The following is a 461,373-nucleotide window of genomic DNA, read 5'->3' on the forward strand; positions in this document are numbered from 1 at the left end:
ATTTGGTAATGCCGATTCCGCTGCTCAACCTAGGTCAACTCACGAGTCGAACGACGGCTCAAATGACAACCCCGACGAATTCAGCGAGTTTCGGAAGAAGCGTTCGAACCTCACCGAAGATTACGGCCAAGTTAGCCAGCAAGCTGATCCGGCGGAACAGCGCGGCCACGTTGAGCAAAATCAAAATCCCGAAGCCGTAGCGGCGGCTCAAGACAGCGACGAAAGCACGCGCCGCGCCGCCTATGCTGCCGATGATCCTCGGTATGGCAGTGGCACATCAAACACTTGGCAAGAAGATCAAGCCTAGCTTGCAGCTACTAGCCCTATAAACATAAGGCCGAACGGAACTCCGTTCGGCCTTATGTTTATAGGGCATTCGATTATAACTTGTACAGTGTCGCTCTACGTTATTCTGCATACCGTCTAGCTAGGCGGCTATACGTCTCCTAAGCGCTTGCCCTGCTGCCGCCCCAAGCGCAGGTGCTTGGCCTGCCCAATGACTTGGGCCGAGTAGATACCTCGATGCCCGGAAAACAGATAAGCAACTACGCACGCTAGCGCCAAATACACGCCCGCCTGCGCACCAAACAGTTCCAATCCCATCAGCGTGCAGGCCAGGGGTGTATTGGCCGCACCCGCGAATACGCCCACAAAGCCCATCCCTGCCAGCAGCGCCACCGGCAATGGCACCACCACCGACAGCGCACTACCCAACGCGGCCCCAATAAAAAAGAGCGGCGTCACTTCTCCTCCTTTAAAGCCGCACCCTAGGGTAAGAGCCGTCAGGAGAAGTTTCCAGGCGAAATCAGTGGGGGCAAGCGGTGTGTGGAACGCTTCCACAATAACCGGTACACCCAACCCAATGTAGCGCGTAGTACCTAGCACCCAAACGCACACAACCACCAGCACGCCGCCTACCACGGGGCGAAACGGCGCATAGCTGATGCGGGCAAACTTTTTACCGATCCAATGGGTGAGTGCTGCGAAACTACGCGCCACAAGGCCAAACAATATGCCGGCTACTAATGCCCACAAAAGCGTGGCGGGCGTGATAAGCAGAGAAGCCAACTGCGGATAGTGGGTGTGGTCAACGCCCCAGGCTCTGGTAACCAGATCAGCGCTAACGGCCGCTAGGAAGCTCGGTAGCAAGGCATCATAACGCATGGATCCGAGCAGAAACACTTCCAGCCCGAACACGGCCCCAGCTAGCGGCGTCCCGAAGACCGACGCAAAGCCCGCACTCATACCCGCAATCAACAGCAGGCGCCGGTCGCGCGGGCGCAACCTCAAAAGACGCGTAAGCTGATCAGCCAGTGCGCCTCCCATTTGTACAGCCGTGCCCTCACGACCCGCCGAGCCGCCAAATAGGTGCGTGAGCAACGTGCCGCCTAATACCAAGGGCACAAGGCGCAACGAAATCAAACGTTGTGGCGCGTGAATCTCGTCCAGGATCAAATTATTTCCTCGTACAACCCTGCTCCCGAACAGGTGATACGCTAGGCCTATAAAGAAGCCAGCTACCGGCAACAACCCAATAATCCAGAGGTGTGTTTCCCGCCAATGCGTTGCCCAGTCCAGCGCTACCAGAAAAACAGCGGACGCCGTACCAGCTAGCCCTCCTATGAGCGCGCTAATCACCATCCAGCGTAGCAGGAAGAGCGCGTAAGTAGTGGTTGTAATAGCCCGCAAACGAGCAGGCAACCAATAGAAAGAAAAAAACTGACGAGCCATAAAAGCGAACGGCAAGATGAACTACCCGGAACGGCCTGCCTGACCGTTCGTCCCGTAGGAATCATCAGCGCGAAGCATATGCTTCGGCGGTTCGCGGTGGCAATCCATCACCGTACGCTGGCAAAGATAGACGGAGCTGACCTTTTTGATTCGTTAGCTCCATATTTTGCGAGACCTAGACCTGTTCAGCAAGCCAACTGATGGCAGCGGCTTCATCAGAAAAAAGCTGGTAAGTAAGCGGATAGGTGTTTAACTCCCGAATCAAGGCAGCCATTTCCAACCGAACCATTACATTTTGAGGCGATACAATAGCCCCATAGCGTAACCCTGAGCGCACAGCGCGAGGAAACCAATCGAGCAAGATCCAAGCTTGGTTCTCCGTACTGAAGACAGGCAACGACCGTTGGTCACCTAGCAGCTTGTGCCAGCTTTTTTGCTCTAGTTGTACCAAGGCTTGCTCCAGCAACTGACGCCATATCGCGGCCGAGGAGGGTTGCGAAGTCCAGTTTAAGCGCACATAGGCTTCCTGGGGAACAAGAGAAACTGATCCGGCCGCGTTGCCGAATTGAAAGGATGGCTCAGATGCTACAAACGCTGGAACGGGCATAACAAATGGCGCTTTATAAGTGTAGGAGAACTGATTATGCTAACAAGTGGTAGCATATCTTTATTTACGTAGTAGAATAAGGTATGGATGAGCCACTCTTAAAAAAATGATAATAGTAGTCCTATGAAAGCCCAGGCTAGCTAGGTATTTCGCTGACTGACCATCCTGCGGTCGCAAGCATGGACAGCAAGTGTCGGCCATGACTGGCGCTTCCTCCTACTAGTCCTTGAGGTCCTTCTATTAAAATGCCACTGCCTGAGTTGTTGTGGCGTACCAGCACCCGACCGTTAGTGGTGTCTTGGTGATAGGTGTTAGGAGCACTATCAGGACGAAAGCCTAGCAACTGCAAGAAATTTTCAATTTGGGAAAGCGTCATCATTACATTGGCAAATAGGATACGAGAGCAAGTAGAGCAGTACGCAAAAATACGTAAGTATATATTACAAAATATTAATATTTTAAAAAAATAATATATTCTTAGACGTAGCTAAGTTCAACCTTTTACTTGCTCGTCCAAATCTGAGAAACATGACCTAAAATGACAATCAATCTTTTAGGCTTTTTACTACTCTTTTACCTGCTGTGCTTGTGAGAATGTGCTTATTCAATCAGATCGGCTACCCCCATTCACAAAAAATGGCCGCTTCCTTTTGTTGGAAGCGGCCATTTTTTGTGAGTAAGATCTAGCTTACTTCTGCGAGAGCTGAGCACCGCTCGTTTCGCGTAGGCGAATCAGATTTAGGGCCGAACCAGCTTTGAACCACTCAATCTGACCTTCGTTGTACGTATGGTTCAGATAGATGAGGTCAGTGTCGCCATCAACGTGGTGCAGGCGAGCTTGCAGTTGCTGCCCAGGCGCAAACGAATTTAGACCGATGATATCGATGGTATCGTCTTCCTCGATCAAGTCGTAGTCAGCCTTGTTGGCAAACGTGAGAGCCAGCATGCCTTGCTTCTTGAGGTTGGTCTCGTGAATACGGGCAAACGACTTCACAATCACGGCGCGAACACCTAGGTGGCGTGGCTCCATAGCAGCGTGCTCACGCGAAGAGCCTTCCCCGTAGTTTTCGTCACCTACCACTACCGAGCCTATGCCCAGTGACTTATAGGTGCGCGCTACTTGCGGTACAGTGTTGTAAGGCGTGCCTTGGGTCAGCTGGTCTTTCACAGCATTAGCTTCACCGTTGAAGGCATTGATCGCCCCGATGAGCATGTTGTTGGAAATATTATCCAAGTGCCCACGGTACTTCAACCACGGGCCAGCCATTGAAATGTGGTCAGTGGTGCACTTACCTTGTGCCTTGATGAGCAAACGCAGTCCTGAAAGGTCGCTGCCTTCCCAAGGCTTGAAGGGCTCGAGCAATTCCAAACGGTCGGACTCCGGATCAACGATTACCTGAACACCAAGACCGTTCTCGGCAGGAGCTTGGTAACCAGCATCTTCTACGTCGTAGCCACGCGGAGGCGCTTCTACGCCGTGCGGAGCATCCAGCTTCACCTGCTGACCATCTTTGGTGGGCAGCGTGTCGGTGAGCGGGTTGAAAGTCAAGTCGCCGGCAATAGCGAAAGCCGTTACAATTTCGGGCGAAGCCACGAATGCGTGCGTGTTCGGGTTGCCGTCGTTACGCTTCGCAAAGTTGCGGTTGAACGAGGTAATGATTGAGTTACGACGCTTGGGGTCATCGGTGTGACGAGCCCACTGGCCGATGCACGGACCGCAGGCGTTAGCCAGCACCACGCCGCCCATTTGGGCGAAGGTGTCAAGCAGGCCGTCGCGCTCTACCGTGTAGCGCACAAGCTCCGAACCAGGCGTTACTGTGAATTCAGCATTCACCGTCAGACCCTTCGATACAGCTTGCTCCGCTATCGAAGCAGCACGCGTGATGTCCTCGTAGCTCGAGTTAGTGCACGAGCCGATCAAGCCTACTTCTAGCTTTTCAGGCCAGCCGTGTTCTTTTACAGCAGAAGCAAACTGCGAAATTGGCCAAGCAGCGTCGGGCGTGAACGGACCGTTTACGTGCGGCTCTAGTTCCGACAGGTTGATTTCGATGAGTTGGTCGAAGAAGTTTTCGGGGTTAGCGTACACTTCGTCGTCAGCACGCAAGTGGCCCCATACGCCATGAGCTAGGTCTGCTACGTCACCGCGGTTGGTGCTACGCAGGTACTCAGATTGCTTGTCATCGAAGCCGAATACCGAGGTAGTAGCCCCGATTTCAGCACCCATGTTGCAGATGGTAGCCTTACCGGTTGCCGACATGCTCTCGGCACCTTCACCGAAGTATTCCACGATAGCGCCGGTGCCGCCTTTTACCGTCAGGATACCAGCTACTTTCAGAATTACGTCTTTAGGAGCCGTCCAGCCGTTTAGTTTGCCGGTCAGCTTCACGCCAATCACTTTGGGGAACTTCAACTCCCACGCCATGCCGGCCATTACATCAACGGCATCAGCACCACCTACCCCGATGGCAATCATGCCGAGGCCACCAGCGTTCGGCGTGTGCGAGTCCGTACCGATCATCATGCCGCCTGGGAAAGCATAGTTCTCGAGTACTACTTGGTGAATGATACCAGCACCGGGCTTCCAGAAGCCAATACCATACTTGTTAGAAACTGAAGCTAGGAAGTCATATACCTCCTTGTTTTCAGAGTTAGCCTCGGCCAGGTCTTGGTCGGCACCCAGGCGAGCCTGGATCAAGTGGTCGCAGTGTACGGTGCTGGGCACGGCGGTTTTGTCTTTGCCGGCTTGCATGAACTGCAACAGCGCCATCTGGGCCGTGGCATCTTGCATTGCTACGCGGTCGGGGGCAAAATCGACGTAGGAAACGCCCCGCTCGTACGCACTGTTGACTTGGCCGCCATACAAGTGAGCGTACAGAATCTTTTCGGTTAGCGTGAGCGGACGGCCAACGGCGGCACGGGCGGCTTCAATGCGCTGGCCCATACCGGCGTACACAGCCTGAATCATTTCTATGTCAAACGCCATAATAGAGAAATGGAAAGAGTGAAAAAGGATGCTGTTTTTTGAACAGTACGCAAATATAAGAGCCCCTTGTTGCGGCGCCCAAACTTTATATTTGCGCGTTTCTTATATAAACTAATTCCAAATTAGAGTAGTTTACTTAAACACGCTTTTCTCCTGAACGTATGTCCCCTTCCTCCGCCATTCGGCAGATCGTAGCCGGAGCTAGCCTTGCGCTGGTAGTGGCCAGTTGCCAGTCTAATTCCTCCGAGCAAAAAGTAGCTAGTGCCCCCGCCGCTGCAGCCGATGCAAACGCCAACTATCTGCAAGATGGCACTTGGCGCGGTGTGCTCTCGGCTCAAGGCCAGGAAATTCCTTTCTTGTTTGATGTCGAAACCGGCAACAACAACCAACCCGTGGCCGTGTACCTGCGCAACGGCGCCGAGAAGCTGAAGCTCGACGAAATAGCAGCCGCCGGCGATTCTACCACCATCAAGCTAGGTGCCTTCGATGCCGCCTTGGTGGTGCGCAAGGATGGCGAGGACAAGCTAAAAGGCGCCTGGGTGAAGTACGACGCCAAAACGCCCTACCGCGTGCCGTTCACGGCGACGCATGGAGAAAAAGAGCTATTCCCTGTTCAGGCCAAGCCTTCCAGCGACTCCAAGGAGACGATGAAAGAAAGCACGTTCCAAGTGGAATTTAAGGACGAAGAAGGCAAAACGTATCCTGCCGTGGGCATCTTCAAGGAAAGCCCTGAAACTGGAAATATGACGGGCACCTTCCTAACGACCACCGGCGATTACCGCTACTTGGCCGGCCGATCGGTTGGGAACCTGCTGCGCTTATCCACCTTCGACGGTAGCCACGGATTTTTGTTCACCGCGACGAAAGGCCCGAACGGTACCATGAAGGGAGACTTCTACAGTGGCAAAAGCGGCCACGAAACCTGGACGGCCAAGCTTAACCCCAACGCCAAACTTCCCGATGCTAACTCGCTCACCTTCATGAAGCCGGGTGAGAAGAAGCTAGCGTTCAAGTTCCCCAGCATCCACGAAGGTGGCTCGGTTTCCCTCTCCGACCCAAAGTACAAGGGCAAGGTGGTAGTGGTGCAGTTGCTCGGCTCGTGGTGCCCCAACTGTATGGATGAGACGAACTTCCTGGCGCCTTGGTACGAGAAGAATAAGAGCCGCGGCGTGGAGATTATCGGCCTAGGCTACGAGCGCAGCCCTGAGTATGCTAAAGCCGCCGAGCGCCTGCGTAAGATGAAAGACCGCTTTGGCGTTAACTATGACTTAGCCGTAGCTGGTGTGGCCGACAAGGATGCTGCCGGCAAAACGCTACCACAAATTGCGAAGGTTCTAGCCTTCCCCACCACCATTATCATCGACAAAAAAGGCGATGTGCGGAAGATCAATACTGGTTTCTCTGGTCCCGGCACCGGCAAGTATTACGATGAACTGGTAGCCGATTTCAACCAAACGATTGACCAGTTGGTGAAGGAATAGAGAACTAACTCCACCATCGATAGAACGTCATGCTGAGCTTGTCGAAGCATCTTTACTGCCAAAGTAATCTAGTCACTACTGCGGTAGAGATGCTTCGACAAGCTCAGCATGACGTTCTTTTGTGCTCTTGCGAAACCTAGCTCCGCGCCCGGAACCGCAGCTGAATTTCTTGACGTGGGCGAAGTGTGATAAGCGGTTGCAGCTGAACAGGTGGCTGCTCAATCCATCCGACTTCAAAACGGCGCAGCATTTCCAGCAGCACCAACTGCATTTCGGTTAGCGCGAATTGGTTGCCAATGCAAAGGCGCGGCCCCCCACCGAACGGCACGTAGGCATAAGGCGGCTGATTTTTCACGAGCTCCGGGGCAAAACGCTCCGGGCGAAACACTTCGGCATCTTCCCAAAGGCTAGGTGCATGATGAACACCAAGAAGGTACGCGGAAATCAGAGTGCCTTTGGGTAGGCTAATGCCGTTGTAAGAGTCATCCTCTTGTGCTACGCGGTCCAGAATCCAGGCGGGCGGGTACAAGCGCATGGTTTCCTGCACGATTTGCAGGGAGTAACCTAGGTTCGGCAGGTCGGCGAATGTAGCGGCCCGGCTGCCGAGCACCTGGGCCATTGAAGCGCGCATGGTGGCTACTACCTGCGGATGCTGGGCCAGCAAGTACCACATCCACGATAAGGCGTTGGCTGATGTTTCGTGGCCTGCCACGAGTAGGATGAGCGCTTCGTCTACTACTTGGTCTTCCGTCATGGGCTCGCCGGTATCTTCGTAGCGTACATCGAGCAGCATCTGGAGCAAGTCGTCGTGGGCGTCGCCGATTTGCTGGCGCTGACGGACGTAGCCGCGCACCATTCCGCGAAGCTCCGAAGCTAGCTTGTCGTGCGCCCGGAACTGGTTGCGCAACGACAGCCACGGCCGCAGATACGGCTGCCGAATGGTGCGCACATAGAAAGCCTGAATGGCCGTAAGCAGCGCCGACATACGCTCCAGCTCGGCATTATCGACGTTGGTGCTGAAGGTGGAGCGCGCAATGATGCGAAAGGCAGTGTTCGTCATGAGCCGGTGCACAGCCACTTCCACGGCGCCGCCCGCCTGCTCTAGCTGCCGTTCGAGCGGCTTCAAGCATTCGTTAATCTCAGCCTGCATCACGCCTACCAACCCCGCCACACGCTGGCGGTGAAAGCCGGGCTGAATCAGGCGACGCTGCTGAAGCCAGTAGCTGCCTTCACTCGTAAGCAAGCCGTGGCCTAGGTACCGCGCAATACCGTGTGAGAATTCCGACTTCGGGTAGTTACGGTGGTTTTTCTGCAAGATGTGCTGCACCAAGCCAGGGTCACGGGTAAGCAACGTCGGGCGCACCCCGCCGATGTACATGATCAGCGTATCGCCGTAGGTATCTAGGTAGCTGTTGAGAATCGGGATGGGGTTAGCGGCCAGTAACATCGAGCCAAGCAACGACCGCATACGCGGCACCACGGGAATTTTCTGGGTAGCTAGGGTGGTAGCAGACATACATAACAAACGTTAGGCAGCTTCAAGATAGCGCAGGACGCCATGCTTTTGGCGCCTATCGTTCTGAGCAACCAGAAAACGCAGCGAATCTTGCCTCCGATTCTGCTGGTTGCTGGGCATGGCAACGCTATTCTCTTGCCCAAAACACAACATAAAGCCTAGTTTCGTTCGTACACTTCTCACAGGCTAGCCACTGGTGGCCTGTCACCAGTTCTGCCTACTCTCCCAAAACCAACCTTCACCGCTTATGTGGACCCAGCAAAAAAACGATACCCTAGCCCCGCTCGAAGAACTACAAGGTCGTACCGTGGGCCTCAAGTTTGAGTGCAATCAGTGTCATACTGAAGTATTTACCGACCTACTCGGCGTACCGGCACCCGATTCTGATGCCTCGGCGCTCGATGAAACAGATCAGTTTGAAACCGAAGAAATAAAGTGCCCTGGCTGCGACATGATTCACAGCATCACCGTGAAGAGCACGTTTGACGGTGTGCAGTTCGACGTTTCGGATGTTGCCTCTGATAAAATAAGCTACCAAGTAGCTGAGCCAGAAGCCTAAACCAATACTCTTGACCGAGCAAAAAGGCCACTGCATCCGCAGTGGCCTTTTCTGTTTAGCGAAAAGCTAGGTTTACTTCTCTCGCTCGATGGTGTAGTTGATCAGTTGCTCGAGCGAGTCACGAGCCGGTGAGACGGGGAACGTATACAGCAGTTGCAACGCCTCATCACGATACCCCTGCATGCGGCGCACGGCGTAATCGAGGCCACCCGATTTTTTCACGAAGTCGATGACCGCTTGCACCCGGTCTTTACGGCCGTCGTTGTTCTGCACGTTGAAGATAACGCGGCGCTTGGTGAGCCAATCAGCTTGTTGCAGCGCGTAAATCAGCGGCAGCGTCATCTTTTTCTCTTTGATATCGATGCCCACCGGCTTGCCAATTTCAGCGGTACCGTAGTCGAACAAGTCGTCTTTGATCTGAAAGGCTATACCAACCTTCTCACCAAAAAGGCGGGCGCGCTCAATCATTTCCGCGTTGGCACCCGTCGAGGCCGCACCTACGGCGCAGCAGGAGGCAATTAGGGAGGCAGTTTTCTGACGAATGATGTCGAAATACACGTCCTCCGTGATATCGAGGCGGCGAGCTTTTTCAATTTGCAGCAGTTCCCCTTCGCTCAGCTCGCGTACCGCGTTCGACACGATTTTGAGTAGTTCAAAATCGTTGTTCTCCAGGCTTAGCAGCAGGCCTTTGCTCAGCAGGTAGTCGCCCACGAGCACCGCAATCTTGTTCTTCCAGAGTGCGTTGACAGAGAAAAAGCTGCGGCGATAATTCGATTCGTCTACTACGTCGTCGTGCACGAGGGTGGCGGTGTGCAGCAGTTCGATGAGCGCCGCGCCACGAAATGTGGCCTCGGGCAAGGTGTCGGCTCCGCTGATTTTGGCCGTAAAAAACACGAACATCGGCCGAATCTGCTTGCCCTTGCGCTTCACGATATAGTTCATGATTTTGTCGAGCAAGGAAATCCTGCTCTGCATGGACGCGCGGAATTTGTGTTCAAATTCCTCCATTTCGGCCGCAATCGGGGCCTTAATAACGTCCAGGCTAATTTTCATGCGTAAAGCTTGAGCAACTCAAGGCGCCGCAATGATACGGCGAGGCAGAGCGGTTTCCTAACAGTTAGCTCAGCAGGGTGGTTTTGTTATGCCTTCTTATACGCAGACGCTAAAGTTGGAGTAACCTTATTGGTGTATCCAAACAATTACTATCCGATGATAGTCCTACTACGACTTCAAAGCCGTAGTGCCGCTTATCATACTAGTTGCCTGCTATTTTTACGCACCCTTACCTAGCTTTTCGCATGTCCCTCGCTCCTACTGTTGTCGACTTCCTTCTGACCAACCCTTCCCACTCCCGTTCCTTCGCGGCTGATGCACGCTACCTCGCTAACGGCCAACCCAAGCCGGTGGTGGTGTTTGTGCATGGTTTTAAAGGCTTCAAAGATTGGGGGCATTTCAACTTGCTGGCAGACTACTTTGCACTACAGGGCTTTGTGTTTGTGAAGCTCAATCTCTCCCACAACGGCGTGGTACCGGGTGGCACCGGCGATTTGGAAGATATGGAAGCTTTCGGGCACAACAATTTCAGCATCGAGCTCGACGACCTAGGTTCCTTGCTCGATGCGCTGTACCAACCTGGTGCTACGCCGCTGCCCGCCACGGAGCTAGACCTAGGTCGCTTGTTCCTGATTGGGCACAGCCGTGGCGGCGGACTCGTGCTGCTGAAAGCTGCCGAAGACCCGCGCGTGACAGCCGTGGCCGGCTGGGCGCCCATGAGCGACTACGATCAACGCTGGCCCGCCGAAGTAATGCGTCAGTGGCAAGCCAATGGCGTGCAATACATTGAGAATGGCCGCACCGGCCAACGTATGCCGCTTTACTATCAATTAGTGGAGAACTTTCAGGCAAACCGCGAGCGGCTGGATATCCCGCTGAACGTGCGTACTAAGCTGCGGCAACCCTTGCTCATCCTCCACGGCGACCAAGACGAAACCCTGCCCCTGCAAATGGCCCACGACTTGAAAAGCTGGAAGCCCGACGCGGAGCTAGCTATTTTGCCCGGTGGCAATCATTCCTTTGGGGGTAGTCATCCGTGGCAGCAGAATACGCTGCCGGCCCAAGCTCAGGAAGTGGCCGACCGCACCATTGCCTTCTTTCAAGACCTAGGCTAACTCGCCGCCCAGACCGCTTATTGCGTTGGAAGCACTGACAGCTTATCTGCTGCTGGGCAGCAACTTAGGCGACCGAGCTGCGACGCTCCGGGACGCCATCACGCACCTGCAGGCGCTGGCAGGGCGCGTCACGGCCCAATCAGCCTATTACGAAACGGCTGCTTGGGGCCTAGAAGACCAGCCTGCCTTCCTGAACCAAGCCGTGCGCATGGAAACCACCCTCGCTCCGGAGGCGCTGCTAGATGCCTGTCAGCAAGTGGAGCAGTTCGCTGGCCGCGAACGACTTATCCGCTGGGGTGCCCGTACCCTCGATGTTGATATCATGCTCTATAACACCGCCGTGCTGGCTACCCCTAGGTTGCAAGTGCCGCATCCTCGCCTGCCCGAACGCCGCTTTGCCCTAGTCCCGTTGGCCGAAATAGCTGCGCAAGTAGTTCACCCAACGTTGGGGCGCACAGTAGCAGAGCTACTAGCGACGTGTGCAGATACGCTAGCCGTAACACGCATCAATAGCTAAGATATACAACGGCATTAGCCCCACCACTCAGCGGCAGTGGGCACTTCCTTGTGTTCCGGGCGGCCTTCTAGGGCCTGTCTGAATGCCGCTTCAGTCTGCTCCACTAGTCCTATCTAGGTACGCTGATGTCCTGCCAAGGAATAGGATAATTCTAGTGCCAGAGCAGTAACCCAGCAGAATAGTCGCTGCAGGATGCTAGCTGGGCTGAAACGTAATAAGATGAATAATATTTTATCCTGGATTTGTATACAATCGTTTCCGGGAACGATTCCGATCCTTTCATTTTCATCTGCCTACCAGAATAGGTAGCGCTGACCTTGGTGGCTGCTATCTTCCATAGTAAATGCTGCTCAAGGCCTTATGGAGCGCCCCAAGACCATCTGGAGTTTCTTTGCAGCCCACGCTTTTGTAATTGCATTTTCATCGGAAACGTTTGCGTGACTTCGTTAGAGGTTGTTTCCCGGTGCTGTTTGCCTGTATTCTTTTTCACCCCTCACAAAACCCTGCCTATGAAAATGTACGCTTGACCTACTACTCTTCCCACAACCAAAACAACCCATTATGAAAACAATGCTTTCCCTTCCCACAAGTAAATTATCAGCGCTGCTAGCCTGGCTTCTGAGTTTTAGTTGCTTAAACGTGTTAGCACAAGCGCCTCCCCTAGTGTACACGGTTGAGAATACGGGAGGAAGCTGCGCCGCGCCGCCGCTTCCTAGCTTCGACCAGCTACCTGCCATCCAGCCCTTAACCGACCCCTTTATGTGGTCAGATGGGCGGGGGCGCTCTACCCAGTTCAGCGACTGGGAGTGCCGGCGCAATGAGATCAAAGCCGAAATTGAGAACTACGAAATTGGGCGCCGGCCTACCCGCCCCGAAACCATTACAGCTAGCTACGCTCCCGGCACAGGCACTGCCAATGGCACCCTTACCGTGAACGTAACCGTGAATGGTAAAACGCTTACGCTGACTTCACAAGTGAGCCTACCAACAGGCCCTGGTCCATTTGCGGCTATCATTGGCATGAACAGCTTGTCGGGGAGCGTACCGGCGGCGGTTTTTACTAGCCGCAACATTGCCCGCATTCAGTACAACCACAACAACGTCACGACCTACGGAGCCCCGACCTTGAACGACCCTTACTTCCAGCTGTACCCAGATCAGAATTTGGAGAACTCAGGTCAATACGCGGCCTGGTCTTGGGGTGTGAGCCGTCTTATCGATGGTCTGGAACTAGTGCAGGCTAGCTTGCCGATCGACCTGAAGCACATTGGTGTAACGGGTTGCTCCTATGCTGGCAAGATGGCCTTGTTCTCCGGAGCTATGGATGAGCGCATTGCCTTAACCATTGCTCAAGAGTCGGGCGGGGGTGGCGCGCCGGCTTGGCGCGTCTCCGAGACCCTAGGTGCAGTGGAAAAGCTAGGTGCCACGGATTACAAATGGTTCAAGGATGACATGAAGCGATTCTCCGATGCAAACGTAGCCAAGCTGCCCGAGGATCACCACGAGCTGATGGCCATGATTGCACCCCGCGCCTTGCTAGTGACGGCCAACACAGATTTCGAGTGGCTGGCCAACCCCTCCGCGTATGTATCGGCTCGGGCCGCACACGAGGTATGGAAGACCTTTGGTATTGGCGACCGGTTTGGCTTCTACATTGATGGCGGCCACAACCACTGCGCCGTACCGGCTACCCAGCAGCCGGCCATGGAAGCTTTCGTCGACAAGTTCCTGCTAGGCAATACCAGCGTCAACACCAACATTACCGTGAACCCTTTCCCTGGGCTGTATTACCAGCGCTGGTTTAAGTGGTGGGGTACCAATAACCCTGTTTTACCCGCGGAGCCTCTCGGGAAAAGAACATGGCTGGAAGCCGAATGCGCCGCGACAGGTGCGAGCTGGGATATAGTGGCAGACCCTGAGGCTTCTAATGGAAGATATGTAAGGGTAAAAAGTGGCTTGAGCAGCCCCACAACCCCACCGACCGATCCATCTGCCTACTTGGTAATGCCATTCACAGCAGATAGTACCGCCGTTTATAATTTTGTTGCCAGGCAAAATGTGCCCGTTGGGGAAGATTATGGCTATTGGCTAAAGATTGATAATGGTGATTTCCAAAGTGTAACGAGTGAATTAGTGTCGAATGGTGGATTCGAAGCTGGAACTGGGAATACGTTAACGGGCTGGAGTGTTCTCAACGGAGGAGCTGCCGTTACCGCTACTACTGTGCCGGCCGAGGTTCATAGCGGGAGCCGCGCCATGAAAGCGGTGAACGCTACCGCACAAACTGACTATTGGAGAGTACAAGTGTCGAGTGCAGGAATCCCAACTACCATTGGGAAGCAATATGTGATTTCTTACTGGGTAAAAGCTCTTGCACCAAACGGATCTATCAGGATTTCTACCGGGACGAGCAATTCCCAGTTTCAGCCAGACCAAACCATTGGTACTGAGTGGCAACAGGTTTCCTGGACGATAACGGCCAACATTACTACTACTACTTTCTTGTTCGATATGGCCAAGGTAGCTAACACCTACTACATCGATGATGTCAGCATAAAAGAGGTAAATACCGGCAGTGGTTGGGGCTGGATCAAGTTAAAAGAGGCTCCACTTACCGCAGGAGCGCACACACTAACCGTTGCTTACAATGCAGGTGGCGGCACGAAACTAGACAAGATGGTAGTGGCTACCTCCCTAGCTTCCATTAGCGGCCTAGGAGCACCCACCACGTGCGGCACCGTTACGGGAAATTCGAATGCGTTGGCAAATACGGGCATCGAAGTTTACCCGAATCCTGCCAAAGACAAGATCAACATCAACCTAGGTCCTGACCAACTCCATGTGAGAAGCATCGATGTGGTAGATGTAGTAGGCAGAACCTTGTCGCAGGTGAGCGTAGGCAGACAAACCTCGCTGAGCATTCCGAGCGACAAACTGAAGCCAGGCGTTTATATCATTCGCTTTAAAGGTGATACAACTAAAACTCAGCGTGTAGTGATTCAGTAATAGACCAAGAAAGAAGCCTCGTCGTGGGGCTTCTTTCCAATGGATTTTTGGTACGTTACTTCAAGATAAAAGCCCCGGTTCACTGGAATGCAGTGAGCCGGGGCTTTTTGCTGTTCTTAAGAAAACCTATACCGCCGCCGAGCTGACGGCTACGGCCGGCGCAATCTTCTTCACTAACCCTTGCAGCACCTTGCCCGGTCCGCATTCCACGAACTCAGTAGCACCATCGGCGGCCATGTTCTGCACCAATTGGGTCCAGCGCACGGGCGCAGTGAGCTGACGCACCAGGTTCTGGCGAATTTCGTCGGGGTCACGGTGTGAGGCGGCGTCCACATTCTGATAGATGGGGCAAATGCCGGCGGCAAAAGGAGTTTGCTCGATAGCACGCGCTAGGGCAGCTTCGGCCGACTGCATTAACGGCGAGTGAAACGCACCACCTACGCTGAGCGGCAAGGCCCGCTTGGCCCCGGCGGCCTTGAGCTGCTCGCAGGCAATTTCGATTCCGCGCTGGCTACCGGAAATGACGAGCTGACCGGGGCAATTGAAGTTTGCCGCTACCACCACGTCGCCCGCCGTGCTAATTTCCTGGCAAATGCGCACTACCGTATCGTCGTCCAGACCTAGGATGGCGGCCATCGTGCCAGGCTGCTCCTCGCAGGCCGCTTGCATGGCTTGGGCGCGCTGAGCCACGAGTTGCAGGGCATCTTCGAACTTGAGCACCTTGGCGGCAACTAGCGCCGAAAATTCACCCAACGAGTGCCCCGCTACCATAGCTGGAGCTAGGTCGGGCAAGCTAGCAGCCAGGGCTACTGAATGCAGAAAGATAGCGGGTTGGGTAACGTTCGTTTGGCGCAAGTCTTCATCGGAGCCGGTGAACATCACGTCGGTTAGGCGGAAACCTAAGATTTCGTTGGCCTGATCCATGAGCTGACGAGCGGCGGGTTGTTGCTCGTACAAGTCGCGGCCCATGCCGCTGAACTGGCTGCCTTGGCCAGGAAAAATAACTGCTTTCATTGTCTAAATCAGAAGATTGGGCGGTTTGGTCGAATTAGCAGCCGAGGAAAGTACCCTTCCTCGGCTTTCGCAAAAGGTCCCGCAATCTGCACATTCTCGCTTCAAAAGTAAAAAAGGCGCACCTAGGTGCGCCTTTTTTACATCGTGTGCTTTGCTGACCTCAGCAGGCCACTGTACTTAGCTAGTGGTTGATTTGGACCCAGCCTTTAAAGATCTTCTTGGTGCCGTTCAGGTCAGCAAACTCCACCTCGGCCTGGTAGTAGTACAAGCCATCGGAGACCTTTCCGCCCTTGGCTCCCTCGGTGTTTGTGGCCTCCCCACTCCAGTCGATCAAGGGGTTGCTCCGGCTCTCGTATACCTTCACGCCCCAGCGGTTGAAGGCGGTAAAGTGCACCCGCCGTAGCGGGCTCGACACCTTCGGCCGGAACGTGTCGTTGATGCCGTCTCCGTTCGGCGTGAAGATGTTGGGCAACACAAACAGCTGGCAGTTGTCCACGCACACTTCCGCGCTCAGGGCGCTGCGCTGCCCGCGCACATCCACGGCTTGCACCTGATAGCAAGCTGCTTGCGAGAGCAGCCCGGTGTGGTTGTAATTTAGCTCGGGGCCACGGGTGGAGTCCAGCAGGGTGAGCTGCGGCTGGTCAGCAGGGCGGTAGAAGAGGCGGTAGTAGGCAATGTCAGTGGCACAGCCTGCGGGTGCATTCGTGTCTAGGGTCCAGTGCAGGTGGTTGGTGTAGGTTTCGCCTGGGCGCGGGAACACGCCGCTGCGCGTGCTAACCGCTGCGTTCAGGCTGTCGCAGTTGTTGACCAGCGTCAGCACCGGCGGGCACGGTATAGCCGCCAGAACCACACATTGCTGCTGGCTTAGGTTAATGAGAGTATTGAGATACGAGTTGCCGGGCAATCCATAACCACCCTCCGTCTGCACGTAGTAGCAGTAGCTCTGGCCTTTCTGCAAGGGCGCCGTGCTCGTGCCCGCGTCCACGTAGCTACCGCCAGTAGCTCCGCCCGTCACTGTGGCAATCTGCACAAACTGCGCGCCGGGTGTGGGGTCACGCCGGTACACCCGCGTGGGCCGCCCGGCGTTGCTCCAGGGCACATTGTAGATCCAACTTAGGTTCACCTGCGTGGCCGTCAGGTTGGCAGCCGCACTCAGGCGCACGCTCGAAGCAGGCTGTGTGGCCTCACTCTGCGCACTGGCTTGCCCAGGCGTGCCGCCCACGAAAAACTCCAGCTGGTAAGTATAAGCGTTGGCTTGCGTGTTCAGGCCCGTGTCCACGTAGCTCGTGTCAGCTAGGTTGCTCGTGTTGAATACCGACGTGAAGCTGGTGCTCTGCCCCACGGCCCGCGAGAGGCGGTAACTGCTAGGGGTCGGGAAATCCGCAGTTAAACCCGTCTTAGGTGCTGTCCAACGCACAGTGATGGCTCCAACTGTTGTACTAGTCTGGTCCACGGTCACATTTTTGAGTAGCGCGCTCTTGCCTAGCATATTCACGCAGGCTTCGATGGAAGCTAGGCTCGCCCCGCCGCCGGGAAGCGGGAAGGTGGCGTAGATGCGGTAGGAATAAGACTTTCCTCGCTCTAGGCCCTTGGTGTCGATGAACTGCTGCGTGTCTTTAGCTACAGAGCCCACCTGCACGTACCCTAGTGAGGCAGGTAGGCCCGTCTGGCAGGCATCGGGTGTGAAAGGAGTGCAACCCTCCTTGCGGAAGATCAGGAGTTGAATCCCATCACGGCCCGTGCAGTCGGCTAGGTAGCGATTCCAGCGTAGCGTTACGGAGGGCGGAATCGTTGCGTTCTGCTGCGCCACCAGCCCCGTTGGAGCAGGCCCCACCACTGTGATTCGCCAAACCTTCTCGTCAATAAACGGGTCAACTCCTGCGGGAGGCTGATCAGTAGCTTTGAATACAACTTGCGTTGGTTGATTTGAGATATTAGCGCAAGTAGGCGTCCAATTGAATACGCCACGTGCCCGATTAGCAGGGCTGTTCGACAATTGGCGGAAGGTAGCCGGAGGGATAATTCCGCTGTAAGCAGCTAGCGTAATCGGCTGGTTCTCGGGGTCTGTAGCCGTGACGTTGCCTTTAAACGGCGTACCCGCTACAACGCAGGTATCTGTTGGAATAATAACTGTAGGGCGCAGATTCGTGCTAGCTCGCACGATGATCTGCATGTCGCGCACGACTTGCCCAATCCGGCGGGCAGGCGCACCGGGCACCCGGCGCCATTCCTCTACAACAAATGCCACGTTGTAGCACCCCAGGGTGTTAGGGGCATTCCACACGATCTGGCCCGTGTACTTATTTTGCGTGAAGGTCACTGGGTTGCCGCCGGGGTTAGGACCCCCACCTGCTTTGCCTGGCTCAGCATCCGGACTACCCGAGGGATTACCCGCGAAAGCAACTGTAGTACCGCCAAACCTAGCAGCATCCGGGTACACATAGTCAGTGCAAATGGAAACAAGTGGTTGGTTGGTGCCTGGAGGGCTAATTGTACCTTTAACTTCGAGGGGCACTTGCTGGCTTTCCAACCGAACGTAAGCGAGTGAGTCACCATCGGCGTCGTAAGCCGCGGGGTTGTGAAGGAACACCTGCCCACGCGCAGCTAGGTCGACGGCGGGAGCAGTCAGTACAGGTGAGCGGTTTATGCCTAAAGCTGGATCTATGACGAAGGTGGTGCGAATGTAGAAGGTCTGGGTTTCAGGCCTCGTCATGTTGATAACGCAGTCATTTCGATACTCACCAATGTAGCTAACAGTGTAGGTACCAACGGCATTGTAGGTGTGCTCGAAGTAGAAAATGTTAACGTCCGTGTCATTTCCTATAGGGGTACCGTTGCCACCCGTTGGGTTGATGGAGCGTACTATCTGACCCAGCCCACTACTCGTGCCATCGCCAAAAAAGATGGTTTCTTTGTACGCATCAGCTGGACTCGAAGACTGTGTGTACAAGATCATCTTGAAAAAGAAGCGGCGTGGGTTGCGGCCCGCCGTCGTGTCGGACTTCACTTGTATATCACCGGCACGCAAGTGAGAAGCTTGTGCGATAGGCAAAAAAATTAGCCCTACCAGCAGCAAGGCTAGTAGGGCTAACAGGAACCGTTCAGAACGAATAGGTAGCTGAGGAAGCATATAGGAAACCTAGCAATAGCGTTGACTAGATTTCATGAAGGTAGGTAATAGGCTACACTATTACCATACCTAGCTAGCGGTTAATCTGCACCCAACCTTTGAAGGTTTTCTTGGTGCCGTTCAGGTCAGCAAACTCCACCTCGGCCTGGTAGTAGTACAAGCCATCGGAGACTTTGCCGCCGCTAGTTCCTTCGCCATTGGTGCCGTCGCCGGTCCAGTCGATGAGGGGATTATTTTGGCTCTCATACACCTTCACGCCCCAGCGGTTGAAGGCTGTGAAGTGAATGCGCCGCAACGGGCTCGATACCTTCGGCCGGAACGTGTCATTGAGCCCGTCACCATTGGGCGTGAAGATGTTGGGCAACACAAACAGCTGGCAATTGTCGGCGCATACCTCCGCGCTAAGGGCGCTGCGTTGCCCGCGTACGTCCACTGCTTGCACTTGGTAGCACACCGCTTGCGACAGCAGTCCTTTGTCGTCATAGCTAGTGATACCGGGGGCACGGGTAGAATCCCGTAAGCTCATCTGCGTCTCGTTAGCAGCCCGCGAGAAGATGCGGTAATAAGCAATATCGGTGACGCAGCCTGCGGGTGCATTCGTGTCTAGGTTCCAACGCAGGAGATTAGTGTACGTCTCTCCTGGGCGCGGGAACACCCCAGAACGACTGCTCACCACTGCATTGAGGCTGTCGCAATTGTTCACTAAGCGCAACACTGGCGGACACGGTATAGCCGCCAGTACCACACATTGTTGCTGGCTCAAGTTGATCAGCGTGTTCAGGTAAGAGTTGCCGGGCAACCCATAACCACCCTCGGTCTGCACATAGTAGCAATAGGTCTGTCCTTTCTGCAGGGGTGCCGCTGCCGTACCCTGATCCACGTAGCTACCGCCAGTAGCTCCGCCCGTTACGCTGGCAACCTGCACAAAGGTGGTGCTACCTGGGTTGCGACGGAAGACTAACGTAGGCCGCCCTGCATTGGTCCATGGCACCGCGTACGTCCAGGTCAAGTTCACCTGCGTAGCTGTTTGGTTGGCGGCGGCAGTTAAGCGCACGCTCGAGGCAGGCTGCGTAGCCTCACTCTGCGCGCCGGCTTGCCCAGGGATGCCACCCACAAAGAACTCTAGGCGGTAGGTATACGCGTTAGACTGCGTGTTCAGTCCCGTGTCCACGTAGCTCGTGTCGGCGAGGTTACTGGTGGTGAATACGGATGTGAAGTTGGTAGTGCTCTGCCCCACCGCCCGCGAGAGGCGGTAGCTGCTGGGAGTTGGAAAACCTACACCATCTAAGCCCGTCTTAGGTGCCGTCCAACGCACAGTAATAGCACCAGTTGTAGTATTGGTCTGGTCTACTGTCACGTTTTTGAGCAGCGCGCTCTTGCCTTTTAGTGTCACGCAAACCTCCTGTGAGGCTAAGCTAGCTCCTCCCCCAGGCAGCGGGAAGGTGGCGTAGATCCGATACGAGTACGTCTTACCTCGCTCTAAGCCTTGTGTATCGGTGAACTGCTGGGTGTCTTTAGCTACAGAGCCCACCTGCACATAGCCCAATGAAGCGGGCAAGCCTGTCTGGCATGCGTCAGGAGTAAAGTTCGTGCAGCCTTCTTTGCGGAAGATAAGGAGCTGGATACCATCGCGGCCTACGCAGTCGGCTAGGTACCGATTCCAGCGTAGCGTCACCGAGGGCGGAATCGTTGCGTTCTGCTGACCGGTTAGCCCCGTCGGAGCTGGCCCAATCACCGTAATTCGCCAACCCCGTTCGTCGATCAGCGGAGAGCCAGAAGTTGGAACATCCTGCGCCTTGAACACGATCTGCGTTGGCTCGCTTGCGATATTATTGCAATTGGGCGTCCAGGTAAATGTTCCGCGTGCCGTGGGTGGCCCCGATGTTGTTTGTCGGAAAGTAGCTGGAGGAATGATGCCACTATAAGCAAATAAGGTGACCGGGTTTCGGTCGGGATCGGTAGCCGTAATAGTGCGAGTGATGGTTGTTCCCGCCACCACACACGTGTCGTTTGGTATTTTGAGAAGTGGCCGCAGGTTCTCGCTGTTCTCCACGATAATCTGCATGTCGCGAATTACTTGCCCAATGCGGCGGGCGGGCGCTCCTGCTACACGACGCCATTCACTCACCACAAAAGCGGCGTTATAATACCCTAGCCGGAATGGCGAATTCCACACAATTTGCCCCGTTCGCACATCTTGCGAAAACCGTACAGTATTCCCGCCGGGGTCACTTGGCGGGCCGCTATAAGGGACGCTGGTGCCGCCAAAGCTAGGATCGTCAGGGTAAGTATAACCTGGGCAAACTTGGTTGTTTGGCCGGTTGTTGCCAGTAGGTGATGCGGTGCCTTCAATTCCTTCAGGCACGTATTGGCAGCGCACTAGCTGATAGCTCAAGGAGTCGCCATCAGCGTCGAAAGCAGCTGGGTTGTGCAAGTACACTTGATTGCGAGCAGCGCGGTCGATGGCCGGTGCTGTTAGAATTGGCGACCGGTTTAGTCCCAACGCAGGGTCAATCACGATAGTCGTGGAGATGTAAAATGACCGGTTAAAAGAATCCGGAATGTTCAGAATGTCCCGGTTACGGTTCTCCCCAATAAAGCTAATCGTGTACGTTCCAACAGCGTTGTAAGTGTGCTCGAAGTAATAGATGTTGAGGTCAGTACTATTCGATATGCGAATAGGGTCAGCCGTAGAGCGCTTAATAGCATCTACCCCGCTACTAGTACCATCACCGAAAAAGATAGTAGCAGTAGGTTGCCTGACGCTCGAGGGAGAATTATCCGTATATAAGATCATCTTAAAAAAGATGCGGCGTGGATTACGGCCCGCCGTTGTATCCACTTTGGCTTGAATGTCGCCGGCGCGTAAGTGGGAAGCTTGGGTGTTGCGCGCTAAGAGCAGCAAGCAGGATAAGCTTATCCACAATGCCAGCAGCAACCGCCTGTTAGGAGCAGGTAGCGAAAGAATCATAGAAGATCAGGTTGTGTGCAGAGGGATGAAAAAGAGCAAAAAAGCCGTCGAGAAATCTAACAAAAAAGTAAGGGGCTAGGTTAGAGTAAAACTAGTAAGCCTTAACGGCGGGGGTTTAAGATTGATTCATGTACTACCCAAACGAATAATTTGGATTGTTTCGTACATAGTCCGCGCTTACCTTTGACCACTATAACCAACGTTTCTTTACCTACTAGTAGCTCCTATGAGTTGGATTAGTAATACGTTTTCCAGCAGCATCGGCCGCAAAGTTGTGGTGGCCATTACGGGTTTATTCCTATGCTCGTTCTTAGTGGTCCACCTGATTGGCAACTTTCAGCTGTTCAAGAATGACGGCGGCGCCGCCTTCAACATTTATTCACACTTCATGGGCACCAACCCGGTCATCCGCACTGTTGAGTGGGTGCTGTTGTTGGGTTTCGTTTTCCACATTTACGAGTCGTATACGCTAGCAGTCCGAAATCGGGCAGCTCGTTCGGTCGGATATGTTGAAAGCCGTCCTAGCCAGAACAGTCCCTGGTATTCGCGCAGCATGGCGCTGCTCGGCACCATCATTCTGCTCTTCTTGCTGGTACACATGTACAACTTCTTCTATCGGGCTCGTTTCGGCGATTTGGATCCCGATATCAACAACAACGCGGACCTCTACACGCTTGTGTATAGTTCCTTTAAGCAATGGTGGTACGTGTTGCTCTACGTAGCGGCACAGGTGGCCTTGTGCTACCACCTCATCCACGGTTTCCGCAGCGGATTCCAAACGCTTGGCTTGAACCACCGCAAGTACACGCCTCTGATTCGGGTCATCGGTTACGCCTTCGCCATCTTGGTGTGCGCTGGTTTTGCCGCTATGCCGTTGTATTTCTTCTTCTTCAAACCAGAACTCGCTCATTAAGATGCTACCGGATTCCAAAATTCCCGAGGGCCCATTGGCCGAGAAATGGGAGAAGCATAAGTTCAACGTTAAGCTCGTAAACCCTGCTAACAAGCGGAAATACGACGTTATCATTGTCGGTACGGGCCTAGCTGGCGCGTCTGCGGCAGCCTCCTTAGCCGAACTAGGCTATAACGTAAAAGCTTTTACGTACCACGATTCACCACGCCGTGCTCACTCTATTGCGGCACAGGGGGGTATCAACGCAGCTAAAAACTACCAGAACGACGGTGACTCTGTGTTCCGCTTGTTCTACGATACGATTAAAGGTGGTGACTACCGCGCCCGTGAAGCTAACGTGTACCGTTTGGCTCAGGTATCGGTGAATATCATCGACCAGTGCGTGGCACAAGGGGTACCTTTCGCCCGTGAATACGGCGGGTTGCTCGCTAACCGTTCGTTCGGTGGTGCGCAGGTAAGCCGTACGTTCTACGCCCGTGGCCAAACTGGTCAGCAGTTGCTACTTGGTGCCTACTCGGCCCTGAGCCGGCAGGTTGCTTACGGCAAAGTGAAGCTCTATACCCGTTCCGAAATGTTGGATCTGGTGGTAGTAGATGGCAAAGCCCGCGGCATCGTGACGCGTAACCTTATTACAGGTGAGATTCAAACGCACTCAGCACACGCTGTAATCTTGGCAACGGGTGGCTATGGCAACGTATTCTACCTGAGCACAAACGCTAAGTACTGCAACGTAACTGCTCCTTGGCGTGCGCACAAGAAAGGTGCCTTCTTCGCTAACCCTTGCTTTACGCAGATTCACCCGACCTGCATCCCAGTATCAGGTGATTACCAGTCGAAGCTAACGCTGATGTCGGAGTCGCTGCGTAACGACGGCCGCGTATGGGTACCCAAAGCAAAAGGTGACAAGCGCGACCCACGTCAGATTCCTGAGGAGGAGCGCGATTACTTCTTGGAGCGTAAGTATCCAGCTTTCGGTAACCTTGTTCCTCGCGACGTGGCTTCCCGTAACGCCAAACAGGCTTGCGACGAAGGACGCGGCGTAGGAACAACTGGCCTAGCTGTATACCTCGACTTTGCCGACGTGATTAAGCGCGACGGTGCCGATAAGGTGAGCCAGAAGTACGGCAACCTGTTCGAGATGTACGAGAAGATCACCGGCGAAAACCCGTACGAATTGCCGATGCGCATCTACCCAGCGGTACACTATACCATGGGTGGCCTCTGGGTTGACTATAACCTGCAAACCTCGATTCCAGGTCTGTATGCTACCGGCGAGTGTAACTTCTCTGACCACGGTGCTAACCGCCTAGGTGCTTCGGCACTAATGCAGGGCTTGGCTGATGGTTACTTTGTAATCCCCTACACCATTGGTGATTACTTAGCTCAAACGGCACCAACGCCGGTTACGACTCAGCACCCCGCTTTCGCTCAAGCCGAAGCAGAAGTTCGCGAGCGGATCAACAAACTGATCAGCATCAAAGGCAACCGGACTCCAACCGAGTTTCACAAAGCTCTTGGTCACATTATGTGGGAGTACTGCGGTATGGCGCGTAATGCAGAAGGTTTGCAACACGCCAAAGCTGAGATTCAGAAGCTGCGCAGAGAGTTCTGGAGCGACCTGAAGCTAACGGGTACGAACGAAGAGCTCAACCAAGCGCTCGAAAACGCTGGCCGTGTAGCTGACTTTATCGAGCTAGGCGAACTGATGGTAGACGATGCCCTGCACCGGAAAGAAAGCTGCGGGGGTCACTTCCGTGAGGAGTATCAAACTCCTGAAAACGAAGCCCTACGCGACGATGAGAACTTTGCGTACGTAGCAGCTTGGGAATATGCTGGCGAAGGCAAGCCCGAAATCCTGAACAAGGAAGAGCTTCAGTTCGAGAACGTGAAGCTCACGCAGCGCAGCTATAAGTAATGTTGGATTTTGAATGTTGAATTTTGAATAGCTGCTAGGCAGTCGAATGCTAAGCAGCTATTCATTGTTCATTCCTTAACTCATTCAACATTTAAAACTCAAAATTCAAAATTCCATATAAAATGGCTGGAAGTAACCCGAATGCCAAACCCATGAACCTTACCCTGAAAGTGTGGCGGCAGAAAAACCGCAATGCTGAAGGGCAAATCGTGGAATATCAAGTAAAAGATATCTCGCCAGAAATGTCCTTTCTGGAGATGCTGGACGTACTAAACGAAGATCTGCTCCACAAAGGAGAAGATCCAGTAGCGTTCGACCACGACTGCCGCGAAGGTATTTGCGGATCGTGCAACTTATTTATCAATGGCCGTGCGCACGGCCCGGAGAAAGGTACTACTACCTGCCAGCTTCACATGCGTAAGTTCAACGATGGTGACACTATCACCATCGAACCCTGGCGTGCGAATGCTTTCCCTGTTAACCGTGACCTAAGCGTAGACCGGTCGGCCTTCGACCGTATCATTCAGGCGGGTGGCTATGTGAGTGTAAACACGGGTGGTGCTCCCGATGGCAACGAAATTCCGATTCCGAAGCCTGTTGCTGACCGTGCTTTCGAGGCAGCTACTTGCATTGCGTGCGGTGCCTGCGTAGCAGCTTGCAAAAACGCGTCGGCTATGCTTTTCGTGTCGGCAAAAGTGTCGCAACTAGCTTTGCTACCACAAGGTCAGGTAGAACGCAAAACTCGCGTAGAAAACATGATTGCTCAGATGGACAAAGAAGGATTCGGTGCTTGCACCAACATCGGCCAATGTGCTGCTGAGTGCCCCGTAGGCATTTCGCTGGAAAACATTGCTTTGTTGAACCGTGAGTTTATTTCGGCAAAAGCTACTTCTAACAACCTAGCTTAACGCTTGATTGTCACTCGATAAAAAAGCGAACCAGCTAACTGGTTCGCTTTTTTATTGCCCTGTACCCAACTTCACCAACTAAATGTTGAGACTTTTCGCATTAGCTACTGTCATTATATAGCCAAACTGCGCGCTTAACTGTTATGGGGTAACTTCTCTCTACTACACACGCTGAATGATTACTATCATCGCGGGCACCAACCGACCCAATTCACGCGCACTTCGCATCGCTCATTTATATGCTAACCTGCTCCATGAGCGTGGTGCTGCTTACCAACTGCTCGATCTAGCGGAACTCCCAGCTGACTTTATTACCAGCGCACTTTACGATAAGGTGGGCCAACACCCAGAGTTCAACCAACTCATCAAGCTAGCCAACGAAGCTGATAAGCTGGTATTCGTCGTGCCAGAGTATAACTGTTCATACCCGGGCGTTCTGAAAGCCTTCATTGATGGTCTCCCCTACCCTGGTGGCATTCGGGGAAAAAAGGCAGCACTAATTGGGCTAGGTACTGGTAGCCAAGGTGGTTTGCTGGCCTTAAGCCACATGACCGACATCTTGATGTACCTAGGTACTGCGGTGCTCCCTACTCGAGTGCGCTTACCTTTCCTCGACCAGCATCTTACCCCAGAAGGTGAGCTTACCAATCTGCTGTACAAACAGTTGTTGGCGGAACAAGCCGAGCAACTTCTTGCTTTTTAGTTTCGAGTTTTCGGCAACAAAATTTGCGCGGCAGCTTGCATCCTAGGTGCAGCACCTATCTTTGTTCCTTCAACCACCTGCTGTTACAGCATGACGCGTGCTTTCGCTTGGTTTCTTTCCACTCTCATTCTGCTCCAGACGTTCAGTCAGGAGTTGATGGTATTGGACTACCAAGTGCACAAGGAGCGAATCACGGAGCTTTTTTGCGTGAACAAAGCTAGGCCTCAGCTCCACTGCAATGGCAAGTGCCATTTGGCCAAACAGCTCCGCAAAGCCGCCGAAAGTGAAAGCAAAGCTCCCGCAGGTTTTACCAAAGTAAAGTACGAAGCCTTAGCGCCGCTGACTTCGTTTATCAATGAGCCGGTTTGGTGGCCATCATCGCCACGCCCGTATGCGCTGCCAACGGCAGAAGCTTACGGATTCACACCTACACACAGCATTTTTCATCCTCCTTCTTTTCGGGTCTGAACTCCGCTTTACCTCGCGGTTTGCGGCTACTCCTGAGTAGCCGCGCGCGTCTGCGTTTTCTACTTACCCGATAAGATTTCTCGAAAAATGCTTTTCTCTAAACTCCCCGCGTTTTGGATAGCGCTGGCTATTAGCGCTATTACCTTTACTGGCTGCGACAAAGACGACTCCTCGCCCACTACCACCACAGGCACGCTAGACGTCGAGATGGAGAACATGGTGGGCACTTCCCCCCTAGCTCTAAACACCGGTAACTACACGACGGAAGCTGGCGACCATTTCACGGTTACAACATTCAACTACTATATCTCCAACATCAAGCTCACCAAAGCCGATGGCAGCGCCTTTGTACAGCCCGAAAGCTATTATCTGGTGAAAGAGTCGGATGCCGCTTCGCATCACTTCACCATTCCGGATGTGCCCGTTGGTGATTACACAGGCATCACTTTCACCATTGGTGTTGACAGCTTGCACAATGTATTTGGTGCACAAACAGGGGCGCTAGATCCTTCCAACAACATGTTTTGGAGTTGGAATACCGGCTACATCTTCCTAAAGATGGAAGGTACCTCTCCCGAGTCGCCGAGCAAAGCACTGGTCTTTCACGTTGGTGGCTTCATGAAGCCGTACAATGCTATCCGCACCGTTTCGCCTTCTTTCAATGGCAAGACCGTAATGGTGCGCACTGATCATAGCCCGGAAATTCACTTTCACGCCGATGTGCTGAAGCTATTTACCGGAATGCGTTTCGCAGATACTGGTAGCACGAGCCACAGTGCGGGCGCTAATGCGGTACGGGTAGCCAATAACTACAGCGCAGGTATGTTTACCGTGGATCATATCCACGCCAATTAGCAGCGGTGTTACGCTTAGGATTCATCCTGCTAGCTACTGGGCTGGCAGGATGCCTGGCTGGTTGCCAGCCAGACGCGGATGTGCTGCAACCCGAAACGGTCCCGGGCGCACTACTTCCTACTAATTTTCCGGCCCCCGTTTACACGCTGGAAACTAATCCGCCCACGCAGGAGGCTTTCGAGCTAGGTCGTACGTTGTTCTATGATCCTCGGCTTTCGCGCGACAATCAAGTGTCGTGTGGCAGCTGTCACCAGCAGTATGCGGCATTTGCCCACGCCGATCATCGGGTAAGTCACGGCGTCGATGGCCTATTGGGGACGCGCAACGCGCCGGCTTTACAGAACCTTCGCTGGAAGAAGACTTTCTTCTGGGACGGGGGACCTCAAAACCTAGAGATGCTGCCGCTGGCGCCCATAACTAACCCAGTGGAAATGGATGAGACGCTGGAAAACGTGCTGCGCAAGCTCAACGCTGACCCCAAGTACCAGGAGCGTTTTGCTAAGGTATATGGTCAATCGCCTATTAATTCGCAACAGTTTTTGCGAGCTCTCGCGCAATTCCTGGCGTCACTCACGTCTGCTAATTCACGCTACGATCATTATGCGCGCCAAGAGGCAGGCGGGCAACTTAACGAGACAGAACTACGTGGCCGTACGTTGGTAGCGCAAAAATGCGCCGCTTGCCATGCCACTGATCTGTTCAGCGACGAATCATTTCGCAACAATGGCTTAAATAAATCTTTTGCGGCTGATTCCGGGCGGGCCCACATCACCAGTTTGCCCGCCGACCAGGGTCGGTTCAAAGTGCCTTCGCTGCGCAACGTAATGCTGACGGCGCCCTACATGCATGACGGTCGCTTTCAGACCCTAGCGCAAGTGCTCGACCACTACGACAAAGGGGTGGTTGACTCCCCCACGCTTGATCCGCTGCTGCGACAAACCAACGGCCGCCTAGGTATTGCGCTTTCGGCGCAGGAAAAAAGCGACTTGCTCGCCTTTCTGGCGACACTTACGGATGAGCAGTTCACTAAGGATAAGCGCTTGGCTGAGCGTCAGCCTTAGCGCTGACGCTGTGTTCTGCGCGACGCAACAGCTTGTTTATTCCACTCAACATTGATGCTTCTAGCTAGCTTCATGAAAAAATTCTTCCTCCTTCTGCCTTTTTTCCTTTCGCTTAGCCTTAAGAGTCAGGCTTGCGATATCTGCGGCTGTTTCATGGGCATCACGCCTTATGACAACCAGAGTGGCGTCTCGATCATGCACCGTTACCGTATCTTCAATGGTTACCGGCAGTTAGGTCAGACGCCGCAGTTCTTTCCGGATGGCGTGCGGCCTTTTTTCCCTGCTCACCTCAACAACGATACGGGCTACGAGCACTCACACAAAGGCGACCCGAACGACTACGAAGCCTTTCGCGTGATTGAAGTACGCGGCAAATACTTCCTCTCTCAACGAGTGGAGCTGAATGCCTTTGTACCCTACGTGATGAACACTTCCCAGATTAACGGCAAGCAGTTGAACGCTTCCGGCATCGGTGACGTGACGGTTTTCGCGGGCTACCACCTGATTCGCAATATCGAAACGGCAGGCGTGCAAAGCCGCTTAATTGTAGGCGGCGGCCTCAAGCTACCAACTGGCAACTTCCAGCGCGTGAACCAGGATGGCAAGCGCTACCCGTTACTGAACCAAGTAGGCACGGGCACCACCGATGGTTTCGTGTATGCCAATTACATCGGCAGCTGGCGTAGCTTAGGCTTAAGCGTAAACAGCAGCTACCGGGTAGCCTCGCGCAACCGTTTCGAAAATAGCATTGCCCCTAGCACTACTACGTTCGCCAGCCTGTTCTACCGCTTGCCCCTAGGTCAGAATTGGCAGGTGTACCCTTCCGCTCAGTTCTTTTATGAAAAAACGGATGGCGAAGAGCTAGAAGGGCGGCTCACCGGCGAACATGAGATGAACAATGCTCTCTTGGGGCCTGGCCTTGATGTGTACTACAAGAATTTCTCACTGAACACTAGCATGCAGTTCCCCGTGTACACAGCCATGACCGACCACCCTGCCAGTGCAGGCCGCTTCGTGCTAGCGGTAGGCTACAGCTTTAAGCAGACCAAGTACTTATTGAAAAGAAAACAAGAGTAAAGAGGCCGACAATCTTGCGCCGAGAAGCACGTTAGAACACAGCTTTGTGTGCGTGAAACCCAGCTGTAGCTGGCTGTGTTGTACGCGTGAAGTTGTATCTTGAAGTACACTCTTGCCTTGCTTATGTTGCCTAGCCTTACGCGTGTTTCTTCTTGGCTCTGGGCCTTGGCCTTCGTTTTCTTCTTGCTGGCAGCGTGCAGCAAGACGGATCCGGAGCAAGAGTCGGAGGATGATACGCCGGTCGTGACAACGCCGTACAGCTTGGTGCTGCCCAGTAAGTTTCCGCAGAGCGTAACGGTACCGGCTGATAATCCGCTGACGGAGGAGGGTGTGAAGCTAGGTCGCTTTCTATTTTATGAAACCAAACTGTCGCGCGACAACACCATGTCGTGCGGCAGCTGCCACCAGCAGAGCAAAGCCTTCACCGATGGGCGGGCTCGCGCGCTGGGCGTTGATGGACAGCAGCACCCACGCGGCGCGATGTCGCTAACGAATGTGTTGTGGGAAACCAGCTTAAACTGGGATGGCGCCGTCACGACGTTGGAGCAGCAAGCCCGCATCCCCATCGAAAATGCGGTGGAGCTTCACCAACCATTGGCCGACGGGGTGGCGAAGCTGCAACAAACGGACCTCTACCCTCCCCTGTTCCGGCAGGCATTTGGCTCCAAGACTATCACGGAAGAGAATGTACTGAAGGCCTTAGCGCAATTTGAGCGCACATTGGTTTCAGCGAACTCACGGTTCGACAAGTACAACAACGGCGACCGGACGGCTCTTACGCAAACCGAATTACAGGGCCTGACCTTGTTCAACACCCATCCGGTAGCTGTTACGCTGCCAGGCGCCAACTGCTTTCACTGCCACGGCGCTCCCCTGTTCACCGCCCGCGACTTCTTCAACAACGGCCTCGACGCCACGTTCACGGACCTAGGTCGAGGTAGCGTCACGAAGCAAAGCTTCGATAACGGCAAGTTCAAAGCCCCTTCCTTACGCAATATTGCCCTAACAGCACCTTACATGCACGACGGCCGCTTCCAAACCTTGGAGCAGGTACTCGACCATTATAGCGACCATGTGCAGCTCGCCAGTCCGAACATCGATCCGAATATGCTAGATGCCGCTAACTCCGCCTTTAGCAATCAGCTGACACTCACAGCAACTCAGAAAAAGCAGATCATTGCCTTCCTAGGTACCCTAACGGATTCGACGTTTATTCAGGACCCGCGCTTTTCAGACCCATTCAAACCATAGAGACCTAGGTCGGAATCTTATCTTGCGGATGTATCTGTCCGGCATGTCGCTTCTTTCCCCTCCACCTAGTCCTACGCCATCTACTACTCGCGCGAAAACGTACTTGCCTGCACTAACGGGTGTGCGGGCTTTGGCGGCTTACTTGGTTTTTTTACACCATTTTAACCCATTCCAATCCGAGGGTGCACCTCAGCTCCTACAGCGAATTGTGCTGGAGTTTCATATCGGTGTGTCCATTTTCTTCGTGCTTAGCGGGTTCTTAATCACGCTGCGCTATTATGGCTCAGAGCAATGGACTTGGTCGTGGTGGGGCCCTTACCTACGCAACCGTTTTGCCAGGATTTACCCAATGTATTTCCTGCTGACCTGCGCCTTTTTCCTACTGCGTTTTCAAACAGAAGGAGTTTTCGTCTTTCGGACTTGGTTGTTCAACGTTCTCTTTTTACGCGGTTTCTTCGATGAGATGAAGTTTTCGGGTATCGCGCAAGGTTGGACGCTCACCGTAGAAGAGTGCTTTTACTTATTCGCCCCGGTTGCTTTTATGCTGCTACGTAAGCGAATCAAGTTGTGGGTCCAGCCTTTCCTGTTGTTAGCGGTTGGCTGCTTGCTCGTTCTTACCGTTGGTCAGCTGCACCACCATGGCTTATTCGGGAACTTCAAATTTGTTCTACTCTACACCTTCTTCGGGCGGTGCTTTGAGTTCTACGCGGGTATGCAGCTTGCGTTTTGGTATCGCCAAGATCGTATTCGGCGATACTCTTTTCCGGGCTTGCTAACAAGCCTAGGTTTAGTAGTGATGGCCGCCGCCCTAGGAGGTATGGTTTGGACGAAAGGTGGCTACAGCTACGGACAGGAACACCCGTTCGGTGCTGCACTCAACAACGTGGTACTCCCCGGCGGCATCGTCACTTTTTTTGCCGGATTACTCACTGAGCCAACCTGGCTTCGACGGTTCTTTGCTTCGTCGCCGCTGCAGCTTCTGGGCAAAAGTTCCTACGTTTTTTACCTTATTCACATGGGTTTTATACAAAAGTGGCTAGCTACGAACTGGACAGAAAATTCGGGCAAGCTTTTTGTCATTCTAAATATTCTAGCTATTGTACTCTATTACGCAGTAGAACAACCGCTGAATCGTCTACTACGCCGCACTTAATCCTTATTCAACCACCCTTTCGCTTCGCTAATTTGCATGAACCTTACTCGCGTTTTTTGCCTTTCGCTACTCACGCTCCTAACGGCATGCTCGGTAGCCTCGCATCCTTTAACGACCTCTGCCGATCCGGAAAGAGCCGATCCGATCAAGATGAACCATGCACAACTCATGGATTCGACCAGCAACGGACAGCGCTAATGGTAAGCGTAAGAAAAAGCTAGGCCACCTGAAGATTCTCCAGATGGCCTAGCTTTTTTTGTTATTGCTTAAACCTAATCCACGTTGTCGTGCAGGAAACGGTTGTCACCTAGCAGCTCGTTGTCATCAGAAAGGTTGAAGCGCGAGATGTTCCGCTCGCTTGATGGCACTACGTTTTCCAGCTTCACATGGCGACGCAGGTAAGCCGGCGTATCCAACTGGTCTTTGATAGCGTCGTTAGAAAGACCATTGCTTAGTTCCTGCAAGCGGCGACGGCGCTCTTCCGCCCGAGCATCCAACGAAGGCCGTGGAGCAGGCATGGGAGCAGGTGCCGGGGCCGGTTGCTGCGGCGCAGACTGGTACACTACCGGCTCCGGAGCAGGCGACGAAGGCGCTGCTACAGGCGGTACAGGTGCCGAGTAAGGTGAGGTTTCTAAGTCAAACGTTACCTTGGGCGGCTCAGGCGCAGCAGCTACGGGAGCAGGCGCACTGAATGTAGGCACTGTGGGTGCTGGTGCATCCTGCCGATCCTTGTCAAACAGGTTAATCTGCGGATCGGGTCCCGACTCAGCTCTCGTACCTAGCCCCTGAATGCTGATGTTGTGCGTTTCGCGCGCAAAACCCGTCGCAATAACCGTTACGCGGATGCTCTGACCAAGGGTCGAGTCGATGCCGTGACCGAAGATCACCTCGGCGTCCTGACCGGCTTTGTCTTGGATGTACTCCGTGATTTCGGTGAGTTCATCCATTTCCAGTTCGGCTTGGTCGCCCGACATGATGCTGAGCAGAATCTTCTGCGCGCCGTGGATGTCGGTGTTGTTGAGCAGCGGCGAAGCCAGAGCTTCCTCGGCAGCACGATGAGCGCGGTTTTCGCCCTCCGTGATGCTGCTACCCATAACGGCAGCGCCACTGTCCTTCATGACCGTTTTCACGTCTTCAAAGTCCACGTTCACCTCGGCGGTTACCGTGATGATTTCCGCGATACTCTTGGCCGCCGTACTCAGCACATTATCCGCTTTAGCGAAAGCAGCACGAATAGGCAGGTTGCCGAAGATCTCGCGAAGCTTATCGTTGAGAATCACTAGAACTGTGTCACAGTTTTCACTCAACTCCTTGATGCCGTGCTCGGCCTGTTGACGTTTCTTCTTGCCTTCAAACATGAAGGGCGCCGTCACGATACCCACAGTGAGTACCCCTAGCTCCTTGGCCACTTTGGCAATAACTGGGGCAGCACCTGTACCCGTACCACCGCCCATACCGGCCGTGATAAAGACCATCTTAGTACCGTTGCTAAGCAACTCGCGGATTTGCTCACGGCTTTCAATAGCCGCTTGCTTACCGCGCTCCGGATTAGCGCCAGCACCTAGCCCTTCGGTTAGGTCAACGCCAATTTGAAGTTTATTAGGTACAGTGCTGCTTTGCAGTGCCTGCTTGTCGGTGTTGCAAATGACGAACTCAACGTCTTTGATACCTTGGCTGAACATGTGGTTGACGGCATTGGAGCCGCCCCCACCCACGCCAATCACCTTGATGATCGAGTTGGATTGCGCCGGGATGTCGAATTTATAATTCATTGTTGACAGGTCAGATGATAGATGACAGAATTGTTGAATAGCTAAATGATTAAATGGCTGACTTCTTAGGTTGAGCTAAAAACAACTATTCAATTAATTCAGACTTCAACAACTTGACAATTTAGCCTTTAAACTAGTATTGTTTATCGTCAAAATCGTCAATCAGCAACCCTTTTGTGCGGCTGATGATGTCCATGAAGAACTTGCCAGCACCCGAAGTCTTCTTCGGCGGGGCAGGTTGCTCGGGCTGTTGTTGCTGCTGCGTAGGCGCGGGCGGCGGTGTGGGGCGAACCTCAGGGGCCGGACGGTACGCAGGCAGCTGCGGCTCCTCTTCGTAGCTGCGAGTTACGCGCTCATCAATAGAGCGGTAACCCGACAGCACGAGTCCAACGGTAGTAGCGTACATCGGCGACTTCACCGCCTCAATTTTGCTCTTACCTAGGTGCTCGTTGGGGTAGCCGATACGAGTATCCATACCAGTGATATACTCCGTTAGCTGCACGAGGTTCTGCAGTTGCGAGCCACCGCCAGTCAGCACGATACCAGCCGCTAGCTTATCGCCATGGCCAGTGCGCTGAATTTCAGCGTATACCAACTCGATGATTTCCTCCATCCGCGCCTCAATAATGTGCGCTAGGTTCTTGAGAGAAATCTCCTTTGGAGCCCGGTCGCGCAGGCCTGGAATGCTCACGATTTCGTAGTCGCTGGCTTCCTCAGCAATAGCTTTACCAAACTTCACCTTTAGCTGCTCGGCCTGGTTCTGCATCACCAAGCAACCTTGCTTGATGTCAGAGGTCACGATGTTGCCGCCAAAGGGCAAAACAGCCGCATGGCGGATGATGCCGTCCTTGAAGATAGCTAGGTCGGTGGTGCCACCGCCGATGTCGATCAGGGCTACACCAGCTTCCTTCTCCTCTTCGCTCAGCACCGACATGCTCGATGATAGAGGTTCCAGAATCAGGTTGTCGATTTCCAACCCGGCCTTCGTTACGCACTTATTAATGTTGTTAATAGCCGTGCTCTGGGCCGTGATGATGTGGAAGTTGCCCTCCAAGCGCACGCCCGACATGCCCACAGGATCCAAGATACCTTCCTCGTAATCCACCTTGTAGTCTTGGGGCATTACGTGGATGATTTCCGAACCGGGTGGGGTCACCAAGCGGTACATGTCGTTGGTCAAGCGGTTCACGTCATCCACAGTGATTTCGTTATCTGAGGAAGCGCGCGTGATGCTGCCGTTGTGCTGCAAGCTTTTGATATGCTGCCCGGCAATACCTACGTTGACTACGCCAATGTTGATACCTGATTGTTCCTCGGCCTGACGGATAGCTTTTTTGATGGCATCAACGGTCTTATCGATGTTCGACACGATGCCACGCACGACGCCTTCCGACACCGCTTTGCCCATGCCGAGTATTTCAAGTTTGCCAAACTCGTTCTTTCGCCCAACTAGGGCGCAAATTTTAGTGGTGCCAATGTCGAGGCCGACTACAATCTTATCGTTTTGCATGGGTAGAGACGGGCGAGAGAGAGTGATAATTTAGTTGCAAGAGGTTGTTCTTCGAAAACGCATAGCTGCGCGTCGTAGCGGGAGTTCGGTTATTCGCAAATGATCTGGTCCTTGAATTCGACATTGACACGGTGGTACGTGTCCCAACCCAGGGCCGGCGGAATTTGCCGGTAAAATACCATTAGTTTCGCGAATTTTTCTGAAATATTATCAGGAGAGCCAAATTCGACACGTTGGTCTCCTACTTGTTGAGTAAAAGAAACCTTCCCATTCGGCGCGATAAATACCTCCGCCACCTGGGCACGCCAGAACGGATGTTCATCAATGTAGCGCAGAAATTCTAAATAACGCTGCCCAGTAGAGTCCCGAAAAAATCCAGGCTGCAACGGTGGGCCGCTCACCCGCGATACGGGTACTACCCGGGCGGTAAATAGCGGCGACAGCGGCAGTTGCTGGCCTTCCATATCGAGGTAGGTATCAAGGCGGGTATCGTTGTGCGTGAGACGGGCGATGGGGCGGTTTTGCCGTACATCGGCGTGCAGGTTACCGGCTAGGTCGCGGTACACTTGCGCATCCTTCACAAAGCTGTGAGCACGCAGGCGAGCCTCCAGCGCTTTTAGATCTAGCTCGCTGGGTTCAGCACCTATCAGGGGCTGCTGGCCGTTGTGGGTTAGTAGCGCCGTTACCTCCTTCTCGCTAATGAAGTAGTTGTTGAACTCATTGCTGATGTTCACGATAACATTGCTCACAGGTCGGCTAGCTTGCCGAACCCCGGCAAACACCGCTAACCCCGTGAGCAGCACTAGGCACACAGTAGCGAAAATCAGATTATTTGCTTTACGCTTCAGCTCCATTCCAGCGCTCCGTTAGGATAGTTCGTAAGTGTGGTACAAGTTGGTCAATATCACCCGCGCCGACAGTCGCCAGCACGTCAAAATCGGTATCAGTCTTGGCAGTTGCCAACACCTGTTCTTTGGTTTGTAAGGTCTTGCGCGGGGCTGTTACCTGCGAAAGAATCATATCCGACGTCACCCCCGCTATGGGCAGCTCCCGGGCTGGATAGATATCCAGCATCACCACCTCGTCGGCTAGGCTCAGGCTTTCGGCGAAGCCCAGCGCAAAGTCGCGGGTACGGGTGAATAAATGGGGCTGAAACACGACGCGAAGGCGCTGCTCAGGATAGAGCGCCCGCAGAGAACGTAAGAACGCCTCGATTTCGCGCGGGTGGTGAGCATAGTCATCTACATATACTTTCCGGCCCGCTGTTACGATAAATTCGAATCTACGTTTTACGCCTTTGTAAGCCGCTACAGCAGCTTTCAGCTTATCCGCCTGAACACCTTCTAATTGCGCCACGCAAGAAGCTGCTAACATATTTTCCACATTGTGGTACCCGGGCACCGCAAGTACCAAATCGGCCACTTCGCCCAGGGGGCCATGTAGATCGAATCGGAACTGATGACCTTGCGCCGTGATGTTAGTCGCGTACAGATCGGCGGCTTGCGCGGCCTCCAAGCCATAGCGTACCACGCGCACCCTAGTCGGCACGGCATCGGCTAGGCTAGGGTCGGCGGTATGATTTAGTAGTAACAACCCACCAGGCTTGATCTGCCCCACGAACTTGCGGAAAGAATCTACCAACGCCTCCTTATTACCATAGATATCGAGGTGGTCTGCATCGGTGCTGGTCACGATGGCTACGTCGGGGTACAGCGTTAGGAAGCTGCGGTCGTATTCGTCGGCTTCGACTACTACCGGCACATTGGCCGATTGTTCGCCTTCGGCCTTTGGAGGCAATAACAGGTTAGAACCTAGGTTCACGGCAATACCGCCCAGAAACGCTGCGCACGGCACGCCCGCATGATGGAGCAAGTGTGCCACCATCGACGAGGTAGTCGTCTTGCCATGGGTACCCGCAACGGCAATAGTACGCTGCCCAGCCGTCAGCAGACCTAGCACTTGGCTGCGCTTGCGGATATCGTAGCCATTCTCGCGCAGCCACGCCCACTCTTGGTGGTTGGCCGGAATAGCGGGCGTGAGTACGACGAGCGTTTGCTCCCTGTTATTTCGAACTTCGGCGGGGATGCTTTCTACCGCATCCTCATAGTGCACAGCAATGCCTTCCGCCGCCAATGCTTCGGTTAGTGGCGTGCTGGTCTTGTCATAGCCACTGACTTGGTGCCCATTTGCTTGGAACCACCGCGCCAGAGCCGACATACCAATGCCGCCAATGCCCAGAAAATAGACGTAAGGAAAGGCTGCTACCGGGTTCATGCGCGGTCCATCAGAGCTAATAGTTCGTCCACAATAGCCGTTGTGGCATCGGGATGTGCGAGGAGGCGCACGTTTTGACTGAGTTGTTGCTGGCGAGCTGGGTCCGCTAGTAATGCTAGGGCTTGATCGTAAAGCTTGGCGGGCGCTTCAGCATCGGTCACTAAAAGAGCCGCTTGACGCTCTACCAAAGCCAATGCGTTTTTGGTCTGGTGGTCTTCTGCCACGTTCGGCGAGGGTACCAGAATGCTCGGCTTACCCGTGAGACACAGTTCCGACACCGACAATGCACCGGCGCGGGATATCACCACATCAGCGGCGGCGTAAGCTAGGTCCATGCGTTTCACAAACTCTAGCACTTTCAGCCCAGCTTCCGCGTAGTCAGCGGCTTGTTGCTGGGCTTCGGGATAATACAATTTACCCGTCTGCCAGATGAGTTGCACTCCGGCTTCACGCAAGCGCGACAATGCAGCGGCGGTAGCTTGGTTGAGGGTGCGGGCACCTAGGCTCCCACCTACTACCAACAACGTTTTCTTCTCTGGCGAAAGCCCAAAAAATTGTAACGCTTCGATTCTGCTGCCGCCCGCAATTTCCGTCCGTACGGGGTTGCCGGTCAGCACGAGCTTGGTGGCGGGGAAGAACTTTTCCATGCCTTCGTAGGCCACACAAATGCGGTCGACGCGGCGGCTCAGCAGCTTGTTGACGAGGCCAGCGTAGGAGTTTTGCTCCTGAATAAGCGCCGGAATGCCCCGCGAAGTAGCCGCTATCAGTACTGGCGCCGAAGCATATCCTCCTACCCCGACGACAGCATCGGGTCGGAAGCTTTCGAGCAGTTTACCTGCTTTGCGCACTGAGCGGAATACCCGCACTGGGAACAATAAGTTTTGCGGCGTCAGGCGACGCTGCAAGCCACTAATATCAAGTCCTATTATCTCGTAACCGGCTTCGGGGACGCGGGTCATTTCCATGCGGCCATTGGCTCCGACAAACAGAATTTCTGCCTCGGGCTGCCGCCGACGCAGCTCGTTGGCAATAGCCACCGCCGGAAAAATATGCCCGCCCGTGCCTCCGCCGCTGATGATAACGCGGTAGGGCGTGGGAGACATTTTGGTCGGCTTAGGATTGAATCCTGACTCGGGCATGGGTGGGGTGGTGATGGTGGGTGCTGTGCTTTGCATGTTGAATGGGTGGTTTCAACTGTTTCAGACTAATGCTACCCTCTATTTAACTAAAGCGAAGGAAAAAAAGCTACCTGTTCTTTATTCATCTTTCAAAATACTAGGCTCGGATTTTTGCTAAGCATAGGCCGCTTTCTTAGGGATGCGTGGCGTGTCACTGGGCTGATCGTTCATGGGGCGCACTTCCATCTCACCACGGCTCACGCTTAGAATAATACCGATGCTGATACCGGTGAAGATCAGCGACGTACCTCCCATGCTAAGCAGCGGCAACGGCAGACCCGTAATCGGACCTAGGCCTACGGCTACGCCCATGTTTACCATGGCCTGCAAGACCAAACTGAAGCTCAGCCCGGCCGAGAGCAGCCCGCCAAAAGCACCCGCACTGTTCATCACCGTTTTCAGCCCTCGATAAAGAAAAGCTAGGTACAAGAACAGCACAAAAGCGCCGCCCGCCATACCGTATTCTTCAATGATGACTGCATAGATAAAGTCGGAGTACGGGTGCGGCAAAATGTTGCGCTCCGTGCTCTTGCCCGGCCCCTTGCCCGTCACGCCACCCGTTGCAATCGCAATATAGCTATGTTCCAACTGAAACGGAACTGGCTTCGATTTATCGGTGAAACTCGATATACGGCTCACCACCGTTTTGTAGCGCTGTCCCGAAGCTAGGCCTACTCCACCTACCACCAAACCAATAGCGACCATCACCGCCATTTGCTTGAGCGGCACGCGCCCAATAAACATCAGCAGCAGGCACGTCATGAACAGCAGTAGCGCCGTAGACGCGTTACTCATAATGATGATGCCGCAGATCAAGCCCACCCACAGCATCACGGGCAGTAGCGTCGTTTTGAAGTCCTGCACGTGCTGCTGGCGGCGACTCAACATACTAGCTAGGTGCGCAATAAGGGCGAGCTTGGCTAGGTCGGAAGGTTGAAACGTTTGGTTGATGATTGGGATGGTCAGCCAGCGCGAAGCATCGTTGAGCGTGGTGCCGCCAAAGAAGAACGTGAACAGCAGCAGCGGCACTGATATCAACAGCGCGTACAGCGACAAGCGTGAGTAGTAACGGTAGTCGATGCGGTGAGCGCCCCACATGAAGACCAAGCCTACTAGGATCAGGCCGGTGTGCTTGATGAGGAAGTACTCCGTGTTGCCGCCCATTTTCTTGTACGCCAGCGTGCCCGTGGCCGAGTACACCACCGCAATACTGATGAGGGAAAACAGGATAACAATGCCCCACAAAACGGGGTCACCTTTGAGGTTGCGTTGCAGCCAGAGCTTAATGGGTTCCATAGAAGAGTAACTGAGTGACTAATTGATTAAGAAGGAGTGATCAGCAGAAACCTAAGCGTGAGGGCTAGCTTCGCTACTTCGCTCCTTGACTATCGTTTCAACAGCGGCCGCAAACTGCCGGCCGCGGTCTTCGTAATTTTTGAACAGGTCGAAGCTGGCGCAGGCGGGTGAGAGCAATACCACATCGCCGGGTTGGGCTAGGTCGGTAGCGCGGCGCACGGCGGTTTCTATACTCTGGGTTTCCTCCAGATGCGGAACCACCTCGCCGAACGAGGCTTTGAGCTTTTCATTATCTACCCCAAGGCAAATCAGTGCTTTCACGCGTGCTTTGGCCAGCGGTATCAACGTGGTGTAGTCGTTGCCCTTATCGGTGCCCCCGGCAATCCAGATGATGGGCTGCCGGATGCCGTCGAGGGCGTACCATGCGGCTTCCACGTTGGTGGCTTTGGAGTCGTTGATGAAGCGGGTGTCGTTGATTTCACCGACGGGTTGCAGGCGGTGGTCGGCGTTGCGGAAGGTACCTAGGGCTACCTCGATCATTGCGGGCTCTACGCCAGCAGCGCGGGCCGCTAGCACGGCAGCCAAGGTGTTCTGGCGGTTGTGCTGGCCGATGAGCGGCGAAGCAGCCGTGCTCAGGTGCACGTCATCGTCGGTGCGCACGGGTGACATGGGTAAGCAAACCTCCTGCTCGGCACAATAGTAACCCGAGAGTTGAAAATCTGGGCGCTTGTGTAAGCTAAAGGGCAGCAAGGTCCCCTCACAGAAAACCGACTGAAATTGTTTCTGCGTTACGGCGTCGTCGGCGTTGTAAATGAAGAAGTCGCCTCCTTTCAGGTTCTTCGCGATGCGTAGCTTGGCCTGTGCATAGCTTTCGAGCGAGTAGCCGTAGCGGTCGAGGTGGTCGGGGGTGATGTTAAGCAACACCGCAATCCACGGGCGGAACTCGTGGGTGTCGTCGAGCTGAAAGCTGCTGAGCTCGACCACGTAGTACTCGTACTTATCTTCGATTATCTGTTCAGCCAGCGAGTAGCCCACGTTGCCAGCTAGGCCCACATTGTAGCCCGCTTCTTTGAGCAGGTGATAGGTGAGCAGCGTGGTAGTTGTCTTACCGTTGGTGCCGGTAATGCAAATGCACTTGGCCTTGGTGTAGCGGCCGGCCAGCTCGATTTCGGAGATAACTGGAATCTGCTTTTCGCGCAAGGCCTGAATAACGGGTGCCTTCTCGGGAATACCGGGGCTTTTGACCACTTCTTCGGCCGTCAAAATCTCATCAAGGGTGTGCGTATTTTCCTCGAAGCGAATACCCGCCTTCGTCAGCTTCTCCTTATATATAGGTTGAATCGGGCTGCGGTCGGACACGAACACGTCGAAGCCTTTGGCCTGAGCTAGGAGCGCGGCTCCTACTCCACTTTCAGCTGCACCGAGGATGACGATTTTTTGAGACATGGGAAGAAAAGCGTAGAACTGAGAAGTAAGGGAAAGACAAGAGCCTAGCTCTTACGTCGAGGTCCTGAGATGTTAGCGAAGCTTTAAGGTTACGAGAGTCAAAACGGCCAACATGATGCCCACAATCCAGAAGCGCGACACAATTTTGGATTCGTGGTAACCTAGCTTTTGGTAGTGATGGTGCAAGGGCGACATGCGCAGTAAACGACGACCTTCGCCATACTTGCGCTTGGTGTATTTAAACCACGTCACCTGTACCGTTACCGAAACCAATTCCACCAGAAACACACCGCAGAGCAGCGGAATCAACAGCTCTTTGCGCACAATTAGAGCCAGTACCGCGATGATGCCACCGATGGCCAATGAGCCAGTGTCGCCCATGAACACTTGCGCCGGGTAGCTATTATACCACAGAAAGCCCACGCACGCTCCCACAAAAGCGGTACAGAAGATTACCAACTCACCCGAATTAGGGATATACATGATATCCAGGTAATCGGCGAGTACTGAGTTGCCACTCACAAAAGCGAAGATGGCTAGCGTAATGCCGATGATAGCTGACGTGCCAGCCGCCAACCCGTCGAGGCCATCCGTGATGTTAGCACCATTGCTCACGGCGGTGATAATGAAAATGACAATGGGCACGTAGAGGAAGCTGTAGAGCCCATTGAAATACGGCCCTGCATACTGGAACAGGTTGCCGTAGTTCAGCTCGTTGTTCTTGGCAAAGGGAATGGTCGTAATCATCAGCTTCACATCCTGGTACACGGTACTAGCGTCAACGGCTGAGAGCTGGCCGTTAGGCAGCAGATACTGGCGCACGGTCACATCATTCGAGAAAAATAGCACCCACCCGACAGTGATACCTAGACCCACCTGACCAAGTATTTTGAAACGGCCGGCCAAGCCTTCTTTATCCTTCTTGACTACTTTGATATAGTCGTCAATAAAACCAATCAGCCCCAGCCAAACGGTGCTCAGGATCATCAGGACGACATAGATATTGTCGAGCTTGGCGAACAACAACGTTGGCACCAAGATGGCCAGCAGAATAATAAGGCCACCCATCGTGGGCGTACCTTTCTTCTCCATCTGACCCTGCAAACCTAGGTCGCGGATACTCTCGCCGACTTGCTTGCGCTGGAGAATGCGAATTAGGTTTTTGCCGAAAACCTGCGCGATGAGCAGCGAGGTGATCACCGCCATAGCGGCCCGAAACGAAATAAACTGAAACACACCCGCGCCCGGCAGGTGATAATGTTTGTAGAGGTACGTGAAGAGGTAATAAAGCATGGGCGCAGAGGTCAGCAGCTAGCAGTTGAGATTATTCCAAGCTGCAAAGATTTCGTTTTTTGGTTTGCGGTCAACTGTTGTCTTTTTGCGGGTTTTTGGCTAGGTCAGTGTCTTACTTCCCCAACAAGTCGAACATTTCTTGCAAAACCTGTTTATCGTCGAAGCTCGTCCGTATGCCTTTTATCTCCTGGTAGGTCTCGTGGCCCTTGCCTGCTACTAGCACAATGTCGCCGGGTTGAGCCAAAGCACACGCGGTTTTGATGGCTTCACGCCGATCCGGAATGGTCAGCACCTTGCCTTGCTCCTGAGCCGGCACGCCGGCTTGCATCTGAGCTAGGATGTCGTTGGGGTCTTCAAAGCGCGGGTTATCAGACGTGAGCACGACGCGGTTGGAGCCTTTCACGGCGAGGTCGGCCATGATGGGGCGCTTCGTGGCGTCGCGGTTGCCGCCGCAGCCGACCACCGTAATCACCTGCTGGCTCGGTTGCCGAATCTGGGCGATGGTGCTGAGCACGTTTTCCAGAGCGTCGGGCGTGTGCGCGTAATCGACAATGCCGGTCACGCGCGTCTTCTCCGACACCGTTGGCTCAAAGCGGCCGGGTGCAGAAGTCAAACCCGACAAAATTGTGAGTACTTCGGTAGCATCTTCGCCCAGCAGCACAGCGGCACCATACACAGCCAAGAGGTTATAGGCATTGAACACGCCAATAAGGCGGAATTGCACGTCGCGCCCGTCAATTTCTAGGTGCAGACCATGCACGGCGTTTTCCACTAACCGAGCGCGGAAGGTAGCTAGGTTCCGCAACGAGTACGTCTCGCGGCGGGCGGCGGTGTTTTGCAGCATCACCATGCCGCGTTTGTCGTCGGCGTTGGTAAGGGCAAAAGCTGTTTTGCGCAGGCTGTCGAAGAAGCCTTTTTTGGCCTTTAAATACTCGTCGAACGTGCCGTGATAGTCGAGGTGGTCGTGGGTGAGATTGGTGAAGATGCCGCCCGCGAATTGCAACCCCGTGACGCGATGCTGCACCACAGCGTGCGAGCTTACCTCCATAAAGGTGTGCGTGCAACCCGCCTGTACCATTTGCGCCAGCAGCGCATTCAGCCGAATAGCGTCGGGCGTGGTGTGGGTGGCGGGGATTACCTCCTCATCAATCTGATTTTGCACCGTGCTCAGCAAGCCGACATGGTAACCTAGCTCCCGAAACAACTTATGCAGCAAGGTGGCGCAGGTCGTTTTGCCATTCGTGCCGGTTACGCCCACCAACTTTAGCTTTTTGGAAGGATGGTCGTAGAACGCCGCTGCCATGTGCGCCATAGCCTCGGCGCTGTCGGGCACCTGCACGTAGGCGGTGGCAGGGTTCAGTTCTGCTGGTAACTCTTCGCACACCACCACTGCCGTACCCTGCTCTACCGCTTTGGCAATAAACTGGTGCCCATCGGTTTGGGCACCACGCAATGCGAAGAAAGCTAGCCCCGGCGCCGCTTGGCGCGAGTCGAGCGTGAGGCCACTGACGCGTACATCGGCAGGCCCATGCTGCGCCTGCACCGTGACAGCCGTCAACAAATCCGTAAGCGAGTGGGTGGTGGGTGGTATGGTTGACATTCTAAAGCAGTTTGTGTTCGCTGTAGCTTCTTGAGAGAGAACTGTTCCCTAAGTCAACGACCTAGGTAGCTAGCAGCAGTGTTCTAGGCTTTCGACTTCGACGCCGTTTTGGTCTCCGTCTTAGCCCCGACGTTTTCTGGGTGAAGTGCTGTTTTGGTATCCGCTAGAGGCCCGTTAGGAGCCGGGATGATAGGCGTAATGACGGTTGGGGCCGCGCCGATCGGGTTTAGCTCCAACGTAATGAGCGAACCGCGCCGCGCCGGGCTGCCAGCCGCAATCGATTGGCGCTGCACGCGGCCGCTGCCCAGCGTACGCACGCGTAAGCCACGGTTTTCGAGCAAGAACAACGCGTCGCGCAAGGTGAGGCCTTGCACATTGGGCACCCGGCCTGGCCGCACAGCCGCCGATTGCCAGGTCAGCGACTTGGTCCCCGAGTCCGTGGAAGTAGTAGCACGCACCCAGTCGTCGCCCTCGGCGCGGGAGTGAGTGCTTACCCCCAGCTGCTGACACACTTCCATCAGCTCATCTTGCATGCCGGCTTTCACCAGCGGCACATACGACTTGTTCACCGGGGCGCGGGCCAAGAGCGGCCGCTGGCTGGCAGCGTCGCGGGCCATAGCTTTGTCGGCCACTTCGCGGAAGATCGGAGCGGCTACCTGCGCCCCCGACCAGTTGCCCCGCTTGGGCGAATCGACTACCACGATGCAGCTGTATTTGGGCTTGTTGGCCGGGAAATAACCACAGAAGCTGGTCGAGTACATTTTGGTGTACTGTCCGTTCTTGAATTTCCAAGCCGTTCCCGTTTTACCCGCAATTGGATAATCGGGCGTGCGAATGGCGCGCGCCGTACCTTCTACCACTACGCCTTCCAGCATGGCGTGCAGCTTAGCCAGGGTCTCGTCGGAGCAGATCTTAGGAATCAGCACTTTGGGCTCATAGTGCTCCAGCACCTGGCCATTCTGCTTGATTTCTTTCACAATCATGGGCTGCACCTTCACGCCATTATTAGCGATGGAGTTGTAGAAGGCCAGCGTTTGCAACGGCGCTAGCTTAAGCTCATAGCCAATGCACATGGTGGTGAGTGACGTGCGGCTCCACGAGCGATCGGTGGGGTCCTTGATGTAGGGCCTAGCTTCACCAGACATTTGGAACCCTAAGGGCTTATTCAGTCCAAATTTCTTCAGGTGCTCAGCGTAGCGCTCAGGCTTCTTGTTGAACTCCCGGTCGATGAGCACCGCTACGCCGATGTTCGATGACACCTCTATCACATGCTTCACCGACACTTTGCCGTAGGCATGCGTGTCCGATTTTACGGCGCCGCCAATGCGCATAGAGCCCGACCGGCCCGTATTCACGGTGTCGTCGAGGGAGATGTTGGGATTCTCCTCAAACAGCGCCATCATGGAGGCTAGCTTGAAGGTAGAGCCCGGCTCGGTGCGGCCTTGGTCGGCGAAGGCGTAGTTGTAATCCTCGCGGTACACGCCGTCGGCCACTTTACCTAGGTTTGCCACTGCCTTGATTTCGCCGGTTTGCACCTCCATCAGAATCACGCAGCCGTACTGCGCGTCGTTCTGGATCAGGGATTTGTACAGCGCGTTTTCGGCAACATCTTGCAAGTTGATGTCGAGCGTGGTCTGAATGTCGTAGCCGGGCTGTGGTTTCACTTCAGTGCCGTCATAAATCGGCTTGTTGCCCCCTGGCAGACGCTCAAACAATGCTTCGCCGTCTTTGCCAGCTAGGTAGCGGTTGTAGGTGAACTCCAGGCCAGCGCCATTTTTGTCTTCGTTCAGGAAGCCAACCGTGCGCTGCGCTAGCCCACCAAACGGCCGGAAGCGCTTGTCTACTTTCTCGAAAATAACGCCGCCCTTGTTTTTGCCAGCTCGGAAGACCGGCCACGAGGAGAGCATTTTTTTCTCCTGATAATTGATCTGCCGCGAATTGAGGCGCACATAACGCACCGACGCATTCTTGGCGTTTTTCAGCCGACGCTTATACTCCTGCGGCGAACGGTCGCCGAAGAAGCGCGACAGCAGTAACGCCAACGAATCAACTCCACTCTTAAAAGTCTCCTTGTCGACCACGCTGGGGTCCCAGGCCACTCGATAAAAGGGCAGCGAGGTTGCCATCATGCTTTTACCATCGCTGGCCAGGATGTTACCACGCGTAGCAAATACCGGCTGGTACACCACCCGGCGCTCCTGCTCCAAAGCGCGCCACTTCTCCCCTTCCTTAAATTGGATGCGCGACACCTTCCAGATGATGGCTGCCGAAAACAGGCAAACACCTAGGAATGCTAGGCGTACGCGCGTGACTATCGCCTTCTTGACATTACCTTTCATTGCGGTGGGATTCGGAACGATTGGATGAGTGCGGAGTAACTTCGGGCTCTACTTCAGCTGGCAAATCGGTAACGGGTGCGGGCGGCCCTGCCTCGGTGATGTTGGCTTCAGCCGGGGGTGCCGTAGTAGCCAAGGAGTCGGCTCTAGCACGTGCGGCAATGGAATCGGCCGTTAGCAACGGGACCATGTCCAGCGAAGCCTCGTTCAAGTCGCCAGCGGGCACATTGATGCGGAAAGGCGGCGACGAGCTTTCGACCAAGCCATACGCGGCTACTTTACGCGCTACCTCACTCTGCTTGCTAGCTTCCATGTAGTCGGCAGAGAGCGTAGTATAGTCAGCGCGCAGGTCTTCGGTTTCCAGCTTCAACTTCTGGATGTTGCGGTTCATGCGGTAGCCGTAGTGCGTGTTACCGATGTAGACCAGCGTTAAGAACATAATGAACAGCACGTGCGGCAGGAAGCGCACGGGCAAGCCCTCCCGAAACAGGCCATCCATGCGAATGGCGCGGTCGAGTACCGTGAATACGCTCCACGAGCTCCGTGGCCCTGTCTCTACTTCCGATTCGCGCTCGGCTTTAGGTTTTGGTTTTGGCGCTGGCTCCGGCGTCGGTTGGCTCACCGGCTCCGGCACAACGGCTACTACCTCGCGCGGCATATTGGCGCGGGGCTTCGTAACAGGTGGTTTTATCGTATTCAGAGCCATATTTCAAGCGTCGATTAACTATTTGTCCGTTCTGCCACGCGCAACTTGGCGCTGCGGGCGCGGCTGTTTTCGGCTATTTCCGCGGCAGAGGCTTCCACTGGTTTGCGCGTAAGCACCTCGAAAGGCGTGTGCGTGTGGCCGTAGAAATCCTTATCTACTTCGCCGAAGAACTTCCCCTTCGCCATGAAGTTCTTCACGAGTCGGTCTTCCAGCGAGTGGTAGCTCATCACAACCAACCGCCCGCCGGGCCGCAATACCTGAGCCGTTTGCTGGAGCATTTCCTGCAACGCGGTCATTTCGTCATTTACCTCAATTCGCAGAGCTTGGAATACTTGCGCTAAGTATTTGTTTTCCTTACCCCGCGGCATGCAGCTCGCAATAGCCTGCTTCAGCTCTCCGATGGTAGTAAGCTGCCGCCCACGTCTACCGGTCACGACGGCTTTGGCTAGGGTGCGAGCGTTCGTCACTTCTCCATACATGCCGAAGATGCGGTGCAAAGCCGTCTCATCGTAGTCGTTGATGATGTCGGCGGCGGTGCGGGTACCTTCCGGATCCATGCGCATATCCAGCGGTCCGTCGAAGCGGGTGCTGAAGCCGCGCGCTGGGGTATCGAACTGGTGCGACGACACTCCTAGGTCGGCCAACAAGCCATCAACGGGCAGCACGCCTAAACGGTCGAGCTCTTGGTGCAAGTCACGGAAATTGGCGCGAATGAAGGTGAACTGCGGTCGGGCTAGCTTAGCTGCCTCGCGCTCAGCATCGGCATCTTGATCGAAGCTGTAGAGATGACCCGTGGTGAGGCGTTCCAGCAACCGAGCCGAGTGGCCGCCACCGCCGAAGGTCACGTCCACGTAGCGCCCTTCTGGCTGCAGAGCTAGCCCCTCAAGGCACTCAGTCAGCATCACAGGCCGGTGGTAGGCGGTATCGTTGAGGTAGTTGCTCATGCGGCAGCGGAGCCGCCGAGCGGCATGTCAGTGGACAAAAACTTTTGGGCCAGCTGCGAGAAGCTCTTTTGGTCTTTGATCAGGAAGGCGTCGTAGCGCTCCGGGTCCCAGATTTCACAACGGTTACCCATCCCCACAATGATGGCTTCCTTCTCGATGCCGGCATAACGCAGCATGGTGCGCGGGAGCATGAAGCGCCCGATATTGTCAAGCTCCACCTCAGTCATGCCGCGGAAGAAATTTCGCTGGAATTGCCGGTACTCCTCGTTGAACTCATCCAAGGCCATCACCTTGTCGTGAATTACGCGCCAAGACGAGCTAGGGTACAAAACCAGACAAGGTTCGAAGCCACGCACGAGCACGAGTTGGTTTCCTGTCTCCTGCGGCAGACTTCCCTTCACCTTGGCGGGTAGCACCAAGCGCCCTTTCGGGTCCAGCTTGCACTCGTATTCGCCAGAGAGAAGATTCATGCCGGGTGGGCTCAGGTGAGGGATAATAGCAAAAGTACTCATTGGCCCCGAAAAGCCCACCACGATTTACCATTTTCTACCACCAGTTGAAAAGGCCATTTAGAAGCTCCAAAACGCATTTTTGGTTGTCCTAGGATTTCAACTCTAGAAAAAAGTGGTAGAAAATAGAAAACCTAGTAACGAAGTATCACGCCGAGTCCTTATCTAGAAATAATAAAATTGGTGCCCTCAAGAATGCAACAACCTAGGTATGATGTACCTAAACGAAGCATTTTATAAACTATTATGTACTAAGATTAACTAGATGAAGAACGTCATCAGCATACTCTTGCTTTATTTTCTAAGCACTTATGTGGCTTTGGCCCAGCAGAAACAAAAGGTGTTCTTCTCGGACGTCGACAACTTCTGGGTGGCTTACGACAGCATCCGAAGTACCACGGATAGCCTAAGGCAGATGCAGTACATCCAAAAACTGTACATTGATAAAGGCACCCCGGGCTTGAAGGCTTTCATGGAAGTGCGGGCATTTACCCCTCAAGAGTGGGTAAGTTCGATCAGACGTTACCCTAGGTTTTGGGCTGCTATTCGCCCGAATACGGAGCGAGCCAAAACGGCCGCGCAGGAGATAGAACCTGCAATCAAGAAGCTTAAGAAGCTGTATCCTGATCTACGCCCCGCCAGCATCTACTTCACCATTGGGGCGCTCCGCTCTGGCGGCACCGTCAAGGATAGTCTGGTCTTGATTGGAACTGAGCTAGCCCTCGGTACGGCGGCGACGGATGTTTCTGAGTTCTCGAAAAGCAAGCAGACATTTCTGGCTAGGCATTACAAATCTGAGCCGTCCAAGAACATTGTTCCGCTTAATATTCACGAATATGTGCACACGCAGGAAAAGGCTTATGGAATCACGCTGCTGGGGCAAGCGCTGAATGAGGGCGTCTGCGACTTCGTGACGGAATGTGTCACTGGCAAAGTCATGCCGCTCCCTTACATGGCCTACGGGCCCAAGCATGAGCAAGAGTTGAAGGAGAAATTTAAAGTGCAGATGTTCTCGCCCTACTACGGCAACTGGTTCTACAACCAAGAGTCCGATGACCCCAACCATGTACCTGACCTAGGCTATTACATGGGCTATGCTATTTGTAAGACTTACTATCAGCAAGCCAAGGACAAAAAGCGCGCAATCAAAGAGCTTATTGAGCTAGACTTCGCGAACACCGATATGGTAGAAGCTTTTTTAGCCAAGACCCACTACTACGCGGAGCCTCTCAACAAGACAAAGATTCTGCAAGCCTATGAAGCCAACCGGCCCGTTGTCACCAGCATCACCCCCGCTATTTCTACCGACGGATTTATTGCTAGTGATGCGCAGGAAATTCGAGTAGAATTTTCGAAAGCAATGGGACCAACCGCCACGACAGAGCTAGGTCCCGAGGCTGGCGGGAAAACACCCGTCGTACGAGGAGGCGGTTTTTCAGCCGATAAAAAGTCGTTTATCTACAAAGTAAATCTTAAGCCAGGTCAGACCTATGATCTAATCATCACAGGCCTTATGGAAGACAATGGTTTCCGGTCGCTAGACGGCTTCCCGTTAAAGTCTTACGAGCTAAAATTCAAGACCAGGTAAAAGCAACTAGCTCCAAATCCCGTACCTGCTGGCCTATTATTCTGCACAAGTCATTGCTTGTAAGTACCTATCTTTGTGCTGTGAAACGTCCGCTTACCCATCGGCTGTTTAGTGGCTTTTTGGCCCTGCTAGTCCTCACCGCTTCGGTGGGGCTAACGGTGCTGCGCCATACCTGCACCCAGAGCGGACACACCAGCACGGCCGTCATTTTTAGTACGCCGCACCACGGCTGCCCCAGCGTCAAGCCGGCACCCGAACCTCATTCGGCCAGCGCCCACCTCAAAGGCACCTGCTGCGACTTTAAAGCCAACTTCCACAAGCTCGATGCCTCTTCGTCGGACGTGAGTTGGGTGAAAAGCTTGGTGCCGGAGTTTGTGGCCGCTTGGCTGCCTATGCACGGTTGGCCGACGGCTCCTACCGCGCCCCAGGTTGCGCAAGCCGTCACGTGGCACGCTTCCGACAGTTCGCCCCCACCTAGGGCTGGCCGTGCCCTGCTGACGTTCGTCTGCACCCTCGTTGTTTAGCAGCTGTTTTCCGAACCGCTCCTTGCAGAGCGACCGTTGTTTCGTGCGCGCACGGATCAACGCAGTTATTCGTTGAAAACGCTGCTAACTCTTTGATACCATGACTTCTTTCTATGGGCGCTTGGCGGTGCCGATGCTTGGCTTATGCCTAGGTAGCACGCACCTCGCCCTTGCCCAATCGGATGCCCTAGCCCCCGTGCGCGGACAGGTAACCGACGCTGCTTCGTCGGCTCCGCTACCCGGCGCCGTGGTGCGCTGGCTTGGCACCGCTGATGGCGCTACCACTACAGATGCTGCGGGCACCTTCAGCTTGGTACGGCCTGCGCGGGCTACCAATCAACTCATTATCAACTCTCTTAGTTACCAACCCGATACCATCACACTCAGCGGTGGTACTTACGTGCGCATCGCGCTGCGGCGCAGCACCGAGCTAGGTGAGGTGAAAGTGGAAGGTCGTACTCCTAGCTACTCGGCCCTTACTCCTACGAATACGCAGGTCATCACCAGCCGCGACCTGACCAAATCGGCGTGCTGCAACCTAGCCGAGAGTTTTGAAACCAATGCCTCCGTGGAAGTTTCCACTACCGATGCCGTGTCTGGCGCCAAGCAGATTCAGTTGCTAGGTTTGGACGGGGCTTACTCGTTGATGACGGTCGATAACTTGCCGGCGTTGCGGGGCTTGTCTACTCCTTACCGCCTCGGCTATCTATCGGGCACCTGGATTGATGGTATCGACATCATCAAGGGCATGGGCTCGGTGGTGAGTGGCTACGAGAGCATTTCGGGCCAAGTGAACGTGCGCCTGAAAGAGCCCGAAAAAACGGATCGGCTGCTGTTCAACGCCTATGTCAACGACCTCGGCAAATTTGACCTGAACCTGAACGTATCGGCGCAGGCTTCGCCGAAGGTGAGCACGGCCTTGCTGCTGCATACCGACCACCTCGGCAACCGCGTCGACCGTAACAAGGATGGCTTTCTGGATTTGCCCTTAGCCACGCAGTATAACCTCTTTAATAAGTGGAAATACAAGTCGGGGAAAGGCATTGTGAGCGAGCTAGGCCTAGGTGCCTTGCGCGAAACCCGGCAGGGCGGCCAGATGGACTTTCGAGAAAGCACACCTGGCGGCTACTACGGTACCACGCTCACCACCAACCGCTACACCGGCTACAGTAAAACCAGCTACACCTGGCCGGGCCGCCCCTACCAAAGTGTGGGGCTGATGCTGTCGGGTACGAGCCACGCCTTTGACTCGCAATACGGGCTGCGCACCTACGACGGCACCCAGCGCACCGGTCTAGCTACCCTGATGTTTCAGAGCATCCTTGGCACCACGGCCCACACCTACCGCCTAGGGGTAAGCTACTTGCACGACGATTACCGTGAGGTATTGCGCCAGGGCTTTACTTACGTGAACGAAACACCCGCGCAACAATATGCTCGTGAGCACCGCAACCGCTTCGAGCGGGTACCAGGAGCTTTTGCCGAGTACACGTACCAGAACGCCCGCAACCTCACGCTAGTAGGCGGCTTACGAGTAGACCGCCACAATCTATATGGCTGGGTACTCACGCCGCGCTTCAACGTGAAGTACGACGTGACACCTACCACCATCTTGCGCGGGGCGGCGGGCCGGGGCTTCCGGGTAGCTAATCCCATCGCGGAAAATGCCGGCATGCTGGTCAGCTCGCGGGCGTTCGTCATCGACCAAAACCTACGGCCTGAGCGTGCCTGGAACGTAGGCGGCAGTTTCACCCAGTACTTCACCCTAGCTGGGCGTCAAGCGACGTTCATCACCGACTATTACTACACGTGGTTCCAGAACCAAGTAGTGGCAGATTCCTACACCGAACCAAGCCAGCTCATCATCACCAACCTAGCTCCGGGCGGCCGTTCTTTCTCGCGCAGCTTCCAAGCCGAAGTGCAGGTAGAACCGGTGAAAGGCTTGCAGGCTAAAGCCGCCTATAAGTATCTGGACGTGCAGACCGATTATGACGGCCAGCTTCTGCCGCGGCCGCTTACGGTGCCGCACCGTGCTTTCGTGAACCTAGGATACGCCTCAGCCTTCGATAAGTGGCGCGGCGACTTCACGGTGCAATGGTACGGGCAGCGCCCCTTGGCGCCGCATCCTGGCGCCAGCGGCCACCAGCACGGCTCCGGGGAAAGCACGCTCCCGGTCGCGCCCCGCTTTGCCCTGCTCAACGCACAAGTCACCCGCGCCTTCAAACGAATCGAATTGTACGCGGGCGTCGAGAACCTGACCAACTATCGGCAGCCAAACCCAATTATGGGTGCCAACCAGCCCTTCGGTCCGCATTTCGACGCGGCGATGGTGTGGGGGCCAACCTATGGCCGACTAACCTACGCGGGCTTGCGCTTCAAAATAGAGTAGCGCTGGCTGACTTTTTTTACCGCATCTGTTGTTTAATCTTCGTTAGGCTTTTCTCACGCAGAAGATACCTAGCCCCTCTTTAACTCTCTTTTCTTTATGAAAATCCTTTCATCTTTCCTGCTGGCCGCAGCCATGCTTTTCACTGTGTCGGCGGCCAATGCCCAAGATATTGCTAAGGCAAAAGCGAAAGGCGCTGCCGAGCAAGTGCAGTTTAAGACGTCGGCTGTGTGCGACATGTGCAAAGCCCGTCTGGAGAAGTCGATGGCTTATGAAAAGGGCGTGCAGGCCGCTAATCTGGACGTAAAAAGCAAGCTGCTCACTGTAACGTACCGCCCCGATAAAACCACCCCGGAAGCGCTGCTCACCGCCGTGCAGCGCACCGGCTACGACGCCGACGGGCAAACAGCCGATGCCCGTGCTTACGACCGTTTGCCCGACTGCTGCAAGAAAACAAACAATACCCACACGGATAGCGCCCACTAGTGGGTAGCTAATGGTGCCACGCAAAAGCCCGAACCTAGCTAGGTTCGGGCTTTTGTGTTGTAAAGTAGGCTTCTAGCAGGTTCCTTTAAGCGCGCGTCTCAACGGCAAATTCCAGCACAGCCTGAATAGACAGCGGCTTGGTTAAGCGGCGACGATTGATACCGGATATCTCCAAGGTAAAAGAATCTGTTCGTAGATAATCCAGCAGGTTAGGCCAATGCGGCACGTCCATGGCAATGCGGGTAGGCTCTAGCTCGTGGTTCGTGAACGAGGCAATAGACACTTTCCGATTATTAGCTGAAAGAAAACAGTTACCGGTGGCGAGGTTAGCCAACGACGAAACGCCACGCCGTCCTTCTTTATTCTTGGAAAGCAAGCATTCGAGATAGCCGCTCCGCAGCGTAACGACGGTTACATCGTGCTGATCGAGTACCGTCAGGCATGGCAAAGACCCCGGCAATGTGGTTTCCGACAAATAAATCAGGTCCATATCGGGGTCAAGATGCTCGTTTATGGCGCGGGTACTCAAACCGAAGTTGGTGCGCAGGGAACGACGCAGGCCTTGGGTAGGATCAATCGTGAGTACGGCGGCAAGTGTGATGGGGGGTGGCACTACAGGCACCATGAGCAACGGTTTCATATGCTGGCAAATAGGTAGGTCAGCACCCGACCTAAAAGCTTTCAGAACTAGCCCGAAATCAATCAGCGGTACTGCATGCAGAACAGGTCACCACATTAACGAATCTTTGAGGCCTAAGTTACTTAAGTAGAACAACATGCGTTAAAAATATACCAAGACCAGTATAGAGCCTATTAAGGCAGTATTATTGGCCGAAATGCAGCGTGTATGGGCACTATTGCTTATCATAGCGCTTACCTCTGCTAAGTACGTCCTTTATGAAAATTACCTGCGCGCTACTCGATGATGATCCACTAACCTTGGATCTACTCAGTAGCTACATTGCCCTGACTGATGTGCTGGAGCTAAAAGCCACCTTCAGCGATTCGCTTGACGCACACGCATTTCTTGCGCAGGAGCAAGTACAGGTTCTTTTTCTTGATGTGGCGATGCCTAAGCTCAACGGCTTGGAGCTGATTCGCACCTTGCGCCACCCACCACTGGTTGTTCTCCTGACAGCTTATCCGCAATACGCTCTGGAGGCTTTCGATCTGGATGTCGTTGATTATCTGCTCAAACCTATCACCATGGAGCGCTTTCTGCGGGCCGTCACGAAGGTCAGCAACTTGGTTCGAGGACAGACAGTAACCGCTGACACCGCCTTCTTTATTCGGGCCGATGCCCAGTACATACGCCTGTGTTACCAGCAAGTCTTGTTTATCGAAGCGCTAAAAGACTTCACAAAGCTGCATACTACCGACGGCAAGACGCACCTAACGCTGGTTAACTTAAAGAATCTGGAGGAACAACTGCCATCGACTTTGTTCGTGCGCACGCATCGTTCTTACCTCATCAATACCCAGCACATCGAGTCAATTAATAACCTGGAAGTGCGCTTAGGCGGCTACACGCTACCCCTAGGGCAAACGTACCGGGAACAGGTCACAGACCGGCTCGTCAACCGTTCGCTTATCCGGCGGCAACCTTAGGACGGGCGGGCACAGCCTCGGTAAGTGCATCCGTTGCACGCGGGATGGTGAAGCAAAAGGTAGTACCTAGCTCTGGTTGGGTTTGAAAGCTGAGCTGTCCACCGTTACGCTCCACAAATTCTTTGCATAGGCGCAGACCTAGACCAGTTCCTCGCTCGTCGGCCGTGCCGCTGGTCGTATGCAACTTAGCCTCACCGAAAATACGGAGCCGGTCTGCGTCCGTAATCCCGACGCCCGTGTCTGTCACGGCCACTTCCCAAAAGGCTCCTTTCGGCGCGGCAGCAATTCTAACTACGCCAAACTCTGGTGTAAACTTGATAGCATTGCTCAGTAGATTGCGCAGAACCAGCCGCGTCATGTCTGGGTCAGCCAAGCACATATAAGATTGCTCCAGCTCATTCTGCAAACTGATTCGTTTGCGCTTCGCTTCTACGCTAACCAAGGCGAGCGTTTCTATCACTAGCTCGTTCAGCACGAGCTTTTTAGGGCGCGGGCGAACATCTTGCAAGTGAGCCGCCGACCAATTGAGTAGACTGTCAAGCAGCTGTAACGTGGTATCGAGGGTGTACGTCAGCTGCTCTTTGTGCGCCGCTAATCGTTCGATGGGGATGGTACCTAGGTCGAGCAGAGTGAGCAGCGAGTAGAGCGAGCCTAGCGGGCTGCGTACATCATGCGCCAAAGCACAAAAAAGCAAACTCTTCGTCTTGTTGAGCTGGGCTAGCTCTTCTTGCTGCTGGCGCAAGGCGGCTTGCTCTTGGCGGAGCGCACGGTTCTGTAGCCGTTGTCGGCGTAAGGCCCAAATCAACCCTAGCGCAACCAGCACCAGCAGCAAATCGCTCATCATCAATCCACTGCGCATTAAGGGCCACGGAGTCATAGAGAAGAGCGAAGCTAGCGGCATAGGCTATTTGGTTTGCCAAAGCCGCCACCAAGGTAGGTACGGCTGGTCGTGGTGCTCGTAATGATACCCAAAAAAGTAACAGCTCAAAAAAGCCCACAGGTGGTGCCGAAGTTGCGTGCGCGATTTGTGCGTGTTATCGGGGGCGTGTTCGCCGCGGTGGGGCAAGTAAGTGCCAAAGAAGAACAGCTGCACGGTAGCTAGCACTGCTGGTACCATCCAGAAGGCGATAACATTCGCCATTGGAAAGAACAGCTTCAGCACGTTGTAGGTAATGGCCATCAGCACGACTTGCCACCACGTTACGTAGTTCCAGGCGAAGCGCGCTAGCCACGGCAGAAAACCGGGGTGCTTGCCATCATGAAAATCAGGGTCCTCTTCCGTCGCGACGTGGCGGTGGTGCTGGTGATGCTTGGGCAGCATCCTAGGAAACCAATTATAGGCAAATAGCAACGCGGTGACAGTACCGATACCATTGTTCAGGCGCTTGTCGGTGCTTACCACACCATGCATGGCGTCGTGGGCGGTAATGAACAGGCCGGTGTAAAGGTGCGTTTGCACTAAGGCGAGCAGGTAAGGCCACGGCGTTGCCCAGTCAGGCTGGTAGAAACCGAGCAGAAACGTAAGCAGACCCGTCCATAACGCAATAATCGTCAGCGCAACCACTACACCTTTGCCGTGTAGAGGCTGGGGCTTCACGCGCTTTTGCGTTATGGCAGATTGGGTAGCTAGCATGTTCTGATCTATCGTTTCTGGTAGCACCTCTTGGGATTCATTGCAGTGTTTTACTGCGCGCGATGCTACTCCGTTACAGCTTGAGCAAAGCGTCGCGCACGTTTTCCATGAGCCACATGGGCGTGCTAGTGGCTCCGCAGATACCAACAGACTGTCCGGCCTGAAACCAGTCGGACTGAATTTCTTCTACTTTAGAAATAAAGTGCGTATTCGGATTGGTATCCTTGCACACCTGGTAAAGTACCTTGCCGTTACTACTTTTCGTACCAGACACAAATACAATCTGGTCGAACTGGGCCGCAAACCGACGCAAGTCTTTGTCCCGGTTGCTCACCTGCCGACAGATCGTATCGTTGGCTGACACCGAGTAGCCGCGCTGCTCAAGCTCCCCTTTGATCCGGTAAAAAGAATCGGTGCTCTTTGTGGTCTGGCTGTAGAGCGTCACGTTGCTGGGCAATTCATGGCGCAACAACTCCTCTAGGTTTTCAAACACGACGGCATTACCACTGGTCTGCCCTAACAAGCCCCGCACCTCGGCATGACCATGCTTGCCGTAGATGAAGATCTGCTCCTGCTTATCGTAGCTGGTTTTGATGCGGTTTTGCAGCTTGAGTACTACCGGACACGAAGCATCAATCAGTGTTAGGTTGTTCTCTAGAGCGGTCTGATACGTGCAAGGTGGTTCGCCATGCGCCCGAATCAGCACAGCTTCATCGCGCAGCTGCGAAAACGTATTGTAGTCAATAATACGCAGGCCCTGCTTTTCGAGGCGCTCCACTTCTTCATCGTTGTGCACGATGTCGCCCAGGCAATATAAATAGCCCTGTTCTTGCAGAATATCCTCGGCCATCTGAATGGCATAAATGACGCCGAAGCAGAAGCCGGAATTGGGGTCGATACGGACGCTCAGTTGGTGCGGCATAGCTTCCTAACCGCAAAACCCGGCAGAAGGTTGTGGGTCTTAGCCTAGAAGTGAGAAGTTTATATTTGAGCTCACTAAAGTTCAGCTTAGTTTGCCCTAAAAACGCCGAAAACAGTACCTTACGAGCACTTAATTATACTTTTCCACGGCCCAATTTAACACTGCGCTACGCGGCACTTCTACGCACAAAGCGTCCCCTGCGATGTTATGCTTCATTGTCCCTGTAGGCTATCCTCATGGCCTACTACAGGAGACTTCCAAAGTAAGCTTTATCGGTCTTTGATGTTATCTAATTTTTGCGCCTCTGCGGGACTCACCTTGCCGTGCGTGCGCAAGTACGTGCGGATAGTCCTGAAGCCTTCCGGATCGAGGCCGGAATGCGGATGGTTCAGCACGCTCGTGAGCAGTAGGTGGCGGTCCTCGTCGATATGTTTACTCAATCCTAAGAAGCTAGGTAAGTTCGTTTCTACACTAAAGCGCAGGTAGCGAATTTCGGCGTTCTTAGGGTTCAGCGCTACAGCTTGTTCAAAGGTATGAGTAGCCGCCTGCACGTACCGGAGCTTATCCAACAAGGAGGCGTCGCGGGCCTTGATGGCTTCGGCGGCGCCTTTGTAACCCAATACCACCGGGTCGTGCTGGTCGTAGCTAGCCATAAGCTGGTAGAACTTCTCACCGGCGGTTTCGTCGGTAGCGGCTTGCTGGTAATGCTGCCGGAGCGCAGCGAGGCGGTAAGGGGAAGAAGTAGACAAGGGGCTGAAATAGTAGACAGGCGAGCTGGATGGAGCTACTGATAGGCTAGGCCCTCGAAAAGAGCAGAGGAGCAGCGCAATAGGAACAAATAGCAGCTTCACGCAGTCATAGTTTCGTTGTCAGATAGCCCGTAGGCGATATCGAAAGTACGAACCCATGAGCAATAAAAGTTTCGTATTGTCAGGAACGCGCACCCGTTCCCCGAGAATTCGGGCGGCTGGTAGCTGCTTAATCTTATGAAAAAGCTTCAGATAATATACGTAAGCTAGGTACACACCTAGACGTGCGGCGCGCGGCAACTGCACAATGCCAGCATACGCCGCATCAAAATCAGCCCGAATATCCGCTTCAATCTCACGCTTCGTGGCATCATCGAACCGCTCATACACGACGCCTGGAAAATATACTCGGCCACGCTCCTCGTAGTCGGAGCGGATATCGCGCAGGAAGTTCACCTTCTGAAACGCCGACCCTAGCCGACGCGCCGGTTCGCGCAGGCGCTCAAACATGGCCTTGTCGCCCTCGCAGAAAATGCGCAGGCACATAAGCCCCACGACTTCCGCCGAGCCATAGATGTATTCCTCGTACAGCGACTGATTGTAGCGGTTGTCTTCCAAGTCCATCTCCATGCTCCGCAAAAAAGCATCGATGAACTCCCGATCGATGCCATAACGGTGTACCATGAGCTGAAACGCGTGCAGCACCGGGCTCAGGCTAAAGCGCATGGCTAAGGCCTCATCGGTCTGCCGTTTGAAGTCGGCGAACAAGGCGGCTTTGTCGTGGTCGTGAAACGTATCCACGATTTCGTCGGCCCAGCGCACAAAGCCATATACCGCGTACACGGGCAGGTGAAAGCGCCGGTCGAGCGTGCGAATGCCCAAGGTAAACGACGTGCTATAGCGGGCAGTAATCAGCTTGCTGCACGCTAGGCTGGTGTCATTGAAAAGGGCAACGTGGTCCACGGGGCGGGTTTTGGAGGGTTAAGGTTGGGTACTCGGATGCGGAGAAAACCTAGGTACTACCATACGAACAAGCGACTAGCCAAGGTTCGTGACTAGCGCACACTGTATTCCTTCTCAACTTCGCCGGCTACTACTTGGCCCGAGATGAGCGAGGGTGGCACGCCAGGACCGGGAACCGTAAGTTGGCCCGTAAAGTAAAGATTCTTTACCTTTTTACTTTTCAACGTTGGTTTCAGAATGGCGGTTTGTCGCAGCGTATTAGCTAAACCATACGCGTTGCCCTTGTAGCTGTGGTAGTCGGCAATGAAGTCGCGGTGAGCGTAGCTGCGCTTAAATACCACTGCATCGCGGATGCTCTGCCCGCAGTGCCGCTCCAAGCGTTCCATAATCAGGTGATAATAATGCTCCCGGGTTTCTTCCGTGTCGGGTAAGTCGGGAGCCACGGGCATGAGCAGGAAGAGATTTTCGCAGCCTGCGGGTGCTACGCTCGGATCAGTTTTGGAAGGCGTGGAAGCGTAAAATAGCGGCTTGCTCGGCCACTGTGGCTGCTCGTAGATCTCGCGAGCATGACCCTCAAAATCTTCGTCAAAAAACAAGTTGTGGTGCTCTAGCCGGTCGAGGCGCTTGTTGATACCTAGGTAGAACAGCAACGACGAGGGCGCCAGCGTGCGCGAATCCCAGTACGCTTCGTCGTAGTGCCGGTACTCGGGGCGCAGTAACTGCTGCTCGGCATGGTGATAATCGGCGCCGGCTACTACCACGTCGGCGGGCCGAAAACCACCAGCTGTCATTACGCCGGTTGCGCGGCCATTTTCCACCTTAATCTCTTGCACCTCCTGGTTGTACTCCAGCGTCACGCCTTGCTCCTGCGCTAGCTTCACCATGCCCTCCACAATTTTGTGCATGCCACCCATTGGGTACCAAGTGCCGAGGGCTAGGTCAGCGTAGTTCATCAGCGAGTAGAGTGCGGGCGTGTTTTGGGGCGTAGCACCTAAAAACAGTACCGGAAACTCCATCAGCTTGAGCAGTTTTTCGTGCTTGAAAAACTTCCGTACGTGTTTGCTCATGCTCTGTAGCACATCGAGGCGTACCGCATCCACCAACAAGCGCGGATCGGCAAACTCCAGCAACGAACGCCCTGGCATGTGCACGAATTTGTTGATCCCTACTTCGTACTTATAGGCAGCTTGGCGCAGAAACTCATCCAGCCGCGCTGCACTGCCCAGCTCAATGCTTTCAAACAATTGGCGCAATGCAGGCATTTGGGCCGGAATGTTCACCGTATCATTGCCCGCAAATACAACTTGGTAGGAAGGATCGAGGCGTACTAAGTCATAGTAATCGGCTACCCGGTGTCCAAATCGGCCGAAGTACTGTTCAAATACATCAGGCATCCAGTACCAGCTGGGGCCCATGTCATAGGTAAAACCTTCCGCTCGAAACACCCGCGCCCGGCCACCTGGTCCGGCATTTTTTTCCAGAATCGTAACACGATAGCCGCGCTGGGCTAAAGAAGTTGCGGCGGCTAGGCCAGCAAAGCCAGATCCAATAACAAGTACTTGTTTGGGTTGTGAGGAGCTCAAGCGCGGAGATATAGGTGAGGTGGTAGCAAGCTACAAAGCCGAGCCTTACTTTGTTTTAGCGGCACACATTTCGCACGGCCGACCTAGGTACTACTTTGCTAGGTAGCCGCTATAGCTACAGCACGAAAACAAAGCAGCTCGCACCAATTTGGCGCGGAGCCAAGATGATGCGAGCTGTGAAAAAACAACGGGCCGCAAGCGACGGGGCTTAAAGCCAATGTCACCTACGGCCCGCGATACGCCCAGGCGGCAGTTGTACTCTCTCCCTATTCCCTACACGCCCGGGGCGTATACCGTCAGCGCCTGTTTCAGTTCCTTGCGGGCAATGTGAATTCTATTCTTCACCGTACCAATCGGAATTTGCAGCTTTTCCGCAATTTCCAGGTACTTATACCCGATATAGTACATCATAAACGGCGTTCGATAGTCAGCACTCAAGTTGGCAATAGCCTCATTAATATCTGTTACTACGAAATCACTGGTAGCACCGTTGTGCGTAATGTAATTCTCGTCCGTATTGAAGTACTGAAAGTACTCCGTGCTATCAATATTACTATTGCGCTTAGTAATCTTGTTGTAGTTGTTGATGAAGGTGTTGCGCATGATGGTATACAACCACGCCTTCAAATTGGTGCCCGCTTTAAATTTATCTTTATTAAGCAAGGCCTTCAACAATGTTTCTTGTACTAGGTCTTTAGCGTCGTCAGCGTCGCGGGTCAAGTTCATGGCCACGGGCTTTAGAGAGTAAGAAATCTTTTGTACCTGATCTGTGAATTCCAAAGAGGTCATACTGTCTAGCTTTTTGTGGCAAAAGGTTAAACAAATATACGAGGTTGTTAAGAAGCGGTCTAAACTAGACTGAATTATTTTTCACTAACCACGATAATGTAAAGCACGTTGACAACGTACGAAGTGACTGATAATCAGTTGGGTTATTTGTATTATTTTTCCGTGTCTGCTCATAGCCAATCGTTAAAGCTAGCTTTTTGAACGTTCAACAGCCTTATGACACGATGAAAGAGATGTAGGTACCTAGATACGGTTGAGCTTGACCTTCAAGGCTACTAACAAAGCAATATAGCCTATGAATAAGCTATGCTGCTCTTCCCTATAAGTGTCGTGATAATACCGCTCATGGATGCACGTGCTCAGCAACAAATGCGATCCGACAACGAATCTCACTGCTAACGCCGAAGTGCGCTGCTTGCTACTATCCTTAGTGAGACGATGCGTGCTCAGGCTGTAGCTGATCAGCAGAAACTATTTTAGTTTTATCGGCCAAAGCCAAAAAGTCCGTCATCAAAGGTGGCTTGATAATATTCTCTGGCATATCTAGGCAAAGCTGCTGGGCGAGCGGGCCATATAGAACCAGCAACGTCTCGGGGCTAATTGCTGCTAGTTTCTGAATATAGTCTGGTACTCGGTCGCGCTCGGGCACAGCCGTCAGCACCGTGCAGAGAGCGTAAGGCGTATAGCTGGCGCACACACTTTCCAGCTCAGCTATAGGCAAATTTTGCCCTAGGTACAGCACATGATGGCCTCGTACCCGCAAGGCATAGTTCATGAAGAGCAACGCCAACTCATGCATCTCACCCTCCGGCAGAAATAACACCCAACGGCGTGCTTTTGCGGGGTGCACTGGAGCTAGCGCATCGGTAGCGGCCATAATCTTTTGCCGCAGTAAGTTGGTCACTAAGTGCTCTTGGGCCGGATTCACGGTGCCGGTTTGCCACAATACTCCCACGCGTTGTAGAAACGGGTAGGCTACATGCATGATGGCTTTCTCGAAACCTAGCTGCCGGATAGCGTTTCTCAGCAACTCGTCGAGGACGAGCTCATCCATTTCGAGCATTGCAGCCAGCAGAGCATTTACCTGCCGCTCGTAGTCGCGGGAAGCATCACAGCAAGCAAGCACAGCCTGGGCCAGTTCTTCATCGCTGAGTCGTGCAACCTGCGAAATGCGTTTTCCACGTCCGCATAAGGTTGCTACGTTTAGTAGGCGCCGCAAATCATCGTCGCAGTAGGTACGGATGTTGGTAGCCGTGCGTACGGGTCGTAAAATGCCGTACCGCTGTTCCCACATGCGGATGGTATGTGCCCGGATACCCGAGAGCTGCTCTAAGTCGCTGATTGAAAAACGTCCCACTGTACCTACTCCTCCTACTTCTTAATTGGCCGACTCTGTGAGTCGGCTACGCTCTCGGCCCGGTGCGGGCTTGCGGCGCGCCAAAGCAAAGTAGCGGGGTGATACCCACAACAAACCGAACTCCTCGGAGCCATCTCGCCCCGTGGTTTTGTGATGTATTTTGTGGGCCATATTCAAAGCGCGCAAGTAATTATTGCGTGATTTACGCCAAAACCGCAGCCGGCCGTGTATTAACACATCGTGCACAAAGAAGTACAACGTACCATAGGCGGCAATACCCGTTCCGATCCAGAACCGCCAATCTTTATCAGCAGAGCCATAGATGATAAATAACATCGACAGCGAGCCGTAGAACAGAAAAAAGAAGTCGTTGCGCTCGAAGCGGTGCGGGTGTCGCACGTGGTGCGAGCGGTGCAAGAACCAGAGTGGTCCGTGCAGCACAAACCGGTGCATGAACCACGCAACAAACTCCATTCCCAGAAAAGTGGCCGTGACCACGGCAGCTGCTGCTAGGGGTGTCATAAGGTGCTAACCAGCCCAGTATGAAGGATGTTTAAAGCGTTTGCGCGAAACGACAATTTTCGGCAGCCAGTCGACAAAATTCTCGCGATAGTTGCGCAGTAGGTTTAGGGTGCGCGCTGCTATGACTACCTAACGAATACCTAAATCTAATCCCAGGCAATTTTTTCTTTGTTCAGGAACGCCTGAACTCCCCGGCGGCAATCGTTGGACCCACGTGCTTCTGCGTTGAGCTGAGCGGCGTAGCGTAGGCTGTCCTCCAGCGCCATGTCGGGCAGCCGGGCGAGCATCTCCTTCGTAATCTCCATACTCTGGCCCGAATTCTCTACGCACAAACGACGGGCAAACCGGTAGACATTGTCTGCTAGTTCTTCTTTAGGCACTAAGAAGTTGACCAGCCCAAAATCAGCGGCTAGTTGTGCCGAAATGATGTCGCCGGTAAGCAGCAACTGCTTTGTACGGGCCTCCCCTATTTTGCGCACCAAGAAGACACTCACGATAGCGGGCAGCAAACCTAGCTTCACTTCCGTGTAGCCAAACTGCGCATCGGGCACGGTGAAGGCAAAATCGCAAATAGTAGCTAGGCCGCAGCCGCCTGCTAAGGCGTGGCCCTGCACCTGCCCAATCACGATTTTCTTGAGCGTATAGATCTGGTGGAACAGCTGCATGAGGTGAGCCGAATCCGACAGATGGTCGGGGTAGCCAACTCCTTGCAGCTCCTGTTCTTGGATATGAGCGAGGTCAGTGCCGGCGCAAAACACGTCGCCAACGGCGCGCAGCACAATTACTTTGCAGTGCTCATCGTCTTCAGCAACCTCGAAAGCCTGCTTTAACTCGGCTACTACATCGTAGCTCAACGCGTTGCGTTTGTCGGGGCGATTTAGCGTGATGTACCCGATGGCATCGCGCGATTCATAGCTGATGTAGCGCAGCTCTTCCAGCTCCTGAGTAGGCATATTTTCCATGGTCGTGCAAGACTAGGCGTTGAAAAATCGGCACCACTGCGAGCGTAAGCTAGGCCGCAGCCGGTGGTTTATTAGAGGGGCATGGTAACCAAACCTAACGAAAATGACGCTTTTATAAAACTATATACTGCCTTGCTGGGTCTCTCGGTTTCGCTTCAGCTTCCAACAGCTATTACCTATATACGAGGCTGAACTGTAAAAAAGCCACTCGCCGTTACATCATACGTCTGCATACCAAGCTGTTGCAGCTCTGGCGTCAGCCGCTGAACGTACCACGAGCGGCAAGAAGAGTCAAAAACAATCCTAACATCTTTCCCAAATACAGCAGCTAGCTCCTGTGCTTTCACCCGCGCATTGCGCCGGAGCACCACTACAGACACTGGTTTAGGCGCCCGGGCTGGGCTCAGGCGCTGCGATATGAAGGCCACTGTTATGCCACGCCACACTGCCAGCACCAGGCCACTATCCGGCGCGCACCGCGTAGCCGGGACAGCCGCTCCGTGCCAACCAGCATAATACTGTACCCGTTGTGCTTCTCGGGCAATGATACCCGGCACGATGCGGTACGTACGCTCCGTTTCAGAGAGCGGCAGCGAATCGACGGCAACAATATCAGCGGCGGCACCTTGCCAAAAACCGCACACCGAACGCCGTGGTATGCTGTAAATAATTAACCGTTCGTCGGTTTTTAGCTGATGCGCGGCCCACACGCGGTTGCCCGCAAACACGCCCATTAGTGAGCAAGCAAGGCCTAACCACGCCAGACGACGGGCAGCCAAGAAGGTAAGCAGGGTTAGGATAACACCAAAGATCAGCCACGCTTGTAGCGCCGTCACGTGGATGCCGCTGATAAGGGCGACCGGCATGGCGCGGCCAATCCAGAAGATGTACTCGTTGAACAGCCAAATCATTTTCTCGAATACCCACGCCACGCACCTAGGTCCCCAATCGAGCAGAGCGGCAACAGCTGGCGCAAAGGAGCCAATAGCCTCCACTACTCCTTTCAAGCTCAGCAGCACCACGCCCACATACACCGCACCCGATGAAATGGGCACCGCTACTAGGTTGGAAGCCAAAAAGCTGAGCGGAAACTGATGAAAGTAAAACAACCCCAGTGGGAACGTAGCTACTTGCGCCGCCAATGACAGCGCCGTGGCTTGCCAGATGTTATCCGTTAGCCAGCTTGTCCACCGCCAAAATTTCTGCACAGACTTAGGTTGCCACGGCCGCTGCCGATTCAGGAAGTAGCCTTTCACATCGAGCCACGCCACGATGCGCGGCTGCACATACACAATGCTGAGCACCGCCAAGAAAGACAGCTGAAAGCCCACATCAGCCAACAGATACGGATCGTAGCAGAGCAAGCAGAAAGCCGCCACGGCCAGTGTGTTGTACATGGTACTCTGGCGCCCAGTAGCCCGCGCGATAATGATGAAGGTAAACATCACTGCCGCTCGTAGCACTGACGCCGATAAGCCCGTCACAAACGCGTACGTCCAGATAACAACGAGACCTAGGATGGCCGTCAGAAGGCGAAACGTGAGGCTGCGCCGCCCTGGTATTCTGCTTACCAGCCACATCACTGCCCCGAACAGCAGCCCGACTTGCAAGCCCGAAACTGCCATGATGTGCGTGGTGCCCGTGTTGGCGTAGGCCTGCTTGGTATCCTGATCAACATCGTCTTTGATACCAAGCACTAAGGCCGAAGCTAAGGCATACTCGCGCTTCTCCTGCACGTACTGCCGAAACACGCCATCCAGCATACGCGCCGCCCGCATGCTCACGACCCGCAGGTAGCTTGGTGGCTGCGTGGCTATTTTACGGTACTGATCGGGGTGGATAAACTGCTGGTGATAAACCTGATGATAAGCTAGGTAGCGCCGATAATCGAACTCACCCGGATTTAGCGGCGGCTTGCTCGGCGCTGGTGCCCCGCGCACGAGCCACACGTCGCCGTACTGCGGCGATGTTACTTGGGCTTGCGCCTCCTGCCGTGGAATCGACACCCGAATACCACCCGTCGCCGGCTGCCAGCGCCCTTTCACGCGCACCGCCGACACGCGCACGGTTGTGGCATATGTGTTGGGTCGCACCACCGTGTAATCGTCTACCACGCCTCGGTAAAACTCAACGTGGCTGCCGAACCGGAAGAGGTGGTCGGCGCGGCGCGACTCGGTGGCTTGCTGCGTCAAGTTCAGCCCGACGACGTAAATAGCCAGGAGAGCCAACAGCCCGGCTGTGTTTATTGCAGTCAGACTTGCGCTTCGTACTGCCCAGATTTGTACACCCAAAAATAGCCCAGCTACCCCTAGCACCGCCCATTGCAAGCTAGGGAGCGAGTCGCCAAGGTAGAGGTAGGTCAGAATGCCCGCGGCAAGAGCCAATGTAAGGCGGACGAAGGCATAGGGCGCCCAACGAATCATACGCAACTAGATAAATCACCTAACAATAGATTACACCTAGGCAGGGCCAATATCCATACCAGCTCAACAAAAACGGTGCTTGCTCTAGGAGCAAGCACCGTTTTTGTTGTAGTAGCTGAGCAAATCGTTGAGTGTAATTACTCAACTACTTTTTTGCCAAGCCATTTTGAAGTGTTCGATGTCGCACTCGTTGAACTGCGGTCCTTCTTTTACGAAGCTGTGGCGCTCGTAGAAGCGGACAGCCGGCAGTTGGGCATGTAGATACACCTGCGCATCGGGATGAGCAGCCTGCACATCCTGCAGCACACTTTGTAGCAAAGCAGCGCCAGCGGCCTGATTACGATACTCTTCCAGCACGGCAAAGCGCTCTAGTTTCACGCCGTTCGGCGTTTTGCGCCAGCGGGCGGCACCGCAAGGCGTACCATCGGCGGTGCGAGCTAGATAATGATGCGCATCAGTACGGTCATGCTCATCGTACTCGGCGTTGGGAGGCACACCTTGTCCTTCAACAAATACTTTTCGGCGGATGGCAAGCGCGGCATCCAAGTCAGTCGGCTCAGTAATAGCTTGAGCAGTAATCATGAAGCGGACATAAAAGAAACGCGGGACTGACCTAAGTCAGCCCCGCGAATACTGGACAGTTAAAGTTGCTGTTCGTGGTTTAGGGGCAACGAAGTCGCGCCGTCATTTTCCGGTCGCGCGTCGGGGTGACGATCCGGGCGGTCATTCCTGTTATTCTGATAAGGACGGTACTCGCGCACCGGCCGGTTTGCCTGCTCCTTTTGCTGCGTAGCATCGAAACGGTCGTAAGCGTACACGATTTCCTTCACCAAACGGTGACGAACTACGTCTTCGGCGCTCATTTCTACGAAGCCGATACCGCGTACATCCTTTAGAATATCAAGCGCTTGCAACAAGCCCGACTTCTGTTTGGTAGGCAAGTCAATCTGGCTCCGGTCGCCGTTCACCATCACTTTCGCTGACGGTCCCATGCGGGTCAGGAACATCTTGAGCTGCGACGGCGTGGTGTTCTGGGCCTCATCGAGCAGCACAAACGCGTTATTGAGCGTACGACCGCGCATGTAAGCCAACGGCGCAATTTCGATGATCTTGTTGTCCTGGTAGAATTTCAGCTTTTCAGCCGGAATCATATCTTCCAAAGCGTCATAAATCGGGCGCAGGTACGGATCAACCTTCTCTTTCATGTCGCCGGGCAGGAAACCTAGGCTCTCACCGGCTTCTACCACGGGGCGCGAAATGATGATCTTCTTGACCTCCTTGTTCTTGAGCGCCCGCACGGCCAACGCCACCGAAATGTAGGTCTTACCTGTACCGGCCGGTCCTAGGGCAAACGTCAAGTCGTTCTTAAGAACGGATTCGACGAGGCGTTGCTGGTTAGGAGTCTTGGCCTTAATCACGCCGCCCTTTGCTCCGAATACAATCACATCAGCTGGTGAGGCGGTAGCGATAATGCGCTCCTGCTGCTCATCATCGGCGGCCGCCACGTACTCACTCACCACTTTATCAGTGATTTGGCCATACTGGTGGTAGTGCTCGATGAGGGAGGACAGAATTTCGTTGATACGCGCAATGACGGGCGTTTGGCCCTGAATCTTAATTTCGTTGCCGCGAGAAATGATTTTACTACCTGGGAAGGCGGCGGCTAGTTGGCGAATGTTTTGGTTGTCGGGTCCGAGGAACTCGACGAGGGAAACATTTTCGAGGGTGATGATTTTCTCGACCAATCTGTGGGTGCTTTTAAGCGAATGAATTAGGGAAATGAACCGGCAATAGTGGCGTAAGTTCAGCTTGGTTCGCTTAAAACGCCTACTTTTGCCGCCCCCGCATCGGGTTAAACAATAGTACGAAGAATCTTAATTTCCGGCATGGGGCTGATTACGTTTCTGTCCGACTTCGGCTACCGCGACCACTACGTAGCCGCCGTCAAAGCGCGACTGCTTCAGTTGGCGCCTACGCAACCGGTGCTGGACATCACCCATGCCATTGAACCCTTCAACATCGCTCACGCGCTATACGTTCTAAACGCGGTGTTTCGAGATTTCCCGCCGGGCACAGTACACCTGTTAGGGGTGAACGATTACGGTGGCCCTCAGCCACGCTGGCACGCTGCGTTGTACGAAGGGCACTACTTTGTGGGCGCCGACAATGGCTTGGTGGCCTTGCTTACCGATAGCTCGCCAGAAGAGTTGGTGCGCCTGCCGGCTTCTCCTACGCCCTCCCCTACGCGCGACGTGCTGGCGCCCGCAGCCGTGCACCTAGCCCAAGGCGGCTTACTTGCCGACCTAGGCCCGGCTACTACCGACCTCAACCACAAGGTCAATCGGCAGCTTCGGCTACAAGATAACCGCATTACTGGCCACGTAGTGCACGTCGACCACTATGGCAACCTGATTACCAACATCAGCCGCACAGCCGTGGAGGTTATTGGGCGGGGTCGCCCTTGTACCGTGCATTTCGCCCGCGAAACCGTCCGCGACATTGCTCCTCATTTCCAAGCCTCTGACCCTGGCGATGCCGTCTGCATCTTCAATAGCCAGGATACTTTGTGCATTGGTATCAACCAAGGGAATGCCGCTGAGCTGCTGGGCCTCTACTTCGACTCGCAGGTAGACATCCGCTTTCCGGTAGAGACAGAAGTCGAAGCCAAAACCTAACTAGCATCTTTTAAATACCGCTGTTTATCAACTACTTATGTTTGTTTTTATATTATGTTAAGTAGTACCAGACAATATGTCATTCCTCTGTATGCCTTGCTTACGGCCAAATTAGACTAGCTCGACCAATGATCCAAAGAGTTGTGCGCATGACCTTTCGCCCTGATGCTGTGGCAGAGTTTCTGCGCCTTTTTGAAGCATCGCAAGACAGAATCCGGCAAGCACACGGCTGCCGACACCTAGAACTCTGGCAAGACGCCGAACAGCCTACTATCTTTTGCACGTATAGCCATTGGGATTCAGTAGCTGTGCTAGACCAATACCGGTGCTCCACGTTATTCGGAGAGGTGTGGCCCGCCACTAAAGCGCTATTCATGGCGCCTCCCCTCGCTTTTTCCGTACAGCACGTTGTGCCTACGGATGCAGCCCTGCTTACCTCACAGGGTTAACTCTTTTTACCATGACGCCAAACTACTTCGAATTTTACGACTTACCCGAAACCTTCCAGCCTGACGCAGCCGCGCTGAAGCGACAGTATTATACCCTCAGCCGCGAATACCACCCCGACTTTCACGCTACTGAAAGCCCAGAGCGGCAGCAAGAAATTCTGCACCTAGCTACGCTCAACACGAATGCTTATCGCACCCTCTCCGATCCCGACCTGCGTATGGCCTACATTTTAGGCTTGCATGGCCTGCTAGAAGAAGGAAAACAGGAACTTCCGGCAGATTTTTTAATGGAAGTTATGGAGCTCAATGAGCAGCTAATGGAGCTAGAGTTCGAGCCTGATGCAGAAGCAGTACAACGCGTTGAAAATGAGGTAAACGCCTTATCCGAAACCTTCGACGCTGGTATCGAACCCGTGCTGGCTGGCTACCCAGGATTGCCCGTCGATGTGCGCCCACAAGCGCTCCAACAGATCCGCACTTATTATTTGAAACGACGTTACCTCTTGCGAATTCGAGAAAGTCTCTCTAAGTTTGCCACCCGTTCCGAGTCGTAGGAACGAGATAAGCCCAGATGGCGGAATCGGTAGACGCGTTGGTCTCAAACACCAATATCGCAAGATGTGCCGGTTCGACCCCGGCTCTGGGTACTTTTCAGCTGTTTAACAGCACCATTAGCCAAAACCCGGCCTTTCTAACACACTAGAAAGGCCGGGTTTTGGCTTTTTGCATTTTCAGCACTACATGATTTTGTTTGAATCCGCATTAGGGACGTAGTGCTCTCCAACGAGTACTTAGCGATAACAGCAGATCCGAATCCCTAACAAAACCTTGAGCAAGTCAAGCGTCGGCTTAGGTGGTACTAGAACGGATGAAACGACGAAGTTGCTTGGTGCCTAGAGCTTCTTGCTGGCCTAGTAGCTACCGTCTATCTTACAATTTTCTGGCTCCTGCGTTAGCGTGCATCTAGCTCTAGCGATACTAGGGAACCTAGGTATACCACTGGTGCTACAGGTGCCAAGCTCAATACCTCCTCTATAGCTTGTTCACGCTCACTCACGGTATGATAAGTAGCTCCGTGTGCGATGATTTCACCAGCATCATCGTGCAGTAGAAAGGCGTAGCTACACGGCGTATCACTCCGCGTCAAATATTGCGGCCGGCAATATGCCCGGATATTCATGATACCGATGTAGCAGCCAGGCTTGAAGAAATAGGGATGCCCCGTTAGCAGCACGTCGGCGTGCTGATTTCGTAAATGAAAATGGTAAAGAGTATCGGCTCCCCGAAAAATTTCAAAATGAGACTCAAGCATACAAGACTATAGGCAACAACAAAACAGGATAGGTAGAAAGCCAAGAGGTATGGTTACAATGATTACATATTTATATTGAAATTTTACTATGTTTTTTAACATTATTTAACCTTCACTTCTTTATTCCGGAGAGGTAAAAAAGAAGCTAGCAGTTAATGCTCCGCTTTGATTGCGGGCACATACGAAGTTGCTAGCTGGTTGGTTTTACTTCTTTTGAAAAATTATATTTCTTGTTTTTCATGAAGTGCAGGAGCAAATGCTAGTTGTAGGAAAGAATAGACATCAGTTCAATAGACTGGACATACTTACCCTAGGTTTATATCACACCGTTAAATCAACCAATAAGGCGGTAGAACCCCCTGCATCGTCGTCCGTAACCAGCAAAAGCTCGTACTGTCCTGGCCCAATTATGTGGCGCACTGCTACGCTCTCTACTTTGCCACGGTACGGCTTTCCATCGGGCAACACGAGTTGGGTAAGCGGCAAGGTAATAGGAGCTGTAGCGTTATGCGATACAGGGAAGGGCAATACTCCCACGAAGCTGCCCAGCACCGCCCCATCGGCTATGGCATCACTCGTATCTTCAACGGAGGCCGTTACAAACAGTGTGTCCTGAAATACGGTAGCTCCTGAAAAACCCGCAGGTTTTCCTTCGATGGTAGGCAAGACGTACAGCTGCGTCTGCACCCTAGGTACCTGCATCTGACGATGGCGCAGATAGTCGAGCGTGGGCATAAGCGGCAAGCGGAACACTAAGTTGCCGGCCGCAGACCCTACCGTTCGCTGAAACAGTAACAACTCCGTTTGGGTAGTAGCGGCAGCTTCTAGGTTGAGCGTGATGCCCGGCGGCAAAGCCGCCCTCAGTGCTGCGTACAAGCCCGCCAACGACACCGGATACACAGTAGCCGCTGCCTTTGCATCGGCTGTCAGGCCAACCCAGAATCCGTTTTCACGCGCCGCAGTTGCTCCAGAGCCTAGCAAAAGGAGGCTAGTTTCGCCATCAGGACCAGGCACTACGGTCATGCTTTCGAGGTCTAGCTTTAGATTTTTGGGAATGCGGCCGGTGCTGAAGTGGGCCGTTTCGAACAACGTGATGGGCGCACCAGCCGCAAACGAGTGTGCATCGAGGCAGTACAGAAAAGGCGAATCATCCCCGATGATGTACGCCCGGTCGCCTATTACCTCCACCCCAGATGCCGACGGCAGATTAGGCAATTCCAACTGACGCAGAATAGTAGCTTGCATGGGCACTATCAAATAGAAACTGGATGAACAAAAAAGACCGTCAAGCAGCTATATACTGCTTGACGGTCTTTTCAGAAAGATTCAGGCAGAACCTAGCTACTGCTTGGTAATCGTGAATTCTACGCGCCGATTGAGTCGGCGGGTTTCTTCTTTTTCGTTGCTGCCCCGGGGCTTTGTACCGCCATAGCCAATTACACTGATCCTATTCTCGGCAATGCCGCGGGTAATAAGGTAGCGGCGTACTTCTGCTACGCGGTCTTCCGAGAGCTTCTGGTTGAGCGCTGGATTGCCCTGGTTATCGGTGTGCCCTTCGAGGCGGATATTCACCGTGGGGTTGTCGGTGAGAGTACGGGCGAGGCGATTCAGCTCAGCGTACGAATCGGGTAGTAGTGCGTATTTGCCTTGGGCAAAAATGAGGGTAGGTAGTTCCAAGCTTGAGCCAACGCTCGCCGGCACAAGCAGCAAATCGCGGTTGAGCGAGCCCACCATCGTTACGGTGTCAGAGGCCGTAAGATAGCTAGTGCTGGTAGCCGCTAGGCGGTACTGCCCCGGAGGCAAGGAGAATTGAAATCCGCCACCCGACGCGTCGGTGCGGGCCGTTGCGTTAAAAGCTAGGTCGCTGCTGAGGCGGGTCACTTTCACTTCTGCCACAACGGGCTTTCGCGTTTTGGCGTCGAGCGCCCGACCTGTGAGCAACGTACGAGCCGCTACCTGCGGATCGACAGGAGCAGTGACCGCCGTATCGATGGGCGGTATGCCGGCAACAGCCCGAAAGAGGTCGGCAGGATTGTTAGCCGTACGCCCCGATGCAAAATAGGCCTGCTTGCCGTCGGGCGTGAGGCTAAGGTAAGCATCAAAGCCTGGCCCGTTGAGCGGCGCTCCTAGGTTACGGGGCTCCGTCCAGTTCGTCCAAGTGTCGTCGAGGCGGGTACTCACGAAAATATCGGCGCCGCCGTAGCCCGCGTGGCCATACGACGAGAAATACAAGGTCTTGCCATCGGGTGCCAGCCAAGGTGCAAACTCAAAGCCCGGCGAGTTGAGTACTCGACCTAGGTTCAATGGCTCCGACCAAGCTCCGCCCGACCCTGCCCGGCTCACATACAAGTCGTTGTTACCGTAGGAATCGGAGCGCTCCAGCGAAAGTAGTAAGATCTTCTCGTCGGGCGTTTCGAAGAAGTCCGTAGCGATATTGGTGGAATAGTAATTAGCAATTGACAGGCGTTGGGGCCGTGAGCCTTTCGCCAAGTTGCGCGCCACCTTCGACACGCCTTCGTCGCGGAAGCTACCTTCGCGTTCATACGTGCCGCGTACGAGCAGCGAATTGCCGTTGTTCGTAATGGCCATCACCCCATTGTGCTGGGGCGTGTTTAAAGCGTCTAAGCGCGTGGCGGTGGCCCATGCTCGTCCGTCGGCGGATGTGCTCAGCCAGCTGTCGCCTGACTCCGTATTGCCTTCCGTATTAGCGTCGTACTTCGTTCGCACGAAATACAAAGTGTGGCCATCAGGCGCTAGCACAGGTTTTAACTCATTGCCGGGCGTGTTCAAGGCAGTTAGCGGCTCGGGTGTGCCAAAGCTTGGCTGCTTAGGATCTAGGTTTAGATGCAGCTTAAATAAGCGCCACTGCTGCGTAGCACGGTTCTGAGCCTGCTGCGCTACTATGGGGGTGCCATTGGCTTTATCAGCCGCGGCCAGCGACGCGCAGCGCTCGGTGCCGCGGTTAAGCAGCTGAATACTCCCAACTGGCCCGCCGGCTGTCAGTGCCCATTGTTGGTAGAAGCTGCCCGACCAAGGCCGCTGTACAAGCGGCGAACTTTCCTCGTTCTTATCAACGGTCAAGCACGCGCCGCTATGCTTGGCTTCGATGCGAAAATACACGCTACCGGGCGACACCCGTACAAAGCGCCACTGCTGACTCGGAGACTGAGTAAATTCCCACTGCACCGTAGCAGCACCGGGCTCAGCGGAGGCATTGGCCACATCGAGCGAACGACCACTGCTGCGAGCTATGATGCCGTAGTACGAGTTTTCGTCGGGCAAAAAAGCAGGCTGTTGTGCCCATAGTGGCTCGGCGCGGAGCCCTAGCACTACTAATAGGAGAAAAAGAAATCGAAACGACAAAGCATTCATGCAAGCAAAACGACTAGACTGGGCCGCAAGTTAGCCGAAATCCGGCCGTAGCCTGTTCTACTGGTGCGGCACATAAAAATGCCGCGCTTCCTTCGAACGAAGAAAGCGCGGCTTTGCAGGTAAACAGGTGTACAGGCTAGGGCGATATTAGGAGCGGCTAGCGTTGTTAATGTATTTGAAGCGAACGAACCGTTCGTTCTCGTAGATAGCCGTAAAATGGCCACCTTCCGCCTGCTTGTTTTCGTTGTTTTTGCGATCTGCTGCTTTGGTAGGCGCAGGTGAGGTAGGTACCGAAGGATAAGCTCCGGGCATCACTCCGGGCATATGGCAGATGAAGGAGAGAATTTTCGACGCCATGGTAAAAAGTTTGTTTTTAATAAATAGGTGAGTGTAGTAGCTGGACCTTAGCAAGCCTAATTGCAACCGCAAAAATCGGCGCCTGTACTTGAATAATCCAATCTTTTATAAGACGAATCAAATGTAAGAATATAATTATTGTTTTGGATGATGACAAGGTGAATTTTTTATTAAAAAAGATAAAAATACGTATAAACGCGTACTGATTGTCCGTGTTGATACATAGATAATAAGCTGACTGCTTGAATGATAACGTATCATAAATTGTTACATCTAAGTACCAGAACTGAACTCTAGCATCGCCTCCCTTCCAGCTATTATTCACCTGCTACATCACTGACTTTCTGTTCAATTTCTCTCTTTCTCCTCATCTCTCCCCCTATGCGTAAAGGCACCAAAGTCAGTTGGAAATATGGTACTGGTACTGCCACCGGCAAGATTGAAGAAACCCACAAAGAATCGATAACGCGTAAGATGAAGGGCCATACTGTTACGCGCCACGGCACGGCCGACAATCCCGCTTTCGTTATCCTTCAGACTAACGGCGACCGGGTACTCAAACTAAAAAGCGAAGTACAAGTGGTACCTAGCTAAAAAAGAAAGCCTTACCCGATGCGGGTAAGGCTTTCTTTTTTAGCTAGGTAAAGAGGTTATCCCACTAATTAAGCATTATGCTTGTCGGGTTTGATGAAAGCTTCTTCGTCCATCTCGGTAGGCACTACCACGATGCCTCTTTGCAGCATTGAGTTGCGCTTGCCGTAAAGGAAGTAGACTACGAAGCCGAGCAGCATCCAGGCGAAAGCCACTTTTAAGGTAAACGAATCGAGGCCCACAATCAGCAGCGTACACACGATAGCCCCCATGATGGGCACCAGCGGAAAGGCGGGTGTGGAAAGCGGCGCGCGGAACGGGCGCGGCTGCGCGGGATCCGACTTGCGCATAATCCACACGCCGATGCTCACCAGCACGAAGGCCAGCAGGGTGCCAAACGAGGTGAGGTCGCCGGCCAGCGAGCCGGGCACGAAGGCCGCAAACAAACCCACGAACACCATCAGCATGAGGTTAGATTTGTAAGGCGTGTTGAACCTAGGGTGCAGTTCCGAGAAGGCTTTGGGCATGAGGCCGTCCTTGGCCATCGAGAAGAACACGCGGCTCTGGCCCATCAGCATGACGAGGATAACCGAGGTGAAACCGAGCAAAATACCAACCGTGACGGCCGTAGCCAGCCAGCCGTAGCCGGGCATGTGCGCCCGAATGGCGTAGGCCACCGATGCCTCGCCGCCCAGCGCAGGGTCAGCAAATTCGCGCCAATTGGCCACGCCCGTCAGCACGTGCCCAAACAAGATGTAGAGCACCGTGCAAATGGCCAACGAACCTAAGATACCGATGGGCATGTCGCGCTTAGGATTTTTGGCCTCTTGCGCGGCCGTGCTCACGGCATCAAACCCGATGAACGCGAAGAACACAATGCCCGCGCCCCCGATGATGCCGCCCCAGCCGTGCTTGAAAAAGCCTTCGTAGGTACGGACGGCTTCGCCAGCCGCGTTTTTCACCACGGCATCAGCCGGAATGAGGTAGGGCGTGTGGTTAGAAGGATTAATGAACTGCCAGCCTACGGCGATGAAAACCACTACGATGAGGGTTTTGAGCACCACGATAACGGCGTTGAACAGGGCTGACTCCTGAGTACCTTTCACTAGCAATAAGCTCAGCATCACGATGATGAGCAAGGCCGGCAGGTTGATGAGGCCGTGCTCGGTCACGCCGTTTATCACGGCCGACTCGAAGGGTGAGTGGCTGAGATTATATGGGATACTTGTCCCAAAAACCTCTAAGAGCTTGTTCAGGTATTCGCTCCAGGCGATGGACACGGTGGCCGCGCCCAGCGCGTATTCCATGATGAGCGCCCAGCCGATAACCCAGGCCACAAACTCGCCCATGGTGGTGTAGGCGTAGGTATAGGCCGAGCCGGCAATCGGAATCATGGCCGCAAACTCGGCGTAGCAAAGCCCAGCAAACACGCAGCCAAACGCGGCCAGGACAAACGCCAGCGTCACGCCCGGCCCCGAGGCCTGAGCCGCCGCCGCCGCCGTACGCACAAACAGGCCCGCCCCGATGATGGCGCCCACGCCCAGTGCCACGAGGTTGCCCGCACCCAGCGTGCGCTTGAGCGCGCCGTGCCCCGAAGAGTTGGCTTCACCCAGCAGTTGCGCTAAGGGTTTCTTGGCGAAAATATTTGCCATAGACAGAATAGAAAATGAGAAAGTGAAAGAAGGTGTAGATGCTGTGGTGCAACAAAAAGCCACATTTCGGCTGGCCCGAATATAGCTTTTTATCCGGTTATCGTGGTTGAAGCTAGCGGAAGCGTAAACTTTCTCCGGTGTTGGTTAAACCTAGCGCTCGTCCTACCATCCAACCGCCAATACATACCTAAACAGACACACCCCTCATGAAAAAGTTGCTCATCCTTCTCGCTGCTTTCGCCTTGTCTACGGGCGTAGCCTCTGCCCAAACCGATGATATGTCTAACGCTGGCGGCATGGCTCGTGGGGGCATGGGTCGCGGCATGCAACGCTCACCGGAACAAATGGCCGAAGCTCGCGCCAAGCAGCTCACCACCCAGCTAGGTCTGAACGCCGACCAAACGGAGAAAGTACGCCAGCTCGCGCTTACCCAAGCGCAGCAGATGCAGGAAAAGCGCGCCAGCGCGATGGCCAGCGGCGACCGGACTGCCATGCGCGGTGATATGCAAGCCGCTCGGGAACAATACGAAACCCAACTCAAAGGCATTCTGACGCCCGAGCAGTTCACCAAGTACACCACTATGCGCGACGAGCGGATGGAAGGCCGCCTAGAACAGCGCAAGGAAGGCAAAGCCAAAATGAAAGAAGACAAGGTTAAGCTGAAAAGCTAAGCTAGGTTCCTTATTTTCCCCTGTAGAAAGCCCCGACCAAGAGGTCGGGGCTTTTTTTGTTTGTTTGGTTCGTGGTAGGGCAACTTATTTCGTTCCTACCCTTAATCTCTTTTTGGATACTCAACCAGAAACCCTTTAGCCAGAAGCGTGTATCTTAAGGTCGTAGATACAGTTGTTCCTTTCAGCAGCTTAGTCTGCCAGCAGTTCTTCTATTTCGAACCTGCTCGTCCTACGTCACCTTACGTATATTTGGAGTGCTCACCTACTTCTTCGTAAGTAGTAGTGCCTCCCACCACAACCAACCACCATGAGTCCTCTACCTAGTAGTAGTACCTCCGTCCAGATTCAGCAATTTTATGATAAAGGCCTGGCTCAAGCGAGCTATGCCATCCGCTGCGGCCGCCAAGTGGCGCTCATCGACCCAGGCCGCGACCCACAACCTTACTACGACTTCTCCGACGAGCACGACGCACGTATTGTCGCGGTCATTGAAACCCATACCCACGCCGACTTCATCTCCAGCCATCTGGAAATAGCCGAGGAAGCTGGCGCCACTATTTATTGCAGCAAGTATTCGAAGGCTCTTTACCCCCACGATACCTTCGACGACGGCGACCGAATCAACCTAGGCTCCGTGGAGCTGCATGCGCTGAACACACCTGGCCACTCGCCCGATAGCATTTCGGTGCTGCTGATGGACGACGGTGCCCAGACGCGTGCCGTGTTTACCGGCGATACGCTTTTCGTGGGTGATGTAGGTCGCCCTGATTTGCGCGAAGACGCCGCGCTCGGCAACCATCAGCGTGAAGAACTCGCTGCGCAGCTGTACCGCAGCACCCGCCAGCGGCTAATGTCGTTGCCGCCCACTACGCGTGTATACCCCGCGCACGGCCCCGGTTCCTTATGTGGCAAAGTAACGAGCCCCGAACTGGACAGTACCATCGGTAAGGAGCTGAAGACTAACTATGCGTTGCAAGCCATGTCGGAGGCCGAGTTTGTGCGTGTTCTTTTAGAAGACCAACCGTTTGTGCCGAAGTATTTTCCGTACGGCGTCGCGCTCAACAAGTTAGGTGCCCAGCCGTTTGAAGACAGCGTGCGGGCGGTGCCTCGCCTACAGTCAGACGCCTTGCTGGCAAATGACGTCCTGGTTGTCGATACCCGACCTGCGCCTTCATTCCGAGCCGGCCACTTGGAAGGTGCTATCAACCTGATGGATGGGGGGAAGTTTGAAACCTGGCTCGGCTCGGTGGTAGGCCCGAAGGAATCGTTTTACTTGCTCGCTGATTCGCAGATTGCCCTCGACACGGTAATCCGCAAAACAGCCAAAATCGGCTACGAAACTAATATTCGTGGTGCCTTGCTTACCCCGGCGGTGCTGCCTATGACCAGCCCGGAGCTTGACCTAGAGCAAGTACGCCAGCATGCCGATGATTTTACCATCGTGGATATTCGCAACACGAACGAGAACAAGTCACCGATTTTCGCCAATGCCCTCTCAATTCCGCTTCCCGAGCTGCGCGAGCGGGCCCATGAGGTACCTACCGATAAGCCCATCCTAGTGCATTGCGCGGGCGGCTACCGCTCGGCGGCAGGTGCCAGCATTTTACAGGCCGCTCTGCCCGGTGCTGCCGTTTACGACCTCGGTGAGGCCATTACGGAGTTTCAGAAGCAGCCGGTTCATTAAGCGCTTAGCGCAAAGCTCAAGCTTCGCGTATTGTTGAAGGGTGTAGCGCGAAGCTCTCGCTTCGCGCGTCGTTGAACGAATAGCGCCTAGGTTGTCGTGCTAGCTTTATTGTTCAACGCTGCGCGAAGCTCCCGCTTCGCGCTACACCGTGCTAACGTCCTCGTTTAACGCAGCGCGAAGCCCTTACTTCGCGCTGCAGGGCCGTACTCTTTGCGAGAAATAACTTAATTTCGAAGTTGCTTTCTTTGCTTCTTCCCTCCTATGCTAATTCTTCACACGGCTGATTGGCACCTAGGTCAGCGCTTCATTGGCGGCCATGAGCGCACCGAAGAACACCGGTATTTTCTTACTTGGCTAGTTCAAATCGTACGCGAACAGGCCGTGGAAGTGCTCGTGGTGGCCGGTGACGTATTCGATACTGGCTCCCCTTCGAATGCTGCGCTGGAGCTGTATTACAACTTTCTGCTGCAAATGCAGGCCACTGCCTGCCGCGACATTGTGATTGTAGGCGGTAACCACGACTCCCCGGCTACGCTCAATGCCCCGGCTCGCCTGCTGCGGCATTTGCGCGTGCACGTGGTTGGTTGCGTACCCGAGTGCTTTGAGGATCAGGTCCTCGTGCTGGATGACGCGCAAGGCAAGCCGGGCTTGGTAGTATGCGCTATTCCTTTCCTGCGCGACCGGGATGTGCGCCTGTCGGTGCCCGGCGAATCGGCGGAGGAGCGCGAGGTGCGCATCCGCCAGGGCATTGCGGATCACTATGCCCGAGCCGCGGAAGTTGAAATGGTGTGGCAGTTGAAAGAAGCCGGCGTGCCCGTGCTGGCTACCGGCCACCTCTACGCCGCTGGCGGTGCCGCCTCCGACTCAGAGCGCACGATTCACGTGGGCAACCTAGGTCAGATATCGGCCGAGCACTTTCCGGAAGTATTTGATTATGTGGCCCTAGGTCACTTGCACCGACCGCAGCGCGTGGGTGGCCGCGAGCATATCCGCTACTCCGGCTCCCCCATTCCTCTCTCCTTCTCCGAAATCGACCACGGCAAGGAAGTGCTTTTGTTAGATTTTGTACCAGGAAGCGTACAGATTCAAACCCTGGCCGTGCCTGGCAGCCGACGCCTAGCTCGCTTCCACGGTTCGCTGGATGAAGTACTTAGCAAGCTCACCAGCTACGACAACGCGGGCTACCTACTCCCCGCTTGGATCGATTTGGAAGTGCGCTCGGAGCTAGGGCAAACCGAAGTAGCCGAGCAGCTTCTGAAAGTCATTGCTACGCTCGACCGCACCCAAATCGAAGTCCTGAATCGTCGTCACCTGCGCTTGGTGGCTTTGCGCCCCCTCGATGAGCCGGAACCCCTAACCCGCAGCCTCCACGATTTTACGGAGCGTGAAGTATTTGAGCGTCGCTTGGAAACGGAGCCGGAGGAAACACGTCAAGAGCTACTACGCGCCTTCGATGAGCTGCTGGAATTGATTCGAGAAGCATAGTACGGACTACAACCAAAGATCGGCATAACCTAAAGCGCACGCGCTTTGTAACATTCGGAGCCATTGTCTGTATGTCTTGCTGAGCTTCCTACCTGATTTAGGATGGAGCACAGCCTCAGTTCTTACCAACAGACTTTCAATGGCAACAGAGCCCACAACTACTTCCCCCCATAGCCTAGCTTCGGAGCCAACCACCATTGTGCTGGCAGGTTCCACCGGAGCCCTAGGGTTGTTAATTGCACATCATCTTCGGCGCCGGGGTGCGGCCGTGCGGGCGCTTGTGCGGCCGGGGAAGGGCAACACGGCCGAAGCCACTTCGCTACGCTTGCAAGGGTGTGAGCTTGTGGAAGTTGATTACAACAACGCCGAGGAGCTGAAAAAAGCCTGCGCTGGTACTGGTTGCGTGGTATCGGCTTTGTCGGGGCTGCGGGAGGTGATTGTTGAGGCGCAGACCCGCCTGCTCGATGCGGCTGTGGCGGCGGGCGTACCACGCTTTATCCCGTCTGACTACTCAGCCGATTTTACCCGCTTGCCCGAGGGCTCGAATCGCAACTTCGACCTGCGCCGAGAATTTCAGCGCCGGGTTGATCAGGCCCCTATCCAGGCGACTTCCATTCTCAACGGCATGTTCATGGACTTGCTGAAAGGGCAAGCGCCGGTTGTCCTGCAAGGTCCGCGCCGGGTGGTGTACTGGGGCGATGCCGACCAGCCGCTGGACTTCACCACGATGGTAGACACCGCTAACTTCACGGCGGCCGCTGCTCTCGACCCCAACACCCCCCGCTTCCTGCGCGTGGCCGGCGAGGTAGCCAGCATCCGCGACCTGCAAGCCGACGCCAGCAAAGCCACCGGCCAACGATACAAACTCTTGCGCATGGGCGGCCTAGGTGTGCTCGCCGGCATGATCAAGGTAACGCGCACCTTGTTTCCGGCGAAAAACGAAGTATTTCCACCTTGGCAAGGCATGCAGTACTTGCACAATATGTTCACCGGTCAAGCAAAGCTAGCTGAGCCATTAGACAATGCACGCTACTCCGATATCCAGTGGACGAAAGTGCAGGATTTGCTAGCGGTGAAATAGCAAGTACAAACCTTGGTTACTAAAGCAACGCCGCCACCCAGACTAGCTAGGTGGCGGCGTTGCTTTATTTTTTCCACTGGGTTTTGCGGAACCGCTTCCAATTGCGCTGTTGGTTCGCAAAGGTAGAGTTGGGAGTTTCAGGCCCGTGTGGGAAGCAGAATGAACATCCCTGGCAGTATGTTGTCCGTGCCACCTGCACATTTGAAAGTTTGACTGGCAGCGCCGCAAACGCTCCTTCTTCAAGGATGCCAAAGGCTTTGTTGAGTTATTTTACTCGTTTCATGAAGCTTTAGGTTGGTACCTAAAGCGAGCTTCCTTTCGCAAATGTGAGCATGAAGATCATGGCAACGAGAAGATTATAGAAGCACTTTTGCTTGCCTCCGCAGCACAAGTATAGGTATCTTCGTGGTCTTACAAGTTTGTAGTCACGATATTTCGTGGCAATACGGTTGACTGTCTTCGTGCCACTTAGCGCGGCAGGAGCCTAGCTTACTTCGGCGCCCTCCTAGCCGACTTTTACTCATGAAAATTCTCCGCGTCCGTTTCTTTAACCTTAACTCGCTGCGCGGGCAGCACGAAGTTGACTTCGCCAACTCGCCGCTCGTCGACGCGGGCTTGTTTGCCATTACCGGCGCCACCGGCGCGGGCAAAACCACCATCCTCGACGCCATTACCCTAGCCCTCTACGGCCAGGTGCCGCGCCACGACGGCAGCGGCCCCGAGCAGGTGATGAGCCACGGCACCGGCGAAAGCTGGGCAGAAGTGGAGTTTGCGGTGAATGGCAACTTGTACCGCGCCAAGTGGGGCCAGCACCGCGCCCGCAAGCGCCCCGATGGCCCACTGCAAGATTCGCGCATGGAGCTGAGCGAGCGACGCGTAGTAGAAGGAGAGGAAACCTGGCCCTTCTTAGAGACTTACAAGTCGAAGGTGCCGAGCAAAGTAGCAGAGTTGAGCGGCCTGGAGTACCGACAGTTTCTGCGTTCGGTGCTGCTGGCGCAGGGCGAGTTTACGCGGTTTTTGAAGTCAAGCCCCGGCGAGCGTGCCCAGCTGTTGGAGAAGATCACCGACACGCGCAAGTACTCGGATATTTCGGTTTTTGCCTTCCGCAAAGCCAAGGAAGAGGCCCAGCAAGTGGACGTACTACGCGCCGGGCTAGCGGGCGTGACGCTCCTTTCTGCCGAGGAAGTGACGGTGTTGGAAGCCGAAGTACAAGATCTGCAAAAGCAGGTCGCCAACACGACGGCTGAGCAACAACGCCTGAATGAAGCTAAAAACTGGCTCGATCGGCTGGTCGACCTAGCTAGCCAGCAGCATCGCGGCCAGCAGCAGCTTACCGAGCTTACCGCCAAAGCCGAAACGCTGGTGCCCACGCAGCAACGCCTTCAGAAGCACACCCAAGCGCTTCCCTTCCGCACGCCGTGGGCATTATTACAACGAGCCGAAGAGGATATTCAGAAGCTGCAACGCAGCGCCGAGGAACTGCGCCAACAGCTTCCGCAGCTCCAACAGCAGTTGGTTGCCGCCACACAGGTACGCACCGCCGCCGCCGAAGCAAGAGAGGCCGCGCTGGCTGCTCAGCAAGAGCAAGAGCCACGTTTGCGTGAAGCTGAACAACTCGATTTATTAGTGAAGCGCGACGAGGAACTGCTCCAACAAGCCCGACAGCTTTACGACCAGAAAAACGAGCAGTGCAAACGGCAGAAAACGGAGCTAGATCAGCTCACCGCGCAAGCTCGCACCTTCCGGCAACAGGTAACTGAGTTGGTAACTTGGCTCAACCAACACCGCCCTTTGGCCGAGTTAGCGGACACGCTACCGGAGCTGACGGCTCACTTGCAGGACTGGGACCATCTGCGCGGCGAGCTAGGCCAACTCGCGCAACGCCAACAGGAGCTTCAGCAACGGCAGCGCCAAGCCGCCGAAGCCGTATTGAAGCACCAGCAGCTAGCTACTATGGCGCAGCAACAACTCACCGACCTAGGTACGCAGCAACAAGCCGCCGCCACTCACCGCGACCAATGGCTGCGGCGTCTGCACCACCATGCGGCCCAACTAGACCGCGACTACAAAGCGCAGCAGCAGCACTGGGACGATTTGCGCCGCTCCATGCAGCTTCAGCAGCTTATTCTTTCGCACACCGAAACGCGCGAACTACTCACGCCGGGGCAGCCGTGCCCGGTGTGCGGCGCCCTCGAGCACCCATTTGCCGCCGGCCTGCTAGGTATCAGTGAGGAATCGTTGGAGCGCGATAAGAACCGGGAAGAGGAGCTCAGCCAACAGGTACGGGCTCTGAATACACGCCTAAACCGCACGTCTACCTACGTGAACATGCTGGAGCAGGCCGGCGGGCAACTCGCCACTGCTGTTCCTAGTATTCTGCCGCTGCTGCTAGAGGCCGATGAGCGCATGGCCGCTGATGAGGTGAAAGCCGTCGTGCAGCAACTCCGCACCCTGGAGCAGCAGCGCCCAGCGGCGGAAGTCGCTTTGGCACAAGCCCTAACGCAGCAGGAAAGTACCCAGCGTCAACAGCAGGAGTATCAACAGGATTTAGCCACAGTAGCGGCTGCCCTGCGCGACGCGGAAGAGCGCGTGCCATTGGTAAAGCAACAGATCAGCAGCTTGCTGAGCAGCTTCGGGTTGAGCTTCAACGAGGAGAATGGTCGTGAGCTGATTGCGCGGTGTCGCCAGCTCAGTGCTGAGTTTGAGCAGAAGAAAGAGGCGTTGGCTTTGTTGGAAAAGCAGAGCGAAACCAGCCAAGCTAGGTCAGAGGAACTCGCCAAAAATCACGCAGAAACGCATCAGTGGCTGCGCGAAAACAAGCAGGATCTAGTTGATAAGTACGCCGCCATTCAGCAGCAAAAAGCGCAACGCCAAGCCCTCTTTGCGGGCTCTAACATAGCTGCTGCCCGCCAGCAGCTCGCCGCTGAAGCGCAACGCCGCAGCACCGAGCTGGACCGCTTGACGCAAGCCCTGCATGAGCAGCAAACCCGCCTTACCCGCGCCGACGATCAGCTCCGGCAGCGCGAGCAGGATGCGCAGCAGCAGCACCAGGAGCGCGAGCAGCAACATGCCGCCCTCGTGGCCGACCTAGCTGCCGCCGGTCTCCCCCACGACCCCACGGCGCTGGCGGCCTTGTTGCTGCCTGATACGGAAGCACGCCGTCTCACCGATGAGCTACAAAGCCACGAGCGTGCCGTAGCTGCTACTCAGCAGCGACTAACCGAAGCTGCGCAACAGCTTCAGCTAGAGCAAGCACGCGCCCTGACCGACGAGCCTTCCGAAACGATTCACGAGAAGCACAAAGCCGTTAACGAAAAGCTAGCGTTCCTCAATCAGCAGCTAGGGCAGCGCCAGCAGCGCCTCACCGACCATCACCGCGGCCTGGAGCGACACGCGAAGCTGGCGGTTGAGCTGGAAAAGCAGCAGCAGGAAGCCCGGCGCTGGCGTAGTCTCGCCGACCTCATTGGCGCCGCCGATGGGAAGAAGTTCAGCGAGTTTGCCCAAGGCCTGACCCTAGCTCGCCTGACCGAGCTAGCCAACCGCCACCTGCACCGCCTCAACGACCGCTACCGCATCACGCGCAACCCCGACGAGCACCTAGACTTGCTCATCGTTGACCACTACCAAGCCGACAGTACCCGCTCGATGAACTCCCTTTCGGGTGGGGAAAGCTTCCTGGTAAGTCTGGCACTTGCCCTAGGTTTGTCAGAGCTAGCAGGCCGTAAGACGCAGATCGACACACTATTTATTGACGAAGGCTTCGGTACGCTCGACCCCGATGCGTTGGACGTGGCGCTTTCGGCCCTGGAAACCCTGCAGGGTTCTGGCAAAATGATTGGCGTGATTTCGCACGTGGATGCCCTAAAGGAGCGCGTTACCACGCAGATTCACGTGCGCAAGGGCGCTGGCGGGGTCAGCTCCTTGCGCGTTGTCGGATTTGGGGAAACAAGCTAGACCTGTCTTTAAAATCTCCAGAGCAGCCATGAACAGTCACAGTCATGCTGAGCTTGCCAAAGCATCTCGCGGGCAGTAGTAACTACAATTGTTAGGATTAGCATTGCCCACGAGATGCTTCGGCAAGCTCAGCATGACGTTCTGAAGTCTTCTTCAAAACCTAAATGGCCTCTACTCTGGCGCCCGCCTCACGGATTTCTGCCCAGCTCCAGTACCGCTTCGGCGTGATGGTAGCATAGTGCTGCCGGAAAAACGTGACTACTTCGCGCTCTATTACCTCCGGCGGCAGCGAAGACGCGTAGATCGGCCGCTGGTCGGGGTCGGCGTAGCGCTGGGCTTTGTTGAGGCCTTTACCTGCCAGGCGTAATAAGGGGCCTGTATCGGTTACAGGATCGAAAGTCCAACGGCGGGCACTGGTTTCCAAGGCGTTTAGGTGACTGGCCAAGCCGTCGAGCGGCAAGCGAGGTAGCGTGGGCCGCGACTCTAGGTCAATCCAAGTCGTGTATTTGTATTCAAACTCATAGCGTTGCCCGCTGTAGCAGCTCAGCACCATATCGAAGCCTGCCGTTGGGCCAAAAAGGGCATAGTACGGCAGCGGTTCTGGTGTGTGCACGATCATTAGCCCAATTTCCGGGTAGCTTGTGAGGTGCGTGGCCGGGCTTTGCATCACGGCTACCGCCTCCCGCACACGCCTGTATTCTGGCTCCCATGCTACACGACCAACCTCCGGGTTTTCTAGTATTTCTTCAAAGGCGGGTAGAAACCACGCAAACTTCTCGGCAGAGGCTTCGTCTTCGCGCCGACGTACGGCTGGCGCTCCAAAGGGTGGATAAAACAGCTCTTTCTCTTTGGCGTTCAGCCAACAAACCAGCTTCAGAGCGTTGTCAGCCAGCGGGTTGTTCCAGTCTAGTTCCCGAAAATCACCTAGGGTAGCCGTGAGCCGGAGCAACGCCTCGTAGCGCAGAGCAGCCCCAGGGTGCAGCAAGCTCCAGACTCCCATGAACCCATCCACATCGAAATGGTTGGCTGACACGGCGGCCGCTGCCAAGCCTGATGCCGTGGGTGCATGCAAGGCGCGCAATACAGAACCAGCGCTGGTATCATCGCGCAACGGCTCGGGCGTAGCCGCGCCGCGCCAATGCGCCAGCACCAGCGCAGCACCTAGGCCCGTACTATCCACCAGAATAGTAGGCTGCTGGCGCAACTGAGCAAAAGGAACAAAATAGTGTTGCATGAATCGCAATGATAAATAACTCGCTCGGCTAGCGTACTTAGGTCAAAAGCTGGAAAGCGCGAAGGTAGGCTAGTTGTCATTAGCAGGTAGGCGGCTAGTTTGACCAGTGGTTGCTCTACCTAGGAAAGCTATGTCAGGCTGGCTGCTGCTAGTTTCAGCGCCGGCGCCGATTGGAAATATGCTCCACCCGACTGCGCCGTATCCAATGCAGATATTTCTGTAATTCTTCCGCTTCGCGCAATGCTTCAATAGTACCATACTTGCGGGCTAGCTCCCGGTTGCTCAGCAATAGATGCACAGTGCTGTGGCACGGCTGGCACAGGTCCGCAACTGGCCCGTAGCGGCCGCCTTCCTCGCGCGGTACCAAGTGGTGCCGCGTCACGTGCCGAACGTGCCGCAAGCACAGCTGACACTGCGGCTCGGTGCTCGGCCGAGGTTCTCTTTCGGTACTTTGATTGGTATGAGCCGTGCGGCGACGTGGCATACGCAGTAATGATTCAGCAATTATTGAAAGTAAGTACAAGTGATTTTGCAATCAAAAACAGCTATTCGTACCAATTTGATAATTTTTTTAAGTACAGCTATTGTCCTATTTTCTTTGATTGGCTAGCATTTTGCTTTCCTATGTTTCGGATGGTTTCCAGCGCTCCGCGGGGCTTACTGCGGTCCTCACACTTATTTGTTTTCTCTCTGTTGTATGCCGAATTCTACTCCTGCTTTTCCCTCCTCACTTGCACATGCTTGCCGGGTTGCTGGTTTGCTGCTAGTGTTGTTCTTTCTTGCGCCGAAAGCATCTCACGCTCAAACGTGGTTGGTGTCGACTGATCCTTACGTGAAGCTAGGGGTAGTGGATAAGTTTGGGCAGCTTGGCACCTACACCGCCAAGTTTGTGGTCGTTAACCAGACTACGGGCAAAGAGTACATCCTCTCCAAGCAGGTTGACTCGCCCCAAAAAGGCATTGACGTTGTGTTTCCATCGGAGCCTTCGGAGGCCCAGTATTTTGCTACTTCTACTGGTGAAGCAGCCAAAGCTACACCAGGCAAATACGTGTGGGAGTGCCAGGTAGCTGGGAAGCGCGTGGTTAGCGGCCGCTTTACCCTTGCCCCTGCCGCCAATGACGTGACCGTAATCGAGCGGTAAGCCAACCAAGCTTTATGACCAGCCCGACGCCTACGCGCCGGGCTTTTCTCTTTTGCACTATTCCTTTCGCCGACAAGTTTCGTATTAAACTCTAGCAACTAGCCATTGGGGCTAGTGCTTCCCGATTTGTGTACTTAACTTAGCCTCATCATGCCTAAGAAATCTTTTGCCGAACTCATTAGCAGCCCCGGAATGCCGGTGCTGGTCGATTTTTACGCGGATTGGTGTGGCCCTTGCAAAACCATGGCACCTATTCTAGAGCAAGTGGCGGCACAGCACCAAGGAAAGGTCAAGGTGATTAAGATCGACGTGGATCGGAACCAGGCGGCGGCCCAGCAATTCCGCGTTCAGAGCATTCCCACCCTGATTCTGTTCCACAAAGGCCAGCCCGTATGGCGGCAAGCCGGCGTAGTATCGGCGCCTCAGCTTACCCAAACCCTGCAATCCTACGTGCAATAGCGTACTTGCGAGTAGTGCTACTAACGAAAACACGAAAAGTTATATCGTACTGAAAATACGATAAATAGCTAGGAGTCGACGTTAGGGAAGCGCATCTTTTTACCTTTGTGCTTTCCTGTTGTCGTAATGCGTTTTAGACTTTTACTATTCGTTTCCCTTCTCGGATTATTGCTAGTTAGCGCGCCTTTGCCTAGTTGGGCTCAGGCGCGCTTTACGTTGAGCGGTTACGTACGCACCGACTCGAAAGAGGCGTTGCCGGGCGCTACTGTTGCGGCGCCGGCGCTCGGCAAGGGCGTCACGGCCGACTCGACGGGCTTCTACTCGGTGTCGTTGCCTGCCGGCACGCAGGATCTGGTGATTTCCTTCATCGGCTATCAGACCCTGACGCGCACCATCACGCTCACGAAGAACCAACGAATTTCCTTTAGCCTAGCATCAGCCAACAATGAGCTAGGTGAAGTAGTAGTGCAAGGCTCGGGCACTCTAGAGCAGAAGTTGCGCGCCCCGCAAATGAGCGTAGAGCGTCTCACGGCCCGCGAAGCCAAGCTTCTGCCAGCTTTGTTCGGGGAGGTCGATATTCTGAAAACTTTGCAACTCAAGCCCGGCGTGCAAAACGGCGGCGAAGGCACCAGCGGCCTGTTTGTGCGCGGCGGCTCCGCCGACCAGAACTTGTTCTTGCTGGATGATGCGGTCGTGTACAACCCATCGCACTTGTTCGGTTTGTTTTCGGTGTTCAACTCCGACGCCGTGCAGAGCGTGGACTTGTATAAAGGCGGCTTCCCGGCCCAGTATGGCGGCCGCCTCTCGTCGGTGGTGGATGTGAAGCTGCGACAAGGCAACCCGGAGAAGTTTGGGGTCAGCGGCGGCATTGGTCTCATCTCGTCGCGCCTCACGGTAGAGGGGCCCATTAAGAAAGGAAAAGGATCGTTTCTTGTCTCGGGACGACGCACGTACTTCGACATTTTCACGCGCCAGATCAATAAGCTCAACGCAGGTGAGCCAGACTACAACCCCATTCCCGACTACTACTTCTACGACTTCAACCTGAAGGCCAACTACAAGCTAGGTGACAACGACCAGGTGTTCCTGACGGGCTACCTAGGCCGGGACATTTTTGGCTTCAACAGCACCAACGGCTTCAACATCAACTTCGACTGGGGCAACACGGTGGGCTCTTTGCGTTGGAACCACGTCTTCTCGTCTAAGCTGTATGTAAATACCACCGTCTCGGGTACCGACTACAAATACCGGATCGGCAACCAGCTCGACCAGTTTGGCTTCGGCATCTCGTCGAATATCCGCGACCAAGCTGTTCGCACCGATTTCGACTATGCCCTCAGCAAGCGGCACGCTCTGAAGTTTGGCGCGACGGTTACCAACCACCAGTTCGGAGTGGGCCGGCTGAATGCGAACAGCGGCGACGGCACGCTCAACATTAACTCCGATGTGCATTATACTGGTCAAGAAGCTGGGGTATACATCTCCGATAACTTCCGAGTCAACAAGAATCTGCAGCTAGACTACGGGCTGCGCCTCACCGGCTTTCAATCCGGTTCCGACCACTTTGGCGGTATCGAACCGCGCTTTGCCGGCCGATATTCCTTCTCACCCAAGGCTTCGCTGAAGCTGAGCTACGCGCAGATGTACCAGTACGTGCATCTAGTTTCAAACTCTGGCGCCACGCTCCCGACGGATATTTGGTATCCGTCGCGGCTGAATGTGAAGCCGCAACGCTCGCAGCAAGTCGCTACCGGCGTGAGCTTTCTGCTAGGCAACGGCAAGTTCTTGCTCACCGATGAGGTTTACTACAAGTGGGCACATCGCCAAGTAGACTTCCGCGACGGGGCACAGCTTTTCGCCAATTCTGACCTAGATGCCGAGTTCCTGTTTGGCAGAGGCTGGGCCTACGGCAACGAGCTGTACCTGGAGAAAAAGCAGGGCCGCACCACGGGTTGGATTGGCTACACCCTAGCGTGGACCAAGCGCAAGTTTCCGCCCCAGCGTGGCACTACTGGCATCAACAACGGTGAAACCTTCTATCCCTCCTACGACCGGCGCCACAATATGACGGCCGTGGTACTTCACCAACTTTCCACCCGTTTTAACCTGACAGGCTCCTTCGTGTTTTCGTCGGGCAACCCGACGACGCTGCCCCAGAGCCGCTTTATTTACCAGGATATATACGGCGCTAATTACAACGTGGTGCCGGTGTACCCGAAGCGCAATAGCTACCGTTTGGCCTCTTACCATCGGCTCGACCTAGGGGTGGTGTACAAGTTCCGACCGCGCCACGGCGAGCAGGACCTAACGCTGAGCATATACAACGCTTATAATCACCGTAATCCGTATTTCATCTACTTCGATCAGGTGAAAGACGAGCAAACGAATCTGGTGATTGGCTACCGTGCTCGGCAAGTGTCACTGTTCCCGGTTATCCCGGCGATTACCTACAATTTCAAGTTCTGATTTCAATCTGGCTTTCTCGTTTTCAGTTCTTTCTGCCGCTCTATGACCTTCCGCCCCACCTCGTTGCGTCTGCTTCACGTATTGCCTATCTGCTTGCTAACCAATTGCGGCTTGCAGAAGGATATTGATATTGAGCTGCCCGCTGGCCCGGCGCAGCTCGTGGCGGAATGCTACCTAGAAGATGGCGTCATACCGCGCCTGACGGTGACGGAAACGGTGCCTTACCTATCAACCACCGAAACCATCACGCTGCCTGAGGTAACGGTAGTACTCACCTTGCCTAATGGCACGCACGATACGCTTCAGTATGCGCCCGGCCTGGACCGCAACACGCGCAAAACGTATACGCACATTAGCAAGCGGCGCCTTCGGGCCCGGCCCGGCGACACCTTCCAGCTTGATATCACGGATAAACAAGGTCGCCACCTGACGGGTACGGCTACCATGCCTACCGCCATCCCGATTGAATCGGTGGAATGGAAATTCAATGACAAACCTGAAGGGGAGCGCCAGGCCTATCTAACTGCCCGTTTCCAAGATCCTGCTAGCACGACTGATTTCTACCGCTTCCAGATTCATAAAAATTACGTTCATAGGGATACAGAAAGCGACTACAACGTAGATGACCGACTGACCAATGGGCAACTTGTCACGCTCGGTACCAGCTACCGCTTCAATCCACAGGATACGCTAATCGTTAGCCTCTACCACATCGATCAGCCATACTACCAGTTTATGCAATCGACGGATGATGCGCGTAGCGCTAATGGTAACCCCTTCGCCCAACCATCCGCCATCCGCTCGACGGTGCAGGGCGGCGTGGGAGTCTTTACGGTGCTGAACTATCAGCGCAAGACAGTTATTTTGAAATAATTTTTCTGGCTAGCTCTTGCAACGTTCGGAGGCTGCTAGGTATCCTCAAGGTGTCATCCTTTATACCTAATCACTTCTGACTATATGGTTCGCACTGTTACTACGTACTTAAAAATTCTAAGCCTAGGTGCCGTCTTGGCGAGCTGTAATGCCGCAGGGGTAGAGCCCGGAAAATGCGGGTGCACACCTCCTCCTGCAGAGCCTGTGACCATGGCGCAGCTCGTGCACACCTGGCAGTTAGATCAGATAATGGCTGGTGGCCAATACACCGATGGTCCGAATATCAAGGACCGTTACCGCATCCAGTTTATGGCCGATGGTCGCTATGCTCAAACGCTGCTCGCCGATAGTACGCGCTATGTTGGAACGTGGAAGCTAGCTGGCGATAATCATACCCTGCAGCTCACCGACCATAAAGGAGCCGCCCAGGAATACACAATCAACGGCGCCACTGGCCAGAAACTACTTTATGGCCGCGGCAACAAAGAAAACAAGTACGAACTTTACACCTTCACACTAGTACCCTAAGCTAGGTGTGACCTCCGTACCCGGTGCTGACTTTAACATAGGCTAGCCGCTGGTTGCTTTATCTAACTCGCCTTTCTGCTACCGTTTGTGCCCGTCGTGGTAAAAACAGTAGTGGAAAGGCGAGTTTGTTTGTGTGGCCAATAGCTACTAAAAATATTTTTTAGGCTAACGCATACAAGCAATAGCTCTTACCGATATGTTTACGGTGTATTACATTAATAGTACACCATAACAGTAATAAGTATGATAAAGGTTGAGAATTTGAGCTTCGGCTATCCTAGCCGACCTCTATTACTGGAGAATTTAGACCTAGCCTTGGAGCGAGGTCACATCTATGGTCTATTAGGCAAGAACGGCGCGGGCAAAAGCACGCTGCTTAAGAACCTAGTGGGGCTAGCTTTTCCGCGGTCAGGCCAGTGCTTGCTGGATGGTCAGCGAACCGACAAGCGCCTACCATCCACACTGGAGAAGGTTTACTTCCTGCCCGAGGAAGTGTATGTACCGGCGCTCACCGGCGGGCAGTTCATCGCGCGTACCAGTAGCTTCTATCCGCAGTTTGATGCGAATAGCTTTCAGCGCTACTTGTATGAGCTAGAGGTGCCGCTACACGCTGTATTGAGCCAATTGTCTTTTGGGCAACAGAAGAAGTTCATGATTGCCTTTGGCCTAGCTACCAACACAAGCTTGCTGGTGCTAGACGAGCCCACCAACGGCCTCGACATTCCCTCGAAAGCGCAGTTCCGCCGTCTGATTGCCTCGGCTCTTACCCCGGAGCGCTGCGTCATTATATCCACGCACCAAGTGCGCGACTTAGATAGCCTAATTGATACAGTAGTGGTGCTGCATCAGCAGCGCATCGTCCTGAATGAAGACCTGGAGAAGCTAGCCGAGCGTATCACCTTCGCGACGGTGAGTGCGGCTCAAGCGCACGAGGCGCTTTACACCGAAGACTCCGCCCGGGGACGTCAGGCGATTCTGCCAAACCTGACCGGCCAGCCTACCAGAATCGACCTAGAGTTGCTATTCAACGCCATTACGGCTTCAGATCAAGCCCTTACCTCCTACCTAAATCAACCTAGCTATGCACAACCTGTTTAGCCTGCCGCGCTTTAGCCGACTATTTCAGAAACACACTGCCGAACACTGGAAAAGCTACCTAATGGGTACGGGTGTGCTGGCAGGTGCGCTGCTGCTGGTACTCGGCTTTTTGAGCTACATGAATGGCGGTGCACCCAACACCAGAGCGCAATCCGCGTTTTTCGGGATGTTCATGTTGGGCGCTGGCTTTCTGTTTACAAGCCACGTTTTTGCCGATTTCAGCGGCAAGGCCCGCGCTATTGCAGCCCTGAGCCTGCCAGCGTCACACCTCGAAAAGTACGTGGTGGCATGGCTGTACTCTTTCTTATTTTTCCTGCTGGTCTACATCGGGATTTTCTACGCCGTTGATAGCTTGGTCTTAACACTTGCTGCGCACGGCGAGCAGCCAAGGCCCATGCTGAACTTGTTCGCGCAGGAAGAAAAAGCCTACTACGCGTTTCTGCTGTTTGCCGCCGTGCACGGCATTGCCTTGTGGGGAGGCTTGTTTTTCGAAAAGCTAGCTTTCATCAAAACGGCAGTATCCTTTTTTGCGCTTCTGATGCTCGTTAGCATTCTGAACTACAGCTTGTTGCAATCACTACTAGGCGTTGATCTGCGCTTCAATCTTCCTTTCCTGAGCGCCGACTTCATCGAAAATGAGCACTCCTATTACCGCATAGCGCCCACCGGCTTGCAGCAGTACCTACCAGAGTTGGTGCTGTTAGTTCTTTCCGCTCTTTTTTGGCTGGCCGCTTATGCGCGGTTGCGCGAGAAGCAACTTTAAGCCGCGAGGATCTTACCCATGAAATTTAAAGATAATGAGCCTATTTACTTGCAAATAGCGGCCTACGTGAGCGACCAGATTCTGCTGGGCACGTGGCCCGTGGAACATCGGCTGCCCTCCGTGCGCGAGCTAGCCGGCGACTTGCAGGTAAACCCCAATACAGTGATGCGCACCTACGATTTCTTGCAGCAGCAGCAGATCATCTATAACAAGCGCGGCATTGGCTTTTTCGTAGCGCCTGCCAGCGATGACAAGATCAAGGAATACCGCCGTGAACGGTTTGTGCAGCAAGATTTACCGGAGTTCTTCCGCACCATCTTTCTGCTCGGTATCAGCCTCGATGAGGTGCAGCTGCGCTATGCCGCTTACACGGCGGCCCATTTTCCTACTTCTCCACTTCCTTCCGTCCCCCATGAAAACCAGCAATAAACTAGTCTTAGCGGCCTTGGTGGCAGTACTTGTGGCACTTGGCTTCTACAACAACGCGCTACGGGCTGAATACCGCTCCGGGGCTTTTCGCAATCCGCTCCGGGATTTTGTGACGCTGCCGCTCCGAGATTTTGATGCGCTGCATGTGCAGGCGGCTAGCCTGACCAGCGTACGTATTCAGCCTGGTCCTTATAGCGTGCGGGTGTATCAGCCTCTAGCTGACGTGCTGCAAGTACAGCGGCGCGGACGTGAGCTTACTCTAGGGGTCAACTTTCTCGGCGAATTTCGGCCTCGTTTTCTGGGGAGCCGCGAGCCTGCTATTATTATCACCTGCCCTAGCCTTGCCGCATTGCGCACTGATGCAACTTATGCCGTGAAGGGCGCCATTCAAACGGATCAGGCTCAACCGTGGGGTGAGAGTCGGGTGTTGGTGCAGGGCTTTAAGCAGGACAGCTTACTAGTTCAGGCTGACAATGGCAGCCTAGTCGAGTTGCGCGACAACACCCTTCAGCGGCTGCGGGTAGTGGCGGGGCATACCAATGGGGTACCTGTCGTGCGCTTGCATCTCGGCAACCACATTCAGCAAGCTAGCCTCGCGATGGGTGGCAAAAGCCAGCTGGTGCTCGAGGAGCTAGCTATTCCGGACCTGCACTATCAGTTTGCCGATAGTGCTACCACTACCCTGCCCGGCCGCAACCTAAGTGCTCTGTTGCCGCGCAATAACAGCCTTAAATAGAGCCGTTAGGCGCGGCTCTGCGTCGGCGGCGGCACGCAAGATGTCGGCTAGCGCTACGGGTTTGAGCTTGCCGGGGGCGCACAGATCCGTAATGACCGAAACAGCTAGCACCGGCAAGCCAGCATGGCGAGCGGCAATGACTTCGGGCACCGTGCTCATGCCCACGCCATCGGCGCCAATGGTGCGCAGGTAGCGGTACTCGGCGGGCGTTTCCAGCATCGGGCCAGGCAAACTAGCGTACACGCCGCGCCGCACTCTGTTGGCAAAACCTAGCTCACGAGCTGCTGCTTCGGCTTGCGCCAGCAAGCCTAGGTCGTAGGGCTCGTACATATCAGGGAAGCGCGGACCTAGCTCGTCTAGGTTCTTACCTACCAAGGGGTTGGTCGGTTGAAGGTTGATGTGGTCTTCGATCAGCATCAGGTCACTGTACTCCATTTCGGGGTCAAGGCCGCCACCAGCGTTGCTTACGAACAGCTTCTTGATACCCAGCAGCTTCATTGCACGCACCGGAAACACCACCTGCTCCATCGAGTAGCCTTCATAGTAATGGAAGCGCCCCTGCATGACCAGTACCCGCCGACCCGCCAAGGTGCCCGCCAGCAAGTTACCCGAATGGCTTTCGACCGTTGACACCGGAAAGTGCGGGATTTCGGCGTAGGGCAAGGTGTACTCAATAGTTACATCCTTCACCAACGCACCTAGGCCAGTGCCGAGGATAATGCCGAATTCCGGCTGAAAGTCGCCGATTTGTTGGCGTATGTAAGCAGTAGCTTCGTGGAGTTGTTGCATAGAAAAAAGAGCCAGGAGCTGCAAGTATACACATTGTAGCTTCTGGTAAAGGCTATTTGATGTTTTCTGCCTCTGGTAGGCTATTGTCGAACTACTGTTTGCTCAAATTGTGAACAGATATAACTCCCTCCATACTCTAGCACATTTTTTAATGTATATATGTAATTTTACACTTATAAGGCGACGATTTACTATAAATCATGAAGCTCCGCTTATTACTCTTAGCCTCTGCTACTCTACTAGCCTCTTGCGACGACGAGGAAATTCAACCTGATACAGAGTTTGTTACAGCTTTCGACTTACCTGACAACGGTGAATCACAAACGATCATAGCTATCCAGAACCAATCAAAGAACGGGCTACGCTACGTATGGAATTTTGGGGATGGCACTACTTCACAAGAGGAAAATCCGACCCACATCTTCGAATCACCGGGCATCTATGCGGTCAAGCTCAAAGCGTTGGGGTTCGGAAAAAGTGATTCTGTAACTAAGACGATCAAGATTGCGCCATTCAATCTTTTTACCCGCGTAGATTCACATTTCGCCGGAACTTACGATTGCAAAGTAGTTTACGAGTATAGCGCCTATCAATCGCCCACGACCCGGACGCGGCTGCCTGATCAGGAAGTCGTTATCACGGAAGCCGGCGCGAGTACCCTGAAATGGAATGATGCGCTTCTGAGCTACTACCCTAGCATCACTGGCTCGCCTCAACTGCCCTACAACTCGGCGTATAACTTCTACAGCCTAGCTACCTCAGCGGCGCCACGCACTACTGCCAGCGCCAAATTCTACGCTGCTGGCGATAGTGCCGTCTTTAGCATCTCGAAGAGAACTGGAGCGAGTAATGGTAGTGCCACTACCACTTATCACGGCATTCGCCGTCCTTAGCATAGTGCACGCACAAAGAAAAGCCTCGTTATTCACGAGGCTTTTTCTTTGACATTTAGTTGCTGTTATGCGCAGTATAGCTTCATAGAAAAGTGTTTCGTATCTCCGCCTATTAGTATAAGACAGAGTTATTCTATTTTCATATTTGAAACATCATTACACTGTCCGGTTTGTATATTCACAATACAGACAACATTCTAAGAATCTATATATCAGCCAACTATGAAATACAACCTATTGGTCCTAGCTTCAGTTGCATTGCTTGCTTCGTGCAAAGATGATACGGAACCTACCCCACCTCCTACAGCCGACTTTACAGCCCCCGAAAGCACTGAGCAGACAGTTGCCGTATCATTCCAAAACAAATCAAAAAATGCCCAACGGTACGTTTGGGACTTCGGAGATGGAAGTACGGGACAAGAAGACAACCCGACGCATACCTACACGACAGACGGCGTGTATTCAGTGAAATTAAAAGCCTTTGGTACGGAGAAGAATGACTCTATAACTAAGACTATCAAGATTGAGCCCTACAACATTTTTGCTCACACAAACTTACCTTTTGCAGGAACTTACGCTTGCAAAGTAGTGGATGTATATAGCGTATATCAATCACCTGCAATCCGAACTCGGCTGCCAGACCAAGATGTGGTAATTACGAAAGATGGGGTGAATACAATGCGGTGGAATAATTTAGTACTTAGTTACTTACCTAGCGACCGTAACTCCCCTCAAACTCCTTTTAACTCTAGGTATCAGTTTTACAACGCAAATACTTCAAGCTCGCCACGTGTTATAACTTATGCATCGTTCTACACATCAGGTGATAGTGCTTCTTTTAGCGTAGCAAAAACTGTTGGGGCAAGTAACAGTGGAACCACAACGTTCTACTATGGGAAACGACGTCCTTAATACCCCAGTCAAGAAAGCAAAGAGCCCCGTCTAAGACGGGGCTCTTTGCTTTCTTGACTGGGGTATTATCTATTGAATGCTCAGTTCAAACGGCAACCTAGCCTGTACACCCTGCATTTGTGTGAGCTTCTTATATTGCTCGTACATGGGATACATGGGGCCCATTTCCTGCTTGATCATCCGCAGGCGCGCTTCTTCGCCGAAGCTGTTGAATAGCGCCAAGAACGGGTTGGCGTCTTGCTTGGGCAAGTATTGCACCTTGTAGTCGTCGGTTTTCAGCTTAGCCCGGCGGGCCGCAATGCGCATGGCATCATCGAAGGAGCCTAGCACGTCGACGAGGCCGCGGGCCTTGGCTTCCTCGCCTGACCATACCCGGCCCGAAGCTAGCCGGCGCAGGCGCTCGACGGGCATGTGGCGTCCTTGTGCGGCTTTCGTAGTGAAGTCGGCGTAGATGCGGTCTACTTCTTTCTGAAGCTGTTGCTTTTCGAAAGCCGTGAGCGGCCTCGTGATGGTGGGCAGATCGGAGAACTTACCGGTCGTTACGCGGTCCGTCGTGACACCTAGCTTATCGCGCAGCAGGGGCTGAATGTTCGGCAACACGCCAAACACCCCAATGCTGCCCGTAATCGTGTTCGGGTGCGCCACAATGGTGTCGCAGGCCATGGCGATGAAGTAGCCGCCCGAAGCCGCCACATCCGACATCGAGCAGATGATGGGCTTCACCTTCTTCGTCAAGACCACCTCGCGGTAGATAATATCAGACGCCAACGACGAGCCGCCAGGCGAATTCACGCGTAGTACCACCGCCTTCACCTTATCATCTAACCTAGCTTTGCGAATGGCTTCCGCGAAGCGCGTACTCCCGATGTTGTCGTCGCCGCCTTTGCCCGTCACGATGTCGCCTTCGGCATACACGACGGCAATGCGGTTGCCGCTGGCGTCGCCATCTTCGTCTTCTGACTTAGTGTAGCGGTCGAGGCTGATCGTACTCAGCTTCTTATCCTTCGCAACGCCCACTTTGCCCTTCATGTAGTCGAGGGCTTGGTCGTAATAACCTAGGTCCGTTACCAAGCCAAGTTGCTTAGCATCATCAGCATTGTGCACCAGCATCGAGTCGCTGATTGCCTTGATGCGGTTTGGCGAAATACCCCGGGCTGTAGCCACGTGGCCAAGCATGAAGTTGTTGAGCGAATTCAGAAAGGACGTGGTTTGCAGCCGTGCTGAGTCTGACATGCTCTCGCGGAAGTACGGCTCCACGGCGCTCTTAAACGAACCCACGCGGAAGATGTAGGGCTCAATGCCGGCCTTCTCAAATAGGTTTTTGTAGTAATATGTTTCCGAGCTAAGGCCGTTGAACTCCAGCGTGCCTTGCGGATTTAGGTAGATTTTGTTGGCCACCGAAGCTAGGTAGTAACTCTTTTCGGAAGCCAAGTCATTGTAAGCCACCACGAACTTACCCGATTTCTTGAAGTCGATCAGTGCGTCGCGGACCTCTTCCAACGTCGCCATGCCAGCTTGCACCAGCTCCACGTTCAGGAAAATACCCTTGATATCGTCGTCGGTTTTGGCGCGGCGAATCGCCTCTTTGAGCTGATCGAGGCCCGTGCTTTGGGCATTGTCGCCGGTAACATAAGCGGCAAGGGAACCAGGATTTTCGCGCTCCGAAATGGGCTTGTCTAGCTTCAACTCCAGCACGGAGTTGGTGGCTACGGTCACGTCTTTTTCGGAGCGAGAGGCGCTGTAGGCTAGCCCAATCAGCACCACCACGCCGATTACGGCGAAAAGTACGAGGCCCACGATGGTGGCCAGCACGTACTTAAGAAATTGTCTCATTTAGTAAAGAAATAGGTAGATGGTAGCCTAACAAATGTAGAAGGCTTTGGGTGCTTTTCCGCGTGGTAAGTAGCGCGAAGCTCCTGCTTCGCGCTACATTAATAGCCGTACTTCTCGCCCCACCACTGCCGCAGCCGCTCGCGCAGCTTGGCCTCGCTGGCATTCTGGCCGGGCTCATAGAAGACGGTACCGCTCAGTGATTCGGGCAAAAACTCTTGGTAGGCGAAGTTGCCTTCGTAGTCGTGTGAGTACTGATATTCACTGCCGTAGCCCAGCTGCTTCATCAGCCGAGTCGGTGCGTTGCGCAGGGGTATGGGCACCTGCGCAACGCCTTGCTGCCGCACGAGCGAACGAGCCTGTTTGATAGCAAGGTACGACGCATTGCTCTTGACGCTGGTAGCTAGATATACCACCGTTTGCGACAGAATAATCTCGCTTTCGGGCATGCCAATAACGGTCACGGCTTGGAAGCAGCTTTGAGCTAGCATCAAAGCGTTAGGATTGGCGTTGCCCACATCTTCGGAGGCTAGGATGAGCAAGCGGCGTGCAATGAACTTGGGGTCTTCACCACCTTCCAGCATCACGGCCAGCCAATACACCGCTGCGTTGGGATCAGAGCCGCGAATACTCTTAATGAAGGCAGAAATAACGTCGTAGTGCATCTCGCCGCCTTTGTCGTAGCGAGCTAGGTGCTGCTGGGCTAGCTTTTGCACCACATCATCGGTAATGACGATTTCGCCCGTGGCGGGATCAGGGCGACTGGCTTCTACCACGATTTCGAGCAGGTTGAGCAGCTTGCGCGCGTCGCCACCCGAAATGGTGAGCAGGGCGCCATACTCGGCCATGCGCACCTTGCGCTGCTTCAGAATTTCATCTTCGGCCAACGCCTTGTCGACGATGCCGATGAGCACGTCTTTGTCGAGCGGCTCTAGCACGTATACCTGTGCCCGGCTTAGCAAGGCCGGAATGACTTCAAAAGAAGGATTCTCGGTGGTGGCTCCGATGAGCGTAACCACGCCCTGCTCCACCGCCCCGAGCAGCGCATCTTGCTGCGACTTACTAAAGCGGTGAATCTCATCAATGAACAAGATGGTATTGCGCTGCTTTTTGGCTCGGTCAATCACCTCGCGCACGTCCTTCACGCCCGCGTTGATGGCACTCAGGGCCGCGAAAGGCAACTTCAGTTCGTCGGCCAATAGGTGCGCCAAGGTGGTTTTGCCCACGCCGGGTGGTCCCCATAGAATGAGGCTAGGTAAGCGGCCCGCGTTCAGGTAACGCCGCAGCACGCCCTCGGGCCCTACTAGGTGCTGTTGGCCCGCGTAGTCAGCCAAGGTGTGGGGTCGTCGTCGCTCGGCTAGCGGGGCACCAGGACGCGCAGCCGTGGCGGCCGAATTGGTGGAAGAGACAGAAGAATCAGAATCGAACAGGGAACCAGTAGCCATATAACCTAGGTAAGGCGCAAAAGTAGGCGGTTGGGCGGTAGCCTGCGTACCTTTGCCGTTGATGAAAAACTCTTTACGCGTTCACGCAGCTTTATTCACAGCCGCTTTCATTTACGCAGCTAACTATAGCTTGTCGAAAGACGTGATGCCGCATTTTGCCCGGCCGTTCGGGCTAGTCACGTTGCGCGTAATAGGCGCCGCGCTGTTCTTTGGTATTCTGAGCCGCTTGGTCACGCAAGATCGTATTGTAGGCCGCGCCGATAACATTCGCTCCGTTCTGTGCGGCCTGATCGGCATTGCCTCCAATCAGTTGCTCTTTTTTTCGGGCCTGGAGCTTACTACGCCTATTAACGCATCGTTGGTTCAAACCGTATCGCCGATTGTGGTCGTACTTGCGTCGGCCATCTTGCTCGGCGAAAAGATCACCCGAGCGCGCGCGGTGGGTATTTTGCTGGCTGGCGTGGGCGCGGCTCTCATCATCCTAGGTCGTAAGACAGGCGCAACACCGGGCCAAGACACCCCCCTAGGCAACTTATATATCTTGCTCAACGCCACTGCTTTTGGGGTGTACCTAGTCATTGTGACGCCGCTTATGCGCAAGTACCATCCGTTCACGGTACTGGCCCGCATTTTTCTGATGGGTGCCTTGGCGGTAGTGCCTTTTGGTTGGCGCCAAGCTATGGCTATCGACTACGCGCACTTGCCCACGCTCATTTGGGCGGAGATTCTGTACATGGTTATCTGCCTGACTATCTTGGCGTATCTACTCAACAACTGGGCGCTCAAGTACGCCAGCCCCGCTCTGACGGGGGTATACATTTATTTGCAGCCGGTACTAGCCGTTATTATTGCCGTTGGGCTAGGCAAAGACTCGTTTACGCTGGAGAAAGCGCTGCAAGCCTCGCTGATTTTTCTTGGTGTATTCCTAGTGAGCCGCAAGCCCAAGCCGGCGCCTCCGGTAGCGTCGTTGGCATCGGCCCAGGACTGATGCCAAGGGCCATCCGCCGGTTCATGCCAACGGAGCGGTGGCCAGGACTAAACGTTAGCTCAACGAATGCGTTATATAGCAACGAGCATAACGCATGCGCTCCTTCTTTTTAGGGTAGCACACTGGGGTTTCCTGACGGTGCTCGTTGCTTTGTTGATTCTCAGCTGGCTGCTTATCGCCAGTTTTTTTGTCTTCTGCCTTTTATGCTTCGTTTGTACTGGTTCTTGTTTGCCCTACCTAGCTTGCTGCTGTTCACAGCATGCTCGTCGCCTCAAGAAAAACCCACTACTGCGGAATCAACAGCTCAGACTACTACGCTGCGGGTGGCTGCCGCCGCTGATTTGCGGTACGCTATGGATTCGCTCGTGGTGGTATTTGCTACCCAACAGCCCAACGTGCATCTGGATGTGACGTACGGCTCGTCGGGCAAGTTCTACGAGCAAATTCGCCACGGCGCGCCATTCGAGCTATTTTTCTCCGCTGATAGCGATTATCCGCGGCAGCTACAGGCGCAAGGACTCACAGCAGCAGCGCCCGTGCTCTACGCCCAAGGGCAACTGGTGCTATGGAGCAAAACACTAGACCCAGTATCCCAAGGTTTGCAAACGCTGTTGGACCCACGAGTGAAGAAAATTGCCATTGCCAACCCTGCCCACGCCCCGTACGGCAAAAAGGCCGTAGAAATTTTGCGGCACTATCAGCTTTACGAAAAAGTGCAGCCCCGCTTAGTGTTTGGCGAAAACATCGCTCAAACGGCCAACTACGCCGCCACGGGTGCCGCCGACGTGGGCGTACTTGCCCTAGCCCTAGCGCTGAGTCCGGCACTAAAAGCCCAAGGTCACTATTACTTGATTCCGCAGCAGGCTTACACGCCGTTGGAGCAGAGCTTTGTGGTGCTGAAAGGCGCAGCTGGGCATTTAGCCGCGACTCAGTTCTCCGATTTTTTAGCCAGCGCACCAGCCCGTACGGTGCTGCGTGCCTACGGTTTTACTCTTCCCCGTTAGCCTCTCCTCCCCTTGCAAGATTACTGGCAGACGCTGGCCTTGACGTTGCGCTTAGCGGCTCTTACGACCTTCCTGTTGCTGGGCATCGGCACGGCCCTAGCGTATTGGCTGGCCTATACTCGCAGTCGCATCAAGCCGCTAGCAGAAGTACTTGTGGGCTTGCCATTGGTGCTGCCGCCCACGGTGCTCGGTTTTTATCTGCTGCTAGCTTTCAGTCCAGATACCGGCTTAGGTCGTTTTTTGCAGCATACCCTAGGCTTGCAACTCAACTTCACCTTCACGGGTATTCTGGTCGGCTCGTTGTTTTATAGCTTGCCCTTTATGGTGCAGCCCCTGCAAGCGGGCTTCGAACGTCTGCCGCCCTCTTTGGCAGAGGCCGCCGCTACCCTAGGTAAGTCGCGCCTGACTACGCTGTGGCGGGTGCTGCTGCCGAACTGCAAGCCGGCGCTGCTCAGCGGCATTGTGCTCACCTTCGCTCATACGATCGGCGAATTTGGGGTAGTGCTGATGATTGGTGGCAATATTGCTGGCCAAACCCGCGTGGCCTCCATTGCCATTTACGACGCCGTCGAGAGTCAGCACTATGCCCAGGCGAATGCCTATTCGCTCGTGCTGGTAGGTTTGGCGTTATTGCTATTGCTGCTGCTCTCCTGGCTTACCAAGCGCCGACCCAATTACCCCGCCTGATGCTCGACTTTCACCTGATCAAAGCGCTACACTCGGCAGCGGGCCCTGCCACGCTGGACGTGCACCTAGCTATTCAACCAGGTGAGTTTGTGGCGGTATACGGACCCTCAGGGGCAGGCAAAACAACGCTGCTGCGGCTACTAGCCGGCCTGACGCGCCCCGATGACGGGTACTTGCGCACGGGTGCGCAGGTTTGGTACGATGAGAAGCGCCGCGTGTGGCTGCCGCCAAACCAGCGCTCTATTGGCTTTGTGTTTCAGGATTATGCATTATTCCCGAACATGACCGTGCAGCAAAACCTCACGTTTGCATTGCCTAACCGGCATGACCAAAAGATGGTGCCGGAGCTGCTAGAACTAACCGGGCTTGAAGCCTTAGCGCACCGCTACCCTCAACAGCTCTCGGGCGGGCAACAACAGCGGGTGGCGTTGGCGCGAGCCTTGGCGCGCCGCCCACAGCTGCTGTTGCTGGACGAGCCGCTGGCCGCCGTCGATTACCCTACGCGCCAGCATCTGCAACAGGCACTTAGCCACGCACACCATCAGTTTAATTTAACGACCATCCTGGTCAGTCACGATCCGGCAGAAGTGTACGCCCTAGCCGACCGAGTTGTCGAGCTAGACCTAGGTCAGGTCCGACAAGACGGTCCTCCGAAACTCTTAGCGCCTCCCGCGTCTACTCTAGTCCTCCACGCTACAATTATAGAACTATTACCCAATCAGCAAGCCCGGCTACGCTTAGGTACCGATGGCAGCACATTGATAGTAGCGTTGCCCAACGACGGTCATATATACCAACCCGGCCAGCCGCTTACACTTCGGCCTGCTAGCTGGGAGATTCGCCCTAATGCTTGAAGAGCAAGTCTTAAAACAGCAGCTTTATCTTTAGCCCCGTTCCTGCGTTAGCGACTTAGTCCTTTCGCATACTTATACACCATCATAATCATGGCAATAGCCTGGACAGCTAGTCCGGCCAATGCGAACAGGCCAGACCCGCTGATGTTCTGCCGCTTCAACAAGCCGCCAACTACGACTAGGGCAATACCAACCAGCAGGAACACAAACAAGCGTTGGTAAGAAGGAAATTTCTCCATACTTAATTGAAAAAGAAATCTGATGATGTCGGAAGCTACATGCTTACTGATATAGCTACTGCGAAGGTTACTACTGTTTGGAAGCCGGATAACTACTGAATGTCTACGGTAATCCTGATGCTACGAGCAAGTGATAACTTGGCTCGGATTTAGAACGCCACTGTAACTAGCTGTCGATCATATGTAAGTGCAATGGCTTTTTTTCGATATAGTACACTATTATTCTCATTTACCTACTGCTCAGCTTGTTTTGGGCAAGCTACGCCGGACGTTAGCAAATCCCACACAGTAGATGCTAGCTCGTCTGAAAGACTCGTCGAGGTAATGCCGGTTTTTCCGGGTGGGCCTAATCGGTTCCTTGATTTTCTGGCCGACAGTCTACACTATCCGCCGCTGGCCCTCCGCGACCGAGTGCAAGGGAAAGTGTACGTCTGTTTCACCGTCGACCCAACGGGCAGTGTTACTACTATCTTCGTCAAGCAAGGTCTTCGAGCAGATATAGATGCTGAGGCGTTACGCAATACGCAGCGGCTTATTCCCATCCATTGGCAACCAGGCACGCAGAACGGACGACCGGTGCCGGTGGTCTATACTGTGCCCCTCACCTTTTCCATCGCCAACCCACACATGCTCGCCGCGGATTCGCTGGACATAGCGCCGGGCCCAACGATTGTGCTACCTACCAGCGGCTGGCCGGCCAGCCGCGGCACCCTAGCTCCCGACAAAGGCCTGATCTATGGAAGTTGTGTACAGCGGCTAGGTTTCAGTAGCGGCGGCATGGGCCAGTATGTGCGTCTTCGTAATCTTGACACAGACAAGGTGTTTCGAATTTTGGTTAAGCCGCTGATGCGCAGTCGAGCAGAAAACGAATTTTGCGTAGCGCTGCCTCCCGGACGTTATGCCTTGCAGCAATACGAGTACAGCTACGGCATTGAGTCGCTACGAAAAGCGAGCAGGGGCGCAGTTACAGATACCCGCTACACGTTTGTCGTACTACCGGGAAAGCTCCACTACGTTGGTACTTGGAATTTTAGCGCCTTGCAGAAGCCCCGCTTCACAGATGATAAAGCTGCATTAGACGCTCAGCTTAGCAGCAACTACTCCAAGCTTCCTTTCACTGACGCAGTGAAGACGTTACCACAGTAACAGCTCATCACGTCCAGCTTGCACAAACAAAAGAGCCCCGAAACATACCGTTTCGGGGCTCTTTGCAGTAAAGCAAATGTTCTTTTACAAGTGAATCACTTCACCGTAAGCTGCAGCAGCTGCTTCCATAATGGCTTCCGACATCGTCGGGTGCGGGTGCACAGCCTTGATGATTTCATGGCCGGTAGTTTCGAGCTTACGCGCTACTACTACTTCGGCAATCATCTCGGTCACGTTGGAGCCGATCATGTGAGCACCTAGCCACTCGCCGTACTTCTTGTCGAAGATAACTTTCACGAAGCCATCTTTTACGCCGCCAGCGCTGGCTTTACCCGACGCGGAGAAGGGGAATTTACCCACCAGCACGTCGTAACCTTGCTTTTTGGCTTCGGCTTCGGTGAGGCCCACCGAGGCAATTTCCGGGGATGCGTAGGTGCAGCCGGGAATGTTCTGGTAGTTGAGCGGCTCGGGGTGGTGACCGGTGATGGCCTCCACGCAGATGATGCCCTCCGCCGAAGCAACGTGCGCCAGTGCCGGACCGGGAATGATGTCGCCGATGGCGTAGATGCCGGGCACGTTGGTGCGGTAGAAGTCGTCCACAATCACGCGGCCACGCTCGGTTTTGATACCTAGCTCTTCCAGACCGATGTTCTCAATGTTAGTCACCACACCGGCGGCTGACAGCACCACATCGCAGTCGATCTGTTGGTCGCCTTGAGCCGTTTTGATAGTCACTTTGCAGCCAGGGCCGCTAGTGTCTACTTTGGTTACCTCAGCGCTGGTCAGCACCTTGATACCCATCTTGGTGAAGGATTTCTCCATCTGCTTCGACACCTCTTCGTCCTCGATCGGCACGATGCGGGGCAGGAATTCTACCACCGTCACTTCCGACCCCATCGAGCGGTAGAAGTAGGCAAACTCAACGCCGATGGCGCCTGAACCTACTACTACCAAGCGCTTCGGCATTTGCTCCAGCGTCATGGCTTTGCGGTAGCCAATGATCTTTTTGTCGTCAATCGGCATGGCAGGTAGCTCGCGCGAGCGGGCACCAGTTGCCAGAATGATGTGCTTGGCCTCCACGGTTTCCTTGCTACCGTCGGCTTTCGTCACCTCCACTTTGCCGGGGGCGAGCAGCTTGCCCACGCCCGAAACGGTTTCAATTTTATTTTTCTTGAACAAGAAGTTGATGCCTTTGCTCATGCCATCGGCTACGCCGCGGCTGCGCTGAATCACAGCACCAAAGTCATAGCTAGCGCCTTCGACCTTCAGGCCGTAGTCGCTCGCATGGTTCATGTATTCAAACACTTGGGCACTCTTGAGCAGTGCCTTCGTCGGGATGCAGCCCCAGTTGAGACAGATACCGCCGAGCGACTCCCGCTCTACCACGCCTACTTTCAGCCCGAGCTGCGAAGCCCGAATAGCGGCTACGTAGCCGCCGGGGCCGCTGCCGATAACGACCAGGTCGTATTGCAATGCCATGTTAATTGTCTTGAAGAGAACAGATTAGTAAAGAGAACCGCGCCGGGCCGGGGCCGGGAGGCGCGACAAAGATAACCAGCGTTTGCTACCCACCATAACCTAGGGTCGATGGCTAATGTTAGAGCAGCTACAAAGTAGAAATGATCAATAGTTACCCCTTCAAACACTTCTGCTACGTAGAAAGTGCAAACCGGCCACCGGCGCCACCTTCTCACCATACCACGATGAAACACGCTTTACTTACCATACTTTCTGGGTTTTCTACGCTGCTGCTTACCACGCAGTGCGCCACCACCACCGAAGCCGAAAAACCAAGCCTAGAAGCGCGACGCGCCCTTCTCTCGGAGAAGCCTGAGCCCCGCGTGCGCGACTCCGTAGGTGTTGACACCACCGGCGCTTCCGCCACCGCACCCGACGCGAAGGTTTCGGCCACGCAGCGCCCCTAGCTTTTACTTTATCAAGAATTGTGGAACGTCATGCTGAGCTTGCCGAAGCATCTCGCGTGCTGACGTTGCGATAGTAATCTGATTACCATTGCACGCGAGATGCTTCGGCAAGCTCAGCGTGACGTTCACATTCTACTTTACATCTTACGTGAGCTATTCTCTATAGCTTCCCCCCAAATAGAAGCTTGAGGTAAAAGCTAGGTTGGCGCAGCCGTTCGCGCAGATCCAAATCGACGAACATGCTCGACAACGTCGCGGCTAATGTGGGGTTGTTCGTGGCGCGGTTGGCTATGAAGTTGAATAGCCATGGATAATTCAGCAGCCGCTGCATGGCGTGGCTCAGGCGTAGCTCCTGCCCGAGCCGACGGTACACAGCTGCATCGTACTGGCGCAGAAAGCTAGGGGTAACATCTTGAGCGGCCAGGGCCTTGGCTGCCCAGTCGGCTGCGTGGCGCCCACTGACCATGGCGTGGCTAATACCTTCGCCGGTAAACGGGTCGATGAGCGAACCGGCGTCGCCGAGCAGCATATATCCCTCGCCTGACAGCATCCTACGCTTTGAGCCGAGTGGCAGACCAAAGCCTCGGACCGGGCCTAGGCGCTCGGCATTCGCGAAGCGGTTTTTTAGTGCTGGGTGCGTCACGAGCATTTCGTTTAAACGTTCACGCAGGTTTACTTTTTTGCTCGAAACAGCCTCCGTCAGCATGCCTACGCCTACGTTGGCCTGCCCGTTTGGCAAAGGAAAGATCCAGAGGTACCCGGGCAAAAACTCTTCGAGAAAGTGTAGCTCAATGAAATTTTCCGCGTTCATGCCCGTCACGCCCTGGTAGTAGGTGCGCAAGCCGGCACAATGATGCGCCGGCTCTAGCGCATGCCCGGCTATTTGGCGGGCAAAAGCTGATTGCGCGCCATTGGCTACTAGTAGCAGCTTAGCCGAAATTTCGACAGCGCCATCGGCCGTACCTAGGTCCCAGCGGCCTTCCTTGGTGCACTCGTGACGTACGATGTCTACGCCTTCGAGCAGCTCAATTTCGGGACGGCGACGCACTTCCTCGATCAGAAAATTGTCGAAGTCGAGGCGCTTGGCGACATGGCCTACCACGTCGGTGGTGCCGCCAGTCGTAGGCTTGAAAGGGATGCTGAGCCGTCGGCCGTTTGGGGCAAAGAAGTCGATACCCCAGGCGGGCACTTGCATGGGCGAAGCGGCGAGCTTACCCGGCAGATCGGCACCAATGCGGCGCAACTCCATGATGACTTTGCCGCTGAGTGCGTCGCCGCAGATCTTATCCCGCGGAAAGGTGGCACGGTCTACCAGAAGGCAGCGGTGGCCGGCGTTAGCTAGGTGCAGGGCGGCGGTAGCGCCACCCGGTCCGGCCCCAAGAATGCAAATGTCGACTTCACGCATGAACAATAGCAGTTAGCTGATAGCCATTGGTGGCTAGCGTCTCAACCATAACAGCGCTGCAAGCTACGCACTTGATTGCTTTGCCCAGACTTTCTACAAAAGCTAGCGGCTAACAGCCGGATGCTAACAGCTCCATTTACTACCTTCGCCGCATGACAAAAATGCTCGACGGAAAAACCGCCCTCGTCACGGGCGCTTCCAAAGGAATCGGCCGCGCTATTGCGGCGCATTTCGCTCAGCTAGGTGCCAATGTGGCGTTCACCTACCTTTCCAGCGTGGAAAAAGGCCAGCAGCTCGAACAGGAACTGGCGGCGTACGGCACCAAAATCAAAGGTTTCCGCTCCGATGCTTCCGACTACGCCCAGGCTGAAAAGCTAGTCGACGATGTGGTAGCCGAGTTCGGCAAGCTAGATATTCTAGTAAACAACGCTGGCATCACGCAAGATGGCTTGCTCATGCGCATGAGTGAGCAGCAGTGGGATCAAGTGCTGAACGTGAACCTCAAGTCGGTTTTCAACCTCACCAAAGCGGCCACTAAGCCTATGATGCGCGCCAAAGCAGGCAGCATCATCAACATGACATCGGTCGTGGGCATCAAAGGCAACGCCGGCCAGGCCAACTACGCCGCTTCGAAAGCGGGCATCATTGGCTTCACCAAATCGGTGGCCTTGGAGCTAGGTTCGCGCAATATCCGCTGCAATGCCATTGCGCCCGGCTTCATCGAAACCGAGATGACCGGCGCCCTCGACCCCAAGCAAGTTGACGAGTGGCGCAAGGCTATTCCGCTCAAGCGTGGTGGCTCGCCGGAAGATGTTGCCAAAGCCACGGCTTTCCTAGCTTCGGATGATTCCGCGTACATCACCGGCCAAGTGTTGCAGGTCGACGGTGGCATGCTGACCTAGGTTTTTCTTTCCTTTTTCTGAACAAGATTAAAACGTGTCGGGTTGTTAGGCCTTGGTTAAAAGGGCTTGGCAACCCGACACTTCGTTGTGTGTAGCGCGAACTCAGTCGTTCGCGTATCGCCGCACCATCCATCTAGTCGTCGTTCTGCGATACGCGCGCTCCAGAGTTCGCGCTACAATCAATCTGTTTCTAATGAAATCAAAACTTGCACTTGTGCCCCTCACGCTAGGCGGGCTCGGCATCGGCATGACCGAGTTTGTCATGATGGGTATTCTGCCGGATATCGCTCACGCCATGCACATTTCCATTCCTACGGCGGGGCACTTCATCTCGGCGTATGCACTAGGCGTGGTGGTAGGGGCGCCGCTGCTGGTGGCCCTCACGGGCAAGCTGCCCCCAAAACAGATCCTGGCCTTGCTCATGGGCTTGTTTGCGCTAGGCAATGGGCTTTCGGTATTTGCACCTAGCTACGGCATCATGCTCCTAACGCGCTTTATTTCTGGCCTGCCGCACGGCGCCTTCTTTGGTGTGGGTGCTGTGGTAGCCGGACGCTTAGCAACACCGGGCAAAGAAGCGCAGGCGGTGTCCATCATGTTTGCCGGGTTGACCATCGCCAATATTATCGGCGTACCCATCGGCACCTACCTAGGGCATAACTTCAGCTGGCGTATTCCTTTCGTGCTGATCGTAGTGGTGGCGTTGGTAACCGTAGTAAGCGTGCGTCGCTTGCTCCCCGATCTGCCGGCCAAAAACACGCGCCTGCAAGATGAGTTTCACGCTTTCACCAAGCTAGAGCCCTGGATGATCATTGCCATTACGGTGCTCGGCAACGGTGGCTTTTTCGCGTGGTTCAGCTACATCGTGCCGCTGTTTACGGAGGTAGCAGGCTTCAGCAACAATGCCGTGACGTTTCTGATGGTGCTGGCTGGCGTGGGTATGGCTTTGGGCAATATCCTAGGTGGCTGGCTTACCGACCGCATGTCGCCGCTGCGCGCTACCACGTGGCTGCTCATGGCTATGACGACGGCCTTACTCGTCATCCCCATTGCAGCCCACCATCAAATCCCTACCATCCTGATGACCATCCTGACGGGTGGCCTAGCTTTTTCAACTGCAGCCCCTATTCAGATGCTAATGATTCGGGCGGCGAAAGGCTCCGAAATGCTGGCTTCTTCGCTGAGCCAATCGGGCTTTAACACGGGCAACGCACTCGGAGCCTACCTAGGTGGCTTGCCGATTGCGGCCGGCCTTGGCTACACCTCGCCGGAACTGGTAGGTGCTGTTATGGTCGCTGGCGGTATTCTGTTTTGTATCGGCTTGATTCTCAAAAGACGCAAGCAGGTGCAGCAGTTGGAGCTGGTAGCAGGGTAAGTTTTGATAACCTATGCGCAAACGTAATTTCTATTGGAGCCTAGCTGGTGTTGTATTGCTCTGCGCGTTTGTAGGTGGATTGAGTGCTGGTCCCAACGTTCCTTACTTCCATCGTTTCGAGAGGCGTGTACATCACTGGCTCCACCGCCAAAAGGCAGAGTATGCTTCCGAACAATTTGTTGCGGACCTAGGAAGTCAGTTGCACAATGGAGATTTGATTTTTCAAACTTCCACATCAGCTCAGAGCCAAGCCATTCAACTCGCTACCCACTCTGCTTATAGCCATTGTGGCGTCTTATTCAAAAAGGAGAATAAGTGGTATGTATTTGAAGCCGTGCAGCCAGTAAGCGAGACTCCGTTATCAGCCTGGATTGCCCGAGGCAAAGAGGGACACTTTGCAGTAAAGCGCCTGCATGATGCGGCTGCCGTGCTGACGCCTACTACCCTACGGCACCTCAGAGAAGCAGGCGAGCAATACCGTGGCAAGAACTACGATCTATACTTTGGCTGGTCCGACGATCGTATCTACTGCTCAGAACTGCTGTGGAAAATGTACTACCAAGCCACAAAGCGCAAAATAGGCCAGCTTCAAAACTTACGAGACTTTGACTTGAGCCATCCGGCCGTACAACAAAAGATGCGCGAGCGGTACGGCAGCCAGGTACCGCTCGATGAAAAAGTTATTTCGCCCGTGCAGATGTTTAATAGCTCGGAACTAGTGACAGTGGTACAACGCTGAATCACTAGTGCTGTGCTGCCTGTAACGTTACGCCGTCATCTACTCCGGCTTCACCTCTTTGAAGCCCATCTGCTTTACCTCGTCACTCGATAAGGTCTTCACATCCGAAATCACGGATACCTCCGATTTCTGAACCAGATTGATGGTTTTATTCTCCGGGGCTGCGGGCTGCGCTGAAGCGGTGGCCGTCATTGCTCTGCTTTGGTTTTCAACGGATTCCGTTTGTAGGCGCGACACCTTCTTCTGCGCAGTCAGCAGATCTTCTTTTAGGTTGTTTACCTGCGCTCGGTACTCATCGGCTACTACGCGCTGGTTTCGCAGAATATCTTGCATCTCGGCCACGCGATTTTTCAGTTCGTTGGCTTCAGCTCGGGCCGCGTTTAGCTCGCTTTCGCGCATCCGACGCTCCTGCTCAGCTCTATCTACTAGCACCTTTTCCTGTTGAACTTGTTGGCGCACAGCTAGCTCGCTGTTGCTGATCAAGTTGTCGCAGTTCTTGGTCATCAGTAGGTTGTTGAGACTTACTAGGTCAACGGAAACGACGTAATCCGTCTTGAACTGATCAGAGGAGTTGTACACCTTGCCGCCAGCACTGAACACTGTGCCGCTGATCCCAGCTTCCGACCCAACTTCTTGGTAAGCGCGGCTGTGCACGCTCGTTACTTTCGCCGAGCGGATATAATAGATCTTCTTCTTAATCTCCTTATCGACGCTTTTGGCGGCCCGGCAAATATCTAGGTACGGAATGGAGGTTTCCGGCACCAGCACGCCACTCACATCCGTCAGAATTATCTCCACAATAGACGCCGTAGAGGCCGCCACTGAAGCCACCATGTAGCTGCCGTTCATCGCCGACGCCGAGCTGATTTTAGAGTTATACAGCACATCCGACAGGGCCGCGCTGCGCAAAGGTGGCTCCCCCGATTTAACATATTGCCCGATGATGCTCGCTTTATCCTTGTCTTCCAGCAAGATAAGGCAGCCCACCAGATCCTCGATCTTGTTGCGGTACATGGCCAACCCTTTAATGAATGTTCGGTCGGTGTAGTCGCGGGGGAAGTGGGCGTTCAGGGTGGAACCACTGTCGCTGAGCTTCACCCGCACGATGCGTTGGGCGCTGGCTGGGGAAGCAAAAGTAGAACCTAGGGTTGCTAAGAGAATAAACAGTACTTTCTTCATGCGCTAACGTCGGAGCAGCCTTTTGCTTAGGGTTTTCTTATCAAGCTAGCTCCTGATTACAGACAAAATTACTCCATACAAAAGCAGTTCCATAAGCCATTCTTCACACGCCTTCATCACGGCAACAGAAGATTTAGCTCACTAATACAGCCTACTTCCCAAATAGCTTTTCTCTCAGTACTTCGAACCCGCTCCATGTACTCTGAGTATCCCAGTAGTCAATTTGAAGATCTTTTCGTTGAGCTTTTCTGAGTGAGTACCGGTTACCGGCATTACTCATGGTCATGCCATTGTCTTTGAGGTTCTCTGACAAAAGCGTTTGGATGTACTGCACGATAGCTGCTTCGTCTTCAACCTTAATTTGTCGTTGCTTTCTGAAGACTAGTTTCACTTTAGGTTGAGGGCATTGGGTACTATCTAAAAACCACGCAACTGTTAGTGGAAACGCCTCCCAATCAGGAGAGTTGCGCATTTGCGTTCGTTCCTGCCCTCGCATATACACCTTAATAACTTCGTGGTGACCACCAAATTCACCGCATTCCGAATAATCAGCAGCTAGCAGAAGCGTATCATTACGCAGATTACCAAGTGCGTGCCTTGAACTAACCACGGCGGTAGACTTCTGCTGAGAGACACCTACAGTTGGGCACAGCAAGCCTACGAAACACAACTGCATCCATAACCCTAAAGCTAGCTTCCGCATATAGCCACAAAGACGTTATCCTAATCTGATTTGTTAGTTTGAGAGGTATGCAGACCCAAGATATGGTTTCGGTTTCTACATTCGCTTCTCGCACAACTTCCTACCTTCGCCGGGGCTCCTTTTGCCTGCAAGCAACTATGCAGGACCAACCGGGGTTCTTATCGCTCTAGCTATCCCATTCGCCTTTGATTTCCTTTGCCTCTTCTCCCTGGCTGATTCTGCTGTGCCTGGCCATGGGCGCGGGTTACGCGGCTCTGCTCTACTCGGCCAAAGCGCCGTGGAGCAAGGCCCTGAACTACGGTCTCGCCCTGCTGCGTTTTCTGGTAGTCAGCTTCTTATGCTTTCTGCTCCTTTCCCCGTTCGTGAAGACGACCAGCACGACCACCGAAAAGCCAACCGTCGTGCTAGCGGTTGACAACTCGCAATCGGTAGGTCTGTTTACGCCACCAGCGGTACTCAGCCAGGCTACCGCTGGTATGCAGCAGCTGATCACGGCTCTGCAAGGTCGGGGCTTCAACGTGGAAACTCGTACCCTCGACCCTAACACGCGCGCTACGCGGCCTGATTCGTTGCGCTTCCAAGCGCCCGCTACCGACCTAAACGGACTGCTCTCGGGCGTGCAGGAGACCTACGATGGGCGTAACCTAGCTGGCGTAGTACTGGTGTCGGATGGCATTGTAAACCAGGGCCAGTCGCCGGTGTACTCCAAGTTTAACTTTCCGATTTATAGCGTTGCTGTAGGCGATACGGTGCCGAAGAAAGACCTCAGTCTGCCGGTACTGACCTATAACCGCGTGGCCTTCAGTGGCAACCGATTCCCGATAGAGGCTGAAATCGGCTACGATGGTTTTAGCGGTGGCGTAGCGACCGTGCAATTGCGCGAAAAAGGCCGAGTGCTGGAAACGAAGCGTGTGAACCTAGCCCCTGGTCAGCGGCGACAGAAAACGACTTTTCTAATAACAGCACCCGCACCTGGTAAGCGGCGCTACGAAGTGGTCATTGAAAAGCAAGCCGGCGAGTTCACCACCCTCAACAACAATAAGTTTGCCTACGTGGAAGTGGTGAAAGGCAAGCTGCGCGTGCTGCTGGCCGGTGCTGCTCCTCACCCCGACCTAAAGGCACTACGGGCTGCCATTCTGCAAAACGACAACTTCGACCTGGTTTCCTACCTGCCCGGCATTGCGCCGCTCAAGGCCCAGGATTATGATGTAGCCATTCTGCACCAGATACCCGCGCGCGGCGGCGTTGGTGCCGAAGTGTTAGCCCAAGTACGAGCTAAACGCACTCCTGCCTTTTACATTTTGGGCGCGCAATCGGACCTGAACGCCTACAACAACCTAGGCTCCGGCCTCACCATCACGCCCCGCGGCACCCAGACCGACGACGTGACACCAGTGCCAAACCCGGCTTTTTCGCGGTTTTCGTTTGAAGAAGACGCCTTACGACGTTTCGCCGCGTATCCGCCCGCACCCGTGCCGTTCGGTGACTTACGCCTAGGCGGCGGCGCTGAAGCGGCCTTGTTCCAGCAAGTTGGCAAGGTCAGCACCCAAAAGCCGCTGCTCGTATTTGGCGGTACGCCCGCGCAGAAGCAGGCTACGCTGCTCACCGACGGCAGCTGGCAGTGGCGCCTGCAAGAAGCCGCCGACCACGACGACCGCCCCGAAGCCTACGACCGCCTCGTTATCCGCACGCTTCAGCTCCTGACGCAGAATGCCAACAAGAAGCGCCTCGACGTGTACCCCGCCCAAGATGCCTTCACGACCACCGACGATGTAACCTTCGGCGCCGAAACCTATAACGCCATTTTTGAGCGCATCTACGGCCAGCAGATCAGCCTCACGCTCACCGACGAGAAGAACAAGACGCGCACCTTTAGCTACACCAACAGCGAAGACGGCGCGCCGCTGCACTTAGGTCCGCTGCCTGGTGGTCTCTACCGGTATCAAGCGCGCGCCACGCTCGGCGGTCAGCCCCAGCAAGATCGGGGTGAGCTGCTGGTTCAGGAGCAGCAGCTCGAAGCCATCAATGCCCGCGCCGACCACAACTTGCTCTATCAGCTCAGTCGTCGCAACGGTTCGCGACTATATTACCCTAACCAGTTTGCCCAACTCACCCAGGATATTCAGAAGGCTGACTACAAGCCCGTCATTTATACCCAGGAGGACCTGAAGGATCTTATCAACCTCAAATGGTTGTTCTTCCTCATTCTGGCACTGATAACCGCTGAATGGGCTGCCCGGAAGTATTCTGGCGGCATTTAAGCGCTTGTAGGAACGCGTCACGGCGCGTTCTTCGTTGAACGACTCGTTGGCTCTTATTTTTGTGTGGTATATGCCCGATGGCGCCGACGAAAACGCGCCGGGTCGCCCTCTGCACTCATTGCCTCGATCTTACCTTACTATTTCGCACACCATGAAATCTGCTCCGCTTTTCCTCCTGGCTGGGTCTGCGCTGCTGGCTGGCTGTAATTCGTCTGAGCGACAGGCCAAAGCTGCTGTTTCCGAATACGTTAGCAGTGGCCTCGGCGAACCAGGCTACTACCGACCCGAGAAATTCACCTTTCGGCCTTATACACGCAAAGATTCGCTGGCGTACGCAGCACAGTTAGCAGAGCTAACAACTGCCGACACGGTGACCTTCCGGGATGAAGCTGGTCACGTACTACCGCACGTTGCGGCCAGTGCAGCCAATAAGGCTTCCATCTCCGCTAAGCTAGCTGCTGATGTTACTCCAATTGCAACCTACGTGTATCATACGTACCGTGAGCAAAGCAAAACTGGCCGCATCATGCGCGACAGTGGCGAGTTCATTGCCTACCCCAATGGCACCGTGGTTGCCTTGGTACCGCGCCACGTGCGCGAAGCGCGCCTCAAACAATTGCAGGCGCAAAAACAGTAATTTTTCAGAACTTAGAAGGGAGATCTTAGAACGCAAAGCCGTTCCTGTTTTAGTTGAAAGCTAGGTTACCGCAACCAAAAATGCAGGCCGGTGACCCTGTCTTCCACTAATCTTACACCTCTTCTAAATTCTCACTTCTACGCTCTACATCTACATCATGCGCTACGTTCTCGTCAACAAACCCTTCGAAGTCCTTACCCAATTCACCGACGAGAACGGCCGGACTACGCTCAAGGAGTTTGTGCCCGTGCCCGGCATCTATCCAGTTGGCCGACTCGACTACGACAGCGAGGGCCTTGTGCTGCTCACCGACGATAAGCCCTTGCAGCACCGTCTTTCCGACCCGCGTTTCAAAGTCCCTAAGACGTACTTGGCGCAAGTAGAAGGCGAACCGACGGAAGAGGCCATGGAAAAACTGCGCCGCGGCGTGCAGATCAAGGATGGCTTTACTACGCCCGCGCAAGTGGAGCTCTTATCGGAGTCGCCTACGCTTTGGGAGAGAAGCAAGCCGATACGCTTCCGGGCCAACATCCCAACATCATGGCTTAAAATCACGATTTCGCAGGGTATGAATCGGCAGGTGCGCAAAATGACGGCGGCCGTTGGCTTTCCCACCTTGCGCCTAGTCCGGACCCAGATTGCGCACCTAGGTGTCGACAGCCTAGCGCCTGGGCAATGGCGTGAGCTGACGGCGGAAGAAATCAAGAAACTGAAAGCAGCTTTTTCGGCGACTAAATCACCAGATCAGCGTAAAATACTGACGAAAAAGGGCCCATCTGACGTTAGTACACCGGAGAAGCCCACGGCGCGCAAACCTAGTGGTAGTCGTCCGACCGGTTCTGCAATTCCGGGTGACCAGCCAGCTTCTGGTAGTCGGCCGCCGCGTGGCAACTCCTCCTCACGCCGTCCTAGATGAAACTACGTCTTCCGCTCACTGCTGGCGCCCTTTTTCTGTTTGCTTCGGCTAACGTGCTGGCTTTTTGTCACGCTTGGAATTTTACGCACTTCTCCACTCCGACTAAGCCGCGCACCGATGAGCCAGAGGAGCTTTCGCGCATTGACCGTCTAAAAGTGCTATTGACGGGCGTGGAGAACCCCAAACCAATAAACGAGCTACGCCCTAATTTTCCGTACAAAACGCTCGACCTAGCTAGCCCTAACGGCCGCTTGGAAGCGTGGTACAGTGATCTGCCGCAGGCGCAAGGCAGCGTGGCTCTTTTTCACGGCTACACTAGCAACAAGGCCAAGCTCCTCACCGAAGCCGAGAACTTTCGACGGTTAGGCTATTCTGTTCTGCTCATTGACTTTTCCGGTAATGGCGGCTCGGAGGGTAACCAATGCACTGTCGGTTACCGCGAAGCGTTCGATGTAGCAGCTGCCTTTCAGTTTTTGCAGCAGCAAAACCCAACAGCTCCCATCTGTCTCTACGGAATTTCGATGGGAGCAGTGGCCGTGCTGCGGGCCCAGAGCGAGCTAGGTATTAAGCCCACGGCCAGCATCATCGAATGCCCGTATGGCAGCCTACTGGAGACCACCCAGATTCGCTTCCATTCCATGGGTGTTCCTGATTTTCCACTGGCTAACCTGCTCGTATTCTGGGGTGGTGTGCAAAACGGCTTCTGGCCGTTTGATGTAAATTGCAGGGAGTACGCCCGGCGCATCACCGCTCCCACTCTCCTCCTCTACGGCCTCGACGATGCCCGCGTGACACGCCAGGAAACGGATGAGATTTTTGAGGCCCTAGGTGGCCCGAAACAGCGCCACTATTTTGCTGGCGTTGGTCATGAGCCGTACCACGTGCTTCATCCCGAAGCGTGGCGCAACACGATTGATGGCTTTCTGGGGCAGTACGCAACAGCTAGCCTGTAGCAAGCTCCGCGTAACGCGTGTATCGTTACACGACTCGTATCTGCCGGTCCGACGCCCTAGGCGTCCGACCGGTTTTTGTTTGCTACTACCTGCACGAGCTAACCGCAGGAAGCCGTGCATGAAGCTCAGGCGTGGCCCTAACGACTATAGGTAAGCCGTCTTGGCAGTTATCCGCTGGCCGTTTTTCGTCGTAAAAGTCAGTCCGACCGGAAAAAGATAGCGCAGCGTCACAGGATTGACAATCTGTCACGAAAAAAGCCTAAAAACGGCACTGGTACGCTGCTTGTCATTATCCCGGCGTGCGTGATTCGCACACTTTGAGACTGACATTTCCTCTTCATTATAAACTGTAACCATTCACATGGGAAAGATAATCGGTATTGACCTAGGCACCACCAACTCGTGCGTCGCCGTTATGGAAGGCAACGAGCCAGTGGTGATTCCGAATAGCGAAGGCCGTCGCACGACTCCCTCGATTGTGGCGTTCCTCGATAATGGCAAAGGCGAGCGTAAAGTCGGTGATCCGGCAAAGCGTCAGGCCATTACCAACCCTAAGAATACGATCCAGTCGATTAAGCGCTTTATGGGCCGTGGTTTCGGCGAAGTAGGCGAAGAAACCAAGCACGTTTCCTATGAACTGGTGCGCGGTTCTAACAACACTGTAGCGGTTCAAATCGGCGACCGTCAATATACTCCCCAGGAGATTTCGGCTATGGTGCTTCAGAAAATGAAGCAAACCGCTGAAGACTACCTAGGTACTACTGTAACCGAAGCCGTTATCACGGTTCCGGCTTACTTCAACGATGCCCAGCGCCAAGCAACGAAAGAAGCCGGTGCTATTGCGGGCCTCGACGTGAAGCGTATCATCAACGAGCCCACCGCCGCTGCCCTGGCGTACGGCTTGGATAAGCAGCATAAAGACCAGAAAATCGCGGTGTACGACCTAGGTGGTGGTACCTTCGACATCTCGATTCTGGAGCTTGGCGACGGTGTGTTTGAAGTACTGAGCACTAACGGTGATACCCACCTAGGTGGCGACGACTTCGACCAAGTGATCATCAACTTCCTGGCTGAAACGTTCTCTTCAGAAAACGAAGGCCTCGACCTGCGCAAAGATCCCATGGCTCTTCAGCGCTTGAAAGAAGCTGCTGAAAAAGCGAAAGTGGAGCTTTCTAGCTCGAACGAGACTGAAATCAACCTGCCTTACGTGACGGCTACCGCTTCGGGTCCGAAGCACTTGGTGGTAAAACTGAGCCGCGCTAAGTTCGAGCAACTGGCTGACAACTTGGTTCGTCGCTCGATGGAGCCTTGCAAAAAGGCCCTGCAAGACGCTGGCCTGAGCACTTCGGATATCGACGAAGTAATCTTGGTAGGTGGTTCGACCCGTATCCCCCGCATCCAGGAGGAAGTAGAGAAGTTCTTCGGCAAGAAGCCTTCGAAAGGTGTTAACCCTGACGAAGTGGTTGCCGTGGGTGCTGCCATCCAAGGTGGTGTACTGACTGGTGAAGTAAAAGACGTGCTGCTACTCGACGTGACCCCGCTTTCGCTGGGTATCGAAACGATGGGCGGTGTGATGACCAAACTCATCGAGAGCAACACGACCATCCCGACCAAGAAATCGGAGACGTTCTCGACGGCTTCCGACAACCAGCCTTCGGTAGAGATTCACGTGTTGCAAGGCGAGCGTCCATTGGCTAGCCAAAACCGCACGATCGGTCGCTTCCACTTGTCAGATATCCCACCAGCACCCCGTGGTGTTCCGCAAATCGAAGTAACCTTCGACATCGACGCCAACGGTATCCTGCACGTATCGGCTAAGGACAAAGGCACGGGTAAAGAGCAGAAGATCCGGATCGAAGCTTCGTCAGGCTTGTCTGACGCCGACATCGAGCGGATGCGCAACGAGGCCAAAGCCAACGAGCAAGCTGACAAAGAGGAGAAAGAGCGCATTGAGAAGGTAAACGCTGCCGACTCGATGATCTTCCAGACCGAGAAGCAGCTGAAAGAGTATGGTGACAAGCTAAGCGCTGGCAACAAAACCGCCATCGAAAATGCTCTTGCTGACTTGCGCAAAGCGCACGAAAGCAAAGACCTAGGTCAGATCAGCACCGCCATGGACGCCATCAACGCTGCTTGGCAGACGGCTTCGACCGAGATGTACAATGCTACTCAAGGTGGCGCTGAAGGTCAGCCCGGTGCTGACTTCGGTGGCCAGCCGGGTGGTGCCGGCAACGGCCAGCAAGGCCAGCCAGCCGGCCACGACAACGTGACCGACGTTGACTACGAAGAAGTAGGCAAGTAAATTGCTGCTTAGAACACAAAAAAGCCCAGGAGCTAGCTCCTGGGCTTTTTTGTGTTCACGTTATTGTGAGAACGTCATGCTGAGCTTGCCGAAGCATCTCGCGTGCAATGGTAAACCCTGACGATTGAGGTTACTACTGCACGCGAGATGCTTCGGCAAGCTCAGCATGACGTTCTTTTTTATTCTACTTCCACACCTCTTCCGGATTAAAATCATCCAGGTAGCGCTTCGGCGGCTTCAGACTGCGTCGTGTCTTCTTCGATTTATCCTGATCAATTCTTCCCTTCGAAACTTCCTGTATTCCAGTAAGTAGATTTGTACTCGTCGTTTCAATATCTCCGGTGGCACGATCAACGACTACCTCATCGGTGCCAATAAGCCGCATCCGATTGGAGCTAGGTTCGTAGCGAAAGCGAGTGGTTGAGTTCCAGGCCTCACGCGAGCCGCCCGTTTGGTAAACGATAACTACGCCTTTCTTCACGCTCACATCGGGGATGCCGCCTTCGGGGCCGCTTAGCGCGCCGAAACAGCTTTTGCAGTATACCACTTTGTTAGAAGCACCTACCCGCTTCCAAGTGCCATCTGGTTGCGCCAGAATAGTTACTAAAGCGCGCTCGTCGCCGGAGTTTTCCTGCCCGGCTATTTTCTTTTCGAGCAACTGCAAAACTCGGTCTGGACGTTGGTCAGCATTGAGGTCGACGGTGAGCTGTTTCTCTATCTGCCAGCCACTTGGCACAAAGCTCGATGGTTGTGGTCCAGCAGCCGGAACGCGTTTTAGATTGAGGGCACGCGGCGCATCGGGGTCTTGTGCTGCGTGTAATAGGATGACGGCAGCAAGGATGGGGAATGATAGCATAGCGAGAAGTTGTTGTTAAAATTACGACTTCCTTTTATCTCCCTTCTATGCACTTCCTCATCATCGGCGCGGGTATTAACGGTTTGACTACGGCGCGGGCGTTGCTCAACCTAGGTCATTCGGTACAGGTGTTTGAGGCGGCCCGCGAGCTGCGCGAGATTGGCGCGGGCGTGGTGCTAGGCGCCAATGCGATGCGGGCACTTGAGCAGCTAGGTTTGTACGAAGCTGTGCATGCCTACACGCAACCCGTCAAAGGATTACGGCTGCTCGACCAGCAAGGCCGCCCGCTACAGGTTGCCGATACTGGCCCGTTCACGCGCAAGCTAGGGTTCGACAACATAGGCATCCACCGCGCCAATTTGCAGAAGGCTCTACTCAGCGAGTTGCCACCGGATGTAGTTAACCTAGGAAAGCCGTTCGTGCGTTTTGAAGAGCACGACAGCCAAGTCACCGTGCACTTTGCCGACGGCTCCACGGCCACCGGTGACGCTTTGTTGGCTGCCGATGGTATTCGCTCGCAGGTGCGCTTGCAACTACTACCGAACAGCCAGCCGCGCTACGCAGGCTACACCTGCTGGCGCGCCGTGACGGATGCCGCCAGCCTAGGTTTGCCGCCCGGCAACTCCACCGAAATATGGGGAACCCAAGGCCGCCGCTTTGGCTACGTGCCCCTAGTCGATGGGCGCGTGTACTGGTTTGCCTGCGTGAATACCGCTACACCTAGCGACCCGGCGTTCAAAAACCTCAGCAAAGCCAACGTCCAGCAACTCTTCGCCGACCTCCCCCACCCTGCGCCCGCGCTGCTCGCCCATACGCCCGCTGAGGCGTATCTGTGGGGAGACATTATAGATATTAAGCCGATCCGTCACTTCGCCTATGGGCGCGTGCTGTTGCTCGGCGACGCAGCGCACGCTACCACGCCCAACCTAGGTCAGGGTGCCGGCCAAGCCGTGGAAGATGCTGCCGTGCTGGCTAGCTGCTTGCGCAAGCACCCTACTCTGACAGCTGCTTTCCGCGACTTCGAACAACGACGGCGTCCGCGCACTACACGCATCGTGCAGACTTCCTGGTTCTTAGGCTGGGCTTCGCAGATCAAAAACCCATTTATTTATAAGCTGCGCAACACCGTTATGCGCTTGTTGCCGGCTGCCGTAGCGCAGTGGCAGATGGCATTTTTGTACGAAGCTGACGACTGATTCTCGGAACTGTCATTCCGAGCATTCTGCGTATTAAGCAGAGACGAGGAACCTAGCTTTGCCGTGCCGATAGATTGGCCCGAATTCTTCGTTATCGTTCAGACTGACATCCTAGCTCATGCGTTGCTTTTGACAGAGGAAACTGGCGACTGCTTGGAGGCTTGTTGCTCCTCTCGTTCCTCCTCAGCTTCTTCCTCGAAGCCTTGCGCAATTTTCTCCTCCATTTCCTCCTGATCGTCCTGATCCGGCTTTTCAGCGTGAATCTCTTGTTCGGCTTTGGCCTGCGGTTCGTAGCTGAGGCGCAGGAAGATGGGGAAATGGTCGGAGCCAACGTTTGGGAGCCGCTGTATATCCTTCACTTTGAAGTGAGCTGAGTGAAAGACATGGTCAAGCGGCCAGCGCAACAGGCTGTAGTCGGCGTGGAAAGTGGGCAGCAGGCCGCGCCCAATGCGTGGGTCCAGCAAGCCGCTAATGCGACGAAATAGCTCGGAGGTGTGCGACCAGGCCACGTCATTCATGTCGCCAGCCACAATGGTTGGCTCGTCTGAATACTCAATTTCACGACCTACTAGCAGTAACTCCGCGTCGCGGCGCGTGCTGGTCTTGCTTTCGGCAGGTGCAGGTGGTTTGGGATGCAAGCAGTGCAAACGCACCAGTTCGCCCGAGGGTAGCACGACTCGGCTATGGAACGAAGGAATATCGTCGTCAATTAAAAACCGGATATGCGGATCGACTAGCTCCAACCGCGAAAACACGAGCAGACCATAGGTGTTAGGCAACGGTTTCAGAGCTGTATAGGGGTAGTTTTCCTTTAGCCCTTCCAGCTGATCTAGCCACCACTGGTCCGTTTCAACGGCCAAAATAATGTCGGGATTGTAGTCTTGAATAACGCGTAGACAGCGTCCGGCGTCGCGATTGGTCATCAGCACATTGGTTACTAGCAGGCTGATTTCCCGCTGCCGCGCCGCGCTACCACTGAGCGTGCTATCGGCCACCTGTTTGGGGCGAAGCGGCGTGTAAGGCAGAATGCGAAAGAGTTGATAGCCCGAGGCGAGAACCAGCAGCGCCAGCAGCACAACGCCTGCTGGCCAGTGGTGCGCACCTAGCAGCCAGGCAGCCAGAGCGCTACCCAGGGAGACGCCCACAATTTGCAGGCGAGGAAAATCGAACACACGGATCCACCACGCTTGCTGGCGGAGCAGCGGCAACAAAGTAGCCACCAATGCCAGCACACCGACGAGCAGCGTTAGGCACCGAGCTAGCAATAGCCAGGTAAAGTCAAGTTTGGACACAGATCAAGGAACGTGTAGGGTCAGGGAGAGAAGAGGAGAGTATAGCTTTGTACGTAGTAGCCCCTTCGGCAGTTAAGCTTCAAACATAGTATTTTCCAGTTCTGCCGACGGGCAATCCTTGTACCTTTGGGGCGTCGTCTGCTTGCGCTCCATGGAAATTCTGCTTGCCACCTTCACCACGTTGTTCTCGGTCGTTAATCCGTTCAGCGCCATGCCTGTCTTCCTGACGTTGACGGAATCGGACTCGCCCGCCGCCCGCCGCCAGACAGGTTTGCGGGCCTGCATTTACATGGTGGGCGTATTGGCCGTGTCATTTTTCGCGGGCCAATACGTGCTTAACTTCTTCGGTATCAACATTCACCATCTGCGCATTGCGGGTGGCATTCTGCTGATGCGCTCGGCCTTCGACCTGCTCACGCCCGGCGGCAACCGCGACCGGGTGTCGCCGGCGGCCCTCGAAGAAAGTATGCAGAAAGATGACATTTCCTTCACGCCGCTAGCTATGCCCATGCTCTCGGGGCCGGGCTCTATTGCGGTCTGCATTGGTTTGTTCACCAAGCACCTGACGTATCCCGATATGGGGTTAATTGTATTTGGCTTCGTGCTGGTGGCGCTGGCGAGCTACATCATTCTGATGTCGTCGCTACGGCTCACGCGCTACCTAGGTCGGCCGGGTATGTCGGCGCTGGCGCGGATTATGGGCTTTATCACCCTAGCTATTGGGGTAAATTTTATGGCGACGGCGATTAAGGCGTTGTTTCAGGAGTAGTTATTCTCCGTAGAGGTACAAGAAAGCTAGGCGAGAACACTGCGAACCTCTGCGTTTTTCCTCTGCGAATCTCTGCGGGAACTAACACCCGCACAAAACAAAGCCCGCTCCGCTGTAACTTGCGACCGATTTCACCACCCCTACTATGCTCAAAAACGACCTGCTGCTCCGTGCCGCCCGCGGCGAAGAAACCGAACGTACTCCTGTATGGCTCATGCGCCAGGCTGGTCGCATTCTGCCTGAATACCGTGAGTTGCGTGCCCGTCTGAGCGGTTTCAAAGAACTGGTCGAAACGCCCGAGCTAGCTGCGGAGGTCACCATTCAGCCCGTGGACGCGCTGGATGTGGATGCCGCTATCATCTTCTCCGACATCTTGGTGGTACCCGAAGCGATGGGCCTCACCTACGAAATGCTGGAAGCGCGCGGCCCGCTATTTCCCGAAACGATCAAATCGGCGCACGATGTAGAGAAACTGCGCGTGGCTGACCCCGAGGAGCACCTAGGTTACGTGCTCGAAGCCATTCGCGTGACGAAGCGTGCCCTCAATGGCCGCGTGCCGCTTATCGGTTTTGCCGGCGCCCCTTGGACGATTCTGGCTTACATGGTGGAAGGCCACGGCTCTAAAACTTTCTCCAAAGCCCGGCGCATGCTCTACGCCGAGCCGGAGCTAGCCCACCAGCTGCTGCGCAAGATTACGGCCACTACCATTGCGTACCTGCAAGCGCAAGTAGCCGCTGGCGCCAACATCGTACAGATATTCGACTCGTGGGCGGGCATCTTGCCGCCGCACCAGTACCAGGAATTCAGCACGCGCTACATCACCGAAATCTGCCAAGCCATTCCGGATGTGCCTGTTACGGTGTTTGCTAAAGGCGCTTTTTTCGCTGTGGAAGACTTCGCCCAGATTTCCTGCCGCACCATCGGCCTCGACTGGAACCAGGACCCTAGGTCCGTGCGGCCGCTTGTGGGCGACAAAACGCTACAAGGCAACCTCGACCCCTGCGCTCTCTATGGTACGCGCGAGCAGGTACGCCAAGCCACTATCGAGATGCTGCGTCAGTTCGGCCCACACCGCCATATTGCCAACCTGGGCCATGGCGTGTACCCTGATACAGATGCCGACAACGTGCGCGTATTTGTGGATACGGTGAAGGAGTTCAGCCCGCAGATGCGGTAGCAACGCAGCCCCTTACTAAATCAGTTGATTAGCTTTACTAGTGCGATGGACAAAAGCTGTTCATCGCACTTTTCTTTTCCTTCTAGTTACACGCCATGAAACGTCGCTCTGCGTCCCGCAAGCCCAACAGCTTTCCTGCTGAGAATGTCTTTGAACGCTGGACGAGTGAGCAGATGCGGCCTTACCAGGAAGTGGAGCAGTGTCGCTTTGTTAATTGTGACTTTTCCAGCGCCGACTTCTCCAACAAACGGTTTATCGACTGCTTGTTCGAGCGTTGCAACCTTTCCTTGATTGCCTTGTCTGGTGCGGGCATGCAGAACGTTGCTTTTCAGGACTGTAAGCTAGCGGGTGTGCAGTTTACGGTCTGCCGCGACATGCTATTCGAAGTGCACTTCGATGGTTGTCAGCTCTCGTACGCCTCGTTCTACGGCAAGCGGATGCCAAGCACCAGCTTCGTGCGCTGCGCCCTCACGGACACTGATTTTACCAATGCGGATCTTAGCAACGCTGTCTTTCAGGAGTGTACGCTGAACGGCGCTATCTTCTCAGCCACTCAACTCAACGGCGCTGACTTTAGGACGGCCACGGGCTTCCTTATCGACCCGGATACCAATCCGCTGAAGAAGGCAAAGTTTAGGCTTGAGGGCTTACCAGGCTTGGTGACCAAGTACGGCGTAATCGTCGAGTAGCTTGACCGCAGGCGTTAGTCGAGCACCCGCGCCGCAACGGCTTCTTTCAACAAACGCTGCTTTTCGATCGGGACCACGCCCACTTGTTCGCACACCAAGCCCCCACCTAGGTTGGCCAACGCCGCTGTTGATGGCGCCGGCAGCCCAAGCGCAATACACAAAGCGGCAATGCTGATAACCGTGTCGCCGGCGCCCGAAACATCGGAGATGCTGCGCAAGTGCGCCGGAATGTAGGTGCGGCCCGTCGCATCCGACTCGCTGAACACCCCACGCTCCGAAAGCGTTACGAGCACGATTTCGGGCGTAAGCAGCTCGCGCAATTGTGCCACGGCAGCCTCAAACTTAGGGCGGTCCGCATCCGTTTCGCTGAAGTCTAGCTTTAAGCCCTCGCGCAGCTCCTTCAAATTAGGCTTGAACAGAGTGCAGTGCTGATAGGAAAGAAAGTTCTTTTTCTTCGGGTCAACCACCGTTGGAATGCCGCGCTGGCGAGCTAGATCGATGAAGTGCTGGATACTCGCTGCGTTCAGCACGCCTTTGTCGTAATCCTCGAAGATGACCACGTCGGCGCGGGCCAATAGGGCTTCGTAGCGAATGGTGAGTCGGGCGCTTTCCTCTGCGTTCAAGTCCGTTTCGACCTCCGAATCGATGCGCAACAGGTGCTGGTCGGAGGCCAGAATGCGCTGCTTTACCGTGGTCGGGCGGAATGCACTTCGCACAATGCCTTCGGCGGAGAGGTTCTTTTCTTCCAGCAGGTGCAGCATTTGGTCGCCCCCAGCATCCTCCCCTATCACAGCGCAAAGTAGCGGCGTGGCACCTAGGGCTTGTACATTCAGCGCCACATTGGCCGCGCCACCTAGCCGCTGCTCAATGCGGCTCACATTCACCACTGGCACTGGAGCTTCGGGGGAGAGGCGGCTGGCCTTGCCCCACACGTAAGCATCCATCATGACGTCGCCCACGATCAGGGCGGTTAGATTATTGAAAGCGTCGAATAACTCGGGCAGCGTGGCGGGTGACGTAAGCGGAGGCATTGCAGATGTTGAAAAAGAAAGCGCAAAGGTAAGTTAGAACGGCAAGTAGCGCGAAACTCCGGTTTCGCGCACGAGCGAAGCGAGTTCCTGCGCGTTGGTTCAACTTGCGCGGCTTTCTGGAACTCGCTCTGCTCGTGCGCGAAACCGGAGCTTCGCGCTACACTTGTTCTGATGCTTACTTCAACTTTTCGAGGCTATTCTTAATACGCGTGAAAGCCTCTTTCAGCTTTTCATCAGCGGCAGCCGTGCTGAAACGGATGCAGCTCGGCGCGCCGAATGCCTCGCCATCGACCGACGACACGTGTGCGTCGTTGAGCAGATACATAGCTAGGTCGTTCGCGTTAGCGATAGTCGAGCCGTCAGGGGCCGTTTTGCCGAAATAGCCACTCACATCGGGGAAGACGTAGAATGCGCCGTTTGGCTTCGGCATGATGAAGCCCGGAATGTCTTTCGCCATTTCCAGCACCAAGTCGCGACGGCGCTTGTAAGCCTCAACCATTTCGTCGGCTGAGCTACGTCCGCCTTGCAGCGCAGCGAGGGCTGCGCGCTGAGCAATGGAGCAGGTACCCGAAGTGATTTGGCTTTGCAGCTTGTCGCAGGCAGTAGCAATGTCTTTGTGCGCGGCTAGGTAGCCTACGCGCCAGCCCGTCATGGCGTAGCCTTTCGAGAAACCATTCACGGTGATTACCCGATCTTTGATTTCGTCGAACTGCGCCAGGCTCACGTGCTCGCCGGTGAAGTTGATGTACTCGTAAATCTCGTCGGCCAGCACGTGTACGTGTGGGTGACGTGCTACCACTTCGGCAATGGCAGCGAACTCTTCGCGCGTGAATACGGAACCCGTTGGGTTGCAGGGCGACGAGTACATGATGAGTTTGGTGCGCGGCGTAATAGCGGCGTCTAGCTGCTCAGCCGTTACTTTATACTCATTTTCCAGCGTACCTACCAGCTCAACCGGGTTGCCCTCGGCTAGCTTCACCATCTCCGAGTAGCTTACCCAGTAAGGCGCAAAGATGATTACCTCGTCGCCAGGATTTACCATGCTGAGCAGCACGTTAGCCAACGACTGTTTGGCCCCAGTGCTCACCACGATGTTCTCGGGCTTGTAATCTAGCTGGTTGTCGCGCTTGAACTTCTCAACAATCGCTTGACGCAGATCGAGGTAGCCGGGCACGGGCGTATAGAACGTGAAGCCTTCGTCGAGGGCGCGCTTGGCCGCATCTTTAATGTATTGCGGCGTTTGGAAGTCCGGCTCGCCGAAACTCAGGTTAATAACGTCATGACCCTGAGCCGCTAGCTCGCGCGACTTTTTGGCCATGGCAATGGTTTGCGATTCCTGCATTGTCGTGACACGGTCCGACAGGAAAGAGGAAGCAACGGTAGCAACGGGGTTGGACATGAGACAGTAACGAAATGGAGAATGCGCAAAAGTAAGAATTTAACGCACGTACGTTGCTGCTAACTTTACTCCTGCCCAAGCCACCGAAACCGGCGGAATAAAATATTTAAATCAGTGGAAGGCACGTAGTTCCGGGCGTAGAGTAGCTCCAGGCGCCGTTTAGTAGAATCCGTAAGGGGGGCGCTATGCTCGGCGACGTCGGCCGGGGACAGAATAGCACGGGCGGTGCGCCGGGGCCCGGCCGAGTGCTGCAAGCCTACCCAAGTACGCGTACCAGCCAGTACCCGCAGACAATTGCGCAGAAAACCCGCTTTACGCTTTTCAAACCAAATGAACAATGGCGTGCCCAACAAGAAACCTAGGCTAGTCAGGATATCGAGCAGACGTTTGTTGCGCATCTGCTGGGGCTGGTAGAGGCTCAACCCAATGTTCAGGGCATAATAGTCGCCGGGCGAATCTTTGGAGGAGCTACCGATGATGTACTCACTATCCTCCGGCAGAATTTTGTAGTCAATGGAGACTTGCTGCGAGAGCCGCACCATCAAGGCGATGAACTGGCTAGCCGGCAGATCTTTTCCGCAGAAAATCAGCTCATCTAGCTCGTAAATACGGATGATTTCCTCCATCTGCCGTAGCTCACCAAGCGAATCGTCGTTGACGTCATCTGAGCTGCCGGCGGGGTTTACGTGTCCAATAATGCGGGCTTGCACCCCGGCTGCTTCTAAGAGTTGCCGCACCCGGCGGCTACCCGTGGCGGTGCCCACGACGGCAATGTTCTTGGGGCGCCGCTCATTCAGACTCAAGTAGCCGTATTGTAGAAAATGGATGGCCAGCCGCCTGCCAACAAGCGCTGCCACACTCCAAGTCCCGCCCAGGATAATGAGGGCCTTAGAAAAGCGGTACGCGTCTAGAAAGTTAGATATGGCCGAAATTAGAATAGTGCCCACGAACACGCCCCACACAATACGGGACGCCCGCGTGGCCTTATCGTAGGCCCCGCTGAAGTAAGCCGTCGTGAGCCACACGACGATGTAAGCGGGCACTGCTGCCACCATAAACGCGGGCGGGTACGGTTCAGGCGCATACTTATGATTGACTTCCCAATATTTTTTCAAGAAGTACATACCGCCATAAATGAGCCCGGCATCGAGTAGCACCGGCGCCACCCGCGCCAGCAGACGCTCCGCCATGGCTGCCCCCGCCCGCATCCAAATAGCTAGGTTGATGAGCAAGGAAAAGGCTCCGGCCCGGCCTGGCGCAAAGTGCTTGCGGGCAAAAATGACCATGGCCTGGTAGAAGATGAACACGTAGTTGATGCTCGTCCGCTTGGTACTCTCGCCTTTGTAGTGTATAATGCGGGCTTCAGGGAAGTAGTAATTCTTCCATCCGCCCTGCCCTAGGCGGTACGAGAGGTCAATGTCCTCGCCGTACATGAAGTAATCCTCATCTAGCAACCCGACCTTATCCAAAGCCTTACGCCGCAGCCACATAAATGCGCCGCTGAGCACTTCTATCTCGTGCGTTTGGTCTTTGTCGAGGTAGCCTAGGTGGTAACGCCCAAACAGGCGCGACTTGGGAAAAAGCTTCGCTAGACCGAACACTTTGTGGAAAGCCACCCAGGGAGTAGGGAGGCCACGCTTGCTCTCGGGCAGAAACTTGCCTTGTCCGTCCAGCATCTTCACTCCTAGCCCGCCACCATCTGGGTGCTGATCCATAAAGTCGGCGCAGGCTTGCAGCGTATCTTCCTCCACCACCGTGTCGGGGTTGAGCAGCAGGATGTACTCACCGCAAGCACGCCGGATGGCTTGGTTGTTCGCTTTGGAAAAACCTGGGTTGTCTTTGTTTTCGATCAGTACCACTTCCGGAAAGCGGGTCCGCACCATGGCCACGGAGCCGTCCACGGAGTTGTTGTCGACCACGAATATCTCGGTTGGTTCCCCCCACTTCTCTACCGCTCGCCGGACCGATAACAAGGTCTGCTCCAGGAAATAGCTAACGTTGTAGTTGACAATAACGATAGAGAGTTTCACGGGAAGTAAAACAGGAGACAGTGGGGAGTAACTACAATATACACATAGTTTGGCCTCTTACACCCCCCTGATAAAAGTGGTGGGCTCCGGCCGAAGCTGTACTACACAATGGTACAACTTCGGCCGGAGCCCACCGCATGTTAGCTTGTTTTTCTTTTAAAAAAACAGCGTTTTGTTCAACGCAATAATTGCCCCGCGAAAATCCTCCCGTCCTACCAAGAACTGGATGTTAACCTTACGCAGCGCGAAGCCAGCGCTCTTGATATTAATACCATCGTTTGCCAGTGCACCAGCTGCTTTAGCCAGCAAGCCAGGTTGGTCGATGTTGGAGCCAATGATGCAGACCATCGCCATTTGCTCTACGGTTACCTTCTCGTACTTGCTCTCCAAATCCTGGATAAGCCGCTTGTGGCAATCCTTCTCCCAGATAACCACTGAGATGCTATTGGCACTCGTTGCTTTGAAGCTATAGCTAATACCTAGGTCATAGAAGGTCTTCATGATGTCGAGGTCGTAACCGGCTGCGCCTACCATCAGCGGGTCATAGATATCAATCATTACGACTTTCTCCGTGCCGGTAATCACCTCCACGCGCTTCTGGGGCGAGATGTAGTCTTCGGTGATGAGCGTGCCGGGGTGTTCGGGCTCAAATGTGTTCTTGATGCGCAGGTTGATCTTGTTGATCTCCAGCGGCTTTGAGGCCTTCGGGTGAATTGCCTCCATCCCTACGTCGGCGAGTTGGTCGGCCACGTCGTAGTTGGTAAACCCAACGGGGAAGCAGTTCTCCACGCCCACCATGGTGGGGTCGGCGGTGCACAGGTGGTACTCCTTGTGAATGATGGCCTCCTGCGGCTTCACCGCCACGGCTATCTTACTGAAGGTCACTTCTGAGTAGCCGCGGTCAAACTCTCGCATAATGCCTTCGGTACCCTTGGCATAGCCAGTCGCGATGCAGATGGTGTCGGCAAAGTTGATCTTCTTGAATGCGTGCCGAATACGTTGGTCGATGGTGTACGACTTGTGGTCGTGAAAACCACTCAGGTCGACGAGCGTGGCATTGATGCCACGGCTCTGCAGAATATTAACAGCGTTGAAGGCGGAGTGCGTTTCGCCGATAGAGGCTAGGATTTCGCGGGCGGCTTGCAAGATGTTTTCGCTGCTCACATAACCCGAAGCCAGTATGTTGGTCAGGCTGTTCAGGTAAGTCTGCGCGTCTTGAATACGTTGTTCGATGAAAGCATCCGCAACAGCCAGGTCCAGACCTAGGGCTTCATATTTCCTGTTTAGAGCCTTCAGCTTCACCGATACCTCTTTGAGCGACTGATGAAACTTCTTATGTTCGGTAATGCGGTGATACACACCAGGCTCACCCGTTTTCTTGTTCTCTAACAGCCAGTTGGTCACGCCAGCGTACGCCGATACGACAAAAATTCGGTTGTACAACTCCGCGCCGGTTCGATTGTACAGAATGATGTTGTTCAGCACGTCGCCGAACGCACTCATGGAGGTGCCGCCGATTTTTTCTACTGTGAGCATTAGCTTATTGCGAAATGAATGGGGCCGCAAAAGTAAGATATCTGACGTTAGCTATTTCTGCTATTCTACGGTTTCCCTTGTTGTGCCGCTTTATCCGTTCCTAATTAAGGTAAAATAAGAAGCCGGTGACCAGCGCAACAACGCTGACCACCGGCCCCAAAAAGCAGTAAAACCTAGCTTAGCGCGCCTGCCGCTGCCGATCTACGATGCTGCGACCTAGCGTAATCTCATCAGCATACTCCAGTTCGCCGCCCATGGGGATGCCGCGGGCAATGGTGCTGATATGCACGCCCTCAAAGTCGCGCAGCTTGCGCGACAAATAGAAAGCCGTAGTATCGCCTTCCATCGTGGGACTGATAGCCAAAATCACTTCCTTAACTTCCGAATCCGGGATGCGAGCTAATAGAGAATCGATGTTCAAATCGGACGGGCCAATGCCTTCGATGGGCGAAATAACGCCGCCGAGCACGTGGTATACACCCTGGTACTGCGCCGTATTCTCGATGGCAATTACATCGCGAATGTCCGACACCACACAAACGGTGCTGTGGTCACGTAGCTTGTTAGCGCAAATAGAACACTCTTCGGCATCCGATATGCTATGGCACGTGTGGCAATACGTAATTTCGAAGCGCATCTTGGCCAGTGCTTCAGCCAAGGAGGCCGTGGTATCGGTCTCGGCTTTTAGCAAGTGCAACGCTAAGCGCAAGGCTGTTTTTTTTCCAATACCCGGCAGCTTCGATAGCTCCCCAACGGCATTTTCAATCAGCTTGGAAGGAAACTCCATTTAGTTAAGTCGTCAAATAGCTAGATGGTCAAATGGCTGCTTGTTCTGGAACCTAGGTCTGCGCGACCGACCATCTACTCATTCAGCCATTCAACCTCTTAAAGTATGTCTGCCGAAATACCCCGGTCGTGGATGGCAGTACACATGCCGGCTAGCTCATCGTAGGCGCCGTGCTTTACAGTGCATTGGCCTTTGTAATGAATCAGCAGGGTGCACTGCTCAGCCTGTTCGGGCTCGTGGCCGCACACGTCCATAAGCGTTTTGATAACGTGCTCAAAAGTGTTCACGTCGTCATTGTACACGATCAGGTCGCGCACGTCGATGGTTTCTTCGAGTAACAGTACGTCCTCGTCGTAATCGATTTGCGGGTTCGTTTTCATGACGCAAAAGTACGGTAAATCAGGCACAAAAGGTAGGTACAGCCAAGTATTACGGTCATATATAACCCCATTGGCGGCCAAATCGTTTCGTGAAAACGGAGCTAGTTTTTACCAGTTGCGTTAACGTATGCTTTAGCTTGCAAAACCTTTCGCTAGCTCATCTACTCCACTCTCCCTCCCTCGCTAGCTTTTTGCGTCTGCCATATGCCTGTTCCCTCCACTGATTTCAAAAAAGCTATTAAGCATCTCTCCGACAAGGAGAAAGAAACGCTGCTGCTGCGCGCCGTTCGTCGCGACGCCGAGTTATACGAGACTCTTGCCTTTGAGCTGCTACCCGATGTGACGGTGGAACAAGTGTTTGCCGAAACCTCCGACCGCATTCATGAGCTGTTCAATGTGGCCGTGACGGGTCGCTTGCTCAATCGTAGCCTTACCAAAGCTCTGAGCAAAGCCACCAAGGAAACGGCTCGCGCCCGCCGCATCACCAAGGACAAGCGCCTCGAAGTTGACCTCAACCTATACACGTTGCGGCTGATTTTTGACAACTACACCGGGCAGTTTGATTCACCTTACAACGGTTTCTACGTGGGTACGGCTCGCCTCACCACCCGCACTGTGCAACTAGTACTAACGAACCTACACGAGGATTTTTGGCTGGAATACAAGCCCGAGCTAGATGAGTTTTTAACGCAGCTGCACAACCGTAGCAAAAGCCGGAACCTTCGATTTGAGCTGCCGCGGGAGCTAGCTATTCCTTAATGCCCTTCACCAGTAAATCTATCTTATGTAATAATATAGCTAAGACATTACATTAAATAAATAATATAACTAATGTAATGTAAACACCCCGATAGTAGGTATGTACTTTGTGAGGACGCAGTTGGAGCTTATTCCAACCTTATCCTTTCCACATATTTGCTTTATGCCGAAAAATCTTGTGCGTTTTATGGCTGGTACAACGTTGCTGTTAGCAACAGGTTGTGCTGGTAGCTACCACACCATTCAGCCTGATCGTATCAGCACCTATCAATCAAACAGCCGCACCAACGAACCGTTGGAATTTAGCTACCAATACAGTGCACTTCAGCTGCACGGTGGCAACAAGAAGTACGGTAAAAAAGAGCGCAAGCGAGGATATCAAGTGGTAGCAGTACGCTTGAAGAACAACACAAGCACTGACCTAGATTTCTCCCGTGACTTGGAGCTATCCTTCGGTGACCGTCCGATTATGCCTGTTCCAGCTGTACAAGCCGCGCACGACTTAAAGCAAGGCGTAGCCATTTACTTGTTGTATATCCTGCTCAATTTCAACGTTGGGGGCACTACTACGACTAATCCGTATACCGGCCAAACGACTACGTCGGGCGCCACTTTCTTACCTACCGGACCATTCATTGCGGCCGGCAATATGATTGGAGCTGGTACAGCCAATGCAAATTTGCGCAAAGAGTTTGTGCGCTACGACATGGCCAACAAGACGATCCATCCAGGCGAAATTGTTTATGGTATCATCAGCCTGCGCGAAACGAACGTAGCGCCGCTGCACCTGACGCTACGACAGAACAGCGCTACCGTTCAGCCTAACCAATCGGCACCTAGCTCACCCCCGGCGCAGACTTTGCCAGGCGGCAGCGGCGGCTATTAGACCGTTGGCTTTCCTTCGTTAATCAACAAAAAAGCCCGCTACTGTAGCGGGCTTTTTTGTTGATTAACGAAGGAAAGCTTAACGAGCTTACTTCTTGGCAATTACGTTGAAGCTCAACGTAAAGTCATCGTAGATGGCTTTGTCGCCAATGCCTTCGAAGAACGACTTCGAGCCGTACTTAATGTCGTACTTCGTGCGGTTGATGGTAGCAACACCCGAAGCAGCTGCTACGCCGTTTTTCACACCAGCCTTAGCAGGAAAAGTCACAGTGTTCGTGATGCCTTTGATGGTCAGGTCACCGGTGATGTTTACGTTGTTAGCATCAGCAGCAGCACCTTTGATTGGGGTTACGCTCTTGATTTTGAACGTAGCCGTTGGGTTTTTAGCAGTGCTGAAGAAGTCATCCGAGTTGATGTGGCCCATGAACTTGGCGTTGTTTTCGGCATCAGTGATGTCGGTTGCCTTCAGGGTCTTCATGTCTACGGTCACAGTGCCACCAACAATCTGGTTGCCGCGCACCATGATTTCGCCGCTCGAGAACTCAGCCGTGCCATTGTGGCCGTGCGTTACAGCTTTGCCTTCCCAGCCAAGCTTGCTGAGTTGGGGCTGTACTTTATAAGCTGCGTCGGCGGGCTTAGCAGTGCTAGCAATAGCTTTTTTAGCAACAGGGTTGCCAGCGAAAGCGGGAGCGGTGAACAGGCTAGCTACAACCAGAGCGGACAGAGCAATTTTTTTCATGATTGAAAAAGGAAAGAGAATAACTGAGAGCCGTCAGTCACGGATTTTATCAAGTAATCTATTGAGTTCAGCAGCCTCTTCTGGGCTGAGATTCTGCATGCCAGTGCGTTCCATCGCGCCTTCTTGATCAATGCGCTGCAGCAAACCCAGGCCTGCTTCCGTGATGCAGATATCAACGGCCCGACGGTTATTCGGGCACACTGCGCGGGTCACAAGCTGCTTGGCTTCTAGCTTGTCGACGATGCGGGAAGCATTACTGGTCTTGTCAAGCATTCGCTCGATAAGCAGGTTCACTGTCGCTGGCTTCGGATGCTGGCCTCGCAGGATGCGCAGAATGTTGTACTGCGGGCTTGTGAGGCTATACTCCCGGAATGACGCTGCCTGCCTCAAGCCCAACCAGCCAGCAGTGTACATCAGGTTGATGTAGCTTTTCTGGTAGTCGTCTTTGAACACAGGCTGTTGGATTTCGTCTTCGATTTTCATGAGCGACTGGAAAACGTTGCAAATATATGTACATACATTATATGTTGCGACACTGTTCGAGAAAAAAGTTAAAAACAGTTATTGCTGTCTATCCTGCAACTATATCTAAGTTGATAAAAGGCAAATTAGCTTCGTCACCAAAAAATTCACTTGCTCTAGGTCCGTTCAGCACCTAGCTACTATGCTCTGCTAGAGCAACGGTGTAGCCGCCGCAGTTAATAGCCCATTGGTCTCTTGCACAAGGCCAAACGGCTCGTCACGAACAACTAGAAACCCGTCTAGGTCGCATACTTGCGCCAAGCTGCTGACCTGCAATGCCGACCAGATACCTAGCGTGGTTTCCACCATGCAGCCAATCATCGTCTGCAAGCCGTGTGCTTGGGTTTGGCGCAGTAGCTGGATGCCGTTCCGGTAACCTCCGGCCTTCATCAGCTTCATGTTCACGCCGTGAAATTGCTGCGCTATACTCGCGAAGTCAGCGGTATCAGTTACCGATTCGTCAGCGAATACCGGATAAGGGCTCAGCGGCCGCAGGTAGCGGTAGTGGTCGACGCACGCGGCAGGTAAGGGCTGCTCCAGCAGGCGTACCTTCAAGCCAGGCAGCGTACTAATCTGCTCCAAAAACTGCAACAAGCTATCTGCGTCCGACCAGGCTTCATTGCCATCAATAATGAGTAGCCGGTCAGGTAGCGCGCGCGTGATTTCGCGGAGTAAATCGTAGCCACTTTCCTGATTTACCTTGATCTTGAGCAGCTCGAAACGCGCCATCCGTTGCTCGTTCACAAAGTCAGCTACGGCGCCCGGCTCCATGATAGGAAGCGTGAAAGCCGTTGGCACAGCAGCACCTGGCGCAGGCAGCCCTAGCACATGTGCTACCGACTGGCCCGTTTGATTAGCCAGCAGGTGTACGTACGCCGATTCGAGCCCAAACCGTAGGGCGTGGGCAGGAGTGTGAGCATCGAGCAGCGTACCTAGCTCCTCCAGCGAACCAATAGTAACTAAGCCTTTTGTAAGCAGTTGCTCAAATTCTGCCTGCAAACCCGCGGGGGTTTCGCCATAGCGTAGATTGGGGGCCGCCTCACCCCATCCAACGGCACCGCCCGTAGCAGCTACGCGCACCAGCAGGTTAGTTTTGGAAGTGGATGCGCTACGGGAGATCTTCCAAGTGTAGCGCAGAGGCAATTCACGCGTTTCAAGCGTCCAGGTGAGCATGGCAGGCCGATGATGATGGGCAGAAAAGGGAAGCATTCGCTTCTCCTCGCAAATTGAGCAATTGTCGCAGATTCGACACGCTCAGCGTTATTCTTCTACCTGGCAAATAGTACAAAAGACCCCACTTGGTGACACAACCGATAAGCAAAAGCTAGCGCCTCATGCTCCTGCAAGCGGATGGTCATGACGCCAAGTGCTACAAGAGCTTAGCACATAGCTTGAGGGCGTTGCCTGTTTTGCGCAGCAAGCTAGCTGCAGCTGCTAGCTATTGTACTGCCTAGCTACTACCATGCTCAAACACGGCATACTTCAGGCGGATAATTTCTACTGTATCGAACGCCTATTAGTACTACATAAACCTTACAGCACGAGCCTTTTACCACTAGGCTTCGGCTTAACAGCAAACATATTTCATTGTTTAGCTTAACCGATCGTCAGCGAGACTAATGCGTAAATTATTAACATTCAAACACATAAATATTAAAATAATATATATCTATAGAAAATACCATAATATTTAGCTTAATCTTCATCTTTTATGGACTCACCATCGTATTATCCTTATATGATCATTCTCCCTCCCCGCCGTCATTTCACCCGAGTTCATGAAAGCTTTTTCCACCCGTTCCCTTCTATTCAAATTCGCGATTTTCATAAGTAGCTGCTCCTTGTCTGCTCTAAGCATCACTCCTACGCTAGCGCAGGAAAAAGCAGATGCGGTTGGTCTTAAGGCAGACTACTACAAAGGCTATTTCTACGATGAACTAGGTTTTTTCCAGACCCACACGCCTGCTATTACCGATCGAATTATTGACAAATTACAATTTGAGGAAGCTGAAAAAGACAACTTCGATATTGGCTCCGTGGCAACATATTACTCGCCCGGAATGCCGGATGAGTTCAGCGCCCGCTACCGCGGCAAACTATACATCACAACGCCCGGAACCTACACCTTCTACCTAGGTTCCGATGATGGAGCCTCCGTGTGGTTCGACAACGATTCGAAACCAGTGGCGAGCAACATAGGCGACAAATTCAGCTACCGGGAAGTATCGGCCACGAAAGTACTTAGCGCGGGGTTTCACGACATTACCGTGTACTATGGGGAGCATGGCGGCAGTCAAGGATTGGTGCTAGAATATGCCAACAAGGACAACGGCTTAGTGCGACAAGTAATACCAAACGGCGTGTTTTATCCGGTGCTAGGTTCTTTTAGCTCACCCGTACTAACTGACTTTAAAGTAACAGCCCGCTACCAAGCCGTTACGCTAGACTGGTACACGCAGACCGAGCGCAACAGCAGGTCGTTTGTGGTGGAGCGCTCGTTAGATGGAAAAAACTTCCAGGAGTTGGTCCAGCAGTCGGGGGCTGGCACCAGCCCTGATCCACATACGTACCAAGCCCAGGACCCAGAAGCCCCCATAGGTATAGTTTACTATCGGCTGCGTCAAGACCTCACGAACGAGAAACAGGTATACTCCCCCATCAAAGCGGTTACGATTGAACAGGTGCCCTCGCCTAGCTTCACGGTGTACCCAAACCCCAACGCCGGGAAATTTTATCTAGAGCTTCAGCAGTATGTGTCGAAGGTAGCTACCCTCGAACTGTTTGATATGAGCGGCCGCCGCCAGTTTCAACAGGAACTGCTAGCCAACAACGGAGAAGCCTACCACGTTGCTCCGCAAGTAGCAACCGGCATGTATATCTTGCAGGTGAAGACCAGCACCGGCACACTAACCCAGAAAGTTGTTGTTGCTAAATAACACTTACAGTGCTAGTTGTCGAAGCTAGCTACATGCTACCTAGCATCAGCAAAAAGGCCACTCCATGGCCTTTTTCTGTTAACTTACCTGCCTGACCAAGGAAAACCGGCTTACAAGCGCAAAAACTTATCTTTGCTAAGTTTCCGCCGATTCACCCCTGACTTTCTTGCATGAAGTTTTCGCGTCTTGTCCCGCTAGTTCTTATTCTTCTTTTGCTGGCTGCGGCCCTTACCGCTCTATCGGCCTACCAAGTAGTGGCGCTACCAGCGGCCCTTCCCGTTGCTGTTCGGTGGATATTCTTAGCCGCTCTCGCGTTCTATGCCGCGCAGCGCCGTTCCCTCACGTTCTGGATTGTCGTGAGCATGTTTGTGGGAGCTGAACTCGGGCACGACTCTCCAGAGACAGCAATGAAGCTAAAAGTACTGAGCGACGTTTTCCTGCGCTTAGTGAAGACTATCATTGCCCCACTCGTATTTGCTACGCTAGTGGTGGGCATTGCTGGCCACGCGAACCTAAAGCAGGTTGGCAAGATGGGCCTTAAAGCGCTGGTTTACTTTGAGATTATCACCACGTTCGCTCTCTTTATTGGGCTGGCAGCCATCAACCTGACCAAGGCCGGCGTAGGCGTTACGCAGAACGGCGTAGGGGCCGAAACCGAAAAACTTCAGACAGTCAATCAGACCACGGCCGATATTATCTTACACATCTTTCCCGAGAACATTGCTAAATCGATAGCAGAAGGGCAAGTGCTACAAGTAGTTATCTTTGCCATCATCTTCGCTATTGGCTTAGCAATGGTGCACGAACAGCACCGCCGACCGATGCTCCGTTTTGCCGAGAGCTTATCGGAGGTGATGTTTAAGTTTACGAATGTGGTCATGTTCTTTGCGCCGCTGGGCGTAGGTGGTGCTCTCGCCTACACAGTGGGCAAAATGGGTTTTGCTCCTTTGCTGAACGCATTCCAACTCCTACTCACACTCTATGGAGCCCTGATTGCCTTTTTGCTGCTGGTACTGTTACCCGTCGCGCTGCTGATGCGCATTCCGGTGAAGCGCTTTGTACAAGCTATTGCCGAGCCGGTCAGCATTGCCTTTGCCACCACCAGCTCTGAGGCCGCGCTTCCCCGCGCCATGGAAGCCATGGAAAGCATTGGGGTGCCGCGGCGTATTGTGGCCTTCGTTATGCCAACGGGTTACTCGTTCAACCTTGATGGTACTACGCTCTACTTATCACTGGCAGCAGTTTTCGTAGCACAGGCAGCAGGTATAGAACTGTCGTTTGGCCAACAATTGGTTATGGTATTCACCTTGATGCTCACCAGCAAAGGCGTTGCGGGAGTACCTCGCGCCTCGCTGGTTATTCTGCTCGCTACGGTGGCGTCGTTTAATCTTCCCTCCTGGCCGGTATTTATCATCTTGGGCATCGACGCCCTTATGGACATGGCCCGCACGGCCGTCAACGTGATTGGCAACTGCCTAGCTACTGCTGTCGTGGCCCGTTGGGAGGGAGAATTTGTCGATAACTACTACGCTCCCGACGTCACGGCCTTAGCAGAATCTGACAGCGAGCTAGCTCACCAGGTGCATTAGGATTTTAAAAGTATATAATTAGTCGTATCTGCCTTATAATAAGCTCAGCAAAAAACGACTAAATTCCTATAATTTATTGAAAATAAGCCTGTTTTAAGCAGGCTTATTTTGTTTATTCAAGTATTTATATAAATTATATAATGATTGTACTACACCATGAAGAAATAGTGCGGAAGTTGTTTATTTTTGTATTCTACTCGCGCCCCCTCAGACCTACTTGCTGCCTATTTACATGAACTCTCTGCTGCGTTACTCGCTGCTTTGCTTGTCCTGTTTCCCACTTTTGGTCAGCTGTGTATCGGTTGATCGGGTAATTTTCAAATCTCACTCAGCCGCTTTCGAGAACCGCTTGCCCAACTTAGAGCTAGCCGTTGATCATAGCACGTTGGATAATACGGATAGCTTAATGACTGATGCTCCGCAGCAGTTATTCCAGCATGAAGTAATCCAGAACATCGTTGATCCTACCGATAACATAAAATTTGGTTACCTGAAGCTTACAGTCACTTCCGTGGTGAATGAGCGCAAAGGCAAGGGGTTTCAGGTCTTGCAAATAGCTACCCTTATGGCACCTAGCCTACTAGGTGTCCCCCTAGAGTATTATCGGAGCACCGTACGCGCGCAAGTACAAGTCGTTGACTCACACGGCCAGGTGCTAGGCACCTACCGGGGTGTAGGCTACTCGACTGTACAAGTAGCCCTCTATCACGGTTATTCTCAGACCAACGCGAGCCGCTTGGCCGATATTGATGCTTTGCGTCATGCCCTTGGCCAAATTCGTCCGCAAATTGAAGGAGTATCGGATTTCTTGCGGGCTAGGCTGTTAGCGGGCGGCCCTATCGGGCCATTATCAGGCGCCACTGCCTTGGATCGGTAATTACAGCCGACAGTCTTCTGTAGTCAGCAGGCCTGTTTACGCCAACACCCAAAACCGCTCAAAAATTGAGCGGTTTTTTTGTACCCTCATTAAACGCTCTGCCTTGGCAGTAATCTATCGGAAGAAAATCGGGCTTAGCAACTTTATTCTTTCCTTATGAGAGTCACCTCCTTCAAAACCTTCCTCTTCTTCCTGTTCGTGCTTATCCTGACGACAGGCTACCTCGGTGCTTTTGCCCAAGGTCCGGCTCGGGGCGCCGACAAACCTGCTCGGAAAGAACTCCGGGTTTATTATGAGGAAAATATATTGCCCACGGTGCGCCAACAGCGCCAAAAGTTAGAGACTCAGCTCTCGGCTGAAGACAAAGCCTTGCTGGCGACCTACCGCACCCAGTTGCAAGCTAACCGTCAGCAAGGCAATGCTTTGCGCCAAAGCCTACGAACTGCTCCTGCTACTAGCCCCGGTCAGGCCAGGTCTTCTCGCCCAGAACTCACAGAAGCACAACGGCAACAATTTCAGCAGCAACGCACTGAGAATCACGCCATCATGCAGAAGGTAGCGCAACTAGCTCAGAAGTACAGCACCAATATCAAGCAGCTATCCACGGAAATCGAGCCGCAACGGGAGAAGTGGGTGGCTGACACGAAAGCTATTGTGGCGAAATACGCTACCCCTGAGCAACAAGAGCGACTAGCCCATTTCGCGGGCGGTCGGCACGGACGAGGTGGTGCTGGCCTAGGTCATTATTTCCGCCCAGGTGTGTTTCTGCTCATAGACCCTAGCGTCTCGGAAACATCCGCCACCACTGCTACCAGCTTAGGTAGCACGGTATTTCCGAACCCAAGCACCGCTACTACCCAGCTAGAGTACGCCGTTACGAAGGCGGGCCCCGTAACAGTGGAGTTGTTAGATAGCCGTGGCACTACGCTGCGCACGCTGATCAGCCAGCAAAGCAAGGAAAAAGGCTCTCACGTATTGGTAACCAATGTAGACGATCTGCCTAGTGGTACCTATTACTACAAAATCACTACCCGAGCCAGCACCGAAACCAAACGCTTTCAAAAGCAATAACTAGGACAAGAATTACGTACAGAAGCCAGCCCGCGCAGGGCTGGCTTTTTTGTTGAAGCTGCTGCGGGCGGTCCACGTATCTTTGCGCTCTATGCTACGCAATTTGTTTTCCTGGCTCCTGACTGGTGGAGTTGCTTTTGCCCTAGCCGCTTGCTGCGGCAGCGTTACCTGCGATAAACAGGACGACTACGCTGATGCTTTGCTTTTCAAGTTCAACCTAGACACAACTAGTACGCAGGGTTTTGGTCGAAAAGACATCGATACAGTATACCTGAAGCGCTACACTAAACCTACCAACTCGGCGGTCAAAGTAGCTGTCGAGACGATACAAATTCTTCGCACTCGCCGCCAAGACAGCACAGCCATCGTGCTCAACAATAATGCTCCCTTCACGACCGCAAACAACTTAAAACTGAATAGTTACAGGTATAATATATTTGTTGTGCACCGCATGAAAGGCTTCAAACCAGATACTGCACGCTACGTCATTGATAACATCCAGCTCAATGGCAACTACCAGGGCGATGGCTGCTGCACTTACTATGTAAACCAAAGTAAAAGTGCTCAGATCAGTCAGATGAAAACTTATGGTGTTCCAACGAACACCATTACCTATGACTTCACCAAACCAGCTGGGCAAACAAGGCAACGCGTTTACACGCTGAACCGGTACTAGGGCTAGCTACGTACACAAGTAGTAGGCAAAGCTAGGTAGGCTTTCGATTATAGTTCTCCCCCTCAACTTATTAGCGCCTTCACCTGTTTTGCCTCCACTATGCTGACCGAACTCACTGCCCGTCCGACCGTTTTGGGGTTTCCCTTCAAATCGACGCTAAGCTTAGAGCCGCTAATTGCTTACTGGAAGGCGCGCGAGCAAGATAGCAACCCTGGCATTTCGCTGCTTGCTCATGCAATTGGGGAACAGGTAGCAGCCCATGACTGGTGCCGTGGTCCGCTCAACGATATGAGCGTGCTGGAATGCAACTGCGACCTAGTTGAAACCTTAATGATTGCGCTCTTTCCGCCAGCAGCTCGCGAGACGGACATTAGTGGCGCTATTCCCCCGTTTCAATACTATAGCTTTTACCACACGCCGCTTTTTGAGCAAGTGCTGCTCAATAGCAACAAGACGATTAAGCAGCCGCTGAACATCGATGCGCGCACCATGAGTATTCACACCACGCGCATGGTGTACCAGCTTATTCTAGAGAATATTTACGGAGTTACGCTCCCTACCACAAGCTCCATCATCTTCACGGTGCCCGACTACAGCATCGGCTTGTATCGGCACTACAGCGTCACGTTCGACTCGTCGTTTTTGAACGTGCACGTGATAGGCGAGCGGCCGGAGCTGACGGAGGAGCAAATTGACCTGCTCACCCGCAACTTTCACCGCTCCGATTTGTGGCAGGAACGCTTGCCAGCCGAAAAGTTTGAGCTGGAAGGGTTTAACATCCTTCACCTCGTTGATGTCACCGATCAGGAAATCTTATCGGAACTGAAGTACGACCTTTTGGAGCGCGACGTACTACAAGCCTCCGACCGCCTCGAGCAGATCCAGGAAAAGCTACGTGTGCTGTTTGGCCGCCCTTTTCTACAGCTCGGCATTGCCGCCTACGACGAGAAGAAGCAGGCATTTGTTGATTTTGGCCGCAAGATCAACCATAGCTTTTTGACCAAGCAGCTCACCAATCAGGAGGCTGGTAGTGGCTTCCGCCAGATCTATAACCAGCTGTGGCAGGACCGCCAGCCCCTGGTGCTTGAAGATGTAGCCAAAGCCGACATCCCTGAAGACTTGCGCCAGCAGATCATGAGCCTCGGCATCAACTCGGCTATCTTGGCGCTGCTACCGTACGGAGACGACACGGTAGGCCTGCTCGAGCTAGGTTCACCCAACGTGGGCGACTTAAATGAGTTTTGCCTGGAAAAAGTCACGCAGTTTGTGCCGCTGTTTGCCGTAGCAGTGAAGCGGAATGCAGAAGAACTGCAAACGCGCGTGCAGTCTATTATTCGGGAGAAATTCACAGCCATCCATCCTACCATGGAGTGGCGCTTTACGGACGCAGCCCTGCACCTACTGGAGCAGTTTGAAGCGGGCAACAAGAACGCGGAGATGGAAGGCATTGTGTTCCACGATGTGTACCCATTGCACGGATCTTCCGATATCCGTAGCAGCAGCACAGCTCGCAACGAAGCTATTCAGGCTGACTTAATTGAGCACCTAACGCTAGCCAACAAAGTACTCAAGAAAGCTTCAGAGTACCAGGAGCTACCGATTCTGGATGAGCTCAAGTTCTACGTAAACAAAAACCTACGCCGTTTGCGGCAAGGCATTCTGACGGGCGATGAGGTCAGCATCTTCGAGTCGCTAAAGACCGAAGTAGAGCCGCTGTTTGACTACCTAGCGGAAAACGCGCCCGATGTGCGACCAGTTATTGCCGAATACTGGGCCAATATGGATGCCAACCTAGGTATCCTCTACAAACGCCGTAAAGCCTTTGAGCAGAGCGTGATGCTGCTCAACGACACCATCAGTGACTACCTCGACGAAGAGGAAGAGAAGGCCCAGCAGATGTACCCCCACTATTTCCAGCGGTTCAAAACTGATGGCGTGGAATACAACATCTACATGGGTGCTTCCTTGGTTGAGAACAAGCCTTTTGACTTGGTATTTCTCAAAAACCTGCGCCTGTGGCAGCTCTTGGTAACCATCGAGATTACGCGGCGCACGCAGGCACTGAAACCTAGCCTGCCTGTACCGCTCGATACCACCCAGCTGATTCTAGTACACAGCCAAGCGCTAAGTATCCGTTTCCGGCAAGACGAGCGCCAATTTGACGTGGATGGTGCTTACAATATCCGGTATGAAATCATCAAAAAGCGCATTGATAAAGCCACCGTGCTAGGTACCGGCGAACGACTCACGCAGCCCGGCACTATCGCGCTAGTTTATTCACAGTCACGCGAGGCCGACGAGTACCTTGAGTACATCGACTATCTCCAGGACCGCGAATTACTAGAGCCTGACGTGGAAGAGCTAGAACTAGAAGAGCTCCAAGGCGTGAAAGGTCTGTTGGCGCTTAGAGTCAGAGTAAAGCTCCCGTAATGGTATGTGCGGCCATAGGTCAGCAACCTCACTACCTACTCATTGCTTGATGGTAATTGATTCTTCTCTCGCCACCACAAGCGTAAAGCACCACGCAGTAGAACCAGCCACACAACGCCCGCCGCAAAGCCAGCAAGCACATCGGTAGCATAGTGCACGTGCAGGTACACGCGGCTCAGACCGACGACGATTGCCCAGATAAGCAGCAACCCCGACCAGATCGGATGGCGACCGTGGCGCCAGAGCAACCACGCAGCGCACCCGTAGAGCGCTACTCCAATCATTGCATGGCCACTAGGGAAACTCAAGCCTGGCTGCGGAAACAGTGCAGTTTCGGGACGGGAACGGTGGAAGTGGTTTTTTAGGAGTTGGTTCAGGATGGAAGAACCTAGCACGGCTAAGAAAAGCTCTAACGCCTCACGGCGGCGCTTCAGCCAAAACAGGATGCTCGGTAGTACAATGCCGGTCACCGTCAGGAAAGGAGCCGAGGCGAAGAAAGTAACACGCTTGACCCACGCTGTGAAGTTAGGCTCGGCGGCGCGTATTCCGTCCATTTCTTGGAAGGCGAAATTGTCGAGCGTGGCCGAGTGCTCTACAAATACAACACGCGTTAGGTAGAAGAACAGCACGAAAGCCCCTAGGAATACAACGCCCGCCAGGATTAGCTCGGCCGTGAGCAGCCCGAACAGGGCCAGAAAACGTTCTGTCAGTCTCTTCATGGGCAAGCATTGTACGCCAAACGTAGCGTAGTAGTAGCGCAACCTAGATTGATTAGAACGAAAAAAGCCGGCCCCTGAGGGGCCGGCTTTTTGTGCGCTCGGAGAGACTCGAACTCTCACACCTTGCGGAACTGCCGCCTGAAGACAGCGCGTCTACCAATTTCGCCACAAGCGCAGGTAGTACAAAAGAACGCTCTAAACTTTGTCAGAGGTGCCTTTTAACGATGCAAAGATACAGGCAGCGACCAATGTTTTGCCAAAAACCATAAAATATTTTCTTGAAAAAGTTGTTTTCTGCGCTATAAAGCCTGTTTTCCAGCTGATTGCAATGTCTTTTTAAACCGCTTTTTCGTCTCATTTTCGATGCGTTTGAGCAACGGAATTGCAATCAGGAGCCATACACCACCGGCCATAAAGCCGGCGAGTACATCGGAGGTGTAGTGCACGCGCAGGTACACACGCGTGAGACCAATGAGCAGAATAAGCAGTAGTAGCCCCACAATTGTCAACCGCCGCACCCACCGCAAAGATGGGCGCCGCATGTGGGTTTGGACCAAATAAATAAGCAAGCCATAGAAGGAAGCGGCAATCATGGCGTGGCCGCTGGGAAAGCTCAAGCCTTGTGCCGCTACCACGGGCATGGCTGGGCGAGGCCGCTGGTACGCGTTTTTCAATGTTAGATTTAGTACAATGCTGCCAATAGCCACCACTGGCACCAACAGCATGTACCAACGGTGACGCCTTCTTAGCAAAAAGCCCCCAATCAGTAACAAGGCGGCGATGACGATGAAATTGGCGGAAGCCAAAAACGTCACACCTCGGATCCAGCCGAGTTGATTGGGTCCTAGCAGTTCCCGCACCCAATTTGTTGCTTGCTCATCAAACGCAGTTACCTGCTGGTTAAGCACTTCACGTCCTAAGAATAGGAACATGATGACTCCAAGAATACCAATCAGCATGGTAACAGTGAACTCCGCCACAAACAGCGTGAGCCCAGCCAGCAAACGGCGCAGATGATTCGTCATAGTTCTTCAACACAGAAATTAGCCTAGGTGTCACCTAGCTTGTGGGTTTTGTAGCTCAACCAAGCAAAAGAGCGCTGTATTATAAGGCTCTATGTGCTGACACCAACGTGGCTCACTATCAAAACAACATTCCTGCCTCAAACGGCGTAGGGTGCAAGCCACTACCCAGGTCCCCTTATGAAAACTCCAGATTCGGGCTTCGACCGTATAGCAGGTTTCTACGACTTGCTGGCGAGTCTGGTATTTGGCCAAGCATTGCGACTGGCTCAGCAAGCTGCATTGGCAGATTTGCCGCCTGGCGCCCCCCGAATCCTTATTATGGGTGGCGGCACTGGCTGGGTCCTGGGCGAAGTGTTACGCCGGAGCCCACAGGCGCAGGTGCTTTACGTGGAGGCCTCTCCTGCTATGCTGCGCAAGTCACAGACGACACTACAACGCACCGCACCTAGGCACCAAGCGCAGGTTGAATTTCGGCTTGGCACCGAAGCTTCACTCGTTGCGCACGAAACCTTCGATGTGATTGTCACCTTTTTCTTCCTCGATCTATTCGAGCCGAAGCGGCTGCAAGCGGTATTGCACCAGCTCAATGCCGCGCGGCAACCCGGCGGCGTGTGGTTGCTGGCTGATTTTTGCAAGCCTCCACGGTGGTGGCAACGGGTATTACTGGCCGTGATGTATCAGTTCTTTCGGGTGACTACCAGTATTAGTGCCCGGCAGCTTCCGGCGCTACCCACTGAGCTGACCAAGCTAGGGTTGCGAATGCGCAACCGGCAGTCTTTTTACGCGGGTATGATTGAAGCCGCCATTTTTGAGGAGCAAACAGAAGCGTGAGGCCACGTTGTTTTCCCAACTTGGCGCTTAATTTTAGGCGCTTTCTACTCTTCACAACCACAACCCTATGCGGAATCTTGCCGCTACTCTCCTGCTCGCGCTGGCCTTACCTAGCGCGGCGCTGGCGCAAACAACGCCGGTGCAGTATACCGTTGCTTTCCCCAATGCCGCGCACCACGAAGCCAACGTTACCGTAGTGTTTACGGAGCTAAAGCCGGGCACTTTGCAAGTGCGCATGGCCCGTAGCTCACCGGGGCGCTACGCCTTGCACGAGTTTGCCAAGAACGTATACGCCGTGCAAGCCACTGATTCTAAAGGTAAAGCTTTAAAAATTAGCCAACCCGACCCGTACGGCTGGGACGTAAGCGGCCACGATGGCACGGTGCGCTTCACCTACACGCTCTACGGCGACCGAACCGACGGTACTTACGCTGGCATCGACCAAATCCATGCGCACCTGAACATGCCGGCTACTCTAGCTTTTGCCCACGGTCAGGAGCAGCGACCAGCCGAAGTGAAATTTGACTTACCGACTGGCTGGCAAGTAGCTACCCAGCTTAAGCCCGATGCGGCAAAGGGCACTTACTACGCGCCTCACTTGCAATACCTTATGGACAGCCCCACTTCCCTAGGTCCGCAGAAGGTGCGCACCTGGCAGGAACAGGGTAAGATCATCGAGCTAGCTGTGGTGCACACGGGAACGGATGCGGAGCTGGATGCCTACGCAGAGCTCACCAAAAAGATCGTCCGCGAGGCCGCGGCTATTTTCGGCGAGCTACCCAACTACGACTTTGACCGCTACACCTTCGTTGCCAACTACTTGCCCCAGACCAGCGGCGACGGGATGGAGCATCGCAACTCGACCAGCGTCACGAGCAACAGCCCCCTGCGTGGACAAGGTGTTTTACGTAACCTAGGTACGGTATCGCACGAATTTTTCCACTCTTGGAACGTCGAACGTATTCGCCCCAAATCGTTGGAACCTTTTGATTTTGAGCGGGCTAATATGAGTGAGGCGCTGTGGTTTGCCGAGGGCTTCACCCAGTATTACGGCAATCTAATTATGCGGCGCTCAGGTGCTTTCCCCGAAGATCGGTACTGGGATGATGTGACTGGCGTGGTGAATGCCATGCTAAACTCGCCGGGGGCGAGCCGCTACTCGCCCGTGGAGATGAGCCAGCAGGCGCCCTTTGTGGATGCAGCCGTAAGCATTGACCCGAATAACCGCAGCAACACCTATCTATCTTACTACGTCATCGGGGCGGGCAATGCGCTGGCGCTGGATATGCTGCTGCGTCAGAACTACAAAACAGACCTTGACACGTACATGCGCACTGTGTGGCAGCAATACGGCAAACCGCAGCGCAATTATGCTCCCGAGCACCCTTACACGCTGGCCGATTTGCAGCGTGTGCTAGGCCAAGTAAGCCGCGACACTGCTTTTGCCGGTCGCTTCTTCCGCGAACATATCACGGGGCATCAACTCTTCAACTACGAGCAGTTGCTTGCGCCCGCAGGGCTAGTGGTACGACGAACTAAATCTGGGCAAGCTAGCTTGGGCCTAGCACGCTTATCCTTTGCCGACAGCACAATTACCGTTGCAGGCAACACACTCGTTGGCAGCCCACTTTACCAAGCTGGCATCGACCGTGAAGACCAAATTACCAAGTTCGATGGCAAGTCGCCGCGCAACCAGGAAGAGCTTACCCAACTACTGGCCCAGCACAAGCCCGGCGACGCTATACCGGTGGTGTTCCGCTCGCGCGGGCAGGAGCGCACGGCCCAAGTAACGCTGGTCGAAAGCCCACTGCTGGAAGTTGTTCCCAATGAAAAAGCAGGTCGTCCCGTTACGAAGCAGATGCAGAAATACCGGGCTGCTTGGTTAGGCAGTAAGGCGAAATAAGAAGACATTAGTGCCTCCACGCTAGAAAAGCCGTCCGTTACTGGGGCGGCTTTTTTATTGATTAGCCGTACGTACGGGCATGTTCCAGGACCGCCGCCTTTATCTGATCTATGCTATTATTCTGCTCGACGTCATTGTCGGGTCTGCGGTGGGGCCAATCATGCCAGAGTTTGTGCGCGGGTTGCCGCAGCCGCAGGTGTGGCTCTCGGTCGGTACGGCGCTCTTTTTGGGGGTACAACTTTTTTCGGCGCCGCTGCTAGGTCGTCTTTCCGATGGTTACGGGCGGCGGCCTATCCTGATTCTTTCAGCAGTAGGCACATTGGCGGCGAACTGCTTGCTGTTGCCGGTTCGTACAAGCTTCTACTTTGCCAACCGCCTCAGCGATGGACTAACCAACGGCATGTACGCCACCGTACGCTCGGCCATCACCGACATCTCTCCGAAGGAACGGCTATTTCAGAACCTAGGTATTGAGGGCGCCATTGTGTCGTTAGGCTTTGTGCTGGGCCCCATGGCCGCCGGGCTGGCGCTGACCGTTTTTGCCGTGCCGTTGCCGGAGCAAGCGCAGGTTGTCGCCAGCCTAGCCGTTGGGTTATCGGGCCTGAACGTTCTGCTCAGCCTAGGTTTTCGCGAAACGCAGCTTCAGCGCTCCTTGGTACGCGGCGCGGAGCTGTGGACCGAAGTAGGCCGCGCGACAAACGTCTTAACGATTTGGGCCCGTCTTCGAGCACACGACCTAGCAGCGCCGGGTTTGCGACGCGTAGTACTCACTCAGGTAGCGCTTACCCTCAGCACGGGCTATTACTTCTACTTCGTTGCCTATGCCAGCCTGGGAGAGTTGCAACTCAGCGCGCGAGCCCTCTCGTATTATTTCATTTTCTTCGGCGGGCTCAGCATTGTCATCAACTATTTGTTTTACACTTACCTAGCTGGGCGCTTGCCACCGCGCCGCACCATCTTTTGGTTGGCGCTGATCGGCGCCCCTACCTTAGGTGGCTATGGTTTGATCGGCCACTCCATTGCTGCGCTAACCATGCTTACCATAGTCGATTGCCTCACGCTTTCTCTTATTCAAGGCTTGCTGGAAGGCCTACTCGCCCAGCGAACGACGGACACCAATCGGGGCGAAATCTTTGGCTTAAATCAAGCGATGCAAGGCTTAGCGAGCATTGCAACTACGCTGGTATTTGGCGCGTTGTCATTGCTCGACCTGCGGTTACCTTTTGCCTGGTTTGCGCTGTGCCTCGGCGGGGTTGTGTGGCTAGCGCGACCTGAGCGTCATTGATGCGTACCTATTTCTTTGTGCGGCACAATAAAGATGGCGGCTTGCTTCATCTATAAAACCTAGGTTTTACGTAACTTGAATTAGATTTCGGCTGGCCTCTATCCTTAGCACTGCCTACTATGCGTTTCTCCTTTTCTGTTTTGCTGCTTGGTGCTAGCCTGCTTATGGCGGGTACGGCTGCTGCACAAGCCCCCAAAACCACTGAGCCCGAATCGAAGCTTGGGCTGCTAAAATCTCGGGTGTCGTATAACCTAGACGCTGGCATGCAGTTCGCGGGCCGCTATGGTACCATGTCTTATATCAGCCCGACGGCTACCTATCAGGTTTCCAATCGGTTCCGCATTTTCGCAGGTACTACCCTGCTGCGTACCCAGTCGTACCTACGGAATAGTTACGCCAGCGCGGCTGACCAACCCATTACGCCCAGCTTCAGCGTTGCGAACAACATGCTTGTCCAAGCCGGTGGCACTTACTTGGTGAACCCTCGCTTGGCACTCACTGGCATGGCATGGAAAGATCTTTCTAATCAGCCCTTTGCTCCAAGAGTCAATCCGTACGCTGGCTTCGGCAGCATGGGCTCCGGTGTAAATATTCGCGCCGACTATCAGTTGACGGAAAATATTTCGGTATCGGGTGGGGTGCGCGTATCGCAGGGAGCTAGCCCCGGGTATGGATACGGCGGCATGTATGGCTCGCCCATGATGCCATTTGGCTACTAACTGATTAGATGTAGTTTTTCGCTTTTGCGCAATGAGCCCTGGGAAGTTTCCGGGGCTTTGTTGTTTGTAAAAGCCCGGCCAAGTTGCTTATCGTTGTGGCATTGTCAGACCAGCTGTGCTGTTCTTCACTAAGAACAGAACACGTGTATGTTTCTTCCTTAGCTTGGCACCCCAACCGAAACCTAGCCCCTAACCCCTCCTTCATGGCCGCCCGCATTAGCTACGCCAACAATCCGCAGTTGCCAACTATACGGCGTAATTATCCCGGCAACAAGCTGTTCGGGCAAGAGTTTGCCAATGGCGAAGAGCTGTACGAACCTAGCTTCAGCACGGTGTTTCGTTGGAAACTTCTGACGAAGAACCCACAGGAAGCCGAGAAGAAGGCCGACACCTGGGCACCCACAGTCGTGCCGTGCGCCGATGTTTTCAGCTCCCAAGAAGACATGCTGGTATGGCTAGGTCATGCGTGCTTCCTGCTGCGCGTCGGTGGGCGCACGCTCCTCTTCGACCCCGTCCTGTTCGATTCCAATTTTCTGCGGCACCGCCATCCGTTGCCTTGCCGCCCCGAGGACATTCGCAACATTGACTACCTGGTTCTTAGCCACGGTCACCGCGACCACCTTGATGAGCGCTCCATTAAGCTGCTAGCCCGCCAAAATCCGCAGATGCAGGCCCTCACGCCTTTGCGTATGGCTCCGCTCTTGCGCGGCATGGCGCGGCAGCTTCCGGTGCAGGAGGCCGGTTGGTGGCAGCAGTACGACCTAGGTCCGCATGCGCCGTTCGAGATTACGTACCTGCCTGCCTCGCACTGGCACCGCCGCGGCCTCAACGACCTGAACCGGGTGCTTTGGGGCAGCTTCATGATTCGGACAGCGGATAAGCTCATCTACTTCGCGGGCGACACTTCGTACACCCCTCATTTCGAGCAGATCGAAGAACAGTTTGGCCCTATTGATATTGCCATCATGCCGATTGGCGCATACAAACCGTCCTTCATGATGCATCTGAGCCACATGGATCCGCACGAAGCAGCCAAGGCCGCCAACGTACTGCGGGCCGGCCACGTGGTACCTATGCACTACGGCACCTTCGACCTTTCCGATGAGCCCGCCTCTGAGCCTCTTCGGACGCTGGAAGAGGTAGCGCATGGCGGCATGCTCCGTGGCGACCTGCACGCGCCGGCTGTGGGCGAGGTAATGCATTGGCCTAATTGGGAGTAAGAGCTAGCTTATAGAAATGAAAAGCCCAGTTAGCTTCCGCTAACTGGGCTTTTTGTACTGGCTCATTCAGTAACTTAGCTTACTGCACCACTAGCTTCTTCGACTGTGTACTTTGGCCGTCGGATAGCTCCACAATATAAAGGCCTGGCGCCACATTAAGCTTCACGTCTACAGCAGATTGCTTGGCAACTTGCACGGTGTATACCTGCTTACCGCTCAGGTCGAGCACGCGGATACGGCTGAGTTTGTCGGTACCTTGCAAAGTGAAGTGGCCGCCAGCAGCTGGGTTTGGGTAGGCGTTAACGGCAAATGACGCTGCGGCTTTGGTACCTAGCACGGTTTCTTTCACGTAGGCCCGTAGCCACGTCAAGGCGGGCCGCTCGGTTTCATCGGAGTTCACCAGGTATGCGCCCTGCGTGGTGCGCCAGTGCCCGATGCGGTAGCCCCAAAGCGTTATGCCTTTAATCCCAGGATTCGTCCAGAACAGAGGGAATACGCGCTGGTACTCTTGTAGCTGAATTTGGTCATCTAGTTGCCCTTGCGCATTGACACCGTCAATATCGAGCTCCGTGATGTAAACAGGAAGCCCTGTTTGCCCGAATGAGTTGATCGTAGTCGTGAGTGTCGAGGCCGGAGTGCCACGAGTAGAAAATGCGTGACCTTGCACGCCAATGCCGTCAATCAAGCCTCTGCTTTTGAGCAGATTGACAATGACTAGGTAGTTCTGCGCACTGGTGATTGTGTTTTCCACGCTGTAGTCATTGAGCCATAGCTTAGCTTGTGGGAAATACTGACGGGCGAGTTGGAACGAGGTAATCACCCAATCCCAACCGGTGGTGCCGCTGCCTCCTAGGGCATTAGCGTAGTTGCCACCATCCCCATTGGTACCCGGCGAGGTAGGCGGAGCATGCAGCGGCTCATTCACCACTTCAATGATATCAATGTTTGGGTACCGCTGAGCCACTAACATGTACCATTCCTTGATTTCGGCTAGCTGTTCGGCTGGAGGAAGGCTAGCAATCCAAGTTGGCTGCTGCGAACCCCAGATGAGCGTGTGCATTTTGAACGGCAAGCCATTATCCTTGGCTAGCTTGTAAGCCGCGTCGAGCTCCGTCCAGTTCATCACGTTCCGGGTCGATTCTACGGACCCCCACTTACCGGCATTTTCAGGCGTCACCTGGTTCCAGTAAGCGGTAAAGTTGGGCGCCTGCGGGCCGCTATATACACCACCTAGAAACTTCGACTTACCCGCAGCGATGGGCGGGCCTGTGGGGGTGGGGGGCGGTGTGGGTGGATTAACGGCACCCTGCTGCCCATTATCGAGGTTGTTGACGGTGAAGTATAACCCCGTCGTGCCAAATACCACCTTGTCGATATCCAGTCCGTTTTCGCGTCCGCCAATTTGGAAGGTCTGCGTCAGGCTGCCGGCGGGTACGACGAAGGTGACGGGTGCCTCACCACCATTAAATTTGGAAAGATTGAGCCACTTCCACACGCCGGTTTGGGCTGCCGTGCCGCCACCGTCAACGGCCACGGCGCCGCCAGTGTAGCCCACTCCGTACAAGTTGTTGCAGATGGTCCAATCATCGTTGCTGGTAGGGTCCTTTACGCCGAAGCCATTGCCGTAGTAGAAGCTGTCGTCGTTGGCGGCGCCCGAGCCTACCCGCACGCGCACATACAAGTCGTAGGAGCCCGGCCCCGGAAACGTGACGGTGTAGCTAGCTACCTTCGTGGCATTGCCGGGGTTTTGGGTGGCTGCAACATCGGTAGCGGAGGTGATGTACGTCACACCGGCAGCGGTGAGCGTGCTCCAGTCACTGCCAAGCGTACCCGATTCCATTTGCTGCGTTACCGGCGCATTCTGGGCGTAGAGGCTCACTGAGGCTACTAGTGACAGGGAAAGTAAACTGAGTTTACGTGTTATCATACTCTTTTATTAGGGTGTTTGGGTTAGGATGGATTCTTTGTATCAGGAGGCACTCAGGTGCTGAGAAGAGCTAGCCCTTCATAGGTAAGCCAAAACTCGATCGAATAATCGTGTGCCCGGCGGCATCAGCCCCGTTATCCTCCAGAGTAGCAGGACTTAATGGCTATGCCCCGGTCGGCTTATTCAGATCTGCTAGCTCAGCTGGCAGCGTTGGCAACGAGATACCTAGCTATCAGCGCATCTACTGATCCTAAGTGATCTGTAGCACTGGTGGGCGATGATGGAGCGACTGGTACTTGGGCGTGAACGCCTGTTGCTAGCAGAACAGCCAGTGCGAATGCCAGCAGCGTAAGGATGCGACCAATGAAAGAGTAAAGCTTTGTCTTCATAAGTAAGGGTAGGTTGAAATGGAGGTTAATCGATCAGGCAGGCTATAGTAGAAACAGGAGCAAAGTAGAGCAGAAGGCGATGTCGCGACCTGTTTAGATGAATAAGCCAGAAGTACCGCAAACGTTTCAGAAAGAATAATGCAATTGGCTTTATGTACTACTTTTCACTACGTATTATGCTCAAAAGGTGGCAAATAGCTCCTACGCATTTCTAATCGTTGAAGATAATGGCTCGGCAAGACCAACCTAGGAGTTACAAGAATCAGTAGAAAATGAAAGGATCACAATCGTTTCCGGAAACGATTGTGAGACAAGTAATAAGCGTCCTCAATTAGAGCGGAGTGGCCCTACATTTTACCTGAATTTACTTTTGCGGTCCACCCTTATAGCTAAATATTATTAGAATAGGCCAATTTTTAGCAAGCCCTGAGTCGCTTGTACAACCTAGCTTCGTAGCCATGATCTGATCCGGTTGTGGCAGCTTACTATATCTTTACGCTTATTTCCTTGTCTGCATGTCTCCTACTCTGGTCCTCAGCCTGATTGCCGGCTACTTCACCGTTCTGATTATCATTTCCTTGCTCACCTCTCGCAAGGCAACGAGTGAGAGCTTCTTTATTGCAAACCGCAACGCGCCGTGGTACATGGTAGCCTTTGCCATGATCGGCACGTCGCTCTCGGGTGTTACATTCATTTCGGTACCGGGCATGGTAATGGGGCAAGCGTGGAGCTACATGGCTGTGGTGTTTGGCTATATCGTTGGCTACTTGGTGATCGGAACGGTACTCATGCCGCTCTATTACCGGCTTCAACTCGTCTCGATTTACACCTACTTAGAGCAGCGGTTCGGTTTCTGGAGCTACAAGACGGGCGCCTTCTTCTTCCTGTTGTCGCGGGCTATTGGGGCGGCGTTCCGCTTGTTTCTGGTGGCTGGTGTGCTCCAATTCGCGGTATTCGACGCTATGGGCGTGCCTTTCGCCGTCACCGTCTCGGTTAGCATCCTGCTTATTTATCTCTACACCTTCCGCGGCGGCCTCAAGACCATTCTGTGGACGGATGCCTTCCAAACCTTCGCGATGCTCTTGTGCGTGGGCGTGAGCATCTACCTGATTTCCTCAGAGTTGAACCTAGGTTTCAAGCAGATGGTACAGGCTGTGCGCGACAGTGACATGTCACGCATTTACTTCTCCGACCTAAAAGACGACAAATACTTCTGGAAGCAGTTTGCCTCCGGCGCCTTCATCACGATTGTCATGACGGGTCTCGATCAGGACTTGATGCAGAAGAATCTGAGCTGCCGCAACTTGCAGGAGGCGCAGAAAAACATGTTCTGGTTCACCATTTCCATTGTGGTTGTCAACGTGTTTTTCTTGTCACTAGGCATATTGCTCTACAAGTTTGCCGCCGCAAAAGGCATTCAACTGCCTACCAACCCAGCAACTGGCAAAATTATCGGCGACAACGTGTTTCCGCTGCTAGCCACCGAGCACTTCACGCTGTTCGCGGGTATCGTGTTTATCCTAGGCATCATTGCCGTCACCTACGCTTCGGCTGATTCGGCCCTTACGGCCCTCACGACTTCTTTCTGCGTCGATTTTCTGGACATCAAGCGCTTTCCGGAACAGCAGCAGGCCCGCTACCGCAAGCTAGCCCACCTAGCTTTTTCCATTCTTCTCATCCTGATCATCCTGATCTTCAAAGCCATTAATGACCAAAGTGTTATTACGGCCGTGTTCAAAGCGGCGGGCTACACCTACGGCCCATTGCTTGGCTTGTACTCGTTTGGGCTGTTTTCGCGCCGGGCCCTTCAGGATAAACTCGTCCCTTACATTTGCCTGGCTTGCCCGATCCTGACGTTTATCATCAATGCCAATTCCAAAGCGTGGTTCGGCGGCTACGAGTTTGGCTTCGAGATATTGATAGTCAACGGCTTAATGACTTTTTTGGGCCTCTTAGCAATTTCACGACCAGCCCCACTTCCGGTGAACTCTGCTCGCTAGCAGTTGTTTAGGAAGAGTATCTGGTGCGCCTTCTATCGTCGGTAGCGCGGAAGCCTTTCGCGCTGCTTTTTTATTCTCCATGAAACATCTTTTCTTCATCTTGTTGCTCGTAGGTTTGGGGGTTTCGGCGCAGGCCCAAACCGCTACCTCACCCGCGAAGCAGCCGATTGTGTTGCAGGCTGACCACATGCAAGCCCAGCAAAATCCAGCCGCGAACCGGCCCGACGTAGCTCCGCAGTTTCCGGGCGGGCAGCCAGCGTTGAATAAATTTTTTCAGCAACAAGTGAAGTATCCGGAGGCTGCCCGCGTCAACCAAATTACCGGCAACGTCATGGTTACGGGTATAATCGAAACAGATGGAGACTTGACCACCTTGGCTGTAGCCAGAGGCCTTAGTCCGGAATGTGATGCTGAAGCCCTGCGCGTACTAAGGATGATGCCGCCGTGGAGAGCGGCTACCCGGAAAGGCGAGCAAATACCCGTGCAGATCCAGCTAGCGGTTCCGTTTGGCAACTCGGCAGTTCTGGAAGTGGAGCAGCCGCAAGGCAAAGTAAAGTTTGAATAATCTTTTGATAGAACGTAGAAGTAAGAGCCTAGAACCTAGATCGTCAGTCAGCATGTGCTTACTACTTTGTCAATGGCTTTTAGCTCAGCTCTATCTTCTAAGCTCTGATTTCTATACAAATGGCTAGAAGTGGATTAAACACCAGCGGCGAGCCCGGCTCGGACGCGCCAAAGGTGAAACTAACCAAGGAAACGTTTCAGCGCGGCCTGCGGATATTCCGCTACGTGCTGCCTTACCGCACCAAATTTATCATTGGCATGGTGCTGTTGGCCCTAAGCAGCGCCACCGTCATGGCTTTTCCCTGGATCATCGGCAAGCTTACCGACTCGGCTAACGGCAAGCCGTTTGTGCTGCCGAGTGGCCTTACCGTCGGCATCAATCAGATTGCCATTGGGCTGTTTGTCGTCATCTTAATGCAGGGCATCTTTTCGTTCGGCCGAATCTGGTTTTTCACCCAGGTTAGCGAGTTTACGGTGCGCGATATTCGGCAGGCCATGTACCAGAAGTTCGTGACCCTGCCCATCCCCTACTTCGAGAAGAACCGTGTGGGTGCTATCACCTCCCGCATCACGTCGGATGTGGGCATGATCCAGGATTCGTTTTCGCTGACCCTGGCTGAGCTGTTTCGCCAAATTATGACGCTTGTGGTGGGCATCATCTTTATCATGATGGTGTCGGTGAAGCTCTCGTTATTTATGCTGCTCACCTTCCCCCCGATTGTGGTGCTCGCCATTGTCTTTGGTCGGAAAATCCGGGTGCTCGCTAAAGCCACCCAGGATGAGCTAGCTAAGACGAACGTGATTGTGGAAGAGACCTTGCAGGGCATCAACACGGTGAAGGCTTTTACGAATGAGCTATTCGAGACGAGCCGCTATACCTCTTCGCTCTCGCGCACGGTACAGGCGGCGCTGAAGAGTAATTTGTACCGTGGTGGCTTCGTATCGTTCGTTATCATCGGATTGTTTGGCGGCATCATCCTGGTGTTGTGGCGGGCTGCATCGCTAGTTGCCGCCGGCCAAATGACTATTGGCGACCTGACCTCCTTTGCGCTGTACACGATTTTCATCGGCGCTTCCGTGGGAGGTTTGGGCGAGTTGTACGGGAAAGTACAGAGCACCCTAGGTGCTTCGGAGCGCATCCTAGAAATTCTGGAAGAAGAGAGCGAGCCAACTCACCAGAAGCGTTTGGCTGGTACAGCACCACTGCACGTGCGCGGCGACATCAACTACGAGCACGTGGCCTTCAGCTACCCCACGCGCCCCGACCTAGCCGTGCTTAAAGACATCAACTTCGACATTCAGGCCGGGGAGAAAATAGCGCTGGTAGGGCCAAGCGGTGCTGGCAAAAGCACTATTGTGCAGCTTCTCATGCAGTTCTACCCACTGAGTGGCGGCCGCATTGTAGTTGATGGGCACGATATTCAACAGTTTGACCTGACGGAGCTACGCAGCCACATCGGCATTGTACCCCAGGAAACGCTGCTTTTCGGCGGCACCATCCGCGAGAACATTGCCTATGGTAAGACGGACGCAACCGATGCTGAAATCCAACTGGCTGCCCGCAAAGCCAATGCTTGGCAGTTCATTCAGAGCTTCCCCGAGGGTCTTGATACAATAGTGGGCGAGCGGGGCATCAAGCTCTCTGGCGGTCAGCGCCAGCGCGTTGCCATTGCGCGCGCCATTCTGAAAGACCCAGCCATCCTCATCCTCGACGAGGCCACTTCATCGCTCGACTCTGAATCGGAGAAGCTGGTGCAGGGCGCGATGGATGAGCTGATGAAGGACCGAACGAGCATCATCATTGCTCACCGTCTCAGCACCATCCGAAAGGTGGATAAGATCTTGGTTATCGATGGTGGTCGTATTGTAGAGCAAGGCACTCACGAAGAGCTAGCCGATAATGAGAACGGATTATATGCGAATCTGCTGAAGCTGCAATTTGAGCTGACCTAGGTAGATTTTTCTGAGTAGAAGAACACAAGGCGGAGCAGTGCTTCGCCTTTCTTTTTATACATTAACGTAGTCCTATTCTTCAGCTGATCTTGCATGATGGCAACTACCTTATTCTACGCAAAGCGCCACCATCGTTCTCCTATAGCTTACCCCGATCTAGGTCCGTGGGCCGGTATATTACTACTTCTGTGTGCTGTGTTTATGGCGGCAGCTAAGTTTGAACATGCAGCGCCTTACGTTCGACTTCCGATGTTATCAGCCGGCTATATAAGCTGCATGCCAGAACACCATACTTTGATAATTCATGTGGATGCAAAAAATAGGTTTTATCTCAGTATTGATGACGAGCCACTGCAAACAGCTATTATACAGAAAGTAGCTCAACATCACCATATCCATTTTACAACTAAGCAACTACAAGCGCTACACAAGATGCCGTTCGTCAGCCAAGATATTCAGCACCTGCCAGCGTGGCTAGCTGCATCAAAAATGGAGCGGCAACACTTCCCCCAAGGCATTCCAACTATGTCCGCAAATGACCAGCTATCAGAATACCTTACTACTGCTGTTGCCGAATATAAAGTGTTGTATGGCAAGCCTATCTTCTTTGCACTTCGGGCTGATGAGCGTCTATCTATTGACCAAATAAAGAAGGTGACGATGCTTTTGCAAAAACACGGTGTTCACTATTTGAACCTGATTGTCAATCAACCGCACTAACATACCATTGCCAAGAAGCTAATTAGCTTCAGGCTAAAGTATCTTTGCGAGCAGCACTGAGCAAAACGAGCCCTAAACCTATTCCTATTGCCTAGCTCCCCGCTTCCCATCGAAGCTCGCCACGTCACGATGACCGCCGATGAATACGTGGCCGTCAATTACCAGCTCTGGGGGCAGCAGCCGCGCACCCGGCGCGTTACTTGGCTGCTGAATGTGTCCATTTTGCTGCTGACCATCAGCTTTGGCCTAGGTATCTGGCAGTGGGTGCGCAATCCTGGTTCCGACGTTTTCTGGGGTTTTCTGCCGGCATGGGGGCTAGCGTTGCTCTATGCTTGGTGGCGCTCATGGCAAGTAAAGCGGCAGTTGCGCCAAGGCTACGCCAAGAACACGGCACTTCAGCTACCGATCAACTATCTCTTTGCTACCGACGGTATTATTACCCAAAGTGAGGCGGGCGAGTTTGTAACACGCTGGCAGAAGCTACGCTACGCCGTGCACGTCGGCGACTGGCTCCTACTCTACCCGCAGCAGATGGCGTGCTACTACGTGGATCTGCGGCGGCTGGTCGCGCCGGCTACTCCGAATGACCTGGAAGAACTGCTGGATGAGCAAGAGGTGGCAGTGTACTAAGAAACTCATGAACGTCATTTCAACCACCAGGAGAAATCTCGCGTGCAGTGCTACCTTCAATCATCAGGTTAGCTCATGCTAACAGCAGCACGCAAGATTTCTCCTGGTGGTTGAAATGACCGCCTAATAGTACAAGCAGCTTCTCGGGAGCTGCGCAGAAGCTAGCTCATTGCTGTTTACTTCAAAACAGAGCTAGCTTCTGCTTCAAGAATGTACTTCTGCGCATCTTGCTCTAGCAGAAAACGCTGCTTAACAAGCTGTTTAGCAACTTTCGTCACGGCCTCTACATAGCCGGCGTGCGTGCGGTAGCGCTCTTGCACAGACCGGCGCAGGTCGTGGGTAGCTAGGCGGTCGGCGCTTGTTAGGGGGAAGGGGATGTATTGACCGGCGGCCTCGCAGCCGTCATTTTCCCCGAAGCCTGCCCGACGCAATGACCAGCCGGTGGTTGTGGCCACGGGTGCCGCAACGATTGGCAGGCGAATGCCGGCGACCTCATTACCATCCGCATCTACTTTCGACACAAAGTTGGGGTACACCGGCCAGCCCGCTATTGTAGGCGGATACTGCGTAATGATTCCTTTGCTCAGCGAAGGACCAAAATCCAACTGGTAGCGTGTCGTAATGAGGCCGTTGTAAGTCACGCCAGGGATGGATGGCCAACCTAGCGCTGCCTGCGGAACCGTGCCCGTAAAGGCCCCCGGCTGCGCCACCGCAAGCACGGCCGTGCCATCGGAGCGCCTAGGTATCCGACTCTTAGGCGGTGCCACGCCCTGCGTTACCCATTGGTCGAGGGCCATGAATAGGGCGCGCAAGGCGGGTTCGGCGTTGGTCGGGTTCTGGCACTGTTGGCACACGCCACGGTTGCGGGCATCGCCAGTGCCATGCTGCGCGCCAGAAATCAAGAAGAACCGCACGTTCGCGGGGTCGGGTAAGTCGTTACCCTGCAAATCGGTGTGCAAGAGCGACGCTGCTTTCACCCAGTACTCATTCGCGGAATTTATCTCGAACACCTTGGGGCAAGTGCCCGCTGCTGTGCACCGAGCCGAGCGACCCGCCGTTTGGCCCGTGAGCGGATCGGTGAGCACCGGGTAAGCAAAGGGAAACAGCGCTTCCGGGTACAGGTGGTTTTGCCGGTTGCGTTCGGTGCGGGAAGGCTGGGCAAATCGAAAATTAAGGCCGATACCACTGCCTCCGCCAAGCCAATTCTCGATGCCATCCAGCACGCGGCGGCCTTGCTCATCGGCGTTGAAACCTAGAGTCTGAAAGTCGTTCAAGTAGCGAGCTGGCTGCGAAAGGGCATAGGAAAACGTATAGCGCACGTCGTCGGCCAACGGGTTCGGGTGACCTAGGTCATCGGCTTTGGCATAGCGCAAGAACGAGACAAAGTCGCGGGTAGCCGCAAAGCCCAAGCCGGCCACCACGGGATTCTTGGCGGTGTAGGTTAGCTCATAAACAGCGCTCTGCTGAAAGGCCGTGCCGGCGGGCAGCAGCCGGATAGTACGCTCATTCACGAATTCCCAGCCAGTGGTGGGCACGGGTGTTGGCGCATCATTGAGCCGCTGCCGAACAGTGAGCGTGGCCCCCACTGGGTTCAGCGTAGCGGCTGGGTAAGCTAGGGTAAACGTCTGCGTTGTGGCGTTTTCGAAGCTGATGTACTCGTAAGCAGGTCCTGTGATGGGTGAGCCATCTGGGTTCGTAGCTACGGGCGCGCTCACAGTCAAATTATTATTACCGGGAGACGCGGCCATATCCCAACCATTCCAAGCTAGGGTATAGCCTTGGTTCATCAAGAAGGCTTCACCGGCTTGCGCGGCCGTAGTGGGGTCGTTGCCACCGCTGCTGTTGTTGAAGCCCCCAAATAGCTTCGAGCCTCGGTTATTTACTTCCAGAAAGAGCTTGTGATTACCTTGACTTAGCTTGAGCGGCTTGAGCAGATAAATATCCATAGAATACTCGACCATGCCCCTTGCGTTGCGCGGCGCCAGCGCAATATCAGTAATGAGAGCATTTTGCGGCAGGCTAGGGTCTACTTCGCCGTAGGCTTTGCCGCGCAGCTTTTCGTACGCACCCACCTTCCCGAAGACTTTACCTTCGAACGTGGGCGACTGCACACTAGTGATTTCGATGCGAACAATGCGCGCCTGCACCGTAGGTAGCGTGAGCATTGCGGCTAGTAGCACTGTTATCCGCTTCAGCCAAGCACACGATAGCACCCGCACCATCCTAGCTATTGCTGCTTCCAGGTGCTGTTGTCGAACTGAGCAGCAACGAGTTGCTGGCGCGTCTTGCAGAGTCATTTGGCTTGGTTTGTTCCTACTACAAGGATAGTCGAACGGCGTGTAAGTAGCGCGGATTTTATGGTCCGCGGGTCGAGATGGTGAAAGGCGGGCGGCTAAGTCTGCGCTACTTGTAGCTTGACCAAACATAAAAGCTCACGCCCGCTGCGGTTTTGTTATTTTTAGGCCGCTAATCAACTATTCACCCCTTTTCATGACCACTCTGTCTATTTCTCCCCGCGCCGGATTTGCCGCTCTTGCCCTCACGGGTATGCTCTTAGCTGGCAGCGCCGAAGCTCAAATTACCACCCCCCAGCCTAGCCCCAAAAGCACCGTTACCCAGCGCGTAGGTCTCACCGACATCACAATTACCTATTCGCGGCCTAGCCTGAAAGGGCGCACTGCGTTCGGAGCAGCATCTCCTCTCGCTCCGCTTGGCAAGCGCTGGCGCACGGGCGCTAACGCCACGACCACCATCAAGTTCTCCGACGAAGTAATCATGGAGGGCAAGAAAATCCCGGCTGGCGAGTACGGGCTTTACAGCATTCCAAATAAGGATGCGTGGGCGATGGTGCTGAACAAGAATACGAAGCTAGGTGCTAACGTAGACGGCTTCAAGGACGAGGAAAACGTTGCTACATTCTCGGCCAAAACGTACAAGCTGCTCAACAAAGTTGAGACGTTCACTATGAACTTCAGCGACCTGACGCCTGCTACCGCCAATGTGGACATGCAGTGGGAAAATACCGGTGCCAAGTTCCGCATCACCACCGAAGTTGACGCCAAAGTAATGGCCCAGATCAACGAGAAGGTAGTGAACGGTGGTGCCGCCGTAACGCCCGACAACTACGCTGCCGCCGCCGTATACTATTACGACAACAACAAAGACCTGAAACAAGCGCTTACCTGGATTCAGAAAGCCAACGAGAAGGATCCCAAGTTCTGGAACGTGCAGACGGAAGCGAAGATCCGCCTCAAAATGAAGGACTACAAAGGCGCCATCACCGCCGCCGAGCAGTCCAAAAAGCTAGCTACTGAAGCGAAGAACAACGACTACGTGAAGATGAACGACGACCTGATTGCAGAAGCCAAGAAAGGCACTTCTGCCAAGTAAGAAACTCTTTCTTCAGCATACAAAAGCCCCGACGTTGCAAAAGCGTCGGGGCTTTTGTATGACGCATACGCCCTGTAACTAAAGCTAGCAACTAGTTCTCCTCCTTAAAAAAGAGGGGAACTAGTTGCTAGCTCTACACTACTCCGCTACTTGAACTACAGCGTACGCGCTACAGCCGGGCTAGCTTTTGCCCTATGGCCGCCAGCAGCATCACTAGAAAACAACCAATGATATTGTACCAGAGGTAAGCAATATCCGTCTGCCAGAACAACAACAAAACAAGCACCTGCCCCAGAATTGCAGCCCAGAACACAGCTTTGCCTCTTATCAATGGCATAAAAAACGCCACCACGAAAATCCCTAGAATAGGCCCGTAGAACAATGAACCTAGGATGTTCACGGCCTGAATCAGGTTTTCGAGCCGTGCGGCAAACAGCGCAAACCCAATACCGAGCACGCCCCAGCCGATAGTGGCCCAACGCGAAACCGTGACGTAGTGTTGCTGATCGGCCGTGGGACGCGCTAGGCGGTACCAGTCGATAACGGTAGTAGAAGCTAAGGCATTGAGGCCGGCCGCAGAGCTGCTCATGGCCGCGCTAAGCACCACGGCAATCAGCAACCCGATGAATCCGTGCGGCATATAGTCGAGCACGAAGGACAAGAAGATATAGTCCGTGTCTTTTGCTTCGGCCGTAGGGGCGCCTTGCTTTAGCAGCGTTTGCAGATCCGAGCGCAAGCCTTTTGTGGCCGCATCAGTTACTTGCAGACGCACTTGGGCATTGGCTATCTGCGTGGCATTATTGGCGTGCAAAGCATTAACTAGATCAGCATTAGCGGCTTGCTTGGCAGCGGCAATGGTAGTATGGCGCTGCTCCAACGCGCGGAGGGCTGGCCCGTACTGGGTGCTCTTGGCTAGCTGTTCGCGTACCGGTCGATTGAAGGTGAGCGGCGGAGCATTGAACTGATAAAAGACAAACAGCAACACCCCAATCAGCAGAATACCGAACTGCATGGGCACCTTTACCAGGCCATTAAACAGCAGACCTATGCGACTCTCGCTGATACTCCGGCCAGCTAGGTAGCGCTGCACTTGGCTTTGGTCGGTGCCGAAGTACGATAAGGCCAAGAACAAGCCGCCCGTCATGCCCGACCAGAAATTGTAGCGGTCTTTGGGGTCGAAGTGGAAGTCAACCAGGTTGAGTTTGCCTTGATGCCCAGCCACACGCAACGCATCACCGAAGCCCACATTCGCAGGAAGGTAATGCACCAGCAAGTAGCCTGCTACCACCATACCGGTGAAAATAACGCCAACCTGCCATTGCTGCGTAACTGCCACGGCGCGCGTGCCGCCCACCACCGTGTAGCCGATCATGAGTCCGCCAATCAGCCACACGGTCAGGCTGGTATTCCAACCTAATATGGCAGATAGCACTAGCGCCGGCGCGTACAAGGAAAGGCCATTGCTGAGGCCGCGCTGAAGCAGAAACAAGCCCGCAGCCAGGGTGCGCGTTGGCCGGTCGAAGCGCGTTTCGAGGTATTCGTAGGCTGTGAATACGTGTAACCGGTGGTAAATCGGGACGGCCACGGCGGCAATGAGCACCATGGCCAGTGGCAGGCCGAAGTAAAACTGAATGAAGCGCATGCCATCATCGTAGGCCTGACCAGGCACACTCAGGAAGGTGATGGCGCTAGCTTGCGTAGCCACAATGCTCAGCCCGATGCCCCACCACTGCGCCTCCCGGTTGCCGAGCAGGTACGAGTTCAGGTCGCTGCTACCGCGGGTGCGCCAGGTGCCGTACCCCACAATGAAAAGCAGCGTCACGCCGAGAACCAGCCAATCGAGTAGACTCACGCGAAGTAGCGGGTTATGAGCGTGAAGCCAACGATTTCGGCGGCCAAAGCGGCCAGCACCAAGAGGTACCAGGCGCGCCAACTGTTGAAAAGGGGTGGGTTATCGGGGTGGTTCATGCGGTAAGCGCTTACCTGTCAGCTTCTTTCTTCCTGACAGTTGGGAGGTAAACTAAACGGTGTCGTTTTGCTATTATTCTACTGGCTTATACCGGCGCAAGCGAAATGGCGGGCGGGGCGTGATGAACGGCAGTCGGCTAAACAACCAAGTCAGCATACCAACTAAGCCGATAGAAGCTAGCACATCACCGAGGAAGTGTAGCTCCAGCACGAGCCTGCCCACGGTAATCAGCATGGGCAGCACCAGCAAGGGCCATCGATACTTGGGAAACTGCCAAGCCAATGGAAACAAGAGGCTGAAGTAAAGCGTCGTGTGACTGGAGGGAAAGGAATAGTCGCGGGTGGTAGCCTGTCCGAAACCCGCGCCCACCATCCCGTGCAGCAGAAAAGCATCGGGGCGTGGGCGTTGAAAGTAAATCTTTAGCAGGTTCGTAGCCACGCCGCTGTTGAGTAACACCAACCCGATGAGCAGGAACACGCCCGGTTTGGGCGCGCCTAGCACGAAGCGCCCCAGCAGAAACAGTACCAGCAACGCGACAAAGCCAATTGGCACGCCACCTAGGTCGGCGGAGTAGAACAGTGTCGTGTAGATCTTATCGGCAGCGTTGGTAAATGCCTCAAAGAACGGCCGCAGCCCTGGGGTATACACGTGCAGCCACAGCGCTAGCGGTTTGTCGAGCCCCCACAACGCCATTGGGCACAGCACGCAGCAGGCCAGAATAAAGTATTGCAGTTCGCGCTGGGGCTGCGCTGGGTTGTTCATGTGGTTACTTGCCGAGCGAAATCATATTGGTGAGCAGGCGGTAGGCGCCGGGCACGCCGGCTGGCAGTTCCCGGAAGAACGACAGACCGGTATAGATATAGTGCCCTTTGCCATAATCGGCTACGAGAATAGCGCTTTCCTTTGGTTTTTCATTAGGGTCGTGGCTGCTGATGATGGTCTGGTACTTCTCGTCCCACTGGCTCGGATAGTAGAGACCTTGCTCCTGCACCCAACCTTCAAAGTCTTTGGCGCTGATCTTATTAGGCGCGTTCAGCAGTGGGTGCTGGGGTTTGAGGAAGGTGACGGGCGCATTTTCCACCGTCACGCGGTCGGTGGATAGCGTGAAGGGGTACGGCCCAATTTGCGGCATCACGGTGCCGCGGTTCACCACGTATTCCACCACGAGGTTGCCGCCGTCTTTCACGTAGTCGAGCAGGATGGGCTGGAGCACCTTCAGGCGGTCGAGCACGTTGTAGGCGCGCACGCCAAGCAGCACGGCATCGAAGCGACGCAGGTTTTCGGGCGTGATGTCGGTTTCCTTCAGCAGCGTGACGGTGTAGCCTACCTGGCGCAGAGCGTCGGGCACTTCGTCGCCGGCGCCCATGAGGTAGCCGATCTGCTGGCCTTTGCGCTTCAGATCCACTTTCACCAGTGGCGCTACAGCTTCGGGGAAAAGCGTTTGGGTCGGGATGTGGTTGTAGGCGATGGTCTGGATGCCACGCGAATACTGCTGCCCATCAACCGTGGCCACGGCGCGAAGCTGACCAGCACTTTCCTGGCTCCCAGTGGGCTGCACCTGAAACTGAATGGTGCGTTCTTGGTCTTTCGTACCTAGGTCGAAGCTAGCCGACGCGGGTTCGGATTTCCAGCCGGCGGGCAGCGCCAAAGCTAGGGTACCACGCACCCCATCGCGCCCAGCTCGCACCGTCACCGGGACAGTCTTCGGCTGGTTTTCGGAGAAGACATACGCTTTGCCGCCGATATTCACGGCAACGGTTGGCACTACAGTCAGAGGCTGGTACAGCTCACCTTGTACCGGATCAGTGTGCTTGTACTGAACAGGCACCGTATAGTAGGTAGATATTCCTTGTGTTACTACCTCTAAGGTCACTCCGATAGAAGCCGGGCTTTCAGGTCGGCCAATAAGGTTCTGCCTGTTAATAGTTAACCATTGCTTTGAACTACCGCCCGTACGAGCGGTGGAATCCGCTTGATCTAACGCAAGCTTAGCGGGTACCGCATACATGCCCACGGTACCTGGTTCTACTAACCAATAGGGCTGCGAGACAGGCGAGTTAGTACTCAATGGCAATTGCAAGGTCAGACGTAGCGTTTGACCTTGCTTCAATTCTTTGGTTTCCGGTGCCGCCTGGCTGAAGCCTTCTGCCCATACCTGACGCACGGCAACAGAACTTGCTGACTGGTTTATTGCCTCTACCGTAATGGTAGCCGTTTGACCTGGGGCCACAGTAGCCGTTGTAGCCGTGGCTTCTAGGTATAAGCCTAGGCACGCTTGAATAAGTTGTTCCGTTTGCTGTTCTTTGGTAAGAAGCCAGAAGTACTCCGGGCGTTGCTGCGCATTTTTGTCTCCCTGCTTAGCAGCTCGCAACGCAGGCAAATTACTCAGAGCTGCCCGCACCTTTACCAGCCCCGCCACACTCGCCGACGGATTTGCCGGATCATACTTCTTAATAACGTCATCGATCAACTTCCCCACCGCCACGCCACCCGGCACGCGGTTCCAAGTCATATCCACGCCTTCAAACGGATCCTTCGCTGCCTTCTCCCCTTTCACCGGTTGAAAATACTCCAGCGCCTCGCCACGTGTAGCAGCCGAGCCGAAGCCTTGGCTTTTGTGGTTGGAACGGCTGGTAGCCGCAATTTCGCCGTAGCTCTGACCTAGGAAAGCATTGTAGCCGCCCGCATCGAGGCTCAAGTAGCCGGTCATTGATTCACCGGGCTTCACGAAGAAGCTGCCCGTATTCCAGAGCAGACGCTTGGGCTGCCAAGCTTGCACGTACTTCAGCTGCTCGGGGAAGCGCTTGGGGTCGCCGGCCGCATCGAAGGCTTCGGCGGCCAGGATGGCGGAAGCCGTGTGGTGGCCGTGGCCCGCACGAGCATCGGGCGGGAAGCGGGTGATGAGCACATCGGGGCGGCGCTGGCGGATCACCCACACCATATCGGCGAGCACCTGCTCCTTATCCCAGATGGTGAAGGTTTCTTCAGCCGTTTTGGAGAAGCCGAAGTCGTTGGCACGGGTGAAAAACTGCCGGCCGCCATCGGTGCGGCGGGCGGCCAGCAACTCCTGCGTCCGGATGACCCCTAGCTGTTCCCGGATTTCGGGTCCGATGAGGTTCTGGCCACCGTCGCCGCGGGTGCAAGCTAAGTAGCCGGTTTCGAGCAAGCGTCCGTTGGCCATGTAGGCAATCAGGCGCGTGTTTTCGTCGTCGGGGTGGGCGGCGATGTAGAGCACCGAGCCGAGCACATTCAACTTGCGCAGACCTAGGGCAATATCAGCGGAGGTGTAATGTTTAGGCGTTTGGGCGTGGGTAAGCAGCGGCAGCAGCAAGAGCAGCACCGCCGCGCGAAAGTTGTGGAGACGCATTCGAATAATGACAATGAAACGAGGTAAAGATACACGGAGAGCCTTGAGGTTGCGGCAGTTCTCAAACAAGTGATTCGCATGACTTACCTAGCTTCTCAATTAGAGCAGGAATATGCCGCAAAGCACCACGACAACCAAGGAGTTTGCTGGGACCCTCATTGGGCTGTAAATATCCTCTGTACAAGATTTGTTATCTTTACCGCTACGAGTCTTTACCAAGCTTTCTAGCAACTACTGTATTCATCCAAAAGCTAGGTTAATTACTCCACTCCTTAGTACCCTTTATCCATTGCACTCAATTTCAGGCTAATACCTTCGATTATCTCTCCAACACGTCCGTTTTATTTATCTTACCTCAGCACTTATACTTTATTGAATAGAAATTTATCCTACTAAACAATATAAAGTATCCAGCACTTGTTTACTTATATCCAGTTGTTGGAAACTTCGATCCAACAACTATCCTATGCCTGATTCTAGCCCTTCTCCTTCACCTGTACTCGAACAGTTCGCGCATCGCATTGCTACACGTGATGAAGTGCCACCTGTTCTGCTCACGCCTGAAGCAATTCAGGAACGGCTAGGAGATGCATTGGGCGCACGCCTAGGTACCAAAGATCCACGCCGCCGCCGGACCCTAGCCCGCATAGCCTACGCCCTGATGGCAGAGCGCTGGCAAACGAATGCCCAGCTAGGTGCCGCCGCCGGGCTTACTGCCCAAGCAGCTCAACGCGTGGCTGATAACCTCGTACGCGAAGGTCTTCTGGAAGTGTACCGCGAAAAAAACACCCGCGTACAGTGCCTAAGTCGAGCCGGCGAAGATTGGCTACTTCCGCACGCACAAGGCACTGCCACTTGATACGTCTTTCTTATCCGATCTAGTGTCTTTAGCATATTTCGTTACTTTCTTCTATCGACGTCGCACCCCTCGCCCATCTTTTATGTTGGGCAGCGTATAGTCGCTTTTCTGCTTGCATCTCACTAATGTCTTTTTCCTTGTCTTCTTCCCTCAAACCCTTGCTGCTGGCGCTGTTAGTGCCTGCTGCTACCCTCGCCCAGACGCCGGCTCCACCCGCTCCTCTTACCCCTGCCGAAGCTCAGGCGCAGCAATGGTTTCACCTTGATTTTCAAAAAGATGGTGCCGTTGGCGTGAGTACCAACCGGACGTACCAAGATCTGCTGAAAAACCGCACACCTAGCCCCACGCCCGTTATTGTGGCTGTCATCGACGGCGGCGTAGACACGGCCCATCAAGATTTGCGGCGCGTTCTGTGGAAAAACCCCAAAGAAATTGCGGGTAACGGGCAGGATGATGACCACAACGGCTACGTAGACGATGTGTACGGCTGGAACTTCCTAGGTGGAAAAGATGGCCGCAACGTCGACATCGACACGTATGAAGACACCCGTTTGATGGCCAAACTGCAACCCTTGTATGAGGGCAAAACCCGCACGGCGGTACCAGCAGCCAAGCGCGACGAGTTCGACTTGTATACGCAGGTGAAGAAAACCTACCAGGAGAAGCTCGCCGAGAGTACCCAACAGGCGCAGCAGATTGGGCAGCTTTACGACCAAACCAGCGAAGTAGTAACGCAGGTGAAGAAGGCCCTGAACGTGGCCCGCCTCGATACGGCTACCCTGCACCACCCGCCTACGACCAATCCGGCACTGCTTGATGTCACCACCCAGCTTTATCGGGGCATCACGACCATGGGCTTTGCCGACGCTGAAACAGTAGTAGCCGAAATGCAAAAGGCGGCCGAGCACGGCAAAACGGGCCTGGATTACTCGCTGAACCTCAAATACAATCCGCGCGACATCGTGGGTGACAACCCCGATAACACTAAAGATCACGCGTACGGCAACAAAGACGTAACGGGCCCTGACCCTGAGCACGGCACGCACGTTGCTGGCATCATTGCCGCCGACCGCGACAATAACCTAGGGGTGCAAGGCGTGGCAGCCAACGTGCGCATCATGGCGGTACGCGCCGTGCCTAACGGCGACGAGCACGATAAAGACATAGCCAATGCCATTCGCTATGCCGCCGATAACGGTGCCCAGATTATCAACATGAGCTTCGGCAAGTATTATTCGCCCCAGCGCCCTGCTGTAGAAGAAGCCATTCGCTACGCAGGTAGCAAAGGTGTATTGCTGGTGCACTCCGCAGGCAACGAGAACAAAGATCTGGACGTGGAGACGCAGTATCCATCGCCGCGCTTTCTGGATGGCAAGACCATTCCGAACATGATTACGGTAGGCGCCTCGGCCCGCCAAAACGACGAGAAGCTAGCAGCGGAGTTCTCTAACTACGGCAAGCGGACCGTGGATGTGTTTGCGCCCGGCGTGAACATTTACTCGACGCTGCCCGGCAACAAGTATGGTAACGAAAGCGGCACCAGTATGGCAGGCCCCGTGGTATCGGGTATTGCCGCGGTGTTAAAGTCGTACTTCCCCAAGTTGACGCCCGCTGATCTAAAGCGCATTATCCAGCAGTCGACGGTGCCTTACCACACGGAGGTATTGAAGCCCGGCACGCAGACCAAAGTACCTTTCGATCAGCTCTCTAACACGGGTGGTGTCGTGAACCTGTACCGCGCCGTGGAGTTGGCTCAACAGCAGCCATAAGCGCTAAAACGCAACCTCACAAACCAAAAGAGACGCACAAGGTTGTGCGTCTCTTTTGGTTTGTAGGGGTACTTATTTCTCCTACTTACGAAGCATGCACCAGCACCTAGCTTCGTACCTTTGCTCACATGTCCGCTTCTCTTACCCTCTCCGACCTCTACATCTATCCTATTAAATCACTTGGCGGTATTCGACTAAACGAAGCCGCTGTTGAACCGAGAGGTCTGCGCCACGACCGCCGTTGGTTGGTGGTAAATGAGCGCAACCAGTTCATGACGCAGCGGCAAAACACCGAGATGGCGCTGCTTGATGTGCATCCTGCCTATAACGGCTTCTTGCTCACGCACCGGCAGCGCCCGGAACTGCTGCCGCTCTACGTGCCTTTCGAAGCTAGCCCTGAGCGCACTTTATTTGTTACCATCTGGGACGATATGGTATTTGCTTGGCGCGCCGAAAAGGCCGCCGACGAGTGGCTCAGCTTAGCCTTGGGGCAGCCCTGCAAATTGGTGTATATGTCGGATATGGTGCGGCGCGATGTGGAACCGGAGCTAAACCCTAGAAATACGCTGGTGAGCTTCGCCGATGGCTACCCATACCTACTTATTGGGCAAGCGGCCCTGACCGAGCTAAACACTCGTCTCGATCAGCCCGTGCCGATGAATCGCTTCCGACCGAACCTCGTGTTCACGGGCGGCGAACCTTGCGCGGAAGACACGTGGTATGAGTTTCAGATCGGCGACCTAGCTTTCCGGGCGGTATGCGCCTGCAGCCGGTGCGTCGTCACGACCATAGATCAGCAAACAGCTGAGAAAAGCAGCCACAGCGAGCCGCTGCGCACCCTAGCCACCTACCGCACCATCAACAAGAAAGTAAGGTTTGGCCAGAACGTCACGGGCCCCAAACAAGGCACGTTGCGCGTGGGCGATACCCTGACCGTCCTCAACTACAAATAACCGATAGGAACGCGTCATGGCGCGTTCGTCGTTGAGCGGCTAGTACAGCACATCCTAGGCAGGCGGCCCAAGCGACAAACGCCGCGTATCACCTGCCTACATCTACTCCTATGGACCTCCCCTTTCTGCTCAGATTTCTTAACAACCTAGCTGCCAACAACAACAAAGCTTGGATGGATGCCAATCGTGCCGATTACCATCGGGCACGGGCTACGTTCACGGCATTGGTGCAGGAGCTACTGCACGGCTTGCAGCGCTTCGACCCCGATTTGCAAGGCATCACACCTTCCGATTCGATGTTCCGGATCAACAAAAACGACCGTTTTCAGCAGAGCGACGAGCCGTATAAAAACCGGATGGGAGCCGGTATGGGCCGCGGCGGGCGCCACTCACCGTGGGCGGGTTACTTTATTGCGGTAGAGGCCAACGGCCAAACGTGGGTGGGGGCTGGCAAATGGCGCCCCGAGTCAGCGGGCCTAGCTCGTATCCGCCAAGAGATTCATTACAACGGCGCCGAGTTTCACCAGCTGCGCCAAGCTCCGAAACTACAACAACACTTCCCCGATGGCTTCGAAGGCGAGCGGCTGCAACGCCCACCGAAAGGGTACGACAAGAACGACCCCGACATCGAGTGGCTTAAACTGAAAGACTTCTTTGTGTCGCAATCGTTCACCGACGCCGAACTCCTAGCCCCCGATTTTGTGCCGCGTGTGCTAGCGAGCTTTCAGGCAGCACAGCCGCTCGTGCAATTCCTGAACCGGGCCTTGGATGGAGAGTAAAGCTAATAGCTGAAAAGGGAGGAACGCGTCGTGGCGCGTTCCTCCCTTTTTAATTAAAACAGGCCAAATAAGGTGCTGTTGATGCGGTCGATGATCGTACCTAGGTCCTCGGGATTTTGCACGTAGTCGAGGTGGCTTACGTCAACAATGAGCATCTTACCGTGCTTGTAGCTGCTAATCCACTTCTCGTAATGCTCGTTGAGGTTACGCAGGTATTCAATCTTGATGTTGTTTTCGTAGTCGCGGTTGCGCTTTTCAATCTGCTGAATGAGCTTGGGCAGATCGGCGCGTAGATAGAGCAGCAAATCGGGCGGCTCCACCATGCTAATCATCGACTCAAACAGGTTCAGGTAGTTCTGGTAGTCGCGCTCGGTCATGAGGCTCGACTCATGCAGGTTAGCCGCGAAGATGTGGGCATCCTCATAGATGGTGCGGTCCTGAATGACGCCTTTGCCGGCGCTTTGGATGGTTTTGATTTTCTGCGTTTGGCGGAATCGACTGTTCAGAAAGTACACCTGCAAATGAAACGCCCACCGGGGCATATCGTCGTAGAAATCCTTGAGATAAGGATTATGATCTACGTCTTCTAGAAACACCTCCCAGTGGAAGTGGTGTGCCAATTTGTTAGCCAGCGTGGTTTTGCCGGCGCCAATGTTCCCGACGATTGCAATGTGCATGAGCTAGGTGCGGAACGAAAAAGTGAGCCGCAAAAATAAGGCATCAGGCCAGAACCGCTGGCAATTAGTTACAGCAATAGTAAAAGCTAACCATAGACCAATAATTTCTAATTTATGTTATATTAGTCACGTGCCTTATCCACCCATGCCTATAGCTATACCAGCCGATGTCTATCCCCCCCAATCATTTAGAAACTGTACATGATATTCATGGCCAACTTCTGCTGGAGTTCTGGCATTATCAGTCTGAACAGGTACTATACGCACGCTGGTTTGGTAATATAACGGCCGAAGCAGTTATCCAAGGGGCGCAGCAAGCAACAGCGCTACAGAGTTGGCTTCACTGCCCTTTTGTATTAAACGACAAGCACGAAGCTACCGGCGACTGGAGCGAAGCAATGACGTGGCTTGAATATGAGTGGCTCCCGCAAGCTGTAAAAGATGGCCTGCGAGCCGTGGCTTACGTCTTTGCCACTGATGTGAGCAATCAGATCGTCAGTATTGAATTTATGAAGCGCGTGCAGCCTCACATCGCCATCGAAATGTTCTATGATGCCTCTATGGCGTGGGACTGGCTAATGCGCCAGCCCCTACCTAGGGCTTCAGCCTGACAGAAGTTAACTTACAGGCCGTTGAAAATGTCTTTCATGTCCTTTGCCTTTTCCAAGGTTCGGAACTCGCCTTGCAACGAGCGTATGCGCACTTTCTCGTCGATATCTAGCTGGTCGCGCACTTGGTCGTAGCGCCCATTGAGCTTTGCCAGCACTACTCCCGCAGCGGTCCAATCAGCGGTGGTCCAAGTACGGCGCTGTGCCCGCGTCGACTCCAGGAAGCGGCCGTACAAATCCGGCAGCTCGGCCGCACGCGTCGTGTTAATGTTTACTTTTTCACCCAGCAATTTAGTCTGAAGGGCTGTGGCTTTTGCAGGGTCACCTTGTATGCTTGCTTCAGCGCTCTGCTGCTCAGCGGCCCACGTCTTGTAGCGTGCTTTCTGTGCGGCGTACTTTTGCTTCGACTGCACGGAGAGGCTATCCACGGCGCGGTCGAGGCGGGCACTTTGGCGGTCATAGTCGGCCATGAGCTTGGGCCATTTGCGGTGAGCACCGGCCGAAGCACTGTCGATTTTCTGATCGACCCAGGTGCTGAAGCTTCGTAAGTCTCGTTCTACCGCCGAGGGAGTAGCCGCCGTCGTTTTTTGTTGGGCCTGGGTGGCAAAGGGCGTCAGCGTCGTCGTAAGAAGGGCAAGCGGCAGCAAGAGTCGTTTCATCGTATGCAATAGTAGGAATGTTGAATACGAACGATTGTGTTGCATCGTTCGTATTTGGTACTGTGGGAAATTCGGGCCTAAAACGGCAGTATACGCTAAATGGGTTCGGTTCTTCGCCGAAAAATGACGTTTTTGCAGCCTATGTTACCACATTCTGCCGCTGTTACTGTTCAGCCTGCCACCCTGGCCGATATTCCCACCATTGTCAGTCTTGCTGAAGCTACTTGGGAGCCAACCTATCGTTTTATCATCTCCAAGGACCAGCTTGAGTACATGTACCGTGTCATCTACACGCCCGCATCTTTGCAGCGGCAGATGCACGACCAAGGACACCAGTTCTTGCTATTATACTGCGAAGGTCATCCGAGTGGCTTCGCGTCGTATTCGCCTAAAGACCAAGGCGTTTATCATCTCAATAAGATCTACTTGCTCCCTTCTCACCAGGGCCAAGGCCTAGGTCAGCAACTCATCCAGGCGGTAGAGGACATCGTACGGGCTGCGGGTGGCACCACCTTGGAGTTGAACGTCAACCGCTACAATCCGGCTATTGCGTTCTATGAGCGTCAGGGCTTTCAACGCTACCGCGAGGAGGATATTCCGATTGGCCCCTTCTGGATGAACGATTACGTGATGCGCAAGGAGCTGTAGCTCGCAGCTCTCTTCTTTCCGTGCCTGAAGCCTTAATCAATAGCTGATTAGGGCTTTTTTGTTGTCAATCTTTTTAACGTTCCACTCCTAGCTACCTGCGTTTCTCGCAACTGGCAGAGGCCGGCACTCGACAGACAGCAGCCAATATCCTTATGGTTGTAGCTTAAGAGCGCCCAGTGGAGCTAGCCCTGGTAGGTTATTGTTGATTTCACTTAACCCACGTCGACTAGGCACACCCTACCCTGACTGCGGTGACTTTGAATAGACTGTTATTTCCTATTACATCCTGCGAATTCAAAACTGACCAACTAGGCACCGAAATGTTGATTACAACTCTTTGCAATGGGTTTCCACATGACATAAGTACAATTTTAATTGAGTTTTAATTTTAGAATAATAATTATCGTTCACCCTACTTATGCTTATCCGCGAGTGGAGTCAAAGTTTACTTATAGCCTATAAAAGGCTGCTTTTATTAAAAATTCATCTAGTAATAGTGTGGTGCAGTTAAAATCATTGCTTTGTAACTTAACAATGAGTTTATTATGAATCGTAGTATTCGCACTCCTTTTTTCTTCTCATCACACACATCTCATTATGAGAAAATTTCTACTTGTATTTTTATCACTTGTGTTTGCTTTACAGCAACACGTAATTGCCCAGAGCCGAAGTATATCGGGTCAGGTAACAGACCAGGTAAGTGGTAATGGGCTTCCCGGTACGACCGTCCTAGTTAAAGGAACTTCACAAGGTGTATCAACTAACGCGGATGGCACCTTCACACTCAGTGTACCCAGCGACAATAGTGTCTTGATTATTAGCTCTATCGGTTACCTAACCAAGGAGCTTGCTGTTGGCAACGAGAGCAAATTCACTATCCGCCTAGCTGAAGACACCAAGCAGTTGAGCGAGGTAGTTGTGACGGCATTTGGGGTGCAGCAACAGCGCAAGTCGCTAGGCTACTCGGTTGCAGAAGTTAAGAACGAAGAGCTAACGCAAGCCCGCCAAACAAACGTTGTCAACTCACTATCCGGTAAGGTAGCTGGTGTACGCGTTCAGGGCTCCAGCGGCATGGTTGGCTCCTCGGCTAGCATTTTCATTCGCGGCCAAACCACGTTTACGGGTAGCAACCAACCACTATTTGTCGTAGATGGTATTCCAATTGATAACGGTGGCGGCGCCAATGCACTGCAATCCGGCGTTTCGAACTCCAACCGGGCTATCGATATCAACCAAGACGATATCGAGTCAGTGTCGGTGCTGAAAGGCCCGGCGGCTGCCGTACTGTATGGTTCGCGCGCAGCGGCTGGTGCTATCATTATCACCACGAAAAAAGGTGCTTCCCAGAACTCGAAGAAGCAGACGGTAACGCTCCTCTCGAATTACAACATCGTACAGGTATCGCGCATGCCTGACTACCAAAACACCTACGCTCAAGGCAACCGCGGTGTATTTAACCCTTTGAGCAACACGTCGTGGGGCCCAGTCGCAACTGGCCAAACCGTTACCAACTTCCGCGGCGAACAAGAGCAGCTCAGCATCAATCCGGACAACGTGAAGGACCTGTTCAAGACGGGCTCTAACTTCCAGAACAACGTTTCGCTTTCGGGTGCCACCGAACGCACACGCTATTATGCTTCTTATGGCAACCTCCACGAGGTAGGTATTCTGGACAACAACGACCTGAAGCGTAACACGGTAACGTTCAACGGTAGCGCCAACCTTACGCCAAAGCTACGCACCTCTGTTAGCACCATCTTCACCAATAACGTTTCGCAACGGACACAGCAGGGCAACCAACTCGCAAACCCCTTCTTCCGGTCTTGGTTCTTGCCGCGTAGCTACGACCTCAGCCGCTACCCTTACGAGTTGCCTACCGGTGGCCAGCAGGTTCCGAGCGATGTTACGTCGACGAACGGTCGCCTTGCCGCGAACAACACTTGGTATAGCACGGATGATAACCCCTTATGGACCATCAAGTACAACACCTACAACGATGAGTTGAACCGTATTGTGGGCAACATCAGCCTCGGTTACGACTTCACGGATTGGTTGTCGCTAGACTATAAGCTAGGTACGGATACCTACGCGCAAACCATCAAGCGCGTAAACGCGCGGGATGGCAAAGGTGCCGCAGCCGTAAGCGGTGTAGGCGCCATTGAGGATGAAACTTACACCCGTCGTGAGCTCAGCTCTTACTTGTTTTTGAACGCGCACCACGATATAAATGAAAAGTTCGGGGTTCGTTTATTGGTGGGTAACGAAATCAACCAACGTCGCACAACGGATATTGGCGTAGTAGGCAACAACATCCAGGTTCGGGGTTACGACAACATCACCAACACGCTCAACTTTACTCCTTACGGCTTGCAAACCGCTCGTCGTTTGATCGGGGTGTTTGGCGAAGTAGGTTTCGATTTCCGCAAAGCAGCATTCATTACCCTGCGCGGCCGTAATGACTGGTCATCTACTTTTGGTAAGGAGAACCGGTCTTACTTCTACCCTGGCGTTTCGACCAGCGTAGTGTTGACGGAGCTTATTCCTACCCTGAAAGATAACCGCATCTTGAGCTCTGCCTCTATTCGTGGTGCAGCGGCACAAGTAGGTCGTGAAGCAGAGGAATACCGCACGGAGACGTATTACGCTTCCACCAACAACCCTTCTGATGGTTTTGGTCCTGCCCTAGCCTTCCCTTTCCGGGGGCAATCAGGCCAGTCGTATGGCAACGCTGCGGGCAATGCGAACCTAGGTCCAGAGTTCACGACCAGCTACGAAGTAGGTACTGATCTGGGCTTCTTCAACAACCGCATCGGGTTAGAAGCTACGGTATATAACCAGCAGAGCAAAGACATCATCTTCGCTGTGCCGGTGGCTGGTGCTTCGGGCTTCACTAGCTCTTACCAGAATATCGGTCGCTCGGAGGCAAAAGGTATTGAGGTATTGCTTACTACCACGCCTGTTAAAACGACCAACTTCACCTATAGCAACTCCATCAACTGGACGCACATCAAAACGAAGGTGCTGGAGCTAGCCCCTGGTGTAGAGCAAATTACCTTGGGCGGATTTACCACACCTAGCACGCGCCTGATTGCAGGTCAGCCCTATGGCGTCATTTTCGGCAGTGTGTTCCAACACGCCCCTGATGGCCAGTTGTTGCTCAATGCCAATGGTCGGACGGCTACAGCCGCTGCTAACCAGATCGTAGGCAATCCAAATCCGCAGTGGACCGGCGGCATGACGAACACCTTCTCGTGGAAAGGATTGACGCTGAATACGCTGATCGACGTGCGCTATGGCGGCGATATTTATGGCCGTAACATCACCGACTTGCGTCGCTCGGGCTCTGTTAAAGAAACTCAAGACCGTAACCGCACCTACGTGCACAAAGGTGTCGTAGCGAATAGCGATGGTACGTATTCGCCCAACACGACGCAGATTACCGCCGAGGATTACTTCACAGACCTTTATGGCGCTAGCGTAGCCGAGTACATTATCTTCGATGCTTCCTGGATTCGCTTACGGGAAGTAGCCTTGACGTATGTGCTGCCTAAAGCGTTGACCAACCGGACTTTCCTAGGCTCTGTGGAGCTAGGCCTCAACGCCCGCAACGTATTCCTGTATGCTCCCAATGTGCCGCACATTGACCCCGAGGTGAATGCCCAGGGCGCGAGCAACTCCCAAGGGTTGGAATACAACGCGTTGCCTCAGACCCGCACGTATGGCGGCTCTATCCGGCTTACTTTCTAACGGCTTTACTCCTCTGCTAGCATGCAACTTTCTCGCTTTACTAAATACGTAGCGTTTACCGCAGCACTGGGTTTGCTCAGTGCTTGCGACGACTTCCTGGATATAAATAACAGCCCCAATGCCGTGTTGGTCGCTCCGCCTAACAACGTGTTGGTGGGTGCCGAATCGCACCTAGGGTTTCTGATGGGTTCTGATCTGCACCGCTACACGGCCCTGTTCGTGCAGCAGTTCGCGGGCCAGGGCGGCGCGGGCGTGCAGCCCGTCGATTACGACCGCTACAACATCACGCCCACGGATATGAACAACGTGTGGCGGACGGCAATTTATGGCAGTGCCCAAGCCGACTTGCAGAAGCTGATCGAACAGACGCAGACTTCCAGCCCCGTTTACGCTGGCATCAGCAAGCTCATGCAGGCCTTCTTATATGGCGTCACGGCTGATTCCTTTGGTGATATTCCTTTCACCGAAGCCTTGAAATTTGCAGACAACCCGCAGCCGGTTTACACCCCATCTCAGGACGTTTACTCGGGTCTTATCACGTTGATAGACGCCGCCGTAGCTGATTTAGACAAAGCCTCCGTACTCCGCCCGAGCGCCGATGATTTGATCTACGGTGGTGATGTTGTGAAGTGGAAGAAATTTGCCAATACGCTGAAGCTGCGGCTCTACTTACACTACTACCCAAAGCTTTCGTCAACGGCCAGCTCCAACTTGGCTACGCTGCTGAGCCAGCCGGCTACGGCCTTCATGACGAGCAATGCTGACAACTTCCAGCTAGCTTTTGAAGCAGTAGCCGGCAAAACGAACCCCATCAACCAGTTTGAGACGAGCCGGGCCAATCAGTTCTTTCCCAGCACCACGCTGGTGAACCTGATGAATGCGAAGAGTGATCCACGCCGTCCGTTCTATTTCACTGAGTCTCCCGCGGGGCAGTATACAGGTGCCGCCAATGGTACCGGTTACCTAGGGGTAAACACTGCTTTTTCCCGCATTGGCACCTTTCTGCGCGGTGCCAAAACGGGCACAGGTGCACAAGAATACGCTGGTGATGCGCCCATCCGGATGCTCACGTACTCGGAGTACAACTTCATTCTGGCCGAGTACTACTTGCGTAGTGGCAATGTTGCCCTAGCTCAAACCAAGCTCAACGACGCCATCACGGCTTCTATGCAAATGGCAGGCGTGGCCACCGCTGCGATTAACACCTACATCGCAAGCCGGCCTGTGCTGGCAACGGCTGCTACACCGCTCCAAAATATCATTGAGGAGAAGTTTGTGGCCAACTATGGCGTAGCCGTCGAGCCGTGGTCTGACTGGCGCCGTACGGGCTTCCCGGCGCTTACACCGGTGTCTATCAACCCAGTGTTGACCCAGATTCCGCGCATTCTACCTTATTCCGATGTAGAGCGCACGGCGAATCCCATCAACACCCCCGCCCGCACTGACCTCACCGCTCCGTCGGTGTTCTGGGACCCAGGCCGGTAAACGTAGTCGCCAACTTGAGCAAGCTGCTCGTGGCCTTCTCTCATTTTCACGACATATTTCCATGCGCATACATCTTTACACGCTTTTGCTTCTTTGCTTGGTAACACTTACACTGGCGAGCTGCAAAAAAGACGACGTTTTGGACGACATGATCATCCCCAAGACGTCAATCACCTTCAATGATAATATTGAAACAATTAGTGCCGATTACAACAGAGCCAGCACACTCACGCTGAAAATCAGCGGCGTAAGCGCCGCTAGCAATGTGCAGATCACCAGCACCTACTCGGTGAGTGGCACGGCAAAGGCGAAGGACCTAGGTACCTTGCCCGTTGCTGATGGCGTGGCTACGTTGAGCGTACCCGCAACGGCTCTCCGCAACACCGCCGATGGTGCCGTGGTAGGTGCCACGGCCACTGGCACGGGCACGGCGTCACGGGCAAACAACTCTTATGTGCTGCAAGTGAATGCGCTGTTGCCGGATGGCACCAGTGAGCGGCGCTTGTTCACAGCCGTGCTTACCCAGTAACGCGGCCTCTCGGCTCAGCCGAACAGCTAGCTTCTCAACGCCCCAATCAGATCGATTGGGGCGTTTTAGTTGTATCTTGCCCGACACATTCGCGGCACCCGTACGCTGCAACTCACGTACTCCACTTTATTTTACTTAACTCCTTCTTCATGGCAACCAAACTTACCGTTCTCAGCAATGGCTCCCTCCGCGTAGAGGGCGACTTCGAGATTGTAGACGCGCAAGGACAGCCGTATGGCCTAGGCGGGCGCGAGCGGGTGAGCATCTGCCGTTGTGGCCTCTCCAGCAACAAGCCGTTCTGCGACGGTTCGCACAAAGGACATTTTGAGCACAACGCTGTAGCCTTCGACCTCCCTGCGCCCAAAGTTTAGCGCGAAGCTTTTGCACACAAAAAAGCCTTCCCTGTACAGGGAAGGCTTTTTTGTTGGTAATAAACCAAAGACGATAGTGCTTGCTATGAACGTTAGGAAGCGGCAAAAAGCGAATTCACTAGCTCCACATACTCGCGGCGGGCTGCTTCTTTGCTCTTGCCCGTGAGGCTAGCCCAAGCGTCAAACTTGGCAATACCTTTGAAGTCGAAACCGCCTGGTCGGGAGCCGGTTACATCGCCTTCTGTAGCTTGTTTGTAGAGCGAATAAAGTTCTAGCAGAACCGTGTTGGAAGGTTTGGTGGGGAGCTGCTGCGCACGCTGGGCAGCGGCTTCAAATTCGTCGTGGGTAGCCATTAAGGAAGGAGATAGTTGAGAAAGGGGTCAAACAACAACGAACAAGGTAGGTATTTCAACCAGATACCGCTACATGCAGCGTAGTTCTATTGCCTAACTTGACGCTGTTTCCCCCTAACCATTCTTTCATGAACCTACGACCTCTACCCCTACTACTCAGCAGTTTGTTGCTAACTGTATTCTCTGCGCACGCCCAAAAAACCTATTTGCATTGTGGTCGCCTATTAGACGTTCGTTCTGGCCGAGCGCAAACTCAGATGACTCTTGTGGTGGAAAATGGACGCGTGGCTGCCGTACAATCGGGCTACGCCGCAGCAGGTGTCACCGACAAGGTGATTGACCTGAAGAACAAAACCGTGCTGCCTGGCCTCATCGACTGCCACGTACATATCGAGTCGCAGCCAGGCAAAAACAACTTCAGCGAGCAGTTCATCCTTAACCCCGCTGACCTAGCTTACCGCGCCCTCGATAACGCGCGCAAAACGCTAATGGCGGGCTTCACTACGGTGCGCGACCTAGGGGGCTCGGGCGTGAATGTATCGCTGCGCAACGCCGTGAACCGTGGCCAAGTGGTTGGGCCGCGCATCTTCACGGCTGGCAATGCTATTTCGGCCACCGGCGGCCACATGGACGATACCAACGGACTCTCGCGCGAGCTAATGGATAAGCTAGGGCAGCCGTCGAGCGTAGCCAACGGGCCCGACCAGTGCCGCCAAGCGGTGCGGGAACAATTCAAGCGCGGCGCCGACGTCATCAAGATTGCCTCTACTGGTGGCGTGCTCGACCTGTCCAAGGACGGCAGCGGCCCGCAATACAGTGAGGAAGAAATCAAGGCGGTGGTCGAAACAGCCCGCGACCTAGGTATGAAAGTGGCCTGCCACGCGCACGGCGCGGAAGGTATCAAGCGGGCCATTCGGGCCGGCGTGACCAGCATCGAACACGGCACCCTCATGGACGAGGACGGCATGAAGCTCGCCAAGAAGTACAACACCTACTACGTACCGACTATCATTGCCGGCAAGTCGGTGGCGGATTCGGCCAAAATCGTGGGCTACTTTCCGGCGGCGGTGCAGCCAAAGGCGCTCAGCATTGGCCCTTTGCTGCAAGGCACCTTCGGCAAAGCCTACAAAGCCGGCGTAAAAATCGCCTTTGGCACCGACGCCGGCGTGTACCGCCACGGCGTGAATGCCCTAGAGTTTCAGTACATGACGGAAGCCGGCATGCCCAACCTGGAAGCCTTGCGCGCCGCCACCCTCAACGCTGCCGACCTCCTAGGCGAAACCACCAACCTAGGTACCCTGGAAGCCGGCAAGCTAGCCGACGTGGTAGCCGTGGATGGTGACCCATTACAGGATATTAAAACGATGCAGCATGTCACGTTCGTGATGAAGCAGGGCGTGGTGTATAAGCAAGAGTAATCCCCTAATCATCAATAAAGTAAAAGAGCCTAGCTAGGTCCTTCTCACAGGACGTGGCTAAGCTCTTTTTTCAAGCTTAGTACACGACAATGCGCGTGGTCTGCGTAGTCTCTGCGCTCGTCAATCGCACCAGGTAAACGCCTGCGCGCAATGCTGGAGCTGGCAGCGCTCCTGTTGCCGCCGATACCGACCACTGCGCTACCCGCTGCCCCGTCACCGCGTACAGCTCTATTAAGGCTTCTTTTCCTAGCTGCTCTTCAACGGTGTAACGCAGTGACTGCCCTGTGCCAACAACTGTTGGGAACACCCGGAAACTAGCTTTCTGCCCCTCCAGCTGCTTTTCTCGCACAGGCAACACCCAACCCGATGACAAACGCGCCACAAAGCCAGTACTGTACTGCAATCCACCATTTGGAACAGATGCGCTACCAAAGGTTGGTTTTATGCTCTGATAATTACCTACCAGATACACTCTGTTCTGAGGGGCCAACAGTAAATCTGTACTTTGCTCATTAGCGCTGCCACCACCGGTAGCTAGGTTTTGCCAAGTGCCAGTAGTGCCATCGAGCCGGGCCACGAAAGCATCGGTACCGCCCTGACTGGTGGCCGTTAGCAACGGCGCTAGCGTAGGACTATCGAAGGTAGCCGTGCCGAGTAGATGGCCTGCCATATAAACATGCCCGGTAGCATCTACGCGAATAGCCGTAGCCCGATCTTCCCCGTTGCCCGCGCGCACAACCCAGCGCCAAGCGCCGGTAGCACCATTGAGCCGGGCGACGAACATCTTCGATGACCTCTCCGTAGCAGCACCGGTACTTAACGACAAAGAGCCGAAGGTAGCATTGCCCGTAAAGCTGCCTACCACGTAAGCGTCGCCGCTATTATCTAGCGCAATAGCGTTGATGTAGTCATCAGCCCCTACGTAGGGGCTATAGCTACCCCCGGATGCTGTCCATTGCCAAGTACCAGTGGCCGCGTCTAGGCGCGCCACGAAGGCATCTACGCCATTAACGTAGCCTGGCAGAGTTAGCTGGCCTCCCCCCGGATTGCTGAAAGTTGCGTTACCGATGTAAGCGCCGGCCACAAACAGATGCCCGGTAGCATCTGCCGCAATTCCGTCGCAAAACTCATTGCTCGATCCGCCTGCACGTACTGCCCACTGCCAGCTACCATCAGCCGGTGCAAGGCGCGCAACGAAGATGTCGGGCTCTATTCCGCTACCGGTGGCCGTGGTGAGGGAGATAGTCCCGCTAGTACCGGTGAAGGTAGCTGTGCCTGCAAACAGACCTAGCACGTAGGGGTTACCAGCGGCATCCACGGTAACCCGTTGGCCTATGCAAATACCCGCGGGCCCTGAAAGGCCCGTAAGATCGTTGCGCACAGCCCACTTCCAAGCACCAGTAGCGGCATCGAGTTGCGCTACGTAGGCCACGAGCGCGCTCGTTCTACCCGTCAACGTTATCGGCGTACCGGCTGTAGCACTGTAAAAACTAACCTTCTGCCCGCCAAAGCTACCTGTGGCATATACATGTCCTAAGACATCTGTGGTAATACCAATGGCAGTTGTACCTAGGTAGGCCGAAGCAATACGCACGGCCCACAGCCAGTTACCAGCGGGGTCTTGTTTCGCAATAAAGCCTGTTTGAGCCGTTCCTAGGCTAGTCATCGTTACGGTGCCAAGCGTGAGTTTTCCCTGGAAGGTGCCTGCCACATAGATATTGCCGGCAGCATCGGTAGCAGCACTACTGGTTTGCTTGGGCCCACCAGCGTCGGGGCTGGCTACCCACTGCCAGTTACCACTACTCGCTTCTACTTGCGCCACAAAGGCATTCTGACGGTCGCCACCAACTACTGCCGTAGCTGGCGAACTGCCGAATGTTCCATTATTATTATAGAAGCCAGTAGTATATAGATGCCCGTCTCGACCCAGGGCTATTGAGTGACTGCGGTTTCCGAGCCAGCTAAGCAAGCTGGTAGCTCCTACTGCCCACTGCCACTTGCCCGTCGAGGGTTCCAGGCGCGCGACAAACGTATTAGCATAAGACCCGTTTTCGCTTGTACTGAGTAATCTGATTGGACTTCCGGAGGTAGTAGGTGTAAAGTCAGCCCCTCCACTCGTAGAGCCTGTGACATAGGGTGTACCAGCGGCGTCTACCGCGATGCTGCCCCCAAAACTATTGCTACCAGATCCGCCTCTCACCACCCATTGCCAATCGCCGGTGGCAGCATCTAAGCGCGCCACGAAGACATCGGAGCCTTTGGAGCCTGCTGGTGAGAGTGACGCCCCCGATGGACTATCAAACGTAGCGGCTGGTATTGGAATGGGAGGATAAGAGCTCTTGTTACCACCTCCCCAAAATCCCCCTGTCACGTACACGTGCCCGGTGCCATCGGAAGCTACACTCGCGCCGCTGTCTTCGTGGGTACTTCCCCCGCGTACAATCCATTGCCAAGCGCCGTTGCTACCGTCCAACCGAGCCACAAAGATATCGGGGCTGTTTTCGGCACTCACAAGCGTTAGCGTGCCACTAGCAGCCTTGAATGTAGCAGGGCTAGCCGCAGTGCCCTGAAAGGAGCCGGTCACATAAATATTTCCAGTTGCATCGGCAGCAATGTTCCTAGCTTGGTCGTGGCCGGTGCCGCCACCCTGCACAGCCCACTGCCAGGTGCCGGTGCCAGCGTCTAGGCGCGCGACAAACACGTCTTCTGCCCCGCCATTGCTGGAAAGTGTAAGCGGAGCAGTTGCCGCATTATTGAACGTAGCATTGCCTTTAAAATTCCCGGTCACGAATGCATGTCCTGTAGCATCTAGCGCAATACCTATGCCTGAGCGTGGACTCACGTCTGCGCTGATATTATTGCTGATGGTTGCACTGGTAGCCCATTGCCAAGCACCATCAGTACCATTGAGTTGGGCTACCATGATATCCGTCCCTGTGTTTGTACCCGTTAAGGTAGTAGTACCGAATGTAAAGCTACCAGCTAGGTTAGCGGTCAGGTAAAGCTTATTGGCAGCATTTAACGTCAAGCTAACTTTACGAGGATAGATAAAGCCTACATCGCCGCCACGCACAGCCCACAGCCAGTTACCAGCAGCATCCAGCTTAGCTACAAAGACAGCGTCTGATCCTTCATAGGTCAAGCCCCTTGAGTTATGCTCCAAGGTCGTCGCGCCAAACGTAATGGCACCCTGAAAAGTACCGGCTACAAACACATTCCCAGCGGCATCCGCCACGATGCTTGCTCCTTGGGAAATGCCATTACCTAGCTTGGCATCAATAGCCGTTACCTGATCAAAAGTCTGCGCGCCAGCCACCTCCGATAGCAGCGCCAGGGCAAATAGCATAAGTACGCCTTGCCAACGCAGGCAGGACAATAAACATGTAAACATTGCTTAAAGTGGTAAAGGTGGAAGTATAAACGGGGTAATCTATTGGTAATCAACCTTAGCTACAGCAGCCTACTTCTCCCCACCAGCAAGTCACGTTGTACTCATCCCCTAGGTGCCGTTTAGTTGACTGAAGTAACCACTCAAAAGTTGCTTTATTCAACGTTTTATATACATTAATTTTAGATTAATATAGTTTGAGTATTGTGTTCCACTTTCTAAGCTAATTCGCGCTCCGTTGGTAATTATTCCGCGGCTACTCCCACGTACTTATCTACCTTCTCTCAAACCCTAGAGGAGCTTGTGCTGTACCCTTGTCTGTATGAACACCTTATGTAATCGAAAATGCTAAAATGCTAGATCTTAATAGTTCAGCTAAGCACTAGGGTTGGTAACCTACACAGTTGAGTTAGGCGAAAACAAGGCGGTAAAAAGCTACTCTTCGTTGCCAACCCAGACCCAATTGCCCAAGTATATGCAGCCCTAAGCTCTATGTACTTCAGCAATGGAAACACCCGAAATAGATAACCTCGTCAAGAAATTCCTGCAATTCAAACTCACCATTGCCTTTGCCGAAAGCTGTACGGCGGGTCTGCTAGCTTCTGAGTTTTCGAAAGGGGTTGGCAGCTCCGAAGTGTTGCTCGGTAGCGTGGTCACGTATCATCCGCTGGCCAAGCATAAGCTACTGGGAGTAAGCCAGGACTCTCTGAGTCTGTACACGGCCGAGTCGCAGCAGGTGACAAACGAAATGGTGATGGGCCTGCACAAGAAGCTGCCGGCTGATATGTGCGTTGCCATCACGGGCTTGTGCGGCGCCGGGACTTCCGAAGCCGACATTAAGCCGGTGGGCACCATGTTCTTCACTTTTCTGCATCAGAACCACGCCGAAGAAGTGCGGCAAGAGTTTGAAGGCGACTGTGTCTCCGTTCGGGAGCAAGCCGTCGATTTTATCTTCACGCACCTAGGCGAGTTGCTGGAACGCTATTCGGAGCGATACGCCGCAGAAGCGGTGGAAACTCGCACGAAAAAAGGCTAGGTTGCATAGCTACCTTCGAAAAGGTGAGCGGCGCATAGCTAGTTTGGTCTACTATGCTCCGCTCACCTTTTTTTCCCGAGAAGCATAATCTGCAAGTTCAGGCGCACCACGTCGCCCATAGAGCGGCAACGATTGAAAAGCTCTGTGCGGTGGTGGCGGTTTAACTCGGCTTTCAGCTCAATTACTTTTTCGGGCGTTGATACTTCGTCGGCGCGCATGCAGTCAATCAGGTCTTTCAATCGGTAGCGCGCCGCCCGCACCCGCCGGGCCATCAGGGAGCGTTCCTCCGTCTGGTATTGCCGCACGCTTTCGGCCGTGAGCAGTTCGCCGCACATCTGTACGATGGGCAAATTGTCCTTGAAGAATTGCGGCAAGTACATCGTTTTGCGTCCCTCGTAGCTCTGCTGGTCGAAGTCGATGGCCCGCACCCGGTATTGCTCGTCCTCAAAATCGGGCGTCACGTCGATGACGTAGTTGTAGGCGCGCATGTCTCCGAGCAGCCGAGCAAAGCACCGCTCATTGAACTTCACAAATTCTTTGGCGATACGCACCTGGTTGAGGTGAGGGCGGTTGAGATGATGGCGAATGAAATCGTCGCCGGGAATTCCGGCAATGTGCTCCTCAATTAGCGAGTCGCGGTATACCAGGTAGTTGATGCGGTTGGGCGATAAGATATGTTCTAGCTCCAAGCCATACACTCGCGACGCATCGGCCCGCTTTACGTAGAAATAGTCGTAGTTGTCGTTGAACTGGTTGACGATGCGCACCCGAAACGGATTGCTGTTGCCGAAGCGGCAGTAATCAATCCGATCCGCAATTAGGTGCTCCGAAAACGATAAGTCGCCGTCCGTCTTTAGCAGCGCATACACTTGCGAAAGTCCGGCGGACAGCTCCCGCAAGCTGCTAGGTTCATAAAAAACTGTTTGCCACAGCGTATCTCGTCCATTGCGGTCGAGGCGCGCAAATGAGCCGGTAAAGTGCTGCAAGTCGGCATAGGTGACGGGCAGCATAGTTTCGCGGTCGTAGTCGTGCAGGTACTTGCGCAACGACGGACTAATGGCGTAGTTTATTTTCTTCTTGGAAATGTTCATGGCGGGTGGTCTGAGCCAACTTGCGAAGCTAAGCAGCTAAGAATTAGAAGTTAATTCATAAGGCTAACATCCCGGCATTGTCCAAAACTTATAAGAAAATTCCGACCTTCGTGCTGCCGCATGCTCGGCGGTTTATTTTTCCCTTATCCGTTATGAAAAAGACATTACTTGTGCTGGCCTTGGTGCTCCTGCTGCCGGCCTTATCACCTGGCTGGGGCTTTTTTGCCCACCGCACCATCGGGCAAGTAGCCATTTACGCGTTGCCCAGCGCTATGCAAGGTTTTTACTTCCGGCACCTTCCCGAAATTGTGCGGCTTATCACGGCGCCCGACGAGCGCCGCGAGTCGGACCCTGCCGAAGCGCCCAAGCACTATATCGACATGGACCACTACGGCGACAACCCGTTTGGCGATATGCCCAAAGCCTGGGACAAAGCCAGCGCCAAGTACTCGGCCGATACGCTACGCAAGTATGGCACCGTGCCGTGGACGGTGATGGAAGTGAAAGACCAGCTCACGGAAGCCTTTAAGCAACGCGACACGACGGCCATTCTTCGCCTCTCCGCCGACCTAGGTCATTACGTGTCCGATGCCTTTGTGCCGCTGCACACCACCGAGAACTACGACGGTCAGCTCACCAACCAAGCCGGTTTGCACAGCTTATGGGAAAGCAAACTACCGGAGCGGCACATTGCCGAGTACAAGCTCGATAGTGACCCCGGCCGCTACTTAAAAGACCCGCAAGCCGCTATCTGGCAGGCGGTGCAGGAGTCGTACGGTTTTCTCGGAGCTACCTTCGATATGGAGGAAAAAGTAACGCGTGACTTCACGCCTGATACCAAATACGTCTACTCGCATAAGTTCGGTAAGACACGCCGCTCCTACTCCGACGCTTTCGCCGATGCCTACCACAAAGAAGTGGGTGGGCAGGTAGCCTACCGCCTCAAGGGCGCACCTACCCTAGTGGCTTCTATGTGGATGACGGCGTGGAAAGATGCTGGCAGCCCTGACTTAGATGCGTTGTTGCCGAAGAAGCAAACCAAGGAGGAAAAGGCTGAGCTAGCCGCTCAAATCAAGACTTGGAACAAAAATGAGCTGGTGCCCCAAGAAAAGCTGATTGCTTTGCAGAAAGAAAAAGCGGTAGAGCGCCCCGATGAAATCAAGTCGGCGGAAGAGGCCCCGGCTACGCCTGCTACGTATGAGGCCGCTACGCCTGCTGCGGCCCCAGCCGCTCCTACCACGGCTCCAGCTACACCAGAGAAGATAAAGGTGAAAACCAAGGGCGGTGACAGTCCGAAACAAAAGCAGAAAATAAAGCCACAGAAGAAGGTCGACGACGGCTGGAATTAAGCCCGTAGTGCTCCAGGTTTGCTGTTGAGCTCCAATATATTACACCAACCCCAGGCAGATAACCGCGTAGGATGAGCTTATGCCAAGGGAACTGATGCACTCAGTTTCCCTTGGCATAAGCTCATTTTTATTTCACCCTTACCTGCCTACGATGATCCTACGCTATGACCGGCTGGCCGTTGAACTGCCCAAGCCCAAGAATCCTTCACCCAATGATGCAGCCGCCATTCAGGAGTTGCTAGGTGGTAAGTACGGGGAAATGTCGACCCTAATGAACTACACGTTTCAGTCGTTCAACTTCCGGGGACGTAACCGTTTGCGACCATTCTATGACCTAACCTGCAGCATTGCCGCAGAAGAGTATAGCCACATCGAGGCCGTTTCCTACGCCATCAACCTGCTCCTGACCGGCCAAACGGTGCGGGGCAAAGACCCAAAGCCAGGTCCATTGAAGGAGGTAGTTGATGCGCGCAACACGTATCATTTCCTTTCGAGCGCTCAAGCAGCTGTGCCTTTCGACTCGATGGGCAACCCCTGGACGGGCCAATATGTGCACGCCAGCGGCAACTTGAAGCTCGATCTACTGCACAACTTCTTTCTGGAGTGCGGAGCTCGGGCCAACAAAATGCGCGTGTACGAGATGGTAACTGATCCGTGCGCCCGTACCATGATAGGCTACCTGCTCGTACGCGGTGGGCTACACGTGGTAGCTTATGCTAAAGCACTAGAGAAGCTAACCGGTGTAGAAGTAAGCAAGCTGGTACCTGTACCCGAACTCAGCAACGATGCCTTCCCCGAGGCCAAGAAGCTTCAGGATGAGCAGAAGCTGCACCTCAAGCTCTATACGTTCAGCCCTGACGATTACAAGCAAGCCGGTATCATCTGGAACGGCTCGCACCCCGAGGATGGTCAACCGCTGGAAGTGGTACAAGGTGGCTTCATGGGTGTGCCTTACCCCGATTTGGAAGAGGAGCCCCAGCTCAACTCGCCCGGCGCCGACGACTACGACCCGGAGATGTTCAAGGACATCGCCAAGAAGATGGGTATTAAGCTGTAGCCTAGCACCAGCCTTTTCCGCATATTCTAGTTACTTTGAGTTGCTGTCGTCTTCGGATGGCAGCAACTTTTTTTGTGCCTTACGCAGCCTAGCTTCGCGCTTTCTTAGCGGCTGACCTAAGTCGCAGGTCAGGTAAAAGCTCGTTTTATTCTGCTGGCGGCGTTCTAACGCGTTGCTGTTTTTCTTTTTCTACGCTCCTATGTTCTCTCTCCGTTCTACGCTTGTTGGCTGGTCAAAAGTAGTAGGGTTATGCGCTGCCCTAGCTTTTGCTACAGCGTGTGGCCAAGCCGACAAGCCCGCCGAAACAGCCGCGGCTAAAGCGACGCCTCCTCCCGTTCCTGGTCCCGATCTTACGACCCTCACCGACAGCAACGCCGCTCCTCTGCTCCTAGCTTACTTGAAGCAGTATCCAGGCTCTGAAGTCATCATTCACACGCGGCAGGGCAACATGCGCATCAAGCTCTACGACGATACGCCCATCCACAAGGCCAATTTCCTGCTGCTCTCCCGCAAGGGTGTGTTTGACGAAACGGTGTTCAACCGCGTCGTGAAAGACCTCGTGATACAAGGTGGCCGCTCCGACCATCGCACCATCCGCATCACGAAATACCACCTTCCCCCTGAAGTGCGCCTCGCTCACTTTCACAAGCACGGTGCCCTCGGCATGGCCCGCTACGACGACGAACAGAACCCAGGCCGCCTCTCCTCCAACAACGATTTCTATATCGTGCACGGCAAAAAAATGGCGCCTGCTATGGCGCAGGCTATGTCCGGCCGCAAGCTCACCCCCGCCCAACTCAAAGCATATCAAACGGACGGTGGGGTCCCAGCCCTAGACGGAAAATACACTGTGTTCGGCGAAGTTGTCGAAGGCCTAGATGTTATCGACAAAATTGCCAACGAGCCCGTAGATGCTTACAGCTGGCCGAAGAAAGATGTAGACATCAAAGTAGAAGTAGTGAAGTAGTCAGAAGGCTACAAAGCCAGCTCCCCTCCTTTTTTAAGGAGGGGTCAGGGGTGGTTGATTAGAGCTAGAAAACTAGACCTAGCTTGTCGTTCAACGACAAGGAACCACCCCTGACCCCTCCTTAAAAAAGGAGAGGAGCTAGCTTTGTAGCCTTCTGACTACTTCACTACTTCCATCTTATATTGATTTATAATCTTCAACAGTACACCGTTTGTCCAGCCGAAACCGTCTTGTAGCGGGTACTCGCCACCGCCGGCTTTGATATTTGTGTCTACCACGTTGTACTTCTCCAAAAGCTTACCCGTTTGCTTGAACACGTTGATGTTCAAGGTGGCCCAGCGCTCGGCAATGGTGCGGGCCAGGGCGTGCTGTTCGTAACGCTCTAGGCCGCTGATGGCCATCCACTCCAGAGGAGCCCAGGCATTGGGAGCGTCCCATTGCTGGCCGCTTTTGTTGAGCGTGGTCACGAGGCCACCTGGCTTTAAAAAGTCTTTCTGCAAACCGGCGGCTATTTGCTTGGCTTGGCTCTGGGTGGCTAGTCCAAACGTCAGCGGGAAAGCGGAGGCTAGGGTGCGCACCGTGGCGCGCCGCCCGGCTACCCAGTTGTAATCGACGAACCAACCAAGGTCTTTGTCCCAGAAATAAGCCAGAATAGCCTTTTTACGTTGCGCCGCTTTGGCAGTGAAGGCCGCGGCCTGACTCCGGTTTCCCTGTAGCTCGTAGGATCGTGCCAGGGTAGTTTCCAAGTGCCAGAGCAAGCAGTTCAGATCAACCGGCAACAGGTTAGTGGTTTGGATAGAACCTAGGTTACCGGCCGGCCCAAACCAACGGCTGCTAAAATCCCAGCCCGACGCGGCGGCCGCCCGAATGTTGCGGTAGAACTGGTTCAGCGGCTGTGTGGTGGTCTTGCCCGACGCCACATCCTGAGCGTACGATTCTTCCCGGGGTTGGTCGCTGGCGTCCCAGTAGCGGTTTAGTAGCGTGCCATTGGGGAGGCGCACGGCAGGTCCGTAAGCCCGACCAGCCTTAATGGTATCAGCTCCGGCCATCCAGTAGCCATACTCCTTAAGCATGGGCTCTTGGTAGCGCACGAGCACGGTATCGCCTTCAGTTTGTGCCAGTAGCTCTACCATGTTAGCGAAGAACGGCGGCTGCGAGCGAGTCAGGTAATAGGTACGGTTGCCGTTCGGGATAAATCCTACTTCACGAATCAGGTGCGAAAAGTTGTTGAGAATGTGCCGCATCACGGTATAGCGGTGGCTTTCCTGCAAGCCTAGCATCGTGAAGTATGAATCCCAGTAGTACACCTCCCGAAAGCGCCCGCCAGGCACGATATACGACTGCGGCAGCGGAATGAGCGACGTGCCCTGGGTGACGGCCGGATCGGCGCGGCGTTCCAGCACCGTCCAGAGCGTGTCGATGTGGTGGCGAATACCCGCGTTGATGTTGCTCTGATACTGCTTGGTCACCTCCCCCTGATACAGCTTGGTGACTTCGCCCGGCAACTCAAAATACGTGAGCGTGAAGCGTCGCAAGTCAAACCCCGGCTGACTCTTCTGCTCCTGATACGCCTGCCGAATGACCGCTGGCGCGACTTTCGGCACGGCATCCACAAACGTCTTTCCGTCGGAGAAGATAAGGCCGAGCTGGATGGCTTCGAACAATTCCGGGTACAGCTGCCGCGGCGATTCGCGTTGGGCCTGCGTACCTAGGCTGACAAATACCAGAACAAGAGCAAGCAGTTTTCGCATCGGTAGGGTGGTTTTAGGGCTGAGAATAGGTGGCAGGTGACAGGAGCGCAATGGGTTATTCTTCCCGGCGAATACCAACTAGCTTGGTTTTGAGCGCGTCGCCGGGTTCTTCTTTTAGCAGGCCGGGCAGTTCTTTGCGGGTGTACCCGAGGGTTTGGGTAGTGGCGAAAAAGTCGGTCCCGCTTACGTCGGCACCAGCCTGCGCTTCCTCTTTTCGGGCCGGGTGAAACAGCGCGCTGTCGTTGGTGACGCGGTAGAGCTTGTAGAAATAATAGCGCCTAGCCGTGTCATCTGTCGGGTGAAATTGCACCACGTACACGTCGCCTACTTTCGGGTCGCCGAGGTAGGCTTGCGGTTCGGTGGTGCGCTGTTGGCAAGAGGCCAGCAACCCCATTGTCAACAAGAATACAGAACTGCCAACTAGGTTTTTTGAAGAGAAAAATTTCATAGTCAAGACGTAAAGGAGCAACAACGTACGAAGAGACAGCCATCCTTATACGCATTCACCTGAAGAGTAATCCATTTCGAAGCCGTTATTAGCCGCCCGGCGGTCCGACGCCCTAGGTGTCCGACCGGTTGTTGTCAGAACGATCCTCGCGTACCTAACTTATGCAGACGACTACAGCCGATAACCGGTTGGATGCCTAGGGCGTCGGACCGGCGAGCGAGGCATTAAAAAAGGCAACCTGCTAACCGCAAGTCGCCTTTTCAGCTTTATTGAGAAGCCTAGGTGCCTACCAGATTTTGGCGCGCTTCTCGGTGGCGCGCACCATTTTCGCGTTGTCTTTGCAATGAAAGGCCTCGTAGAATTCCGGCATGTTCTGCAAGGGACCAATCACGCGGTATTCTTCTGGGGCGTGCGGATTAGTAAGCACCAAGCGACGCAACGCCTCGGGGCGCTGCTGGGAACGCCAGCTCTGGGCATACGCAATAAAGAAGCGCTGCTCCGGCGAGAAGCCGTCGTATTGTGGGCGCGGGTTGCTGCCGTAGGTTTTGGCCAGTTGCTTTTCCATGGCGGTGTAGGCGATGCTCAGACCACCTAAGTCAGCTAGGTTCTCGCCCATGGTCAGCTTGCCGTTGATGTGCACCGAATCCAGAGGCGTAAAAGCGTCAAACTGGCTGCCCACAATGGCAGCGCGAGCCGTGAACTTCTCCGCATCCTCTTTGGTCCACCAGTCTTTCAGGTTGCCATCAGCGTCAAACTGCCGGCCTTGATCATCGAAGCCGTGGGTCATTTCGTGGCCGATGGCGGCGCCGATGCTGCCGTAGTTTACCGCATCGTCGGCTTTCGGGTCGAAGTAGGGCGGCTGCAGAATACCGGCCGGAAAGACGATTTCGTTTTTCGAGGGGCTGTAGTAAGCATTCACAGTGGGTGGCGTCATGTTCCACTCGGCACGGTCGATGGGCTTCCCTAGCTTATCCGCATTCTGCTGAAACGACCATTCGCGGGTAGCTAGCACGTTTTTCAGATAGGATTCTCGCGAGATGGTCAGGGCCGAATAATCTTTCCACTTGTCGGGGTAGCCGATCTTAACGGTGAAGGCGTTGAGCTTCTTCAAGGCTTCCGCTTTGGTGGCCTCGCTCATCCAAGCATTCTGCTGAATGTGCTCGGCAAAGGCATCTTTCAGGTTATTCACCAGCTCCACCATCTTCTGCTTCGAAGCAGGCGGGAAGGCTTTGTCCACATAGAGCTGACCGAAGGCTTCACCCAGCGAGGCGTCGGTGGCACGCAGCATCCGCTTCCAACGGGGCTGCTGACGCTCGGCGCCGCTCAGCGTTTTCTCGAAGCGGAAGGCTTCGTCGCTATAGGCTTTCGGCAAAGCGGACGTCAGGCTCGATACTAAGTGCCAACGCAGGTAGGTTTTCATATCGGCCAGCGGCGTGGCCTTTACCAGCGTATTCACCTCATGTAAAAACTCAGGCTGCCCCATCATGATTTCTGGTGCTGCCCCTAGGTGCAGCTGTTGCAGCATCGTGGGCAGACCTAGGTTCGGATACTTAGCGCTGGCCGCGGCCACGCTCATTTTGTTGTAATTAGCGTATGGGTCACGCAGCGCCACACGCGTTTTGCTGGCCGTGGCAAGCTTGGTTTCCAAAGTGAGCACCGCTTGTGCCTGCTTTTGGGCCGCGGCTTCCGAGTCGCCCATCAACTTGAACATGTTGACCATGTGCCCTAGGTACGACTCCCGAATCGACTTCGAGCGGGCGTCGTCTTTCAGGTAATAGTCGCGGTCGGGTAACGACAGACCGCCTTGGCGCAGGCTCACAATGTACTGCGTGCTCACCTTCGCATCTTGCCCCACGGCCACCCCGAACAGAGCGCCCGTGCGCAGCATCTGCTGGTGCGCCAAGGCAGCTTGCAAGTCTTTTGTGGTCTTGATAGCGGCAATCTTGCTCAACTCAGGTTGCAGGTATTTAAGGCCCGCCTTTTCAATCGCCACCGTGTCCATGGCCGAACCATAGTAGTCACCGACTTTCTGCAGGTTCGAGCCTTTCGGCGCCGAGTTGTTGGCCGCAGCATCAGTCAGGATTTGCCGCATGATAGCCTGGTTCCGGTCGCTCACCTCATTATCGATCCCCCAAGACGTTTCGCTGGCCGGAATGGGTGTGGTCTTGAAGAAGTTACCGTTAGCGTACTGGAAGAAATTATCGCACGGATCGACCGCCGTATTCAGGTAGTCGATACCGAGGCCGGTACCTTTCGGGGCTGGTGCGGCAGTGCTCGTAGCTGTGGCTGTGGCAGGCGTAGTCGCTGCCGCGGTGGTAGTAGGCGTGCTAGTAGCGCAGCTCGCTAGCGCTAGCATGGCTGCCGTTGCCACTAGGGTTTGTGTTAGAGGTAGGTGTTTGGTCATCAAGGATGAAAAGTGCAGGTTGAAAAAGCTAGTAAGAAACGTCTTCGGCGGATGAGCTAGATAAAAACGCTCACCTCCGATGATGCGTTGCTATAAGACAAAAAAGGCGGGCTGCCGTTGCAGTCCGCCTTTTTTGTCGTTGAAAAGCTAGGTATGGGGTTACCAGATCTTTGCCCGCTGATCGGTAGCGCGTACCATCTTCGCGTCGTCTTTGCAACCGAATGCCTCAAAGAACTGGGGCATGTTCTGAAGCGGACCGTTGGTCCGGAACTGCTCAGGCGAGTGCGGGTCGGTTAGCACCTGCTGGCGCACGTACTCGGGACGGGCTTGGGCATGCCAAATCTGGGCCCATGCCAGGAAGAAGCGCTGCTCAGGCGTGTAGCCATCGAGCTTGGTCTTAGGCTTGCCAGCAATGGCTTTTTCCATGGCCGTGTAGGCGATGTTCAGACCACCTAGGTCGGCGAGGTTTTCGCCCATCGTCAGCTTGCCATTCACGTGCACCGAGTCGAGCGGCGTGAAGGCATCGAACTGCTTGCCTACCACCGCTGCGCGCTGGTTGAACTTGTCGGCATCGTCCTTGGTCCACCAGTCCTTGAGGTTGCCCTCAGCGTCGTATTGACGGCCTTGGTCATCGAAGCCGTGGGTCATTTCGTGGCCGATGACGGCCCCGATACCACCGTAGTTCACGGCATCATCGGCGTTGGGGTCGTAGAACGGTGGCTGCAAAATGCCGGCCGGGAACACAATCTCGTTCATGGGCGGATTGTAGTACGCATTTACCGTGGGCGGGGTCATGCCCCACTCGTTGCGGTCAATCGGCTTACCTAGCTTGCTAGCGTTATCATCAGAAGCCCAAATACGCGCGGCCAGTACGTTTTTCAGGTACGAATCACGCGAGATGGTCAGCGTAGAGTAATCCTTCCACTTATCCGGATAGCCAATTTTCACGGTGAAGGCGTTGAGCTTCTTCAGGGCTTCGGTCTTGGTGGCGGCGCTCATCCAGGTGTTCTGCTGAATGTGCTCGGCAAACGCTGCTTTCAAGTTATTCACCAAAGCCAAGGCTTTCTGCTTAGCCTCGGGCGGAAAAGCCTTGTCCACGTACACTTGGCCGAAAGCCTCGCCTAAGGCCGCATCCGTTGAGCGAATCATGCGCTTCCAGCGGGGCTGCTGCTGCTTGGCACCCGTGAGGGCCTGGCTGTAGCGGAAGGTTTCATCCACATAAGCTTTGGGCAACGCATTGGCCATCGAGCTTACCACGCGCCAGCGCAGGTAGGTTTTCCAATCGTTAAGCGGGTCCCACTTCAGTACGTTGTTTACATCTTGCAAGAATGCCGGTTGTCCAACGATGACTTCTTTGGCACCGCCTAGCTTTTCCTGCGCCAGCATGGTTTGCAAACCTAGGTTCGGGTACTGCTTCTGCAGTTCCGCCATGGTCATCTTGTTGTAGTTGGCGTACGGGTCGCGCAGGTCGACGCGGCTCTTGGACGCCTTCGCCATCCGCGTTTCAATGCGCATGATGGTCGAGGCATCTTTCGTTGCGGCGGCTGCACTCTCCCCCATCAGCTTGAAGATGTTGGTCATGTACGTCACGTAGGCCGTCCGAACAGCCTTGGAGCGCGCATCGTCCTTCAGGTAATAGTCGCGGTCGGGCATGCCGATGCCACCCTGATAAATCTGCACGGCGTACTGCGTGCTGATTTTTTCGTCTTGCCCCACGCCCGTGTTGAACAAGCTGCCCACGCCCATGCGGTGGTGGTAGCCAATCACTTGCTGCAAGCCTTTCAGGTCTTTAATGGCAGCAATGCGGTCCAATTCGGGTTTCAGATACGTCAGACCTGCCTGCTCGATAGCCGCCGAGTCCATGGCCGAGGCGTAGAAGTCGCCCACTTTTTGGGCATTGCTACCTTTAGTCGCGTTGCGGTTGGCGGCGGATTCTTCCAGAATTTGGCGCTGTACCAAGGCGTTTTTGTTGCCTAGCTCATTGAAGCTACCCCAGCGCGACTCAGAAGCCGGAATAGGGTTGTTCTTCAACCAGTTGCCAGAAGCATACTGAAAGAAGTTGTCACAGGGCGACACCGACTTGTCGATGTTTTCGATGGCCAGTCCTACGCCTTTTGCCTCGGCAGGGGCAGCCGCCGAAGCCGTAGCGTTGGTCGTGGGAGCAGGCGTAGTAGTAGCTGTAGCTGCGGCGGGGGCTTTAGAAGAGTTGCCGGCGCACCCCGCTAGCGCCAAACCCGTTGCAATGGCAGCTAGGGTCAGGTGATTTCGGTTTTTCACAGAGGAAGGAAAAGAAGAATTGAAAATGAGGGTAGGAAGATAAAACAAAAAGCGCGACTCAGGAACCTGAGTCGCGCTTTTAAAGCTAATAAGCTAGGTGTCTGCGATTACCAAATTTTGGCCCGCATGTCGCCGGAGCGCACCATCTTGTCGCCTTCCTTGCAGCCGAAAGCCTTGTGGAATTCGGGCATGTTTTGCAGCGGACCGATGGTACGGTATTGACCGGGTGAGTGCGGGTCGGTCTGCATCTGCTGACGCATAGCCTCCGGGCGCTGGTTCACGCGCCAGATTTGGGCGAAGTTCAGGAAGAAGCGCTGCTCCGGCGTGAAGCCATCGATTGACTTACCGGCTTTGGCCTGGGGCGTTTTCATGAACGCGGCGTAGGCTATGGTGAGGCCACCTAAGTCGGCTAGGTTTTCGCCCATCGTCAGCTTGCCGTTCACGTGCGCCGAGTCCAGGGGCGAGAAAGCATCGAATTGCTTGCCCACTACGTCGGCTTTGGTCATAAACTTCTCACCGTCTTCCTTCGTCCACCAGTCGCGCAGGTTGCCCTGGGCATCTACCTTGCGGCCCTGATCGTCGAAGCCGTGGGTCATTTCGTGACCGATGACGGCCCCGATGCCACCGTAGTTCACTGCATCGTCGGCTTTGGGATCATAGAACGGTGGCTGCAGAATGCCGGCTGGGAAAACGATTTCGTTCAAGGAAGGGCTGTAGTAAGCATTCACAGTAGGTGGCGTCATGCCCCATACGGAGCGGTCAACGGGCTTACCAAACTTGCTCAGATTGTCTTGGGTGCGCCACTCGGCGGCGGCAAACAAGTTATTGAGGTAGCTTTCGCGGGAAACTTTCAGAGCCGAGTAGTCCTTCCACTTATCGGGGTAGCCAATCTTGACCACAAAAGCGTTGAGCTTCTTTAGCGCTTCCGCTTTGGTAGCGGCACTCATCCACTCGGTGGCCTGAATGCGTTCAGCGTAGGCTAGGCGTAGATTTTCAACCAACTGCTTGGCACGGGCTTTGGCCGCCGGACTAAAGTCTTCGTCGACGTAGAGCTGGCCAAATGCCTCGCCTAGCGAACCATCTGTTGCTGCGAAGGCTTGGCGCCACCGGGGCAACGGCTGCTTGGCGCCGCTCAGCACCTTACTAAAATTGAAAGCCTCATCAACATACGCTTTGGGCAACGCCGATGAAACAGACTCCACCAAGTGCCAGCGTAGGTACTGCTTTTGGTCGGCAATGGGCTCCTCCTTCAGCATGGCACTCGCTTCTTTCAGGTAATCAGGCTGACCCACAATGATTTCCTTGGCACCGCTCAGCCCACTTTCCTTTAGGCGCAGAGGGATGTTCAGGTCGGGGTAGCTAGCCGTTACCTGCTCCACGGTCATCTTGTTGTAGTTGCTTTCTCGGTCGCGCAGGGCTACTCGGTCGCGGCTGGCTTTCGCCATACGGGTCTCGAGGCGCGTTACGGCAGCAGCATTTTTCTCAGCCGTGGCCTGGTCATCACCTAGCAGCTTAAACACATTGACCTGGTAGGTGCGGTAGGCGGCCCGGATCGTTTTGGAACGCGCGTCCTCCTTCAGGTAGTAGTCACGGTCAGGCAATGTGAGGCCTCCCTGGCTCATCTGCACCGCGTACACGCTACTGTTCTTGCTATCCTGGCCCACGCCCAGGCCGTACCAGCCCTTCCCAAGGTTTTTGGGGTCAGCGAGGTAGCGCTGCACACCGGCCACATCCTGAATGGCGTTTATTTGGGCCAGATGGGGCTGCAAATACTTCAGGCCGGCTTTCTCTACGGCTACGCTGTCCATGGCAGCAGCATAGAAGTCACCCACTTTTTGCAGGTTGGAGCCAGGCTTAGCACTGCGGTCAGCGGCGGCCTTTTCCAGAATGCGCCGGGCCACAACGCGGTTGCGGTTCCTCAGCTCATTAAAGGAGCCCCAACTCGTCTCGGACGCGGGGATAGGGTTATTTTTGATCCAGTTGCCGTTGGCAAACTGAAAGAAGTCGTCGCAGGGCGCTACCGACTTGTCGATATTCGCCAGGTTGATGCCAACACCTGTCTGGCCCGTCGAGTTTTTGCCGGCGGTGGCGGTTGTTTTGGCAGTCGACTTGGGTGCGGCCTTTTGCGCCATGGCCGTGCCAGCCGTCAGGCTTAGCACCGCTGCGGCCATTGCCGTAATCGTTAAATTACTCCGTTGGGTCATGTGTGGGACTGTGTTGAAAAAATGCTGTAGTAGGGGAAGTTGAGAAACGGGGAAACTCAAATTTAAGCAAATCTGCTTTGTGAGGAACATCCGGCCTAGGTTCGCTCTTATAGTGCCGAAAGACCCCGCCCGGCGGCTGTTGTTGCATGTTGCTGTAGCAATTTTCGCCGCCCCAATTGCGTACCTTGCACCTTATGCCACCGCTGTTTAATCGTCGTTCTGAAATTGGTTTGCCTGCTTCGCTGCCGCCCGTCGCGCTGCCACTGGCCGAACTCATGGCCCGGGTGCGACAAACCCTCACCGACCGTTTTGCCGAGTCGTACTGGGTGGTAGCCGAAATTGCCGACCTCACCCTCCCCCGCTTCGATGGCGCGCACTGCTACTTGGTGCTCACCGACCAGCACACCACCGGCCGCGGTGCCCAGCTCAAAGCGCAGGCGCGGGCTACGATCTGGAGCCAGCGCTATCAGCAGCTAGCCCCCGCGTTTCTGGAGCAGACCGGTCAGGAGCTTAGCATCGGCATCAAGGTGATGCTGCGCGTGCAAGTAAAGTTTCACGAGCAGTATGGCCTCAGCCTCGACGTTGTCGCCATCGACCCGACCTATACCGTAGGTGACCTAGCTCGGCAGCGGCTCGAAACCATCCGAAAGCTTGAAGCCAAAGATCTGCTCGAACGCCAAAAGCGGCTTTCGTTGGCTATTGGCCCGCAGCGGCTTGCAGTTATCTCGTCGCCCACGGCGGCTGGTTTCCAGGATTTCATGCAGCAGCTTAGCGAATCGGCTTACGATTTCAGCGTAGCACTCTTCCCCGCCTCGATGCAGGGCGCCGAAGCACCTTCCAGCATCCTATCTGCCCTGGATATGATTCGGCGGCAACGCCACACCTTCGATGTGGTCATCCTGATTCGTGGCGGCGGCGCTAAAACTGACTTGCTTGCCTTCGACGATTATGGCCTAGCAGCAGCAGTCGGCTCTTTTCCGCTGCCGGTGCTCACGGGCATTGGCCACGAGCGCGACGAGGCTGTGACGGATTTGGCGGCTCACCTTGCCCTCAAGACGCCCACTGCCGTAGCTGCTTTCCTCACGGAGCGCCTGGGCCGCCTCGATGCCGTATTTGAAGGATATGCGCTGCGTATTCGGGAGCTAGCCACCGAACAGCTACAAGATGCCGCTACTCAACTTCGCCGCCTGACGCTCCGCACCCGCGAAACGGCCCAGGACAAGCTAGCTTTTCACCGCTCTGCTTTGCATCAGCAGCTCCGCCAGGCGCGCGAAACACCACGCACGCATTTGCGCCGGCAACAACAGCAATTGGCTACGCAACGCCGGGCGCTGCACCGTGCTGCGCGCCAAGCCCTACGTCGGCAGCAAGGAGCGCTGCGTACGCTAGGCAAGCTGCTCGCGCGTCGGTTCCGGCACCTGCACCGGCGGCGGCGAGAGCAGTTGCTACGCTACCGCTACCAATTGCAGCTAGCCACAGCGCGTCAGCTACACCTAGCCGAGCTGCGCTTGGCCCGTGCCACGGCCCATCGCTTGCCCAATGCGGAAACTGCCCCGCCAAGTGCGGCTGCGGGCATTCGTTTGCTAGATAACAATAACCAACCGCTTACCCCTGATCGGCTCCGCGCTGGCACCCACGTGCGCCTTCAGTTGCCCGACGACGCCGTGCTGATAGCGCGCATCATTGCCCGTTTGTCGTCTACCGACGGCAGCAGTCCTTCCGTGCCCGATCTTTTTTCTCAGTCATGACCAACGATCAAACTTACCGCCAGACGATTGAAGAGCTGGAAACCATTCTGCGTGCCCTCGAAAATGATACCGTCGACGTGGATGACCTCACGGCCCGCGTGCAGCGCTCCGCCGAGCTAATTCGCCTTTGCAAACAGAAGCTCCGTCATGCGGAAGCGGCCATCGATCGGGTGTTTGATACCCTCGATGAAGAGGACGATGCAGAGGGAAATGACGCCGCCAACGATCCTACCGACCGCTAGCTTCACCCCCATCCTAGGTTGCTGTGCTTGTTTGGCATTGTCCTCCGATAGATAACCTCCTATATTTGGGCATCTTAGAGACGATATACTTTATTTTTCACCTAACCTGCTCAACGCCATGTCATTCACCGGTACCGAAGGAGAATCAATCGACCACAAGCTAGCCGGGCAGTGGACCCGTAACCATCGCGAGGCGAATCCCAGCGAGATTCAAGGCCACTTCTTTGGCCACAAGATCCTAGAGAACATTCTCCAGCAGAAAGGCTGCATTGGTATTCGCATGTATTATGCGCTGGACGAGGAGAATAACCGTCATTTGGTACTAGTCGGCGTCGATAAGGACCGAAATGACATGCTCAACGGCCCCACTGCGGCCGATGGCCAAGAGGACGTGCCTGCCGCTGATGAGCTGACCACCACTGAACGCATGCCCGCTTTCGCAGCTAGCTTCTTGGTAGGAAACGATGGCAAACCTAGCCCGCCCTACAGCAGCGACGACAACATCCTGAATAGTTAAGCTTCGCTGATTCATTCTTGATGCTGCAAATTCCTGCTTGGCTCCTGACGGCTTCTGAAGTGCTGGAATGGGTATCGCAGCTAAGCGTACTTGTACCGTTGGCAATTGCTTGGCGGCGGCGCACTCTTTTTGCACCGACTGTTCGGGTTCTGTTCTGGTACACCTACCTTTCTCTGTTTACCTCTCTGGCCTTGCAAATTGGGCGGCACCTGTTTCACCTTAACACTCCGGTGCAGCATCTGTACACGCTACTCAAAACCCTGCTGTTTGGCCGCATGTACTACCTAGCGTTGCGCCGCCCGTGGCACCGGCAGCTTGTGTACGGACTCACGCTAGGTTTTGCAGGCTTTGCAGCGCTCGATGCCTTTTACTTAGAAGGCTTAACCCATTTCAATTCATACGGACGGGCCGTTCAGAGCTTGCTGCTCATTGGCTTTGCCATGCTTTATTTCGAGCAGATGCTGCGCGAGTTGCGCGTATCCCGTTTAGAGCAGGATCCTTTGTTTCTGGCCAGCGTAGGGTTGGTAATTTATTCAGCGGGCACGGGTATGTTGTTCGTGCTTATTAATAATTTCCGCGAGTCATTGTCGGCACTTACGCTGGCATTTGACACCGTTTCCCTGCTGAATATTGCGTTCAATGTTTTGCTCACGTTTGCCTTCCTGCGAGCCCACCCAAGCGAAGTAGAACAATCGCACCAAGGCTAGTCCAAATAACTTAATTGCGCCACCTGCAACTAGTTAATTTTTGTTTAACGCTGCACTGCAGTACTATTTTTAAATCCTGTTTTTTTAATGTCTGATTCTACTCTTTTTGATCCGGAAGCCGGTCAATTCTTTTCTACTGTTACAGAACCTAAAGCATGGACAAAGCGCTACCGCGATGAACACCCGGAACTTGACGAAAACAACCAAGCCAAGAACCCGCTTTATGCTACTTACTTCAGCAAAGAATTTGTTGAAAGTATTTTAAATCAACCACGCCCAGCTAGCTCGCCGTGCGTGGGCCTACGCATCTACCGTGGTACGGATAGCAATCAGAAGCAGCACACGATCTTGGTCGGCGTCGATCCAGATGGCAACGACATCGTGTATGCCACGGCGAACGACGGCACCGCCAACCTGAACGAAGTGATGGTTGGAAATTATGGAAGAGGTTGCCCACCTGACTGTGACACCACAGGCACCGGGCTTATGGCTGATTAATCAGAGGGAGGCTGGCTAACATTATTTAGGCCGGCCTCCTTCTGATCACGCTACTGATAGGCTATTGCTTGTTCGATGTTCACTCGTTGTAGGCTTCTGAACGTAGTGCATGCTTGCTGGGACATAACCAGAAAACAAAGATTCAGAACCACCACTATAAGTAAAATAGCATATGAACTTAGAGAGGCTGCTTGAGCGTACAGCGGAGCTGTCCTTTATCATTCCGTTAGCAGTCGCTTCGGTACGCAAGGCCAATTTACCTCCGGCATTTCGCTCCGTCTACAACTTTCTAATTGTTGTATTCATTGGGGCTGTTATACGTCGTTCTGCTGCTATTGCCTTTCACAATAATCTATTTTCCTATCACTTCTTCACGGCAGCGGAAGTATATTTTTTAGGTCAGGCCTATTATAGGCTAACTCCTTCACGCACTATAAAAACCGGTATTCGTACTCTACAAATTTTATTTATTCCGTTAGCTCTCCTGGATGCTACAATGGCAGGCGGGTTATTAGCGCATATTAATACTATGGCCAATACGTATTCGGGCACCATGTTTGTCGCCCTAGCCATTTTAAATTTATTTAACTTAACAGAAAGCGACTCAGAAAATATATTTGAGAATCCTTACTTTATTTTCAATGTTGCTATTTTAATTAACTCTACCATCACCACAGCTATTCATACACTCAGTTATTTTCCTCAAGACCTACCTTACTTTAATCAAATTATGTTGGCCTTCCCCTACATAAATGCTCTTTATGTAGGTTTACTGGCGTATGTCTTCGCCCGTTTCAAGCTAGCCATAGATCCGCTTGACGCATTACCGCCCTGGCTACGCTTTGCAGCCAGACGCCGTTCCGTGCGGTCAGTAAGACTACCTATTGCTTCCATTCCACCTACCACCATTCAGGCCGAGGTATAACCACGCCACGCCTTACGCCAATCATTTTCGATAGCAACGGAGAGTTGCACTTTTGGTCTGCTATTCATGAATGAGGCGCTTGTTCCGCTGCTTCTGGTCACGCCTATTCTACTCTTGCTCGCCTTGGGCATTGTAGGCTTCGTGATTCGCTACCAGCGCCGCCTCATGCTCCAGCGCGAAGAGATGCAGTTCATGCAGCAAAAAGGGCAACGTGAAGCCCAGCAGCAGGCGCTTGAAGCTGCACTCCTCGCTCAAGAAGACGAGCGCCGCCGAATTGCCGCCGACCTCCACGACGGCGTCGGCACTACCCTAGCTATCGTTAAGCTACACCTAAACGCCCTTCAAAAGCCAGATCTTACCCAGGAAGCAACTTCACTGCTCGATCAGGCAATCAGCGAGGTGCGTCGCATTTCGCGCAATCTCTTGCCTGTAGCTTTGCAGAAGTTCGGGCTTCCTTTCGCCCTCGATGCACTAGCCCGCACGGTGCCAGCCGAGGGACCTACACAGCTGGTGCTGGAACAGCGCGGCGCTCCCCGCCGCCTCGACCCTAAGTATGAACTGATTGCATACCGCGTCGTGCAGGAGCTACTAGGCAATGGCTTGCGCCATGCCCGCGCCTCTACGATTACCATCATCGTAAACTTCCGCCCGTCGCAAGTAGAATTGCATTATACCGATGACGGAGTCGGCTTCGATTTGGCGGCGGTAGAAACCCAACCCTCCCCCATTACCCGGACTGGTCTAGGGCTTACCAACTTACGCAGCCGAGTCGCCCTGCTACAAGGCACTTTTCGTCAGGAATCTGCCATTGGAGCTGGTAGTCAGGTTTGGATTTCGCTGCCGCTTCCGTACCTTACCACCGATCAAGCATCTGCCTCTATTATTCCCTAATCAGTCTTTATGTCCAATCAACTTGTGCGCATAGCCGTAGTAGACGATCATATCTTATTTCGCAAAGGTCTTCGGGCGCTACTCAGCGGTTTCCCGGGAATAGAGGTGATCTTTGAGGCAGGTGATGGGCAAGAGTTATTGGAGCGGCTTGATCAAGGCAGTACGCCCGACGTTGTGTTAATGGATTTGCAAATGCCGGTGTTGGATGGTTTGCAGACCACCCGTCTGCTCCGCGTACAGTATCCGCACGTGCGCATCATCATTATTTCCATGCACGACGAGCCTGAGTTGATTGAAAACTTAATGCAGGAAGGCGCTCACGGCTACTTGCTTAAGAATGCTAACCCCGACGAAGTTCGTAACGCTATCCTGAAGGCTATTGGCCGCAGCCGCAAGTACCCGCTGCTGGCCGAGCTGAACTAAACCTTCTTATTCATTTATACAAAAAAGGCCGCTCAACATGTTGAGCGGCCTTTTTTGTGGTTTTGGGATGACTATTGTAGTATAATATTTATTCTATATAAAGGCTTATGTCATCTGGTATGCGTTTAAATTTTATTCCCTTTCTCTTCCTCCTTACTTCACCGCTGCTGCCCGCTTGGGCACAATCTCCCAGTAAATATATTCTCGACCTCAGAGCCGATAAGGCAAAACCTATTGCCTCTGACGCCCTCTACATAGCGCAGGTAGTTGATCTACGCCTCAACCAGAACAACATCGGTTGGGTGCAGGGTGGTATGTACGAAAATCGCATCCTAGCGAACTTCCGCCACGACTTCAAGCAAGAGCTCACCAGCTTTGCGCAAGCAGCTAGCCCGCGTAAAGCAAACGCGCAGCCTATCCTGATGTGCGTGCGGGAACTCCAAGTTGCGGAACATGCCAAACAGACCCAGCAAACCGCAAGCGCAGAGCTAGTTATTGACTATTTGTATCAGCAGAATAATGGCTATCATCTAATAGCGCACACAGCTGATGCCGTTACTACCAAGAGGCTATACGATATTACCGCTTACCACGAGTACAACCTTACGAAGGTTCTTAATCAAAGCCTTGCGAAGCTGGCGAGCATCAACCTAGAGCAAATGGTTGCCACCACACCCACCATGACTTGGGAAGAGGTGCTAGGTAGTGCTATTAGTTCTCAGGCCAGCTACCCGATTATGGTTGATAGCTTACTGCGACCGGGCGTTTACTTAACCTTTCAGGAGTTTCGCAACAACGCACCTAGCCTAGCCGGCACAATTGAGGTGGAGCAGGCGCCACTCCAAGGCAATGGCTGGGCAGCCTCTTACCAAGCCATCCCACACTTGCGCAACGCGGATGGCCGCCGAACTTCCGTTAGCAATAAAGTGTGGGGCTTCTGCGATGGCAAGCAGTTCTACATCCGGCACGATAGAGCCTATTTCCCGTTGCGGCGGCGAGCCGATGCCTTTACGTTTTTAGGCCTTGCACCACCTGACTGGCATAACAATCAGCAACAGGTCGTACCCGCGGGCTCCGGCGCTTTTATGTTCGTTCACGCTGCCCCAAACTTACCCATGGAGTACTCCCTGAACATGGCCACTGGCCAAGTCAGCGAGTTTGTTCCATCTACAGCGCCGATGGCAGCACCTGCCGATACAACTTCCATTGTCGTATACCGGCGGCCCGATGCGGCCCCCGATCAGGCCGTTACCATTCTAGTAGATGGCCAAGTAGTAGGCACTTTGCGCGGCAATGAGTACGTGGTGATCCCCTGGACTGACAAGAAGAAAGAGCTAGCGCTAGGTGCCCGCACGGCCCAGGAAACAACGTACCGATTTCATCCTAACTTCTTGGCGGGCAACTATCTCGACTGCCGCTTGGTTTCGGCAACCCAGACGGCACCTAGGCTCCGTCTTATGCTGGCCGAAGAAGGCGCAGCCCATGTTGCTGAGCTTACCCCTGCTAAGGAGTAGTCCCTATCCTAACTCCAGGCTCGGGTCCCAAAACAGACGCTTAAATTCCTGCACCTGGTCGTTCTCTACGCGTACACCTTCGGCCTCGAGCGCCTCCTGCATAGCCGTTGGGGTAGCAAAATGCTGACGCCCGGTGAGCAAGCCTATCCGGTTGATCACGCGGTGGGCAGGTACGGCGGTAGCACCTGTTAGGGGATGAGCCGCCATCATGGCCCACCCAACCATCCGGGCGCCATTTCGTGCCCCTAGGTAGTGTGCAATAGCGCCGTACGTAGTCACGCGACCGGCCGGGACGAGGCGTACCACATCGTGTACATCTTGGAAAAAATTGCGGTGAGCTTCGGAGAGTTCTTTGGGAGACTTCATAGACAGAATAACACAAGAAGTATCTGAACAGGTGGGCAAAAACAAGCTCAGCGCTAGCAGAAAAGCCTTTTATTTATGTAAACCTACTGCAACAGCAGGGCGTAAGAACGGACGTATTGCCTTATTGAGCACTACTTTTTCCACCTATTTCTACCCGACTGCTATGTCTGACAAACTGGAAACCCTAGAAGACCTGTTCCAAGAACAACTCAAAGATCTGTACAGCGCCGAAAACCAGCTGCTGAAAGCAATGCCAAGCATGGCTAGCGCAGCCAAAGATCAACGGCTACTGCAAAGCTTCGAACTACACCGCCAAGAAACCGAAAATCAAGTGACACGCCTGGAGCAGATTGCGCAAGAGCGTGGCTTTGACCTAGGTGGTCATACGTGCCAAGCCATGCAAGGCTTAATAGCGGAAGGGCAAGAAACTATTTCGGAAGATGCTTCGGACGAAGTAAAAGATGCTGCCCTTATTGCCGCTGCTCAACGCATTGAGCACTACGAAATAGCCGGCTACGGCACGGCGGCCCACTATGCTGAGCGCCTCGGCTATGATACAGCATCTTCTCTGCTGCGCCAAACGCTTCAGGAAGAGCAAAACACTGACACCAAACTCAATGATCTAGCGAAAAGCTATATCAACCAAAAAGCCATGTAAACGGCTGATTGATTCTGTTAAAAAAGCCTGCAACCCGCAGGCTTTTTTTGTGTCTTAGCAGGTAGAAAATCTATCAAATAATCGCCTTTCTTTAAAACTCACCACCCTCGAACTATTTCATGTGGTAACACGCTGAAAGCGGCTGCAGTCGCCCCTCGGATTCGTATGTTGTACTCTCCAGAGTATGATGCTGACCAGGAAGTTTTGGCAAAAAGACCTCCGCGTGAGCACCAGCTTCCTGCGCTACCGAACCCTAGGGTAAAAGCCCGCGTTGTACCATTTCGCCCTTCTGAAAAACTGACCCTTTATTAGTTCGGGATTAGCCTCCCTGTTTATGCAAGTCAAAGAACAAGAGCCCGTTGTAGCGGAACCGCGCCCAGGACGCCGGATACTATGGATTGTCATCTCCCTGGCACTTATTGCGGCCTTGGTGTTTGTCAAGATGCGCTATTTCCCTTCACCTGCCGAGGGTGGTAAGGGCGGCGGCAAAGGCGCTGGTGCCGGTGGCAAAGGGGGTGCCGGTGGCGCCAATGCTAAAATACCCGTAACGGCATACGTAGTGCAGCCCACCCGCTTGGCCGATGTGGTGGCCGCTACCGGTTCCGTTATTGCCGATGAATCGGTGGTAATTCAGAGCGAAATTGCGGGCAAGATTACCAGCCTCAACTTCAAGGAAGGTCAGCCGGTTCGGAAAGGGCAGCTCTTGTTCACGATTAATGCCGCTGATGTGCAGGCGCAACTGCGTAAACAGGAGTATAACATCAAGCTCTACCAAGACCAGGAGAAGCGCGAGCGGACGCTGTTGGAAAAGGAGTACATCAGCCGCCAGGAGTACGAGCAGAGTAACAACGCGCTGCTGACTGCCCAGGCCGATTTGCAAGCTTTGCGCGTTACCTTGGATAAGGCTAATGTGCGTGCTCCGTTCGATGGCGTGCTAGGGTTGCGCTCTGTCTCGGTGGGAGCGTACGTATCACCGGGCACTTCTATTGTGACTCTGTCGCGCATACAGCCCGTCAAAGTCGATTTCAGCGTACCGGGCCGCTACGCACAATCAGTGCGTGTCGGTGACCCCATCCGCATCACCGACGAAGCCACGACCAAAGAGTACCGCGCCAAAGTATATGCCGTCAACCCGCAGATTGATCCCGCTTCGCGGACGCTAGCCATCCGGGCCGTTTATCCGAACAAGACCCGCGAATTGCGCCCCGGTGCTTTCGTGCGGGTAAACTTGGAGCTAGGTCAGATTACCGATGCATTGCAGGTTCCGACGGAAGCTGTTATTCCGAACGCTAGTGGCTATACCGTGTTTAAAGTGAAGGGTGGCAAAGCAGAAGTACAGCCCGTAAAAATTGGTATTCGCTCCGAGCAAGTAATTCAAATCGTCGATGGGCTGGCTGTGGGTGACACCATCGTCCGGACCGGCATTTTGCAGGTGAAAGCCGGCAGTCCGGTGAAAGTGCTGCAACAGTAAACCTAGCTCGTGTGTGGCAATTTAAGTGGTTTGCAGTAGTCTTCTAATTGTAAGATTGTTGTCACGCTTGCAAGCTTATTTGTTGTCTAACAGCGCTTTATCATCTCTAGCTAACTAATCATGAGCTTATCCTCTACTAGCATCAACCGGCCGGTTTTGGCTATCGTGATGAGCATGCTCATTGTGATATTCGGCGTTATCGGCTTTCGGTACCTCGCTATTCGGGAGTACCCCAGCGTCGATCCGCCCATCATTACGGTACAAACCAGCTATACGGGCGCTTCCGCCGACGTTATTCAATCGCAGATTACGGAGCCGTTGGAAGAAGGCATCAACGGCATTGCCGGTATCCGCAACCTCTCGTCGACTAGCCGCGATGGTGCTTCGACCATTACGGTAGAGTTCGACCTAGGGGTAGACTTGGAAGCAGCTGCCAACGACGTGCGCGACAAAGTGTCGGGCGCCCAGGGCCGCTTGCCGCGCGACGTCGACCCGCCCATCGTAAGCAAGGCCAACGCCGACTCCTCCCCGATCATTCTGAGCTATCTGAGCAGTTCTTCGCGGACGCTGCTGGAGCTGACCGACTACGCTAACAACGTACTGAAGGAGCGCCTGCAAACCATTCCGGGTGTAAGCGAAATCCGGGTGTGGGGTGAGCGAAAATACTCCATGCGCCTGTGGCTCGATCCGGTGAAGATGGCTGCTCTTGGCATTTCGCCGGTTGATGTGCAAACATCCTTGGCCAAGCAAAACGTGGAGCTACCTAGCGGGGCAGTGCAGGGGCAAACGACCCAGCTTTCTCTGCGTACCATGGGCCGCCTCACCACCGTATCAGACTTCAACAACCTCATTTTACGCAACGACCCTAGCTCGCAAGTGCGCCTGAGCGACATTGGCTATGCCGAACTTTACCCGGAAAACGACCAGACCATTCTGCGCCGCAATGGGGTGCCGATGGTGGGCGTCATGGCTATTCCGCAGCCTGGCTCCAACCAGATTGCCATTACGGATGAATTCAACAAGCGCGTCAACCAGTACAAAACCGACTTACCGAAGGACCTGACGCTGATCAACGGCTTCGATAACTCTATCTTCATTCGGGCGTCTATCGCGGAGGTGGAGGACACCATCATTGAAGCCTTCGTGCTGGTAGTACTCGTTATCTTCCTGTTCCTGCGCGACTGGCGCTCGACGTTGATTCCGGTAGTTGCCATCCCGGTTTCTTTGATCGGTATCTTCTTCGTGATGTACGTGATGGACTTTACCATCAACGTACTCACCCTCCTTGCTATCGTACTCGCCATCAGCCTTGTGGTCGACGATGCTATTGTGGTACTGGAGAACATTTACAGCCGGATCGAGGAGGGCGAGTCGCCTTTGGAAGCGGCACTGAAAGGCTCCGAGGAAATCTTGATGGCCGTGGTTTCTACCACGGTTGTGCTAGCGGCGGTGTTCTTGCCGGTGGTATTTCTGTCCGGCATCACTGGGCGCTTGTTCCGCGAATTCGGGATTGTGTTGGCCGGTTCGGTACTGATTTCGGCCTTTGTGTCACTCACGCTCACCCCGATGATGTGCTCGAAGCTGCTGAAGAAGCAGGAAAAGCACAACTGGTTTTACCGCAAAACAGAACCCTTCTTCGAGGGGCTCACGAACGGCTATCGGAGTGCGCTGGAAGGCTTTCTGCGCAACCGGTTCCTAGCGTGGGTAATTGTGGCGATGACGGGCGTGGGCATCTGGTATTTCATGGGCGCGCTGCCTTCCGAGCTAGCTCCTATCGAAGACCGCAACCGCATTAGTATATCGGCTACGGCTCCCGAAGGGGCTTCCTTCGAGTACATGGACAGCTTCATTACGCAACTCTACAATGTGGTGCAGGATAGCGCTGGTGCATCCGCCAACAACATCCTGACGGTAACGGCGGCGGGCGGTGGTAGTGGTGGTGGCAGCGTGAACACCGGTATTGTTCGTGTGTACTTGAAGAACCCCGAACAGCGCAAACGCTCGCAACAGCAGATGGCCGACGCATTAACGGCTAGTGTGAAACCCCTGACGGGTGCTCGGGTGTCGGTGTCGCAGGAACAAAGTATTGGATCTGGCGGCGGCCGCGGAGGTGGGTTGCCCGTGCAGTTCGTTGTGCAAACCCAAGACTTTGAGAAGCTAACCGAGATTGTTCCAAAGTTTTTGGATGCCGCGCGCAGCGACAACACCTTTAGCTTCGTTGATGTCGACTTGAAATTCAACAAGCCGGAGCTTCGCGTGATCATTGACCGCGAAAAGGCGCAGAGCCTAGGAGTATCGGTGCAGGATATTTCGCAGACGCTACAGGCCGGCCTTAGCGGGCAGCGTTACGGATATTTTATCCGCAATGGCAAGCAGTATCAGATTATTGGGCAGGTAGCGCGCCAAGACCGCAACCAGCCCTTGGATGTACGCACCCTGAACGTAAAGAGCAGCTCTGGCAAACTCGTGCAGCTCGATAACGTCATTCGGCTAGAAGAAAAAAGCACGCCGCCTCAACTCTACCGCTTCAACCGCTATAACTCGGCGACGTTCTCGGCTTCGCTGGCTAAGGGACAGACCCTCGGTGACGGCATCGCCGCCATGCGCGCCATTGCGGACAAGAACCTAGACGACTCGTTCACCACTTCTCTGGCCGGCACCTCGCGCGACTTTGAGGAAAGCTCCTCGTCGCTGGTCTTTGCCTTTGGCCTAGCTTTGGTGCTGATTTACTTGATTCTAGCTGCGCAGTTTGAGAGCTTCCGCGACCCTGGCATCATCATGATTACGGTGCCGCTGGCACTATCGGGTGCGCTCCTGAGCTTGTGGTACTTCAACCAAACGCTCAACCTGTTCTCTCAGATCGGCATCATCATGCTCGTGGGCCTCGTAACGAAAAACGGTATCCTGATCGTGGAATTTGCGAACCAGAGCGTGGAGAAGGGCGCCGATTACATGACCGGCCTCATCGAAGGCGCCACCGCTCGTTTCCGCCCCATCCTGATGACTAGCCTTTGCGCCGTGCTTGGTATTCTGCCTATCGCGGTAGCCACGGGCGCAGGGGCCCTCGGTCGCCGTGCCATGGGTATTGGGGTAGTAGGCGGCTTGTTCTTCGCAACGGGCCTCACGCTGTTTGTGGTGCCGGTGATGTACTCCTACTTCGCCACTGCAAAAAAGCACAAGCCTGAACCAGAACCCGAGAAAAAACGAGAAGCCGTACCTGCCTAAGCTTCTGCCCTGATCTAGGGTGTGATCTACCCTAGGTCGGGAGCAGGTGTTGCGCTTCTCTTTTGATAAGTATCATCTTTATAGCGCCGGCTTTCCACAAGGGATAGAACAGCCGCAGCCAGGCATCCGCCACCCCCCTCCCTACTTACTTTGCTAATGGCCCTTTTTACGCTTCGTCTTAGTATTATTTCCTCTTGCTTGCTCTTACTGACGCCTTTGGCCCAGGCGCAGCAACAAAATCAGTTAGCTAAGCCCCAAACGGTAGCTGATGCACCACCGCTCTCCTTACAAGATGCTATCCGGCTTGGCTTAGAGCACAACTACAATATCCGGCTCTCACAAGCCGACCAGGAAATTGCCCGTAACAATGTGACGCGGGGTAATGCAGGACAACTGCCGATTGTGGATGCTAGCTTCACGCGCACCTACAACCTGAACTATTCGCGCCAGCAAACTGGCGAAAACGCACCTAGTGTGGTACGTGGCGGACACTCCAATGCGCTAATAGGCAATGCCGGCGTGACTTGGACGATCTTCGACGGCTTTGGGATGTTCATTGCTTACGACCGGCTGCGGGCGCTGGAGCAAAGCCAGCAGCACCTCACGCGCGCCACGGTGGAAGAAACCGTAGAAAACATCAGCAATGCCTATTACGATGTGGTTCGTCAGTCAGGCAAGATCAAATCGTTAGAAGAAGCCCTCGTGATTGGTCAGCAGCGTATCGACCTGACGCAGGCGCAAGTAGATGTAGGCGTGAGCGCCAAAGTGGAAGTGCTGACGGCCCGAGTCGACTTCAACGCCGACCGTTCCCTTTTGATCCAACAGCAGGAGCTACTGAGCACGGCAAAAATCAACCTTAATAACCTGCTTGGCCGCACAGCGACAAACGATTTCAGCCCCGCTGACTCTATTGTCGTTGAGCGAACCCTCAATCAGGAGACGATCTTACAAGACATTGCCGCGCGCAACCCGCGCTTGCAGCAAGCGCGGGTGGGCGTGCAAATTGCGAACTACGACCGCCGCCTAATTCGGGCGAACCGCTTTCCGCAGCTCGACCTCAACGGAAACTACGGCATCAACCGCAACATCAACAACAATGCTATTGTAATCACCCGGACCAACAACACGATTACCACGAGCGTTACGACGAACACAAACCGCGTATACGGTCCGAACTACGGTTTCACGATTGGTTTGCCGGTGTTCAATGGCTTCAACAATCGCCGATTAGAGCAAAATGCTCGCGTGCTGGAGGCTCAAAGTCAGTTGGTTCTGGAGCAAACCAACCTCAACCTAGGTACCGAAGCGGCACAGGCTTTTGCTCAATACCAGAACCGGTTGCAGCTGCTCCAACTCGAAGAAGATAACATTACCCTAGCTCGCCAGAACGTAGCCATTGCGCTAGAGCGCTACCGCCTTGGCCTGCTCACGCCCTTGGTGCTCCGCGAGGCGCAGCTCAGCCAGATTGCCGCCGCTACGCGCTTGCTCGATATTCGTTTTCAGGCCAAACAAGCCGAGCTAGCTTTGCGGCGCCTCAGCGGCAATTTGGTCCAGGAAAGCGTCACTCAGCGGCCGTAAGTACCTAGCTTTAAGTAGTTCTTGCGTGTGTAACGAACTGTGCTGCTATCAACCGCCGGCCGGTACGTGCAGCCTGCGTAAGGAATTGAGCGCTTTCTGGGTCTCACGGACGGTGTTAGCTTGCTTCTCGTCTTCCGCAGCTGGGGGCTTTGCATCTTCGAAGAAGCTCAGAATATTCTTGCGCAACTCAGGCTTTATGTTCTCAAAGTTGTGCTCAGCTAGCTTGCGCACTAGCTCACCATAGGTTTCGTCAGCCAATGGGTACTCCCCTACTTTGGTCGCGTGCCCGGTGTCGAAATCGTAGTTTGGCAGCTCCGGTGAATTGCCCTTGGCCGTAGCATTTTGTTCGCGCTGTAGGGCCTTGCAATAGTTTTCCATCACGTCGGCAAAGCTTTGCTTGAAAAACTTTTGCGCTTCAGGCGTGGGCAACCGAAAAGCAAAGGGCTTCAACGGGCCAATCTTCGGCAGAATCCCGATGAGTTTTGAGGCGGCACGTGCGCCAAAACCCGGCTTTTCGTAGGTCACACCGTATTCGCGACGAAACTGCCGCGGACTTTGATGGTACACGTAGTCGCGCCGACGGGCCCGTGGGTCTAGCTTACGAATTTGCTTGCGTTCAGCATGCCAAGCGGCGCGGGCGGCCGTCGGAATAAGTTGCTGCACCGCAAAGCGAAAACTTCCTACCGACAAGTCAACGTTGAAAACAACTTGACCTAGCTCCAAGCCATACGTCTTGTAAAAAGCTCTCTCGAGCACTGGCTTGCTTACCTGAAAGCCAATGAAATCATGGTAGTTATCGGAACGGTAGCGGCCAGCCGCGAGCTGTACCACGTCAAAAGCAAACTCCAGCTGCGTATGCTGCTTAGGCGCTTCCTCATACGTGATGAAATTTCCAAACTTGGCTGCCAGTTCAGGATACACCGACGCCATCGCCCGGTTGGTTCCTTCGGAGTGGCCCTTGATATCGGCTACGTAGTGCGCCAGTGCCCCGAGGGCAAAAGCGTACTCATTCCGGTCGTGCGCCTCATCGAGCAGGTTACGCACCAAGTCGCCACTGCGCACATAATGAGCTAGGTTCGTAAATAACTGGGAGCCAAAAGGGTAAAACCCCATGTCCTGGATAATAGAACCGCCATACGCGTACGATTTGGCTTCTTTCCACTGCTCTATAGTGGCGCCGGGGTAGCGTTGATTTAGTAAGGGTACCAAGCATCTACGCCAACACGAGTCAACGTTAGCTTGGTGCGTGAGCACAGAATAGGCGGATGCTGAGCTTGGCGCAAATACCAGCCAAGCAAAAATCCAGAGCAGTCGTTTTGACATGAAAGTTTGAGCAGAACGGGTGTGTGTAGCTTTTACGCCTTCAGTAAATGAACTCGTCAGGCGAAAGGATGTATCCCCCTTGTATAAGGAAATTGCTATGCTTACGTGAAAGCATGTGCAGAGTTGTAGCTCAACAGCTACTTCTGTCTGAGGTTCATCTATCGCCCAAAATTGAGCAGCAATAGCCACTTTGGATTGTCTTGCGTCGGCTTGCAAGCAGGGCTCTAAGAACGTTATGGTCCTCGCACAGACGATAAAGGAGCAGTACCCGAATAACAGCTACTGAACTCTATCTATGCTGTCAAATGCCTACGCTATTGTTTTTATACAATGCTGATAACTACACCAGTAAAAGCAATAGAGCAGGCGAAATAATACTTATAAATCACAATACTGGGCGAGCTTTTCTATTTTAACAATAATAAATAGCACCAACTTTTCTAAAGTTTGTGTATAGTTGTAAAATAGAGTCTTGCCGACTGCAAGAACTCCTTTCCGCTCTTTACTCCTTGTGCTTCGAACCTATATACTCACCTAGGTTCATAGAGCAACTCACTAGCCACACCTGTTCGCCTTACACTTGGTGGATAATTTAATATGTCTACCACCGAAGAAACTTTATTACTGTGGGAGTCATTCAAACAAGGCGACTGGAATGCGTATACCCAATTGTATAATTTGCATTTCAAGCTATTAACCAACTATGGCTATAAATTTACAAAAGATATTAGCTTCATTGAAGACGCTGTACAAGATCTATTCATAAAGCTGTGGACAAATAAAGAAAACCTAGGCAGCCCTTTATCAGTTAGAAATTATCTATACAAAGCGCTCCGCAGCATTCTTTTCAGAAAGATGCAGGCAAGATCTCGATTTACAGAAATCCAAGACAAAGACCCCTTACCTTTTGAAGTATCATTCGATCAAGTATTGATTAAAACCGAAGAAGAAAGAGAACTGAGCATAAAAATTAAGTCCGCAGTAAACGCTTTACCAGCCAGACAGCAAGAGATAGTTTTCTTACGGTTTTACGAGGGATTTAGCTATCTTGAAATTGCTGATATTATGGAAATCACAATAGCTTCTACTTACAAACTATTATATAAAGCATTAAACTCTATAGAATTTATTTTCGCTACTTCTACACCCAATAATAAACCAATATAAATACGTAATTACAATAAACTCACTAATACACTGGGCGTAAACTCACCAAAGTAATTGCAAGGGACGTCTAATTTTAGAAGCAGGTAGCTTCTTCCAAAGCGCAGCTTTCGGGCAGCACTCAAGGCATCGATGCTACCTCATCTTACGCTAGTGTTACGATTTGTTTAAAATTTTTCGCTGACGAAGGGATAATCGGAATACCCTGGGGTATATAAGTAGTGATTAGCACGCTTAGCGCCACATGGATTTCAGCAAATACGCTTCGTTTACAGCCAAAGACTTTCTGGAAGATGATGACTTCATCAATGGGGTGCTCAACCCTACTGATGAGTCTGTTCGCTTTTGGAAGCAGGTAGCCGAGCGCTATCCGAATCAACGAGAGGCTATTGCGCAAGCAACCAGCGTTATCCGAGGCTATCGGGCGCAGGACACCTTCACAAATGAGAGCCGTCAGGCGGAGCTTTGGAAGCGCATCGAGGCTGAGGTGGGGCCGATATCCGCGCAACCCAGGGTTATTCAATTGCCAACCCGCCGCATACCGGCTCTGCTACGAATTGCGGCCGCGGTGTTACCCCTCGGCCTAGGTTCCCTCTTTTTCTGGTACAACCAAGAGCAGCATGTTGAAACGGCCTTCGGGGAAATAAAAACCGTCGAGATGCCCGATGGTACCCAGGTGCTGTTGAATGGCAATTCGTCGCTGACGTACCAGCGAGGCTGGGGCAAAAACTCTCGGGAAGTATGGCTGAAGGGCGAAGGTTTTTTTCAGGTGACGCACCTAAACAAAGATTCAACTCATATTAAACCCGGTGAGCATTTTGTCGTGCATTGCAACGACCTCAATATTGAGGTATTAGGCACAACCTTTAACGTAAGTAACCGCCACGCGAAGGTTGACGTGGGATTAGTGACTGGCAAAATCAAATTAACTACTGCTGTAGCTACTAAATCAGCCGCCTCCGTGGTGCTAGCTCCGGGAGACTATGTAGAATACGCAGCTAAAACTATCTCTGCAAAGAAGAAGCTAGATCATCCCGAAGACCTAATGACTTGGTCTAAACACCAATTTATTTTCAAAGATGAAAAGTTAGATAACATTCTGAAAGTATTGGAAGATACTTATGGATACCATATTGAATATTCTAAAACTACTAGCCGAGAACTAAGAATTGAAGGCGAAATAAACGTCACAGGGGTTCAAGAACTCTTGCAGACTATTTCGGCCTCCTTACACGTGAGTATTTACCAGAATGGAAAGCAGATAATTGTCAACTAACCCTTTCAACCTGAATGCATGAGAAACTTTGACTCAAGAAGTTCCTTTAAGTGGTACGCACCGTTGCTAATATTTATGTTGAAAGGCGCGCCTGGCAACGCGCAATTTGCGCTAGCTACGAAGCCGAACTCAAGTAGAACGCTTTATAAAACGCAGGGTGAACAGCCGGCAACTGAAACCAGAAAACCGTTAAAGGAAGCCATCGATAATCTGAAATCGCATTACCAGATTCAGATTGCTTTTAAAAAGGGATTATTAGATAATAAATTCTTACCAACGGCGCTAGACACAAACAACCTAGCGGGCACTGTTGAAAATGATTTAACCAAGCTCGTAACGACGTTTAATTTAAACGTTAAAAGGATTACGGATAAACAATACGTCATCTACCAAGCTGACCCGAAAAGCGCGGCCGATGATGTTGTAAAGGGTAAAGTGGTGCTGGAAGATGGAGCCGGCGTGCCGGGTGCTACAGTGGTCGTGAAAGACACGAAGCTAGGCACTGGCACCGACGGCGACGGCAACTTTAGCTTGACGCTACCCGCCGACTACCAGGGTAAGCCTGTTACGCTCGTGGTTTCCTTTATTGGCTATGCGAAAGTGGAACTGAACGTGAGCGACCGTTCGGCGCCCGTCACGGTCAAGTTAGCTAAGAGCAGCCAAAACCTGGAGGAAGTCGTGGTGACGGCCTTGGGTATCAGCAAGCAGAAGCGCGACCTAGGGTACGCCGTGACCGAGGTGAAGGGCGAAGACTTGGTTCAGGCCCGCGAAAATAACGTAGCCAATGCCTTGACCGGCAAAGTGGCGGGCGTAAACGTAGCGGGTATGTCGACGGGACCGGGCGGCTCTAGCCGAGTAATTATCCGCGGCAACGGCTCCTTATCGGGCTCGGCCAACAACCAGCCGCTGTACGTGCTCAACGGCATGCCTATCGACAACTCCGTGCCGGGGCTAGCGCCTACGGCCAATGGCGGCGGTAGCAACGTTGACCGGGGCGACGGCATTGCTAGCATCAACCCCGATGATATTGAGTCGATTACGGTGCTAAAAGGCGGTACGGCTGCTGCCCTGTATGGCTCCCGCGGTGGCAATGGCGTTATCCTGATTACCACGAAAAAAGGCCGGGCGCAAAAGGGTATTGGCGTAGAATATAACTCCACTGCTACGCTCGAATCCATTTCTGTCTTTCCCGACTTCCAGTACGAATACGGACAAGGCGATGGGGGCGTAAAACCCACTACCCTCGCCGCGGCCCAAGCTACTGGTCGTCGGTCGTGGGGCGCTAAAATCGACGGCTCGACGGACTACGTGGGTGTTGATGGGCAGACGCACCCGTACGTTGCGCAGAAGAACAACCTCAAGAACTTCTACCAGCAAGGCAGCACCTTTACCAATACGGTGGCTTTGACAGGCGGCACGGAGGCCATTGCTTACCGCTTTTCGCTGGCCGATCTGCGCAGCAAAAGCATCTTGCCGGGTACCACGTATAACCGCAAAACCGGCAACCTCAACCTGAACGGTAAGCTCAGCCCTCGGCTCAGCTACGAGGCCTTGGCGCAGTACAACATCGAAACGGCGCACAACCGGGCCAGCGCCGGCGACGCCACAGCCAACCCTAACTGGTCGCCGTACATGATTGCCAACACGGCCGACGTGCGGTGGCTCAACCCCGGCTACAATGCCAGTGGCAACGAAACCGTGTGGAACGATGCCAGCGTGGCTACCAACGGCTACTTCGTTATCAACAAATTCAAGCAAGACGACCGCAAGAACCGGTTTATCGGCCAGGGCTCCATTAGCTATGAAGTAGTTAAGGACCTGGTGCTTAAAGGCACCGTCAGCCAAGACCACTACGATTATAACTACTCGAACGTCACCCCCACGGGCACGCTGTACGCTCTGACGGGACAGTACGTAGGCATCAAATCGGATGTGAGCGAAACCAACGGGCTAGCTACCCTCACTTACCGCAAGCAGATCAAGGAAGTGGGATTATCCTTCCTGGGCGGGGTAAACAAGCGGCACTCGGAGCTCAACGAACTCGATCAGGCGGGCACCGGATTTACCATCCCCTACTTCTACAGTTACAACAACCTAGCTTCGGGTACTACCCTCGCGCTGGCCCAGAAGCAGGAAGTTAATTCCGCCTTCGGCTCGATTGATTTCAGCTTCAAGAACTTACTTTTCCTGACGGTAACCAGCCGCAACGACTGGTACTCTACGCTGAGCACGAAGAACAACAGCCAGTTTTACCCGAGCGTCAGCGGCAGCTTCATCGTGTCGGATGCCCTGCCGCTGCCCAAGGCCATCAACTTGCTCAAATTGAAAGGTGCCTACGCCCAAGTCGGGCAGGGCGCGCCAGACCCGTATGCAGTAAACCTCACTTACAGCAACGTACCTAGCTCCGACCGTCCCTTGCAAAACGTGAGCAGCAACACGGCTGGCTCGGGCATTGCCGGTATCACGAATGCGAACCTAGGTCCGGTGCTGTCAACTACTTCAGAAGCGGGTATCGAAGGCCAGTTGCTGGATAACCGCTTCAATTTCGATCTTACCTTGTATAACCGCGTGACGGATAAGGACATCATTAACTCCACGATCAGCTCCACCTCCGGCTACAATAGTGTTTACCTGAACGCTGGCAAAGTGCGTAACCGCGGTATCGAGGCCTTAGTAGGCGGCACACTAATAAAAGCGTCCAACTTCTCCTGGAATGCCAGCTACAACCTCGCCTACAATGAGAATAAAGTATTGCGCCTAGTCGACGGTATCACCTCCATCAACCTAGCTTCGACAGTCGGTAACTGGGGCAACATCAACAACATTGTAGGGCAATCGGCTTTCGAAATTGTGGGCACCCGTATTCAAAAGGATGCGAACGGCAACACGGTTTTTGATCCGGCCAGCGGCTTTCCCGTGGCAACAGGGTTGCAACCCTTGGGTAAAAGCGTGGCCCCGCTCACCATGGGCTTCAGCAATGACTTTCGCTACAAGCGCTTGTCGTTGAATGTGCTGCTCGATGGCAAATTTGGCAATAAGGTATTCTCCATCAGCGAGGTGTACGAAACTCGGCTGGGGTTGCTAAAATCGACGCTGCCGGGTCGGGAGTCAGGTTTGCAGCTGCGCGGCGTCACGAAAACGGGTGACACCTACGAACGCGTGGTGCCGGTGAGTGGCCTGCGAGGCTACTATGACAACTACAAGAACTACTCGGAGCTGTTTCTGCACGACGGCAGCTTTATCAAGCTGCGCCAGGTGATTCTGGCTTACAACCTGCCGGCTTTCCACATCAGTGCGCTCAAACTGCAATCGGCGTCCATCGCCTTTGTGGCCCGTAACTTACTCATCCTCATGAAGCACACCGATTTCGACCCCGAGCAGAGCTTCAGCAACAGCAACTACCAGGGCTTGGAGTCTATCGGCTTGCCCCGCACCCGGTCATACGGCCTGAACCTGTCCGTTAAATTCTAACTCCGGAGACGACAACCATGAACAGACTTCTATCTAAATGTGCTCTCTTGGTCGGTGTTGGGCTGCTAGGATTTACGGCGTGTACCAAGGACTTCGAGGAAATCAACACCAACCCTAACGCTATTGGCACCATCACGCCAGAGTATGTCTTCACAAAGGCTCAGTACGACGGAGTGTCCAACATGCTGAACTCGCTGCTGGGCACCATGCAGTACACCACTAGCTTCAACGACGTGTCGGGCTTCGGCTCCAAGTACATTGCTAGCCAGGTGAATACCTCGTCGGCCTCATTCAGCTCTGCCTACCCGAATGCGTTGAATGAGATAACACTGGTAATCAATGCTGTAAAAGACGACCCCAACAAAGTAAATCTGCTGGCAGAAGCTAGGATCTGGCGAGTGTACTGCTACAGCCGCCTAACGGATCTGTACGGCGACATTCCTTATTTCCAGGCCAATCAAGGCTACACGGAGGCGAAGTACACGCCCGCTTACGACGCGCAGAAGGACATCTACGCCGATATGCTGAAGGAGCTGGACGAGGCAGCCACCAGCCTAGACCCCGCCAAATCCACCTTCGGCGTGGCCGATTTGATGTACAACGGCAACCCGGTGCAGTGGAAGAAGTTTGCGTACTCCATGATGCTGCGGCTCGGCATGCGCCTGACCAAGGTAGATGCTGCCGCTGCGCAAACCTGGGCCACGAAGGCGCTGGCCGGCGGGGTTATCACCGAAGACGCCGACATTGCCAAGGTAACCTACCTAGCCAGCGGCCAGATTATCAATCAGAATCCGCTGGCGTACTTTCTGTGGATCAACGACTACATCGCCGCCAACGGCAACACCAACCAGGAAGGCGGTAAGTACCAGGATGTCTTCATCAACCACCTCAAAACGACTAAAGACCCGCGCCTAGGTGTCGTCTCGGTGGTGTACACCGGCGGCTCGCCGAACCGCACTGACACGACCTTTGTCAAGCAGCAAGGTATGCCGGCGAACCTAGGTGCCAAGCCCGCCAACTTTGCCCAACTCAGCGAGCCGAACCCCAAAACCGTGCTGCTGCTCAACTCCCCACGGTTGGTCTTCACCGCCGCCGAGTCATACTTTTTACAGACAGAGGCAGCGCTACGAGGCTGGTCGGGTGGTTCGGCCAGCACCTTGTACAGCAACGGCGTGAGTGCGGCCCTGCGGCAGTGGTCCATCATCAGCCTAGGTTCCAGCGACGGCACGTTGTCGAGCCGGCAGATCACGACCTACGTGAACAACAACAAGCTAGTGGCCAACGGCTTCGACCAGCAGATGCGGCAAATCTACACCCAATTCTGGGCCAGCATCTTCCCCGATGCGCAGGAGGCCTTTGCCAGCTACCGCCGTACCGGCTACCCCGCCCTGACCCCTAACAACTACCCCGGCAACGCCACCGGCGGGCAGTTTCCGCGGCGCTTTCTGTATCCGCTTTCCGAGCAGAACCTGAACGCCAACGCGTACGCCGCAGCCATTGCCCGGCAAGGCCCCGACAACCTGCTGACCCGCGTGTACTGGGATAAATAAACCGTTCCCTTCGCGCTACATACCTAGCTTTTACTTCCGGTAGAACGTGCGCGTTCTACCGGAACACTTTACGCCCCGAGATGATCAGAAAAGTACTTGCTTGCTTATTCTTAGCACTCTGCTCCTACGCCGCGCTTGCCCAAAATGACGTGGTGAACGATGACGAGAAAAGCAGCTTCAACCTCAACAAGCCCGAGCGCGAGCAATGGCTGAAAAACACCGGTGCTGGTCTGTTTATTCACTTCAGCGTCGATGCACAGCTAGGTGTCGTCATCAGTCACTCGCTGGTGGGCGCCTCCGACGATTATGTGGAGCGCTACTTCAAAGAACTACCCAAAACCTTCAACCCGAGTAAGTTTGACCCTTATCAGATAGCGGTGCTGGCCAAGCTAGCCGGCATGAAGTACATCGTGTTCACCACCAAACACCACTCGGGCTTTTGCATGTGGGACACTAAAACCACCGACTTCAACATCACCAAAACGCCCTATAAGAAGGACCTACTGAAGGAGTTTGTGGACGCGACCCGCGCCGCAGGACTAGACGTTGGGTTCTACTTTTCGCCCGAAGACTTTTACTTCCTGCACACCAACAAGCTCCCCATCAGTCGCGACAATGTGAAGCTGGACGCGGCTCTGGCCAAGAAGTACGAAGACTACAACCGCCGCCAGTGCGAGGAGTTGATGACCAAGTACGGCAAGATTGACGTGTTCTTTATCGACGGCGAGCCTAAGGAAGTGGTAAAGGAAACCTGCTGGAAGCTTCAACCCAATCTGCTCATCACCCGCGGGGCTATTAAGACGCCGGAGCAAACCTTGCCGGGCACACCTATCACGCAGCCGTGGCTCTCGCCCATCACCATCGGGACGGCGTGGCAGTACCAACCCACCAACGAGCGGTATAAGTCGGGTGGTCAGCTGATTGACTTGCTGGTGGAAGCCCGCTCGAAAGGTGGTTCTCTGCTCTTGAACGTGGGTCCGAAACCCGACGGTGCATTGCCGGAAGAACAAGAGGGCCGCTTGCGCGAGCTAGCTGCTTGGTACTTCATCAACCAAGAGTGCATCGACAGCACCAAAACCTGGGTGGTAAACAAAGAAAACAACATCCTCTTCACCGCCAAGGGCAACGCCGTGTACGCCATCGTGACGGAAGTGCCCGACTGGAAGGAAGGGGAACGGAGAACCTTTACCTTGCACTCCGTGAAAGCCCAGAAGAATACTGCTGTGAGCTTGCTAGGTCAGAACAGCAAGATTATGGAGTACAAACCCAACCTCGACGTGAGCTGCACTTACAAACAGACAGCCAACGGTTTAGAAGTGTCGGCGGTGAAAGCCCAGCGCATCTACGACGACCACCGTTGGCCGAACGCCGTAGTGCTCAAGCTAGACAACGTGTCGCCTGCTATGACCGAGGCCGTGACCGTGGAAACTGGTACGGCCAAACCGGCCACGGCTGGCTATGCCCTGAGCGGCCGTTTGTACAACTTCAAAGGCAAAAATGTGACGCGGGCTAGGTTTGCCTACCGCGCCTACCGCGGCCGCGTGGAAACCTTGTACGCCGACCCGTGGAAATATTCCAACTGGGTAAATGTTGGCCCTGACGGCCGCTTCAGCACGAGTGTAAAAAACTTAAAAGGCGCCTTCGAATACAAAGCCGTGGCCGAGCAAAGCGGCGTAGCGGTAGAAGGCGACAACAAGTCCTTAAACTAACAGCAGCCATTTTGCAGCGAAAACCACTCCTAGGCGCGAGACGATGGGCTAGCTTGTTCCACCTAGCTTTCTGCTGTCTAGCGCTAGTTCGGGTGAGCGGGGCACAACAGGCTACTGCCAAACCGGTGCTGCCGCTCATTCCGCAGCCAGTGCAGGTTTCGACCAACCAGCAGACGTTCACCCTTACGAGTCAAACCGGGCTGTTTGTGGGCAAAGACATTGCCCCGAGTAAGGCGACTTCCTTTCAAGAATACGTGCGGAAGGTGAGCAGCATCAACCTCAAGCTAGCTAAGCAAGCGGTTGATAATACCATCTCCTTGCAGCTCGATAGCCTCACGGTGACGCAGAAGGAAGGATATAAGTTGGTCGTCGGCGCGAAGCGGATAACCCTGACGGGGCACGACGAAGCAGGCGTTTTTTACGGTTTGCAAACCCTTAGTCAGCTCGTCAAACCTAGCTCGGCGGCCAGTGTGCAGCTGCCCGGCTGCACCATTACCGACTACCCGCGCTTTGCTTACCGCGGCATGCACCTGGATGTGAGCCGGCATATGTTCCCGGTCAGCACGCTGAAGAAATGGCTAGATGTGTTGGCCTTTTACAAGATCAACACTTTTCATTGGCACCTCACCGACGACCAAGGTTGGCGCATTGAAATCAAGAAGTACCCGCGCCTGCAAAGCGTGGCGGCTTACCGCAACGAAACCCTGATCGGCCACAAAAGAGAGCTGCCGCACCGCTTCGATGGGAAGCGCTACGGCGGCTACTACACGCAGGAGGAGGTGAAAGACATTGTACGCTACGCCGCCGAGCGCCACATCACCGTTATCCCCGAAATCGAAATGCCCGGCCACGCCTCGGCGGCGCTGACGGCCTACCCCGAGCTAGGCTGCACGGGCGGGCCGTACCACACTGCCACCTTTTGGGGCGTGTTTGATGATGTGTATTGCGCCGGCAACGACGCTACCTTCACCTTCCTGACGGGTGTGCTGGACGAGGTAGTGGCGCTGTTTCCCAACTCTTACATCCATATCGGCGGCGACGAGTGCCCGAAGACACGCTGGCAAGCCTGCCCGAAGTGCCAGAAGCGCATCAAAGACGAGCACTTGCGCGACGAGCGGGAGCTACAGAGCTATTTCATCCGGCGCATCAGCCAGTACCTAGCTTCCAAGAACCGGCAGCTCATGGGCTGGGATGAAATCCTGGAAGGCGGCTTGGCGGCCGGTGCCACGGTGATGAGCTGGACCGGCGAGCAAGGCGGCATCGAAGCGGCCAAGCTAGGTCACCACGTCGTGATGACGCCCGAAAAGCAGGTGTACTTGGATTACTACCAGTCGCTGTACCCTGCCGATTCGCTAGCGGCAGGTGGCTACACGCCCCTCAGTAAGATCTACCGCTACGAGCCCGTGCCCGCCGTGCTGACGGCCGCGCAGGCCCGCTACGTGCTAGGCGTGCAAGCTAACGTCTGGACCGAGTACATGCCCAACGCGAGCAAAGCGGAGTACATGATGTTTCCCCGCCTACTCGCCCTGGCCGAAATAGCGTGGTCGCCGAAAGCAACGCGCGACTACAATTCGTTCTTAAGCCGCACCCGCGCCCACGATCAGCGGCTACAAGCCATGCACGTAGCGCCCGCCCGCAGCTACGATTGGATAACGGATTCCACCTGGGCCGGCCAGAACGGGCTTCCCATGCTTCGGCTTAACTCTACAGCCAAGGGAGAAATTCGTTTTACCACCGATGGCAGTGAACCCACTAGTCAAAGCCAACGGTACCAAGCGCCTTTGCTCATTGAGAAAAGCAGCTTGGTGAAGGCCGCGGTATTTGAGGGAAAGACCCGCGTGCAACCGGTCTATAGCAAGCAACTGACTATTAGCAAAGCCACTGGCAAACCCGTCATGTTGGCAAACCGACCGGCTAGCAACTACAACCCCGGTACTACTTGGGCTCTGGTGAACGGCGTGGCGGGCAGCAACCGCTACAACGACGGTCAATGGTTCGGCTTCAGCGGCACGGACCTGGTGGCGACCCTAGACCTAGGTTCTTCGCAGCAGATAAGTAACTTGGGCGCCAACGTACTGAACTATCACTGGCAAAAAATGTGGGCGCCGACTGAATTGGTGTTCTCGGTTTCGACGGACGGGGTGAGTTACCAAGACGTCTACCGGCAAACCCAATTTCCGGTGAACGGCATCAACCCGGTGCGCGCCACCATTGCGCCTGTGTCAGCTCGCTACGTCAAGATCAGAGCGGTCAACCAAGGTACGATTCCCGCCGGCGAGTACGGCGCGGGCGGCAAGGCCTGGCTGCTAGTCGATGAGCTGCTTGTAAACTAAGACTACATGACCCTAGCTATTGTGCTGCTCTGCATTGTCGCCCTTATCGTCCTGATATCGGCCTTCAAGATCAATGCGTTTACTGCCTTTCTGATTATCTCCCTGCTTGCCGGCGTGTTGCTGGGCATGCCGCTGGCCAACATTCCGAAGTCCATCGAGAAAGGCATCGGCGACACGCTCGGGTCTTTGGTCATGATTCTGTGCCTAGGAGCCATGCTGGGCAAGCTGCTCGCCGAAAGCGGGGCCGCCCAGAAAGTAGCAGCGGCGCTGATGCGGGCGTTTGGTCCCAAGTACATTCAGTGGGCCATGGTGGTCGCGGGCTTCGTGATTGGCATTCCGCTCTACTACGGCGTCGGTTTTGTGCTCATGGTGCCGCTGATCTTCTCCATCGTGTACCAGTACCGGTTGCCGGCCATCTACCTAGGTCTGCCCATGCTCTCGGCCTTATCCGTCACGCACGGGTTTCTGCCCCCGCACCCTTCGCCTTCGGCGCTGGTGGTGCAGTTTCACGCCAACATGGGCCTGACGCTGCTCTACGGCCTAGCCGTTGCCGTGCCCACAATCATCGTTGCCGGGCCACTATTTGCCCAAACCTTGAAAAAGATCGAGGCGCACCCGCTGGAAACCTTTGTCTCGATGCCTGCCGCTACGGCTCACGAACCAGGCACGGCCAACAGCTTCTTCACGGCCTTGCTTCCCGTGCTGCTGCTGATGGTGGCGGCGCTCTTTCCGTTGCTGTCCAACAACCCGCAGTTTCATAATGTAGTGACGCTCTTTGGGCAACCTTCCGTAGTGATGCTGCTGGCCGTGGTCTACGCCACGTACTCGCTCGGGCTCCGGTCGGGCCGCAGCATGACGCAGGTCATGACAATTTACGGCGATGCCATCAAAGACATCAGCATGATCTTGCTGATCATTGGAGCATCGGGGGCGCTCAAGCAGGTGCTCACTGACAGCGGCGCTAGCAACGAAATAGCCGGCTTGCTCCAACACGTAGCCTTGCCGCCGCTGGTGCTCGGCTGGCTCATGGCCGCCATCCTGCGAGCGTGCGTGGGCTCGGCCACCGTGGCAGGCCTCACCACAGCCGGCCTGATCGGGCCGTTGCTAGCCCAAACCCACACCAACCCCAACCTGATGGTGCTAGCCGTAGGCGCGGGCAGCCTGATGTTCTCGCACGTCAACGACTCCGGTTTCTGGATGTTCAAAGAGTATTTCAATATCAGCGTGAAAGACACCCTGCGCTCGTGGTCCGTCATGGAAGCCTTGGTCGGCACCGTCGGGCTCGTGGGCGTTTTAGTTCTGAATGAGCTTGTTACCTATTGAGTCAGTGAAGCCGAATAGAAATCAGACTTTCGACCAGATCAGATCGTCATGCTAAGCCTGTCGAAGCATCTCGCGTGCTTCGACAGGCTCAGCATGACGTCCCTTTTATTTTTGAATATAATACCCAACTCCTCATGGCTACTCCCGAAGAAAACTTCGCCCAAACGGGCCTCAACTTGCCTCCCGCTCCCGCGCCGCTCGGCGTGTACAAACCTTGCTTGATCGACGGCAACTACCTCTACGTTTCGGGTCATGGGACCGTGCAAGACGATAAAAGCCTGATTATCGGCCGCATCGGCGAAACCCTCGATATTGAGGAAGGCAAGCTGGCCGCCCGGCAAGTGGGCCTAGCTATCCTCTCAACCATCGTGGCCAACCTAGGTAGCCTTAACAAGGTCAAGCGCGTGATCAAAGTGCTCGGCATGGTAAACTGCACCCCCGATTTTGAGCGGCACCCCTACGTTATTAACGGCTGTAGCGAACTGTTTGCGCAGGTGTGGGGCCCCGAAAACGGTATTGGTGTGCGCAGCGCCGTAGGCTTTGGCTCCCTGCCCGACAACATTCCGGTGGAAATTGAGGCGCTTTTCGAGCTAGCCTAGGTACCCGATTAGTAATAAGCAACATGGAAGAGTGGTTCAGCGTCGCGGACGCCGATGCGCTAGATACGCCTGCGCTAGTCGTGTACCCCGATCGGGTGCAGCACAACTTGGCGCAACTGGTAGCTAGCATTGATGAGGTGGGCCGGCTGCGGCCCCACGTGAAAACGCACAAAAGCCAAGAGGCCGTGCGCCTGACGATGGAGGCTGGTATCAGCAAGTTTAAGTGCGCCACCATTGCCGAAGCTGAAATGCTAGGTCTCTGCGGAGCACCCGACGTGCTGCTGGCCTACCAGCCCATTGGCCCCAAAGCCGCGCGCTTTGTGCAGGTAATCAAGCACTACCCGCAAACCAAGTTTTCCTGCCTCATTGATACCTACGCTGCAGCGCAGCACCTGAACAACTTGGCCGCAGCGAGCGAACTGACCGTTTCCGTGTTCATCGACTTGAACGTGGGCATGAACCGCTCGGGCATTGCCCCAGCCGCGGCATTTGCCTTGTATCAGCAGTGTGTTAGCCTCGCAAATCTGCAAATCATGGGCTTGCACGCCTACGATGGGCACATTCGCGACGAAGACCTAGCCTTGCGCACGGAGCATTGCAACAGCGCCTTTGCCCTGGTGGAAGAGCTAGCCGATCAGCTACGCAGCACTGGTTTTGACCCTATCATTGTGGCCGGCGGCAGTCCCACGTTCCCCATCCACGCCGCCCGTCAAGGGGTGGAATGCAGCCCCGGCACCTTCATCTACTGGGACAGTGGCTACGGTAACGTGTGCAAAGAGCAACCATACTGGCCGGCTGCCTTAGTGCTGAGTCGGGTCATTTCCTTGCCCGATGCCACCAAGATTTGCGTGGACCTAGGTCATAAGTCCATTGCTGCGGAAAGTCCGCTGGATAAGCGCATCACCTTCCTAAATGCGCCGGCGCTTCGGCCCATCGGGCAGAGCGAAGAGCACTTGGTGCTGGAGGCCGGACCAAATCACGGGTATAAAGTGGGCGACCTACTTTACGGCTTGCCCTACCACATTTGCCCCACCGTCGCCTTGTACGAGCGGGCCATTACTATCCAAAACCAAGCGCCCGCGGGGGAATGGAAAACCATTGCCCGCGACCGAAAAATCAACTTATAGAACATGCTAATAGTAGATGCTCACCTCGACTTGAGCATGAACGCGCTAGAGTGGAACCGCGACTTGACCCAACCCATAGTGGCCATCAATGCCCGCGAAGCCGGCCTAACCGATAAACCCGACCGTGGCAAAGCGGTGGTGAGTCTGCTCGAACTGCGCAAGGGTAACATAGGCTTAGTGGTAGCCACGCAAATTGCCCGCTTCGTTGCGCCCGATAATCCCTTGCCGGGTTGGCATTCGCCTGCGCAGGCTTGGGCCCAAACGCAGGGCCAGCTAGCTTGGTACAAGGCCATGGAAGCGGCCGGCGAAATGGTGCAGGTAAACAACCTAGCCACGCTAGAGCAGCACCTAGCTTTGTGGGCCGATGGCACTCCCACCGAAGGCAAACCCGTCGGCTACATCCTCAGCTTAGAGGGCGCTGACTCTCTGATTACCGTGGGGCACTTGGAACAGGCTTACCAATCTGGCCTACGGGCAGTAGGTCCCGCGCACTACGGTCCCGGTCGCTACGCGCAGGGTACCGATGCCACCGGCTTCATGGGCCCAGCTGGCCACGAACTGCTGAAAGAAATGGAGCGTCTAAACATAATCCTCGACGCCACTCACTTGTGCGACGACAGCTTCTGGGAAGCCCTGGACCACTTCAACGGACCCGTATGGGCAAGCCACAACAACTGCCGGGCGCTGGTAAACCACAACCGTCAATACAGCGACGACCAAATCAAAGCCCTGATTGAGCGCGGCGCCGTGATTGGTGCTGCTTTAGACGCCTGGATGATGGTTCCCAATTGGGTGAAAGGTGAATCGACCCCGCGGGACATGACCTGCAATTTGGAAGTAATGATCGACCATATCGACCACATCTGCCAACTCGCCGGTAACACGTTGCACGTAGGCCTAGGTACTGACCTAGATGGAGCCTTCGGGCGGGAGCAATGCCCATACGATTTGGAAACTATTGCTGATCTGCAAAAGATACCGATTCTACTAGCCAAGCGTGGGTACACTGCGCAAGACATCGAGAACATGATGCATGGCAATTGGCTGCGGTTTATAAGAAAAGTGTGGCAGTAAGAGCCAATGCTAATTCTTGTGAAAAGAAAAAGCCCCATTTCCAGCTTGAGAACGGGGCTTTTTGCAGAGAAGGGATTCGAACCCTATAATTGATTCGACCTGCGAACGCACTAAGAATACCTTGTTTGCAGCTTACAGGGGGCATATTTTAAAAAACAGCAGTGAGGATAAGTGAGAAGCAAGGGGTACGAATGACCTGTTTTGTACCCCAGCTGCCCCCGGGACTTTATAAATTTGAGCGGCAACTTTTTCTCCGCTCGTAATGGCTACCATATCCTTCCACCTGAAAGATTCCAAATCAGGCCGTTATCCAGGGTGGAAGTCGAACCATTGCTCCCCACTCCTCCCCTGCCGTAGCTGCCACAGATGATGTAAAATTCATTGCCTTGATCCACGAGTGTACAGCAGTAGTTCTCCAATCCTACCTACGTGCGCTGGTTGTTGTTGGGGGCCCCTGCGGCATCATGTTCGTCATCAGGAACGTGGCCGAGTTGTCCTCAATGAATCCCGTGCGGTCAGCGGAAGGGCAATTATGTCCGCGGTCAAAACCCGAACCCGTGTAGCTGCTCATGGTCACGCGGTACCAACCAGATGGCAAGCTGTTGTCTGCTGAGAAGTTATCCTGGCGTTCCGCCGAGCCGAGCCAAGCGCTACTCAGGTGCTAGCTCACCCAGTTCGGAATACCCCGGTCGCGGTGATAGCTCAGCGTGTACTGTGGTTTTATTAACAGATAGTTCGTGTAGTTGCTCGCATCTGTGGTGGCGCCACTGGGATTACCTAGGGTTAAACTCTCGTCTCGTGCAGAGATGAGTGTCGCAGGCGTAGAGGTCGCTTTTTTATCAGAGCAACTGGCTGCGACTAGCCCAATAAACAGGAAAAGACGACAGGAAAGAGGTGAGCGCATGAGTAAAGATAAAGAGTCGATGGCAGCTAGTATCTAATTACAGTGCCAATGGCAGTGCGGCCGCGCTAAGCCACCTTCAAAGCTTCCACGTGACCACAGCGGTCAATTAGACAACGGAAGTAGCCAGTGCATACCCTTCCTACCCATATGCCCGCGTACTGGCTACGGTAGCCCGGAGATGGGTATCAGCCTGATCCCACTGCGCTATCTCCTGCGCAAGGCGGCTGAGCAGGTATCTCAGCGTACAGCGGCTTGACGGTGCACGCACTGGATGCGACAGCTCACACAGAAAGAACCTACTACCAAGTTAACTTACTACCTAGCGGCACCTACGTGCAACCGGAACTTTGTAACGCCACTACCTTTGGCTTAAAGACCTAGCTACGATATCAGACCTGTGCCTTTCCTGATGCCCTATTACTCGACTACAAACAGGTTCCAGGAATTTCATGCTGTTGGGCTGCTCGCTGTATGGCTTCTGGCGGGCTGTGCAGGCTACGCAGCCAGTATTCTTTACTCCGTTGAGGTGGGTGAAGTACTCGCCTTGGCTAGGCGCTCCTCGCCGAATGGGCACGCTTTGAGCACCACGCAGGTCGCCTTTGAACAGCTGCGCCTAGGACTCGGCACGACTGCTTGCGTGCTAGGAATGTATGGTGTGGTGGTGTTCTACGACCTGCACCGGCAGGGCCTAGTGGTTCAGCACTTCTGGCGAACCAGCGGGTTGCGCGCCAAACGAGGGCTATTCTACGCCTGGTACGCGCTACGACCACGGCAACAGCGTTGGACGTTGGCTGCCTTTGCCGCCCTTACCGTGCTACGCATTATCGTGAGCCGGCGACTGGTTACCTTCGATGACAGTGCCTCTTACGAGTTCTTTGTACGAGATAGCTTGCTCACTGTAAGCGCGTACTATCCAGCCCCTAACAACCATATCTTCAGCAACACTCTGAGTTGGTTGTTCTATCAGGTGTGTCAGGAGTATTGGTGGAGCATGCGGGTGCCGGTATTACTTGCAAGCACGGCCGCCACGGCGTATTGGTTTCTAGGCCTGTTGCGCTGTAGCAACTTTCGGGTGGCCGCGCTGACTGTAATGCTCTGTAGCTTGCTGGAACTAAACTTGTTTTTAGCTGCTGAAGGCCGCGGCTATGCTCTGCTTTTCGCCTTGAGCGCCTTAGGCTTTTTTAGTGCCTTGTCACTCACGGATGCTGAGGCACCGACGCCTAAGCGGGCTTGGGCCGGTATGGCAGTAGCTGGAATTATAGGCTTGTACACTGTACCCACATTTGCGTATTTTTTGGTGGCGGCCTATAGCTGGTTGGGCTTTTGTTGGCTTTGCAAAGGCGACCTGCACCGCCTCGTCGCCGGAGTACTCTTGGGTGCTACCACACTTGTGGGCGCTGCTTTGCTGTACGCTCCGCTGCTGCTAATTTCCGGGCCAGGGGCACTATTTCGGAATGCTTATGTCAAACCCCTAGCGGTTTCAACCTTCTTCCAGCGGTTGCCAGCCTATGTGTGGGAAGTAGAGGGAGGCCTTCTGGGCGAATCACGTAATGGCGTGCTGGCGTCTGTGCACCTAGGTTCCCTAGCGGCGGGAGCCGTTGTAATTGGTTTTTTAGCGTTGGCAAGGGCTGCTCAGCGTGGCCGTTTACCGGCACACCAGGTCGCGTACGTTCTGCGCCTAGGAGTACCAGCGCTTTGGTTTGTGGTGATGCCTTACCTGTTGCTGGTGATGCAACGCGTGGAGGCTCCCAGTCGCACACTGGCCTTCAAAGCTACTTTTATGTTCCTGCTCATTGGCCTAGAACTTGACTGGGTATTGCACCAGTTTGGGCCAAGAGTCCGCCATTTACGCACCACATTGCGGCTAGGAATAGGTCTGTGGGCAGGAGTGCAGCTCACCCAATTGTACCGTTCAAACGAACTGAGGCTTTCTTACCTGCGAACACCTCATCTGGCGGCTCAATGGCTGTTGAATCAACCAGCGGGCCCGATACTCGCGCCCAATGCGCCGTGTTATTTACCGGCTCTCCGCTTTTACATTCATTTTGAAAAGCCGACCTCAACATTGGAGATCGACGATGCCCCTAAGCCAGGTACGCGCTACCGTTACATCATCAACCCGCCTGCTCCTTTTTCAGGAGCCTTGCCTCACTTGCATGTCGGCCGTGATGTCAACTGCGAAGCGATGGACATTGTATCCTATTGGTAGCTAAGGCGGAGCTCGTAGAAGCGTCTACGGTAGTGACAGGCCGAGTTATGCACCAGCCATGGTAGTTTGATAAGCACTATAGTTACACTTATAACCTGCTACAAGTGCTCCTGCGCAACTGGTATAAGCAGCACGAACGCTTACAAGAGCGTACATCGGTGTACTTCGCTGCTCAATCTATACTGAGCGCAACAAAGCTTCCAGCCTGCGAGAGTACATTGACAGAGCACTTCGTGTAACTAGTGCACCTGGAAAAAAAATTTATTTTTCTTGGAGCAACAACGTTACTCTATCAAGAAGCCTCATGCTAAATAGCTGAGGCTTTTTTTGTTTGTAGCTATATTACCCCATCCTCTTATCAATCATACCCTCATGCCTTTAGTAGAACTTTCCACCGCCTTAGTAGCTGCTGGCAGTGGCATTGTGGTACCATTCGTCAATAAGGTATTAGAGAAGACAGCTAGCCGTGTAGGAGATAGCTTCGATGCGCAACTAGTTACACTCTTTACCAAGGCGCATGATTTCTTAACTGCTAGTGGGCATGAGGCCAACCCTGTCGAGCCTAAAATTATTGCTCCTATTGTGCAGGCGGCTAGACTTGAAACGGATCCTGATTTGATAGATAAATGGGCCGCTTTACTGGCTAATGCTGCCAGCGGTCAAGTTGATATACTAGTTCAGCCTAGCTTCGCGGAAGTGCTGCGGCAACTTACTCCTACGCAGGTACGCATTTTGGATAGGATCTATCAACAGGTCGATCCATCTATTGAAGCAGGAGAGGACTGGCAGCCAGGGATTGAAGTTAGTGCTATTCGAGAAGAGCTTCAACTCACTTTCTTTGACTTTCAGCTGTGTATGGGCAATCTGTTGCGCCTCAGCCTTTGTACTGAGTATGAAGCTAAAAATGCAGCTACCTTAGGCAAGGTGGCCCCGGGGACTAAGAAAGTTGACCCTACCATTTTTGGTTATGCATTCGTAAAGGCATGCACCCCACCACAACTGACAGTGTAGATGAGGCAAGTCCCAACAATGCTAAGGTGAGTGCACTTTCGAAAAGCAGAGTTCACCTAGCAAAAATGCCGTAGCACGCTGCAAACAAGATGTTTTTTCTTTCCCCCTTGACAGGAACCGACACCAATAAAAAAGGCTCGTACTGTTGAATAACGGAGCGGGCATTTTGCCTTCCTCTAAGCAAGCTGGCAACGATTTCCGGTTGGCTACCTCAAAGATAAACGGCCACTATTAGGAGATGTATGAAGGTAGATCAAGGGGGTTTGTACCCCTAACTGTACCCCAGAAAAGAAAAAGCCCCGTTTCCAGCTTGGAAACGGGGCTTTTTGCAGAGGAGGAGGGATTCGAACCCCCGGAGGTTTAACCCTCAACGGTTTTCAAGACCGCCGCAATCGACCACTCTGCCACTCCTCTATCTCTATAAAGAATAACTGGGTGGCTGAGCAAGTGAGTAAAACGGTTTGACCGTCTTACTCACTTGCTCCGTTATTCAGTTATTCGTCGCAGAGAGGGGGGGATTCGAACCCCCGATACCGTTGCCAGTATAACGGATTTCGAATCCGTCGCATTCGACCACTCTGCCACCTCTCTATGCCCCAATAAGCGTGTTTGGGGACCGCAAAAGTAAAAGGCAGCGGATAATTAACAAGAAGTAGAACGTATTTTTTACTTAAAAACTTCAGTCTTGCTCGCGAGCTGAGTGCTTAATGCGCTGCTACACGCTTATTATCAGCCATAACCGTCTTGAGTCGACCTGTTGCTGCATCAATGCTCACGTTCACTTCAAAGCCTAGGATTATGGTCATGCACACAAAATCGAGCCATACCATAAAGCCGACGAGCGTGCCAATAGAACCATAGAAGTGGTTATAGCTATCAAAAATCTTGACGTAAAGAATAAACAGGAAGGAAACGATGAAGATAAGAAACGTCGCTACCACTGCTCCTACTGACACAAACGGCCACTTGTTGTGCACAGGTGGCACATAGTAATAGACCAGGCAAGTCGTTAGCAGAAACAATCCCACCAGGGAGCCATATTTGATCAGCGTGATAAGCTGCGACGTAAACTGCTCCGGTACAATCTCGCTGAACACCAAGGCATCAATAATATAGGTACCAAAGAAAATCCCCGCCACGGCAACTAACAGCACCGACGATAGCACAACGGTCAGCAACGTGGCAATGACACGTTTGCGCAAGTAAGTACGACGCTTGAATGACGGGTACTTCTTCTCAAAGGCATCGAGCAAGGCCATGATGCCATTGGAGCTTAGCACCAACGCCGCCAGGAAACCAAATGATAACAGGCCACCGTGAGGAATGTTGACAATGTCATCAATGGTAGTGGCCGTAGCCGCGTACATCTCCCGCGGCATCAGGTCGCCAAGGAATTGTAGAATGTCCACGTTTAGGTTTGGAATGGGGATGTACGGGATGAGCGTGAATAGGAAGATAATCGTTGGGAACAGCGCTACCGTGAAGTTGAAGGCCATGTAGCTAGCCCTCTTGGTAACACTATCCAGCTTGATTTCCTGAATCATCCGATCTATCACGTCATACACGGACGTATTGCCAGGCCCAATACGCATGCGCTTGAGCCACACAATGAACTTGCGATACGAGCGACGGCGGCGCACATCGGGCAGGTGATAACGGCGCACAGGCAAACGCATGATTCTGTCAGTTATCAGTGATCAATTACCAGTTGACAATCAATAAGCAAATACTAGCTTACTCTTTGACAGTTGACACCAGCTTAGTGTCAATTGTTCATTGTTCATTGTTCATTGTCTTTCAGGAAGGCAGCCGGCGCGGGCGCATCAGCAGGGAGCTTCGTGAGCGTCGGCGCTATCGGGCCAGCTGTCTCGTCTTCAGTAAAAAACGGAGCTAGCTTGGCCTGGATATCCGCCGGGATGGGCACTGGACGGCCGTTCGCAGTACTCACGAACACCATGAGCGTGTGTCCTTCCGTGAGCAACTGATTGGCCTCGTTGTAGATTTCGTATTCAAACAGCACCCGAGTCCCCTCACCAGGCTGACGTAGCAGCAGACGGACCGTGAGTAAATCGTCGTAGCGGGCGGGCCGTCTAAAACGAGTGCGCAACTCCCCCACTGGCATCCCAACCCCGTCGGCTTCCAAGTCCTTGTAACGAATACCTAGCTGCCGAAACGCCTCTGTGCGTGCTACTTCAAAGTAGGCGGCATAATTACCGTGGTACACGTAGCCCATCTGGTCAGTTTCGGCATAGCGGACGCGAATGTGCGTGTCGTGGGAATACATCAGTTGGCTTTTGGTGACTGATTTTTGTTTCTGGTGCAGGTTGGTTTGCTCCGATAAAAGCTAGGCACGTAAACCAATTACCAAGGACAAACCATACTACTTCATAATACCCGACCGGTTCAGGGCAGCCTGGTAGCGCCGGGCATTAACGAGGTGTTCTGCCTCAGTAGTTGCGAAGGCATGATAGCCGCTAAAGTCTTCTTTCGCGCAGAAGTAGTAATAGTTATGCTGCTCTGGGTTAAGTACGGCGTCGATGCTGGTAATGCTTGGCAGATTGATGGGGCCGGGAGGCAAGCCATTGTGCATGTACGTGTTGTACGGCGAATCCTTAGCTAGGTGCACATTCAGTACACGCTTGATCGTGAAGTCGTTGTTTGCGTACACCACCGTGGGGTCGGCCTGAAGCTTCATGCCGCGCTTGAGACGGTTGAGGTATACGCCCGCCACGCGTGGGCGCTCATCGGGGTGCTGCTGCTGCTCGGCTTCCACGATGCTGGCCAGCGTACTCACCTGCGCACGGGTCAGACCTAGCTTCTCGCGCTTGGCGTCGCGAGCGGGCGTCCAGAACTTCTCATACTCCTTTTTCATGCGCTGCATGAGGTTGTCGGCGGACGTGTTCCAGTACAGCTCGTAGGTGTTCGGGATGAACATCGTCAGGATACTCGTGGTGTCGAAACCTAGGCTGCGGGTGTAGCTAGGGCTACTTAGCAGGCTATCGAACTCCTTGGGGCGAGCGTCAATCGTGGTGCTGAGCTTCTGGGCTAGGTCGGAGCGCAACCGAATATTCTGGAAGGTGAGCTTCAACGGTGACTGAATGCCCTTACGCAAGTCATTGATTAATTCGCGGTTGGTGTAGCCATCCTTCAATTCATAGCGGCCTGGCTTCACGAGCTTGTCGTATTTCATCAGGCGTGCTACGAAATGCAACGACAGCTTATCGACAATCACCCCGCTGGCGTCAATGGAGTCCAGCACCGCTCTGGCTGTTTCCCCCCGCCGCACTAGCACGAAGGTGGGCTGGCCTTTGGTTTCAACGTTGGGAGTGTAGAAGACTTGGTAGAAGTAGTAAGAAAACGTAACCAAGAACAAGCCTAAAATACCCGTGACGTACGCATATTGCCTGCGGCGGCGCAAGGCTTTGGCTTTGTAATCGATGCGAGGCGGTTGAGCCATTTCGGGAAGAAAGCGGTGGAATATAGAAGGTAATTGACCAGCAATACTTTTTTTGCAGGACCAAAAGTACGCTAATCTGCGTCGCTTTTGTGGCTCGGGCAGTTTACCTCTAGCTTCAGGCTAGCCAGGCTAGGCCTCTTTCTAGCCATAATTCGAGTCCGCTCGTAACCTAAAAAGCGCAACGTGCGAATGAATGATTCTTACACGCTTACCTAGTACCTCTTGCGCAACGAGCCTCTTGTGTACTAGATTCCCTCCCTCTTCACTCCATATTCCCTTTCCTATGGCTGCTACGCTGCTTCGCATTCATCCCGATAATCCGCCCCTAAACAAGTTATTGCAAGCCGTAGAAGTGCTGCGCAATGGTGGCGTTATTATTTACCCAACCGATACCATTTATGGATTGGGCTGCGATGTTTTCAATGCCAAAGCGGTGGAAAAGCTGTGCCGCATCAAAGGCATTCACCCCGATAAAGCTAACCTTTCCTTTATCTGCTCCGACCTAGCCAACATTACCGATTACGCCCACGGTATTACCACACCTGTATATAAGGTGTTGAAAAAAGCGCTACCGGGCCCTTTCACGTTCATTTTCGAAGCTAGCCCCAAAGCACCACGCTATGGTGGTGTGAAACGCAAAACCGTCGGTATCCGCGTGCCCGATCATAAGATTTGCCTAGGTCTGGTGCAGGAGCTAGGCAATCCTATCGTGACAACCTCCATTCACGATGACGACGAGCTGCTGGAATACACTACCGATCCTGACCTGATTTTTGAGAAGTACCGCTCCTTGGTAGACCTCGTGATTGATGGCGGCTTCGGCAATAACATAGCCAGCACCGTGGTGGATTGCACCAACGAAGACTTCGACATCGTCCGCCAAGGCGCAGGCGATATTGAACAGTACTTATAAGAGAGTGACTGAGCGGCTGAGTCACTGAGTGAATTGTTAAACGACTACACTCAGTCACTCAGTCACTCAGCCGCTCAGTCACTCTCTTGTGCTTCCAGCGTCGATGCGACCACAAGTATTCGGCGGGTGCTGCCTGGATGTCGCGCTCTAATTGACGGGCAAAAGCTTCTGTAATGAAGTGCTCTTTATCGCTAATTGGCGTAATGCCGTCATATATTTCTGTTAGGGTGATGTCGTAGTAGCCACGGCGTACGCGTCGAATACCAACGTATACTACCGGACACTGAAAGCGAGGTGCCAGCCGATCAGCACTAGTGTAGAAGCCAGTATCTTGATGCAAGAAGTCAGTCCAATAGGGTTGATCTTCGGGGCCTGCGGCTTGATCAGTGAGTAGAGCTAGGCAACGAGCTTGATTGCGGTAACGAACCATATCACGCAACGTGTCGCGCATAGGAACCAAGTATGCCCCCGACCGAGTCCGCAGCCGCTTCATAAAGTATTCAAAGAAACCGTTACTCAACGGCTTGTAAACGCCGTGTGCTCGATCTGGGTAATAAAGAGCCCCCGTTGACAGGATCCACTCCCAATTGCCAGCGTGCGAACCAAGTACAAGCACCGTATGACCTAGCTCCATTGCTTTCTCGGCCAATTCAAAATTGCGAATCTTGGCCCGCTCATACAGTTCCGCCTTCGAAATCGTCAGTAGCTTCAGTATTTCAACGATGACCTGGGCAAAGTGCCAGTAGAAATCCTTGCCTAAACGCGTCACTTCTGCTTCCGACTTCTCCGGGAAAGCATTACGCAAGTTTCCGCTGATCACCTTCCAGCGGTAGCGCACGCCGTAGGCTAGCAGCAAGTACAATCCGTAAGCTAGCGCGTAGAGCACCGTGAGCGGTAAGCTAGCTACGCCAGTCAGCAGCCAGAAAAGCGGTCGGTAATACCACGGAAGAGAGCTAGGCGTGTTTGTTTGACTCATTTGGGCGCAACGGCGCCGGCTGGCGCGTAGGTTTCAGTTTCTCGTCGGACACGGGCTGTTTGGGTCGCTACTACTTGCTTACGAGCGTCGAGCACATCCACTTTAAGCGTGTAAGTGCCACTAGGCAGCGGTCCAAGCGGCAGTTCACCCGCAATGCTGGTCGGCCGTCCGGTGGCAATGTTATCTAAGGGTGCTTCGGCGTCAGCAGCAGCACCCTCTTCTGATTGCAGATGATAGCGCAAGCTTAGCTGCTGCCCTCGCGGCGCCTGATACAACTCCGCATAGAAATACAGTTGATCAGCTCCGCGAGTATACATACCGCCGGGTGCGCGCACTAGCTGGTAGCCACCGCGCGTGAAGTTGTTCTGTCCCGGCGATTTGGCAGCCGGACGAGCTAGCACAACCAAATCGCTCAGAGCAGCCCCTTTGGTCGTTGACTGAAGCACTAGCGGCATCTCAGCGGTTCCTTCCGTCCCGGCATGGTACTGGTCACGTACCCGACCGCGTAGCGTGTAGTTGCCGTCAGGTAGCGCTAGTCGCTTCTGAAAGCTCAGCGGGTTCTTGATAGCGGCTGTCGTGTCACTGAGCACGGGCGGCTTCAGCGTCACTGTCTCCTGATAAGCAAGCTTCCCATCTGCTTTCAAAATCTCCAACGTGACTATCGCAGCGGCCTGAAAAGCTTTGGGCGCCCGGCGCATGTATGTCAGCGACTGACTCAGCACGGTAACGTAGATTTCCACTTCGGCGCCTTTCACCGTCAGATCTTGGTTGCGGAAGCGGGCGGCATCAAGTAGTAGTTGGGGAGTAGCAGCCTTTGTGACCAACGTAGCTAGCGTTAAGCATACCAAAAGGAATAACCGCATAGAAAATAGAACAAGCTAGGTTGTGACAGCAATAAGACAAAGTGTCGGTACTTAGTGCCACCATTCTGGTGGCACTAAGTTCACATAAGAAAAGCTAGGTTAGCCAGCAAAGCTCCTCATTTAGACCTAAACATTGCAATGCCCATTTTATTTGAAGCCCAGCACAATCCACCAGCGACGTTTTTCGCCGAACTTGTAGGGGCTGATTCGTTGTTATTGGAGAGTAAAGAGCATTATCGGAAGCAAACGTATCGCAACCGTTGCTTGATTCTGACAGCACAAGGTGTAAAGCCGCTTACAGTTCCCGTCGTGGATGGAAACCGGAGCGAAAAGGTTGGAATTAGAGAGCTAGAAATTGATTACCGACAAAACTGGGTACACCAACATTGGCGTACGTTGCAGACGGCGTACGGCGGCACACCTTATTTTGAATTTTACGCCGACTATCTCCACGATATTTACGTAAAGAAGATTCCGCTCTTATTTGACCTTAACCTAGCGCTTTTGTATTTTTATCTGCGTTGCCTTCGGATGCGGATTCCAGTGGAATTCACCACCGAGTACCACTCCCACTACGACCTCACAGCCATGCGCGACCGGCGCGATTGGCTGACACCGAAAGGTGTTTCCGACTCCGAACCTGACAGGACGTCCGGCTCTGACAGGGTTCGACCCTACTCACAGACCTTTGGCGCACGTTTTGTACCCCACCTAAGCATCCTGGACCTGCTTTTCATGCAAGGGCCAGCTGCCGGCGGATTTCTCGTGTAGCACACCGCCGCTCCGAACCTTCGCCCGACTTATCCTGTTTTCAGGTTGTATCGGCCCAACCCGCTCGAAAATCGCTCCGGCGCACTTGCGGGGTTCCCTTTTTCTTCACTACCTTATCTGCATGGAAGCTAAATTCTCAAATCGTGTCAAGGAGGTCATCTCCCTGAGTCGGGAGGAAGCCATCCGGCTTGGGCACGACTATATCGGTACCGAACATTTGCTATTGGGCATGATTCGCGAAGGCGAAGGCACTGCTATTGGATTACTCAAGAAACTGGGTGTATCGGTAGAGGAGCTGAAATACGCCTTAGAACAAGCCACTCGCAATACGGCTACGCAGGGCACGAGCATTACCGGCTCTATCCCGCTGACCAAGCAAACCGAGAAAGTCCTCAAGATTACCTATCTCGAAGCCAAAATCTTCAAGAGTGAGATCATCGGTACAGAGCATCTGTTGCTGTCGATCTTGCGCGACGAAGACAATATTTCGTCTCAAATCCTTAGCAAATTCAACGTGAACTACGAATCCGTGCGTGACTCGCTGGATTATCACGGCAATGCCGCTAATAATCCTACGTCGGGCCCTGAAGCCGATGACGACGACAACGACCGCCTGTTTGGTGGCAACGCCGGTCGCGGTGGTGCCGGTGGCAGCGGCGCAGCAGCCAAGAAGCCCGGCGAAAAATCGCGCACTCCAGTGCTCGACAACTTTGGCCGTGACCTTACGAAGCTAGCTGAGGAAGACAAACTCGACCCTATTGTTGGTCGTGAAAAAGAAATTGAGCGCGTGGCCCAGATTCTGAGCCGCCGCAAGAAGAACAACCCCATCCTGATTGGTGAGCCTGGCGTTGGTAAAACGGCTATTGCCGAAGGCCTAGCCCTGCGCATTATTCAGAAGAAAGTTTCGCGCGTGCTGTTCGGCAAACGTGTTGTGACACTCGACCTTGCTTCGCTAGTGGCTGGTACCAAGTACCGCGGTCAGTTTGAGGAGCGCATGAAGGCTGTTATGAACGAGTTGGAGAAGTCGCCTGACGTGATTCTGTTCATCGACGAGCTGCACACGATTGTGGGCGCTGGCGGTGCTTCGGGTTCGCTCGACGCTTCGAACATGTTCAAGCCTGCCTTGGCTCGCGGCGAAATTCAATGCATTGGTGCTACTACCCTCGACGAGTACCGTCAGTACATCGAGAAGGATGGTGCCCTAGCTCGTCGTTTCCAGATGGTAATGGTTGACCCAACCTCGCCTGAAGAGACGATTGAGATTCTGCACAATATCAAAGACAAGTACCAGGATCACCACCACGTACTGTACACCGACAAAGCCATTGAGGCGTGCGTGAAGCTGTCGGATCGGTATATGAGCGACCGGTTCTTGCCAGATAAAGCCATAGATATCTTAGACGAGGCTGGTGCCCGCGTGCACATCAACAACATTGTGGTTCCCGAAGATATCCTCAAGCTCGAAGAGCAGATTGAGAACATCAAGACGGAGAAGAACCGCGTGGTGAAGTCGCAGAAGTACGAAGAGGCTGCTCAACTCCGCGATAAGGAGAAGAAGCTTCTTGAGCAACTCGACACCGCCAAGAAGAATTGGGAAGACGAGACCAAGAAGAAGCGGTACACCGTGAAAGAGGAAAACGTGGCAGAAGTTATTGCCATGATGACCGGCATTCCTGTGAACCGTGTTGCTCAGAACGAAGGCGAGAAATTGCTGAACATGGGCAACGAGCTGAAGGGCAAAGTAATCGGCCAGGATAAGGCTATTGCTCAACTCGTGAAAGCTATCCAGCGTACTCGCGTTGGTCTGAAAGATCCAAAGAAGCCGATTGGTTCGTTCGTGTTCCTAGGCCCAACGGGTGTAGGTAAGACGGAGCTAGCGAAAGTGCTTGCTACGTATCTCTTCGACAAAGAGGATTCACTCGTGCGTATCGACATGAGTGAGTACATGGAGAAATTCAGCGTATCGCGCCTGGTTGGCGCGCCTCCCGGATACGTGGGTTACGAAGAAGGCGGTCAGCTGACGGAGAAAATCCGCCGCAAGCCGTACTCGGTAATCCTGCTCGACGAGATTGAGAAGGCCCACCCCGACGTGTACAACTTGCTCCTGCAAGTACTCGACGACGGTATCTTAACTGACGGCCTAGGTCGTAAGGTTGACTTCCGTAACACCATCATCATCATGACCTCCAACATTGGAGCCCGCGACTTGCAGGACTTCGGCGCTGGTATCGGTTTTGGCACCAAAGCCCGGAATGAGAACATGGATGAGATTACGAAAGGCACCATCACCAACGCCTTGCGCAAAACCTTCTCGCCGGAATTCCTCAACCGTTTGGACGACGTGATTGTCTTCAACTCACTCGAGAAGAAAGACATCCACCGCATCATCGACATCTCGTTGGCGAAGTTGCTTGGCCGCATCCAGACCCTAGGTTACCGTGTAGAACTGACTGACGCCGCTAAGGACTTTGTAGCTGAGAAAGGCTATGATCCGAAGTTCGGTGCCCGTCCGCTGAACCGCGCTATCCAGAAGTACATCGAGGATCCGATTGCGGAGGAAATCCTGAAAGCCCAAGTGGTTCACGGTGACGTTATCACTGCTGACTATGAAGAAGGCAAAGAGGAGCTAACCTTCGCCGTGACCAAGAGCGGTGAAAACCCGAACCTAGCCAGCGACGAGCGCCCCGAAGAGGCACCTGAGTCGCCAGAGGGAAAGAAGGGTGAATAAGTAAGTTGATTTGAATACAAAAAGGCCGGTTCCTGAAAAGGAGCCGGCCTTTTTTCTTTTATATGTAGTATTGTCAAGAGGCCTTAATACTCATACCAACTCGATAAAGCGTACGTGCGGTGTGATGTAGGCCAGCGAACAATAAACTATGATGCCACTGTTTTGGTCGGTAGGTGACTTTTTTGGTGTCATAAGATCCAAGCAAAAATATTTGATTGGCAACAGAACCTAGCTGGAATTTCTTAAGTGCCAATATGAGCAGTTCGTAACGTATATGTTGCAACGCTTGATTTACTATGTGCTGATATTCAAGAGGCACATGTGGCCTAATTAAGTCAAAAAACTGAGCACTTTGCTGGTGTCTTTGTTGGGCTGTTAGGCCGCTGAAGGAGCCGGCACGATGCATACGGTAGACTCCCATGTTATGCGGCAAGTATTGAGCAGTACCACCGTGCATCAACAATAAGCAGAATAAAGCCAAGTCAGGGTAAGGTAACGAATAGTACCAATCGGGTAGCGGCCCTAGGTCATTACGAAACAGTACTGAGAGCGTGTAAACTGGATTACCACACAGAAAGTCCTCTAGTGTCCATCCATTTGCTTGTTTGCTTTTAGATGGCTCGGCTGATTCGTTAAATTCTCCAGTTGCCGAGTGTAGGATGTTGACTTTATGGAAGCTAAACCGCACAGTTGGATTCTGTTCAAGTTGATCTACCTGCTTTTGTAACTTCAAGGGGTCAGTCCAATAATCATCGCCGTCGAGCATAGCCACATACTTGCCGCGGCACAAAGCATAGGTAGGCCGCAACACGGGCAGCATACCCATATTATATTCGGCCAAGAACAAGGTAATTTGGTCTGGATAACGGTTTTTGTAATCCTGTACAATGGCTCGCGTCCGATCAGAGGAGTAGTCTTCTCCAATAACTAACTCCACCGGGAAATCAGTTACTTGCATCAACACTCCTTCAATGGCCTCAGCAATGTAGGATTCGTGGTTGTACGTAATCAACCACACGCTCACTATCGGCCGGTTCATAAGTGCAGAAAGATAAAAGTGCGAAGTGAAGTTTTACTGTCGTACCAATAGGTAGGCGGAGCACCGAAAGCTAGGTTCGGCGAGGTTCTCGATAGAGGTAAGTCGTGTACTCGTACAGCCCGTAGTCGTGGCGAAAAGCAAAGTGTCGGGTGAGATCTTGCTTTAGAAAGGAAGCAAGTAAATCTAACGGTACATGAAATAGATCTTCTCGCTCCCAGTCTACTTGTTTTGTCATGACATTGAAGGCTAGACCTGTAGTCGTTTTCGGCCAAAGCGTACGCAACAAGCTTTGACAATACGTCCACATTTCCTCGAAGCTTAAGGAGCACTTTTGGGTAAAAATGCCATTCATGATAATGTAGTCGAAGTCTGGCAGCGCCGTTGGATTTTGCAGCACATCGAAGCAGTAGAAGGGGGTATCTGGAAACTTACTGCGCGCAACAGCTAGCTGCTTTTCTGACATATCGAGCCCAGTGTATTCGATTTGTGGCAGATGATGGTGCTGTAGAAATTCAAGAAAGTGTGCCGAACCGCAGCCAAAATCAAGCAGGCGCACGGGCTTGTCGGGTACACTAGCTGATAGCAATCCTTCCAGCATCACTTGATAGCGTGCCTGTGCATCGTCATAGCTCGGCCATCCAACGCCTTTGTGGTTATCACCATGTGCAGCTAAGTACGACTCGCATTGGTTTACAATTACGCGGTGCAGTGTGCCAGGGGAAGAGCGTTTCATTTGCATTGTCATTCGTGAGCAAGGGGCTGCAACTAGGCAGTAGCTGCTACTGAAGCGTAGCCTGCTGGAAAAATTGTTGCACTTGGTTTGGTCGATTGTGCATTAGCACATCAATAATGGATAAGCCTGGCACAAAAGGTTGGCCTCTTTGAGAATATGGGATTAGGGCAGGCTGTAAAAACCGAAGCCTGATACCTTGACGCTCAAAATCAGCGGCGGCGTACAGGGCTGCCCCACCTGGCAAGTTCACGTACTCGTGAGCACCGAGGCGTTGGCAGATTTCTATGATTCGGGCTTGGGCCACCAGTCCGTTGTCCTTGGTGATGGTTGAGCTACGGAGAACAGGCACCGATAAGTTTACATGAGCGTTGATGCGCCGCAGGCTCTCCAATACCAATGCTGTCAGATCTCCCTCACCGGAAAGCAGGATTTGTTCTACCAGCGGAAAAACGTCGTTGAACGCAATGGCCGTCTTGTATTCCTGTCTAATTGTGGCCAACAATTTTTGCCGAGGTCGAATATCAGGGTACAGGCGAATGTCCTTGATCAACTTATTCTGTGAGCTTCCTAGCAACGGAATACTGAATAGGTACTTCGCGCAGTTGACTAAGAGCACGTTGCGGTTGATCCAGCCTTTGTTGATGAACGCCACATCATCCAGCAGCACGAAGGTATCGGCACAATGCAGCAGTTGGAAATACCCTAGGTATGGGAACAAGTACGGCTGCATTATAGCTACACGCATAAGGAGGGCCCTAAAACGTGCGCATTGATAATAGTTGCAATACGCTCTACTTCGGACTCTTGTAGGTCATGGTAGAGCGGCAAGCACAGCACCCGACTAGCAACACTTTCTGCCACCGGACACGAGGCTCCTGCAGCTACATACGGCAGATTTGTTAGAGCTGGGTAGAAGTACCTGCGTGGGTAAATATCAGCCTGATTCAGTGCGTTGACTGCAATCAACAGATGATCTTCGGAGGGCAACAGCACTGGATAATAGGAGTAATTAATTTCCGCCCTAGGTGATGGCATGGGACGCTGGATAGCGCGCGGTATCAGTAGCGCATCATATAGCGCTGTTAGTGCGCGCCGATGCGCTATCAACTCTTCTACATGTGGTAGCACGCATAGCCCAAGAGCAGCGTGGATTTCAGAATTCTTAGCATTGATACCTAGCCCAACAACTTGATTCGCACTAACATGACCGCAGTTGCGCATATAAGCTATCTTCTTTGCCAATGCGTCATCTTGCGTCACAATAGCCCCTCCTTCACCCGTGTGAAACAGCTTAGTAGCGTGGAAGCTTAAAGTAGAAATATCACCGTAATTGAGTACTGACTGATCGTCATAATCAACTCCAAAAGCATGTGCAGCGTCGTATATTACACGCAGTCTATAGCGCCTTGCAATTTGCTCAATGGCTTCTACCGCACACGGCAAACCAAATACGTGTGTAGCTAGGATGGCTTGGGTAGTCGGGGTAATAGCCTTTTCAATCAAGCGTGGATCTAGACATAAGCTGTCCGGATCGATGTCAACGAATACGGGCCGGCAGTTCTCCCATACGATGCTACTAGTGGTGGCAACGTACGAGAAAGGAGTCGTAATAATGTCTCCTGTCAGGTTTAATGCTTTGATGGCAAGTTGCAGGGCCAGCGTTCCATTACTGACAAAGAACAAATGTTTAACACCTAGGTATTTTTTAAGAGCACTTTCCAGTTCTATCACTAAGGGCCCTTCGTTTGTAACCCAACCTCGCTCCCACACGCCAGATAATAAGGTATGGTATTCCTCAAGGGATGGAAGAAATGTTTTGGTTACAGTAATCATATTTAGCCTTCCCTGCGCTATACTACCCTAGGGTAAACTAAAGCTACTTATTCTATTGCAATTTTCTACATAAAGTTAAATTTAATCATAGTTAATTCCAGTATATTTAATGTATGGTATTAATTCCCAGTTGTATACAGTTTGCATTATTTTTTGAAGCTGTAGTGAGGAAAAATCCTACTGCCCTATTCTACTGACACACGCGCTTATATTTGAGTGCTGTTTCCCATCCATCCCATCTTATAGCATGTCCGATCCGCACGTTAACCCAGCCTTAAGCAAAATTGCAGTACTAGAGCAGAAAAACGCCGAAGCGCTGCTCGGTGGTGGTCAGGTCCGCATCGATGCCCAGCATAAGAAAGGCAAGCTCACTGCCCGCGAACGAATAGACCTACTGCTCGACGAAGGCTCCTTCGAGGAAATCGGCAAGTTTGTGATGCACCGCTCCAAAGATTTTGGCCTAGATAAAGAGTATTACCTAGGTGATGGCGTGGTGACAGGTTACGGCACCGTGAACGGCCGCTTGGTGTACGTTTTCTCCCAGGACTTCACCGTGTTTGGCGGTTCGCTGAGCGAAACGCACGCCGAGAAGATCGTCAAGATCATGGACCTAGCCATGAAGAACGGCGCACCGGTCATTGGGCTGAACGACTCGGGCGGGGCCCGGATTCAGGAGGGCGTGGTGAGCCTCGGCGGCTACGCGGATATCTTCTACAAGAACACCCTAGCTTCCGGCGTGGTCCCGCAACTATCGGCCGTGATGGGGCCGTGCGCGGGCGGCGCAGTGTACTCGCCAGCTATTACTGACTTCATCCTGATGGTGGAGGACACGAGCTACATGTTCGTGACCGGCCCGAACGTGGTGAAAACGGTGACCCACGAAAACGTGACTAGCGAGGAGCTAGGAGGTGCTAGCACGCACTCGGCCAAGAGCGGCGTGACGCACTTCTCCTGCGCCAACGAAGTCGTTTGCATCAACAACATTAAGCAACTGCTAAGCTACATGCCGCAGAACTGCGAGGAAACGGCCCCGGCTCTCCCCTACTCGCCCGAGGGCGACGAGCTACGGCCGGAGCTGAACAACATCATCCCCGAGAACCCCAACCAGCCCTACGACATCCGTGACGTGATTCAGGGCGTGATTGATGCGAATTCGTTTTTGGAAGTGCACCAGAACTTCGCCGAGAACATCGTTGTCGGGTTTGCTAGGTTGGCTGGGCGGAGCATTGGTATTATAGGCAACCAGCCAGCCGTGTTGGCAGGCGTGCTCGATATCAATGCTAGCACGAAGGCAGCTAGGTTTGTGCGCTTCTGCGACGCATTCAACATTCCGCTGCTGGTGCTGGAAGATGTACCCGGCTTCCTACCCGGCACTGATCAGGAATGGCGCGGCATTATTACAAACGGTGCCAAGCTGCTCTATGCGTTCTGCGAAGCTACCGTGCCGCGTATCACGGTGATTACCCGCAAGGCGTACGGTGGTGCCTATGATGTAATGAATTCAAAGCACATTGGGGCCGATATGAACTACGCCTGGCCCACGGCTGAAATTGCGGTAATGGGCGCGAAGGGTGCAGCTGAAATTATCTTCAAACGCGAAATCGCGCAGGCTGAAGACCCCGAGGCCAAGCTCCAAGAAAAAGTAGATGAATACCAGCAGAAGTTTGCGACGCCGTACCGGGCCGCCCACCGTGGCTTCGTGGACGAAGTGATTGTGCCGGCCCAAACGCGGCAGAAGCTTATCCGGGCTTTCAAGATGCTGGAAAACAAAGTAGATACAATGCCAAGGAAGAAACACGGGAATATCCCGCTTTAATTATCATCTCTTCCTCTTTAACAATTATCCTAGTATGTACCGTCATATCTCCGACTTCCTAGCCGATTGGCAAATGGAAACGGCCTCTACTAGCAAGGTGCTGGAGGCTCTCACTGACGCTTCACTTGCGCAACCCATTACGGCAGAAGGCCGAACCCTAGGTCAGCTCGCTTGGCACGTCGTGCAGACCTTAACGGAGATGCCACATAATGCTGGCTTGCTGGACAACCATGAGCTGGAAAGCCAACCCGTACCCACTTCAGCCAGCGTCTTTGCAGAGACATATACGCGCTTAGCGCAGCAAGTTGCTGCCATCGTAGAGGAGCGCTGGACGGATGATCAGCTAGGAGATGAAGTGCCAATGTACGGCGATGTGATGAGCAAGCGTTTTATCTTGTCGCTGCTCATTCGTCATGAGATTCACCATCGTGGGCAAATGACCGTATTGATGCGTCAGGCTGGTTTGCGGGTGCCGGGGGTATATGGTCCCGCTCGCGAAGATTGGGTAGAATGGGGTATGCCTGTTCCTGCCTAGGCTGTTACTGAATTCACAGGCTTTTTAACTTAGATTTTCTATATGCGTCCTGAATCTTTCGAGTTTCTTCAGAACTACCTGAATAACCCTTCGCCTACTGGCTTCGAGAAAGAAGGCCAGAAACTATGGCTCGATTACCTTAAGCCTTACATCGATACGTACTTCGTTGACACATACGGCACAGCGGTTGGAGTTATCAACCCCGACGCGAAGTACAAAGTCGTGATCGAAGCGCACGCCGACGAAATTGCGTATTTCGTGAACTACATCACGAAGGAAGGCTACATCTATTTGCGGCGCAACGGCGGCTCCGATGCACTCATTGCGCCTTCTAAGCGCGTAAACATCCACACGGCGAAAGGCATGGTGAAAGCGGTGTTTGGCTGGCCGGCCATTCACGTGCGTAAGCCCGAGCAAGAAAAAGCGCCGACGATTGAAACGATCTTCTTGGACTGCGGTGCTTCTTCCAAGCAGGAAGTAGAAGAAATGGGCGTGCACGTCGGCTCGGTTGTCACGTTTGAGGATGAGTTCACCGTGATGAACAACAAGTACTACGTGGGCCGGGCGCTCGACAACCGTGTTGGTGGCTTCATGATTGCGGAAGTAGCTCGCAGGTTAAAGGAAGAGGGCAAGCAGCTTCCTTTTGCCCTGTATGTGGTGAATGCTGTGCAAGAGGAAATCGGGTTACGTGGCGCTGAGATGGTTGCGCACCGCATCCAACCCGACGTGGCTATTATCACTGACGTGATCCACGACACACAGTCGCCGATGTACGAGAAGAAGACGGCTGGTGACCTAGCTTGCGGCAAAGGCCCTGTAATCACCTACGGCCCAGCCGTGCAGAACAACCTGCGCGACCTCATCATCCGGACGGCCGAGGAAACCGAAACGCCCTTCCAACGTGCCGCCGCTACCCGCGCCACCGGCACCGATACCGATGCCTTCGCCTATGCTGGCGCCGGCGTAGCTTCGGCGCTTATCTCGTTACCATTGAAGTACATGCACACCACCGTTGAGACGGTACATCAGGACGACGTGGAGAATGTCATCAAGCTCATCTATGAGACGCTACTGCGCATCGAAGACAACCATGACTTCCGATATTTCTCCTAAGTACTAGCCGGTAAGCTAGGCAGCTAGTATCATCCTGACGGAAGAAGGGCCTTGTCCCGTGTGAATAGATACCATGAGGTAACTTCACGCGGGACAAGGTCCTCGCTTTGTCAGGATGATACGTTTTTGATCATGAAACTTCCCGCCATACATAGCCTCCCGCTCACTCTTACCGACCAGCTAGGTCGGCGAGTGGTGGTACCGTATCCGCCACAGCGAATTGTATCCCTGGTGCCTTCGCAAACGGAGTTGCTGTTTGACCTAGGTATTGGTGCGCGGGTAGTGGGCGTGACAAAGTTTTGCATTCACCCTAGCGAGGCACGTCAGCAAGCGGCTGTCGTTGGCGGTACGAAGAACTTCGATTTCGAAAAGATTGCAGCGCTTCAGCCAGACCTTATCTTGGGCAATAAGGAAGAGAACTACCAAGAAGGTATCGAGCAGCTAGCCGAGCAGTATCCCGTCTGGCTAAGCGATATTAGCACGCTTGAGGAGGCACTACGCATGATTCGGCAAGTGGGCATACTCACGGCTACGCAGATCAAAGCCGAAGCGCTGGAACAAGGAATTGCTGAATCATTCGCTACCCTAGGTCCTGTCACTCTGCCTATTTCAGCAGCATATTTTATCTGGCGTAAGCCGTTTATGGTAGCGGCCAGTGGTACGTTCATTGACGATATGCTCCGCCGTACCGGCTTCATCAATGCTTTTGCGGAGCAGAGTCGTTATCCTGAAATAAGCCTTGCGCAGCTGGCGCAAGCCGCGCCACAGGTTATCTTTCTTTCTTCCGAACCTTATCCCTTCAAGGAGAAGCACATCGCGGAATTTACCGAAGTGTGCTCCAGCGCCACTATCCGGATCGTCGATGGCGAGCTGTTCAGCTGGTATGGTAGCCGGCTACGATACTCAGCGGCATATTTCCGAGAACTGCATCAAAATCTCCTGTCATCCTGACGCAGGAAGGACCTTGTCACTTGCGAATGAATCGTAACTAGCGATGCTTATCTACGAGTGACAAAATCCTTCCTGCGTCAGGATGACAGATGATAGTTAGTTCATCTGATTAGATTGATTAACCTGAAAACCTGCTTTCTCCAACTCACTCCAGAACTGCGGGTACGACTTGCGCACCACTTTGGGATCTTGAATTGTCAACGGACCACGCAGCGCTAGAGGCGCGAAGGCCATGGCCATGCGGTGGTCGTGGTAGGTAGCTACTTCTTGGCCGTCGACGTGGAAGTTCTCGCTTGTAACACGGAAATGCTCATTGGCTTCTTCGAGCAGGAAAGCGCCGAAGCTAGCTAGCTCGGTTTGCAAAGCTGCGATGCGGTCGGTTTCCTTGATGCGCAGGCTTTCTAGGCCTGTCATAACGAGGTTTGTTCCTTGCGCAGCAGCAACTACGGCCACGGTTTGAGCTAGGTCGGGGCAGTCGGTGAAGTCGTGGGTCAGCTCGGCGGCGGGCGATATTTGCGTGAGGCGCACACCATCGGCTACGAACTCGGTAGCCACACCTAGCTTTTCCATAATGCCAACAATAGCCTGGTCGCCCTGCCAGGAATACTGGCGCAGACCGGGCAGCGTAATCTCGGAACCGACTGGCCCGAGGGCCACCATCGCATACCAGTAGCTAGCCGCCGACCAATCCGACTCAATCGTGTAATCGGCTGATTGGTAAGCAGCAGGACGCACTTCTAACACGCTACCTAAATCGCGAAAATTGGCGCCGAAGTGCTGCATCAGCGCCTGCGTCATGCGGATGTAAGGCCGCGAGCCAACTTTGCCCACAAGGTTCACGCGCAGGCCGCTGGGCAACATGGGCCCGATCATGAGCAGGGCCGATATATATTGACTGCTAATGTCGCCGCGGACGCTTAGCTCGGCTAGCTCGTTGTCGGCCGTTGCTTCGGGCTGCCAGCCTTGGAGGCGCAAGGGCGGAAAGCCTTCCATTTCGGCATATTCAATTCGGGCCCCTAGCTCACGCAAGGCATCTACCAGCACCATAATGGGGCGTTCTTTCATGCGTGGTGTGCCGGTTAGCAACGCCTGGCGGTTCGTCACAGCTAGATAGGCCGTCAGAAAACGCATTACAGTACCGGCATCTTCTGCGTCGAGCGTTTCGGCCGTGGGGTCAGCCAAGAGGCGCTGCATGAGTTGCGTATCGTTGGCGTCCGATAGGTTGTCGAGTTGGCCGCTGCCAGCTAGGGCTTGAATGATGAGGGCACGGTTGCTTTCGCTTTTAGAAGCGGGCAATTGGGCCGTACCGTTGAGTGGCTTACCGGACCAACGGAGCGTTAGAGAAGTCGAATTCACAGGCGATGATAGTAACGGAGCGACTCGGCCAACTCGGCCAGCGTCACGGGTTGATCGTACACGGCGTGGCCAATGCCTTGCAGCAGCGTACAGTTGATGGTAGCACCGACGTTCTTTTTGTCTTGCAATGCTAGCTCGGCAATGGCGTCGGTTTCGAACGTAATAAACTGGATCTTCTCGTACACCGTGAAGATGAACGTTTCAATTTTATCGAGCTCTTCTGGACTCAATAGCCCTTTTTGCACGGATAGCCAGCTTTCGCACACCATGCCGGCGGCAATGGCTTCGCCGTGCAGAATCTCGCGCCCAGGCTGACTAAGTAGGAAGCTTTCTAGGGCATGGCCAACAGTATGGCCGAAGTTCAGAATTTTGCGCAAGCCGCTTTCCAAAGGATCGGCTTCCACAATGCGCTGCTTCGTGGCCACCGACTCGCGGATGATAGGCGTCCAGTCTTCCACAAACATGCCTTGCCGACGCTGCTCATCGAAAGTTGCTGCATCGGCAATAAGCCAGTGCTTCACGATTTCAGCGTAGCCCGACTTCATCTGCCGCGGGTCGAGCGTAGTCAAGAAAGCCGGATCGATAAATACGCCAGCAGGCTCCTGAAACACGCCGAGCTGATTTTTGAAATTCTGAAAATCGACGCCCGTTTTGCCGCCCACACTAGCGTCTACTTGGGCCAGAAGCGTGGTAGGCACTTGCATGCACCGTATACCCCGCTTATAGAGCGCCGCGCACAAACCACCTAGGTCCGTAACGACGCCACCCCCTAGGTTGACGAGTACGCCAAAACGGTCGGTGCGGTACTCGGTGAGGCAGTTCCACACGTTCTCACAAGTAGCTAGGGTCTTATATTCCTCACCGGCCGGAATTTCGATGAGCTTGTGGTCTGCTGGCAAATGCGGCAGTAGTAGCGGGTAACACAGCCGAGCCGTGTTAGAGTCGGCTAATACCAGCACCCGGCTCACAGCAGGCTGGCGAAGCAACGCAGCCAAAGCAGGCAGCGCATCAGAACCGAAAGAAAGCGGAGCGTTCAATGGAAAATGCTTTTGCGAAACAGAACGTCACCCAAATGCGGGTGCCTGGCAAAAGTAACGGGTTCCAATTAAAGCAGCCCCTTTTAACCTACTGATGATAGTATATCCTTATTCAGCCCTAGCCAGAGATGGTTTGACCCTAGCACAACCGCTGTAACGATGGACCGCGAAAGACCTGCAAACTCTTTTCTTAAACCTAGCGTTGTCCTTCTGCTACTGAGGGTTGCCTAGCTGGCAACCTTAAGAAAGGGTGCAACCTCGCACATTAATTTTCAGTCACCCCTTTAAGCAGCTGACGTATTATCCCGTGTTCAGCAAAAATATTCGTCTTTGTTTTGCTCGTTCTCTTATTATGAAACACTACGCCTCGTTCTTCTACGCCTTCCTTTTCTTCGTTGCAATTGCTGCTACAGGCTGTAAAAAGGATAATGATTCCACAGCACCAAAAACCGATGGGCTTGTAGGTCGATGGGATCTATATCAGACCAGCGGGGGTATTGCTGGCACAACTACGGATGTCGCAACTGGCACTTCCCAGTTGGAATTTAAGGCTGACAGTACCATAAACGTCTACAGTAAGAACCAGTTAGTAGACACACGGCAATACTCCATACGGCGCAGTACCGAGCCTGGCGACAGTCCTTCTGCGAAGCTCATTTTTTACATCGCACAAGGCGTCCGTTACACTCCACAGTACATTGAGCTGAATAATGATCAACTCACGCTGAAGGATAACATCGCCGATGGCTTCGTCTATCGCTATCGGCGTCAGTAATAGTTAGCGGGTGATACTCAATCAATAGCTCGCGGGAGCAGACGCTAAGAGGAATTTTACGTATACCTAAGGCGTTACGTAATGACATCGGCTAGCCTAAGAAGCTCGGCAGACTTACTATCCGAACCGCCATCGGCTGGTTATCTTTGCGTCGCTGTACCTCCTTTCAAGCTCTTATAGTATGCCCGCAACTCAGGCTCCCGTTATTTCCTTCGACAACACTGCAATTGCTTTCGCAGGCAAATCAGATGGCGAGCTACGCCGCATGTATGCGCTGTTTGCTGCCATGAACAGCAACTCGCTGGTCAAGACCGGAAGCGGCCTCATGAACTTTGCCTTGAAGTGGAATTTGCCCGTCAAGTTCGCTATCAAGCAAACCATCTTTCGGCAGTTTTGCGGGGGGGAAACTATTCGGGAGTGCTTGCCGGTGATTGAAGAGCTAGGTCGTTACCATATTGGCACCATCCTCGACTACTCAGTGGAAGGAGAAGGCAACGATAAGAGCTTCGATGCTACCTGCAATGAGATTCTGGCGACCATTGATATGGCGCACCGCTCTACGCATATTCCTTTCTCTGTATTCAAGGTAACAGGGGTTGCGGAAAGCAGCATTTTGGAGAAAGTGCAAGCGGGCACTCCGCTCTCCAAATCCGAACAAGCTAGCTTCGAACGCTCCAAGAATCGTGTAAACGCCATCTGCGCCCGAGCGCACCAGTACGGCGTGCGGGTGTTTGTAGATGCCGAGGAAAGCTGGTTTCAGAAAACCATCGATGACTTGACTTACGAGATGATGGCGCGCTACAACCGGGAGTCTGCCATTGTCTGGAATACCTATCAGTTGTACCGCCACGACCGGCTCGATGCCATCAAAGCTGCCGCTGACGTAGCAGAACGCGAAGGCTACTACCTAGGTGGTAAGCTGGTGCGCGGTGCTTATATGGAAAAAGAAGGCCGAGTAGCTGCTCAGCGTGGCTACAACAACCCCATTAACCCAACGAAGTCAGCTACTGATGAGCTTTACGACGAAGCCTTACGCTATTGCGTGGAGCACGTCGACCGTATCAGCATTTGCGCAGGCACTCATAACGAAGCTAGCTCTTTGCTACTTACTGAGTTGATGCAGGAGCAAAACCTGCGTCCCAGTGACCCACGCATCTGGTTTGCTCAACTCTATGGTATGAGTGACAACCTCAGCTATAACTTAGCCGATGCGGGTTACAACACGGCCAAGTATGTGCCTTACGGACCTGTAGAAGCCGTTATGCCTTATTTACTACGGCGAGCCAACGAGAATACAGCCATAGCAGGGCAAAGTAGTCGTGAGTTTCTCCTGATTCAGAAGGAGATGACGCGCAGAAAGCTCGCCAAATAAAGCTGAAGCTTGGCGGCATAGTTTTGGTGCATGACAGGGTTACTGCGCAGGATTTCTATCTTGACCAGTGTTTTAGGTCTTATTCCCCTACTGTAAACCCACCTTTTGCGCATGATCAGTCGCCTTCGCAACCATCTCATTCGCTTTTCTCGTCATCAAGTAGGCACTACCAGCTACCTGAATCTAGTACAAGAAGCGGAGCTTGGCTTTAACCTCGATATATCGCACGAGAAAACCCGCCTAAACGAGTTGTTAGCGGAGCTATCGGAAGCAGAATATCATGCTGGCCGCCCTATCCTGAGCTGCTTAGTGAAAGTAGAAGGCTCGAAAGGACAAGGAGACAACTTCTACAAACTGTGCGAGCGACTAGGACTCGGGGAATGGCGTACGCTCAAGCATGACCCCGACTTCCTGAAGGAGTTGCGTACGACCTGCCGAGCTTTTTGGCAGAACGATGTCAATTACGAAAAATTCGGGCATACCGATAAGTTATATACTTAGGCAACAGCTTATTAGGAGAAAGTAAAGTAAATTTTCTGTAACCCCTGCGGAGAGGTACCCGTTAAGCTATATCAAATCCAGTTCTTCATTCTTTTTGGGGAACAGCTGGGTTTAAACTCTCTCCCAATCAATTTTTAACTTTCTCCACCCATGACTAACGAATCAATCAACCCGGAAAATGCAGGTACAGGCTCTGGCGCAAACTACGGTACTGGTACTTCAGGTACTGGCTACAGCGCTAGCAACCCTTCTACTTCCAATACGACTTCGAGCGGCAATCTCGGCAACTCAAGCGCGGGTGACAGCAGCACGGCTGGTACTTCTTCATATGGCACCACGGGCGGTGACAACAACCCCCACCACGATTACAGCGCTACTCAAAAAGGTGCCGAAATCGCTGGCGGAGCAGGTGCAGTAGTTGGTCGCGGCATCGATGCAGTGCAAAACACCGCTGGTGATGCAGCACGTGCCGTAACTGGCAACGACACAACTTACGGCACGACTACCTACGGTACGTTCAAAGACCGCTCGAGCGCTGAGCGTGCTTATAACTCGTTGACTTCACGTGGTTACACGAAAGACGACGTAAACGTACTGATGTCGGACGACACGCGTAAAACCCACTTTGGTGAAGACACCCCAGAAACTGATCTTGGTGATAAGGCCATGGAAGGTGCTGGTGTAGGTTCAGCAATTGGTGGTACGGCTGGTGCTATCATTGGCGCTATCGCTGCAATTGGTACGTCGGTAGCACTACCAGGCCTAGGTCTAGTAATCGCTGGTCCGATTGCCGCGGCACTAGCTGGTGCTGGTGCTGGTGGTCTAACGGGTGGCCTAGTAGGCGCTCTAGTAGGCTCGGGCATCCCAGAAGAGCATGCTGCTGAATACGAAAGCGACGTTAAAAACGGCGGCATTGTAATGGGCGTGAAACACCGCAACCCAGAAGATGCACAGTATCTCCACGACGAGTTTACCAACAGCAACGCCAATAAAGTGCGTAGCTACTAGTATCCGTCTTGTGCTCGCACGGGCATAAGCAAACAGTAAAAAAGTCTTCCCTGCTACAGGGAAGACTTTTTTTGTTGGTCTGTAGGATGGTCGGCTTTTTTGTTAGTTTTTTTTGCTACAATTGGCTATATCCTTTTACTTTTTCATCGTTAAAGGGTTAATAACCTGTGTGTAGATTGCGCGGCTATTTTGGCTCAACAACTGATTCAAGTCGCGGGCACTTATTTAGCCGGTACACACGTTTTAAAGTCGAAATCTAGCTGCGCTTCTCCCTAGCACTAGGATTGACTTTTACGTATATTTGATTTTCCTCCAATTTACATAGCATTCTATGTCTTCCCCACGATTGAAAGTAGGGCTGTATGCTTCGTTGGTGCTGGCCATCTTTGTGTTAGCTTCCTACAAGCTGTACCGGCGCAATGATACTAGCATACCTCAGAAAGACGAGGTACTCATCAAGGCGATGTTGCAGGGGCTAAGTGCCGCGCATTATCAACCTGAGCGCATCGACGACAATTTCTCAAAGCGTGTGTTCGACTTGTACCTCAAGCGCGTCGACGTAAACAAGAAGTTTCTGTTAGCTACTGACGTTAAGCAACTCAGCCGCTACCAAGCCGATATTGATGACCAAGTACGTCGTGGTACTCACGAATTCTTGGACATGACTACGCAGCTCATGGATCAGCGCACGAAGGAGGTTCAGGAGCTATACCGCGACATCCTCTCTAAGCCGTTTGAATTCACTTCTGATGAGTCGTATCAATCGGAGCCCGATAAGACGACATTTGCTGCCGATAAGGCGGCTCAGCGCGAAGAGTGGCGCAAGTACCTGAAGTTCCAGACCATGATTCGGGTTTCGGAAATGATGGATGAGCAGGCTAAGCGTAAAGAGAAGAACAATGCAACTGCTTCTACCGCTAGCAACATCGTAGCGACGGTAGAACCCGACCGGACGCCTGCGCAGATGGAAGCAGAAGCTCGCAAGCGTGTGTTGAAATACTTGAACGAGCAGTTTAGCGATATGTCTCAGACAGATGCTAACGAGCGCCTAGCTTCGTACGCCAACACCATTGCTAACACATACGACCCACACACCGAATATTTTGCTCCTCGGCAGAAAGATGATTTCGATGAGGCCTTAACGGGCCGCTTCGAAGGCATCGGCGCCTCTTTGCAAGAGAAAGATGGCCAGATCAAAGTGGCTGACTTAATTCCAGGTAGTGCATCTTATCGGCAAGGGGAGCTTAAAGCAGGTGACCTCATCTTGCGTGTAGCGCAAGGACCTGCTGAGCCTGTATCAGTAGAAGGCTTGCGCCTAGATAAAGCCGTAGCGCTGATAAAGGGTAAGAAAGGCACAGAAGTCCGCTTGACTGTAAAGAAGCCTGATGGTACGATCAAAGTGATTCCAATCATTCGCGACGTTGTTATTCGGGAAGAGACCTATGCGCAGTCTGTGTTGATCAATGACACGGGCAAGAAAATCGGTTATATCCGTCTGCCTGGCTTCTACGCTGACTTCAACGATAACAACGGCGGCCGCAGCAGCGCCGACGATGTGAAGAAAGAGCTAGCTAAGCTGAAGCAAGAAAACGCCCAAGGTGTAGTGCTTGACTTACGCTTTAATGGCGGTGGCTCTTTGCAAGATGCCGTTGAAATGGCTGGCTTATTTTTCGACAGTGGCCCCGTAGTACAGGTTCGCTCAGGCCAAGGCCAAGCTAGCATCCTCAACGACCGTGACCCTAGCGTACAGTATGGTGGCCCGCTCGTTATCTTGGTAAACAAGTACAGCGCTTCGGCTTCGGAGATTCTTGCTGCTGCTATCCAGGACTATAAGCGGGGCGTAATCATGGGTTCGGCTAGCACATACGGCAAAGGCACGGTACAGCGCATTTTCGACCTTGATGATGCGATGCCAGCTGAGTTCAACAACATTAAGCCATTTGGCTCGCTGAAGCTAACAACCCAGAAGTTCTACCGCATCAACGGTGGTTCGACTCAATTCAAAGGGGTAGTACCCGATATCGTCTTGCCAGACGTGTATAGCTACCTTGATGAGGGCGAGAAAGAATCTGATTATCCATTGAAGTGGGATGAGATTACTTCAGCTCGTTATCGCGTGTGGAACACGCCTACCCTACCAGTTGACAAGCTGAAGACAAATAGCCAAGCACGCGTAGCAGCTAGCCCAAGCTTCAAACTTATCAGCGACATGGTGCAGCGTCGTCGCAAGCGGAAAGATGATACTATGGTATCGTTGAAGCTAGCTACGTTCCGTACCGAGCAGGCCGAAGCGAAAGCAGAAGCTGACAAGTACGAGCAGATCGAAAAGGGCATTCAGCCGTTGACCATCGCGCCGCTTGCTTTCGACCTAAAGCAATGGGGTCCTGACTCAGTAAAGGTGAACCGCAACTTGCGCTTCACGAAATCTCTGAAGAAGGACGTAACCTTACGTGAGGCCGTAGCCGTGGTGAAAGACCAGATTTAGGTTTTCATTCCTTAAAAGCAAAAAGCCCCGCTAACGCAAGTTGGCGGGGCTTTTTGCTTTAGGTCAGATTGTAAAGGCTGTACTCCAGAAGACAGGCTAGTGCAAGGATGTGTGCAGCAAATAGCTACAACTAAGGCCTCTATGCATAAGATAAGCCTCTCCTATTTGACCGTTAAATTTCCATGATTATGCTCTTAGTTTATTCGACTAAATTTATTAGTTTTATAAATCATTTTATCAAACACAAAGTATTGATTTACAGCATCTTATTTTACTAAAATTTTCTTCAAAACAGCCTCTAAAATGCAACTACTAAGCGGGCAGAGCTGTTTAACTAACATGACGACTACAATGGAAAACAACATCTTCCCGCTCGTGACGGACGAGCAGAAGCAAGCGGAGGAAACTTGGCGCAAATCCATTCCTGCCCAGGTTTTCCTGAACTACTTCTTCGCTATCAACTACCACATTCAGGAGAACGACGATGCGCAAGGCGGCTTGCAGCACCTGCCCTACTTCCGGGCACACCAAGCCGAGCTAGCTGACTCCGATGTGGCAACCATCACTAAGCTACTGCACGCGTGCTGGAGCACCGAGTATGCTCTGCGCGCTACGGCCGAGCTAGGTGATGAGGACTACCTGCGTAACGCTCTGCACTGGACTTTCCCTCAGGCTTATCACACGATCTTGTCGGGTTTGCAAGCGTTCCTGTATACGACGGGTGTCCGCTCCAACAATCCGGCGCTGATTCAGCGAGAGGTTGGTCGCTTGGTTGTGCGCAACGCATACCCACGGCCGGTATCGTTCTATGCCGCTGGCGCCTATGGTGACTTCAGCATTCATCGGCTGCCCTTAGCTGGCTACAAGGCTGGTTTGCACATCGCTGGCAAGGAGATAGACGCTCAAGCGCAGATCGGCCAGTTCCTACGCACCACGCGTAAGCAGAAGGCGATGATTGTGCGTCAGCAAGTACAAGCCAATCCGAACACAGCATTGCGCAGCCAGAAGACAGGCAAGGTACTCGACAAGTGGACCGCTCAACACTGGCAGCAGATTACGTGGCGCCTAGGCTACACGACCATCTTCGATCTGCTTAGCCGTTTGCGTATCTCGCAGACCAGCCGGGAGATTGGCCGTTACGTGGAAGCTGAGATTGATTTCAAGCTGTTCCACCAGTCGCTGCTCAACATCGTGAGCTACCTCAACGGCATCCACGAGACATACATCGCTAAGGCGGTGGGCCTAGAGCGTTACCGCCAAGTGGTAGCCGAGCTGCCGAAGCACTTGCAGCACAGCTTCGTAGCCGAGCGCTTGCGCAAGCAGGTAGAGCCTACTATCACCGGCGAAGCACCGACGCAGATGGGCATTGCTGCCTAACATTTTCTCGCTCATCTAGTTTCTTACTCTATATACACGTAAGCGCCGCTCCTTTGGGACGGCGCTTTTTGTTTATCTACCTTTGCAGGCCTAATAACCATCCTTCCCTATGCACCATCTTAGCGAACAGGAGCAGATACGCCGCCAGAAGCTGGAGGACCTCCAAAATCTCGGCATTGAGCCTTATCCCTCCGAGCTGTTCGATGTGAATTTCTACGCCCAGGAAATTCTCGATAACTATCACCCCGAGCTAAACAACTTTCAGGAAGTGAGCCTCGCCGGCCGCCTGATGTCGATACGGGTGAAGGGCAAAGCGTCGTTTGCAGAACTGCAAGATGCCTCTGGCCGCATTCAGCTTTATATCAACCGCGACGAAATTTGTCCTGGTGAAGACAAGGAGCTGTACAACACGGTGTTTAAGAAGCTGATGGACCTAGGTGACTTCGTGGGCATCACGGGCCGCGTGTTCGTAACTATGGTGGGTGAGACGTCGATCCATGTTACCGGTCTTACATTGCTTTCGAAATCTTTGCGTCCGCTGCCAGTAGTAAAAGAGCGGGTAGATGAAGCAACGGGCGAGAAAATCACCTACGATGCTTTCTCCGATCCGGAGCAGCGCTATCGTCAGCGCTACGTAGACTTGGTGGTGAACCCACAAGTACGCGACGCCTTCGTTAAGCGGACGCAGCTGGTGCAAGCCATGCGTAATTACTTGAACGATAAAGGCTACCTAGAAGTAGAAACGCCAATCCTTCAGCCTTTGTATGGTGGTGCGGCGGCGCGGCCCTTCAAAACGCACCACAACACGCTGGACATGACGCTGTACCTGCGTATTGCCAACGAGCTGTATCTGAAGCGCCTGATCGTGGGTGGCTTTGATGGTGTGTATGAGTTCTCTAAGGACTTCCGCAACGAGGGCATGTCGCGCTTCCACAACCCCGAGTTCACCCAGATGGAGTTGTACGTAGCCTACAAAGACTACTACTGGATGATGGACTTGGTGGAGGAGATGGTCGAACGCGTGGCCCTAGCTCTGCACGGCAAAACGGAAGTGAAGGTGGGCGAAAACACCATCAACTTCCAGCGGCCATGGAAGCGCTTCACCATGTTCGAATCTATCAAAGAATACACGGGCATCGACATCACCGAGATGGACGAAGCCGCGCTACGTGAAACGGCTGCCACTTTGCACGTGAAGCTCGATCCGAGCATGGGCAAAGCCAAAATCATCGACGAAATATTCGGGGAGCATGTGGAGCCCAAGCTGATTCAGCCGACGTTCATCACGGATTACCCGGTGGAGATGTCGCCACTAGCCAAGAAGCACCGCTCAAAGCCTGGCTTGGTGGAGCGCTTCGAGGCAATCTGCAACGGTAAAGAAATCTGCAATGCCTTCTCGGAGCTGAATGACCCCATCGATCAGCGCAAGCGTTTCGAAGACCAATTGGAGCTAGGTAAGCGCGGCGACACCGAGGCTATGGTGCTCGACGAAGATTTCCTGCGAGCTTTGGAATACGGCATGCCGCCTACAGCTGGCCTAGGTATCGGCATCGACCGCCTGAGCATGATCATGACAAATTCCAACTCCATTCAGGACGTGCTTTTCTTCCCGCAGATGAAGCCGGAAAAAGCAGAGAAGAACACGGAGAAGACTGACAAGCCCGTAGAGTAAACCTACGGGAGTAAAAAACGAAACAGCCTTACCACCTAGCTAGGTAGTGAGGCTGTTTCGTTTAATGAGAGCTTAGCACGCTTGCAGGCTATAAAGCCTGAGTCATCTAGGGTTAAAAGTCGAAAGGCCTCCCGCACAAAATGCGAGAGGCCTTTCTTTACAAGAAGCTTACCTTTTTGATCAAAAGGAACTCTGAAGAAGCTTGCGATGGACGAGTCTGATTTTACTAACAGGCTTATAAACCAAAATTCCTGTTAGAAGCTCCTACTGTCGGCAATTTTACAACGAAGCACTTTACGATCTTCTTTCAAGCTCGTTATATGTTCTTTAACGGGTACCCTGCTGGAAGGTTACGCTAAGCCAATTTATTTTTTCAAAATATTATCGACGGGCCCTTCTTCGTCACGCTCAACCGAATTTTCACTGGTTGGGTTATAGTCGTAAGCTTGGGCCTCCGTGATGCTAGCCGCAAAATCGTCGCTGCTCGGGTCAGTGCTGCTGCTGCCGCCTTTGATGGGTTGTGGCGCCTCTTGCTCCTGTAGGTCGTCTGGGGTCGTTGGGTCCGTCATGAAATAAGATTGCTGTGGCCTAAGCTTAACTGAGGCGCATGGTGAATACTAGTTGGCCAGGAATTAGAACGTTTGGCCTAAGCCTGAGCCCATATGCCGTCCTTCGCCTGCACTGCCGTCGTAATCGGAGTCGAAGTCGTCGTAGGTGCTAGGCACGCTTTCGATACCAGCCGCGTAATCAACAGAAGCGCTCTTGCGGCCCTCTTCCGTTATGCTCGACTTGCCGGTGCGGTACAAAGAGTTCAACGCATTGTTGGCATCGGCGGAATCGCGCGACACAACATCCGTATTGTCTTTACCTGTTAGCTCGTTGAAGCGTGATACTCCTTGTTTAAACAGCTTACCTAGGTCGTTGCCCAGCTTGTCGGCAGATTGCTTTAAGCTTGCGCGGGTTCCTTCGCCCGTTTCGGGTGCAAGCAGCAGTCCAGCTACGGCACCAGCCGTGGCGCCAACTAGCAACGAAAGAATGATTTTACCATTGTTATCTTTCATGAGCTTAGAGAGTTGAGGGTAAGAGATGATGGTTTCAACGTGAAGACTCACTAGATGGTTAAAGAAAAGCCCTTCTCCACAGGGAAGAAGGGCTTTCGATATTGTAAGAAGGCTGTTGTCTGACCTACAAGTCGTTCAGCAGCTTCACGATTTCACTTTTGCCTTTGCCTAGCTTTTGCTGCAGGCGGCCAATCAGCTCGTCGCCTTTGCCTTCAGCATAGTCGAGATCTTCGTCAGTTAGCTGAGCATATTGCTGTTGCAATTTGCCTTTTACTTCGTCCCAGGTGCCTTTCAGCTTCAGGCTGCTGCCGGGCAGCGAAACACCTAGCTCTTCGAGCTTCTCAACGTAGCCTTTGAATTTAGCGTCGAGTTCCTCACCGTATTTGGAGAGTTGCTCGCCTACTTGACCGCTGTATTTTGTGGCAGTATTCTTTAGGTTCTCGCGGGTTGCTTTGCCTTTATCGGGTGCGATTAGCAGGCCGGCAATAATACCAGCACCAGCACCAGCAAGAGCAGCGAGGAGAATTTTACCAGTGTTGTCTTCTTCTTGGTACGACATGATGTAGAGAGAGAATATGTGAAAAATGAGAACAGGAGTAGCGTCAGCAGGCCCCCAAGGGGAGAGAGGAAGCCAAGCGGAAGATGCATCCGTTGTTTTCGCCAATCTGCCTGCTATACGAAGCACAGCAGCAGGGGTTCTAATTACGAATTAAAAAATAGTTAGACTAAAATATCATCCCTTGATAAACAAAACTTCTTCCCGGCGCCCGTACTTTACCCCATCAATTAGGCTGTGCTGCCTAGCTTCTCTCCTACCCTGCTGTACCTATTCGTATGTTCAAGCTTTGCTATTCCTTCTTGCTCGTTGCGCTGACCGCAGGCTGTCATCGGGCGCCTGCTACTGCTGAAAAGCCGTGTATTGACCCCGCCAAAATCCGGAAAGACGCCATTTGCACCATGGAATATGCCCCCGTGTGCGGCTGCGACGGCAAGACGTACAGCAACGCTTGCGTGGCCACTAATGCTGGCGTGACTTCGTATACCAAAGGCGCTTGCGCAGGCGCTACGACTAACTAATTGCCTTTCTGCTTATGTCTGAGAAAAAGTATTTTCGCCAGCTAGCTCCTTTCCGCGTTCCGACTACCGATGGCAAACTCATTGAGGAGCACATTGGACTAGCTAGTACCCACACCGCTGCTTACAGCGTGGCCCATATGGTAGCGCCGCCGCAATGGAGCGAGCCTCACCAAACGCCGGAGTTTGATGAAATTACCATTGTCGTGCGCGGCCGCAAGCGGTTCGAGGTCGATGGCGACGTGATTGAGCTTACCGCCGGCGAGTCGTTGCTAATTAAGGCCGGGGCCCGGATTCGCTATTCTAATCCGTTTGAGGAGGAGTGCGAATATTGGTCGATTTGCGTACCCGCTTTCAGCCCGGCTACGGTGAATCGCGAGGAAGAATAGAAATCACCTAGCAGTTCATACTTGTGACATTTTCGTTACCTAGGTGTTGAAGATCCTTATCCGGTTAAAACGTCTTAGGTTGTTGCGAAGTGACGGAATAACACTCAAAACCCTCTTGACCATACGGGCAAGAGGGTTTTAAATTTTAGGAAAGCCGCGTCCTCAGTGGTCGAATTTCTATGCCCATAGGGCATTTTGCGCGTTATTGCGCCTTCGCACCGATGACATTTCCATTTCTACTCCCCTCACCTGATGAAACAAAAAGTACTGTTTTGGCTGGTTCTATTTACTATTTCCTGTCATGCGTTGCAGGCGCAACACAGGCTTAAGGCCATCAAAGCCGGCAAAGTAATAGACGTAGTACAGGGCAAAGTTCTTACGAATCAGATTATTCTGATTGATAGCACAAGGATCGTCGACATCGGACCTAGCCTCCAGATTCCGCAGGGTGCTGAGGTAATTGACCTCAGCAATGCCACGGTGTTACCCGGTTTGATGGATTGCCACACGCACCTTTCGGGGGAGCCCGGCGACAACTATTACGAAGACATGTTCCGCAAAACGCCCATCGACGCGGCGGTGGTGGCGCACTTATATGCCAAACGGACCCTGGAAGCTGGTTTCACAATGGTGCGCGACCTAGGTGGCAGCAATCTGATTGACGTATCGTTACGCAATGCCATTAATGCCGGCACCATTCCGGGCCCACGCATGCTGGTCGCCACTTTTGCCCTCAGTGCCACCGGCGGCCACGGCGACCCCACAACTGGTTTCTCGCCCAACCTAGCTTTCAAGGGCAACCCCGACTACACGGGCGTAGCCGACGGACCCGAGGAAATTCGTAAGCGCGTGCGCAACAACGTAAAATTTGGCGCCGACTGGATCAAGGTACTTGCCACGGCTGGTGTGCTCAGCGAAGAAGGTAGCGCGGGTGCTGCCCTTTACTCCTTAGAGGAGCTAAAAGCCGTGGTAGACGAGGCCCACCGCTGGGGGCGCAAAGTGGCTGCTCACGCACACGGTGCCGAGGGCATCAAGTTAGCTGTGCAAGCCGGCGTCACTAGCATCGAGCACGGTAGTCTGCTGGATGAAGAAGGAATCCGGATGATGAAGAAAAATGGCACGTGGCTCGTGGCCGACATTTATGATGACGATTACATTCTGAGCGAGTACGCCAAGAAAGGCTTCCCCGAGAAGATCATTGAGAAGGAACGCTCGGTGGGCCGTTTGCAGCGCGAAAACTTTCAAAAAGCCGTAAAGGCTGGTGTGAAGGTAGCCTACGGCACCGACGCAGCCGTGTACCCCCACGGCGGCAACGGCAAGCAGTTTTTCTACATGGTAAAGTTTGGGCTCACCCCCATGCAGGCCATTCAGTCGGCCACCATCAACGCCGCCGACCTGCTAGAGTGGAAAGACCGCACCGGTTCTATTACCAAGGGTAAACTGGCCGACATCGTGGCTGTGCCAGGCGACCCGCTTACCGATATTACCGTGATGGAGAAGGTGAAATTTGTGATGAAGGAGGGCACTGTGTACAAGAACGAGCTAGGTAAATAGCCTGTTTGGCTTCTTTCGAGCGAGCGTCATGCTGGTCTTGCTGAAGCAGTACGCAGCCAATACTTCAATAAACAGATATTCAGCCTTATAACAGCTACACGCGAGCTATTTCGCGTGGTTTGATACGGTAATCTTTTGCCCACAAAAAGCCCGGCTTCTGGTCGGGCTTTTGTCTATATTTAAGCACTACCTCAACCCTCTCCCATGGACCAGCGCATCATCAACTTATTTGACGAATACACCCACAAGCCCCTCTCCCGCAAGGAGTTCATGGAACGGCTTATAAGACTAACAGGTGGGGCGGCACTAGCTGCTGCTGCACTATCGGTGCTCGACCCTGGCTATGTGGAAGCTGCTACCATTCCCGAAGATGACAAGAACCTGACGATAGAGGAAGTAACCTGGCCCGGCGACAACGGCACGATGAAAGGCTACCTAGCCCGCCCAAAAGGCCGCAAAAAGGTAGGTTCGGTCATCGTCATTCACGAAAACCGCGGCCTAACGCCCCACATCAAAGACGTGACGCGGCGTGTGGCTAAGGCCGGCTACCTAGCTCTCGGCGTTGATGCGCTTTCGCCCCTAGGTGGCACGCCCGCCAACGAAGACGAAGGCCGCACGCTGATCGGTAAGCTCGACCCGCAGCAAAACCTAACCAACTACCTAGCAGCCCTCACTTACTTGCGGCAACGCAAAGACGGCAATGGACGCACCGGCTGCGTCGGGTTTTGCTGGGGCGGTGGGCTCGCCAACCAGCTGGCCGTGCACGATCCGCAGTTGAACGCGGCAGTGGCTTATTACGGGGCGCAGCCCAAGGCAGAAGATGTGCCTAACATCAGCGCCGCGCTCATGTTGCACTACGCCGGCCTCGATGAGCGCATCGACGCGGGCATTCCGGCTTACGAAGCCGCACTGAAAGCGGCTGGTGTCAAGTACCAGCTCTTCGTGTACGATGGTGTGCAGCATGCCTTCAACAACGACACCTCACCGGCACGCTACAACGCCGAAGCCGCCAAGCTAGCCTGGGACCGGACGCTACAGTTCTTTGGGGAGAAGCTAGGGGCATGAGTGCGCAGCTTCGCGAGAAACTAAAGTAAAGCCCAATTACTACATACAACAGAAGCCCCGCTAGATGCTAGCGGGGCTTCTGTTGTATACACCCTAGGTCAATTTTCTAATTACAAAGCGGCGGAGCTATCCTAGCTTGTGTAGCGCCGCTCCTGCCCCTACTGTGCATCGCGGTGCCCCTCCCCGAACGGTTAAATGTAGCTCTGTTGTTTACCGCGTTTTACTACTACCTGATAGTCAAGCACTAGCTCTTATCGGATTATAGATACGAGCTTCGTAACCGGGTAAAGTCCTATCAAATACCCACACCTTTCAGCTTAAGATGGATCATTTTGCTCCTCATAAGCCTGGGGATAGGCTCTAAAAACGAGCTGTAACCTTAATTATCCTACTAAATAATTGCATTATACTTACAAAATTTCACTTTTGCTTGCTATACCAATTGGTTCGTTATAACGTTGCCACGACCATCATTCAACTCATTATTGGTTAAGTACACCAATAACCCAAAATCAAAGTCGTTTTAGGTACCATCGTTTTGGTAGCGTGTGCCTACTTACACAAGAGCCACTCAATGAGGGCTTTTCCATCATTGCTTACCCCCTTATTTGCTGAGCAACTAGTCTCATCGAGCACACTGCGCTAGCCTTGGTCCTTATCAAGCGTTAGCCTTTTGGAAAACCTAGCGCGATAGGTTTACTCAGTAACATAAAACCACTCCCTCTAACAGGTAGCTCTTAGCAGAGCTTCAGAGAAGCTGTATGCTTTTTCTACTCCTGAGCGCCTCTTACCAAAACAACCTAGATCAGAAAACCACAGGAGTTTCGCGCATATCCTGTCATCCTTTCACCAGTCTTAACCGCTGTAAACTATGATCAAGCCTGGACTCTTACGCTTTATTCTCGCTTCACTTGTCGTCGTCTTCCATGTAGCGAGAGTAGTGTTCGTCGGCACACTGGCGGTTTATTGCTTCTTCATCCTGAGCGGGTACTGGATTTCGTTGATGTACGATAGCAAGTACAAGAAACTCGATTCGCCCCTGCAGGATTTCTACATGAGCAGAATCTACCGCTTGTTTCCGGTTTACTTCCTCTTTGCTATTCTGGCGGCGGTACTCGTCATGTTCTATGACCCAAGTGCCGTACATACGATCAACCATTTTTCTTTGGTGGAGAAAGCCCATTTTTGGTTTTCCAACCTCACGCTTCTAGGCTATAACCTGCTTCCCGTTCAACCCATTGCGCCGGCTTGGTCGCTGGATATAGAACTACAATTCTATATTCTTTTCCCGGTGATGTTGGTGTTCTTGAATAACAAAGCCAGCCGCATAGCCGCCGTTGTGTTCTTTGGGCTTGTAACCCTCGTCGTAGAAGTGTTTCTCAATAAATCTTTCCTCCACGAAACCGTAGCAGTCTACCTAGTTTACTTCATCATCGGTATTTGCCTGAACAAGGACGCTATTAGCTTCAACCGAAGAACTGAAGTTATCTGCACAGGCTTGTTCTTCCTAGTGTTGGCTGTGCACTATGCGGTACCTAGCTTATTTCAAGAGGTAAGAAATTCGTTTTCCTCTTACCACCTGCGCTTTAGCGAAACAGCTTGCTTGTTGTTGATTCCAATGCTAGCGAACAGCGTACGGGTAAAAAGCAACAAGCTTGACCGGAATTTGGGCGATATTTCCTACGTTCTTTACCTCTCACATTGGATCTGGTTTATTCCTTTCAACTACTACACGCAAAGCTTGAGCAGCATTCAGCGGCTGCCTTACATGGTGGTGTATCTGGTGCTTACCTTCAGCATGGCCTACGTGTTCTACGCCTATTACGACAGACCCATTGAAGAAAGAAGACGGCGTTTGGCTGAGCTAAGTAAAGCGCAGCCATCGGCTGCCTAGTCGTAGAAGCGTTTCCTGCCAAAGTCGGGCGGCTTCCCTAACCTAGGTCTACTGAAGTACCTAGGCTAGGGAAGCCGCACTGTTTCAGGAATTACTAAGTCAATTATTCCTGCGTAGCAGCCCAAAACAAAAAGCCCCGCCAGTAGCTAGCGGGGCTTTTTCATTCATCTTGCACTAGTTTACTGCGCCGGCTTCGCTACGGTTACAGGTTTGCGCGGAAGTTTTTGGTCACGCATGGCGGTGTTGTACACAAAGGAGGCCACCACCACCGAGGCCTGCTTTAGGTCTTCGGGCTGCAGGCGCTCGTAGGTATCCATGTTGGTGTGGTGGGTGCGGGTGTTATAATCGAGGCCATCCTGAATGAACTGGAAGCCTGGAATACCAACGGCGTCGAACGAGAGGTGGTCGGTGCCGCCCGTGTTGCGCGGCGTGATGGTCGTGGCACCTAGGTCAGCGAAGGGCTGGAGCCACGCGGTGAAAATGGGTCGCACGCCCTCGTTGCCCTGCAAGTAGATCCCGCGAATCTTGCCGGTACCGTTGTCAAGGTTGAAGTAGCCAGCTAGCTTTTCCTGCTCAGGCGTGGGCTTACCGGCTTCGCCAAAGTGGTTCTTCACGTAGTTTTTGGAGCCGTGCAAGCCTTCCTCCTCTTCCCCCCACAGGGCAATCCGAATGGTGCGCTTGGGCTTCACATTCAAGGCTTTCAAGATTCGAACGGCTTCCATCATCACGGCACAGCCGGCCGCGTTATCAGTAGCGCCGGTAGCGGCGTGCCATGAGTCGAGGTGACCACCTAGCATCACTACTTCGCTCTTCAGCTTCTTGTCGGTGCCCGTAATTTCGGCTACCACGTTGTAGCCTTTCAAATCCTGGGTCTGGAATTTTGTTTTGGTTTCCATCTCCACTTCCACCGGAATACCCGCTTCCACCAAACGAATTAGGCGCAGTTGATCTTCGGGTGCCGTTTCGATTTCGGGCAGCACGGGCTTGGCGTCGGCGGCATACGGAGCACCATTGCTGGTGAAGAACGTGCCGTCGGAACCGCCACGTGGGTTACTGAGCACCGCGACGGCGCCCTCGGCTAGGAGGAATTCCGCCATTTTGCCGCGGAGCGCTATCCGGGCCCGATAAGCCGTCATGGCGTCGTCGGTCATGGCCGGGCGGGCGCTCGGGGTAGCTGTAGCATCCGCCATTTTCTTCAGGTCTTCGTCGGTGTAGCGCTTGGCGTCGGGCTCGAAGCCAGCTTTGGGCGGCGAGGTTACTTCCGTTACTACAATCTTGTCGCGCAGCTGGCCTTTGTACTTCTCCAGATCAGCTTCCGTAGCGGCTTTCACATACACGATCTGCTTCTTCACCTGCCCGTTGGTGCCTGGGGTCCAGGCTTTTGGAGCACCGATCATCGCATGGTAGTACGGCTTGGTCATAGCTAGGTACGACTTCTCTACATCCCAGCCGCGGCCAAAATCGCCCCAGGGCTCCACGTTCGCATTGACCAGGCCCCACTTCGACAGCTGATCTTTAGTCCACTGGTTGGCGCGCTGCAAGCCTTCGGAGTTTGCCAGGCGTGGTCCGCACACATCCGTTAGGTAGAAGGCGGTTTCCATCACTTTGGAGCGGTTCATACCTTCATCCTTGATTTTGGCAATCATGGCTTGGTCGAATTTCTCAGCTTGCTGAGCGAGCAGTGGGGAGCTGACGGCGAGGTTGCACACCACGGAGAAGAATACTAGTCTTTTCATGAAGAATAGGCTTGAGGTCATGTAGGCAATGTTACGTCACTGACGCGCCGCTTGCAGAAACGTTGCTTCGAGGCAGCAGCTTACCTTCCTAGCTGCCTACCATCTACTAGCCAGCATATTGGCCCGCTACCCTTCGGCCGAAGCGTTGGCGCTTGCTACCGCTTCCAGTTGTGCTTTCACGGGTAGCGTGATGATGAACTCGGTAAACTCTCCTTCGAGTGACTCCACACGCAATGCTCCGCCGTGGCTTTTGATGATATCATAGCTCAAGGGCAACCCTAACCCGGGGCTATCATTCGTCGTGTTGGCCGTCGAAAACCGCTGGAACATGCTGCCTTGCAAATCCTTTGGCAGACCTAGGCCGTTGTCGCGCACGCGTATTTCCACGTGTTTGGCCGAGCGGCGAGTACTGACGGCGACTTGCGGCACGTAGCCTTCTTCATCCAAGCTCTGCCGCTGCTGCACCGCCTGAAAAGCTGTCAGAAATAGTTGAATCAGGGCCCGGCTCAGGTCGTGGCGCACGACGTCGAGTATGCCTACTGCCGGATCAAACGTTGGTAACAACGCCGCGTTGAAGGTGCGGTGCTTCCCTCGCATTTCATGATAGGCCATACGCAAGTTGCTCTCTATCATGGTGTTCAACTCGGTGGCTTGGCGTAGGCTAGGTTCGGCCGATGCGTACTCCAGCATGCCGAGCACAATGGAGTTGGCCCGCCGTCCGGCCTGCACAATCTTCTCCTGGTATTGCCGCAGGTTTTGCAGCGTCTCATCCAGATACTCCCAATCGTCGTTCGGCAGGGCTAGCTTGTTGAACTCTGCGTGCAGCTCCTGGCACAGCGCTTCGCTGATGCCGGCAAAGTCGCGCACCTGGTGCACGGGTTTTTGAATCTCTTGGGCCACGCTTGCCATCAACTCACCGAGGCTCGCCATCTTCTCGCGCAATACCAGTTGGCTTTGCGCTTGCTTCAGCTCCAACAGCGTTCGAGCTAGGTTGTCGCGCTGCACCATAAACTCCTCCTTCTGCTGAACAACTTGCTGATTGAGAGCTTGCAACTTCGCGTTGGCCTGCTTTTGCAGCTTGTTGTTGCGCCATAAAAGCAGCGCCACCAGCAATAGCACCGCCAAACCGGCAGCCAGCGCATACATGCGCATGCGCGCCATGTAGTGGACCCGCTCTATCTCCAGCTCCCGCAGTCGTTGCTGTTCCGCAAAGCCAATAGCGTCAAGCTGTTTGATCCGCTGCGGGTCATACAAGCTGTCTTCGGCCCGGAGCATGATGTTCATGTATTTCAGCGTACTATCGCGCTGCTTACGGGTTTGGAAGGCCTCCGCTAGCAGGTTGCTCGTGCGTACCACGCCCACCACAAAAGGCAGTGACTGCCCCATCACCAAGGCTTTGCGCGCATAATACACGCTCGAATCGTGCTGCTGGCGGTTGTCGTACAGCTCGGCTAGGTACTGATAGGCCCGGCTGCTGCTGCGCAGGTCGTTTTCGGGAATGGCCGCTTGGGCACTCAGCCGGTAGTAGCGAATCGCTTCGGCCGTATGACCTAGGGCGCCTTGCAGCAAACCTAGCTCCCTCAGTACGTAGGGCGCAGGATTGCCCCAGCAGCTTTGGTGAACGTTGCGCGACTGCCTAGTGAGCTGATAGGCCCGATTCAGAAAGACCGTTGCCGAATCGAGTTGATGCAAGGCCGTGTAGCTGGCTCCGATGTTGGCAAGCACACTAATAAGCTGCGAATCATCCTGAATGTGGATCTGCTCATAAATGCTCTTCGACCGGAAAAAATAGGCTAGGGCCGGCCGCTCATCGTCGAGGGCGTGGTAGAGCAGCCCGGTTTGATTGAGCGTACGCGCCGTGCCTTCCAGGTCGCGGCTCTCTTCGTTGATTTTCAACGCTTTCAAATCCGTGCGAAGCGCCTGCGGCAGGTTACCTCGCTCCCCCATCAGGATGCCGATGCGCGACAAACAACGACCTTCCCCTTTGCGGTAGCCGATTTTCCAAGCTAGGTGTAGCCCTTTTCGGGCGTACCACTGCACCGAGTCGAAGCGGGAGTAGCGGTAAGACGCCGCTACATCGGCCAGGAGCAACACCCGGCTGGTATCAGACGTAGCTTGGGCCAAAGCCCGCCGCAACAGCGCCGTTTGCGGACTTTGCGCTCGTCCGACTAATGATCCAAGTAAGGCAAAAAGAAAAAACAGATAGCGTAATCGTTGCTTCATACGTGAAGATAATTGCCGCTCGTGGTTAAGCACAACTATTAGGTCTGCCGCGCGGGCTCTACCTAGGGTTGTGCTCGGAGCTTACATGCCTAAGCGGCCCCGCTCATCGGCATTGCTCTTGGTTTCGACACGCTTGCTCTTCAGGTCGGCCTTGCCAAAGTTGAAGGTGAAGGCTAGCCGCACCTGGCGTGTATCGTTGCGGTACATCTCGCTCAGCACCACGGGCACAATGGTGCTGGTCACCCGCGGATTCGTGTCGTAGAACAAGTCAGCTACGGATAGATTGAGCGAAGCCCGCTTGTTCAAAAACGTCTTCTTCACGCCCACCGACACGTAGGAATACGCATCCCAATCAAATAGCCCGTTCATAGAGGGCGAATTGTAGAGCCCATACACGCGTACCGACCAGCCCTTGCCCCAAGTAAGCGTGTTGTCGCTGCTGAGCATGTAGTAGGTTTTGCGCTTGGTCAGGTTCATGGTATTATCAAGCGGGCTGGGGAAGTTTAGTTCCTGGTAGAATACGCTGGCGCTGTTGTTCATCGTCCACCACTTAGCCGGCGTGAAGGGCGCAGTGAGCGTGGCGGTAGCTAGGTGGCGATGTGCTAGGTTCTGTTGGGTGGTCGTCAGGCGTAGCGTGGCGGCATCGTAGAGGTACACGGACGAAATGGCGCCAACGGTTTGGGTATAGGCGAGTTGCAGTCCGAAGCCTTTGTAGAGGTTATTCCAGGAGAAGCTGTGTAGGTACTCGGGGCGAAGCGAGGCATTGCCGCGGCTGGTGCTGTAGGTGTCCTGAAACCGCTCGTACGGAATGAGGCTTTCGTAGGCGGGGCGGCGGATATTCTTGGCGTAAGCCAGCGAGGTCGTGAAGTCATCCGACACCTTATAGTCGGCGCGCAGATTCGGGAACAGGTTGAAGTAGCTCGAATCGATGCCGCTGACCACGCGGTAGTGTGTGCGTTCAGCCCGCAGCCCAGCCTGCAAACCTAGCTTCCCGATGGTTTGATTCAGGCTGAAGTAGCCGGCCGCTACGCGCTCCTGGTATCCTAGCTTCGAGAAGGGCGACAACGCTTGTGCTACCCAGTTGCCGTCGGCGAGGGTGGCGGCGTCTTGGCGACTCTGGTTGCGGGTATCGGTATACTTCAGACCCGCTTCCAAGCGCGTGTTCGGGTTCCAAACTTTGGTGTAGTCGGCGGCGGTAGTGGAAATGTGGTAGGTAGCCGGAATGAAATTGCGGAAGGTGCTCGCCACGCCGACGGAGTCTTGAGGGCCTTGCAGCAACTGGTCAAACGTCTGTTGCTGCTTGTTCTGGTAAGTGGCGTAGTTGCTGGTCAGCAGCAGTGCCGAGCCGAGGCTATCCAGCTTGTGCTTGTAGAAGAGCGTGTAGTTGCTGAAAGCATCTTGCAACAGCACGCTCTCTTGCATGCGACTCGTAGTGAGTCCTTTGCTTTGGGTTATGTACGACTGGGTCCAGCCGGCACCGTCCAGGCTGCTGTGCAGCACATCCACATCGAAACCGAGCGTCATGCTGGGGCTGAAGTGATAGTTGAGGCTGGCGCTGAAGCTGCTGTTGAGGATGGTCTTGTTCAGGTCGCCACGCTGCGCTAGGTCGGCGGCCGGCGTCAGGCCTTCGTAGATCGTGCGGGACGAAGTGCTCCGCTCGAATCCATCGCGCCGATTGAAGCTGCCATTAACAGCTAGGTCAAGCTTTGGCGTGCTCACCCGCACGCCGCTGTTGAGGCCGGCCCCCGTGCGGTAGCCTTGGCGGAAATTGGCGCCCACGTTCGCCGTCCACCCTAGCTCTTTGGCGCGCTTGGTGTAAATCTCAATTACTCCGCCCGAAGCGTCGGCGTCGTACTTCGCTGAGGGATTACTAATGAGTTCGATGCGTTCGATTTGGTCGCCGGGAATGCTCGCCAGCAGCGTTTCGAGGTTAGTGCCACTGGGCAGCCGCTTCCCGTTCAGCAGGATGAGCACGTTGCCTTTGCCACGGAAGGTTAGCCGCCCATCGATCAGCTGCACCGAGGGCGCGGCGGCCAAGATGTCGTAGGCGTCGTTGCCTGCGGCTAAGATGCTGCCGTCCACGTTCATCGTTACGCGGTCGGGCTTTTGCTCGATCAAGGGCCGCTGACCAGTCACGACGACTTCACCTAGCTTCTGCGCTGTTGCAGCTAAGCCCAGCGTACCTAGGTCTAGGCTGGGGATGCCGGCCGATAGTTGAACGGCCTGCACATGCGTCACAAACCCGATCATCAGTATCTGAAGCTGGTAGCTGCCGGGCTTCACATTCTTCAAGCTGAAACGGCCAGTCTCGTCAGCCAAGGCAGTCTGCACCACGCTTTCGGAACCCGCCGCTTTCAAGACTACATTAGCGAAGCTCAACGCTTCCTGCTTCTGCTGGTCGAGCACGCGGCCGCTGATGGTCGTTTGGGCCACGGCACTAACACCAATTAATAAGCAGAGAAACAACAGGAAGGCGAGGCGGCTAGCTTGTGCGCAGGCAGGGAGTAGAGAAGGACGCATTTCGTGGTTTCTTTTGGCGTTGGGAAGAAGCTGGAACGAAGAAACTGCGCACCTTTAAGGAGCCGAACTTATTTCGACCAAGTCACGGCACCACACCACCAACGTGCGAGTTGGTCTGCCTTTTTTCATGCCCGAACTTCTACCTAGCCCCACGGAGCCCCGCCTGAGCACCCGCACCACTACCGTGCTGATGCAGCTGCTGCTGTGGTTGCTGCTTTACGGGTTCTACTTTGCTTGGAACAATCGCCCCAACTACCATTTCACGGGTCACATCTGGCCTTATGTGCTACTGGAATGGACCTTTGCCATCGGGCTCTTTAACTGCCTGGTATACCTGATTATTCCGCGCTGGCTGCTCCGCGGCCGCTTCAGTCTCGCCTTGATGGGCGCAGTGGCGCTCATTTATACCTACCGTCTGTGGATGTACGTGGGCGCTTTGCTGATTATTCACTACGCTCCCATAAGCGCCGATTTGCGCTACAACCTCCAAAAAAGTTACGCCGAAAGCCCTTGGCCCGACCTGACAAGCTGGCGCGGGTTGCTGGGTTCGTTGATGGATTTGCTAGCCACCGTACTCTTCCCCATTATCGTCAGCTTTGTCACCTACGCACTAGTAATCGAACGCCGCCGCCTAGCCTTGGAGCGCGACCATTTACGGCTGGAATTGAGCTACTTGAAAGCCCAAATAAACCCGCAGTTCTTGTTCAACACCCTCGGCACTTTGCAGCGCCTGACCCGCAGCCGCGACCGGCGCGCGGGCGACGTTGTGCTGCACCTAGCTGATTTGATGCGCTACACCCTCTACGAAACCGACACAGAGCGCGTCGCGCTGAGCCGGGAGCTGGAGTTTCTGGAAGATTACCTAGCCTTAGAGCGCCTGCTGCATCCGGAGGCTACCATCGCGCACGAGGTTGAGGGCGCGGTGACCTCGCAGCAGCTAGCCCCCTTGCTGTTGCATCCTTTTCTGGAAAGACTTTTTGTGGGAATAGAAGCCGCTCCAGGCAGTTCTGTGCATATTCAGAGCACGATTCACGTTGATGCCGATGCACTTACCTTACAGATAGTTCGCACGACCGGGATGCCGTTAGCCCATCTTTACCGCACCGATGCGGCCATCGAAGCAGCGCTGCGGCGGCTAGAACTGCAATACCCTCAGCAGCATACCGTGCAGCTCACGGAGGAAAATGCGCACTTACGTTTGCACCTTAGCCTTCAACTTTAAAAGGAAGTGCCAGCCTTCGCTCCTATGACTTATTCGCTTCCTTTCCGCATCCCACGCATGCAGGTCGTACGGCCGCTGCTTTTGTGGGCCTTGTATATTGGCTTTGAGTACTTCGTCTACAGCGGCTGGCACAAGTCGCCCTTGCTCACGTGGTGCTTTACGCTTAAGGACACGGTGGCCGCGGTGGTCAGTTTCTATTTCTTCTCGCGGGTGGTACTGCCCCGCTTTGTGCTACAAGGGCGCTGGCTCCTAACGGCACTGAGCTTAGTAGCCATCTATTATTGCTGGGCCTTAGTTTCATACGCCGTATTTCTAGGCCTTGACTACTACCAGCTAGACCCCAAGGAAAGCTACATCTACCGCATTCTGGATCAAGGGCTTTGGGTGGGTGTCTTCTCGTGGCACGGGGTCAGTATCGGTCTTTACGACTTCAGTATCACCGCGATGCTGCCCATCTTCGGCCGGTTCTTGCAATTCTTGCTAACGACGAGCAACCACACCCTGCGCCTACAACGCGAAAACCTGAACCTAGAAGTCAGTTTTCTCAAAGCCCAGGTCAATCCGCACTTCCTGTTTAATACCCTTAATAACATCTACACCATGGTGGTGAAGCAGGACGAGCGCGCCCCCGATATGGTGCAGCACCTCTCTGACCTTATGCACTACACGGTGTATGAGTCGGACGCGGCCTTGGTGCCACTCACGAAGGAAACGGCTTTCCTGGATGCGTACCTAGAGCTGGAACGGCTGCGCTACGGCAAGAAAGTCCGCATCACCTATCAAAAATCGGGTATCACGGACCAGCAGACCATCACGCCGCTGCTGTTTTTTCCTTTTGTCGAAAATGCCTTTAAGCATGGCGTCGATAGCAGCCTCGATGCCTCCTGGGTCGCTATTTCGTTAGCGGCGGACGCTACCCAGCTGCGGTTTGAAGTCAGCAACAGCTTCAGTCCCACGGCCCCACGGCGCGAGTTCGGGGGCGTAGGCATTGATAATGTGAAGAAGCGCCTAGCGCTCCACTACGCCCCCGAGGAGTACGACCTCACCATCACCCGCGACCAGGAAACCTACACGTACCGCGTGGCCCTAACCATTCGGCTGACGTCCGTGGCCCAGCCCGACGCTCGCCCCGCTCCCTTCTTACCTAGCTTTGCTCCTGCCCAATGATCAATTGCCTGATTATCGACGATGAACCCTTCGCCCGCGAACTGCTCGAAGACTACGTCGCCAAAATTCCGTCGCTGAACTTATTGGGCAGCTGTGAGCATGTGTTTGAGGCGTTGGAGGTATTGCAGCAGCAGAAAGTAGACCTCGTCTTTTCCGATATCAACATGCCGCAGGTTAATGGCATTGAGTTCATTCGGTCTTTGCACAATCCACCATACGTCATCTTCGTCACGGCCTACCCAAACTACGCACTGGAAGGCTTTGAGCTAGATGCCTTGGATTACATTGTGAAGCCGGTGTCATTCCCGCGCTTTTTGAAGGCGGTGAATAAGGCGTTGGCGGTGCTCAATAACCGACCCGCCATCCCAGCTCCGCCGGCGCCGGAGTACCTGTTTGTGAAGGAAGGTAACTCGTTGCAGCGGGTGCTCTTCGATGAGATCTACTACATCGAGGGCATGAAGGACTACATCAAAATCATCCTGAAGAACCGGGTCATCATCACGTATCTGCGCATGAGTCGGGTGGAAGACCAGCTGCCCGCTAGCCGCTTTACCCGCATTCAGAAGTCCTACATCGTGCGCATGGATGCCATCAAAGCCATCAGCGGCAACGAGGTAGAGTTGTACAACTTACCCGAGAAGCTGCCGATTGGCAAGCAGTACAAGGAGGCGCTGCTGGCACAGTTTGGGCTGAGTTAACTCGAAGCAAAAACAGCGTTGGCAAGCAGTTTATCTAACTCAGAGGTGCACAAGTAATAGCAGATTTGAATAGTATTAGGCTCATTTCCGCAAACTGACCTAGCCTATTCCATGAGAAAACGCCTACTCCTTGCTTGCGCTTTCGCGGGTACTTTCGCTGCGCACGCCCAAAAACTCACGGCTACCGAGAAGAAGATTGTGGCCACGGTGCAGCAGAATATGCCGCAGAGCGAGAAGCTGTTGGTGCAAGTGGTGAACATCAACAGCGGCACCTTGAACGTGAAAGGCGTACGCGAAGTAGGCGATATTTTCCGTAAACAGTTTGATGCGATTGGCTTCAAAACCAGCTGGGTCGATATGCCTGCCGAGATGCAGCGCGCCGGCCACCTGGTAGCGCAGCGCAAGGGCAAAAAGGGCAAGAAGCTCTTCCTCATTGGCCACCTCGACACGGTGTTTGAGCTGGATATGCCTTTCACGAAGTACACCCAGCTCAACGACTCCACTGCTACGGGCCAAGGCGTGAACGACATGAAAGGCGGCGACGTGGTGATGCTAGCGGCTCTGCAAGCGTTGCAGCAAAACGGCCTGCTCGATAACACGACCATTACCGCCTACTTTACCGGTGATGAAGAGCGCAGCGGCAAAGGCGAAGCCGCCCGCGCCGACTTCATTGCCAAAGCCAAAGAATCGGAGGTGGCCCTAGCTTTTGAATCAGCGGCGGGGCTGCACTCGGTGGCTACGGCCCGGCGCGGCTCCAGCGGCTGGCAGCTCAAAACCACTGGGCAGGCAGCGCACTCGTCGACTATTTTCAAACCCAACGTGGGCTATGGGGCCGTGTATGAAGCTGCACGTATCCTGAATGAGTTTCGGGAAAAGCTGAGCCAAGAGCAATATCTCACCTTCAACCCCGGCCTAATTGTGGGCGGCTCGGAGGTGAAGTACGATGCGGCCAAAGCACACGGCGAAGTGGTGGGCAAGACGAACATCATCTCCCCGGAAGTCGACGTAGCCGGCGACCTACGCTTCCTCACCGAGCAGCAGAAGGAAGACGCCCGCACCAAAATGCGCGAAATCGTGAGCCACAGCCTGCCAAATACGAAGGCCGAAATCACCTTCACCGATGGCTTACCCGGTATGCCGCCCACGCCCGGCAACCAGAAGCTAGCTACCCTCACCGACCAGGTAAGCCGCGACCTAGGTTTCGGCCCCGTGACGGCGGGCGACCCTGGCTCTCGCGGCGCCGGCGACGTGTCGCTCGTAGCGCAGTACCTCGATTGTCTGGATGGGCTAGGTTCGTCGGGCAAAGGCGCCCACGCACCGGGCGAGACGATTAACACAAAGGAGTTTCCGCTGCTGGTGCAGCGCGCCGCGCTGATGATTTATCGGCTGACGCGGTGAGTGTGGATGAACGTTATGCAAGAGTGCAAGCAGAGGAGTTCACTTATCTCCTATCTCAACAAGTGGCTCTCCGGCTGCTAACAGCTCCAACGCGGTTGGTAATGTTTGAAGCAGTACTTGTTGCAGACGTTCATTTGACGTGTTGCCACACGTTACCCAGAGCACTTGTGGCGGCGGACCGTAGCGTTCCAGCAAACGCAGGAAGTCAGCATCTTTGGTTAACACAATGGCACTTGCGGATTTAGCTGCTGCAAATATTTCTTCATCTTCCGCATCACGCAAACCAATATCGCGTAACGGAACGGCAGTCAAGCCAAACTTCCACTTCAGCCATGCCGCAAGTAATGGCGACAGGTGAGCATCAAGCCAGATGATCATGCGGCTAAGCGCGGATAGTCGAGCCGTTGTGCGGCGTATTGCAAAGCTGCTTGGACGTCCAAGGCTTCTAAATCAGGTAGTTCAGCTAACACTTGCTCTGTCGTCAAGCCTGCCGCTAGCAGGTTGAGGATATCTGCTACGCGGATGCGCATGCCTCGAATACAGGGCCGCCCACCACACTGACGTGGGTTCGTTGTAATAAGCTGGTGGAGGTTTTGCATAAGACCAAAGATACGGCTCTACCGACAAGATAGTATTCGTGAAAGCAGCACGGATTAAAAAGAGGTAAGTCAGAATGCCCCGTAAATACCGTTCTGCTTGCCTCCTCCGTAGCTAGGTTGAGCCTGCTAAACTTTCCGACTCTTTGCATACCAGCCCTTTTTCCAGCCGTATAGGCCATCATCATCCGATGGCTGTACAGCATGGAAATCCTGATCATTTTACTTCTAGCAATTCTGAACGGCGTGTTTTCCATGGCGGAAATTGCGCTGGTATCGTCCCGAAAAGCTAGGCTGGAAACGGACGCACAACAGGGCAACGAACGAGCAAAAGCAGCTCTAGCCCTCAGTGAGAACCCCAACCGCTTCCTCTCTACCGTCCAGATCGGCATTACCCTCATTGGTATTCTGATGGGCGTGTTCAGCGGGGCGGGCCTCACGGTTAGCTTGCAGCATCTGATTGAAAAGGTAGAGCCGCTTCGCTCCTACAGTCACAGCATCGCGGTGGTGGCAACCGTTGGACTGATCACCTACGTGTCGGTAGTGGTGGGCGAGCTGCTGCCCAAGCGCATCGGCCTGATCAACCCTGAGGGCATTTCCAAGATCATGGCCGGGCCCATGTCGCTGCTGTCGCGCATTGCGGCGCCCTTTATCTGGCTGCTTGAGACTTCCAGCGAGTTGCTGATGCGCCTGCTCAACATCAAGCCCAAAGAAGATAATGCGGTAACGGAAGACGAAATTCGGTCGATGGTGCGGGAAGGCGCTTCGTCGGGCACCATTCAGGAAGTGGAGCAGAACATCGTGAATAACGTCTTTAACCTAGGTGACCGGCGGGTAGGCTCGCTTATGACGGCACGGCAGGATATTGCTTGGCTAAACATCAACGACGACGTGGCCACTAACAAGCAGAAAGTCCTGTCGCGAATTTCGTCGATGTATCCACTTTGCCGGGGCACCTTGGACGAGTTGGAAGGCGTCGTGTATTTACATGACCTGCTCAACCCTAGCCTCGATGAGCAGCTTACGCGGCTGGGGGATCTGAAAAAAGCGCCCCTGTATTTACCTACCAATAGCAAAGCCTACCAGGCGCTAGAACAGTTCAAAGAAGCACGCGCCCACCAGGGCATCGTCGTGAATGAGTTTGGCGACATTATGGGAGTCGTGACTATCAACGACTTATTTGATGCCCTCGTGGGCGACGTACCACTGCCCGACGAAGAAGAGCCCGATATCATCCAGCGCGAGGATGGCAGCTACCTCATCGACGCGCAGCTTCCGTTTGCCGAATTCGCCGAGCGCTTCGCCATCCCAGCCGCCGAGCAACAGGGCCTCACGGGCTTTCACACCCTAGGTGGCTTTGTGCTGCACATCCTCAGTGCCATTCCCAAAACCGGCGAACAGTTTACCTGGCATGGCCGCAGCTTCGAAATCATGGACATGGACAAGAGTCGCATTGATAAGATTCTGTTCCGAGAAAAGGCTATTGCTCCGACGCAGCCTGTGGAAGCAGAGCCTGCTAAGACCATTCCGTAGCAAATTTCTACTGCTACAGGCCAGCTCAAATTGCACCGTGTTTGGGCAGGTGCTCCTTTTCCTGCTTACCAATTAATGCCTACCAAGAAAAAACAAGAAGTTGAGGAGCAGCAGGTAGAAGAACGCAGCTCGCCCACTGGCCGGGTGATCTGTAAGATCGTCTTGTAGGAATGCGAATTGGAGGTGGATCATTCTTCCTCCTTATTCTGGTCGGCGCTGGCAGCGGGTTTGCCCATGAACTTTTCTATGATGGGCGAAGGTCTGCTGAACACCTATCTGCCCGATGCGCATTGGCGGCGTCATGCTGGTGGCTGCGCTCAACCACGCCTAAATAGTAGCCGGCGGCGCGGGAGACGATCAAGAAAAGCTAGCCTCACGACAGAAGTCTTTGATCCTTCACACATTAGGACATAAGAAACGTGCAGCAACGACAGGAAGTCAGGTGCAAAATAGTATCTTCAGTGCCTACCTAGCCCCTGTTGCCATGACCGTTGAATATATCCGCTACCGCATTGCCGCCGAGCAGCAGCCGGCTTTTGTGCAGGCCATCAAAAGTGCCTGCCAGCTCCTAGCCTCCTCGCCCGACTGCCTCAGCTACCAACTTGGGCATTGCGACGAAGATTCGACCTTATTTATCTGGCGCATCGAATGGACATCGGTGGAGCAGCACCTCAATGGTTTCCGCAAGAGCCCGGAGTTTGGCGCCTTTTTTCAATTAGTAAAACCCTTTTATTCGGGGATTCAGGAGATGAATCATTATTCGGTGCTGGTGTAAGTGCTAATATAGAAAAGAACACTGGTGATGCTTGAGATTATTTTGGCAGGATGTTTATAGAGGTTTACAGAGTAGCGTACTATCTACTTGTATATCTAAATCAAATGCCTTTTTTACTAAAAATCAAACATTGGCAGCTCTTTACTATCATATGGGGCGCTGGATTTCTACTTAACATCGTATCGGTAATTAACATTAAGCTGTTTTTGTATTCAATCCCTGTAATAACCATCTCTTTTACCGCAGGAACATTTGGATGGATATGGTCAATCTCTACCATCTTAAACAAGCAACTAATGCAAGAACCTAAGTTAAACCTAAAACTATTTAAGGCATTATTTATTATACCTACTACTTATATTTTATCTATAATAACAGTTGTAACCTTATCTATTTATTACAAATATCATTTTCAAGAATCACTTTTAACAACCGCAATAGTGACCATAATTATTTTACACATGCTATCTATGTTCTGTATATTTTATGGAATCAGATTCGCAGCAAAAACGATAAGGTCTGTAGAATTACAACGAGAAGCGCACATCAGTGACTACTTAGCAGACTTTTTCCTTATTTGGTTTTCTATTTTCGGCATCTGGGTTCTTCAGCCAAGATTAAATAAATTGATGCGTCAACAATCGTAGATAATTCAGAGACCTGATATCAGAGTGCATTACAAGCCCGACTCAAGGTCGGGCTTTGCTATCTTCTGGCATAACCCCACTCCCACAAAGCTCGTCTAATCAAGCTAGCCCCTTACCTAGCCCTGAACGACGCATATGAGCCTCTGGGAAATTATTCAACGCCTCTTCCCTTACGTCCGCCCGTACCGTGGGCTTGTTATTGCCACCTTGCTGCTCACGCTGGTGGGCTCCCTAGCCGCGCAGGTCAACCCCTTCGTGCTGCGCTACACCGTGGATACGGTGCAAAGCTTGCTGAATCGCAACCTAGGTTTGGCCCAGGGCATGCCGCTGCTGCTAGCGGTCAGCGGACTGCTGCTCGGCAAGGAAATCATTAATACACTCATCCAGTTCGGGCAAAAGTTTTACGGTGAGAAAATTCGCATCAGCGTGTCGAGTCACCTCATGCACGACGCGGTGCACAAGGTGGTGGGCTACCAGCTAGGTTTTTACGCCGACAATGGCAACCAAACCGGCAAGCTACAGACCCGTATCGACCGGGGCGTGGAAAGCCTGATGAAGCTGGTGCAGAACTTCTTCATCGACATTCTGCCCCTGTTCGCTAACTCCATTGTGGCCTTAGTGGTCATGTTCATGGCTAATGTGTACGTGGGCCTCGTGGCCGTGGCGGTGCTACCCATATACTTCTGGCTAAGCTACCGACAAGCTGATAAGCTCAACGGCACCCGCCGCGCTTTGCGCGGCTTACGCGAGGCACGTAGCCAAGGCCTAGTCAACCTCATCGACTCGGCCGTAGTCATTAAGAGCTTCGTCCGCGAAGACTACGAAGAAGAAAAGCAGAATGCTCAGCAGGATGCTTTGCAGGATGCACAGCTCCAAACCCGCAAAACCAACTTTCTCTACGACGGCCTCAAAACCTTCACCGAGCAAATTGGCGTGGTGCTTATTATCATCCTGACAGCCTACTTGGTGCTCGACCGGCAGATCAGCATTGGGGCCATCATGTTCCATATCCTGCTGTTCAACAACGTATCGGCGCCCATTCGGCAGTTGCACCGCATCTACGACGAGATGAACGATGCCCTCACCTACTCCGAGGGCTTCTTTGATATTCTGGACGCCAAAGACGCCGTAGAGCCTACCGGTCCGCTCAAGCCCGAGCACCTGCTAGGTACCTTCGACATCTGCAACGTTGACTTCACCTACCCCAGCGGCACCCAAGCGCTGTACGACGTGTGCCTGACCATTGAGGCCGGCAAAACCACTGCGCTAGTAGGCCTTAGTGGGGCCGGTAAAAGCACCATAATCAACCTGCTCTGCAAGTTCTACGCCCCCGACTGCGGCAAGATGCTGCTCGATGGCAAACCCCTAGCCGAATACGATACCCATGCCCTACGCCAGCAAATTGGGCTAGTGCTGCAGAAGAACCACATTTTCAAGGGTACTATCGAGGAGAATATCCGCTACGGCCTAATGGATGCTAGTTTCGAGCAAATTCAGTACGCAGCCAAACAAGCCTACCTGCACGAGCAGATTATGGAGTTGCCGAAAGGCTATCAGAGCGACGCGCAGCAGCTCTCGGGCGGGCAGCAGCAGCGTATTGCGATTGCTAGGCTGTTCCTGAAGAACCCGCCCATTATCTTCCTCGACGAGCCTACCGCCTCGCTCGACGCCATTGCCACCGAGCAAATCAAGAACTCCCTCGAAGCTATTAAGCAAGGCCGCACGGTGGTCATCATCTCCCATAGCCTAGCCCAAATCGTGGACTCCGACTGCATCTACGTGATGAAGCAGGGTCGCATGGTGGAAAGCGGCACCCACGAGCACCTCTACGACCTGCGTGGTACCTACCGCGAGATTTTCGATGCTTCGGCGCGGAGTTTAAATATCGAAAAGCTAGCTCGCGTGATGGTGGATGACGGGGATGAAGTGGAGGATACAGCGGCTTAAGAGCTTAGCAGTCTGTCAGTAGAAGAGCAACATGTTATTATCAGCAAAGACCCTAGTCTAGCTCAGATAATCCTAGCATTTACAGTTGCTTTTGCCCCGACGCCGTAAGCTAAACAGTTGCGGGCTTTTCTCTGCCCACGACTATTTAGCTACTTTCTGAACTTTCTCTTATGCAGACCTTCACCGTCGAACGGCTTTCCTTCGATACCCTTTCTGAACTTCCTGGCTCTTGGCAACCGCAGGATTACAAAGCCCTGCTTCTCAAAACTGGCTACGATAACCCCGAGGAGCTAGCCCCTGACGAGCTAAAAGCAATGTGCCTAATGGCTCTGGCAGACCTGGAACCGGCTGAAGCAGCTCAACTCGTACTGGAGCATATATTCGAAGAACAGCTAACGGCTGGCCAGATCGAGAACCTAGCTCACCAAATGCTGACGGAGAAGCTTTGGGAAGAAAACCCGCAGCTTGAACAGCACGAAGGCTTCTTCAAAGCGACGCAGCTGCTCTACACAGCCTACAACGGTAAATTTCCGCGGGCCGACGCCGTCCAGTTTCAGGTGCAGCTCACGACGGAAGACCCTAACGGGTTTAGCCTCTTCGATGCGCAGCCAGAAGCGCCTTTTCTGCGGTTACTCGCCCAAGGCATGCCCGACAATGCCCTACTGAAGCGCTTGTTTCATGAGCAGTTGGAGGGCAGTAGCTTCCCTGAAGCCTCAGCCATTATCTGGCAACTGCGTCTTGGCATGCGGGCAGAAAAGTCAGCAGTGTTTGAAATCGTAAGCTCGGCCTACTGGCTTGACGACTTCAAGTACGCCGATTCTTATCAGGCCACTGCCCAAGCGGATACGCCGGTAGAGGAAGAAAGCTAGGTCTGAGAGACCTAGCTTTCTTCGCGCGTCAAATACCCATTCTAAAGTCCTTGATGCTTGTTTCCGTCAGCGTACAGTCTTCAAACTGAGTGACGGAACCGTTGCCAATGGGAGATTGTGAGCTGACGCCTACCCACGTTTCGGCGGGATAATCATTTTTGTAGAGGCGTACTAGCTGCCACGTTGCGTTGTCTAGCGAGTAATAGAATCCGACGGTCTTAGTGTCGGATGATATTTTCATGTACACGCTTTTATTGTTTACAACGTCGTGGTTATTATCGTCGGACGTGCCTATGGTTCGTACGCTCACGATGCGCGTTTTCGCCCGCTCATCTCTTTCGAAGGCGAATTTCTGCCACAGATCCTCTTTGTTATATATGTAGAGGACACCGGCATCGTACGTCTCTAAAAATTCCGGGGTTATTTTCGCCGTCAACGTGAACGGCTTTTTGTTGTCTATTTTGGTCAGTAGTACGGGAGCTGTGTTATTGGTCAGTTTCCCGTCTGGGTCGTTAAAATTATCCTTTTTGGCTTCGCTACGGAGCGACAGTTTTCCGTTGTTGGTGGTTGCGTTTTTTGCAGCGTTGTTGAGCGACTGGGTGAACTCTATGCCGCCAGGCAGTTTCACAGAACATTTTTCACCTGGTGTGGCAGGTGCAGCAAGCGGGGTGGTGGATGCGGTAGGTGTCGTAGGAGCTGAATTGCATTCCGTTAGCAACAACGGCAAAGCCAAGCACAGATAAACGTGTCCGATTCTCATTACGCAAGTTTCTAGGTTTCTGGCACATGTGTGCTATTGTCCAAAAGGTAATCCTTTCTCCATGGTCACCATGGTTTAAGATAAATAAAGACGCTAAGTTGCCAGAGTTGCAGGCAAAACGCTCGCTCATCGGTGAGCGCGCCACAAGGTGCTAGTTAGGTGTAAGCACACCCGCGCTAGCTTAAAAGAGACCTAGCTTATGAAGTGTCACGCCCTACTCTTCGTTCTGCTTTTCCTTACACAAGTAGCACTGGGTCAAGCGCTACCGTACGGCAACAACCCCGCGGCCGGCCACTACGCTACGGTGCGCGGCGTGAAGCTGTACTACGAAACGTATGGCACTGGCGCGCCCTTGCTGCTCATTCACGGCAATGGCGGCACGAGCAAGGACTTTCATAAGAACATTCCGTATTTCTCTCAGCGCTACCAGGTTATTGCCCTGGATAGCCGAGCGCACGGCAAATCGGTGGATACCGGTGATTCGCTCAGTTTCGAGATGATGGCTGACGACTGCGCGGCCTTGCTCACGCACTTGCGCCTCGATTCGGCGTACGTGCTGGGGTGGAGCGACGGAGGTATCACGGCGCTGATCCTAGCGCTGCGCCACCCAAACAAGGTCAAAAAGCTAGCGGCCACCGGCGCGAACCTATGGCCTGACTCTACGGCCCTAATGCCGGAACTGTGGCAGCAAATGCAGCGCGGTTATAAGGAGGGCAAGGGCCAAACCTTCGCTGACCCCAAGCGCAGGAACGACTGGAAAGTGTTCCTGCTCGACTGGAAAGAGCCCCACGTCCCGCTATCGGCGTTGGCTAAAATCAAGGTACCCACCTTTATCATCGCCGGCGACCGTGACGTTATCCGCCCTGAGCACACGGTGGCTATTTACCAAAGTCTTCCTCACGCGTGGCTGTGGATTCTGCCCAATAGTGGCCACGCTACCCTTCAGGAGCACACCGACGAATTCAACCGAAAAGTTGACGCATTTTTTAGAGCACGAGGTCTACCTTCTCCGCCAAAGTAGAGGCTAGCTAGCGTCGTACCGCTGATACTTACCGGCGAGATACCACCACCTAGCTTTTCGGTGCGGCTTCTAATTGGCTGCTTCTTATAGAAAAAGGCAACGGATGAGCACGTCACCCGTTGCCTCTTAAAAGCTTAAGTGGTTGCTGTATAGGCCCGTTAAGGCAACGACAGCAGATAGCCGATGGTGAAGTTTGTGTCCCAACCAAAAATAAACTGCTGGCAGCCTGTGGCCGCAGCAATGGCCCGGTAGATGTTCAAGCCAGCTTCCGATTTAGCCCCTTGCAACTGGGTGTAAGCAGCGGCGGGTTGTAGCGCAGTATAGGGCTCCTTTTCCTGCCGACCTACCTTAGCCATTTCGAAGGGAATACCGCCCATGATGAAGCACGTCCCGCGGAGTGAGCTAGGTACTTGCGCGGCTTTTGTGCGCACTTCCTTAGCCACGGCGGCCGTGTCAGTGGTTATCTGAAAATATTTCGCGCCGTAGGTATCTACCACTTTCGACGTGCCATTTTCCAGCCAAGCAATTTTGGTGTTGCCCGAGCCCATATCGACCATGAATGCTTTATCGACGTACGGCTTCGGCACGGCAGCTTTAAACCCGAGCGCTCCTTCGCGCGCTGGCGTCACGGTCGTGACGACGTAGTTCAGTGCTTTGAGGCCCTGCACAATGGGCGTCGTCACCTTGGCCATGTCGGCCCCGGAGCTAACCACAAAGTGGATGTCCTGGCCACCCACGCCGAAATCCAGCATCTGCCCGATGTAGGCTTTCAGTCCTTTCCGGATATCTTCTTCCGTGGCCATGTTTTCCATTACCAGGCTGTTACCGTACTCCACCTTTTCCAGCTTCCAATTGCGCTGCTCATCCATGCGAATAATGAACATGTTGAAGCCGCTAGCCCCTAGCTCTACCACGCCCTTCAGTTTGCCGTTGACGGGCGCTGCGGGCTGGTACGTGAATGGCGCTGAGGTACCACCCCAAGCTGTTACCGCCTTTGCGCGCGGCTTGGCAGTAGGAGCGGAAGCTAGCTGCCCGCTGGCACTCAGAATGTCGCCTTCTTTCAGCTCGACCCGACTGCCATCCTGCCGTACCAACGCGTGGGTTCCGAACTCGACGTGCGTGCCATCGGAAAACGTAACGTCCTTGGTTACAGGCGTGGTTTTCACTGGCTTATTCTTGCTGCTGGTCCGCAACACGAGCGTGTTGTTCTCCACCGTGTACCACGACATCCGGTCCGACGCCTGGTCAGTTGACGTTTGTGCTGCTGTGTTTTGGGCTGTGCTTAGCAGCAGTAATCCGCCAAGTGCTAATGAAGAGAGTAGTCCGTTTCTCATGCAGGACAAATTGTTTGAAATCAGGTATATAGATAGAAAAGGCAGGAATAGAGGCACTTACTAAGGTTGTGCTTGGCTAGCTCAAGTAAATTCTGTACCAAACTTTCATCAACGCTCGCCTAGGTCTTGCGCCACCTGTCGTCTCGTCACCTACTCGCTCACCATCAGCAGTCAACTATGACGAGCCGAGCCGAGGATATTCGTAGCTTGTTGCCCCCTACGCTAGTCTCCTATCTCCTGCATGAGAAAGCATTTCTTACTCGTTTGCCTTCTGTTATCTCTGCTTCCCTTCACCAGTCGAGCCAAAAACAAAGTGGCGGTAGACCTTACTATCTATCCCGAAACTCATTCTTTCTCCTGCCGCTATACACTCGATGCCGCCGTTCCTGCTGGCGGACTGTTGCTCAACCTCAACAAGCAGTTCGCCGTCGGAAAGGTGACGGGCGGCACCCTGCGGGCGTACACCGCCACTGCCTTTTACGACACCTTTCAGAAAGACACGCTCCGCCGGCTCGCCCTGCAATTTACCCGCTCCAAGCCTCAGCAGACGGTTACAATACAGTATAGTGGTATCATCAGCGAGCGGTATCACACTGATGGCCTGGCCGATTTCACGGCGCAAGCAAATTGGCTACCCACCATTCCGGACAAGGAATACGACTTAGTAGACTACCAGCTTACCGTACACGTACCGGAGTCCTACCAAGTGGTAAGCACCCACGAGCCTCTTCGCACGGCACCCGGCGCCTACACGTTTACGGGTACAGGACCTAGCATTGAAATTACGGCTATTGCGGCTCAGCGCTTTACGCAGCTGGTTTCTACGTCGGACAACGTGCACATTACGGTTCAGAAAGCTAACCGCGCCACTAGCGCCAACGACACCTTGCTGCTGGCGGATGCTCGCAAGATCATTGCCTACCAAAACCGCTTATTCGGTAGCAAAGACCCCATTCGCAACTTTACATTTCTGCTGCCTAACGTTAACCGCACGGCTTCGGGCTTGCTGGATAATGCCGCCGTTATTGCGTACTTGACTTTCGACACCAAAGATCCCGGCGACCTCCTGATCCTCGCGCACGAAATCAGCCATAAATGGTGGGGCTACGGCGTTTGGAATACTTATGACAACTGGTTGAATGAAGCATTTGCCACCTACTCGGGCTTGCTTTACTTAAAGGCTGCTGGCGACACAGCGAGCTTCCGGAAGGAGCTGAGCAAACGCCAGAAGTCGGCAACTGGGGCACCCGCTATTATCAACTTCGATGTCAGAAAGAACGACTATCCTAGCTTCCGGCGGGTGATTTATGACAAAGGCACCGTCGTCTTATATGAGCTTCATCAACGGGTTGGCGATGCGCAATTCTTCCGTATTCTCACCAGAACCGCCGCCGCTAAAGTCGCGACGACCGAGGCCTTTCTGAAGCTAGTAGAGCAGCAGAGTAGTCGCGAAACGAGTGAGTGGCTCGCGCACAAGCTAGGTACGTAGCGGTGCGCTGCTCTAGCGGCCGTATGCAGCAAAGCATCAGACCAGTGTAACACTTCCCATGGTATTTCTTATGAGTGGCGAAACCAACTTAGCACAGCTGTTACGCACCATGCAGCCAGCACTACAGCCTGGCACCTATGTATTCTGCACAGTGGCTTCGCTAGCCGAAGTCGATTTAGCCGAGGTCATCTGCTTGTTTAAAGAACAAGAAGGCCTCACGGTCATTCTTCCGCAAGCTACTGCCGACCGTTTGCGGCTGCCCTATTCGTTTGTGGCAGCTTGGATTACCCTCACGGTGCACTCGGCGCTGGAAGCGGTAGGTCTCACGGCGGCTTTCGCGCAAGCCCTAGCCCACGCCGATGTGAGCTGCAACGTGGTAGCCGCCTATTACCACGATCATATTTTTGTGGCGGCGCACGACGCGACGAAAGCCATGCACATCTTGCAGGAACTCGCCCAAACGGCAGCTTAGGGACGCCATAACACCTAGGTATCTCATACTACCAGCCATTATTACCGGACCACTTCTTAGCACAACTCACAATCAATCTGACTATTGCGTAGCTTGACAGCAGCTTAGCGCGTACAGCTCTCTGCTTGATGTTACGTTTTATGAAACAGATCTTTCTCGTGAGTTGGCTGGTGCTGACGATGGCCCTAGGTGTTCAGGCTCGCCCCTTGCACCCGGGTTTCGACAAGGCCGAATACTTGGAGCTGCTGCGCCTGCACGCCCGCATTGCCGACACGGCATTTTTCGGCCAAATTCCGCGCCCCACTCGCTTTCGGATGGTGTACCGCTCGCCGATCCTCGGCCTCGATAATCGGTGGGATTTATGGACCAGTCCTGACTCGGTAGCCGTGCTGAGCATTCGGGGCACGACGGCCAACTCCGTGAGCTGGCTCGAAAACTTCTACGCAGCCATGCTGCCAGCCAAGGGCGAGCTGAAGCTTTCCGCCACCCGCACGTTCTCCTACGAGCTGTCGACGCACCCGCAAGCGGCCGTGCACGCGGGCTGGCTGCTAGGCATGGCGTTTCTGGCCGATAACATCGTGCACAAGGTGGATTCGTGCTACCAGCGCGGCATCCGCGACTTTGTGGTGATGGGTCACAGCCAGGGTGGCGGCATTGCCTACCTGCTCACCTCGCACTTGCGTGCCTTGCAGCGGCAGCAAAAAATACCCGCCGATATCCGGCTGAAAACCTATTGCAGTGCGGGTCCCAAGCCAGGCAACTTATACTACGCCTACGACTACGAAGCGCAGGCCCAGAGCGCCACCGGTAGCTGGGCCCTCGACGTGGTAAACTCCGCCGACTGGGTGCCAGAGGTGCCCATTTCCATCCAGACCATTCGGGACTTCAACACGACCAATCCATTTACCAATGCCAAGGAAGCCATTGGCAAACAGAAGCTGCCGCAGCGCCTCGTGCTTAGCTATCTGTACCGTCAGTTGGAGCGCCCCACCCGCAAGGCCCAGCGTGCCTACCAAAAATACCTAGGTACGGTGGTGGGCAAGCGCGTGGCCAAGCAGCTGGAAGGATACCAGCCGGCACCGTATTACCCGAGCAGCAACTATGTGCGCACGGGCACAATGATCGTATTATATGCCGATGCGGCTTACCGGCAACGGTATCCGGACGTAAAAGGCAAAATCTTTCAGCATCACCTGTTTGAACCTTACTATTACCTAGCGCAAAAACTACCCTAATCGGTGGTTTGGGTTGTGCTGGTTTCCTCCCATCACCTTCTACTTTTTGCGGCAACACCTATGGAAACGTACGTTGTAGGCGATATTCACGGCGCTTTTCGTGCCTTGGAGCAAGTATTGGAGCGCAGCCCTTTCCGGCCGGGCATCGATCGGCTGGTGCAAATCGGGGACGTGTCGGACGGCTGGACCGAAACGCCGGAATGTGTGGAACGGCTGCTAACCATCCCAAACAGCATCTGGCTGCAAGGCAACCACGATTCGTGGACTACCGATTGGATGGCGACCCAGCCCGCGTTTGAGGATATCGAGTACATCTGGTACAGGCAAGGCGGGCAAGCAACCTACGAAGCGTATCAGTGCTTTGAGCCAGAGGTGACGCAGCGCCACTACCAGGAGTTTTTCAGCAAGCAGCTTCCCTACTTTCTCGACGAGTATGACAACCTCTACGTACACGGCGGCTACGACCCCGAAGAACCCATTGAAGATCAAGATCCTTACGACCTAATCTGGAACCGCACGCTATGGAGCACGGGCGAAATCGCCCACGGCTACGCGGCTTGCTTCATTGGCCACACGCCCACGTGGCCCGAGAGCATATTGCCCGTGCAGCGCTCCAACGTGTGGAACATAGATCAGGGGGCCGCTTATGGTGGTTGCCTCACGATGATGAACGCGCGCACCAAAAAGTTTGTGCAGAGCGATATTGTGCAGACGCTGTACCCAGGCGTGAAAGGCCGCGGCGGCTGAGTGCCTGTCTATCAGTTCGCGCCCGGCGAGGTATCTGGTGTGTCTGCTAAAGCAGCTAAATCAGATACCTCACCGGGCTCAAAACTGACGAAGCGGGCTAGCTTACGGTAGGTGGGTTAGGATTCGGGTTGGGCGGACCGCCGGCCAACTGGCTCACCATATCATCGAGGATGGCTTTGCCGTAGCCAATACGGTGTGCGTACTCCATACACAAACCGTATTCGCGGGCGTCGATTTGCCCGTCTTGCAGCATCATCTGCACCAGGGTTTGCAGCTCCAGCGTACGCTGAATGCCTTCCGCCGGCACGATAAAGCTGAGCACGCCAATGTTATCGGCAATGGGCATTACCTCTTCCGGCTTGAGACCTAGCCTATCACCGATCTGTACTAGAAAATCACTTTCATCCTGGGTTAGCACGCTATCGGCGGCGGCGAGCAGCACTAGGTTCTGAAAAAAAGCTAGCTTCTTTTGCTGCGTGTTTAATACGTCTTCGAGAGAATGTTGCTCTGGCATCGTTTTGGGCATTTTGTCTGAGGGTACACGCCCTGCTGGGAGGGTGGCTTATTTGAACGCGGCCTTCCGCGGAAGGTTATTACCTAGCTAGGTAGTGTCGAGCTAGGCTTTCGTTGACTATATGCTAAGCTTCGCCGCTTACTCTGCCAGCTGACTTACTGCGCCAGGCTGTGACGCTCGCTCCGGTTCGGAGCCATCGGGGCGCGCCCATGGGCGGTGCGGGGCCAAGGGCAGCTCCAACAGGTGCATCACGGTTTCCTCCGCCGGATCAGGGTATGCCGGCACGCCGATGGTTAGCTCCTGCTGCGGCACGTTGAGGCGCAACGTCTGGTGGAGCCGGTCCCAGAGCGTGAGCACGACGCCGAAGTTACTCTGCGTCTCGCGGTGCACTACGGAATGGTGAATGCCATGCGCACGCGGCGTTACCATGATGCGCGCCAGTGCTCGCTCTACAGCAATTGGCAGGCCCCAGTTGGAGTGGTGAAAGGCGGTACAAGCTTCAAAAACAGCTTCGTAGGCGAGCAACGTGCTCGGCCGCACGCCTACCAGCGCCGGTACGCCGCCCCGGTATGGAATGCTAGCTAGCATCTCCCCCGCATGAAACCGCCAACCCGTACTGAGGTCCATATCTAGGTCGATGTGGTGTACGCGGTGGAAGCGCCACAAGAAGGGCGCGTGCAGCAGCCGATGCCAAGAGTAGGATACATAATCGAGCACGAGTAACTCCGCCAGCACGCGAACGGGCGCTGGTAAGTTGAGCCGATACAGGCCCCAACGATGGCGAGCAGCTACCTGCGTCAGGCCGACCATCGCGGGCAACAAAGTCAGACGCATTCCTACCAGCGAAGGAGCGGCTAGGCCCACATTGACTGGCCATCGCTCGGCGCGTGGGCGCGTACGGCGGCGCAACGGCCGCATAACCTCACCCACGAACACGGCCACGCCGACAGCCAGCAGTACCGGCGTAGCCCACCGGTCGAACCGGCGCAGCAGAGTAGAAATACTAGGGGATGCAGCCATAAGCTAGGTCAACTAAGGCTCTACGTACGTGGAGCCGCGCCATTTGGCTGACCTAGGCTATTTCTTCGCCGGGTCCCAGGGCACAGGGCCCGAAAAAACTTGCTTCAACGTGTATTGTTTGGCTTCTTTTGCGGTGAGCTGATGTGACCAAGGCACCCGGCTTTGCGGCTTGGCCCCTGGCCCTGTCGACTTGTATTCGGCGTAGTAGGCTGTTTTTTCGCTCTCGGGCTTGCTCCAGTTGTGCCAGCCTGCCGGCACGATGTGGCCGCCTATTTCCGTGCGCAAATACACCACCCGCGCACTCGGCCGCCACGGCCGACCTAGGTATACCTGGGTAGCCCGCGTCGTGTCAGCCGTCAGCTTGCAATCCAGAAACACAAATCCGTAGGGGTGCCCCGCCGGCGTGGAAGCAGCCGTGATGTAGGAGTTTTTCTTGCTGTAAATCGTGCAATGGTCGAACACGGCCGTACTGGAACCGAAGATAAAGTCGGTGGTGCCTTCGATATAGCAGTCTTGGTAGTACTGGCGGCTGTTATCGGTGGCGAGGAACAGCACATCTTGGTTGCCCACCATACGGCAGTTCTTAAACACACAGCGGTCGGCTTCTACGTGCAACGCCACGGCTTGCCCAGCCGTGTAGCCAGCCGTATTTTCGAAGGTGATGTTTTCGGCCCTGAAGTCGTTGCCCTGCACCAGCACCGAGTGTGAAGTATAGGTATTGATGTCGCCCTTGCCAGTGTGGTCATCATAGGTGATGATGGTGTTGTTTTTGTCCTCTCCTAGGAGTGAAATGTGCGTTTTTAGCGCGGGCACCACCAGCTTTTCGCGGTAAGTCCCTTTTTTCACCCGGATGACCACTTGTGTCTGAACTTGGTTGGGCACGGCATTCACGGCCTCCTGCACCGTACGATACGTGCCGGAGCCATCTTGCGCCACAATAATGGGACCAGTGGGTGCGGCCTCTTGCGCCTGTGCGGCACTACCAGCGATGAGCAGTAAGCTCCACAGCAACAGCACGTTCTTATACTTCATCTCCTTCAGGAAAAACATAACCAATCCGATAGCCAAAAAGCGGGGGCTAGGTCAGAAGCACCTTGAGCAGCGCTTCTGACCTAGCCCCCGAAAGTAGAATCTAGCTACCAGATCGTGGCTATGCTAGGCTATTGATTTTTGGCTTGCACCGGCAAATCTTCTAATTGCGCGTAGCTTAGCTTCCACGCGCCATCGGCACCTTTTTTCCATAGCAGAATGAAGTTGCCTTCGCCAAATCCTTGTGGTTCACTAGGAGCCGAAGGAAGCACATCGACGGAGAACGTACCAGCTTCGTACGCCGTGTGGGTATCAGCCTCGGAGCTTACAATGCTGGTTTTCAGATTGGTAATAGTACCTAAGGTAGCTTTCACCCATTTATCGGTTATTTCCGACTTGCCGCTAAAGTGGGTTTCCCCTTGTAAGAACTGGGCATCGTCGGCTAGCAAGGCAGTTACCTTGTCGGCGTCTTTGTTGTTCCAAGCCTGAATAAACTGCTGATTTAGGTCTTGCACGTTTACCTTTTCAGCGGAACCAGAGCACGAGGCGAGCAAAACAGTAGCGCACAGGGCACTAACAAAAGCTTTCATGAGAGTGGGGTAGTGAGAGGATATTGAGCGACATAAAAAGCCCAAGCAGATGCGCCTGGGCTTTCAAGACGAAGGCAGCTAGGTCTTACCAGCTTTTTCTTCTGTACTCGGAAGTAGAATAAGCCGTCGAACGGTTGCCGTACGATGGGTTCGGCAGATACGCGGCGCCGCTTTTGGCGTCGTAGAGGGCGGCGGCATTCACGGCCGCAAGGCTAGCTGCTGGCACAGTAGACGGCGCGGCAGCGGCTTTCACCCGGCTGGCTTCCTGACGAGCTAGCTCCGCACGACGGTTGGCCGCCGCAACGCGAGCCGCCGCAGCCCGGTTGGCGGCGGCAATGCGCGCCGCTTCTTTGTTCTTGTTGTCTTTGTGCTTACCTATCGCATAGCCGGCCGCCCCTCCTACTACGCCGCCAACGGCGCCACCAACGGCCCGATTGCGCTTGTTAATGACGGCTCCGGTAATGGCACCAGCACCTAAGCCGATAACCGTACCTTTAGCTTGCGGGCTCCAGCGTTTCCTTTCTTGGGCCTGAGCAGCTTGGCCAAATAACAGTGAAAGCACCAATACCAAGCTCATCAGCTGACTGATCTTTTTCATGGCGATGTTTATTTAGTTCAATAAAATCCTACAATAGGAACAATTATGGAGTGCAATCATCTTGCCATAACACCAAAGCAACTGTTCTGCTTTCCTAAACGCAATGCATTCAAAAAAGTTGATATTAATATTTACAACCACCCTTGTTTAATACAAGGAATAGCCAGCTATTCACCCATAAAACGCAGTATAACACTATAGTACACTTCCGTTGAACCAGCCCAGCAATCGTTTAAAATCTTCTCGCGCGTCCTGCTTACAGGTCAACGATCGAGCTAGCTCTTGTATCTTTGTTGAGTGCTAACAGCAGAGTTGAACGAGCAGGAAAGACCGCGCAAAATCATCCACCTGGACATGGACGCCTTCTACGCGTCGGTGGAACAGCGCGACGACCCCGCTTTGCGTGGCCGCCCATTGGCCGTTGGCGGTGCCCGCGAACGGGGGGTGGTGGCCGCTGCCAGCTACGAAGCCCGGCAGTTTGGCGTGCGCTCAGCCATGTCGGCGGCGGTAGCTCGGCGCTTGTGCCCGGATCTGTTGTTTGTGCCGCCTCGTTTTGAGGTGTACAAGGCTGTTTCGCGGCAGATTCACACCATTTTCGCCGAATACACACGCCTTATCGAGCCTTTGTCGCTGGATGAAGCCTATCTGGATGTGACTAATAACCTGCAGAATATTCCGTCTGCTACGCGCATAGCCACCCAAATTCGGGCTCGTATCCTGCAAGACACGCAACTAACGGCTTCCGCCGGTATTTCTTATAACAAGTTCCTAGCGAAGCTAGCTTCCGACTACCGCAAGCCCAACGGCCAGTTTGTAATCCTGCCGCACGAGGGCCTAGCTTTTGTGGAGCAGCTAGAGGTCGGACAATTTCATGGTGTGGGCAAGGTAACAGCGGCCAAGATGAACCAGCTGGGCATCCGCACCGGCTGGGATTTGCGCCAGCAATCGGAGGCTTTTCTGCGGCAGCACTTCGGCAAAGCGGGCTCTTATTACTACACCATTGCGCGCGCCATCGACCATCGGCCTGTTGTAGCCGACCGTATTCGGAAATCTATTGGTACCGAGACGACATTTCCGCACGACCTAGCCACGCTGCCAGAGCTAGCCGAGGCTTTACAGCCTTGCGTAGAGAAGGTGTGGAACTACTGCGAACGAACGAATTTGCGCGGCCGCACGCTCACGCTGAAAGTGAAATATGCTGACTTTCAGCAAATCACGCGCAGCCGCAGTTTCCTAGCTCCGTTATGCGATCAAATCCAATTCGAGCGGATTAGCCAAGAGTTACTATCGGCCTTATTCCCGCTGCCGCAAGGTGTACGCTTGATCGGAGTAGCTTTATCCAACCTAGATACAGCAGCCGAATCGGTAAGCCGGCAACTTGCTTTAGATTTTTAGCACCCTCGCTGGGTAGGCGTCTACTTCGTTGCGTTCGATCACAACGTTCTTATAGTTTTGCTGCGCACCTAGCTTTCTGAAACTCTTATGCCAGAGCCACCTATCAACGTAGTGCCTTTGCTTCCGCAGCTCGATGAAAAGCTCATGGCGCTGTTAAAGTCGCTTACGCCGGAAGATTGGCAGCGCCAAACCATTGCCAAGCTGTGGAAGGTTAAAGATGTAGTGGCGCACTTGCTTGATGGCAACCTCCGGGTGCTGTCAATGCTGCGCGACCACTACACCGGGGAAGCTCCCCCGCCTATTCACTCTTACCAGGACTTGGTCGATTTCCTGAATGGCCTCAATGCTGACTGGGTGAAAGCCATGAAGCGCGTCAGCCCTGGCCTGCTCATCCTGCTGCATGAAGCAACGGGCCAGCCGTTCTGCGATTATTACGCCTCGTTGGATCCGTTTGCTCTGTCGCCCTTCTCGGTGGCGTGGACGGGCGAAAGCGAAAGCCAGAACTGGATGCATATTGCCCGCGAATACACTGAGAAGTGGTTACACCAGCAACAAATTCGCGATGCTGTCCAACAGCCGGGGCTCATGACACGCGAGTTTTTCTATCCGTTCATCAACATCTTCATGCGCGGCTTGCCCCACACGTATCGCGCCGTAGACGCTGAAACTGCTACCATTGTGCAACTCACCATTCCGACCGAAATCGGCGGCTCTTGGTACTTGCAGAAAGCCGAGAGCGGTTGGGCATTTACCGAAGCGTCTCCTAATGTGGCAACCGAAGTGGTCGTTCCGCCGGATGTTGCTTGGCGTTTGTTCTCGAAGAGCCTTCGGCCGGACCATGTGCGCGAGCAGGTAGAAATTCGAGGCAATCAACAGCTCGGCGAAGTAGCGCTTCAGATGGTTTCGGTGATGGCCTAGGTGCTTGAAAGCAAAAAGCCTAGCTAGGTTTTTGATGATTTGCCTGCATTATAAAGTAAGCTGCGCATTGGTGCTCCTCCTTTTGGAAAACAGGAGATGACTATTCTGCAGAACAGTTGATGTTACCTTATTCTTTCTTTTATGAAAATCCCACTAGTAGTCCTACTTAGTGTCAATATACTATTCGTCCAATGCCACAAAAAGCACGATCCCACCCCGCTCGAGCAACTCCCACCCGCTACGCAGACGGGGGCCGAGACGTTCGGGTGCCTGCTCAATGGGCAAGCTTGGAAGCCGAAAGGGTTTAACGGCACAGGAAACTACTCCGTGGACTATGATCCGGGCTACCAAGGCGGTACCCTCAACATTTTCACCTACCGCTTGGAGCAGAAGGGCGACCAACATATTGTCCTCTATTCCGACAGCCTGACCCGTGTAGGCATCTATCCGCTCACTCGGCGTCACCATTCCGGCGCCTTATTCAGCGATGAGAAGACGGGGTGCGAATTCCTGCAAGATGGTCCGCAGTACCAGGCAGGTGCACTCACCATTACCCGACTGGACCTCACCGCTGGAATCATCGCGGGCACCTTCCACTTCAAGTTATATCAGCCCGGCTGTGACTCGGTGATTATCACGGAGGGGCGCTTTGACAAGAAACTCTTCTAAGTTCCTCTTTTCTACTTACTCTTCTTGCTAATTGCTTCACGTTATGATAAATTCTAACGTGCATAATCCGCCTAATAGTTTAGCCTTCAAATTCTATATCAACTGGCCCAGCTCCTAATACAAACGACCTGCCTCTCCAGTGGAGACAGGTCGTTTGTATTTGTTAGAAGTCGTAAGTACCCGTGCTACGTGCCCACGATGTAACAAAAACCTATCTAAACGTTCTGCTTGGTCACGGCAGTAATAGCTTCCACGATTTCCTCCGAAATACCCGTGGTGCTGAAGCCGCCATCGTGCATGAGGTTTTGCATGGTCACGTAGCGGGTCAGGTCGGAGAAGAGGCTGATGCAGTAGTCAGCGCAAGCCTCGGCGGATGCGTTGCCAAGCGGCGACATTTTGTTGGCGTACTCGAAGAAAGCATCGAAGCCAGAAATACCAGTGCCCGCCGTGGTTTTCGTAGGCGACTGGCTTACGGTGTTCACGCGCACTTTCTTCAGCTTACCGAGACGCTGTCCGTAGCTGCGGGCAATGCTTTCGAGCATCGCCTTTGCCTGCGACATATCGGTGTAGTCGAGGAATGCACGCTGAGAGGCGATATACGACAAGCCAACCACGGAAGCCCACTCGTTGAAAGCGTCTTGCTTCTCGGCCACGGCTAGCATTTTGTGAAACGATAGCGCCGAAATATCCAGCGTCTTCTGGAACCAGTCGTAGTTCAGCTCACCGTAGTGCTTGCCCTTCCGGATGTTGGGGCTCATACCGATGCTGTGCAGTACGAAATCTAGCTTACCCCCTAGCTGCTCCTGCGCACCGGAGAAAAGCTTCTCCAGGTCTTCCACCGATGTGGCATCGGCCGGGATGATAGGCGCATTGCATTGCTCCGCGAGCTTGTTGATTTCGCCCATCCGCATGGCGAGGGGCGCATTCGTCAGCACGATGCGGGCGCCTTCTTCGTGGGCTTTGAGTGCCACTTTCCAGGCAATGGATTCTTCGTTCAGGGCGCCGGAGATAATGCCGACTTTGCCAGCGAGTAGGTTATTAGACATGAAAGCGGTGTTTTGATATTGGAACTACAAAGGAGGCAAAAAAAAGTCATTCCGAGCAGGATAAGGTTCTGTGAGCCGCAGCCCAGCAGATTCCTTCCCTACTCGGAATGACAGGTTTGTTTTTGCTAGGCTGCCAGCAGCTCGCCGCCCATTGCCAACAGTTCGCGGGCGCTTTGGAAAGCGTTTTCGCTGGGGTTAGCCCCGGATATCATCTGCGCTATTTCGCGGATGCGTTCCTCCTCCGACAACTTGCGGATGCGACTAACGGTGCGGTCGGCCCGATCTTCCTTGTACACGAAGTAGTGCGCGTCGCCGGCCGCAGCCATTTGCGGCAAGTGCGAAATAGCTACGAGCTGGTGCTTCTTCGCCATCTGTTGCATCATGCGACCCACTTTTACCGCAATTTCGCCCGAGATACCCGTATCGATTTCATCAAATACGATAGTTGGCAGCGCCGTCTTATCGGCGAGCATATACTTGATGCACAGCATCAAACGCGAGAACTCACCACCCGATGCCGCCTTGCTCAGTGTTTGCGGCTGCGCGCCTTTATTGGCAGTAAACAGAATGCTGATAACGTCGGTACCGCTGGCGGCGGGCTGACCCGTGCTGTGCTGCACCACGATGCGTGAGTGCGGCATACCTAGGTCAGCGAGCAGCGAGCACAACTCTTTCGAGAACAGCGGAAACGCTTTCTGCCGATTCTCCGAAAGCTTAGCGGCTTGGCGTTTTACCGTGGCTAGGGCGCCCTCCGTGTCTTTACGCAGGCGGGCAATTTCTTTATCTAGGTTGAACACCGACCCAACCTTCTGGCGCAGTTCGTCGCGCACCTGAACCAACGCCTCCAGGTCGCGGACCTGGTGCTTGCGTTGCAGGTTGTAAATCACATTGAGGCGTGTCTGCAACTCATCGATACGAGTTGGGTCACCTTCGGTGCGACGCTCGGCGGCTTCTACCTCGTCGGCAATGTCGTGCAACTCGATCAAGCAGCTGTCGAGACGCTCTTTCAGACCTTTAAACGAATCGGCGTACGTGGCAATTTGCCCAAGCAACGTTGCCGCCTCCTTCATGCTGCCGGTGGCGCAATACTCGCTTTCACTCAGGCTTTGGTAGGCTTGGCTGAGTTTGTACTTGATTTCCTCGGCGTGCTCCAGCTGCTTGATTTCCTGCTCTAGCTCTTCTTGATTTTCGTTGTCGAGGCGGGCATCTTCTAGCTCACTCAGCAGAAAGCTATTGTAGTCTAGCTCCTTATTAGCCTGCGCCACCTGATCTTCCAACGACTTCAAGTCGGCTTCTAGCTTGCGGTACTGCCGAAAGGCATTGCCGTAGTGTGCCCGTGTGGGCACGAGGCCCGCGTACAGGTCAAGCAGGTTGAGTTGAAACACGGCATCCCCCAGCAGCAGCGTATCGTGCTGCGAGTGAATGTCCATGAGATTTGCCCCGATTTTCCGGAGGGTATCGAGCGTCACCGGTGTGTCATTCACGAAGGCCCGCGACTTCCCCGTCGGGCTAATCTCGCGGCGCAGGATGCACTGTGTGTCATAGTCGAGGTCCTCGGCCTCGAAGATGTCTTGCAGTTGGTAATCGGAGATGTTGAACTGGCCTTCGATTACGCACTTGCGCTCGGTGTGGAACAGCATGCGCGAGTCAGCGCGGTTGCCGAGCAGCAGGCCAATGGCACCTAGCATGATCGACTTACCGGCGCCCGTTTCGCCAGTAATGATATTGAGCAGCGCCGACGGCCGGAGCTCAAGTTGCTCGATAAGAGCGTAGTTCTGAATACGAAGATCGACGAGCATAAGGAGCCAAAATAGAAGATCAGAGCCCCAAAAGAGGCTGAATACTGGCTTACCCGACGGCTAGTGAGCCGCCCGTTATCTACAAATCTACTAAGTGATTTAGTTTACTGCTAATTATTTTATGCTAAACCTTGCCTGCCGTTCAAAATAGCTGTTTTCTGTAACGATCAGGGCTGCCGCAAGATAGTTTGGTATTTCGCCACGTTGGTCGGGTCAATCTCCGACATAATGCCGATTACTTGCTGCTTCTGCTGAGCGTCTTGGCTTGTGCGGAAGATGTTGGCAATTTCATCGGACTTGGTCTCGAAGAAGAATCGAGCTAGCATCGTGCCGGGCCGGCGCACTACGGCTTGCTGCAAGCCTTGGATGGCCGCAAACACACTGGCCCGCGCGTCATCTGGCTTGGTGATGAACACGTCCAAACCCTGCCGATAATAGGCATAGAAACCGGTGCGGAACGCTTCAAAAATTGGGTCCTGCAAATTATTGATCAACCAATAGCGGTTGCGCTGGTCGGCGTCTTTCCAAGATGGATCTTGTTCGCTCGTGTTGTTTTGCGAAGCTGCGTTGAGCATGATCGTCCGGGCTCGGTCATAGTACGGTGACCCACCTAGCTTGGAAAAGCTGTCCTGGTCCATCCCGACGATGATGTACGCGTAGAAAGCTAGCAGCGACGACAGGTTTGAAACGAAGGTATTCTCGGAATAATCGAGTGGATTTTGGGGTGAGTAATTGAAAATCCAGTTAGGGTCGGAGAAGGAAAGTAAATTGGTTTCGTACCCAGTGCCATACACTGGCCGAGTGGATATAATGCGGACTGTTGCCCGGTACGTACCCGTCTGCGGAATCTCCCTAATACCTACGAAGAAACGGCACCGAATCCGCTCCTCTGGCCGATACTCCTGGTTGGTCCAGTGACGCGTGTTCAGGAAGGTTTTTATGTCATTCTGGAGTTGCGTTACGAGCTGGCGGTCGGAAATGGTCACGTTTTCGGTAGTAACCGTTACTTCGGCTTGCAACTCCTGCGCCTGACCTAGGTAGCTGATCAACAGCAGCAACGGCAACAACAAAAACTTACGCATGATGAGGGAGGCGAGCAAGGATGGTGCGGACAATGTCTTCAGCAACGGCGGCTTTCGGCTTCAATTCAAAGATAGTCATTTGCCCGTCGGCCTCCAGCAGCGTCACTTTGTTTGTGTCGTGGCGAAAACCAGCGCCAGGATCACGCAAGGAGTTCAGCACAATCAGATCAAAGTTCTTCCGAGCTAGCTTCTCGCGGGCATTCACTTCTTCGTTATTAGTCTCCAACGCAAAACCTACAGAAAATTGTTCGGCCCGCTTCGTACGGCCTAACGTGGCAGCGATATCCACGTTCTTCACGAGCTCCAATGTGAGCGTGTCGCCTTCCTTTTTGATCTTATTGGCGGCTACTTCGCGGGGTTTGTAGTCCGCAACGGCCGCGGCAAACACCCAAACATCTGTCGTCGGTGCGGCAGCGGCGGCAGCTGCATACATCTGGTCGGCCGTATCTACCCGCACCGTTCTGATAGCTGGATGCGCTGGGTCAGCTAGGTTCGTTGGCCCGCTCACCAAAGTTACTTCTGCGTCAGTAGCAGCAAAGGCTTCGGCTAACGCATAGCCCATTTTGCCCGTGCTATGGTTGCCGATGAAGCGCACCGGGTCAATGGGTTCGTACGTGGGCCCAGCGGTGATGAGGACGCGCATGTTGTAAACCTAGGTTTGTAGGAACGCGCCACGGCGCGTTCAATCGTTGAATGAAATCGGTGGTCTTGGTTGGAAGGCGCAAACCACGAACGCGCCAGGGCGCGCTCCTACGGGAAGAACTTTTCCAACTCTGCCACAATCTCTTCCGGCTCTAGCATACGACCAGGCCCCGACAATCCGCTGGCTAGCTCACCGGCTGGCGATTCCCAAATGTGATTGCCATACGATCGTAGACGAGCGAAATTCTGGGTGACTGCTGGGTGCGCATACATATCCAAATCCATCGCTGGTGCCAGAAACACCGGGCAACGAGCCGACAAATACACAGCATCAAGGAGCGAATCGCACAGGCCGTTGGCCAGGTGCCCAATGGTGTTAGCGCTGGCTGGTGCTACTACCAAGGCATCGGCCCAAAGACCTAGGTGCACGTGGTTGTGCCACTCACCAGCAACTTCGTCCTTCAGGAAACCAGTCAGTACGGGCTTCTTGGAAAGCGTACCAAGGGTAAGTGGCGTAACAAAAGCCGAGGCCGAGGCAGTCAGAATGACTTGCACCTCAGCCTCGGCTTTTATAAGCAGTCGTACGAGCGCAGCCGATTTATAAGCGGCAATGCTACCACATACTCCCAGCAGAATCTTGCGGCCTTGCAGCGGCATTGCAGCAGCTAACGACTACTCGGTAGCGCGGGTGAAACCCGTTTGCTCAGGGCCAGTTACTTCATCGGGGGTGTTGAAGTACACCTTGCCTTCCAAAAACTCTTCTACTGCTAGGTTGGTGGGCTTTGGCAGACGCTCGTAGTGCTTCGAAATTTCGATTTGCTCGCGGTTTTCGAACACCTCTTCTAGGTTGTCGACAGTAGTAGCAAACTCAGCTAGCTTGCTGTTGAGCTCCTCTTTCAGCTTCACCGAAATCTGGTTGGCGCGCTTCGAGATAATGGCAATAGACTCGTACACGTTGCCGGTATCATTAGCGAAGTCAGCCATGTTGCGCGTCACGATAGAAGCAGGAACGTTGTTCGGAGTTTTCATGGGATAGTTAATTTAAATTGTTGTTTGTTGAATGACCAAATGGCTGATTGACTGGAAAACAGATAGTCGACTACTTATCAATCAACTCTTTAATCATCCAATCGTTCAGCTATTCAATCATTTTCACTGATTCGCTGCCGTGGATTTGGCTTCCTTCATCTTCGCTAGCTGATCACGGCTTTGATCGTACATGTTTTCAGCTGCTTTCAGGTTACGGCTCTGCGGATAGGTATCGATGAAAGCCTGGTAAAAGGCAACAGCTTCCAAATACCGCTCCCGTTGTTTTTCTTCTACGCTTTCCTTGGCTAGGTTATACTGCGCGCTCAGCTTTAGGAAAGCGGCTTGCTCGTTGTAGCTAGAGGCTGGATACTGCTGCTGAAAAGACGTTAGGGCCACCACAGCTGATTGGTAGTAGCGGACGTTATAATACAGCTCAGCACTCTGAAACGCCTTGTTCTCCAGCTTCTTCTGCAGCTCCTGCGTCATGTTATCGGCTTCCTGCTTGTACTTGCTTTCCGGATACCGGGTCACGAACTCCTGAATCGACTCGATGGCCGAATAGGTATTGGTTTGGTCTAGCTCGTAGTTAGGCGAGTCGCGGAACAGAGACTTAGCGTGCAGCAGCGTAGCCTCCTCCGTGTACTGGGAGTTTGGATACGTATCGTAAAACGACTTGAAATAATAAGCCGCTAGCGTGTAGTTGCGCTGCTTGTAGTTGGTGTTGGCGAAGTAAAACTGGGCCTTCTCTGCCTCTGGCCGGCCTTTCAGCACCGGGATAAGTTCTTCGAGCAGCGTACCGGACTTGAAGTAGTCGCCACTCTCGTAGTATTTGATGGCTGCTTCGTACTTCGCATTCACGTCGGAGCTCTTGAGTAGCTTTTGATAGCCCGAGCAAGAGCCAAGAACTAACGTACTCAGCAGCAGAAGAAAGAATATCGGACGGGAAGTCAGCATAAGGGGGACAAAGATAACAGATGGTAAAACCGAATCAAAGGCTGCGCGTCAGATAGCTAACGGGCAGCGGGCGGACGAGCAGGCGCTTTGGCCGGGGTTGGCTTGGCACCGGGTGCTTTGGGCGTCGTTGCTTTCTTCGAGTTGGTGGTTTTGGCTTTCGATTTCGTTTTCGACTTCGCTTTGGGCTTTGGCTTGACAGGCAACGCGAAATGTTTGCCTAACACCTGACGGCGCGTAGGTCGTTCCGTTGCGCGCCACGCAAACCCTTTCAGCTTCGCATCTTCGGGCTTGAGTTCTGGCGGCGGGATAAAGCTAGCATCGGGGTTCGTCAGGAAGGAAATACTTTGCAGCTTGCTCTCGGCAAAACGCATGGCCATGTTTGCGCTTAAGGCTTTATTTACGCCCGACACGACTGTGTCGCCCTCAAGAGCATAGTAGAGGCTCTCCGCGTTGCCAAGCACGTCCACTTTTTTCAATTTATTTTCGGCGAAGTAGGCCACCATGTTGCGGCCTCGCACTTGATTGAAGTTGAGCAAGGTATCTTGGCCTACTACAAACGAGTTGGCGTAGAGCCTGATCTGGTCAATCTTACTCCGCCGCTGCCGCACTTCCATGCTATCCGCCGTCAACTGGTTTTTATCAGCCCACAGAATAGGGTTGCGGTTCAAGTAGATGATAGAATCTTGGCGGTCGTAGGTGAGCGAATCGCACAAGCCCTGCATCGTGCCCCGGAAGATCTTCACCTTACGGTAAGCGTAGAGCACGCTTTTCACACCTGGTTGGGGCTGCTTCGGCTCTATGCTCAGCAAGGTATCTGCGGCTAGGTACATGGTATCCTTCCCCGAGATGTTGCGCAACACGGGCTGACTGCCATATACTTTGGTGCGACCTAGGTTGCGCCAGTAGCGGCCCACGTCGCCGCGAATCACCAAGTTGTCCTTCTTCGACGTCATGGACACGTGGCCCGTGGCTAAGCCATATTCGGTGTTCTGGTCGTAGGTGAGCTTGTCACCACCAAGCAGATACTCCGGCGTTTCGATCTTCGCGTTGCGCTGAAAGTTAGCTAGCTTGGTAATGGTGTTGTAGGTACCATTTTCGGCATAAAGCGTCCGTTGGAGCTTGTCTTTCATACGCGTCGGCCCGAAGAAGTAAGTCACCTTCGAAACCGTGTTGTATTGCAGCGTATCGCTGTTGATTTCGTTGCTCTTCGTGACGACGTGCACGTTGCGCCGAAAACTAAAGACCTTGGACGTGGTATTATAATACCCAAACTGACTGTCGAGCGTATTCTCGGGGTCAACGATGTGGCCGCCGGTGTTGTAGTAAGCTAGGTTCGTGCTCAGATCGTAGTCGAGGGCGGGAGTGGTGAGCGTCATGCTCGGGTCGCGCATCACTACGTTGCCTGTCATACGGGCTTTGCGCGTATCGCCGTCGTACGTACCTCGGTCACCGGTGATGGTCACGGTATCATTCTGAATGATACGCACATTGCTGAAGGCTTCCAGCGCATTGCGTTCGGTATATTGGTAAGCCGAGTCGCAGTAAAGCAGCGTAGTACCTTGGCGGAAGCTTACGTTGCCGATTAGCTTTCGAATAGTAACACCGTTGAAGGAACCACCAATTAGCTCGGCGGCCGTCAGCAGTTCAATACGCTGGCCTTTGGGCGGGATAGCCGGGCGCGGAACGGGCCGCTGTTGGGCCATGCCTAGCACAGGCAAAAGCACAACTAGAAGAAGATAAAGTGACTTACGGAATGGCATTTGGGCGCAAAGGTACGGAAGGCCGACTGGTAACGCCCATCTTTGTATTGTAGTGTCCTCGCCCTACGCGAAGTAATCCGGATTGCAGCGGCAGGCTGCGCCAGAATCAACCTATCTATGCTCGACCAAGTTCGCCAATTTATTGAAGAGCACCAGCTCTTCTCCCCTACCACCGATCCATTACTCGTGGCCGTGAGCGGCGGCATCGATTCCGTTGCCCTCGCGGACGTGCTGCACAAGCTAGGTGTACAGTTCGCCATTGCTCACTGCCACTTCGGCCTCCGCGGCGAAGAAGCCGATGCGGATGAGGACTTTGTGCGCAAGCTGGCCAAAAAGTACGACGTGCCCTACTTCGCCGAGTTCTTCCAAACCAAAGCTTTTGCGGAAGAAGAAGGCATTTCAACTCAGATGGCTGCGCGCGTGCTGCGCTACGAGTGGTTTGAGCGGCTGCGGCAGACGCAGCAACTCAGCTATATTGCCACCGCTCACCACCAGCGCGACGCCGCCGAAACCATGCTCTTGAATCTCACGCACGGCACGGGGCTAGCGGGCTTGCACGGCATTCCAGCCAAGAACGGCTACATCGTGCGCCCTTTGCTAGGTATCGGCAAGGAAGAATTGTTCGACTACGTGGTTGAGCGCCGGCTTACGTGGCGTGAAGATTCTTCTAACGATAGCACCACCTACCAGCGCAACCGCCTTCGCCACGACGTGATGCCCGTGCTGCGCGACATCAACCCCAACCTCGACCAAACGTTGCAATACACCGCCGAGCGCGTGGGCGGCGCCGAGGAAATCGTGCGGCGCTATGTAGCGGACACGGCCGCTCAAGCACAAACAGTAGAAGATGAGGTAACTTACCTCAGCATTGTGAGGCTGCAAGCCACCGCCGCCGTCGCGCTGGTGCTGCACGAACTGTTGCGGCCTTTCAACTTCTCGTACTTGGTAGTGAAAGACATTGTCGCCGCTTTTAAAGCTCCGGCCGGCCGGCAGTTTGAGTCGCCCACGCATACGTTGGTGAAAGACCGCGACCAGCTGGTTATCACGCGTAAAAACCTAGCTCGCTTCGGCACGCATCAGCTGATGGTTGGGCAACCGGAACTTATCGCCGATGGCTTGCGCCTGACGGCTACGTTGCGCGAAGCGGAAGGCTTCACCATACCGCGTGGTCGCAATGAAACTGCCCTCGATGCCGACCGCCTTCAGTTTCCGCTGACGGTGCGCCGCTGGCAAGATGGCGACTGGTTTATGCCGATTGGCATGAAAGGAAAGAAGAAGCTATCCGACTTTCTGATCGACCAAAAAGTACCGCTGAACCTAAAAGAGGATGTGCGGGTGCTGGTCAACGCCGATGGCCGTATTGCCTGGGTTATCGGGCATCGCCCCGATGAACGCTATAAAGTAACACCGGAAACGGAGCAAGTGCTGGTTTTGCGCGCGAGCAAAGCATAAGGCTCTAGCTTTTTGTACGTTGCCGCTCAGCTTGTGCAACTACTTGCGTTATTGGAAAATCTACTGCTGAAGTGAACGGGTTTTACTTACATTTACACGTACCCCAACCTTCACCCCAATCCGTTCACCGATGAAAGTAACTGTAGTTGGAGCCGGAAACGTAGGCGCCACCTGTGCCGACGTTCTCGCCACCCGCGAAATCGCCAATGAAGTTGTATTAGTGGATATCAAGGAAGGTTTTGCCGAAGGCAAGGCACTCGATATCTGGCAGAAATCACCCGTTATCGGCTACGACTCCCGCACCATCGGAGTAACCGGTGACTATAGCCGCACCGCCGACTCGGAAGTGGTCGTTATTACCTCGGGGCTACCGCGCAAGCCCGGCATGAGCCGCGATGACCTGATTTCAACTAACGCGGGCATCGTGAAATCGGTCACGGAGCAAGTGGTGAAGTACTCGCCCAATGCCATCATCATCGTAGTGAGCAATCCGCTCGACGTGATGACCTATCAGGCGCACCTCACGTCAGGGTTGCCACGGGATAAGGTATTTGGCATGGCCGGCATCCTAGATACGGCCCGCTACCGCGCTTTCCTGGCTGAAGCGCTCAACGTGAGTCCGAAAGATATTCAGGCGGTACTTATGGGCGGCCACGGCGATACCATGGTACCCCTACCCCGCTACACCACTGTAGGCGGCATCCCGGTAACCGAACTGATTGGTAAAGAAGCTCTAGATGCTATCGTGCAGCGCACCGCAGTAGGTGGCGGCGAGCTAGTGAAATTGATGGGCACCTCGGCGTGGTATGCACCCGGCGCGGCAGCCGCCCAGATGGTAGAAGCTATTGTGCGCGACCAACGCCGCGTGTTCCCCGTATGCCTGAAGCTGGAAGGCGAGTACGGCATTGATGGCGTGTACCTAGGTGCCCCAGTTATCCTAGGCAAAAACGGTATCGAAAAGGTGCTAGAGCTTCAGCTCAATGCAGAAGAGAAAGCACTGCTCGAAACGTCGCGGGGCCATGTGAAGGAAGTGATGGATGCGCTGGATAAAATGGCATCAGCCACTGCGTAATTCATTCCGTGTAGCAATACAGCGGTAAAGAAAAGACCCACCTGAGCGTTCAGGTGGGTCTTTTCTTTACCGCTGTATGTTCCTCTTATTTCTGGCTCGCCCGAAACAGCTTTTGCTTTTCGTCTTTTGATAAGCTCTCGTAGCCTGAACGCGAAATCTTATCTAGGATCAGATCAATCTCATCCTGTTCAGGCTTCACTACCGTGCCGCGACGGGCAGAAGTGGGTTCCTCCGTTCGGCCACGGTGGGTAACTCGCAGCCGCGGCCGGCCGCTAAACACGCTACCGACAAAATCGCCAACGGCTTGCACCGGACGACCTAGGTCGGTGCCACGCTGTAGCTGCTTGATAAACACAAAACCTAGAACGGCGCCGCCAATGTGGGCTATTTCGCCACCCGCATTTCCTCCATCGATGCCAGCTAGAGAAATGAGAACAACAACGGCCGCGATGTACTTAATGCGGACGGGCCCGAACAGAAACAAGTTGAACGTATAATCTGGCAGCAACGTGGCCGCGCCCACGATGATGGCCGTTACGGCACCCGAAGCACCTAGCACTTCGGCTGGCGGCCCCATGCGGAAGACCGGAATCAGGTTGTAGCTGAGCAGAAAGAACACCGCCCCTACTAATGCACCTAGGATGTAAAGGCTCACCAGTTTCCGGTCGCCGAGGTACTCACGCACCAGCGAGCCAAACCAGTAGAGGTTTAGTAAGTTGAAAATAATGTGCAGAAAGCCTTGGTGTAGGAAAGCATACGTGAGCACCGTCCAAGGGCGGCGCAGCAACGCGTCTGGCTCCGAGGGCAGGCTAAAGATGCGCACGACATCTTCATACAACTCGCCGCTACCGCCGATAAATGTCACGACTCTGATCAGAATCAAAGCCACGAACACCAGCACGTTGATCAGCAGCAGCTGGTTCAGCGCATTATCACGGCGGTCGAAGGCAGTGCGAATGTCATTGAGAATACTCATGAGACAAAGAAATCAATAAAACTGCGAGCGGCCCCGCTCCCAGAATTTTAACACAATAAAGCCAATCAACAATCCGCCCAAATGAGCGAAGTGCGCCACATTGTCGCCTGGGGTGCGATGAATACCCCCGTACAGCTCGTAGAGCGCATAAAGCGTGACAAAATACTTGGCTTTAATTGGAAAGGGAAAGAAGAGCAACATGAGCTCCGTGTTCGGGAATAAATAGCCAAACGCAAACAAGAGTCCGAACAGTGCCCCCGAAGCACCTAGCATCCCAGCATTCGGCGAGTTGAGGCTTTCGCTATACACAGCCTGTAATGTCTCGTTGGCCGAACTGATAAGCCCTTGATCGTTAGGGTTCCGCTGTAGCGCCGATGCGACTGTTTGATAACCACTAGCTTCGGGGTAGTAGTTCTCGAAGAAATCTACCAAGCCAACGCCCGTTGGGTGCTCCTTAAATGCAATTCGCGCCTCGTTCATTTGATGCAGCTCGTAGTACTTTACGCTAGAGTAAAGCATCCCCGCACCTAGGCCGCAAATCAGCCAGAATACCAGGAACCGTTCTCCTCCCCAGCGTTGCTCCAGTAGTGGGCCGAAGGAGATCAAGCCGAACATGTTCGACAGAATATGCCCCCAGCTACCATGCAAGAACATGTAGGTCAGAAACTGCCAGAGTTGAAAGTGAATAGAGCCAATCGGATACAGCGCTCCAAACAATGACACTTGCGGCCCTAGCTGAGTTTGCAACAGGTAGATACCGACGTTGATAAACAGGAGAAGCCGAACCGTCGGGGTAAGATTGAACATGGGATGCAAGGTAGCGCGAAGCTCCAGCTTCGCGAATCGGTGAAGGTCATGAGTTGAACTAGCCTCAGCACAAATCGTTTAACGCGGCGCAAACCTGGAGCTTCGCACCGCTGGCTACCCCTTACGAAAAAACTCTTGTAACTGACTAAGTTCCAGCAAGACCAACGTGCGGCGGCCGTCGGGCGTGTAGCTAGGTACCGAGCACGCAAATAATTTGTCGACGAGGGTGTTCATTTCTACTTCTGCTAGCCGACTACCGGTGCTGCTACTAGCTACTCGCCGGGCCAGAGCACGCGCCATTTGCTCCCGACGGTCGAGCCGCACCGAGCTAGCATTCATGCGAAATTGTTCGATCAGGCCTTCGAACAGTTCCTTCTCGTCGCGGGCAGGTACGTCGGCCGGGATGCCTTCCACGGCGATGGTGTTGGGGCCGAACTCCGTAAAACGGAAACCTAGGGCATGCAACGAATCGGTTACTTCGCGCAGCACCGCAAAATCCTGGGGCGAAAAGGTAACGGTCCGCGGAAACAACAACGTCTGCGACAGGCCACTCTCTCGCTCCAGCGCCTGCGTATATTGCTCATACAGAATACGCTCCCGTGCCGCTGCTTGGTCGATCAGCATCACACCCGACTTTACTGGCACCAACAGGTACTGCTGGTTTACCTGCACCACTCGGTTGCCAGGACCGCTGCTGCTCTCGCGCAGCGGCAATTCGGCCGCCGCAGGTTCGGTTGGTTCTGCTGGCCTCGGCAGAGCAGGATTGTCTTTCGCGAAGGGATTCGTCGGAGGAGTGGCGGGCACGTCGGGCACCACCGTCTGGCCCAGGGAGCGGTAGAAATCCTCTAAGCCACGCTTGGCTTCTTCTGTTGGGCGCGGTGGTACATTCCGCTCGGGGATAACCTTTTCCTTGGCCGAGCTAGCTTCCTTCGGCGTAGCCGCCGCCCGAGCCGCGGCCGAAGCCAACGCATCAGGGCGGAAGTTTGTATCGAAGCTATTTTTTGCGGTATCGGAAATACGTAGCGGCTGGATGGGCGCAAAGTTGACGTCCCCCTCAAAATCCAGGGAAGGCGCCATATTGTGAATCCCCAATGACTGCTTCACAGCTGCTCGCACAATAGCGTACACGGTCTTCTCGTCCTCAAACTTGATTTCCGTCTTTGTGGGGTGCACGTTGATGTCAATCGTTTTGGGGTCAAGTTCCAGAAACAGCACGTAGAAGGGGTGCGTATCGCGGGGCAATAGGCCTTCATAGGCAGCTAGCACGGCGTGGTTCAGGTAAGCCGAGCGAATGAAGCGGTTATTAACAAAGAAGAACTGGTCACCGCGGCTCTTCTTCGCTGACTCGGGCTTGCCGATGTAGCCTTTCACGCTGATAAACGGCGTCACTTCCTCGCACTGAGCTAGCTGTTCTTTGTAGCCATTGCCAAGCAGCGCCACAATCCGCTGGCTGAGCTTACCAGCCGGTAGGTTGAACACTTCTAACTCATTCTGGTGCAGGGAGAAGGAAATCTGTGGGTTAGCCAGCGCCACGTGCTGAAACTCATCCAGGATGTGACGCATCTCTACAGCGTTGCTCTTCAAGAAATTACGCCGAGCGGGCACATTGTAGAAGAGGTTTTTCACCGAGATGCTCGTGCCATCGGGGCAGGCCACAGGCTGCTGGCTGGTTACCTGCGAGCCTTCCACCAGCAGCAGCGTGCCGGTATCGTAGTCGCGCTGCTTGGTGCGCAACTCGAGCTGCGACACAGCGGCAATACTGGCCAGCGCTTCGCCGCGAAAACCTAGGGTCCGAATCTTAAACAAGTCTTCCGTCGAACGGATCTTGCTGGTGGCATGGCGCTCCAAGCTCATCCGCGCATCGGTGGGCGACATGCCCGCGCCGTTGTCGACTACTTGCACGAGCTGCTTGCCCGCTTCCTTGATGATCAAGCGAACCTGCGTGGCTTTAGCATCCACAGCATTTTCCAACAACTCTTTGACCACTGAGGCCGGGCGTTGCACCACCTCGCCTGCCGCAATCTGATTGGCAAGGTACTCAGGGAGCAACTGAATCACGTCCGCCATGGGCCGGGAACTGAAGTTGAGAATGAATAGGTTAACAAAAGCAAAAGTGGCGCGGCGAGGTCGAAGCTACATTTGGCCTCGGGAAATAATCCGTAACTTCGCGGCCAACCTTTGTTTGCGCAGCACCGAGTGGAATTCCGCATCGGTGTTTTGGGAACGTTTGACGCCACCGCGGAGGCAGCTAAAATGGCCGCCAACGAGGCGTTTATTGCTTTCAATAGTAGACAAAAGTAGGGCTATTTCCGCTCGAATTCAACATTACGTTATCATCACGGGAGCCGATGCTCAAGGATTTTCGGATTAGACTCTTACTGCTTTTACTGGCCGTTACGGGTCTACTAATCTCTTCCTCCGCCCCCAACGACAAAGGTGAACGGCCTATTACGGCGGCCGAGCAAAACTGGGTTGACAGCGTGATGAACACGCTCACACCCGACCAGCGCATCGGCCAGCTGTTCATGGTGGCGGCGTATTCTAATAAGGATAAGAAGCACGCTCAGCACATCGACGACCTAGTTCGTAATTACCATATCGGTGGACTTATGTTTTTGCAGGGTGGCCCGCGGCGGCAGGCTATCCTCACCAACCGCTACCAGGCAGAAGCCAAAGTGCCACTGCTCATCGCCCTCGATGCAGAGTGGGGTCTCGACATGCGCCTCGACAGCTCCATGCACTTTGCCAAGGAGATGACCCTAGGAGCTACTGACGACGACCAGTACGTGTATCAGATGGGTCGCGAAATTGCGCTCAAGATGAAGACCTTGGGCGTACAGGTGAGCTTCTCCCCCGTCATCGACGTCAACTCCAATCCTGCGAACCCGGTAATTGGAAACCGTTCTTTTGGCGAGAATAAAGATCAGGTCTCAAAGCTAGGGGTTGCCTACATCAAGGGGCTGCAAGACCACGGGATTATCGCCGTCGCCAAACACTTTCCGGGTCACGGTGATACCGATATTGATTCGCACGTCTCGCTGCCGGTCATTAATACCGACATGGCGCGGTTTACCAACATTGATCTTTACCCCTTCCAACAGTCGTTTGAGGCTGGCGTGATGGGGGTGATGGTGGCGCACCTTTATATGCCACTCTTCGACACGGTGCGTACCCAAGCCACCACGCTGTCGAGGAATCTGGTGACTGGTCTGCTGAAGGAAAAAATGGCATATAAGGGCTTGGTTTTCACCGATGCACTTAATATGCGTAGCGTTGCCAACCTCTACAAACCCGGCGAAGTAGATGCCATGGCGCTGGTGGCCGGCAACGACGTACTGCTGTTTTCGGAGGACGTGCCGATTGCCCAACAGAAAATTCGGGAAGCTATTACTACCGGCCGCATCACGCAGGAAGAAATCGACTTCCGGGTACGCAAGATTTTGCGGGCGAAATATTGGGCAGGGCTAAACCACTATCGTCCGGTAGATCTGCCGAATTTGATGCAGAACCTGAACCGGCCGCTTAGCCGCACGGTACAGCAGCAGATCTACGAGCACGCTGTAACGGTAGCCAAGAACGAGGATAAGCTTCTTCCCTTCACGCGTTTGGACACCCTGCGCATTGCGGCCGTCACTATCGGTTCGCCCGTCGGTAGTACCTACGGCGACATGATGAATAAGTACCAGGCAGGGCCCGTGTACTCCGTCCCGAATCGCTACGCTGTTGATTCTACTTTTGCGCGCATTGCCACCCAGCTAGCTCCCTACAATACGGTGGTAGTAAGCTTGCACAACATGAATAACACGCCGACCCACAGCTACGGCATTGGGGAAGGCGCCTTGAAGTTCTTACAGCAGCTCCAGGCCAACAAGCGCATCAAAACCGTGGTGGTAGCCATGGGTAACGCGTACTCCCTGAAATACTTAGAAGGCGCCCGCACTTTGGTTTGTGGCTACGAAGACAATTACCCGTCGCAATTAGTATTGCCACAGGTATTGTTTGGTGCCCTACCCGCCCGTGGCCGCTTACCCGTAACGGTGTCGCCTACACTAAAAGCAGGACTAGGTATTCAAACCGCTGACTTGCAACGCCTGCGCTATGCTACGCCCGAGAGCGAGGGCATGGACTCCAGAGTGCTGAGCCAGATCGACAACGTGACGCTTGAAATGGCAGCGTATGCGGCCGCACCTGGTTGCCAGGTGATCGTAGCGAAGAACGGCGCCGTCGTATTCGACAAGAGCTACGGCTATCAAACGTACGACAAGAAAAGCCCCATCGACGAAAGCACGCTCTACGACCTAGCTTCCGTCACTAAAGTAGCAGGAACCCTACAAGCGGTCATGTACTTAAAGGACCAGGGTAAGCTGAACCTTGATGCTAAACTGGTGGAGTACCTGCCTGAACTGCGCGGTACTAACAAGCAGAATATGACCGTGCGCGACGTGCTGCTGCATCAAGCAGGCCTCAAGCCCGGCATCCCGACCTGGGAGCGCACCGTGAGCAAAGGGGGGCTTAAGCCGACCTTCTACGCCAGTGCCCGCACGGGCGACTTCCCCAACGAAGTAGCACCTGGCACTTACAGCATCAAAACTGCCGACGACTCTGTCTGGACGTGGATTCAGCGCTCAACGCTGCTGCCCAAGGTCAAAGGCAAGTACCCAGTAGAATACAGCGACCTGAGCTTTATCATTCTGAAGCACGTGGCCGAAAAGATTCTGCAACAGCCCATTGAGCAGTTTCTGCAGAAAACCTTTTACCAGCCCCTAGGTCTGGGCACTATGACTTTCAACCCGTTGCAGCACTTTCCACAAGCATGCATCGCGCCCACGGAAAACGACACGTATTACCGGCACATGCAGCTACAAGGCACCGTGCACGACCAGAGCGCGGCTATGGTGGGCGGGGTCAGCGGGCACGCGGGCTTGTTTTCAAACGCCAATGATCTAGCCATTCTGATGCAGATGAATCTGCAAAACGGGCAGTATGGGGGAAAGCGCTACTTCCAGACGCCGGTCGTAACGGACTTTGCAAAGTCGCAGACGGCCAATAACCGCCGCGGCCTAGGCTGGGACCATGGCACGCCTGAAAAGGCAGAAGGTCCCACTTCTAACCTATCTCCAGCGAGCACCTTTGGTCATACGGGCTTCACTGGCACCTGCGTGTGGCTCGATCCTGAAAACAAAATCCTCTACATCTTTCTTTCCAATCGGGTGTACCCCGATGCGGGCAACAATAAGTTGCGACAATACAACATCCGCACGCGCATCCATGACGTGATTTATAAGTCTTTACTCAAGACCTGATGTGTTGTTCCACGCACTTTTACAACCCTTGATCCGTAATTGGCGGTAAGCATCTAGGTAGATGACTTGCCGCCAATTTTTGTTTACGGTGCGAAGCTCCAGCTTCGCCCTTCGGAGAGTGGCTTGAGGTGCGCCGCTCTCCCGATAGACGTTCAACGAGGCACGAAGCTGGAGCTTCGCGCTACTGCCCGCCCCTTCTATCACCATGAACATCGGTATTGTTTGTTATCCCACCTTCGGCGGCTCCGGCGTTGTTGCTACCGAGCTAGGTAAAGCTCTAGCTCTGCGCGGCCACCGCGTGCACTTCATCACGTACAGCCAACCCGTACGCCTCGACTTTTTCAACGAGAACCTCTTCTACCACGAGGTGTATGTGCCGCCTTATCCACTCTTCCAATTTCCTCCGTATGAGCTAGCCCTAGCCTCCAAGATGGTCGATATCGTGCAGAACGAAAGGCTCGACGTGTTGCACGTGCACTATGCTATTCCGCATGCTTCGTCGGCGTACATGGCCAAACAGATTCTGCGGACTAAAGGCATTAGTGTACCGTTCATCACCACGCTGCACGGCACCGATATTACGCTGGTGGGCAAGGATGCTAGCTATGAGCCGGTTGTTACCTTCAGCATCAACCAGAGCGACGGGGTGACGTCCGTTTCGGCTGACCTAAAGGCCGAGACGTACCAGCATTTCGCCATCGAAAAAGATATCGAGGTCATCCCTAACTTCATTGACCTGACGCGCTTTAAGAAGCAAAACAAAGGGCACTTCCGGGCTGCTATTGCGCCCCAGAACGAAAAGCTGCTGGTGCATACGTCCAACTTCCGCTCGGTGAAGCGCGTGGATGACGTTATCAGCATCTTCGCCGGTGTGCGGGAGCAGATTCCCGCTAAGCTTCTGCTGGTCGGCGACGGGCCAGATCGTCAGCGCATTGAGAAAGTGGTGCGGGAGCTAGAACACAGCAATGATGTCCGCTTCCTAGGTAAGCTTGAAGCCGTGGAAGAAGTACTCAGTGTGGCCGACTTATTCCTGATGCCTTCGGAAAAGGAAAGCTTTGGCCTAGCTGCTCTAGAAGCTATGTCGTGCGAAGTGCCCGTGGTCAGCACCAACGCAGGCGGTATTCCTGAGCTGAACGTTGACGGCGTAACCGGCAGCATCAGCGCCATCGGTGACGTGAAAGACATGGTCCAGAAAGCCTTATTCATCCTACAGGATGATAACCTACCTAGGTTTAAAGCCGCCGCTCGCGCCCGCGCCGAGGAATTTGATGTTGAGAAGATTGTACCGCTCTACGAAGCGTGTTACCACAAAGCCATTGCTAGCCAACTAGCTGTGGTTTAAGGCAGTTTTCACTTGCTCTATATGACTAAAAAGAAAGCCCATCTGATTGTCAGATGGGCTTTCTTCTTTCCAAGCATTCCTGAGGCAAATGCTGTCGAGCTTATTTATGCAAGAGCCAAACCCAATTTTAAAATAGGCTGGCCGCTTCGCGTTTTACAATGTTGATGGCTTGCGCAGTTGGGTCTGTTTCATCTGCAATCAACCCTTCCAGAATACGCTTGGCTAGCTCCGTGCCACGGGCTTGCTGCGGGGCGTTTACCCCTTGGTAGGCCTTGTTAATTAGGGACAGGATGTGTTCCTTGGCTTGCTTTACCTGCTCCCACGCATCGGGGCTCATGTATAGCTGTTGGCTGAGGTTATGCTCGAACTCGGCACGCACTTCCTGGAGCAGCAGGCGGTGAAACTCGGAGGCCGACTGCCCCGCGCTGTTCAGACGCACTAGCAGGTTATTGGGCGTGATGCGCTCCAGCAACAAGATCACGCGCTCATACGCTTGCAAACGTACGGGCAGCACTTCTTTGGTGCTTTGCAGGCGCAACTCAATAAGCCGACGCTGCTGCTCCTTTTCTAAGTATTGCCGAATCAGCAAAAAAACGGACCCGGCTACGATTAGAGCCGGCAGGATGATTTTGAGTAGGTCGAAAATGTAAAGCATTGTATTCATGCGGGTAAGCGGCGCAAGCGTTGCGTTTGCGAGTTGGTAAGTAGCGAACTAATTGGTGAAATAAGGTACAGCGCCTATCAACGCAATGCTGGCGTAATAGTTGACAAAGATAAGTTGTGAACCGGATGGGCCACCTAGCTGTTGATATAACGGAAGGTCACACACTGATTCTGCTGACTTCGTATCTTTGCAATTATTTACTTAACCAGGAACGCACCATGGCAACAGCCGTTTCCACCAAGCTTGCTCCTATCAGCCTTACTCCTCGTGCTTTGGAGGAGGTTAAGAATATTCTCACCGAGAAAAACGTACCGGCCGAATACGGCTTGCGCGTAGGCGTACAGGGCGGCGGTTGCTCGGGCCTGAGCTACCTGCTAGGCTTCGACAAAGCCAAGGAGCAGGATGAAGTTTTCGACCTCGACGGGGTACTACTCATCATGGATAAGAAGCACGCCATGTACGTTATGGGCATGGAGGTTGACTTCCAGGATGGTCTGAACGCTCGTGGTTTCGTCTTCAACAATCCGCAAGCGAAAAGTACCTGCGGCTGCGGCTCGTCGTTCTCGGCGTAAACGCAGCTTTCGCAGCTCACCATACCTAGCCCCGGCAACTTCGTTGTCGGGGCTTTTTGTTACAATACTTTTTCGCCGCTCATAATCTTCACCGCAGAGCCATCGGCCATAAACACCGACCTAGGTTCCTGCTGCAAAGTTTCGACGAACTCAGGGCCATAAAGCGCCGCTACGTTGCAGTGAAATGTATAATCGGAAACGGGGCGAACCACCCAGCGCGGGTGCACCACCTCGTACTCTGAGGTCCGCTTGGCACTGCGCCGTGTGAAGCCCCAGTAATTTTCGGCCAAGAACTCTGCTTCGCTATCTTCAGGGATAGGCCCGGCGGTGGCTGCTGCTGTGCCGCGCAGGTAGTTCCACTCCCCTTTTATCTTCCAGTTGTAGTCTAACGCTAATTCGCCATTAGGCCTAGCTTCTATGCGGTGGCGCATGGGCAAGGCCACGTACTTTTCCTGATATAGTGTATTAGCGACCAGCACAATAGCAGGCTTCGACACAATTTCCTTCACAAACACGACGCCTTGCTTCCAACCGGCCGCCGTTTTGCGACGCACGTAGAAACGCAGGTTCACTTCGGCAAAATCACGGTGCCAGGGAAAAGGGATACCTAGCATGCGAGTATCCTCAAATAGTAGCCCAACCATGCTAGCGTAGTGCGTACCGTTCCAGTCGTCTAGCTCTACGCCGGCGGGCAGGTGCCGCCGCAGCACGCTCGCGTCAACTGCATAATTAGCTAGCAGCAGGTAGCGCCAGTTGGTTGTGAGGAAAGTGGTTTTCGTTGCCATGCGTCAAGAAGACAAGGCAACGGCCGAGGTTGTTTTGGACACAGCTCTATAGTGTTGGGTATTGCAAAGCTAGACGCTTAGCTAAAATCGTACGGGTAGCCGATTTCTTGCAGGTCTTTTTCGAGCTGTTGCCAGTCTTCCACGTGAGGAACGATGGCGAGGGCTAGCTCCTTTATCAGCGTTTTGCCTTGGTAAACGCTGGTTACAGCTTCTAAGGATGGAGCTGGCTTCTCCTGATCTTCGTCGTAATACTCGCTGGCCCAATCGATATACGTTTGCGGGTTGCCGTCGAAGATGTCTAGGAAGTTTTCAGAACCATCTTCGTCAATTTCCAGCTGGCCGATCTGCCATTTATCTTTTGGCGTGTACCAAATGCAGAAGGTTGTGCCGATAGAGTTAACTGGCTCACCGAAGATGAACTCATCAAAAACGTCGGGTAGGCCGCGCGTTAGCTGCCTTTTGTCAGTCTCTTCGTATTCAAAGGCATAACCATTGATAACGCAGCCTTGTGCGCGAAAGAGAATTAGCATCTGGTCCCCTTCACCATCCTGCATTTCGAATACTTCTTCGCCTTCCGCCCAATCCTTGTTGTAGGAGTAATAGCGGTATTCGTATTCTGGTGAGTTCAGGGCATCAAGCACCGCTACCGCCTTGCAGATGGCTTGTAGCTTTGCTTGGTCTGGTAGGGCGGTGTGGGTTAGGGTAGAGAGCATAACGAGTATTAGTACGTCTTGGTCATATCGGCCGGAACCACTAGTACGTAGTCGGCTTTTTGCTCGTTTTCCTTATCTAGCTTCCCCAGCTGTTCCTGTGCCACCGTCGACACAGTTAGAATCTTCAGTTTCGGGTCAGCTTGCTTGAGATACCACACGATGCCGTCGTGGTTGTCGGAGTGGTAGCTGCCGTTGAAGTGGAGCATTAGTTGACCGGGCTGCCGGCTCTGGCGAATGAAATAAGCCATGGTTGCATCTTTCAAGGCTTGCGCCTGGATGATGTTTTGCACGCCCGCGCCGTGTGCACCATCCCCGCCGAACATTGCTTGCATGTTCTTGTAGCCTGGCAGTTCGTAATCAACCGTAACGGGCAGCGGCGCTATCCAAGCCTTCTCGCTGGTGGGTAGCGCGTCGAGAGAGGTAAGGCTTCCTTTGGCAACTTGCGAGGCATAACGGCGCGGCACATTGGTACTCACTACGCGCAGCTTTTGCTGCTTGGCTAGCTGGAGTAACGGTTTATAATCGGTGGCATAGTTGGGCCAGGGGCGACTTTGTTCCTCGAAAGCCTTGTCATCCAGCTCGCCCACGTTGTATTGCTCCACCAGCGGTTGTACGTCGCGCTCAAACATCTCCATACCGAGCACCAGCTGACCGGCTTTGCGTTGAGCTAGGTCTTTGGCCAGCTGAAGCTCTAGCCAATGCGCAATAGGGTCGTTGTGCTGCTCACCAAACAAAACGACGTCAGCTTGGGCTAGCTCCTTAAGCATTTGGTCGTAGTCGGCGGACTTACCAACGGCGGTGAAGAGGCGGTAAGCAGGCCGGTCGGCGGCGGTAAAGCTGAGCAAAGCAAACAAGAAGGGCAACAGAAAAAGCTTGCGAATCATGGGAAGTAAGATAGAATAAAAAGCATCACAGCTCATTCGTGGCTAGCGACTGGCTGTGCAGTAATAAGGAAGAGACGCAAAACTTTGCGTCTCCTTGCTAGAACAACCCGACCTAGCTTTTTAGGTTCGTTTGCCCAACTAAGGAGACGCAAAATTTTGCGTCCCTACACCATAGTTAACTGATTATCCTTTATAGAACATCCACTTACCTAGCTCTTTGTAGGTCACTTTCTTTCCGTACATCAGTACGCCTACGCGGTAGATGCGCGCAGCTACCCACACCGTACCAATAAAGCCTGCTATCAGCAGCACCACAGACAACCCTAGCTGCCAGAGCGGCACGCCAAACGGCAGCCGAATGACCATGGCAATGGGCGAGGTAAACGGAATCATCGACATCCAAAAGGCAATCGGGCCATCAGGGTTGCGCAGGATAACGGACACGCCAATGAGGTAGCTGAGAATGAGCGGCAGCGTGACAGGAAACATAAACTGCTGCGTGTCCGTCTGGTCGTCTACGGCCGCACCAATTGCCCCAAATAGTGCTCCGTACAACAGGTAACCACCCAGGAAGTAAATTAGAAAGCCTCCTAGGATCATCCCGATTGGCAAATCCCGTAAGGCACCGAATATAGCCGAGCGTCCATCTACTACGGCTGCTTCGGGTTGCTGGCTAGCTTCTGCTTGCGCAACTCGTTTGTCGTCATTACTAGCCCCTGCTCTTGTAGCTAGCGTTGTGGTTGGACGAGCATTGTCACTGCCAAATACTGCCGAGCCAACAATAGAGCTAGCTCCGAATGATAGAACGGCCCACAACACAAACTGGGTTAGGCCCACGGCAGCAATGCCCACAATCTTGCCCATCATCAGGTCGAAGGGCCGCACCGATGACAGCATTACTTCCATAATACGGTTCGACTTCTCCTCTCCTACGCCCCGCATAATCTGCACGCCGTAGATAAAGATGAACATGTAGATGAGCAGCGCCAGTACGTACGCCGCGCCGGTTGTCGCCATGGTATCGCTGCTTTTTTCCTGGCCTTTCTCGTCCAGGGCCACCGTCGTGAGCGACACGCGCGAGCGAAGCTGGTCAAGTTGCTCCTGCGTCAGCCCCGACTTCTGCATCTTCATCTCCGATAAGGCTTTATTCAGCGCATTCTCAACGGCGCGCTGCTTGCGCATGCTCACGTTGCCTTTAGCAAACAGCTGAATACCTTGCGGATTCTGCACATCTAGGTTCGCCGGCAAGTAAAGCAGACCCGCATGCTCCGATTTCTGGAAGCTCTGCTTGGCTTCGGCCAAGGTACCGGCTGCGGGCAGAAATAAGAGCTGCTCAGTAGTAGGCAGCTTGCTTGTCAGACCTAGGTTGGTGTCGTCGCGCACCTCAACTACATCCACCGAGTTGTCGTCGGACTTAGCCAGCTTGGCCACGAAGGCGAAAACCCCAGCCATCAGCAACGGCACCAAGAGGGTTAGCACCACGAAGCTTTTTTTGCGAACTCGGGTCAGGTATTCGCGTTGGGCGATAAGCCAAAATTTGTAGTTCATGTTTTTTTAAATCAAGATCAATAAGGGTTGGAGCAATTACTCTACTGAGTCTACCAAACTGTCCGAAGGCGGTAAGCCAAGCAGCACAGCTAGTTGCTCGTCTATTGGCTAACTTCCTCTACCAGCGACTCCGGCATGGTCTCCTGCACGCGCCGAATAAAGATTTCGTTGATGCTAGGTATTTGCTCGCGGAAGGCGTGTACCTCCACGTTATTGATCAGATAGCGCAGCAAGTCGTTGGGCGTGGTACCCGCGTGCAGCCGAATTCGGTCGTAGAAAAAGCCATTTTCGCGCTCCTTGTGTTCAATCACCTCAAAATCAGGATGCATTACCATCAGGCGCCCTTTGCCTTCTACCTCGTAGGTATTGGTTTTGAACGTGTCTTTGATTTGCCGCACGGGTCCGTCGAGCACTTTGCGCGAACGGTTGATCAGGGCAATGTTGTCGCACATTTCCTCCACCGATTCCATGCGGTGCGTGGAGAAAATAATCGTGGCGCCTTGCTCGCGCAAGTTGATAATCTCGTCTTTGATGAGGTTAGCATTGATTGGGTCGAAGCCTGAGAACGGCTCATCCAGAATGATCAAGCTAGGTTCGTGCAGCACTGTGGCAATGAACTGCACCTTCTGCTGCATGCCTTTGCTCAGGTCTTCCACAAACTTATTCGACCACGGCTTCAGATCTAGCCGCTCTAGCCACCCCTTGATGCGCTGCACAGCATCTGCCCGACTGAGCCCCCGAAGTCGGGCTAGGTAGAGTAGTTGCTCGCCTACCTTCATCTTCTTATAGAGTCCGCGCTCCTCGGGCAGGTAGCCGATTTGGGCGATGTGGCTCGGGTTCAGCTTCTCACCCCGGAACCGGATTTCGCCGGAATCAGCGCCTGTAATCTGGGTGATGATGCGGATGAGCGAAGTCTTACCGGCGCCGTTTGGCCCGAGCAGGCCGAAGATGCTGCGTTCCGGAATTTCGAGGCTGACGCCACTAAGAGCAACGTGCGCAGAATAGGCCTTGCGCACGTCGATAGCTTGTAAGATTGCGGTCACGGGGAGAGATAAAATGATGAAGCTAAAGGTAGAGAGTTCGGCCGCACGAAGCTGAAGAATTCAACTGAAAGGTAGAACGGCAGGGATAAACGGGCGAAAAGCTGGTCTGAACAGATGAAAAAGGCTAATGCTTCTCATCGGCCAGCTCACGCAGAGCGGCATCCATTTGGTCAAGGTACTGGCCATACTGACGCTGCTGCTTTATCTTCCCAACCCGCAGTAAGCCGATAATCAGTCCTACGCACACGACAGTGCCCACTATCCATGCTAGTACATGCTGTCTCCAGTGCGGGGTAGTAGGATCAAGCAACTCTTGCACTGACCCACGATTTGCGTATAGGAAGGATCCGATAACGGCGGTTAACAATCCTACGGCCATTAGGCGAGCGGTGAGTAGCAGCTGGCGCAGCTTAGCTGAAGTAGTTTTCAGTTGCTGATAGAGGTTGGCACTGTTTACCTCCATTGCTCGCATCAACTGCCAACGCTGCAGCAGCACGAACAGTAGAAATGCCACTACTCCTCCCATCAAAATTAATAGTGGATAGCGCGATTCACTTTTAGAGCCGAACGGCTCAACAGTCCGGAGGAAGTTAAACACGTTCAGCAGTAATATTGAGATAATAAGGAGATTGCCACGACGAATGTTGGCTTTCAGTTGAGCAATAGGCTCTTGGGTACGTTGCTGTAGCATAGTGTGCAAAAGTTGTTCGGTGGATTCAGGGGAAGGCATTGAGCCGGATGGCTGTTGCTGCCAGCGGCGGCGAAGGTCATCGAGTTCCATCAGGCGATTTGGGTAAGTAATTGGCGAAGCTTGTCTTGCACGCGGTGCATTTTCACGCGCACGTTATTTTGGGTGATGCCGAGGATGTCGGCTATTTCCTCATAGCTGCGGTCTTCGAGGTAAAGCAGCACGAAGGCCTTCTCCACATCCGATAGCCGTCCGATAGCTCGGTGAAGTTGCGCTAAGTCGTCGGCGTCGGGCCCAGAATCGAGCGACAAGGCTAGGTCAGGGGTGTCTGTACCCAACCGATTGATAGCAGGTTTGCGGGTGCGCTGCCGCAAATCAGAAATGGCCACGTTCAGCGCCACTCGATAAAGCCACGTACTGATTTTCGCACGCGGTTCGTAGTGCGGATACGCTCGCCAGAGTTGTAATATAATCTCTTGGTACAAGTCCTGCCGATCATCAGTACCTTGACAATACAGCTTGCACACGCGCTGAATCAGCGCGTGATGCGCATTGATTAAGGCAATAAATTCTGCTGATTGAGGCTGCAAGGCGTGGCGTTCAAGATTTACACAGCATGAATCGCTAACCTAGCTTTTGCATTACAGAAATCGATAAAGATTTTTTCGACCAACTTTCTCAATGGCCAATTGAACGTCCTTTCGACCAGCGGGAGAAATTTCGCGTGCCATACTAACTCTAATCGACAGGTCACTACCACACAACGACAGCACGCGAGATTTCTCCCGTGGTCGAAAGGACGGCCTAATTGAAGTCATCTTAAAACAAAAACGCCCATCCTCAAAGAGGACGGGCGTTCAACACAAGAGAGTAATTTATTCTTACTGGAAGTACTCCTTCACTTTTTCAAAGAAGCCCTTCTCGTTTTTGCCAGGGTTCGGTGTGAAATTCTGGGCATTGCGCAGTTTTTCGAGCAACTCGCGCTCTTCCCCACTCACGTTCTTTGGCGTCCAGACATTGATGTGGATGAGTTGGTCGCCGCGGCCGTAGCCGTTGATGTCCTTAATACCCTTACCACGCAAACGCAAAATCTTGCCGGGCTGGGTACCAGGCTCTACTTTGATCTTTACTTTTCCTTCGATGGTCGGCACTTCGACGCTAGCACCTAGGGCCGCATCTACGAAGGAAATATATTGATCGAACATGATGTTGTTGCCGTCGCGCTTCAAGAACTCGTGCGGCTCCTCCTCGATCTGGATGAGCAGGTCGCCGGGCACGCCGCCGCGCTCGGGGTAGTTGCCTTTGCCACCCATCGAAAGGGTCATCTCGTCTACCACACCGGCTGGAATGTTGATCGGGATGATTTCCTCCTGGAGTTGGCGGCCTTCACCGTGGCACACATCGCACTTCTGACTCACGATTTTGCCTTCGCCGTTACAGGTCGGGCAAGTCGACGAGCTAACCATCTGGCCAAGCATGGTATTTACCACACGCTTCACTTGGCCTTGACCATGGCATGTACCGCACTCTTTTACTTCCGTGCCGTTTTTGGCGCCAGTGCCCGAGCAAGTGTTACACGCTACATAGCGCTTCACCTTGATCTTCTTCTCAACACCGTTGGCAATTTCCTCTAGATCAAGTTTGAGCTTGATGCGCAGGTTGGAGCCTTTCTTCACGCGTCGACCACCAGCCGAACGGCCTTGGCCACCGAAGAAACCCTCGAAGCCACCACCGCCGAAGATGTCGCCGAATTGTGAGAAAATATCCTCCATATTCGGACCGCCACCACTAGCGCCACCCATACCCTGGTGACCAAATCGGTCGTAGCGGGCACGCTTGTCGTTGTCCGACAGTACTTCATACGCTTCGGCCGCTTCCTTGAACTTCTCTTCGGCCGTTGGGTCATCAGGGTTTTTATCGGGGTGATACTTGATGGCTACTTTGCGGTAGGCCTTCTTAATCTCATCCCCGGCCGCGGTTTTCGCCACGCCCAGCACCTCATAGTAATCTCGCTTCGTTGCCATTGTTCTCCTCAGTACAGAGTATTTTGTATTGAGTATTGAGTGCTGTTGACTGATTTTGTAGCAAAAGCTAGAAGGCATCGCCTACCCTAGCTCACTACTCAATACCAACTACTCAATACTAGCTCCCTAGCACCACTTTCGCGTGGCGAATGACCTTATCACCTAGGTAATAGCCTTTTTCCACCTCATCAACTACCTTGCCTTTCAGCTCGTCTGAGGGAGCCGGAATCTGGGTAATTGCCTCGTGCAGATCAGGATCGAAAGCTCCGCCCTTCGTCTCCATCGGGGTGAGGCCCTTTTGCTGGAGCGTTTTGAGCAGCTTGTTGTAGATTATATCTACGCTCTCACGCACGACATTCACGTCTTCGGAAGACTGTGTGTGGGTGCGGGCGCGTTCAAAGTCATCAATTATTGGCAGCATCACCTGCATCAACTCTTGGTTTGCCGTTTTGAACAAATCCTGACGTTCCTTGGCAGTGCGGCGCTTGTAGTTATCAAACTCAGCCGCCAAACGCAAGTACTTGTCTTTCAGTTCAGCTAGCTCGGCGTCCGTTTTAGTGGCTTCTGCTTGAGGAGCGCCGCCATCAGCGGCTTCGGTATCGGTCATTTCGCCAGCTACGTGGTCGGTATCGGCAGTCAGGTTGTCGTCCTGGGGTACGTTGTTCTCGTCAGCCATTTTATCAAAAAATCGTCGAAACGGGTTTTTCACTGAATTTAAGCCAGTTGGCAGGGGTGTGAGGGCAAGGAGTTTGCCAAAGGCTAGGTTGCTGCCATTGTGGCACGGAAACTTGCAACCTAGGTACTTAGTTCAAACTATGAGAGCGGAAGGTGGCATCTTTCTACTAAGTGCCTAGTGACGATACAACTAACCAGTAGAATGACAATCCTCCTTACCCGCGACCCAGTAGCATCAAGCGATGACTTACTTGAACACCGCTTTATCGTACCCAGCAACATCACGCTAGCTGACATTCTACAAATCGTACTTGCTCAACGTTATCTAGCTACTATTGCGGGTGGCAAGGCTACTTGGGTGGCTCACTTACAAGAGAAGCCAATAGCGGTGCTAGCGCAACAATGGCAACAACCAGTGTTATTGTCGGATCAGCTTCCGCTTTTGGATAATACAGACCTAATACGGCTGCATTTACGCTACTATAACCAGCAGGACCCGGAGGAAGTACTTTCTCGTTTGCGGTCAAGCCGAGGATAGCAGTTACTCGTGCAGTGCCTTCCAGATCATATCTTTCAGCGGCTGAATATTCTTGTTGGTCAAGCTCGAAATAAAGACGCTAGGCACATCCTGCGGCAGCGTTTCTCGCATCTCGGCTTCTAGCTCGTCGTCAATCAAGTCGGACTTTGTGATGGCTAGCAATCGGCGCTTTTCTAGCAACTCCGGATTGAATTGCTCCAGCTCGCTGATCAGCACTTGGTACTCAGCGGCAATGTCGTCGCTGTCGGCGGCAATCATAAACAACAAGATGGAGTTACGCTCGATGTGCTTGAGGAAGCGTGTACCTAGGCCACGACCTTCGGCTGCGCCCTCGATGATACCCGGAATGTCGGCCATCACGAATGACTTATAGTCGCGATAGGCTACGACCCCTAGGTTTGGCACTAGCGTGGTGAAGGCGTAATCCGCAATCTTCGGTTTGGCGGCTGATACCACGGAGAGCAGCGTGCTTTTGCCCGCATTCGGGAAGCCGACCAAACCTACGTCAGCTAGCAGCTTTAGCTCCAGCACTACCCACTCTTCAATGCCAGGCTCACCGGGCTGAGCGTATTGTGGGGCTTGGTTTGTAGCGCTTTTGAAGTGGTCGTTGCCGAGGCCACCGCGGCCGCCGGGGGTCAAAATTATGCGCTGGCCGTGCTCGGTGATTTCTACCTTCTTCTCGCCGGCTTCGGCGTCGCGAGCGATGGTACCTAGCGGGACGTGCAGAATCACGTCTTCCCCCTGGGCGCCCGTGCGCAAGTTTTCGCCGCCACCCTGCCCGTGGCCAGCAATAATGTGCTTCTGGTATTGCAGGTGCAGCAACGTCCAGAGCTGCGAGTCACCTTCTAAGATGATGTGGCCGCCGCGGCCGCCATCGCCGCCATCAGGGCCACCATTTGGTAGGCCTTTGGCGCGAAAGAAATGGTGCGAACCGGCGCCACCCCGCCCCGAGCGGCAGCAGATCTTGACGTAATCGATAAAGTTATTAGAAGCCACTTTTGGAAGTGTTGAGTTTTGAAGATTTGAGGCTAAGGTGCTATTCTGAGCTACGGAAGTAGCCCGAGTCGAAGGCTAAGCTACATACTCAGACTTCTCACCTAGCTTTTTCTGACCGGGCTAAAAACGGCTGTCATCCTGACGAAGGAAGGACCTTATCAGGCCAAAACGAGTTGTTAGTAACAACCGTTCTCACGTGATAAGGTCCTTCCTTCGTCAGGATGACAGGTTTATGCGGTTATGGCCGCAAAGTTACGCTTTTACTTCGTCAGTAGCTTCCTGGCTATCCGTGACGGATGTTGCGGGCTGGTGCTTGTTGATCACTTCACAGATCTGCTGGAAGATGTCATCGATTGGGCCAATACCGTTCAACGAGTGAAATTTCCCTTGTTCAGCATAGTAACCAGCAACTTGCGCGGTTTCGGTGTTGTACACCGTTACGCGGCGACGAATCTTGGTTTCGTCTTGGTCATCGGGGCGGCCGCTGGTTTTGCCTCGCTCCAGCAGGCGCTTCACGAGTTCTTCCTCGGCTACTTCCAGCGCAATCATGCAGGAGATACCTGTGTCGTAGCGCTGCGTTAATGCGTCGAGCGCTTCGGCTTGGGCAACAGTACGCGGGAAACCGTCGAAGATGAAGCCATTCGCCTGTGTATTGTTAGCTAATTGGCTTTCAATCATGCCAATTACAACTTCATCGGGCACTAGTAAGCCTTCGTCCATCAGGCGCTTGGCACGCAAACCTAGCTCAGTACCTTGCGCAATCTGAGAACGCAGCAAGTCACCCGTCGACAGATGCACTAAGTTATAACGAGCAATCAGGTTCTGGCTTTGCGTTCCTTTACCGGCACCAGGAGGGCCGAAGAGCACGATATTCAACATAATAGTAAAAAGTTGCGCGAGAGAAAGTGGGCTGGCTTGTGAAGATACTAAAACTACCGCAATCGGATTTCTACGAAAAGGGCGTTATCCTGTACGATGTTACCTACAGGACCTTATAGACGTCTGGGTAGTTGCGGCCTAGCCCATCGTAATCTAGACCATAGCCTACAATAAATTCGTTGGGCAGCTCAATACCGATATAACGCAGATCGAGCGTATGCTGCAAGCATTCGGGCTTTGTGAAGAGCGTAGCAACCTCCAAGGAGGCGGGTTGCTTGGATCTCAGTTGTTGAAGCAACTCTTGCATGGTATGCCCCGTGTCAACGATGTCTTCCACCACAATAACATGGCGCCCCGATACGTCCTCCTGCAACCCCATGATTTCCTTCACTTCCCCGGTGCTGGCAGTGCCTTGGTAAGAGGCTACCCGAATGAAAGTTACTTCACAATCAATGGTCATTTCCTTCATCAGGTCGGCGGCGAACATGAAGGAGCCATTCAATACGACCAGAAATAGCGGACACTGACCAGCATAATCTTGGTTAAGGCGTGCAGCAATTGTGCGCACAGTCTCCGATATATGAGCAGCCGGCAAGTAGGGAGTAAATTGCTTGTCGTGCAGTGAGATAGTAGACAGCGACATCCGAGTTTGATTGAGACTCTGAGAATAGAGACGCCAAAGGTAGTACAAAAAAGCTGCCCCTCCGGTGCGGAAGGGCAGCTTTAGCAGCTACCAAGCTCAGTAGCGGTAGTCGTATCTTCTTTTAACGGGGCAGCACTTGCGCACCTAGCTGCCTTTTCACTAGTGCCATCGGGGTTGGCATCGACAAAGAGCTAGTTGATGCCCACTGTAGTGTGTGGTGTGCCGGTATAGGCGCCATGGCTTTATCTGGCGCGGCAATATGCGGTGCAATAACCAGCGACACAATAGACATAAGTTTGATAAGGATATTCATTGACGGACCCGACGTGTCCTTGAAAGGGTCGCCTACGGTGTCGCCGGTTACCGAGGCTTTGTGCGCGTCGGAGCCTTTGTACTGCATGGTGCCATCAATTAATACGCCCTTCTCAAATGACTTCTTGGCGTTGTCCCAGGCGCCGCCCGCATTGCTCTGAAACATGGCCATCAGTACGCCTGACACCGTAACGCCAGCCAGCGTGCCACCGAGCACTTCGGGTCCCATAGTGAAACCGATAACAATAGGTACAATAAGGGCAATGGCACCGGGTAACATCATTTCTCGAATAGCAGCCTGCGTAGAAATAGCCACGCACTTCTCATATTCCGGCCGACCAGTGCCTTCCATGATGCCGGGGATTTCACGAAACTGACGGCGTACTTCCTGTACCATGGCCATGGCCGCACGTCCCACCGCCGAAATAGCTAGGGCGGAGAAGATGAACGGAATCATGCCCCCTACAAACAAGCCTGCCAGCACTCGTGCGTTGCTGATATCGATGCTGGAAATGTTAGCAGTGCCCATAAAGGCTGCAAATAAGGCCAAAGAGGTCAGGGCTGCCGAAGCAATAGCGAAGCCTTTGCCCGTAGCAGCCGTCGTGTTGCCCACAGCATCCAAAATATCGGTACGCTCGCGCACTTCTTTGGGAAGTTCGCTCATCTCGGCAATACCACCGGCATTATCGGCAATCGGCCCAAAGGCATCAATAGCGAGCTGCATGGCTGTAGTCGCCATCATCCCCGCGGCGGCAATAGCTACCCCGTAAAGCCCGGCAAACTGAAACGACAGAATAATGCCAGCTGCCAGCACTAAAATTGGGAGCACGGTCGATTCCATTCCGACAGCTAGGCCACCTATGACAGTTGTCGCGTGCCCCGTGCTGCTTTGCCGCACGATGCTCAGCACGGGCCGCTTGCCCATAGCTGTGTAATACTCAGTAATGATGCTCATCAACGTGCCAACCACTAATCCGACAATAATGGCGTAGAAAACATCGAGCGAAGTGAAAGGCACCGCTCCGGGCCGGTTGATGATCAGGTCGCCGGGGGGTAATATCCAACGTACCAAAAAGAAGGACGAAAGCGCCGTGAGTAGCACCGAAACGTAGTTGCCGAAATTAAGTGCGGACTGCACGTTGCCGCCCTCCTTCACGCGCACCATTAGCACACCAATGAGTGACGACACGATGCCCACGCCCGCAATAACCATTGGCAGCAGAATGGGCGACAAGCCATTAAACTGATCCCCTGCCGCTGCTACTTCGCGTCCTAACACCATAGTAGCTAGAATAGTAGCCACATAGGAGCCGAACAAGTCGGCCCCCATGCCAGCTACGTCGCCCACATTGTCACCCACGTTATCAGCAATAGTGGCGGGGTTGCGCGGATCGTCTTCGGGAATACCAGCTTCCACTTTACCTACTAAGTCGGCGCCCACGTCGGCGGCTTTGGTGTAGATACCGCCTCCTACGCGGGCGAACAAGGCAATACTCTCCGCGCCAAGCGAAAAGCCCGTTAGCACTTCCAAGGCCGTCTCCATCTCGATACCGTTTGCCCCACCATTTCTACTGACCACAAACAGCTGATAAAAGATAATGAACAGAGAACCTAGGCCTAACACTGCCAGCCCAGCTACACCCATACCCATGACCGATCCACCCGAGAATGACACATTGAGTGCTTGGCTCAGGCTGGTGCGGGCTGCCTGTGCCGTCCGCACGTTGGCTTTCGTGGCAATCTTCATCCCGATGAATCCGGCCAACGCGGAGAACACAGCCCCAATCAGGAACGCCACCACAATGATGGGGCTAGATTTTTCGCCGGTGCTACCTAGGTAACCAAGAAAGGCACAGGCGATGAGTGCAAACAAGGACATGATGCGGTACTCAGCCTTGAGAAAAGCAATGGCTCCATCAGCAATGTAGCCGGCAATTGTTTGCATATGCTCGCTGCCAGCATCCTGCCGGGCCACCCAGCCCGCCCGAAACCATGTGTAGAACAAGGCTAACACGCCAAGCGCCGGAGCAACGTAGAGGATACTCATCATAAACGCTGAAAGTAAGAAGGTGGGAGTTTGGAGGAGAAATGGGTTAAGGTTGGTAAAATAGAGCTTTTACCCACAATCTCAACCTCTTACCACCTGCTAATTCCAGCGTTCTACCCTGCACTATCTGTGCCTTCACCTCAGCACCTAGCTTTACCTAGGTCTTGCTCTCTGCCTTCGCCCTTTCGCGCCTTGGTCGAGTGACTTATAATTCCTGCATTAGCACTTGATACAGGGCAAGCATACTCGCAATGTCTCGTTTGTCCACGATTTCGTCGGGTGAATGCACGTTATCTTCCGGAGCTCCTACAAAGCACCAATCCCATGGATAAGCGCTGTGCTGCAGCTCTTTGGCATCGGAACCGCCACCACCTTCCACTTCCAACTGGTGCGGAATGCCTGAGTTGCGCGCAATAGTCCGAATGCGGTCGACGTAAGAGCGCCGCGGAATGAGTGAGTCGCGAAGTGAAATTACCACGCCAGCCCCGGGTCGTACGCCCTCCGTCACCCACGTAATATCCGAGATGAGCGCCTGCCGTACTCCGTACTCCTCATAGATGTACTTGGCGAGATAAGCCACCGAGCCGCCGCCGTGCTCTTCCCAACAGCCGAACGCAATAATACCATCAGTAATCGTTTCAGCCAATCGGAGCGCGTTCCACACCCCAATGCGGTTGTCGAGGTAACACGCCTGCACGGTATGCGCTGTTTCGCGAAAGTCGCAGTAGAATGTAAGCTCTGTACCGCGTTCAATATCCCGGGTGAACTCATAGCCTAGTTCACCGGTTTGCTTGTCTACGGTAAGCGTACAGTCTACTGGGCCTTGTGCATCTTGGCCTACCAACCGGTAGCCGGATTCCATACGCGGGCCACCAATGCACACTAATTGGCGACCATAGCGTACGGTGAATCCAATACTGTCGAGGTGGGCAAAAACCGCCGTGCGGGGTTTGCCAAACACAAGTATTATGCAATCTTGAAAACGTTCATCATGCACTATTTTCGGTTTAGCTTTCCAACTTGCCTGCTGCTCACGTATATACTGCAACAAAAATTCGGTCAGTGGTGCTTCGTTGCCTGAGGGCGCGGCTATCTGACACAGGGTGCGTAAAAGGTTCATTCTCGTTCGTCTACTCGTTCAATACTAGGATAAAAGCCATACTTTAGCCTTTCCGTTAGGCGGCTTACGCGCAGCTAAGGTTGCTAGTTTGGCCGCAATTAGACGCCTCCATGCTCCAAAAAAACTTCTTCGTCTTCCTGCTGGCTTTGTTGTCGATTCCTGCCCTGGCGCAACAGCCTGATACTACTAAAAAAGCGCCCATGCGCAATATCGAAGTAGAGAACGTGGACGTGATGCCGGGCGCTATCGACACGAAAGGCTGGCTGTTGCTCGACAAAGACATTCAGACAGAGTTAGATGGCGCTGTGCAGAACCTTTACAACTTCAAGTTTGACAAGGCAGAAAAGCAGTTCCGCTCGCTGCGTCGGCGCTACTCGCACCACCCGATGCCTTACTTTCTGCTAGGTCTCAGCACTTGGTGGAAGATCGTGCCCAGCAACGTGCAAACGAAGCAGTACGACAACATCTTCTTTGCCTACATGGATACGGCCATCGTCAATGGAGAGAAGTTATACGAGGCTGATAGCAAGAATTACGAAGCCTGTTTCTTCTTGGCCGCCGCGTATGGCTTTAGTGCCCGCCTACACGCCGAGCGCAAGGATTGGCGCAAAGCCACCGTCAATAGCAAAAAGTCTCTCGACTATCTAGACAAGAGTAAGGAAGCCAATGGACTCAGTCCAGAGTTCTTATTTGGGCAGGCGCTTTTCAACTACTATGCTGTTTGGATTCCCGAGAACTATCCGTTGCTCAAGCCCGTGCTGTTATTCTTTCCCAAGGGGAATAAGCAGCTAGGTATTCAGCAACTGCGCAACGTAGCTGATAATGGCTTTTACGTCGGGCTCGAAGCCAAGACGTTCCTGATGCGCATTCTCAACAACGAAGAGAACAACCCGGCGCTGGCGATGCCTATTTCGCGCTACCTAGCTACCCACTACCCCGACAACGCGTATTTTCAGCGCTTTTACGATCTGTTATGCTTCAATAACGGAGAGTTTCGCGAATGTGAGCGGGTTAGCCACGAGATTTTAGATAAGCTCAATCGTGGCTTACCTGGTTACGAAGGTATCAGCGGCCGCTACGCTACTTATTTTTTGGGGTGGCTGATGCAGAACAAGTACAAAGACCTCGACAAAGCCAAGGACTATTACCAGCGTTGCATCGTTTTTGCCGAGAGCACCAATGATACAGCTGGCGGCTTCTATCTCTACTCAAATCTCAACCTAGCCCGTCTCGCCGAGCGAGACAAAGATAAGCCGGGGGCCCGACGCTATTATCAAGCCGTAGTAGATCACGCCGACCACGATTTGGAACAATACAAAGAGGCCAAAGCTTACCTCAAGAAAAACAAAAAATAAGCGGGTGCTACGTGCTGTTGTATGGACTTAAAAGACCTTTTTCTTACGCCTATTTACTTGGTGCTCTTTTATGGCATTGCCTTCGCCGTACGAAAAAGAGCCACGAATAAATTCACGAAGAAGTATTTTATTCCTGCTCTTACAGCCAAGTTTGTTGGAGCGCTTGGCCTAGGGTTGATTTATCAATTCTATTACGGTGGCGGAGATACTTTTAATTACTTCGGCCACACGAAAGTTGTTTACCAAGCTTTCAGTGACTCGGCTTCGACTGGCTTAAAACTTATCTTTGGCGACAACACGAAATTCGACCCGGAGCTTACCCGCTATATCGCGCAGCTGTACTGGTATCATGCCTCTACTGAGTACTTTGTCGTACGCATAGCAAGCTTTTTTGCTATTTTTTCCTTTTGTACTTACGCGGTCATTGGGCTAATGTTTGCGGCGCTAAGCTTCACAGGCATGTGGGCTACGTATATCACCTTTGTCCGCATTTTTCCGCTGGCTTATCAGAAACTCGCATTAGCTGTATTCTTTCTTCCTTCGGTATTTTTTTGGGGTTCCGGATTAATGAAAGATTCTGTTTGTATAGGCGCATTAGGCTGGACTTTCTACGGTTTTTACCATGCCACTATCGAAAAGAAGAACGTTCTGTTTGCTAGCATTTTAGGCGCTTTGGGAGCGTATGTACTTATTTCCGTAAAGATTTATATTCTCTTATCGTTTCTGCCACCTGCATTGCTCTGGGTGTTTAACGAGAACAGCCAGCGTATTCGCTCTGCTAGCGTGCGTATGCTAGTCAAGCCTCTTTTTCTTGTTTTGGGCCTTGCTACCGCTTTTCTAGGCACTAACAAGCTGACCGCTGGTGACGATAAATACGATGTCGATAAAATTGGTGAGCGCACACGCATTAACAGTACCTATCTAACATCGCAGGTTGCTACTGGCTCTGCTTACAACATTGGGACAATTGACGGTTCCATTAGCTCCATGATTAAAGTGGCGCCACAAGCCGTAATTGTTAGCTTATTCAGGCCTTTCTTGTTTGAGGCGCGTAACCCCGTTATGTTGCTTTCAGCAATGGAGGCTGCTCTATTCCTTTATTTAACGATAAAGCTATTTTACCGAACCGGCGTAGTTAAAAGTTTGCAGTTAATTTCTTCGCAACCTATCCTAACCTTCTGTTTTATTTTTTCTATCGTTCTAGCTGTTGGCGTGGGCACCAACAGTGGAAACTTTGGCACCCTAGTGCGCTACAAAATTCCGTTGATGCCTTTTTACTTATCGGCCCTTTACATCATGCAGTATAAGGCCACCGTACCGAAGAAGCTCAAAAGGCCTCAGTTGAACAGGCTAAGAAATACCCCTCGATTAGCCACTACAGAATAACGAGCTTCTACCGTAGCCCGAGCAGCTTGACCTAGATGTTGGCGTAGTGCGGGGTCTTGCAGCAGGGTTCGTAGCGCTGTTTCCCACTCGGCAGGTGTGGCGCACACATAACCGTTTATTCCCTCTTTTACAACCTCTGTATTCATGCCTACGGGCGATACAAGTGCTGGTACGCCGAGCGCCATGTATTGCAGTGCTTTGAAAGCGCATTTTCCGTTGGCCCACGGGTCATCTTCCAGCGGCATCAAGCCCACGTTGAAAGCTAGCAAATCGGCTATTTCTGTGTCTTTGCGCCAGGGCTGGTACACGAGCGACTTCAGCGGCAACTCCGGTGCTTGATTGGAAATAACCCGAAACTCAAAGTCGTGTTCTTGTTCCAGCTTCGCCAGCACCGACACCACTTGCTCAATATAGCGCAAGGTGGAATGTGTGCCTGTCCAGCCGATCACGAACTTTCCGGGCTGTGCCTGGTCTTTCACCTGGTTGTGCAGGTTGACCGTATCAATGGTGGTTGGGTTGATAATAGCGTTCGGGTTGAACTGTTTGGCGTACGCCCGCAGGTAAGCATTGCCACAACTTACTTTGTACGCCCAGCGGCAAATGCTGCCTACTTTCTGGTGCCACTTCACCCCTGCCACGAGCTTATTGGCCTCGGACGTATTCGGAATCCAAATGGCGTCGTCGAAGTCGTAGATAATTTTCTTGCGCAGTACTTTTGCCAGTATCCACTCAAAAATGGGCGGCCCAATCGGCGAGGCTTCCCGGTGAATGAACACGTAATCGTATTTAGCGGCTGTAGCCATCAGCAGGAAGCGGCGCCCGAAGCCGGTCAGTATTCCCAGGGCCTTGGTAACGGTATGGCCCGGCTTGTATAAAATGCGCCACGTAGCGTCGGAAATAAATGGTGCTAGGTGCCAGGTATGCCCCGCCTCCGTTAAGAAATCTAGGTATTGCTCAAACCGGAAGCGCTGGGAAGGCGCCTTGCCCGGCGGATAGGGCACAATAAAAAGCAATTGCATAAAGGAATGATTGACCAACGAGAGCCGACAATAAGTCTACAAAGGTCGGTAATGTGGGGCAGATCCGCTTATTCTGCGTGTCAGCTACTTTGTTTGCTATGTTGACCTAGGTTCTTGCACTGGCACTGGTTTGCGCCAGGTACTTTCGCGAAAGTTTTGCTGGTAATTTGCCGCGCAAGCTAGCTCTTATGTCTTTAGCACCTATTCCTTTTAACAAGCCCTATCTTTCCGGTCAGGAGCTAGCTTACATTCAGCAAGCTCTACGCAACGGAAAACTTTCCGGTAATGGCTGGTTTACGCAGCAGTGCCAGCAGTTCTTAGAACAGCGGTATGGCATCCGCAAAGCCCTGCTGACCACGAGCGGCACGGCGGCCCTGGAAATGGCAGCGCTGCTACTCGACATCCAGCCCGGCGACGAAGTAATCGTGCCAACATTCACGTTCACGTCGACAGCCAATGCGTTTGTGCTGCGTGGCGCACACATCGTTTTTGCCGATAGCCTCCCCGAGCACCCCAACGTAGACGTCGCGCAACTGGAGCCCCTGATTACATCCCGCACGCGCGCGATTGTGGTGGTGCACTACGCCGGAGTGGCCTGCGATATGGCCGCCGTGATGGCGCTAGCTGCCCGCCATAACTTGTTTGTGATAGAAGATGCTGCGCAGGCTATCGATGGCTACTATCAGCAGCGCCCCTTAGGTAGCATCGGTCACCTGGCGGCTTTTTCTTTCCACGAAACTAAGAACGTCATTGCCGGGGAAGGCGGCCTACTTTCCATCAACGACGCACGGTTTCAGGAGCGGGCCGAAATAATTTGGGAAAAAGGCACCAACCGGGCCGCGTACTTCCGGGGCGAAACGGCACGCTACCAGTGGGTTGATGTGGGCTCGTCGTATCTGGCGTCGGAGTTGAACGCGGCTTACCTCTGGGCGCAACTCGAAAAGCTAGGTACAATCCAGGCGCAACGCCAGCGGCAGTGGGAACAGTATTACCAAGCCTTGGCACCGCTGGCAGCGGCTAACTTTTTTGCCCTGCCCGTGGTACCCGCCTACGCTCTTCACAACTGGCATATTTTCTACCTGCTCTGCCACACATTGGAGGAGCGAACTGCGCTTATTCAGCACCTAAGTGCACGCAACATTCTGGCGGTTTTTCACTACCAAACCCTCCACAACAGTCCTTTCTACATGGCTCGCCACGATGGCCGCACCCTGCCAAATGCCGGCTACTACGCTGATCATCTGGTACGGCTACCTTTGTTTTTTGAACTGACCTTTACGGATCAGCAAAGAGTTGTAAAGGCCATTCAGGAATTTTATGCCTCAGCCGCCAGCAACTCCTGATAAATGCGCCCTAGCTGCTCATACGTAGCGGCCTGCTGAAACTTGTGCCGTACGTACGCTCTACCAGCAGCAGAAAACTGCGCCCTTTCCGCCGGATTAGCGGCTAACCTAGCAATAGCAGCTGCCATGGCCTCTACATCTCGGTTAGGCACCAGCAGCCCAGATTTCCCATTCTCAAACAGCTCCGCGGGCCCGCCGCAATCCGTAGCAATAAGGGGCGTGCCGTAGTACAGCGCGTCCAGGCAGGTGAGAGAGAACGACTCCGACTCCGAGAAGTTCAGCAGAATATCGGCCGCCTTGATGCGCTTTTCCACATCGGTCACAAACCCTTCAAAAGTCACTACCGCCGCCAGATTATATTGCTGCACATCAGCCTCTAGCTGCTGGCGAAACTGCCGGTTTTTTTCCAGGCCCATGTCGCCGCCCACGAATGCCAGACGGAGCTGGTTATTTTGGGCGTAAGCCTGCCGAAAGGCCTGCAAAGCAAAGTTTTGCCCTTTGCCTTGGATGTAGTTGCTCAAATATAAAAGCTGAACCGTACTATCTGACCGATACGCCGGCAACACGGGCACAGCGTGCTTTTCCACGGCAGGAACAGGGTCAAACACCACGCGCACTTTGCCGCTAGCACCGAAGTAGCGCCGCACGGCCGCCGATACGCAAAGCACCCGGTCGGCAAAGCGCTCCGCGAGCCACCGCCACGTACGCGCCAACGGCTGCGGCAGGCTCTGGGGCAAAAACCGCACGTGCGTCACGACTCGTAGCGTACCTAGGCTCAGCAGTTTGGCTACGTAGCCGGTCAGGTTGTAGAAGTCGTTCAGATGAACGATGCGCGCCTTATGTACTCGGGCTAGCTTTCGCAGTCGCCAGCCGTTGAGCAGAAGCATGGGCACGTAGCGCAGCAACGCCGTTTTGCGTCGGCTAATCTCCACGAAGGGTAACTCACGCACCTGATAGCCTGCTTGTTCCAGTACTGACTTGCCTAAGCTACCGGTCGGCAGCACGTACACAAACTCGTACTGCGCTTTCAGCTGGTCAGTAGCGTTCCGAATGGCAACGAGTGCGCCCGTCACGGCCACCGAATTGTCAGCAACAAGGACGACCGGACGAGTAAGATTCTCTTGTTTGTCGCGCATTTAGGCTGCTGTTACCTCCTCAATCACCGCCAGCCACTGGCGGAATATCTTCTCGCGTGTAAAGTCCTGCATCCGCTCCCGGGCTAGCACTCCCAGCCGGTCGCGCTCGGCTGAATCGGCGAGCAGTTGATCAAGCGTCTCCGTCCACACACCTAGGTCGCTGGTCAGACTGGCGGGGTTGTTTAGCATGGGCATCAGCACGCCGTAAGCAGATAGCTCTGCCCAGCGAATCGGCACTTTGGGCGTAGTGGTAGCAGGAGCTAGAATTTCTCTGGGTCCCGTCGGGCAATCCGTTGTCACGACGGGCACGCCGCAGATCATGGCCTCGCCCAGCGCCATCGGAAATCCTTCCCACGCCGAGGGAAACACAAAGGCAGACGCCGGCCGGATGTACTTGAACGGGTTTTGCTGCATTCCCAGAAAGTACACATCATCGTCGGGGGTCAGCGGCTGCGTATCCCAGGCTTCGTACACGCGCAAACTTAGGTGCCTGGCCCGTGCCACCAACTCGGTGCGCAGCTCGCCGTCGCCCACAAACACCAATTTTGCCGGTCGGCGCTTCAACAAAGCAGCAAAGCTATCGAGCAGGGGCGCTTGGTTCTTCTGTAACGAGAGTCGCCCGGAGGTCACCAGCACAGGAGCAGCATCATACACGGCTTGCTCCGCCGCAGTCAGCGGCTCTTGGGCTTTACTCGTAATCTGGACTACTTCAAAGAAGTTGTTGATGGTCAGTAGCTTTTCTGGCTTAACGCCAAAGCCTTCTATTAGCTCCGGGTTAATATCCCGGCTGACCGTTACAATGCGGTCAGCCCGATTATATAAGCTAGGCATCAACACCTTTTTACGCAGCCAGCCTACAGCCCCTTTGATATTCGCATCGTGCAGCTTAGAGCCATGAATACACAGAATCACCTTCTCCTGGCCTTTGCTAAGCAAGTTCACGTAGTCAGCTCCCTCCAAGTGACTGATACAAACGTCGGTTTTCGTCTGCTGCTTAAGCGCGCGCAACCGGCTGATACGCTGCATGAAGTTGCGAACCTTAGCGACCGGGCTGCCGCCGCCCGCCACCTCTAAGCTGATCAGTTCGTTGCCGCTCGGATAAATGTTTCCGCCTTCTTCATTGAACACAGCTTCTGTCACTTTATAATACTTGGCCAACTCCACGCTATGATCGTGGAATACCCGCTGGGCTCCGCCCATACCTAGGTTTGGGATAAGTAGCAGTAGGCGTAAGCGCTCGGTAGCAGAAGAAACTAAGCTCATAGCTACATACTTTGAATGCACTCTTGGTATAAACCAACGTATGCTGCTAGACAATGGCTCATATCAAACTTAGCGAAAGCCTGAGTAGCTAGCCTTTGATGACTAGCCAGCAAATCCGGCTCCGTTGCATAACGCTGCATAGCCGCATAAAGCTGGTCTGGATCGGCTAGCCCCTGTGCCGGAAAGTCAATTAGCAAGCCAGCGGCTTGTCCTTCATCCGTCAGAATCATCTGCTGAATCTCACCTACGTCGGTGGAAATAACCGCTTTACCACAAAAGAGGTATTCAGCAATCGAATTGGGTAGACTTTCTTTTAAAGAAGAAGCTAAGATGCCTACGTCAAATGATCTGACACAATCAATCGGATTATTAACGAAACCCAGGAAGCGCAGGCTGTCATCAGTACCGTACTCCTCGCTGAGCTGCGTGAGGAAGGGACTAGCCCCTACCAATACCAGATTCAGTGGTCTATTTGTGTGCTGACGTAGGCGCTGATAAGCTTGAATTACTGGCTTCCATCCCTTCTCCGGCACTCCCCGGGCGACCATACCAAATACCAATGCATCTTCGGTAATACCTAACTTTGGACGCGTGTAGTTGACTGCTTCGGCTGATGTACGCCCCTCCAAACCATTATAGATTTTACGCAGCTTAAGCGGATCATTTACCCGTTTGTTCAAGTACACAGCTTCCAGGTTCTGCTCCGATAAGTACGCAACACCATTAACGCGCGCCAACGTACGAGCTAGCTTCCTCAGATAAGCAGGAATGACATAGCGCTGTTTTTGCCGGTAGAAAGTCAAAAACTGTTCATAGTCGCCGTGCATCGTTATAATCAGCGGGATGTGCGGAAAGGACTGCAACACTTGGGCTAGCAGTGCATCACACTTGAACGTATTGCTGCTAACAACTTCTATCTTATTATCGTTGATGACCTTACGTAAATGCTGACACAAATTCTTATTACGTAAATTGATATCATAGCCATGGCGCTGCCACCAGTCATCCGTGCGTAACAACAGCGTGTCTAATTTGTCAAAGGTGGGTTTGTACTGCACCAGCTTTACATCGGGTGCCAGGCGCTGTACTAAATCATGCTCTGTATACTGCCAATACATGTCATATAGCCAGACATGATGGCCTGCCTCGAACAAAGCTTGGGCTAAACGAAGTGCGAAAGTTTGAGCCCCTCCGATACGAAGGTCTTCAACGGTTATCAATATGCGCATAGAGCAGGTGCTTGGATAATAGTAATGAGCCCTAAGAGGCGGCTCGGGTGTAAGCGTACCTTCAATAGTTAGGGCCTACAAGGTAAGAGAGCTGCTCCGGGAGGCGCAACACAACGTTCGGAACTAGCTTCTGAGAAGAGTTTTCAACCCTGTTTATTCCTTTGATAACCTTGTTTTATATCTACTTTCCAGCACTTCTTTCATAGCCGCACCCCATGCCTGCCAATTAAGTTTAGCCTCGTACAAGTCTCGGGATGAGGTACGCAGTTGAGTATATAGTGCTTCGTTTTCAAACACCTCCTTGATGCGCTTGGCGAAATCAGCTCCTGTGGCTTCCAAACTAAGCTGATATCCATTTACTCCATTGACTACAAAATCAGCAATACCCCCTGTATCCGTTGTAAAAGAAGGCACTCCGAACGAACTAGCTTCGCAGAAAGCAATAGCCGCGCACTCCGCCCGAGTTGGTAACAAGAAAAAATCCGCATTCAGGTATAAATCTACCATTTGCTGTAACTGCTGTTCGTCATTCTTATCTAAGAATGGAATTACAGTTAGGCACTCATGCTCAAAGCCAGCCGGTGGTGTGCAACCGCAAATTGTTAAATAAGCGTCCACTCCCATCTGGCGCAGTGCTACTAGCGTGTCAAATGCAATTGCCCCCCCTTTGCGCTTCCATTCTACCCCCACAAACAACAACTGACATTCTGATCGCCGCTGGCGGCGTATGACTCGTTCCCGAGGTAGCACTATTGGAAAGTTCGCGCCAAATGGCAATACCACTACCTTATCAGGTGAAGCACCATAGTCTTGTATGGCAGAATTAGCCGCCCACTGTGACGAATACACCAGCAAGCTCGCTTTAGAAATGGCACGCTGCTCAATATAGGCTAGTTCTTTTTTGGAAACTGGCAGTAGTCGTGATAAGCCTTCATAATAATCAATCAATTGTGTGATTGTTGAATCGCAGCAGTACACGACAGGAATAGTTGTATGTAAATAGGCAAATTCGGTATAGGCAGCTGGAGCAAACAGCAGGTCGAACTGCTTGTTTTTTAACTTTTTGCGAAAAATATAGGCGTACAGCTTCGATACCAATACGCTTATGCTGTAATGATATCTTTTGCCTTGCATGAAACGACCTATCGCTATATTAAGCCGGTCACCTAGGCCAAATAAGTACCGCAACGAGACAGGCCCAAGATACTCCACCTCACCGACATACTTTTCCAAGGTTTGCCCTAACATATAGTGCAGCCCCGACCAAGAACGCCGATTTTTAGGATCAGTGCTGGTCAGAAAACCAATGCGGAGCTTTTTTTTCAAAGTAATTAATTGTGCTTTTCACATTTAGCTACTCAGAAAAGCTGTGTAGCATCTGCACAGCATGTACAGAACAAGCACCAAAAGTACATACTTGGCTCGATTATGATCGTCGCTTGTTGTCAGGACCTCTGCTTTGCTATCGTAGCGCAAGCGAACGGACTCTACTACTTGTGGACGAACAGAAGCCTACCACGAGTGATAAACTAGCTTGTGCTAGCTACACGCCTAGTGTCTGACATATGGCTGCTGTAACTGCTTCGGCGGAAGCTTGAGTATGCCACCACTCCAAAGTTTGATAGTGTAAATCAAGCATACGAGCCGGTTCGGCTAGTAGTCCTCTTATGGTTTTATGCAACTCACGCCAGGAAGACAAAATAACAAACGGCGCATTCTTGTACACGGGCACATTCGGTAGCGGTTCAGAAACTACAATATTACCCAACCGAGCAGCTTCAAAATGACGCATTGTCTCCGGATTCTCTACTCCAGCTGGGCAAAGACAAATCTTACTATCCTGCATCATACTCGCGTACTCACCTGGTTGAATACCATTATGGAAACCAGTACTAAATCGAATAATAGAAGCTGGAAAAGTCTTATCAAAATTCACTCCCAGCACCTTCTTTATGCGGTGCAATAGAAAGAACGGCAAGATCCAAGCTCCGGTTAAACAACGATACAGATCTGCTCGACCTAAATGCAGGTTACCAGAAAAGAAAACGTTGTACTTCCTTGTCGAAAAATCCTTAACACCTTCAACAGAAAAGAGCGTACTAGGGCCAACAGCTAAATGGTGAAGATTACCTAGCCCGTGCAGATGCGCTGGTAAATATGTTCGAAAGATATAATTAACCTTATCTATAAAGGAGTAAGATACATCCCATGATTCGTCCCCAACGCATAGCACAACTTTCTTTTTATCACGAGACGTTATAGTTAAGTCAAAACCCTTCCATTTACTTAGTTTGAAATACAAGTAAAGCTCGTATTCATCCGAAAGAGCATCTGCCAATTTGTCGAGTACCGCTTCAATATAGCCCGATTCACGAAAATTATATATTTCTCTGATCGGATAATTACTACTGATCCTCGTCAACTTACTTTCCATGGTTTTATCTAGAAGACAACAAGCATTTTCATCTAGTACAAATATCAACTAACTTTCTGCTTCTCGTACAGCTCTTCGACTAAAGACGTCTTAAAAGGGAACTTAGCTGAGCTAAATTCCGGTCTAAAGTATTTGACCATAACACTTTGATAACGTTTAGCATATATAAATCCTTCTATAATAGTTTGATGAGCATTTTTCTTTTGTTCGCTCCTAAACAAATTGATAAAGTAGTTAGTGACCTTATTGAAGGTTAATATGCAATTATACAAATAGACGCCAGGCGCACCAAACCTTTTATAAATGAGCAATAGCTTAGACAAGGCAAACTGCTTATTCAAGCCTACTCCCTTTAAGCTAGTTGTATTCGCGCTTGTACCTCCGCCAATATGAATAATTTTTGTATTAGCAAGATATTGGAGGCGGTAGCCAGCCTTCCGCATTCTATAACACCACTCAAATTCTTCATAATACATAAAAAAATCAGGATCTAGCATCCCTACTTTTTCTATTACTTCTCTCTTACACAAGATATAAGCACCAAGTAATGCTTGAACATCATGTGTAGTTTGATGCCGCTGCATTACATACTCCATATTCCTGTACTTAGCAAACCCCAATAGTTTTACTAATTGATAAACAATTGTATTATCTAGCAGAGACGACCACAAACCTATTTTATATTCAAAAGAGGATACTTGGTCTACACCATTCTCGTAGCATAGTTTACATCCTACTGCCGCTGTGTCTTTAGACAAGACAGGGTCACTTAAATAATCCACACACTGCTGAATAGCATTCTCTTCAACAATAGTATCTGAGTTTAGCAATAAAATATATTCACCTCTTGCTAGTACAATAGCAAGGTTATTTCCCTGAGCAAATCCCCCATTTATAGGATTTTCAATGAGAGTTATAGCAGGAAATCTGTCTTTAAATTGTTTGGCAGGACACTCTTGCGAAGCATTATCAACTAGTATTATCTCATACTCATAAGCAAACTCTTGCTGATATATTGATTCAATACACCGGCAGGTCATGTCATATGTATTGTAGTTAACGATTATGATAGAAAGCTTCATCAATCAAACTAAATTAAGCAAATAAACTATACCAGCTGCTTAACGGAGTAAGCCTTTGGATATATACTCTTGATTTTCATAAACTTTTTCTCGACTAAAAACCAGGAGATATATGCTAAAACAATAACTACCGGAATTGATAGCAACATCAGCATACCTACAGTTGGCTTGAAAAAATACACTATAGTTTGCTGTACAGGGAACCCCCATAAATATAATCCATAAGAAGGATCCCCAAACTTTCTTATTTTAGACAAAACACCAGTTCTTGATATGCCAAAGTAGATAACTAGCAGAGGAAGTGCAGTAAACTTAGTTATGAAAAACCCACCCCAAACCAGAGAAGAGATGATAACAATTACAGATGAGCAAATTACGATATTTTTATACTTTATAAATGGCAAATCAAATAACACAAGTACAGACCCTGCGAAAAAAAACAAGCCAAATTCAGCTATAACTTTGGAATCAATATTATAAAAAGGGATTGTAAATCTAATATTATCACCTATATTCCACAAATAAATATAATATAAAATAAATAATCCATAAAGGGTTAAAAAATACTTCAAGAACAAATTACGCAAATCTTTTATCCCAAAAAACAAGGATAACACGCAATAAAACATAAACTCATATGGGATAGTCCAAAGAGACCCGTTTACCACTTCAGGGTATGGATTAGCAGCAAACACACCATCTATATTATATTCAACTTTTAATATTAAATTACTTAACAAGTATCGAATAGTAGTACTATCCGTAACATACTGAACTACGTTCTTTGAGCTAATCCAGTAACCACCAATGACACTTAGTATAACGATCACCCATAAAGCTGGAAAAATACGAAGGCTCCTTTTCCAATAAAAGTCGAATAAATCATCACTTCTGAGAAGGCTCTTCATGATCAGGTATCCGCTGATAATAAAGAATCCTCTCACTCCAACATACGATAAGGTTGTCTGACCATTACTGATTTTAAATAGAAAATCTTCCTCAGGAACACCTGACAAAGGATAACAATGAGTTATTAATACAAAAAGAGCAAATAATATTCTTAAGAAATCGAAATTATTCTCATGACTAATTTCCCTAGTGGACTCCTTACTAATATTCATTTAAGTGAGTATATTAATTTTTTTATAGAGAAAGTATTTAGAATGTTCTCAGGCAGGCAGCAAACTCCCTGCCATGTACGTTAAATAAACCACATCTACTTGTCCAACACACCTAGCTTTTAAGACTCTTAATTTGTAAGTATATTTTCATTATCAATCGCATAAATACTATTCGTTTGCTATCCTGCTTGCCTAAGTTTGGATTACGCTTACAATGCTTCAGTATCAGTATCAGTATAAAAGGTTATCTACTCCCTGATACACTTATTGATAGAAAATGAGAGGTCCTGAAGTTCATCCTTAAGATGCATTGCATTAGGAGTACATTATAGGAGAGGATAGAAGAAACGAGTGAGTAAGTTACAACAAGATTCTTTAAGCTCAACTTCAACCGACAGCTATACAGATCGTTTTTGTCACGGGTAGCTACCGGGACTGTGGCTTCAACCTTATACTGTGCTCAAATAACTTGACTGCTTCAGCTAAGAACAGTAAGCCATGCCTACCCTCTTATACCCAACCCTTACGTATTCATGAACACCGCGGCGTAAATCGGCAGATGTGTCAACGGGCGCAAACGCTACCTGCTTACCAGTACTTGGGACTAGATTTAGATGGCGTAGTGCATGCAGCTGATGATCAAGGTAGCCTCATAGTACGCTGATTTTGCTACTCATCAATCCAAGTAGAACGACAGACACTTCTTTCTCTACAGCGATGCATTTGCCGTGAGCTGCACGAGTTGCGTATTGAGTAACCTGCTTCTAACGCTGCGCAGCTGTGCGCCCTAGCCCAAGAATAAATGATGGAGCGAGCCTTTGCCTAGCTAACTTGTTTTCGCTGGTTGGTTATCAACTACAGCTACTTGCCCAGCTATAGCAGCTATGTACCGTGGCTCTGCTTAGCTAAGGATTATCTAGCGCCTCAACACTCTCATAGGTACAATAACTATACTTTTACTTTATCTCGCAGTGGCTACTCTCTCAACAAAAGGTTGGCAGAACAAAGGGTATCTGCTTAAACCATAGTCATGGAATATCTAATTTTAGCGGTGGTCTAGAAGGTGCTTTTGGTTAGTTAGGAGCATGCTTCAGACTACGGTGGCTTGTGCCAAGTGCGGCAGCAGTGCCTTACGCAAGAACGGCAGCAGCAAAGGCAAAGCCAAGGACGTGAGCACGGCCTGCCGCCACCAAGCTGTGTTTGCCCCGGCGGCTCCGCGCAAAGCGGCCCAGTACGCGCAAGTGGAAAAACTGCTGCTCAAGTGTGTTTCGCAGCGGGCGATTGTGCGGCTCACAGGCGTGGCGCGTATGACCGTGGCCAAGCTGGCAAAAAAGCCCGTACGCCCCCGACTAGTTGCCGCTTGCCCTTGCGGGTGAAAAAGCTGGAACTGGACGAAATGTGGACCTTTGTGGGCCGCAAGCAGCGCAAAGTATAGCTGTGGCTGGCCGTAGAGCGTGGCACCCGGCGCATCGTAGCCGGGTGTTGGGCTGCCGCGGGCAAATCACTGCGAAGCGTTTGTGGCAGGCCCTGCCTAGACCGTACCGGACCACCACCTGGTACTACACCGACGAGTTGCAGGCCTACCACGGCGTACTCCCGAAGCGAGCACATCAGGTCTGTGAGAAAGGCAGCAGGCAAACCAGCATCGTCGAAGCCATTAACTGTTCCTTACGCCAGCGCTGCAGCGTCCTGGTGCGCCGCTTCTGCTCGTTCAGCCGTTCACTCACCATGCACCAAACCCGTATTCAGCTCGTCGTTGACGAACATAATCGCCGACTCACAAGCTCTTAGACCACCGCCCTTCAGCCGGCTCAGCAGGATAACCTAGAAGCTTTTACTTGAAGCTGAATATGCCTTGAGCGCAGTTCCCCTTTATTCGTGTATTTCTTGATAAATAGCTGCGGCTACTGCTTCTGAAGACCCTTGCGTTTGCCACCAATGTAGCGTTTGATAGTGAAGATCGAGCATACGGGTAGGTTCGGCTAATAAATGCTTTATTGTTTTGTGTAGTTCACGCCATGAAGGCAGTATTACAAATGGAGCATCTTTGTGCACAGGTACATCCGGTAAAGGTGTAGTAACAACAATATTGCCTAACTGCGCAGCCTCGAAGTGCCGCATGGTCTCAGCGTTTTCCACCCCGGCTAGGCACAGACAAATCTTACTATCTTGCATAACCACAGCATATTCATCTGGAGAAATGCCGTTATGAAAACCTGTGCTAAATCGAATAACAGAATTGGAGAAAGTTGCATCAAAACTAGTACCCAACAGCTTTTTACCCCGATGAAGTAATGCGAACGGTACTAAGTGAGCACCGGTTAGGGCCCGATAAAGATTGGCACGGCCTAGGTGCAAATTTCCGGAAAAGAATACGTTATATTTCCTCGTTTCAAAGCTTTTGAAACCCGTAGCGGCAAACTGAGTGCTAGGACCAACTGCCAAGTGATTAAACTTGCCTTGGCCATGGAAGCGGACTGGTAAGTATGTGCGAAAAATATAGTCTACCTTGTCGTAGAAGGAATACGCGACACTCGACGATTCATCACCAACGCACAGAGCTATTTTCTTTTTAGCAGTATCAGCAATGGTTAAGTCATTGCCTTTTCATTTACTTAGTTGAAAATAGAGATATAATTCATATTCTCCTGCAAGCTGACTTTGTAGAATATCTATCTACTCTATTAATATAATCAGATTCGCGAAAAGTACATACATCTTTTATAAGATAGTTACTTTGAATAGCCTCCATGTTGATAGTGAACTAGTTATGTAAACTACTGATTACAGTAAAGCTAAGTACAGTTTTAAGCAACGTAATAAGAAGTACGGATTTTTATTCATCGAAAAGGCTTCGTTTAATTGATTTCTAGAACCTTGTTTATCTTGAAAACGATGCAAAAGATCATATGCTGTAATCAAGCCCAGCTTAGCGTAAGTCCCGAATGCCTCACGCAATTGCGTATTCTTGTAGTCTACAGGCATATATTCGTTAATAATTGCAATAGCACGCTTGACATCTCGCATATTTTCTCCGCTACGAATATATTGCCCTGTATTAGAGGATTGATGCCGCCGGTACTCAGCTAATACAGTTGGCTCATATGCAACCGGGTATGATGCTGCAATACGCACCCACATCTCCCAATCCTCCGTCCAAGATAAGCGCCGGTCAAATCCACCTAGGTTTTCATATACAGCTCTTCTTACTACAATCGAAGGAGTTTGAATCCGCTGGTGCCCCCCTATGGTGAGAAGCCAATTATCCAGAATTCCAGCAGTTGATCTTTCGGGAACGGCTACCGAATCTTGAACGCCATTTTCATTGATATAGGCATAGCGGCAGAAGGCCGCACCTGCTTCCGGATAGTTAGCTAGTAAACTACCCATACCCTCGTAAAAGCCAGGCAGCACCCTATCATCGCCATGCAACTGATGCACGATCTGCCCGGTTGAGCGCTGAAGACATGTTTCGAAATTACGGGTGTGACCCACATTCTGCGACTGACGAAAAAACTTCACCCGCCCTCTACCAATTTCTGCTACGACTGCCTCCGGATCATCTTTGGTAGAATAATCATCAATGACCTCAATTTGCATTAAATCTTCTCCAGGGTCTTGCGCCAGTACGCTCTGCAACGTTTCCCGTAGATAGTTAGCACAGTTATATGTCGGAATCATTACTGACCAAAGCGGCCTACTTACGCCTGCAGGCAGAGGTGCTATAGCAGCTCTTTGATTTTGTGAGCTAAGAGGCATGTTGAACGTTTTCAGAAAGAGATACTTTACCTTTTGAAGATCTGCTGATAGAATTTATTCAAATTCATACCGAGCTTAACTAATTTATACTGCATAAAATTTTTCATAAGAATATTCTCTGTAACAAGAACTTTTATATTTTCCGGTACGAATGTATTCCATATAGATAATCTTTCTGAGTTATATTTAGAAAAATTATCTACAGCACTTATGCCAGCATAATCATAATCAACCATAAACATATTAACATGTTTGAAACATTTGTTGTTCAAAAAGGCAATTAGAAACAACCAATAATCGGATGCAAGCCTGTATTTCTCTGGATAGGGTCCGAATTCACTAAATAAGCTAGCTTTAATCAGTGAAGCCTGATGATTGATAGTCGATCCGTGAAGATATGGGAAGGTTATTTGCGTCGGATATCTCCATATAGTTACACCTTTATCTACTATTACGTCTCCGTAAACAATATCGACTTCTTGGTTATCAATCAAAAAATTATAACAGTTTTCAATAGTGTTCTTATCAAAAAAGCAATCTCCGCTATTAAGAAACAATAGATAATTACCAGTAGCTTTGGAAATTCCTTTATTCATGGCATTGTATATGCCAGTATCAGGCTCACTAGACCAATAATCTATAGTAGCTGCATAAGCGTTAATAATATCAATACTACCATCTGCCGATCCTCCATCAACGACTATATATTCAAAAACATCCCTTCTCTGTTCAAAAACAGATCTAAGAGTCTTTACTAATCCTTCTTTATTATTAAAGTTGACCGTAATTATAGAAATAGTCTTATTCATGTATTTATGCAGCCACGTAGCTTACAGTACCAATCTTACTGTCCCTTCAACTTATAGAGTGAGGGAATAACTCGTTGGTTAGTCGCAGCGATTTGGGTATGAATTTATTATCATCAGTGATTTCATACTAGAGAGTAGCAAGTTACAAATGTAGCCAATGATTCAATACTAGGCTTTCATATAACTAAGCTATAGCACTACTCTATATATATCGTAGCTGTTAGTCATCACTGCATACATAATCACCGACCTATTCAATTAGGCAGACAATCAAGTTACTAATCAAATATCAGACACTTCTACACTTTGCCTTTCATAAGGCCTAATACTAGAGCCTGCCTGTGATCTACTGTACTTGAGAAACCTGCATGCATCCAATTGTAGTCATTATACAACAATACACATGACTAATCCTGAACAACATCATAAGTAATTTTCTTATACAAGGTGCTTTCTGGGCTTTAGCTAAACGTATAATCTAGTTCAGATTAGGCCTACTATACTACTTCATGTTTGCTTGCTATAATCTAACATATTCTCTATCAAATTATTCATACGATATCTAGAGTACCTTAAACGGTACAGCTTAGCAAACTATATATTTCACTTCAGTACAGAAGTAATTGCACAACACTTATACACGTTTAGAATAGATACAAAAACTAGCTAATTGAAATGATGACGTAATACTAATCCCGCACGTGTACTTGTTTAGATAGACTAAATACGAACCTTAACTTATAAACATAAACTTAAAACCCATAACTAGAATAAGCTACAGCTATAAAACAAGAACAACTACTTATGTCATAAAATAATTTATCGTATATAATAAAAATGTATTTATCAAGAACTTTTAAGTCATTACCATATATAATAAACCAAAACTATAAAGAGCATTTTTTTTAAATCAACAAGAGGAATTGCAGAATCGGCTATTTACTACTCAAGCGTATAGCCGAATTTTTCGATGAAAGGCTTCCAAAAGCCAACATTATACTTTTGCCAAGCATGAGCCCCCATCGGTAGTTGGTTTCCATTTATAGCAAATAAAACGTCAGCGTTTACTTCAAAAGCAAATGCAATAGCATCCTGAACGTTACCAACCTTAAACCAGGGAAAAAACGCAGGTATTACTTTGCACCAGAAGAGATCTTCGTTCTCGTTGAAAAGCCAAGGTAGTATGGAGGAATAGTTCCGCTTTGTGCGTATTATCTCATGCCTTGCTACCTTCAAGAATGTAATAGGATTCTTCAACGCCTGTACCAGGCTTGCTGGACTACTTGAAGTTATGTTAAATAATGATAGCAATTTCAATACAGCCAAAGAGGAATTGATATTCCGCAGAGAAAAACCGCCGTTACCTATTCCAATTATCTTACTGTCTTTTGAAGCAGTGCCAAACCCTTCAAACCAAGGCGCGCCAATATAATCATAACCTTTATCAGTAAAGAAGCTAACATTATTTTTAAAAACAAATACATCTAACTGAGTAATTAGCATATAATCGTATCCTTCGAAAGATCCGAAAAACTTTATATCAATAAGAAGCTTATTATAACCTGATATATCCGCAAAATAACTTTTATCGAATATTTTGCAGTTGATAACGCAGTCAACTTGATCACTATACTTATCAACGTCAATACTCGCATGTGTCACTATGAAAATATCGTAAGCACATAGAACTTTGCACATTTGCAGAAAAGATATCTTCTCTGTATTATCAAGATCTTCAAAATCTTTATATACTGGAGTAACCACGCACACCTTACTCATGACAAGTTTGCAAATTTAAAATTCAAAGTATTGACTTACAATACAGCTAATATGTATTATAACCTAAAGCTACCTTTATGATAAATTTTAATTTGTTATTCTCAAGGTACGCATTATGAAATTCATACTTTTTAGCAATATCAAGCAAATAACTAATTATCCCTGAATGGTGTTTACCGTAGATATACTCCTTATTAACAATATGCTTTGATGCTTCATATGAATCAGATGCTGACATAGAATTAGCAACTACTCTGTAATAGAAGCATGCTTTATTTAAATAATGAAATTTCCCCCCTGAAAGAAACATATTAATCCAAATTTCCCAATCCTCATGGCCCATAAAAGCCATCTTCCCATCATATCCACCTACCTTTTCCCACAGTGACTTTCTATACAATGCACAAGCATCAATATAATTACAATCAAGCATCTTTATAAAACTAAACTCACCCACTTGCCTCAACCCTGCTCCTCTATCACTATCCCCAAAGAAGATAGGGTTGCCATACACCACATCAACTGAACTATCTTGATCTAATATATCTACAGCTTGCGTTAAGTAATTACTATGAACTTTATTATCACTGTCCAAAGGCAGAATATAGTTGGCCTTAGCAGCTGCTATGCCATTATTTCTAGCAGCGGCCAACCCTTGATTGTTCTGACGAATTAAGTTATAGCCTTTTTCCTTAAGCTCCTGCAAAGTAACCAGTGTCGATGGCTCAGTAGAGCCATCATCTACAATAATAATCTCAAAAGAGGTACCTCCTGAACTTTTCTCAATGCTCTCGATGGCCTCTTGCAGATAAGCTCCATGATTATAACATGGAATTACAATAGAGACAGTTGGTGTCATAGTACTTTTTACAACGATTTTGTGCAAAGCTAACCGCAGTGAGCTAGAAGCGAAAAAATTAGTGTTACAGCAAATCGCTGTAACACTTCTCCATTAGGCTTCCTATTACCTCTTTATTGTAGGCTTGTAAAACTTTTTGCCTCGCTGCTTCTCCTAATTTTGTTCTCAGTTCTGCGTCGTTTAATAAGCAAATAATAGCTTCGGCAATTGCTCGTGAATTCAATGGGTTTACCAGTAATCCGGCCTTTGGGTATTCCAGCATATCCTTCATTCCTCCTTGATTACTTCCTACAATTCCTCTACCTGCGCTCATTGATTCTAAACAAACATTAGGAAAGTTTTCCCATATACTAGGAAAAACACAAACATCAGTATTTGATAGAATGCTAGGAATATCCTTGGGAGTAGCTTGAGTGAACTCTAGTCTACTTTCATACCCAACTAATTGCTTTTTGATATACTCATCCATGCTCATACCAGGAATAATGGAGTGAACAGGTTTACCTACAAACTTAAATTTGACGTCAGGCACAGCTTCACAAACGTAAGGAATTGCTTTAGCAAGCTCTATTAAGCCCTTCCTTATTTCTAAACGTCCAATAAAAGTAACATTTTTGGTTTGTGTAGCACAGATAGGTATTTTCAAGAACTCTTCGGCAGGAACAAATGGGTAAGGCACATTTAAGATATGGCTTCTGCTAATTGCCCATTTCTTTGAGACAATATCGCCAAGTGAAGTAGAAGGTGTATGAATCTGATCAGCTAATGCTGTGGTTAAGTAGTCTATATCAGTTGCCTTATTACGCCATACCCCCTTTTTCCAATATCCTTCCCGTATTTCGCCCTTCAATAGTCCACCGAGCATGTGTCTGCCTTTTCTGTATAGACTGATTTTTTTTGACGAATAAGAGTTATCTAATGCTAGGATGAAAGCTGCAGGTGTATGAAGCTTTACAACCATTGGAAGTGAAGGAAATCTTTTTTTGATCTCATATCCATCCCCAGAATACTCTGGAGATTCTATGAGATCAAAAGCATGCTCTTCATGCTTCTTCTGAAAAATGGATAGTACATCCTTTGGAAACTTTCCCGTGTCGGTAAGAACACGATGTACTAGGATACCTTCAAAAGTCTCAGATACTGTACGAGTAGGTGACCCACAAAAAACTTCTACATCATGCCCGCGACTCTTCATCATTTTAGATACTTGGTAGACGTAGGTAGCTATGCCACCTACAGCTGTATCTGGAGGGTACTCAAAACTTATGTACGCTATTCGCATGAGCATGTATAAGCAAGGGGGGTCTTTGTTTATAAATCACCGATAGTAACACGAAGATTTTAGTATAACCATAAAAGCATTATAATTAATATACTAGAACTAAATCTTGACAAAGCTAATAACTTTTCTAAAAATTGGGTATAAAGTTTTATCTCCTAGGAGTTGTCTTAGTGCACTATAATTATTAGAAAGCAAAAATTCTTTACACCTTGATTTTGTCAATGCCGCTGTAGGCTTATCCAATTTGGTCATATTCTTGTAAATAGCATAATTCCTGGTTAGGGGTATGTCATATCTCAACACACCCTCAAACCACATATTAAAAAACTCAATCAGTGTTTTACTGTAAAAGTGCTCATCTGGATTCCCATAGCTTTTTATGGCAGCTAGCACAAGCGTTAATTCATAAAAGTATATACCGTTCACCAGGGTTTTACTTCGAACATTATTGCTATGATGTCTGAAATAATTTAACGGTTCTGCCACAAAGCATACTTTAGATATAGCAAATATGCTAGCCCAATACAGCCAATCTCCTACCAACCTCATTTTCTCATCAGCGGGCCCTGCTCTTTCTGCAATGGAGCGTCTAAAAACTACTGCACTAGCATTGGGTATCACATTTCGATATGACATGAATTTCCTTATTAAGAAATTCCCCTCTACACAGAAATCCTTTTCCCATAATTCAGGGTCTAGCTCCGCGTATAGAGCATGACTTCTGGCAACTGTATTATTGTATTCAAATAGATTCCATGAATCACAATAAACTAAGCCAACTTCAGGATCATCATCTAACTTAGAAACTAATTTTTCTAAAAAATATTCGTCAGCATAATCATCACTCTCAGCAATCCAGATATACTCTCCTTGCGCTAGTGCAAACCCCTTATTCCACTGCTTGAAAGTACTACCACTATTTTCTTCATTATAGACGACACGAATGCGAGAGTCTTGAGAGGCGTACTTCTCAATAATTTCACGGCTATTATCAGGAGAGCAGTCGTCTAGTATTACTACTTCTATATAGCTTACTGTCTGCTTTAATACCGACTCGATACGCTGTGGCAGATAACGAGCATGGTTATAATTGGGAATAATAACCGAAACCTTAGGTTTTTTTGTACTCATGCTTCCGGTGTACTAGTTATTACAGCTTGCCTTACTTGAGCAGAACGCGTGCAGTGGCTTCAAGATATTGTCTTCCCCACTTTTGGCAGGGTTCCAGATGATTACCTTCCGCCCATTCATTCCATGCATTAATAAAAAGCAGGTTTTCATCTTTTGAATACGGAATGAATGTATCAGATGCATGTTTCAGCCATTTTTCATATAGAGCTGGTGTCGAACCGTGAATAATGAGTGCATTTTCTTTGCGCCTCGCACTATTATCCCACGCAGGCGTAACGCAAGGAAACTTCTTGTAAGCGGCCTGGGGCCTAGCCATCACGTTCTCTATGTACTGCTCATACAAGTATACTTGGTCACGTTGGTAGGGCGAGGTTTGAAGCCCAGCTTTGACCAAGAGCTTTTCTTTTAAGCTACCATAATAGCGCTCCGGGAAATCATGACCATCGGGCTGAAACTCCATCGCAGCATCAAACCCGGTCTCCGTCGGGCTGGTATTGCCGGAAAAACGCTCTACACGGATCAAATAAATTTCGCCTATACCTAAGCGTATACATTCTTTCCGCCACGTTTCGACGGTTTCGCGGATGTTAGGAAAAAGCTCTGTACGATAGACTATAAAGACAGGTTTGTTATCAATCCGGATATATCGCGGGTCAGCAAAAACTTTTGCTAAATACTGAATATGAAGCAAATCATCTTCTTTGCTATAATCTTGTTTTAGTAAAACCTCCGCTTCTTGCCCATCCCAACGTCTGGTCCAGTTTTCATTAGCCCAGCACAAACAGAAAGGAAAATCTGGTTGGCCTGAAGCGAGTACTTCTTCAAATGGCCGTTCAAGAATTCGTCGTCCATTGAACCAGTAATGATAGTAGCAAAAGCCTTGTATCCCATATTGCCGCGCCATATCAACTTGTAACTGACGCGTCTCGGTAACTCGTAAATCATAAAAGCCTAAATCTGTGGGTAGTTGAGGCTGGTAATGACCAGGAAAGCGGGATTGCGCTTTAGCAACATTCGTCCATTCTGTGAAGCCCATACCCCACCATTCATCATTTTCAGGGATAGGATGAAACTGAGGAAGGTATATAGCAAGAGCTCTTATGTCTAAGTTGACGCGATGGAGAATATTGTCCATGTATAGCTTTCTAATTTTCAGAACTTATTTTGTAAAAAAAGAATGCGCTATCTATACGCAAATATATTAAGCTGCATATCGAACGCCTCACGATCTATTTTATTATGGTCAACAAATGGGTGCTCCATGATATTCCACGCAGATTTTATATGGTATCTAAAACCTGCTTTACTTACAACATCTAATAAATCTTGTAAAAGCTGGGGCTTTGCAGAGCTGCTATGATACTCTATAAATAGATTCTGAACTAATGACAGACTATCCTTACAATCAAAAAGCACTTCATCTTCTGCTCCTTCAATATCAATTTTCAAAAAGTCTATTTTTTCCTTGAGATAATCTTTCAATCTCACTGCCTTAACTTGCCTTATATTATTGGCTTCATTGCCGGCATCTATAATCTTACCTCCCAATGAATTATCTGCTTGGAACGTCAACACACCATTTGACTTCCAAACAGCTGCATTCACCAAATTTATATCTGTAAATTTAAATGCACTTATATTATTTTTACAAACATTATATATATTTGAATCAGGTTCAAAAGCCGTAATTCTTGCATTAGGAAACATGCGCTTGAAATAAATAACACTCAAACCAATATTAGCACCACAATCCAATATCACAGGACTCGTAGTTTCAGTCTCAAACTTATATACTTCGTCTACAAAAACTTCTTCGACATTCTGCACAAACCAAAATGTATTATTCCTTTTTATTTCAACGCCATAAAGTAAAGAATCAGAAACATCTTTCTTCGTATACATATCACCATATATGTAATGACAGTACTCGTCAAATGTAACCCCAGTATGTTCAATTTTTTTTTTGAAATTGATTTTAGCTAAGGTGTTTCTATGAAAAATATTTTTAAAGTTTTTCATTTTAAAAAGAGCTTAAACCCATTTGTATTTACCAAATACTACTCCGTAATCATATTCTCCATGCTTCGACATGTCAGAACCAGAATCAATCACTTTGAAGCCACACACATCTTCAGCGATATCGAACTGCTTAATCCTAGGCACATGCGTGAAAGCATGCAGAGAATAATCCCCTCGGACTAACATATGTGGCTCTATTATTAATTTCATAGAACTATTAATATAAGTTGATTCACAAGAAAAAACTCTTCTCTTCTTAGAATCTAGAATCATTACAAATACACCAACATTGGACGCTTTATCCTGCACATTTATTTCAAAATCTATCACAATTTGTCTGTCATAAAAAAAATCACTAGATACCTCACCATTATCATTTTCGAGTTGAATTTTCTTGATTATAAATGAATGGCTCAAATCACTATTCGGGTTGATATAGATAGCAGACTGTGTTTTCTGATTCAGATAGGAAGATATAACGGTAGAAAGCTTACCATCGCAAAAAACCTCCCCATTTTTCATCATGATACCGTGTGTACACAATTGAGCAACTGCACCTAGATCGTGACTAACAAATAGAACAGTACGTCCATCATTTACGCTCACATCTTTCATTCGGCCTATACACTTCTTCTGGAACTCAGAATCCCCAACTGCCAGTACCTCATCCACAATTAAGATCTCTGGTTCTAAAAAAGCCGCCACAGCAAAAGCTAATCGTACATACATACCACTGCTGTACCTTTTTACTGGCGTATCTATGTAGCGCTCGACGCCGGAGAAATCTACAATCTCATCGAACTTACTCCGAATCTCGGCTTTGGTCATGCCTAGAATAGCGCCATTTAGGAAAACATTTTCCCTTCCTGTTAACTCCGGATGAAATCCAGTGCCTACTTCTAGCAGTGAAGCAATGCGACCATTTACGTTTATTTTGCCAGTAGTAGGTGCCGTTACCTTTGAAAGAATTTTGAGGAGTGTAGACTTGCCTGCGCCGTTGCGGCCAATAATACCTAACACTTCACCTTTCTTCACCTCAAAACTCACGTCTTTCAACGACCATACAAAATCACTGCTCCCTTTGCTAGTACGATCGTTAGTTTCTCCGATTTTGACAAAAGGGTCTTCGTTACCTCGCACTTTAGCCCACCAGCGGTTTAGGTCTTGACTTATTGTACCCGTGCCTACTTCGCCTAAGCGATATAGCTTGCCTAGGTTTTCTACCTTAATTGCAATGTCACTCATTATATCTTGATTTACTCAGGTACGGTTCGTGGAGTAGAGAAAGAACAATGGAGCCTACACCGTATCCGTGAAGCTTTTCTGTACCCGGTTGAAAATGATGATGCCTGCCAGCAGCACAGTCACTGTTACGGCTAAGCTGTAGCCTAAAGCGCCCCAACTGAACGTACCCGAGCCCAAGAAAGCGTATCGGAAAGCTTCTACAATGGAGCTCATCGGGTTGGCCGCAATCAGCAACCGATACTCAGGATTGGTGATGCTTGAGAGCGGATAGATAACCGGAGTGGCATACATCAGCAGCTGCACACCAAACGCTAACAGCATAGCTAGGTCACGGTACTTAGTGGTGAGGGCGCTGAAAATCATTCCGAGCCCTAACGACAACAAACCCATAATCACGACCAGCACAGGCGTAAGTAGTATAAACCCATTAGGGTGTACCGCGCTGCCTTTGATAAGGTAGTACCCCCACATCAGCAGGAACAGCCCGAACTGAATGCCAAAACGCACCAGGTTGGAAATGACAATGGAGAGCGGCATGGTCAGGCGTGGGAAGTACACCTTACCGAAGATTGAGGCATTGTCGCGAAAGACTGTGGAAGTAGAGGTCAGCGTCTGGGCGAAGTAGTTCCAGATGGTAATGCCAGCCAGGTAAAATACGGGGCCGGGCAAGCCGTCGGTGTTAAGCTTTGCGACCCTACCGAAAATAATAACGTAGGTAATAGTTGTGAGCAGGGGCTGGATGAAGAACCAAATGGGACCTAGCACCGTCTGCTTGTAGGTTGAGACAAAGTCGCGCCGCACAAACAGCATCACCAAGTCGCGGTAGCGCCATACATCTTTGAGGCCTAGGTCCAGCAGATTGGAGCGGGGCTGGATAACCTCGGTCCACGCCTCTGGCTCTACTGATGTGAGGGTTGGGCGCTCAGGTTTGGTCAAAACGTTCGTAGAATTCACGGTGAACTATAAGAGGCTATTTGGGGGCACAAAGTTAATCAAAACAAAACCAAGCGTTGTCACAGGAGCTTAATGTGCTATTCAGGAGAAGCTGCATGACACTCCAATAAGCAAGCCACACATACATTCAAAAAGCGGTATTTAATTTATAATTTACTGCAAATCAATACATTACAAGCAAACACTAATTTAAACGCTTGGCCCTACACGTAGCTTCAATGGACGCACCACTGATCAGTATGATCCCGGTCCGGTTAATTGTTTGCTAGCTTACTCACCCAAACTTAAGTCCTGTTCATTAAGATTCGCCATTAGAGCTAGGGCGCAAAGCTAGGGTATGCTCTGGTCTACTTACCAACTCACCGTGTATCTTGACTGGTGCCGGGAAGCACAGAAATGTTTGCTCTATTTTTCCTGGTTTTGCTCGTATACTTGCTGTACCACGTACAGGGGCCGTCTACGAGCGGCATCCAAGCCACGCCATACATATTCTCCGATGATGCCCAGAGCTATCATCTGAAAAGCGGCCACGAATAGCATCACCACCATCAAACCCGTCCAGCCTTCTACCTGTATATCGCCCAGCACTCTTAGTACGGCTAGGTAAATTCCATAGAATAACGCACTGAATCCGAGAAGAATACCAAGCACGGAAATGGCACGCACCGGGAAAAAGGAAAAGGCCATAACAGAGTCAATCAGCAGCTTTATCTTCTTCTGCAGCGTCCAGCGCGACTTACCTAGCTTGCGTTTGCGCCTCACGTAAGGAATATTGACGTAAGGATAACCGAGCCAGACCATCAGATAGAAGATATTGCTGTTGCGCTCCTTTAGCTTTAGTATCTCTTCACTCACCTTGCGATCGAAGAAAACAAAATCGAAGCCGCCGTCCGGGATATTCGGGAGAGCAATGCGCTTCATTAAGGCATGAAACGCATTGGAAAACAGTTTTTGTAGACCAGTTTCTTCCCTATCCTGCCGATTCCCGATGACAAGCTTTAGTCCTTTTCGCCAGTAGTCGTACATCTGCACCATCAGCTCTGGCGGATCTTGCAGATCGGCAGTGATGATGGCTAGGCAGTCGCCGGTAGCGTACTCCATACCGGCAACAATGGCATTGTAAGAGCCTACATTGCCGGCTAGCTCTACTACGCGCACTTTGTTGGGGTAAGCGGCCCGAAAAGCCAGCAACTCGCGCAAGGTATTGTCGCGCGAACCATCATCAACCAGCACATATTCGAAGCTGACTTCCGAGGGGAATAGGCTTTCGTTGGCAATCAACTCGCGGGTAGTGACCGGGATATTAGCCTCGTTGAAGTAGCAAGGAATAATGATGGAGAGCTTAGGCATAGGGGCTTAAAGGTACACACAAGCACCTATACACTACCTTGAAAGGTAGAACAATAGCATCATTACCGGTGAACGTGTCATGTTTTAGCAGTGGCCTACGGTCCGGAACGTGGTAACCCTACGACCCAGGTTCTGCGGTGTTCTTCAACAACCACAACGATAGTGGTCCTACGACTTTGGAGTCGTAGGACCACTACGGTCTGAAACACTGCCCCTGATCTTACCCGCCACTCAAAACCCGGATAACAGCAGGGAAGAACCTATCTATTATAATAAAAATAACAAGACAAAAAACAAAGCTTAGTATAGGGTTCCGTAACATCAAGTAGCCTCCTCCTAAACTAGCAAGATCTACAAATCTAAACAATAACAAATTTAACAATGGATGATACAAGTAAATAAGCAATGAATACTGCCGTCCAAACCTAGCGAGAATAGTATCACGGTTTGTTGTCAGCTTTAAGGCTAAAGCAAAAACAACTACAGCAAAAAGTAAAGTTAACAGAACGAATTCTTGATTATGAGGACTAAAACCACTTTTACGATAGATGAGTATTATCTCAATTGCTTGCAGAAGAAAGGAGACAGGAAGAAGAATGTAAATTAGAACTAATGGAAGCCTCTTAATATATTCAGCTTTTTTGGCTGCCATAAATCCCCATAATAAGAAGGGAATAGAAACAAAGTATCTGATAAAACCATGATCAAACTGGGTGTGAAAGAAGCCAGAATAAGCATCTGCCAAGACTACAGTTATATATAGAGCAACTGACCCTATGATTAATAACTTATCCGAAAATCTCTCTAGTAGATATAAGAGAATCAAGTAGCCGAACAACATCGAACCAATAAACCATAGATGCTCTGATATACCATTATCTAAAGTATAGAAGTCTAGTAACTGATAAAAATATTTATTTTCTTCAACTAAAGCTGCTACTAAGTAAATAAGATTACTAATTATGTAAATAGCCAGTAGGTTTTTGATTGTTCTTACAAACTGCACCTCGCCTCTAGCAGCATAGTTTTTTTGAAAGAAGTAGCCGCTAAGTAGAAAAAAGAACGGAACGGCCCAGCGTCCCCACCATCGAATTCCGAGAACTAAGCTGTTTGATAAGTCTGCATAAGGCACATGCAAAGCAACAACAGACAAGGCACCTAGCAGCCTAAACACATCAACTGCATAGTTTCTAGAACTTACTTTACTCATCTATTTATTTGTTAAACAAAAAATCAATCTAAGCAGACGATAAATACAATTGACTATAAACAAACCTATTAAATAATAAAAAAAATTATTGGATTATAATTAATAACATGTTGTAATTTTATTTACAAATAATTCTATACCATTTCACGTTTACTTCTTCATTTTATGCAGGAAGCTAGCTTCAATTATTGTAAAAGCCTCTAATCATTTCCGTAACTGCCTTTGCTTGCTCCGGGCTCATGCCGGGCCACAGCGGCAGGCTCAGACACGTAGCGGCAATTTCTTCGGCCAGCGGGAAGGCGTTGGGTTTGTACCCTAGGTCCTTATAGGCAGTTTGCAGATGCGGCGGCACGGGATAGTGAATGAGTGTACCGATACCTTGCCCGGCTAGGTAACTTTGCAGCGCATCCCGTTGCGGAGTGCGCACTACGTAAAGATGATACACGTGCGTTGCACCTGGCGCCACGGTGGGCAAATGCAGCCCTGAAATCCCGGCCAGTTCCGCTTGATACTGAGCAGCAAGCGCTTGTCGCTGCTGCGTCCACTCGGGTAAGAACGGCAGCTTTGCGCTCAGCACAGCCGCTTGCAGCTCATCCAGGCGCGAATTATAGCCGAGCACCTCGTTGTAGTATTTCTGCTGCGAGCCGTAGTTGCGTAGCGTGCGGACTTGCTGAGCCAGGCTTTCATCGTTTGTAGTAAGGGCGCCAGCATCACCCAAGGCACCTAGGTTTTTACCGGGGTAGAAACTGGTGGCGTTGAGTACGCCAAAGCTGCCCGTCAGCTGTCCGCCGAAGGACGCGCCTTGCGCCTGGGCATTGTCTTCCACCACCTGCAAGTTGTATTTACGAGCAATGGCCATTATTTCCGACATCTGGCAGGCTTGTCCGTACAGATGCACGGGCATGATGGCGCGGGTACGCGGCGTAATGGCGGCCTCTAGTCGGGTCGGATCTAAATTATAAGTAGCTAGGCTGGGCTCAACGGGCACCGGTGTAGCGCCTACCATCGACACGGCCAGCCAGGTCGCAATGTAGGTATTGGAAGGCACTAGCACTTCGTCGCCAGCCTTGATGTTGAGCGCGCGCAATGCTAGATGTAAAGCGTCTAAGCCGTTGGCGACGCCCACACAGGCAGTAGTTTGATTGAAGGCGGCGTACTCCGATTCAAAGCGCTTCACTGCTTCACCTAGTACATACCACTCCGAATCAAATACTTGCGTCATGGCTTCTAATACCTGCGCACGTATCTGCTGGTTTTGCGGTCCGAAGGAAAGGAAGGGAACAGACGTCATGGCTTACGACGGGTTAATCAGAGCAGGCCAGTACCTGACTACTCCCACCTAGTTTGAAACCTAGCTTCTCGCACGTTCGAAAGACGGCCCGGTTAGTAGCTTGCGTAGTCATTAGCACATAGCGCTGGTTGAGCGCGCGGGCACGTTGAATGGTTTCGGCAACAAGTTTTAAGTGCCAGCCGCGGTTTGCAGTTCTCACAGCCGTCAGAACAACGCGAGAGAACTCGCAACCTAGGTTCTCGGCATCGGACTTCAAATCACTGATAGCGAGAAAAGAGTCTATAGAAACGCCTGGTTCGTCAGGCACCAGTACTTGGTCGCAATAGCCAAGCACAGCAGCGGATGCATAGCGCGCCAGGAAAGCATCGGCTAGCTCTTGCCCAAACCAATCATCCGCGTGAAAGCGGTCGTACTCGTTACGAGCAGCGGCCGCTATTGCAGCGATGTGGACAGCTTGGTCGGCGCGTGCGCTACGGACAGGATAGCGTGCGTGATGGAAGGAGTCGACTGCATCGTGAAAGAACGTCAGCCTATTTTCCACGCAACGCCATCCAGCACTAGTTAGCGCCTGAATAAGCTTGCTATCTTCGACGGGTAATTCTGTAAAGCAGTAAAAGCGAGGTTTTTTCAATCCCTGCTTAAATACTTTCGCGGCACGAGCTAGCTCTGCCAGTGGCGTTTTGTCGGCGTAAAGCGCAGTAAACAGCTTGTACGTAGGTGCCCCGAAGAAATCAGTATCCCACGGCAACAATTGATACAGAAACTGAATCGGTCCGTTTGGTGATGCTACTTCAAATAGATAATGATGAGGCCGGGCCACATAGGACCTAGCTTTACCAGTGCCGAACAGTTCCTGTTGCTTTATAGCGTCGAGGGTGCGCAAGCCGACGTAAGGTGAGTAAAAGAACAGCTTTGCACTACGAGCATCAATGAGCGCTTCTACTACTTCGCCCATGTTTTCCGAAACACACTATAATCTCGAATGTAGTCCTTCTCGTCGTAGGGACACGATGCTAGGACCAACTGCACGGCTGTATGTGAATACTGCATGGTGTGCCACACATTTGGTGGGATATACACACCAACATTGGCACGCTCTAATGGAAACGTCAGGATTTCACCGTCAGGTAGCTCCGTAAAGACTACAATACGACCACTAACGGCAATTAACACCTGCTCAGTTTGATAATGAGCATGCCGACCTCGGACAATACTCTCTGGTGTAAAATACGTCCAGAAACTACGTTTAATGTCAAAGGGAATTTGTCCGCCACCCTCGCCAACCGATATATAGCCTTCATGGGAGCTACCTATTTTGGGAAACTCTATCAAGTATGGCTTTTCCCACAAGCTAGGGCTATTCATGAAAAGGACTGAAAGACGGCAAAAAGACAAATGAATTTACGGCAAATATCAAAAACCCCAATTACTGATCGGTAATTGGGGTTTTTGATATTTGCAACAAGTAGCAAATTACGCTACAGGCACGTGTTCTTTGAAGAACTCCAACGTACGGCGCAAGCCCTCGGCTCGATCTACCTTCGGTTCCCAACCCAAAATTTCTTTGGCTTTGGTGATGTCTGGCTTACGCTTCATGGGATCATTCTGCGGCAACGGCTGGTAAACAGGCTTGAACTCTACGCCAGCTAGCTTAGCTATTTCTTCCCCAAATTCCTTGATCGTGATTTCGGATGGGTTACCAATGTTCACGGGCATAGGATAGTCGGAGAGTAGCAAACGGTAGATCCCCTCGACCAAATCATCCACGTAGCAGAACGAACGGGTTTGTGAACCGTCGCCGAACACCGTTAGGTTTTCGCCGCGTAATGCTTGAGACAAGAACGCTGGCAGTACCCGGCCGTCGTCTAGGCGCATGCGTGGACCGTAGGTATTAAAAATACGGATGATGCGCGTTTCTAAGCCGTGGTGTGTATGGTAGGCCATCGTAATGGCTTCCTGGAAGCGCTTGGCTTCGTCGTAGCATCCGCGCGGGCCCACGGGGTTTACATTACCAAAGTACTCTTCTACTTGGGGATGTACCTCTGGGTCACCGTACACTTCGGAAGTGCTGGCAATGAGAATACGAGCATTCTTCACCCGGGCGAGGCCTAGGAGGTTGTGCGTACCTAGCGAACCCACCTTCAGCGTCTGAATCGGAATCTTCAGGTAATCGATAGGCGACGCGGGCGAGGCGAAGTGTAGGATATAATCGAGCTTACCGGGAACAAACACGAATTTCGATACATCGTGATGATAAAACTCAAATTCTTCGCGGCCGAATAGGTGCTCGATGTTAGCTAGGCTACCCGTAATAAGGTTGTCCATAGCAATGACATGGTAACCTTCCGCGAGGAAACGGTCGCAGAGGTGAGACCCCAAAAAGCCGGCGCCGCCAGTAATCAGTATACGTTTTTTGTCTGACATGAGTAGTTGTTAGCTACTGACCCTTAGTTATTTGGGTCAATTGCATTGTGAGAAACAACAAAGGATACGGAGCTTATACAGAAGCCGGCTCCTTGTGGGCCGTCTTGATACCAATGCAGTGGTAGGTATAACCTAGCTCTGCTAGCTCTTTCGCGTCATAAATGTTACGGCCATCGAAGATAGCTTTCTCTTTCATCAGCTTACTTACTACACCAAAGTTGGGAGAGCGGAACTCGGGCCACTCTGTTACAACGAGCAGTGCATCTGCATCGATGAGCGCTTCGAATGGGTCTTTTGCGTACGTGATAGTATCGCCGAGGGAGTGTTTGGCCTCTTGGATAGCTACTGGGTCGTAGGCGGATACAGAGCAGCCAGCGTTGAGCAGCTTTTCAATGATTACCAGCGAGGGGGCTTCCCGCATATCGTCGGTCTTAGGCTTGAAAGACAGACCCCAGATAGCCATCTTTTTACCCTGCAGCTCGCCACCAAAGTGCTTGCTTACCTTATCAAACAGCACTGACTTCTGCGCCTCATTCACACTTTCCACCGCTTTGAGCACTTGCATCTCGTAGCCATTTTCGGAGGCCGTTCTGATCAGGGCTTTTACGTCTTTGGGGAAGCAAGAACCACCATAGCCAATGCCGGGGTAAATGAAGCGATGCCCGATGCGAGCATCAGAACCGATGCCTTTGCGCACCATGTTCACGTCCGCACCCATAATTTCGCACAGGTTAGCAATATCGTTCATGAACGATATCTTAGTGGCCAGCATCGAGTTAGCCGCGTATTTCGTCATCTCCGCCGATGGGATATCCATGAAGATGATTGGGTGACCATTGAGCAAGAAAGGCTTGTACAGCTTGCTCATCACGTCTTCGGCCCGCTCAGAAGACACACCTACTACGATGCGGTCAGGCTTGAGGAAGTCGTCGATAGCAGCACCTTCTTTCAGGAATTCGGGGTTAGAGGCTACGTCAAATTCAATATCTGCGTCGCGGCGCTCCAAAGCGGCTTCAATTTCTCTCCGCACTTTCGCAGCTGTACCTACTGGCACGGTGCTTTTAGTTACAACTACGCAGTAATCGGTTAGGTTTTCGCCAATGCTGCGTGCGACGGCCAGCACATATTTCAGGTCTGCGGAGCCATCTTCGCCGGGAGGCGTACCTACGGCGATGAAAGCGACGTCACAATCCTGAATTGCTTCTCCTAGGTTGGTGGAAAAGTGCAGACGACCTGCATCTACGTTACGCGTTACGATTTCCTCTAGTCCTGGTTCGTAGATAGGCAGAATGCCTTCTTTCAGGTTATCGATCTTCTTCTGGTCGATGTCAATACAAGTAACATCAATGCCCACTTCGGCGAAACACGTGCCCGTTACCAAGCCTACGTAGCCCGTGCCAACTACTGCGATTTTCATGACAGAAAAATTAGATATGAAAAGTCTTATTTATCTTATTTTGGCGAAATATAAGAATATTCCGCTATTACAGCATCCATTTCTTCCACCAGTGCTGAAAAACAATCAGCGCCCAGATGCGCGCGTGCACGTCGCCGGGGTTGCGGGAGAACAGCTGCTCCTTGAGCTTGCGGATAGCATCTACGTCGAATACACCTTGTGCTTCCACAAAAGCATCGGAGAGCAAGTCGTCCGTAATCAAGGGGCGCAGCTCGTTGCGGAACCACTTTAATAGCGGTACTTCGAAGCCTTGTTTTGGTCGTTTGTACAACTCTTCAGGAAGCATCGAGCGAAACGCATCCTGCACAATCCGCTTCTTCATCTTTACATCTATTTTACTTTCGACGGGCAGTGAGAAAGCAAAGTTGACGACGTTTGGATCTAGGAAAGGCGGGCGTACTTCTAACGAATTTGCCATGCTCATTAAGTCTACCTTCGTGAGCATATCATATGGTAGCACTAGCTTCATATCGGTCAGGAGCACCTCGTTCAGGTCTCCATCGGCATGCAGGTTTTCCAGGATGTCCCGGCGCCTTTTCTCAGCTAGCTTTTTGCCTACTTTCTTCCGAGCATCAGCGCTTAGTAAGTTGCGCGCATCTTTTTCGTTTACAAACGAAGCCCAATCCCAATAGCGGTCTTTGGGCCCGCTGAGCATGCCGCGCGAAAAGCGCTGAAACTGTCGAATGCGGTTGCCGAAGAAGGAATTGCGTGACTTCGGCAGCACGTCCCAGAGCAGGTTTAGTCCTGTCACGGCTTCGGCCTTAAATCCACCTTGCCGCACTTGCAGCTCACCCATGTGCTTGTTGTAACCCGCAAACATCTCGTCGGCACCATCGCCGGAAAGCGCAACTGTTACCTGCTCGCGCGTGCGCTTGCTCAGAATATACACCGCTAAGGCTGATGAATCAGCGAAGGGCTCATCTATGTAGTTGAGGACGTCGAAGATGTGATCGTACAGGTCCTGATTTGTGAGTGAGAAGACTGTGTGATTGGTTTTATACTTCTCTGCGACCAGCTTAGCATACTTCGTCTCGTCAAAGAAAGGCTCGTCGCGGTAGCCAATGCTAAATGTATTCAGATGCTGCGTATGGCGGGATGCTAGGGCTACAATGACTGAAGAATCAATGCCTCCACTTAAGAAAGCTCCCAGCGGCACATCGGCTACCAGTCGCCGTGAAGTAGCTTCATCTAGTAGCTCTACCAGTTTCGTTTGTTGCTGTTCGTAGCTGAGCTTGTTCTTTTGCACCTTCTTCGGATCGTAGGGTATCTTATACCACCGTTTCCGAACGATCTTCTTCCCTTTGATATACAGATAATGACCTGGCAATAGCTTCTTCACCCCTTTAAAGATGGTAGCTGGGCCAGGAATATAGTTGAGCTGCAAATAATGACTGAGCGACACATAGTCTAGCTTGCGCGGAATGCCAAGTGCTAGCAATGACTTCATTTCTGAAGCGAACAGCAGCTTATCTTCGTCGCGGTACACGAGCAGGGGCTTCTCCCCCATCCGGTCGCGGGCAATGAAAAGCGAATCCTCCTCCTTATCGTAAATAGCTAGGCCGAAGAATCCATTTAGCTTCTTCAGGAAATCACGCCCTTCCGAAATATACAGTTGCAGAATTACTTCTGTATCCGTCTGGGAATGAAAATGGTAGCCCTTTTTAATGAGCTTCTGCCGTAGCTCACGGAAGTTGAATATTTCGCCGTTGAAGACAATCGTATACCGACCCGCTTCGTCAGTCATAGGCTGATTACCATCAGCAGTAAGGTCGAGGATGGCTAAGCGCCGAAAACCTAGGCCGCAACGGTCATACACAAAATGGCCCTGTGAATCGGGGCCACGGCTAACAATAGCATCAGTTGAAGCCTGCAATGAGGCTAGGGAAGCGCGCCCGGCGTCCGTAAAAGCAAATGTTCCGGTAATTCCACACATAATGAGGCCAAAAGTACAAACTATCGAGGCTTGCTTGGCGCAAGGTAGCAGCCAAGGCTCGTAACCAAAGCTATGCCATGCTAGTACACGAAATTAATTCCCCTTTCTAATTATATGGCCATGGACCTCCAGAATCGAATGAATTTACAGCAGCAATTTGAAGCCGCTGTGTCGCGCGTAGACAGTCTACCTCCTGCTGAAGCTGCTCCCCATATGGTAGATCTCTATGGGCTTTACAAACAAGCTACTGATGGTGACCACGACGCAAAAACGGATGAAGTAGGCGACGATACGCCTGATAATCCAAACGGCCCTGCAGGCATGTCTCAGGCGCAGTGGGATTCGTGGAGCAAGTTCAAGGGTACAAGCCAGGAAGATGCGCAACGTCAGTATATCGCGAAAGTAGAAGAAATAGCTGGCCCCCTGGGTGAGCAAACGACGGTGCTTACTGGCAACGGTCAGCCCGCTACAGGCTCACAAGTAAACGTTGATAATACGACTACAGCCCAACAGCCTGAGAGTAGCCCGGGTATTTCGCAGGGTGGCTTGCAAGGTGATATTACGGCAGGTGCCCCGTATGGCGGCGAGGACAAGCTAAAAGGAGAACAGTAATCCTGAACCACGGATTCGGTCGGATTTTACGGATTTTGTAGTCGATTACCTTCTGCCTTCTTCTCCTCGCTTTTGTAAGAACAAAAAAGCCTTCCCAGCAGTGGGAAGGCTTTTTTGCTAGACAGAGCCTAAGTCGTTAATCGGCTACAAAATCCGTGGAATCCGACCGAATCCGTGGTTCAGGAATTAAAAGATCTTGCCGGGATTCAAGATGCCGGCCGGATCAAACACCCGCTTGATGCCGCGCATGATGTCCAGGTTAGCTTCCGGTAAGGCAATGCCGATATAGCCTTTCTGCACCAGCCCGATGCCGTGTTCACCCGAGATGGTGCCGCCTAACTTTACGCACAACTCGAAGATTTCAGAAATAGGCTGACGTAGCCCTACGTTCCATTGCTCGTCGTTCAAGTCGCCGCGAATGATGTTGACGTGCAGGTTACCGTCGCCAGCATGGCCGTAGCACACGCTCTTGAAGCCATAACGGGCCCCGATTTCTTTTACGCCCTTCAGGAGTACGGGCAACTCCGCGCGGGGCACGACAGTATCTTCCTCTTTATAGACGGAGTTGTAGCGCACGGAGTTACCAATGTTGCGGCGGATGCGCCACAGCTCGTCTTTCTGCGTGGCATTGTCGGCAAGCAGGACTTCGCCCACATCATAATGACCTAGCACGTCATACACCTGCTCCGCTTCTTTGTAAAGTTCATCCAAGTCCTGGCCATCCAACTCTATCAGCAAGTGGGCGTGGATATCTTCGGGCAGGGTAAGCGGAATTTGCAGGTAATCGGAAGACCAGGCAATGGCTTCGCGTTCCATGAATTCCATACCCGACGGAATGATGCCGGCCCGGAACACGGCGGATACAGCCTCCGCTGCTTGCTCGATCTGCCGGAAGGGCACCAGCATAAGGACATTCTGCTGCGGGTACGGCAGAAGCCGAAACACGACTTTAGTAATAATGCCCAAGGTGCCTTCCGAGCCAACCATGAGCTGGGTAAGATTGTAGCCGGTGGAGTTTTTGAGGGTGTTGGCGGCCGTCCAGATCAGGTCGCCCGTGGGCAGCACCACCTGCAAGTTCAGCACATAGTCGCGGGTGGTACCATATTTCACGGCCTTGGGGCCGCCGCTGCTGTGGGCTAGATTGCCACCTAGGGTGCAACTGCCTTTGCTGGCAGGGTCGGGCGGGTAGAATAGTCCTTTCGCCTGCACCGCTTCCTGAAACACCTGATTGATTACGCCTGGCTCTACCGTGGCCTGCAAGTTGCGCTCATCAATTTCGATGATCTTGTTAAGGCGCTCTGTACTAATCACTACGCCATTGTGCACAGGTAGCGCCCCCCCACTTAGGCCCGTTCCGGCGCCACGCGGTGTTACGGGAACATGATGCTCGTGGCAGAGTCGCACAATTTGGCTTATCTCTTCAGCGTTAGCTGGACGCAACACCACATCGGGAGCGTAGTGTAGGTCTTCAGTGTGGTCACGGCCGTAGTCGGCGTACACGTCGGCTTCGACGCCTTGGGCGGTGAGAACGTGGTGCTGGCCTACAATTTGTTCGAAAGCAGCAACCAGTTCAGGTGTTAGTGGTTGAAAATTCATAGAGACAGAAGGTCGAATGGCCTATTCACGTATCTTTGTCCCCCGATGCAGGAACACGTTGCGAAGGTACAGCATTCAGAGCGTTGGCGCTGCTTACTAACGGTAATTATGCTTGGGGCTGTTGTTTGGTTGGCAGGCTGCGGCCCTTCCCATAAAGTAAACTATCGGAATGGCCGTTACCACTCGGCGCGCGAAATGGCGCGCTTGAAAGCCAACGCACGCCGCCGGAGTAGCACACCCGTCGCTCGCTCAAAATCGAAGATTACTTCTTCTACTGGTAACACCAAAATCGTGGTAAAACGGCCGTCTTCCGAACGGCGTCCGTTGCCGGCTAATCTGCCGCAAGCACTTGCTACGGTAATCGAGACAGCACGCTCTTACGAAGGCACTCCTTATAAGTATGGGGGAACAACTCGCCTAGGTATTGACTGTTCTGGCTTGCTTTATGCTGCTTTCGCTGCCATTGATGTTGATATTCCCCGTTCCTCCAACGAACAAGCCATTTGGGGAGACCCCGTGAAGCCGCAAAATCTTCAAATAGGTGATTTAGTATTTTTTGGAGCATCTCCTGGAAGCTCTGTTATAACGCACGTAGGATTAGTGACGCAAGCCACCGCCGAGGATATACAGTTTATTCATTCTTCTACCAGTCTAGGAGTAGTAGAAAACACTCTTGATACGGATTACTTCCTAAGCCGATTTATTAAGGCAGTAAGGCCAAAGCTATGAACATCAGCTGCTTAATTTAGTATTATCACGTTTTATTACTTAGTTTGGTTTGTGGTAACAATTCAATAACATATTACTTTAAACTCGTTCGTAGCTTTGTGCGGCTCTTGCACACACCACTTCAGCCTCTTTTTTCACTTTTTTCACACTTTATGAAACAAATACGTTTACTCCATCTACTGCTGTTGTTGCTGACGCTGTTGTCAGTACACACGGGTTGGAGCCAGGGTACAACGACTTCTAGTATGAGCGGTGTAATCACCGATCAGTCTGGGGCTGGTCTTCCTGGTGCTACCGTTATTGCAGTGCACACACCTACGAATACGCAGTATGTGGCACCCACTAACTCGGATGGTCGTTTCAACCTGCAAAACATGCGCGTAGGTGGTCCTTACACGGTTCGTGTGACTTTTGTGGGTTACCAAGATGTGACGCGGGAGGGTATTTACTTGACGCTAGGCCAGACCCAGCGTTTAGATATCAACTTAAGTGAAACCAGCACACAACTAGCTGGTGTGACAGTTACGGGTACTGATCCTCGGTCCATTCTTAATGCAGAACGCTCCGGTTCTGTTACTAACATTGGCACGCAAGAGCTTCAACGTCTTCCTTCTATCACCCGCAACCTAAACGATTTCCTGCGTCTGACTCCCCAATCTTCGGGCACCAACGCCGGTGCTATTGGTGGTGGTAACTACCGTCAGAATAACGTTACTGTAGACGGTGCTGACTTCAATAATAACTTTGGAATTGGTGGCAACTTGCCAGCTGGTGGTAACCCTATTTCTCTGGATGCCATCGAGGAAATTACGGTTAACGTGACTCCTTTTGACGTTCGTCAATCTAACTTCATCGGCAGTGCAGTTAACGCTGTAACACGTTCAGGCACTAACAACTTCTCTGGTTCAGTTTACACCTTCTGGCGTAATCAAAATCAACAAGGTAACCGAGTTGGGCCTGATGAGTTTGTAAAGCAAAAGCTAGATGATAAGCAATATGGCTTCCGTTTGGGAGGTCCGATTATTAAAGATAAAGTATTCTTCTTCGTAAACGCAGAAAGAAGAGATGCGACTAGCCCAGGCCAGCAGAATCTTGCTTCGACTGATGCTTTGCCCTTCGGTGGCCCGAACACACCTTCAAATATAGTACGTCCCACGGAGACTCGGCTGAACGAGATCAGCAACTACTTAAGAGAGCAGTATGGATACGAGACAGGGCCTTACCAAGGATATTCATTTAAGAGCCAAAGAACAAACATCCTAGGTCGTGTCGACTGGAACATCAATACCAATAACCGCTTCACTGTTCGCTACAGCCAAGTAACTAGCAAAGCACCTAGCTTTGTAAGTACGTCGCGAAGCCCGCTGACTGCCTTCACAAATACGCGTCTCAGCAACTTTGCTCTACCATTTGCTAACTCGAACTATTACCAAGAGCAAAACTTATATTCATTGGCAGCAGAGTTGAACTCTACTATCCGTGGCAAGTTTTTCAATACCGCCCGATTCACTTACACAAACCAGAACGACCCACGTAGCTCAGACAGCGAGGTCTTCCCATTTGTAGATATTTTAGAGCAAGGAAATCCCTACACCTCTTTCGGTTACGAACCCTTCACTTATGGTAACCTACGAGAAGTAAAGACCTTCTCAGGTGTAGACTTCGTAAACTTCAGCCTTGGCCGTAACAATATTACAGCTGGCATACAAGTAGACGTACAGAACACTCGTAATGGTTTCCAACGTTTTGGCACCAGCTACTACACGTTTGATTCGTGGGATGCTTTCAGAACTGGAGGAAATCCTAGCTCATTCGCGCTAACTTATTCGCTGCTACCAGGCTTTGAACAAGCTTATCCTCGTTTCAAGTTTGCTCAAGGCTCAGTTTATGCTCAAGATGAATTTACCGTCAACGACAAATTGCGTTTAACAGCCGGTTTGCGTCTGGAGCGTAATATGTATCTAGATGTAAATGAAATTCAAACGCACCCGCTAGTAGCTTCTCTGACCTTTGCCAATGGCGAACACATTGACACAGGTACGCTACCTAACAACCGTACACTCTGGTCACCACGTTTTGGTTTCAACTACGATGTGAAGGGTAATCGTACACTGCAAATTCGCGGTGGTTCAGGAATTTTCTCTGGTCGGGTACCCACAGTATGGCTTGTAGCACAGTCAGGTGACTCAGGTTTGCTACAGTTTACTACTACTGCTACTGCTACTGCTACTGCCCCTATTACTGACAGGAAATTTGATCCAAACCCCGCAGCCTATCGTCCTCAAGACGTACCAACTCCTGGCACCCAAGTTCCGAGCACGGTTAGCACTACGGATCGCAACTTCAGAAATCCACAAGTCTGGAAGAGTAGCCTCGCTGTAGATGCCCAATTGCCTGGTGGCGTAGTGGGTACTCTGGAAGGTATTTACAACAAAGATCTTATCGTAGCTCTAGGACGGAACCCTAACTTGGTAGATCCACAGGCTTTGAACATTGTTGGATATCCTGATAAACGCAACATCTACCCTAATTCTGTTTCTACTCGTTTCATCAATCCTTTGACCAGTGCATCTGCTGCCAACCCAAACCAACCGGTAGCTAATGGTAACGCAAGTGGAACGCAGGCATTCAACCCTGTTGTACTTTACAACCGTCATAAGGGCTATTACTGGTCAGCAAGCGCAAAACTGGATAAGCGCTTCAGTAACGGTATTGTCGCTTCGGCTGCTTATGTGAGAAGCCAGCAAAAGGTTCTATTTGATGGTAGTGGTGATCAGTTGCTCAATACATGGTCAAACACAGCCATCATTAACAACTCCAACAATCCTGAGCTGAGCTACTCTAACTATGTAGTACCTAGCCGCTTCATTGTTTCTCTCTCCTACCGTAAGGAGTACATCAAGCATTTGGGCACACAGATTTCGGTATTCTACGAAGGCTCTACGCAAGGGCGATTCTCCTACATCTATGGTGGCGACTTCAACCGCGACGGTCAAACCAACGACTTGCTCTATATTCCAAAAGACGCTACAGAAATTAATTTCTCTGACTTCAATTACGGAACTGCAGCTGCACCTAAAACGTATACTGCTGCTCAACAGAGCGAACTTTTCTTCCGTTACCTTGAGCAAGACGAATATTTGAATAGCCACCGTGGACAATACGCTGAGCGCAACGGTGCTAAATTCCCTTGGCGCAACCAATTTGATGTACGCTTTGCTCAAGATATCTTCGCAAGCACAGGCGACAAGCGCAATACACTTCAGTTCACGATTGACGTGTTCAACTTTGGCAACTTGTTGAACAGGAACTGGGGCCTAGTTCAGACTTTGAACACAGTTTCTAATGGTAACGCAGCTATCTTGGTACCTACCAACATCACTGCACCTACCAACAACCCAACGTTACCGCTCTATACACCTAACGGAACTGTACGGCCTACATTCCGCTTAGCCACTGACCGCAACCAGCCTGTTACAACTACTTTCCGTAACACGATTGCGTTGGCTTCTACTTACTACATGCAGTTTGGCTTGCGTTATACCTTTAACTAAGCCCTCTCATTATCAATGACAAAGAGAGCGAAGAACATTCTTCGCTCTCTTTTTTTGTATCTGGTCACAATCTTTTTTAGCTAAAACCTACCACATACTCTTGCAGATTTAGAAAACCGCAGTACTTTTGTCCCACCAAAACGCAAATGGCGGTTGGCATAAAAGACTCGGGGGATTAGCTCAGCTGGCTAGAGCGCTTGCATGGCATGCAAGAGGTCATCGGTTCGACTCCGATATTCTCCACTGTTACAAAAACAGAAAGCCCGGCTAAAGTAGCTGGGCTTTCTGTTTTTGTAAGCTAGCGTCTAGGTTCTGTGGCCACACCGTATATCAGCAGTGTACTTAGAAAATACTAGGTCTTGTTACGCACAGTGAATAAGATGCACCAAACACACAAGCGCCTTTCCATAGCTGGAAAGGCGCTTGTGTGTTGCGGATAACCGATCAGGAGTTAGACAAACAATCCTTCTACCGACAAGTAACGCTCACCCGTATCGTAGCAGAAGGTGAGCACACGGCTGCCTTCGGGCATTTCGGGCAGCTTCTTAGCAACTGCGGCTAAGGAAGCCCCTGACGATACTCCCATAAAGATTCCTTCTTCGCGGGCGGCACGCCGGGTCATGTCGAAGGCCTCCTGCTGGGTTATCTGAATCGTGCCGTCGAGAAGAGCCGTGTGTAAGTTATCCGGAATGAAGCCGGCGCCGATGCCCTGAATTGGGTGCGGGCCAGGAGCGCCACCGCTGATAACTGGTGATAACTCCGGCTCCACCGCGTACGTCTTCACGTCAGGGAAGTGTTGCTTCAGCACTTCCGTAACTCCCGTGATGTGACCACCGGTGCCAACCCCCGTGATGTGGTAGTGAAAGCCCTCGGGAGCGTCGCGCAATATTTCTTGAGCTGTCTTTTCTACGTGCGCTTTGATGTTGGCTGGGTTGGAAAACTGCATAGGCATCCAAGCCCCAGGCGTATCACGCACTATTTCGTTGGCTTTTTCAATGGCGCCCTTCATGCCTTTTTCGCGTGGCGTCAACTCTAGATTGGCGCCGTAGGCGGTCATGAGGCGGCGGCGTTCGATTGACATCGATTCAGGCATAACCAAGGTTATCTTATAGCCTTTGACGGCGGCTACCATGGCTAGGCCTACGCCAGTATTACCGGAGGTAGGCTCTACGATGAGGCTGTTTTGGTTAAGGATGCCGTCTTCTTCGGCTTGCTCGATCATGGAAAGAGCAATACGATCTTTGATACTGCCGCCTGGATTAGCACGCTCTAGCTTCAGCCACACCTCCACGTCGGGTCGGGAAGCAAATAGGCGATTTAACCGTAGCAAAGGGGTGTTGCCAATGGTATCAAGGATGGTAGTAGCTTTCATTGTTGAGTGGTTAAGTGGTGGGGCAATGAAGTAGTAATAACAAACGAAGGCTATTTGTTAGAGCCTTTCATGCGCAATTACATGTAAGTACGTAATCAGTAGAAAGCACGCTGGAGACTAGCACACTGTAGCTGCTTCGCAGGAAGCAAGTATAGCGCGTATTCTATTCAGTTCCTCAAATTGAAAAGGTAATATCCGCCAAAGGATCTTCGGTGCGCGTGACCTGAATCTGGGCGCGGTGGTAGACACGCGAGTGCGATGGCACGCTCTCGGTAAGCCAGACGTTACCACCAACGATGCTATGGCTCCCTACTACGGTATTACCACCTAGAATGGTAGCCCCCGCGTAGACCACGACATGATCCTCAATAGTTGGGTGACGTTTGATGCCCTGCAGGTGTTTGGCTACACTGAGTGCCCCCAACGTGACCCCCTGGAAAATTTTGACGTGGGCGCCAATGACGGTTGTTTCGCCAATGACAATACCTGTACCATGGTCAATGCAGAACGACAGACCGATGCGGGCGCCGGGATGAATATCGATGCCGGTACGGGCGTGTGCGTACTCGCTCAGAATGCGTGGTACGCGCGGTACACCTAGCTGGTAAAGTGCATGCGACAGCCGGTGCAACGCAATAGCGTAGAAGCCGGGGTACGTGGCAATTACTTCGGTAAGCCCTTGAGCAGCCGGATCAGCAGCGGCAATGGCGGCAGCATCACGTAGTAGGTGGTTACGCAACGTGGGTAGCTGCGCGACGAAAGCGGCTACCGTTTCGGGCGCGGAACTGGGCAGCCCTGCTACCAGATGCAGCAGATCCGTGAACTCAGCGCGTAGTTGACTGAGCAGCGCCGCAACAGCGTCGGCGCTGTTTACCGGGCGCGGAGCACGTTCGGGAAAAAGTAGTTGAAGCAGCTGCTCGGTGAGTTGACAAAACGCTGCTCCTGGCAGCGGCGCCTCCACTTGCTGATGAGCTAAGGCTAAAGATCGAACGAAAGCAGAATGCATAAAATTTGAAAGTAACACGGCAGGTAGCTAGGTCTTCAGGAAAGCTACGGCGAGCTGTGTGTAAGAGGTGCAATAGTCAGAAACCTGTGGCAAGGCCGAAGGTTTTGTGGAACAGCTTATCTGCGCGACAAGGAACTAGTAATTGTAATAATACCCAACGCCAAGATTTTTATCGACCTCCTTATTTCTTCGTTACAACCACAGCCGTAACCTAGCCGTTAGCGAAAGCGCATACCATCTTACTTTTAACCTCCCCTACCATGCCTGATACCACCATCACCAAAGTAGATTCACAATACTCTCCGCACGGGAAAGACGGCGAAAAATACCTAGCCTCTGGCGTGCACGTAGCCATGCGGCTCTGGGAAAATGAGCAGCCTGGCGAAGCCAAAGAGCCTGTTGCCCGCCCTTATGAAACCGTAGGCTATGTACTAAGTGGCCGCGCGGAGCTGCATTCAGAAGGGCAAGTAGTAGTACTTGAGCCCGGCAACTCTTGGGTCGTACCGAAAGGCGCTACTCACACCTACAAGATTTTGGAAGCATTCAGCGCAGTAGAAGCTACTACGCCTCCCGCACAAGCACACGGACGCGACGATAAATAATTTCATTTGCCGGTCAGCTTTCCTAGGCGCCAGCTCCTAATCGGGGCTGGCGCTTTTTTTGTACATCCTTATTGCACTAATTCAACAGGTTATGAACTATCCCATGATTTTATTTTTCGTCATGGTTTATGCTCTATCCTTTTACCAACTAAGCTAGCTTCTTCCCTACTACACTTTTTCGCGGGTGCACAGTGCATAAACCTGCGGAACGCCATACCTGATTATATGATAAGACCATTACCTACTTTCTATGCTACGGCTAGCTTGGCCTTGGGGCTTGGCGCTTGCGCGTTGAATGCATCAGCGCAGACTAGCCCGGCCGCGGTTCAGCTCTACGTGAATGATGCTACGACCAGCGGCGACCGATTTACTACGGCTCCCGGCAATGATACCTCCGGCGATGGAAGCGCAGCGGCTCCTTTCGCTACAGTGAAGCACGCCCTGGAGTACGCCGAGGCCAGCACAACAACCATCCTCATCGACGCGGGCACTTACCACGAACGGGTAGTCTGGAATAAGAACATTAGCCTACGCGGGGCCGGCACCCTAGCTACCGACTCCACTACTGCTACCATTTTTGATGGTGGCCTAGCCCCTTCAGCGGCGCAGACCAGTGAAGTCGGCATCTTCATGACGGCCAGCGGTGGTACGGCAGCAGCACCGCTCACGCTATCTAATCTCACCATTAAGGCCTATGACTTTGGTCTACAGACCGATAATGGGACGAATCGCGCCCACATTCTGCTGGAAGATGTAGAAACCATTCGCAACCGTCAATGTGGTATTTACTGGAATAGCCTTAGTGGCCAGTCTGAGGATATTACATTCCGCCGAATTCATGCGGCACGTACCGCTATAGCACCCAACACAACAGCCAACGGGGCAGGACGCGGCTTGTTTCTGGTAAACGGCAGCAAGGTCAACATCCGGATCGAAGATGGCTTATATGAATTGAACCGGCGTTCCGGTATTGACGTGAATGACGGCAGTGTAAGCGGTTTGGTTATTCGGAACTGCCGGTTTGCGCTGAATAGCGGTCCGGCGATGTCAATTCTGGGAGCAGGTGGCCTGCGCAACGGTAACACGTTTACGACCTCAGCGGCGCTGATTGAGCAAAACCATATTCGCAACAATGGCTCGCAAGGTCTGGAACTCAAGTCCTGCACCGGCAATGGTAGGGCAGCTGGCCCAGGTAGTTTCGTGGTGCGCAACAACTACATTGTACGCACCATCGGTGCTCCTACGCGGATTACCTCCGACAACGCTGGTATTGCCTTCGTGGACCGTGACCGGAGTGCCACGGGCATTGTAGGTGGCGTCAACGGTGATTTGGTAACGGGTGGCGCTTTTATTCAAAGCAATACTATCCGGGGATACCTCGCCAATGATACGGTTAGTGCTTTCAACATCAATGGATATGGCATTGTGCTGGAAGGAGCTAACAATAAGGTATTCAACAACGCGGTGGCACAATGCCAACGCGGCGTGCAGATCCAAGACCGCCCCACAGCCAGCAACGGCTTCACTCCTTTCTTCGATATTTCCGGTAACCTAGGTTTACTATCCAGTGGTGACAGTATCCGCAACAACCGCCTCGATAGCTGCTCCACCGCCATTCGGACGATAAATCTTACGCAACCTGTAGATGCTTCTTTCAACTGGCTAGGCAGCAACGCCTCGACGGCCGTGCAAGGCCTTGATGGTAAAGGCGGTTCTGTAGTCACGTTGCAAGGTCCTTCGGCAGGTTTCGCGGAAGTGCTCACGTCGGATGCCGCTAACCGCATAGACTACTCCCCTTTCCTGCACACGCGCGCTGATGGCTCTGCCACTATCGGTTTTCAGCCTGACCTAGCTTATTTACACGTTGACCGGAGCAGCCCCCAAACTGGCCCCGAAAGCCATTTGCAAGAGGCTGCCACTCTGGTGAGCGACAACGGCACCATTGAAGCGGTAGCTGGCACTTATGCGGGCACTGCCACTTTCACAAAGAACTTAACCCTCACTAACACGGGCACAACAACGTTTGAGCATATCACGCTAGATGGTTCTGGCAAGAACATTACGCTAGGTGCCCCCTTCCTGCTTACCGGCAGCCTTACCCTCACCAATGGCTGGCTGCAAACTACTGCTGCTAACCTGCTAACGCTCACTGACGGTGCGACTGCTTCGGCGGGCAATGCAGGTTCTTATGTTATGGGGCCGCTCCGCAAGCTAGGTTCACAAGCGTTTGTTTTCCCACTAGGCAAAGCCGGCATCTGGGCTCGCTTAGGCATCTCAGCTCCTGCTGATCCGGCCACTGGCTTCACAGCCGAGTACATGGCTGCTTCGCACGCTACTACCACGGTAGTCCCTCCCCTGCAACGCGTAAGCCAAGTGGAACACTGGACGCTGACCCGCACGGGCTCGACTAGTGACGTACAAGTGCGTCTATACTGGGAAGACGCTTTTCGCAGCGGCATCGATGATTTCTCCCCCGCTCTGCAAGTAGCTCGCTTCGATGGCACGGCGTGGGTCACAGAGGGCAACGGCAACCTAGGTGGTAACATGATGACTGGCTCTGTCGTTTCGGCCGGCGCAGTAGCTGGCTACGAGGCTTTCGCCTTTGGCTCTACTGCCGCAAGCAACCCGTTGATCAAAGAGCTTCTCAGCTTTCAGGCCACGCAAGCACAACCTAGGGTGATTGACTTGACTTGGGTAACTCAATCTGAGAACAACGCGCAAGGCTACACCGTCGAGCGGTCGGTTGACGGTATTACTTGGCAACGCCTTGGCTTCGTGGAAGCAAATGCCCGCGGGCTTGTTGCGACTACTGCGCACACTTATTCGTACCAGGACCGTCCGGCCACGGCTGCCACGCAGGCCTACTACCGGTTGCGGCAAGAAGGCATTACAGGCGGTGAGCGTTATTCTGCTACGCAAGCAGTAACGCTGCAGCCGCTTGCGCTCGCCACCCACTCTGCCGCCAACGACCAGCTTGCGCTTTATCCGAATCCCGCCACCGATCATTTCACCCTTCGCTTACCCGCAACGACTGGTAGCGTGCAGGTTGCCCTGCGCGATGTAACAGGCAAGCTGCTTCAGCAGCAAATGATGCCCGCAAATTCGACGCATGAACTTCGGCTGCAACTGCCGGCTGGTCTGCCGGCCGGAACTTATTTAGTGCAGGTGCAGGGAGCTAGCTTGTCCCGCCGTACCATCCGCTTTGTAAAGCAATAAGTGCGGTTTCTCTCTTTCACAACAACGGCCGCCCACTATGGGCGGCCGTTGTTGTGCGTGGCCATTCTTAATTCTTATCTACTGTTCTAGCTCGATTCGCTCAATTCGGTCGCCAATTTCGAGCCGGCTTACAACCTCCATCCCGCTTACCACTTGGGCAAAAATGGTGTATCGGCCGTCGAGGTGCGGTGTGGGCGAATGCGTGATAAACCACTGACAGCTTTCGGTGTCTTTGCCGGCTGAAGCTAGGCCAACGGCTCCTTCGCCGTAGCGTAAGTCCGCAAACTCGGAGCGAATATTATAATCGGTGCTCCCCCAGCCATCACCACGCGGGCAGCCGCCTTGCGCAACGAAGTTGGGAACTACGCGGTGAATGGTTTTGCCATTATAAAAACCTTGTCGGGTTAACTCCACGAAGCTAGCTACTGAGCCAGGTGCTTCGTTTACCAAGAGTTGAAAAACGATGGTTCCCTTGCTCGTACGCACCGTCGCCCGCTGGGTGGTTGGGATGGTTTGCACCACGGCCCAGTTGATGGGATGCGAGGCCGCTTTGGCAACAGGGAACGGCGTGGTGGGTGTGTTATCGAGGTAAGCAATAGTTTGCTGCAACGACTCCCATGCTTCCAGGTCGCGGGGCAAAGTGAGCTTGTCACGCGCGGTTTTCAGAAAGTCACTGTTTACAAACAACGGCCGCAAAGCTAGCTTGGGGTTCCGAATAGCCTCAGCCGCGATGCCCATGATGGCAACATCGCCGGAGGCAATACCACGCTGTAGCGTGAGCGCAAAAGCCGGTTGTTGCTCGGTCGGAAAATCGGCAAGGCTGCGCATGCTCACCAGGGCTTCCATCCCGTAGGTACCAATCACCAACGCAGCAGGTTTCGGAAAGACAGCCCTCTCCACAAATTCATAGGATTCAGAATCTTCGGCCAAAGCCCTTAACAAATACCCCTTTTCATACACATCAGAGCTGGCAGCGTACCGTTGTTGGATGGCCGTACGAATAGCACCCCGGGTAGCACCACCATACTTCAAGGCCGCTGCTAGCAGCGTAGCTCGCACTCGCCACTGGGTCAATTGGTTGGCGTTCTCCAGGAAGATGGTTCCAGGCTCCCCTTTCGCATTGGCGAGAAAAAACTCAGCGGCGGAGAGAGCTACTTGGTCATTTTTATCGGTAAGAGCTCCCCAGGTAGCTTCCTTCACCGGGGCATACATGGCAGCCGTCATAGCACGAATGGCACTGAGGCGTACGCGGTAATCAGGGTCGCGGCGCGCTAGGTTTGCCAATACGCCAGGCACCTCTGGCGCCGTTGCCGCTTTGTTGAGCGATGCGGCAACGGCGCTGCGCACCGCATAGCTAGGGTCATGTTGGGCGACTCCTAGCAATGTTGCAGCGTACGGCGCCAAGTTCAGATTACGCGTGCGGGCCAGCATGTTAGCGGCTGCTAAGCGGGCGCCATACGGGTTCGTTGGTGCTACTAGCTGCACGATGCGCCCAACGGTGGCTTCCGAGGTAAGCCCACGCAAGCCAGCCCGATACAAACCCCAGGCTTGTCCGGTCAGCGCTGCAGTATCCGTGGCTAGGTGAGCTGGTAGACGCGTTAAGTTGGCTAAGCCTGCCCGGGAAGTACACCGGCCTAAGGCTTCCAGCATGTAGCGGCGGGCAGTAGGATCAGGCTCGGCGCTGATCCGTTGCTGTAAGGCACTTTCCGCGGTAGAGTCGGCAGTTTGCCCCAAGGCATAAGCGGCGGCTTTGCGCACGGAGGCATCCGCATCTATTAAGCGCGGCAGCAAAGCAACAGTCGCCGCTTTGTCTTGAACTGAAGCTAGCGCGAAAGCGGCTTCACGCCGGTAGGGGGCTTCCGGGCGTGCCAAGTATGGAAGTAGCGCCGCCGTACGACGCTCATCTTGCAACGTAGCAAGCCGACGCAGGGTACTATCGCCGGCAAACTTATTGGAAACACCAGCGGCTTGATTGGCCACATGGGCGGTAGAAGCACACGCTGCCAATCCAAAGCTGAAGCCACCAACAGCAACTGTAGCCAAAAAGAAAAAAGAGACGAATGATTTCATGGCCAGCAAAATAGCCAATTACCGCGGAGGTTGCTGCCCTTAGCACACATTCACGCCCGAACGAGTACCCTAATGCTTGCTCATGCACGAATCAACTCGTTATGCTCTTACGACCTAGCTTGAGCTGAGGTCAAAAAGCGCGCAGTAGTTCGTCTAAGTGCGCAAACAGCTCCGTGTTGCCAACCTGTTTGTAGCTAGATAATACCTGCTCAAACGTGCTCAAGTCGTACAGAAAGGCTTTGACGTTGTCGGCCGTGAGGGCCGTAAAGTGTCGACCGTAGCCTAGCTTTTCTACTTCGGCCGCGTTCAGAAACTGCTCAAACTGCGCTGGAATAGGTATCGCGCAGATAGGTTTGTGCAAGTACACAGCCTCGCTGATAAGAGAGAAGCCTCCATTCGTAATGACAGCCTGAGCACTAGCTAGGTCTTCAATAAAGCCCTGCTCACTGAAAGCCCGCAACTGCACATTGCCGTGGTTTTCCTCTTTGTTGAAGCCGTACACCCGGAACTCTTGCTTCGGCATCCCTTGCAGCAGCGGCACCAGATCTTTCTGCGTGGTAGCCGACTGGTATACCAGCACGTGCTTGCCTAGCGTAGGCTTGACTGCCAATATTTCGGGTCGGATGATAGGTGGTACCAGCGTAGTATTCTCCTTAATTATCGGCAACTTAAAGAAGGTAGCAACAAAGTAATGCTGACTACCCGGCAGCTTAGCACGCACAATTTGGCGAGCTAGGGTTAGATTACCCCGTTCTACAGGCGGCACCACAATATCTAGCTCCGCTCGGCTGATTATCTGCATATTATCAATGCTGATAACCGGAAGGCGATGGGCTTTGGCAAATAAATAGCTGAACGATTCAAAATCAGAAATGACCAGTTCAGGCTCAAAATCGCGCAGCAGTTGCCGGTAGCGCGTGAAGTTGGTAAGCAGGTTTTCTGGGGCTGTGCGCAGCGTCATAGCCGCCGTGCGCGACTTCGAAACGGTCAGATTCTTATAAGCCAAGTGAAAGCCCTTAATCTCGTAGACACGCCCCGGAAAGTTTGTAGCCAGTACTTGATACGCCCGCGAACTGCTCACTACACGCACCTCGTGCCCTTGGCTCAGCAAGTGTCCGATTACCACTTTACTACGGGTTGCGTGTCCGAGTCCTTCACCGGGTACGCCGTACAGGATGTTCATGAATAATTGAGTGAGAAAGTGGCTATGCTACTGAATGTAGACCTGAACAGCAACTTCCTCGCCGAACATGCCCGCAGCCTACTTCCAGGCCATCAGGGAGCATAAGTACCTTTTTGCCACTAGCGGTTTGGGCGCATCCGAAACCCTTCGCGCAAGCTAGCTCCTCTTGGCTCCAGTCCTGCCTCTATGCAGTGCACGCAAGGCAGCGGCGTCCCCCAGCACTGCGCGCCCTCTCGTGGCACCCGCACTAGTAGCTTTCCCACGGGTATCGCTATGGTAGCTGGTAAAGGCGCGGGCGCGGGCCACACCACACGCGACACGATGGAGCGAGGCTGGTACCGAAGCTGGTACAAAGGGTCGCGAAGGTTGTGCAGGACCCAGAGCAGCGCCAATGCCCAAGGTAAGTAGCGCACCCGCGCCAGGCGCCAACGGGGGAACCAGGACAGCCAAGGCCACACACCAGCAATCAGCAAGAAAGCTGTGGCAAAGCGAAAATCTGGCGCCGTTAGAAACCAAAATACCACCCCCAGCCAAGCTACTGCCCATCCAACGATCCACCCTAACTCAGACGCAGGCGCACGGCGCCAACGCCAAACAGCGGGAAGCGGCGAAATGGCCGCCGCCAGCAATACCACCCGGTTATAAGTGGTTTCGAGCGTCCACCATCCAGGCAACCATTCTAGGAGTGTTTGGCGCGGTACTGAATACGGACTTTGGGAGGCGCGCTGACCTAGGTTGGCAATCATGTTATGCTCCATGCGCGCGTACCAGCCCGGGATTTTCCAGTCGACGGTAAACAGATCTAGTGCGGGCAGCGGATAAATCAGATAACCCGATAGTACTACATTGCGAGTTAGCCACGGCCCCAGCAGTAACACGACCAAGCCGCCTACTAACGCCAGTGCGCGGCCAGTAAGTTGTCGGCGGCTTACCCACAAGCTGTGTGCGGGCAGCAGCAAGGCAGGCAAGGCCGCTAGCTTAATGGTAGCGGCCCACAGCGTAAGTAGCAGCACTACGAACGTAATGGCATCTAGCTGCTTACCATAGCCACGGGTCCATTTGCGCGCATAAAGCAGGAAGGCAAATACCAGTGGAATCGTGACGGAATGATCGGGTGTTGGGCAGGAGAGCCAAACTTGAAACGTCCAGAGCAGCAAAAACAAAAGCAGCGGCGGGGCCCAAACTTCGCGTATGTCGCCGGTACTCATTGTGCGCGTAGCGGCCACTGCCTGTGCAGCCGCCACACCCAGCACAACGAACAGGTAGCTAGGTAGGCCGTACGCTGGTCCGCCTGGCGTAGCGTACTGAAAGAGTACAGTGGGCGCGAAAGTGCTCGGGTTGAAAGCTAGCCGGCCGTGTAAATTACCCAGCCCCGGTATCGCCGGATACTCGTTAAGCCAGCGTAGCGTTTGTAGGTGATATAACCCAGCATCAAAATTAGTGGTGAGTGTTGTCGCCAGTGTGAGCAGCCAGAGCCACACCAACCCGCCAAGCAGCACGGCGCGCCACCCACCTGCTTGCCACTGCGCCGGCCACCGACCTAGTTCGACTGCTATGGCATGCCGTTGCCCAATAGCGAGCAGCCCAAGCATTCCAGCCGTAATTACTTGCATCCCAGCATTGATAGCCCAAAACAACGAGGCCAACTGCAAAACTCCTGTTAGCAACGCTAGGCCAATCAGACTCAATAGTTCCGCAGGCAATACTTCTTCGAAACCAGGTAAGCGCAAGCGGGCAACAAGGCGCCACGCCGTCCAGCCGAGGAGTGTTGTGCAGGCGCCTAGCAGCAGCCAACAAAGAAAAAGGGTTGCCATGCCCGGCAAAGATGCCGAAAAACTGCGCTACGTTTCGGCTTGGTTTTGGCATAAATACTAGATCATCTTTCCTTTTTCCGAATTTCGCCGCTTCTCTTCACCTCTCTTTCTCATGAAAACCGCCTCTTTGTTTTGTTTGTTGGCCTTGGCTGCCACGGCCTGTACTGCTCCGCGTACGATTGTGAGCTCCGGTAAAGTCACCCCACGAGGCGAGTTAAAAGTAGGTGGCAATCTGTCCTTTAACGTTGCTACATCGACCCTAGGTCAGGCAGGTGGCGCCGTGAAGAACTTTGCGCAGGCAGCTGCCAACAAGGACACGATTCGCTACAGTGCCTCTGTCGATAAGCTGCAAGCCGCGGCCCTCTCCTACGTGCTTGACCCCGTGCAGCCCACCTCCGACTTCTACCTGCGCTACGGCGTCATCGACCGGCTTGATGTGGGGTATAAGTATGCATTCGGCTCGCACGTTTTTGATGCCATGTACCAGTTCTTAGGTCCTGTTGGCACTCCCGAGCACCCCGGCGGGCAGGCGGGCGCCACCTACGGCAGCATTGGGTTACAGTATGCTACGCAACGAGCCAAGCTACCTAGCATCCCGTACCTCGACAACATCTCCAATATACTCCGACTGAATGCTAGCCGCCACGACCTCATTGTGCCGCTGGTATTCAGCACTTCCTTTGGGCCTGAAGAGCAAGCCGGCGCGCTTTCCTACGGCGTCGTGTACAGCCATACCTTTCTGCGCTACGGCTTCGAGGCACCCAAAATCTACAATACCGCAGGTAGCAGCCAGCTGCCGGCATTACCGGCGCAACGCAAAAACTTCTCGGCGTACGGTGGTTTTCTCAGCGTAAAGCTAGGTTACCGCTATGCCTATGTTGTTCCGGCAGTAGCTATTTATTATCAGAACTATGGCACGTATGAGTTGCTGAACAATAAAACAGCTAAGCTCGACGGTTTCACCATCATTCCAAGCATTGGTTTGCAGTTCCGTATTCCTACCGCAACAGCCCGTCGTTAGTAGGCAGCGAAGCGTAGGCAAGTGGTAGCAACAGCTGGCAAGCTGGATTCTGAAGCCATTGACCAGCAGATCATATACTGTGGCCTAAGTAGCAAATAAGAAAGGCAGTGAAAGCTAGCTTCTCTAAGAGAAGCGGCTTTCACTGCCTTTCTGTATTAATAATTCTTCGCCTAGGAAACGGGAAGGCGCTTACTGCTCGCTGATGTTTGGGTCTCCACTACCGTCTCTATCCATGTATCCTTGTGTGAAAACACGGTAGCGGTCGAAGATAGAACCCACAGAGCGCCGAAGCACCAACATGCCCCGGGGCCCTTGCGGTACTTCCACGCCCGAAGCGTAGCCGTTCCACACGGCCCGGTTCGTGCGATGATCAATGAGGGTAATCAGCAGCGTGCCATCGGTGAGCAGCATGCGTACGGGCTGATAGCCTACACGCTCGTCAGCGGGCGTTTCTTCGTCTTCCACTGAGCCGTTTTTTACCCACTGCGTGATATCCTGCTGGGCGTAGCCTTGAAAGCGCATATCACCCTCGAACAATCGGAACGACACCAACAAATCGGGCCGGTTACGGGCGGGTCGGTAGCCCTGGATGCGCATGCGGGTCCGGATGGATTCGCGCAAAATGTTACCTAGCTTGCTGGTATCTGCGGCCAACCCATCACCGGCCACAAACTCATAGGTGCGGTAGCGCCGAAAGTTGCCGCTGTAGCTGTAGTCTGATTCAACTCTTGCTTCGCGCGCCGCAAAGCAACCTGACAGCGCCAAACAAAGCCCAATTCCGGCAAAAAGAGTAGAAGTAAGTTTCATAAGTGAACTAGAGTGGGAGGAAACACACTAACCAAGATACGAAACTCAAGTCTGTTAGGCGCTGACTGCCAGCCAAAAGCTTAAAAAAAATTTTGGGTTGGGGTTAACGATATCCAGCGGCCTGCAATTGGAACAATTCCGAGTAGCGTCCGCCCCGTGCTAGCAGCTCAGCATGCGAGCCAATTTCCACAAATTGTCCGTGTTCGATAACCAAAATACGGTCGGCCATGCGCACCGTGCTGAAGCGGTGCGAAATGAGCACGGCCGTTTTGCCAGCGGTTAGGTCGGCGAAGCGCTGGAACACCTCGTGCTCGGCGCGGGCGTCGAGGGCAGCGGTGGGCTCGTCGAGAATGAGCAGTTGGGCATCACGCATGTACGCACGACCTAGGGCAATTTTCTGCCACTCGCCGCCGCTCAGGTCAACGCCTTTCGCGAAGCGTCGACCAATCATCTGCTCGTAGCCGCCAGGCAGTTTCTTCACTACGGTGTCGGCTAAGCTCTGGGCCGCCGCCGCCTGAATTCGGTCTTGGTTCTCCTTTTCTTCAATGCGCCCCACAGCTAGGTTCTGGCCAGCCGTCAGCTGAAAGCGCACAAAGTCTTGGAAGATCACCCCAATCTCTTGCCGCAACTCCGCCGGGTCATACTCGCGTAAGTCGTAGCCATCGAGCAAGATGCGGCCTTCTGAGGGGTCGTAAAGGCGAGAAAGCAGCTTTACGAGCGTGGTTTTACCGGCGCCGTTTTCCCCTACCAAAGCTAGCTTCTCGCCGGCATGCAGCGTGAAGTTGAGGTTGCGAATGGCCCACTTCTCCGCATTGTTGTACTTGAAGCCGACATTATCAAACACAAAGCCTTCCCGAATGGGGCGGGGAAATGGCCGCACAAACTTGGTTTCATCGCGTGCGATGCGAGGCTGCATGTGGAAAAAATCGAAGAAGTCTTGTAGGTACAATGCGCCCTCAGCCACGCTGCTGAAGCGGCTCAAAATACCTTCCAGTAAGCTGCGCATTTGCCGGAACGAACTAGCTAGAAACGTCAGCTGCCCCACCGAAATCTGTCCGCGTACGGCATCGGTGATGATGTACACGTAAGCTGCATAGTATCCCGTTGCTCCAATAGCCGCGAAAAACGTACCCCACCCTGCTCGCCGCACTACCAACGATTTATTCTGCTGGTAAAACTGGTCGGAGAGCGTGCGAAAACGGTCGATCAAGAAATCCGACAAACCGAAGATCTTGATTTCCTTCGCGGTTTCGTCGGAGGCGCCGGTTTGGCGCAAGTAATCTAGCTCGCGCCGCTCGGGCGTCCAGCTGTGCACGAGTGAGTAGCTGCGCTCATTGAAGTGCGACTCTCCCCAGAACGCTGGAATAACGGCAATCAGCAGCAAGACCAGCAGCCACGGGTTGAAGGCTACCAAGCCAACTGCCAGCAAGGCCATCGTAATAAAATCCTGCGCCTGGCTAAGCACCTGGGCCATCAGCACCGTGCGCGACAACGTTTGCCGGCGGGCCCGTTCTAGCTTATCGTAGAATACACTGTCTTCAAACTGATCGAGGTCGAGGCGGGCAGCGTGCTCCATCAGGCGCACCGACGAGCGATTGGCGAACAAGTCACCGAGCAAACTATCGAGCAGCGCCACGGCCCGCCCAAGCGCATCGGAGAGAATAGCTAGGCCAAACTCCAGCGCCACCAAACTAAATATCGGAGCGAGCGAGGGGCCAGCCCCGGTGTGCGGTGCGCGCGCTAGCCCAATGATACCATCAAGAATGAGCTGCCCCACGTAGAACATAGCCGGTGGCAACGCAGCCCGCAATAATCGTAGGCCCACGTTGCCAAGTGTAAGGCTAGGGCTGGTTTCCCAAATAAGCTTTAGAAATTCCGGCAAATTGCGCAGCGCCGAAAACCGCTCGCGCACCGTAAGGGTAGGTTTGCCTTCTGGTTTGGATCCTTTAGTAGAAGCAGAGGTGAAGTTGAAAATAGAAGCCATTGCTGAGCGAGACATCATCGGCGGCAAATACGTGCCATTCCGCAAAGCTACTAGCATTGGCTGGTGTCGTTACTCGTCTTCTACCAGCATAAAAGCTGCTTGCTCTCGCGGATGCTCGGGCTGAAAATCGCCCCGCAGTACCAGCGTGTACGCTTTGCCCGCCGCTAGGGTCAAGCTCTGCGTAAACTGCTGCGTTATAGTTGCGTTACTACGAACAGTTGACAGGTTGTAGGTGCGGGCGGCTACGGGCACATAGGCCTGCGTCTGCCCCCAATCAAGATCTGTCCGAAAATCACCCCCAGTCTCCTCAATATGCACCGGTGAGTACCCCGACGCTATGTTGATTAGGCGCAGGTGCGCTTTGCCTGCCACCGGAGTGGGTAGTGCTTCCTCCCGCACTAACTTAGTTTGGGTAAAGCCTCCGCTATTGAAAACCAAGAGGGAATAGCGCTTACTTTCCTCAATGGTCATGTTGATCGACATCCATTGATAGGCCGACGTGGAAGCAGGCTTCAGATTAACCTCAGCCATTGTAGCTCCTACTTCAACTGGGTAATACTGGCTAGTACTGCCAGCGCCCAAGCTTCGTCCATAGTTCTTCGTTTTCATGCTGAGTTGCACCGAGTCGTTGCGCAACTGATACATCGTCGGCTCCATGGCCAAGCCATTAACTACGCGGATAAAGCCATGTGGCCCTAGCGGTTGTGTCGTCGGTGGAACTGGCTGCGGCGCGGGCGTCGGAGCAACAGAATCTTTTTTGCAAGAAGTCAGCAGGGTAGCGACGACACATAGTTTGAGCAGCGGCCGGAAATAGGAAGCAAAAGCCATAAGGAATAGAGAAGAAGTTAGACGGCTGGATAGCTTTGACAGGGCAAAGGAGATGCCACAGTGGATATGTTATCTACAATTTAATCTCCATATACTTTTAATTACACTCACTAGCTTAAAAGGCATTTAGCTGAGCCGCTTGCTTCGTCGTGCGAGACAATTGGCCTGCCCATGCTTATGGAGATGACCTCATGTACTTCAAAAAAAGTTAGGTATAAATAGTAGATTAGGCACTGCCTTTTATTTGAAGCATAATCAATTAGCTCCACTATTCAGCACCAACCTAGGTTTGATGATGAGGCTGAATAGGTCTTTGCAAGCTTCTACCTATCCGTACTGCTCCACGCTATCTTCCAGAGGTAGGCGTCCATGACCAAGCCTTGTGGGCTACCTTTGCGGCATGCCTTTCTTCAAAAACAGCGTGTATACGCCAGGTTTCTGGCTGATGTGCCTGAGCTCTTTTCTGTTCTTTGCGAGTTTCAACATGCTCCTGCCCGAGCTGCCCGACTATCTTACCCGGTTGGGCGGAGCTGACTACAAGGGATTTATTATTGCGCTTTTTACCCTGACAGCTGGTATTTCGCGTCCTTTCAGTGGAAAGCTGGCCGACACCGTCGGGCGCATTCCAGTGATGGTGTTCGGCTCGCTGGTGTGCTTCGTGTGCGGCTTCTTTTATCCGTGGGCCAGTACGGTTGCAGGGTTCCTTTTTCTACGCTTGGTACACGGGTTTAGCACCGGTTTCAAACCAACGGGTACGGCCGCTTTTGTAGCTGATATTATCCCCGTGGCGCGGCGCGGCGAAGCCATGGGCTTGTTAGGCGTGGCAGGCTCCCTAGGCATGGCAGCCGGACCGTCCGTTGGCGGTTGGCTCGCCACGCACTTTTCCCTCAATACCATGTTCTATTGCTCTTCAGCGGCGGCCTTGCTGTCGTTGGTTGTGCAAGGCACCATGACCGAAACACTCCCGGTGGCCCAGCGACAACGGTTTAGCTGGCACTTACTGAAACTGGAGTGGAGCGAGGTTCTGGAGCCGCGCGTGTTTGCGCCCGCCGTTGTCACGCTGCTATGCTTGTTTTCCTACGGCGCCGTCCTGACCGTGATACCCGACCAAAGTGGCTTGCTGGGCATCCACAACAAAGGCTTGTTTTTCACCTGCTACACTGTAGCCTCTTTGTTTATTCGCTTGGTAGCTGGCCGAGCCTCCGACCGCTACGGCCGCGTGCCGGTATTGATGGTTTCATCCGCCATCTTGGTTCTTGCAATGGGTTTGCTAGCACTAGCCCGTTCGGCCGAAGTATTTCTGGCCGCCGCCGTGCTATTTGGCCTAGGTGCTGGGCTTAACTCCCCTACTTTATATGCTTGGACCATCGACCTTAGCCACGAAGAGCGCCGTGGCCGGGGAGTAGCTACAATGTATATCGCTCTGGAAGCCGGTATTGGCCTAGGTGCATTGTTGGCGGGGTGGATCTACAATAATATGGCCACCCGTTTACCCTATGTGCACGCGCTTAGTGCGCTTCTTGCCGCCGTAGCGTTAGCCTACTTACTATGGGACACAAAGAGGCAACGAAGCAGTATTGCTTGATAATTACATGAAAATACTTCTATTTCAGATATTATTTGCATTTTTAAGCTCAACTTTGTGCGAGCTAAGCTAAATACGCGCGTCTATTTTATCAGTAATTATTCCTTCTAGGCTCTACAGGACCTAGCTTTCATCCTTCACCACTATGTTTCGCTATTTGAGCAGCGCTTGGCTGCTGTTTATTGCCTGCACAACATTTCACGTAGCACAGGCACAAAAACTAAAGGACCCAATTCAGTTTGGGGTAGTTGACGCTGCTGACTTTGCCACATCCGCTCCTGTGTCGAGTGCTGATAGCGCCGCACCAGCCGAAATTCTCTGTGACTTCGGCAAGTCGCGCATTGAGGGAGCCCGGGAGAAATTTCAAGTGGTATTCGAACGCGTGACCCGCATTCGAATCTTACGGAAAGCAGGCTACAGCTGGGCTACCGTGCAGGTCCCGCTCTATGTAAAAGACAACAGCACGGAAGAGCTGCAAAAACTGAAGGGCATGACCTACAACTTAGTAGGCGGCAATGTGGTGAAAGACAAGCTAGATATCAATCAAGCAGGCTTCAAGGAAGTAATCGATAAAAATCATCGGCTGTACTCTTTCACGCTTCCTAATGTGCGCGAAGGCTCAATTATTGAGTTCAGTTACACCATCAAGTCTGACTTCCTGTTTAATCTACAAGACTGGCAATTTCAGCACGATATTCCGGTGCGCTGGAGCGAGTATCGGGTTGTTATTCCTCCGTTCTACCGCTATAAGCAAACAGTACGCGGCTATTTACCCTTCGCGGTGGAGGAAAGTCAGATAGTCCCTTACACCACTTCCTACAGCCAAGATAGCCGCGACTCTTTCGGCAACTCCTTTGGTAATTCCGGCCACAGTGCTTCTCTCTCTGGGCAAGCAGTACAAGTGCGTTGGGCTGTCAAAAATGCTCCTGCCTTTCGAGAAGAGCCCTATATGACCAGTGCCAGCAACTACCGGCGTAGCGTTGATTTCGAACTAGCTGGTTATGACTTTTCTAGAAACGGCAACGAATACCATGATCTGACTGGCACGTGGGAGAAGATAACCAAGAGCCTGCAAGAGGAGGAACTCTTTGGCGTGTTGCTGAAGGAAAACGGGCCACTCACTGCTGAGGCGCAGTTGCTCCTAAAGACGTTTGAAGGATCAACCGAACGCGCGGCGGCGGTATTGGCACTAGTACAACAGCGCGTGAAATACAACGGGCAGGAGCGCCTCTATGCGTCGCAGCCATTCCGCAAAACGTGCGAGCAACACCTAGGTAATTCTTCCGACCTGAACTTGCTGCTGGTACAAACATTACGCGCCGCCGGCCTCGATGCCAACCCGGTGCTACTCAGCACCCGTCGACACGGGCTCGTACAAACCGACTTGCCTGAATTAAGCCAGTTCAACTACGTGGTAGCCCACGTGACGCTACCCGACAAGTCGGATCTGCTGCTTGATGCTACGGAACCTCTAGCGCCCGCTGGCTTGCTACCCGAGCGCTGCCTCAACGGTCAGGGTCGACTGATTGCCAACACTGGTCGTTGGGTGCCGCTGAAACCTGCCAAACGCTACATGCAGTTTACAACTGCGCAATTTACCATGAGTGATAAAGGGGGCTTGCAGGGCAAAATGCACCTAGAGTACGACGGCTACGCCGGCCTGGAAACCCGCAAGCAAATATTGGAGCTAGGAGAGCAAGGTTACCAAACCCAGTTCACCCGCCGGTGGTCTGATTGGCACTTCACGAGCCCACTGACAGTAATGGAGTTGAAAGATCCCACGAAGGTTTTGAAGGCTGATGTGGCGCTTACCTTACCAGAACCAGAAGCGCCAGCTCCTCTGCTCTATCTGCCTTTGGCCCAAACCTTAGGACAGCTCACCAACCCCTTCAAGCACGAGGAGCGGCAATATCCGGTTGACTTCAGCACGCTCCACGATTATATGCAGATGGTAACGCTCACCTTACCCGCTAGCTATGCCGTGCAAGAACGACCAGCGGACATTGTGCTAGCCTTGCCCAATAATGGTGGCAAGTTCATGTACAACATCACGCAACCTACGCCTGGCACGCTGCAAATCGTTTCCCGCTTGCAATTGCTCAAATCGGTCTACACGCCGGAAGAGTACGTGGCCTTGCGAGAACTCTACAGCCGGGCCATTGCCAAGCATAGTGAAATGCTCGTGCTGCAACGCAAATAGTTTCAGTTTGCACCTAGGCTATCAAGTAGCAGCCTACCTTTCGCGCCTTCTATAATCTTATAATGTATATTATTATATTTATCGTTACCAGTCCATGGTGTGCTTCCTCTCCTAGTTACTTCTCAGCTTACTATCACCTACCTTTATGCAACTACGTTTATACCGTGAAGTACTTGCCCTTGCAGTACTCAGCGGGGCTACGCTCACGGCTTATGGCCAGGCCGATCCTATCAAGTTTGGCAAACCCGATCCGCAGGATTTTGAAGCAAAAAACTTCGTCGCCGATAGCGCTGCCGAAGCTGTCGTTCTGTGTGATTTTGGCCGCTCGCGCTTTGCGATGGTCGACAACGACTTCAAAGTGGTGTTTGACCGGGTCCTTCGCATCAAGATCCTGAAAAAGTCGGGCTATGACTGGGCAACCCTAAAAGTCCCGCTTTACAAGAAGGATAAGCAGGAGGAGAAACTAACCAACCTGCGTGGCTACACCTACAACATGGTCAACGGGCAGCTCACTAAAGACAAGCTAGAGTCGTCAGCCGTATTCAGTGAGCAAACCAGCGTTAATAACTCTATCCGCAAATTTACGCTGCCCAATGTGCGGGTGGGCTCCGTCATAGAAGTAGCCTACTCCGTCAGCTCTGACTTCTTGTTCAACTTCCAAGATTGGCAGTTTCAGAACTCTATTCCGGTGCGTTGGAGCGAATACCGGGCAAGCATACCGGAGTACTTTGAATATAAGATGTTGATGCAAGGCTACGAAACGCTGGCCGAACAGGAGCGAACAGATGGTAGCGCACAATTCACGCTACGCTCTGCTGGTGGTTTCATAGAAGGAAGCAGTGCCTTTTCTGGTGGGGGCGGACGCCAAGCAGCTAGCTCCGAAACGGTTACTGCCCGAGTCACCAACTATCGTTGGGCCATGAAAAACGTACCCGCTTTCCTCGACGAACCTTTCATGACGACAGCCGACGATTACGTCTCCCGCATCGATTTTGAGCTAGCCGGCGTACGTTGGCCAAATCAGCCTTACCAAAGCGTCGCTGGTTCGTGGGAGAAAATAAATACGAGCCTGCTAGAACACGAAAACTTTGGCACCCAGCTTAAGCGCGGTGGGTTCCTAAAGGAGAAAGTAGCAGCCATCATGGCTCAGCACTCCGACCTAGCCACACGGGTAGCGGCTATTCACCAGCTTGTGCGGCAGTCGGTGAAGCACAACGGCAAGAGTGGTTTTTATGCCACTAGCACGCTCCGGCACGCTTACGACCAGCATACTGGCAATGCCGCCGACGTCAACCTGCTGCTCATTGCTTTGTTACGCGACGCAGGCCTCGAAGCCAACCCCGTACTGCTGAGCACTCGCAGCAACGGCATGGTGAACCAAAGCCTACCCTTGCTTTCTAAATTCAACTATGTAGTAGCTCACGTGGCATTGCCCGAAAAGCAGGAAATGCTAGTGGATGCCACCGAAGAGCTACTGCCCTGTGGCACCCTACCTACCCGCTGTTTGAATGGACAAGGCCGCCTAATTATGCCGCGCGCTCAGGAGTCGCGGTGGATTGATCTGCAGCCTACCCAGCGGTTTGTTGAATACCGCAAGGTAGAATTAAAGCTCGACGAACGCGGCGCTCTTACGGGCAGCGTGCACCAGGAACATGGTGGCTATTACGCCCATCATGAGCGCGAGCAGTTGCATACGCAGGGAGAGAAAAAGTACATGGAAGAGCTTGCGAAGCGCCACGAAGGATGGAATGTGGGCAAATTCGCCTTTCACCAACAGGAAGATTTATCGAAGCCGTTAAGCTTAGATTATGAATTCGCAGTGACTGGCGCCGATGCTTCCGCCGGCACACTTTACCTGAATCCCTTACGTGAGTTCGACAGCGTAAAAAATCCTTTTGTACACGAGGATCGGCGCTTTCCTGTGAACTTTGGTGCGGCAATGGAGGAAACTACGCTGCTTACTATCACCCTACCCACTGGGTACGAAACGGAGGAACTTCCCAAGCAAGCCATCATAGACTTACCCGACAATGGTGGGCGCTTTATGTACAGTGCTACCAGTCAGAATGGTGCAGTACAGGTAGTTAGCCGATTGAATCTACGCAAGCCTGTGTATTCGGCCGAGGAGTATGCTAGCTTACGGGAGTTCTACACGCGCATGCTAGCCAAGCACGCCGAGCAGATTGTGGTTAAAAAGAAATCGTAAGCTTGACGATGCGCTTCTCTAGCTTGTTTTTATTGAATTTAGGTATTGGCTTGCTCCCAACATTGGCAGCCGCTGCTAGTGGCAAGGAACCCCACTACCCTGTGGCAACGCTAGCCCCTGCGTTGCGCGAGAATGCGCATGCTGTCGTGCGCATGGCGGACGAAACGTTGCTCGTGAAATCGGCGGGACGCACTGTTCGCACCGTGCGGCGTGCTACTACGGTGCTCGACGATGCAGGGGCAGAGTGGGCTACCCAACTGGTGTACTACGATCAGCTGAGCAGCGTGAACTACCTCCGCGGTGCCGTGTACGACGCTGAAGGTCAACTCGTACGGCAACTTCGCGCTGCTGACGTGAAAGACTATGGTCTCTCCGATGGCTTTAGCCTAGCAACGGATGCGCGTGGTCGTGTGGCCGATTTGCGTCAACCTAGCTACCCTTACACCGTCAGCTTCGAATACGAAGTAGCTTCCGATAACTCTTTGTTTTACAGCACCTGGCAGCCACAAGCTGATGAGCAACTCGCCGTGGAGCAGGCTAGCTTTCGGGTGCTTACTCCGGCCAGTTTACCGCTGCGATTCCAGGAGCGTCACTTGCCGAAAGGTGTAGCGGTAGCGCGCAGTCAGCAAGGCGACCTGCAGGTATACCAGTGGGAGCTGAAGGCGCTGACCGCCCAGGAGGAAGAACCGTATGGGCCGCCCCTATCAGAAATGGTACCGTCGGTAGCGACAGCACCCACTACGTTTGAGGTGCAAGGCCACCCAGGCACGCTCACATCTTGGCAAGGCCTCGGGCAGTGGAACTACGATCTGAACACGGGCCGCGACGTGCTACCGGAAGCAGTGCAAACTCGCGTTGCGGCACTAGTGAAAGATGCCCCCGACGAACGCACGCGCATCAGCCGGGTATATGATTTCCTGCAATCCTCTACGCGCTACGTGTCGGTGCAGCTAGGCCTAGGTGGCTGGCAAACTATTCCGGCTGCTAACGTGAGCAGCACCGGCTACGGCGACTGCAAAGCTTTATCGAATTACTGCATGGCTTTGCTGAAAGCGGCCGGCGTGCAGAGCTACTGCGCGTTGGTGCGAGCCGACGAGCCGGATATTCACACCGAATTTCCGAGCAATCAATTCAACCACATGGTGCTATGCGTGCCCTTGAAGAAAGCCACAAAGCTGGATACCGTATGGCTGGAATGCACAAGTCAGAATAATGCCCTAGGCTACATGGGTAGCTTCACAGGCAACCGGCACGCCCTTCTACTCACTCCCGCAGGCGGGCAGCTAGTGCGGACGCCTCGCTACGGTGTCGCCGAAAATCGGCGCGAAAGGAGTGCTGACGTATATCTGGATGCGCAAGGTAGCGCCACGGCCATGCTGCGCACCCGCCGCACGGGTTTAGAGCAAGACCAATTCAGCCAGCTCATGCACGGCCTAGACCCCGTACAGCAGAAAAAGAAGATTGCCGAGTCATTACCACTAAGCAACTTCAACATCACTAAGTTCGCCTTAACCAACGACGCCAAGGCACTCATCCCGACCATCAACGAAACGCTAGGGTTGACGCTGCCACAGTTCGGGACGCCAAGTGGTCGGCGGGTGTTTTTACTCCCTAATTTGCTGAGTCGCTTGCCAGCAATCACCGCTCCCGTAGGCGAACGGCAAACAGATATTTGGCTGGCGAGTGCTTACTCCCACGCCGATACTGTGCGGATTCATGTACCTGCTGGGTTCCAAGTTGAAAACCTGCCAGCTCCTGTGCAGCTTACTACCACGTTCGGTACGTATTCGGCCCAGGCGCAGAAGCTAGCAGATGGCACAATTCAATACGTGCGCAATCTTCGCATGCCACACACCCGTTTCCCACGCACCGACTACCCGGCATACGTCGAGTTCCGGCGCAAAATCAACGCAGCTGACAAGGCTCAATTGGTATTAGTAAAGACCGAAAGCTAGGTTAAGCTATAACCGTGGCGGCCTACTTCACAAAGCCCATCTGCGCACAGTAGATGGGCTTTTTCCGTGTAAAACCAGTTTATATTCAGCTCCAAGGCATAGAAAACGTCAGTTTCATTAAGTACTATTGGTATTTTATTAATAATGAGCACAATACCTTTCCAAAGCTTACACAATAAAATATCGGCATCATACTATAAAATTTGATTTTTCAGCAAATTACCCTCTATCTTGATGGGGCCTGATACTTCACAAATTATTCATTCGCCTCTATTATGAAAACAACCTTTACCGTATTTACTGCGTGGCGCTCTGCTGTGTTAGCCGGGTTCTTAGGCATGGGGCTAGCTGTTCCGCAGCAAAGTTTGGCCCAACGAGTGCTCTGGGCTGATGACTCGCAAGTGCCCACGCAAGCACGCAACATAACGGCTTCGCTGCGGCAGTTTCGGTCCGTGACCTTCCAACTCGACGCTGTGCGTAGCGCCCTGCAAACAGCACCCGCAGCTGCCACAAACGCCGTACGCCAGTCGGGTACCGTTATTTCGCTTCCACTTCCCGATGGGTCTTCAGGGCGTTTTCGGGTGGCAGAGTCCGTTGTGATGGACCCGGCGCTGGCCGCTCGTTATTCAATGATCAAGACCTATGTGGCCGAAGGCATTGACGACGTAAACGCTACCGCTCGCCTTGATGTAACACCAGCGGGCTTGCACGCCATGATTCGGTCGTTCAACAATATTGTTTTCATTGATCCGGCCGCCAAGGGGGATAATAGCCACCACTTGGTATTCGACCGGCGGGCCATGGACTTTGCCAGTCAGCAACGCACGTGCTACACCAGTGAAGTATCTACGGCGACGGCTTTGACGCCGGCCTCCGTACTGGCACCCAACGGTGATATCCTGCGCACCTACCGCTTGGCGCTGTCGTGCACGGGAGAGTATGCTATCAACAAATCTGTGAATGCTACCGCCCCTACCAAGGCGGAGGCGCTGGCTGGTATTGTATCATCAGTGAACCGCGTAACGGGCGTGTACGAGCAAGAGCTAGCTATCCGCTTGGTACTCATCCCTACTACCGATCAAGTTATTTACCTGGATCCGGCCACTGACCCCTACACCAACCTGAGCAACGGTGCAACGCTCACGACCAACCAAGCCACAATTGATAACGTTATTGGAACGGCTAACTATGACATCGGGCACATCTTCAACACGGCCGATGGCGGCATCGCCGGGCTAGGTGTAGTGTGCCGGGCCGGCCAAAAAGCGCGAGGTTCCACGGGTTTACCTAACCCCACTGGCGACGCTTTCGATATTGACTACGTGGCACACGAAATGGGTCACCAGTTTGGCGGCAACCACACCTTCAATGGCAACTTAGGCTCCTGCGCCGGTGGCAACCGCTCGGCCGCCAACGCTTATGAGCCGGGCAGCGGCACGACTATCATGGCCTACGCTGGCATTTGCGGCGCTAACAACACACAGTCGAACAGCGACCCGTACTTCCATAGCCGCAGCTTCGACGAAATCACGACGTACGTACGGGGCAATGGCGCTTGTAGTGTGAACACGCCCACTGGCAACAAGCCGCCCGTCGTGAATGCTGGTTTGAGCTACAGTATTCCGCTCAATACTCCTTTCACGCTGACTGGCTCAGCCACAGACCCCGACGGCGACCAACTCACGTACTCCTGGGAAGAGTTTGACCTAGGTCCGGCTGGTGCACCTACTGCTCCTACCGGCAACGCTCCTCTTTTCCGCTTCTTCCCGCCTACTCCTAACCCTTCCCGGACGTTCCCATCAGCTGTTCGGCCCAATGGTCAGCCGGGAGCCTTGCTTACCAACGTACCCGTTATCGGTGAAATCCTACCGAGCTACGCCCGTACGATGAACTTCCGACTGGTGGCGCGCGACAACCGTGTTACGGGTGGAGCTGTTGATTATGCTACTACCACCGTTACGGCCGTTGAGAATACAGGTCCCTTTGTGCTAACGGCGCCTACTGCTGCCAACCTGACCTGGACGGCCGGCATTCCGCAGCAAGTGACCTGGGATGTGGCTAATACCACAGCAGCACCCATCAATGCTGCACGGGTTAACGTGCTGCTCTCTACTGATGGAGGTCGTACGTTTTCCATTGTGCTGCTAGCTGGTACGCCTAACGATGGCTGCGAGTATGTGACGGTTCCACCGATTTACGGCAACATTCCAGCCGCTCGTATCAAAGTAGAAGCCGCCGGTAACATCTTCTTCGATATTTCGGACAACAACTTCGCCGTGCAGGTGTCTACTACGCCCACGTTCTTCCTCAGCCCGGCCTGTGCGCCGGCTGGTGGCTTGGCCGTGTGCCCAGGCAGCGCCGTTACGGTACCAATGGCCGTTGGGCAATTCCAGAACTTTAAAGGACAAGTGACCCTGACCGCTACGGGCTTACCTGCTGGTGTCACTGCCACGTTTACGCCTAGCTCGCTGCTGGCTGGCAACAGCACGCAACTGCTCCTCAGCACGACGGCGGCCGTCACGCCAGGTACCTACCCCATTACCGTGACGGGCACTAGCGGCAGCATCACCCAGAGCAAGATTATTCCCTTAACGGTGTCGGTTACAGCTTGCCCGCTAGCGACGGTTACGCCAGGTATTCTGAAAGGCGTAGACGTTTATCCGAACCCCAGCGCTGGCGTGTTCCAGGTGCAAATCAACAACGCGCAGCGGGGTGCGGTGCAGCTGCACGTAACTGATGCCCTCGGCCGGACGATGCTCAGCCAGAAGCTCACTAAAAACGGGGCAGCTCTGCAGCATACCATCGACCTAAGCCAGTTGGCTAACGGCGTTTACCAGCTTCACCTAGCCCTCCCCGACGGCTCAACGGTTACGCGTTTGCTCAAGCAATAGGCAACGTAGCTGGAATCAGCAAGTGAAAAGCGGCTCTCGAGGGAGAGCCGCTTTTTTCGTTTATATCTTAGTTAGCAGCAATGAATCTGCTCACGCTAACCGTTAGATGATCAACGTTTAGCTGTTGTCTGTTTTTCAGCGGGAATGCTTTTCGTTGCTTATATTTCATTATGTATCAAGTCTTACCAGCTTCTTTACTCCTAACGGGCATTTGGCTGGTGGCAGCAGCTTGCGCTGGCTCTTCGGGCTCAACTGAGAAGTTTTCCGAGGCAACTTCAGAAGTCCCCCTCGACTTTTGGCAGCTCACTCCTGCCACAGAAGTACAGCAGCTAGGTCCGCCGCGGTTTAATGCTCAGCGCTACGGCGTGATGACCCTAGCTTTAGACAACCTCTCGGAAGCATTAGCAGCCATTCCGAACGATGGGTCGCCGGGTCCGCTTGTTGCTTTTTTTCTGCCCGATGGTACACGCCGTGTGTTTCGTCTCCGCACCACGATGGTGATGGCGCCTGAACTAGCTGCCCGCTACCCTGAGCTGCGCACCTACGCCGGCGAGATGCCAGCCCACCCCGAAAATCGGGCCCGGCTAGAGCTAACCCCAGCTGGGCTGCGGGCGTGGCTCCTATATGAAGGGCAGAACCTGCTCGTTGAGCCTTACCGCACCGGCGATACCATCCATTACATCTGCTTCGATAAAGCTAGCTTGCCTGCCGATAGCAAGCGCAACAGTAAAGAGGCTAGACTAGGAGGTAATTAGCCCTAACCTTCTTTCATTTGCGCCACACAACCTACTTGCTGATAGTCTGCCTTCTTTATGTTTTTTACTGTTACCATTCGACCACCTAGCTGTTGGCTCCGCTTATTAGTAGTTAGTTTGCTGAGCACTTTCCTGGCAAGCCCGCGCTATGCCACGGCCCAGCGGGTATTTTGGTCGGATGGACCGCAAGCACCCCAGGCAACGCGTGTGCAGCAGCAGCACCTAGCTCGCTACCGCACGGTGCGCTTCCAACGGGGCGTGCTGCAACAGCTTCTGCAGCCAGCATCTACCAGCGCTACCCAAGCCAGACCAGCATCTACGGTGCTGTCCCTCCCCTTGCCGGATGGCTCCTCGGTGCGCTTGCAGGTAACGGAAGTGCAGGTAATGGCGCCAGCGCTAGCCGCCCGGTACCCAACCATCAAAACCTATACCGCACGAGGGCTAGATGACCCTAGCCTCACGGCCCGGCTGGAGCTGACCCCCGATGGTTTTCACGCCATGCTCCGGCTACGCGACAAAACCGTGTATATCGAGCCGACGGGCTTAGCTGATCCAACTAGCCATCTGGTATTTGAGCGAGCAGCAGTACAGCAACGCGATAGTTGGGTGTGCCGGACTACAGAAACCAGCGCTACGCAGACCCGTCAAGCAACCACCACGAATTCGCAGCGCCTGCCGAACGGCAACTTGCTGCGCACCTACCGATTGGCCCTAGCTTGCACCGGCGAGTACGCCGTGGCCGTAGCAGGAGCTAATCCCACTAAGTCGGCGGTACTGGGAAAAATGGTAAGTTCTATCAATCGCGTAAACGGCGTGTATGAGCAGGAGCTCTCGGTGCGCTTGGTTTTGGTAGCCAATACAGATCAGCTCATTTACCTGGACCGAACCACTGACCCGTATTCTAACCTTAGCAACAACGCGACGCTCGCCAAAAACCAAGTAACGACCGATAGCATCATCGGCACCGCGAATTACGATATCGGACACGTGTTCAACACGGCCGACGGTGGCATTGCAGGCTTTGGTGTGGTGTGCCGGGCTGGGCAAAAGGCGCGGGGCTCTACGGGCCTGCCTAACCCCATCGGCGACGCCTTTGATATTGATTACGTCGCGCACGAAATGGGCCACGAGTTTGGAGCTGAGCATACCTTCAATAGTGTGCTGGGCAACTGTGGTGGTGGCAACCGAGTGGCCAACTCTGCCTACGAACCAGGTAGCGGCTCCACGATTATGGCGTACGCCGGCATTTGCGGCGCCGACAACTTGCAGGTGAACAGCGACCCGTATTTCCACTCCCGCAGCCTCGATCAAATCACCGCATATCTTACTAGCACAGCTACTTGCAGCGTGAACGCCCTAAACGGCAACCTCCCTCCCGTAGTGGACGCGGGCAGTAGCTACGTTATTCCGATCAATACGCCTTTTACTCTCACGGGTACCGCCACCGACCCCGATGGCGACGCTCTGACGTACTCGTGGGAGCAATTCAACCTAGGACTCGCTGGCGTCCCAACGATACCCCTAGGTGATGCGCCTATCTTCCGGGTACTGCCGCCAACGAGCAGTCCGGCCCGCACCTTTCCGCGGCTAACTGATTTATTAAATAACGCTACGATGCTGGGTGAGCAGCTGCCTACCTACGATCGACGCCTGATTTTCCGCTTAGTGGCTCGTGATAACCGGGTCACGGGTGGCGCCATCAACTACGACTCTATGCAAGTAGTAGTGGCAGCCAACACCGGTCCCTTTTTGGTTACTTCGCCCAGCACCACCGGCGCTACGTGGTACAAGGGCGTAGCGCAACCCGTAACCTGGGACGTTGCCAATACGACTGCCGCACCCATCAACGCCACGAGCGTCAGAATCTCGCTATCTACCGATGGTGGTCTCACTTTCCCGACGATACTAGTAGCCAGTACGCCCAACGATGGTAGCGAGAGTATCACCCTACCTAGCAGCATCAGCAATACAACTACTGCGCGCATCAAGGTGGAGGCCATCGGCAACATCTTCTTCGCCATATCGAAGCAGAACTTTACCATCCAAACCCCGACAATTCCTAGCTTCATCGTCAGCAGCACAGCTCCGACAACCACCGTTTGCTCAAGCAGCGCCCCAACGGCTATTACCGTCACGGCCACGCCAGTACTAGGGTTCGCGAATGCTATTACCCTTTCCGCAAACAACTTACCGAGTGGAGTTACTGCTTCTTTTGCTACTAACCCAATTACGCCCGGCAGCAGCACCCAACTGAGCTTGACCGCTACGAGCGCTGCCCCCGCGGGTAGTTACCAGCTGACACTCACGGCTACCAGTGGCAACACTAGTCAATCACAGTTGGTTAGCTTCCGGGTTTGTGCCCAGCCTACTGCCCCGCTCGCCCCCTTCGGCTTGACGGCCGCGCCTAATAATGCCACCGTTGAACTTACGTGGGTAGACAACTCCAAAGACGAGACTGGCTTCGAAGTGGAACGTTCCGTGGGTAACACGACCAGCTACCAGCGCCTCATCACGACGGCAGCCAACGCTATTTCGTACACCGACCAGCTACCCGCGTCAGGAATTTACTACTACCGCGTGCGGGCAATCAATGCGGTAGGACCTTCCCCCTATTCCGACGACGAAATTGTGGCGTATATGATACTAGCGGCGCACATAAATGCAGGTGCAGCGGGGGTTTCTGTTTACCCGAATCCTAGTACGGGACAGTTCCAGGTGGCGGTTGCAAACGCGCAAAACGGCCCGATCGAATTGCGCGTCACAGATGCCCTAGGTCGTGTAGTTCACCAGCAGACGCTAACCAAGAGTGCCTTTTCCCTGCTCTATCCGCTCGACTTGCGTCCGCTTGCGAATGGCGTATATCACCTGCACCTAGCTTTGCCCGCCGGCCCGACCGTGCTACGCTTGCTCAAGCAGTAGCCTACCAACTGCCCCTGGCTTGTGCTGCATTAAAACCGATACCGGGCTTGCGCCTTCACTTCGGAGCGGCGCGCACCTTGAATTTCTTCCAAGCCAGAGCCAATGGTTTGCTGATAACGATAGTGCGTTTCGGCGTAGCGCAACCATAAGGTGAGATGACTTGTGCACCGTACTTCGGCCAGGGCATACACGCGCGTACCCTGCCCATAGAGCGGCGGTACCGAAAAAGCATAAAGCACGTCTTGCTCGTAGGCATACTGCCGCGTGTCATAGTCATCGGTGTCAAACAGAGCATACCGGCCACTCAGGCGAAGGCGTGCGTTCACCTGAACCATCGCATCTTGGGCTAGCACGAAGCCGGTGCGCATCGGTCCGCTGCCCTCCTGATAGCGCGAGCCCTGCACCCGCGTACGTAAGCTTAGCACCGGCGTGGGGCTAGCATCATAGAACAGCAGCAGGCTGTGGCGTACTGTGGCTACCGGCATAGGCATCGGGCGTACTGCTTGGCCCGGCGTGGGGTCGACATCGTAGGCTTTCACCCGACTGCGCAATTGTGCGTAGAGCAGGCTGGTTTTGGTGGGGGTGAAAGCAAGACGCAACAGCCAGTCATGCCCCACCGACGGAGCACCTACCTGATACTTCAGCCACGGAAACCGAAATTGATCGTAATACGCGGCGAGCTCCCACCGGGCCATGGGTCGTACTTTCAACCCTAGGTAGAGCCCGCTTTCGTTGATGTTGCGGGAGTTTTCGCCGAGTGCATTCCCATAGAAAGTGTGAAAGTCGCGGGCATAATTTCGGTAGAGCACCGAGGCATCCACGTTAGGCGCCAGCGTTGCTAGCAGCCCATTCACGGTACCTAGGCCACCGCCGCTGGAGCGGGCTGTTTCGCCAAACAGCAGCACGTTGCGCACCAAGTAACTGTAGTGCACACCCGCTGCCGTGTTGTGCGTGCCCCGAAACTCGTATTTGTTGTACAGTTCAGGCCGCTTCTGAATAGCCATGCCGTAGCGCGTGTCAATGACGGTGCCGCCCGCTGAGAAGCTACCATCCCGGCTGGTGTAGGTGATGTTCCCCCCGCTAATCATCTCGCGCATACGATGCCGATTGGCTAGCTCCGTAGCCGTGCGGTGCAACCCTGTGAGCAGGATACCCGATGAATACTCATCAAACTGTGCTAGCGAATCGCCGCTGGTTTGCTGGTTGGCATCCACGTTTTTGAGCGAAAAAAAGCTCGTTGCGCGCACCGTCTTGCTCACTGCTACGGTCGAGGCCAACCCCCGGAAGAACGTACTTTCCAGCACCGATGCGTAGGGTCGCACCCCTAGGCTGCTGCGCCGAATGCTGGTAATCGTTTCGCCGCCTTTCCCTACCTGCAACCCCGATGAGAGTAGTAACCCCTGTCCGAACTGTAGCTGGTAGTCGCCCAAAGCCAGGGTTTTGAGTTGGCCGCGTTCCTGCACGACTAAGTGCACGGAATAAAAATCAGCACCGTACTGGCCAGCAGCACTATTCCAACGCAGGGACTCACCGGCATCTTTTTCGGCTGTCACTCCTAGGCTGAAGTCGTGGGGCTGGCTCACGCGGTAACGCACCAGCAGCTTATCCGGCGAACCTAGGTAACGGCTGGTGAGGCCCTGGCTCGTGGTATCCGGCGCCGTATAGCCTTTGCGCTGCTGTAGCACTCGCTCGTAGCGCACAAACAACGCATTGTTGTCTTCGCGCAAAATGCGTTGCCACAATGGGCCACGAGCTAGGTTCAGCCCACCATTCTGCACCGCTACGAAAGGTGCTACGCGGTAGATAGTGCGCACATCGAAGCCCTGAATGCTTTGCAGCTCATACAAGCTCAGCAGCTCGCCGTGCTTCTGCCGATGCGCTAGCAAGGCGGAAATCTGGGACTCGGAAAGCAACAGCAGCGCACGCAACTCCTCGCGACTAGCAGTACTCAGGTTAAGCGGCGTCTGGTAATACTGGAGCAGCGTTTCGTACAGGTCTTCGTACGGCATCTGGTCGCTCAGCGTCTCGGCAAAAAGCTCCTGTACCAGCCTGTCGAGGTCGACGGGCGGGCGCACGTACTCTTGTGCTTGCAGCGGCCTAGCAAAGCTCAGCAGTAGCCCCAGCATGCCCCAGCACAGGCGGGATTTCTTCAGCAAAGACATCATTTGACGCCCGTTTGAAAGCTGATGCCGACGTGCTGACTTAGGCCGAGGGCCGTCTGCCAAGCGGCCGCATAGTCAATGTGAAAACGGCCCGCTAGAAAACCTACCCCAGCCGTTGTTTGCTCGGTTAGTGAAGACAAGCCTACCCGCAGTGCAAGGGCCTCGATAACCTGGTATTCCAAACCGGCTTTCACGTTCACATCCTGCTCCACGTCTTTCTCAGTTTCCACGTTGAGCATGAGCTTCTTGGAAGGCCGATAAGAAAGCCCAGCCTTTAACACAGTTGGCACCCGTTCGTCTTCATACCGAGCTAGCTTGGCTTGGTTCAGGTTATATAGATATGCCCCAAATACCAGCCGTTGCGGCACAATCTCCGCTTGCCCACCCAACGACAGCGCCACCGCCCGCCGACTTCCTAGTCCTTCTATGCTAAGTTGCAACAGATCAGCGCGCACGCCTACGCTTACCTGTCCGCCCCGGTACCCGTAGCCGGCGCCGAGACGCTGCTCGGCGTAGTGTCTATCGCCAAAGCGCTGCGCTTCAACCCCGATTACACCATTCTTGGCCTTCGTATCTGTTTCGGCAACGGCGCCGATGGGCAGCGCCACAGCTAGCGCAGTTGAGTTGAGCGCACGCAGCACAAATTGATTCGCGGCGTAAAAACCGATGCTCGTCCGCCGTATTTGCCCCAGTCCTGCCACGTTGTTGCCGACCGACCATACATCATTCAGCGTTGCGGAGGCATTGCCGAGCGCAGCAGCACGAGCACCCCGCACGCCAGGGCCATTGCCTTGCGCCAACACGCCAGTGGTCGCCCCAATCCATAATGCACTAATTAGCCCAAGGTATAGTTTCCTCATAGCACTCCTACTCGTATAGCTTATTCGCAAAAAGTGTAGCCACTTTGCTATTTCTCCTATTACCTAACTTGCACCACTTAGCTAGCGATGCCTATTTAATACGTCTTGGAAATATTTTATAAAAAACCCAACAAGTATGCCGAAAACCATCTATTGTTCTAAACTTAGCTAACCATTCCCGCTTCTTTACCGAAGGCCTTTCGCCTTCTATTCAGCGCATGAGCTTTCTTTTCCGCCACCTTCTGCTAGGTCTCATTTGGGTCTACCAGCACTTGATTTCGCCCCTTACACCTGCTAGCTGTCGCTACCAGCCTACGTGCTCGGCGTACGCAGCGCAGGCCGTGCAAAAGCATGGCCCGTGGCGGGGCGGGTGGTTGGCATTGCGGCGTATTAGCCGATGCCACCCTTGGGGAGGCCATGGCTATGATCCTGTACCTTAAGCTCGTAAGCTCCGTATAAGCCGGTACCTGTAGCTGCCCAAACTACTAGTTTGGTGCAGCTTTTTTTCATGTAAATAGCTGATTAACTAATGCGTATCATTCTCGCGCTTACTGCCTTGCTAGGTGTATTGAGCGGCAGTAGCTGCTCGCAAGCGCAAAGCGAAGACCCTACTGCAAAGGCTCACAAAGAGTCGAAAAAAGGTGGTAAGAAAGACGGTAAAAAGGGCAAGAAGAACAAAGAGGACACCTTGGAAAACCGCTTTATTGACGCCGCAATACCGGGCTTGAGTAAGCTTGCTACGTTCTCCAATGTGCCCGAAAGCTCTAGCCTAGCTCTTGGCGAGCAGCCCGGCACCTTTTACACCAATGCCGATGCCGGCAACTCGCCTACCCTGTACAAGGTGAATACCGCAGGCAAGTTGTTGCAAGAAATCAACCTACCGGTAGCAAACCACGACTGGGAGAGCCTCGCCAAGGATGATAAAGGCAACCTGTACGTGGTAGACGCCGGCAACAACAACAACAGCCGCAAGAACTTAGTCGTGTATCGCGTTAACCCGGCCAGCCCGCAGCAAGTCAGCAAGATTCCGTTTTCCTACGCCGACCAAACGGAGTTCCCGCCAAAGAAGGATGAACGGAACTTCGATTGCGAAGGCTCGCTGTGGCACGCCGGTAAGCTGTATTTGTTTACGAAAGACCGCGCTCAACAATCAACGAGCAAAGTCTACACGCTCACCGACCAGCCCGGCCAGCAGACAGCTAAGCTTATTGCTAAGCTAGCTATTCCGGGCGAAGTCACGGACGCTAGCCTCAGCCCTAATGGACGGCGCTTGGCGTTGCTGGGCCGAGAAGAACTCTTCATCTTGGAAGGCAACGACTTAGATGACATTCTGAAAACCAAGCCGAAGCCCCGCCACGTAGACCTAGCCGGCGCTGGGCAAACGGAAGGGCTTGTGTTCACCGACGACCAAACGCTGATCATCAGCACTGAGCAGGGTAGTTTGTACCAGTACAAACTCTAGCAACCTAGCTAGGCTTTCAACAAAAAAGGCCCGCCAAAGCGGGCCTTTTTTGTTGTCGTTATTTCACTTTAACAGCTGACTTATTGGGAGCTTCTTCTCCTAGGTCGCGGGGAGCATAGCCAAACGGATTACCGGGCCATTTGCCTGCTCGCAGCACCACCCAGATACCAACGAAAATGAGCGGAATGCTCAGGATTTGTCCCATGTTTAATGGCAGGCTATTCTCGAAATCAACTTGGTTTTCTTTCAAGAACTCTACCAGGAACCGGAAGGTAAACAGCAATACCACAAACAAACCGAATAGAAGTCCGCGCGGTGTCTTTTCTTTTGTGCGGCTCCACATGGCGTACAGCAGAATGAAGAGGAACACGCAAAAGAGTGATTCATAAATCTGTGTGGGGTGGCGCAGTTCGTTCGGGATGTTGGTTAGCTCGTGGTGAATCTCATTGTAGCGCGCGAACTTGAACGCCCACGGAACATCGGTCTGACGACCAATAATCTCGGAGTTAAACAAGTTACCTAAGCGGATCATGGCTCCGCCCGAGGCTACGACAATCACGATTCGGTCGAGGGTCCAGAGATAATCGAACTTGTTGTTCCGAGAAAACAACCACACGGCCAATAAGATACCTAGCGTAGCCCCATGACTCGCCAAGCCGCCTTCCCAAATTTTAAGAATATCGAGCGGGTGTGCTAGGTAGTAGTCGGGGTCGTAGAACAAGCAGTGGCCTAGGCGCGCGCCTACCACAGTCCCAATCAGCATATAGACGGTAATAACGTCGACCCACCGCGGCGACACACGCTCTGATTTGTAGATGTGTGTCAGCACAAAGGTTCCTATCACGAACCCCGACATAAACAACAGCCCGTACCAACGCAGCGTGAGTGGCCCTAGCTTGGCGATAATAGGCGAAGCAGTCCAAGTAATATAAGCCAAAAGGGAAAGCATGAGCAGGAGCGTTCGTTAGAAGTAAGCGCAAAGGTAATGGAATGTCGACGCGACACGCAGCCACAACTAGCAGGGTGCATTCATCGCGCAAAAATCTGTTCCGCGCGACGGATGCACCCTGAACGCTTTGCTCGCCGAAAGCTTATCTTAATGACAATTGACTGTCTAGGTTTCTTCGGCCAACCTAGCTCTTAGAGTGCCTCTAGCTCCTCGTGGTAACCCCCACTCAAGATGGGGAAACGCAGCCAAGAGCGCGGGTCTACGTTGTAGTCGTCGAGGTGGAAAGACGGCGCGTATCGCTCCCGCTTCCATTGGTTGCGCGCCCACAGGGAGTAGAAGCGCTTTACGTACGTTTTGAGGAGTGCAGGATCAGTAGTTGGGTTTTCCTCGACCAGCGTGTCCAATGTCTGTTTTGGACTCAGGCGATTATAAAAGGCCAAGCGCTCGATATGATTGAGCATAGGATATGGCATCAAGTCGCGCTCGTCGGTTTGCTTTTCTTCCAAGGGGCGCAGCTCGGCCGTAGGCTCTAGATTATTTACCCGAGCCAAAGCCGTATACCCTAGCTCCTGTTGAGCCCAGCGTAGCCAGAGCTTCACAAAGTACTTGTCAACTCCAGCAATCGGCGAGATACTACCGGCCGTGTCGCCGTCCATGGTGCAATAGCCTACTGAAGCCTCAGAGCGGTTGGAAGTCGTGATGAGCAGGCAGTTTTTTATGTTCGCCACGAGCCAAATACCGGGGGCCCGTACCCTAGCTTGAATGTTTTGCAAAGCCAAGTCATCGGTTTTCCAGCTCAACTCCCGACCTAGGGCATGCTCGATCTTGCCCACGTAGCCCTTCACTTCATCGTCGATAGTCCAGTTGAAGAACACGGCTCCAATGGAATCAGCTAGATCCTTCGCCGACAGGTACGTATCGTCCGACGAGTTAACCGTTCCCTGGTAAGCGCATGTTAGTAAGCGCTCTACCAGTGGCTTATTGGCCGTCGCAAATAATGCCGCTTGCGGCGGCTGCGTAGCGGTTCTTCCCACATTAGCCTGCGAAACTTCCGCAGTGCCGGGAGCCGCTGAGCTAGGTTGGCTGCCGCTGTTTTCACGGTTGAGCACCTTGGCAAAACCAGCATCTACGTCGGCGGCTAGTGCCGCAATATCCTCCGCGGAGAAGCACCCCGAGCGGCGCATAAACTCGGCAGCCCCCACCTCTGCGACACCAAGCCGCACCATTTCTGCTACCGACACGGCACACATGCACGAGTCGGCGCCACCACTAAGGGAGAGCACAAACCCACGGCTCTTGGCTTTGCGCAAGTAGTCAAATAAGCCTAGGCTTAAGGCCTGATTTAGCTCACGATATTCGTCAGGGGCCGGCAGTGGGGTAATTGTTTCGGCGATCGGTAAGTCGACCTCAAAATCAACGTCGGTGCACTCCAGATCCACTTCCTTGAAGCTCATCAGTTGATTGCGGGTAATCAGGTGCCCATTGCGTGCCACCAGAATCTCGCCGTCGTAAATCGTGCGGCCCGACTCGTTGCCGAGCAAGTTAGCGTAGAGGTAGGTGCATTTATAGTCTCGCGACGCCTCCAGCACGATGTGGTAACGCTGGTCGGTTTTGCTCATGGCAAAGTGGCTTGCCGACGGGTTAACAATAAGCTGCACGCCCCTAGGTATCAGGCGCCCCGCTGGCCGATCGGCGGCTGGTCGCCACGCATCCTCGCAAATTTCGAAGCCAAACTTTACGCCTTTGTGCTCAAACACCAAGTCGCCAATGGTGTATTCCTCGCCTTGCCAGGTGAACTGAGCAGTTTGCCCTGCCCTCCACGATACGAAGAACCTAGGTTCATAATGCACGCCGTCATTAGCCAGGAACTGCTTGGCCGCGAAACCTAGCACTTCACCGTCGCGCAGCACGCAAGAGGTATTGTACGTGTGCCCATTGAGACGCACCGGCAGCCCTACACATACCGCAATGCCTTGCGTCCAAGGACGAATCTGCTGCAAGTGGGCCAAGGCTGATTCGGGCAGCCAATCACTCAGAAAAAGGTCTTCGCAGTTGTAGCCAGTCAGGCATAGCTCGGGTAAGCACAATAGCTCTACACCTTGGGCTTTCGCTTGCGTGATAGCCTCTTCAATGTTGCGAAGATTGTGTTGCCAATCGAAAGGAATTTGGTTGAGGGCAGCGCCGGCAATTCTCATGAGCAGTGGAAAAGTGTTTGAAAGAACAACTGGTTTTCGGCTCGACAGGTTGTGTTCAGTGGGCAAAAACTAGCACAAACCTAGGTACAAGCCCTGTTACTACCCGCGTATTGCATTATCTTTCCAAACAACTGCAGGCGCCCTCTTACTTGCTTTTGCGATTCGTATGCGTGCACCTGCGCAAGCTTGGCTTACTATGGATAACTCTGCCGGCACCAACACCAAAAAATGCCCGCATTGTGGACAATGGTCTGCGTGGAATTTACATCACGAGGATCGATGCACACACTGCGGCGAATTGCTCGATCCGCAGGCGTATCAAAGTGTACTCCGCCGAACTGAAGAGGAGCATAAGCAGGAGAAAGCACCCAAAGTTTTTATCCAGATTCATCCGAACGACGGCACGTTTACCCGTCTTTGGAAGTATGCTGTTCTGAGCGGGCAAATGCTTTTTGCGGCTATTATTTCCTTTTTTATATGGCTAGGCGTTGCGTTAGCAGGCTAGAACAGCGAGGCTTACACCTACCAGAGCTAGGCCACCCGCTCTTCGTTGGAGCAGCCGTGTTGTACGTGCTTTATAAAGCGGTGCGCCTATTTAGCGCTTGGCCCTTACCAGCCTGTATTACAGCCTATTTGGCTGATCTTACCTGCATGCCTATTCTGCTGACGCTAGCGTTGGTAATACAACGGCGCCTCACCCACAACCTAACTTTTACCCTGCCGGATTCTTGGCTTGTGGCGACGTGGCTGTACGTCTCGGTCGTTTTCGAGGTAATAGTTCCGAATTGGTCCGCCCGCTACGTCCACGATCCGTTGGACATAGTAGCTTATGCGCTCGGCACCCTAGCTTTTCGCTACTGGCTCAACCGACCAGCTTTGCCAGCCTAGCACCACCGCCTCACACCCCTAAGGCAGCCAGTGCCCGCTCCGCTGCGGTTTGCTCCGCTTGCTTTTTCGACAGGCCCATGCCCGTGGCTACCGGTTCATCATCAATTAGCACCGTGGCCGAAAACTCCATGGTGCCGCCTACTTGCGGTTGGCCGGCGATGTCGTAGCGCAGGTTCTTTCCTTGCCGTTGCGCCCACTCAATCAGCTTGCTTTTAAAGTTGCTAGTCGTGGTGGCTAGCGCCTTCACATCAACGTACGGCTTGATCAGGCGGTTCAGCACAAACTTGCGGGCCGCTTTGTAGCCATGATCGAGGTACACGGCCCCGACCAAAGCTTCCAGCGCATTGCCATTAACGGACCGCGACCGAGAAACCCGGCTCTGGGTCGGGTCGAGCTGCACGAGCTTATCGAGACCAATTTTTAAGGCAATAGCGTTCAGGCTCTCTCGGTTTACGATGCGAGAGCGGGTTTCGGTGAGAAAGCCTTCTTGCTCGTACGGGTACTTGCGAAACAGGTACTCGGCTACAACCGAACCTAGGATAGCATCCCCTAAGAACTCTAGGCGCTCATTGCTCTGATGCCGTCCTTGTTCCGGCTGTTGGCGCACCACCGAAGAGTGCGTAAACGCTAAATGATAAAGCCGCACGTTGTCAGGCGTGCGGCCGATTACCGTGGCAATTGCTTGCCGGAAAGCGCGGTCTTGACCAAGAAACCGTCGGAAAAAACCGAACAGCGGAAGGGGCTGACCGGAACGAGGCATTATTCGTTGAATTTGCGGAAGATAACCGATGTGTTGTGCCCGCCGAAACCAAACGTATTGCTCATCGCGATATTCACCGTACGGGTCTGCGCCTGGTTGAACGTAAAGTTCAGACGCGCATCCAGTTCAGGGTCGTCGGTGAAGTGGTTGATGGTTGGGGGCACCAAGTTGTTCTGAATAGCCAAGATAGCCGCTACAGCTTCAATACCACCAGCACCACCCAGTAAGTGCCCCGTCATGCTCTTCGTCGAGCTGATGTTCAGGTTATAGGCGTGGTCGCCAAACACTTTCTGAATAGCTTTGATCTCGGCACCGTCGCCGAGGGGCGTGCTTGTGCCGTGTGTATTGATGTAGTCGACGTCTTCCGGATTGAGGCCAGCATCTCGGAGGGCGTTTTTCATTACCAACACGACGCCGTTTCCTTCCGGATCAGGGGCCGTAATGTGGTACGCATCAGCCGACATGCCACCACCAATCAGTTCCGCGTAGATCTTCGCGCCGCGGGCTTTGGCGTGCTCATACTCTTCTAGCACCAAGGCGCCGGAACCTTCCCCGAGCACGAAACCATCCCGTTCCTTATCGTAAGGGCGCGAAGCTAGCTCAGGGGTGTCGTTCCGCTCGCTCATGGCTTTCAACGCGTTGAAGCCTCCTACGCCCGACTCGGTCACGGCGGCTTCGGAGCCACCCGTCACCACCACATCGGCCATGTTGAGGCGAATGTAGTTGAAGGCGGAGATGATAGAATCGGAAGAAGAAGCACAAGCCGAAGTCGTTACGAAATTCGGACCGCGAAACTTGTGGCGGATGGAGATGTTGCCAGACGCGCTGTCGGCAATCATCTTCGGAATGAAGAAAGGGTTGAAGCGTGGCGTACCGTCGCCTTTGGCAAAGGCAATACACTCTGCTTGCAGCGAAGTGAGGCCACCGATGCCGGAACCCCAGATAACACCTACTCGGTCTTTGTCGACGCCTTCGTCGAGGCCAGCATCTTTGATGGCTTCGTCGCTGGCAATCAGCGCAAACTGAGTGAAGATATCCATCTTCCGACCTTCCTTGCGGTCAAAGTAATCGTCAGGGTTGTACCCTTTTACTTCGCAGGCGAAGCGGGTCTTGAACTTGCTGGCGTCGAAGCGGGTGATGGGCGCGGCTCCACTGACCCCCTGCGACAAACCGCTCCAATAGTCGGATACGGTGTTCCCAATGGGAGTGATGGCACCTAGGCCGGTCACGACAACTCTCCGAAGAGACATAGGCTAGCGGGAGGGCGAAAGAAGAACTGGACTAAAAAGCAAAACGGCCGGCGGCGGGCCGGCCGAAAAGCACTAAACTTTACTAACAAAAAAGCGCAAACCTTACTTGGCGTGCTCTTCTAGGTAGCTGATAGCTTGGCCTACCGTGGCGATGTTCTCAGCTTGATCGTCTGGAATTGATACGTTGAATTCTTTTTCGAATTCCATGATCAGCTCAACGGTATCCAGTGAATCAGCACCTAGATCGTTCGTGAAGCTCGCTTCTGGCGTAACTTCCGAAGCTTCAACACCAAGTTTATCGATGATAATGGCTTTTACTTTTTCTGCAATTTCAGACATTTCCGTGGGGGTTTGAGGAAAACTAGGCACAAATAACACTATCTTCCCTAACATTTTCAAACAAAGCCCCCCGAATCTTCTAGGTACAAGATTATGATGGGACAGGTTCCTTTGGCCTGCGCTCGTACTTAGTTTTGTTGTTTAGTGGCTCCATTTTCTGCTATGAAAACACTTACACTGGAGGTAGAATACGACTGCGACTTCGACTTATTTGGCCTGGTTTCGTCGAGCCGGGAGCATAAGCTAGCTTGGGCGCTGAACCACACACTAGGCCTGCGCTTGGTAAAACAGCAGGATCTGATTTACCCTCTAAATCAAGGCCGCTTGGTTATCAGCAACTATTTATACGAGAACGAGGTAAGCACTTTGCGCTTGTTTCGCAACCGATCACTCGATCCATCTACCCTCAAAAAACCCTTTCTGGCGCCTGATGTCAAAGAGTATGACTACCTGGTGCAGGTTTGCAACGGCACCGGCCGGTTAGCTAGTGAGTTGGTAGTCGAGCGGTTAACAATGCTACCCGACGTGCAATACGCGTGTCAGTTCGACCCAAACGAGCTAAAATTCAAAGAAAATCTGCTCTTTTGAGCGGCCAATGAAGCTGCAACTCAGAAGCACATGCCCCACGTATGGTGGCTGAGCCGACGGCTACATTGGCTTAGTGGCACGCTCAATAGGTTGCTTAGCTCTGTCGTCTTCCTTCTGATCAAGCTACCTTTGGGTCCGCCAATTATATTCTGACACCTCTTACTAAGTTCATGGAACCTCGTCCCACGTTCAACAAAACTAAAATTGTGGCCACTGTTGGGCCCGCCTCCAACACATATGAGCGCCTCAGCACCCTTATACGGGAGGGAGTTGATGTGTTTCGCCTCAACTTTTCGCACGGCTCTTACGAGGATCACTTAGCTGTTATCAACACCGTGCGGCGTGTGAATAAAGATCTGCGCACCAATGCCGGTCTGCTTCAAGATTTGCAAGGTCCGAAGATCCGCTTGGGCGAAGTAGAAGGTGGCAGTGTAGAAATCAGTGCCGGCGACCGAATCAAACTGGTATGCGGCGAAAAAGAAACTAGCACAGCTACGCGCCTCAGCACCATCTACCTAGGCCTAGCTCGCGACGTGAAGCCCGGTGATGCTATCCTGATCGACGATGGCAAGATCGAGTTGCGTGTACTAGCTACCGACCGCGACAAAGAAGTAGACGTTGAAGTAATCTACGGTGGTACCGTAAAACCCCGCAAGGGCATCAACCTTCCTGACTCCGACGTAACAGCGCCCTCGATGACGGAGAAGGACATTGCTGACTTACAGTTCGGCCTAGAGCACGACGTAGATTGGGTAGCTTTGTCTTTCGCTCGACGTGCCGAAGATATCCGCTTCATCAAGTCGCTGATTGCCGAAAGTGGCAAACAGACGCGTGTTATTGCCAAAATTGAAACACCTGAAGGTCTTCGTAACGTCGACGAAATCATTGCGCTGACGGATGCCGTGATGGTAGCCCGTGGCGACCTAGGGGTTGAAATTGCAAGTGGTGAGGTGCCTCTGGCCCAGAAGATGATTATCCAGAAGTGCAACCAAGCGGGCAAACCGGTTATCGTCGCCACCCAGATGATGGAGAGCATGATAACGAACCCACGCCCAACGCGCGCTGAAACCAACGACGTCGCTAATGCGGTGCTCGATGGCACTGATGCAGTGATGCTTTCTGCTGAAACAGCGGTAGGCTCTTACCCTATCGAGGTTATCCGGCAGATGGTAAGCATCATTCGTAGCGTAGAAAGCCGCTCCGCCACGATCTACAACCACTGGTTCCCTATCGATCCGAAGTCGCCTTCTTTCATGGTCGATAGCTTGCTGTCAGCTGCGGGTCACTTAGCGAAAAACACGGGCGCTAAGGCCATCACGGGACTAACCTTCCGTGGGTATACCGCTTTCCAGATTTCCAAGTATCGCCCCAAGGCTGATATCTTCATCTTCACCAGCAACCGCAGCCTGCTCACGGTGCTCAGTCTAGTGTGGGGCGTACGCGCATTCTACTACGACCGCATGCTCAGCACCGATAGCACCGTATCGGATATCCGCTACGCCCTAACAGCAGCTGGTCACTTGCAGAAAGGCGATGTATTCATCAACACGGCATCTATGCCGATCAATGAGAAGGGCAAGACAAACATGGTTAAGGTGAGTGTTGCCTAAGCATATCGTCACGTTTTTGATAGAAATAACAACAGCCTAACGGCGTTATATTTCATTGCACTCAGGCACTCTGCTGACAGTGCTTTTCTTAAGAAGGCCTCGCTACTGGTAGCGAGGCCTTCTTGCGTATCGTGGAGACGGCCATAAGGCTAGCGTGGATGTTTCTGCTAAGCATGCGAATTATTTGCGCGTGCTACCTGAATACATAGGCATCCAAGTTCCATCCGCTGTTCTACTTTACCTAATGCTGAGCCAATGAAATTGACACCTTATATAATATATAGGGTATGGTTGAATAGTTCTCAGTTGACTACTCGTCAAGACGCCTACATCTTAGGATCAGGAATCCTATAAATACTACTATAACAGCGTAAGAGAATAGCTTAGATAATAAAGCGCGTACGCAAAAGCCACGCTCTCTAGCAAATACCTACTTAGTGATAGGTGCTATAATACTATATTAATATTTAAAGCCTGATGTATGACGTCCCTTTACGTAGGTTTACTAATCTATAATTGGCGTCAAATGAAGTTACGCAAACGATTCTTTAGCTAAACAAGTCCAATTACTTGCTCTGACAATAGTGGCATTATCTATTTCTCACCAATTCAGTAACCCACCTCTATTATATAACTTTTCTTATAAACGCAATACTATAGAATCATTTCCACTTACTATATAAACGACAAGTATTCACGATTATTCTCCTTGTTATTCATCGAATTTTAATAAATCTCGTACTTAATTGTAGCGTTCAAAGCAAAACACGCGTACTTTCGTACCTGACTGAAAGAGTCTAATCCAAACCATTGTTTTTATGGTTTTTTTGTACTTCCGAATTCGAGCAGTCATCATGCTACTCGATTTAGAGTTAAGAAATCCTTTTCGAGCGCTAGCACATTCCGCTGCGAAAATGCTTCCTTACTATTTTCTGCTGATTCTGCTGTGGGCAGGTACTGTTTTCAATCCGGTTTTTGCTGTACAAGCAGTACCTGATTGTGGTTTTCAGACCCATACACAAGCGTATTATGGCTCAGCGGCAGCTGGTACGTATCTTACTGATCACTTTTTCGCCGCCTTTCCTACCGGGCTGCTTGCGGGCTGTTCTACCGGGCGTACGCTTAGGCTGACTTCTGCTGCAGCCGTAACAAACTTCCTGCCCTCCGCTACCAGCACCAATGAAGTCCTTGATGCTAGCTATATCAATCCTGTTAAACCTGGAGGGAGTAGCGTAAATGTATACTCGAGCAACTTTGCCGGCCAGGTAGTTGCGCTAACCTTGTCAGTGGGCTTCGACTTAGCTGATGCAAGCTACAGCAGCGCCAACATCCCACTTAAGGATGCTATTATCATCAATGGCACGTTCGCGGGGAAAACGGTCAATTTTGTTTTGACGCAGGCGAACCTAGCGCTAGGTGGCTGCACTAGCCAGTACTCAGTGGAGCAGTTGAACACCATCATTACAGCTATCAACGAAGGATACGAAAGTGGCAAAATTGGTGATTTGCTGACTTGTTCGGGCGCTTGTTCGGTTCCCGTGCCTACTGTAGTAGGAACGGTAGCTTACTGCCAAGGTTCGGCAACCAGCCCACTCAGTAACAGCATCACGGCGGCCAATGGCGCTACGATTAACGTCTATACCACCGCCGCAGGCAGCACACCCCTAGCCAGCAATTTTCAGCCGTCGACGGCTGCCATAAGCAGCACCACCTACTACGTCTCCCAAACTATCGGTGCTTGCGAAAGCAATCGTATTCCGGTTGTCGTCGGAATCGTTAACAAGCCTAGCCCCCCTACTATCGTTAGCTCGCTGCTGACGAACACCAGCAACGTAGCCGCTTGGGGTGACTCTTTTACGGATTCCAACTTCGGTCGCTACCCAGCGGTATTGTCGAGACTCAGTGGCTACAATGTCAAGAACCTAGGTGTTGGTGGACAAACTTCCGCACAGGTTAAAACCCGCATGCTAGCTGATGCCGAGAAGCGCACGTGGCCCTCTATCATCTGGGCCGGGCGCAACGATACCCGCGACCAGCTTGCTCAAACCCAGGCGAACATTGCGACCATGGTGGCCAATCTGACGCACACTAATTATTTAGTGTTATCTGTGTTCAATGGCGACGGGGAAGGCAAGGGGACGTATGCCTATCAGCAAATCCTAGCTTTGAATGCTGCCCTGGCTAAAACATACGGTAGCCACTACCTAGATGTGCGCAGCTATATGGTGACGCAGTATAACACCAGCAGTTCGCAGGATGCTGTCAACTTCACGGCTGACATTCCTCCTGTTTCGCTCCGCCAAGATTTCTTACACCCCAACAACGCTGGTAGCGACTTGATAGCCAACTACATTTACGCACACCTGAATCAACTTGTAAGCGGTGGAGTAGCAGTACAATACTGCCAGAACGCAGAAGCTACCCCGCTTACCGCTGCTTTCAATACTCCTTCTACGGGGGCTGTTCTACGCTTTTACGATAGTGCTACAGCTACCGTCCCCGTAGGCTCCGGCAACACTTTTAGCCCTCCCACCTCGACGTTGGGCAGCACGGTCTACTATGTATCACAGGCCATTGGCACTTGCGAAAGCACTCGTATCCCTATCTTAGTAAACGTAAATGATTGCGCCGCTATGGGGCGTGGGAGCCTAGGTTCGACTGATGTCGAAACCTTAACAGTATTCCCAGATCCATTTGATACGCAGGCTACCGTAGGCGTTTACCTACCAGCAGGACAACCATATACCTTAGAGCTTTACAATTCTACAGGAGAGCTGGTAAGACACTTGGCACAGGGTACTACTACAACCAGCGAACAGCGTACCTTCTCCATTAGTGGCACTCCCTTAGCTGCGGGCCTCTACATCGTACGCCTCAATGCCGGTCATGCAAGCCAGAGTCGGCGCTTGCTCCTCGTTAGATAATATTCAGTAAGCGCGTAGCACTGCCTGGCATCTGCTACGCGCTTATCATACCTAGCTAGAAACGAAAAGGCTCCGCACTTACGCGCGGAGCCTTTTCTATAAAAAGAGCAGAAGCAGTCCTGTGCTTAGGCAGCCAGTGACTTCACGAACTTAGCCAACTTCGATTTGTTGTTAGCGGCTTTGTTCTTGTGGATGATGTTCTTCTTTGCCAAACGATCCAGCATAGAAGATACTTTCTTCAGCAGCTCTTGTGCTTCAGTAGCATCTGTGGTAGCACGTAGCTTCTTAACAGCTGTGCGGGTCGATTTAGCTTGGTAACGGTTCAACACGCGCTTTGCTTCGTTGGAGCGGATGCGCTTGAGGGCCGACTTGTGATTCGCCATGGTATATAGAATTGACGTTCTGCTCGGTTTTGATTCAGTTTGGGTTTGCAAAGGTACGAGTTCCGTTCAAAATAGCAAACCTAGCTTACTTATTTCCCGCTTCTTTACGCATTCTGACCTCAAATGGCTTTTTGGCTTATACAGAAGCAGCCATGTTAAAGCCTAGCTATTAAGCCAATTTCTAGGTAATGCAACGAAATTACGGGCTAGCATGCGTCTATACCTACTAGCATGGTATTAGCAACTTAGTCGGCATGCAGAACTTTTGAGGACGAAATTGTTTTGCTACAGAAGTCTGCGTACATTCTATTTCAGGCTCTCTTCGTTATTCGCCTTAGCCGTTGGTTATGCCCCTCGTTGCTACTTCTCGCTACCGACCGCCTTTTTATCTTTTCAATGGTCATCTACAGACAATTATTCCAAGCGTGTTGCGCTCTGTGCCCGAGGTACATTATCAGCGCGAGCGAATAGAAACGGAAGACGGCGACTTTCTCGATCTGGATTGGTCGCGGCTACCTAGCCAAGAAGCAGATACACTGGCTATCGTATCGCACGGTTTAGAAGGCGACGCTAGCCGTCCTTATGTGCGTGGCATGGTGCGCGCCTTAAACAAAGCGGGCGTTGATGCGCTAGCGTGGAACTACCGTAGCTGCAGTGGCGAGATGAACCGCCTGCTGCGCACCTATCACTTAGGCGATACGGAAGACTTAGATTTTGTCGTACGCTACGCATTGGGCACCGGCCGTTACCGCCGCATCTACCTAACTGGCTTTAGTGCGGGCGGCAACGTCACGCTTAAATACCTAGGGGAGAACCCGGAACGAGTACCTAAGCAGGTACAACGCGCCGCCGTATTCTCGGTCCCGACAGACTTAAAATCTAGCTCACACCAGATTTCTAGGCCGGAAAACCGAATTTACCTCAACCGTTTTCTAAAATCACTACGGACGAAAATCCGGCGTAAAGCGGAGCTACTCCCTGGTCAGATCGACCTGGTTGACATCGACGAATTGCGTGACTTCCCGCAGTTTGATGCCCGCTATACGGCTCCTATGCACGGTTTTAAATCGGCGGATGACTACTACGAGCAAGCTAGCTCCGGACGTTATTTAAGTCAGGTGCGCATTCCAACACTACTGGTAAACGCGCAAAATGACCCTTTCCTAGCTCCTACTTGCTTTCCGCGTGAAGTAGCTGCACAGAGCAAATTCGTTTTTCTAGAGACTCCACCCGAAGGCGGCCACGTAGGTTTTGGGGAGGGTACCCCCGACGGTCTCTACTACTCGGAGCGACGAGCGGTGGAGTTTCTACTAGCCGAAGTACCCAACTAAGCTAGCTTACCTAGCCGAGCTGGCGGGCACAAACACGACTTTCTTGGTCTCGAAGAATTCCTCCGTGAAGTAGTCGCTGAGGTTATAGATAGCCGTGGGCAACCCTGCTTCTTCAATCTCCTCTTCCAGATCTCCTCCCTTCAGGTAATATAAGCCGCTTGTATTGTCACCATTCGGCTTGTAGCGGTGCATAATCCAGGTGTGAAACGTAGCGAGGCGAGCCACCGCCCGGCTGACCACATAGTCGTACTTCGGCCGGAGCTGTTCCGCACGGGTTTGCTCGGCGGTTACATTATGCAGACCTAGGGCTGAAGCCATTTCCTGCACGGCATGAATCTTCTTCCCAACGCTATCCACCAAGTGAAACTTCACTTCTGGAAATAGAATGGCCAGCGGCAAGCCCGGCAAACCACCGCCCGTTCCGACATCGAGCACCGAAGAACCTGCTGGAAACTGCACCACCTTCGCAATGCCGAGCGAATGCAGAAAGTGTTTTTCGGCTAGGTTAACCACATCCGGGCGGGCCACCAGATTCAAGCGGGCGTTCCAGCTCTGAAACTCTGTTTCTAGTTGGGCGAAAAGCCGCTGCTGCTCGTCGGTGAGCTCAGGGAAGTAGCGTTTAAGAATATCCATCGGCGACAAAAGTACGACACGACTAAAATAAAAATGCCCTAGCTTTTTGCTAGGGCATTCAGAATAGTGATTATGAGAAGCGTTTTAGATAATGTGCTTCTTGTTCTTTACCATGTCAAAAAGCAACTCGCGGGCACGGTGCAGCTGGGCTTTTACGGTACCTAGGGGCGCCTTAAGCTCCTGCGCAATTTCCTCGTAGCTCAATTCGTCGAAATAACGAAGCGTAACGAGCCGCTGGTACTTATCGGGCAGCCGCGACACAACGTGCTGCATAATTTCGATTTTCTGGTTCTTGATGGCCGACTCCTGCGGGTTCAAGTTTTGGTCGCGGAAGTCGATGGTAATTTCGTCGCCGTTATCAATCTTGATGGCGGAGTCAATCGACATCGTCTTGATTTTATTCTTGCGAATAAAGTCGATGCAGTTGTTGGTGGCAATGCGAAATAGCCACGTGCTAAAAGCATACTCCGGGTTGAACTTATGCAGGTTGCGGAAGGCCTTGGCAAACGCTTCAATCGTCAGATCCTCGGCGTCATCGGGGTTGCGCACCATCTTCAGCACCACGTGGTATACCGGCTTCTTGTAGATCTGCATCAGCTCGGCATACGCCTTCTCGTCGCTCTGCTCTACGGCCGCGCGAATCAGCTTAAAATCGTGCTTGGCCTTGGCTGAAAACTGCTTTTGTATTTCCTGATTGTTTACTTCCATCGGAGAGTGCGGTAGAGGAACAGGGAGATTCCCAGAGCGAGATAATTAAAAAAATAAACTGCGTCGAGCACCGGAAGCCACGCTACCGGAAGCCGGTCATCGAGACGCCGGCCAAGCCGGTCATAAGTAGTACAAACAAACACTGTACGTACGCCCAACAGACAAATCAAAGGTACCCAATCGGACCGGGAAAACAGTAATGCTAGCACGGTGAAATAAAAAAGCAGATTAGTACCAATAAAGTTTCCAATTCGTATCCGGTCGGCCAGCCGGTAACGATTTCCAGCCGATAGATGCCGCCGTTTTTGTCGCCACCACGCGTCCCAGGTTTCCGCGGCTCGACTCACCGTATGTGCCTCCGGACGTGCCTCAACTGCCACACGCTGCCCCGCTTTCACGGCATCCTGCACCAGCAAGTCGTCGTCGCCACTCAGGTTGCGAATATGCGAAGCAAATCCCTTGGTAGCTCGAAAGCACCGCTGTGTATAGGCTAGGTTTCGCCCCACGCCCATGTACGGTTTCCCACGCCACGCGAACGACAAATACTGCGCTCCGGTAAGTAGGGTTTCAAACCGAATCAATTTATTTAAAAAGCCCGGCTCCTCAGCGTAGGCCGAATAGCCGAGCACCATGTCGGCTGGTTGGGCAAAGCCTCTTTGCATCAGCCTGATCCACTGATCCGTATTGGGAATACAGTCGGCGTCCGTAAAAAGCATGTGCTCGTAGCGCGCTACTTTGATACCTAGGGTTAGCGCGTACTTCTTTGGCGCAAAACCCACTGGGGTGCGGTCTACCGTAACGACTCGCACGTTAGGATAGTACTGAGTGAGTTGCTGGGCGTACAAATAGGTTTCGTCCGAGGAGCGGTCATCCACTAACACAATCTCAAAGCCAGCCGGATACTCTTGGCGTAGCAACAGCGGCATCAGTTGCCGTAAGTTTTCGAGCTCATTATGGGCACAAACCAGCACGGATACCGGCTCCGAATCGAGTGCAGCCGAGCTAGGTTCCGTTGGCTCAGGCCGCAAGGCAAACGGCAGAAAGTAATAAGCTGCGTAAAAAAGCTGTACCAGCACACACGCTAGCAGCAGCCATACAGCCGGAGAGAAATGGAATGGCAACACAGCAAACGAGATAAGCAAGCAAAAGTAGGCATTAATCGGCCGTAGAGTACCTTTGTAAATTCTTATCCTTATTTCCCGTAGCTGCCCGCGGAGATTACGCTGAGTTATGCAAACGACCTTTGCACAGCATTCCGTAAGTCCCTATAGGAGCTTCTTTCTTCCATGACTTTTGACCTAGTCGCTAACGACCCGCAGACCAAAGCCCGCGCTGGCGTAGTACACACCGCGCACGGCGCAATTCAAACTCCGATCTTTATGCCTGTCGGGACGGCTGGTACGGTGAAAGCCGTGCAGCAGCGCGACCTCACGAATGATATTCAGGCGCAAATTATTCTTGGCAATACCTACCACCTCTACCTGCGCCCCGGGCTCGATGTACTGCGCCAAGCAGGCGGCCTGCACAAGTTCAACGGCTGGGACCGCCCCATCCTGACCGACAGTGGCGGCTACCAAGTGTATTCCTTGAGCAATACGCGTAAGATCAAAGAGGAAGGCGTAAAGTTTCGCTCCCACATCGATGGGTCGCAGCACCTATTTTCGCCGGAGGGCGTGATGGACATCCAGCGCACCATCGGGGCCGATATTATGATGGCTTTCGACGAGTGCACCCCCTGGCCTTGCGAGTACGACTACGCCCGTAAGTCACTGGATATGACGCACCGCTGGCTGCTCCGCTGCATCCAGCGCTTCGACAGCACCGAAGGCCACTACGGCTACGACCAAACCCTGTTCCCTATCGTGCAAGGCAGCACGTTCAAAGATCTGCGCATCAAATCGGCCGAGTTCATTGCCGAGCAGCAACGCGAAGGCAATGCCATCGGTGGCTTGAGCGTGGGCGAGCCGGCCGAACTCATGTATGAGATGACCGAGCTCGTGTGCGATATTCTGCCGAAGGATAAACCTAGGTATCTGATGGGCGTGGGCACGCCGGCCAATATTCTGGAGAACATTGCGTTGGGCGTAGATATGTTCGACTGTGTGATGCCCACCCGTAATGCTCGAAACGGCATGCTCTTCACCACGCAGGGCATTATGAATGTCACCAATAAAAAATGGGCGACCGACTTCGAGCCGATTGACGCTGAACTTGGCGGCTACGTTAGTACGTTTTACTCACGTGCTTACGTGCGTCACCTGTTTCAAAGCCAAGAGATGCTCGGCGCGCAGATTGCTTCCGTTCACAACCTGACGTTTTACCTTTGGCTGGTGAAGCAAGCGCGCGAGCAGATTATAGCCGGCACCTTTCGCGAGTGGAAAGAGCGCATGGTGAAGCAAGTGATGACCCGCTTATAATTCAGTGAACCACTATCCATGAGCAATGAATTGTGTTGTTTCAAACGTCCACTAAGTCTAATTGCTCATTGCTACTGGTTCATTGCTTATTTAACCTATGAAGCTGCTCGATAAATATATCCTCCAGAAGTTCCTGACGTCCTTCATCTTCACGGTACTCGTGCTCGTGCTCGTCATCTGCGTGATTGACTTCACGGAGAAAAACGACGACTTCATCAAGCACAACTTATCGGCGAAGAAGGTGCTGCTAGAATACTACGTGAATCTGTTCCCGTATTTCGCTAACCTGCTCTCTCCTATCACGGTATTTATTGCGGTGGTGTTCGTGACAGCTAGGTTGGCAGCACGCACCGAAATTGTGGCCATCTTGGCTAGTGGCGTCAGCTTCAAGCGGTTGCTGTTGCCCTACGTGATGGGCGGTACCATTATTGGGATTGTCACGTTTGGGCTAACTGGCTGGGTTATTCCACTGGCTAACAAGACGCGGGTGGCCTTCGAGCGCCTGTACGTGAAGAACCCTTACGTGTACAAAGGCCGCAATGTGCACATCAAGATTGGGCCGCGCAGCTACGCCTACATGGAAAGCTACGACAACACCAATAACGTAGGATACCGTTTTGCACTCGAAACCATCGACGGCATTCAGCTTAAGCGCCGCATGACGGCTGATGCTATTAGCTGGGACTCGACGCGTAAAGCATGGAAACTTACGCCGCAAGTGATACGGACGTTCAATGGGCAACAGGAAAAGCTGCAAACGATGCCTGCCCGCGACACCACGCTCAACCTCTACCCTAAGGATTTTGCCAGCACCTACCGGCTCTCCGAGACCCTCACCTTGCCAGAGCTTAATGCGTTCATCAACCAAAAGATAGAGCGCGGCGCCGACGATACGCAGATCTACCTAAGCGAGAAGTACGAACGGTATGCTTACCCGTATGCGATTCTCATTCTTACAGTTATCGGCGTTATCCTGAGTGCCCGCAAGTCGAGGGCAGGCGTGGGTGGCCAAATTGCGCTCGGCTTCGTGCTAGCCTTCGTCTTCATCATTTTCGTGATTCTGAGCCGTAATCTAGCTCAAGTGGGGCAGGTGCATCCCATACTAGCAGCCTGGGTACCCAGTATTGTATTCACTGGCATTGGTATTACGCTCTACCGCTTCGTGCCGCAATAAAGAGTGACTGAGTAGCTGAGTGACTGAGTGCTTTTCGAACGGCACTCAGTCACTCAGCTACTCAGTCACTCTCTTACTTTCTTACTCGTGCTTAAGGATTACCTCCGCTTACATTTCTTGGTTTTGCTTTGGGGCTTCACGGCCATTTTAGGCAAGCTCATCTCACTACCACCCGTCGAGCTAGTGTTCTGGCGGACGTTTCTGGCGACTGTCGGGCTAGCAGCTTTGCTGGTTATCAGAAAGCAAAGCTGGCGTATCAAGCCAGCCGACGTTTTGCGCTTGCTGAGTGTAGGCGTTTTAGTAGCTATCCACTGGATTACCTTTTTCCTAGCCGCCCGTCTTTCTTCCGTGAGTGTGTGCTTGGCCGGCATGGCGACGCTAGCCCTGTGGGCCTCGCTCTTGGAGCCGCTGGTGCTTTGGCGTCGGGTGCGCGTTTATGAAGTAGGCCTAGGTCTACTAACCATGGTTGGTCTCTACCTGGTGTCGCAAGCAGAGTTGGATCAGCTCTTAGGTTTGGGCGTTGCCACCATATCCGCCGGGTTATCTGCTCTGTTCAGCGTGCTGAATTCTAAGCTGGTAAAGCAGCATTCTCCTTTGCGCCTAACGTTTTATGAAATGCTAGGTGCTTGCCTAGCAATTGCGCTGTTCTTACCATTTTACAGTCAGTATTTTACGGCTAGTGCCGGCTTGCACCTCATCCCAGCGCCGCTCGATTGGCTGTGGCTGTTTGTGCTGTCGGGCGCTTGCACGGTATATGCTTTTTCCAGCTCGGTGGAGCTGATGAAGCGGCTTTCGGCTTTCGTTGTCAACCTCACCATCAACCTGGAGCCCGTGTACGGCATTGTGCTGGCCGTGCTGATCTTCGGCTCCCAGGAAAAGATGTCGCTGAACTTCTATCTAGGTACGCTGGTCATTCTGTTCAGTGTGCTCGTACACCCGGTACTCGACCAGTGGAACCAACGCCGCCGTAAGCCCGCGCCGATAGAAGCGGTGCTGTAGGAATATGCAGCCCTACAGCACGCCGTCCCATACCTGAAACTCTTCCGGTAACAACAGTTTTGGCAATGTTTCACGCCCCGGAAAAAGGCCATATACGGCCGAGCCAGAGCCAGATAGGCTAACGTAAGCGGCACCCGCATTGTAGAGCGCCTGCTTCAGCTCACCCAGTATGGGGTAATAGGGAATCAAGGCTTCCTCGAAGTCATTGCTCACCAACTCGTGCCACTGCTCAATGGGTTGTGCTAGGCTCGTGCGCAAATCATGGCGTGGCGCCCGCGGCACGACACGAGCGTACGCCTCTGCCGTACTGATGTGCAAGCCGGGATAAATCACCTTGCAGCCCATACCAGTCACGTTTAACGAAATCGGCTCGAACACGTCCCCTTTTTCGTAGGCAAAAACCGGCTTATTACGGATAAAAAAGGCGCAGTCGCTCCCTAGCCGGCGAGCATAGTCTTCTAAAATTTCAGGCGAGAGGTTTAGCTCAAACAGATCAGCTAAGGCGCGTAGGGCAAACGCCGCATCGCCCGAGCCACCACCTAGGCCCGCACCAATGGGCACTGCTTTGTGCAAGTGCATCTGCACGGGCGGCAGATGAAAGTCTGCTTTCAGTAGCTCGTAAGCTCGCCAGCACAGATTAGTCGCGGGGTCGCCGGGAATAGGGATACCACTAAGCGTCAGGCTGGCCGCATCGGCCGGCAGTACTTCGAAGGCGTCGCACCAAGGTAGCGGCACAAAGACCGATTCCAAGTTACGAAAGCCATCGGGGCGTTGGCTGGTGATATACAGACCTAGGTTGAGTTTAGCGTTTGGGAAGACAAGCATGGGAGGAAGTGGCGAGTGGTGGGCGGGCCAATAGGCAAGCGTTACCAACGCTGGTGCAAACTAAAGCTTACGCCACAGAAAAAGCTATTTTTGCTTTTTGTTGCGGTCCGCTCGGTTTGCTTTTTCGTATGTCTGCCTCCTATCCTACCAACTGGTATCGTTCCTGGGGTAAGCGCCTGCTCGATCTAGCATTGGCTGGGCCACTGCTGCTGCTTACGCTGCCGCTGCTGCTGAGCGCGGTGGTGCTGTTGGCGGTAGCGAATCACGGGAAGGTGTTGTTCCGGCAGCTGCGGCCCGGTCGGCATGGGGCGCTATTTACCCTTTATAAACTCCAGACGATGAACGACGCCCGCGATTCTCAAGGCTCTTTGCTCCCAGATGCTGAGCGCCTAGGTCGCCTAGGCTGCTGGCTGCGTGCCACCTCGCTCGACGAGTTACCGCAACTCTGGAATGTACTTCGCGGCGACCTAAGCCTAGTGGGCCCACGCCCATTGCTGCCCCAATATTTGCCGCTCTACTCCGCTACGCAGGCCCGGCGGCACGAAATATTACCGGGTATTACGGGGTGGGCGCAAGTCAATGGGCGCAATGCTATTTCCTGGCAGCAGAAGTTTGCCTACGATGTGTGGTATGTCGACCGAGTATCGCTTGGCTTGGATCTGCGCATATTGGTGCTCACCTGCTGGAGAGTACTACGTGCCCAAAATATTACGTCAGCGGGTCAGGTCACGACCACCGCTTTTACCGGCAATCAGCCGACCCAAGCTCCCCCTGTAGCATGAGTGATTCTGCCTCACACGCCAGCGCTCGTCCGCGTTTGGCCATTTTTGGTGCCGGCGGTTTAGGCCGCGAAGTACTCGTGCTGGCTCGGCAGATCAACGAAGCCGCTCCCACCTGGGACCTTGCCGGCTTCTACGACGACAGCGCCCCCGCTACTTCGCAGATTCATGACTTACCCTACCTAGGCACCGCCGCCGACCTGAACGCCAGCCACGAGCCGCTGTACGTGGTAGTGGCCGTAGGCAACAGCCGGCACCGGGCTGCCATCGTTCGACGGCTTACGTCTCCCCTGCTGCGCTTTGCCCGGCTTATTCATCCCTCCGTTGCGTGTCAGCCGTATCAGCACCTTCAGCTTGGCGAAGGCAGCATTATTAGCCAGGGGTGCATTCTGACCACCGACATCTACCTAGGCCGGCACGTGCTGCTGAACCTAGGCTGCACCGTGGGCCACGATGCGGTGCTGGAAGACTTCTGCTCGCTGATGCCGCACGCCAACGTGGGCGGGGAGGCGTACCTTGAAACGGGCGTTTATTTGGGCACGAATGCTACCGTTATCAATCAAGTACGGGTGGGGGCACGTACTATTGTGGGCGCCGGCGCCGTAGCAGTGCGCGACTTGCCCCCCGATTGCACCGCCGTGGGCGTGCCTGCCACTGTTATCAAAACCCATGCGTAGCCAAGACCACGACCGAATTTTCCTCTCCCCACCGCACCTAGGTCGCCACGAGCTCAACTACGTGCACAAGGCCATTGAGGACAATTGGGTTGCGCCGGTCGGGCCGAATATTCGGGGCTTCGAGCAGGAGCTTTGCCAGTATACGGGGGCGCGGCACTGCGTGGCTCTAAACTCCGGCACGGCCGCTATTCACCTCGGGTTGGCAGTATTAGGCGTTGGCCCCAGCGACGAAGTGCTTTGTCCATCTTTCACGTTCGTTGCCACCGCCAACCCCATCACCTACCTAGGTGCCACACCGGTGTTCGTCGACAGCGAGCCTACTACTTGGAACATCTGCCCTGATCGGCTGCGCGAAGCCATCGAAGACCGGGTGCAGCGCGGCAAAAAGCCGAAAGCGCTCATTGTGGTGCACCTATACGGTATGCCTGCACAAGTCGAGCCCATCCTTGCTCTAGCCGCTGAGTACGCTATTCCAGTTCTGGAGGACGCCGCTGAAGCCTTAGGCTCACGCTATGCCGGACGTTTGCTAGGCACCTTCGGGGCCATTAGCGTGCTTTCATTTAATGGCAATAAGATCATTACCACCAGCGGCGGAGGCGCTCTGCTTACAGATAATGACGAGTGGGCCCGCCAAGCGCAATTCTTAGCTACCCAAGCGAAAGATCCGGCACCACATTATGAGCACTCCGTCACGGGTTACAACTATCGCCTCAGCAATATTCTCGCGGGTATCGGGCGCGGTCAATTGGAGCTGATCGAAGATCGAGTGAAGAAGCGGCGCGAGATTTACGCTTGGTACCGCCAGCACCTACAAAGTATTCCGGCCCTGCAAGTTGGCCCCGCCGAGCCCGTAGGCAGCCGCTCCAACCGCTGGCTCACGACCGTGCTCCTCGACTCTACGCAAACCGACGTCACCATCGAGCAGCTTCGCCAGCACCTCGAAACCCGTAACATTGAGTCCCGGCCCTTATGGAAGCCCTTGCATCTGCAGCCGCTTTTTGCGGAGGCACCTAGGTACGGCGGCTCCGTATGCGAGGCCCTTTTTCAGCGCGGCTTGTGCTTACCCTCCGGCTCCGCCATGACCGAGACCGATCTAGAGCGCATAGCGGACGCCCTGAAAGAAGTTCTTTAAGTTCGACAGTCCTCCACCTCCAACCTCTTCTATAAAACTACCTAGGGGTAGCTTGTGAAAACCGAAAGAACTACTGCGTAGCCAAAGCGAAGAACGCATAGTCTGCAAGTATTTCTTCTGACAGTCAGATAATTATAATAATAATTTGTATCCTTACCGTAGAGCTTTGTCTTACTTATTCGTGGGCTTTTTACGGCTAAGAAGCTCTAGCACATCCCTCTTTCAGCACTATCTACATCGGTACTAGTACTTCCCATTTGAGGGAGATACCCAACAAAGGAACGAGGCGCTGACACCTACGCACGCCCCCTCGTGGTTTAGCAAAGCCGCTTAGTACGACGCTCGCTCACGTCTTCCCACTCCTTCTATCTATCGCCTGAGTAGTTGGCGGCACGCTCTAGGCTGGTTTCCTACACCTAATTTGGCTAGTCAGATCGGCCTTTTTTAGGCGCTTACCGCTGGCGGTCTAAGCTTTATGGCAGCCACACTGCACAAGTACGGCTTTGTTATCCTGTCTGTGCTTAGACCATACGCAGCAGTCCGTTGAAAGTATTAGTATCCGTCGGTATAATGGTAGTGATCCGCACCTATTAGTTGATCAACTCACACACTAATAAGTAGCTAGGTTTTCTGAACAACCCCACTATGACTACCAGCCATACTTCCTTATATCCAGCCCCTTACTCAACTACTTTCGCGGCAGCCACTCTACCCATACTTAGCTTTTTCAATGCCCGCAACGCAGCAATTGATCAGGGCCGTTTGTTTAGCAAGCGCTTCCCGCCAGTATGGTTTAGAAGGCTAGGTCTACTGTTCATCTTTGTTCAGGTACTCAGCGGTAACCTGTGGGGGCAGTCGCCAGGGTCGCGCCCACAGGTAGGACTTACCTTGAGCGGCGGTGGGGCGCGGGGCTTAGCTCACGTGGGCTTGTTGAAGGCGCTGGATTCGGCCCAAGTACACGTCGACTACGTCACCGGGACGAGTATGGGCGCGGTTGTGGGAGCGTTGTACGCGGCTGGCTACTCAGGGAACGAAATTGAGAAGATTGCGCAAGGTCTCGACTGGAACGCCCTATTAACAAACGCCGCTCAACTGAGCACGATTACGTTGCCGGGCAAAGACGATTTTGGCCGGTACATCGTCGAACTGCCATTCGAGAATGGTTCCTTCCGATTTCCCACGGGAGTTATTGAATCGGAAGAGTTGTGGCTGAAGCTTAGTGACTTGTTCTTTCCCTATTACCGCAACAAGAACTTCGCGCAATTCCAGCGAGGCTTCCGGTGCGTGGCCACCGATGTGTTTTCCGGCGACCCCGAAGTGCTTCGCGCGGGCGAAATTGTCCAGGCCATCCGGGCGAGTATGGCTATTCCGTCGGTTTTTACTCCTGTGCAGTACCAAGGGCACCGGCTTGTTGATGGAGGCGTCGTGCGCAACTTCCCGGTATCGGAAGTGAAGGCAATGGGGGCCGGTGTCGTTATTGGGAGCAACGTTTCGGCCGGAGCTTACACGGAAAACAGCTTGCGCAACCCTGTTGATGTGTTGATGCAAATTTCCTCTTTCAAGGACAACAGCGATTTCAAGCTTCAGAAAGTATTGTGCAATGTGTACGTCGACTATCCACTAGGTGACTACACCAGCGGGAGTTTCTCGGCGGCCGGCCCCATTCTGGCCATCGGCAACACGCGCGGACGTGCCACCTTTTCCAAACTACAAACATTGCGTGACTCGCTGAATAGCTTGTACGGCCCGGCCCCACCGGTGTCCCTTCCCCATGCACGTGCCGACTCTGTTTACATCGAAAGCTACCAGGTACGGGGGCTAGGTCCTGCCGCCGACTCTTTGCTTATACGCCAACTCCAGTTGCGCACTAAGCGCTACTATACTGCGACACAAATTTCTTCTTCTATTCGGGATGCTTTTGGCACACGCGCCTTCCGCAAAATCACATACACGCTGGTGCCTGTTTCCGATTCGTCGGCTCAGATCGTGTTTGACGTGGAGCGTAGTGTACCGGCACGGGTAGGGCTAGGCGTTCACTATAACTCCCTAACCAGCATTGGTTTGATTGGCAGCGTTTCGCTACAAGACAAGCTGTTCCCTTCTTCCACCAGCCAGCTTGCTGTGAACATTGGGGAAAGCCCACGGCTTCGCCTCAAACACATCCAATACCTTACCAAGCGCCAAAACGTAGTAGCGCGCTTCCTAGCCCAGGCTGAGCAAGTAGAAATTACGACGTACACTGCCCGGTTTGATAAGGGTGGTTTGTATAAACAGCGCTACGTGCTAGCTAATGCCCAGCTGCTCAAGCTCATTAACCGAAACCACGGGCTCGGCGTCGGGACGCGCTATGAGTATGGGCGTTTCAAGCCCGAAATAACGTCGCGGCTTCAACTCAATGGTCGTATCCATTTACTGAACAGCTACTTATTCTACGAAAGCAACACGCTCAACGCCGTAGCGTACCCGACTCGCGGCCGTAAGCTCGAAGTGGAATATGGCTACGTATACGGTCAACGTCCTGACTATCGAATACTTATTGACTCTACTGTTGTTGGCACCGAGCAGTCTCCCGGTTTATCCTTTAAACCGTACGAGCACTCCCGCCTAAACTTCGAGCAGTACACTTCTCTAACGAAGCGCAGCACGCTGCTGCTACAAGCGCAGGCAGGCATCAACCGACGCTACCGCCAATCCATTGCCAACGATTTTGTGATTGGCGGGCTTAGCAGCGTGATACGCAACCAAATTACGTTTGCTGGGCTGCCCGAGGCGGCCATTTACACAGGTAGCGTCGCTACGGGTTTGGTGGGCTATCAATATGCCGTGGGGCCGCGGATTTTTGCTACGGCCAAGTTCAACGTCTTGTACCACGATTTTATCAACAGCAATACCAAGCTGCAACCGGCTGCCTTCGTCTATGGTGGGGCCATTACCCTAGGTATCAACTCGTTCCTAGGGCCTATCGACGCGAGTTTGATGTACTCAAACGTCACGAAGAAGGTGTTGCCTTACTTCAACATTGGGTTCCCTTTTGGTTACCGATAGGCCTGTTTTGTCATATGCTATTCACCACAACCCCTACCTCTATGAAAAGAATTCTTACTGGTTTTCTACTTCTACTGGCTTTCTGGGCACCTGGGCAAGTCACGGCGCAAACCGTGCCTACTGATACAACAACGCTCAGGCCGACGTCATTGTGGAGAAAGAGCTTCAAAGCCGCGCTAAACTTTCAGGAGGCTACTCTTTCTTCCAACTGGCGCGGGGGCGGCGTCAATACCTTCGGCTTGAATACGTTGCTCAATGCCCACGCCGACTACAAACGCGACATTCACAGCTGGGACAACGAAGCTGATTTCTTATATGCGTTTGTTTCTAATAAAGGCCAGGGCTACCGCAAAAGCCTCGACCGGCTTTACTTAGACACCAAATACGGTCGGGCGCTCAATCCAAAGTGGGATATGTTCATCTCGCTTAATCTACTTACCCAATTTGCTGATGGCTACAAATACCGCGACGATGCTAGTGGTAACCAGGGTGCGCAGTTTATCTCGTCTACCTTCGCGCCGGCTTATGTTACACTAGCGTATGGTTTTGAATATCATCCAACAACCTACTTCAAAGTGCGCCTTTCGCCGTTTGCGCCCCGCCTGACTGTAGTAGGACGCAACCAGCGCTTCATTCCGGCCCTGGGCGACAATCCATACGGCGTGCGCCCCGGCCACTCAACACGGTGGGAAATACTAGCCGCACAGATTTTGGCTGAGTACGACAACGACATAGCCAAGAATGTCAATCTGAAAGCGCGCTACTTACTTTTCGCCAATTACGGCGGCGACAACTTAGCGCTGCGCCGCGTCGACCACCGCCTCGATGCAAGTCTTACTGCCAAAGTCAACCGGTACGTGAATATGGCTCTAACCGGCATTCTGCTCTACGACTACGATCAGGACCGTGGTCTACAATACAGCCAGGGCTTGACCCTAGGTTTGCTTTACACAATGCAGAATTATAAATAGAACCACCGGCGTCCTGATACGCGTGAGCCAGCGGCACGAACATCCGTGCGCCGCTGGCTCATGTACCGAGTTCAAAGACTTTAGTCCAGCGCTTGTGCTAGGTCAGCCATCAGCTCTTCTAAGGGCTCAATGCCAATAGACAAGCGCACCAGCCCCGTTGTGATACCTAGGTTCTGTTGCTGCTCCGACGTGAGGGCGCGGTGCGAAGTGCCCAACGGATACGAAAGCGACGAATCGACACCCGCCAGCGAAGGCGCGAAGGGAAAATACTTAGTCCGCCGCATAAACGTATTCACTACCTCGGCATCGTCGGCCAACAGAATGGACATCATGCCGCCGAATAGTCCGCCGCCCTGCGCTACGGCTAGCTCATGCTGCGGGTGCTGCACGAGGCCAGGATAATAAATTTCGCGCACCGCCGAATGATCGGCTAGGAAGTTGGCAATGGCCAGCGCGTTGCGGCTGTGCTCTCGTACGCGCAAACGCAATGTTTTGAGCCCGCGCACCGCCAACCAACTCTCCATTGGGCTCAGCGTCAGACCATACACGATGCCTATCTGCTTCAAGCGAGCGGCTATACTCTCATCAGCTGCCACCACGGCGCCAGCTGTCACGTCGCTGTGCCCAGAGAGGTACTTCGTGACGCTGTGCAGCACAATATCAGCGCCCAAAGCGAGTGGCTGCGTCAGCACGGGCGTTGCAAATGTGTTGTCCACCACCAGCTTTAACCCATGAAAGTGGCATTCCTCGGATAAGCGGCCTAGGTTGGCCACGCGCAGCAAGGGGTTGCTCATCGTTTCTACGAGCATCAGGCGCGTAGTTGGCCGTACGAACTGCTGCAAGTCGTAGAACTGCTCAAACGGCACGTAGGTCACCGAAATGGCCATGCGGCTAAGCTCCGTGTTCAGTAGCGTTGAGGATCCGCCGTAGATATCGGCAGCACATAATACATGGTCGCCAGCCTGGCAGTACGCGAGAATGGCCGCGAAAATGGCCGCCATGCCCGAGCCTGTTACCATAGCGCCCGCGCCGCCTTCGAGCCGGTTAATGGCCTCGGCTAGCTCGTCGGAGTTGGGGTTGCCGTTCCGCGAATACAAGTAGCGGCTGCCGGGTTCACTGAAATAGAGCTCCAGCTCATTCAGGTCTTCAAACTTAAAAACGGAAGTCTGGTAAATGGGGGTAATCTTGGGATGAATATCCATGAGCCGCTGATAAAACAAAAAGCCTTTCCTCAGTAAAGGAAAGGCTTTTTGCAGGATTCAAAAAGTTAGCTAGGCCGCAACGCCTTCCGCCAGCACCGTTACGTTGTTGCGCAGTACCTCTACTACACCACCTTCAATCTGAAACGCCTCGCGGCCGCCACCACTCGTTACGGTGATCGTACCGGCTTTTAGCGCGCTGATTAAAGGAGCGTGATTGTTGAGCACTTCAAACAACCCATCGGAGCCCGGAAACTGCGCCGAAGTAACTTCACCGGCGAATACTTTCCGGTCTGGCGTGATGATTTCTAAATGCATGGTTTGAATTGTTAAATGGTTACTGGTTAAATGGCCGTTCGTTGCACGATTAACCATTCAACCATCTAACCTTTCAGCCATTTAATTACTTCGCCTCTGCAATCAGACGCTCACCTTTCGTTACGGCATCCTCGATAGTACCCACGAGGTTGAAAGCCGCTTCGGGCAGGTGATCGTACTTGCCGTCGATGATTTCGTTGAAGCCCCTGATGGTGTCTTTGATGTCAACAAGAACACCAGCTAGGCCCGTGAACTGCTCGGCTACGAAGAACGGCTGCGACAAGAAGCGCTGTACCCGACGGGCACGCGACACTGTCTGCTTATCTTCTTCCGACAGTTCGTCCATACCTAGGATGGCGATGATGTCTTGCAGTTCCTTGTAGCGCTGCAGAATCTCCTTCACGCGCTGAGCCGTGTCGTAGTGCTCTTGACCAAGTACGGCAGCATCCAGGATGCGCGACGTCGAGTCAAGTGGGTCTACCGCGGGGTAGATACCTAGCTCAGCAATCTTACGCGACAATACCGTGGTAGCATCCAAGTGAGCGAAGGTGTTCGCCGGGGCCGGGTCAGTCAAGTCATCGGCAGGCACATATACAGCCTGTACCGACGTGATAGAGCCACGCTTAGTTGAAGTAATACGCTCCTGCATGGCACCCATTTCGGTAGCCAGCGTGGGTTGATATCCTACGGCCGAAGGCATACGACCCAGCAGAGCCGATACTTCCGAACCCGCCTGCGTGAAGCGGAAGATGTTGTCGATGAAGAACAGAATGTCACGACCAGCACCGCTACCATCACCGTCGCGGAAGCTTTCGGCAATCGTCAGACCCGACAGAGCCACACGAGCACGTGCTCCTGGAGGCTCATTCATCTGGCCGAACACCAGCGTTGCCTGCGACTTCTCAAGTTCTGCTTGGTCTACTTTCGTGAGGTCCCAGCCGCCCTGCTCCATCGAGTGCTTGAACTCATCGCCGTAGCGGATGATGTCCGACTCAATGAATTCGCGCAGTAGGTCATTGCCTTCGCGGGTACGCTCGCCCACACCAGCAAATACCGACAGACCCGAGTAGGCCTTGGCGATGTTGTTGATCAGTTCCTGAATTAGAACGGTCTTACCAACACCAGCACCACCGAACAAACCGATTTTACCGCCCTTTACATAAGGAGCAAGCAAGTCGATTACTTTGATACCGGTGAAGAATACTTCCGAAGTGGTAGCGAGGTCCTCAAACGGCGGCGCCGAGCGGTGAATAGACATTCCGCCGTTGCTCTTGGGCTGGGGAATACCATCAATGGCTTGGCCAATTACGTTGAACAGACGACCTTTCACGCCATCGCCGGTTGGCATGGAGATAGGCGAGCCTAGGTCCCGAACTTCAGCACCGCGGGTTAGGCCCTCGGTCGAGTCCATGGCAATCGTACGTACCCGGTCTTCACCGAGGTGCTGCTGGCACTCGAGGATAACCACCTGGCCGTTGTCTTTGGTGACTTCCAGCGCGTCGAGGATATTAGGAAGGCGTGTGTCTTCACCCGCGAAGCTCACGTCCACGACGGGACCAATGACCTGGGTGATTTTTCCGTGATTCGCCATTGCGTGTGTTTATCTTATCTTTATTTAGATGTAAGCAAGGTTTCTGACTGCAAAAGTACGGCGAAATCGCCGCTTTGCCAAGGACCTCTTCATAGTATCCTCATCCCATCCCAACTACCTAGCTGAAGTCCTGAGAACCAATTACTCAGCCTATCAAAAAGGCCTTTTGCACTGCTAGGGTGCAGAATTTTTTGAAAAAATATTTACCCCAAAGTTTGCCTTGAATAATTCCAGTCGTACATTTGCACACCCAAACGGCAGAGCGGTTTGGAAATTTGTCCGATGGTGTAACTGGCAACACGCTTGATTTTGATTCAAGAAAGTCCAGGTTCGAGCCCTGGTCGGACAACGAAAGCGAAAGGCGCTGATACTTCCTCACTGGAAGCTATCGGCGCCTTTCGCTTTTTTTATTGCCTTTGCCTTTCTTACTTTACTTTCCCCCTTTTCTGAACCACTATGCCTCCACAGGTCAAGATTTTTGCGGGCAACGCCTCCCACGAACTCGGTGAAAAGATAGCCGCCGCTTATGGCACACGCCTCGGCGACTTAAGCATTCAACGCTTTGCGGATGCGGAACTAGGGCCAAGCTTCAATGAAAGTGTGCGCGGTTGCGCTGTTTTTTTGATTCAAAGCACCTTCCCGCCGGCTGAAAACCTGATGGAGCTAATGCTAATGGTAGATGCGGCGAAACGCGCCTCGGCGGCTTCCGTCACGATTGTAATGCCGTATTACGGGTATGCACGCCAAGATCGTAAAGACAAGCCTAGGGTAAGCATTGGGGCCAAAGTAGTGGCTGACTTCGTACAAAGCGTAGGTACTGACCGCCTCATGACTTGTGACCTACATGCGGGTCAGATCCAAGGCTTCTTCGATATTCCTGTCGACCACCTCGATGGCGCGGCGGTGACGGTACCTTACATTAAATCGTTGAATCTGGAGAACCTCATCTTTGCGTCGCCTGACGTGGGTGGCGTCGTGCGGACGCGCGCCATTGCCAAACGCTTCGGTGCCGAAATAGTAGTCTGCGACAAGATGCGTTTGCGGGCCAACGAAATTGCTTCGATGCAGGTGATTGGCGACGTATCAGGACAGGACGTGGTGTTGGTCGATGATATTGTAGATACAGCAGGTACGATTTGCAAAGCCGCTGAGCTCCTCATGGAGCGGGGAGCTAGCTCCGTGCGCGCAATTGTAACCCATGCCTTACTTAGTGGACCAGCCCACGACCGCATCAAGGCCTCCGTTCTAGAAGAATTGATCATCACCGACACTATCCCGTTGCGCCAAGAAAACGAGAAAATCAGAGTGCTGTCCGTCTCGGATCTATTTGCGCAGGCTATTCGGAATGTGGTAACCCACGAATCAATTAGCTCGCTCTTTATATAAAGCGCGCCTAAACACGGCAAAGACCCGACTTCTATTATAGGAGTCGGAGCTTTTTCTTCTGCAACTATCCTTCTATCTTTGCGGCCCGTTTGCCCGCGTTGGGTACGCGTTTTTTCTTCAAAAGAACACGTTTATGAAAAGCCTCGAGATTGTAGGGTTTAAAAGAGCGAATCTCGGTAAGAAGGATGCTAAGGCACTGCGCCTAGATTCTTATGTACCGTGCGTATTGTACGGTGGCACTGAGCAAGTACACTTCTCTGCTCCTGCTATCCTTTTCCGCGAATTGCTATACACGCCAGAAGTTCACATCGTGGACCTGAACGTGGAAGGCACTACCTACCGCGCTATCGTGCAGGATGCGCAGTTCCACCCCGTGAACGAAATGCTGCTGCACGTTGACTTTCTCGAATTGCAGGAAGGCAAAGAAGTGAAGATGGAAGTACCTGTGCAGTTCGTAGGCGTTTCGCCTGGTGTTCAGCAAGGTGGTAAACTCGTTACAAAGCTGCGCAAGGTAAAGGTGCGGGCTCTACCCGAGAACCTTCCTGATTCCGTACAAGTTGATATCAGCGACCTAGAGCTAGGTAAGTCGATCAAGGTGAACAAAGTAGTTCCGCAGAACTACACGATCCTGACCAACCCGCTTGCTCCTATCGCCACGGTAACCATCCCACGTGCGTTGAAAGGTCAGGCGAACGGTTAATCAGCCCCTTCGTTTTGCGAATAGAAGTAAAGCCGCTCTCACCATGGAGCGGCTTTTTTCGTACTGCCTTTTTCCGACGGCAGACCTAGCTCCTACCTTTGCCTGATCTGAACAGAAATAAACAACCATGAAATACCTTATGCTAGGCCTGGGCAACATCGGCCCAGAATACGCCAATACGCGGCATAATATCGGGTTTATGGTGGCCGATTACTTGGCCGAAAAACACGATGCCCGTTTTGAGCTAGGTCGGCATGCTTTCGTCACGGAAATCAAGCACAAAGGCAAAACCTTCGTGCTAGTGAAGCCAACTACCTATATGAACCTGAGCGGCAAAGCCGCTGCGCATTACCTCACGAGCCTCAAAATTCCGGTGGCAAACATGGTAGTCGTGACCGATGACCTAGCCCTCCCCTACGGTAAGTTGCGCCTGAAAGGGAAAGGATCGGCGGGTGGACATAATGGATTAAAACACATCCAAGAAACGCTCAGCACGGATGAGTATGCTCGCCTTCGTTTCGGGGTTGATGCCAACTTTTCCAAAGGGCGGCAAGTCGATTACGTGCTCAATCCTTTCTCCGCCGACGAGCAAATCGATTTGCCAACACACATTGAAAGAGCGGCTGATGGCGTGCTTATGTTTGGTCTGCAGGGGCTGGAGCGAACTATGAACGTAGTCAATACCAAATAGTACATAGTTTTCAACACGTTATTAACAGAGAACCCTTGCCTTCAGCATAATAGCTGTTGCGGCAAGGGTTCTCTGTTAATAACGTGTTGATACGATACCTAGGCGACGTGGCTACCGTTGCGTACCTCGTGCCCCGGCTGCATCAGGGCCAGAGAACCATCGGCGTTTTCGGCGAGCAACAACATACCTTGGCTGGTAATTCCTTTAATCTCGCGGGGAGCTAGGTTTGCAAGTACCATCACTTGCTGCCCAATGAGGGCTTCCGGGATAAAGAATTCTGCGATACCACTGACAATCGTGCGCTGATCTAAGCCAGTATCGACGGTGAGTTTGAGGAGCTTTTTGGTTTTGGCTACTTTCTCGGCGGCTATGACGGTGCCGATACGTAGGTCCATGCGCTGAAAGTCGTCGAACGATACATCTTCCTTTGCCGGTGCGGCTACGGCATTAGCTAGCTCATTTGCTTTCTTCGTATCGAGCAGCTTTTGCACTTGAGCTTCCACGGTGGCATCTTCGATTTTATCAAAGAGCAACTCAGCAGGTGCCAACTGAGTACCGGCAGCTAGTGTATCAGGTCGGCCAGCCGTTTGCCACGTACCTTTTTCGACGTTCAACATTTGCCCCAGTCTCGCTGCAGCGGTAGGCAGGAAAGGCTCTAGCAGCGTTACTAAGCTAGCAGCTAACTGCAAGGACACATGCAACACAGTCCCGGTGCGCGCCTCATCCGTTTTGATGAGTTTCCAGGGCTCCATGTCGGCCAAGTACTTGTTGCCAAGGCGGCTCAAGTTCATCAGCTCATTTAGCGCGTCGCGGAAGCGGTAGTTATCAATTAGCTCGCCGATACGCTGCGGAAATTCACCAAGCTGGCGTAAAATGTCTTCGTCTTCGGTGGTGAAGCCGACGGCAGCCGGCACTTTGCCCTCGAAAAACTTGTGCGTGAGCACCACGGCGCGGTTTACGAAGTTCCCTAGGTTAGCAACCAGCTCGTTGTTGTTGCGCGCTTGGAAGTCCTTCCAGGTAAAGTCGTTGTCCTTCGTTTCAGGTGCGTTGGCGCAGAGTACGTAGCGGAGCACGTCGGCTTTGCCGGGGAAATCGGCTAGGTACTCGTGCAGCCAAACGGCCCAGTTGCGCGAGGTAGATATTTTGTCGCCTTCCAAGTTCAGGAACTCGTTAGCGGGCACGTTGTCGGGCAGGATGTAGTCGCCGTGTGCCTTCAGCATCACCGGGAAAATGATGCAGTGGAACACAATGTTATCCTTACCGATAAAGTGCACGAGCTTGGTGCCGCTGTCTTTCCAGTAAGTTTCCCAAGTGTCGGGCAGCAAATCCTTGGTAGCCGAGATGTAGCCAATAGGCGCGTCGAACCACACGTAGAGCACTTTGCCTTCGGCGCCGGGCACCGGTACCGGCACGCCCCAATCTAGGTCGCGAGTAACGGCGCGCGGGTGCAGGCCCTGGTCGATCCACGACTTGCACTGGCCATACACGTTGGTTTTCCAGTCGTTTTTGTGGCCTTCCACGATCCACTCACGCAGCCAAGGCTCGTACTGATCGAGGGGCAAATACCAGTGCTTGGTTTCGCGTAGCACGGGCTGGTTGCCGCTGAGCATGCTGCGCGGGTTGATCAGCTCCGTAGGGCTGAGCGACGTACCGCACCGCTCGCACTGGTCACCATAGGCGTTTTCGTTGCCACAGTTCGGGCATGTGCCTACAATGTAGCGGTCGGCAAGAAACTGCCCAGCTTGTTCGTCGTAATACTGCTGCGACGTTTGCTCAATGAATTTATTCTCGTCGTACAGCTTCTTGAAAAAGTCGCTGGCAACTTCGTGTTGCGTTTGGGATGAAGTGCGCGAATAAATATCGAACGAGACACCGAAATCAGCGAAAGAATCCCGAATTAAGGCGTGATATTTATCCACCACTTGCTGTGGGGTAACTCCTTCTTTCTGAGCACGAATTGTGATAGGAACGCCGTGTTCGTCGGAACCACAGATAAACTTCACATCCCGGCCAGCAGCCCGTAAGTAACGCACGTAAATATCGGCGGGTATATACACCCCAGCTAAGTGTCCGATATGCACAGGACCGTTGGCGTAGGGCAAAGCCGCCGTGACGGTATAGCGTTGAGGATCAGCAGACATAAGTAAGAAAAACAGAAAAACCGTAAACAGAAGCAGCGCGTTCAGCTAGGTAGCATCAACCGCACTGAGTGCAAAAGAACAAGGAAAAAAAGGGAAACAAGCCGTACAAACAGCGTAAAACTTCTCAAAGACTTAATTGCTCGTAGGCGTTGAAAAGCTCGGCAGAGTAGTTCTTTTGTTTGCTATCAACTAATAGCTTTCCATTCACCCCTCTCCCATGAAAAAAGATTCGCAGGAACAACCTGAAAAAAAAGAGAAAAAAACACCGGCTGAGAAAGCGCAACGCAAAGAAGAGAAAGCCGCCGCCCGGGCAGCAGGCGCCTTAAAAGATACGCGTAGTGAGAAGAAGTTGGATCAGAAGAAAGTGCTTAAGCTAGCAGCCAAGCAGCTGCAAAAAGAACTTGATAAGCGCATCAATGAGGTTGTAAAACGGATTCGCAAGGAAACGAAGGAACGCTTAAAGGAAGTGATCAACGAAGCCCTACAGCACGTAGACAGCGAAACCGAACGGTTGTTTGAGCAAGCGCTACACAGCATTGTGCGCCACTCCGACGGTGCTACGCCCGGTGCTTCCGATAGCATTGCTACGACCAACGATCTGCAAGAAGAGCAAGCACCACACGCCGTAGCACTGCTACCTGAAGAGGCGGGTGCTGACGGCCAAGCAACAGCCAGCGGTAAAAACACACCTGCTGCTTCCGGCGCAGCCAAAGCCAAGCCAGCAGCAAAATCCGCTTCTGCGGCTAGTGCTAGCCGCCGTGGTCGTCCTACCAAGCCAGCTGCGCGCTCTACTTCCGGCGCAACACCATCATCTACCGCCAGCACCGACGATAACGCTGCGTAAGTCCAACACCTACCTACAAACGAGCCTACTGCTTTTGCTTAGCAGTAGGCTCGTTTCGTGTTTAGTACCCAGTCGCACGCCGCAAGGTGTCGATAGGAGCGTCGTTGAGCCGGCGCAAGCGAGTCTCGGGAGTCGTGTTGTTGGGGTCGTTGGTGTTCACGCTTTCAGGTCGTTTGCGGTTATTGATACCGCTAGCTTGTTCTCCTAGCCGAACACGGCCAGGAGTGGCATCCGGCACCGAGCCACCATAACCGGTACCACTATTATAGGCAGCCTGCCGGTCAGCATCGGAGCGGATAGCAGTCGGGACGCGCGGCTGTTCGTATTCAGTGCCTTCTTGGGCAGTGGTACAGGCACCTAGCAGCGCACTAGTCAGCACCACTATCAGTAAGCGTACGGCGGCAAAACAGGGAGTAGAATAATAAGTCATGCGAGAAGTCATTTGTAGTAAAGCAGATCCTAAGTAGATCCTGCTTGGTACAACGCACTTCCCAGCTTTGGGTTGACCTCTAACTCACTGCAACGCTCGAAGCTTGAATGCTTTGCTCGATTCCGTCCCAGAGCGCTACCCTAGCTTGCATACAACGCAAAGCTACTTCCTCGGCCTGTTGCCACCGCTCGGCTGCGTCACCGCACAGCTCACGCACCATCTGTTGGGCCAATGGCGTGTGTACTTCCTCGTCGAGCTCGATGTGGCGGTTGAGGTAATACGTGAACGTATCAAGCTGGCCGGGGAAGCGAGCATTTAAATCGCTCACCAAATGGCGGAACATATCGGGAATAACATCTTCGCGACCAAAGGTGAAAGCCGCAGCCGTAGCGTGCGGCTGACCTAGGTCAATAATTGCGAAAGTACTCAGCACGAATTCGCGTACGGATGCAGGCACATCGGCTTGCGCTAAGGAAGCTTCCACGGAATTACCGGCAGCTAAAGCAGCCAAAAAGCGGCGCATAGGCTGCGTGTCGGCGCCGCACTCTTCCATCGAACGTAGATAGAGTTCAAAATGGCTAGCCGGCTGGCCTTGCTGGTCAACATCGGTTTCTTCTTCCAGCACAATTTCGTTGATCAGGCGGCGCGTGGCGGGGTTGCCGCGTGGTACCCACGGCACTGCTACGCAGGTCAGGTCGCGCTGCAATGCCTTCAGCAGCGACATAAAATCCCACACGGCAAAGACGTGGTGCTGCATAAACTGGCGTAAGTCCGCCAATGAATGTATACTTTGATAGACGGTGTGCGCCATCAACTGTTCACGCGCTGGGGCAAGCTGCTGTTGAAGGTGTTCGATAGAGTTCGGGGTAGTCGACATAAACAGAGGCAAAAGGAAACTACAGACCTAGGTCGTCGCTATCAACAAGCTCGACGGCAAAAAGTCAAGAGCTCCTACAAACGAAAAGACCCGCTGGCTTGGATTGCCAACGGGTCCGCACAAAGCCAGGTTAGGCTTCGCTTATTTCGTTTTCTCAAACACCATTGCATCTGAGTCCATGCAGTAACGCTGGCCCGTGGGCTTGGGGCCGTCGTCGAACACGTGACCTAGGTGACCACCACACTTGGCGCACACAATCTCGTCGCGGCTCATGCCGAGCGTATTATCAGCCGTCACTTTTAGACTGGCGTTGGTGGCTGGGGCCCAGAAGCTAGGCCAACCGGTGCCTGACTCAAACTTGGTATCAGAAGAAAACAGCAAGTTGTGGTCGGCGGCACAATAGTAGTTGCCCTTCTGGTGGTTGTCGAAATACTTGTTCGAAAACGCACGCTCAGTGCCTTGCTCGCGCAAGATGTAATACTGCGCCGGGGTAAGCTGCTTGCGCCATTCAGCGTCCGTTTTGCGCACCGGAAACTCATCGGGCTTGTGCGTAACAACTTGTGGCTTGGGGTACGCACCTGCCGAGGCAGTAGGCTTAGTGGCGGCCTGCGGTTTGGCCACGGCTACTTCGGTCCGCTTCTGGGAGCAGGCTGAATTCAGCGTTAGCACTGAAAGCGCCAAAATCAGAAAAGAAGAATGCACAGACATGTATGTATAAAGAAATGAGGGAAAAAGCCGAACTAGCTAGCCTAGTTCTACTGTTTACTCAACATACGCAGTGCAGCTTCTGTTCGGTTGGCGCACCAATAGAGGATTTATGATTGCTTAATCTTTAACAATTGATTTACACGGGTTTTCCCGCCTTTATTGCGTACCTTTGCGCCCGCAAAACTCTTTGTATGCAGAACATTCGGAATATAGCCATCATTGCCCACGTTGACCACGGCAAGACCACGCTCGTGGACAAGATCATCCATGCCTCAAAGCTTTTCGACGAGCACCAGCATTTTGATGATCTTATCCTCGACAACAACGACCTGGAGCGTGAGCGTGGCATTACTATCGTCAGCAAAAACGTATCAGTCCGTTATAAGGACGTAAAAATCAACATCATCGACACCCCTGGTCACGCCGACTTTGGTGGTGAGGTGGAACGCGTACTGAAGATGGCCGACGGCGTGCTCCTGCTCGTCGATGCCTTCGAAGGCGCCATGCCCCAGACGCGTTTCGTGCTGGGCAAAGCCATTGACCTAGGTCTGAAGCCTATCGTGGTAGTGAACAAGGTGGACAAGGAAAACTGCCGTCCTGATGAGGTGCACGAGCAGGTATTTGACCTGATGTTCAATCTAGGTGCTTCGGAAGATCAGTTGGACTTCGTGACCCTATACGGTTCTTCGAAGCAAGGTTGGATGAGCACCGACTGGAAAGTAAAGACTGACAGTATCGTTCCGCTGTTGGATGCTGTTGTAGCTTCTATCCCACCAGCTCCTACCTTGGAAGGCACGCCACAAATGCAGGTGACGTCGCTCGACTACTCGTCGTTCGTTGGTCGTATTGCCATTGGTCGTGTGCACCGCGGTACACTGCGTGAAGGCGCTAATATGAGCCTAATGAAGGCTGATGGCAGCGTCAAGAAGGTAAAGATCAAAGACCTGCAAGTTTTTGAAGGTCTTGGCAAAGTGAAGGTAGCCGAAGTTAGCTCGGGCGAAATCTGCGCTGTAACGGGTATCGAAGGTTTCGACATTGGCGACACCATCGCCGACGCCGACAACCCAGAGGCACTGACGCGCATCAGCATCGACGAGCCGACGATGAACATGTTGTTCACCATCAACAACTCGCCGTTCTTTGGTAAAGAAGGTAAGTTCGTGACTTCGCGTCACTTGCGCGACCGTCTGTTCAAAGAAACCGAGAAGAACCTAGCTTTGCGCGTTAAGGAAACCGACAAAGAAGATACATTCTTGGTGTACGGCCGGGGTATTCTTCACTTGTCAGTTCTCATCGAGACAATGCGTCGCGAAGGCTTCGAATTGCAGGTAGGTCAGCCACAAGTTCTCTTCAAAGAAGATGATAACGGCAACCGCTTGGAGCCTGTTGAGCACTTGGTAGTTGACGTACCGGAGGAAACTGCTGGTAAGGTTATCGAACTGGTGACCATG

At 53.1% G+C, this 461,373-nt stretch carries 390 protein-coding genes, 6 tRNA genes and 1 riboswitch (2 of these 397 cut by a window edge); of the genes, 202 read left to right on the top strand and 194 right to left on the bottom strand.

What is annotated here, in order from left to right; translation table 11 throughout:
* Nucleotides 1–307, top strand: partial view of a hypothetical protein gene (locus SD425_RS18935; RefSeq protein ID WP_324671566.1) — the 3' portion only. The gene continues 68 nt to the left of window position 1, outside the view; only the last 307 of its 375 coding nucleotides appear in the window; its start codon lies beyond the left edge, outside the window; its stop codon occupies nucleotides 305–307.
* Nucleotides 308–435: 128 nt separating this feature from the next.
* Here SD425_RS18935 and SD425_RS18940 read toward each other — a convergent pair whose 3' ends face one another.
* From SD425_RS18940 to SD425_RS18955, 4 genes are all read right to left on the bottom strand, one after another.
* Complete coding sequence (locus tag SD425_RS18940) at nucleotides 436–1,731, bottom strand: chloride channel protein (RefSeq protein ID WP_324671567.1); 1,296 nt, start codon at nucleotides 1,729–1,731, stop codon at nucleotides 436–438.
* 48 nt (nucleotides 1,732–1,779) lie between these two features.
* Nucleotides 1,780–1,852, bottom strand: a riboswitch (Fluoride riboswitch).
* A 54-nt stretch (nucleotides 1,853–1,906) separates the two neighbouring features.
* Nucleotides 1,907–2,338 carry a hypothetical protein gene (locus SD425_RS18945; RefSeq protein WP_324671568.1) on the bottom strand — a complete coding sequence of 144 codons (432 nt, stop codon included), beginning with the start codon at nucleotides 2,336–2,338 and terminating at the stop codon, nucleotides 1,907–1,909.
* 136 nt (nucleotides 2,339–2,474) lie between these two features.
* Nucleotides 2,475–2,717: a hypothetical protein gene (locus SD425_RS18950; protein WP_324671569.1), complete on the bottom strand. Its 243-nt coding sequence runs from the start codon at nucleotides 2,715–2,717 to the stop codon at nucleotides 2,475–2,477.
* Between the two features lie 309 nt (nucleotides 2,718–3,026).
* Nucleotides 3,027–5,321: an aconitate hydratase gene (locus SD425_RS18955; protein ID WP_324671570.1), complete on the bottom strand. Its 2,295-nt coding sequence runs from the start codon at nucleotides 5,319–5,321 to the stop codon at nucleotides 3,027–3,029.
* Between the two features lie 161 nt (nucleotides 5,322–5,482).
* On the opposite strand from SD425_RS18955, the gene SD425_RS18960 reads away from it, so the two are divergent.
* Entirely contained in the window at nucleotides 5,483–6,802 is a 1,320-nt protein-coding gene (locus SD425_RS18960; RefSeq protein WP_324671571.1) for a TlpA disulfide reductase family protein, read from the top strand.
* A 136-nt stretch (nucleotides 6,803–6,938) separates the two neighbouring features.
* Here SD425_RS18960 and SD425_RS18965 read toward each other — a convergent pair whose 3' ends face one another.
* A complete protein-coding gene (locus SD425_RS18965; protein ID WP_324671572.1) occupies nucleotides 6,939–8,318 on the bottom strand; it encodes a cytochrome P450 in 1,380 nt (459 codons plus the stop codon).
* A 247-nt stretch (nucleotides 8,319–8,565) separates the two neighbouring features.
* Here SD425_RS18965 and SD425_RS18970 point away from each other — a divergent pair, with 247 nt between their 5' ends.
* Nucleotides 8,566–8,877, top strand: coding sequence for a hypothetical protein (locus tag SD425_RS18970; RefSeq protein ID WP_324671574.1), 312 nt, complete (start codon nucleotides 8,566–8,568; stop codon nucleotides 8,875–8,877).
* A gap of 72 nt (nucleotides 8,878–8,949) precedes the next feature.
* On the opposite strand, the gene SD425_RS18975 is transcribed toward SD425_RS18970, so the two are convergent.
* Entirely contained in the window at nucleotides 8,950–9,930 is a 981-nt protein-coding gene (locus SD425_RS18975) for a polyprenyl synthetase family protein (RefSeq protein ID WP_324671575.1), read from the bottom strand.
* A 245-nt stretch (nucleotides 9,931–10,175) separates the two neighbouring features.
* Here SD425_RS18975 and SD425_RS18980 point away from each other — a divergent pair, with 245 nt between their 5' ends.
* The 3 genes from SD425_RS18980 to SD425_RS18990 all read left to right on the top strand — a co-directional run bounded on the left by SD425_RS18980 (nucleotide 10,176) and on the right by SD425_RS18990 (nucleotide 14,568).
* Nucleotides 10,176–11,045, top strand: coding sequence for an alpha/beta hydrolase family protein (locus SD425_RS18980; RefSeq protein ID WP_324671576.1), 870 nt, complete (start codon nucleotides 10,176–10,178; stop codon nucleotides 11,043–11,045).
* Nucleotides 11,046–11,070: 25 nt separating this feature from the next.
* Nucleotides 11,071–11,562, top strand: coding sequence for a 2-amino-4-hydroxy-6-hydroxymethyldihydropteridine diphosphokinase (gene folK / locus SD425_RS18985; protein ID WP_324671577.1), 492 nt, complete (start codon nucleotides 11,071–11,073; stop codon nucleotides 11,560–11,562).
* A gap of 639 nt (nucleotides 11,563–12,201) precedes the next feature.
* Nucleotides 12,202–14,568, top strand: a complete 2,367-nt coding sequence (locus tag SD425_RS18990; RefSeq protein ID WP_324671578.1) for a T9SS type A sorting domain-containing protein — start codon at nucleotides 12,202–12,204, stop codon at nucleotides 14,566–14,568.
* A 126-nt stretch (nucleotides 14,569–14,694) separates the two neighbouring features.
* Here SD425_RS18990 and fabD read toward each other — a convergent pair whose 3' ends face one another.
* The 3 genes from fabD to SD425_RS19005 all read right to left on the bottom strand — a co-directional run bounded on the left by fabD (nucleotide 14,695) and on the right by SD425_RS19005 (nucleotide 21,683).
* Nucleotides 14,695–15,582, bottom strand: a complete 888-nt coding sequence (gene fabD, locus SD425_RS18995) for an ACP S-malonyltransferase (protein ID WP_324671579.1) — start codon at nucleotides 15,580–15,582, stop codon at nucleotides 14,695–14,697.
* Between the two features lie 181 nt (nucleotides 15,583–15,763).
* Nucleotides 15,764–18,712, bottom strand: a complete 2,949-nt coding sequence (locus SD425_RS19000) for a gliding motility-associated C-terminal domain-containing protein (RefSeq protein WP_324671580.1) — start codon at nucleotides 18,710–18,712, stop codon at nucleotides 15,764–15,766.
* 73 nt (nucleotides 18,713–18,785) lie between these two features.
* Nucleotides 18,786–21,683 carry a gliding motility-associated C-terminal domain-containing protein gene (locus SD425_RS19005; RefSeq protein ID WP_324671581.1) on the bottom strand — a complete coding sequence of 966 codons (2,898 nt, stop codon included), beginning with the start codon at nucleotides 21,681–21,683 and terminating at the stop codon, nucleotides 18,786–18,788.
* A 226-nt stretch (nucleotides 21,684–21,909) separates the two neighbouring features.
* Here SD425_RS19005 and SD425_RS19010 point away from each other — a divergent pair, with 226 nt between their 5' ends.
* The 11 genes from SD425_RS19010 to SD425_RS19060 all read left to right on the top strand — a co-directional run bounded on the left by SD425_RS19010 (nucleotide 21,910) and on the right by SD425_RS19060 (nucleotide 32,185).
* The gene (locus SD425_RS19010) at nucleotides 21,910–22,596 is read left to right on the top strand and encodes a succinate dehydrogenase cytochrome b subunit (RefSeq protein WP_324671582.1); all 687 of its coding nucleotides are present in this window, start codon (nucleotides 21,910–21,912) and stop codon (nucleotides 22,594–22,596) included.
* Nucleotide 22,597: 1 nt separating this feature from the next.
* Nucleotides 22,598–24,511 carry a fumarate reductase/succinate dehydrogenase flavoprotein subunit gene (locus SD425_RS19015; RefSeq protein ID WP_324671583.1) on the top strand — a complete coding sequence of 638 codons (1,914 nt, stop codon included), beginning with the start codon at nucleotides 22,598–22,600 and terminating at the stop codon, nucleotides 24,509–24,511.
* 152 nt (nucleotides 24,512–24,663) lie between these two features.
* Nucleotides 24,664–25,419, top strand: a complete 756-nt coding sequence (locus tag SD425_RS19020; RefSeq protein WP_324679572.1) for a succinate dehydrogenase/fumarate reductase iron-sulfur subunit — start codon at nucleotides 24,664–24,666, stop codon at nucleotides 25,417–25,419.
* A gap of 175 nt (nucleotides 25,420–25,594) precedes the next feature.
* Nucleotides 25,595–26,122, top strand: a complete 528-nt coding sequence (locus SD425_RS19025) for an NAD(P)H-dependent oxidoreductase (RefSeq protein WP_324671584.1) — start codon at nucleotides 25,595–25,597, stop codon at nucleotides 26,120–26,122.
* A 90-nt stretch (nucleotides 26,123–26,212) separates the two neighbouring features.
* On the top strand, nucleotides 26,213–26,590 hold the full coding sequence (locus SD425_RS19030; RefSeq protein ID WP_324671585.1) for a hypothetical protein: 378 nt from the start codon (nucleotides 26,213–26,215) through the stop codon (nucleotides 26,588–26,590).
* An 87-nt stretch (nucleotides 26,591–26,677) separates the two neighbouring features.
* A complete protein-coding gene (locus SD425_RS19035) occupies nucleotides 26,678–27,445 on the top strand; it encodes an MbnP family protein (protein ID WP_324671586.1) in 768 nt (255 codons plus the stop codon).
* Nucleotides 27,446–27,450: 5 nt separating this feature from the next.
* Nucleotides 27,451–28,506, top strand: a complete 1,056-nt coding sequence (locus tag SD425_RS19040) for a cytochrome-c peroxidase (protein WP_324671587.1) — start codon at nucleotides 27,451–27,453, stop codon at nucleotides 28,504–28,506.
* A gap of 72 nt (nucleotides 28,507–28,578) precedes the next feature.
* A complete protein-coding gene (locus tag SD425_RS19045; protein ID WP_324671589.1) occupies nucleotides 28,579–29,583 on the top strand; it encodes a hypothetical protein in 1,005 nt (334 codons plus the stop codon).
* A 123-nt stretch (nucleotides 29,584–29,706) separates the two neighbouring features.
* Nucleotides 29,707–30,834: a cytochrome-c peroxidase gene (locus SD425_RS19050; protein WP_324671590.1), complete on the top strand. Its 1,128-nt coding sequence runs from the start codon at nucleotides 29,707–29,709 to the stop codon at nucleotides 30,832–30,834.
* Between the two features lie 43 nt (nucleotides 30,835–30,877).
* A complete protein-coding gene (locus SD425_RS19055) occupies nucleotides 30,878–31,987 on the top strand; it encodes an acyltransferase (protein WP_324671591.1) in 1,110 nt (369 codons plus the stop codon).
* A 36-nt stretch (nucleotides 31,988–32,023) separates the two neighbouring features.
* The gene (locus tag SD425_RS19060; protein WP_324671592.1) at nucleotides 32,024–32,185 is read left to right on the top strand and encodes a hypothetical protein; all 162 of its coding nucleotides are present in this window, start codon (nucleotides 32,024–32,026) and stop codon (nucleotides 32,183–32,185) included.
* A 74-nt stretch (nucleotides 32,186–32,259) separates the two neighbouring features.
* Here the strand turns inward: SD425_RS19060 and ftsZ are convergent, their stop codons facing one another.
* From ftsZ to mraZ, 13 genes are all read right to left on the bottom strand, one after another.
* Complete coding sequence (ftsZ, locus tag SD425_RS19065; protein ID WP_324671594.1) at nucleotides 32,260–33,759, bottom strand: cell division protein FtsZ; 1,500 nt, start codon at nucleotides 33,757–33,759, stop codon at nucleotides 32,260–32,262.
* A gap of 133 nt (nucleotides 33,760–33,892) precedes the next feature.
* Nucleotides 33,893–35,269 carry a cell division protein FtsA gene (gene ftsA / locus SD425_RS19070; RefSeq protein ID WP_324671595.1) on the bottom strand — a complete coding sequence of 459 codons (1,377 nt, stop codon included), beginning with the start codon at nucleotides 35,267–35,269 and terminating at the stop codon, nucleotides 33,893–33,895.
* 89 nt (nucleotides 35,270–35,358) lie between these two features.
* Nucleotides 35,359–36,123, bottom strand: a complete 765-nt coding sequence (locus tag SD425_RS19075) for a hypothetical protein (RefSeq protein ID WP_324671596.1) — start codon at nucleotides 36,121–36,123, stop codon at nucleotides 35,359–35,361.
* Entirely contained in the window at nucleotides 36,107–37,543 is a 1,437-nt protein-coding gene (gene murC, locus SD425_RS19080; protein WP_324671597.1) for a UDP-N-acetylmuramate--L-alanine ligase, read from the bottom strand. Before murC ends, SD425_RS19075 begins: the two co-directional genes overlap by 17 nt.
* A complete protein-coding gene (murG, locus tag SD425_RS19085) occupies nucleotides 37,540–38,646 on the bottom strand; it encodes an undecaprenyldiphospho-muramoylpentapeptide beta-N-acetylglucosaminyltransferase (RefSeq protein WP_324679573.1) in 1,107 nt (368 codons plus the stop codon). Before murG ends, murC begins: the two co-directional genes overlap by 4 nt.
* A gap of 189 nt (nucleotides 38,647–38,835) precedes the next feature.
* Complete coding sequence (locus tag SD425_RS19090; RefSeq protein WP_324671598.1) at nucleotides 38,836–40,017, bottom strand: FtsW/RodA/SpoVE family cell cycle protein; 1,182 nt, start codon at nucleotides 40,015–40,017, stop codon at nucleotides 38,836–38,838.
* Nucleotides 40,018–40,068: 51 nt separating this feature from the next.
* Entirely contained in the window at nucleotides 40,069–41,463 is a 1,395-nt protein-coding gene (murD, locus tag SD425_RS19095) for a UDP-N-acetylmuramoyl-L-alanine--D-glutamate ligase (protein WP_324671599.1), read from the bottom strand.
* A gap of 72 nt (nucleotides 41,464–41,535) precedes the next feature.
* Complete coding sequence (gene mraY, locus SD425_RS19100) at nucleotides 41,536–42,756, bottom strand: phospho-N-acetylmuramoyl-pentapeptide-transferase (protein ID WP_324671600.1); 1,221 nt, start codon at nucleotides 42,754–42,756, stop codon at nucleotides 41,536–41,538.
* A 112-nt stretch (nucleotides 42,757–42,868) separates the two neighbouring features.
* Nucleotides 42,869–44,356, bottom strand: coding sequence for a UDP-N-acetylmuramoyl-L-alanyl-D-glutamate--2,6-diaminopimelate ligase (locus tag SD425_RS19105; protein WP_324671601.1), 1,488 nt, complete (start codon nucleotides 44,354–44,356; stop codon nucleotides 42,869–42,871).
* 83 nt (nucleotides 44,357–44,439) lie between these two features.
* On the bottom strand, nucleotides 44,440–46,695 hold the full coding sequence (locus SD425_RS19110; RefSeq protein ID WP_324671602.1) for a penicillin-binding protein: 2,256 nt from the start codon (nucleotides 46,693–46,695) through the stop codon (nucleotides 44,440–44,442).
* Complete coding sequence (locus tag SD425_RS19115; RefSeq protein WP_324671603.1) at nucleotides 46,685–47,398, bottom strand: FtsL-like putative cell division protein; 714 nt, start codon at nucleotides 47,396–47,398, stop codon at nucleotides 46,685–46,687. The genes SD425_RS19110 and SD425_RS19115 overlap by 11 nt, the downstream gene beginning before the upstream one ends.
* Nucleotides 47,399–47,412: 14 nt before the next feature.
* Complete coding sequence (rsmH, locus tag SD425_RS19120; RefSeq protein ID WP_324671604.1) at nucleotides 47,413–48,342, bottom strand: 16S rRNA (cytosine(1402)-N(4))-methyltransferase RsmH; 930 nt, start codon at nucleotides 48,340–48,342, stop codon at nucleotides 47,413–47,415.
* On the bottom strand, nucleotides 48,339–48,812 hold the full coding sequence (gene mraZ / locus SD425_RS19125; RefSeq protein ID WP_086595470.1) for a division/cell wall cluster transcriptional repressor MraZ: 474 nt from the start codon (nucleotides 48,810–48,812) through the stop codon (nucleotides 48,339–48,341). Before mraZ ends, rsmH begins: the two co-directional genes overlap by 4 nt.
* Before the next feature lie 304 nt (nucleotides 48,813–49,116).
* Here mraZ and SD425_RS19130 point away from each other — a divergent pair, with 304 nt between their 5' ends.
* The 4 genes from SD425_RS19130 (at nucleotide 49,117) to SD425_RS19145 (ending at nucleotide 53,835) form a co-directional block, all read left to right on the top strand.
* On the top strand, nucleotides 49,117–50,439 hold the full coding sequence (locus SD425_RS19130) for an Ig-like domain-containing protein (RefSeq protein ID WP_324671605.1): 1,323 nt from the start codon (nucleotides 49,117–49,119) through the stop codon (nucleotides 50,437–50,439).
* Nucleotides 50,440–50,519: 80 nt separating this feature from the next.
* Complete coding sequence (locus SD425_RS19135; protein WP_324671606.1) at nucleotides 50,520–50,963, top strand: hypothetical protein; 444 nt, start codon at nucleotides 50,520–50,522, stop codon at nucleotides 50,961–50,963.
* Between the two features lie 100 nt (nucleotides 50,964–51,063).
* The gene (locus SD425_RS19140) at nucleotides 51,064–53,352 is read left to right on the top strand and encodes a TonB-dependent receptor (protein WP_324671607.1); all 2,289 of its coding nucleotides are present in this window, start codon (nucleotides 51,064–51,066) and stop codon (nucleotides 53,350–53,352) included.
* Nucleotides 53,353–53,448: 96 nt separating this feature from the next.
* On the top strand, nucleotides 53,449–53,835 hold the full coding sequence (locus SD425_RS19145; RefSeq protein ID WP_324671608.1) for a heavy metal-associated domain-containing protein: 387 nt from the start codon (nucleotides 53,449–53,451) through the stop codon (nucleotides 53,833–53,835).
* 85 nt (nucleotides 53,836–53,920) lie between these two features.
* On the opposite strand, the gene SD425_RS19150 is transcribed toward SD425_RS19145, so the two are convergent.
* Nucleotides 53,921–54,475, bottom strand: a complete 555-nt coding sequence (locus SD425_RS19150; protein WP_324671609.1) for a hypothetical protein — start codon at nucleotides 54,473–54,475, stop codon at nucleotides 53,921–53,923.
* 257 nt (nucleotides 54,476–54,732) lie between these two features.
* On the opposite strand from SD425_RS19150, the gene SD425_RS19155 reads away from it, so the two are divergent.
* A complete protein-coding gene (locus SD425_RS19155; RefSeq protein WP_324671610.1) occupies nucleotides 54,733–55,443 on the top strand; it encodes a LytTR family DNA-binding domain-containing protein in 711 nt (236 codons plus the stop codon).
* On the opposite strand, the gene SD425_RS19160 is transcribed toward SD425_RS19155, so the two are convergent.
* From SD425_RS19160 to SD425_RS19220, 13 genes are all read right to left on the bottom strand, one after another.
* Nucleotides 55,424–56,320: a HAMP domain-containing sensor histidine kinase gene (locus SD425_RS19160; protein WP_324671611.1), complete on the bottom strand. Its 897-nt coding sequence runs from the start codon at nucleotides 56,318–56,320 to the stop codon at nucleotides 55,424–55,426. The two genes, SD425_RS19155 and SD425_RS19160, sit on opposite strands and share 20 nt — an antisense overlap.
* 27 nt (nucleotides 56,321–56,347) lie before the next feature.
* Nucleotides 56,348–57,076 carry a fatty acid desaturase gene (locus SD425_RS19165; protein WP_324671612.1) on the bottom strand — a complete coding sequence of 243 codons (729 nt, stop codon included), beginning with the start codon at nucleotides 57,074–57,076 and terminating at the stop codon, nucleotides 56,348–56,350.
* 73 nt (nucleotides 57,077–57,149) lie between these two features.
* Nucleotides 57,150–57,998: a 4-hydroxy-3-methylbut-2-enyl diphosphate reductase gene (locus tag SD425_RS19170; RefSeq protein WP_324671613.1), complete on the bottom strand. Its 849-nt coding sequence runs from the start codon at nucleotides 57,996–57,998 to the stop codon at nucleotides 57,150–57,152.
* 269 nt (nucleotides 57,999–58,267) lie between these two features.
* On the bottom strand, nucleotides 58,268–58,747 hold the full coding sequence (locus SD425_RS19175; RefSeq protein ID WP_324671614.1) for a hypothetical protein: 480 nt from the start codon (nucleotides 58,745–58,747) through the stop codon (nucleotides 58,268–58,270).
* Between the two features lie 120 nt (nucleotides 58,748–58,867).
* Nucleotides 58,868–59,710: a phytoene/squalene synthase family protein gene (locus SD425_RS19180; protein WP_324671616.1), complete on the bottom strand. Its 843-nt coding sequence runs from the start codon at nucleotides 59,708–59,710 to the stop codon at nucleotides 58,868–58,870.
* Nucleotides 59,711–59,802: 92 nt separating this feature from the next.
* Nucleotides 59,803–61,293 (bottom strand): phytoene desaturase family protein, encoded by a 1,491-nt coding sequence (locus tag SD425_RS19185; protein ID WP_324671617.1) that lies wholly within the window; start codon nucleotides 61,291–61,293, stop codon nucleotides 59,803–59,805.
* Between the two features lie 273 nt (nucleotides 61,294–61,566).
* On the bottom strand, nucleotides 61,567–62,082 hold the full coding sequence (locus tag SD425_RS19190) for an RNA polymerase sigma factor (RefSeq protein ID WP_086595482.1): 516 nt from the start codon (nucleotides 62,080–62,082) through the stop codon (nucleotides 61,567–61,569).
* 427 nt (nucleotides 62,083–62,509) lie between these two features.
* Nucleotides 62,510–63,439, bottom strand: coding sequence for a MerR family transcriptional regulator (locus SD425_RS19195; RefSeq protein WP_324671618.1), 930 nt, complete (start codon nucleotides 63,437–63,439; stop codon nucleotides 62,510–62,512).
* 21 nt (nucleotides 63,440–63,460) lie between these two features.
* The gene (locus SD425_RS19200) at nucleotides 63,461–63,961 is read right to left on the bottom strand and encodes a fatty acid hydroxylase (RefSeq protein ID WP_324671619.1); all 501 of its coding nucleotides are present in this window, start codon (nucleotides 63,959–63,961) and stop codon (nucleotides 63,461–63,463) included.
* Between the two features lie 146 nt (nucleotides 63,962–64,107).
* Nucleotides 64,108–64,923 carry an enoyl-CoA hydratase/isomerase family protein gene (locus SD425_RS19205; RefSeq protein WP_324671620.1) on the bottom strand — a complete coding sequence of 272 codons (816 nt, stop codon included), beginning with the start codon at nucleotides 64,921–64,923 and terminating at the stop codon, nucleotides 64,108–64,110.
* Between the two features lie 176 nt (nucleotides 64,924–65,099).
* Complete coding sequence (locus SD425_RS19210) at nucleotides 65,100–67,346, bottom strand: ComEC/Rec2 family competence protein (protein ID WP_324671622.1); 2,247 nt, start codon at nucleotides 67,344–67,346, stop codon at nucleotides 65,100–65,102.
* A 141-nt stretch (nucleotides 67,347–67,487) separates the two neighbouring features.
* Nucleotides 67,488–67,928, bottom strand: a complete 441-nt coding sequence (locus SD425_RS19215) for a GNAT family N-acetyltransferase (protein WP_324671623.1) — start codon at nucleotides 67,926–67,928, stop codon at nucleotides 67,488–67,490.
* A 59-nt stretch (nucleotides 67,929–67,987) separates the two neighbouring features.
* Nucleotides 67,988–69,091 carry a PhoH family protein gene (locus SD425_RS19220; RefSeq protein WP_324671624.1) on the bottom strand — a complete coding sequence of 368 codons (1,104 nt, stop codon included), beginning with the start codon at nucleotides 69,089–69,091 and terminating at the stop codon, nucleotides 67,988–67,990.
* A gap of 141 nt (nucleotides 69,092–69,232) precedes the next feature.
* Here SD425_RS19220 and SD425_RS19225 point away from each other — a divergent pair, with 141 nt between their 5' ends.
* From SD425_RS19225 to SD425_RS19240, 4 genes are all read left to right on the top strand, one after another.
* Nucleotides 69,233–70,021 carry an SAM-dependent chlorinase/fluorinase gene (locus SD425_RS19225; RefSeq protein ID WP_324671626.1) on the top strand — a complete coding sequence of 263 codons (789 nt, stop codon included), beginning with the start codon at nucleotides 69,233–69,235 and terminating at the stop codon, nucleotides 70,019–70,021.
* A gap of 128 nt (nucleotides 70,022–70,149) precedes the next feature.
* A complete protein-coding gene (locus SD425_RS19230; RefSeq protein ID WP_324671627.1) occupies nucleotides 70,150–70,470 on the top strand; it encodes an antibiotic biosynthesis monooxygenase family protein in 321 nt (106 codons plus the stop codon).
* An 11-nt stretch (nucleotides 70,471–70,481) separates the two neighbouring features.
* On the top strand, nucleotides 70,482–71,024 hold the full coding sequence (gene hscB / locus SD425_RS19235) for a Fe-S protein assembly co-chaperone HscB (protein WP_324671628.1): 543 nt from the start codon (nucleotides 70,482–70,484) through the stop codon (nucleotides 71,022–71,024).
* 11 nt (nucleotides 71,025–71,035) lie between these two features.
* Nucleotides 71,036–71,117, top strand: a tRNA-Leu gene (locus SD425_RS19240).
* Between the two features lie 305 nt (nucleotides 71,118–71,422).
* On the opposite strand, the gene SD425_RS19245 is transcribed toward SD425_RS19240, so the two are convergent.
* The 4 genes from SD425_RS19245 to SD425_RS19260 form a co-directional block, all read right to left on the bottom strand.
* Nucleotides 71,423–71,782, bottom strand: coding sequence for a YegP family protein (locus SD425_RS19245; RefSeq protein WP_324671629.1), 360 nt, complete (start codon nucleotides 71,780–71,782; stop codon nucleotides 71,423–71,425).
* A gap of 321 nt (nucleotides 71,783–72,103) precedes the next feature.
* A complete protein-coding gene (locus SD425_RS19250) occupies nucleotides 72,104–73,027 on the bottom strand; it encodes a DUF6929 family protein (protein WP_324671630.1) in 924 nt (307 codons plus the stop codon).
* Between the two features lie 96 nt (nucleotides 73,028–73,123).
* The gene (locus tag SD425_RS19255) at nucleotides 73,124–75,154 is read right to left on the bottom strand and encodes an RICIN domain-containing protein (protein ID WP_324671632.1); all 2,031 of its coding nucleotides are present in this window, start codon (nucleotides 75,152–75,154) and stop codon (nucleotides 73,124–73,126) included.
* Nucleotides 75,155–75,301: 147 nt separating this feature from the next.
* The gene (locus SD425_RS19260; RefSeq protein ID WP_324671633.1) at nucleotides 75,302–75,511 is read right to left on the bottom strand and encodes a hypothetical protein; all 210 of its coding nucleotides are present in this window, start codon (nucleotides 75,509–75,511) and stop codon (nucleotides 75,302–75,304) included.
* 381 nt (nucleotides 75,512–75,892) lie between these two features.
* Between SD425_RS19260 and SD425_RS19265 the strand changes: the two genes are divergently transcribed.
* Nucleotides 75,893–76,105, top strand: coding sequence for a DUF2945 domain-containing protein (locus SD425_RS19265; RefSeq protein WP_324671634.1), 213 nt, complete (start codon nucleotides 75,893–75,895; stop codon nucleotides 76,103–76,105).
* 68 nt (nucleotides 76,106–76,173) lie between these two features.
* On the opposite strand, the gene SD425_RS19270 is transcribed toward SD425_RS19265, so the two are convergent.
* Entirely contained in the window at nucleotides 76,174–77,754 is a 1,581-nt protein-coding gene (locus SD425_RS19270; RefSeq protein ID WP_324671635.1) for an amino acid permease, read from the bottom strand.
* Between the two features lie 206 nt (nucleotides 77,755–77,960).
* On the opposite strand from SD425_RS19270, the gene SD425_RS19275 reads away from it, so the two are divergent.
* The 5 genes from SD425_RS19275 to SD425_RS19295 all read left to right on the top strand — a co-directional run bounded on the left by SD425_RS19275 (nucleotide 77,961) and on the right by SD425_RS19295 (nucleotide 86,629).
* The gene (locus SD425_RS19275; protein ID WP_324671636.1) at nucleotides 77,961–78,425 is read left to right on the top strand and encodes a hypothetical protein; all 465 of its coding nucleotides are present in this window, start codon (nucleotides 77,961–77,963) and stop codon (nucleotides 78,423–78,425) included.
* Nucleotides 78,426–78,732: 307 nt separating this feature from the next.
* Entirely contained in the window at nucleotides 78,733–80,109 is a 1,377-nt protein-coding gene (locus SD425_RS19280) for an MBL fold metallo-hydrolase (protein WP_324671637.1), read from the top strand.
* A gap of 261 nt (nucleotides 80,110–80,370) precedes the next feature.
* The gene (locus tag SD425_RS19285; RefSeq protein WP_324671638.1) at nucleotides 80,371–81,594 is read left to right on the top strand and encodes an exonuclease SbcCD subunit D C-terminal domain-containing protein; all 1,224 of its coding nucleotides are present in this window, start codon (nucleotides 80,371–80,373) and stop codon (nucleotides 81,592–81,594) included.
* Nucleotides 81,595–81,733: 139 nt separating this feature from the next.
* Nucleotides 81,734–82,675, top strand: coding sequence for an NmrA family NAD(P)-binding protein (locus tag SD425_RS19290; protein WP_324671639.1), 942 nt, complete (start codon nucleotides 81,734–81,736; stop codon nucleotides 82,673–82,675).
* 522 nt (nucleotides 82,676–83,197) lie between these two features.
* Entirely contained in the window at nucleotides 83,198–86,629 is a 3,432-nt protein-coding gene (locus tag SD425_RS19295; protein WP_324671640.1) for an SbcC/MukB-like Walker B domain-containing protein, read from the top strand.
* A 160-nt stretch (nucleotides 86,630–86,789) separates the two neighbouring features.
* On the opposite strand, the gene SD425_RS19300 is transcribed toward SD425_RS19295, so the two are convergent.
* Both SD425_RS19300 and SD425_RS19305 read right to left on the bottom strand, forming a co-directional pair.
* Entirely contained in the window at nucleotides 86,790–87,863 is a 1,074-nt protein-coding gene (locus SD425_RS19300) for a DUF6687 family protein (protein WP_324671641.1), read from the bottom strand.
* Between the two features lie 154 nt (nucleotides 87,864–88,017).
* Nucleotides 88,018–88,347, bottom strand: a complete 330-nt coding sequence (locus SD425_RS19305) for an HNH endonuclease (RefSeq protein ID WP_324671642.1) — start codon at nucleotides 88,345–88,347, stop codon at nucleotides 88,018–88,020.
* Nucleotides 88,348–88,560: 213 nt separating this feature from the next.
* Between SD425_RS19305 and SD425_RS19310 the strand changes: the two genes are divergently transcribed.
* The 9 genes from SD425_RS19310 to SD425_RS19350 all read left to right on the top strand — a co-directional run bounded on the left by SD425_RS19310 (nucleotide 88,561) and on the right by SD425_RS19350 (nucleotide 96,356).
* Nucleotides 88,561–89,004 (top strand): hypothetical protein, encoded by a 444-nt coding sequence (locus tag SD425_RS19310; protein WP_324671643.1) that lies wholly within the window; start codon nucleotides 88,561–88,563, stop codon nucleotides 89,002–89,004.
* A gap of 150 nt (nucleotides 89,005–89,154) precedes the next feature.
* Nucleotides 89,155–89,463, top strand: coding sequence for a thioredoxin (trxA, locus tag SD425_RS19315; protein ID WP_324671644.1), 309 nt, complete (start codon nucleotides 89,155–89,157; stop codon nucleotides 89,461–89,463).
* Between the two features lie 186 nt (nucleotides 89,464–89,649).
* Nucleotides 89,650–91,929 (top strand): TonB-dependent receptor, encoded by a 2,280-nt coding sequence (locus SD425_RS19320; protein WP_324671645.1) that lies wholly within the window; start codon nucleotides 89,650–89,652, stop codon nucleotides 91,927–91,929.
* 42 nt (nucleotides 91,930–91,971) lie between these two features.
* Nucleotides 91,972–92,802: a DUF4249 domain-containing protein gene (locus tag SD425_RS19325; RefSeq protein WP_324671646.1), complete on the top strand. Its 831-nt coding sequence runs from the start codon at nucleotides 91,972–91,974 to the stop codon at nucleotides 92,800–92,802.
* Between the two features lie 210 nt (nucleotides 92,803–93,012).
* The gene (locus SD425_RS19330) at nucleotides 93,013–93,330 is read left to right on the top strand and encodes a lipocalin family protein (RefSeq protein WP_324671647.1); all 318 of its coding nucleotides are present in this window, start codon (nucleotides 93,013–93,015) and stop codon (nucleotides 93,328–93,330) included.
* A 243-nt stretch (nucleotides 93,331–93,573) separates the two neighbouring features.
* Nucleotides 93,574–94,428: an ABC transporter ATP-binding protein gene (locus SD425_RS19335; protein ID WP_324671648.1), complete on the top strand. Its 855-nt coding sequence runs from the start codon at nucleotides 93,574–93,576 to the stop codon at nucleotides 94,426–94,428.
* Nucleotides 94,412–95,191, top strand: a complete 780-nt coding sequence (locus SD425_RS19340) for a hypothetical protein (RefSeq protein ID WP_324671649.1) — start codon at nucleotides 94,412–94,414, stop codon at nucleotides 95,189–95,191. Before SD425_RS19335 ends, SD425_RS19340 begins: the two co-directional genes overlap by 17 nt.
* Before the next feature lie 18 nt (nucleotides 95,192–95,209).
* Nucleotides 95,210–95,620: a GntR family transcriptional regulator gene (locus tag SD425_RS19345; protein ID WP_324671650.1), complete on the top strand. Its 411-nt coding sequence runs from the start codon at nucleotides 95,210–95,212 to the stop codon at nucleotides 95,618–95,620.
* A complete protein-coding gene (locus SD425_RS19350; protein WP_324671651.1) occupies nucleotides 95,604–96,356 on the top strand; it encodes a hypothetical protein in 753 nt (250 codons plus the stop codon). The genes SD425_RS19345 and SD425_RS19350 overlap by 17 nt, the downstream gene beginning before the upstream one ends.
* Here SD425_RS19350 and SD425_RS19355 read toward each other — a convergent pair.
* Entirely contained in the window at nucleotides 96,318–97,145 is an 828-nt protein-coding gene (locus tag SD425_RS19355; protein ID WP_324671652.1) for a purine-nucleoside phosphorylase, read from the bottom strand. The genes SD425_RS19350 and SD425_RS19355 overlap by 39 nt on opposite strands.
* A 200-nt stretch (nucleotides 97,146–97,345) precedes the next feature.
* On the opposite strand from SD425_RS19355, the gene SD425_RS19360 reads away from it, so the two are divergent.
* Nucleotides 97,346–98,038: a PKD domain-containing protein gene (locus SD425_RS19360; RefSeq protein ID WP_324671653.1), complete on the top strand. Its 693-nt coding sequence runs from the start codon at nucleotides 97,346–97,348 to the stop codon at nucleotides 98,036–98,038.
* Nucleotides 98,039–98,260: 222 nt separating this feature from the next.
* Entirely contained in the window at nucleotides 98,261–98,950 is a 690-nt protein-coding gene (locus tag SD425_RS19365; RefSeq protein WP_324671654.1) for a PKD domain-containing protein, read from the top strand.
* 69 nt (nucleotides 98,951–99,019) lie between these two features.
* Here the strand turns inward: SD425_RS19365 and sppA are convergent, their stop codons facing one another.
* Both sppA and SD425_RS19375 read right to left on the bottom strand, forming a co-directional pair.
* Nucleotides 99,020–100,783 (bottom strand): signal peptide peptidase SppA, encoded by a 1,764-nt coding sequence (gene sppA, locus SD425_RS19370; RefSeq protein WP_324671655.1) that lies wholly within the window; start codon nucleotides 100,781–100,783, stop codon nucleotides 99,020–99,022.
* A gap of 98 nt (nucleotides 100,784–100,881) precedes the next feature.
* On the bottom strand, nucleotides 100,882–102,225 hold the full coding sequence (locus SD425_RS19375) for a replication-associated recombination protein A (RefSeq protein ID WP_324671656.1): 1,344 nt from the start codon (nucleotides 102,223–102,225) through the stop codon (nucleotides 100,882–100,884).
* A gap of 61 nt (nucleotides 102,226–102,286) precedes the next feature.
* Here SD425_RS19375 and SD425_RS19380 point away from each other — a divergent pair, with 61 nt between their 5' ends.
* From SD425_RS19380 to SD425_RS19395, 4 genes are all read left to right on the top strand, one after another.
* The gene (locus SD425_RS19380) at nucleotides 102,287–103,213 is read left to right on the top strand and encodes a DMT family transporter (RefSeq protein WP_324671657.1); all 927 of its coding nucleotides are present in this window, start codon (nucleotides 102,287–102,289) and stop codon (nucleotides 103,211–103,213) included.
* Nucleotides 103,214–103,416: 203 nt separating this feature from the next.
* Entirely contained in the window at nucleotides 103,417–104,217 is an 801-nt protein-coding gene (gene modA / locus SD425_RS19385; RefSeq protein WP_324671658.1) for a molybdate ABC transporter substrate-binding protein, read from the top strand.
* Between the two features lie 12 nt (nucleotides 104,218–104,229).
* Nucleotides 104,230–104,904 (top strand): molybdate ABC transporter permease subunit, encoded by a 675-nt coding sequence (gene modB, locus SD425_RS19390; RefSeq protein ID WP_324671660.1) that lies wholly within the window; start codon nucleotides 104,230–104,232, stop codon nucleotides 104,902–104,904.
* Complete coding sequence (locus SD425_RS19395) at nucleotides 104,904–105,758, top strand: ABC transporter ATP-binding protein (protein WP_324671661.1); 855 nt, start codon at nucleotides 104,904–104,906, stop codon at nucleotides 105,756–105,758. Before modB ends, SD425_RS19395 begins: the two co-directional genes overlap by 1 nt.
* Nucleotides 105,759–105,805: 47 nt before the next feature.
* Here SD425_RS19395 and SD425_RS19400 read toward each other — a convergent pair whose 3' ends face one another.
* Nucleotides 105,806–105,997, bottom strand: coding sequence for a hypothetical protein (locus SD425_RS19400; RefSeq protein WP_324671662.1), 192 nt, complete (start codon nucleotides 105,995–105,997; stop codon nucleotides 105,806–105,808).
* A gap of 324 nt (nucleotides 105,998–106,321) precedes the next feature.
* On the opposite strand from SD425_RS19400, the gene SD425_RS19405 reads away from it, so the two are divergent.
* Entirely contained in the window at nucleotides 106,322–107,143 is an 822-nt protein-coding gene (locus SD425_RS19405; protein ID WP_324671663.1) for an energy transducer TonB, read from the top strand.
* 84 nt (nucleotides 107,144–107,227) lie between these two features.
* Here SD425_RS19405 and lpdA read toward each other — a convergent pair whose 3' ends face one another.
* Nucleotides 107,228–108,622, bottom strand: coding sequence for a dihydrolipoyl dehydrogenase (gene lpdA / locus SD425_RS19410; RefSeq protein WP_324671664.1), 1,395 nt, complete (start codon nucleotides 108,620–108,622; stop codon nucleotides 107,228–107,230).
* A gap of 224 nt (nucleotides 108,623–108,846) precedes the next feature.
* Between lpdA and SD425_RS19415 the strand changes: the two genes are divergently transcribed.
* A complete protein-coding gene (locus SD425_RS19415; protein WP_324671665.1) occupies nucleotides 108,847–109,068 on the top strand; it encodes a hypothetical protein in 222 nt (73 codons plus the stop codon).
* A gap of 160 nt (nucleotides 109,069–109,228) precedes the next feature.
* Here the strand turns inward: SD425_RS19415 and SD425_RS19420 are convergent, their stop codons facing one another.
* Nucleotides 109,229–110,473 (bottom strand): geranylgeranyl reductase family protein, encoded by a 1,245-nt coding sequence (locus SD425_RS19420; protein WP_324671666.1) that lies wholly within the window; start codon nucleotides 110,471–110,473, stop codon nucleotides 109,229–109,231.
* Nucleotides 110,474–110,625: 152 nt separating this feature from the next.
* Here SD425_RS19420 and fabG point away from each other — a divergent pair, with 152 nt between their 5' ends.
* The 3 genes from fabG (at nucleotide 110,626) to SD425_RS19435 (ending at nucleotide 113,486) form a co-directional block, all read left to right on the top strand.
* Nucleotides 110,626–111,375: a 3-oxoacyl-[acyl-carrier-protein] reductase gene (gene fabG, locus SD425_RS19425; protein WP_324671667.1), complete on the top strand. Its 750-nt coding sequence runs from the start codon at nucleotides 110,626–110,628 to the stop codon at nucleotides 111,373–111,375.
* A 193-nt stretch (nucleotides 111,376–111,568) separates the two neighbouring features.
* Nucleotides 111,569–112,747: an MFS transporter gene (locus SD425_RS19430; RefSeq protein WP_324671668.1), complete on the top strand. Its 1,179-nt coding sequence runs from the start codon at nucleotides 111,569–111,571 to the stop codon at nucleotides 112,745–112,747.
* Nucleotides 112,748–112,760: 13 nt separating this feature from the next.
* Entirely contained in the window at nucleotides 112,761–113,486 is a 726-nt protein-coding gene (locus tag SD425_RS19435; protein WP_324671669.1) for a YiiX family permuted papain-like enzyme, read from the top strand.
* A 39-nt stretch (nucleotides 113,487–113,525) separates the two neighbouring features.
* Here the strand turns inward: SD425_RS19435 and SD425_RS19440 are convergent, their stop codons facing one another.
* Both SD425_RS19440 and SD425_RS19445 read right to left on the bottom strand, forming a co-directional pair.
* Complete coding sequence (locus SD425_RS19440) at nucleotides 113,526–114,665, bottom strand: hypothetical protein (protein WP_324671670.1); 1,140 nt, start codon at nucleotides 114,663–114,665, stop codon at nucleotides 113,526–113,528.
* A 151-nt stretch (nucleotides 114,666–114,816) separates the two neighbouring features.
* The gene (locus SD425_RS19445; RefSeq protein WP_324671671.1) at nucleotides 114,817–115,368 is read right to left on the bottom strand and encodes a hypothetical protein; all 552 of its coding nucleotides are present in this window, start codon (nucleotides 115,366–115,368) and stop codon (nucleotides 114,817–114,819) included.
* A gap of 185 nt (nucleotides 115,369–115,553) precedes the next feature.
* On the opposite strand from SD425_RS19445, the gene SD425_RS19450 reads away from it, so the two are divergent.
* The 5 genes from SD425_RS19450 (at nucleotide 115,554) to dnaK (ending at nucleotide 122,437) form a co-directional block, all read left to right on the top strand.
* Entirely contained in the window at nucleotides 115,554–117,629 is a 2,076-nt protein-coding gene (locus SD425_RS19450) for a vWA domain-containing protein (protein WP_324671672.1), read from the top strand.
* Between the two features lie 151 nt (nucleotides 117,630–117,780).
* On the top strand, nucleotides 117,781–118,266 hold the full coding sequence (locus SD425_RS19455; protein WP_324671673.1) for a hypothetical protein: 486 nt from the start codon (nucleotides 117,781–117,783) through the stop codon (nucleotides 118,264–118,266).
* A gap of 157 nt (nucleotides 118,267–118,423) precedes the next feature.
* Nucleotides 118,424–119,182 carry a pseudouridine synthase gene (locus SD425_RS19460; RefSeq protein ID WP_324671674.1) on the top strand — a complete coding sequence of 253 codons (759 nt, stop codon included), beginning with the start codon at nucleotides 118,424–118,426 and terminating at the stop codon, nucleotides 119,180–119,182.
* Complete coding sequence (locus SD425_RS19465; RefSeq protein ID WP_324671675.1) at nucleotides 119,179–120,135, top strand: alpha/beta hydrolase; 957 nt, start codon at nucleotides 119,179–119,181, stop codon at nucleotides 120,133–120,135. The genes SD425_RS19460 and SD425_RS19465 overlap by 4 nt, the downstream gene beginning before the upstream one ends.
* Before the next feature lie 361 nt (nucleotides 120,136–120,496).
* Nucleotides 120,497–122,437, top strand: a complete 1,941-nt coding sequence (gene dnaK / locus SD425_RS19470) for a molecular chaperone DnaK (protein WP_324671676.1) — start codon at nucleotides 120,497–120,499, stop codon at nucleotides 122,435–122,437.
* A 184-nt stretch (nucleotides 122,438–122,621) separates the two neighbouring features.
* Here the strand turns inward: dnaK and SD425_RS19475 are convergent, their stop codons facing one another.
* Nucleotides 122,622–123,293, bottom strand: coding sequence for a hypothetical protein (locus SD425_RS19475; protein WP_324671678.1), 672 nt, complete (start codon nucleotides 123,291–123,293; stop codon nucleotides 122,622–122,624).
* 47 nt (nucleotides 123,294–123,340) lie between these two features.
* Between SD425_RS19475 and SD425_RS19480 the strand changes: the two genes are divergently transcribed.
* Nucleotides 123,341–124,489, top strand: coding sequence for an FAD-dependent monooxygenase (locus SD425_RS19480; protein ID WP_324671679.1), 1,149 nt, complete (start codon nucleotides 123,341–123,343; stop codon nucleotides 124,487–124,489).
* A 116-nt stretch (nucleotides 124,490–124,605) separates the two neighbouring features.
* Here SD425_RS19480 and SD425_RS19485 read toward each other — a convergent pair whose 3' ends face one another.
* A complete protein-coding gene (locus tag SD425_RS19485; protein ID WP_324671680.1) occupies nucleotides 124,606–125,781 on the bottom strand; it encodes an endonuclease/exonuclease/phosphatase family protein in 1,176 nt (391 codons plus the stop codon).
* A 151-nt stretch (nucleotides 125,782–125,932) separates the two neighbouring features.
* Between SD425_RS19485 and SD425_RS19490 the strand changes: the two genes are divergently transcribed.
* The 3 genes from SD425_RS19490 to SD425_RS19500 all read left to right on the top strand — a co-directional run bounded on the left by SD425_RS19490 (nucleotide 125,933) and on the right by SD425_RS19500 (nucleotide 128,416).
* Complete coding sequence (locus SD425_RS19490) at nucleotides 125,933–126,550, top strand: MarC family protein (protein WP_324671681.1); 618 nt, start codon at nucleotides 125,933–125,935, stop codon at nucleotides 126,548–126,550.
* Between the two features lie 145 nt (nucleotides 126,551–126,695).
* Entirely contained in the window at nucleotides 126,696–127,727 is a 1,032-nt protein-coding gene (gene hemE / locus SD425_RS19495) for a uroporphyrinogen decarboxylase (protein ID WP_324671682.1), read from the top strand.
* Between the two features lie 95 nt (nucleotides 127,728–127,822).
* On the top strand, nucleotides 127,823–128,416 hold the full coding sequence (locus SD425_RS19500) for a pentapeptide repeat-containing protein (RefSeq protein ID WP_324671684.1): 594 nt from the start codon (nucleotides 127,823–127,825) through the stop codon (nucleotides 128,414–128,416).
* Between the two features lie 14 nt (nucleotides 128,417–128,430).
* Here the strand turns inward: SD425_RS19500 and SD425_RS19505 are convergent, their stop codons facing one another.
* From SD425_RS19505 to SD425_RS19530, 6 genes are all read right to left on the bottom strand, one after another.
* Nucleotides 128,431–129,447 carry a bifunctional ADP-heptose synthase gene (locus tag SD425_RS19505; protein WP_324671685.1) on the bottom strand — a complete coding sequence of 339 codons (1,017 nt, stop codon included), beginning with the start codon at nucleotides 129,445–129,447 and terminating at the stop codon, nucleotides 128,431–128,433.
* A gap of 175 nt (nucleotides 129,448–129,622) precedes the next feature.
* A complete protein-coding gene (locus SD425_RS19510) occupies nucleotides 129,623–130,846 on the bottom strand; it encodes a pyridoxal phosphate-dependent aminotransferase (protein ID WP_324671687.1) in 1,224 nt (407 codons plus the stop codon).
* Between the two features lie 65 nt (nucleotides 130,847–130,911).
* Complete coding sequence (locus tag SD425_RS19515; protein ID WP_324671688.1) at nucleotides 130,912–132,876, bottom strand: glycosyltransferase; 1,965 nt, start codon at nucleotides 132,874–132,876, stop codon at nucleotides 130,912–130,914.
* A gap of 156 nt (nucleotides 132,877–133,032) precedes the next feature.
* Nucleotides 133,033–134,412, bottom strand: a complete 1,380-nt coding sequence (locus tag SD425_RS19520) for an aspartate kinase (RefSeq protein ID WP_324671689.1) — start codon at nucleotides 134,410–134,412, stop codon at nucleotides 133,033–133,035.
* Nucleotides 134,413–134,590: 178 nt separating this feature from the next.
* On the bottom strand, nucleotides 134,591–135,199 hold the full coding sequence (gene recR / locus SD425_RS19525) for a recombination mediator RecR (protein WP_324671690.1): 609 nt from the start codon (nucleotides 135,197–135,199) through the stop codon (nucleotides 134,591–134,593).
* 98 nt (nucleotides 135,200–135,297) lie between these two features.
* Nucleotides 135,298–135,579 (bottom strand): ATP-dependent Clp protease adaptor ClpS, encoded by a 282-nt coding sequence (locus SD425_RS19530; RefSeq protein WP_324671691.1) that lies wholly within the window; start codon nucleotides 135,577–135,579, stop codon nucleotides 135,298–135,300.
* Between the two features lie 204 nt (nucleotides 135,580–135,783).
* Here SD425_RS19530 and SD425_RS19535 point away from each other — a divergent pair, with 204 nt between their 5' ends.
* Both SD425_RS19535 and SD425_RS19540 read left to right on the top strand, forming a co-directional pair.
* On the top strand, nucleotides 135,784–136,338 hold the full coding sequence (locus SD425_RS19535; protein ID WP_324671692.1) for a hypothetical protein: 555 nt from the start codon (nucleotides 135,784–135,786) through the stop codon (nucleotides 136,336–136,338).
* Nucleotides 136,339–136,501: 163 nt separating this feature from the next.
* A complete protein-coding gene (locus SD425_RS19540; protein WP_324671693.1) occupies nucleotides 136,502–137,224 on the top strand; it encodes a hypothetical protein in 723 nt (240 codons plus the stop codon).
* An 87-nt stretch (nucleotides 137,225–137,311) separates the two neighbouring features.
* Here the strand turns inward: SD425_RS19540 and SD425_RS19545 are convergent, their stop codons facing one another.
* The 3 genes from SD425_RS19545 to SD425_RS19555 all read right to left on the bottom strand — a co-directional run bounded on the left by SD425_RS19545 (nucleotide 137,312) and on the right by SD425_RS19555 (nucleotide 139,693).
* Nucleotides 137,312–137,962: a YceI family protein gene (locus tag SD425_RS19545; RefSeq protein WP_324671694.1), complete on the bottom strand. Its 651-nt coding sequence runs from the start codon at nucleotides 137,960–137,962 to the stop codon at nucleotides 137,312–137,314.
* A gap of 33 nt (nucleotides 137,963–137,995) precedes the next feature.
* On the bottom strand, nucleotides 137,996–138,445 hold the full coding sequence (locus SD425_RS19550; RefSeq protein WP_324671695.1) for a MarR family winged helix-turn-helix transcriptional regulator: 450 nt from the start codon (nucleotides 138,443–138,445) through the stop codon (nucleotides 137,996–137,998).
* Nucleotides 138,446–138,634: 189 nt separating this feature from the next.
* On the bottom strand, nucleotides 138,635–139,693 hold the full coding sequence (locus tag SD425_RS19555) for a dipeptide epimerase (protein WP_324671696.1): 1,059 nt from the start codon (nucleotides 139,691–139,693) through the stop codon (nucleotides 138,635–138,637).
* 632 nt (nucleotides 139,694–140,325) lie between these two features.
* Between SD425_RS19555 and SD425_RS19560 the strand changes: the two genes are divergently transcribed.
* From SD425_RS19560 to SD425_RS19585, 6 genes are all read left to right on the top strand, one after another.
* Complete coding sequence (locus tag SD425_RS19560) at nucleotides 140,326–141,420, top strand: T9SS type A sorting domain-containing protein (RefSeq protein ID WP_324671697.1); 1,095 nt, start codon at nucleotides 140,326–140,328, stop codon at nucleotides 141,418–141,420.
* A gap of 170 nt (nucleotides 141,421–141,590) precedes the next feature.
* Nucleotides 141,591–143,009, top strand: a complete 1,419-nt coding sequence (locus SD425_RS19565) for a dicarboxylate/amino acid:cation symporter (protein WP_324671698.1) — start codon at nucleotides 141,591–141,593, stop codon at nucleotides 143,007–143,009.
* A 232-nt stretch (nucleotides 143,010–143,241) separates the two neighbouring features.
* Complete coding sequence (locus tag SD425_RS19570; RefSeq protein ID WP_324671699.1) at nucleotides 143,242–143,886, top strand: hypothetical protein; 645 nt, start codon at nucleotides 143,242–143,244, stop codon at nucleotides 143,884–143,886.
* A gap of 156 nt (nucleotides 143,887–144,042) precedes the next feature.
* Nucleotides 144,043–144,957: a T9SS type A sorting domain-containing protein gene (locus SD425_RS19575; RefSeq protein WP_324671700.1), complete on the top strand. Its 915-nt coding sequence runs from the start codon at nucleotides 144,043–144,045 to the stop codon at nucleotides 144,955–144,957.
* 91 nt (nucleotides 144,958–145,048) lie between these two features.
* Complete coding sequence (locus tag SD425_RS19580) at nucleotides 145,049–145,633, top strand: hypothetical protein (RefSeq protein WP_324671702.1); 585 nt, start codon at nucleotides 145,049–145,051, stop codon at nucleotides 145,631–145,633.
* A gap of 99 nt (nucleotides 145,634–145,732) precedes the next feature.
* Complete coding sequence (locus tag SD425_RS19585) at nucleotides 145,733–148,063, top strand: GAF domain-containing protein (RefSeq protein WP_324671703.1); 2,331 nt, start codon at nucleotides 145,733–145,735, stop codon at nucleotides 148,061–148,063.
* A gap of 35 nt (nucleotides 148,064–148,098) precedes the next feature.
* Here SD425_RS19585 and SD425_RS19590 read toward each other — a convergent pair whose 3' ends face one another.
* The 3 genes from SD425_RS19590 to SD425_RS19600 form a co-directional block, all read right to left on the bottom strand.
* Nucleotides 148,099–148,782, bottom strand: a complete 684-nt coding sequence (locus tag SD425_RS19590) for a phosphatase PAP2 family protein (protein ID WP_324671704.1) — start codon at nucleotides 148,780–148,782, stop codon at nucleotides 148,099–148,101.
* Between the two features lie 93 nt (nucleotides 148,783–148,875).
* Nucleotides 148,876–148,957: transfer RNA gene (locus SD425_RS19595), tRNA-Leu, on the bottom strand.
* A gap of 124 nt (nucleotides 148,958–149,081) precedes the next feature.
* A complete protein-coding gene (locus SD425_RS19600; protein WP_324671706.1) occupies nucleotides 149,082–149,807 on the bottom strand; it encodes a phosphatase PAP2 family protein in 726 nt (241 codons plus the stop codon).
* Nucleotides 149,808–149,984: 177 nt separating this feature from the next.
* On the opposite strand from SD425_RS19600, the gene SD425_RS19605 reads away from it, so the two are divergent.
* From SD425_RS19605 to SD425_RS19625, 5 genes are all read left to right on the top strand, one after another.
* On the top strand, nucleotides 149,985–150,638 hold the full coding sequence (locus SD425_RS19605) for a class I SAM-dependent methyltransferase (protein WP_324671707.1): 654 nt from the start codon (nucleotides 149,985–149,987) through the stop codon (nucleotides 150,636–150,638).
* Nucleotides 150,639–150,705: 67 nt separating this feature from the next.
* Nucleotides 150,706–152,541 carry a M61 family peptidase gene (locus tag SD425_RS19610; RefSeq protein WP_324671709.1) on the top strand — a complete coding sequence of 612 codons (1,836 nt, stop codon included), beginning with the start codon at nucleotides 150,706–150,708 and terminating at the stop codon, nucleotides 152,539–152,541.
* 79 nt (nucleotides 152,542–152,620) lie between these two features.
* Nucleotides 152,621–153,826 carry an MFS transporter gene (locus SD425_RS19615; protein WP_324671711.1) on the top strand — a complete coding sequence of 402 codons (1,206 nt, stop codon included), beginning with the start codon at nucleotides 152,621–152,623 and terminating at the stop codon, nucleotides 153,824–153,826.
* A gap of 119 nt (nucleotides 153,827–153,945) precedes the next feature.
* The gene (locus SD425_RS19620; RefSeq protein WP_324671712.1) at nucleotides 153,946–154,545 is read left to right on the top strand and encodes a hypothetical protein; all 600 of its coding nucleotides are present in this window, start codon (nucleotides 153,946–153,948) and stop codon (nucleotides 154,543–154,545) included.
* Nucleotides 154,546–154,748: 203 nt separating this feature from the next.
* Nucleotides 154,749–155,765 carry an MBL fold metallo-hydrolase gene (locus SD425_RS19625; RefSeq protein ID WP_324671713.1) on the top strand — a complete coding sequence of 339 codons (1,017 nt, stop codon included), beginning with the start codon at nucleotides 154,749–154,751 and terminating at the stop codon, nucleotides 155,763–155,765.
* Nucleotides 155,766–155,844: 79 nt separating this feature from the next.
* Here the strand turns inward: SD425_RS19625 and SD425_RS19630 are convergent, their stop codons facing one another.
* Nucleotides 155,845–157,692: an endo-1,4-beta-xylanase gene (locus tag SD425_RS19630; protein ID WP_324671714.1), complete on the bottom strand. Its 1,848-nt coding sequence runs from the start codon at nucleotides 157,690–157,692 to the stop codon at nucleotides 155,845–155,847.
* 904 nt (nucleotides 157,693–158,596) lie between these two features.
* Between SD425_RS19630 and SD425_RS19635 the strand changes: the two genes are divergently transcribed.
* From SD425_RS19635 to SD425_RS19655, 5 genes are all read left to right on the top strand, one after another.
* A complete protein-coding gene (locus tag SD425_RS19635; protein ID WP_324671715.1) occupies nucleotides 158,597–160,081 on the top strand; it encodes a sodium:solute symporter in 1,485 nt (494 codons plus the stop codon).
* 79 nt (nucleotides 160,082–160,160) lie between these two features.
* Nucleotides 160,161–160,646, top strand: coding sequence for a TonB family protein (locus SD425_RS19640; protein ID WP_324671716.1), 486 nt, complete (start codon nucleotides 160,161–160,163; stop codon nucleotides 160,644–160,646).
* A gap of 119 nt (nucleotides 160,647–160,765) precedes the next feature.
* A complete protein-coding gene (locus tag SD425_RS19645) occupies nucleotides 160,766–162,598 on the top strand; it encodes an ABC transporter ATP-binding protein (protein WP_324671717.1) in 1,833 nt (610 codons plus the stop codon).
* 93 nt (nucleotides 162,599–162,691) lie between these two features.
* Nucleotides 162,692–163,318, top strand: a complete 627-nt coding sequence (locus SD425_RS19650) for a hypothetical protein (protein ID WP_324671718.1) — start codon at nucleotides 162,692–162,694, stop codon at nucleotides 163,316–163,318.
* Between the two features lie 87 nt (nucleotides 163,319–163,405).
* On the top strand, nucleotides 163,406–163,948 hold the full coding sequence (locus SD425_RS19655; RefSeq protein WP_324671719.1) for a hypothetical protein: 543 nt from the start codon (nucleotides 163,406–163,408) through the stop codon (nucleotides 163,946–163,948).
* Nucleotides 163,949–164,124: 176 nt separating this feature from the next.
* Here the strand turns inward: SD425_RS19655 and SD425_RS19660 are convergent, their stop codons facing one another.
* Entirely contained in the window at nucleotides 164,125–166,113 is a 1,989-nt protein-coding gene (locus SD425_RS19660) for an alpha/beta hydrolase domain-containing protein (RefSeq protein ID WP_324671720.1), read from the bottom strand.
* Between the two features lie 325 nt (nucleotides 166,114–166,438).
* Here SD425_RS19660 and SD425_RS19665 point away from each other — a divergent pair, with 325 nt between their 5' ends.
* Nucleotides 166,439–167,338 carry a DUF2911 domain-containing protein gene (locus tag SD425_RS19665; RefSeq protein WP_324671721.1) on the top strand — a complete coding sequence of 300 codons (900 nt, stop codon included), beginning with the start codon at nucleotides 166,439–166,441 and terminating at the stop codon, nucleotides 167,336–167,338.
* A 169-nt stretch (nucleotides 167,339–167,507) separates the two neighbouring features.
* On the opposite strand, the gene SD425_RS19670 is transcribed toward SD425_RS19665, so the two are convergent.
* The 3 genes from SD425_RS19670 to SD425_RS19680 form a co-directional block, all read right to left on the bottom strand.
* On the bottom strand, nucleotides 167,508–169,190 hold the full coding sequence (locus tag SD425_RS19670; RefSeq protein ID WP_324671722.1) for a sodium:solute symporter: 1,683 nt from the start codon (nucleotides 169,188–169,190) through the stop codon (nucleotides 167,508–167,510).
* 189 nt (nucleotides 169,191–169,379) lie between these two features.
* The gene (locus tag SD425_RS19675; RefSeq protein WP_324671724.1) at nucleotides 169,380–170,069 is read right to left on the bottom strand and encodes a phosphatase PAP2 family protein; all 690 of its coding nucleotides are present in this window, start codon (nucleotides 170,067–170,069) and stop codon (nucleotides 169,380–169,382) included.
* A gap of 4 nt (nucleotides 170,070–170,073) precedes the next feature.
* A complete protein-coding gene (locus SD425_RS19680) occupies nucleotides 170,074–172,674 on the bottom strand; it encodes a PIG-L family deacetylase (protein WP_324671725.1) in 2,601 nt (866 codons plus the stop codon).
* Between the two features lie 466 nt (nucleotides 172,675–173,140).
* On the opposite strand from SD425_RS19680, the gene SD425_RS19685 reads away from it, so the two are divergent.
* The 4 genes from SD425_RS19685 (at nucleotide 173,141) to SD425_RS19700 (ending at nucleotide 177,034) form a co-directional block, all read left to right on the top strand.
* Nucleotides 173,141–173,533, top strand: coding sequence for a hypothetical protein (locus SD425_RS19685; protein WP_324671726.1), 393 nt, complete (start codon nucleotides 173,141–173,143; stop codon nucleotides 173,531–173,533).
* A 125-nt stretch (nucleotides 173,534–173,658) separates the two neighbouring features.
* Nucleotides 173,659–175,302 (top strand): S8 family peptidase, encoded by a 1,644-nt coding sequence (locus tag SD425_RS19690; protein WP_324671727.1) that lies wholly within the window; start codon nucleotides 173,659–173,661, stop codon nucleotides 175,300–175,302.
* 128 nt (nucleotides 175,303–175,430) lie between these two features.
* Nucleotides 175,431–176,255: an MOSC domain-containing protein gene (locus SD425_RS19695; protein ID WP_324671728.1), complete on the top strand. Its 825-nt coding sequence runs from the start codon at nucleotides 175,431–175,433 to the stop codon at nucleotides 176,253–176,255.
* A gap of 110 nt (nucleotides 176,256–176,365) precedes the next feature.
* Nucleotides 176,366–177,034 (top strand): DUF2461 domain-containing protein, encoded by a 669-nt coding sequence (locus tag SD425_RS19700; protein ID WP_324671729.1) that lies wholly within the window; start codon nucleotides 176,366–176,368, stop codon nucleotides 177,032–177,034.
* Nucleotides 177,035–177,087: 53 nt separating this feature from the next.
* Here the strand turns inward: SD425_RS19700 and SD425_RS19705 are convergent, their stop codons facing one another.
* Nucleotides 177,088–177,711, bottom strand: a complete 624-nt coding sequence (locus tag SD425_RS19705; protein ID WP_324671731.1) for a deoxynucleoside kinase — start codon at nucleotides 177,709–177,711, stop codon at nucleotides 177,088–177,090.
* A gap of 167 nt (nucleotides 177,712–177,878) precedes the next feature.
* On the opposite strand from SD425_RS19705, the gene SD425_RS19710 reads away from it, so the two are divergent.
* Nucleotides 177,879–178,322 carry a hypothetical protein gene (locus SD425_RS19710; RefSeq protein WP_324671732.1) on the top strand — a complete coding sequence of 148 codons (444 nt, stop codon included), beginning with the start codon at nucleotides 177,879–177,881 and terminating at the stop codon, nucleotides 178,320–178,322.
* A gap of 11 nt (nucleotides 178,323–178,333) precedes the next feature.
* Here SD425_RS19710 and SD425_RS19715 read toward each other — a convergent pair whose 3' ends face one another.
* A complete protein-coding gene (locus tag SD425_RS19715) occupies nucleotides 178,334–178,978 on the bottom strand; it encodes a DUF6565 domain-containing protein (RefSeq protein ID WP_324671733.1) in 645 nt (214 codons plus the stop codon).
* Between the two features lie 141 nt (nucleotides 178,979–179,119).
* On the opposite strand from SD425_RS19715, the gene SD425_RS19720 reads away from it, so the two are divergent.
* From SD425_RS19720 to SD425_RS19740, 5 genes are all read left to right on the top strand, one after another.
* Nucleotides 179,120–179,626 (top strand): GNAT family N-acetyltransferase, encoded by a 507-nt coding sequence (locus SD425_RS19720; protein WP_324671734.1) that lies wholly within the window; start codon nucleotides 179,120–179,122, stop codon nucleotides 179,624–179,626.
* Between the two features lie 597 nt (nucleotides 179,627–180,223).
* Nucleotides 180,224–183,373 carry a SusC/RagA family TonB-linked outer membrane protein gene (locus SD425_RS19725; RefSeq protein WP_324671735.1) on the top strand — a complete coding sequence of 1,050 codons (3,150 nt, stop codon included), beginning with the start codon at nucleotides 180,224–180,226 and terminating at the stop codon, nucleotides 183,371–183,373.
* 21 nt (nucleotides 183,374–183,394) lie between these two features.
* Nucleotides 183,395–184,858, top strand: coding sequence for a SusD/RagB family nutrient-binding outer membrane lipoprotein (locus tag SD425_RS19730; RefSeq protein ID WP_324671736.1), 1,464 nt, complete (start codon nucleotides 183,395–183,397; stop codon nucleotides 184,856–184,858).
* 97 nt (nucleotides 184,859–184,955) lie between these two features.
* Nucleotides 184,956–185,387, top strand: coding sequence for a hypothetical protein (locus tag SD425_RS19735; protein WP_324671737.1), 432 nt, complete (start codon nucleotides 184,956–184,958; stop codon nucleotides 185,385–185,387).
* A gap of 149 nt (nucleotides 185,388–185,536) precedes the next feature.
* The gene (locus SD425_RS19740; RefSeq protein ID WP_086595588.1) at nucleotides 185,537–185,758 is read left to right on the top strand and encodes a CDGSH iron-sulfur domain-containing protein; all 222 of its coding nucleotides are present in this window, start codon (nucleotides 185,537–185,539) and stop codon (nucleotides 185,756–185,758) included.
* Between the two features lie 92 nt (nucleotides 185,759–185,850).
* On the opposite strand, the gene SD425_RS19745 is transcribed toward SD425_RS19740, so the two are convergent.
* Entirely contained in the window at nucleotides 185,851–186,111 is a 261-nt protein-coding gene (locus SD425_RS19745) for an acyl-CoA-binding protein (RefSeq protein WP_324671738.1), read from the bottom strand.
* 128 nt (nucleotides 186,112–186,239) lie between these two features.
* On the opposite strand from SD425_RS19745, the gene SD425_RS19750 reads away from it, so the two are divergent.
* On the top strand, nucleotides 186,240–187,529 hold the full coding sequence (locus tag SD425_RS19750) for an amidohydrolase family protein (protein WP_416381006.1): 1,290 nt from the start codon (nucleotides 186,240–186,242) through the stop codon (nucleotides 187,527–187,529).
* 76 nt (nucleotides 187,530–187,605) lie between these two features.
* Here SD425_RS19750 and SD425_RS19755 read toward each other — a convergent pair whose 3' ends face one another.
* Nucleotides 187,606–190,875 (bottom strand): SBBP repeat-containing protein, encoded by a 3,270-nt coding sequence (locus SD425_RS19755; protein ID WP_324671740.1) that lies wholly within the window; start codon nucleotides 190,873–190,875, stop codon nucleotides 187,606–187,608.
* Between the two features lie 547 nt (nucleotides 190,876–191,422).
* Here SD425_RS19755 and SD425_RS19760 point away from each other — a divergent pair.
* Nucleotides 191,423–191,953 carry a nicotinamide-nucleotide amidohydrolase family protein gene (locus tag SD425_RS19760; RefSeq protein WP_324671741.1) on the top strand — a complete coding sequence of 177 codons (531 nt, stop codon included), beginning with the start codon at nucleotides 191,423–191,425 and terminating at the stop codon, nucleotides 191,951–191,953.
* Between the two features lie 62 nt (nucleotides 191,954–192,015).
* On the opposite strand, the gene SD425_RS19765 is transcribed toward SD425_RS19760, so the two are convergent.
* A complete protein-coding gene (locus SD425_RS19765) occupies nucleotides 192,016–193,044 on the bottom strand; it encodes a hypothetical protein (RefSeq protein WP_324671742.1) in 1,029 nt (342 codons plus the stop codon).
* A gap of 152 nt (nucleotides 193,045–193,196) precedes the next feature.
* Between SD425_RS19765 and SD425_RS19770 the strand changes: the two genes are divergently transcribed.
* The 3 genes from SD425_RS19770 (at nucleotide 193,197) to SD425_RS19780 (ending at nucleotide 196,417) form a co-directional block, all read left to right on the top strand.
* On the top strand, nucleotides 193,197–194,393 hold the full coding sequence (locus tag SD425_RS19770; protein ID WP_324671744.1) for a zinc dependent phospholipase C family protein: 1,197 nt from the start codon (nucleotides 193,197–193,199) through the stop codon (nucleotides 194,391–194,393).
* A gap of 151 nt (nucleotides 194,394–194,544) precedes the next feature.
* Nucleotides 194,545–195,450 (top strand): manganese catalase family protein, encoded by a 906-nt coding sequence (locus SD425_RS19775; protein ID WP_324671745.1) that lies wholly within the window; start codon nucleotides 194,545–194,547, stop codon nucleotides 195,448–195,450.
* A gap of 199 nt (nucleotides 195,451–195,649) precedes the next feature.
* Nucleotides 195,650–196,417 (top strand): peptidylprolyl isomerase, encoded by a 768-nt coding sequence (locus tag SD425_RS19780; protein ID WP_324671747.1) that lies wholly within the window; start codon nucleotides 195,650–195,652, stop codon nucleotides 196,415–196,417.
* A 158-nt stretch (nucleotides 196,418–196,575) separates the two neighbouring features.
* Here the strand turns inward: SD425_RS19780 and treF are convergent, their stop codons facing one another.
* The 5 genes from treF to SD425_RS19805 all read right to left on the bottom strand — a co-directional run bounded on the left by treF (nucleotide 196,576) and on the right by SD425_RS19805 (nucleotide 205,501).
* Complete coding sequence (treF, locus tag SD425_RS19785; RefSeq protein ID WP_324671748.1) at nucleotides 196,576–198,168, bottom strand: alpha,alpha-trehalase TreF; 1,593 nt, start codon at nucleotides 198,166–198,168, stop codon at nucleotides 196,576–196,578.
* 55 nt (nucleotides 198,169–198,223) lie between these two features.
* A complete protein-coding gene (locus tag SD425_RS19790; protein WP_324671749.1) occupies nucleotides 198,224–198,616 on the bottom strand; it encodes a hypothetical protein in 393 nt (130 codons plus the stop codon).
* A 286-nt stretch (nucleotides 198,617–198,902) separates the two neighbouring features.
* Entirely contained in the window at nucleotides 198,903–201,020 is a 2,118-nt protein-coding gene (locus SD425_RS19795) for a M13 family metallopeptidase (protein WP_324671750.1), read from the bottom strand.
* Nucleotides 201,021–201,179: 159 nt separating this feature from the next.
* Nucleotides 201,180–203,297, bottom strand: a complete 2,118-nt coding sequence (locus SD425_RS19800; RefSeq protein ID WP_324671751.1) for a M13 family metallopeptidase — start codon at nucleotides 203,295–203,297, stop codon at nucleotides 201,180–201,182.
* A 107-nt stretch (nucleotides 203,298–203,404) separates the two neighbouring features.
* Nucleotides 203,405–205,501 carry a M13 family metallopeptidase gene (locus SD425_RS19805; protein ID WP_324671752.1) on the bottom strand — a complete coding sequence of 699 codons (2,097 nt, stop codon included), beginning with the start codon at nucleotides 205,499–205,501 and terminating at the stop codon, nucleotides 203,405–203,407.
* A 194-nt stretch (nucleotides 205,502–205,695) separates the two neighbouring features.
* Here SD425_RS19805 and xseA point away from each other — a divergent pair, with 194 nt between their 5' ends.
* The 9 genes from xseA (at nucleotide 205,696) to SD425_RS19850 (ending at nucleotide 212,966) form a co-directional block, all read left to right on the top strand.
* Nucleotides 205,696–207,249, top strand: a complete 1,554-nt coding sequence (xseA, locus tag SD425_RS19810; protein ID WP_324671753.1) for an exodeoxyribonuclease VII large subunit — start codon at nucleotides 205,696–205,698, stop codon at nucleotides 207,247–207,249.
* Nucleotides 207,246–207,491, top strand: a complete 246-nt coding sequence (gene xseB / locus SD425_RS19815; RefSeq protein WP_324671755.1) for an exodeoxyribonuclease VII small subunit — start codon at nucleotides 207,246–207,248, stop codon at nucleotides 207,489–207,491. Before xseA ends, xseB begins: the two co-directional genes overlap by 4 nt.
* 118 nt (nucleotides 207,492–207,609) lie before the next feature.
* Nucleotides 207,610–208,008 (top strand): hypothetical protein, encoded by a 399-nt coding sequence (locus tag SD425_RS19820; protein WP_324671756.1) that lies wholly within the window; start codon nucleotides 207,610–207,612, stop codon nucleotides 208,006–208,008.
* 17 nt (nucleotides 208,009–208,025) lie between these two features.
* Nucleotides 208,026–208,715: a hypothetical protein gene (locus SD425_RS19825; RefSeq protein WP_324671757.1), complete on the top strand. Its 690-nt coding sequence runs from the start codon at nucleotides 208,026–208,028 to the stop codon at nucleotides 208,713–208,715.
* A gap of 87 nt (nucleotides 208,716–208,802) precedes the next feature.
* The gene (locus SD425_RS19830) at nucleotides 208,803–209,213 is read left to right on the top strand and encodes a hypothetical protein (RefSeq protein ID WP_324671758.1); all 411 of its coding nucleotides are present in this window, start codon (nucleotides 208,803–208,805) and stop codon (nucleotides 209,211–209,213) included.
* 172 nt (nucleotides 209,214–209,385) lie between these two features.
* Entirely contained in the window at nucleotides 209,386–210,138 is a 753-nt protein-coding gene (locus SD425_RS19835; protein WP_324671759.1) for a hypothetical protein, read from the top strand.
* A 66-nt stretch (nucleotides 210,139–210,204) separates the two neighbouring features.
* Complete coding sequence (locus tag SD425_RS19840; protein ID WP_324671760.1) at nucleotides 210,205–211,029, top strand: sensor histidine kinase; 825 nt, start codon at nucleotides 210,205–210,207, stop codon at nucleotides 211,027–211,029.
* Between the two features lie 9 nt (nucleotides 211,030–211,038).
* Nucleotides 211,039–211,452 carry a response regulator transcription factor gene (locus SD425_RS19845; protein ID WP_324671761.1) on the top strand — a complete coding sequence of 138 codons (414 nt, stop codon included), beginning with the start codon at nucleotides 211,039–211,041 and terminating at the stop codon, nucleotides 211,450–211,452.
* A gap of 119 nt (nucleotides 211,453–211,571) precedes the next feature.
* Nucleotides 211,572–212,966, top strand: a complete 1,395-nt coding sequence (locus SD425_RS19850) for a hypothetical protein (RefSeq protein WP_324671762.1) — start codon at nucleotides 211,572–211,574, stop codon at nucleotides 212,964–212,966.
* A gap of 3 nt (nucleotides 212,967–212,969) precedes the next feature.
* Here SD425_RS19850 and SD425_RS19855 read toward each other — a convergent pair whose 3' ends face one another.
* Nucleotides 212,970–213,332 (bottom strand): MGMT family protein, encoded by a 363-nt coding sequence (locus SD425_RS19855; RefSeq protein WP_324671763.1) that lies wholly within the window; start codon nucleotides 213,330–213,332, stop codon nucleotides 212,970–212,972.
* 163 nt (nucleotides 213,333–213,495) lie between these two features.
* Between SD425_RS19855 and SD425_RS19860 the strand changes: the two genes are divergently transcribed.
* The 4 genes from SD425_RS19860 (at nucleotide 213,496) to SD425_RS19875 (ending at nucleotide 220,264) form a co-directional block, all read left to right on the top strand.
* A complete protein-coding gene (locus SD425_RS19860) occupies nucleotides 213,496–213,990 on the top strand; it encodes a ferritin-like domain-containing protein (RefSeq protein WP_324671764.1) in 495 nt (164 codons plus the stop codon).
* A 334-nt stretch (nucleotides 213,991–214,324) separates the two neighbouring features.
* Nucleotides 214,325–215,461 (top strand): efflux RND transporter periplasmic adaptor subunit, encoded by a 1,137-nt coding sequence (locus tag SD425_RS19865; RefSeq protein WP_324671765.1) that lies wholly within the window; start codon nucleotides 214,325–214,327, stop codon nucleotides 215,459–215,461.
* Between the two features lie 120 nt (nucleotides 215,462–215,581).
* On the top strand, nucleotides 215,582–218,686 hold the full coding sequence (locus SD425_RS19870; protein ID WP_324671766.1) for an efflux RND transporter permease subunit: 3,105 nt from the start codon (nucleotides 215,582–215,584) through the stop codon (nucleotides 218,684–218,686).
* Between the two features lie 156 nt (nucleotides 218,687–218,842).
* On the top strand, nucleotides 218,843–220,264 hold the full coding sequence (locus SD425_RS19875; RefSeq protein ID WP_324671768.1) for a TolC family protein: 1,422 nt from the start codon (nucleotides 218,843–218,845) through the stop codon (nucleotides 220,262–220,264).
* A 48-nt stretch (nucleotides 220,265–220,312) separates the two neighbouring features.
* Here SD425_RS19875 and SD425_RS19880 read toward each other — a convergent pair whose 3' ends face one another.
* Complete coding sequence (locus SD425_RS19880; RefSeq protein WP_324671769.1) at nucleotides 220,313–221,473, bottom strand: zinc dependent phospholipase C family protein; 1,161 nt, start codon at nucleotides 221,471–221,473, stop codon at nucleotides 220,313–220,315.
* 711 nt (nucleotides 221,474–222,184) lie between these two features.
* Here SD425_RS19880 and SD425_RS19885 point away from each other — a divergent pair.
* The 10 genes from SD425_RS19885 to SD425_RS19930 all read left to right on the top strand — a co-directional run bounded on the left by SD425_RS19885 (nucleotide 222,185) and on the right by SD425_RS19930 (nucleotide 237,213).
* On the top strand, nucleotides 222,185–222,754 hold the full coding sequence (locus SD425_RS19885; protein ID WP_324671770.1) for an RNA polymerase sigma factor: 570 nt from the start codon (nucleotides 222,185–222,187) through the stop codon (nucleotides 222,752–222,754).
* Nucleotides 222,755–222,995: 241 nt separating this feature from the next.
* Complete coding sequence (locus SD425_RS19890; protein WP_324671772.1) at nucleotides 222,996–224,027, top strand: FecR family protein; 1,032 nt, start codon at nucleotides 222,996–222,998, stop codon at nucleotides 224,025–224,027.
* A 75-nt stretch (nucleotides 224,028–224,102) separates the two neighbouring features.
* Entirely contained in the window at nucleotides 224,103–227,498 is a 3,396-nt protein-coding gene (locus tag SD425_RS19895; protein ID WP_324671773.1) for a SusC/RagA family TonB-linked outer membrane protein, read from the top strand.
* A gap of 17 nt (nucleotides 227,499–227,515) precedes the next feature.
* Nucleotides 227,516–229,048 (top strand): SusD/RagB family nutrient-binding outer membrane lipoprotein, encoded by a 1,533-nt coding sequence (locus tag SD425_RS19900; protein ID WP_324671774.1) that lies wholly within the window; start codon nucleotides 227,516–227,518, stop codon nucleotides 229,046–229,048.
* Between the two features lie 80 nt (nucleotides 229,049–229,128).
* Nucleotides 229,129–230,757 (top strand): alpha-L-fucosidase, encoded by a 1,629-nt coding sequence (locus tag SD425_RS19905; protein WP_324671775.1) that lies wholly within the window; start codon nucleotides 229,129–229,131, stop codon nucleotides 230,755–230,757.
* A gap of 11 nt (nucleotides 230,758–230,768) precedes the next feature.
* Nucleotides 230,769–233,090 carry a family 20 glycosylhydrolase gene (locus tag SD425_RS19910; RefSeq protein ID WP_324671776.1) on the top strand — a complete coding sequence of 774 codons (2,322 nt, stop codon included), beginning with the start codon at nucleotides 230,769–230,771 and terminating at the stop codon, nucleotides 233,088–233,090.
* Nucleotides 233,091–233,096: 6 nt separating this feature from the next.
* Nucleotides 233,097–234,413, top strand: a complete 1,317-nt coding sequence (locus SD425_RS19915) for a gluconate:H+ symporter (RefSeq protein ID WP_324671778.1) — start codon at nucleotides 233,097–233,099, stop codon at nucleotides 234,411–234,413.
* 134 nt (nucleotides 234,414–234,547) lie between these two features.
* Complete coding sequence (locus tag SD425_RS19920) at nucleotides 234,548–235,012, top strand: RidA family protein (RefSeq protein WP_324671779.1); 465 nt, start codon at nucleotides 234,548–234,550, stop codon at nucleotides 235,010–235,012.
* 23 nt (nucleotides 235,013–235,035) lie between these two features.
* The gene (locus SD425_RS19925; RefSeq protein WP_324671780.1) at nucleotides 235,036–236,139 is read left to right on the top strand and encodes a D-TA family PLP-dependent enzyme; all 1,104 of its coding nucleotides are present in this window, start codon (nucleotides 235,036–235,038) and stop codon (nucleotides 236,137–236,139) included.
* Between the two features lie 3 nt (nucleotides 236,140–236,142).
* The gene (locus tag SD425_RS19930; protein WP_324671781.1) at nucleotides 236,143–237,213 is read left to right on the top strand and encodes a dipeptidase; all 1,071 of its coding nucleotides are present in this window, start codon (nucleotides 236,143–236,145) and stop codon (nucleotides 237,211–237,213) included.
* Between the two features lie 421 nt (nucleotides 237,214–237,634).
* Here the strand turns inward: SD425_RS19930 and SD425_RS19935 are convergent, their stop codons facing one another.
* Nucleotides 237,635–237,871 (bottom strand): DNA/RNA non-specific endonuclease, encoded by a 237-nt coding sequence (locus SD425_RS19935; protein WP_324679575.1) that lies wholly within the window; start codon nucleotides 237,869–237,871, stop codon nucleotides 237,635–237,637.
* A gap of 3 nt (nucleotides 237,872–237,874) precedes the next feature.
* Nucleotides 237,875–238,117: a hypothetical protein gene (locus SD425_RS19940; RefSeq protein WP_324671782.1), complete on the bottom strand. Its 243-nt coding sequence runs from the start codon at nucleotides 238,115–238,117 to the stop codon at nucleotides 237,875–237,877.
* A gap of 397 nt (nucleotides 238,118–238,514) precedes the next feature.
* Between SD425_RS19940 and SD425_RS19945 the strand changes: the two genes are divergently transcribed.
* Together SD425_RS19945 and SD425_RS19950 are read left to right on the top strand one after the other, a co-directional pair.
* Nucleotides 238,515–240,326 (top strand): hypothetical protein, encoded by a 1,812-nt coding sequence (locus SD425_RS19945; RefSeq protein WP_324671783.1) that lies wholly within the window; start codon nucleotides 238,515–238,517, stop codon nucleotides 240,324–240,326.
* A gap of 372 nt (nucleotides 240,327–240,698) precedes the next feature.
* Nucleotides 240,699–241,337 (top strand): Abi-alpha family protein, encoded by a 639-nt coding sequence (locus tag SD425_RS19950; protein ID WP_324671784.1) that lies wholly within the window; start codon nucleotides 240,699–240,701, stop codon nucleotides 241,335–241,337.
* 329 nt (nucleotides 241,338–241,666) lie between these two features.
* Here SD425_RS19950 and SD425_RS19955 read toward each other — a convergent pair.
* From SD425_RS19955 to mltG, 5 genes are all read right to left on the bottom strand, one after another.
* Nucleotides 241,667–241,751 (bottom strand) — tRNA-Ser (locus tag SD425_RS19955).
* A 90-nt stretch (nucleotides 241,752–241,841) separates the two neighbouring features.
* A tRNA-Ser gene (locus tag SD425_RS19960) sits at nucleotides 241,842–241,928 on the bottom strand.
* Nucleotides 241,929–242,041: 113 nt separating this feature from the next.
* A complete protein-coding gene (locus tag SD425_RS19965) occupies nucleotides 242,042–243,013 on the bottom strand; it encodes a YihY/virulence factor BrkB family protein (protein ID WP_324671785.1) in 972 nt (323 codons plus the stop codon).
* Between the two features lie 104 nt (nucleotides 243,014–243,117).
* Nucleotides 243,118–243,621 carry a thioesterase family protein gene (locus SD425_RS19970; protein ID WP_324671786.1) on the bottom strand — a complete coding sequence of 168 codons (504 nt, stop codon included), beginning with the start codon at nucleotides 243,619–243,621 and terminating at the stop codon, nucleotides 243,118–243,120.
* 96 nt (nucleotides 243,622–243,717) lie between these two features.
* Nucleotides 243,718–244,794 (bottom strand): endolytic transglycosylase MltG, encoded by a 1,077-nt coding sequence (gene mltG / locus SD425_RS19975; protein ID WP_324671787.1) that lies wholly within the window; start codon nucleotides 244,792–244,794, stop codon nucleotides 243,718–243,720.
* Nucleotides 244,795–245,077: 283 nt separating this feature from the next.
* On the opposite strand from mltG, the gene SD425_RS19980 reads away from it, so the two are divergent.
* Nucleotides 245,078–245,707: an L-threonylcarbamoyladenylate synthase gene (locus SD425_RS19980; protein WP_324671788.1), complete on the top strand. Its 630-nt coding sequence runs from the start codon at nucleotides 245,078–245,080 to the stop codon at nucleotides 245,705–245,707.
* A gap of 58 nt (nucleotides 245,708–245,765) precedes the next feature.
* Here the strand turns inward: SD425_RS19980 and SD425_RS19985 are convergent, their stop codons facing one another.
* Nucleotides 245,766–246,683 carry a lysophospholipid acyltransferase family protein gene (locus tag SD425_RS19985; RefSeq protein WP_324671789.1) on the bottom strand — a complete coding sequence of 306 codons (918 nt, stop codon included), beginning with the start codon at nucleotides 246,681–246,683 and terminating at the stop codon, nucleotides 245,766–245,768.
* The gene (locus SD425_RS19990; RefSeq protein WP_324671790.1) at nucleotides 246,680–247,546 is read right to left on the bottom strand and encodes a hypothetical protein; all 867 of its coding nucleotides are present in this window, start codon (nucleotides 247,544–247,546) and stop codon (nucleotides 246,680–246,682) included. The genes SD425_RS19985 and SD425_RS19990 overlap by 4 nt, the downstream gene beginning before the upstream one ends.
* Nucleotides 247,547–247,684: 138 nt before the next feature.
* Between SD425_RS19990 and SD425_RS19995 the strand changes: the two genes are divergently transcribed.
* Together SD425_RS19995 and SD425_RS20000 are read left to right on the top strand one after the other, a co-directional pair.
* On the top strand, nucleotides 247,685–248,317 hold the full coding sequence (locus SD425_RS19995; protein WP_324671791.1) for a WbqC family protein: 633 nt from the start codon (nucleotides 247,685–247,687) through the stop codon (nucleotides 248,315–248,317).
* 121 nt (nucleotides 248,318–248,438) lie between these two features.
* A complete protein-coding gene (locus tag SD425_RS20000; RefSeq protein ID WP_324671792.1) occupies nucleotides 248,439–251,045 on the top strand; it encodes an ATP-dependent Clp protease ATP-binding subunit in 2,607 nt (868 codons plus the stop codon).
* Between the two features lie 73 nt (nucleotides 251,046–251,118).
* Here SD425_RS20000 and SD425_RS20005 read toward each other — a convergent pair whose 3' ends face one another.
* The 4 genes from SD425_RS20005 to SD425_RS20020 all read right to left on the bottom strand — a co-directional run bounded on the left by SD425_RS20005 (nucleotide 251,119) and on the right by SD425_RS20020 (nucleotide 254,650).
* Nucleotides 251,119–252,084: a glycosyltransferase family 2 protein gene (locus SD425_RS20005; RefSeq protein WP_324671793.1), complete on the bottom strand. Its 966-nt coding sequence runs from the start codon at nucleotides 252,082–252,084 to the stop codon at nucleotides 251,119–251,121.
* Between the two features lie 70 nt (nucleotides 252,085–252,154).
* Nucleotides 252,155–252,817, bottom strand: coding sequence for a class I SAM-dependent methyltransferase (locus tag SD425_RS20010; RefSeq protein WP_324671794.1), 663 nt, complete (start codon nucleotides 252,815–252,817; stop codon nucleotides 252,155–252,157).
* Between the two features lie 46 nt (nucleotides 252,818–252,863).
* Complete coding sequence (locus SD425_RS20015) at nucleotides 252,864–253,547, bottom strand: WbqC family protein (RefSeq protein ID WP_324671795.1); 684 nt, start codon at nucleotides 253,545–253,547, stop codon at nucleotides 252,864–252,866.
* A gap of 5 nt (nucleotides 253,548–253,552) precedes the next feature.
* Nucleotides 253,553–254,650: a DegT/DnrJ/EryC1/StrS family aminotransferase gene (locus SD425_RS20020; RefSeq protein WP_324671796.1), complete on the bottom strand. Its 1,098-nt coding sequence runs from the start codon at nucleotides 254,648–254,650 to the stop codon at nucleotides 253,553–253,555.
* Between the two features lie 247 nt (nucleotides 254,651–254,897).
* Between SD425_RS20020 and SD425_RS20025 the strand changes: the two genes are divergently transcribed.
* The 4 genes from SD425_RS20025 (at nucleotide 254,898) to SD425_RS20040 (ending at nucleotide 259,065) form a co-directional block, all read left to right on the top strand.
* The gene (locus tag SD425_RS20025; RefSeq protein WP_324671797.1) at nucleotides 254,898–256,466 is read left to right on the top strand and encodes an acyl-CoA carboxylase subunit beta; all 1,569 of its coding nucleotides are present in this window, start codon (nucleotides 254,898–254,900) and stop codon (nucleotides 256,464–256,466) included.
* 34 nt (nucleotides 256,467–256,500) lie between these two features.
* Nucleotides 256,501–257,001 (top strand): DinB family protein, encoded by a 501-nt coding sequence (locus SD425_RS20030; protein ID WP_324671799.1) that lies wholly within the window; start codon nucleotides 256,501–256,503, stop codon nucleotides 256,999–257,001.
* 42 nt (nucleotides 257,002–257,043) lie between these two features.
* Nucleotides 257,044–258,114, top strand: a complete 1,071-nt coding sequence (locus SD425_RS20035) for a M42 family metallopeptidase (protein ID WP_324671800.1) — start codon at nucleotides 257,044–257,046, stop codon at nucleotides 258,112–258,114.
* A gap of 132 nt (nucleotides 258,115–258,246) precedes the next feature.
* The gene (locus SD425_RS20040; RefSeq protein ID WP_324671801.1) at nucleotides 258,247–259,065 is read left to right on the top strand and encodes a helical backbone metal receptor; all 819 of its coding nucleotides are present in this window, start codon (nucleotides 258,247–258,249) and stop codon (nucleotides 259,063–259,065) included.
* Nucleotides 259,066–259,161: 96 nt separating this feature from the next.
* Here SD425_RS20040 and SD425_RS20045 read toward each other — a convergent pair whose 3' ends face one another.
* The gene (locus SD425_RS20045; RefSeq protein ID WP_324671802.1) at nucleotides 259,162–260,421 is read right to left on the bottom strand and encodes a 3-phosphoshikimate 1-carboxyvinyltransferase; all 1,260 of its coding nucleotides are present in this window, start codon (nucleotides 260,419–260,421) and stop codon (nucleotides 259,162–259,164) included.
* Nucleotides 260,418–261,458 (bottom strand): 3-dehydroquinate synthase, encoded by a 1,041-nt coding sequence (gene aroB, locus SD425_RS20050; protein ID WP_324671803.1) that lies wholly within the window; start codon nucleotides 261,456–261,458, stop codon nucleotides 260,418–260,420. The genes SD425_RS20045 and aroB overlap by 4 nt, the downstream gene beginning before the upstream one ends.
* 352 nt (nucleotides 261,459–261,810) lie before the next feature.
* On the opposite strand from aroB, the gene SD425_RS20055 reads away from it, so the two are divergent.
* The 7 genes from SD425_RS20055 (at nucleotide 261,811) to lysS (ending at nucleotide 270,648) form a co-directional block, all read left to right on the top strand.
* Nucleotides 261,811–262,233, top strand: coding sequence for a hypothetical protein (locus SD425_RS20055; RefSeq protein ID WP_324671804.1), 423 nt, complete (start codon nucleotides 261,811–261,813; stop codon nucleotides 262,231–262,233).
* A 181-nt stretch (nucleotides 262,234–262,414) separates the two neighbouring features.
* On the top strand, nucleotides 262,415–263,605 hold the full coding sequence (locus SD425_RS20060) for a proline dehydrogenase family protein (protein WP_324671805.1): 1,191 nt from the start codon (nucleotides 262,415–262,417) through the stop codon (nucleotides 263,603–263,605).
* A 111-nt stretch (nucleotides 263,606–263,716) separates the two neighbouring features.
* A complete protein-coding gene (locus SD425_RS20065) occupies nucleotides 263,717–264,106 on the top strand; it encodes a hypothetical protein (RefSeq protein WP_324671806.1) in 390 nt (129 codons plus the stop codon).
* A gap of 150 nt (nucleotides 264,107–264,256) precedes the next feature.
* Nucleotides 264,257–265,114 (top strand): hypothetical protein, encoded by an 858-nt coding sequence (locus SD425_RS30035; protein ID WP_416381007.1) that lies wholly within the window; start codon nucleotides 264,257–264,259, stop codon nucleotides 265,112–265,114.
* 331 nt (nucleotides 265,115–265,445) lie between these two features.
* Nucleotides 265,446–267,599 (top strand): carboxy terminal-processing peptidase, encoded by a 2,154-nt coding sequence (locus SD425_RS20075; RefSeq protein ID WP_324671807.1) that lies wholly within the window; start codon nucleotides 265,446–265,448, stop codon nucleotides 267,597–267,599.
* Nucleotides 267,600–267,938: 339 nt separating this feature from the next.
* The gene (locus SD425_RS20080) at nucleotides 267,939–268,976 is read left to right on the top strand and encodes a hypothetical protein (RefSeq protein WP_324671808.1); all 1,038 of its coding nucleotides are present in this window, start codon (nucleotides 267,939–267,941) and stop codon (nucleotides 268,974–268,976) included.
* Nucleotides 268,977–269,085: 109 nt separating this feature from the next.
* Nucleotides 269,086–270,648, top strand: a complete 1,563-nt coding sequence (lysS, locus tag SD425_RS20085) for a lysine--tRNA ligase (RefSeq protein WP_324671809.1) — start codon at nucleotides 269,086–269,088, stop codon at nucleotides 270,646–270,648.
* A 365-nt stretch (nucleotides 270,649–271,013) separates the two neighbouring features.
* Here the strand turns inward: lysS and SD425_RS20090 are convergent, their stop codons facing one another.
* The 3 genes from SD425_RS20090 to SD425_RS20100 all read right to left on the bottom strand — a co-directional run bounded on the left by SD425_RS20090 (nucleotide 271,014) and on the right by SD425_RS20100 (nucleotide 272,268).
* Complete coding sequence (locus tag SD425_RS20090; RefSeq protein WP_324671810.1) at nucleotides 271,014–271,217, bottom strand: hypothetical protein; 204 nt, start codon at nucleotides 271,215–271,217, stop codon at nucleotides 271,014–271,016.
* Nucleotides 271,218–271,280: 63 nt separating this feature from the next.
* A complete protein-coding gene (locus SD425_RS20095) occupies nucleotides 271,281–271,709 on the bottom strand; it encodes a YtxH domain-containing protein (protein ID WP_324671811.1) in 429 nt (142 codons plus the stop codon).
* 124 nt (nucleotides 271,710–271,833) lie between these two features.
* The gene (locus SD425_RS20100; protein WP_324671812.1) at nucleotides 271,834–272,268 is read right to left on the bottom strand and encodes a CsbD family protein; all 435 of its coding nucleotides are present in this window, start codon (nucleotides 272,266–272,268) and stop codon (nucleotides 271,834–271,836) included.
* A 275-nt stretch (nucleotides 272,269–272,543) separates the two neighbouring features.
* Here SD425_RS20100 and SD425_RS20105 point away from each other — a divergent pair, with 275 nt between their 5' ends.
* From SD425_RS20105 to SD425_RS20125, 5 genes are all read left to right on the top strand, one after another.
* On the top strand, nucleotides 272,544–272,786 hold the full coding sequence (locus tag SD425_RS20105) for a Kazal-type serine protease inhibitor domain-containing protein (protein WP_324671813.1): 243 nt from the start codon (nucleotides 272,544–272,546) through the stop codon (nucleotides 272,784–272,786).
* Nucleotides 272,787–272,800: 14 nt separating this feature from the next.
* Nucleotides 272,801–273,172, top strand: coding sequence for a cupin domain-containing protein (locus SD425_RS20110; protein ID WP_324671814.1), 372 nt, complete (start codon nucleotides 272,801–272,803; stop codon nucleotides 273,170–273,172).
* Nucleotides 273,173–273,424: 252 nt separating this feature from the next.
* Nucleotides 273,425–274,726 carry an amidohydrolase family protein gene (locus tag SD425_RS20115; protein ID WP_324671815.1) on the top strand — a complete coding sequence of 434 codons (1,302 nt, stop codon included), beginning with the start codon at nucleotides 273,425–273,427 and terminating at the stop codon, nucleotides 274,724–274,726.
* A gap of 204 nt (nucleotides 274,727–274,930) precedes the next feature.
* Nucleotides 274,931–275,791 (top strand): dienelactone hydrolase family protein, encoded by an 861-nt coding sequence (locus tag SD425_RS20120; RefSeq protein WP_324671816.1) that lies wholly within the window; start codon nucleotides 274,931–274,933, stop codon nucleotides 275,789–275,791.
* 871 nt (nucleotides 275,792–276,662) lie between these two features.
* Nucleotides 276,663–277,685, top strand: a complete 1,023-nt coding sequence (locus tag SD425_RS20125; protein WP_324671817.1) for an acyltransferase — start codon at nucleotides 276,663–276,665, stop codon at nucleotides 277,683–277,685.
* Nucleotides 277,686–277,864: 179 nt separating this feature from the next.
* Here SD425_RS20125 and SD425_RS20130 read toward each other — a convergent pair whose 3' ends face one another.
* The 3 genes from SD425_RS20130 to SD425_RS20140 form a co-directional block, all read right to left on the bottom strand.
* Nucleotides 277,865–279,421 carry a M20/M25/M40 family metallo-hydrolase gene (locus tag SD425_RS20130; protein WP_324671818.1) on the bottom strand — a complete coding sequence of 519 codons (1,557 nt, stop codon included), beginning with the start codon at nucleotides 279,419–279,421 and terminating at the stop codon, nucleotides 277,865–277,867.
* Between the two features lie 126 nt (nucleotides 279,422–279,547).
* On the bottom strand, nucleotides 279,548–281,644 hold the full coding sequence (locus tag SD425_RS20135) for an ATP-binding protein (RefSeq protein WP_324671819.1): 2,097 nt from the start codon (nucleotides 281,642–281,644) through the stop codon (nucleotides 279,548–279,550).
* Between the two features lie 81 nt (nucleotides 281,645–281,725).
* The gene (locus tag SD425_RS20140) at nucleotides 281,726–284,164 is read right to left on the bottom strand and encodes an outer membrane beta-barrel protein (protein ID WP_324671820.1); all 2,439 of its coding nucleotides are present in this window, start codon (nucleotides 284,162–284,164) and stop codon (nucleotides 281,726–281,728) included.
* Between the two features lie 127 nt (nucleotides 284,165–284,291).
* Here SD425_RS20140 and SD425_RS20145 point away from each other — a divergent pair, with 127 nt between their 5' ends.
* The 4 genes from SD425_RS20145 (at nucleotide 284,292) to SD425_RS20160 (ending at nucleotide 288,649) form a co-directional block, all read left to right on the top strand.
* Entirely contained in the window at nucleotides 284,292–285,386 is a 1,095-nt protein-coding gene (locus SD425_RS20145) for a histidine kinase (protein WP_324671821.1), read from the top strand.
* Between the two features lie 24 nt (nucleotides 285,387–285,410).
* Nucleotides 285,411–286,553 (top strand): sensor histidine kinase, encoded by a 1,143-nt coding sequence (locus SD425_RS20150; RefSeq protein ID WP_324671822.1) that lies wholly within the window; start codon nucleotides 285,411–285,413, stop codon nucleotides 286,551–286,553.
* A complete protein-coding gene (locus tag SD425_RS20155) occupies nucleotides 286,550–287,251 on the top strand; it encodes a LytTR family DNA-binding domain-containing protein (RefSeq protein ID WP_324671823.1) in 702 nt (233 codons plus the stop codon). The genes SD425_RS20150 and SD425_RS20155 overlap by 4 nt, the downstream gene beginning before the upstream one ends.
* A gap of 111 nt (nucleotides 287,252–287,362) precedes the next feature.
* Complete coding sequence (locus SD425_RS20160; RefSeq protein ID WP_324671824.1) at nucleotides 287,363–288,649, top strand: M20/M25/M40 family metallo-hydrolase; 1,287 nt, start codon at nucleotides 287,363–287,365, stop codon at nucleotides 288,647–288,649.
* Between the two features lie 39 nt (nucleotides 288,650–288,688).
* On the opposite strand, the gene SD425_RS20165 is transcribed toward SD425_RS20160, so the two are convergent.
* Both SD425_RS20165 and SD425_RS20170 read right to left on the bottom strand, forming a co-directional pair.
* Nucleotides 288,689–289,027 carry a DUF5615 family PIN-like protein gene (locus tag SD425_RS20165; RefSeq protein WP_324671825.1) on the bottom strand — a complete coding sequence of 113 codons (339 nt, stop codon included), beginning with the start codon at nucleotides 289,025–289,027 and terminating at the stop codon, nucleotides 288,689–288,691.
* On the bottom strand, nucleotides 289,024–289,248 hold the full coding sequence (locus tag SD425_RS20170; protein WP_324671826.1) for a DUF433 domain-containing protein: 225 nt from the start codon (nucleotides 289,246–289,248) through the stop codon (nucleotides 289,024–289,026). The genes SD425_RS20165 and SD425_RS20170 overlap by 4 nt, the downstream gene beginning before the upstream one ends.
* A gap of 201 nt (nucleotides 289,249–289,449) precedes the next feature.
* Here SD425_RS20170 and SD425_RS20175 point away from each other — a divergent pair, with 201 nt between their 5' ends.
* Nucleotides 289,450–290,778: a hemolysin family protein gene (locus tag SD425_RS20175; RefSeq protein WP_324671827.1), complete on the top strand. Its 1,329-nt coding sequence runs from the start codon at nucleotides 289,450–289,452 to the stop codon at nucleotides 290,776–290,778.
* A 484-nt stretch (nucleotides 290,779–291,262) separates the two neighbouring features.
* Nucleotides 291,263–291,553: an antibiotic biosynthesis monooxygenase family protein gene (locus SD425_RS20180; protein ID WP_324671828.1), complete on the top strand. Its 291-nt coding sequence runs from the start codon at nucleotides 291,263–291,265 to the stop codon at nucleotides 291,551–291,553.
* Nucleotides 291,554–291,653: 100 nt separating this feature from the next.
* Here SD425_RS20180 and SD425_RS20185 read toward each other — a convergent pair whose 3' ends face one another.
* Entirely contained in the window at nucleotides 291,654–291,833 is a 180-nt protein-coding gene (locus SD425_RS20185; protein ID WP_324671829.1) for a hypothetical protein, read from the bottom strand.
* 502 nt (nucleotides 291,834–292,335) lie between these two features.
* Between SD425_RS20185 and SD425_RS20190 the strand changes: the two genes are divergently transcribed.
* The gene (locus SD425_RS20190) at nucleotides 292,336–294,147 is read left to right on the top strand and encodes an ABC transporter ATP-binding protein (RefSeq protein WP_324671830.1); all 1,812 of its coding nucleotides are present in this window, start codon (nucleotides 292,336–292,338) and stop codon (nucleotides 294,145–294,147) included.
* 170 nt (nucleotides 294,148–294,317) lie between these two features.
* Complete coding sequence (locus SD425_RS20195) at nucleotides 294,318–295,016, top strand: hypothetical protein (protein WP_324671831.1); 699 nt, start codon at nucleotides 294,318–294,320, stop codon at nucleotides 295,014–295,016.
* A gap of 28 nt (nucleotides 295,017–295,044) precedes the next feature.
* Here the strand turns inward: SD425_RS20195 and SD425_RS20200 are convergent, their stop codons facing one another.
* Nucleotides 295,045–295,776: a DUF1349 domain-containing protein gene (locus SD425_RS20200; protein WP_324671832.1), complete on the bottom strand. Its 732-nt coding sequence runs from the start codon at nucleotides 295,774–295,776 to the stop codon at nucleotides 295,045–295,047.
* Nucleotides 295,777–295,975: 199 nt separating this feature from the next.
* On the opposite strand from SD425_RS20200, the gene SD425_RS20205 reads away from it, so the two are divergent.
* Nucleotides 295,976–296,797 carry an alpha/beta hydrolase gene (locus SD425_RS20205; RefSeq protein ID WP_324671833.1) on the top strand — a complete coding sequence of 274 codons (822 nt, stop codon included), beginning with the start codon at nucleotides 295,976–295,978 and terminating at the stop codon, nucleotides 296,795–296,797.
* Between the two features lie 158 nt (nucleotides 296,798–296,955).
* Here SD425_RS20205 and SD425_RS20210 read toward each other — a convergent pair whose 3' ends face one another.
* Nucleotides 296,956–298,131: a DUF6799 domain-containing protein gene (locus SD425_RS20210; protein WP_324671835.1), complete on the bottom strand. Its 1,176-nt coding sequence runs from the start codon at nucleotides 298,129–298,131 to the stop codon at nucleotides 296,956–296,958.
* Nucleotides 298,132–298,372: 241 nt separating this feature from the next.
* Here SD425_RS20210 and SD425_RS20215 point away from each other — a divergent pair, with 241 nt between their 5' ends.
* The 4 genes from SD425_RS20215 to SD425_RS20230 all read left to right on the top strand — a co-directional run bounded on the left by SD425_RS20215 (nucleotide 298,373) and on the right by SD425_RS20230 (nucleotide 302,074).
* Nucleotides 298,373–299,620: a M1 family aminopeptidase gene (locus tag SD425_RS20215; RefSeq protein ID WP_324671836.1), complete on the top strand. Its 1,248-nt coding sequence runs from the start codon at nucleotides 298,373–298,375 to the stop codon at nucleotides 299,618–299,620.
* A 58-nt stretch (nucleotides 299,621–299,678) separates the two neighbouring features.
* The gene (locus SD425_RS20220) at nucleotides 299,679–300,092 is read left to right on the top strand and encodes an ACT domain-containing protein (protein WP_324671837.1); all 414 of its coding nucleotides are present in this window, start codon (nucleotides 299,679–299,681) and stop codon (nucleotides 300,090–300,092) included.
* 140 nt (nucleotides 300,093–300,232) lie between these two features.
* The gene (locus tag SD425_RS20225; protein WP_324671838.1) at nucleotides 300,233–301,327 is read left to right on the top strand and encodes a lipase family protein; all 1,095 of its coding nucleotides are present in this window, start codon (nucleotides 300,233–300,235) and stop codon (nucleotides 301,325–301,327) included.
* Nucleotides 301,328–301,387: 60 nt separating this feature from the next.
* The gene (locus SD425_RS20230; RefSeq protein WP_324671839.1) at nucleotides 301,388–302,074 is read left to right on the top strand and encodes a metallophosphoesterase; all 687 of its coding nucleotides are present in this window, start codon (nucleotides 301,388–301,390) and stop codon (nucleotides 302,072–302,074) included.
* Between the two features lie 97 nt (nucleotides 302,075–302,171).
* Here SD425_RS20230 and SD425_RS20235 read toward each other — a convergent pair whose 3' ends face one another.
* The 5 genes from SD425_RS20235 to SD425_RS20255 form a co-directional block, all read right to left on the bottom strand.
* On the bottom strand, nucleotides 302,172–302,600 hold the full coding sequence (locus SD425_RS20235) for a hypothetical protein (protein ID WP_324671840.1): 429 nt from the start codon (nucleotides 302,598–302,600) through the stop codon (nucleotides 302,172–302,174).
* 126 nt (nucleotides 302,601–302,726) lie between these two features.
* Complete coding sequence (locus SD425_RS20240; protein ID WP_324671841.1) at nucleotides 302,727–303,608, bottom strand: sterol desaturase family protein; 882 nt, start codon at nucleotides 303,606–303,608, stop codon at nucleotides 302,727–302,729.
* Between the two features lie 57 nt (nucleotides 303,609–303,665).
* The gene (locus SD425_RS20245; RefSeq protein WP_324671843.1) at nucleotides 303,666–304,676 is read right to left on the bottom strand and encodes a pectinesterase family protein; all 1,011 of its coding nucleotides are present in this window, start codon (nucleotides 304,674–304,676) and stop codon (nucleotides 303,666–303,668) included.
* 92 nt (nucleotides 304,677–304,768) lie between these two features.
* Nucleotides 304,769–305,227 carry a nuclear transport factor 2 family protein gene (locus SD425_RS20250; protein ID WP_324671844.1) on the bottom strand — a complete coding sequence of 153 codons (459 nt, stop codon included), beginning with the start codon at nucleotides 305,225–305,227 and terminating at the stop codon, nucleotides 304,769–304,771.
* An 85-nt stretch (nucleotides 305,228–305,312) separates the two neighbouring features.
* Nucleotides 305,313–305,825, bottom strand: coding sequence for a YMGG-like glycine zipper-containing protein (locus SD425_RS20255; protein ID WP_324671845.1), 513 nt, complete (start codon nucleotides 305,823–305,825; stop codon nucleotides 305,313–305,315).
* Nucleotides 305,826–306,179: 354 nt separating this feature from the next.
* Here SD425_RS20255 and dinB point away from each other — a divergent pair, with 354 nt between their 5' ends.
* The 3 genes from dinB to SD425_RS20270 all read left to right on the top strand — a co-directional run bounded on the left by dinB (nucleotide 306,180) and on the right by SD425_RS20270 (nucleotide 308,807).
* Complete coding sequence (dinB, locus tag SD425_RS20260; RefSeq protein WP_324671846.1) at nucleotides 306,180–307,220, top strand: DNA polymerase IV; 1,041 nt, start codon at nucleotides 306,180–306,182, stop codon at nucleotides 307,218–307,220.
* An 87-nt stretch (nucleotides 307,221–307,307) separates the two neighbouring features.
* On the top strand, nucleotides 307,308–308,138 hold the full coding sequence (locus SD425_RS20265; RefSeq protein WP_324671847.1) for a maleylpyruvate isomerase N-terminal domain-containing protein: 831 nt from the start codon (nucleotides 307,308–307,310) through the stop codon (nucleotides 308,136–308,138).
* Between the two features lie 141 nt (nucleotides 308,139–308,279).
* Nucleotides 308,280–308,807, top strand: a complete 528-nt coding sequence (locus tag SD425_RS20270; protein WP_324671848.1) for a hypothetical protein — start codon at nucleotides 308,280–308,282, stop codon at nucleotides 308,805–308,807.
* Nucleotides 308,808–309,022: 215 nt separating this feature from the next.
* On the opposite strand, the gene SD425_RS20275 is transcribed toward SD425_RS20270, so the two are convergent.
* The 8 genes from SD425_RS20275 to SD425_RS20305 form a co-directional block, all read right to left on the bottom strand.
* Complete coding sequence (locus SD425_RS20275) at nucleotides 309,023–309,853, bottom strand: enoyl-ACP reductase FabI (protein WP_324671849.1); 831 nt, start codon at nucleotides 309,851–309,853, stop codon at nucleotides 309,023–309,025.
* 125 nt (nucleotides 309,854–309,978) lie between these two features.
* A complete protein-coding gene (recN, locus tag SD425_RS20280; RefSeq protein ID WP_324671851.1) occupies nucleotides 309,979–311,652 on the bottom strand; it encodes a DNA repair protein RecN in 1,674 nt (557 codons plus the stop codon).
* Between the two features lie 167 nt (nucleotides 311,653–311,819).
* Nucleotides 311,820–312,734 carry a DUF4835 family protein gene (locus SD425_RS20285; RefSeq protein WP_324671852.1) on the bottom strand — a complete coding sequence of 305 codons (915 nt, stop codon included), beginning with the start codon at nucleotides 312,732–312,734 and terminating at the stop codon, nucleotides 311,820–311,822.
* Nucleotides 312,727–313,377: a phosphopantothenoylcysteine decarboxylase gene (locus SD425_RS30040; RefSeq protein ID WP_416381008.1), complete on the bottom strand. Its 651-nt coding sequence runs from the start codon at nucleotides 313,375–313,377 to the stop codon at nucleotides 312,727–312,729. The genes SD425_RS20285 and SD425_RS30040 overlap by 8 nt, the downstream gene beginning before the upstream one ends.
* A gap of 107 nt (nucleotides 313,378–313,484) precedes the next feature.
* Nucleotides 313,485–314,033, bottom strand: coding sequence for a flavoprotein (locus SD425_RS30045; protein ID WP_416381009.1), 549 nt, complete (start codon nucleotides 314,031–314,033; stop codon nucleotides 313,485–313,487).
* Between the two features lie 15 nt (nucleotides 314,034–314,048).
* Entirely contained in the window at nucleotides 314,049–314,405 is a 357-nt protein-coding gene (locus SD425_RS20295; protein ID WP_324671853.1) for a DNA-directed RNA polymerase subunit omega, read from the bottom strand.
* Between the two features lie 123 nt (nucleotides 314,406–314,528).
* Nucleotides 314,529–315,359 carry an outer membrane protein assembly factor BamD gene (locus SD425_RS20300; RefSeq protein ID WP_324671854.1) on the bottom strand — a complete coding sequence of 277 codons (831 nt, stop codon included), beginning with the start codon at nucleotides 315,357–315,359 and terminating at the stop codon, nucleotides 314,529–314,531.
* A gap of 56 nt (nucleotides 315,360–315,415) precedes the next feature.
* A complete protein-coding gene (locus tag SD425_RS20305; protein ID WP_324671855.1) occupies nucleotides 315,416–317,083 on the bottom strand; it encodes an OstA-like protein in 1,668 nt (555 codons plus the stop codon).
* Nucleotides 317,084–317,236: 153 nt separating this feature from the next.
* Between SD425_RS20305 and tilS the strand changes: the two genes are divergently transcribed.
* Nucleotides 317,237–318,571, top strand: coding sequence for a tRNA lysidine(34) synthetase TilS (gene tilS / locus SD425_RS20310; protein ID WP_324671856.1), 1,335 nt, complete (start codon nucleotides 317,237–317,239; stop codon nucleotides 318,569–318,571).
* 130 nt (nucleotides 318,572–318,701) lie between these two features.
* Complete coding sequence (gene mdh, locus SD425_RS20315; RefSeq protein WP_324671857.1) at nucleotides 318,702–319,643, top strand: malate dehydrogenase; 942 nt, start codon at nucleotides 318,702–318,704, stop codon at nucleotides 319,641–319,643.
* Between the two features lie 85 nt (nucleotides 319,644–319,728).
* Here mdh and SD425_RS20320 read toward each other — a convergent pair whose 3' ends face one another.
* The 3 genes from SD425_RS20320 to mutL form a co-directional block, all read right to left on the bottom strand.
* A complete protein-coding gene (locus tag SD425_RS20320) occupies nucleotides 319,729–320,619 on the bottom strand; it encodes a rhomboid family intramembrane serine protease (RefSeq protein ID WP_324671858.1) in 891 nt (296 codons plus the stop codon).
* Nucleotides 320,620–320,631: 12 nt separating this feature from the next.
* Nucleotides 320,632–321,426 carry a rhomboid family intramembrane serine protease gene (locus SD425_RS20325; protein WP_324671859.1) on the bottom strand — a complete coding sequence of 265 codons (795 nt, stop codon included), beginning with the start codon at nucleotides 321,424–321,426 and terminating at the stop codon, nucleotides 320,632–320,634.
* A gap of 114 nt (nucleotides 321,427–321,540) precedes the next feature.
* Nucleotides 321,541–323,493, bottom strand: a complete 1,953-nt coding sequence (gene mutL / locus SD425_RS20330) for a DNA mismatch repair endonuclease MutL (RefSeq protein ID WP_324671860.1) — start codon at nucleotides 323,491–323,493, stop codon at nucleotides 321,541–321,543.
* A gap of 281 nt (nucleotides 323,494–323,774) precedes the next feature.
* On the opposite strand from mutL, the gene SD425_RS20335 reads away from it, so the two are divergent.
* On the top strand, nucleotides 323,775–326,729 hold the full coding sequence (locus SD425_RS20335) for a glycoside hydrolase family 3 N-terminal domain-containing protein (protein WP_324671862.1): 2,955 nt from the start codon (nucleotides 323,775–323,777) through the stop codon (nucleotides 326,727–326,729).
* A 205-nt stretch (nucleotides 326,730–326,934) separates the two neighbouring features.
* Nucleotides 326,935–328,071 carry an N-acetyl-alpha-D-glucosaminyl L-malate synthase BshA gene (gene bshA / locus SD425_RS20340; protein ID WP_324671863.1) on the top strand — a complete coding sequence of 379 codons (1,137 nt, stop codon included), beginning with the start codon at nucleotides 326,935–326,937 and terminating at the stop codon, nucleotides 328,069–328,071.
* Between the two features lie 127 nt (nucleotides 328,072–328,198).
* Here bshA and SD425_RS20345 read toward each other — a convergent pair whose 3' ends face one another.
* Nucleotides 328,199–328,735, bottom strand: coding sequence for a hypothetical protein (locus SD425_RS20345; RefSeq protein WP_324671864.1), 537 nt, complete (start codon nucleotides 328,733–328,735; stop codon nucleotides 328,199–328,201).
* A gap of 218 nt (nucleotides 328,736–328,953) precedes the next feature.
* Between SD425_RS20345 and SD425_RS20350 the strand changes: the two genes are divergently transcribed.
* The gene (locus SD425_RS20350) at nucleotides 328,954–329,307 is read left to right on the top strand and encodes an iron-sulfur cluster assembly accessory protein (protein ID WP_324671865.1); all 354 of its coding nucleotides are present in this window, start codon (nucleotides 328,954–328,956) and stop codon (nucleotides 329,305–329,307) included.
* 59 nt (nucleotides 329,308–329,366) lie between these two features.
* Here SD425_RS20350 and SD425_RS20355 read toward each other — a convergent pair whose 3' ends face one another.
* The 9 genes from SD425_RS20355 to SD425_RS20395 all read right to left on the bottom strand — a co-directional run bounded on the left by SD425_RS20355 (nucleotide 329,367) and on the right by SD425_RS20395 (nucleotide 337,668).
* Entirely contained in the window at nucleotides 329,367–330,092 is a 726-nt protein-coding gene (locus SD425_RS20355) for a DUF2071 domain-containing protein (RefSeq protein WP_324671866.1), read from the bottom strand.
* A 77-nt stretch (nucleotides 330,093–330,169) separates the two neighbouring features.
* Nucleotides 330,170–330,805 (bottom strand): hypothetical protein, encoded by a 636-nt coding sequence (locus tag SD425_RS20360; protein ID WP_324671867.1) that lies wholly within the window; start codon nucleotides 330,803–330,805, stop codon nucleotides 330,170–330,172.
* An 8-nt stretch (nucleotides 330,806–330,813) separates the two neighbouring features.
* Complete coding sequence (locus tag SD425_RS20365) at nucleotides 330,814–331,689, bottom strand: ChaN family lipoprotein (protein ID WP_324671868.1); 876 nt, start codon at nucleotides 331,687–331,689, stop codon at nucleotides 330,814–330,816.
* A 183-nt stretch (nucleotides 331,690–331,872) separates the two neighbouring features.
* Nucleotides 331,873–333,237 carry an ABC transporter permease gene (locus SD425_RS20370; protein WP_324671869.1) on the bottom strand — a complete coding sequence of 455 codons (1,365 nt, stop codon included), beginning with the start codon at nucleotides 333,235–333,237 and terminating at the stop codon, nucleotides 331,873–331,875.
* 101 nt (nucleotides 333,238–333,338) lie between these two features.
* Nucleotides 333,339–334,280 (bottom strand): ATP-binding cassette domain-containing protein, encoded by a 942-nt coding sequence (locus tag SD425_RS20375; RefSeq protein ID WP_324671870.1) that lies wholly within the window; start codon nucleotides 334,278–334,280, stop codon nucleotides 333,339–333,341.
* 124 nt (nucleotides 334,281–334,404) lie between these two features.
* Nucleotides 334,405–335,061, bottom strand: coding sequence for a hypothetical protein (locus tag SD425_RS20380; RefSeq protein WP_324671872.1), 657 nt, complete (start codon nucleotides 335,059–335,061; stop codon nucleotides 334,405–334,407).
* Nucleotides 335,061–335,558 carry an RNA polymerase sigma factor gene (locus tag SD425_RS20385; protein WP_324671873.1) on the bottom strand — a complete coding sequence of 166 codons (498 nt, stop codon included), beginning with the start codon at nucleotides 335,556–335,558 and terminating at the stop codon, nucleotides 335,061–335,063. Before SD425_RS20385 ends, SD425_RS20380 begins: the two co-directional genes overlap by 1 nt.
* Nucleotides 335,559–335,849: 291 nt before the next feature.
* Entirely contained in the window at nucleotides 335,850–336,992 is a 1,143-nt protein-coding gene (gene dnaJ, locus SD425_RS20390; RefSeq protein WP_324671874.1) for a molecular chaperone DnaJ, read from the bottom strand.
* Nucleotides 336,993–337,110: 118 nt separating this feature from the next.
* On the bottom strand, nucleotides 337,111–337,668 hold the full coding sequence (locus tag SD425_RS20395) for a nucleotide exchange factor GrpE (RefSeq protein WP_324671875.1): 558 nt from the start codon (nucleotides 337,666–337,668) through the stop codon (nucleotides 337,111–337,113).
* 201 nt (nucleotides 337,669–337,869) lie between these two features.
* On the opposite strand from SD425_RS20395, the gene SD425_RS20400 reads away from it, so the two are divergent.
* Nucleotides 337,870–338,205, top strand: a complete 336-nt coding sequence (locus tag SD425_RS20400; RefSeq protein ID WP_324671877.1) for a hypothetical protein — start codon at nucleotides 337,870–337,872, stop codon at nucleotides 338,203–338,205.
* A 3-nt stretch (nucleotides 338,206–338,208) separates the two neighbouring features.
* Here SD425_RS20400 and obgE read toward each other — a convergent pair whose 3' ends face one another.
* From obgE to SD425_RS20425, 5 genes are all read right to left on the bottom strand, one after another.
* Nucleotides 338,209–339,201 carry a GTPase ObgE gene (gene obgE / locus SD425_RS20405; protein ID WP_324671878.1) on the bottom strand — a complete coding sequence of 331 codons (993 nt, stop codon included), beginning with the start codon at nucleotides 339,199–339,201 and terminating at the stop codon, nucleotides 338,209–338,211.
* A 252-nt stretch (nucleotides 339,202–339,453) separates the two neighbouring features.
* Entirely contained in the window at nucleotides 339,454–340,080 is a 627-nt protein-coding gene (locus SD425_RS20410; protein WP_324671879.1) for an adenylate kinase, read from the bottom strand.
* A 103-nt stretch (nucleotides 340,081–340,183) separates the two neighbouring features.
* The gene (gene hpt, locus SD425_RS20415; protein WP_324671880.1) at nucleotides 340,184–340,723 is read right to left on the bottom strand and encodes a hypoxanthine phosphoribosyltransferase; all 540 of its coding nucleotides are present in this window, start codon (nucleotides 340,721–340,723) and stop codon (nucleotides 340,184–340,186) included.
* A 121-nt stretch (nucleotides 340,724–340,844) separates the two neighbouring features.
* Nucleotides 340,845–343,085, bottom strand: coding sequence for a sodium-translocating pyrophosphatase (locus SD425_RS20420; RefSeq protein ID WP_324671881.1), 2,241 nt, complete (start codon nucleotides 343,083–343,085; stop codon nucleotides 340,845–340,847).
* Between the two features lie 202 nt (nucleotides 343,086–343,287).
* Nucleotides 343,288–344,202 carry a M20/M25/M40 family metallo-hydrolase gene (locus SD425_RS20425; RefSeq protein ID WP_324671883.1) on the bottom strand — a complete coding sequence of 305 codons (915 nt, stop codon included), beginning with the start codon at nucleotides 344,200–344,202 and terminating at the stop codon, nucleotides 343,288–343,290.
* Nucleotides 344,203–344,312: 110 nt separating this feature from the next.
* On the opposite strand from SD425_RS20425, the gene SD425_RS20430 reads away from it, so the two are divergent.
* Nucleotides 344,313–345,557 (top strand): tol-pal system protein YbgF, encoded by a 1,245-nt coding sequence (locus SD425_RS20430; protein ID WP_324671884.1) that lies wholly within the window; start codon nucleotides 344,313–344,315, stop codon nucleotides 345,555–345,557.
* 21 nt (nucleotides 345,558–345,578) lie between these two features.
* Nucleotides 345,579–346,943, top strand: a complete 1,365-nt coding sequence (locus SD425_RS20435; RefSeq protein ID WP_324671885.1) for a hypothetical protein — start codon at nucleotides 345,579–345,581, stop codon at nucleotides 346,941–346,943.
* Here SD425_RS20435 and SD425_RS20440 read toward each other — a convergent pair.
* A complete protein-coding gene (locus SD425_RS20440; protein WP_324671886.1) occupies nucleotides 346,895–347,962 on the bottom strand; it encodes a glycosyltransferase in 1,068 nt (355 codons plus the stop codon). The genes SD425_RS20435 and SD425_RS20440 overlap by 49 nt on opposite strands.
* 188 nt (nucleotides 347,963–348,150) lie before the next feature.
* Here SD425_RS20440 and rffA point away from each other — a divergent pair, with 188 nt between their 5' ends.
* Complete coding sequence (rffA, locus tag SD425_RS20445; protein WP_324671887.1) at nucleotides 348,151–349,305, top strand: dTDP-4-amino-4,6-dideoxygalactose transaminase; 1,155 nt, start codon at nucleotides 348,151–348,153, stop codon at nucleotides 349,303–349,305.
* Here rffA and SD425_RS20450 read toward each other — a convergent pair.
* The 7 genes from SD425_RS20450 to SD425_RS20480 all read right to left on the bottom strand — a co-directional run bounded on the left by SD425_RS20450 (nucleotide 349,278) and on the right by SD425_RS20480 (nucleotide 357,570).
* Complete coding sequence (locus SD425_RS20450; RefSeq protein ID WP_324671888.1) at nucleotides 349,278–350,441, bottom strand: glycosyltransferase family 4 protein; 1,164 nt, start codon at nucleotides 350,439–350,441, stop codon at nucleotides 349,278–349,280. The genes rffA and SD425_RS20450 overlap by 28 nt on opposite strands.
* On the bottom strand, nucleotides 350,442–351,704 hold the full coding sequence (locus SD425_RS20455) for a glycosyltransferase (protein WP_324671890.1): 1,263 nt from the start codon (nucleotides 351,702–351,704) through the stop codon (nucleotides 350,442–350,444). It lies immediately after the preceding gene.
* Nucleotides 351,705–351,706: 2 nt separating this feature from the next.
* On the bottom strand, nucleotides 351,707–352,933 hold the full coding sequence (locus tag SD425_RS20460) for a glycosyltransferase family 4 protein (protein ID WP_324671891.1): 1,227 nt from the start codon (nucleotides 352,931–352,933) through the stop codon (nucleotides 351,707–351,709).
* Nucleotides 352,934–353,086: 153 nt separating this feature from the next.
* Nucleotides 353,087–354,259 carry a glycosyltransferase family 4 protein gene (locus SD425_RS20465; RefSeq protein ID WP_324671892.1) on the bottom strand — a complete coding sequence of 391 codons (1,173 nt, stop codon included), beginning with the start codon at nucleotides 354,257–354,259 and terminating at the stop codon, nucleotides 353,087–353,089.
* A gap of 217 nt (nucleotides 354,260–354,476) precedes the next feature.
* On the bottom strand, nucleotides 354,477–355,367 hold the full coding sequence (locus tag SD425_RS20470; protein WP_324671893.1) for a hypothetical protein: 891 nt from the start codon (nucleotides 355,365–355,367) through the stop codon (nucleotides 354,477–354,479).
* Nucleotides 355,368–355,411: 44 nt separating this feature from the next.
* Nucleotides 355,412–356,449 (bottom strand): glycosyltransferase family 2 protein, encoded by a 1,038-nt coding sequence (locus SD425_RS20475; protein ID WP_324671894.1) that lies wholly within the window; start codon nucleotides 356,447–356,449, stop codon nucleotides 355,412–355,414.
* Nucleotides 356,450–356,475: 26 nt separating this feature from the next.
* Nucleotides 356,476–357,570, bottom strand: a complete 1,095-nt coding sequence (locus tag SD425_RS20480) for an acyltransferase (RefSeq protein ID WP_324671895.1) — start codon at nucleotides 357,568–357,570, stop codon at nucleotides 356,476–356,478.
* Between the two features lie 1,085 nt (nucleotides 357,571–358,655).
* On the opposite strand from SD425_RS20480, the gene SD425_RS20485 reads away from it, so the two are divergent.
* Both SD425_RS20485 and SD425_RS20490 read left to right on the top strand, forming a co-directional pair.
* The gene (locus SD425_RS20485) at nucleotides 358,656–358,946 is read left to right on the top strand and encodes a hypothetical protein (RefSeq protein ID WP_324671896.1); all 291 of its coding nucleotides are present in this window, start codon (nucleotides 358,656–358,658) and stop codon (nucleotides 358,944–358,946) included.
* 61 nt (nucleotides 358,947–359,007) lie between these two features.
* Nucleotides 359,008–359,361: an IS1 family transposase gene (locus SD425_RS20490; protein WP_324671897.1), complete on the top strand. Its 354-nt coding sequence runs from the start codon at nucleotides 359,008–359,010 to the stop codon at nucleotides 359,359–359,361.
* 81 nt (nucleotides 359,362–359,442) lie between these two features.
* Here SD425_RS20490 and SD425_RS20495 read toward each other — a convergent pair whose 3' ends face one another.
* The 19 genes from SD425_RS20495 to asnB form a co-directional block, all read right to left on the bottom strand.
* Nucleotides 359,443–360,015 carry a hypothetical protein gene (locus SD425_RS20495; RefSeq protein ID WP_324671898.1) on the bottom strand — a complete coding sequence of 191 codons (573 nt, stop codon included), beginning with the start codon at nucleotides 360,013–360,015 and terminating at the stop codon, nucleotides 359,443–359,445.
* Between the two features lie 339 nt (nucleotides 360,016–360,354).
* Entirely contained in the window at nucleotides 360,355–361,251 is an 897-nt protein-coding gene (locus tag SD425_RS20500) for a glycosyltransferase family 2 protein (RefSeq protein WP_324671899.1), read from the bottom strand.
* 104 nt (nucleotides 361,252–361,355) lie between these two features.
* Nucleotides 361,356–362,138 (bottom strand): glycosyltransferase family 2 protein, encoded by a 783-nt coding sequence (locus SD425_RS20505; RefSeq protein ID WP_324671900.1) that lies wholly within the window; start codon nucleotides 362,136–362,138, stop codon nucleotides 361,356–361,358.
* A gap of 942 nt (nucleotides 362,139–363,080) precedes the next feature.
* Nucleotides 363,081–363,902: a DUF5672 family protein gene (locus tag SD425_RS20510; RefSeq protein ID WP_324671901.1), complete on the bottom strand. Its 822-nt coding sequence runs from the start codon at nucleotides 363,900–363,902 to the stop codon at nucleotides 363,081–363,083.
* Between the two features lie 61 nt (nucleotides 363,903–363,963).
* Entirely contained in the window at nucleotides 363,964–364,803 is an 840-nt protein-coding gene (locus SD425_RS20515) for a glycosyltransferase family A protein (RefSeq protein ID WP_324671902.1), read from the bottom strand.
* A 37-nt stretch (nucleotides 364,804–364,840) separates the two neighbouring features.
* The gene (locus tag SD425_RS20520) at nucleotides 364,841–366,064 is read right to left on the bottom strand and encodes a glycosyltransferase family 4 protein (RefSeq protein WP_324671903.1); all 1,224 of its coding nucleotides are present in this window, start codon (nucleotides 366,062–366,064) and stop codon (nucleotides 364,841–364,843) included.
* Between the two features lie 93 nt (nucleotides 366,065–366,157).
* The gene (locus SD425_RS20525) at nucleotides 366,158–367,189 is read right to left on the bottom strand and encodes a glycosyltransferase family 2 protein (RefSeq protein ID WP_324671905.1); all 1,032 of its coding nucleotides are present in this window, start codon (nucleotides 367,187–367,189) and stop codon (nucleotides 366,158–366,160) included.
* Nucleotides 367,190–367,220: 31 nt separating this feature from the next.
* The gene (locus SD425_RS20530) at nucleotides 367,221–368,324 is read right to left on the bottom strand and encodes a glycoside hydrolase family 99-like domain-containing protein (RefSeq protein WP_324671907.1); all 1,104 of its coding nucleotides are present in this window, start codon (nucleotides 368,322–368,324) and stop codon (nucleotides 367,221–367,223) included.
* Between the two features lie 47 nt (nucleotides 368,325–368,371).
* Nucleotides 368,372–369,208 (bottom strand): FkbM family methyltransferase, encoded by an 837-nt coding sequence (locus tag SD425_RS20535; RefSeq protein ID WP_324671908.1) that lies wholly within the window; start codon nucleotides 369,206–369,208, stop codon nucleotides 368,372–368,374.
* A gap of 12 nt (nucleotides 369,209–369,220) precedes the next feature.
* Nucleotides 369,221–370,453, bottom strand: a complete 1,233-nt coding sequence (locus SD425_RS20540; RefSeq protein WP_324671909.1) for an ABC transporter ATP-binding protein — start codon at nucleotides 370,451–370,453, stop codon at nucleotides 369,221–369,223.
* Between the two features lie 54 nt (nucleotides 370,454–370,507).
* A complete protein-coding gene (locus SD425_RS20545) occupies nucleotides 370,508–371,407 on the bottom strand; it encodes an ABC transporter permease (RefSeq protein ID WP_324671911.1) in 900 nt (299 codons plus the stop codon).
* A 405-nt stretch (nucleotides 371,408–371,812) separates the two neighbouring features.
* Nucleotides 371,813–372,757 (bottom strand): glycosyltransferase family 2 protein, encoded by a 945-nt coding sequence (locus SD425_RS20550; protein WP_324671912.1) that lies wholly within the window; start codon nucleotides 372,755–372,757, stop codon nucleotides 371,813–371,815.
* A gap of 220 nt (nucleotides 372,758–372,977) precedes the next feature.
* Nucleotides 372,978–373,967, bottom strand: coding sequence for an acyltransferase (locus SD425_RS20555; protein WP_324671913.1), 990 nt, complete (start codon nucleotides 373,965–373,967; stop codon nucleotides 372,978–372,980).
* A 181-nt stretch (nucleotides 373,968–374,148) separates the two neighbouring features.
* A complete protein-coding gene (locus SD425_RS20560; protein ID WP_324671914.1) occupies nucleotides 374,149–375,258 on the bottom strand; it encodes a DegT/DnrJ/EryC1/StrS family aminotransferase in 1,110 nt (369 codons plus the stop codon).
* A 13-nt stretch (nucleotides 375,259–375,271) separates the two neighbouring features.
* Nucleotides 375,272–376,213 (bottom strand): hypothetical protein, encoded by a 942-nt coding sequence (locus SD425_RS20565; protein WP_324671915.1) that lies wholly within the window; start codon nucleotides 376,211–376,213, stop codon nucleotides 375,272–375,274.
* The gene (locus tag SD425_RS30050; protein WP_416381010.1) at nucleotides 376,201–376,623 is read right to left on the bottom strand and encodes a sugar 3,4-ketoisomerase; all 423 of its coding nucleotides are present in this window, start codon (nucleotides 376,621–376,623) and stop codon (nucleotides 376,201–376,203) included. The genes SD425_RS20565 and SD425_RS30050 overlap by 13 nt, the downstream gene beginning before the upstream one ends.
* Before the next feature lie 108 nt (nucleotides 376,624–376,731).
* Nucleotides 376,732–377,682, bottom strand: coding sequence for a UDP-glucuronic acid decarboxylase family protein (locus tag SD425_RS20570; RefSeq protein ID WP_324671916.1), 951 nt, complete (start codon nucleotides 377,680–377,682; stop codon nucleotides 376,732–376,734).
* 73 nt (nucleotides 377,683–377,755) lie between these two features.
* Complete coding sequence (locus SD425_RS20575; RefSeq protein ID WP_324671918.1) at nucleotides 377,756–379,099, bottom strand: UDP-glucose/GDP-mannose dehydrogenase family protein; 1,344 nt, start codon at nucleotides 379,097–379,099, stop codon at nucleotides 377,756–377,758.
* Between the two features lie 67 nt (nucleotides 379,100–379,166).
* Nucleotides 379,167–381,071 (bottom strand): asparagine synthase (glutamine-hydrolyzing), encoded by a 1,905-nt coding sequence (gene asnB / locus SD425_RS20580; RefSeq protein ID WP_324671919.1) that lies wholly within the window; start codon nucleotides 381,069–381,071, stop codon nucleotides 379,167–379,169.
* Between the two features lie 138 nt (nucleotides 381,072–381,209).
* Between asnB and SD425_RS20585 the strand changes: the two genes are divergently transcribed.
* On the top strand, nucleotides 381,210–381,683 hold the full coding sequence (locus SD425_RS20585; protein WP_324679581.1) for an acyl-CoA-binding protein: 474 nt from the start codon (nucleotides 381,210–381,212) through the stop codon (nucleotides 381,681–381,683).
* 186 nt (nucleotides 381,684–381,869) lie between these two features.
* On the opposite strand, the gene SD425_RS20590 is transcribed toward SD425_RS20585, so the two are convergent.
* A complete protein-coding gene (locus tag SD425_RS20590; protein WP_324671920.1) occupies nucleotides 381,870–383,279 on the bottom strand; it encodes an FAD-binding oxidoreductase in 1,410 nt (469 codons plus the stop codon).
* 108 nt (nucleotides 383,280–383,387) lie between these two features.
* Between SD425_RS20590 and SD425_RS20595 the strand changes: the two genes are divergently transcribed.
* The 3 genes from SD425_RS20595 (at nucleotide 383,388) to SD425_RS20605 (ending at nucleotide 387,805) form a co-directional block, all read left to right on the top strand.
* The gene (locus tag SD425_RS20595; RefSeq protein ID WP_324671922.1) at nucleotides 383,388–384,008 is read left to right on the top strand and encodes a C40 family peptidase; all 621 of its coding nucleotides are present in this window, start codon (nucleotides 383,388–383,390) and stop codon (nucleotides 384,006–384,008) included.
* 152 nt (nucleotides 384,009–384,160) lie between these two features.
* A complete protein-coding gene (locus tag SD425_RS20600) occupies nucleotides 384,161–387,562 on the top strand; it encodes a TonB-dependent receptor (protein WP_324671923.1) in 3,402 nt (1,133 codons plus the stop codon).
* A gap of 169 nt (nucleotides 387,563–387,731) precedes the next feature.
* Nucleotides 387,732–387,805: transfer RNA gene (locus SD425_RS20605), tRNA-Ala, on the top strand.
* Nucleotides 387,806–388,013: 208 nt separating this feature from the next.
* Here SD425_RS20605 and cysK read toward each other — a convergent pair.
* Nucleotides 388,014–388,934, bottom strand: a complete 921-nt coding sequence (gene cysK / locus SD425_RS20610; protein ID WP_324671924.1) for a cysteine synthase A — start codon at nucleotides 388,932–388,934, stop codon at nucleotides 388,014–388,016.
* A gap of 175 nt (nucleotides 388,935–389,109) precedes the next feature.
* Nucleotides 389,110–389,940: a serine acetyltransferase gene (locus SD425_RS20615; RefSeq protein ID WP_324671926.1), complete on the bottom strand. Its 831-nt coding sequence runs from the start codon at nucleotides 389,938–389,940 to the stop codon at nucleotides 389,110–389,112.
* A gap of 260 nt (nucleotides 389,941–390,200) precedes the next feature.
* On the opposite strand from SD425_RS20615, the gene SD425_RS20620 reads away from it, so the two are divergent.
* Together SD425_RS20620 and SD425_RS20625 are read left to right on the top strand one after the other, a co-directional pair.
* Nucleotides 390,201–390,542: a cupin domain-containing protein gene (locus tag SD425_RS20620; protein ID WP_324671928.1), complete on the top strand. Its 342-nt coding sequence runs from the start codon at nucleotides 390,201–390,203 to the stop codon at nucleotides 390,540–390,542.
* A 225-nt stretch (nucleotides 390,543–390,767) separates the two neighbouring features.
* Nucleotides 390,768–393,758, top strand: coding sequence for a T9SS type A sorting domain-containing protein (locus SD425_RS20625; RefSeq protein WP_324671930.1), 2,991 nt, complete (start codon nucleotides 390,768–390,770; stop codon nucleotides 393,756–393,758).
* A 78-nt stretch (nucleotides 393,759–393,836) separates the two neighbouring features.
* Here the strand turns inward: SD425_RS20625 and SD425_RS20630 are convergent, their stop codons facing one another.
* From SD425_RS20630 to SD425_RS20640, 3 genes are all read right to left on the bottom strand, one after another.
* A complete protein-coding gene (locus tag SD425_RS20630) occupies nucleotides 393,837–395,828 on the bottom strand; it encodes a peptidylprolyl isomerase (protein WP_324671931.1) in 1,992 nt (663 codons plus the stop codon).
* 130 nt (nucleotides 395,829–395,958) lie between these two features.
* Nucleotides 395,959–397,011 (bottom strand): MJ1255/VC2487 family glycosyltransferase, encoded by a 1,053-nt coding sequence (locus SD425_RS20635; RefSeq protein WP_324671932.1) that lies wholly within the window; start codon nucleotides 397,009–397,011, stop codon nucleotides 395,959–395,961.
* 119 nt (nucleotides 397,012–397,130) lie between these two features.
* Complete coding sequence (locus SD425_RS20640; protein ID WP_324671933.1) at nucleotides 397,131–398,825, bottom strand: LIC_10190 family membrane protein; 1,695 nt, start codon at nucleotides 398,823–398,825, stop codon at nucleotides 397,131–397,133.
* Nucleotides 398,826–398,937: 112 nt separating this feature from the next.
* On the opposite strand from SD425_RS20640, the gene SD425_RS20645 reads away from it, so the two are divergent.
* Nucleotides 398,938–399,846, top strand: a complete 909-nt coding sequence (locus SD425_RS20645; protein WP_324671935.1) for a hypothetical protein — start codon at nucleotides 398,938–398,940, stop codon at nucleotides 399,844–399,846.
* Between the two features lie 189 nt (nucleotides 399,847–400,035).
* Here SD425_RS20645 and SD425_RS20650 read toward each other — a convergent pair whose 3' ends face one another.
* From SD425_RS20650 to SD425_RS20660, 3 genes are all read right to left on the bottom strand, one after another.
* The gene (locus SD425_RS20650) at nucleotides 400,036–400,653 is read right to left on the bottom strand and encodes a DUF4136 domain-containing protein (RefSeq protein ID WP_324671936.1); all 618 of its coding nucleotides are present in this window, start codon (nucleotides 400,651–400,653) and stop codon (nucleotides 400,036–400,038) included.
* A gap of 103 nt (nucleotides 400,654–400,756) precedes the next feature.
* Nucleotides 400,757–402,637 (bottom strand): ABC transporter ATP-binding protein, encoded by a 1,881-nt coding sequence (locus tag SD425_RS20655; protein WP_324671938.1) that lies wholly within the window; start codon nucleotides 402,635–402,637, stop codon nucleotides 400,757–400,759.
* 69 nt (nucleotides 402,638–402,706) lie between these two features.
* Complete coding sequence (locus tag SD425_RS20660; RefSeq protein ID WP_324671940.1) at nucleotides 402,707–403,465, bottom strand: DUF4397 domain-containing protein; 759 nt, start codon at nucleotides 403,463–403,465, stop codon at nucleotides 402,707–402,709.
* A 400-nt stretch (nucleotides 403,466–403,865) separates the two neighbouring features.
* On the opposite strand from SD425_RS20660, the gene SD425_RS20665 reads away from it, so the two are divergent.
* The 7 genes from SD425_RS20665 (at nucleotide 403,866) to SD425_RS20695 (ending at nucleotide 417,976) form a co-directional block, all read left to right on the top strand.
* A complete protein-coding gene (locus tag SD425_RS20665; RefSeq protein ID WP_324671942.1) occupies nucleotides 403,866–405,050 on the top strand; it encodes an MFS transporter in 1,185 nt (394 codons plus the stop codon).
* 145 nt (nucleotides 405,051–405,195) lie between these two features.
* Entirely contained in the window at nucleotides 405,196–407,250 is a 2,055-nt protein-coding gene (locus SD425_RS20670; protein WP_324671943.1) for a DUF3857 domain-containing protein, read from the top strand.
* 145 nt (nucleotides 407,251–407,395) lie between these two features.
* Nucleotides 407,396–409,456, top strand: coding sequence for a DUF3857 domain-containing protein (locus tag SD425_RS20675; protein ID WP_324671944.1), 2,061 nt, complete (start codon nucleotides 407,396–407,398; stop codon nucleotides 409,454–409,456).
* Nucleotides 409,457–409,557: 101 nt separating this feature from the next.
* Nucleotides 409,558–411,411, top strand: coding sequence for a DUF3857 domain-containing protein (locus tag SD425_RS20680; protein WP_324671945.1), 1,854 nt, complete (start codon nucleotides 409,558–409,560; stop codon nucleotides 411,409–411,411).
* Nucleotides 411,412–411,686: 275 nt separating this feature from the next.
* The gene (locus SD425_RS20685; RefSeq protein WP_324671946.1) at nucleotides 411,687–414,302 is read left to right on the top strand and encodes a reprolysin-like metallopeptidase; all 2,616 of its coding nucleotides are present in this window, start codon (nucleotides 411,687–411,689) and stop codon (nucleotides 414,300–414,302) included.
* Between the two features lie 170 nt (nucleotides 414,303–414,472).
* The gene (locus tag SD425_RS20690) at nucleotides 414,473–415,057 is read left to right on the top strand and encodes a hypothetical protein (RefSeq protein WP_324671948.1); all 585 of its coding nucleotides are present in this window, start codon (nucleotides 414,473–414,475) and stop codon (nucleotides 415,055–415,057) included.
* Nucleotides 415,058–415,114: 57 nt separating this feature from the next.
* A complete protein-coding gene (locus tag SD425_RS20695; protein ID WP_324671950.1) occupies nucleotides 415,115–417,976 on the top strand; it encodes a reprolysin-like metallopeptidase in 2,862 nt (953 codons plus the stop codon).
* A gap of 29 nt (nucleotides 417,977–418,005) precedes the next feature.
* On the opposite strand, the gene SD425_RS20700 is transcribed toward SD425_RS20695, so the two are convergent.
* Nucleotides 418,006–420,141, bottom strand: coding sequence for a helix-hairpin-helix domain-containing protein (locus SD425_RS20700; protein WP_324671952.1), 2,136 nt, complete (start codon nucleotides 420,139–420,141; stop codon nucleotides 418,006–418,008).
* Nucleotides 420,138–420,998, bottom strand: a complete 861-nt coding sequence (locus SD425_RS20705) for a hypothetical protein (protein ID WP_324671954.1) — start codon at nucleotides 420,996–420,998, stop codon at nucleotides 420,138–420,140. Before SD425_RS20705 ends, SD425_RS20700 begins: the two co-directional genes overlap by 4 nt.
* A 218-nt stretch (nucleotides 420,999–421,216) precedes the next feature.
* Here SD425_RS20705 and yidD point away from each other — a divergent pair, with 218 nt between their 5' ends.
* Together yidD and SD425_RS20715 are read left to right on the top strand one after the other, a co-directional pair.
* Nucleotides 421,217–421,438: a membrane protein insertion efficiency factor YidD gene (gene yidD / locus SD425_RS20710; protein ID WP_324671956.1), complete on the top strand. Its 222-nt coding sequence runs from the start codon at nucleotides 421,217–421,219 to the stop codon at nucleotides 421,436–421,438.
* A gap of 89 nt (nucleotides 421,439–421,527) precedes the next feature.
* On the top strand, nucleotides 421,528–422,460 hold the full coding sequence (locus tag SD425_RS20715) for a hypothetical protein (RefSeq protein WP_324671958.1): 933 nt from the start codon (nucleotides 421,528–421,530) through the stop codon (nucleotides 422,458–422,460).
* Nucleotides 422,461–422,518: 58 nt separating this feature from the next.
* Here SD425_RS20715 and lgt read toward each other — a convergent pair whose 3' ends face one another.
* Both lgt and nadE read right to left on the bottom strand, forming a co-directional pair.
* On the bottom strand, nucleotides 422,519–423,409 hold the full coding sequence (gene lgt / locus SD425_RS20720) for a prolipoprotein diacylglyceryl transferase (RefSeq protein ID WP_324671960.1): 891 nt from the start codon (nucleotides 423,407–423,409) through the stop codon (nucleotides 422,519–422,521).
* A gap of 191 nt (nucleotides 423,410–423,600) precedes the next feature.
* A complete protein-coding gene (gene nadE, locus SD425_RS20725; protein WP_324671961.1) occupies nucleotides 423,601–425,604 on the bottom strand; it encodes an NAD(+) synthase in 2,004 nt (667 codons plus the stop codon).
* 196 nt (nucleotides 425,605–425,800) lie between these two features.
* Here nadE and SD425_RS20730 point away from each other — a divergent pair, with 196 nt between their 5' ends.
* Together SD425_RS20730 and SD425_RS20735 are read left to right on the top strand one after the other, a co-directional pair.
* Nucleotides 425,801–426,109 (top strand): hypothetical protein, encoded by a 309-nt coding sequence (locus SD425_RS20730; protein WP_324671963.1) that lies wholly within the window; start codon nucleotides 425,801–425,803, stop codon nucleotides 426,107–426,109.
* Nucleotides 426,110–426,255: 146 nt separating this feature from the next.
* Nucleotides 426,256–426,492, top strand: a complete 237-nt coding sequence (locus SD425_RS20735; RefSeq protein ID WP_324671965.1) for a hypothetical protein — start codon at nucleotides 426,256–426,258, stop codon at nucleotides 426,490–426,492.
* A 10-nt stretch (nucleotides 426,493–426,502) separates the two neighbouring features.
* Here SD425_RS20735 and rnc read toward each other — a convergent pair whose 3' ends face one another.
* The 3 genes from rnc to SD425_RS20750 all read right to left on the bottom strand — a co-directional run bounded on the left by rnc (nucleotide 426,503) and on the right by SD425_RS20750 (nucleotide 428,841).
* Nucleotides 426,503–427,252, bottom strand: a complete 750-nt coding sequence (rnc, locus tag SD425_RS20740) for a ribonuclease III (protein ID WP_324671966.1) — start codon at nucleotides 427,250–427,252, stop codon at nucleotides 426,503–426,505.
* Nucleotides 427,252–428,502, bottom strand: coding sequence for a beta-ketoacyl-ACP synthase II (gene fabF / locus SD425_RS20745; protein ID WP_324671968.1), 1,251 nt, complete (start codon nucleotides 428,500–428,502; stop codon nucleotides 427,252–427,254). Before fabF ends, rnc begins: the two co-directional genes overlap by 1 nt.
* A gap of 102 nt (nucleotides 428,503–428,604) precedes the next feature.
* Complete coding sequence (locus tag SD425_RS20750) at nucleotides 428,605–428,841, bottom strand: acyl carrier protein (RefSeq protein WP_073109216.1); 237 nt, start codon at nucleotides 428,839–428,841, stop codon at nucleotides 428,605–428,607.
* 162 nt (nucleotides 428,842–429,003) lie between these two features.
* Here SD425_RS20750 and SD425_RS20755 point away from each other — a divergent pair, with 162 nt between their 5' ends.
* The 3 genes from SD425_RS20755 to SD425_RS20765 all read left to right on the top strand — a co-directional run bounded on the left by SD425_RS20755 (nucleotide 429,004) and on the right by SD425_RS20765 (nucleotide 433,963).
* Nucleotides 429,004–429,429 carry an IPExxxVDY family protein gene (locus tag SD425_RS20755; RefSeq protein WP_324671972.1) on the top strand — a complete coding sequence of 142 codons (426 nt, stop codon included), beginning with the start codon at nucleotides 429,004–429,006 and terminating at the stop codon, nucleotides 429,427–429,429.
* Nucleotides 429,430–429,599: 170 nt separating this feature from the next.
* Nucleotides 429,600–431,039 carry a pyruvate kinase gene (gene pyk / locus SD425_RS20760; RefSeq protein WP_324671974.1) on the top strand — a complete coding sequence of 480 codons (1,440 nt, stop codon included), beginning with the start codon at nucleotides 429,600–429,602 and terminating at the stop codon, nucleotides 431,037–431,039.
* 914 nt (nucleotides 431,040–431,953) lie between these two features.
* Complete coding sequence (locus SD425_RS20765; RefSeq protein ID WP_324671976.1) at nucleotides 431,954–433,963, top strand: GDSL-type esterase/lipase family protein; 2,010 nt, start codon at nucleotides 431,954–431,956, stop codon at nucleotides 433,961–433,963.
* A 125-nt stretch (nucleotides 433,964–434,088) separates the two neighbouring features.
* On the opposite strand, the gene rpsT is transcribed toward SD425_RS20765, so the two are convergent.
* Nucleotides 434,089–434,346, bottom strand: a complete 258-nt coding sequence (gene rpsT / locus SD425_RS20770) for a 30S ribosomal protein S20 (RefSeq protein WP_100334670.1) — start codon at nucleotides 434,344–434,346, stop codon at nucleotides 434,089–434,091.
* A gap of 347 nt (nucleotides 434,347–434,693) precedes the next feature.
* Between rpsT and SD425_RS20775 the strand changes: the two genes are divergently transcribed.
* Nucleotides 434,694–435,677 (top strand): YheT family hydrolase, encoded by a 984-nt coding sequence (locus SD425_RS20775; RefSeq protein WP_324671980.1) that lies wholly within the window; start codon nucleotides 434,694–434,696, stop codon nucleotides 435,675–435,677.
* Between the two features lie 6 nt (nucleotides 435,678–435,683).
* On the opposite strand, the gene rsmG is transcribed toward SD425_RS20775, so the two are convergent.
* The 3 genes from rsmG to SD425_RS20790 all read right to left on the bottom strand — a co-directional run bounded on the left by rsmG (nucleotide 435,684) and on the right by SD425_RS20790 (nucleotide 438,142).
* Entirely contained in the window at nucleotides 435,684–436,310 is a 627-nt protein-coding gene (gene rsmG / locus SD425_RS20780) for a 16S rRNA (guanine(527)-N(7))-methyltransferase RsmG (protein ID WP_324671981.1), read from the bottom strand.
* An 84-nt stretch (nucleotides 436,311–436,394) separates the two neighbouring features.
* Nucleotides 436,395–437,018, bottom strand: coding sequence for an RNA polymerase sigma factor (locus tag SD425_RS20785; protein ID WP_086594868.1), 624 nt, complete (start codon nucleotides 437,016–437,018; stop codon nucleotides 436,395–436,397).
* On the bottom strand, nucleotides 437,009–438,142 hold the full coding sequence (locus SD425_RS20790; protein WP_324671982.1) for a glycosyltransferase: 1,134 nt from the start codon (nucleotides 438,140–438,142) through the stop codon (nucleotides 437,009–437,011). The genes SD425_RS20785 and SD425_RS20790 overlap by 10 nt, the downstream gene beginning before the upstream one ends.
* Nucleotides 438,143–438,304: 162 nt before the next feature.
* Between SD425_RS20790 and tgt the strand changes: the two genes are divergently transcribed.
* From tgt to SD425_RS20805, 3 genes are all read left to right on the top strand, one after another.
* A complete protein-coding gene (tgt, locus tag SD425_RS20795) occupies nucleotides 438,305–439,435 on the top strand; it encodes a tRNA guanosine(34) transglycosylase Tgt (RefSeq protein WP_324671983.1) in 1,131 nt (376 codons plus the stop codon).
* 97 nt (nucleotides 439,436–439,532) lie between these two features.
* Nucleotides 439,533–440,609, top strand: a complete 1,077-nt coding sequence (locus SD425_RS20800; protein WP_324671984.1) for an LptF/LptG family permease — start codon at nucleotides 439,533–439,535, stop codon at nucleotides 440,607–440,609.
* Between the two features lie 87 nt (nucleotides 440,610–440,696).
* A complete protein-coding gene (locus SD425_RS20805; protein WP_324671985.1) occupies nucleotides 440,697–441,608 on the top strand; it encodes a DMT family transporter in 912 nt (303 codons plus the stop codon).
* Nucleotides 441,609–441,620: 12 nt separating this feature from the next.
* On the opposite strand, the gene ispE is transcribed toward SD425_RS20805, so the two are convergent.
* A complete protein-coding gene (ispE, locus tag SD425_RS20810) occupies nucleotides 441,621–442,433 on the bottom strand; it encodes a 4-(cytidine 5'-diphospho)-2-C-methyl-D-erythritol kinase (RefSeq protein ID WP_324671986.1) in 813 nt (270 codons plus the stop codon).
* A 128-nt stretch (nucleotides 442,434–442,561) separates the two neighbouring features.
* Between ispE and SD425_RS20815 the strand changes: the two genes are divergently transcribed.
* From SD425_RS20815 to SD425_RS20835, 5 genes are all read left to right on the top strand, one after another.
* Nucleotides 442,562–443,215, top strand: coding sequence for a sugar transferase (locus SD425_RS20815; protein WP_324671987.1), 654 nt, complete (start codon nucleotides 442,562–442,564; stop codon nucleotides 443,213–443,215).
* On the top strand, nucleotides 443,212–443,889 hold the full coding sequence (locus SD425_RS20820) for an acetyltransferase (protein ID WP_324671988.1): 678 nt from the start codon (nucleotides 443,212–443,214) through the stop codon (nucleotides 443,887–443,889). Before SD425_RS20815 ends, SD425_RS20820 begins: the two co-directional genes overlap by 4 nt.
* Nucleotides 443,882–445,021 carry a DegT/DnrJ/EryC1/StrS family aminotransferase gene (locus tag SD425_RS20825; RefSeq protein ID WP_324671989.1) on the top strand — a complete coding sequence of 380 codons (1,140 nt, stop codon included), beginning with the start codon at nucleotides 443,882–443,884 and terminating at the stop codon, nucleotides 445,019–445,021. The genes SD425_RS20820 and SD425_RS20825 overlap by 8 nt, the downstream gene beginning before the upstream one ends.
* Before the next feature lie 645 nt (nucleotides 445,022–445,666).
* Complete coding sequence (locus SD425_RS20830) at nucleotides 445,667–448,066, top strand: patatin-like phospholipase family protein (protein WP_324671990.1); 2,400 nt, start codon at nucleotides 445,667–445,669, stop codon at nucleotides 448,064–448,066.
* Nucleotides 448,067–448,107: 41 nt separating this feature from the next.
* A complete protein-coding gene (locus SD425_RS20835) occupies nucleotides 448,108–449,037 on the top strand; it encodes a DUF3078 domain-containing protein (protein ID WP_324671991.1) in 930 nt (309 codons plus the stop codon).
* Between the two features lie 80 nt (nucleotides 449,038–449,117).
* On the opposite strand, the gene SD425_RS20840 is transcribed toward SD425_RS20835, so the two are convergent.
* The 3 genes from SD425_RS20840 to atpD all read right to left on the bottom strand — a co-directional run bounded on the left by SD425_RS20840 (nucleotide 449,118) and on the right by atpD (nucleotide 452,145).
* Nucleotides 449,118–450,239 (bottom strand): aminotransferase class I/II-fold pyridoxal phosphate-dependent enzyme, encoded by a 1,122-nt coding sequence (locus SD425_RS20840; RefSeq protein WP_324671992.1) that lies wholly within the window; start codon nucleotides 450,237–450,239, stop codon nucleotides 449,118–449,120.
* Nucleotides 450,240–450,308: 69 nt separating this feature from the next.
* Nucleotides 450,309–450,554, bottom strand: a complete 246-nt coding sequence (gene atpC / locus SD425_RS20845) for an ATP synthase F1 subunit epsilon (protein WP_086594860.1) — start codon at nucleotides 450,552–450,554, stop codon at nucleotides 450,309–450,311.
* An 85-nt stretch (nucleotides 450,555–450,639) separates the two neighbouring features.
* The gene (gene atpD, locus SD425_RS20850) at nucleotides 450,640–452,145 is read right to left on the bottom strand and encodes a F0F1 ATP synthase subunit beta (RefSeq protein ID WP_324671994.1); all 1,506 of its coding nucleotides are present in this window, start codon (nucleotides 452,143–452,145) and stop codon (nucleotides 450,640–450,642) included.
* Between the two features lie 276 nt (nucleotides 452,146–452,421).
* Here atpD and SD425_RS20855 point away from each other — a divergent pair.
* The 4 genes from SD425_RS20855 to pth all read left to right on the top strand — a co-directional run bounded on the left by SD425_RS20855 (nucleotide 452,422) and on the right by pth (nucleotide 454,922).
* A tRNA-Gln gene (locus SD425_RS20855) sits at nucleotides 452,422–452,494 on the top strand.
* Nucleotides 452,495–452,601: 107 nt separating this feature from the next.
* Nucleotides 452,602–453,531, top strand: coding sequence for a ribose-phosphate pyrophosphokinase (locus tag SD425_RS20860; protein ID WP_324671995.1), 930 nt, complete (start codon nucleotides 452,602–452,604; stop codon nucleotides 453,529–453,531).
* 133 nt (nucleotides 453,532–453,664) lie between these two features.
* The gene (locus tag SD425_RS20865; RefSeq protein WP_324671996.1) at nucleotides 453,665–454,231 is read left to right on the top strand and encodes a 50S ribosomal protein L25/general stress protein Ctc; all 567 of its coding nucleotides are present in this window, start codon (nucleotides 453,665–453,667) and stop codon (nucleotides 454,229–454,231) included.
* A gap of 127 nt (nucleotides 454,232–454,358) precedes the next feature.
* On the top strand, nucleotides 454,359–454,922 hold the full coding sequence (gene pth, locus SD425_RS20870) for an aminoacyl-tRNA hydrolase (protein ID WP_324671997.1): 564 nt from the start codon (nucleotides 454,359–454,361) through the stop codon (nucleotides 454,920–454,922).
* A 98-nt stretch (nucleotides 454,923–455,020) separates the two neighbouring features.
* Here the strand turns inward: pth and metG are convergent, their stop codons facing one another.
* Complete coding sequence (metG, locus tag SD425_RS20875) at nucleotides 455,021–457,063, bottom strand: methionine--tRNA ligase (protein ID WP_324671998.1); 2,043 nt, start codon at nucleotides 457,061–457,063, stop codon at nucleotides 455,021–455,023.
* 217 nt (nucleotides 457,064–457,280) lie between these two features.
* Here metG and SD425_RS20880 point away from each other — a divergent pair, with 217 nt between their 5' ends.
* Nucleotides 457,281–457,907 (top strand): hypothetical protein, encoded by a 627-nt coding sequence (locus tag SD425_RS20880; protein ID WP_324671999.1) that lies wholly within the window; start codon nucleotides 457,281–457,283, stop codon nucleotides 457,905–457,907.
* 61 nt (nucleotides 457,908–457,968) lie between these two features.
* Here SD425_RS20880 and SD425_RS20885 read toward each other — a convergent pair whose 3' ends face one another.
* The 3 genes from SD425_RS20885 to msrB all read right to left on the bottom strand — a co-directional run bounded on the left by SD425_RS20885 (nucleotide 457,969) and on the right by msrB (nucleotide 459,922).
* Nucleotides 457,969–458,349: a hypothetical protein gene (locus tag SD425_RS20885; protein WP_324672000.1), complete on the bottom strand. Its 381-nt coding sequence runs from the start codon at nucleotides 458,347–458,349 to the stop codon at nucleotides 457,969–457,971.
* Nucleotides 458,350–458,416: 67 nt separating this feature from the next.
* Nucleotides 458,417–459,214: a DUF3050 domain-containing protein gene (locus SD425_RS20890; protein ID WP_324672001.1), complete on the bottom strand. Its 798-nt coding sequence runs from the start codon at nucleotides 459,212–459,214 to the stop codon at nucleotides 458,417–458,419.
* A gap of 141 nt (nucleotides 459,215–459,355) precedes the next feature.
* Nucleotides 459,356–459,922 (bottom strand): peptide-methionine (R)-S-oxide reductase MsrB, encoded by a 567-nt coding sequence (gene msrB / locus SD425_RS20895; protein WP_416381011.1) that lies wholly within the window; start codon nucleotides 459,920–459,922, stop codon nucleotides 459,356–459,358.
* 191 nt (nucleotides 459,923–460,113) lie between these two features.
* Here msrB and typA point away from each other — a divergent pair, with 191 nt between their 5' ends.
* Nucleotides 460,114–461,373, top strand: the 5' portion of a protein-coding gene (typA, locus tag SD425_RS20900) for a translational GTPase TypA (RefSeq protein ID WP_324672002.1). The gene runs 549 nt beyond the window's last position; only the first 1,260 of its 1,809 coding nucleotides appear in the window; it begins with the start codon at nucleotides 460,114–460,116; its stop codon lies off the right edge, out of view.

The sequence above is a fragment of the Hymenobacter sp. GOD-10R genome (genome assembly GCF_035609205.1).
In the GTDB taxonomy this organism is placed as follows: Bacteria; Bacteroidota; Bacteroidia; order Cytophagales; family Hymenobacteraceae; genus Hymenobacter.

Excerpts from the sequence above, each read along its gene's own strand:
- SD425_RS20475 (WP_324671894.1), bottom strand. The coding sequence starts at position 356,449 with ATGAAGCTTTCTATCATAATCGTTAACTACAATACATATGACATGACC.
- SD425_RS19475 (WP_324671678.1), bottom strand. The coding sequence starts at position 123,293 with ATGCTATCATTCCCCATCCTTGCTGCCGTCATCCTATTACACGCAGCA.
- SD425_RS20625 (WP_324671930.1), top strand. The coding sequence starts at position 390,768 with ATGATAAGACCATTACCTACTTTCTATGCTACGGCTAGCTTGGCCTTG.
- SD425_RS20635 (WP_324671932.1), bottom strand. The coding sequence starts at position 397,011 with ATGAACATCCTGTACGGCGTACCCGGTGAAGGACTCGGACACGCAACC.
- SD425_RS19105 (WP_324671601.1), bottom strand. The coding sequence starts at position 44,356 with ATGTCAACCATACCACCCACCACCCACTCGCTTACGGATTTGTTGACG.
- dnaJ (WP_324671874.1), bottom strand. The coding sequence starts at position 336,992 with ATGGCAACGAAGCGAGATTACTATGAGGTGCTGGGCGTGGCGAAAACC.
- SD425_RS20455 (WP_324671890.1), bottom strand. The coding sequence starts at position 351,704 with ATGAGCTTAGTTTCTTCTGCTACCGAGCGCTTACGCCTACTGCTACTT.
- SD425_RS20775 (WP_324671980.1), top strand. The coding sequence starts at position 434,694 with ATGCCCCTCGTTGCTACTTCTCGCTACCGACCGCCTTTTTATCTTTTC.
- SD425_RS20785 (WP_086594868.1), bottom strand. The coding sequence starts at position 437,018 with ATGGAAGTAAACAATCAGGAAATACAAAAGCAGTTTTCAGCCAAGGCC.
- SD425_RS20885 (WP_324672000.1), bottom strand. The coding sequence starts at position 458,349 with ATGACTTCTCGCATGACTTATTATTCTACTCCCTGTTTTGCCGCCGTA.
- SD425_RS20220 (WP_324671837.1), top strand. The coding sequence starts at position 299,679 with ATGGTATTTCTTATGAGTGGCGAAACCAACTTAGCACAGCTGTTACGC.
- murG (WP_324679573.1), bottom strand. The coding sequence starts at position 38,646 with ATGTCTCCCACGCCCTACCGCGTTATCATCAGCGGCGGAGGCACGGGC.
- SD425_RS19820 (WP_324671756.1), top strand. The coding sequence starts at position 207,610 with ATGTCATTCACCGGTACCGAAGGAGAATCAATCGACCACAAGCTAGCC.
- SD425_RS20195 (WP_324671831.1), top strand. The coding sequence starts at position 294,318 with ATGCAGACCTTCACCGTCGAACGGCTTTCCTTCGATACCCTTTCTGAA.
- SD425_RS20630 (WP_324671931.1), bottom strand. The coding sequence starts at position 395,828 with ATGAAATCATTCGTCTCTTTTTTCTTTTTGGCTACAGTTGCTGTTGGT.
- SD425_RS20200 (WP_324671832.1), bottom strand. The coding sequence starts at position 295,776 with ATGAGAATCGGACACGTTTATCTGTGCTTGGCTTTGCCGTTGTTGCTA.
- SD425_RS19295 (WP_324671640.1), top strand. The coding sequence starts at position 83,198 with ATGAAAATTCTCCGCGTCCGTTTCTTTAACCTTAACTCGCTGCGCGGG.
- SD425_RS19865 (WP_324671765.1), top strand. The coding sequence starts at position 214,325 with ATGCAAGTCAAAGAACAAGAGCCCGTTGTAGCGGAACCGCGCCCAGGA.
- SD425_RS19330 (WP_324671647.1), top strand. The coding sequence starts at position 93,013 with ATGGCGCAGCTCGTGCACACCTGGCAGTTAGATCAGATAATGGCTGGT.
- SD425_RS20670 (WP_324671943.1), top strand. The coding sequence starts at position 405,196 with ATGTTTCGCTATTTGAGCAGCGCTTGGCTGCTGTTTATTGCCTGCACA.
- SD425_RS19190 (WP_086595482.1), bottom strand. The coding sequence starts at position 62,082 with ATGACCTCTTTGGAATTCACAGATCAGGTACAAAAGATTTCTTACTCT.
- SD425_RS19275 (WP_324671636.1), top strand. The coding sequence starts at position 77,961 with ATGAAAAAGTTGCTCATCCTTCTCGCTGCTTTCGCCTTGTCTACGGGC.
- SD425_RS19860 (WP_324671764.1), top strand. The coding sequence starts at position 213,496 with ATGTCTGACAAACTGGAAACCCTAGAAGACCTGTTCCAAGAACAACTC.
- SD425_RS19265 (WP_324671634.1), top strand. The coding sequence starts at position 75,893 with ATGCGTAAAGGCACCAAAGTCAGTTGGAAATATGGTACTGGTACTGCC.
- SD425_RS19210 (WP_324671622.1), bottom strand. The coding sequence starts at position 67,346 with ATGATTCGTTGGGCGCCCTATGCCTTCGTCCGCCTTACATTGGCTCTT.
- SD425_RS20615 (WP_324671926.1), bottom strand. The coding sequence starts at position 389,940 with ATGCATTCTGCTTTCGTTCGATCTTTAGCCTTAGCTCATCAGCAAGTG.
- SD425_RS20350 (WP_324671865.1), top strand. The coding sequence starts at position 328,954 with ATGGCAACAGCCGTTTCCACCAAGCTTGCTCCTATCAGCCTTACTCCT.
- SD425_RS30035 (WP_416381007.1), top strand. The coding sequence starts at position 264,257 with ATGACTAACGAATCAATCAACCCGGAAAATGCAGGTACAGGCTCTGGC.
- SD425_RS20420 (WP_324671881.1), bottom strand. The coding sequence starts at position 343,085 with ATGATGAGTATCCTCTACGTTGCTCCGGCGCTTGGCGTGTTAGCCTTG.
- asnB (WP_324671919.1), bottom strand. The coding sequence starts at position 381,071 with ATGTGTGGAATTACCGGAACATTTGCTTTTACGGACGCCGGGCGCGCT.
- SD425_RS19995 (WP_324671791.1), top strand. The coding sequence starts at position 247,685 with ATGCCCATTTTATTTGAAGCCCAGCACAATCCACCAGCGACGTTTTTC.
- SD425_RS19365 (WP_324671654.1), top strand. The coding sequence starts at position 98,261 with ATGAAATACAACCTATTGGTCCTAGCTTCAGTTGCATTGCTTGCTTCG.
- SD425_RS19920 (WP_324671779.1), top strand. The coding sequence starts at position 234,548 with ATGGCTACTCCCGAAGAAAACTTCGCCCAAACGGGCCTCAACTTGCCT.
- mutL (WP_324671860.1), bottom strand. The coding sequence starts at position 323,493 with ATGGCGGACGTGATTCAGTTGCTCCCTGAGTACCTTGCCAATCAGATT.
- SD425_RS19215 (WP_324671623.1), bottom strand. The coding sequence starts at position 67,928 with ATGATTACTGCTCAAGCTATTACTGAGCCGACTGACTTGGATGCCGCG.
- mltG (WP_324671787.1), bottom strand. The coding sequence starts at position 244,794 with ATGGCTCAACCGCCTCGCATCGATTACAAAGCCAAAGCCTTGCGCCGC.
- SD425_RS19075 (WP_324671596.1), bottom strand. The coding sequence starts at position 36,123 with ATGGAGCTGAAGCGTAAAGCAAATAATCTGATTTTCGCTACTGTGTGC.
- SD425_RS20320 (WP_324671858.1), bottom strand. The coding sequence starts at position 320,619 with ATGAGTATTCTCAATGACATTCGCACTGCCTTCGACCGCCGTGATAAT.
- SD425_RS20365 (WP_324671868.1), bottom strand. The coding sequence starts at position 331,689 with ATGATTCGCAAGCTTTTTCTGTTGCCCTTCTTGTTTGCTTTGCTCAGC.
- rnc (WP_324671966.1), bottom strand. The coding sequence starts at position 427,252 with ATGCCTCGTTCCGGTCAGCCCCTTCCGCTGTTCGGTTTTTTCCGACGG.
- SD425_RS19285 (WP_324671638.1), top strand. The coding sequence starts at position 80,371 with ATGCTAATTCTTCACACGGCTGATTGGCACCTAGGTCAGCGCTTCATT.
- SD425_RS19440 (WP_324671670.1), bottom strand. The coding sequence starts at position 114,665 with ATGAAGAAAGTACTGTTTATTCTCTTAGCAACCCTAGGTTCTACTTTT.
- SD425_RS20010 (WP_324671794.1), bottom strand. The coding sequence starts at position 252,817 with ATGAAACGCTCTTCCCCTGGCACACTGCACCGCGTAATTGTAAACCAA.
- SD425_RS20300 (WP_324671854.1), bottom strand. The coding sequence starts at position 315,359 with ATGCTGACTTCCCGTCCGATATTCTTTCTTCTGCTGCTGAGTACGTTA.
- SD425_RS20500 (WP_324671899.1), bottom strand. The coding sequence starts at position 361,251 with ATGATTCCGACATATAACTGTGCTAACTATCTACGGGAAACGTTGCAG.
- SD425_RS19665 (WP_324671721.1), top strand. The coding sequence starts at position 166,439 with ATGACCACTCTGTCTATTTCTCCCCGCGCCGGATTTGCCGCTCTTGCC.
- SD425_RS20880 (WP_324671999.1), top strand. The coding sequence starts at position 457,281 with ATGAAAAAAGATTCGCAGGAACAACCTGAAAAAAAAGAGAAAAAAACA.
- SD425_RS19335 (WP_324671648.1), top strand. The coding sequence starts at position 93,574 with ATGATAAAGGTTGAGAATTTGAGCTTCGGCTATCCTAGCCGACCTCTA.
- SD425_RS19130 (WP_324671605.1), top strand. The coding sequence starts at position 49,117 with ATGAAGAACGTCATCAGCATACTCTTGCTTTATTTTCTAAGCACTTAT.
- nadE (WP_324671961.1), bottom strand. The coding sequence starts at position 425,604 with ATGAGAATTGCCGGCGCTGCCCTCAACCAAATTCCTTTCGATTGGCAA.
- SD425_RS19940 (WP_324671782.1), bottom strand. The coding sequence starts at position 238,117 with ATGCGCTCACCTCTTTCCTGTCGTCTTTTCCTGTTTATTGGGCTAGTC.
- mdh (WP_324671857.1), top strand. The coding sequence starts at position 318,702 with ATGAAAGTAACTGTAGTTGGAGCCGGAAACGTAGGCGCCACCTGTGCC.
- pth (WP_324671997.1), top strand. The coding sequence starts at position 454,359 with ATGAAATACCTTATGCTAGGCCTGGGCAACATCGGCCCAGAATACGCC.
- SD425_RS19395 (WP_324671661.1), top strand. The coding sequence starts at position 104,904 with ATGCTCGACTTTCACCTGATCAAAGCGCTACACTCGGCAGCGGGCCCT.
- SD425_RS19930 (WP_324671781.1), top strand. The coding sequence starts at position 236,143 with ATGCTAATAGTAGATGCTCACCTCGACTTGAGCATGAACGCGCTAGAG.
- dinB (WP_324671846.1), top strand. The coding sequence starts at position 306,180 with ATGGACGCCTTCTACGCGTCGGTGGAACAGCGCGACGACCCCGCTTTG.
- hpt (WP_324671880.1), bottom strand. The coding sequence starts at position 340,723 with ATGTCGCTGTCTACTATCTCACTGCACGACAAGCAATTTACTCCCTAC.
- fabF (WP_324671968.1), bottom strand. The coding sequence starts at position 428,502 with ATGTCTCTTCGGAGAGTTGTCGTGACCGGCCTAGGTGCCATCACTCCC.
- SD425_RS19725 (WP_324671735.1), top strand. The coding sequence starts at position 180,224 with ATGAGAAAATTTCTACTTGTATTTTTATCACTTGTGTTTGCTTTACAG.
- SD425_RS20215 (WP_324671836.1), top strand. The coding sequence starts at position 298,373 with ATGAGAAAGCATTTCTTACTCGTTTGCCTTCTGTTATCTCTGCTTCCC.
- SD425_RS19565 (WP_324671698.1), top strand. The coding sequence starts at position 141,591 with ATGAAGTTTTCGCGTCTTGTCCCGCTAGTTCTTATTCTTCTTTTGCTG.
- SD425_RS20655 (WP_324671938.1), bottom strand. The coding sequence starts at position 402,637 with ATGGCTTCTATTTTCAACTTCACCTCTGCTTCTACTAAAGGATCCAAA.
- SD425_RS19005 (WP_324671581.1), bottom strand. The coding sequence starts at position 21,683 with ATGATTCTTTCGCTACCTGCTCCTAACAGGCGGTTGCTGCTGGCATTG.
- SD425_RS19010 (WP_324671582.1), top strand. The coding sequence starts at position 21,910 with ATGAGTTGGATTAGTAATACGTTTTCCAGCAGCATCGGCCGCAAAGTT.
- SD425_RS20125 (WP_324671817.1), top strand. The coding sequence starts at position 276,663 with ATGATCAAGCCTGGACTCTTACGCTTTATTCTCGCTTCACTTGTCGTC.
- SD425_RS19050 (WP_324671590.1), top strand. The coding sequence starts at position 29,707 with ATGTTGCCTAGCCTTACGCGTGTTTCTTCTTGGCTCTGGGCCTTGGCC.
- SD425_RS20685 (WP_324671946.1), top strand. The coding sequence starts at position 411,687 with ATGAAAACAACCTTTACCGTATTTACTGCGTGGCGCTCTGCTGTGTTA.
- SD425_RS20090 (WP_324671810.1), bottom strand. The coding sequence starts at position 271,217 with ATGACGGACCCAACGACCCCAGACGACCTACAGGAGCAAGAGGCGCCA.
- SD425_RS18940 (WP_324671567.1), bottom strand. The coding sequence starts at position 1,731 with ATGGCTCGTCAGTTTTTTTCTTTCTATTGGTTGCCTGCTCGTTTGCGG.
- SD425_RS20430 (WP_324671884.1), top strand. The coding sequence starts at position 344,313 with ATGCTCCAAAAAAACTTCTTCGTCTTCCTGCTGGCTTTGTTGTCGATT.
- SD425_RS19855 (WP_324671763.1), bottom strand. The coding sequence starts at position 213,332 with ATGAAGTCTCCCAAAGAACTCTCCGAAGCTCACCGCAATTTTTTCCAA.
- SD425_RS19375 (WP_324671656.1), bottom strand. The coding sequence starts at position 102,225 with ATGGCTACTGGTTCCCTGTTCGATTCTGATTCTTCTGTCTCTTCCACC.
- SD425_RS20840 (WP_324671992.1), bottom strand. The coding sequence starts at position 450,239 with ATGGATATTCATCCCAAGATTACCCCCATTTACCAGACTTCCGTTTTT.
- SD425_RS20525 (WP_324671905.1), bottom strand. The coding sequence starts at position 367,189 with ATGAGTACAAAAAAACCTAAGGTTTCGGTTATTATTCCCAATTATAAC.
- dnaK (WP_324671676.1), top strand. The coding sequence starts at position 120,497 with ATGGGAAAGATAATCGGTATTGACCTAGGCACCACCAACTCGTGCGTC.
- SD425_RS20110 (WP_324671814.1), top strand. The coding sequence starts at position 272,801 with ATGTCTGAGAAAAAGTATTTTCGCCAGCTAGCTCCTTTCCGCGTTCCG.
- SD425_RS20400 (WP_324671877.1), top strand. The coding sequence starts at position 337,870 with ATGACAATCCTCCTTACCCGCGACCCAGTAGCATCAAGCGATGACTTA.
- SD425_RS19115 (WP_324671603.1), bottom strand. The coding sequence starts at position 47,398 with ATGGCTCTGAATACGATAAAACCACCTGTTACGAAGCCCCGCGCCAAT.
- SD425_RS19950 (WP_324671784.1), top strand. The coding sequence starts at position 240,699 with ATGCCTTTAGTAGAACTTTCCACCGCCTTAGTAGCTGCTGGCAGTGGC.
- SD425_RS20035 (WP_324671800.1), top strand. The coding sequence starts at position 257,044 with ATGCGTCCTGAATCTTTCGAGTTTCTTCAGAACTACCTGAATAACCCT.
- SD425_RS20830 (WP_324671990.1), top strand. The coding sequence starts at position 445,667 with ATGACTACCAGCCATACTTCCTTATATCCAGCCCCTTACTCAACTACT.
- SD425_RS20550 (WP_324671912.1), bottom strand. The coding sequence starts at position 372,757 with ATGCCTAAGCTCTCCATCATTATTCCTTGCTACTTCAACGAGGCTAAT.
- SD425_RS19420 (WP_324671666.1), bottom strand. The coding sequence starts at position 110,473 with ATGCGTGAAGTCGACATTTGCATTCTTGGGGCCGGACCGGGTGGCGCT.
- SD425_RS20650 (WP_324671936.1), bottom strand. The coding sequence starts at position 400,653 with ATGAAACTTACTTCTACTCTTTTTGCCGGAATTGGGCTTTGTTTGGCG.
- murD (WP_324671599.1), bottom strand. The coding sequence starts at position 41,463 with ATGTCTCAAAAAATCGTCATCCTCGGTGCAGCTGAAAGTGGAGTAGGA.
- SD425_RS19145 (WP_324671608.1), top strand. The coding sequence starts at position 53,449 with ATGAAAATCCTTTCATCTTTCCTGCTGGCCGCAGCCATGCTTTTCACT.
- SD425_RS18955 (WP_324671570.1), bottom strand. The coding sequence starts at position 5,321 with ATGGCGTTTGACATAGAAATGATTCAGGCTGTGTACGCCGGTATGGGC.
- SD425_RS19990 (WP_324671790.1), bottom strand. The coding sequence starts at position 247,546 with ATGCGGTTATTCCTTTTGGTATGCTTAACGCTAGCTACGTTGGTCACA.
- SD425_RS20820 (WP_324671988.1), top strand. The coding sequence starts at position 443,212 with ATGAGTGATTCTGCCTCACACGCCAGCGCTCGTCCGCGTTTGGCCATT.
- SD425_RS20560 (WP_324671914.1), bottom strand. The coding sequence starts at position 375,258 with ATGACGTCTGTTCCCTTCCTTTCCTTCGGACCGCAAAACCAGCAGATA.
- SD425_RS19340 (WP_324671649.1), top strand. The coding sequence starts at position 94,412 with ATGCACAACCTGTTTAGCCTGCCGCGCTTTAGCCGACTATTTCAGAAA.
- SD425_RS20130 (WP_324671818.1), bottom strand. The coding sequence starts at position 279,421 with ATGAAAAGACTAGTATTCTTCTCCGTGGTGTGCAACCTCGCCGTCAGC.
- SD425_RS20380 (WP_324671872.1), bottom strand. The coding sequence starts at position 335,061 with ATGGAACTCGATGACCTTCGCCGCCGCTGGCAGCAACAGCCATCCGGC.
- SD425_RS19770 (WP_324671744.1), top strand. The coding sequence starts at position 193,197 with ATGAAAAAGACATTACTTGTGCTGGCCTTGGTGCTCCTGCTGCCGGCC.
- SD425_RS19775 (WP_324671745.1), top strand. The coding sequence starts at position 194,545 with ATGATCCTACGCTATGACCGGCTGGCCGTTGAACTGCCCAAGCCCAAG.
- SD425_RS19830 (WP_324671758.1), top strand. The coding sequence starts at position 208,803 with ATGTCTGATTCTACTCTTTTTGATCCGGAAGCCGGTCAATTCTTTTCT.
- SD425_RS19090 (WP_324671598.1), bottom strand. The coding sequence starts at position 40,017 with ATGGAACCCATTAAGCTCTGGCTGCAACGCAACCTCAAAGGTGACCCC.
- SD425_RS20240 (WP_324671841.1), bottom strand. The coding sequence starts at position 303,608 with ATGGCTGCATCCCCTAGTATTTCTACTCTGCTGCGCCGGTTCGACCGG.
- SD425_RS19870 (WP_324671766.1), top strand. The coding sequence starts at position 215,582 with ATGAGCTTATCCTCTACTAGCATCAACCGGCCGGTTTTGGCTATCGTG.
- SD425_RS20395 (WP_324671875.1), bottom strand. The coding sequence starts at position 337,668 with ATGGCTGACGAGAACAACGTACCCCAGGACGACAACCTGACTGCCGAT.
- SD425_RS20535 (WP_324671908.1), bottom strand. The coding sequence starts at position 369,208 with ATGAAAAACTTTAAAAATATTTTTCATAGAAACACCTTAGCTAAAATC.
- SD425_RS20060 (WP_324671805.1), top strand. The coding sequence starts at position 262,415 with ATGCCCGCAACTCAGGCTCCCGTTATTTCCTTCGACAACACTGCAATT.
- SD425_RS19570 (WP_324671699.1), top strand. The coding sequence starts at position 143,242 with ATGAACTCTCTGCTGCGTTACTCGCTGCTTTGCTTGTCCTGTTTCCCA.
- modA (WP_324671658.1), top strand. The coding sequence starts at position 103,417 with ATGCTTCGTTTGTACTGGTTCTTGTTTGCCCTACCTAGCTTGCTGCTG.
- SD425_RS19505 (WP_324671685.1), bottom strand. The coding sequence starts at position 129,447 with ATGCCTCCGCTTACGTCACCCGCCACGCTGCCCGAGTTATTCGACGCT.
- SD425_RS20295 (WP_324671853.1), bottom strand. The coding sequence starts at position 314,405 with ATGAAAACTCCGAACAACGTTCCTGCTTCTATCGTGACGCGCAACATG.
- SD425_RS20165 (WP_324671825.1), bottom strand. The coding sequence starts at position 289,027 with ATGATCATCTGGCTTGATGCTCACCTGTCGCCATTACTTGCGGCATGG.
- hscB (WP_324671628.1), top strand. The coding sequence starts at position 70,482 with ATGACGCCAAACTACTTCGAATTTTACGACTTACCCGAAACCTTCCAG.
- SD425_RS20030 (WP_324671799.1), top strand. The coding sequence starts at position 256,501 with ATGTACCGTCATATCTCCGACTTCCTAGCCGATTGGCAAATGGAAACG.
- SD425_RS19035 (WP_324671586.1), top strand. The coding sequence starts at position 26,678 with ATGCTTTTCTCTAAACTCCCCGCGTTTTGGATAGCGCTGGCTATTAGC.
- SD425_RS30050 (WP_416381010.1), bottom strand. The coding sequence starts at position 376,623 with ATGAATAGCCCTAGCTTGTGGGAAAAGCCATACTTGATAGAGTTTCCC.
- SD425_RS19355 (WP_324671652.1), bottom strand. The coding sequence starts at position 97,145 with ATGCAACAACTCCACGAAGCTACTGCTTACATACGCCAACAAATCGGC.
- SD425_RS20235 (WP_324671840.1), bottom strand. The coding sequence starts at position 302,600 with ATGCCCAAAACGATGCCAGAGCAACATTCTCTCGAAGACGTATTAAAC.
- ispE (WP_324671986.1), bottom strand. The coding sequence starts at position 442,433 with ATGCTTGTCTTCCCAAACGCTAAACTCAACCTAGGTCTGTATATCACC.
- SD425_RS19630 (WP_324671714.1), bottom strand. The coding sequence starts at position 157,692 with ATGATAACACGTAAACTCAGTTTACTTTCCCTGTCACTAGTAGCCTCA.
- SD425_RS30045 (WP_416381009.1), bottom strand. The coding sequence starts at position 314,033 with ATGCCGCTGCAAGGCCGCAAGATTCTGCTGGGAGTATGTGGTAGCATT.
- SD425_RS20570 (WP_324671916.1), bottom strand. The coding sequence starts at position 377,682 with ATGTCAGACAAAAAACGTATACTGATTACTGGCGGCGCCGGCTTTTTG.
- SD425_RS20255 (WP_324671845.1), bottom strand. The coding sequence starts at position 305,825 with ATGAAAAAGATCAGTCAGCTGATGAGCTTGGTATTGGTGCTTTCACTG.
- SD425_RS20735 (WP_324671965.1), top strand. The coding sequence starts at position 426,256 with ATGCCTATTCTGCTGACGCTAGCGTTGGTAATACAACGGCGCCTCACC.
- SD425_RS20075 (WP_324671807.1), top strand. The coding sequence starts at position 265,446 with ATGTCTTCCCCACGATTGAAAGTAGGGCTGTATGCTTCGTTGGTGCTG.
- fabD (WP_324671579.1), bottom strand. The coding sequence starts at position 15,582 with ATGAAAGCAGTTATTTTTCCTGGCCAAGGCAGCCAGTTCAGCGGCATG.
- SD425_RS20000 (WP_324671792.1), top strand. The coding sequence starts at position 248,439 with ATGGAAGCTAAATTCTCAAATCGTGTCAAGGAGGTCATCTCCCTGAGT.
- SD425_RS19490 (WP_324671681.1), top strand. The coding sequence starts at position 125,933 with ATGGAAATTCTGCTTGCCACCTTCACCACGTTGTTCTCGGTCGTTAAT.
- SD425_RS20860 (WP_324671995.1), top strand. The coding sequence starts at position 452,602 with ATGCCTCCACAGGTCAAGATTTTTGCGGGCAACGCCTCCCACGAACTC.
- SD425_RS19350 (WP_324671651.1), top strand. The coding sequence starts at position 95,604 with ATGAAAACCAGCAATAAACTAGTCTTAGCGGCCTTGGTGGCAGTACTT.
- SD425_RS20175 (WP_324671827.1), top strand. The coding sequence starts at position 289,450 with ATGGAAATCCTGATCATTTTACTTCTAGCAATTCTGAACGGCGTGTTT.
- SD425_RS19985 (WP_324671789.1), bottom strand. The coding sequence starts at position 246,683 with ATGAGTCAAACAAACACGCCTAGCTCTCTTCCGTGGTATTACCGACCG.
- SD425_RS20505 (WP_324671900.1), bottom strand. The coding sequence starts at position 362,138 with ATGAATAAGACTATTTCTATAATTACGGTCAACTTTAATAATAAAGAA.
- tilS (WP_324671856.1), top strand. The coding sequence starts at position 317,237 with ATGCTCGACCAAGTTCGCCAATTTATTGAAGAGCACCAGCTCTTCTCC.
- ftsA (WP_324671595.1), bottom strand. The coding sequence starts at position 35,269 with ATGCAAAACGATAAGATTGTAGTCGGCCTCGACATTGGCACCACTAAA.
- SD425_RS19915 (WP_324671778.1), top strand. The coding sequence starts at position 233,097 with ATGACCCTAGCTATTGTGCTGCTCTGCATTGTCGCCCTTATCGTCCTG.
- SD425_RS19230 (WP_324671627.1), top strand. The coding sequence starts at position 70,150 with ATGATCCAAAGAGTTGTGCGCATGACCTTTCGCCCTGATGCTGTGGCA.
- SD425_RS20015 (WP_324671795.1), bottom strand. The coding sequence starts at position 253,547 with ATGCAGCCGTACTTGTTCCCATACCTAGGGTATTTCCAACTGCTGCAT.
- SD425_RS19155 (WP_324671610.1), top strand. The coding sequence starts at position 54,733 with ATGAAAATTACCTGCGCGCTACTCGATGATGATCCACTAACCTTGGAT.
- SD425_RS20715 (WP_324671958.1), top strand. The coding sequence starts at position 421,528 with ATGCGTATCATTCTCGCGCTTACTGCCTTGCTAGGTGTATTGAGCGGC.
- SD425_RS19110 (WP_324671602.1), bottom strand. The coding sequence starts at position 46,695 with ATGAAAGGTAATGTCAAGAAGGCGATAGTCACGCGCGTACGCCTAGCA.
- SD425_RS20135 (WP_324671819.1), bottom strand. The coding sequence starts at position 281,644 with ATGAAGCAACGATTACGCTATCTGTTTTTTCTTTTTGCCTTACTTGGA.
- SD425_RS19480 (WP_324671679.1), top strand. The coding sequence starts at position 123,341 with ATGCACTTCCTCATCATCGGCGCGGGTATTAACGGTTTGACTACGGCG.
- SD425_RS19760 (WP_324671741.1), top strand. The coding sequence starts at position 191,423 with ATGGAAACACCCGAAATAGATAACCTCGTCAAGAAATTCCTGCAATTC.
- SD425_RS19575 (WP_324671700.1), top strand. The coding sequence starts at position 144,043 with ATGAGAGTCACCTCCTTCAAAACCTTCCTCTTCTTCCTGTTCGTGCTT.
- SD425_RS19280 (WP_324671637.1), top strand. The coding sequence starts at position 78,733 with ATGAGTCCTCTACCTAGTAGTAGTACCTCCGTCCAGATTCAGCAATTT.
- SD425_RS19715 (WP_324671733.1), bottom strand. The coding sequence starts at position 178,978 with ATGAAACGACTCTTGCTGCCGCTTGCCCTTCTTACGACGACGCTGACG.
- ftsZ (WP_324671594.1), bottom strand. The coding sequence starts at position 33,759 with ATGAATTATAAATTCGACATCCCGGCGCAATCCAACTCGATCATCAAG.
- SD425_RS19765 (WP_324671742.1), bottom strand. The coding sequence starts at position 193,044 with ATGAACATTTCCAAGAAGAAAATAAACTACGCCATTAGTCCGTCGTTG.
- SD425_RS20865 (WP_324671996.1), top strand. The coding sequence starts at position 453,665 with ATGAAAAGCCTCGAGATTGTAGGGTTTAAAAGAGCGAATCTCGGTAAG.
- SD425_RS19900 (WP_324671774.1), top strand. The coding sequence starts at position 227,516 with ATGAACAGACTTCTATCTAAATGTGCTCTCTTGGTCGGTGTTGGGCTG.
- SD425_RS20020 (WP_324671796.1), bottom strand. The coding sequence starts at position 254,650 with ATGATTACTGTAACCAAAACATTTCTTCCATCCCTTGAGGAATACCAT.
- sppA (WP_324671655.1), bottom strand. The coding sequence starts at position 100,783 with ATGAGACAATTTCTTAAGTACGTGCTGGCCACCATCGTGGGCCTCGTA.
- SD425_RS19255 (WP_324671632.1), bottom strand. The coding sequence starts at position 75,154 with ATGAATGCTTTGTCGTTTCGATTTCTTTTTCTCCTATTAGTAGTGCTA.
- SD425_RS20355 (WP_324671866.1), bottom strand. The coding sequence starts at position 330,092 with ATGGCAACGAAAACCACTTTCCTCACAACCAACTGGCGCTACCTGCTG.
- tgt (WP_324671983.1), top strand. The coding sequence starts at position 438,305 with ATGACTTTTGACCTAGTCGCTAACGACCCGCAGACCAAAGCCCGCGCT.
- SD425_RS20105 (WP_324671813.1), top strand. The coding sequence starts at position 272,544 with ATGTTCAAGCTTTGCTATTCCTTCTTGCTCGTTGCGCTGACCGCAGGC.
- SD425_RS20230 (WP_324671839.1), top strand. The coding sequence starts at position 301,388 with ATGGAAACGTACGTTGTAGGCGATATTCACGGCGCTTTTCGTGCCTTG.
- SD425_RS20590 (WP_324671920.1), bottom strand. The coding sequence starts at position 383,279 with ATGAATTTTCAACCACTAACACCTGAACTGGTTGCTGCTTTCGAACAA.
- SD425_RS19755 (WP_324671740.1), bottom strand. The coding sequence starts at position 190,875 with ATGCTATTTGCCCTGGCGCTGCTATCGGAGGTGGCTGGCGCGCAGACT.
- atpC (WP_086594860.1), bottom strand. The coding sequence starts at position 450,554 with ATGCATTTAGAAATCATCACGCCAGACCGGAAAGTATTCGCCGGTGAA.
- SD425_RS20025 (WP_324671797.1), top strand. The coding sequence starts at position 254,898 with ATGTCCGATCCGCACGTTAACCCAGCCTTAAGCAAAATTGCAGTACTA.
- atpD (WP_324671994.1), bottom strand. The coding sequence starts at position 452,145 with ATGGCGAATCACGGAAAAATCACCCAGGTCATTGGTCCCGTCGTGGAC.
- SD425_RS20140 (WP_324671820.1), bottom strand. The coding sequence starts at position 284,164 with ATGCGTCCTTCTCTACTCCCTGCCTGCGCACAAGCTAGCCGCCTCGCC.
- SD425_RS19520 (WP_324671689.1), bottom strand. The coding sequence starts at position 134,412 with ATGCTCACAGTAGAAAAAATCGGCGGCACCTCCATGAGTGCGTTCGGC.
- SD425_RS19795 (WP_324671750.1), bottom strand. The coding sequence starts at position 201,020 with ATGACCAAACACCTACCTCTAACACAAACCCTAGTGGCAACGGCAGCC.
- SD425_RS20100 (WP_324671812.1), bottom strand. The coding sequence starts at position 272,268 with ATGTCGTACCAAGAAGAAGACAACACTGGTAAAATTCTCCTCGCTGCT.
- SD425_RS19445 (WP_324671671.1), bottom strand. The coding sequence starts at position 115,368 with ATGCGGAAGCTAGCTTTAGGGTTATGGATGCAGTTGTGTTTCGTAGGC.
- pyk (WP_324671974.1), top strand. The coding sequence starts at position 429,600 with ATGGAACCTCGTCCCACGTTCAACAAAACTAAAATTGTGGCCACTGTT.
- SD425_RS20750 (WP_073109216.1), bottom strand. The coding sequence starts at position 428,841 with ATGTCTGAAATTGCAGAAAAAGTAAAAGCCATTATCATCGATAAACTT.
- SD425_RS19140 (WP_324671607.1), top strand. The coding sequence starts at position 51,064 with ATGACTTCTTTCTATGGGCGCTTGGCGGTGCCGATGCTTGGCTTATGC.
- SD425_RS20480 (WP_324671895.1), bottom strand. The coding sequence starts at position 357,570 with ATGAATATTAGTAAGGAGTCCACTAGGGAAATTAGTCATGAGAATAAT.
- SD425_RS19550 (WP_324671695.1), bottom strand. The coding sequence starts at position 138,445 with ATGAAAATCGAAGACGAAATCCAACAGCCTGTGTTCAAAGACGACTAC.
- lpdA (WP_324671664.1), bottom strand. The coding sequence starts at position 108,622 with ATGGCATTGCAATACGACCTGGTCGTTATCGGCAGCGGCCCCGGCGGC.
- SD425_RS19600 (WP_324671706.1), bottom strand. The coding sequence starts at position 149,807 with ATGACGAATCATCTGCGCCGTTTGCTGGCTGGGCTCACGCTGTTTGTG.
- SD425_RS19200 (WP_324671619.1), bottom strand. The coding sequence starts at position 63,961 with ATGACACCCCTAGCAGCAGCTGCCGTGGTCACGGCCACTTTTCTGGGA.
- SD425_RS19605 (WP_324671707.1), top strand. The coding sequence starts at position 149,985 with ATGAAAACTCCAGATTCGGGCTTCGACCGTATAGCAGGTTTCTACGAC.
- SD425_RS20585 (WP_324679581.1), top strand. The coding sequence starts at position 381,210 with ATGAATTTACAGCAGCAATTTGAAGCCGCTGTGTCGCGCGTAGACAGT.
- SD425_RS20095 (WP_324671811.1), bottom strand. The coding sequence starts at position 271,709 with ATGAAAGATAACAATGGTAAAATCATTCTTTCGTTGCTAGTTGGCGCC.
- SD425_RS19530 (WP_324671691.1), bottom strand. The coding sequence starts at position 135,579 with ATGAAAACGAACCCGCAAATCGATTACGACGAGGACGTACTGTTACTC.
- SD425_RS19290 (WP_324671639.1), top strand. The coding sequence starts at position 81,734 with ATGGCAACAGAGCCCACAACTACTTCCCCCCATAGCCTAGCTTCGGAG.
- SD425_RS19640 (WP_324671716.1), top strand. The coding sequence starts at position 160,161 with ATGAAACATCTTTTCTTCATCTTGTTGCTCGTAGGTTTGGGGGTTTCG.
- SD425_RS20665 (WP_324671942.1), top strand. The coding sequence starts at position 403,866 with ATGCCTTTCTTCAAAAACAGCGTGTATACGCCAGGTTTCTGGCTGATG.
- SD425_RS20600 (WP_324671923.1), top strand. The coding sequence starts at position 384,161 with ATGAAACAAATACGTTTACTCCATCTACTGCTGTTGTTGCTGACGCTG.
- fabG (WP_324671667.1), top strand. The coding sequence starts at position 110,626 with ATGACAAAAATGCTCGACGGAAAAACCGCCCTCGTCACGGGCGCTTCC.
- SD425_RS20275 (WP_324671849.1), bottom strand. The coding sequence starts at position 309,853 with ATGTCTAATAACCTACTCGCTGGCAAAGTCGGCATTATCTCCGGCGCC.
- SD425_RS20285 (WP_324671852.1), bottom strand. The coding sequence starts at position 312,734 with ATGCGTAAGTTTTTGTTGTTGCCGTTGCTGCTGTTGATCAGCTACCTA.
- SD425_RS19245 (WP_324671629.1), bottom strand. The coding sequence starts at position 71,782 with ATGCTTGAGTCTCATTTTGAAATTTTTCGGGGAGCCGATACTCTTTAC.
- SD425_RS20065 (WP_324671806.1), top strand. The coding sequence starts at position 263,717 with ATGATCAGTCGCCTTCGCAACCATCTCATTCGCTTTTCTCGTCATCAA.
- SD425_RS19300 (WP_324671641.1), bottom strand. The coding sequence starts at position 87,863 with ATGCAACACTATTTTGTTCCTTTTGCTCAGTTGCGCCAGCAGCCTACT.
- rpsT (WP_100334670.1), bottom strand. The coding sequence starts at position 434,346 with ATGGCGAATCACAAGTCGGCCCTCAAGCGCATCCGCTCCAACGAAGCA.
- SD425_RS20425 (WP_324671883.1), bottom strand. The coding sequence starts at position 344,202 with ATGAACCTTTTACGCACCCTGTGTCAGATAGCCGCGCCCTCAGGCAAC.
- SD425_RS19345 (WP_324671650.1), top strand. The coding sequence starts at position 95,210 with ATGAAATTTAAAGATAATGAGCCTATTTACTTGCAAATAGCGGCCTAC.
- SD425_RS20695 (WP_324671950.1), top strand. The coding sequence starts at position 415,115 with ATGTTTTTTACTGTTACCATTCGACCACCTAGCTGTTGGCTCCGCTTA.
- SD425_RS19625 (WP_324671713.1), top strand. The coding sequence starts at position 154,749 with ATGGCCGCCCGCATTAGCTACGCCAACAATCCGCAGTTGCCAACTATA.
- SD425_RS19745 (WP_324671738.1), bottom strand. The coding sequence starts at position 186,111 with ATGGCTACCCACGACGAATTTGAAGCCGCTGCCCAGCGTGCGCAGCAG.
- lgt (WP_324671960.1), bottom strand. The coding sequence starts at position 423,409 with ATGCTTTCCCTTTTGGCTTATATTACTTGGACTGCTTCGCCTATTATC.
- SD425_RS19705 (WP_324671731.1), bottom strand. The coding sequence starts at position 177,711 with ATGCACATTGCAATCGTCGGGAACATTGGCGCCGGCAAAACCACGCTG.
- SD425_RS19205 (WP_324671620.1), bottom strand. The coding sequence starts at position 64,923 with ATGGAAAATATGCCTACTCAGGAGCTGGAAGAGCTGCGCTACATCAGC.
- SD425_RS20005 (WP_324671793.1), bottom strand. The coding sequence starts at position 252,084 with ATGAACCGGCCGATAGTGAGCGTGTGGTTGATTACGTACAACCACGAA.
- SD425_RS20530 (WP_324671907.1), bottom strand. The coding sequence starts at position 368,324 with ATGGACAATATTCTCCATCGCGTCAACTTAGACATAAGAGCTCTTGCT.
- SD425_RS19685 (WP_324671726.1), top strand. The coding sequence starts at position 173,141 with ATGCCTGATTCTAGCCCTTCTCCTTCACCTGTACTCGAACAGTTCGCG.
- SD425_RS19660 (WP_324671720.1), bottom strand. The coding sequence starts at position 166,113 with ATGCTCACGCTACCTACGGTGCAGGCGCGCATTGTTCGCATCGAAATC.
- SD425_RS19455 (WP_324671673.1), top strand. The coding sequence starts at position 117,781 with ATGAAATCTGCTCCGCTTTTCCTCCTGGCTGGGTCTGCGCTGCTGGCT.
- SD425_RS19045 (WP_324671589.1), top strand. The coding sequence starts at position 28,579 with ATGAAAAAATTCTTCCTCCTTCTGCCTTTTTTCCTTTCGCTTAGCCTT.
- SD425_RS20540 (WP_324671909.1), bottom strand. The coding sequence starts at position 370,453 with ATGAGTGACATTGCAATTAAGGTAGAAAACCTAGGCAAGCTATATCGC.
- SD425_RS18980 (WP_324671576.1), top strand. The coding sequence starts at position 10,176 with ATGTCCCTCGCTCCTACTGTTGTCGACTTCCTTCTGACCAACCCTTCC.
- SD425_RS19025 (WP_324671584.1), top strand. The coding sequence starts at position 25,595 with ATGATTACTATCATCGCGGGCACCAACCGACCCAATTCACGCGCACTT.
- SD425_RS19380 (WP_324671657.1), top strand. The coding sequence starts at position 102,287 with ATGAAAAACTCTTTACGCGTTCACGCAGCTTTATTCACAGCCGCTTTC.
- SD425_RS20190 (WP_324671830.1), top strand. The coding sequence starts at position 292,336 with ATGAGCCTCTGGGAAATTATTCAACGCCTCTTCCCTTACGTCCGCCCG.
- SD425_RS19890 (WP_324671772.1), top strand. The coding sequence starts at position 222,996 with ATGGATTTCAGCAAATACGCTTCGTTTACAGCCAAAGACTTTCTGGAA.
- SD425_RS20835 (WP_324671991.1), top strand. The coding sequence starts at position 448,108 with ATGAAAAGAATTCTTACTGGTTTTCTACTTCTACTGGCTTTCTGGGCA.
- SD425_RS19060 (WP_324671592.1), top strand. The coding sequence starts at position 32,024 with ATGAACCTTACTCGCGTTTTTTGCCTTTCGCTACTCACGCTCCTAACG.
- SD425_RS20640 (WP_324671933.1), bottom strand. The coding sequence starts at position 398,825 with ATGGCAACCCTTTTTCTTTGTTGGCTGCTGCTAGGCGCCTGCACAACA.
- SD425_RS19965 (WP_324671785.1), bottom strand. The coding sequence starts at position 243,013 with ATGCGTTTGCCTGTGCGCCGTTATCACCTGCCCGATGTGCGCCGCCGT.
- murC (WP_324671597.1), bottom strand. The coding sequence starts at position 37,543 with ATGAACCCGGTAGCAGCCTTTCCTTACGTCTATTTTCTGGGCATTGGC.
- SD425_RS19840 (WP_324671760.1), top strand. The coding sequence starts at position 210,205 with ATGAATGAGGCGCTTGTTCCGCTGCTTCTGGTCACGCCTATTCTACTC.
- SD425_RS19695 (WP_324671728.1), top strand. The coding sequence starts at position 175,431 with ATGTCCGCTTCTCTTACCCTCTCCGACCTCTACATCTATCCTATTAAA.
- SD425_RS20210 (WP_324671835.1), bottom strand. The coding sequence starts at position 298,131 with ATGAGAAACGGACTACTCTCTTCATTAGCACTTGGCGGATTACTGCTG.
- SD425_RS19585 (WP_324671703.1), top strand. The coding sequence starts at position 145,733 with ATGCTGACCGAACTCACTGCCCGTCCGACCGTTTTGGGGTTTCCCTTC.
- SD425_RS20170 (WP_324671826.1), bottom strand. The coding sequence starts at position 289,248 with ATGCAAAACCTCCACCAGCTTATTACAACGAACCCACGTCAGTGTGGT.
- SD425_RS20595 (WP_324671922.1), top strand. The coding sequence starts at position 383,388 with ATGCTTGGGGCTGTTGTTTGGTTGGCAGGCTGCGGCCCTTCCCATAAA.
- SD425_RS19590 (WP_324671704.1), bottom strand. The coding sequence starts at position 148,782 with ATGAAGAGACTGACAGAACGTTTTCTGGCCCTGTTCGGGCTGCTCACG.
- SD425_RS20250 (WP_324671844.1), bottom strand. The coding sequence starts at position 305,227 with ATGAAAGCTTTTGTTAGTGCCCTGTGCGCTACTGTTTTGCTCGCCTCG.
- rsmG (WP_324671981.1), bottom strand. The coding sequence starts at position 436,310 with ATGGATATTCTTAAACGCTACTTCCCTGAGCTCACCGACGAGCAGCAG.
- SD425_RS18975 (WP_324671575.1), bottom strand. The coding sequence starts at position 9,930 with ATGAAAATTAGCCTGGACGTTATTAAGGCCCCGATTGCGGCCGAAATG.
- SD425_RS19730 (WP_324671736.1), top strand. The coding sequence starts at position 183,395 with ATGCAACTTTCTCGCTTTACTAAATACGTAGCGTTTACCGCAGCACTG.
- SD425_RS19635 (WP_324671715.1), top strand. The coding sequence starts at position 158,597 with ATGTCTCCTACTCTGGTCCTCAGCCTGATTGCCGGCTACTTCACCGTT.
- SD425_RS19360 (WP_324671653.1), top strand. The coding sequence starts at position 97,346 with ATGAAGCTCCGCTTATTACTCTTAGCCTCTGCTACTCTACTAGCCTCT.
- SD425_RS19415 (WP_324671665.1), top strand. The coding sequence starts at position 108,847 with ATGAAACACGCTTTACTTACCATACTTTCTGGGTTTTCTACGCTGCTG.
- SD425_RS19225 (WP_324671626.1), top strand. The coding sequence starts at position 69,233 with ATGGGGCTGATTACGTTTCTGTCCGACTTCGGCTACCGCGACCACTAC.
- SD425_RS19500 (WP_324671684.1), top strand. The coding sequence starts at position 127,823 with ATGAAACGTCGCTCTGCGTCCCGCAAGCCCAACAGCTTTCCTGCTGAG.
- SD425_RS19305 (WP_324671642.1), bottom strand. The coding sequence starts at position 88,347 with ATGCCACGTCGCCGCACGGCTCATACCAATCAAAGTACCGAAAGAGAA.
- SD425_RS20120 (WP_324671816.1), top strand. The coding sequence starts at position 274,931 with ATGGACCAGCGCATCATCAACTTATTTGACGAATACACCCACAAGCCC.
- SD425_RS19895 (WP_324671773.1), top strand. The coding sequence starts at position 224,103 with ATGTTGAAAGGCGCGCCTGGCAACGCGCAATTTGCGCTAGCTACGAAG.
- SD425_RS19580 (WP_324671702.1), top strand. The coding sequence starts at position 145,049 with ATGCTACGCAATTTGTTTTCCTGGCTCCTGACTGGTGGAGTTGCTTTT.
- SD425_RS20800 (WP_324671984.1), top strand. The coding sequence starts at position 439,533 with ATGAAGCTGCTCGATAAATATATCCTCCAGAAGTTCCTGACGTCCTTC.
- SD425_RS19555 (WP_324671696.1), bottom strand. The coding sequence starts at position 139,693 with ATGCTTCCCTTTTCTGCCCATCATCATCGGCCTGCCATGCTCACCTGG.
- rffA (WP_324671887.1), top strand. The coding sequence starts at position 348,151 with ATGTCTTTAGCACCTATTCCTTTTAACAAGCCCTATCTTTCCGGTCAG.
- SD425_RS20370 (WP_324671869.1), bottom strand. The coding sequence starts at position 333,237 with ATGAACTACAAATTTTGGCTTATCGCCCAACGCGAATACCTGACCCGA.
- SD425_RS20205 (WP_324671833.1), top strand. The coding sequence starts at position 295,976 with ATGAAGTGTCACGCCCTACTCTTCGTTCTGCTTTTCCTTACACAAGTA.
- SD425_RS19020 (WP_324679572.1), top strand. The coding sequence starts at position 24,664 with ATGAACCTTACCCTGAAAGTGTGGCGGCAGAAAAACCGCAATGCTGAA.
- SD425_RS20115 (WP_324671815.1), top strand. The coding sequence starts at position 273,425 with ATGAAACAAAAAGTACTGTTTTGGCTGGTTCTATTTACTATTTCCTGT.
- SD425_RS19650 (WP_324671718.1), top strand. The coding sequence starts at position 162,692 with ATGATGGCAACTACCTTATTCTACGCAAAGCGCCACCATCGTTCTCCT.
- SD425_RS19805 (WP_324671752.1), bottom strand. The coding sequence starts at position 205,501 with ATGACCCAACGGAGTAATTTAACGATTACGGCAATGGCCGCAGCGGTG.
- SD425_RS20700 (WP_324671952.1), bottom strand. The coding sequence starts at position 420,141 with ATGATGTCTTTGCTGAAGAAATCCCGCCTGTGCTGGGGCATGCTGGGG.
- SD425_RS30040 (WP_416381008.1), bottom strand. The coding sequence starts at position 313,377 with ATGCGCGTCCTCATCACCGCTGGGCCCACGTACGAACCCATTGACCCG.
- SD425_RS19000 (WP_324671580.1), bottom strand. The coding sequence starts at position 18,712 with ATGCTTCCTCAGCTACCTATTCGTTCTGAACGGTTCCTGTTAGCCCTA.
- SD425_RS20675 (WP_324671944.1), top strand. The coding sequence starts at position 407,396 with ATGCAACTACGTTTATACCGTGAAGTACTTGCCCTTGCAGTACTCAGC.
- SD425_RS19435 (WP_324671669.1), top strand. The coding sequence starts at position 112,761 with ATGCGCAAACGTAATTTCTATTGGAGCCTAGCTGGTGTTGTATTGCTC.
- SD425_RS20150 (WP_324671822.1), top strand. The coding sequence starts at position 285,411 with ATGACTTATTCGCTTCCTTTCCGCATCCCACGCATGCAGGTCGTACGG.
- SD425_RS19845 (WP_324671761.1), top strand. The coding sequence starts at position 211,039 with ATGTCCAATCAACTTGTGCGCATAGCCGTAGTAGACGATCATATCTTA.
- SD425_RS20565 (WP_324671915.1), bottom strand. The coding sequence starts at position 376,213 with ATGGGCGAAGTAGTAGAAGCGCTCATTGATGCTCGTAGTGCAAAGCTG.
- SD425_RS20055 (WP_324671804.1), top strand. The coding sequence starts at position 261,811 with ATGAAACACTACGCCTCGTTCTTCTACGCCTTCCTTTTCTTCGTTGCA.
- xseA (WP_324671753.1), top strand. The coding sequence starts at position 205,696 with ATGCCACCGCTGTTTAATCGTCGTTCTGAAATTGGTTTGCCTGCTTCG.
- SD425_RS20690 (WP_324671948.1), top strand. The coding sequence starts at position 414,473 with ATGTATCAAGTCTTACCAGCTTCTTTACTCCTAACGGGCATTTGGCTG.
- SD425_RS20620 (WP_324671928.1), top strand. The coding sequence starts at position 390,201 with ATGCCTGATACCACCATCACCAAAGTAGATTCACAATACTCTCCGCAC.
- SD425_RS19905 (WP_324671775.1), top strand. The coding sequence starts at position 229,129 with ATGATCAGAAAAGTACTTGCTTGCTTATTCTTAGCACTCTGCTCCTAC.
- SD425_RS20155 (WP_324671823.1), top strand. The coding sequence starts at position 286,550 with ATGATCAATTGCCTGATTATCGACGATGAACCCTTCGCCCGCGAACTG.
- SD425_RS20485 (WP_324671896.1), top strand. The coding sequence starts at position 358,656 with ATGCTTCAGACTACGGTGGCTTGTGCCAAGTGCGGCAGCAGTGCCTTA.
- SD425_RS19405 (WP_324671663.1), top strand. The coding sequence starts at position 106,322 with ATGCCGGTTTTTCCGGGTGGGCCTAATCGGTTCCTTGATTTTCTGGCC.
- SD425_RS19510 (WP_324671687.1), bottom strand. The coding sequence starts at position 130,846 with ATGTCCAACCCCGTTGCTACCGTTGCTTCCTCTTTCCTGTCGGACCGT.
- SD425_RS19740 (WP_086595588.1), top strand. The coding sequence starts at position 185,537 with ATGGCAACCAAACTTACCGTTCTCAGCAATGGCTCCCTCCGCGTAGAG.
- SD425_RS19260 (WP_324671633.1), bottom strand. The coding sequence starts at position 75,511 with ATGGCGTCGAAAATTCTCTCCTTCATCTGCCATATGCCCGGAGTGATG.
- SD425_RS19545 (WP_324671694.1), bottom strand. The coding sequence starts at position 137,962 with ATGAAAAAAATTGCTCTGTCCGCTCTGGTTGTAGCTAGCCTGTTCACC.
- SD425_RS19270 (WP_324671635.1), bottom strand. The coding sequence starts at position 77,754 with ATGGCAAATATTTTCGCCAAGAAACCCTTAGCGCAACTGCTGGGTGAA.
- SD425_RS19460 (WP_324671674.1), top strand. The coding sequence starts at position 118,424 with ATGCGCTACGTTCTCGTCAACAAACCCTTCGAAGTCCTTACCCAATTC.
- lysS (WP_324671809.1), top strand. The coding sequence starts at position 269,086 with ATGCACCATCTTAGCGAACAGGAGCAGATACGCCGCCAGAAGCTGGAG.
- SD425_RS19310 (WP_324671643.1), top strand. The coding sequence starts at position 88,561 with ATGCCGAATTCTACTCCTGCTTTTCCCTCCTCACTTGCACATGCTTGC.
- SD425_RS19700 (WP_324671729.1), top strand. The coding sequence starts at position 176,366 with ATGGACCTCCCCTTTCTGCTCAGATTTCTTAACAACCTAGCTGCCAAC.
- recR (WP_324671690.1), bottom strand. The coding sequence starts at position 135,199 with ATGGAGTTTCCTTCCAAGCTGATTGAAAATGCCGTTGGGGAGCTATCG.
- SD425_RS18950 (WP_324671569.1), bottom strand. The coding sequence starts at position 2,717 with ATGATGACGCTTTCCCAAATTGAAAATTTCTTGCAGTTGCTAGGCTTT.
- SD425_RS19835 (WP_324671759.1), top strand. The coding sequence starts at position 209,386 with ATGAACTTAGAGAGGCTGCTTGAGCGTACAGCGGAGCTGTCCTTTATC.
- SD425_RS20765 (WP_324671976.1), top strand. The coding sequence starts at position 431,954 with ATGCTTCCTTACTATTTTCTGCTGATTCTGCTGTGGGCAGGTACTGTT.
- SD425_RS19465 (WP_324671675.1), top strand. The coding sequence starts at position 119,179 with ATGAAACTACGTCTTCCGCTCACTGCTGGCGCCCTTTTTCTGTTTGCT.
- mraY (WP_324671600.1), bottom strand. The coding sequence starts at position 42,756 with ATGCTTTATTACCTCTTCACGTACCTCTACAAACATTATCACCTGCCG.
- SD425_RS20265 (WP_324671847.1), top strand. The coding sequence starts at position 307,308 with ATGCCAGAGCCACCTATCAACGTAGTGCCTTTGCTTCCGCAGCTCGAT.
- SD425_RS19645 (WP_324671717.1), top strand. The coding sequence starts at position 160,766 with ATGGCTAGAAGTGGATTAAACACCAGCGGCGAGCCCGGCTCGGACGCG.
- SD425_RS20410 (WP_324671879.1), bottom strand. The coding sequence starts at position 340,080 with ATGTTGAATATCGTGCTCTTCGGCCCTCCTGGTGCCGGTAAAGGAACG.
- SD425_RS19400 (WP_324671662.1), bottom strand. The coding sequence starts at position 105,997 with ATGGAGAAATTTCCTTCTTACCAACGCTTGTTTGTGTTCCTGCTGGTT.
- SD425_RS19160 (WP_324671611.1), bottom strand. The coding sequence starts at position 56,320 with ATGACTCCGTGGCCCTTAATGCGCAGTGGATTGATGATGAGCGATTTG.
- SD425_RS19710 (WP_324671732.1), top strand. The coding sequence starts at position 177,879 with ATGTCTATCCCCCCCAATCATTTAGAAACTGTACATGATATTCATGGC.
- SD425_RS20360 (WP_324671867.1), bottom strand. The coding sequence starts at position 330,805 with ATGCTCTCTACCCTAACCCACACCGCCCTACCAGACCAAGCAAAGCTA.
- xseB (WP_324671755.1), top strand. The coding sequence starts at position 207,246 with ATGACCAACGATCAAACTTACCGCCAGACGATTGAAGAGCTGGAAACC.
- SD425_RS20345 (WP_324671864.1), bottom strand. The coding sequence starts at position 328,735 with ATGAATACAATGCTTTACATTTTCGACCTACTCAAAATCATCCTGCCG.
- SD425_RS20325 (WP_324671859.1), bottom strand. The coding sequence starts at position 321,426 with ATGTTCAATCTTACCCCGACGGTTCGGCTTCTCCTGTTTATCAACGTC.
- SD425_RS19055 (WP_324671591.1), top strand. The coding sequence starts at position 30,878 with ATGTCGCTTCTTTCCCCTCCACCTAGTCCTACGCCATCTACTACTCGC.
- SD425_RS20705 (WP_324671954.1), bottom strand. The coding sequence starts at position 420,998 with ATGAGGAAACTATACCTTGGGCTAATTAGTGCATTATGGATTGGGGCG.
- SD425_RS19620 (WP_324671712.1), top strand. The coding sequence starts at position 153,946 with ATGCGTTTCTCCTTTTCTGTTTTGCTGCTTGGTGCTAGCCTGCTTATG.
- bshA (WP_324671863.1), top strand. The coding sequence starts at position 326,935 with ATGAACATCGGTATTGTTTGTTATCCCACCTTCGGCGGCTCCGGCGTT.
- SD425_RS20470 (WP_324671893.1), bottom strand. The coding sequence starts at position 355,367 with ATGGAAAGTAAGTTGACGAGGATCAGTAGTAATTATCCGATCAGAGAA.
- SD425_RS20575 (WP_324671918.1), bottom strand. The coding sequence starts at position 379,099 with ATGAAAATCGCAGTAGTTGGCACGGGCTACGTAGGCTTGGTAACGGGC.
- SD425_RS19170 (WP_324671613.1), bottom strand. The coding sequence starts at position 57,998 with ATGCCGCACCAACTGAGCGTCCGTATCGACCCCAATTCCGGCTTCTGC.
- SD425_RS18970 (WP_324671574.1), top strand. The coding sequence starts at position 8,566 with ATGTGGACCCAGCAAAAAAACGATACCCTAGCCCCGCTCGAAGAACTA.
- SD425_RS19325 (WP_324671646.1), top strand. The coding sequence starts at position 91,972 with ATGACCTTCCGCCCCACCTCGTTGCGTCTGCTTCACGTATTGCCTATC.
- SD425_RS19850 (WP_324671762.1), top strand. The coding sequence starts at position 211,572 with ATGCGTTTAAATTTTATTCCCTTTCTCTTCCTCCTTACTTCACCGCTG.
- SD425_RS19430 (WP_324671668.1), top strand. The coding sequence starts at position 111,569 with ATGAAATCAAAACTTGCACTTGTGCCCCTCACGCTAGGCGGGCTCGGC.
- SD425_RS19030 (WP_324671585.1), top strand. The coding sequence starts at position 26,213 with ATGACGCGTGCTTTCGCTTGGTTTCTTTCCACTCTCATTCTGCTCCAG.
- SD425_RS20180 (WP_324671828.1), top strand. The coding sequence starts at position 291,263 with ATGACCGTTGAATATATCCGCTACCGCATTGCCGCCGAGCAGCAGCCG.
- SD425_RS19790 (WP_324671749.1), bottom strand. The coding sequence starts at position 198,616 with ATGAAATTTTTCTCTTCAAAAAACCTAGTTGGCAGTTCTGTATTCTTG.
- SD425_RS19720 (WP_324671734.1), top strand. The coding sequence starts at position 179,120 with ATGTTACCACATTCTGCCGCTGTTACTGTTCAGCCTGCCACCCTGGCC.
- SD425_RS20160 (WP_324671824.1), top strand. The coding sequence starts at position 287,363 with ATGAGAAAACGCCTACTCCTTGCTTGCGCTTTCGCGGGTACTTTCGCT.
- SD425_RS20450 (WP_324671888.1), bottom strand. The coding sequence starts at position 350,441 with ATGCGCGACAAACAAGAGAATCTTACTCGTCCGGTCGTCCTTGTTGCT.
- SD425_RS19015 (WP_324671583.1), top strand. The coding sequence starts at position 22,598 with ATGCTACCGGATTCCAAAATTCCCGAGGGCCCATTGGCCGAGAAATGG.
- metG (WP_324671998.1), bottom strand. The coding sequence starts at position 457,063 with ATGTCTGCTGATCCTCAACGCTATACCGTCACGGCGGCTTTGCCCTAC.
- SD425_RS19885 (WP_324671770.1), top strand. The coding sequence starts at position 222,185 with ATGTCTACCACCGAAGAAACTTTATTACTGTGGGAGTCATTCAAACAA.
- SD425_RS19535 (WP_324671692.1), top strand. The coding sequence starts at position 135,784 with ATGCCTGTTCCCTCCACTGATTTCAAAAAAGCTATTAAGCATCTCTCC.
- SD425_RS19610 (WP_324671709.1), top strand. The coding sequence starts at position 150,706 with ATGCGGAATCTTGCCGCTACTCTCCTGCTCGCGCTGGCCTTACCTAGC.
- SD425_RS20730 (WP_324671963.1), top strand. The coding sequence starts at position 425,801 with ATGGATAACTCTGCCGGCACCAACACCAAAAAATGCCCGCATTGTGGA.
- SD425_RS20520 (WP_324671903.1), bottom strand. The coding sequence starts at position 366,064 with ATGCTCATGCGAATAGCGTACATAAGTTTTGAGTACCCTCCAGATACA.
- SD425_RS20435 (WP_324671885.1), top strand. The coding sequence starts at position 345,579 with ATGGACTTAAAAGACCTTTTTCTTACGCCTATTTACTTGGTGCTCTTT.
- SD425_RS19875 (WP_324671768.1), top strand. The coding sequence starts at position 218,843 with ATGGCCCTTTTTACGCTTCGTCTTAGTATTATTTCCTCTTGCTTGCTC.
- SD425_RS19690 (WP_324671727.1), top strand. The coding sequence starts at position 173,659 with ATGTCTTTTTCCTTGTCTTCTTCCCTCAAACCCTTGCTGCTGGCGCTG.
- SD425_RS20440 (WP_324671886.1), bottom strand. The coding sequence starts at position 347,962 with ATGCAATTGCTTTTTATTGTGCCCTATCCGCCGGGCAAGGCGCCTTCC.
- SD425_RS18965 (WP_324671572.1), bottom strand. The coding sequence starts at position 8,318 with ATGTCTGCTACCACCCTAGCTACCCAGAAAATTCCCGTGGTGCCGCGT.
- trxA (WP_324671644.1), top strand. The coding sequence starts at position 89,155 with ATGCCTAAGAAATCTTTTGCCGAACTCATTAGCAGCCCCGGAATGCCG.
- hemE (WP_324671682.1), top strand. The coding sequence starts at position 126,696 with ATGCTCAAAAACGACCTGCTGCTCCGTGCCGCCCGCGGCGAAGAAACC.
- SD425_RS19150 (WP_324671609.1), bottom strand. The coding sequence starts at position 54,475 with ATGAAACCGTTGCTCATGGTGCCTGTAGTGCCACCCCCCATCACACTT.
- SD425_RS20040 (WP_324671801.1), top strand. The coding sequence starts at position 258,247 with ATGAAACTTCCCGCCATACATAGCCTCCCGCTCACTCTTACCGACCAG.
- SD425_RS19675 (WP_324671724.1), bottom strand. The coding sequence starts at position 170,069 with ATGAACAACCCAGCGCAGCCCCAGCGCGAACTGCAATACTTTATTCTG.
- msrB (WP_416381011.1), bottom strand. The coding sequence starts at position 459,922 with ATGTCTGTGCATTCTTCTTTTCTGATTTTGGCGCTTTCAGTGCTAACG.
- yidD (WP_324671956.1), top strand. The coding sequence starts at position 421,217 with ATGAGCTTTCTTTTCCGCCACCTTCTGCTAGGTCTCATTTGGGTCTAC.
- recN (WP_324671851.1), bottom strand. The coding sequence starts at position 311,652 with ATGCTCGTCGATCTTCGTATTCAGAACTACGCTCTTATCGAGCAACTT.
- SD425_RS20815 (WP_324671987.1), top strand. The coding sequence starts at position 442,562 with ATGTCTGCCTCCTATCCTACCAACTGGTATCGTTCCTGGGGTAAGCGC.
- SD425_RS20145 (WP_324671821.1), top strand. The coding sequence starts at position 284,292 with ATGCCCGAACTTCTACCTAGCCCCACGGAGCCCCGCCTGAGCACCCGC.
- SD425_RS18960 (WP_324671571.1), top strand. The coding sequence starts at position 5,483 with ATGTCCCCTTCCTCCGCCATTCGGCAGATCGTAGCCGGAGCTAGCCTT.
- SD425_RS20890 (WP_324672001.1), bottom strand. The coding sequence starts at position 459,214 with ATGTCGACTACCCCGAACTCTATCGAACACCTTCAACAGCAGCTTGCC.
- SD425_RS19750 (WP_416381006.1), top strand. The coding sequence starts at position 186,240 with ATGAACCTACGACCTCTACCCCTACTACTCAGCAGTTTGTTGCTAACT.
- SD425_RS20755 (WP_324671972.1), top strand. The coding sequence starts at position 429,004 with ATGAAAACACTTACACTGGAGGTAGAATACGACTGCGACTTCGACTTA.
- SD425_RS19980 (WP_324671788.1), top strand. The coding sequence starts at position 245,078 with ATGGCTGCTACGCTGCTTCGCATTCATCCCGATAATCCGCCCCTAAAC.
- SD425_RS20225 (WP_324671838.1), top strand. The coding sequence starts at position 300,233 with ATGAAACAGATCTTTCTCGTGAGTTGGCTGGTGCTGACGATGGCCCTA.
- rsmH (WP_324671604.1), bottom strand. The coding sequence starts at position 48,342 with ATGAGCAACTACCTCAACGATACCGCCTACCACCGGCCTGTGATGCTG.
- SD425_RS19615 (WP_324671711.1), top strand. The coding sequence starts at position 152,621 with ATGTTCCAGGACCGCCGCCTTTATCTGATCTATGCTATTATTCTGCTC.
- SD425_RS20460 (WP_324671891.1), bottom strand. The coding sequence starts at position 352,933 with ATGCGCATATTGATAACCGTTGAAGACCTTCGTATCGGAGGGGCTCAA.
- SD425_RS19540 (WP_324671693.1), top strand. The coding sequence starts at position 136,502 with ATGCCGAAAAATCTTGTGCGTTTTATGGCTGGTACAACGTTGCTGTTA.
- SD425_RS19925 (WP_324671780.1), top strand. The coding sequence starts at position 235,036 with ATGGAAGAGTGGTTCAGCGTCGCGGACGCCGATGCGCTAGATACGCCT.
- SD425_RS18945 (WP_324671568.1), bottom strand. The coding sequence starts at position 2,338 with ATGCCCGTTCCAGCGTTTGTAGCATCTGAGCCATCCTTTCAATTCGGC.
- SD425_RS19680 (WP_324671725.1), bottom strand. The coding sequence starts at position 172,674 with ATGCGTCTCCACAACTTTCGCGCGGCGGTGCTGCTCTTGCTGCTGCCG.
- SD425_RS20270 (WP_324671848.1), top strand. The coding sequence starts at position 308,280 with ATGAAAATCCCACTAGTAGTCCTACTTAGTGTCAATATACTATTCGTC.
- SD425_RS20185 (WP_324671829.1), bottom strand. The coding sequence starts at position 291,833 with ATGGTAGAGATTGACCATATCCATCCAAATGTTCCTGCGGTAAAAGAG.
- treF (WP_324671748.1), bottom strand. The coding sequence starts at position 198,168 with ATGCGAAAACTGCTTGCTCTTGTTCTGGTATTTGTCAGCCTAGGTACG.
- SD425_RS19250 (WP_324671630.1), bottom strand. The coding sequence starts at position 73,027 with ATGCAAGCTACTATTCTGCGTCAGTTGGAATTGCCTAATCTGCCGTCG.
- cysK (WP_324671924.1), bottom strand. The coding sequence starts at position 388,934 with ATGAAAGCTACTACCATCCTTGATACCATTGGCAACACCCCTTTGCTA.
- mraZ (WP_086595470.1), bottom strand. The coding sequence starts at position 48,812 with ATGAATCTTCTCTCTGGCGAATACGAGTGCAAGCTGGACCCGAAAGGG.
- SD425_RS20080 (WP_324671808.1), top strand. The coding sequence starts at position 267,939 with ATGACGACTACAATGGAAAACAACATCTTCCCGCTCGTGACGGACGAG.
- SD425_RS20555 (WP_324671913.1), bottom strand. The coding sequence starts at position 373,967 with ATGAGTAAAGTAAGTTCTAGAAACTATGCAGTTGATGTGTTTAGGCTG.
- SD425_RS20825 (WP_324671989.1), top strand. The coding sequence starts at position 443,882 with ATGCGTAGCCAAGACCACGACCGAATTTTCCTCTCCCCACCGCACCTA.
- SD425_RS19970 (WP_324671786.1), bottom strand. The coding sequence starts at position 243,621 with ATGTATTCCCACGACACGCACATTCGCGTCCGCTATGCCGAAACTGAC.
- SD425_RS20335 (WP_324671862.1), top strand. The coding sequence starts at position 323,775 with ATGCTCAAGGATTTTCGGATTAGACTCTTACTGCTTTTACTGGCCGTT.
- SD425_RS20660 (WP_324671940.1), bottom strand. The coding sequence starts at position 403,465 with ATGGCTTTTGCTTCCTATTTCCGGCCGCTGCTCAAACTATGTGTCGTC.
- SD425_RS19780 (WP_324671747.1), top strand. The coding sequence starts at position 195,650 with ATGTTCTCTCTCCGTTCTACGCTTGTTGGCTGGTCAAAAGTAGTAGGG.
- SD425_RS20645 (WP_324671935.1), top strand. The coding sequence starts at position 398,938 with ATGAAAACCGCCTCTTTGTTTTGTTTGTTGGCCTTGGCTGCCACGGCC.
- SD425_RS19165 (WP_324671612.1), bottom strand. The coding sequence starts at position 57,076 with ATGCTAGCTACCCAATCTGCCATAACGCAAAAGCGCGTGAAGCCCCAG.